Source organism: Algibacter mikhailovii, from assembly GCF_014651495.1.
In the GTDB taxonomy this organism is placed as follows: domain Bacteria; phylum Bacteroidota; class Bacteroidia; order Flavobacteriales; family Flavobacteriaceae; genus Algibacter_E; species Algibacter_E mikhailovii.
This window is the reverse complement of record NZ_BMWZ01000001.1, coordinates 230686-692058: the sequence shown is the minus strand read 5'-3', so window position 1 is coordinate 692058 and position 461373 is coordinate 230686. Positions and strand designations below refer to the sequence as shown.

Sequence of the window (461373 nt, the reverse complement as noted above, 5' to 3'; positions counted from 1 at the left end):
CCCAGGTTTATTGTATTTATCCTTTATATATTCTTTGACAACATCACTTAAAGGTTTGTCTCCGGTTTTATCACCCTGAACAATATCACCAGCGCGTTTGTTTACAATGATAATGTGATTGTCCTCAAATAAGACTTGGAGATTATTTTTATTTGAAAGGATTTTAGACACAGTTAGATTTTTAGATGATTAGAATTGTTAGATTTCTAAATTTTTAGCGTTGATTTAAATTTGGAGATCATTTTGATGATTTCTTGTAATTCTGAAAAGACATACTCTAATTCTGAATCTTTAACGAAATTTAAATCTTGAGCTATGAGTAATTGTGTTTCAATTTCATATGCAGACCCTAATGCTATTTGTAAAAACCTTGTAAAATCCTTATTTGATTGTCTTGAAGAACCTTCTGCAATATTTGAAGGCATGGAAACTGACGCTCTACGTAATTGATTGGTTAATCCAAATTTTTCAGATTCAGGAAACTTTGATGTTATTGCATACACTTCAGAACAAAATAACCGACTTCGTTTCCAAATTTCAAGTTCTTTAAATCTATGCATAAAACTTAAGTCTAATTATCTAAACGGTCTGATAATCTCTATATCTAAAATGTCTAAATTAATATTTCTCACTTTCATTAGGAAAATCTTGCGTCTTAACATCTTCAACGTATTTTGAAATGCCTGTTGTCATTTCTTCATACAGATGTAAATAGCGGCGTAGAAACCGTGGATTAAATTCATGCGTCATGCCCAGCATGTCATGAAGCACCAAAACCTGTCCGTCAACATCAGGACCAGCACCAATACCAATAATAGGGATACTCACGCTTTCTGCAACTTTTTTGGCTAGTGCCGCAGGGATTTTTTCTAATACAATAGCAAAGCATCCAATGCGTTCTAGCATTTTTGCGTCTTCAATAAGACGTTCAGCTTCTTCCTCTTGTTTAGCACGTACCGTATAGGTTCCAAATTTATAAATGGATTGTGGTGTTAAGCCCAAGTGACCCATTACAGGAATTCCAGCATTTAAAATGCGTTTAATAGATTCTTTAATTTCTTTACCACCTTCAAGTTTTACAGAGTGTGCACCGCTTTCTTTCATGATTCTAATAGCAGAGCGTAAAGCTTCTTTAGGATCACTTTGGTAGCTACCAAAAGGCAGGTCTACCACAATCAAAGCACGGTATACCGCACGTACCACCGATGATGCATGGTATATCATCTGGTCTAAGGTTATTGGTAAAGTGGTCTCATGTCCAGCCATGACATTACTGGCAGAATCACCAACAAGAATAGCATCAACACCAGCGCCATCCACAATTTTTGCCATGGTGTAATCATAGGCCGTGAGCATAGATATCTTTTCGCCATTGGCTTTCATATCTACTAATGTTTTAACAGTGACGCGTTTGTATTCTTTTTTGGCTACAGACATTTTTTTTAGTTTAATTAAGCATGTAAAAATACTAAATTAAGAGTTATGGTGTTAAACTTTTATTTACGGCATATCTTACCAATTTGATATTACCCGCGTGGAAAAAATAATTAGGCATCTCCCAATTACAATTTGTGTAACGCTTTTAATATGGACTTAAAAAGTACCAGGACTTTTTCCATATGATATGAGCTGTTCAGGGACGTAATAGAGCATTGTAGTTCTTGATTTTTACTTTATTTAATGCATTTTATAAATCGCTACAATACATAATACCAATTAGCGATTTAGGTGTAATGCCTTTTGTTTCATGGTTTTGTCATACCTGTAAAGTTTTTGTCAAGTTCATTATTTAAATCAGAAGTCCAATTAATTGTAGGTTTGTTGGAGATTAAAATTATACCAATTATGAAGGTATAAGTAAACACCCCTAATGTAAAACTATGAAAAGGTATTGTATTCAATTCAGCTATTTATTTTGTTTTTTAACAACGATGATTTCAGGTGCTCAAGATTGGGCGGGAATAGCCATTCCTGCAGAATCAGGTAATTCTGATATAAAATGGGAGTTAGTAGATGAATTGTCAGACAGTTTTAATTATGAAACACCATCAGGTTCAAATAAGGGCACTACGTTTAATGAAAGATGGGAAGATGGTTTTATAAACCCTTGGCCTGGTTTTGGAAATACCACCTGGTCTCCCAATAATTCTAAAGTCACTGGAGGAAACTTAGAACTTAAAGCAACCTCGTTAAACGGGGCTTTAAACACAAATAATTTTGCTGCCATTCATGCAAGGTCTGAAATAATATATCCTGTGTTTATTGAGACAAGAATGAAAATCATGAATTCGGTAATGGCCAATGCCGTATGGTTGCTAAGCAGTAATAGTAAAGAAGAAATCGATATTGTTGAAGCCTATGGGTCAAGTTACTCTGAAAGTAAAGGCGCTTCTAGAGATTGGTTTGCAAGGCGAATGCATTTAAGCCATCACACGTTCTCATCAAGTGGTGAGGATTATCAGCCAACAGATTCGGGTAGTTGGTATGTTTTACCCGTTGCAGATGGTCAATATTGGAGAAATAGTTTTCATAGAGTAGGGATGTATTGGAGAGATCCGTTTCATTTAGAATATTATATTGACGGCGTTTTGGTGAGAACCGTATCTGGTCCTAGTGTTATAGACCCTAACGAACATTTAGGAGGCAATGGATTATCTCGTCCAGAAACGATTATTTTTTCGGGAGCAGCACAACAGTGGCAAGTGAACGGAGGCGTTTGGCCTACAGTGAATGAATTGGCTGTCGAAGCTAATAATATTTTTCAAATTGACTGGATAAGAACCTACAAAAGAGTGAATGTTTTATCTACAGAGGACCATAATATTTCAAAGTTTTTAGGTTTTAATAATCCTATTAAAAGAGGCGAGCACATAACTATTGATTCGGATTCAGATATTAATCAAGTTGACCTTTATCAAATTAATGGGGTATTAGTCAAATCAGTTAAAAATATTTCAAAACAGCAACAATCGCTTTCGGTTGATACCTTATCATCTGGAATGTATTTAATTAGAGTCCAATTGCATTCAGGGAATTGGTACTCTGGAAAGTTGGTTATAGAATAATAGCATGATAGGTAAGGTTAGTTCAAAGCGATAAACGCTAAATGAATTAATCTTAAAACTTTAAAGAGGTCTATCTAGCAATCTGTTAAATTTACGCCCACCGCTAAGCCGCCTTCCGAAGTTTCTTTGTATTTGGAATGCATATCTTTTGCGGTCTCCCACATGGTGGCTACAACTTTGTCTAATGGGACTTTTACGTTTTCGGGGTTTGTGTCTAGCGCTAGCTCAGCGGCATTTATAGCTTTAATGGCGCCCATGGCATTGCGTTCAATACAAGGAATTTGAACAAGGCCGCCAATAGGGTCACAGGTTAGACCTAAATGGTGTTCCATGGCGATTTCGGCTGCTACTAAAACCTGCTCAGGAGTTCCACCTAAAAGTTCGCATAAAGCACCTGCCGCCATCGCAGAAGATACGCCTATTTCTGCTTGACAGCCACCCATGGCAGCACTGATGGTAGCCCCTTTTTTAAAGATGCTTCCTATTTCTCCGGCGGTTAATAAAAAGCGTTTGATGTCTTCAAAATTACCATCGTGGTTTTCAATCACTAGATAGTACATTAAAACGGATGGTATAACTCCAGCACTACCATTTGTTGGAGCGGTAACTACACGGCCTAAGGCCGCATTCACTTCATTAACAGCTAAGGCAAAACAACTGACCCATTTAAGGATTTGGCGAAATTTAACTTCAGTATCTCTAATGGCGTAAACCCATTCTACAGGGGTGCTATAGGCTGTATTCCCTTTTAGGTTTTGGTGCATATTATAGGCGCGTCGCGTGACATTTAGACCACCAGGTAATTTGCCTTCAGTATGGCAACCAACATACATAGATTCTAACATGGTATCCCAAATACGTTTCAACTCAAAATCAATGTCTTGATTTGACCGAATAGATTTTTCGTTTTCTAAAACCACCTGAGAAATAGATGAATTTAGATTATTACAGAATTTTAGTAAATCGTCACCATGTTCTATAGGATAGGGGAAGGAACATTTAATCTCAAAATTCTTTTTGGCATTGTTAGCATCTTCTTTTACCACAAAACCACCACCAATGGAGTAGAAAGTAGATGCCATGGTTTTCTTGCCTATATGTCCAATAAAGGTTAATCCGTTGGCGTGATATGGGAGAAATTGTTTATTGAAGATAATATGGCTACTCGGGTTGAAGGGTACCCGTTTTTCATTGTTTAGAAGAATACAGTGATCATGTTTAATTCGATCAATAATACCTTCTATTTGGTCTGTGGGAATGCGTTCCGGATCAGCGCCAGATAATCCCAGCATCAGGGCGTAGTCTGTAGCATGGCCTTTACCTGTTAAAGACAACGATCCATATAGATTAATGCTTATGCTTTCAATGTTTTCAAATTGATTGCTTTCCTTCAATTCGGTAATCCAACGTTCTGCAGCACGCCATGGGCCTAAGGTGTGCGAACTTGACGGGCCAATGCCAATTTTTAGCATGTCGAAAACAGAGATACTTTCCATGATTGCGTAAACATTATGATTCAACAAATATAAATATAGTTTTCTGCTTGCCATCTTTGACTAAGGATTATATTGAGAGCTTATGACATGGCCTTCATATTATGGTATTTAGAGCACCAAATGGGGCAGTAGTGAAGGTGTAAGGTAAGGCATTCTTTAGTGCTTAGAAGGGTTGGACTGCCTTAATTATCGCACCCTTATTAATATTGTTTTGCGCAAATAGGAATTATTAAGGGAATGTAATATGACACTGTGTCATACTTTTTGAGTTGGCATAATGATTGACTTAAACAACTCGAAATAAAAAATGATTATTTAAAAATATAAATTATAAAATTATGAGTAAGATTATTGGAATTGATTTAGGAACAACCAACTCTTGCGTTTCTGTAATGGAAGGTAATGAGCCTGTAGTTATTCCTAACGCAGAGGGTAAAAGAACAACACCATCTGTTATTGCTTTTGTAGAAGGCGGTGAAATTAAAGTTGGTGATCCAGCAAAAAGACAAGCAGTTACAAACCCAACAAAAACCGTTTATTCTATTAAGCGTTTTATGGGTAATAAATATTCTGAGTCAAAAAATGAAGCAGAACGCGTACCATATAATGTAGTTAAAGGTGATAATGACACACCTAGAGTTGATATAGATGGTCGATTATATACACCTCAAGAATTATCGGCAATGATTCTTCAAAAAATGAAGAAAACAGCTGAAGATTATTTAGGAACAGATGTTAGTCGTGCCGTAATTACTGTACCAGCATACTTTAACGATAGCCAACGTCAAGCAACTAAAGAAGCTGGTGAGATTGCTGGTTTAAAAGTAGAGCGTATTATTAATGAGCCTACTGCTGCTGCTTTAGCATACGGTATGGACAAGAAAGGTACTGACCAAAAAATAGTTGTATTTGACTTTGGTGGAGGAACACATGATGTATCTATCCTTGAATTGGGTGATGGTGTATTTGAAGTGTTATCTACAGATGGTGATACACACTTAGGAGGTGATGATGTTGATGAGAAAATCATTAACTGGTTAGCTGATGAGTTTAAAGCGGAAGAGTCTATGGATTTAAGAGAAGATCCTATGTCTTTACAACGTTTAAAAGAGGCTGCTGAAAAAGCGAAGATAGAATTATCATCTTCTGCACAAACAGAAATTAACTTACCTTATATCACAGCTACAGCTAGTGGACCAAAACACTTAGTGCGTACCTTAACAAAATCTAAATTTGAGCAATTAATTGACGATTTAGTAAGACGTACTATAGAGCCATGTGAGTCTGCTTTAAAAGCTGCTGGTTTAAGTAAGAGTGATATTGATGAAGTAATTTTAGTAGGTGGATCTACACGTATTCCTGCAGTACAAGAAGCGGTTGAGAAATTCTTCGGAAAAGCACCAAGTAAAGGTGTAAATCCAGATGAGGTTGTATCTCTAGGAGCTGGTATTCAAGGTGGTGTATTAACAGGAGATGTTAAAGATGTATTACTTTTAGATGTAACGCCTTTATCTCTTGGTATTGAAACTATGGGTAATGTATTTACCAAGCTTATTGAAGCAAATACTACGATTCCTACTAAGAAATCACAGGTATTCTCTACGGCAGCAGATAATCAGCCTTCAGTAGAAATTCACGTGTTACAAGGTGAAAGAGCTATGGCGGCAGATAACAAAACTATTGGACGTTTCCATTTAAGTGATATTCCACCAGCAAGACGTGGAACGCCACAAATTGAAGTAACGTTTGATATTGATGCCAATGGTATTATTAAAGTATCAGCTGAAGATAAAGCGACTGGTAAGAAACAAGATATTAGAATTGAAGCATCTTCTGGTTTAAGCGAAGAGGAAATTGAGAAAATGAAAGCTGATGCTGAAGCAAACGCTGAAGCTGATAAAGCTGCAGCTGAAAATGCTCAGAAATTAAATGAAGCAGATTCTATGATTTTCCAAACAGAAAAGCAATTAGAAGAGTTTGGTGATAAATTATCAGAAGATAAAAAACAACCTATTATTGATGCTTTAGAAGAGTTGAAAAAAGCTTATGAATCTAAAGATATAGCGGTAATTACGCCAGCTTTAGATAAAATAAACGAAGCTTGGAAAGTAGCTTCTGAAGAAATGTACAAGGCGCAAGCTGAAGCACAAGGTGGTGCACAACCAGGACCAGATGCTGGTGCCGGTGAGCAACCACAATCTGAAGAAGGTAGTGATGTAGAAGATGTAGACTTCGAAGAAGTAAAATAAGTACTATAATTCTGAACAGGTTTCAGAATCATAATAAAGTAAAAAACGCAACTAGAGATGGTTGCGTTTTTTTATATAAGCATATTCTTGTAATATTGTTTCTTTAAAAAAAATGAAATGAAAGCGTTTAGTCCCATATTAGTGTTCTTAATTTTGCTTATAACCTCTTGCTCAAGTGATGATGCCGAGACTTCAGTGAATGAAAACATTATAGGTACTTGGATTGGTACAGATCTAAGGGTGTCAGGGGAAATTGAAACTGAGCGTGGCGGTGAAAGTGTCATCACCATTTTAAGTGGTGAGGGTTATGATTTAACCAATACATTAGTTTTTAGTCCGTCTCCTAATTTAGTGGCATCAGCTGGGGAATTAAATATGATTATTTCCTATACCACAGATGATGACGTCATTTTTGAAGATATAAAGGGTTTTGAGCTTTTGGGTGAAGGCACATGGGAAATACAGGGTAGTGAATTGATTATAACAGATCCCAATGAAGTTGTTGAAGAAGACGTGGAAGAAGAAGATGGCGAGGAGCGTATAGTAAGGGTCTATAAACTCACCAATAAAGAGCTTGTTATAGGTATAGTAGAAAAAGAAGAGGATATTGAAGACGATGTGACCACTACAAGCCTGATTGAAACTGTACTGTCCTTTATACGCCAGTAGTACCCCGTAAGGGCAAAAAAGCATAGTCTTTTTTGCTACTTCACGCTAATAATTTTTTAATAATTTTAAAACACATACTATTGATCTTAACTTAAACAAAGTATGACCTTTTCTTCTAAAATTAAATCCAGTTACAGTCCTAAACGATTAGCTGTTAAGCTAAACTCAAAAGGGGAGCAGTTTGTTGTTAAAGGACATCCTTGGGTGTTTTCTAAGAATATTATAAAGATTAAGGATGATGCTAAATCTGGTGATTTGGCCATTATCTTTAGTAAAAATAAAAACAGAGTCATAGGTCTAGGTTTATATGATAAAAATTCCCCAATTAGGATTAAAATGCTCTATAGTGGGACTAAAAATATAGCCATTAATGACGCCTTTTTTAAGGCTAAAATTGATATAGCTTTTAGTAAGCGAGAAGCACTTTTAAAAACGAAAACCAATAGTTATCGGTTACTTTTTGGAGAAAACGACGGTTTTCCTGGATTGATAGCTGATGTTTATGCCAAGGTATTGGTGGTTAAAATTTATTCTGAAATTTGGCTACCTTACTTAGCCTCAATTATTCCGCTCTTGCAAAGCACATCGGACGTAGAAACGGTAGTTATTCGATTAAGCAGAAGTTTAGAACAGTCTAAATCACATCAATTAACTAATGGAGAGGTGGTCTATGGCACCTTAAAAAATGAGGTTGTTGTGTTTCAAGAACATGGTGTTAATTTTTCGGCTAATGTTATAAAAGGACATAAAACAGGTTATTTTTTAGATCATAGAGCGAATCGAAAACAGGTAGGAATATGGAGTAAGGGTAAAACCGTTTTAGACGTGTTTTCTTATGCCGGTGGATTTTCTGTGCATGCCTTAAGTAATGGGGCTAATGAAGTAACAAGTTTAGATATTAGTAAGCAAGCCTTAGAAATTGCCGTTCAAAATGGAATGCTCAACCCTTATAAAGGTGTACATAAAACCATTGCTGGTGATGCTTTTGAAGCATTAAAGGCATTAATAAAAAATAAAGTCACTTTTGATGTGGTTGTTATAGACCCGCCGAGTTTTGCAAAACAAGCTTCTGAGATAGATTTAGCGAAAAAGAAATATGCGCAATTAGCCAAGCTAGGAGCACAATTAACCGGCAAAAAAGGCCTATTGGTTTTGGCATCGTGCTCTTCTAGAATATTGGCTGACGATTTTTTCGATATTAATAATGAGATCTTATCTTCCAGTAATAGAATCTTTGATACGGTTTTAAAAAGTGCACATGATATGGATCACCCAGTCAGTTTTCCTGAGGGAGCCTATTTAAAATGTGGCTATTATCGCTTTTTAAATTAGAAAGAGTCTTTACAAGAATACGCCATTTTCATCGGTTCTTACGGTGATGGTTTCGTCATCATTTTGAATCTTGATCTTATATTCTTGTTTTAATGAATCTTGATCACAGTGGTATTTTACAAGATAAATATCTTCAACAATGCCCCAGTTAGGAAAACGCTTGGATACCGATTGCATAACGACTAGGGGTAATCTAACATTGTCATATTTTTCAATGGTTCTAACGATCTTACCGTCTTTATCATAAGCGGCAATTATTTTACCCTTAGGGACATGAAAGGATACGCTGTACGTATCATATTTATCATCATATAAATCTGATAATTCTTCTTTATGATTGAATTTTAGTAATTCAGATTCTAAGTCTTTAACGCGTTGCGCGGGATTGTTAACTTCGTTTTTATCTAAATACTTATAGTTAAGCGTAATTAAAGTTTCAGATAATTCGATGGTTTGAGCAAAGAAAAGGGGTGTGGTAAAACAGGCTAAAAGCGTAATCAATACTATTTTCATGGTTATAAGGTGCTATAGTTTATGGTATAAAATTAGTTATGCATGCATAATAAAAAAATGATAAAAGTCATAATATCAGTAAAGTAGATGTCTTTTTGTAGGGGAACAAACATAATTATCTGGTATTCAGCTATTATGCATGCATAATATTTTTTATATTTGAAAAAAAACTTATGACAACAAAGCTCACAGAACTTTTAAACATAAAATATCCTATTATCCAAGCGCCAATGTTTTTAGTGTCAAACGTTGCCATGGTAACTGAGGCAATGAATTCTGGAATTGCCGGTTGTATTCCAGCCCTCAACTACAGAACACTAGAAGAGTTGAGAGATGCTTTGAAAACCTTAAAAGCAGCCAAGCCGGAAGGGGGGGCTTTTGGTTTTAATCTTATTGTGAATAAGTCTAACATTAAATATAAAAATCAATTAGAGGTTATTTGTGAAGTGGGCTGTGATTTTATTATTACTTCCTTAGGAAGCCCTGAGGAAACGATTAAGTCAGCACACCAGGCAGGGATAAAAGTATTTTGTGATGTGGTGGATTTAAAGTTTGCTAAGAAAGTTGAGGGTTTAGGTGCAGATGCCATTATAGCTGTAAATAATGAAGCTGGAGGACATCGTGGCGATAAGTCTCCTAAAGATTTGATAGAAGAGCTAAAAGCACACTGTGATATTCCAATTATTTCTGCGGGAGGCGTAGGTAGAAAGTCGGATATTGATACCATGTTAGGTTATGGTGCTGATGGTGTCTCTGTGGGGAGTCCATTTATAGCTTCTATTGAAGCCCAAGTCACCGAGGAATATAAGCAGGCCTGTGTGGATTACGGGGCCAATGACATTGTTATGACCGAACGTATTTCTGGAACACCGTGTACCGTGATTAATACACCTTACGTTAAGAAAATTGGTACTAAACAAACTTGGCTAGAATCAGTTTTGAATAAAAACAAAAAGCTTAAAAAGTGGGTGAAAATGATTCGTTTTTCTATTGGTATGAATGCCACAAAAAATGCGGCTACCAAAGCCACTTACAAAACGGTTTGGGTGGCTGGACCTAGTATAGAGCATACAACGGATATTTTATCAACTAAGGAGATTATTAAAAGGTTGATTACATGATTTTTGGGTAAAAAAAACAATTCTTACTGTCATGAAAATAAATAGCATTGAAGCCCTTAGAGAGCTATATGATCTACCAAAAGGACGCGCCAAGGATAAAGTGTTAACCGTTCTTGAGAAACATGCCATACATTTTATAAAAAACGCACCGTTTCTAGTCATGTCTACTTACAGTAAATTAGGGCAGGTAGATGCCTCGCCTCGAGGGGGGCATTCTGGTTTTGTGAGCATAGTAAATGAATCAAAGCTTATAATACCAGATGCGATTGGAAACAATAGGTTGGACAGCATTACAAATATCATTGAAACCGGTAGGATTGGTTTGTTATTTCTAATTCCTGGAATCAATGAAACCCTACGTCTTAATGGCAGCGCTTATCTTTCTACGCATGCGGACTATTTACAATTATTTTCTTCTGAAATGCATACACCTAAGGCCTGTATCGTGGTAACCGTAGAAGAAGTGTTTTTACATTGTGCCAAGGCTTTTATGAGATCTAAGCTTTGGGACCCTTCCTTATTTGTGGACCGAAATACATTCCCTTCTATGGGGAAAATGCTTAAAGATCAATTGGGCATGGCCGGTGACCCTGAGACCCGTGCGGCTATGGAAAAAAGGTATTTGTTAGACCTGTAATTTTGCTAGGACTTTTTTATCCTCTACCTTTAGGGCGCTATTAAGGTTTAATTTAAACGAACCATAAAAGGAATTGTGTTAAAATCACAAGCTGTCGCGCAACTGTAATTAATAGTTATATACTATTATTAGCCAGATACTTTTATTAATAGGATTTAACGGTGCTTTCGCGATTTGAAGCAGTCAGATTATCTTCATGTTGAAAGGTTTAACATATTGTCATCTTAAACAATCTGTAACTATTTATTCGCTTCTGCACATAATTTTGTAGTTATGAAAATTAAACAAGGCCCTTTAAAGTGTTGGGATATTTACGCTATGCATTTGGTTGAACAATCTAAATCTTTTAAGGTTAGAGAAGATATAAAAGCCCTATCTATTTTAAAAGACAAATACAAATGGAACTTTAATATAGCCGATATGCTGAGCAATAAAGCGTTCGATGCTATTGTATTAACCTCGATTGACCGTGAGATTTTATGGGTTAATAAGGGGTTTACAAAAATGACAGGCTACTCAACAAAGTTTGCCTTAGGTAAGCAGCCAAGTTTTTTACAAGGCGAGAAAACAACCAAGGCATCCTTAGACACCATTAAAACAGGACTACAGCAGCAATCTCCCTTTACCAACCAAATTATTAATTACAAAAAGAATGGTAGTTTATACAATTGTGAATTGCATATTTATCCCCTTAAGAATAAAGCGGATACAGTGACCCATTTTATAGCTATAGAAAAAGAGTTGCGTCTTTTTTAAACTTAAAAACCAAATATTTTAGCTCCAAACACGTATCTTTCATCAGTAAACATTTGTTTTGTATGAATTATAACAACAGGTTTTTAAGTTAAAGAACTAACATGAAATTAAGGCTTACGTTTATATTTATTATTACTGGGATATTATTACAAGCCCAAGAAAATAATTATTGGAACTTTCATCAAGGGACTATTGCTTCATTAACAGGAGGTGCTGCGGTTGCAAATGCTAAAAATCAAGCCGCGGCGTATTATAATCCCGGATTACTGCCTTTTGTAAAAAATAGCAGTGCATCTTTAAATATGCAGTCCTTCTTTTTTAATAGTCTACTTATAGAAAATGGAGCTGGAGATAACATTGATTTAGAACAAGCTGTTGTAAGCATTGTACCAACCAGTACTTATGGTGTTATAAAAAATAATGAAGAAAGTAAATGGACCTTATCTTTTGGTATAATTACACAGGCGTATTCAGATTTCGGTTTAGGCGCATATAATGAAACCCAGCTCGATGTTGTTTCAGGTAATCCAGGAGCGGAGACCTATGTAGCGAATTATAATTATAACAACAAGCTAAAGGAAAACTGGTTAGGTCTGGCAACAGGTTATCAGGTAAACGATAATTTTGGGGTGGGGCTATCTACATTTGTAGTAGCAAAAAGTATGGATTACATCCAAAGTACAAATGCTAGCGCTATTGTTGTAGAAGAGGAGAATGAATTTGTGAGAACAATTGCGAATACATCTTTAAATGAAAACTTTGCATACCGCTCTGTCGGTTTGCTGTTTAAACTAGGTCTTGCTTACAAAATTGAAAAGTTAAGTTTAGGTCTTACCTTATCTAGTCCTTTAATTAACGTGGATTTTGTTGGAAAGGGCGCCATAAATAGGGAATTGTTTATTACATCCGATAATATTAGTGAAAGTAATATAAGACAGATAGCATTTCAGGAAAAAATAAATACGGTTAACAAACTTCCTTTTGCAATCGATCTAGGCGCTACATACAGGTTTGATAAAACAGAGGTTTCTGCTCGAGTGGCGCATTACGCCGGTGCTGGGAAATATGAAATGCTAAGGAAAGAAGAATTTGATAACTCCAGTATACTTAATCAATTTAGTGATTTTGGAGTTCCACAAACAGCGACAAAAGCGGTTACAAATTTTGGTATTGGACTCGCTCGAGATTTGAGTTTAAAAACAATAGTGTATTGTGGTTTTAATACCGATAAAAGTAGTTTCGATAATACAGAGCTAAATAGGGCTACCGACTTTGTTCCTTTTATTTCTCAATGGGACTTAATAAATTTTTCGGCAGGTTTTAGTCATTATTTGAAGCATTTTCAAATCATTTATGGCTTGTCTTATGTTTCGGGTAGGAGCGAAGGCGATTCGCAAATTATTAATATATCAGATCCCTTAGAGGAAAACTTTTTACTAGGCGATTTAACAAATAATACCAAAACAACCTTAAATCAGCTGAATTTAAATGTAGGTTTTGTCTATTATTTGAGGTAGTTTTTTTAATATATTTTTAACGCCAACAAAGTAATATGTTTTCGGTTTATAATAAAAAAGTAGTGCAATATTCCTTATATTTGGTTTAATTAATATTTTTAAGACTAAGGCTTAGACTAGTCTATAATGTAACATTATTTAAAATTTAGAATTATGAGAAAAAAAATGCAAATGTTTGCTGCCCTACTTTTATTAGCTGTTGTTTATAATTGTGGACCCTCAATTAAAGTAACAGATTCATGGACAGCACCAGATGCGAGATCTACAATGGCAGATGATTCCTTTTTGGTTATAGTGCGAACAGATGATTTGGCATCAAGACAATTGATGGAGCAAGAAATTACTGCCGAGATTAATGCAGCAGGAGTTAAAGCTACTTCAAGTTATATTAAATATCCTAAGGTGAGTCATAATCAAAAAATTACAGAGGCCGATATTGATAACTTAGTAAGTCGGTTCAAGCAAGATGGATTTTCAGGCATTGTCTTAACGGTTTTAAAAGATGTTAAAACAGAAGTAAGAACAGAGGAATCAGGTGGATATACTACAGGTGGATATTATCCTTCTTACTATGGCGGATATGGTGGCTTTGGTGGTTACTATGGGTCGTTTTACTCACCTTATGGTTATGGAGGGTCTTACGTGCCACGTTCACAGCGTACTTATGAATCTGAAATTTATAAGTTAGAAACTGTGATTTATGATTTAGATAGAGATATAGATCGTCAATTAGTTGCCGTTGTTGCTTCCAATATTACAGATCCTGGTTCGGCTTCAGCAATTGCAGGACCTTATGCTAAGAAAGTGGTTAAAGCTTTTGGCGATTCAAAAAAGTAAAACATATTTAGAATAATATTTTAAGAAAACTATCAGATACAACTTGTATTTGATAGTTTTTTTTATGAACAAATATGAGTTAATATTTGGAGTTGGCTTTGACTTAATGGAACGTTAATTTTATGTAGCCTTATGTTTAGGTTTTGTATTTTTACTTTATATTTTTTAACATATATGAGATGCTATGCAATTAAATAGAGAACAAGTTCTGCTTAGGGCTAATGAAGTTTGTAAAAACACCTTAATGGAAACCTTAGATATCGAAATTGTAGATTTTGGTCCTGATTTTGTTTTGGGTAAAATGCCGGTTACACCTAAGGTTCATCAGCCAGACGGTGTATTGCATGGCGGAGCAACAGCAGCTTTAGCGGAAACACTTGGCAGTTTTGCCGCTGAGATTTTAATGGATCTGGATAAGGTGTTTGTTAGAGGAATTGAGATTTCTGCTAATCATTTAAAAAGTGTTAGAACAGGTTATGTATATGCTAAAGCGTCATATTTGCATAAGGGAAGGACTACCCAATTATTGGAAATTAGAGTTACAGATGATCATGATAACTTGGTTTCATTATGTAAATTAACTACTATTGCGCTGCCAAAATCGAAATAAATTAGATGACTTCAGGAGATTTAGTTGAACGCCTTGAGGCACAGCATGAAAATCAATTACCCTTTATTGTTTATAGAAAGCCTAATGAATTAAAAGTCACAGGTTTGCTTCAAAATTCTGATCAAATTTTTTTTACTGAAGAATTTACTGAGCAGGGATTTGTGTTTTCTCCTTTTGATAATTCCGGACGTAGCGTGTTAATACCTTTGTCACAATCTGAACGTATTAGTTGTTCGCATTGGGATGGGCTTTCAAAAAATGAAAATCCGAAGTCCTTGGTATCAGGTGACACCAATCAAGCGAAAGAAGCCCATATTAAGCTTGTGGAGAAAGGCGTTGAAGCTATTAAAAGTGGAGCCTTCAAAAAGGTGGTCCTATCACGAAAGGAGGAAGTTACGCTTTCTAATAACAATCCTATTACTATATTAAACCACTTATTGCTGGCTTACAAATCGGCATTTGTGTATTGCTGGTATCATCCTAAAGTTGGATTATGGCTGGGAGCCACTCCTGAAACTTTAATAAAAAAGGAAGGGCGGCGTTTTTCTATTATGGCATTGGCGGGTACTCAAAATTATGATGGTACACTAGAGGTGACTTGGAAAGAAAAAGAAAAGCAAGAGCAGCAGTTTGTAACAGATTTTATTGAAGATCAACTAAGACCTTTGGTTGAAACTTATCGAATTTCGGACACCGAAACGGTTAAAGCTGGGAACCTCGTGCATTTAAAAACCATGATATCAGCGCAATTAAAGCCAGACATTATTTTAAAGGATGTTATTGATGGCTTACATCCTACGCCAGCTGTATGTGGCTTACCCAAAGCGGAGGCTCAGCGTTTTATTTTAGATAATGAAAATTATAACCGCGAATATTATTCTGGATTTTTAGGTGAATTAAATTTTGAAACCAAGGTTGCGCCCAGGTCAGGAAGAAGAAATATTGAAAACAGGGCCTATGCCATGAAAAAGAATAGTTCGCAACTTTACGTGAATTTGCGTTGCATGCAAATTAAGGATAAGAAGGGTATTATTTATATTGGAGGCGGTGTGACGGAAAGCTCTATTTCTGAAGTGGAGTGGGAAGAAACGGTTTCAAAATCTTTAGTGATTAGAAAGGTCTTATAATCATGAGATTTCTTATTTTTGAGGATCGATTATTTTTAAATGATATACCCAAAAATTCCTCTTGCACAAACGGTTGTTCAATTATGTAAAGCCAAGGGTGTAAAGCATGTTATAATTTCTCCTGGTAGTAGAAATGCCCCATTAACTATTGGGTTTACTAACGATAAATATTTTAAGTGTTATAGTATTGTAGATGAACGTTGTGCTGGTTTTTTTGCATTAGGCATGGCGCAACAAATCAATGCACCAACGGCTATTGTATGTACATCTGGTAGTGCGCTTCTAAATTATTACCCTGCCGTTGCTGAAGCCTATTATAGTAACATTCCTTTGCTTGTTTTATCGGCAGATAGACCAGAACATTTAATTGGTATAGGTGATGGTCAAACCATTAATCAAAAAAATGTCTATGGACATCATGTATTATTATCGGCTAATTTAAGGCTCGATGAGCAAAGTCAATTTGAGACTGTATTAGAGGAGCAAAAAGGTATACAAGCTCATAATGAACAGTGCATTAATGAAGCGATAAATGTGGCGCTTTTTAAGCAAGGACCGGTGCATCTCAATATCCCTTTTGATGAGCCTTTATATGAACGTGTGGAGGCATTAAGTGTGGCACCCAAAGCAATTAATTTAACGGTTACTCCAAAACAGGTTGAAGACCATGTGCTTGAATCTTGCATCAAAGATTGGAATGCAGCCACTAAAAAAATGATTTTGGTAGGTGCTAATCAGCCTAATGAAATAGAACAAAAATGGTTGAATGAAATTTCAGAGGATAACAGTGTTATTGTATTAACAGAAACGACATCAAACATACACCACCCCAGCTTTTTTTCAAGTATAGATCAACTTATAGCACCGTTAACTGAGGACGATCAAGAGGATTTTTGTCCTGATATTTTATTGAGTTTTGGCGGGTTAATTGTCTCGAAGAAAATAAAACAGCTTTTACGTCGCTATAAACCAAAACAGCATTGGCATGTTAACCCTAAAATGGCCTATGATACCTTTTTTAGTTTAAACAAACATTTAGAACTTAGTCCAAATCAGTTTTTTAAGGCTTTTTTACCTCAGGTGATTCATCAAGATGCAAGTGGTTATAAAAAAAAATGGACAAAGATTAAACGCTGGAGGCAAAAGCAGCATGAGTGTTATCTGAAGGAAATTCCGTTTTCAGATTTCAAAGTGTTTAGTAAAGTGTTGAGGTCGATTCCTCAGGACTATATTCTGCAATCAGGAAACAGTTCTACCATTCGTTATACCCAATTATTTCCTATGAATAAAACCTTAGAAGTGTTTTGTAATAGAGGTACTAGCGGCATAGATGGTAGTACAGCCACCGCCATTGGTTGCGCCGTTGTAAGGAATAAACCCACGGTGTTAATAACCGGTGATCTAAGTTTTCTTTATGATAGCAATGCGCTTTGGAATGATCATATTCCTGATGACTTTCGCATTATAGTTATAAATAACCAAGGTGGCGGAATTTTCAGAATTTTACCCGGGCCTAAAAACACTAAAAACTTTGATACTTATTTTGAAACTACTCACAGCCTAACAGCAGCGCAATTATGTGAGATGTATGGTTTAAAATATAAGGCCGTTTCAACTGAAGAAACATTGCTAAAAGCATTAGACACCTTCTATGTAAACAATGGAAAGCCTAAGCTTTTAGAAGTTTTTACGCCAAAATCAATCAATGATGAGGTCCTTTTGAATTACTTTCAATACATCAAGTGATTTGCGGGTTTTTAAGAAGTTTGCAGTCTAAAAAATAGTATCTTTAAATCCGTTTTAATTCATTTTATAATCATTAAAAAAGAAATCATTATGAGTAAAAGAGATGAGCTTATTGTAAAATATGCCGCAGATTTAAAAGATAAATGTGGCGTAACTGCCGATATGGATTTATTGACAAAAGTAACTATTGGTTGCGGACCGTCTATTTACAATGCAGATTCTTCAACCGTGTCAAGTTCTGATATTTCAGAATTGACTACAGTAAAAAATAATTTCTTAATTAAAAAATTAGGCTTGAGTGATGGCGCTGATTTAGATCAGGGTATTACTGAGGTTATGGCGCAATACGGAAAGACCAATAGAAGTAAATATAGAGCGGTGGTCTACTATTTGCTAACTAAACATTTTGGCAAAGAATCGGTGTACTAAAGGTTTTTTTGTCGTCATTAAAAGTATAGCAATCATATCTTGCTTTTTTTATTCAGGTATTTTCTACGAGTTTTGTTCAGAAGAATGAAACAATTTTATTAATATGATTACCTTTGCCACATGATAAAATTAGGACAAGTAAATACTTTAGAAATACTCCGTGAGACAGATCACGGTGCCTATTTAATTGATGATGAAGATAACCAGGTTTTACTTCCTAATAGGTACGTGCCTGAAGCCTTTAAAATTTGGGACAAAATTGAAGTTTTTGTCTATCTTGATAATGAAGAACGTCCTGTAGCCACAACGGATATGCCCTATATCGTCTGTGATGATTTTGCCTTATTACGTTGTAATCAAGTTACGGATTATGGTGCTTTTTTAGATTGGGGATTGGTAAAAGAATTGTTTTGCCCATTTGGGGAACAAGCTTTTAAAATGAAGCCTGGAGGATGGTATTTGGTACATTGCTATTTGGACGAAAAGACAAATAGACTTGTGGCTTCAAGTAAAACCAATCGCTTTTTAGATAATACGAATCTCACAGTCAATCAATTTGATGAAGTGGATTTGATTGTGTCGCATCCCTCAGACATTGGTATGAATGTTATTGTAAATAAAACACATTCAGGTTTAATTTATAAGGACAGTATTTTTAAGGATATCAGTGTTGGTGATAAGCTAAAGGGAATCGTTAAAAAGATAAGACCAGGAAATAAATTGGATATATCGCTAGGCCAGGTAGGTTATAGAAATATTGAGCCCAATGCAGAGCGTATAATGAAAGAACTTCAAGATAATAGCGGTTTTTTAAATCTTACTGACAAATCAAGTCCTGAGGCGATTAAAGAGGGACTTCAAATGAGTAAGAAAAACTTCAAAAAAGCTGTAGGTACACTTTATAAGAAGCGCCTGATAGAGATAAAATCTGATGGTATTTATTTAGTATAATTTCCAAGACATATTTAAACAAATGAAAAGCCAATAACTGAAAATATCAATTATTGGCTTTTTTATAAATATGGCTTCTTTTGATTTCGTTAATTCCCTTTTTATTGGTCTTCTAATTTCCAGGTTCTTACCCAATCATACTTTGTGGTTAAATCATCAAAGGAGCCAGATTCAAATATATTTGCAGAATCAATAGGGTTCCAATCATATGTTTCTATAGCCATTGTAATATGACCTTCTAAATCAAAGTCTGTTGTTGGTGTGATGGTATAGACGTATTTACCATCTAAATAGAATAATATTTCAGTGGGTGATTTCCACCAACATCCATAAACAAAATATCTAGAATGATTTTTTTCGTTCAAATCAAGTTTCCCCGGTGATTGTTGAGACTCATTTATTTCTGTGTCACAAGAGCGCTTATGTCTCCAGGTGTTAGAATGATAGGTTGCATCCCATTTTTTAGCCCAAGCATGTGTTTCGCTATGTGTTCTACCAACACATTCCTGAATGTCTAATTCTAACTTTCTAATAGGACCTGTATTGCAATTTTGCGGAAAAGCAATCCAAAATGTAGAAGACATTACTGTTTTATTCGCCTTCATTTTGCATTCATAATAATAGCCTTGCTTAGCTTTTTCTTTAGATCTAATAATGGCACCACCATGAGTCCAGGATTGATTATTAACTGTTTTTGGCGTTGTAAATTTTTCAACCGTTATATTTAAATTACCATCAGCTACAGTTACATTATCCGATTCAAATAGCGCAGGAGGCCTTCCGTACCATCCAAAAGGGTCGGATCCTGGATTCCTATGCCATTTGCCATCATCAAATGTCGTCACATTAAACTCATCAGTCATATTTTCAATCTTTGTCCATTTTTTACCTTCAGGAGCATAATTGTGTCCATCAACAGAATAGGGTTGGTCTGCAGAAGGGTATGATACAACAACGTCAAAACTACAGGTCGTTTTATTGCCCGATGTATCAGTAACTTCAAAAGTATTTGTGGTTGTTCCTATTGGGAATTCGGATCCAGAAGCTAATCCTGCTATTTGCTTAGTAATAGCTCCAGGTTTATTGTCTGTACCCGCAGGGGCTTTGTAGATAACGGTGGTAAATGCTTTCTCTAGACTTATTGTTTCGGTAATATTATCCAAACATGTTATACTTGGCATAGTCGTATCAATGTCTATAGTTTGTTCTTCTAGAGGCGCATCATTGCTACTACAGGTATTGAATAAAAGAATAATACTTGCTATTGATAAAAAGGAAATTTTGTTTTTTGGCATGCTTTATAATTTTAGAATAATCAAAAATATATGGATTGAAAAGGCTGCCTTTAGTAATTTGATTAAAATAATGGAACAAATGTCTTATGTCAATATATTGTCAAGTGCAAAAACTCAAAAATCAGGTATAAAAAAGAAAAAGCTATTTAATAATTTTAATTGTTGTTTTTAAACAGTGAATGTTGTCTCTGTATTCTAATATTTAGCTTTTCATTTTTAGTACTTTTGTTAAATGATTAATGATGATACCATAGTTGCTTTGGCTACGCCTTCTGGAGCTGGAGCTATAGCAGTAATAAGATTGTCTGGCGATGATGCCATTGTAATTGCTGACACTTGTTTTCAATCCATAAAAAGTGAAAAGACACTAAGCAACCAAAAGACGCATACCATCCATTTAGGACATATTGTTGAAGATGGACGGACTATTGACGAGGTTTTAGTGTCTATCTTTAAAAACCCAAATTCTTATACCGGCGAGAATGTCGTTGAAATTAGTTGTCATGGGTCTAATTATATTCAGCAAGAAATAATTCAGCTGTTTCTAAGAAAAGGGTGCAGAATGGCAACTGCTGGGGAGTTTACGCTGAGAGCTTTTTTAAATGGCAAATTAGATTTATCACAAGCAGAAGCTGTGGCAGATTTAATTTCAAGTGATAATGAAGCGAGTCATCAAATTGCCATGCAGCAGATGCGTGGTGGATTTTCATCTGAAATAGCAAAACTACGTGAAGAGCTTTTAAACTTTGCCTCATTAATTGAATTGGAACTTGATTTTGCCGAAGAGGATGTTGAGTTTGCAGATAGAACCCAATTTAAGGAATTAATTGAGCGTATCCGGTTTGTCTTAAAGCGATTAATAGATTCCTTTGCTGTTGGTAATGTGATTAAAAATGGTATTCCTGTTGCCATTGTTGGAGAGCCCAATGTTGGTAAATCAACTTTATTGAATGCCTTGTTGAATGAAGAACGCGCCATCGTCTCAGAAATAGCAGGAACTACTAGAGATACGATTGAAGACGAAATTTCAATAGGGGGTATTGGCTTTAGATTTATTGATACCGCAGGGATTAGAGAAACAAAGGATGTTGTTGAAAGTATTGGTATTAAAAAGACTTTTGAAAAAATAGATCAAGCACAGGTAGTCGTGTATTTATTTGAATCTGATGTTGTTTCAAATGATCATATGAAATCTAATACTATTAGAGTTGAAATAGAAAAAATAAGAAATAAATACCCGTTAAAACCACTTTTGGTTATAGCAAATAAAGTCGATAAGATTTCTGAAAATCAACAATTAAAACTGGACGATACGCTAAGTAAAATTGAGGGATCCTCATTCATGTTTATTTCAGCCAAACAGAACATAGGGGTGGATGCTCTAAAGCAGCAGCTGCTAAGTTATGTTAACACGGGTGCATTGCGAAATAATGACACAATAATCACTAATTCAAGACATTATGATTCGTTAATTAAAGCTTTTGAAGAGGTTGAAAGGGTGAGAGAAGGTCTAGAGTCAGGATTGTCGGGAGATTTATTAGCAATAGATATCAGGCAGGCTTTATATCATTTTGGTGAGATCACAGGTGAAATTTCCAATGATGATTTATTAGGTAATATTTTTGCTAATTTTTGTATTGGAAAGTGATTTTTTAATTATGTACGTTCCTTTCTATTTCATATAAAACTATACCTGTTTCATTAACACATTTAAAATTACTTGACGGTTTCTGATATGTTTTTAATTATGTCTTCAACTTCTTCAATATCAATGTCTTTAAACATCACTATTCTATCTATTTGAAGTCCTTTTGAACGTCCCACTAAATTAATGGTATATTCTCCCGCAGAAGGAAATTTGGCTGTTAACCATTTATGTCCTAAATCATGGACTTCTAAGAGGCCGTTTAGAACAAATTCATTACCACTTCTACCGTAAAATTTTTCGTAATACAATGTTTTTTTATCACCAGCAGAGCCCATGTCATCAGATAAATAAATATAAGCGTCATTACCTTTATCTGTTCCTCTTTCTCCTTCTGGTTGACGCATTGTCCATTTTACAGTATATTCTCCGGGGTTGTTTATTTTAAAAGAATATGATATTTTATTATCCATATTTACTTTTTTATAAGCATTTGGGCCATTATAGTAAATGTATTTTGATTTTGAAGCGTTGGAATTGTAACCCATTTTCCATTGGCCTTTAAGTTTAAATCGTTCTGCTTCAAAAACTAATAATCCATTTTTTTCCTCAATTTGGTTTTTAATAGTTATGCCATCACTAAACAATGATTTTAATTTCGTCAAGTTTCCGTTCTCATCATTAAAAAGAAGATAGTAAACCATTCCGGCATCAGAAATATCCGCTCCTTTTCTATCGGGATGAAAGTGCATTCTACTATAAATCCATTGAATGCTTTCGTCATTGTGGTCACGCATCCAGTAAAAAGGGGTAAAGTTAGTGCCAGAACACCAAAGTTTTTCAGGAATGTCACAAGCGTTCTGATCCTTGATTTTTTTGTATTTAATACGATTACCACTAAGAGAAATTGCCTCCTTCATGGTATGGTGTGCTTTTCGCCTTAAATGATTGTCATTATAACCACTATGTGAGATTACATATAGGTCATTTAATGATTCTGTGTTTCCTTGCCCTATGACTTGCTTAATAGCTAAATAAAAAAACTCTGAGGGTCCCATATGAATGAAATAAAGTGGGTTTTGAGCTGTTGATTTAGAAATTTCAGAGGCTAAATGAGTAATAGCTGCATCTGGATTTTCAGGTACATCAAAAAAGCAAGAAGCATCATAGCTCCATCGCTTTATAGCTCCATTTACACCATCAGCCATATAATTTGTTTCTGTAGTATGTTTAGGTGCATCAATAAAGTTGTTATATGAAAAATGTACTAATTTATTTTGCTTTGATACTTTTGCAAGTATGGCTAGAGCCGCTGGGGTGCCACCCCAATCGTCAGGGTCAGCACGTGGCCAACGGGCTTCAGGATGATTATCAGCCTGATTATTTCCATCTGCGCTAATGGCAATACGGTTGTTGTTATAGTTTAAAGCTTGAGACTCAATGAAATTTGGAGAAAGGGTTACCAAAATTATAACGCATACTAATAGTTTAGATTTCATATAAATATCATTAATTGTTTTTTTCTGGATAGATGTAATACGGTTTTATGTTGGCAGGAGGAATTATTTTTATTGAATTTATTTTTATATCCCCCTTATTAATAATAGCTTTCAAAACAACGTTTTTGCCATATTCAGGAGGAATAGGGATTTTTATTGAAACGCTACCTAATTGATTGTTTGATTCATGAATATGATAAGTGTTTATTTCATTAGATAACATCATTATTGAAAATTGGGCCTCTTTACTTTTTAATTCAAAATGTATTTCTGCGTCCCAAGTGTTTACATAAAACCCTGGGTCATTAAAGGTGGTTTTAAAGATAATACCAGATTTTTCTTTTTCTGAGTGAATTGTAGTTCCTGTTAAAAAAGATTTATCATTGTAAATATCATCCCATTTCCCTTGGCGATTAGGGTTTTTAGCGTTAAAGTAGCCACTTTTTTGTCCTACTTTTCTTGAAGCTATCTCTCCAGATTCTACCTGTATTTTTGTTACTTCGCTTATGTTTTCGCTAGAATTGCCAATCATTATTTCGAATGTTCCTTCTTCAACAATAAACTTATTTTTGGCAGTGTCAAAATGGGAGAAAGCTTCATACGGAATTGTTATTTCTACTTTTTTTGCCTTCCCTACAGGAACTGAAATACGCTTAAAGCCTTTAAGTGCCTTGATGGGTTTTTTTTGTGTAGATTTTAAATCTCGAATATATACTTGTACTATTTCATCTCCATCCATTTTTCCAGTATTTGAGATGGTTGCAGATACTAATACCTGATCATTTTGAGCTAGTTTTTTTTTATTTAAATTTAAATTTTCAATATTAAAAGAGGTGTAATTTAAACCATATCCAAATGGATATAATGTTTCGCCTTGATAGTACATATAAGTGCGTCCAGTTTGAATATTGTAATCGTAAAAATCAGGTAAATCTTTATCAGATTTAAACCAAGTAGAGCTTAATTTCCCACCGGGGTTTACTTTACCAAACAGCACATTGACCAAAGCTGTTCCTTGTTCTTGTCCGTTTGGCCAAGCACAAATTATTCCTGGGATGTTTTCTTCTTCCCAAGTGATTGCGGTTGGGCCGCTAGGTACTAAAACAAGAATTATGTTTGGGTTTACTTCTTGAACCGCCTTAATAAGTTTATGCTGGTTACCAGGGAGTTTTAATGATGTACGGTCTAAATTTTCAGTTGCAGTACTTTCGTCATTTCCTACAACTAATATAACCTGTTTAGACTTTTTAGCTAAGGCTACAGCTTCTAATATTTTTATTTCATCATCGGCGCTCCCAGTTACAGTGCAACCTTCAGCAAACTTTACTTCTGTGTTTAAATATTTTTTAATGCCATCCAACGGACTTATTTTGCTTTTTGGAATACCAGAGTATATCCCCATCCAGCATCTATTTGCAAAAGGACCAATGATTGCAAGATTTTCTAAATCTTGATTCAATGGTAATACATTATTGTTTTTAAGGAGCACTATGGATTGTTCTGCTGCTTTTAGGGCTAATTCTTTATGAGGAGCACATTCTAAAACACTTTTAGGAATTTTTGAATAAGGATTTAGATTTGTATCATCAAAGTCACCAGTTTTGAAACGCAATCTTAAAAGTCTCTTTACTGCAACATCTAATTCTTCCTCTGTTATTAATCCTTGCTCAATGGCTGGTTTTAATGCATCAACCATAGGAGCATTTCTTTTTACACTTCTAAAGCATTCCTGATCTACACCTGCTTTTATAGCCATAGCAGCTGCCTCAGGCTGTGATTTTGCATAGTTCATATTGGTTTCAATCCCTTGAACAGCTGCCCAATCTGCAATAACGTAACCTTTGAAACCCCATTCTTTTCTTAGAACCCCATTAACCAACCAATCATGAGATGAACATGGTATGCCGTTTAATCCGTTTAATGCTGTCATTATACCTGCAGCCTCTTCATCTACAATACATGCTTTGTAAGCGGGAAAATAGTACTCATATAAATCTTTTTTATTGATATAAGAATATATTTGTTCTCTTTTATAGTCTACATTATTAGCTACGTAATGCTTTACAGTAGTCACTGTTTTTAAATAATTGGGGTCATTTCCTTGCATACCTCTCACATACATTCGTGCCATCTCAGACATCAAAAACGGATCTTCACTGTAGCACTCTTCGTTTCTACCCCACCTGGGATCGCGAGCCATATTAACAGTAGGAGAGAACATCATCACTTCTTTTTGTCCCATATTTTTTAGGGCTCTGGCCTCGTTTGAAATGGCAGTTGCCACTTCATACATAAGATCAGGGTTCCATGTGCTTCCCATGGCAATGTTTTGTGGAAATTGTGTGCAATTCCAAGCAATTATTCCATGTAGAGCCTCACCATACCATTCATATTCTGGTATGCCTAATCTTTCAATACCTGGTATTTTGGAACCGCAATAACTTATTTTTTCTTCTAAAGTTAATCTTGATATTAGGTCATTAACTCGCTTTTCAATACTTTCATTTGGATTTTTCCAGACTTGAGAATTAACAGTATTAATTATGAGTATAAATAGAATAATAAAATATTTTGGAAGGATTTTCATTTTGAACTTTATTAATTAGTTTTATACTTATATGATTTAATTTATTACTGAATAAGAACCTAATAGGTGCTACAAGAATAAATAAAAGGTATTAATAATTTAGTAAAAAGCTGAGTGTAAACTGTTGTTGCCACAGTGTCATTGCAGTTAAAAACATGAGTTTATTTCTTAAAAACGGGACAACGCATTCTAATAAATTTGAGAGAGAAGGTTTATATTTGAAAACATGAAAATGAACTTTGATATTAAGGTTGTTGAAGCTAGTCTAGAGGAAATATGTGAGCATTCACTATTTTTAAAATCTATCAATTATACTAGACTACTAAGGTATTTAGTTGATAAAGCTATTAAGAATGAAGATGTAAAAGAGTTTACTATAGGGTATGATCTTTTGTCTAAGAACTATTTAGATGATAAAAATGATGGTGCTGTTCGTTCTCAAATGTATAAACTTCGAAAAAAGTTAACTGCTTATTATGCTGATAAGTCGGTTCAGCATGATGTGATATTCGAAATAAAAAAAGGGCAATACAATCTAAGTTTTTTATCTCCAAAAGAATTTAATCAAGACAATGAAAATGGTAGTTCAATTAGCATTCCTTTGAAAAAAATAAAAATAGCTTTTCTTTTTCTACCAATTTTACTTATTGGTTTTTGGAGTTTTGTGAATTTTTTTAATCAACCTTCAAGCTTGTGGAAAAATTATTTTAAATCAAATTCAAATAACCTAGTTGTAATTTCAGATCAGTATGTGGTCATGTCTGAGGGTTTGGATGGTAAAAGTCATGCTACTTTGTTTGGTAATATAAATAGCGATGCAGATCTTATTAATTTTAAAAATAAAAATAAGCAAGGTAAATTTGATAATACGGACTTTACTTTAATGTCAAAAATGGCACCTTATGGCACTAAAATTCTTAATGATTGGTTTAATAAATACAACAGTAATTTTGCTCTAAGATTAGAAAGTACTTTGACTATGGATGACATTAAGAATAACAATGTCGTTTTTATAGGTCAGTTTAAAACTATGAATATTTCAAGTGCTTTATTTCTAAAAGATAGTCATGTTTTTTCAATTTATAAAGATGGATTTATTTACAAAAAAGATGACAAAGAAAAGGAATATAACACAATATTTAATTCAAAAAGTAAAATTGAATATGCCATGGTTTCATGTAAATGGTTAGATTCGGGCAAAAATTCATTTTATTTTGTCTCTAATAACGATATTGGGGTTCTTGCCACACTAGGATTATTTACGGATAACAAATGGCTTAGTGAATTTTATGAAAGATTACCTGAAAAAGTGATTGGTTTTAACGCATTATTTGAAGTAAGTGGACTCCAACGTACTAATATGGGGTGCAAGTTAGTTGAATTAGAGGTTTTGAATTAAGGGTTTCATTGGTAATATTTTAGAACTAAGGAGTTACTATTGTAAATAATTCATTTTTTTTATAAAACCATGATTTAATCCTATTGAAGCGAAAAAAGTAAATACTTCCATCAAAGACACCCAGAAGGCGTCCTACCGCGGTCTTTTTTATTGCCGTAATTATTGGATCAGGTTTGTTTATGGCAAGAGAATCTAAAATATTGTCATATATGTCTGATGACCCTCAGGCTTGTGTAAACTGCCATGCTTAAATTTAATATTAAAACATCTTTTTTAGAAGCCTTGGTTTATTCCATTTGATAAATATAGGTGTCCCTTCCAAACCCTTCATAACCTTTTAATGGTTTTTAAAAAAACACCTTCAAGGTATATATTATAATAGATATCCTAATAATTTTCTATTCTTTTAAAGTTTGCTTTTTGAACGACGTCTTAACATTTTTTGCTGAATTCTTAAAAAAGTAAAAATCAAAAAGCATTTACACCCCTCTTTTTTTCACTATAGCCCCACTATGTTGCTAATTGAAAAATATAATTTAGTCATGTATTAACTAATTAAAGCAAAACTAAAATGAGAAAAACAAGAAAGAATTTAGTATTAATGTTCTTTGCCTTAGCCTTTATAGCTTATTCCCAAGGGCAAAGTATTACGATTACAAGTCCTTCAGATGGAGACACTGTTGGTACTTCATTTGATGTCACGGCCGATGCGGTGGGTACATACAATAAGGTTAGAATTAAACTTGATGGTGTCACTCAGACTGAATTGGATGACACTTCAGCACCCTATAGTTTTGCGCTATCTGGTGTAAGTGAAGGCTCACATGAACTAAAAGTTTATGGAAAAGATACACCTAGTGGTACTTGGCATAATCAAGTTATAAATGTCAATGTAGTTAGTAGCACAGCGGTGACAGGAGTGTCTATAAGTCCAACGACTACATCAGTCGCCATTGGTGAAACTACATCTTTAATAGAAACCGTGTCACCAAGTGATGCAACCGACAAATCCGTAAGTTGGTCATCAAGTAATTCATTGGTTGCAACAGTCAATTCTAGTGGTACTGTTTCAGCCGTGTCAGTTGGGACGGCAATTATAACTGTGTCGACCAATGATGGCAATTTCACCGATACATCTAACATCACAGTAACTGGTGGAGGGTCTTCTGGCGATCCAAGTGTTACCATTACTAGTCCATCAGATGGTGCGACAGTTGGTGCATCTTTTGAAGTTACTGCAGACGCAGTGGGTACTTATACAAGATTAAGAATAAAAGTAGATGATGTTCTTCAATCAGATTTAGACGATACCACTGCACCATATAGCTTTGCGCTTGCTGGACTTTCCGCAGGTACACATTCTATTAAAGTATATGGAAAGGACACTGAGTCAGGAACATGGAAAAATCAAATCATTAATGTTATAGTTAACACCAACACTGGTGGTGGCGGTGGTGATATAGGGGGAAGTTGCCCAAGTTGCCCAATCCGTGTGGGTGATGCAGGTGTAACTTTTGCATCTGGTGGTAATGCCCAGACCGCAGAATGGATAAAAGCCGGTGTAGAAGGTGGTATTCCATACTTGTCTACTACTACAGTAGCAAGCACCATTAGTGCAACAAACACAGCTGGTATACAACAAGCTATAGACGCTGCTTCCGCAGCAGGTGGAGGACAGGTCGTTTTAAATGACGGTACGTATACTATTGATGCGACCTTAAAAATGAAAAATAATGTACGTATAGCTGGACAAAGTCAGGATGGGGTTATACTTAATATTACTATGACTGGAACTAGTGGAAGTGCAATTGAATTTGGTACCTACGGTGTTCAGAATGCTGGGATTGATAATCTAACTATTCAAGGAGGTCAAGGTCAACCTAATGATTTTAATATGACTGATGCAAAACCAAATTTTTTGATTCATTCAGTATATATTAGTGGTGGAGCGAAAAACTGCTGGTTGGACAAGGTGAAAATTATCAATAGTGGTAATGGTGGTATAACTACATGGAATTGTTCTAATATAACCATTCGTGACTGTTATATTGAAAGGTCATGGAACAAAGGCGGTGGAGGGCATGGCTATGTGCAACTCTCAGGTTCTTATATTCTTTTCTTCAATAATACGGTAAAGAAAATGAGGCACTTAGCCATACAAAGAGAAGGAGCTCATCACAATGTTGTTTATAGAAATAATCTTGAACAAGATGTTAACTTTCATAACGCTGATGCTGGAGATAACTTGGTAGAGAAAAATGTAATCCGCTTACCGGCGGGATTAGGTAATGAATGGCATGCAGTGATGGGGATTTGGTCTGTACAGCATAATGACCCAGGACCAAACAATGTAGTTTGGGGTAATGACGGTATAGAATATAACAATGGTGGTATCTCATCATTCTGTGACGCTTCTAAAGTTTGGGTACCTGTTGGTGATGAAAGAGATCCAGGAGGCGCATTTACTACGAATACTAACATACCAACAGGAGGATCTTTCTATCCAGTAAACAATGTACCGGAAAATGATGGTGCTACGCCAAGAACTGAATGTTCTAATGGTGGTACACCGCCTTCAGGTAATTGTGGTGAAGATTCTGGGCCAGGCAGTATTTTTAATGATAATTTTGAATGTGCTGACTGGGGTTCTAAATACGAACTTGTACCAGCTGGCGATGCAAATGTGAACTCAAATGAAGTTGAACATTTACCTACAGGAGGATTTAATGGTACCGGTGGTATTAGAATTACCATAAAAAACGGTGGATTTTATGGTGCAGATTTTAAAAAACAAATTGGAAATTTGCAAGAAGCATATGCGCAGTATAAAGTGTTTTATGAAAGTGACTTTACTGATTTTTATGGAAAGTCTCCTGGATGGGATGGTACTCGAAATGTTTGTGGATGGGGAAATTGTACCTACCCAATTTCTGGGCAAAACGGATGGTCTGCAAGAGGCTCTTTGGATAAAATTAATGGTAAGGTGAAAAACAAATATTATGTATATCATACAGAATTACCTGCAGAACAAGAATTTGGAGATTCTTGGTATTGGGAGGGGCCAGCGGCTACTATGAATACAGGACAATGGTACACCATAGATCAGTACATAAAAGTAAATACGCCTGGCCAAAATGATGGTATTTTAAGAGCATGGAATAATGGAGCTCTAATATTTGAAAAAACAGATATTAGATTTACCAACGCTGGAGGAGAATTTGCTACAGTTGACAAATACTGGATTAATTTTTATCACGGAGGTAAAGACACGTCTCCAAAAGAACAACATTTAAGACTTGATGATTTGCGAATATCTGCAAATCCTATAGGTTCTAGCCCAACAGGTAATGGCTGTTTAGGTTCTCATTGTACTTCATTTGCCAATTTAACCAATCCATCAAATGGAGCAAATCTAACTTTTCCTTTTAATGTAACAGGAAGTGTTTCTCCTGGGTACAGAATGAGCGTAGTAATGTTGAATTCTAATGGTGAGACTCAACAAGATAAAGTTTGGGTTGGAGGTACTACTGGAACAAATAATTCTGGTACTTTTGAATGTACAGAAAAACCGAATGTCCTTACGGGTGCTACAAAACTTGAGTTTTATGGAGTTGATGATGATGGTAACGGAGATGGTTTTAAATATTTTACCGAAAAAATCATTATTGATGTTAATTTAGCTGGTGGATCTGGTGATGGCACCAATCCTCCTCCTACAACTGAAACCGCAACAGAAGGAGGAATAACAATAATTTATCCAACAAATTCTGGGTCAAGTTTTGAGGTATCAGCAACAAGTACAACCAATTTTGATTCATGGTCTATAAAAGTAGATAATGTTTGGGTAGCGAGTTCTGGCGCCGGTACAACAGCTAATTTTAGCTTATCTGGTATTGCAAATGGCACACATGAAATTTTTGTGTATGCAAAATCTGGTACTGTTTGGACTGATGGACCTAAAGTAAACCTTACAGTTGGGACTACTTCCAAAAGCACAAAAAATAAGAACACATTAGATTACCATGATTTAGATAAAAATCAAGAAGATGCTAAATTATATCCAAATCCGGCTATGGATTATTTAAACCTATTACTTGGCAGTAATCATAGTTATTATAAATTAGAAATCATAGATATTAATGGTAGAGCATTAATAGTTAAGTCTTTAAGGTTGACAGATTATAAAGTTGAAATTGATTTAAATAAAATAAATATTTCAAGTGGCGTTTATTTTTTAAATCTTGTTTCTGATAAAGATCGTAAAGTGATTAAATTTGTTAAAAATTAATTTCAACATAATTATTTGGAAAGAGGTGAGTAGTTTACTCACCTCTTTTTTTTTACATATAATTTAGAATTAGTAAAAAAGACAAAGCGACTAATAAAAGATTCTATTATATAAAAACGTTGCATTGCCCTTCCATAGTCTCAGCAATAGAAAAAACTAATTATTTTCAATTGTTAAAGTAGAGGAACTAGAATATGTAAAAAGTGAAATTAGTTTGTTTTTATCTGAACCTCGTTTTCAAAAGCCTCTTGTTTTGAAATATCACATACTCAATGAATGCGGAGTAAAGGTCTATTTAAGGCATGAAATATTGCTTCATTATATAGAAAATCAAATGCTTGCAATTAATTATTTTTTTGATATTTCAGAAAAAGAAAAAATTGAGGAATACCTTCAGTTAGCAAATCATAAAAATATGTCGAAATCCGAGAATAGAATTGCTTTAATTTCACCACGAGAAAGAGAGGTTTTGAATCTTGTAGCTGATGGGTTTTCATCAAAAGAGATTGCAGAAATACTTTTTATTAGTAATCACACTGCCATTTCTCATAGAAAAAATCTTATTGAAAAATTTCATGTAAAAAACACCGCTCAGCTTATTAAAAGGGCCGCCTTGACAATGGGATTGTGGTAAGTTATATGGGTATATTTCTTGAGGTTATTTCGTGTATTCCATTAGAATTACACGAAAGTATGGAATAATCTGATTTAAAGTTTTGAAAATTAAGCATTCATAGGGTATGTACTATTAACATACGTTTTCTATGACAATCCTATAATTCTAAAGAATCTAATGCTTTGTTTTATTTATTATAAAACTATGATATTTATCACTTTTGTCCTCTTGTTGAAGAATTAACTTTGTAGTATGTTGAAGTAGAAATAAAAGTATTATATTTATACTTAACTAAAGCCAAACCTTCTTGAAAAACTATTCTTCTTTTTGTGTTCATTGTATTTCTGTATTGGGCTCAGAGGTTTTTAGGTTGGATTATCTGTTTAATAAACTAACAAACCATCACCTTGAATCGTAAAAAAGAAATTCTACCAGCTAAGACATCAAGATGGAGACCAACAGCGATCTTTTTTATTGCTGTAATTATAGGGTTAGGTTTGTTTATGGCTAAGGAGTCTAAAGTGCTCTCTTACATGTCTGATGACCCCCAAGCTTGTGTGAATTGTCATGTTATGACACCTGTTTATAACAGTTGGATGCATAGTTCACATCGTGAATGGGCTAAATGTAATGACTGTCACGTACCCCACAATAACATATTTAATAAATATTATTTTAAGGCAAAAGATGGTTTGTATCATGCATCTGTTTTTACAATGCGTGCAGAGCCTGATGTGATTGAAATGAAAGAAGCTTCACAAGAGGTAGTTCAACAGAATTGTATTCGTTGTCATATACAGCAAGTAACACAAACTAAATATAAAAGTTGGATTGATGACCATGAAGGGAATAGAACAGGACGCCAATGTTGGAGTTGTCATAAACTTGTTCCGCATGGCAAAGTACATGGATTATCTACAATAAAATTTAATATAGCACCATTACCAACAGATAAAGAAGATGAACTTGTTATTCCTTCTTGGATGGAAAAAGAATTAAAAGACCAATAAACTAGTACCAGATGAAAAACAAAGTATTATTTATCGTAACCATTATTGTCGTATTTCTATTGGGGCTTTTAGCTTCAAGTATTGTCAATAGAAAATCTGAAGCAAAATACAAATATGTACCTCAGGTAAATATTTCTGAAAATGAACCAAGAAATGAGGTTTGGGGGGAGAATTTTCCATTGGAATATCAATCGTATATGCAAACGTTAGATACTTCATTTGCATCTATGCAAGGCGGGTCGGCTATGAGAGATGTTCTTGAAGAAGACCCTAGATTGGTTATTTTGTTTGCAGGGTATGGTTTTTCGAAGGATTATAATCAAGGTAGAGGACATGCTTATGCCATTGAAGATATACATAATACATTAAGAACTGGTGGTCCTAAAGGAAAGGGTGATGGCCCTATGCCTGCAACATGCTGGACATGTAAAAGCCCTGATGTTCCGCGTTTAATGAATGAAATTGGGGTTAAAGAATTCTACAGCGGCAAGTGGGCTGATAAAGGAGAAGAAATAGTAAACCCTATAGGTTGTGCTGATTGTCATGATCCTAAATCAATGAAATTACGAATTACTAGACCTGCATTGGTTGAAGCGTTTGATTCTATGGGAAAAGATATCAATCAAGCAACACATAATGAAATGCGTTCATTAGTATGTGCGCAATGTCATGTGGAGTATTATTTCAACAAAAATCTTCCTGGAAAAGAAGGTGTGCCTTATTTAGTTTTTCCTTGGAAAGATGGTATGACGGTTGAAGACATGGAAAATTATTATGACAATTTGGAATTTAAGGATTGGACACATAAAATAAGTAGAGCTCCTATGTTGAAGGCGCAGCACCCAGGTTATGAGACTTTTACAACAGGTGTGCATGCTGATAGGGGCGTATCTTGTGCTGATTGTCATATGCCTTATAAAAGTGAAGGTGGACAGAAATTCACTGATCACCACATCCAATCACCTTTAAATAATACATCTAATGCTTGTCAGGTTTGTCATAGAGAAGAATCGCAAAAGTTAATTGCTAATGTTTATGACAGACAACGAAAAGCGACAGAGAATAGATTGAAACTAGAAACATTATTAGTATCTGCTCATTTAGAGGCAAAAGCATGTTGGGATTTGGGAGCTACAGAAGAACAAATGAAACCAATATTAACTGATATTCGTCATGGACAATGGCGCTGGGATTATTCGGCTGCTGCGCACGGAGCATCATTTCATTCTCCTGTTGAGACTGCAAGAGTTATTGGTAGTGGTTTAGTAATTGCTCAAGAAGCACGTGTGAAATTAGCTAGACTTTTAGCGGAATTAGGACATAACAAACCTATAGAAATGCCTGATATTTCAACTAAAGAAAAGGCTCAGGAATTTATAGGTTTAGATATGGAGAAACTAGAATCCGAAAAAGCTGATTTTAAAAAGAACGTATTACCAAAATGGCTTGAAGCTGCCAAAGCGCGTGAAGATAAAATGCCTATTAATACAGTCTCTGCGACAAATTAATACAATTTAAAAATAAAACCATAAACTAAAGATACCCTATTATTTTAATAAGGTATCTTTTTTCATTAATAGACATATAGATTATAATGAATAGAATTTTTCGATTATTTGCATCTCCAATATTAGCGGTAGTCCTTTTATTTACCTTTGGAACGGCAATGGCTATAGCTACGTTTGTAGAAAACGATTTTGGCACATCAACTGCATGGAAGATGATTTATGACGCATGGTGGTTTGAATTAGTTATGCTTGGACTTGGAGTTTGTTTTGTTATGAATATTTTCAAGTATAATCTATGGCGATTAGAAAAATGGGCATTATTAATGTTTCATTTGGCTTTTATAGTTATTTTATTAGGGGCCGGTATAACCAGATATGTATCTTATGGTGGTATTATGCGCATTAGAGAAGGGGCCGCTTCAAACCTTATCATCTCAGATAATAATTATTTACATGTTCATTTATCTGATGGAAATACCACTAAAACGATTCGAAAGAAACTCGATTTTTCACCATTAAGCAATAATGATTTTCAAATTAATGATGATTTTAATGGGGTACCTATAACTATTTCATACAATGAATTTATTGCAGATGCAGTTCCTGAAATTAAAGATGACGTAAAAAACGGAAAAGCATTGATTCAAATGGTAGTTTCTGCCGGTAATGGGAGGGAAACCGTTTTTTTAGAAAAGGGGGAGGTTGAAAGTATTGGAGCGCATCATCATAAGGTGGGCTTTGATGTTCATCAAGATGATGTTATTAATATCACAGAACATAACGGTGTTTTTTCTATTCTGTCACCAAGAAACTTAAGCACTTTTGTTATGGCAACAGAAACGGCGGGAACAATAAAAAAAGATAGTTTACATAGCATAGAATTAAGAACGCTATATAGGGATGGTGATGCATCTTTTGTGCCTTTAAGCTATCACCCAAATGCTGAAATTACCTTGATAAGTACTTCAGAAAAGACTAAGGATAATGATGAACAGAAAGATGATGCCTTGATTGTAAATGTGAAGGTAGGTGATGAAATAAAAAAGTCGACCTTGTTGTATAGGGAAGGCTTTCTTCCTACAAAGCATGATATAGAAGTTAATCGTATTAAAGCGAATTTATCCTATGGCGCCGAGCCTATAACCACATCATTCTCTATTCATTTAGATGATTTTCAATTGGAACGATATCCAGGGTCTACAAGTCCTTCAGCATATGCCAGTGAAGTGAGGGTCATGGATAATGGAGAGGAAATACCACATCGAATTTTTATGAATAATGTTTTGGATTATAAGGGGTATCGATTTTTTCAAGCCAGTTATGATACCGATGAATTAGGGACCGTTTTAGCTGTAAATCATGATGCTTTAGGTACTAATATTACATATTTAGGTTATTTCCTAATGATGATTGGTATGTTTTTCACCCTTTTTGGTAAGCATTCGCGGTTTACTTTGGTGAATAAGAATTTAAAAAAGCTAAAGATAAAGACCGCAGCCACCGTCTTAATCTATCTATGTGTTTCTTCTTTATCTATGTATGGTCAAGAAAGTCCACCAAGTATTACTATAGAAACTATCGAGCAACTGACCATAGATGAGCAACATGCTGATATGTTTGGACGACTGATGGTTCAAGATTTAGACGGACGTATAAAGCCCATGAATACCTTGGCTTCAGAGTTTTTGAGAAAACTGTCAAGAAAACCTTATTTTAAGTTTACAAAAGATGGAGAAAGTATAAGACTAAGCGCAAATCAGGCCTTTCTGGCTATGCAGTCTGCGTCAAATATTTGGCAGTATATTCCGCTAATTAAAGTGGACTCTAAAAAAGGAGGGGAGTTGTTTAGGCCTCTTGAAATAAGTGAAGATGGTTTAGTGTCTTTTATTGGTTTACTGGATGATAAAGGCAAGTATATGTTAGGTGAAGTTGTTGAAAAAGCAAATAAGAAGAAGCCAGCAGAACGCAGTGAGTTTGACAAGGAAGTGTTGAAGGTTGATGAACGTTTTAATATTTTGTACAATGTTTTTTCAGGGAATTATTTAAAGGTATTTCCTAATAGTAATGATGAGAATAATAAATGGCATAGTCAAACACATCATTTTAATGATTTTCCAGAGGAGGACGCGAAATTTGCACAACAAATTATTCCTAATTATTTTTCTGATGTAAATAGTAGAAATTGGGTTGATGCCAGCGAGAAGCTCGAATATATAAAAACCTTTCAAGATGTTTTGGGAAAAGAAATTATTCCAAGTAGAAAGCGCATTGAAGCTGAGTTATGGTATAATCAATTGAATTTAAACTTTTGGTTGTTTCAAGTGTTTTTTACTTTAGGTGGGGTTTTATTGATTATCGCACTGGCTAAAATCTTTACTAAGAAACGAATTGTAGAATTTGCGTGGAACAGTTTTATAGTAATAACTCTCATTTGTTTTATCCTGTTTACGGGGAATATAATATTAAGATGGTATATAGCTCAGCATGCACCTTGGAGTAACGGTTATGAAATGTTAGTTTTTGTTTCTTGGGTATTACTGCTTTGTGGATTGTTAACGTTTAGAAAATCAGATTTTGCTTTGCCGCTCTCAACGCTGTTTGCAGGTGCTTTGTTATTTGTTAGTTACTTAGATTGGTTAAGCCCTGAGATTACAAATTTAATGCCTGTGTTAAAATCTTTCTGGCTTAAAATTCATGTGGCAACCATTGTTAGTAGTTATGCGCCGTTGGCGCTTTCTGCGATATTAGGGTTTATGGCTTTGATATTGATGATATTTAAAACGAAAAAATCAAGAAAAGAAATAGATATTAGAATCAAAGAATTAACCTATATCAATGAAATTTCAATGACAATTGGTTTGTTTGTATTAGCTGTAGGAACATTTTTAGGTGGTATATGGGCTAATGAATCATGGGGACGTTATTGGGCATGGGATCCAAAAGAGACTTGGGCTCTTATAAGTATTATTGTTTATGCCATCGTTTTACATCTCAGACTAATTCCTAAATTAAAGGGGGCGTATATTTTAAATATGGCAAGTGTATTTGCTTTTGGTTCTATAATAATGACTTCTTTTGGTGTAAATTATTATTTATCTGGCCTACATAGTTATGCCGCCGGAGATCCTTTGCCAATCCCGAAATTTATATATGTTTTAATAGCTGTAGTGGTGTTTGTCTCAATTTTGGCGTATTATAAAAAAAATAGAGATCTAAATACTCATGTATGATTTAAAATAGTTTTTGTACGATAGGTGTTGATATTCAAGGAGATAATAAGATGAAGAAGATTTTGTATTTATTTTATTTGAAAGTTATAGCTTACAAATAAATGTGAAACATTAAAAAAATCGACAAAACGCTTGTTTTTTTCGTTTAATTACATAAATTTGTCTATTGAATCCTTAAATCTTGAACATGAAATTAAAGATATTTTTATTAAGTTTTAGTCTCTTTTTAGTAGCGGGTATAGGTTTTGCTCAAAAAAAGAATAAAGGGCCAAAGAGCATTATTAGTGATAAAGTGACTATAAGTAAATATCACAATAAGCAAGACTTAGAGCGCATGCAAAAAGGGGAACTAATAAAATTGTACGAGGAAAGAAATCAAGTTTTAACAAGTACATTGCCATATATTGCCTTTGCTACTAAACCTGGTGTGACTATGACTGCTTTGGGTATTCCAGACAATAATGACAATACCAAAGCTTTGGATGAACAATTTGATAATACAGATGATTATCTTGAAAATACTTTAGAATTTCAAAGAAAGTTTCTTCCATATGGTGATACAAAAAATCTTATTGCCGCTATATTATTTTATGAGGAAATAATGAAGTCCTTACACCAATACAACGAATTTCGTTAAAATGATATAACCAACTTTTTTGGTATTCAATTATAGTGAAATACCATATCAAGCCTAGTGCTTTGATATGGTATTTTTTTGAATTTTAATAACCTCGAAAATATGTGTTTCACCTAAAAAAGTGATGTAAAACACGCATAAGCATAGATTTAGGTGATAATTTATTGAGTTTTTTATCTTGTATATGTGTATTTCATCGATAAAAAACTTAATAATTTTAAATAAAACATGCATTTTGTCGAAATAATCGGTATTTCATGGATGAGTTTTATTAAATTTGACTATTAATTAATTTTTATTCTAACGTACTTAGGTTTTAACATTAAAATGTTTTTATTATGAAAAGTTTTACCCAAATCGGTTTCATATTTCTTTTTGCCTTGTCAAGTGTTTTTGCCCAACAGGAAAAAGGAATCATTGGAGCAAACAACTGGTTGTCTAATTGGACTGAATTTCATCCAAATGAAGAGAATTATGATGAACCCAGACAAATCTTAACTGGTAATATCACATCGGATATTAAGTTGGAAAAGCGAAATGTATATTTATTGGTTGGAAATGTTTTTGTTACTAATAATGCAACAGTTACAGTTGAGCCAGGAACGGTTATCATTGGGGATTATGATACTAAGGCATCGCTAACCATTTCAAAAGGTTCAGCGCTTATTGCTAAGGGTACTGAAACAGATCCTATTGTTTTTACTTCTAATAGAAGTGTTAAAAGAGCAGGTGATTGGGGAGGTATTATAATACTGGGTAATGCGCCTACAAACAAATTTGGAAATGGTTCTGTTGCTAATTTTTATGATCAACTTGATCCGTCAAATTATGTGAATACAAATTATGGAGGTGATAATATAAACTCTAATTCTGGTGTACTAAATTACGTGAGAATTGAATATGCGGGGAAACGTAAAAAAGACGGCGGTTATTTTAATGGCTTGTTATTGGCAGGTGTTGGAAGAGAAACAGGAGTTGATAATGTTATGGTAAGTTTTTCAGGAGGAAATTCAATTGAAGTATGGGGTGGTCATGTATCTTTAAACAAAATGGTTTCCTATAAAGCAAACTACAATGATTTTAAATTTAACTATGGAGCCCAAAGTAAAATATCTAATTCACTAGTGCTTAGATCACCTTATGTATCTAATAGTAGTGGTGCACGATGCTTGCAGGTTAAGTCTTACGAAAAAATGGACGAAGTTGATTTTTCTAAAAAATTGACATCCGTAACAGCAGTCAATTTAACACTATATAATACTAGTGATAATATTAGGGAAGATATTAAAATGGGGTTGGTTAGAGAAGCTGTATACGTTTCAGAAAATGCCTCATTGGATATGACTAAAAGTGTAATTTCTGGGTTTAATCCAGCCGTTTTGTTTGCTGATAAAATTGTTGTTAATCAGGAAAATTTAGATAAGATTAAATTTTCTAATATGTATTTTAATAATTGTAATGGTAACATTTTTATTGAAAATAATTCCAATAATGAAGACTTAGAAAACTGGTACGGAAACCATGCCTTTTCTAATGTATATTCTAAGAGTCATAACGCTGAAACATTTATTGACATTGCTAGTAATTCTAGAAGACCAGATTACAGGTTGCGTATCAATAAAATTATAGCTTCAAATGAAGTGAATTCAGAATTGAGAGATAACTAATTTATTAACCTTTCAAGAATAATTTTACCAGTTTAATACAAGAAAATGGATACCTTTTTAAGGTATGTGTTTAATTGTTTATATCTATTATAAGCAATTACTATTGTACTGCTTTACTGAATTCTTCCCGCTGATTGGAAAAACACTGTTAAATGAGGCTATTTTTAAAATCACATATTATCGTATTTTTTGTCTTGTTTGTAGCGCACTTTGCTAATGGACAAGTGGTGATAGGTAAACCAAATCTTGAGTTTACTCAAGCATGTGCGAGTCCATCTTTTAACACCTATAATGTAAGATTTTCATTTTCGCCAGAAGAATTATTGAGCTCAACCAATCAATTCATAATAGAATTATCAGACAATGCAGGCAGTTTTTCAGATCCAGAAGTCATTTTTACCTCTGAGGCTGGAAGTGTGACTTCTTCACCTGCTACATTAACCTTTGCTGTGCCTACAGACATATCTGGTGAAGCTTATAAATTAAGAATAAAAAGCACCGCTCCAGCAGCAACAAGTACGAGTTCAAATGCGTTTCCTGCGTATTACAAACTTCAGGATACACCGTTTTCAATTAATAATTTAATAGGTACAGCATCCTATTGTTCTGGTGGCAGTTATTTATTAACTATAGATAATCCAGGGGCACCAGATAATGATTCACCGCTTCAATATCCTTCTTTAACTTTTAAATGGTTTAGAGAAACAAGTCCAACAACTGCCGATTTTGTGGCAGAAGGTCCAAGTTTGTCTGTGATCAGTTCTGGTACCTATTTTGTGGAAACTAACTATGGTACTTGTACTTCTAATTCATTTTCAAATCGTGTTACCGTTTCAGAAATTGCGTCAGGGACAGGATCAAGTAGTATTACATCAAGTTTAGGAAACCCTTACTGTATTAATGATGGTCCAACAATTCTTCGCACTACTAATGGTAATAGTTATCAATGGTTTAAAGATGGTGAGGAAATCTCAGGAGCTACCAAACAAACTTATGAAACTAATGAATCTGGAACCTACTCGGTAAACATTGACTTAGGAAGTTGTGCTACTAGTGCAACTATCGATTTAGACACTAGTGGTTTTGAAAGCAGTTTAAATGTTTTGGAGGATAATCTAATAAATGATGGAGAAAGCTTGTTTGTAGAAGTAGAGACAACAGCCAATAATCCTGAATTCACATGGTATTTGAATAATATTATAATTGCCGGAGCTACTAGTAACAGTTATACTGCTAGTGAGATTGGTGAGTATAAGGTGAGTGTGGCACAAACAGAAGGATGTTTATCCACTACTGAATTAGTCTTTAGAATTAGTACGCCTTTTCCTGATGTTGCCGAAATTCCAAACATTATAAGTCCAAATGGTGACGGTATCAACGATACTTGGATAATCCCAAAAGTTTATGGTAGTGGTTCAAATACTGAAGTTCTTATTATTAGTTCGAATGGTAAGATTGCGCTTAGAACCAATGACTACTTAAATAATTGGCCCGAGAGTGATTTAGATTTTAAAAGTGTGAATCCTCTTTTTTATTATGTCCTTACTACTGAAAATGGCCAAACTTTAAAAGGAACTATAACAGTGTTTAAATAATAGTATGAAAATTAAAATCCTACATATTGTTTTAATACTTGGTTTAAGTTTACAGGTCTTTTCGCAAGACGAAGGCGGCGTTGTATCCTATAATATTCCTGTAAGAAATTCATTAAAATTTAATAGGCACATAATCAATCCAGCCTTCAGTCTCGTTAGAGAGCAAAATAAATACATTAGTTTCACAAATAAACGAGAAAATACTCAATTTGATAATGCACCGCAAACCTACTTATTTGGTTATGCCGGTAGATTTGAAGAAAACATTGGAGGCGGTTTAAGCCTTTTTCAACAAAATTATGGGGTCCTTACTACTTTTGGTGGGGTAGCAAACTTCGCATATAATGTTGGTTTAAGTAGAGAAAGTAACTTAACCTTTGGTATGAATTTAGGGGTTTATAATAGCGGCTTAAATCAAGGCAAGGTGGTTACAAATTTTTCTGATCCTGCTTTAGATAATATACCATCTAATTTGATAGTAACTATTAACCCTGGAATAAATTACGGGATGGGTTTTTTTGATTTTGGACTCTCCATAAATAATCTTGTGGCCTTTAATATCACCAATTCAAATATGATAGAGGATAATCCAGAACAAGGTATTCAAGTTCATGCTATGTATACGGGTTATTTTGATAGTCGCGGTTTTTTTGATGAAAGTAAGTTTTCAGGATTGATTCGTTCTGAATTTAAACAAGAACAGACTGTCATATCTGGACTCATGATGGTAACGGTTCCAAAAGGTATATGGGCTCAAGTAGGCTATAACACATTGTATGGAATGTCCGTTGGGGCTGGTCTAAATATCAGTTCTCAAATTGCCATAGAGTATAATTATGAAAAATCATTAGGTGATTTGTCCGTGTTAGGAAATTCACATGAAATTACCCTGGCTTATAAATTTAAAAACAATACTAGATATTACTATAACGGTGATGACGATGAGCAAGCCTTAATCATACAAGAAAAGAGAAGAAGTAGAGTATCTCGTAGCAGAACGTCTTCAAAACCGGACCCAAGGAAGAGTGGTGCTAATGCTCAAAAACAGCAAGCTACAATTGCTACGGCCGCCTTATTAGCAGAGGAAAAAGAAACAGAAGAAAAAACAAAGCAGGATGTAGATAATAGTAAAGCAGAACAAGACGCTATAGCTTTAGAAGAAGCTAATCGTTTGAAAGCAGAACAAGAGGCGCAGGCTTTAGCTGAAACCAATAGGTTAGAAGCAGAGAAAGCTGCTAAACTTAAGGCAGAACAAGAAACCATAGCCTTAGCTGAAGCGAATCGTTTGAAAGCAGAACAAGAAGCACAGGCTTTAGCAGAAGCCAATAGGTTAGAGGCAGAGAAAGCTGCTAGAATTAAGGTGGAACAAGACGCTGTAGCCTTAGCAGAAGCCAATCGTTTGAAAGCAGAACAAGAAGCGCAGGCTTTAGCTGAAGTTAATAGGTTAAAGGCAGAGGAAGCTGCTAGAATTAAGGCAGAACAAGACGCTATAGCCTTAGCTGAAGCCAATCGTTTGAAAGCTGAACAAGAAGCACAGGCTTTAGCAGAAGCCAATAGGTTAGAGGCAGAGAAAGCTGCTAAACTTAAAGCAGAACAAGAAGCCATAGCCTTAGCTGAAGCTAATCGCTTGAAAGCCGAACAAGAGGCGCAGGCTTTGGTGGAGAATGAGGAAATTGAAGCGCCTGTAGTTCCTACCGATGAAGCTACGGTTTTAATGAATGAGATTACTCGAGGGGCAATAGAATCCAATAAAGCACAACAAGAGCTATTGTCAAAACTAACAGAAAAGGTTAATGACAAACAACAGGACCTTGATGATTTAATTGAGGAAAATGATTTGAGTGAGCAGGGTATAGTAAAGGCTCCAAAACCATTTAAGAGTGTTAGTGCTGAGAACAGAGAATTAGAAGAATTAACCGAAGAAATTGATAAGGTTATTCAATCTCAAAATGATAATATTAGACGCTTAGATAATATATATAAAGAGCGTTTAGCCGAGGTTCCAAATGAAGAGGATCGTACGAATAGATATTATAAGCAAAAAATTAAGGATTTAAAATCTGAACAGGTGAAGGCCATAAGATTAAGACAGAGTTCACTTATGCAAATCAAACAATTAAAAGAAGACATAAAAGTAGAAAAGAAACGCAGAATAAAACGTGCACTTTATGATAATGAGGATGACAGGTATGAAAAGGACAGATCAACGCTTGAACGAATTAGGAATAATACGCCTTTGAGTACCAAGGTTCTTGAACCTAAAGATTTTGATTATGGTGAAAAACTGAGTAATATTCAAATTCTTAAGGATGTGAAAAAAATTGAGAAAGGTTATTATTTGGTAGTTGCCGTCCATACAGATTTAAATAAGAGAGATGAATTTTTGACAAAAGCTGTTGCAGCTGGAGAAAGTAACATTAACTTCTTCTATGACGTAAATACTAGTAAATATTATATTTATTCTGAAAAACATGCTAGTATAAATCAGGCTCAAAATGCTATGAAGTCAAAAGGGACTAAACCTTTTAATGGAAATATGTCAATGGTGAAAATTGAGAATTAGAAAGGCACGCAGATTGCGTACCATAGCTTATTTTAAATTTTTATGTAAAATTTATTCAATTCAAAATTCATGAAACGAGAAGGCTCATTTCTTTATATAGTTTATGGGTAAAAAATACGCTTATAGCAAAAGGGCAATATAATTAATCAGGATTTTACGGTCTTCTTTGATGTACATCATCATGGCTAGTTTATAATCTACACGTGATAACTGTTTTAAATTCAATATTCAATAAATTTTACGGTGAAATAAAATAAAATACCGATAAAATGCATATTTTGTAGTAAATTTTGTTCCTACTTCGAAATAATTCCCGATATTTATGCCGTTAAATAACAATAAAATCGGTTTAAGTGCGAAATATTGAAGTCTTAATCTTACGTTAAATTTGGTTTTATTAAAAAGCGTTAACGGTTAATATTTCTTTTTACACCCTAAATAAAAGAGAAAAGCCAAAACTAACCAATATGAATAGATCTACTTTGCAGTTTGTTATACTGTTCTCTTTATTTTCTATTTCAGGAATCGCACAAAACTATAAGCCATTTTCTATTAGAAAAAACATAGAATTAAAGGGAAATATGGTTGTTATTGGGAATAATATCTTAGGACAAGATAATGCTCCTTTTAATGATTTGAGTAGGGATAATCAAGACATATCAATGCAGTATATTGATATTGATAGCGACGGCACTACATTTAGTTCAAGTAGTGCAGATGTTGTTTTACCAGATCAACCTGATGGAAGTTCAACTACATGTTACCGAGCGGTTTATGCTGGATTGTATTGGAGTGCCATTTTACAGAGTGGAGATCGTTCGTCCATAAATCAAGTTAAATTTAAATTACCTAATAGTACGAGCTATAATAATGTGGTTGGTGAAGTAGTTTATGATGCCATTGTGGATCCAATTCCATCTTTTTCAGGAGAACCTGACAATACTCCTTATGTTTGTTATGCCGATGTCAGTAACTTGCTATCCGGTTTAAGTGATTTAGAAGGTACATATACATTAGCAAATGTTACCTCAAGTCTTGGTTCCAACTTTTCTACAGGATTGGCAGCAGGTTGGACGCTGGTCATGATTTATGAGAACCCTAATTTGAATACTAAATCATTCACTGTTTTTGATGGCTTTAGTCATATTTATGATTCTCACACCGAGACAATTCCTATTTCTGGTTTTAACACACCACCTTCGGGCTCAATTGACATTCAAATGGCTTATGCGGCTTTAGATGGAGACAGAACCAAGCGTGCTACCAAAATGGAAATTGATGGAAAGAGTGTTACATCATCATTTAGACCAGCAAACAAATTCTTTGGATCGGTTATTGAAAACTCGGATGGTGTAGCACATCCAAGAAACCCTTATAGTGCTAATACTTTGGGTTATGATACAGGCTTTTTAGAAATTAAAAATGCAGAGCCAGAATATGTAGGAAATGGTGATACAACATCAGGATTTACATTGCAAGTGGCAAGAGGGCAAGCAGATCCGATTTTTACTTTTTTAAATTCATTTGCAGTCGATGTGATAGCGCCAGACATTGTGCTAACTAAAATAGTTACGGATGATACGGGTGCCGAAATAGACGGTGCTGATGTTGTGCTAGGACAGCGTTTGTTTTATGAAATAACTTATGAAAGTGTTGGAAATGACAATGTAATTAATTTCACATTGAAAGATGTGTTGCCTGATAATATATTTTTTGATCCAGATACAGATATTGATTTAAGTAATGCCGGGGGTGCCACTCTTCAATCTTATGATGATGCAACAAGAACACTGATATTTAATATTCCTAACAGTTCAGTAGAAATTGGCGATCCAAAATATGTGATAAGGCTTGCAACACAGGTAGTATCAGATTGTTATGACTTAAGTCAGGCTTGTTCAAATGAGATTACTAATCAGGCCTTTGCTTCTTACAGTGGAGTAATCAATAATACATTAGTAGTAGATGAGGGAAGTTTTGCAACAACGGTATGTTTTGGTATTCCAGGTTCAACTAATTTTTTAATCGATATTGAAAACTGTAATTATCAAAGAGATCAAGTTTTATGTGGATCTAGTGTAGAATTAGTAGCTGCAGACGGCTATGATAGTTATTCTTGGTCTACAAGCCCAACAGGAACCCCTGTAGTTGGAACGGATCAAACTTATACGGCTTCAAATTTAGGAACATATTACGTAACGAATACAACATTATCAACTTGTACTTCAATTAATGAGGAAATTAGTGTGATACCATACGGTAGTACACTAACCAACCCTATTATTCCTTTTGCCGATGAAGTTAATATATGTCCGAATGACGGAAAATCATTACCGGATATATATTTATGTGGTGTAAATGCTACGCGATCAATTAATACAGGAATAGCAGATGCAGTATCTATTATTTGGGAAAAATTAGATGAATCAAGTTGTTCTGCTGTTGGTGTGGATGATTGTGCTAATGAGAATTCTAGTTGTGTTTGGAATCAAATTGCCACTGGACCAAATTATGTGTCGGATACCTCCGGTCAATTCAGAATCGTAATAAACTATCTGGGAGGATGTTTTAGTATTTATTATTTTAACGTTTATGCGAATCTCTTAGCACCAACCATATCCGCTAAAGATATTATATGTAATACCCAAGGACAAGTTACAGCAGGAGGTGTGCCAACCGATTACGAATATAGTTTAGATCCATTGGGACCTTACCAGCCATCGAACGTATTTGCAGTGAGCTCACCGGGATATTATACGATTTATTTAAGACAATTAGGTGTTGATAGTAATCCATGTGTTTTTGAAACGCCAAGTGCGTATGTAAGACTAAGAGATATTTCTATTACACCCAATGTTATACAACCACAATGTTTTGGAGATAAAGGAACTATATCAGTCGCGGTTAACGATGGTTTGCCTCAATACAATTATTCTATCTCGCTTAGCGGCACTCTAGTAAATAGTTCAGGGCTTACCGATCAATCGGATTATACTTTTTCAAATTTAAATCCAGGATTATATACCATAGATATATCAACTGATGATAGTTGTATATTTCGTGAGAATATTGAGATTATCGAACCAGCCAATTTAGAGGCAACTTCAGGGATAACAAGACCTTTGACATGTGAAGATGGGGAAATTACCATTTATCCAGTAGGAGGAACAGCGCCATATTTCTATTATGTAAATAGTACAACTGTTTTTCAAAATTCGCCAGTAATTCCTGTTACGGCATCTGGAACTTTTAATATAGAAGTATTTGATTCTAATAACTGTTCTGCTCAAACATCTATAACAATTAATCAAATAGCAGAGCCTGCTTTTGATATTGTTGAGACCGATATTTTGTGCTATGGAAGTAGTTCAGGCCAGTTAGAATTTAACGTTTCTAATGCTAATGGTTATTCCATTGAATATAGTATAGACAATGGAGTAACTTATACATCCAATCCTACTTTTTCAAATCTTGCTTCGGGAACGTATCAAGCATTGATTCGATATACCCTAAATACTACTCAATGTATTAGTACATCTAAGGTTGTAGCGGTATCAGAACCACCAGTAGCAGTAACAGCCTCAGCTGGCGTATCGCAATTGGCAGGTTGTGGACCTTCTGGAGAAGGTGCTGTGCGTATAACTAATCCGCAAGGCGGTGTCCCACCTTATGAATATAGTTTTGATAGTCAAGGGTCATGGACAACAACAAACGAAGCATTTTTAGCTCCAGGAACATATACTTTATATGTTAGAGACTCCAATAGTTGTGTGTTCCCAATGACAGATGTTACCATTGACCAAGAACCAATAGCCCCAACTATTGCTATATCAGATCCTGATTTTAATTGTGATGGCTCTGGAAATTCAACAGTCACGATTACAAATTCAGGAGGTGATGCATTTCTTTACACCTATTTACTTGATAATGTAGAAAACCCAAATACAACAGATCCTACAGTTTTTCTGGATGTTCCTAATGGTGACCATATAATTAGTGTGAAGTATGAGTTACAAACTGTACCTAGCTATAGTAATTTATTATTTGAAGATTTTGGTTCTGGTCCTGATGTTAGTTCTCCAGGTATTAATTCTGCATTTTGTTTTGAACGTCAAGTAGAGGCTACCAAATGTAATGGAGATGAACGTTTAGGTAATGGCGAGTATACGGTTACGAATAGACTCAAAGGTAATATTTATGAAGGTTGGCATAATCCAATCGATCATACTTCAGGAAGTGCACAAGGCAGATATTTGGCAGTAGATGCTGGAAGTGTAATACCTAATAATGCCGTTTTATATAGGAAAACAATTGGAGATATAATTCCAAATCAGCCCATTCAAGTACGTTTTTATGCCACAAATTTATTAAAGTTAGGTAATACTCAGCCTGATGCATCACTTACTGTAGAACTTCAAGATACCAATGGTACGCCATTATCTTCAGAGTCCACAGGAGGAATACCAAAAACAAACGGATGGGTAGAATATAATAGAACGATTAATCCGGGTAACAATACAACGCTTGATTTTGTTTTAAGACTAGAAGTGTCACAAACTGATGGTATAGATTTTGCTGTTGATGATATCCAAGTTTTTCAATTGCCTACAGCATGCACTACGCAAAGAGATTTTCCAATAAACATTGAATCTGGTAAAGCATTTTCACCAGGAATTATGAGCGCAACTAATGTTAGCTGCGAAGGTGCTGCAGATGGCACTATAACAGTTGTAGCAGAAAATTTTGATGCAAACAATGGCTTTCAATATTCTTTAGGTGGTTCTACTTGGATTACGGCTAATAATTCACCACACACTATTACAGGATTAGATGTGGGCACGTATAATATTGGGGTTCGTTATGACGCTATAGCTACGGCGTGTAATTTCAGTTTTAGTCAAAGTATTATGGCGCCAGAAGTGTTAACTGTAACAGCTACGGCAACGCCAATAACCTGTCTTAAGGGGGCAGAGGTTCGTGCTAATGCAGCAGGGGGTACTCCGGCATATGGATATGAATTATTGGATACGGCTTTTAATTTAGTGGCCAATTTTCCTTCAAGTGGCGTTTTAACTAATATTGGCGTAGGTGATTATATTATTCGTGTAACAGATGCAAATAACTGTACCCAAACAACGCCATTAGTATTAGTAGACCCAACGCCACCATCGGCAAGTATTATTAATTTAGATTATTGCTATAATGCGTTAGATGGCGCCACATTAGAAGTAGAAGCTACAGATGGTCTAGCACCATATCAATATAACATTAATGGAGGCGCCTTTCAAGAAAGCCCTGTGTTTTCAAATTTAACACCGGGAACGTATACAATAGGCGTTAGAGACACCAATGGATGTGTATTTACATCACCAGCGGAATCTATAGCACTGCCGGTTGGAGTAAATACTGTTTTAATAAAAGAATTAGATTGTACGCTTTCACCAGAGGCTATAATTACGGGTGCTATTTCCAATGGCTATCCAGATGATAGTTTAGGATATACCTATTCGGTTTCAATAAATTCAGGAGCTTATGTTGATTTAGGTAACACAGGCACATCATTTAGTTATACTGCGGCAACAGCGGGGACATATACATTTAGAGTTACTGATGTAAACTCTTGTGAAAGCTTTTCAAATGTTATTACGGTCAGCCCTATAGAATTACCAACGGCAACTGTTGATACTTTAAATCCGAGTTGTAATGGATCGGCTAATGGATCTGTACAGATTATCCCTTCTGGAGGCACCGGACCGTATGAATATAGTTTTAATGGCAGCGTTTTTAATGCAACTTCCTTATATACAGGGCTAAGTGCAGGTATTAATTATTCCTATCAAGTTAGAGATTCCAAAGCGTGTATTTCAAGTGCCGGTTCAATAACATTGACTGAGCCTTCTATATTGACTTCAAACGCTACTGTGACAGATTTTAGTTGTGATGCTTCAAATGGCAGTCAAGCAGGGCTTATTACCATAGAGGTTCCAACAACTGGAACGGCACCATACAGATATAGTTTTGATGGTGGGGCTTCCTTCACTGCGTCCAATACTTTAACGGTTAATGATGATGGAACCAATCAATTATTTTCTTATGTTGTACAAGATGCCCAAGGTTGTACAACGATAGCCCAAGATATTACCATTGATTTTCTTAATCCTCCTTCAGATTTAGTTTTTGACGCTTCGGCTATTACCTGTGATAATAATACCTCAACTGTAAATGTAATCGCAACAAATGGAGCGGGACTTTTAGAGTTTGAAACTATTGAACCATCACCAATCATAGTTTCGAAACAAACTTCAAATGTGTTTACAGGTTTAACTGCAGGAACGTATCTTTTTAAAGTGACCGATGCTAATGGTTGTTATTTTACAAAATCTATGACCATAAACCCGGTTACAGAAATAGTAGCCACAGCACAGGTAGCCAATCATGTGAAATGTAATGGAAGATCAAATGGAGCTATAGGCGTAAGGGTTGATCGTTTTACAACAACTTACAGTTATAGTTTTAATGGAGGACCGTTAGTTTCTGGACAATCAAACCCACGTTTACTATTTACGGGTTTACCTGCGGGTGTTCAAACCTTTGTAGTGACTGATGATGCTACAGGATGTACGTATACAGAAACAGTGACGGTAACCGAACCAACAAGTCCGGTTGTAATCACTAGTGCGGTGGCAACAAATGTACATTGTAATGAAGATAATTCTGAAATCACGATAACAGCATCTGGTGGGACACCGGGTTACCGATATGTAGCAGTTCAATTTGGGGATCCAGTACCAGGATTTGGTAATAATAATAATAATGGTAATATAGTTACTGTAGATACTAATGGCGGTACAGATTTAGACTGGGGTGTTTATGTCATTGATTCAAATAATTGTGTTGGTTTTACAAGACTCGCTATCGTATTAGATGATGAACCAACAGTAACAGTGCCTGCCGTATCTTTAGACCAATGTAATGTTTCAGATGGTTTTTCATTTACCGCAGTAGGAACGGGTATTGCACCATTATCTTATAGCATTAATGGAGGGTCTTCATATCAATCAAGTCCGACCTTTGTTGTAAATACGCCTGGATCCTATACTGTGCGAATTCAAGATGCTAATGGCTGTATTGCTGATAGTTCAAATCCCATAGAGATTTATGAACCATTAACTACGAGTGCAGTCTTAACCAAGGATATTACTTGTTTAATAGGAAATGAAGATGCCATTATAGATGTTGGAGTTTCTGGAGGGAATGCGCCCTATACTTATAAAGTGAAAGTTGATTTGGGCGTTTATGGCCCTTCAACAAGTATAACAGGATCAAATTTTACTTTTGATACCGCTGTAGCTGGAATCTATCAATTTGAAATTACGGATGCTAATGGTTGTATTCAGGAAACGAATACAATTGCGGTAACTAATACAATAAATCCAGAGTTCTCAGTAAATCCTGTTTTAGTACAATCCATTTTATGTCATGGTGAAGAAACTGCCGAGATTGAAGTGACAATTGATACCACAAAAGGTTTAGCGCCTTTTGTTATTAATGTGTTTAATGATACAGAAAGTAGGGATTATGGTACGCAAACTTCTGGTTTAGATGCAGGTAGTTATACCGTTACCGTAACTGATGCTAAAGGGTGTACAGCATCAGAAGCAATTACTATTGGTGAGCCAAACCCAATAACTTTAGATTTTGATGTTACGCCTATTACCTGTGGACCGGGTGGTGTTTCTTTAGGTGAAATAATTATTAATTCGGTTACCGGAGGGACTCCTAATTATACGTATCATGTTACTGGTGTTAATTATAGCAATGAAATTTTGAACCAAACAGGGGGTACTCAGATATTCGAGGTCGTGAATTTTGGTTTATATGAGATTATAGTTACTGATGCTAATGGCTGTACTTTGTTAGAACAGAATATAAAGGTAGCTTCGCCACCTGACGATTTAGATATTGAAATTGCCACAACAGTTGATTGTGCCAATGGAGGTGAAGCTGAAGTTAGAATTGGAGCGTCTTCGAGTATTACTGGAGCTGGGCCATTTTATTTCGCTATATACACTGGAAGCGGGATGGTTTATGATGGCAGTCCAGCATGGCAATTAGGAGCAGGGACTCCAGTATCAACAACCTTTACCAACCTGTTACCAGATGTTTTATATACGTTTATTGTATACGATGCCGATACGAAATGTTATTATTATGAAACGGCAACAACACCTATTGAGACCAATTCAACGCTTAGTATTTCGGGATTAATATCGCAAGATATTACTTGTAGAGGAAATTCAGATGGTCATGTGAGTTTTGACGTAACTAGTGTTTATAACGTTGATACTAATATTATATATCAAGTTTTTGATGCCCAATCACTTGCCCCGGTTACACCTACAGCAATTTCTGGAACTGGTATTGTGCCAGCCAACAATACGTTTTCGGTTAGTAATTTAGGTCCATTAGATTTCGGTAATTATGTGGTTGTTATAGAAGAAGATTCAGGTCCCTTTAAAGGATGTGGAATAGCAACAATTCCATTTAATATTTCAGAATCTGCTGTTGATTTAAACCTTACCGCTTCAGCTACAAGAAACCAAAACTGTAGTGAATTAGGAGTGATTTCGGCTGTGGCCAAAGATGGAACTGCGCCTTATGAATATCAATTTTTACTGGAAACAGATGCGGCCCCATTAGCAACTGATGCAGGTTGGATTAGTGCAAATACTTTTGAAGGCACGGCACAGGAGTATACTGTTTATGTTAAAGATGCCTATGGTTGTATTCAAGATGTGGATGTAACTATTGATTTAGACCAAGAGCCAAACTTCACAGGAATCACAGAAACAAGCACTTGTTTTGATGGTTCAGGATTTGATATTGAAATTACAGGAGGTACAGGAGTTGCACCACTTACCTATAGTATTGGAGGTGCTTTTCAAGAGAGTCCTAATTTTACATTAGCAACGGCTGGTAGTTATTCAGTTACTATTAAAGACGGTAATGGGTGTACCAATACAACGCCTTATACGCATATTGTGGAACCGCCTTTATCTTTAGACGTTACTGCAACAGCATTAGATTGTATTATAAATCCAGCTGAATTCACATTTACTACAAATGGTGGAGATGGCACGTATACTTATGAGGTTAGTATAGACGGAAACCCATACTTGGGCATAAGCCTGCCATATACCACAAGCACTGCAGGTAATTATCAATTTAGGGTTTCAGATGCTCAAATGTGTCAAGCAGAGTCTGCGGCAGTGATTGTTGAACCCACTGAAATCCCAACGTTTACTGAAACACATACTCATGTAACTTGTAATGGTGATGATAATGGACGTATTGTGATAACAGCAACTGCTGGTATTGGTCCGTTTGAGTATGGCATTGATGATGGAACAGGAGTGGACTTTCAAAATTCAAACATATTTAATGATTTACCTGGGGGAACTTATGATATTATTGTTAGAGATAGTAAGGGATGTGAATCTGTAATTTCAGCGGCTACCCAGATTGAAATTACAGAACCTTCAATATTAGTTACCGCCGCAAGTGCAACACCTTTTACTTGTAATGCGGCAAATACATCAGAAGGCGCTACAATAACTATTGATTTACCAACTACAGGAACAGCGCCATATTCTTATAGCATTGATGGTTCTGCATACGTTGCTAGTAATACTTTTGTGGTCTATGATAACGGTTCAGATCAAACCATTGCCTATGGTATTCAAGATGCAAATGGTTGTACTTATGACGGTGTAGTGACCATATCAAAATTTGATCCTCCTACAGATTTAGAGTTTTCTAGTAATGCAATAACCTGTATTAACACCACTACAGATGTTGAAATAACGAGTGTTTTAGGAGGCGTTGCTCCATTGGCCTATGAAATAATAGCACCTGCAAGTGCAACAGGCAACACTTCTGGTAATAGCTCAGGTATTTACACAGGATTAACACCTGATACCTACATATTCAAAGTGACCGATGGAAATGGATGTTATTATACAGAATCTTATACTGTTGCCCCTGTGACGAATATTGCTGTGCGTGGTCAGTTGGCAAATAATGTAAGTTGTAATGCCGATTCAAATGGCGCCGTTGGATTTAGAGTTAGTAATTATACGTCAACATATAGTTATGTTATAAATGGCGGTACACCGGTTACGGGGTATAGTTTACCATTTATTTTGGTTACGGGAGCAGCTGCAGGAGATCAAAGTATAGTAGTAACTGATGAGGTTACAGGCTGTACGGCTTCTTTTATAGTAACGATTGATGAACCAGATGCCTTAGCATTGACAGAAATTGAGAATATAAATGCCTCTTGTAATTTTGGTGCGCGAGTAACTGTTGAAGCTTCTGGAGGCACACCTAATTTTGAATACGCTTTTGTTCAAGATGGTGTTACTCCCAATTCAGCTGATTATACGCCAAATGCTAGTGCTGTTCTTGATGATTTATTAAATACCAATTGGGATGTTTATGTGCGCGATTCAAATGGATGTATAGAATCAATAGATGTTGTTATTAGTAGAGATGCTTTACCAAGTTTTAGTATTCCTGCAATTACGGTTGATCAATGTAACGCTTCTGGAGCCCCATTCAATTTTACGGTTACAGGTGTTAGTGGTGTTGGACCATTTAGCTATTCTATTGGTAATGGTTTTCAAACCAGTCCAACATTTAGTGTTACTGAACCAGGTAACTATTTTGTAACAGTAGGTGATGGCAATGGTTGTACAGCAACAAGTACAAGCGTAGTTACAGTATATCCAGAATTAGATGTATCACCTCGAATTTCAGGGTATCCTTCTTGTGCCAATAGTGATGGAGAAATTACAATAGAAGGCGCCGGAGGATCTGGGTCTTATACCTATTCAGTAAATACAACGGGAGCAACAATATCTGGAAATATAATTTCTAATTTACCAGCTGGAACACATATCGTTACCATTGAAGATACCGTAACCTTATGTACTACGGCGTTTTCAGTTACAATAGTTCCCGCCAGTCCTGTTACATTCACTACGGTACCTACTGCAGTAACTTGTTATGGAGGTAATGATGGTACTATAACAGTTAACCTGCCAGCCGCTAATAATAATCCTGTTTACAAGTATAGTCTTGATGGAGGATTAACGACGCAGACATCAAATGTGTTTTCGGGATTAATTGCAGGGACCTATAATATTAGTGTATATTCTGGAAGAAACTGTGTTTTAACGCAATCTGAAACAGTCATTGAACCCGATGAAATTACGATGGCATTACCTACAGTAGTTGAATATAGGTGTGCTCCGGAATCTAATGCAAGAAATTTTGCCAGTATTACGGTTGATGCTGTGATTGGAGGAAGTTCAAATTATACCATTTATGAGTTCTTGAAAGGTGGCACTGTTGTTCAAAGAACTTCGAGTAATACATTTACCGAGACGGATTTGTTAGGAGGTACTTATACCATTAATGTGTATGATGATAATGGTTGTATTGGAATTACAACAGCAGAAATTCAACCATATATTGAATTAGAAGCTTTACAAGTAGTTATTGATAATGACATCACTTGTAACCAGAATCAAGATATTAGTGTTTTAGTGACTGCTATAGGCGGGATACCATCTTTAGAATATACTTTGGAACGCACAGATGGAATGAGTCCGAGTCAAGTCAATACAACTGGACAATTTATTGGATTGGCAATTGGTGATTATACGATTGCAGTTGAAAATTTGGATACAGGATGTATGTTACAAACCGTACATTATGTAAATGATCCGAATACATTTGATATCACTATTGATAATGTAATAGACGTGACTTGTTTTAATGACTCAGATGGTAGTATTGATTTTACTTTTATTGATAGAACACCAATACCATCAGATGAATCAGGACCATTTGATTATACAATTGTAAATGCTCAAAACAATATAGTTTCATCAGGTACTACACTGAATGCAGGACCAATGAATGTTTCTGGTTTGCCTTCAGGGACTTATACTTTAACGGCAAGTTTGACAAATACACCATTTTGCTCAATTAGTAAAAACTTTACAATTTCTAGGCCTGTAGAAGCCTTAAGTATTTCAGAGAATCATACAGAAATTAGTTGTTCTAACAGTTTTAATGATGGATTAATTTCAGCGATTGCTTCTGGTGGATGGCCTGGTGGTTATGAATTTCAATTGGAATCAACAACATCAGGAGTGCTGTCACCTTTTAGTACTGCATCTGATTTCTCTGGATTACTAGCCGGTGATTATACGGTGCGTGTTAGAGATAGTAAAGGCTGTAGTGCGAGTATTAATGTGTCGCTAGAAAACCCTGTACCAATTTCTGGTCTAATTGATACAACCTTGTCTCCAGTTTTATGTTTTGGTGATGCAAATTCTAGTATTGAGGTGACTAATATTAGTGGAGGTCAAGGACGCAATTATACCTTTATTCTTAATAGACTTACCCCTGTAGTAACAGCTTCCGGGCCACAAACATCACCAATCTTTACTGGGTTAGGGGCTGGAACATATAGTGTTAGCATTCAAGATGGATACGGCTGTGCCTTTACTACTGCTGAGGTTGAAATTACTGAACCTAGTACAGTTAGTGCATTATTGGTACAATCTACAAATGAGACATGTACTACTGGATCTTCAATAACATTGAGTGCTTCTGGAGGAACAGGTCCATATGAATATAGTGATAACGAGGACTTCTCTTCGATATTAGGCGGTTTTGCAGCTCAAGTAACATTAGATTTTCCTCAAGGCACTTCAGGTATCTATAAATATTATGTCAGAGACGCTAATGGCTGTGCTTCTGGTATATCAAATGAAATAGCTATAGAGCCTTTACCACCACTTGTTGTGCAAATGGATGTCACAAATGCCTTTATAAATTGTACTGGTGGAAACACAGGTATTATAGTGGCAAAAGCTCAGGGAGGATTAGGTAATTATATTTATACACTACAAGATGGAGCAGGCAGAGATATTAATCCAATGCCAACGCAAAATAGTCCAGGTGTATTTACAGATTTACCGGCTGGAACCTATCAAGTGATGGTGCGTAGTGGAAATGATTGTGAGGTTATCTCTGGTCAAGAAATTATTGCGGAACCTGCCTTAGCGTTACAAACAACATTTAGTACAACAGATGTGTCCTGCGCTGGAGGACGTGATGGTGTATTGGAAATAGTGGCGACAGGAGGTACTGGACTTATAAAGTATGCGATTTCTCCACAATTGAATCAGTTTTTTGAATCCCCAATTTTTGAAGATTTATCAGTCGGTACTTATCAAGTGGTTGTTCAAGATGAATTAGGTTGTTTTGTTGTTCTTGATTTTGAAATTGATGAACCCACACCAGTTGTGTTGAGTATTGTACCAAATTCAATTGTACCAGAGTTATGCTCAGGAGATCTTGATGCTGGCTTTAGTGTGACATTAACCGGAGGGACGTTACCTTACAGTTATAGTATAGATGATATTGAAGGTACTTATACTATTGGTGGTGCGACACAAACTCAATTTGATTTTGATAATTTGAGTGGTGGAGACCATGTGGTATATGTTCGTGATGGTGCAGGATGTGAATCGGAATGGAATATTTCATTGCCAGAATCCGTTTTATTAAATCCACAAGTTTCAGTTGACTATGGTTGTACCAGTAATATATCAACTAATACAATTACGGTTTCTATTGATGACAGTATTACTGATATTACACAAGTAGATTATTCATTAGATGGCGGCCCGTTCCAAGCAAGTAATGTCTTTATAGATGTTCCAGCAGGGACAGATCATTTTATAACAGCTAGACACACCAATGGTTGTGAGAAACAAAGTGCACCGTTTATTATAGATTTTATTGAACCTTTGGCTGTAAGTATAGGAGAAGGGCAATTAAATCAAATAGTAACCACTGTTTCTGGAGGCGTTGAGCCTTATAACTACACCCTTAATGGTGAAGACTATGGAAATGAAAATAAGTTTTTTATCTATGCTTCAGGTGATTATACCGTAGAGGTAACCGATGCTAAAGGATGTGTTTCCTCGGTAACACAATATTTTGAATACATTGATGTATGTATACCTAATTATTTTACACCAAACGGCGACAGAACGCTGGATGAATGGGGCCCCGGATGTACCACTCAATATACCGATTTAACGGTGAGAGTTTTTGATAGATATGGCCGCCAAATTACCCTATTGCATGTAAACGAGACATGGGATGGGAACTATAATGGTAATAGATTACCCTCAGGAGATTATTGGTATATTCTTAAACTGAATGATGCTAAGGATGACCGTGAGTTTGTTGGACATTTTACATTGTATAGATAAGCAGGGTAAGCCATTAAAAATTATGATTATGCAAAAAAGAAAACTCATCATATATCTACTACTCTTAGTCTTGACAAGAGGGTATGGTCAAGAGCTTAATTTGCCTGTGTTTACTCAATATTTAGCGGATAATAATTTTGTAATATCACCAACTTATGCTGGAATTGGCGATAATTTAAAGATTAGAGCCAACGGATTAACGCAATGGGCAGGAATTGATGGAGCTCCAGATAATCAATCTTTATATGGCGATGTTAGGATAGCTGATAGATCTGGAGTTGGGTTGTCTTTATACAATGATAAGAATGGAAACACAAGGCAAACGGGGATAAAATTTTCTTTTGCGCATCACCTAATCTTAGACTATTATTCAAAGCAATATTTATCCTTTGGAATTTCCTATAACATTAATACGTTTCGAATAGATTACGAAAATTTTGACGGCGGAACACAACACCCCAATTTGGACCCATTTGTAACCGATGATAGAGGTATGTCTAATAATAATTTTGATGTCGGTTTTTTATACAGAAATAAAGGTTTGTTTTTTAGTTTTAACGCCAGCAATATTTTAAAAAAGAACCTGGATGAAAACCTTAGAGTGCAAGAACCTCGATTGTTGCTTAATTATCAAGTATATTCTGGATATACTTTTAAAGGGCGTAAGGGGAGTCGTTTAGAATTTGAACCTTCATTGTTTTATCAAATGTTTAGTAGTGATAGTCGCTCAAGTACAGATGTAAACTTTAAGATTAGAAAATATAATAGAAAGGAAGATTATTTATGGGCCGGGGTTTCTTATAGGTTTTTAAATGATCAATTATTTAAGCCTTTAAATGTTGGCCCAATGGTTGGCTTTCAAAAGTCATTATTTTATTTTGGCTATGCCTACCAAATTACAACAAATCAACTGGCATCCTATAATTCAGGCACACACGTGGTTACTATTGGTCTTAATTTTTTACAAGGAATAAGTAATTGTCCTTGTACTCAAAGCCCCATAAGACACTAATATAGTTGTAGAAATGGAAGGATTCTTCTTAAAATCTATGCTTAAATAGCGCATCTTTTTTACGTTTACTTCATTAAATATTATGTTCTTAGTTACTGCTTTTAAGCTATTACTAAGTAATCTTTTCTTCTATTTTCAGGCTTGTTTTAACTGAATTTTTAAAGTTTTAGGGTGGTTTTTTCTATTGATTTTTGTCATTCACTAGTAGGTATAAAAAACACTACATTAAAGATGTAAAAACCTACAATTAGTAAATTTTTATCGACGAAATGCATATAAATCTGATTTAATACATAATATTTAAGAAAACCCTTTTAGTTTATTACCAAAATTAACGATATTTAAAAAGTCTAAATGCTAAAGTGTAAATGACATTAGTTTTAAGAAAGATAATACTTCTTAAAATTTCAAATGTATTAAACCAGCAGAATGATTAATATTTCTTTTTGAAAGCCCCAAGTAGAAAAGAAATACCAAATATAACCGCCATGAAAAAACCTACGTGTTCAAACTACGTGTTTGTAATTACTTTGCTGTTGCTAAGTATGCAATTATTTAGCCAGAACCTTATTCCTTTTAATCCAAGATTTGACCAAGCCATTAAGGGTGATATACTTCTTATAGGAAATAGTAATGTTGGTCTACACGTGTCTGACCCATATAACGGAACAGATACCAATGACCGCTTGGATGCAGCCGTATTTGTAGATATTGATGGAGATCCTAGCACCTTTAATTCTAGTAGTGCAGATTTAGATGTTCCTAATGATGTCACATGTTATAGAGTAGTTTATGCCGGATTGTATTGGAGTGCCGTGGTGGATGGTGATACCCCAATTTCCGATATTAAATTTAAAACCCCTGGAGGTTCATATGTAGATATTTCTGGAACCGAAATATATTTTCAAGATGCAGATACAGATCGTTATTCTAATACCTATGCCTATTACCATGATGTGACAGATATGTTAACAGCCTTACCAGACCCTGAAGGTACTTATTCGGTGGCTAACATATCTTCAATGGTTGGACCGAAACCAAATAGCGAGGGACTTTCTGCAGGATGGTCTCTTTTCGTAGTTTATGAAGATCCCCTTTTACCAAGTAAATATATTACCTCATTTGATGGGTTTACTAAAATTACAAGTACAATAAATGAAACCATTCCAGTTTCTGGGTTTGAAACTATTCCGACTGGGCCTGTAAGAGCAAAGTATGCTTTTAGTACCATTGAAGGAGATAGAAGATGGACTGGAGATTACTTACTACTTAATGGAACGCCAATAAGTGCAACAAATAATGCAGGTACAATCATAAGGGAAGAAGATAACTTTTTCAATAGTACATCTTCTATTATAGATCCACTTACCAATACACCGGAGATTATGACCACCAGACTTCCTGATGGATCAAATACTTTGGGGTTTGATTCGGGTATAATAAATGTCCCAAATGCTGGTAATACTTTGATTTCCAATGGTGCAACCTCAGCTACAATAAGTCTTGGTAGTAATTTAGATATCTATTATTTTTATTTTAATGCGTTCGCTATTGAAATTATAGCGCCAAATATTGTTTTAACCAAAATTGTTGAAGATGAATTTGGTAATGATATTGGCGGACAGATTGTTGATTTGGGCGATGAGCTGTTTTATACCATCGGTTTTCAAAACACAGGAAATGATGATGCCACTGATTTAACCATACGTGATATTATACCTACTAATATTGTGTTTAATTATCCAGAGGATATAGAATATCTACCACCGGGAGTAACTGTACAGAGCTATAATCCAACCACTAGAGAACTTATTTTTAGAGTAGATAGGGATGTTGTAGAGGAAAATGACCCTGTGTCATCATTAAAGTTTAAAGTTACAGTTGTTTCAACATGTAGCTTATTGAGTGATGCTTGTTCAAATAATATTGATAATCAGGCGTACGCTACTTATAAAGGAACTATTAATCCTGATTTTGTGATTTCTGATGATCCTAGTTTCAACAGTAGTTCAGGTTGTTTACTTACACCAGGGGCAACAAACTTTTTAGCAGATATCAATGATTGTACTTTTGAGGAAGAAGTAATCCTTTGTGGTGAGAATGTGCAGTTAACAGCTGGTAATGGCTATGATAAATATTCATGGTCAACAAGTCCAACAGGGGTTCCTGTTATTGGAACAAGTCAGACGATAACAGTCACATCAACCGGTACATACTATGTACACAACACTGCTGTGGCGCCATGTCAAGATACAGACCAAATATTTGAAGTTATTACTTTCGGAGCCAATGTTACCAATCCTGTAATACCTTTTGCAGATGAAGTGGTGACTTGTCCTAATGATGGTAAAGAATTACCCAATATCTTTTTATGTGGTACAACTGGAGCAAGACTCATTCAAACTAATATTTCAGATACCACTTCCATGATATGGGAAAAATTAGATGAATCCAGTTGTACGGCAGTTGTTAATCAAGATTGTGCCAATGAAGATTTAGCCTGTACTTGGAATCAGGTAGCAACGGGGCCTGATTTTATGGCGGATACAGCTGGTCAATACAGACTGACCATGAATTATACAGGTGGGTGTTTTAATCAGTTTTATTTTAATATATACACTAACTTATTAGTACCAACAGTCACAAAAAGAGATATATATTGTGCCACTCCAGGTGAAATTGTTGTGGGTGGGGTTCCAAATGGCTATGAATACAGTATTGATGGTGTAAATTATCAAACTAGTAATACATTTTCTATAACAACGGCCAGACAGTATTCTATATACCTGAGACAAATTGGTGTTACACCTAATCCTTGTATTTTTGAAGTACCAGATGTTCAAATTGTAGACCATGACTTTACGGTATCTTCAATCATATCGCAACCTTTGTGTTATGGCGATTTAGGAAGTGTGTCAGTGGCGGCTAATGATGCCAGACCGCAGTATTACTTTTCAATCTCAGAAGGCTCTACGCTGATTGATCAGGTAGGACCAATTTCTCAAAATAACTATACCTTTTCAAACTTAAATCCGGGTACATATACCCTTGACGTGTCTACGGATGATGGTTGCGTCTTTTCAGGAGATATTGAAATTATTCAGCCTCCGCTATTAGAAGCTACATCAGCACTTACTACCCCTTTAACCTGTACAGACGGAGAAATCACAGTATATCCAGTAGGGGGAACGCCTCCGTATTATTACTTTGTAAATAGTACTACAGTTTTTCAAAGTACACCATTAATTGCTGTAACATCAGCGGGTGTTTATAATATTACCGTTGTAGATTCAAACAATTGTACAGCTGAAACATCAATTACAGTTGAACCCGTAGTAGAGCCAGATTTTAATGTTATTACAAGTGATATTCTTTGTACAAGTCTTGGTGATTCTGGGCTCATAGAAATAGATGTTACTAATGCTAATGGAAATAGTCTTGAGTATAGTATTGATAATGGGACCACCTTTGTTAGTTCTCCTGTATTTTCCGGTTTATCTGCTGGTATTTATAATGTAGTGATACAATATGGAATTGGTTCAGATGTTTGTACTTCTTTACCACAAACAGTTAGTATAAATACTGCTGATCCTTTATTCGGAACAGCTGTAGTTACCGTGCCGTTCACTTGTATTTCTAATGGTGAAATATCGGTTTCTGGGGTTACTGGTGGAACTGCACCATATTCCTATAGTATTGATGGCATTAATTTTCAAAATGGTTCATCATTTTCAGGATTGACGGATGGAAGTTATACCGTTTATATTAGAGATGCTAGTACTTGTGTGTTTATCTCAGCACCTGTAGAAATGGAAGCTTTAAGCCCTCCAACAGATTTATCTTTTGTAAATACGCCTTTGAGTTGTCCGTTAAATGTAACTGATGTAAGTATAACCACAACAGGAGGAAATGGAACGCTTAATTATGAAATAATTGCACCGGCTAGTGCTACTTCAAATATTAGTGGAGCCTCTAACGGAATTTTTACTGGTTTAATGCCAGGCACATATACTTTTCAAGTTACAGATGAATTCAGTTGTAGTTATTCTGAATCATACACGATTGCTCCTTTACCACCGGTGACTTTAAACACGGTGCTCACAAAAGATTTGGATTGTACCTTATCACCTGAGGCTGTAATTACCGGTACCATAACCAGTGGTGTAGCACCATTTAGTTATACAGTGTCTTATAATGGGGGAGCTTACAGCGCACCAGTACCAACAAGTTCAACTTTTGCTTATACAGCAGCAAATCCCGGAACCTACCAAATTCAGGTAACCGATGCTAACGGTTGTTCTGCTGAATCAAGATTACAATTTATTAATGCAATCTCTCCACCAGAGATAAGCTTGGCACAAACACAATCAAATTTATGTCATGGAGATACTAATGCGGCATTTGATGTTATTATCAACAATGCCGTTGGTACACCGCCATTCCAAATAAACGTTATTAATACAACACTAGGATCAAATTTTGGTGCTCAAACGTCTGGATTACCTGCAGGAAATTATGAAGTAACAATTACAGATGCTAAGTTTTGTACTGATACAAAATCAATTGTTATCGCGGAACCTTTAGCCATTAGCGTTAGTAATAGTACAGTGCCTATTACTTGTGGGGCCTTAGGTGTGTCTCAAGGTTCTGTAATTATTGATGGTGTTACAGGAGGAACGGCGCCTTACAATTATTATGTTACAGGTTCAAACGGATATGCAAGATCTGAACTAAATGCTTCGGGTACTACCTCTACAACATTTGATGTTGTTGATTTTGGCTTGTATCAAATAAATGTTGTTGATGCTAATGGTTGTTCAATAATCGTTGAAGATTTATTAGTAGCATCGCCGCCTACAGATTTATTGATTGACATTAATACGACTTCAGATTGTATCGTTGGAGGCGAAGCCACAGTAAGTATTGGTACTACATTGGCAAGTCCAGGTCCATTCTTTTTCGCTATTTACAAAGGCGGGTCTACAGTGTATCCTAACCCTGTTGGGGACTGGGTTCCTGAAGATGCTGTCAACAGTAAATCGGCAACTTTTACAGGGCTGTTACCTGGTGTTACTTATACATTTATAGTCTATGATGATTCTACAAAATGTAGTTATTACCAGACAGCTGAAGATCCTATACCATCAAATTCAATGTTAGCTGTTACTGCACTTGCATCAAATAATATTACTTGTGTTGGCAGTGCAGACGGGAATGTTTCTTTTACAGTTAACAGTTCGTACGGTAGTTCGGTAAATATTGATTATGAGGTTTGGGATGCATTAACATCAACACCTACTGGGGTCTCAAGTTCAGGATCAGTTGGAGCCGGTGGTTCTTTAGTTGTGAGTAATTTAGGGGCGTTAGATTATGGTAATTACTTTGTGGTTGTTAGAGAAACTTCAGGCTCTAATGCCGGTTGTGCTGTGGTTACTTCTCCTTTTAATATAACAGAATCAGCTCGAGAACTAAGCATTTCAGCAAGCGTAGATAAGAATGCTAATTGTAATCCTAACTCTGGTGTGATAAGTGCTGTTGCTACTAATGGTACCGCACCTTATGTTTATCAATTAAGCACTAATGCTATTCCACCATTGGCTGATGATAGCATGTGGAGCAGTACTCAGGTATTTAATGCGGACGCTGGTTCTTACTTTGTTCATGTTCAAGATGCTTATGGTTGCATCAGGACTATACCATCTGCCTTGATAATATCTCAGGATACGCAACCCGAAATAACAGCGACACTTAATAATCAATGTACGGTGACCGAAGGTAATTTTGCTATAGATATAGCTCTAACAACACCTGGTATCCCACCTTACAGTTATAGTGTAGATGGCGGTGTATTCCAAACACGAAGTATTCCATTTACGATTACAAATTTAAATTCGGGAATGCATACTGTTGAGATTTTAGACGCTAATGGATGTGGTAATTTAGCAACAATAGATGTACAAGCACCTATTGATATCATGCCTGCAGTGGTAGCCTTACCGACTTGTAATGATAATGATGGTCAAATTGAAATAACAGCAACTGGAGGATCAGGTACCTTTTCATACCAGATAAGCCCTAATCCAGCGAGCGCAATTTTAAGCAGTAATGTTTATTCTGGACTTCCTTCTGGGAGCTATACAGTCACCATAATAGATGACTTAACCTTGTGTGAAAAAGATGCAACTATATTTTTATCTGAACCACAAGGACCTATAGTAACAGCAGTATCTAGTCCGGTTACTTGTTTTAATGAAAACGGTATTATTGATATAGATGTCCAGGGGTATTCTGGTACTTATACCTATGAGGTTTTTAATAGCCTTGGTGTTTCAGTTTTAACTGGGGCAGGAAATACAAGTTTAAATCCTCAACAAGTTAATACTTTAATGGCCGGTAATTATTCGGTTGTAATAACAGAAACATTGAGTCCATTTTGTACAGGTAGCACCAATGTTATAATTGAGTCTCCTGCGGAAGCCTTATCACTTGTTGCATCTGAAACTTCAAATGTTACTTGTGATAATAATCAAGGAACCATAGTCGCCTCAGCAAATGGTGGTTGGGGAGATTATCAATATGAATTAACAGGCGCTGCTACAGTAGCGTATTCAGCTAGTGGAACTTTTACAGGTTTAGCAGCGGGAATGTATACAGTAAATGTTTTGGATGCTGGTGGATGTATTGCCTCAGCTAATACGACCCTTATTCTTCCAACCATTATTGATGGAACAATTGCAGCCAATGCGAATATGTTATCATGCTTCGGTGATACTAATGGAAGTATTAACGTCATGGCCTCAGGAGGACAGGGAAGCAACTATACGTATACGTTAAATCAATTGTCTCCTACAATGAGTTCTTCTGGACCACAAACGACACCTTTATTTGAAGGGTTAGGTGTGGGTACTTATAATGTCCTGATTTCAGATGGTTATAATTGTGATTTTACAACAACAAGTATAAGTATAACTGAACCAACGGAGATTGAATCTTTATTGGTAAAAGAAACATCACAAACTTGTTTTACAAATTCGACACTTACCTTAAGTGCTACAGGAGGCGTAGGACCATACACTTTTAGTGATTCTCCAAGTTTTGCAAATGTTCTAGGGTCATTCACCGCTTCTACAACATTAAACGTTTCTGAGGGTACCTATGTATACTATGTAAGAGATGCTAATGGATGTGTTTCTGTCAGCTCAAATGAAATAACAATTAATCCACTTCCAACTTTAGAGGTTAATATTGATGCTACTAACGCAACTATTAACTGTACAGGTGATAATAGTGGTGTTATTGTAGCTCTAGCTCAAGGAGGTTTAGGTAGTTATAATTACACATTACAAGATGCTTCTGGAACAGATATTTCACCAGCACCAGTACAGACAACACCAGGTGTGTTTACTGAATTACCAGCTGGAACCTATCAAGTTAGTGTGACAAGTGGTCTAGATTGCGAAGCGGTTTCTGCTCAAATTTCTATTACAGAACCATCAGCAGCATTGACTGCAGATTTTTCAGTGAACAATGTAAGTTGTAATGGCGGTGATGATGGAATGATAGAAATCTTGGCTTCGGGAGGAACAGGCATTATTAAATATGCTATATCCCCACAACTTAATCAATTTTTTGACACGCCTGTTTTTAACAATTTAGTAGCAGGTGATTATCAGGCCATTGCGCAAGATGAATTAGGATGTTTTGTAATATTTGATTTCACTATTATTGAGCCAACACCAGTGTTGTTAAGTATAGTGCCTAATTCAATGGTGTCAGAAATTTGTTCAGGCGATTTAGATGCCGCTTTCAGCATTGAAATTTCAGGAGGAACTTTACCTTATAGTGTTAGCTTAGATGATATTGCTGGAACATATTTTACCGGTAACCTCACGCAAAACGTATTTGATTTTGATAATTTAAATGGTGGTGATCACATTGTTTATGTGAGAGATAGTGAAGGTTGTGAGTCTGAGTGGAATATCACCTTCCCAGACCCTGTGTTACTAGATCCACAAGTCCTAGTAGAATATGGTTGTGTTAATAATAGTATAGGCAATACAGTTACGGTAACTATAGATGCAAGCACCGATGCAACGGATGTAGATTATTCACTAAATAATGGACCTTTTCAAACAAGTAATGTCTTTACTAATATAGTTTCCGGAATAGGACATAGTATAACAGTAAGACATACTAATGGCTGTGAACAATCTACTCTAAGTTTTGATATTAATGACATAGAACCTCTAGAGCTTGATTTAAAAGATGGTGGTATTAATGAAATTGTGGCACAAGCATCAGGGGGTACAGAACCCTATGAGTATAGCCTTAATGGCGTGCCTCAAGGAGAGGAAAATACATTCATCATATATGAGTCAGGAAACTATACCGTAACAGTGATGGATAGTAATGGCTGTACGGCAGAGGTAACGAGATATTTTGAATATATAGACATCTGTATTCCAAATTTCTTTACGCCTAGTAATGGAGATAAATGGGGGCCAGGTTGTGCAGATCAATACCGAGAATTAACCTATGATATTTTTGATAGATATGGTCGAAAAATAGCCACTTTAGATTTAAATCATAAGTGGGATGGTACTTATAATGGAGCAGAATTACCAACGGGAGACTATTGGTATGTTGTTAAATTGAATGATGCCACAGATAATCGAGATTTTGTTGGACATTTTACTTTATATAGATAAGCAGGTTATGAGAATGAGAAAAATATTAATATGTCTGCTACTTTTGATACTATCAAAAGGGAACGCTCAAGAGTTAAACCTACCTGTTTTTACGCAGTATCTTGCTGATAATAGTTTTGTTGTTTCTCCAACATTTGCAGGTATTGGCGATAATATAAAAATTAGAGCCAATGGGCTTACCCAATGGGTTGGTATAAAAGGAGCTCCCGATAATCAATCTATATACGGGGATGCCAGAATTTCAAATAGGACAGGGGTAGGTGCATCATTTTATAATGATAGAAATGGAAATACCATTCAAACGGGAATGAAGTTTTCTTTTGCGCATCACCTAACATTAGATTATTATTCCGAGCAATACTTATCTTTTGGAATATCCTATAACATCAATAACTTTAGAATTGATATTAATAATTTTACGAATGGAGATGATACACCTATCAATAACCCTTATATCACAGATGACAGAAAATCTTCAAATAATAATTTTGATATAGGGGCTTTATACAGAAATAGGGGGTATTTTTTAAGTTTTAATATCAACAACCTTCTTAAGAAGGATATAGATGAAGCTATAAGAGTGTCAGAGCCAAGACTACTTTTAAACTACCAAGTATATACAGGTTATGTTTTTAATGGTCCTAAAAAAAGCGGTTTAGAATTTGAACCTTCTATTTTCTATCAAATGTTTAGTAGTGATAAAAGATCAAGCACTGATGTTAATTTTAAAGTGAGGAAATTTAATAGAAAAGAAGATTATTTATGGGCAGGTATATCTTACCGATTCTTAAATGATCAATTTTTGAAACCACTTAATATTGGTCCTATGGTTGGGTTTCAAAAATCAATATTCTATTTTGGTTATGCCTATCAAATCACTACTAATGAATTAGCTGCGTATAACTCAGGGACGCATGTTGTCACTATTGGATTAAACTTTTTACAAGGTTTAAGTGGTTGTGCCTGTACACAAAGTGCCGTACATAAGTAAGACTAGGAATTAGACAGCTTATTCAAATAGCTGTTAAAATTAAAGTATTCTATCTGTTCTATCGTACTTTGAACAGTAACCGCACCTAAGTAGTCCGTATCGGGTGAAAAAGAGAAAAGACCCCATGATTCTTTTTCATCTGAATTCCAATGGGTTTCTAATAGTTGGGCTTTATCATCAGAATCTAAAGACACCGAGAAGGAATCAAGGGCAAAAGATAAGCCTTGTGACTTCGCTTTTATAAATGATTCTTTTCGTGTCCAGCACCTGTAAAAGCCTTGATTATGTTCTTGAATAGGAAGTTTTTTAAGCGATTCAATTTCAAGTTGAGAGAAGTAATTGTCAACAATATCCATAACTTCAAAATCATATTTAATCTTCTCTATATCAACACCTATATCTTTATTCAAAACAAAACCAATAATGGCCATATTTCCTGAATGAGAAACATTAAATTTTAGTTCAGTTTCAATGTCGAAATCTGGTTTGCCATAGTCACCATATTTAAATAATATGTTTTCAGGGCTCATATTTAAATACATGCCTGATAATAACCGCAAAGCGCCTCGTGTTATTATTGAACAATTTTTGTCTTTATCGAACCGAAATTTTGAAGCTTTTATGATTTCATCTTGGGATAGAATATTGTTAAAAAAATTAATATATTTAAATGTTTCATTAAGACTTATATACCAAAGATGTAATTCGGTATTTAAGATGTGAAATGTCTTATCATTTAAGAAGTTCATTATATATTAAATTTCCTTTTGAGTTGAGCAAGGAAAAGTTAAACTACCATATTGGGCAGACGTTGCTCTTTCCTATATATTTGATAAAAATCGTTTATTTCTAATTAATTATAAAGAATTATTATACTTATCTGTACAACTCAAAAAGCGATTGATATGGATTTCATGTTTATGCAGGAATATACCTAACCAAGCATGCTTACAAATCAAATTAATATTTTTTAAGAATTTCGTAATTTTGATTAGTATTAAAAGGTCTATTATTCTATTCAAGACAAATGTAACATGTTATCTGTGCTTTTAATTTTATAGTTAAATGAAAATTCTAACTATGCTCAATAATCGACTTTTCAATTTGAATTGCCATTTCATCGGCAAAAGGAGAACTGAAAAGCTGGTGGTGTTGACCTTTTGTAAATAGTATGTTCACCTTTTGTTCTGTTATGTTTTTCCAGGAATCAATATATGCTGGATTTAAATGTTCATCAGGTTTGTCAGTCAATATAAGCGTGGTAGACCCAAGATGTTTTTTATTCCATTTATATTGTTTGTATATACTAATTAAGTTTTGCTTTATTTTTTCTAGATTCTTCTTATTAGTTGATCCAAATAACCGAATTATGTTAGGCTCTAAAAAACGTTCGTAATTATTTGAAATCATTAATTTTAATGCACTTATTGGCGTCTTCCTCAGTCGACTTAAAAAACCAGAAATACGCAATTTTATTCGGGTGGGATCTGTGAAATCTTCCATCTTTATAATGCTATCTATTACAATTAAGTTGGTTTCCTCACCCATTTCTTTAAAAGTATTTGAAATTTCAATACCTACAGCAGGGCTAAAACAATAAACCAGTAAGTTATACGGTCCATTGGATTGAATATCTTTTATTTCCTTAGCATAATCGATAGCCATTTCTTGGATGTTTTTATGCATTTTCATGTTATTATTTAAACCTGCAGGTTGTAAAGCATAAACTGGTCTATCTTTATTTACAGCATTGGCAATAGGATTGAAAAAAAACACATATCCCCCGCCACCGTGTATACAAAAAATAGGCGTTTTATTTCCTTTAGCTCTTATAGGTACTATGTATTTCCAGGGATCTTTACTCTTTTCTTCAGTTATGTATTTAGATAAATCTTCAATACTAGCGTGTTCTAATAAGGTAATTGGAGATAAACTAACGTTCAGTTTTTTCTTTATTAAGGTAAACATTTTAATAGCTAACAGAGATTTACCTCCTATGTCGAAAAAATTATCTCGAATACTAATACTATTTTTATCTAATAGTGTCTCCCATATTTTTAGTAATTCTAATTCTGTTTTGTTTTTTGGCGCTTGATAAATAGATTTCCTTACAATATTATCATTCTCGATATCTTCTGAATTAGTAGGCGTAAAATGGCTTATTTTATTATTTAATGATGCAAAGCTTTTAATTTGTTCTGAAGTGATTAATTCTATGATATCTCTTAATGTATTAAGAATCCAATTGGCAGAATATGAATCAACTTGTTTAGAAAGCGTTGTAAGTATAAATTTAATTTCGTCACTAGGTAGAATAGCAAGTGTTATTGGGTATGTTGAAGTTAATCCACTTTTTACATTTGAAACTTTTATAGTATTTTCTTCTGTTTTAACATTTGGATAGTTTTCAAAAACTAGTAAACTGTCAAACAGAGAAGAATTCTCGGACCAGTTTATATACGAATAGAGTTTATCTAAACTTAAATATTCATATTTTCTTGCTTCAAACTGAAATTTTTGCATATCCTGAAACCAATTTGAAAAATCTTGAGTTTCATCAATCTTTCCTCTAACAGGTTGCACATTCATAAACATGCCAGTTAACAAATTAATATTAGGAAAATCACCTGATCTACCAGAAACAGTTGTTCCATGTATGACGTCTTTTGTGTTAAAATATTTTGAAAGCACTACAGACCAAGTACACTGTATTAAGGTGTTTATTGTTATTTTATTTTTTTTACAATAGGTTTTAATTCTATCGGTTTCAGTTTTAGATAATTTAAAGCTATTTGTAACAGAAGTTTCTTCTGAATTTTTAGCACCTTGTTTGCTAAAAAGTGATGCTGTATCGTAATTTTTTAAATAATTTTCCCAAAACGATCTTGCGTTCTCATCTGGTATATTATTTATCCAATTTAAATAAGTCTTATAATTGGGTAAAGTATCTAGTTTAGGTAATTTGTTATTATATAAGGCATCATAAATGGTAAAAAGATCATTTAAAATATTACTTCCAGACCATCCATCTAATAAAATATGGTGCATGGGCCACAATAATTTATGTGTCTCATCAGAAAATTTTATAATGTAAATTTTTAATAAGGCACCAGATTCTAATGGAGCCCCAGCCTCTAAGGTGTTTTTTTTAAGTGTTTCCCATTTTTCTTTTTTTTCCGTTTCAGATAAGTCTTTCCAATCATAATATTCAATTTCAATGTCCTTTGATTTATGAATAACATGAACAGGTTTCTCAATATTTTTCCAATGTATCGTTGAGCGTATAACGTCGTGCCGCTTTGCAATTAAAACACAAGACTCTTTAAAATAGTCTATATTAAAATCACCTGTTAAAACACATTCAGTATTTAAAAAACCTTGATCAATTTTACTAGATAAGTGATGCAATAATAGCCCTTGTTGCATATAGCTTAAAGGAAAAATGGCTTCTACCGTTGATTTTGATTTGTTAGTCATAGATTATAAATCAAATTTAAAATTGGCTTAAAAGATTATCTAAATCATCTTGATTAATATCAGCTTCAGGAAAATCCGAAGGTGTGTATGTAACATTATCTTGGATTTTGCAATGGTTAATAATTGCTTCTAAATTTTTATTAAACGTATTGGCCAAGGTTTTTGCAGTTTCTTCTTTATAAAGGTCTTTTGTAAAACTCCAGTTAGCAACTAAACTATTGTTTATTATTTGTGCATTTATTTCTATTTCATAATTACGTTCGCTGCGCGGGTCTCTTGAAGTTAGTTTTACAAATTCAAAGTTCAAGTCACCGGTATTCTTTATAGAATTGGAATTCCCAAGGTAGTTGAACACAACTTTTGGGTGTAACTCATTTAAATCAGACTTATTATTATCAGTTAAGTACTTTAATACGCCAAAGCCTAAACCGTTATTTGGAATTCTTCTTAACTTTTCTTTTACAGCTTTAATATGAAATCCTAAATCTTGGGATGAATTGTAATCTAGAGCAATTGGGAAAAAAGCGGTAAACCATCCAACAGTATTAGAAAAATCTAAATTCTGAGATTCAATATTTCTACCTTGTCTTTCTAGACCTAATAAAATTTCACTTAAATTGGCCCATTCGCAAAGTGTGGTGATTAACGAAGCAATTAATAAATCTTCTACTTTAGTACCATAGGCTGTGTTAGCATCATGTAGAAGACTCTTTGTAAATGTAGAACTTAATTCTGAAGAATATGTGAAAATCGAATTTTCAAGGTATATCTTAGAATCTATAAAATTATCTACTGGAAATTCTTTAACATCAACTATTTGAGATTTCCAATACTCAAATTCATCTGCAATAACATTCGTTTTGATGGTATTTTCTAGGTAGCTAGACCAATCATTTATAGTTGATGTTTTGTTTTTATTTATTTTAGGAATAAAGTCCTTGGAACCGTTTTTAATTGCTGAAACGATATGATTAAAAATAATATTCCAAGATACTAAATCCACAACCAGATGATGAGCTACTAAAAAGACTCTATTTTGTTGTAAATTACCACATTCAAAATATATTATTTTGAATAGGCTCCCTTTTTCAAGCTCAGAATTATTCTGAATATCTAATAATGTAGTATTAATTTTGCTATTTTGAACACTCAAGCTTTCAACTTTATTTAGACTAAAATAATGAAAGCACTTAATTTGATTCACCGATAAAACCGAGGCTTCCCATACCGAATTAGCTCTCCTAAAACTTAGTCGCAATGCCTCATGGTTAGAAATAATTTCCTCTGCAATTATTTCGAACATCTTATTAGAAATAGAATCAATATTTTGTAGTTCTATAATTTGGTTCCAAAAATGAGGTGCGTTTTTATGAGATTCAAAAAACCAATGTTGTATTGGGGTAAGTGGAGTTTGACCCTCAATATTTATATAAGGTTTTGTTGTATTTGAAAATTCTTGATCTTCAGTTGCAAACACAGAAAGTTCTGCTATAGTTTGGCTATCGAATAACTGATTTGCTTTTAAATAAATACCCTCATTGCGTGCTTTGGCTACTATTTGAATACTTAAAATAGAATCGCCACCAATTTCGAAAAAATTATCCTCTACACTAATAGGTGAGAAGCCTAAAACAGTCTCCCAAATAGCTACTAATTTTTTTTCTATATCACTTTGTGGTTGTTTTTTAATTAAAGATCTATTGTTTTTACTTTCTTTTTTAACGGTAATAGCTTGTAACTTATTTTTGTCAATTTTACCATTAGGTAACGTAGGAAATTGTTTAATTTTTTTTATGGTTGAAGGCACCATATAACCTGGGATTTTACTCTTTAAATATACCATTAAACCGTCACTATCTTTTACTTCTTGTTCATTAACATAAGCAACTAACTTTTTAGGGTTTTCAGATCTAGTTTTTAAGGCACCATATTGTGACAAATCCTTAATTTTTAAAGCAAGTAGTTTTTGTTCTTCAGAAGAAAGCTTTTGTATAATTTTTAAAATGTTTTCTTTCATCATTTTATTGCTTTTAAAACTGCAATGGATTTTGCCCACCAAGTGTCTATTACATCTTCCGGCATATGTTGTGGTAATACTTTAATACTTAACGAGTAAAAATATCTTGTTTGTTCATGCAGGCTATTTAAGTTTCCAACAAATTCTTTAAGTGCTCGATTTATTAACATGTTTCTCTGATGGTCTTTTGTAGGTGCCATAAAATTTTCGTTGGAAATAGTTATATTATTTTCTAACGATAGTGAGCGTTTTATTATTTTCATGAATCGTTTACTTAGATTTGGTTTAGTAAAAAGCCTTTTTCTTCAGTGCTTAAGAATTTTATAGAATTTAAAATTATATTAAACTCATTGTCATCAACGTTTGTAAGAAGTTCTGCAAGTTTCTCTTCTGTTATCGTATCTAAATTAAAATCTGTATCAATAAATCCTTCTTCTGCTTGTACAACAACATCAGTGATGTTTTCATCGTATTGTTTTATAACGTTTTCAATTTCACTTAATTCAACTCTAAACCCTCTTATTTTAACTTGTTGATCTGCTCTTCCTAAAAAAATGATTTTGCCATCGCTGGTGTATTTTGCTAAATCTCCAGTTTTATATAAAATATCATTTGCTTTAAATGGATTTTTTATGAATACTTTTTTAGTTAAATCATCTCTGTTAATGTAACCTTTAGAAATACTTTGTCCTCCTATAAATAATTCTCCAGGTACGCCGGTAGGAGAGATGTTCATCCCTTTATCTAAAATATAAACGCCTGCATTAGCTACAGGTTTTCCAATGGGAATACTTTTTCGATTTAAATCGCTACTGTCTATTTTATGCGCAATGCACCAAACTGAAGCCTCGGTAGGACCATATTCATTATACAGACCAATTTTTGAAAAGTGTTTAATATGTTTTTCGCATAATGAAACTGTACAAGCTTCACCAGCAACAATAACCGTATTTAAACTTTTCAGTTTATCTTTAATTACAAAATCTAAAATTAAATTGTAAAGCGATGGCAGCATTAGGGTGTGCGTAATATTACAATTATTAATTAGTTCGCCAATTTTATCAATATCTTGTTCGATGCGTTTTTCCGTAATTACTAAATGTCCTCCAGTGCAGAGTGTCCAGAAAATACCAGCCTTTGAGCTATCAAAAGCAATAGAGGACATTAGCATAAAGACCTCAGGATTGGAATCATAAAAATCCAATCGCCCCATTGTAGAGTTTATGATGTTTTTATGAGAAATAGGGACTCCTTTGGGTTTGCCAGTACTTCCTGATGTGTAAATAATATATGCCAAATCTGTTTCTTTTAACTGCGGAAGAATTATTTCAGAATTAATGTTTTCATCAATGGTATCTATAGAAATACAAGTGAAATTGTCGTTGTTAAATCTATCGATAAGGAAAGATTGAGTCACTATAATTTTAGCCTTAGAATCGTTAAGTGAAAAATCTATGCGTTCATTTGGGTATTCAGGATCTAATGGCAAGTAGCTACAACCTGATTTTAAAATGCCTAATATACCTACAATCATATCAGTAGAGCGCTCGCAGCATAAGCCTATTACAGCGTTTTCTACTATGCCAGACATTAAAATGTGGCCCGCTAAAGCATTAGCTTTAGAATTTAAGTCATGATAACTTAAACATTCATCTTTGAATGAAACCGCCTTTTTATTCGGGTTTTTTAAGACTGTTTCTTCTATGATATTATGAATGCCTTTATCTTTAAAAACTCTTTCTTTTAGAGTATTTTGTTGAGAGAATAAGTCTCTTTCGGATGGGGTTAATATTTTTAAATCTGCAATTTTCTGAAAAGGGTTTGCTACAATAGATTCTAATAAAATTTTAAAATATTCTTGAAAACGATTAATGGTTTTTTCTTCAAACAAATCTGAGGAGTATTCGAATGTCGAACTTAAAATTCCGTTTTCTTCACCAATGTATATGGTAAGATCAAATTTTGAAACTTCAGAATCAAACCAAGTATGTGACAAATCTAAATCTTTACCAAAAAATGGGTTTTCAGGTTTAGAATGATATAAAAACATCACTTGGAAAAATGGATTTACGGCCAAGGACCGTTTTGTGTTAATGGCTTTAACTAAGGTGTTAAAAGGTACATCTTTATGAGAAAAAGCCTCTAGTGTATTATTAGTTACATGTTTTACAAAATTAGTTAAAGACATTTCAGAATTAATATGTGTTCTGAGAACAATGGTGTCATTAAAGAATCCTATTAAACTTTCAAGATTTTTTTGATCTCTGTTAGTAAGAGGCGTCCCTACAAGAATATCTGTGTCACCACTACATTTATGTAAAAACAAATAAAAAACAGCTAACATTAAATTATAAGGTGTGGTAGCACATGTTTTAGATAGCTTTAATAGTTGACTTGATAGTGATTGATTATATTCTTGGGTAAAAGAGGCAGCACCTTTGAACGAAGGGTGTAAAGGTCTTTCGTAATCAAAAGGTAAAGATAAACTTGGATTAGGGTGTAAAAGTTTTTGTTTCCAATACTCTAAGTCGTTTTTATTGATGTCTTGCTTGTTTATCCAATAACAATAATCTGAATATTGAAGCAAAGTTTTTCTGTTTTTTATTTCAGTATTAGATTGTAAATCTAAATAATAACCTGCTAAATGTTCCCTAAAAATTCCCATGGACCATTTGTCGGTAACAATATGATGTAATGTAATTTGAAGAATATGCTTTGTATTTGATAGCTTAATTATTGATGCTCTAACTAACGGGCCTTTAGTTAAGCTAAAATAAGTTGTAGCATCATTTTTCATTATAGATTTAGATGCTTCCGAGGCGTCTTGAAATTCGTAATGAGTTAAATCATGCTTACTAATACTTAAAGAGGCCGTATTATCTACTTCCTGAACTAGAGTATCGTTTTTTATCTTGTACGTAGTTCTTAAAATATCATGATCTCTATAAACAAAACGTAAGCTTTTTTCAAGATGTCCTATATTCAATGCTCCATTGAAAGTGTAAGTTTCTGAGTAATTATAAAATGCGTTTTCTGGATGTAACTGCTGTAAAAACCATAGTCTTTTCTGTCCTGGAGATAATGGAATCAATGCCTCTTCAGGAGCCTTTTCAATCAGATTTATATGAGTACTTTGTTTACTCTTATTTTTCCATCTGTCAAGGAGGGATTTTGATTGAGTTTCTTTTTTCATCTTTTAAACCAATTATCGCAGTCCTAAAAAGACAGCAAGTTTATAGCCCGCTCTTCTGATATAGTCATCAACGGGGAGATTGACATCAAAACCGCGCTCTATTAACCAATATATGGAAATAATAATTAGAAGGGTTGATAAGTAAACCAAGAATTTTGGGTACACTTTAAGCTTTCTTATAAAATATAATATAGGGAATATTACAGCAATTATTGCTACTTGACCTATTTCTACTCCAATATTAAAACCTAATAGGGATAATGATAAATGTTCTCCGTTAAAACCAAGTTCACCTAAAACGCTAGCAAAACCAAAACCGTGAAATAATCCAAAAATAAAAGCAATCATCCAATCTTTTCCCTTAAATATGGGCCTTATATTATGATATGCAGCCAAACCTATAGAGAGGGCTATGATAGATTCCACTAATCGAGAAGGTAGTACAATAATTTGTAAGGATGCTAAACTTAAGGTAATGGTATGGGCAATTGTAAAAAAGGTTATGATTTTTATAATGTAAAAAAAAGCAGGTTTAAATTTTTCAACTGGATACCAATTCCAAATATTAGATGAAATTTCAGAACCTGTATCTGCATACTTCGGTTTTCTTCTAACTACAGCAGGTAAGATTAAGGCTAAAATAAAAAGAATATGATCTAAACCAATCCAGATATGCCAAATACCTTGTTTTATCATGGCTTTAAACCCGGTCCATACAGAACCTTGCGTCAAATCAAGAGTTTTCGTCCAATCGTTATTATTAAAATCTAGTGCAATAAGGCTTTCATTATTAAATAAGCCCGATTTCCAATTATATTCGATACCTAATAAATTTGAATGGTGTGGTTCTTCCTCAATAAATACTTTGTAAGTAACACCTATAGAGTCAGGTACATTGTAAGAGTCTTCCAAATAGAAATTAAACAAAATGAAATCACCATAACTTACAGCTAATATGTCATTATTATTGGTAAATTTAATTTCATACGCTTTATTTCCATTAACAAATGAAGTGTTTTTCTTGAGGTATGCCTTTATTTTATCTAAGTAGGGAGCCACCTCTTCTAGAGAAGTATGATTACTTAAATTAAGACCAAGTACATCATTTAATTCATTAATATTTATGTGAAAGTCTCCTTCAATATTTGCGTTTTCATATATTTTTAAATACAAAAGGCTATTGTCAGGGTGGTGTGCATGAGCTTTACTAATAAAGTTAGAGACAATAAAAAGTATTAAAACCTTTACAAAGATTTTTTTCATAGCGACTGTAAATTAGATTGAAAACAAATGAATTTATATTCATTGTTTTATATAATTTTTATTTAAATATCGTGATTATTGATATATCATTATAGTTTGTTTGTTTTTTTTTCGATAAGTTTCGCAAATTCCCTGTTAAAATGTTAATAATACATTTTACTTCTATTTATTAATGATATATATTTACTATTCAAGTTAGTGAAGGGTATATAAGAATTGCTATGACTTATACTTATGCTATTAAAAACATTTTTATTTTTTAGTTTTTTTATATCATTATTTTCATAAATGAAACTTGTTTTATTGATTATTTAGTACGTTAAAATTCAATTTATGGACGTAAAAAGAGATGTGCTTATTTTTTTGAAAAAAGATATACTTGAAGATGAATCAATACGTATTGGTGAACAGGATGAACTATTAACAACTGGATTGATTGATTCCGTAAATTTAATAAGGACGGTTAGATATTTGGAAAAAAAATTCAAAATAGATATTCCTTTTGAGGACATAACACTAGAAAACTTTAGGTCCATTCATAGTATAGAATATTATGTTCGAGGAAAACTAAATTAGCACCCATTATTATATGGATAATTCTATAAATATTTTGTTACCATTAACGAAGAGTCAAACGTCATTATGGCTTGTTGATAAGCTTAACCCCAATGAACCAATTAATAATGTACCATATGCGTTTTATATTGATGGAACATTAGAACCTAGTGTTTTTAGAAAAGCATTTCAAGAGTTAATAGATACTACAGATGTTTTAAGAACAGTTATTATAGAAGAAGATGGAACTCCGCAGCAATTAATTAAAGATGTTTTTCCATTTAGGTTACAGTATTTTGAATTTTCTGATATCTCTTCATCTAATGTTGACAATTGGCTTCAAGAAAGAAGTGAGCGTATTTTTGATAAATCAGAGCAACTTTTTGATTCTGTATTGATTAAATTAAGTCCTGATCGCTTTATTTGGTATCTTAATCTCCATCATATTATAACTGATGCTTCTAGTACAGTGATTCTTTTTGATAAATTATCTGAGATTTACGGTTGTTTAATAGATAATACTTCTACTCAAAATATACCCAGTTATGCGTATAAAAATTTTATTGATTTTGAAATTGAAGAAAGAATTGAAAACAAAAATGTTATAAATTATTGGAATTCTGAGGCGGATAAGTATATTGAAAAGCCCAAGCTTTATGGTGAAAAGACTAAACAGGAACCTACAACAAAATCAAATCGAGTAGAGCTTGAATTAAGCCGAAGTGAATTTAATGAATTAAAAGCAGTGATAAATCAACCTGGTTTTAAATCTTGGAATGATAATTTAAATATATTTAATGCTTTTGCAACGTTATTGTTTTCTTATCTTTTTAAGGTAAGTGGTGAAGAAAATTTAACTTTTGGAGCCCCCATACATGGTAGAGTAAGAAAGAGTTTTAGAAGTACAATTGGTTTGTTTATAGAAGTGTTTCCTATCTCTGTTAATATTGATGAAAATGATACTTATTATACCTTGTACAAAAAGGTTCAAGATGCCACCAATCATTATTTGAAGTTTGGGATTACCGGTACTTCTTCACCAAAATTGAATAGAAGCTATAACACAATATTCAACTATATAAACGTTTCTTTTTCTAATTTTAATGGTTACAACACAACCGTAAAATGGATTCATCCTAATTATGCTGATTCAGAACATAAATTACGCTTTCACGTATTTGATTTTAATAGGACAGGAGTTTTAAAACTTGTTTTTGATTTTAATGATGATATTGTTAAGTCTTCCAGGTTGAATGAGGTACCGATACATTTTAGAAATGTTTATAATGCATTTATTCAGGATGTGAATAATCCCATTGCTCAAACCAGTATAATTGGGCCTCAAGAGGTTAATAGTTTTTTAGATCTGCGTTTAACTGAAAATATATATCCCAATAATGTTTTAGAAGTCTTCAATAGTTTTGTTAAAAGTAGACCTAATGCTGTTATTATTCAATCAGAGGAAGGCGTTTTAACCTTCAGAGAATTGAATAAGAAAGCCAATCAATTAGCTAATTATTTGATTAATACAGGTGTTGTAAAAGGTGTTAATATTGCTCTTTACAATTATAGAAATACAGAGTATATAATCGGATTATTAGCCATTATGAAAACAGGAGGGACTTTTATTCCTATATCATCTGACCAACCGAAAGAAAGAGTAGAATATATTATAACTAATTCTGATTGCTCATTAGTCTTAACACAAGGTTCCTTAAAACAGAATTTAGAAAGAATAAAGACACCTAGCATAGACCTGATTGCCATTAGAGAGAACTTGAAGAATGAGTCTTCCGAGCTTTTTGAAAACCAACCAAAAATTAATGACACAGCATATATTTTGTATACCTCAGGATCAACAGGAAATCCGAAAGGCGTTATTATTTCTCAAGGAGCATTGACAAACTATATATTTTGGGCAAAAAATTATTATGGTATATCGGAAAAAACCATATTGCCACTGTTTACATCAATTGGATTTGATTTGACAATAACATCAACCTTACTACCATTAATTACTGGCGGGAAGTTGATTCTTTATACAGAACCTAAATTTGGACCAGATATGTCATTAATGAAGGTTTTAGGCGAAAATTTAGTCAATACAATTAAACTAACACCATCTCATTTGAGCTTGTTTCAAGACAAGGATATGCGCTATTCTTCTATAGATAAAATTATAGTTGGAGGTGAAGATTTTAAGGCAAGTCTTGGTCACGCCATAACAAAAGCTTTTAGCGGAGCTGTGACCCTTTATAATGAATATGGTCCTACCGAGGCTACAGTAGGTTGTATTGTAAGTGAGTACAATCCGAAAAAACACCAAGAAGGATCTATTCCTATTGGTACACCTATAGCTAATATGCATGCTTATATATTAGATAAATATAAAAATTTAGTCCCTAATGGTGTAGTAGGTGAATTATATTTAAGTGGATCTAGCTTAGCTGATGGCTATTTAAAATTAGAAGAACTAACTACAAATAAATTCATAGAGAATCCTTTTGTGAAAAATGCTAAAATGTACCACACGGGTGATTTAGCAAGAATTAATGGTCATGGAGAATATGAGTATTTAGGTAGAGTAGATGAGCAAATAAAACTTAGAGGTTATAGAATAGAACTTGCCGATATAGAATCAAATTTAACGCATTTCAAAGGCGTGAATGAATGCGCTGTGGTATTGGTTAGGAACAAGAAAGAATACATTCCAGAAGAGAGCGTAATTAACTGCACAGAATGTGGTTTGCCCTCAAATTATCCACAAACTGATTTTGATGAGTATGGGGTTTGCAATTTATGTAATGCTTTTAAAGGTTATAAAGACAAGGCTCAAAAATATTTTAAAACTGAAGAGGAACTTAAATCAATACTAACCACAAACACGGAAAACAACCCATCTTACGATTGTTTGTCACTATTAAGTGGCGGTAAAGATAGTACGTATATTTTGGCTCAATTGGTTGGTATGGGGCTGAAAGTACTCGCATTTACGCTTGATAATAGTTATATATCCAATCAGGCTAAAGCCAATATTGATCGGATAGTTAAAAAGCTGAATGTTGATCATATTTATGGTGCTACAAATCACATGAATGAAATTTTTATTGATAGTTTAAATAGGCACCAAAACGTATGTAATGGCTGCTTTAAAACAATATATACTCTGAGTACCAAAATTGCTATGGATAAACAAATACCCTTTATTGTGACAGGTTTATCTCGTGGTCAATTTTTTGAAACACGTTTAACAGAAGAGCTATTTTGGAATGAAAATTTAAATGTTAAAAAAATAGACGAGACCATATTAGAGGTTAGAAAACTCTATCATAGAGAGGATGATGCGGTAAAGGATTTACTCGAAGTTTCTATGTTTGAGGATGATGAAGTATTTGACAAGGTTCAGTTTGTAGATTTCTACAGATATTCGGATGTAAGTTTAGAAGACATGCTTAAATATCTTGAAGATAAGGTAGGCTGGGTCAGACCTACGGACACAGGTCGTTCTACAAATTGTTTAATTAATCAACTAGGTATTTATGTGCATAAAAAGGAAAAAGGATATAGTAATTATTCTTTTCCATACAGTTGGGATGTGCGTTTAGGACATAAAACTAGAGATGAAAGTTTAGAGGAAATAAATGAATATATAGATGAAGAGGAAGTAAAGCGTATTATGAATGAGATTGGTTATGAAGAGTCCGATCCGTTTGAAAATGAGGATAGGTTGGTGGCCTATTATACAGGTGATAATTCAATCTCCTCAAAAGATTTAAAAAAATATATATCGCAAAAACTTCCGGCCTACATGATACCCTCTAGATTTAAGTTTTTAGATGAAATGCCACTTACTAAAAATGGTAAAGTTGATAAAAAAACTTTGCAGGGTTTAAATTCAGAACAATTAGAACTGGAAACATCATATCTAGCACCTAGAAACGAAATAGATGAACTCATAGAAGGTATTTGGAAAGAGGTATTGCGCTTAAAAAAAATAGGGATTCAAGATAATTTCATCGCTCTAGGAGGGCACTCCCTTGCCGCCATAAGGGTTACTTCTAGAATTAATGAAGAATTAGGAATGGAAATTCCACTTAATAAGGTTTTTAATTTACCAACAATAGAAGAATATTCAAATTACATTGAAAAAACGATGTTGGAGTATTTAGAAAATTAACAAAAAGCAATTGCCTATTCAATTGATAATTAATGTATAACGGGGTTTCAAAAGGCTTTAAGCCATTTATTATTAAGTTAGTTGTTGTAACTTTAAGTACTTGTTATGTGCTTGGTCCGGCACATCTTGAAGTAAAAAAAGTGCTTCACTTTTTTTCACACCATATACAAAAACCTTCTTTTGTAATTTCGCATTCGGTTCATGACAATCGCACTTACAAAAACTTAATAGCCAAAAATAAAGGGAAGTTAAGCAATGTTAAGGTAGAAACACATAGCCATGAAATTATCGATTGGTTTGCAGGGGTTTTCAAGAATTCTCAAAAGGATAAAGATCCCTTAAGTAAGCATGATATAACTTTTAAAATAGATAAGCATATAAAGCGTAAAAACAATAGAAAATATGAGTTTGTTGCATTTTTTAGGGTTTTGGAGACTAACTATGCTTTGATAAAAGATAAGCCATGTAAAGGTTTTATAAAATATTTAAAAGAACCTCCAATTTTAGCATAATAGCATATTTTGATTTGTGTTCTTAAGATTAAGGACATTATCTGAAATTTATTTTCAAAAATTATTTATTAATAATAAGTCATGATTAGACAACATCTTGGTTGTTCTTAATTATGTTAAATTTTAATTTTATTATTATGCAAAAATATATTTTTTTAATCCTGTTGTTTTCTTCAATTACAGGCATGACATATGCACATGAACTTAATGGTATTATTACCGCAGAAGAAAGCGATAAGCCCATAGAGGGTGTTGGTGTTTATAATAAAAACACAGGAGCTTATACATACACTAATATATCAGGTTATTTTGAGTTGGATGATATTTCGGTAGGAGACGTTATCTATTTTTATCGATTAGGTTACGAAAACTATGAATTAGTTATAAGTGAAAACAATCTAGATGCCAGTATTGATGTGGTCTTAAGAATATCTCCGGCCTCATTAGATCAGGTACTCATTGTTTCAAAAGTGAATGTCCTAAGCACATTGGCTGCTGTAGATTTAAAAACGAATCCTGTTAAAAGCTCACAAGAAATACTAAGAACAATCCCCGGTTTAATTATTGGTCAACATGCTGGAGGAGGTAAAGCTGAGCAAATATTTTTAAGAGGTTTTGATATAGACCACGGAACAGATATTGCCATAAATGTTGACGGAATGCCAGTGAATATGGTATCTCATGCCCATGGCCAAGGATATGCAGACATGCATTTTATTATACCAGAAACTATAGATAATATTGATTTTGGTAAGGGTACTTATTATGCCGACAAAGGCAATTTTAATACGGCAGGCTATATTGATATTAATACTAAAAAGAGTATTGACAAGAGTTTGATTTCTTTGGAGGCAGGACAGTTTAACTCTTTAAGGGCACTAGGTATGATTAAGCTTATTGATGAAGATTTTAGTTCTGCTTATGTGGCTACTGAACTTATGCTTACAGATGGCTATTTTGAATCTCCTCAAAACTTTAACAGATTAAATATTATGGGGCGTTATAATTATAATAATTATGACGATGAAGAATTTGATATTTCTATTTCGCATTTTCAGAGTAAATGGGATGCTTCTGGCCAAATTCCTCAACGTGCTGTGGATAGTGGATTAATTACCAGATGGGGAGCTATAGACGATACTGAAGGCGGTAATACTAGTAGAAGTAACATATGGGTTAATCATAAAAAATTATTGGATGAACATTCTTCCGTAAAGACATCAGCGTATCTCTCAAAATATGATTTTGAATTATTTTCTAATTTTACATTCTTTTTAGAAGATCCTGTAAACGGTGATCAAATTCAACAAAAGGAAGATAGAACGATTATAGGAGCTCAGTCTGTCTATGAGCATTCATTTCATGTTGAAGACCATGATACGCAGTTAAAGTATAAAGCAGGTATAGGGTTTAGGTATGATGATGCCAACAACGTTCAGTTATCAAGAACCTTAAACCGGCAGACCATTTTAGAGCGTTTAGCATTTGGAAATATTGACGAAGTAAATGGTTTTTTATTTGCCGATCTAACTTATAAGAAGAACAAATGGACATTGATTCCGGGGTTAAGAGTAGATTACTTTAATTTTGATTATGAGAACTTGCTATCCACTACGTATGACAATAAGAGTGAAGATAAAATAAAGGTGAGCCCAAAGTTTAATGCTATTTTTGCCGCTTCTCCAAAAGTTCAAGTGTATGCCAAATCAGGTTTAGGGTTTCATTCCAATGATACCCGCGTAGTCGTTGCTAATAGTGGAGAAAAGATATTACCATCGGCATTTGGAACTGATTTAGGTTTTATCTATAAACCTTTTGGAAGATTGGTGATCAATGCTGCATTCTGGAGCTTATTCTTGCAGCAAGAATTTGTGTATGTGGGAGATGCAGCTATAGTAGAACCAAGCGGAAAGACCGAACGCTATGGGTTTGATTTTGGATTGCGTTATCAATTTACAGATTGGTTATTTTTAAATACCGATATTAATTATGCACATGCTAGAAGTGTTGAAGAACCTAAAGGGCAAGACTATATTCCTTTAGCACCAGATTTCACATCTACAGGGGGGCTTTTTGTTAAAAACTTAAATAATTTTTCTGGAGGAATTAGTTACAGGTTTGTTAATGACAGACCGGCTAATGAGGATAACTCCATTGTTGCAGATGGTTATTTTGTAACAGATTTTAACTTAAATTATAGCCTGAAAAATTGGACTTTTGGTTTAATTATTGAAAATCTATTTGATACCGAATGGAATGAAACTCAGTTTGCCACAGAAAGTAGACTGTTTAATGAACCTAATCCGGTTGAAGAAATTCATTTTACACCAGGAACACCATTTTTTTTGAGAGGAAAAATATCGGTTAATTTTTAGGATTTAGTATACATTTTTCCAATGAATAAAAACACACCTGATTTTCAGGTGTGTTTTTATTTTTTTAAACTTGGATATTATGTATTTAAATACAGGCCAGAAAAAAGATTACTAAGACTCTAAGACTTTAATCATTTTAAAAGACTTCAATAAGTGAAAAAGTCCTGGTAAAATAACAAGACCTCCAATAATAAGCGTTATACCTAAAACTTTTATTACGGCTTCTGGTGCAACGGTTTCAAGAAGGCTCATTTCCGTGTTTGAAGCAATAATTAAATATGGAAAATGTGCGAACATAGCAGCAAATAAGATTAAAATAACTTGCAAGCCTGCTAAGGTTCTGCTTAATACTTTTGTTGCTTGTTTTATACTTCGTAATAAAGGTAAGATTAGTAACGCTGAAAGTATTATTAAAACTATGGTATAGGGGTTTTTAATAAAATCAGTAATAAATATAATGTCATTTATAAATCCAAAACAAAGCACCAAAAAGCCAAGACCAATAACCATTAGAGTAGCATATTTTGATTTTCTCACATAAATTTTTCTGTTTGTAATATCTGATTCACCTATTAATAATATAGAAGTTAAAAATGCACAAAGTGCTGCAAAGAAAAACCCAACCAAAATAGAAAACCCATTTAACCATGGCGCTATAAATAGATCATAAAAAGTATACTGCTCGTAACTATCGGTTATAACAAGTTTACCTGATAACATAGAACCGGCTGTCATTCCTAGAAATATTGGTGTTAAAAGACTAGAAATTCTAAACAACCAATCGTATAAAATTTGGGACTTATCTTTATAAGCATCATAATGTCGGAAAACAAAAGCAACACCTCTCATAGTAATGCCAAGCAATACTAAGGTAAGCGGAATGTGCAAGTAAACAACAAGAACATTATAGAAATCAGGAAACCCTACCCATAAAATAACTATTAAAATGATAATCCAAATGTGATTAGCCTCCCAAACAGGACCCATCACGCGATAAATTGTTTTTTTCGTAAGTGCTTGATTGCTTTTTGTAGAAAATAATTCAACAATACCCGCACCAAAATCAGCGCCGGCTAAAATAACATAGAGTACTAGAGAAGTAGCTAGAAAAAATAAAACAACGTTTAACATATTAGGCTAGTTTTGCTTGATTAAGTGATTTAATCTGACGTATCATAAGCCACGTGACCGCAACCGTTAGTACCCCGTAAAGTATTATATACATATAGAAACTATATATCATTCCCGGCATAGGGGTAACAGCATCTTTTGTTTTCATGATATTATGTATAATCCAAGGTTGCCTTCCAACTTCAGTAACAATCCATCCAGCTTCAAGAGCAATAAAACCCATAGGAGCAAGTATTGAAAATAACAACCAAAAGCTTTTGTTTTTCCACCAACTCATTTTTTTTAAACTGATAAAAAATAGAAACCCAGCAAGCATCAACAATGTGCCAACACCAACCATTGTTTGAAAAGCGTAATGCACTATAGATACTTTAGGACGAACATCTTTAGGGTAATCTTTTAAGCCTTTCACCTCGGCATTAAAGTCTCCAAATGCTAAAAAAGACAAGGCTTTGGGGATTTCAATTTTATAGGATACTTTTTCCTTCTCGTCATCAACTAAACCACCTATGTAAAGTGGTGCTCCTTTTTTTGTTTCGTAATGCGCTTCCATAGCCGCAAGCTTTACAGGTTGTCGCTTAGCAATATCTTTTGCAGAAAGATCGCCACTAATGGGTTGTAAAATGGCTGCAATTGCTCCAAATGTAATGGCTATTTTGAAGGCTTTTTTATGTAAAGCTACTTGACGTTTCTTGTAAATTTGATAAGCATGAATTCCAGCTACAGCAAACCCTGTAGCTGTAAAAGCCGCTAAGGTCATATGCAAGGCCTGTGTGAACCAAGCAGGATTTAATAAGGCTTGTACCGGATCAATATTTAAAAATTCACCATTAACATAATCAAAGCCAGAAGGCGCATTCATCCAGCCATTAGCAGAAACCACTAATATACCAGAGGCTACACCTGATAGGCCTACTATTATACCTGTAAACCAATGAAATTTCTCAGAAATTCTACCCCAGCCATATAAGTAAAAACCAAGTGCTACGGCTTCAACAAAAAATGCAGCGCCTTCTAATGAAAATGGCATACCTATAATAGGACCAGCATGTTTCATGAATTCTGGCCATAGTAGTCCTAATTCAAAAGATAATGCCGTTCCTGAAACGGCACCTACCACAAAAAAAATAGCAACACCTTTTTGCCAAGATTTTGTGAGTTTCAAGAAAATGGGATCCCTTGTATTAAGCCATTTTTTATGCGCAATAATCATAAAAAAAGGCATGACCATACCTATACAGGCAAAAACAATGTGAAAAATAAGCGTAAATGCCATTTGTAATCTAGCAGCATCTAAATTATCCATAATTAAGGCGTTAATGTGGTTACACAAAGATACTTCATTAAGCTTATTTGGGGGGGTAATAAAACTTTTAGATTATGAAAAGTTTAACATATTTTTCGTTGGGAAAATGACCTTTTATTGACTCTTTATCAAAGGCAAAACAATCTTTATTTTTACATTTGCTTTTTATTATATGGTTTATAACCAGCTAATGAATACGCGAAGTAAAATCCCTGTATTGGCCTATAAAATTGGAACCCTGTTAAATTAAAAAGCATTATGAAAAAGTTATTGTTATTAGTCATGTTAATTTTTGGTGTTAAGGGGTTTTCACAAATATTGGATCCAGTAAAGTGGACCACTTCTGTAGAGAAGATTTCTGATACTAAATACAAACTATTAACCCAGGCATCCATTGAAACGGGTTGGCATTTGTATTCCCAAGATGTGCCCTTAGACGGACCTATCCCTACCACCTTTACATATCAGTTAAATGAAGGGTTTACGCGGTCAGGAATTACAATAGAAGAGGAAGGCCATACCGTTGATGATCCTGTATTTCAAATGAAAATTAAATTTTTTGAAAATTCTGCAACTTTTGAACAGGTCGTGGAAGGAACGGATAATTTTAATGAAATAAAGGGCACCGTAGAGTTTATGGTATGTGATGATACACGCTGTTTGCCTCCTACTGAAGTTGATTTGGTTTTTAAATTGAATACTTCGGGTTCTTCAAATGATTTGGAACAGGAGCAACATACAATTTCAGATGCCGATAATGATGAAATAAATAATTTGCTTTATGGTATGGTGCCAAATGATATTAAATTAACCAATAAGACTTCAGTTAAGAAGAAATCATTATGGACCATTTTTGGATTAGGGTTTTTAGGAGGTTTGTTGGCCTTGTTAACACCTTGTGTATTTCCTATGATTCCTCTAACCGTTAGTTTTTTTACTAAGAAAGGGGGAACGGATAGAAGTTCAGGAATTTCAAAAGCCATTATTTACGGCTTTTTTATATTATTGGTTTATTTAATTTTGAGTATTCCTTTCCATTTACTGGATTCTATTAATCCGGATATCTTGAATGAAATTTCAACTAACGTATGGCTAAACATAATATTTTTTGTGATATTCGTGTTTTTCGCTTTTTCCTTTTTCGGGTACTATGAACTTACGCTTCCTGCGAGTTGGACTACTAAAACAACTCAAGGCGAGAACGCTGGCGGACTTATAGGAATCTTTTTTATGGCGCTTACTCTGGCCATTGTATCCTTTTCATGTACAGGTCCAATTTTAGGGTCATTATTAGCAGGGTCATTAACTGCCGATGGCGGTGCATGGCAACTTACTGCGGGAATGGCTGGTTTTGGCGTGTCGCTTGGATTGCCCTTTGCACTGTTTGCAATGTTTCCGAACATGATGAATGCCCTACCAAAATCAGGGGGTTGGTTAAACACTACAAAAGTAATTCTAGGCTTCTTAGAATTAGCACTTGCTTTCAAATTCCTTTCAAATGCCGATTTAGTAGAGCATTGGGGTTTATTAAAAATAGAACCATTTTTAATCCTTTGGATTATTATTTTTGGTGGATTGGCCTTATATCTTTTTGGAAAACTCAAGTTTCCTCATGATTCGCCTGTTACTAAGCTTTCTTTTTTTAGAATTTCTGGAGCTATTCTTGTGACAGCATTCACTATTTATTTAATTTCTGGGTTTCGCCTTAATAAGGAAACCAATACCTTTTCATCTTTAACTTTATTGAGTGGTTTGGCGCCTCCCGTGGGTTATAGTTGGCTTTATCCAAGTGAATCAACCAATAATCTCAATACATTTAAAGACTTAAAGGCAGGCTTGATTTACGCCAAAAAGGTTAATAAACCTGTAATGATTGATTTTACAGGTTATGCTTGTGTAAATTGCAGAAAAATGGAGGAACATGTATGGTCCATTGATAGGATTGATAAATATCTAAGAGACGAATATGTGCTTATTTCTCTATATGTGGATGATAAAAAAGATCTTCCGGAGACCCAGCAAGTTGAAGTTAACAGAGTTAATGGGGGCAAACGTTTACTCATTGATTATGGGCATAAGTGGGCGAATTTTCAAACGCAGTTTTTCAAGTCAAACTCCCAACCTTATTATGTGTTATTTGACGCTAATTCTAATGAAGTTTTAACTGAGCCTGTTGGATATACTCCTGATGAAGACGAGTACGCCGCATTTTTAGAAAAAGGATTGCAAGCCTTTAATAAAAAATAATTCATACATTTAAGGAAAACACCATTTTTAGGATATATGAATTCATTAGATAAAGAGGTATCACATTTAGAAACATATTTTAGTTCATTTAGGACTAATATTATTGGGGTTGATCAATATTTTGAAGGACCTTATGGTACAAAAAAAGTGATATATGCTGATTGGACGGCTAGTGGAAGACTCTACAAGCCTATTGAGGATAAAATAACTAATGAAATTGGTCCTTATGTAGCAAATACCCATACTGAAACTTCAATTACAGGTAGTGTGATGACTCATGCTTATCACGATGCCAGACATATTATTAAAAATCATGTGAATGCTTCAAGTGAAGATGTTTTGATTACGGTAGGTACTGGAATGACTGGAGCTATAAATAAGTTTCAGCGTATATTGGGGATTAAGTTAAATGAAAACTTGAAGGACAATACGGTAATTCCAGAAGATAAACGTCCTATTATATTTGTTTCTCATATGGAGCACCATTCTAATCAGACCTCTTGGTTAGAAACGATTGCCAGAGTAGAAGTCATTCCATCAAATGAAAATGGCTTACCATGTATTGACGGATTAAAGAAGCTAATTGATCAACATAACGATTGCCCCATAAAAATTGCTGCTATTACTGGTTGTTCTAATGTGACTGGTATTAGAACAAATTACCATGATGTTTCTAAAGTTATGCATCAAAATAACGGCTTATGCTTTGTTGATTTTGCTTGTTCTGCGCCTTATGTATCCATCGATATGCATCCAAAAGATGAAGATGAATATTTAGATGCCATAACCTTTTCTCCACATAAGTTTTTGGGAGGTCCGGGGTCCTCAGGCGTTTTAATATTTAATAAAAAATTATATAAAAACTTAGTACCTGATAATCCAGGAGGGGGTACGGTTAATTATACAAACCCTTGGGGAGATCATGATTATATTGATGATATTGAAACAAGAGAAGATGGTGGAACTCCAGGGTTTCTTCAGGCTATACGAATAGCTCTATCTATTGAGTTGAAAGAGAAAATGGGTATTCAAAACATTCTGGATAGAGAACATGAATTGAATGCAATAATTTTTGAAAGATTAAGTAAAATTGAAAACCTTAAAATACTAGCTCCAAATCATAAAGATAGGTTAGGAGTGTTTTCATTTTTTATTGAAGATGTACATTATAATTTAATAGTGAAACTGCTGAATGATCGTTTTGGCATACAAACACGAGGGGGATGTTCTTGTGCAGGAACCTATGGTCATTATTTGTTGAATGTTGATGAGTCAACTTCTAAATCAATAGAAGAAAAAATTCTAGAAGGCTGTCTGATAGAGCGCCCAGGCTGGATTAGAATGTCTATTCACCCTACTATGACTAATGATGAGATAATTTTTATTTGCGATGCCATAAAAGAGGTTGCTTCAAATTATAAACTTTGGATGACTGATTATGAATATAATGGAGCAAAAAATGAATTTATTCATAAAGGTAACGACAACATTGAAAAAGGCATCATACAAGATTGGTTTAAACTTTAAATTAAGTTCTCAATCTATTTTTCTATAATCTCCACTTCAAATAATTTATCCCAACGTTTACCAGTAATAAAAATGGTTTTAGTATTGGGATTGTAAGCAATACCATTCAATACATCTAGGCCTTTATGTTGCGTAACTTTTGATTTTAATGGAGTAAAGTCAATGACGCCTTCAACAGCGCCATTATTAGGATTAATAATAGCTACTCCATTTTTTTGATAACGATTAGCGTATATTTTTCCATTGACCCATTCCATTTCATTAATACCTACAATTTTACCTTTGTTTGTATATACTTGAATATATGATTCTTCAACCAAAGTATCTTTATTTAATAACCATATGTTTTCGGTGCCATCACTTTTGTAAATCACGTTATCATGATTACATAGGCCCCAACCTTCTTTGCTATTTCCATACTTGAAACTGCTAAGCTTCTCAAAAGTATTCACATCATAGACAAAGCCGGTACCTTTTTGCCATGTAAGTTGATATATTTTATTGTTAAGTATGGTTAACCCTTCACCAAAGTATTCGTCTGATAAATTGATATTTTTTAAAACCTCACCCGATTTATAATTAACTTTTCGGAGTTTAGATTCTTTATATTGTCCGGTACTTTCATAAAGCGTATCATTATAAAATTCTAGTCCTTGTGTGTAGGAAGTAATATCATGAGGATATTCATTAATAATGTTATAGGTATATACTTTAGGCAATGCACTGTTTAAAATGGTTAAGGCCGTAGTGGTTTGTTGGACTTCATTATTAAAATAGATAGATGCTTCAATACTATGTTTTCCTAACTTCATATTTTGTAAAGAGGCCTGCTCATCAATTCTATTGCCATCTAAAATATAGCTGATAGAATCAATTTTGTGATTTTTTTTGTTCTCAATGCTCAGTTTTAGTGTTTCATTATTAGAAATATTCCCCTTAGTAGCGTTAGTTTTAATGGAAAAATCACTTTTTTTCTGGCCAGAGTTTGATCCACATGAATAAAGAAATATTCCTAAAAATATGATTGCTAGATATTTGAATGTATTCATTTTTGTTTTTTAGTTTAAAGCAATATATTTATTTAAAATCGGTTTAAAAAATCATTGTGATAATTTTAAAAGATTGTATCTTTGCAGCCGGCAAGTCCTACACAACCAGCTCCTGTTGAATCCTCCAGGTCGGGAACGAAGCAAAGGTAAATGGTCGTAGCGGTGTGATGTAGGTAGCTTGCCTTTTTTTATACAATAAACTCAAATCTTGAATGCCTTTAAGCATCAGGATTTTTTAGTTTTTTGAATGTTCTAATTCGTACTAACCTAAAGGTAAATAACGTATTTTTAAACAATTTAATATTTATATCTAAGTTATGTCTAAAGTGGTTTTAATTACAGGCGGTTCCTCAGGAATTGGTAAGTCTATAGGCGAGTTTTTAGTAGATAAAAAGTTTATCGTTTACGGAACCAGTAGAAATCCAGAAAAATATAAGGGGAGTAAATTCCCCATATTACCATTAGATGTTAAAGCTAATACTACTATTATTAGTACAGTAAATGCCATTATTGAAAAAGAAGGTAGGCTAGATGTTGTTATAAATAATGCGGGTGCAGGAATAACAGGACCCATAGAAGAAATTCCAGAAGAAGAGATTAAGAATAATTTTGAAACCAATTTCTTTGGACCGCTTAATGTTATAAAGGCCGTTCTGCCGCAAATGCGTAATCAAAATTCCGGACTTATTATAAATATAACCTCTATTGCTGGGTATATGGGATTGCCATATCGTGGTGTTTACAGTGCGAGTAAAGGTGCCCTAGAGTTGATTACTGAGGCTTTTAGAATGGAACTAAAAGATTTTAACATTGAAATGACTAATATTGCTCCAGGCGATTTTGCAACCAATATTGCAGCGGGTAGATATCATGCACCATTACTAAAAGACTCTCCGTATAAGAAACCCTATGGTAATACTCTGGATTTAATGAACACCCATGTTGATCATGGTAGTGATCCAAACCTCATGGCTAAAGCGGTGTACGATGTGATAAATACGCCTAAGCCTAAAGTGCATTATAAGGTGGGCGAATTTATGCAGAAGTTTTCTATTGTTTTAAAACGCATATTGCCTAGTAAAGTTTATGAAAAACTTCTGATGAATCATTATAAACTTTAAAATTATCTATTAATTAAACCAAGAAGTTGCTTTTCAAAATATATTGAGAAAATATTGGTGTTACTATTAACTATTTTCTTTTGTTTATCAATTATTAAAGTTTTCGTCATGGGATGCACTGCAAAAACTTCAGAGGCTTCTTTAGGGTACTTGAATTGATATTCATTTGTTTGATCAAATTGATGCCCTTCCAATATTTTTTTAGACTTACTTACACCGTATTGGTCCACGTTAATGACTAGAAATCTTACTTCGGGGTATTTCTCTTTTAACTCCTTTAATTTGTAATGACTTTCCCTGAAGTGCTCGTAGTAGGTGTTTGACCAAAACGTGATTACGGTAGGTTGATTTATTAATGAACTTAAATCCAGTTCATTCTTATTGTAGTCAATCAGTTTAACCATTGGAATATCAGCCCCTTCCTTCAAACTATTAATTGATTTAGTATATCTGGTCATCATTTTTTTTCCATCTTCATTAGAAGACTTATCTATGTAAGATTGTAAAATCGCATTATTGAATTCTTCATTTTTACTTCGCGATAAGTACTTCATTGTAAAGTGAAATAATAAATCATTTTTAATGGTTTCATTACTTACCAAACTGTCTATTAACTGCAATCGGTCTAAATTATAACATAAAGACTTTCTGTTAAAAGATTTCGTAGTGGCATGTTCATCATGTGTTTCTAAAGAAAGGTTGCTAAAATGGTGTCTTAAAAAAGAGTTGTAATTATGGTAACTACTTAGCGATTCATCATTATAATTAATGTCTTTCCTATAATCATAAAAGTCACTAGGTAGTGACGCTAGAATAACCGCTTTATTTTTGCCATAATGCACAAAAGGATATACTTCTTTATTGGAATAGTAGCTGTAATTAATATTGGATAAGGCAATTTTTTCGAAAAGAGGAGAGAACTCATGCTTACTAATCAGCTTGTTAAAATCTCTAATCTTTCTGGCCTTTATAGAGTCCACATGATTTTGATATGTTTCTGGGTTCAGCTGACATAATCGCACTATATGGCGTTCCTCTTTTTCATTTTCAAGAAAATCATTAATTAGATAATTGTTTTTTTTGTCCCCATGCCCTGAGAAAACTAATGATTCATCAAAATCTAAAGTGTTTAATCTAAAAAGCACACTGTCCTCTGGTTCAATTAAAATCATTTGAAACTCACCACCATGCCTAAAGGTGTGCATGCCCTCATCTAATTTTTTTATTTTATAATGAAATCTGTTTCTTCCATCAAGTTTTATAGTGTCAATTATGGTTTTATCTTTGGATAATACAATATAATTTGTGCTTGGATTTATAATTTCTCCTCCTATGTAGGCATAATTAACCGCCGTTTTGTTGTCTTTTTTACAACTAAAAAACGTTATTATAATCAATATAAATGAGAGATAAAATTTCATTGGTTCTGTTAGGAAAAATTATATAAACAAAAGTATACGTTGTAATTAAAAACTCCTGTTAAGGCGTTGTTAAAACTTATAATCTCATAATTATCGTACTCAAAAAATTGATGTTCTATGTTTCGTCTTACCATATGATTTAATTACTTTTGCAAAAAATAAATATAAAATATGCTATCAGTATCTAATCTGTCTGTTCAATTTGGTAAACGCGTACTATTTGATGAAGTCAATACTACTTTTAATAATGGTAATTGCTATGGTATTATTGGAGCCAATGGTTCTGGTAAGTCTACATTTTTAAAGATAATATCTGGTAAACAAGAGCCAACTTCAGGTCATGTTTCTTTAGAATCCGGTAAGCGTATGTCAGTCTTAGAACAAAATCATAATTTATATGATGAGCATACTGTATTGGAAACTATTCTAATGGGGAATAAGCCTTTGTTTGAGATTAAGACAGAGATTGATGCACTTTATGCAGATTATTCTGATGAGAATGCTGATAAGATAGGGGAGCTGCAAGTTCGATTTGAAGAAATGGATGGTTGGAATGCCGACAGTAACGCCGCTTCAATGTTGTCCAATTTAGGTATTAAGGAAGAGTTTCATTATACATTAATGGCTGATTTGGATGGTAAACAAAAAGTTCGCGTATTGTTAGCTCAGGCGTTGTTTGGTAATCCTGATGTACTTATTATGGATGAGCCTACCAATGATTTAGATTATGAAACCATTTCTTGGTTAGAGAATTTCTTAGCGAATTATGATAATTGTGTCATCGTGGTGTCGCATGACAGACACTTTTTAGATGCTGTTTGTACACATATTTCTGATATTGATTTTGGGAAAATTAACCACTTTTCTGGTAATTATACATTTTGGTACGAATCTTCTCAGTTGGCAGCAAGACAGCATGCACAACAAAACAAAAAGGCTGAGGAGAAAAAGAAGGAATTAGAAGAATTCATTCGTCGTTTTTCTGCTAATGTTGCAAAGAGTAAACAAGCAACCAGTAGAAAGAAAATGATTGATAAGCTAAATATTGCTGATATTAGAAGAACCAGTCGTAGATATCCTGCTATTATTTTTGAAAGAGAAAGAGAAGCCGGAGATCAAATATTAAATATTGAAGGGTTGGCTGCTTCTATTGAAGGCGAAACATTATTTAAAAATATTGATTTAAATTTAGCTAAAGGGGATAAGGTTGTTGTGTTCTCGCGAGACTCCAGAGCTACCACTGCATTTTATCAAATCTTAAATAATAAAGAAAAAGCAGATTCAGGTAAATTTATGTGGGGTGTCACTACAACGCAATCGTATTTACCACTTGATAATAGTGAGTTTTTTGATAATGAATTGACTTTAATTGACTGGTTGCGTCAATGGGCTACCACCGAAGAAGAACGTGAAGAGGTTAATATTAGAGGGTTCTTAGGAAAAATGATTTTTAGTGGAGAAGAGGCCTTTAAAAAATCTTCCGTACTTTCAGGAGGGGAAAAAGTGAGATGTATGTTATCTCGAATGATGATGATGCGTGCTAATGTGTTGCAGCTAGATGAACCAACAAACCACTTAGATTTGGAGAGTATTACAGCATTTAATAATTCATTGAAAAATTTCAAAGGAACAATTTTGTTTACTACGCATGATCATGAGTTTGCACAGACCGTTGCAAATAGGGTCGTGGAGTTAACACCCAACGGAATTATTGATCGTTACACAACTTTTGATGAATATATGCAAGACAAAAAAATAAAGGAGTTACGTGATAAGATGTACGCCGTAACAGCCTAAATAAAAACACTCGCAGGTCTATTATTTTCCTGCGAGTGTTTTTTTTCAGTAGAAAAAATGACTTTCTATTCCTGTAATTCTGATTTAAAAGTATTTATCACATCTGTCGCCTTTTCTAGTTCATCTTTATGAATATAAACTTGCTTAAAAAGTGAGTTTGATGTTCCAAATATAGGCAGTAAACCAGAATCTGTTTGATCTTTAAGGACAGGTATAATGTCTATTTTTTCAAGTTCAGCCACCATACGTTGAACAATTATGAGTTCGCCCGTATAAATTTTTACATAATTAGAATCCTTCATGACTTTAAAGTTTACTTAAATATACGAATTTTAAAAATGAAAAAGACCTGATTAGCAATAAACTATCAGGTCTTTTTATATAGTTATAAGGCAATATCTTATCTCAATTCTGCTCCAAGCTGTTTTTCAAAATTATTTTGAAGCTTGGTCATGATTTTATCAATTTGTTTATCATTAAGCGTTTTGTTTTCATCTTGTAATAAGAAACTAACGGCATAACTCTTTTTTCCTTTTGGTAGGTTTTTACCTTGATAAACATCAAATAAGTTTACGTCTTTCAGTAATTGCTTTTCACTTTGTTTCGCGATTTTGTAGATAGCTTCAAAAGCAATGTCCTCATTCAGTAGTAAAGCAAAATCACGTCGTACTTCAGGATACTTTGAAATAGGTTTAAACTTTATTCTATGATGTTTAATGATATTTAAAATACCATCCCAATTAATATCTGCATAAATCACATCTTGACTGATGTCAAAATGTTTAAGAATAGGCTTTTTTACCAAACCAAAATCAACTAAATTGTTTTTACCTAAGCCAATAGACAAGCCTTCAGAAAACAAGTCATTATTTATCGGAGTTTCACTATATCTTGAGATACCCAATCGTTCAAGAATCGAAACAATATGGCCTTTCATTAAAAAGAAATCACTCTTTTTATTTTGGGTGTGCCAGTTTTCAAAATTTTGATTACCCGTTACAAAAAGCGATAGGTGTTTAAATTCTTCACGTTTATCCTTGTAGTTATGGTACGTTTTTCCGAATTCAAAGAATTTTAAATCAGCCCGTTTTCTGTTAATGTTAAAAGAAATAGATTCTAAACCAGAAAACAGTAATGACTGACGCATAACGGACAAATCATTACTTAAAGGGTTTAACATAGTTATATTATGCTCATCTTTTAGTTGCTCACTAAGCGCTATATAGTTTGGTGTTGTTAGTGAATTAGAAAGAATTTCATAAAACCCCTGGGAAGCTAATTGATTTCCAACAACGTTTTGGATTTTATAATCCTCAAAGCGGGATGTAGTTGATATGGATGCATTTAACTTTTTAGTTGTTTTTACATTATTATAACCATAAACCCTTAGGATTTCTTCAATAACATCTGCTTCTCTTTGCACATCATTTCTGTAGGCAGGAACGGTTAATCCTAAACCTGCTTCAGTAACATTGTTAACTTTGATATCTAATGAAGATAAAATCCTCTTTATAACCTCTCTAGGTATTTCTTCTCCTATTAACTTCTTAGCGTTTTCGAAACTTAAACGCACTTCAAAATCTTTAATTTTTTTAGGATAAATATCAATAATATCACTGGTAATTTCTCCACCAGCAATTTCTTGAATAAGCAAAGCAGCACGTTTTAGGGCATACTCAGTAATATTAGGATCGATACCGCGTTCAAACCTAAATGAGGCATCCGTATTTAAGCCATGACGTTTTGCTGTTTTTCGAACGCTAACAGGATTGAAATAGGCACTCTCTAAGAAAATATTAGTCGTGTTTTCAGAAACTCCCGAATACTCACCACCAAAAACACCTGCAATACACATTGGTTTTTCAGCATCACAGATCATTAAATCATCCTCGTGCAATTCACGCTCAACGCCATCAAGCGTAGTGAACTTAGTGCCCGCTTCTACCGTTTTTACCTCAATTTTATTGCCTGATATTTTAAAGGCATCAAAAGCATGAAGGGGTTGTCCTAGTTCATGCAATACATAATTAGACGCATCTACAATATTATTTATAGGACTTAAGCCTATAGCTTTTAGTCTATTTTGCAACCAACTTGGAGATTCTTTTACTTTCAAGCCGGTAATTGTTAAACCACAATAGCGTGGTGCGAGGTCCTTATTAATGACGTTAACATCCATTTTTAAGGTTCTGTTTTCAACTTGAAAAGCACTTACCGAGGGTGTGATTAATTCTAAATTGATGTCTTTTTGAACTAAACCAGCTTTTAAATCACGAGCAGTACCTAGATGACTCATGGCATCAGCTCTATTAGGCGTTAGGCCTATTTCAAAAACATAATCATTTTCTATATCGAACAGATCGGCGGCTAAGGTGCCTATTTTAACCTTATTATCTAAAACAAGAATACCTTCATGAGAATTTCCTAAACCCAATTCATCTTCGGCGCAAATCATGCCATGGCTTGCTTCTCCTCTTATTTTTCCTTTTTTGATGGTCCATGATTCTCCCTCGTCAGTATATAGGGTAGTTCCAACAGTAGCTACAGGAACTTTTTGTCCAGCTGCTACATTTGGTGCCCCACAAACAATTTGCAATGGAGATTCTTCACCAATGTCAACGGTAGTGATCTTTAATTTATCGGCATTAGGATGTTTAATACAAGTAAGTACTTCTCCAACAACAACGCCTTCTAATCCCCCTTTAATGGATTGATATGGCTCTAAACCTTCTACTTCAAGACCTAAATCAGTAAGTAATTCACTCGTTTGTTCTGGTGTCCATTCTGTTTTTAAAAACTGTTTTAACCAGTTGTATGAAATCTTCATAAATTATTATCCTATTTATAGCCTGCAAAGATAAAATATTGCTTCAAGCATTCAAACAATGGCGTACTAATTATAGTTATAAATCTTCAAGAATGAGATTGTAGTCGTATTGTAAATCTTCGTGTAAGTTATTAATGATTTTTTTTGAAAGTACTATTTGTCTTTGATAGGTGTTTTGTAATTGTGTACTCCCTGAAATACTAGGTTGAAAGTGTTTGAGCTTTTTACAAAAATAGAGTAGAAGTTCTACTTCAGTTTCCTTATTTTGGGAATATCGTATAAACTTCTTAACGTTTCTAAGAATTTTTCTCACACTTTTTCTTATGTAAAAATAACTAGCTCTATTTATTGATTCAAACTCTTCATCCATATAGACTTTGATGCCGTCTATATAACCAGTTTCGTTATATGATTCAAAAAGTAAATAGGTGAGTAGTTCTTTGTTTTCCTTTTTAAAGCGGGATAGCCTAAGACAGAGTTCTTGGATTTCTGTGGTTGAAAGTGTATTTAGTTCTTTTTTAATTTCCCTTAACGATACAGCTTTCATGAATTTTTCTTGTTTCTAGATAAAAAGGATATTATTATTTGTGACCACTACCAAGTTTTTAAATAAAAGCTTATCTCAGTTTAGGATAATTACTAGGATTAAGCTCATGCATCACATCATAAATGGCTTCAAAAATGTCTTCTGCCGATGGTTTAGAAAAATAGTCACCATCATTTCCATATGCCGGCCTGTGTGATTTTGCAGTAAGGGTTTTAGGTGCACTATCTAAATATTCAAACGCATTTTGTTGGTTTAATATTTTATCTAAAATGTATGCAGACGCCCCACCAGGAACATCTTCATCAATAATCATTACCCGATTTGTTTTAGAAATACTTTTTACAATATCATGGTTTAAATCAAAAGGTATTAAAGATTGCACATCAATAATTTCAATATTGACACCCACAGCTGATAATTCCTTAGCAGTTTCTTCAACTATGCGCAGTGTAGAACCATAGGAAACCACTGTAATATCTGATCCCTCTTTAATCGTTTCTACTACACCTATAGGCGTTTTTAGGGCACCTAAGTTGTTAGGCATTTTCTCCTTTAATCTATATCCATTAAGACATTCTACAACTATTGCAGGGTCATCACCCAATAAAAGCGTGTTGTAAAAACCGGCGGCCTTAGTCATGTTTCTTGGAACTAATAAATTAACTCCCTTTGCTAAATTTAAAATACCTCCCATTTGAGAACCAGAATGCCATATGCCTTCTAATCTATGGCCTCTAGTTCTAATGATTAATGGTGCTTTTTGTTTGCCTTTTGTCCTATAATGCGTTGTTGCTAAATCATCACTTATAATTTGAATGGCGTAAAGGATGTAATCTAAGTACTGAATTTCGGCAATGGGTCTTAGACCACGTAATGCCATGCCTATACCTTGACCAATAATAGAAGCTTCTCTAATGCCTGTATCAGCAACTCTTAATTCTCCATATTTTTCTTGTAAACCTTCTAATCCTTGATTGACATCGCCAATATTACCCGTATCTTCTCCAAAAATTAAAGCTTCTGGGTAGGTGTTAAAAATAGTATCAAAATTATCACGAATTATTATACGACCATCAACTTGTTCAGCATCATCATTATACGTTGGTTTTATTTCTTGAATACGTATGTTAGAACGCTGCGTTTCAGAATATAAATGAGAACTAAACTTAGGTTGATTGATGGTAAACATATTGTTTACCCAGTCATGAAGTTTTATCTTGTCCTCAAACGTTTCGCCTATAGTGTATCTTAATATTTTTCTAGTGTTAGATAAAAGGTCTTTTCTTGTAGGCTCATCAATCTTAGTAATATGATCTACAATTTTGTTGATAAACACACCGTTAACACTCTGTTTGGCTACCTTTTTTAATAATGGAATGATATCCTGTTGCTCCTTTTTAATAGGCCGCATAAACGTATTCCAAGCATTTTTTTTAGCTTGTCTTATGTCACGCTTGGCAGCTCTTTCAATTTCGGTAAGTACTTCATTAGTTGCAATATTGCTTTCAATAATCCATTCCCGCATTTTTTTATTACAATCATGGTTGGCTTCCCATTCTAAGCGTTCAGCACTTTTATAGCGCTCATGAGATCCAGAAGTAGAATGACCCTGAGGTTGGGTTAAATCTAAAACATGAATAATCACAGGGACGTGCTCTTCTCTAGCAATAGCTGAAGCTTCTTGATAGGTTTCAACTAAATTGGCATAATCCCATCCTTTGACTCTAAGAATTTCAAAACCTTTGTGGTCTTTATCTCGTTGAAAGCCTTTTAAAATTTCAGAAATATCTTCTTTAGTTGTTTGATGTTTGGCATGAACCGAAATACCATATTCATCATCCCAAATGCTGATTACCATAGGTACTTGCAGTACCCCTGCGGCATTAATGGTCTCAAAAAATAAACCTTCACTGGTACTTGCATTTCCAATGGTTCCCCAAGCAACTTCGTTACCTTTTTTAGAAAAATTAGTCTTGTTAATACCTTTTACATTTCTAAAAATTTTTGAAGCCTGGGCTAATCCTAAAAGCCTTGGCATTTGGGCGGCAGTAGGAGAGATATCTGCGCTAGAATTGTATTGCGCCGTTAAGTCTTTCCAACTACCATTATCATTTAAACTATGCGTAACAAAGTGACCTCCCATTTGTCTTCCAGCAGACATAGGTTCTAATTCTAGATTGGTATTGGCATATAAACCGGCAAAAAATTGTTCGGGAGTCAAAGCACCTATGGCCAACATAAACGTTTGGTCTCTATAATAACCAGACCTCCAGTCGCCTTTTAAAAAGGCTTTTGCCATGGCTAATTGCGGGACCTCTTTACCATCTCCAAAAATTCCAAATTTGGCTTTTCCTGTGAGTACTTCACGTCGGCCAAGGAGACTGCATTCTCTACTTATAACTGCAATTCTATAATCATTAATAACTTCTGCTTTAAAATCTTCGAATGATAAGTTGTCTTTCAAGTTAGTTACGGTTTGCATAGTTGGAGATGCTTTTTTTGCTCATGCAAAAGTAGGTAAAGTTTGGCTTTTTTACAATTATATGGTTGTTTAAATAGTTAGTAATAATTTAAAATTACACTAAATACCCTGTTTTAATTGAAGAATTTTCAGTTAAAACGTATAAAAACTAATAATTGTCAATTTTTGGAGCTAGAACCAGCGACGTCTGAATAGCCCTAAAAGCGATTTTGGATCGAGGGTAAAACGGAATCTGATACTCTGGGCATAATTGGGTAACCCCATTTCCCATCCAAGATTAGAGTAAACAGGCAGGTAGATTTCGAAATAGTCAGTTACCAAATCGATTCTAATACCTGAATCATACACAAATTTTGGTGATACCGTATTGTTTTTCACTAAACCAATATCGCCATAAAGTAAAATATACCTCCAAAGTGTGGTACTAGCATTAAGTGTTGACATCCATTGATTGGCAAATCCAGGGTCTAATTTTGATTTAAATCCACCTTCTGCCGGAATGTATTGCTGACTAAATAAACCTGAAGATTCTGAACGTCCTAAATAATTATAGTCAAAAAGATAATCTGTAGGTCTGTCTAAGGCAAAACTGAAATAATCTGAATTAGGGTCTGTTTTATTTGATAAGAAAGCGCCAGCATAAAAGCGCAAGTTTAATTGACTGTTGTTTTCAAACAGATGTCTGTATTCATAGTTAAATGCTAATTTGCTGAATTCTTTACTCAATTGAAAATCTGTATACCATCTATTATATGTAATCAGGTTGTCATTGGAGTGTATATATCTTGCGTTAAAAACCCCGTAGTTAGGCTCGTCTGATGTAAGAACGTTGGTAATATCCTTGTCTCTATGTATGTCAACGTATCTAAATAGTATGGTTTTATTCTTATTGGATCTGTAATCGGCATTTTCTCGAAACTGAAATGTTAAGACAGGTGTTACTTTTCTAACAAACAAATCTTCAGCATATGAACTATAACCAGCCCCAATTCCATATCTAATACTATATAAATCTTGATTTTCGAAATAATGAGTGTTTAAAACTGATAATGATCCCGTTAAAGCATTAGAGCCAATAGAATACTTAGGTGCTATTTTATAATTAAAGCGTTTTTTTAGTAGGGTTTTGTTGTAAGCTTTAACACCTAAAGTTAGACCGTCATATATATTATTAAATTCAATAATGGGCATTAAAAACACTTGATTATAATAGGGGTCTTCAAGGTCTTTAAAAAGGCGAAATTGCAATGGTTTGTTGTTGAAAAAAAATCCTTTCAGTGATTTCCAATTGTCTCTTAAATTGATTTCCGGAATCTTATTATTGTAGTTTAACACCAGTTTGTTGGCCTCTTTTCTTGCTATTGTAACGGTCTTTTCATTGCCTATATTTTCAACCCATACTTTAGAAACTATACTGTCGTTTTCTAAGGCATACAAAGAAACAGGCATGTTATTGTTGCGCTTGTTTTTTATGGTAATTGTTATAGAATCCTCAGTTTTGATAACATCCTTAATTTTGAAGTCTATCTTTTTGCTGGTATCTAAATAGTCATTGAAAAACCAATTGATATCTTTTTCTGTAAGCGATTTTAAATACTTTTCAAAAGCTTGTGTTGATGTTGGCTTTAGCTTATTGTCTCTAACAAAAGATTCCAAACCTTTTTCTACAATATCTTGATTAACAAAGTCATCAAGGTATCGTAACCCAACTCCAGCCTTATATTTGTTGGCAATATTCCTATTGAATTTTAGTAATGAATCTGTTGGCTTTGTGAGTTTTTGGTCTCTATTGCTTCTAGCCATAATCATATAGGCTAAGATGTATTTATCGTTAAAATCCATCTCGGCAGCATGGAACGACCTAATTAACCATGTGTCTGAAATGGATCCTAAAAACTTCATGTCCGGATAAAAGGTCTCCACATATTTCATAGCATAAAATATTTGAATACCATCAATGAGCCATTGCTCTGTTCTAGGGTTTATTAGGAGAGTATTCTCCAAATAGTTATGTAAAGCAATTTTTAATATTTTAAGTTCATATTGAAAATTGTTAGGGTAGGGTTTGATGAATTTAGGTAGAAAATTTAATCCGTAAATGGGGTCTTTTTCGTAATCTATCTGGGATAATAATAAGGTCTTGTGTGGATATTTACCAAAGTTATTAGTAATAAATTTAGTCGTTTTTTCTAATATTAGAACCTTATCTATGAGGCTTATACCTTCTGAATTTATGTCTGAAACAATTTGTAGTTCATCACCTTGAATAGTTTTGTATTGAGTTCTTTTGCTTAAGAATAATTTGTTGGTATTTCTGTTTTTTCCACTTAAAACAACTACTTGATTATCATTAATTTGTGTAGATTTACTTAAATTTAAATCTGAAGTCAATTTGTAATTTGTGGGATATTCTAATTTTATCGAAACATCCGATTTTGGTATGTATAAATCATCCAAGTTTTTGTTGCTGTAATAGTGCCATGTACCGTCATAAACAGCAGGGGTGATATACCAATATCTTAAGTTTAAATCGCCATTAGTTTTAAGGCCATAGCCTGTGAATTTGGCATTGGGTACCTGAACCAAATACTCTAACTGCAAAGTGTAGCTACTATTAGGCTGTAATGTTTCATTTAACTCAACCTTGATGATATCGGTTTGGTTTTTAAGTCTCTCAAAAGTAACATCACTATTGTTTTGTTTTATTGAAGTAATGACCGAAAAACCGCGGTCTTTGTTTTTGGCAAGGTGAAAAGTATTGTTGTATTCTTCTGCTAATCTAACTGCTAAAGGCGTTTTCTTTGTAGAATAACTATTGTTCCAGTCGCTTAGATAGATTGATTTTAATGCTTCTTGTGAATCATTATGATATTGAATAGTTTGAGTTATTTTAATCTGTTTATTTTCAATATCAAATTTAGCTTGTAAGTCAATTTTGTTTTGACTGAAACTTGCATAACATATTAAAAAGAAAATAATACAATTAAAAAAACGTATTTTCAATTTCAAGAGCATATAGGGTTAATGTACTAATTTAAGGCGTTGCAATATAGTAAAATATAGTTGTTCTAGAGTTTACTTGTTACAACATGGTATATTAATTAAAAACTTCCGGTTTTTCTAAAAATTGGGACTTAGGCCCGATTTCTCGTGGAAGCTTTCAAGGATATCGATAACTTCGTCTTCAGTGTCCACCAAATGGATTAAATCTAAATCTTCGGCACTTATATTTGAAAAAGTATCCAAAAGGGTGTTTTTTATCCAGTCTAGTAATCCTTCCCAAAAATCAGTACCAACTAGAATGATTGGGAATTTACCTATTTTGTGGGTTTGAATAAGTGTTATGGCTTCAAAGAGTTCATCAAGCGTACCAAATCCACCGGGCATAACCACAAACCCTTGCGAGTATTTAACAAACATTACCTTACGAACAAAAAAGTAATCAAAATCAAGACTTTTATCTGAGTCTATATATGGATTATCATGTTGTTCAAAAGGCAGGTCAATATTAAGTCCAACTGAAGTTCCGCCACCTAAATGGGCGCCCTTATTTCCTGCTTCCATAATTCCAGGGCCCCCACCTGTTATGACGCCGTATCCAGCCTCAACAATAGTTCTAGCAACTTTTTCAGTGAGTTTATAATATTTATCATTAGGTTTTGTTCGTGCGGAACCAAAAATAGAAACACAGGGTCCTATTTTACTCATACTCTCAAAACCATTGACAAATTCACCCATTATTTTAAAAATGGCCCAAGAGTCATTTGTTTTTATTTCATTCCAACCTTTATGGCGTGTTTCTTTGTTCATAGTGTTTTATTTTTTATTCTGTTTTGAGGTATTTACTCTAAGTTAAATGCTAACATAGTTCTTTACTTAGAAATTTAGCGGTATAACTTTTTTTGTGACTCACAATGGCTTCAGGGCTCCCCTCAACAACAATTTGACCACCGCCTTTTCCGCCTTCATAGCCTATATCTATAATGTAGTCTACGGTTTTTATAACATCAAGATTATGTTCTATAATAAGAACCGTATTGCCTTTGTCGGCTAATTTGTTTAGTACTAACATCAATACTCTTATGTCCTCAAAATGCAATCCTGTAGTGGGTTCATCTAAAATATAAAAGGTGTTACCGGTATCTCTTTTAGAGAGTTCTGTGGCTAATTTAACACGTTGGGCTTCACCTCCAGAAAGCGTTGTGCTTTGTTGTCCTAAGGTTATATAGCCTAAGCCAACATCTTTTATAGTTTTTAGTTTTCTGTAAATCTTAGGGATGTGTTCAAAGAAGTCAACCGCTTCATTAATGGTCATATTCAATACATCACTAATAGATTTGCCTTTGTATCTTATTTCTAGTGTTTCTCTATTAAATCTTTTGCCTTGACATGTTTCACATTCTACATAAACATCTGGAAGGAAATTCATCTCAATCACCCTTAAACCTCCACCTTTGCAAGTTTCACAGCGTCCACCTTTGACGTTAAAGCTGAATCTACCTGCTTTATAACCGCGTATCATTGCTTCAGGTATTTTTGCAAATAATGCTCTTATTTCGCTAAATGTTCCGGTATATGTCGCCGGGTTGCTTCTTGGGGTTCTCCCAATAGGGGATTGGTTGATATCAATAACTTTATCAATATGTTCAAGGCCCTTAATGCTTTTATAGGGCATTGGTTTTTTTACGCCATTAAAATAGTGCGCATTTAGAATGGGGTAGAGGGTCTCATTAATAAGGGTTGACTTACCGCTACCCGAAACGCCAGTAACTCCAATCATTTTTCCCAAAGGAAGCTTTACAGAAATATTTTTTAAATTATTCCCAGTACACCCTTTAAGTTCTAGAAAATTCCCGTTTCCTTTTCTACGTTTTTTAGGTACTTCAATGGCTTTATTACCATTTAAATAGTCGGCGGTTAAAGTGTCGTGCGTTTTTAATTCATCAGGATTGCCAATACTAATAATTTCACCACCATGTTTTCCTGCTTTAGGCCCAATATCAATCACGTAGTCTGCTCGTTCAATCATATCTTTGTCGTGCTCTACAACGATGACTGAATTACCAATATCGCGCAAGGAAACCAACGAATTAATTAGCTTTTCGTTATCCCGTTGATGTAATCCAATACTAGGTTCATCTAGGATATAAAGCACACCAACCAACTGAGAGCCTATTTGAGTAGCAAGCCTGATACGTTGTGCTTCTCCACCAGATAAAGATTTGGAACTTCTATTTAATGACAGGTAATTCAATCCCACATCTAATAAAAACTGCAACCTAGTTTTTATTTCTTTAACTACTTCTTCAGCAATTTTTAATTGTTTTTCTGAAAGATGATTGCTTAGGTCATTAAACCAATCCGCTAATTCAGCAATATCAGTATTTGCTAATTCGGCAATGTTTTTATTATTTATTTTGAAGTAAAGTGACTCTTTTTTCAGCCTTGAACCGTCACAAACTGGACAAGTTACCTTATCCATAAAATCTTTTGCCCAGCGCTTTAAAGATGCAGATTCTGCAGTGTTGTATTGGTTTTCAATGAAATTAGCAACACCTTCAAAGTCAATTTTATAGTCTCTGGTAACACCTAATGTTTTGCTTTCAACAGAAAATTTGTCATTACCGCCATAAAGTATCATTTGTTTTGCTTCTGAAGGAATGTCTTTATATGGGTCGGTTAATTTAAAATTGAAACGTTGTGCAATTATTTCAAACTGTTTGAAGATCCAACTGTTTTTTTCTTTCCCATGCGGCGCTAGGGCACCTGATTTGATAGATAAACTATCGTCTGGAACTATTTTTTCTTCATTGATTTGATATAAATCACCAATGCCGTTGCAATGATCACAAGCGCCTTTAGGTGAGTTAAATGAAAAATTATTTGGTTCCGGATTGGGATATGAAATTCCAGAGCTGGGACACATTAAACTCCGACTAAAATATCTAGTTTCATTGGTGTCCTGATCAATAACTAGAAGCACATCATCACCATGGTACATGGCAGTGTTAATGGTTTCGCTCAAACGTTTGTCATTATCAACGCTATCATTAATCACTAATCTATCAATTACAATTTGGATATCATGAGTCTTGTACCGGTCTAGTTTCATACCTTTTACAATATCACGTATTTCACCATCGGTTCTCACCTTTACAAAACCTTGCTTGCCAATTTGCTCAAATAATTCACGATAGTGTCCTTTTCTAGAACGCACAACGGGCGCTAATACGTTAATACGTTTACCATGAAAATCTTTATTAATGAGTGCTTTAATTTGTTCATCACTATAGCTAATCATTTTGTCTCCAGTATTGTAACTATAGGCATCACTGGCTCTAGCAAATAGTAAACGCATAAAATCGTAAATCTCTGTAATAGTACCTACCGTTGATCGCGGAGATTTACTGGTTGTTTTTTGCTCAATAGCAATAACCGGAGAAAGACCATCAATTTTATCAACATCCGGACGTTCTAATCCGCCCAAAAACTGCCTAGCATACGCTGAAAAAGTTTCAATATAACGACGCTGCCCTTCAGCATAAATGGTATCAAAAGCCAATGATGATTTTCCACTACCTGACAAACCCGTTATAACAACAAGTTTCTCCCTAGGAATAGACACATCAATATTTTTAAGATTGTGGACTCTTGCTCCTTTAACTTCAATAAAATGGTCGAATTGGCTCATAAATTGGCAAAAGTGCAAAGGTACAATTTTAGATGTTAAATTCTTGTGAAGGTTTATTCCAGTTTTATTATTATTGTAGGTAAGAAATTAAGATTCGTTGTCTTTAAAATAAAAAAAACAGGAAATGAAATTATTAGGAATAGGATCAAGAATAAATCATTCAGAATACGGTAAAGGTGTTGTAACAAACGTAACCTCACAGCATTATTGGGTAACTTTTATTGATAATGGATTGGAAACAATTGATTTAGATAGCGAATTTGAAATTATTGAAGCTGCTGATGGAGACGTGGATGCCATAAGCTTTTCTGAAGTAGAAAACAGCCTAGTTACTATTTTGAAAAAATGGAGCGATGCTAGTGAGATTGTGCCTATTTCAGATAAGTTTAGAGGCGGCACGCTTATTCTTCAACCGGCTGATGAAAATTTAAAACCATATGAACTTCCTATTGATAAGTTTTTTCATAAAATCACCATGGTAAGAGATCGATTGCGGGTTATGGAACAGCGTATTAATTCTAGTGATTTGGATGAACAAGGTAAGGTTGATTTACAGCAATATATAACAAGAATATATGGCAGCCTAACTAGCTTTAATATACTGTTTAAATCAAAGAGTCATAATTTTGTTGGGCAACGTAGTAAGTAAAGTTCCTTTTAATTTGAGGTTCCTTTAATATCTGTTATTTCTAATCCAAAGAAAAAGAGCTTATGGAATGTTGGGGTACTATTAAACAGATGGCTTCACTGCGTTCGCAATGCCGTGTGGTATTGCCATCCATTCTCGTCATTACGAAGGAAGCATGACTGAAGTAATCCCATGATTAGAACTCCAATTAATAAGATTGCTTCATGCCTCGCAATGACGAGTACAAATGAAGTAATGTTTCAAATTGAAACCGTCATTACAAAGGAAGCATGGCTGAAGTAATCTCACGATTTGAACTCCAATTAATAAGATTGCTTCATGCCTCGCAATGACGGAAACGACTAACAGACTGCCACGTCATACTTCCTCGCAGTGACGTAAAAAACAGAAGGCTTCACTTTGTTGTCAATGCCGTGTAGTATTGCCATCCATTCTCGTCATTACGAAAGGGGTAAGACTGAAGTAATCTTTTGACTTGAACTCCAATTAATAAGATTGCTTCGTGCCACGCAATGACGAGTACAATTGAAGTAATGTCTCAAATTGAAACCGTCATTACGAAGGAAGCACAGCTGAAGTAATCTTTTGACTTGAACTCCAATTAACAAGATTGCTTCGTGCCTCGCAATGACGAGTACAAATGAAGTAATGTCTCAAATTGAAACCGTCATTACGAAGGAGGCACGACTGAAGTAATCCCATGATTAGAACTATAATTAAACAGATTGCTTCGTGCCGCGCAATGACGGAAACGACAAACAGACTGCCACGTCATACTTCCTCGCAGTGACGTGTAATTGTTATATTTGAATTATGAAGAAATCCTACGTTTATTTTTTAACTAACAAAAACAAAACGGTAGTTTATATTGGCGTTACAAGTAATTTAGTAAAACGCGTTTATCAGCATAAAACCAAACAATATAAAGGATTTACCAGTTAATACAATTGCGACATATTGGTGTATTATGAAGAGTTTAGCGATATCAATGTAGCAATTTCAAGAGAAAAACAACTTAAAGCCGGAAATAGAAAACGAAAAGATGATTTAATAAATATTATGAATCCAGAATGGAATGATCTGTCTGATGGTTGGCTATTTTATTTTGATTAAACCGTCATTACGAAAGGGGTACGACTGAAGTAATCTCACGATTTGAACTCCAATTAATAAGATTGCTTCGTGCCTCGCAATGACGAGTACAATTGAAGTAATGTCTCAAATTGAAACCGTCATTACGAAGGAAGCACAGCTGAAGTAATCTTTTGACTTGAACTCCAATTAACAAGATTGCTTCGTGCCTCACAATGACGAGTACAAATGAAGTAATCTCTTAAATTGAAACCGTCATTACGAAGGAGGTACGACTGAAGTAATCTCACGATTTAAACTCCAATTAAACAGATTGCTTCGTGCCTCGCAATGACGGAAACGACAAACAGACTGCCACGTCATACTTCCTCGCAGTGACGTTAAAAACAGATGGCTTCACTGTGTTGGCAATGACGTAGTGAGAATTTTACTCTTCGATATTTGTTACTAAAGCATATTCGATGTTTCTATTTTGAGTATCTGTTTTAACATAATGGTTAACTCCAAATAATGTTGTTACTGCTATGTTTTCGTCCCATGTAGAAAATGTTGATGGGTTAGTAGAATCTCTTATTGTATTATTAATGACTACTCCTGCACTAATTAATGGCTCTCCACTAGCATTTGAATACTAATGTTCTCTTTTTTCAGTTGTATTTCCTAAATCGAAAATTGACGTGTTGTATGTAATTTGATTTCCGTTTGGCAGTATTCTGATTATTGGATTTGTGTCTGTTCCTGCAGTAAGATTTGTTATATTTGTTCCAATTTGTCCTGGATATGTGTTTGCATCTTGGTATGGGTTATAGTTGTCTATTATTTCTTGGCTCGGTTCTGCAAAAGGCGTATTATGTATAATGATCGCTCCTGGTAAACCGATTTGTGATGCATAGTTTTCTAATTCAGTTATTACTGTATTTCTATTTGATCCTTCTGGAACATAAATATTCCAATGTCCATTTAGTAATTCCGTATTATACGTGGATTTCATGTATTCTTTTATTTCTTCTGCTGTTGCTTGAGTTCCATTTGAATAATCAAATTTAGGAACAGTTGTTACATTGATGGTATCTTTCATTTCTGAAATTAAATCTACTAAAGGGGTTGTAAAATCTCCATTAGTTTTCGTGTAATGTCCTGATTTAGAAACTTTAAGATAATGAGCTGTTTCTCCTGGTAAGTTATCGAAAGTTACTGCTCCTGTTGCGTCACTTACTTGTGTGTCGACAAGACTATCGTCAGATGATTTGTATACTTGAACTGTTACGCCTGCTTCTTTTTCAAGAGTTTTATAATCGTAAACGTATGTAGTTACATCTTGTTTGTTTGGGATCGTATTTACGTTTATTATATTTGAACCGTTTTTCTCTCCTGCGATATCTTGATTAACATGTTCTATGCTTGTTGTCGGAAGAAATTTCCCTTCGTTGCTTGTCACGGTAACAATATATGTATCTGGATGATTTGGGGAAGTTACAAATACATTTTCAAAAATAGCTTGTGTTCCTGAAACTGTTTGCGTGTATTTTTCACTTGGAGTATTTTGATTCTCCACGGTTATTGTCGTATTTGCAATTGGTCGTCCATATAATATTGGTTCAAAAGCTACATCGCCATTTGCTGGAACAACCGTATACACAATATCTGGGTTGGTTCCTGCAACTACTTCTACATCAAAGGATGTATTGTTAATATCTTCTCCTTCTACGTGGATGGTATAGTTGTTTGCAAGGACTTCTTTTGAGGAAGCTCCTTTTGCTGTACTTGATTTGGATGTGTTGTTTTGAAATGATCTTGGTTGCCATACGCCATTTGATTGACCTTGGAGGGGAACTTTGAATGCGTTGCTTTGATTTCCTGCAGTGATTTGAGCGATATAAATTCCATCTGCAACTTGACTTCCATCAAAAAATAATTGAGTGTATCCGTTTTGGGATCGTGTTGGTTGCATGTTTCCAACTACTCTTCCTTGCATATCAATCATTTGCGCTTTGATATGTCTTGTGTCGTCTAATTTTGCGTAAACGGTGAAATCTTTAGATAAGGGTGATTTGAATAAAGATGCTTCTAATCGATCATCTTCAACACCTAGAGTTGTTACTGGCCATTGAGCATATGATGTTGGAGTTCCTAGAGTTCCATTACGTGTTTCACTAAACGTGTCGCCAATTTTTTCTCCCGTAATTGTATATGCTGATGTTTGGTTATCTGCAGTATTAAGAATGATATTTCCATTGCCGAACTCTTGAGCGGAGGCGGTGCCTACGGTAGCTAGAGTGGTTAGTGCGAGAAGCGTATTTTTGGATGAATTTAATATTTTTTCTAGGATGTTTTTGGTCATTGTAAACTTCTTAAAATAAGAAGGTAGTCGCAATATATTTGAGGTAATATAAAAATACTGAAATTAGATGCAACAATTTCATAATATGAATGGAATTGGATGATATTTAATTTTTTAAAGACAAACGGCATTGTAAATAACAGTAGGAGCTATTAGGGGCTTAGTCGCCTTAAGAAAACTTATTCAGTTCCTTTAATATCCGTTATTTCCAATCCAATGAAAAAGAGCTTATGGAATGTTGGCAGTTGAGCACCGCTATCCGTTGTTGTCCAATTACTCCAAGACGCTTCAATACCATCTATAGGTAGTATAGAAGTCCACATTCTAAAAGCTATTGGTTTATGTTTCTCATCAAGAATCCATAAATAAGAATCACCGGGTGTTGAGCCTCCTGAGGTATAGGTTACTAATAGGGCGTCTTTGTTTCCTGCAATTTTAACTAATTGACGCGTTGTGCCTTGGTCAAAAACTTTGTAAGGTGCCAATAACCAAAATGAATCATTATTATAATAATTTAGTGCTTTTGAAATAAGCTCATCAGCCAGCGCGCTTTCATTTTTAAATCCATGAATATACACTTTACTATTACCAGTATGCGTTAAGTCTAAAATAACCTTGTTGCCTTTCCAAAATACTTTACAAATGTTACGCTCTTTATCAAGTTCATAGTGTCTTCTCTTTTTGAAGGTCCATGATATGTGCTTGGTGTTTTTATAGGCGTCATAATTTAAGGCGTCCAACATTTGAACTGCCAGTGCATCAGCTTCTTTTCCTGAAATGCCTTCTGGCAATTCTTGGTTGTATTTAAAGTAGAGAAAACCAAATAAAAGTAAACTTGGAAGTGTGAAAAAGACAATAACTCCCGCGCATATTTTTAGTATTTTTTTATATTTTTTATTCATTTGCAGGTTTTGGGGTTACAATATAATTAACAAAAAAATAAATTATGTGCTTTTAAAAAAAGATTATAATTAAAACCCTGCTGCGGCATCATCTCCTCGATGATCTGCACCGGCTTCATAAGATTTGTCATTTAAAACGAGTATGCCATCCACTTTTCCTATAACAGGACTGCGCTCTTCATTGGTATTATAACCTAATGATTCTAATTCTCCGATGAGATTGGCATCGAATGCATTTGGTTCCATAAAAATGACATCCGGAAGCCATTGGTGGTGAAAACGCGGCGCATTAACAGCTTCTTGCATAGACATTTTATGTTCATGAACATTCAGTATGGTTTGTAAAACAGAGGTTATAATAGTGGATCCACCAGGGGTGCCTACAGACATATACAAGGCGCCATTTTTTTCTACTATTGTAGGTGTCATTGAACTTAACATACGCTTTTCTGGAGCAATACTATTGGCTTCAGCTCCAATAAGTCCAAACATATTTGGGGTTCCTGGTTTGCTGCTAAAATCATCCATTTCATTATTCAAAAAGAATCCCAATTCAGAGCAGTATAATTTAGAACCAAAAGCCCCGTTTAATGTGGTAGTTGCAGCAATTGCATTTCCATATTGATCAATAATTGAATAATGCGTGGTCTCATCACTTTCCGTGATTTGAATGTCACCATGAGAAACATCAGACGACAATGTGGCTCTTTTAAACGAGAAGTCCTCCATCCTTTGTTTTGCATATTTTGAACTGATTAAATGTTTTTTAGGGATATCTACAAAATCAGGGTCTCCAAGGAAATAACTTCTATCAGCATAAGACCGTCGTTCTGCCTCAGTAATAACCTGAATGGTTTTTACGCTGTTGTGTCCAAATTCATCAATAGGGAAGGGCTCGATCATTTTCATCATTTGAGCCAAACATATGCCTCCACTAGAGGGTGGTGCCATAGAAATAATTTTTAGATCATCGTAATTAAAGGTGATTGGGTCCCGCCATATGGCTTGGTATTTAGCTAAGTCTTCCTCTGTTATAATACCACCATTATCTTGAATAAATTGAGCAAGTATTTTTGCAGTTTCGCCTTTGTAAAACCCGTCTTTTCCATGCTTTGAAATACGCTCTAATGTTTTTGCTAGTGCAGGATATTTTATGGTATCATTAGCTTTCCAAGGTTTGTCAAAAAGAATGGAATCCTTATTAACCTTAAGAAATAAGGGCTGATAATCCTTAATACGTTTTTCTTGCTTTTGAGTGACTATAACACCTTTATAGGCCAATGCAATGACAGGTTTTAAAATGTCCTTAAATGAAAGGGAACCAAATTTTTCATGAACGGCAAAAATTCCAGCTATGGTTCCAGGGACGCCAATGGCAAAAGCGCCAAGCGTACTTTTTTCTGGTATGACTTTGTTGAATTCATCTAAGTACATGTTTTTAGTAGCTGCCAAAGGTGCTTTTTCCCTATAATCAAGGGCGCCAATAGTGCCATTTGCTTTTCTGTAAACCATAAAACCACCACCACCTATATTACCTGCATAAGGATATGCAACAGCTAAAGCAAGTTCTGTAGCAATCATGGCGTCAAAAGCATTTCCACCTTTTTTTAAAATGTCACGCCCTATTTCAGAAGCTTCAATACGTGCAGAAACAACCATTGCATTTTTGGAAATTAAGCCTGTTTTATGGTGGGATTGTTTTTTGCAAGTAGTAAAAATCAGAAAAAACAAACAACAGTAAAAAAGAGTTCTGAGCATTTAAATATTATTTAGTTCATTTAGTTTTTCTTTAGAAGTAGCCATTAATTCTTCAAAGAAAATGGTAAACTCATTTTCGAATTCGGTATAAAATTCTTTAAGTTCTTCTACGGCTTCGTTCATACTTGAACGATTTTTGGTACGTCTATTCATGCCATCTAAAACCTCGCCAATGCCTTCAATAGACGCGTAGCTTAAAAGCCAATTGCCTGCCAACATGTAGGGCATCATATTTTGAATACGTAAAGGTAGGAGGTCGTAATGTTTCTTGAGAGAATTATAAAAGGTATCAGCATAATCTTCAAGAGGTGTGTCTGAGTACTTTTTCCAATTTTTAGCAAGAAAATGGTCATAGAGAATGTCTACAATGATGCCAGAATAGTGCCCGTATTTATTATGAAGTCGCTTGGTGCTTTGTCTTACCGTCTTATGAGAATCTGTAAAGGTGTCAATATGTCTATGGAGTAGAATCCCTTTTTGAATCTCTTGAGGATGTTCCTTGTAACGCTTTCCCTTAATACCATCAGCAATAAAATTTCCAATTGTCACTAATTCATTATCGCCGGAAAGATAAATATGGGCTAAATAGTTCATTTGTGAAATTTACGAAATCCGTTTTAAGAATTCCAACTTTGAAATATTATATTTGCTCGATAAAAAACAAAAAAAGTTATGACACTAATAAAATCTATTTCTGGAATTAGAGGAACTATTGGAGGCCAAGTTGGAGAAAACTTAACACCTATTGATGCCGTAAAGTTTGCGGCTGCCTATGGTGTTTGGTTAAAACAACAGCGTCAAAAAGAAAAGCATAAGGTTGTTGTTGGTAGAGATGCCCGTATTTCAGGAAAAATGATTCAGAACTTAGTTATGAATACGCTTGTTGGCTTAGGTATTGATGTGGTAGATGTTGGATTGTCAACAACACCTACAGTTGAAGTTGCTGTGCCTTTAGAACATGCTGACGGCGGTATTATTTTAACAGCAAGTCATAATCCTAAGCAATGGAACGCTTTAAAACTCTTAAATGAAAAAGGAGAGTTTATAGACGCTGTTGAAGGTGGAAAAATATTGGATATTGCTGAAAGTGATGCAATGCATTTTGCTGATGTTGATAGTTTAGGACGTATTACTAAGAACAAAGCGTATATTGATTTACATATTATAGAAGTGCTTGATTTAGATTTAGTAAATGTAAAGGCTATAGAAGAGGAGCGTTTTAAGGTTGTTGTAGATGGTGTAAACTCAACAGGTGGTATTGCTATTCCTTTATTGCTTGAGCGTCTGGGTGTGGAAGTTATAAAATTGTATTGTGAACCAAACGGTCATTTTCCGCATAATCCAGAGCCGTTAAAAGAGCATCTAACTGATTTGTCAGATGCGGTTAAAAAACATAATGCAGATTTTGGTATTGTAGTAGATCCAGATGTTGACCGTCTGGCTTTTATGGATGAAAATGGTGACATGTTTGGTGAAGAATATACTTTAGTAGCTTGTGCTGATTATGTGTTGAGCAGAACACCCGGTAATACAGTGAGTAACATGAGTTCAACAAGAGCATTACGTGATGTGACAGAAAAACACGGCGGCATGTATGAGGCCAGCGCAGTTGGTGAGGTTAATGTTGTTAACTTAATGAAGAAAAACAATGTTGTTATTGGCGGTGAAGGTAACGGTGGTATTATCTATCCAGATTCACACTACGGGAGAGATGCCTTGGTTGGAGTCGCTTTATTCTTAAGTTTGTTGGCCGATAAGAAAATGAGTGTTAGTGCACTTAGGAAAACATACCCAAGTTATTTTATGGGTAAAAAGAAAATTGAATTAACTCCAGGATTGGATGTTGATGGGATTCTGAAATCTATTGAGGAGCGTTACAAAAACGAACAGCTAACTACTATTGATGGAGTAAAGATTGATTTTTCGGAAAGCTGGGTACATCTGCGTAAGAGTAATACTGAACCTATTATTCGAATTTATACCGAAGCCAAATCTCAAGAAGAGGCTGATACCTTAGGTGATAAATTTATTGCTGAAATAGGTGCTATTGCCAATGGGTAACTTATAGCTAGAATATATTTGATTAAGAAAAGGCGCAATGTAATTGCGCCTTTTTTTTTATAAGTTCTAATACGATTTTTTTGGATGCTCTCAAATTAATAGTGCAACTTAATATCAAATGGAAGTAACATATGGTCATTTCTCGTAGTTGTTAACATTTTTTATTTTCAAAATTATTATGTTTAACTAAACGAAACTATAATTCATTTGATAATGAGATTTTTAATCCGTCTATTAACCCCAATACTTTTTATTGCGCTTTCTTGCCAATCTCAAAAAGAGGTGAAAAAAGAAAAACCTGGAGTTACAGATAAAAGACCTAATATAGTTTTCATAATAGCTGATGATGTTAGTTGGAATGATATTGGTGCATACGGTCACCCAAACATAAAAACACCAAATTTAAATCTACTGGCAAGGGAGGGAATGCTTTTTACAGAAGCTTATTTAACCACAAGTTCATGCAGTCCTAGTAGAACGAGCATTATATCGGGATTATACCCACATAATACAGATGCAGAACAATTATCTTGGCCATTACCCGAAAATAAGAGAACGTTTGTTCAGCAGTTGAAAGACGCGGGTTATTGGACTGGTTTAGCTGGGAAGTATCATATGGGAGATGCGGTTAGAGATGATTTTGATGCTCTTTTAGAAATGCAGTGGTTAGATGCGCCTATTGGTTTAGACAGAAGATTAAAAGGTGATGGAAGTGGTTGTGATGAGTGGATTAGTCTTTTAAAGGGGAGGCCTAAGGATAAGCCATTTTTTGCGTGGTTAGCCTCATTTGATGCACATCGGCCTTTTTATGATGATAACAGTTGTCCTAAAGTTCATAGCTTAAGTGATGTAACTTTACCGCCTTATGTTCCAGCTACGAAATTAGTAAAAAAAGATTATAGTCTGTATTATGATGAAATTTCAAGAATGGATGATTACATTGGTAAGGTTGTGAACGAATTAGAGGCTCAAGGTGTAAGCGATAATACCCTGATTCTATTTGTTGCAGATAATGGCAGGGCATTTCCACGAGATAAAACAACACTTTATGATGGTGGGATAAAAACACCATGGATTGTTAAATGGCCAGCAAGAATTAAAGCTGGTTCTGTGAACAATAATTTGATTAGTTCTATAGATATAGCTCCAACTTTTATGAAAGTGGCCGGCATCGAGCCACTTAATGAATTTGAAGGTTTTGATTTTTCCGAAATGTTAACTAATTCGTCAAAAGAAATTAGAGATCAAATCTATGCTGAAGATCATTTTCATGATTATGAAGATTACACAAGAGCAGTCAGAACCAAAACCTTTAAATATGTGAGGAATTTTTACGCAGATTTGCCAGACACGCCTTCTGCAGATGTGAATAGAGGTCGAAGTTGGCAAAGTATGTTGGAAGAATATAAAAAAGGTACGCTCACCGAAGCTCAATTAAAATGCTTCAAAAAGCCTAGAGATATTGAAGAACTTTTTGATATTAAAACAGACCCTTTTGAACTTAATAATTTGGCCTCAAACCCTAATAATGTGTTGGATTTAAAGGAAATGAGAAGTCGTTTAAAAACTACAAGAACGGCAACAAAGGATTTTTTACCAAAAGAAAGAACACCGGATGATTTTTCAAGAGAGACGGGTTTGCCAACAAAATATAGGATTCGCCCTAGGCCGTCAAAAGCCATGTATCTTAAGGCTCAAGATGAGGGTGTTATTTTATTCAATCCTGATTTTGTAGAAACATCAGTTAAATAATTTGCTAATCAAATTTTGCATGCTTCCAGCGTTTATGGGTCCATAAGTAAAACTCAGGTGCCTCGCGAATTTGTTCCTCAACCCGCTGTAGTGACAGGTCAGTAATATCAAAATCTTTATATTCTTTTGGGTTTCTAATTATATCGGTAAACGTCGCCTCGTAATAGCCACGTTTCACTTTTTTAACCTTTAAAAATAGGGTGACCATATCTAATCTTTTGGCAAGGATTTCTGCGCCCACATGAACAGGAACTTTTACTCCCATAAATTTTTGCCAGTGCATGGCTTTGTCTAATTTAGGAGACTGATCAAAAACAAAACCGTTAAAAGTTAATTCTTTATTGCGTTTTGCTTTTATTAAGGTAGGTACGGTCTCTTTAGTGGTAATTAAATAACTATTATACCTAGCACGAATTCGTTTAACGAGCCGGTCAAAATATTTATTGCTCAACTTTTTGTAAACGGCATAGCCTAAGTAGTTTACATGTTTTTGAAGGATAAATATCCACTCCCAGCTGCCGTAATGGCCCATCATTAAGACAATACTTCTGTTCTCTTTTTCAAGTTGATGAATTTCGTCTACATTGGGAAAGGTGTAACGCTTCATAATTTCTTTTTCAGAAACCGTAATTGATTTTATGGATTCTACAAGCATATCACAAAAATGATGGTAGAATTTTTTTCTAATAGATGCAATTTCTTGTTCCGTTTTCTCCGGAAAAGCCAGCTTCATATTGTTTGTTACAACCTTTTTTCTGTATCCAAAAATATTATAGATTAAGAAAAAAGTAAAGTCAGATATTATGTATAAAATTCTAAAAGGTAAAATAGAAATAAACCATAAAAATGGATAAAGAATAATATAAGCTAGTAATTGCATTATTTAATTTTAGATTTGTACCTGCAAATATATATTAAATTCAACTAAACGATATTTCCTTTATGGGCAATTTAGATATCATTACCGGCATACTAATAGCAGCAAATGTTCTTATATCTTATAAGGGCTTTGGTGATTTTAACTTTTTTAATAAGTATAAATTTCATGTCGGATCGATTAAAGGCGGAGAACAAATTAGATTATTTAGTTCTGGATTTTTACACGCAGATACGCAGCATTTGCTATTTAATATGCTAACACTTTATTTTTTCGCAGATGTTGTTATAACCTTATTAAGTCCTATACAATTTCTCTTTGTGTATATTGGAAGTCTGTTAGTGGGTAGTTTATTGTCGCTCTATTTTCATAAAAATGAATACAGCTATAGTGCCGTAGGAGCAAGTGGTGCTGTAAGCGGGGTTATTTATTCAGCGATATTATTACAGCCAGGAATGAATTTATATTTGTTCTTTATACCTATTCCAATACCAGCATATTTGTTTGGTATAGGTTATTTATTATATTCTATCTACGGCATGAAAAATAGAATTGGAAATATAGGACATGATGCACATTTTGGAGGGGCTATAGGCGGATACCTTATTACATTATTCCTATCGCCATGGTTATTTCAAACCAATTTACTTATGATTGGCCTTTTAGCATTGCCCATTATTTTATTATTTGTGCTCAAGCGAATGGGGAAAATCTAGGGGACATCTTGATTTGTTAGTAATAATTGATAATTGGCATAGCTATTGAACTTATGTAATTGCTATAGGTCTGTTTTACGCTATTAAGCATATGATATATAGTGTTTTATTTATTATTTATTAAAGTTTTAAAAAATGATCAGGCTCGTTTTAATGACAGTTTGACCTAAATATATTTATGAAGAAATCAAAATTTACTACCCTTGACAGTTTGTCATTACAGGAGTTTGATGAAAACGCAGAGTTAATTCCTTTGATGACTCCAGAAGATGAAGAAGCGATTAATAATGAGGAGTTACCGGAGACACTGCCAATTTTATCTTTAAGAAATACTGTGCTATTTCCAGGTGTTGTTATTCCTATAACTGCAGGCAGAGATGCTTCAATTAAATTAATTAATGATGCCAATAAAGGCGGAAAAGTTGTTGGTGTTGTAGCTCAGAAAGACGAATCTGTGGAGAAACCTACAGCTAAGGATATTCATGAAACAGGTACCGTTGCAAGAATATTGCGTGTTTTAAAAATGCCTGATGGTAATGTGACAGTTATTATTCAAGGTAAGAAGCGTTTTAAAGTTGCGGAGGTGTTAACTGAAACACCTTATATGAATGCAACAATACGAGATATCCCTGAAGCTAAACCCGCAGTCAAAAGCAAGGAATTCAGAGCTATCATAGATTCTATAAAAGATTTGGCTTTAGAAATTATTAAGGAAAGCCCAAATATTCCTAGTGAGGCGTCTTTTGCTATAAAGAATATTGAGAGTAATTCATTTCTTGTGAATTTCGTGTCCTCTAATATGAATCTTTCTGTTACTGAAAAACAGGAGCTTTTAGAAATTAATGATTTGCAAACAAGGGCGCTTGCTACTTTGAAATACATGAATGTTGAATTTCAAAAATTAGAACTTAAGAATGATATTCAGTCTAAGGTTCAAATGGATATGAGTCAGCAACAGCGTGAGTATTTCTTGCATCAACAAATGAAAACGATTCAAGAGGAACTGGGCGGAGTTAGTCATGATGAGGAAATAGACGAAATGAAAGCTAAGGCTAAGGAAAAACTTTGGGATGAAAAAGTAGCCAAACATTTTGATAAAGAGATTGCTAAAATGCAACGAATGAATCCTCAGGTAGCTGAGTATTCTATTCAAAGAAACTATCTTGAATTGTTTCTGGAGTTACCATGGAATGAATTTAGTAAAGATAAGTTTGATCTTAAACGTGCAATGAAAATCCTTGATAGAGATCATTTTGGTCTTGAGGATGTGAAACGAAGAATTATTGAGTATTTGGCAGTGCTCAAGCTTCGTAATGATATGAAGTCACCAATTTTATGTTTATATGGACCTCCGGGTGTTGGAAAAACCTCATTAGGCAAATCCATTGCTGAAGCTTTAGGAAGGGAATATGTTCGTATTTCATTAGGTGGCTTACGAGATGAAGCAGAAATAAGAGGTCACAGAAAAACCTATATTGGCGCTATGCCCGGTCGTATTATTCAAAGTTTGAAAAAGGCTGGTACTTCAAATCCTGTTTTTGTTTTAGATGAAATTGATAAATTATCGAATTCACATCAAGGTGATCCGTCATCTGCTATGTTAGAGGTTTTAGATCCTGAGCAAAATAGCGAATTCTATGATAACTTCTTAGAGATGGGGTATGACTTGTCTAAAGTGATGTTTATAGCTACATCTAATAGTCTGTCTACCATACAGCCTGCGTTGCGCGATAGAATGGAAATAATTAATGTAACCGGTTATACCATTGAAGAGAAGGTTGAGATCGCCAAGCGTCATTTGTTGCCAAAGCAACTTAAAGAGCATGGTTTGACCGTGAATGATTTGAAAGTAGGGAAGCCACAGTTGGAAAAAATTGTAGAAGGATATACGCGTGAATCTGGAGTACGTGGTTTAGAGAAACAAGTCGCTAAAATGGTTCGTTATGCAGCTAAGAATATTGCCATGGAAGAGGCTTATAATGTGAAAGTTGATAATGATGATATTATTGAAGTTTTAGGAGGACCAAAATTGGAACGCGATAAATATGAAAATAATAATGTCGCTGGTGTTGTAACTGGTTTAGCGTGGACCCGTGTTGGTGGTGATATTTTGTTTATTGAATCTATATTATCTAAAGGTAAAGGTGCATTGACTATTACCGGTAACTTAGGAAAGGTAATGAAGGAGTCTGCCACAATTGCTATGGAGTATATTAAATCTAACGCCGAAATACTAGGTATTGATAGCGCAGTTTTTGACAAGTATAATGTGCATATTCATGTTCCGGAAGGAGCAACACCAAAAGATGGGCCTAGTGCGGGAGTCACGATGTTGACCTCTTTGGTCTCTTTATTTACTCAGAAAAAGGTTAAGAAAAGCTTAGCAATGACAGGTGAAATTACGCTTCGTGGAAAAGTATTGCCGGTTGGAGGTATAAAAGAGAAGATTTTGGCTGCTAAGCGGGCTAGAATAAAAGAGATTTTATTGTGTGAAGATAACCGTCGGGATATTGAAGAAATAAAGCCAGAATATTTAAAAGGCTTAACATTTCATTACGTAACTGATATGATTGATGTTGTGAAAATAGCAATTACAAATCAAAAAGTTAAAAACGCAAAGAATATATAGTTTTTTTAAAAATTGATAAAAAGCCTCGTTATTTATACGAGGTTTTTTTATGATTTAAAATAAATAACACATGCTATCGTTTTAAGATAGATTTATTTACTTTGCGGTGTAAATATGCTAAGAAAAATTGTCCCACTTTATTGTTTGTTTATAAGTGCTTTTGCAGCAGCTCAAGTTGGGGGTGAGACTACCTATCAATTTCTTAATCTCATTTCTTCACCGCGTCAGGCCGCTTTAGGAGGAAAGGTTTTTACTAATGTAGATTATGACGTTACTCAGGCCATATTTAATCCGGCAACTATAAATGTTGAAATGGATAATCAATTAGCTGTTAATTATACAAGTTATTTAGGAGGAATAAGTTACGGGACAGCAGCTTATGCTTATACACTGGATAGGCGCACGCAAACATTTCATGCCGGGGTTAGTTATATTAATTATGGTTCTTTTAATGGTTATGATGAGGACGGTAATTCTACCGGAACCTTTACAGGTAATGAAGTTGCGTTATCATTTGGTTATGCATTACAAGTGGGGTACTCTGATTTTTATTTTGGTACCAATTTAAAACTAATTTCATCTAAATTAGAACAGTATAGCTCTATTGGAGTTGCTTTAGATCTAGGTCTAATATATTTAGACAAGGATATTGGTTTTAATGCTGCTTTGGTGGTAAGAAATGTAGGTACACAGATAACAACTTATGCCGATTTGAATGAACGGCTACCTTTTGAAATAGCTTTTGGGATGTCTCAAAAACTAGAGAATGTACCGATAAGATGGCATGTCACCTTAGAAAATTTACAGGAATGGCCCATAGCTGTTCCAAACCCTGCGCGTACCACAAGTGATTTATCAGGCAATCAGTCTTCTGAAAAAATAGGTTTCTTGGGGCAGGTTATCCGACATACTATTGTAGGCGCTGAAATTTTTCCGGAAGGCGGATTTAATATACGTTTAGGATATAACTTCAGAAGAGGTGAAGATTTACGTATTGTTGATCAAAGAAATTTTTCAGGGCTGTCAGCGGGAATATCTGTTAAGATGAACAAAATGCGTTTTAGCTATACGCATGCCAAATATACCAGTGCAGGAAATTCAAATTTCTTTGGATTACAAATTGATTTACAATAATAAAAGGTGCGCCAATATTGACGCACCTGTATTCTTTAGCCAATTAAAGTGCTATTTTTTTATAAATTTAGAGGTGAACACTTCTCCATTAGAAAAGGTCATTTTTGCTATATATGGCCCCGAAGCCAAATCATGTAATTGCAATTTGATATGGGATGAATTTTCATCTAAACTTACTGTTGTAACCGGACGGCCGAGAAATGAATAGACAGTTATAAAGGTGTCTTTTTTGTCTAAATTAAAAGGTATTACAATATTTAAAATATCATTTGTAGGATTAGGGTACAATTTAATTTTAGATAACTCCGCTTCATTAATACTTAAAGCTTCTCCAGTATCTTCAATAGCATTGATTCCAGCAGTCCAAGAGGTGCCCCCTAATTCATAAGCTCCAATATCAGGAGCACTTCCTTTATAAGGTTTAGGAAATCCAGAAATTATTTGAGCTTGATCAACAACAGCACTACCAGGTTTTGGCATAAAGTTATTGTTTTCTGGGTCTTCAAAAGGTGATGTAGCGGTAATTAAATTATCTTGAATATCAAATTCATGAGGGCCATTTCCAGTAAACCAATCACCCGTATTGGAAAAACTATTATAAATTTTATTATTTTCTTGAGGGTAACCGTTTACCCAAGAATCCATAGCGCGTTCTGCATTCCAAAAAGTATTATGAAAAAAATCAAGGTTTGTATTGTTCCAGTTTACTTGGTATCCACTCCAAGATACGTTCCATACCACATTATGATGAACGGTATACCCTTTACTATTATTATCTAGATAGATCCCTGCTGCTTTTCCGGGATCATTTGGATTATGGGAATAGGAAGGAGCACTTGCATCATGAAACCAGTTATGGTGAATGTTATTGTTTTTCAAGTTGGCATTACCCACAGTATAGAAAACTCCCGAATCGCTGTTAATTTGTTGTGATCCTGATACGTCGTTGTAGGCAATTTCGCAATCGCTACCAGCTACATACATACCATCTCTTCCTGCATTGATAATGGTGTTTTTTAATATTTTAACATTATTACCACTGCTTCTTAGGGGGGATGCATGTATACCTATGTAGTCTATATTACTAATAAGATTCCCTTCTATGGTACAATTTGCTGCTGCCCATCCTGCAATTATGACCCCACTAACTGAACTATGATTTATAGTGCAGTCCTTTATAAGAGTGTTATCTCCTAAAACCTCTATGGCGGCTTCTCCAACTTGAGCAGAAGTATTTGTTAAGCTGTCATGACCTTCACTACCATGAGTAATTTTACAATTTATTATTTGGTTATTATCGGCGTTATTGTGAATTTTTATACTCCCTCCAAAGAAATTAATACCTTCTAGTTTTATATAATCGCCTCTTAATTGAGCAGCAAATTTACTGGCAGCATATTCTACAGTACCATCCGCTGGTATCTTACCATTAGCTGTTTGAAAATAAAGCATGTTAGAAGTACTGTCATAATACCATTCTCTAGCGTAGTCTAAAGCCTCTAGTTTATTAAATAAATAGAGTTGACCTCTATTGTTTCCAGGGTTGTTTCTCCAAACAGTTGGGTTGTGAGGGGTAAATGGCCATTTGTTGATATTAACAGCGGTAAAATTAACTCTATTTGTGGAATTAGAAGTAATAGTTCTTGTCCAGCTAGTACCAGAATGAGCCCCTAAATAATACACTAAACCTCCTGTCCAATCTATATCGGGAATGTTGCTAACAAGAAAATGAGAGCCATCACCGCCATTAACTGGTGTACAATCTACCGTCCAACGATTATTGTCTGTATTGTTTGGCCATCTTGCTATGTCCATGTATTCATTGTTATGGTAAACAGATCTAAATCGACTTTCAATTGTCATATTTACAGCTGCTTTAAAAATATTACCACTATGAGGTTGCCAACCATTAAGGACACGAGTGGCTTTAATATTAACTCTTTCTCCTTGTGCAGCTTTAAATGTTAAATAATTATCTGAGGTTCCATTTTTGTTAATAGATAATTCTTCTTCATATGTCCCCCCTTTTATAATACAAACATCACCGGCATTCATAACAGAAATAGCCTTGCTAAATGTTTTATATGGGTTGTTTAATGATCCATCGTTAGTGTCATCACCATTTGTTGCAACATAAATGTTTTGAGCATTAAGGAAGCTGCTAAAGATTAAAATAAAAGAGAATAAATACAGTTGTTCTAATTTGTACATAATTATTGTTTTCAACAAAAAAAAAGTTATTTCAAAGTAATCCGTATGACACATATGTTTTTTTTTATTACATATGTCTGAAACTAAAACATTAACTAAATCATAATTTTATTTTCTGCATTTAGTTACTCCTTTTTACCAATTTGAACATATAAAGCACATAAATTTGTAACCAGTATACTTTAATAAAAACGAAATTGCTATTTTAGAATCATGAACAAAATTACTATAGCCATTGACGGCTTTTCATCTACAGGAAAAAGCACAATTGCGAAACAACTGGCAAAACATTTAGTTTATGTCTATGTTGATACTGGTGCTATGTATCGATCTGTCGCTTTATATGCCTTACAGAATGGATTTATAAGTGCTGATCATTTTAATCAGGAGGCCCTTATATTGCAGCTACCAAAAATCGAGCTGAGTTTTAAATTTAATGGAGATTTGGGATACGCAGAGGTGTATTTAAATGGTATTAATGTTGAAAAGAAAATTAGAACGCTTGAAGTTTCTAGTTTTGTAAGTCAAATAGCTACGGTTTCTGAAGTACGCAAAAAATTGGTAGAACAGCAGCAGAAAATGGGCGAAGATAAGGGGGTTGTTATGGATGGGAGAGATATAGGAACTATCGTTTTTCCGAATGCGGAGTTGAAACTTTTTATGGTAGCTTCTGCTGAAACTAGAGCAGAGCGTCGGTATAAGGAACTTATCACTAGAGGTGATGAGGTAAAATATGAGGCAGTTTTAAAAAATGTCACAGATCGTGATTATCTGGATACAACTAGAAAAGATTCACCTTTAATAAAAGCTATTGATGCTATTGAAATTGATAATTCGCTCTTATCGATAGAGCAGCAGTTTGATAAAGTTCTGGAATTGGCAAAAAAGGCAATTAAAAGTTCTAATTAAAGTTTAGAGCTCTTTAGGCTGCTTAAAAGCGAATAAAAAGAAGTCTTTTCAATTTCAGTCGTGCCAGATGACTAGTATAAACGTAAAAAAAACCTCCAAGAATCTTGATTCTTGGAGGTTTAATATTTATGACGGTTTCAATCTGTATTTATATTTGGAAAAGTCAAATTAATAAAAACAGAAGTTCACCTGCTTTATTAATTATTTAAGAATTAATTTTGAGCGGTATTTTTTATTATCTGCACTTATTTCTAGAATGTACAATCCAGCAGCCATAGAAGTGCTATTCCACTTTTGAATGTAACTACCGGCAGCCTTTTCTTCATTTAATATTGTTTTTACAAATTTACCATTTACATCGTAAATGTCCATTTTTACCCTTGCACTTTCCTTAAGGCTAAAACTTACATTTACCATTTCAGCAGAAGGATTAGGATATATGTTTATTAAACCTGAAGTACTAAAACTGTCTGATGACAAACTAGTTTCCGTTTTTGTCATTTCTATAGATCCTAAATAGTAAAAATTATAATCAATGCCGTCTTGAGTAGAGTCGTTGTTAGGTCCTTTCTCCGCTTGAAAAGTTATTTCACCAATATCAGAAGGTTTAACATTAAAAATAGCAGCTACATTAGTTTCGTTATTAGAAGCGTCTAACAAAGCAGTTTGAGCACCGCCGTCTCCTGTTATGGTGTATAATGTTTCTCTATTGTCGCCCAGCTCATTCATTCTAGATGCAAAAATTTTAAACGAATAAAGCTCATTTACATCTAAACCTGTAAAGGTAAAACCTCCTGTTGGTTCAAGACTAGGCGTGTTATTTGTAAACTCCCTACTTTCTCCAAAGAAACTATCCCTGGTGGCTTTGGCTCCAAATGGTAATGCAGCATCTGGGGTTGTAGTTCCGAAACCATTTATCTCATCGTCAAAGGGGTCTGTCAGTATAATGATTTCACCGGTACTTTCGCCTTCGCTATTTATTAAAAACGTACTGGTATTTAAAGTAGCACTATCAGTTACATTATTCCAGTTTCCTCCAGAAATTTGTCCGAGTAGTCCAAAATCAATCAGAGTTATTTCTTGTGCAGAGCATAAAGAATTAAATGTTGCTAAGAACATTATTAAAAGTGTAATTTTTTTCATAGTATTAAAGTTTTTGTTAATTAAATTATTAAAGCAGCAAAAAACAAATTGATTCTATAGTACAACAGACCTAGTTCAATACTGGTTAAGCCCTGTGTTTTCTATTGTCTGCTAGTATTCTCAAAATCAATAAGTTTTATTTCTTGGGCTATAGATATAGACTCCATTGTAAATAACATAACTAGTAGCAAAGTGATTTTTTCATAATAAAAGAAATTTAAGAGTGTGTAAATTTATGGGGTATTATTTACAAATTTAAATTAATTTTTTGTAAACGTACACTTTTGTTTAAAGATTTAAATATTATGGCAATATAATTTGGACAACCTCTAACCTTTAAAATTCTATAAATTTGGAATAATTAATTCTTGATCTGGGTGAATCAAATCCGGGTTCTTTAAAATATCAGAATTCGCCTTAAAAATATCCTGATACTTTGCAGGGTTGCCAAAATATTTTTTTGCTATTCCACCTAATGTTTCACCACTTTTAACAATATGTCTGGCATAAACACTGTCGTCTGCAACTGAAATATTGGCCATAATATCAGATGGGTTTTCCCCGCCAATTTCCTTGATTTTATCCCATAGTATATTTTTTTCATAGGGGTTTTTAGCAGTTCCTATTACTTTAAGAACACCATTTTCCTCTGTAACATTACCATTTTGAATGTTTAATGCTTCACCTAATTCTAATACAGCTTGATATTTTGCTTTTGTAGTCATATTAATGTGTTTGTTTTTATAAAATTTAATACTAACAATATAATGAATTTTCTTATTTGAATGAACATATTCATATAATTATACTGTTAATTCAAGTGGGGTAAGTATGCTATAGGGTTATAATTATTTTATTTTCTCATTTTTAGGTAATTAAGTAGATAATATGTATTTTTGCACTCCTTTTAGCGAATCGTCAGGCAGATAAAGGAAGTGAAATATAAAACAAGATAACTCTTCTATGTGTTAATCGCTTAAATCTCCTGAGGCATATAGAATACAAAACATAATGTTAAGACATTTAAACCAAAGGTAAATTGTCAGCATTATAATTTAATATTAAATGGCGGAAAACGCAAAACAAGCTGAGGTTGAAGCAACTGATGCTCCAGCAGTAGAAGCTCCAGTAGTATCTGAAGCAAAAGCAAACCCTGAAAAATTCTTAAAAGAATTCAACTGGCACAATTATCAAGAAGGAATTGATGAAGTTGATGATTTACAATTGAAGGAATTTGAAAAATTAGTGGCAGAAAATTTCGTTGACACTTTAGATGATGAAGTTGTTGAAGGTACTGTTGTTCATATGACAGATCGTGATGCAATTATTGACATCAACGCTAAATCTGAAGGTGTTATTTCATTAAACGAATTTCGTTACAATCCTAACTTAGCAGTTGGTGATAAAGTAGAAGTTTTAATTGACGTACGTGAAGATGCTACAGGTCAATTAGTGTTGTCGCACAGAAAAGCACGTGTTATTAAAGCGTGGGATCGTGTTAATAAAGCACATGAAACAGGAGAAATCGTGAATGGTTTTGTTAAATGCAGAACTAAAGGTGGTATGATTGTAGATGTCTTCGGAATTGAAGCGTTCTTACCAGGTTCTCAAATTGATGTAAAACCAATTAGAGATTACGATCAGTACGTAAACAAAACTATGGAATTCAAAGTTGTTAAAATCAACCACGAATTTAAAAACGTAGTAGTTTCTCACAAAGCACTTATTGAAGCTGATATTGAAGAACAAAAGAAAGAAATTATTGGTCAATTAGAAAAAGGTCAAGTGTTAGAAGGTATTGTTAAGAATATTACTTCTTACGGTGTATTTATCGATCTTGGCGGTGTCGACGGATTAGTGCATATTACTGATTTATCTTGGTCTAGAATCAATCATCCAAATGAGATTGTTGAATTAGATCAAAAATTAAATGTTGTAATTCTTGATTTCGATGAAAACAAATCTAGAATTCAGTTAGGTCTTAAACAATTATCTAAGCATCCTTGGGAAGCACTTGCTGAAGAAGTAAAAGTAGGAGATAAAGTAAAAGGAAAAGTTGTAGTAATTGCTGATTACGGTGCTTTTATTGAAGTAGCTGATGGTGTTGAAGGATTAATTCACGTTTCTGAAATGTCTTGGTCTACGCATTTACGTTCTGCTCAAGATTTTGTTTCTGTTGGAGATGAAGTTGATGCTGTAATTTTAACTTTAGATAGAGAAGATCGTAAAATGTCTCTAGGAATTAAGCAATTAACGCCAGATCCATGGACAGATATTACAAGTAAATACCCAGTAGGTTCTAAGCATTCAGGTATTGTGCGTAACTTCACAAACTTTGGTGTTTTTGTTGAGCTAGAAGAAGGTATTGATGGTTTAATTTATATTTCAGATTTATCTTGGACTAAGAAAATCAAACATCCATCTGAGTTTTGTGCTGTAGGTGATAAGTTAGATGTAGTAGTGTTAGAATTGGATGTTGAAGGGCGTAAATTGAGTTTAGGTCATAAACAAACTACTGTTAATCCTTGGGATAAGTATGAAACTGACTTTGCTTTAGGAACAACCCATACTGCAGCTATTTCTGAAATAGTAGATAAAGGTGCTACTGTTGAGTTTAATGAGGATATTGTTGCATTTGTACCTTCTCGTCACTTAGAGAAAGAAGACGGAAGCAAACTTAAGAAAGGTGAATCAGCAGAGTTTAAAATTATTGAATTCAATAAAGAATTTAAACGTGTTGTAGCTTCTCATACAGCTATCTTCAAAGAAGAAGAAATTAAGAATGTAAAAGCAGCAGTTAAGAAGCAAGCTTCTCAAGCTGCCGAAGCTAAACCTACTTTAGGTGATGCTAATGATGCTTTACAAGCTCTTAAAGATAAAATGGATGGAAAAAAATAATTTTCTAAAACATTTATAAAACTAAAAAGCCTTCAATTTATTGGAGGCTTTTTTATTCCTATTCCCTAAGTAGTATTGGTATTTTGTATTACAAGAGGATTAATAAAAGTTATTGAAACCCAATAGAAATTTCAATATGAGGTTTTGGTATAAGTTATGGCTTTGGTCACCATTGCATTCAAATAAAGAATATATTTATTGGTTTTTACTTCTAATATTTTGCATTACCTTTGTTCTCCAAACATGTTTGGATAGTATATGAGTCAAAAAGTTTTACTTAACGCAAAAGAGGTAAACATCATTCTTCATCGATTGGCTTGTCAACTAATTGAAAAGCACAACGATTTTTCTTCCACGGTATTAATTGGTTTACAGCCAAGAGGCGTTTTCTTAGCTGATAGATTAGCCCAAATACTTAGAGAAGATTATAAGGTAAAAAATATAGAATTAGGACATTTAGATATTACTTTCTTTAGAGATGATTTTAGAAGAAGTGAGAAGCCTCTTGAAGCTAATACCACTAAAATCAATTTTATTGTTGAAGATAAGAATATTGTTTTCATTGATGATGTTTTGTATACCGGGCGAAGTATTCGAGCCGCATTAACAGCTATACAATCCTTTGGAAGGCCTAATGAAATTGAGCTATTAACTTTAATTGATAGGCGTTTTAGTAGACATTTGCCCATTCAGCCTGATTATAGAGGACGTCAAGTAGATGTAATAAATAATGAAAAAGTTAAAGTGAACTGGAAGGAACATGATAGTGAGGATTCGGTTTACTTAATTGAAAAATAAACTATTATAATGAGCGAATTAAGTGTAAATCACTTATTAGGAATTAAGTATCTTAATAAAAAAGATATCCAACTTATTTTTGAAACAGCTGATCACTTTAAAGAAGTGATTAATAGACCCATTAAAAAAGTACCTTCGCTTAGAGATATTACCATAGCTAACTTGTTTTTTGAAAATTCAACAAGAACTAAGTTGTCTTTTGAACTTGCAGAAAAGCGTTTGTCAGCAGATGTTATTAACTTTTCTTCGGCACAATCTTCTGTTAAAAAAGGAGAAACTTTAATTGATACAGTAAACAATATTTTATCTATGAAAGTAGATATGGTTGTGATGCGTCATCCTAATCCAGGGGCTGGAGTTTTTTTATCTAAGCACGTAAATGCAAGTATCGTAAATGCCGGCGACGGGGCGCATGAACATCCTACGCAGGCCTTATTAGATTCGTATTCAATAAGAGAAAAGTTAGGAGGAGTTGGCGGAAAAAAAGTGTTGATTGTAGGCGATATTTTACATAGTAGAGTGGCTCTCTCTAATATTTTTGCACTTCAACTGCAGGGCGCAGAGGTGATGCTTTGTGGACCAAAAACATTAATCCCAAAGTATGTAGATAAGATTGGAGTAAAGGTTGAGACAAACTTAGTTAAGGCATTGAATTGGTGTGATGTAGCAAACATGCTTCGTGTGCAGAATGAACGTATGGATATAAGTTATTTTCCATCTACTAGAGAATACACACAACAGTATGGCGTTAATAGAGAATTATTAGATTCTTTGGATAAAGAGATTACCATTATGCATCCAGGACCTATAAATAGAGGTGTAGAAATTACTAGCGACGTAGCCGATTCAAAACAGTCTATCATTCTTGATCAAGTCCAAAATGGGGTGGCCGTAAGAATGGCTGTGATATATTTGCTTGCTTCTAAAATAAAACAATAATCTTATGATCTTAGACCAAAAAGGGAATACATCTATTATCACTCAGGAAACAGTTACAGTGATAGAATTAGTAAAAAAAATTCAAGCTTTATACCCAAAATTTAAAAACAATAATATTATTGTTGCGCTTAATGCTATAGATAATTTTGGAAGAGAGGATATTGTAGAGTTTTTGCAATTGTCAAAAAACCATAGAAATGCCAAGCATTCTTTCGTTATTGTTTCAAATAAAATTGATTTAGCTGTTGTTCCAGATGAAATCATTGTGGCGCCGACACTTCAAGAAGGGTTTGATATTGTTGAAATGGAAGATATGGAACGTGATTTAGGCTTTTAGTATGAGTGACCTACATCTTGCTCAAGTTAATATTGCCAGGAGATTAGCGCCACTTGACGATCCTATTATGCAAGATTTTTTAAATAATGTTGAGCGTATTAATGCTATTGCAGATTCTAGTGAAGGGTTTAAATGGCGTATGCAAGATGAAGAAAAAGAAGAAGGTAGCATTATTTTTCAAGATGATTCATTAGTGATAAATATATCCGTTTGGGAGAATTTAGAAGCACTTTATGAGTATACCTATAAATCAGGGCATATAGATGTATTTAAACGTAAAAAGGAATGGTTTTCTAAATTGAAAATGGTCCATATGGCTTTTTGGTATGTTAAACAAGGCTACCAACCAACATTTAAGGATGCTAAACAACGCTTAGATTATATGAATATTAACGGTGACACCCCTTATGCATTTTCTTTTCGAAGTAAATTTACACCTGAAGATAGTATAAACTATAAACAGTCCATATAAACTATGAACTTAACTATTTTAGGCTGTTATAGCGCGACTCCAAGAACTCTTAATAATACCACATCCCAAGTATTAGAGATAAATAATCATATGTTCTTAATTGATTGTGGTGAAGGAACTCAGGTGCAGTTGAGAAAACATAAGATAAAGTTTAATAGAATTAAGCACATCTTTATATCTCATTTGCATGGAGACCATTTCTTTGGTTTAGTTGGTTTAATTTCAACTTTTAGATTACTAACAAGAGAGGCTGATTTACACGTTTATGGACCAAAAGGGATAAAGGAGGTTGTAATTCTTCAAATGAAACTTGCTGATTCTTGGACAAATTATAACCTGTATTTTCATGAATTGACTTCAAACGATTCTGAATTGATATTTGAGGATGAAAAAGTGGAAGTGTATACCATTCCATTAAATCATCGTGTGTATACCAATGGATTTTTGTTTAAGGAAAAAACAGGTCTTAGGAAGTTGGATGTATATGCTGCTGAAAAGGCGGAAATTAATCAAGCATACTTCAGAAAATTAACGCAAGGATTTGATGTTGTAAATGAAAAAGGCGTTTTGATAAGCAATGAATTGGTAACTAAAGCAGCAGCAAAGTCAAAAAGTTATGCCTTTTGCAGTGACACCATGTATAAAGAAGATATTATACCATTAATACAAAATACAGATGTGTTATACCATGAATCTACGTTTTTAGAACAGCACAGTCACTTAGCGAAAAAAACAAAACATGCTACTGCTAAAGAAGCAGCAAGTATAGCTAAACAAGCAAATATTGGTACACTTTTATTGGGGCACTATTCTACACGATACAATGATATCGGTAAGTTTAAAGATGAAGCTAAAGAGCTATTTGATAATGTTGAATTAGCTGAAGACGGAAAATCCTTTAAATTTTAATTAAATACTTACATTTAGTTTGTTATTTATCTTTTTCTAAAGATAAAACCCACTCTATAGCCTCTTCTAATGATTGGGTAGGGTAGATTTTCACAGCTTTGCTAAAACGTTGTTCTAGAGAAGCATTCATAAACATCATTTTATTATAATACACTATAGCACTTCCTAGCATATTTCCAAAACCTCGCATTCGGCTTTCAACTTTAGCCCAGTCATGTGGATTAATAGAATAAGAATTAATTCTATTTGTAATATAGCCTAGAGAAATTCCTTCCGTATAGAAATTAGATATTTCAAAAAGTATAGATTCAATTTTGCTCCAGTTAAAATGGACGCCAGCATTTAATTCTGCAACAATAAATTTCTCACAAAAATAGAAATTACCAAATGGCTTTTCTACTTTATGAAAATCATAGGTCTTACTGAGTGGAGAACTTTCAAATTTCATTAATATTATTATAATTTAGAATGATACAAATTTACATTGTTTTGTTTGAGCTTTTTTAATTAAAATAATAATTTATTGTTATTTTGTATCATATGGAGAAAGATTTAAGCAATTACAGAAAAATATATAAAAAAGGGGAGTTGCTCCTAAAGCAAATTCCTGAGAATCCCATGGAGTTATTTCAAAAATGGTTTTATGAAGTTGATAAGTATTTTGCAGCCAATGAGACTAACGCTATGACTATATCTACATTGGGACTAGATGGTTATCCTAAAAGTAGGGTGGTGTTATTGAAAAAATATACGTTTGAAGGTTTTATTTTTTATACGAATTACAATAGTGAGAAAGGCAAGGCTATTTCAGCAAACCCAAATGTTTGTTTGTCTTTTTTCTGGCATGGCGCAGAGCGTCAAATTATTATTAAAGGTAAGGCTGAGAAAATAGCAGAGAATTTAAGTGACGGCTATTTTGAATCTAGACCTAGAGGTAGTCAATTGGGAGCCATAGTTTCAAATCAAAGTGACATTGTTGAAAATAGAGCGTTTCTGGAGTCAAAACTTTTGGAGTTGGAAAAGGAATATGAAGGAAAGGAAATAGAACGGCCAAAATATTGGGGCGGATATATAGTAAAGCCTGTTGAAATTGAATTTTGGCAAGGAAGACCTAATCGCTTGCATGACCGTGTTCGTTATCAACTTCAGGAAGATTTTAACTGGAAGATTAGTCGTTTAGCACCATAATTTTTATGTAGGATATGGATTGTTAAATATAATAAATAATCGGTTAAAAACATTAAATATCGACAAAACGCATGTTTTTGGTCGATTTTAACATTTCATTAACAGTTATTTTAGGTTGAGGGGTTAATTTTATAATCCCAAATCTAAAATAACAATCCTATGAAGCTGTTTTTCCAATGGCCCTTTATTGCTTTATTAACTGTTATGACATTGCTTTCATGTAGTACAGATAGTTTAGATGATAATGCCAATAGTCTAGAACTTAATTTAGTAGAAACCGAAGCGAAAGCTATTGAAATTGAAATTCTGGGACTTATTAATGATTATAGGCTTTCTCTAGATTTGGACCCTTTGAAAGAAATGAGTGTTATTAAATCTGTTGCAAATAGCCATACCTACTATATGATTGATAATGATGTTGTTTCCCATGATAACTTTTTTGCTAGAAGTAACTATTTAAAATCTAATATTGGCGCCAAGACAGTATCTGAAAATGTGGCCTACGGCTTTGGGACAGCTCAGGGTGTTGTTAATGCATGGATTAAAAGTGAAAATCACAAAGCTAACCTTGAGGGTGACTATACTAATTTTGATATATCCGCTGAAAAAAGCATCGAAGGTAGGTGGTATTTTACCAACATATTTATAAAAAAATAACTGATTATAGATAGCACCAAAATCTACTTAATAAATAGTGCTGGCAGTTTATAATATTCTAAAGACTTCTTTAGTTCATCTCCTTAGGAGTGTTAATCTTTTTTTATCATCTTTATAAATATATTGATTACTGGGTTTTCAGTGCATCTTGAATAAAACATATAGAGTTGGGTGTATTGACTATAGTTGATTATACAGAAATAATAATATTCCATAAAGTTATTTCAGATTTCTGATAATTAATAGAATACATTTATTTATATGTAATAAGCTATGCAAAACACTTCAATTTTTGGTTGTTTCAGTCTATTAAGCTTAGATTTTACTGATTTACATTTATAAACTACAGGAGATCTATACAACTATTCAATGGTCTTAGACTCCTATATTGAAACCTATAAATTACTATTTCAATCTTTTTTATTCTAAACATTAAACACTTCTTTATTAAAAGTCTCTTTTACAATCAATTGGAATATAGTCTATTAACTCCGTTTATTATTGCTAATCTCAAAGGTGAATTCGATTTTACAGATATATAGGGAAAGGGGTGAGAAAGAATGCTTAATGAATTTCCTAGCTAGACTAAACGTAAAAACCACCAAAATCAATTATTCTGGTGGTTTCTCAGTAAATTATATTCTTAATTCTTTAACTGTATTATTCCATTTGTACAACAATAAACTGTGTACGTCTGTTTAATTGATGATCTGCTTCTTCACAAGTAGATCCATCCTCACAACCGTTCGTTAGCCTACGTTCACCAAAACCTTTGTGTTCGGTAATTCTAGTTGGATCAATGCCTTTTGAAGTTAAATATTCATAGGTGGCATTAGCGCGGTCAATGGATAATTTATCATTGTAGGTTAATTTACCTCTAGAGTCTGTATGAGATTCAATTCGAATAACCATTTCTGGGTAATCATTTTGCATTAAACTTACAATTTTATCTAATTCTAAAGCCGCATCTTTTCTAATATTATGCTTGTCAAAATCAAAGTATATAGTATTCAATTCTGCAAGTTTAACAACATTAGGTTTAGGGTTTAGTAGGAGGTTAGCTGTTATAGAAGTAAGCTCTGTCTGTATGTTTTTTGACGTAAACATTCTATAATCATCAATGTATTTATCTTGACTTGCAACAATTTTATAGTCTTGATGTCTATCTATATTTATTTGATAAAACCCATTTTCATCAGTTTCCATATAGGCAATTTGATTGTCCTCATCATCAAATAATGTGATTTTAGCATTAGCAATAGGCTTGGTGTTAATGGCATCACTAACAACACCTTCAACAGTAAGTAATGGCTCTCTATGGAACGCGTAAATATCATCACTGCCTTTACCCCCTTTTCTATTAGAAGCAAAATAGCCAGTAATCCCATCAGGATTCATGGTGAATGCAAAATCGTCGTTATTAGAGTTCACAGGAACGCCTAGATTTATTACATCTACTATGGTTTGCTCATCTTCACCTTTAATGGTGGCAAAAATGTCTAAGAGCCCCAGTCCAGTATGTCCATCAGAGGAAAAGAAGAGTACACCTTCATTATTAATGAATGGAAATCCTTCAGCACTTTCGGTATTAACAATATTACCAATATTTTCTAAACCTGTCAATGACCCGTCTGGCTCAATATTGACTGACCAAATATCCGAACCGCCATAGCCGCCTGGTCTATCTGAAGTAAAATACAACTTAGTATCGTCATTGTTTAAGGCTGCATGTTGGGTTGAGAAATCATCACCGTTTATGGATAAATCTTCAATGTTGGTCCATTCCCCATCAATTAATGTGGCTCTATAGATTTTCATATTTGTTAATCCTTGGCCATCCTTAACTTCCATACCGTCCGTGAAGTTGTTTCTCGAAAAATACATGGTTTGACCATTTTTAGTAACTGTTGCTGGGCCATCATGAAATACTGAATTAACATCACCTTTTACCTTGTTGGAATGGTCAACATTTTCTTCTGTATCAACATCGGCTGTATAGATATCTAAAAAGGGTTGCTCATTCCATCCATATACCCGCTTGACTCCAACACCTTCATCTCTAGCCGAGGCAAAATACACCTTGCCGTCATGTTCAAAGGCTCCAAAATCGCTAAATTTTGAATTGAAAGGAACTTTTTCTAAAAAGTATTGTTGTTTGGCTCCAAAAACACTAGAAATAAAATTGACGTCTTTGGAGAAGTCATTAGCATGAACTACACCTCCTGAATCTTTATAGCGCTGTAACCAAATTTCAGATTCTTTGTATTTTTTTATTCCTCTAAGAGATTGTGCATACTTGTAGTAATATTCTATTGGAATATTTTCTTGTTTTACAGCACTTTTATAATATCGAGATGCTTTTTCAGAGTTTCTTAAATAGGCATAACAATCCGCTAATTTTCTAGTAGCATAGTCTTTATTGTAATTTTTTGCAATAAGGTCTTTATATACATCAGCAGCTTTAACAAATGAAAATTTATTAAATAATGTGTCCGCACGTTTTTGTTTTCCCTGTTGAGAATACCCAGAAAAACTTAGTATCAATGCAAAACAAACTAGTATGTGGATTTTATATTTCATAGAAAACAGGTATTAGAAATATCTAGGAGATTTCAGTTTAGAATTCACAAATTTGAATTCGTACATTAATAATATTTCATGAGTGCCAGAACTATATCTAGCAATGTCGGAGATAGGTTTTTCATAAGCGTAGCCAATCCGTAATTGTTTTGAGATTTGAAAATCGGCAATTCCTCCAATGGCAGCGGTTTCTTCATTAATTCTATATGAAGCTCCTAGCCAAAATTTTTCATTATATAAAAAATTAGCAGTTATATCAAAGGACAATGGAGCTCCATTGGTCGCTTTAATTAAGTAAGCAGGCTTAAATTTAAAGCTTGGACTAAGGTCAAAAACGGCACCACCAGTAAAGTAATAGCTAATACGCTCAAGGGCTTCAAATCCATTTTCTTGGGCTATGTTAGTATTTAACAATCTTGGGGCTGAAAGCCCAAGGTACCATCTATTAGTGCTCCAATAGGCGCCTACACCAATGTTGGGAGACCATCGATTTTCCGTTCCGTTAAAAAACGGATCCTCAGTAATTGAAGGATCATTAATAAAAGCTTGATCAAAACTATACTGTGTAAATCCGGCTTTTACACCAAAGGCGAGCTTACCATCAGCCCCTGTTGGAATTGAATACGAAAAGTCTGAATACAAATATGAAAAATTTTGTGGACCTAAATCGTCATTTATAAATGATAAGCCTAAGCCTATTCGGTCATTTCTAAGAGGTGTATGTATAGAAAGTGTCTGTGTTATTGGTCCACCTTCAAAGCCAACCCACTGACTTCGGTGTAGTCCAACAATACTTAAAGCTTCTCTACTACCTGCATATGCAGGATTTATAGAGATTGTATTGTACATGTATTGCGTAAATTGGGGTAATTGTTGTGCAATTCCAACCGTACAGCTCAACAACGCAATAATTAATATTTGATGTTTTATAAGTTTCATAGGTTAGCTTTTTATTTGGTTCCTAGGTATACTGGACCCGTAATAGGATCTAAACCTACATTTCCAGAATTGCCGTTATTTTTAATTTGAACGATATAATAATAAGTTCCATTAGGTAGTTTACCAGAACCTCCTATAGAGGCTTTGGATGATGATCCATCCCAATCTCCAGGAGAGAGTGTTTCTGAAGTACCTATTTGATAATCATTAGATTCATAAACTAAAGCGCCCCAACGATTAAATATTTTCACTTCGGCTCTGAAGCCACAGCGTTCAATTCCTGATATATCAAAAGTGTCATTGTATCCATCGCCGTTGGGCGTAATTGCTTTAGATATAACTACATTGTTATTACCACAAGGTAAAACAACACAATCTGCGTGAATATTCATTCTAACTTCAGTAACTGCAATACATTCTGCGTCAACAGTAGTGTATCTAAATACATAATTAATGCCTCCACTTTGAGGGGATAGTTCATCATTTATTTCAAGAATAGTAGGATCAAAATCGCTGCCATTCAAAGATGCTGTTGTATCACCTTCAACGATTTCCCAAATGCCCTCATTATTTTGAGAATTTGGAATGTAGTCATCAAGATTAATAATCCCATCTTCGAAACATCTATCTTCAGCTATAACTTCGGTAAATACTTCATCAAGGGTAACATTTAATGTTTGTGTAAAAATTGATTCATTATTACATTCATCTCTAACCGTCCAGGTTCTTATAATCTCATAATCTTCTAATACGGTATCTTCAAAGGTGCTCATTTCCTCAAATTCAACGCTAATATTTGTTGAGCAATTATCTGTAAATTGTAAAGAAGGAGCTTCTGGAATTGCAGAACAATTGACGTCTATTAATGATTCTAAGGAACTTGATAGAACCGGAGCGGAGTTATCCTCTACGGTGATTTTCTGAGTGTGGGAGGTAGTTAAACCACATAAATCAGTAGCTGTCCAAGTACGTGTTAAAATGTAGTTGAAAGGGCAGTCACCATCCTCTCTTGTTTCAATAATTGAAACGGCTACAGTACCACAATTATCAACGGCAGTTATATCCTCGGCTTCAGGAATGGCATTACATTCCACGGTAATGTCTGTAGGAAGTGCTTCGACAAATACTGGAGCTTTAGTGTCTTGAACCGTAATTGTTTGGGTGAAAGTAGTGGTGTTGCCACATTCGTCTAAAGCAATCCAAGTGCGGGCTAAACTGTAAAAATTGTCACAATCTCCTTCTGTTTTTATATTACTAACCGTCACTGATGCGGTCCCACAATCGTCAGATGCCGATAATTCAATGGGTTCTGGAATGGCATCACATTCAACTGTGATGTTAGCCTCTGGAAGGGTTTGATCAAAAGATGGTGGGGTAGTGTCAGATGTTGAAATGGTTTGATCTGCACTAACCGTATTTCCACATATATCTGTAGCGGTCCATGTACGCGTAATGGTATAAGTTCCAGCGCATGCGCCATCTGTACGAACATCGTTAAATGAAATTTGTACATCACTGTCACAATCATCGGTAGCAGTTGCTGTTCCAAAATTAATAGTTTCTGGATCATCACTACACACGGCAGTTACATTTTCTGGAAGAACAAGAGTAGGCGGTGTGTTATCTTGAACAGTAATTGTTTGGACAAAATTAACACTTGTGTTATTACAGTCGTCAGTGAAATTCCAAGTTCGTACTCTAACATAAGCATTGGAGCAGTTTGGTTCTAAAGTACTAACATCACTTATTAATACTAATGTAGGACTAGCTGAGCAATTGTCGGTAGCTGTTGGTGCTAATAATAAAGCCTCCGTAATATCATCTGAAGCACTACATTCAAGTGTTACATCTAAACTATTTATAGGGGTGTCTATAACCGGTGCATTGGTGTCTTTTATGAGGTAGGTAGCAGAAGTACTACTTGAATTACCGCAATTGTCTGAAGCGATAAAGGTTACCGTAATAGGACTGTTTTCACATTGCACGGCATCATTTGAATTGTAGTCATTGCTCCAAGTAATATTGTCGCCTGAATTAGTTACGGTCGAATTTGCATGGTTAGTTAACCATAACTCTAATTCATTAAAATCGTCGACTCCACATTCAATTTCAATGTTAGTCGTATTTGTATTGTCAATAATTGGTGCTGTGGTATCTTGTACTATAATAGTTTGTACAAAGTCAGCGCTGGTATTGTTACAATCATCAGTAAAATTCCAAGTACGCACTCTTACATATGCGTTTTCACAATTTGGGTCTGGTGTGTTAATATCACTTACCAAGTTAATATTTGGGCTGGTTGTACAATTGTCTGTAGCTGAAGGCGTTAGTGTCAAAGCCGTATTTATGCCAATCGAATCACTGTATTCTAAAGTAGAATCTAAGCTTTTTTCTGCAGTGCTAATAATAGGAGCTATAGTATCATTTACTGTTATAGTTTGACTTAATAAAATAGTGCTACCACAATCATCAACAACGCTATATACTCTTGTTATAATTTCCGGACAGCTATTGCCGTTCGAAGTATCTGAGACAAAGCTAATAATTGGAGCATTACCAGTGTCTGAAGTGGCGTCAGTAATTATTAACGGATCTGGAGCTGGAACATCGGCTAAACAGGTTACATTTATAGCTGCAGGGGCTGTTGCCGTTGGAGGTGCACCAACATAGCCTTCTTTTTCTATTTCTATAGTTAAAGGCGCTGGAATGGGTTCATTTTGACATGTTCCACTTTCTTCATAACCTAGTATTAAATCTTCTGAAAAGGTAATTTGAGAAGTGGCACCTGTTCCACTAAGCATTCCGTTTATATTCAATGTGGTACTAAAACCAGGATCATTTAATACAGTACAATCTTTGGTAGTTGTTAGTTTAAAGCTAATATCTGCCAAGACAAAATCAGGGTTAGATGGATTCGGAAATTCTCCCAATTCCCAAACAATGGCTCCATTTGTACCAATACTAGCGTCATATGACGGCGGTGAATAACCAGTACCAGTAGTGAAAAATGTGTTGAAGGACATTGTTATATTACTGGGGTCAATAGAATTTGAAATAGGAATAGTAAGCTTTGTATTATTAATAGCCTCTGTACCTGCATTTGTTAACTCTAGTTTGAAATCTGCAAACTCCCCGGGTTGTAAACTTAAAACTGGTGGATTAGCATTGCCATTTATTGATGTATTGGTTAAAAGACCAACAGGTTCTGGTATATAGGCATCAACAGCAAATGTTAAATTAAAAATAGCATATGCATCCTCATCACTCCCATACCTAAAAGAGGTCTTGGTTTGGCCGTTATCAATAATGTTCTTTCCAGCATTATCTATGTTAAACATGACAATGTCTACACCACTATTATTTACGAGCTCTGGGTTTCTCATATTAGGACTAGTATGTGTTATAATAGAGGAGGTGAAAAAATTATCTGTAGTATTATTGGTATGTGCTAAAGGCTGATAAGTACCTGTTTGCAACTGTTCAATTTCAAGAAAGTCAGTTTTCCATCCAAATTCACCCTCACTGGCCATAATACCAAGTTTAACATTAATGTCTCCACTAGCAGTGGCGTTAAAGCCATCTATATTAATGACATAATCAGAAGGGTTGTCATCGTCAACATAGGCGTAACCATCAAAAACAGTTATGTCTCTCCATTTCATTTTTGAATTTTCATAAACAACAACCATTCCCCAACCACCAGAAAACCCGGTAATGTCTTCACTTCCTTCTCTTACGGCCATATCTGCAATAAAATACTCTCCAATGCCTCCTTTTTCCGGATCTTTAACATAGGCAGTGATATCTGCATAAGCCGTGTAAATATTTCTTTCTAACCCGTTAATAGGGTAGTGAATTTCATCATTGTTATTTACTAATTTATCAGCAAAAACAGCTTCATAACCAGTAGCGCCAGGACCACTGATTAATACTCTCGTTTTGTCAAAGTTTTTGGTGATATTATTCTTTGTAACAGAAAAAGTATTTGGATTGTTATCATTGTCATTATTCTCGTCACTTCCTGTTTCTGTTCTTCCGAACCAATATAGGCCAGCGTAAAGTACGTTGGAACATTCTGGCATAGCACCATTTTCATTTGAAAACACTAAGTTTGATGAGGATGAGTTCCAAGTGTCTGAATCGTCATCTATATCCACATAGATCATGTCATCATCATTGGTAGCTGTTTCATCATAATTAATTAAGGTGAGATTTGTATTTCCTATCATAGAAAAATCCCCCTTAACACTATAGATAGTAGTCCCTGGCGTTGTATTTGAGGATCTAGGGGCAAAAGGAACCTTAACTTGACTATAACCATTCAGAATACCTAGTAAAAGAAAAAAGACAAAAGCAGTCCTTTCATTCAGGTGACTTTTAATGATATCTTTTGTTTTGTATCGTTTTTTCATGTGTTAATGATTAAAATTCATTATACAAATTATGAAGGGCTTTCCGCATTGTAGAAAACCCTAATATTACTATTTGCTATTATAAAATTTTCAATGTCTTTTGATTCACATTTAAATGCACATTTTATAAAAACATATTTTAAGTTATTTAGTGCGGTCAAAGTTGTTAAATCTATGTTATTCCTTAATTCGTTCAAATCTTTTACTTTGATAGTAATTATTTCCGCTTGGTTATATTGATTTTGATTTGCTTCTAAAAATGCCAAAGACTTGGTGTCTTTCATTGTGATTTTTACAACAGAACCTTCACCATAGATTGATTGAATTTTGTTATTCTTTAGGTACAAAGTGGTTTTTAAATTAAAAGCAATGTCATAAAAATCCTTTCTATCTTCTGATGATTTATTGGTACTAGATGATTTATTAGTACTATTAGAAATCTCATGAATGTTTTTGTCCTGAGCATGGGTCAAATCAGGCCTCAATATGCATAAACATAAAATGATTAGTATAAAAGCTGTTTTTATTAAAGGTCTATTTTTCATGGTCTGAAGTTTTCCTAAAGGGTTTAATGGAGTGCTGTATAATCCTAAAAATTATTACCTTGTTACTAAAAGACAATATATTTTCGGTTGGCTAAGTCAATGCCAATTACCGCAGTATCTGTTTTGTAAAAATTAGAGGATAGTAATTGCTATTACTATTTTTGCGTGTAGTTTTTAATTTTTGAGGCATAATTTCAATTTTAGTAGGTGGAACAAAGTAAAGTATATGTTTTTGGATATTTTAATAAATTAGTCAAATCACACATTTATTCTTTAAAATGTAAAAAAGAATGCTATTCTGACTATTTAAGATATATCTATGTTTAATTGTGTTTTATGGTTTAATTGATTGTAAATCAGTTTTTTATTTGCTTAAATGTGATTGGTATATGTATTATATTATTAAGTTTGTATAACAAATAACTTGAATTTTATCGATATAAACAACATTTTGTCGATAAAAATAGCGTTTAATCGATATTTATGAAAAGACTCATTTTAATAAGGCATGCAAAATCTTCTTGGAACTTTGATGTAATTGATCACCAGAGACCTTTAAATAAAAGAGGCCTAAATGACGCTGATTTGGTTTCAACCTATTTAGTCGAATCAAATCCAAAAATTGATATATTGCTATGCAGTGATGCTCAAAGAACACGGCTAACCGCAGATTTTTTTATATCCAAATTGAGTATTGACTCAGACCAGATTGTTTTTAATCATGACCTTTATGATTTTGATGGTCGTTCATTAGAAAACGTTATTAAAAATTGTGACCCCTCAACAAATAATTTAATGGTGTTTGGCCACAATCATGCCATAACCTTTTTTGTAAATAAGTTTGGAAATAAATATGTTGAGAATGTGCCTACATGTGGCGTGGTAATCATAAATTTTGATATTTCAGATTGGAGTGATTTAACTAAGGGTGAAACGATTCAAATTATATTTCCAAAACAGATAAAGTAATTGAATGCTTTCTTAATTTGTGTGAGGATAAAGTCAGTTAGGCAGGAATATATAGTTTGTAGGGGATTCTATAAAGAGATATTATTATACTTGTTAATTTTTTTCATAATTTTTTAAGAATTCTTCAACCGATTTGAGGGTAATATTTAGCCTAAATAGAATATATTTGTTAAGCAAGTAATATTAAATCTCCTTAAATGACCAAACCTGAAGTTTCCCAAAATAATAGCTATATAAACAGAGAAATTAGTTGGCTGCAATTTAATGCAAGAGTTTTACAAGAAGCTCAAGATGAAACGGTACCCCTAATTGAGCGTCTTAGGTTTTTAGGGATATTTTCTAATAATTTGGATGAATTTTTTAAGGTAAGATATGCTACCGTAAAACGTATTGTTCAAGCAGGTAAAGGAGGTAAGAATCAATTAGGAGGTATTCGGGCTAAAGAACTTCTTGAGATTATAACACAAATAGTTATAAATCAGCAAAGTGAAAGTGTGGCTATCCTTAAAGAGATTGATGAAGAACTGAAAAAAGAAAATATTTATATCATTGATGAGACTCAAATTGACGATGCCCAACACGATTTCATTAAAAAATACTTTTTAAGAACGGTAAGTCCGGCATTGGTAACAATCATTTTAAATGATGCTGTTGTATTGCCTAATTTAAAGGATAGTGCAGCATATTTGGCAGTAAGAATGCTTATGCCTGGTGATAAGAAGCAATTTGCGTTAATTGAGATACCCAAATCTGTAAATCGTTTTGTAGTATTGCCAAAACAAGGTGATAAGGATTTTATAATTTTAATTGATGATTTATTAAGACATTGCTTAAGTGATATTTTTAACATCTTTGAATACAAGAGCATATCGGCTCACATGATAAAAATAACTAGGGATGGCGAGTTAGACTTTGAAAGTGATTTAAGTAAAAGTTTCATTGAAAAAATTTCTGACAGCGTAAAGCATCGGCAAATAGGTGAACCCGTTAGATTTGTTTATGACAAAACCATAAATAAAGAAACTTTAAGGTTTTTGATGTCTAAAATGGGTATTGACGATACGGATAGTGTCATTCCTGGTGGTAGATATCATAATAGAAGAGACTATATGGGGTTCCCGAGTTTGGGAAGAACAGATTTGATGTATGACAAAATTGAAGCCTTGCCAATTAAAGGCCTTAGTTTACAAGACAGTATATTTAAAGCTATTTCTAAGAAAGATTATTTGCTGTATGCGCCTTATCAAACCTTCGCATATGTTGTTAAGTTTTTACGTGAAGCCGCTTTAGATCCTAAGGTTAGAACCATTAAAATCACCATATATAGATTAGCTGAAATATCTCATATTGCAAGTTCTTTAATAAACGCCGCTATTAATGGTAAAGCTGTGACCGTATCTATTGAACTTCGTGCAAGATTTGATGAACAAGCAAATATTGATTATGCCCAACAGATGGAAGAAGAAGGGGTTAATTTAATTTTTGGTGTAGCAGGGCTAAAAGTGCATAGTAAAATGTGCGTGATTGAACGTGAGGAAGGTAAAAAATTAAAACGATATGGTTTTATAAGTACAGGAAATTTTAATGAATCTACGGCAAAAATATATACGGATTATACCCTTTTTACTGCAAGTCAAAAAATATTAAAAGACGTTAGTAAAATATTTGAATTTTTTCTGACTAACTACAAAATAAACAGATACAAACATCTCATAGTTTCACCTCATTATACTCAAAAATCTGTTTTCAAATTTATTGATAATGAAATTGAAAATGTAAGAAATGGAAAAGAAGGTATAATCAGATTAAAAATGAATAGTATATCAAGTTACCCAATGATTGATAAACTCTATGAAGCCAGCAGAGCAGGTGTTAAAATTCAAATGATAGTACGTGGGCTTTGTTGTCTAATTCCTGGTGTTAAGGGTATGAGTGAAAATATAGAAGTTATTAGTGTTATAGATAAATTTTTAGAGCATTCTAGAATTTATATCTTTGGAAATGACGGCGATACTAAGCTCTATATATCATCAGCAGATTGGATGACTAGAAATATTGAAAATAGAGTAGAGGTAAGTTGCCCTATATATGATGAAGATATTAAAAAAGAAATTATTGAAACCTTTGATATTAGCTGGAATGATAATGTAAAAGCAAGACTGCTAAATGATTCTCAAGAGAATGAGTATCGGGTTAATGAAAAAGAAAAGGTAAGGTCTCAATATGCCGTTTATGATTATTATTTAAAAAAATTAGAAGATTAATATGCTTTCAATAAAAAAGTATGCAGCCATTGATATTGGTTCTAATGCCGTAAGATTATTAATTTCAAATATAATAGAGCAAGAAGGAAGACCAGTTCAGTTTAAAAAGAATTCCTTAGTCCGGGTACCCATTCGTCTGGGAGCAGATGTTTTTATAAAGAATAAAATATCAAAGGAGAATACTAAGCGTATTTTAGATACTATGCTAGCCTTCAAACTACTAATGAAATCGCATAAAGTAGTAAAATATAAGGCTTGTGCAACATCAGCAATGAGAGAGTCTTCTAATGGGCAGAAAGTAGTAGATTTGGTTCAGGAACATGCTGGTTTAAGTATTGATGTTATAGGTGGAGAAGAGGAAGCTGCGATAATAGCAGCAACTGATTTAAATAAATATATTGATCCTAATAAAACATACCTCTATGTTGATGTTGGGGGGGGAAGTACTGAGTTTACAGTGATTGATCAAGGAAATCAAGTTGCTTCAAGATCTTTTAAAATAGGTACTGTAAGATTGCTTAATGACATGGTGAAAAATGAAGCATGGCAAGAACTAAGGGAATGGATAGGAACAAATGCCCAAGGTTATGATAAAATATCTGTAATAGGTTCTGGTGGAAATATTAATAAGATTTTCAAAATATCGGGTAAATCTATGGGAAAACCATTAAGTTATTTCTATATGACCTCTTACTATAATACTTTGCAATCCTATTCTTATGAAGAACGCATTACCGAATTAGATTTGAATCAAGATAGGGCTGATGTAATCATTCCCGCTATGCGTATTTATCTGTCAGCAATGAAGTGGAGTGGAGCCAAAAACATATATGTTCCCAAAATAGGATTGGCAGATGGTATTATTAAAAGTATCTATTATGATACCGTTTCCAGTAATACACAGTAGTAATTTGCAGTTTAGCTTTTAAAGTTGTTTGTTTTTGTAATTATAAATTATATTCGCAAGTACAATATTGTTATTAATTAATACCCAAATCTATTAATAATGAATAAGTCGGATTTATCTACAAATCATAGGCTATTTGCATCTGATAGATTTATTAAAAGATTAAACAGATGAAAAAATCACTAATTCTTTCAGTTTTACTTAGTTTTTCAATCTTTAGCTTTTCGCAAGATAAAGAATCAGAACAGACTACAACGGTTGCCCCTAAACCGTCTAATACATCCCTAGTTAAAAGTGTTAAGTGGGGAGTAAGAGGTGGATTGAATATTTCAAATTTAGATTTTGATGAAGAAATTAATTTTGAAAATAAACATAGAAATAGTTTTTACTTTGGCGCTTTTGCATCCATACAATTTTCAAAAACGATGTCTTTAATGCCAGAATTGCAGTTTTCTGGAGAAGGGGCAAAAGCAGAACCACTTCAATTAGATTACATTCAAATGCCCATCTTAATTGGTTTTAAATTAAGTAATAAGGTGGACGTACTTGTTGGTCCTCAAATTGGATTAAAGGTTCATAAAGAAGGAGATCAAGCAAATAATTTAGGCTACTCGGGAGTGGTTGGTGTTGAATATCGTATAAATTATGCACTTTTTGTAGATGCTAGATATACCTATGGATTTAGAAATGTGTTTGATGATAGCTTAGGAATTTCTGCCAAAAACAGAAACTTCCAAATAGGGATAGGTTATAAGCTTTAACCGTGAATAGCTTCAGATGTACCTAAATTGCTTATGATTTTTGCTTCATATTCTAAAAGGTCTTTCCATTTAGCGTTAACTTCATCGGTATCTCCAAATTGTCTGGCAAAACCAAGAAACATGGTATAATGATTTGCCTCGCTTACCATAAGTTTTTTATAAAATTGAGCTAATTCCTTGTCTTTAAGTTCTTCCGAAAGTAATCTAAAGCGTTCGCAGCTTCTGGCCTCTATAAGTGCGGCATAAAGCAATCTATGCACAAGTTGTGTTGTTCTGCTACCACCTTTTGGAAAGAATTTTAATAGCTCTACCACATAATCATCGCGCCTGTCTCTACCAAGCGTCCAACCGCGTTCTATGATTATATCATGTACTAATTTGAAGTGGCTAATTTCTTCCTTAACCAACGCCACCATTTCTTGAACTAATTCTGTGTATTCTGGAAAACTGACAATTAATGATATGGCCGTACTCGTCGCTTTTTGTTCACAAAAGGCATGGTCAGTAAGTATTTCTTCTATATTTTTTTCTACAATATTAACCCAACGCGGATCTGTTGGTAGTTTTAATCCTAGCATAATTTAAATGGTATTAGCACTAAAGTTATTTCGTCTAATATTTACGGCACCAAGGTTACTTATTTCAATGATAAAATCTTTATAAATTTCAGTATCAGGTATATTAAATGTCGTGTTTAAACGTAACGTTTGGTTGGTACTGGATGTAAAATCCACCCAAACATATTGCATAATGGCCTTTTCCAAAAACAATGGAGATTCGAAATCATGAAAAAAGGACTTGTTTAATATAAATTCATTACAGTATTCATTGTTTTTATAAACGCTGATTGCAGCTTCAAAATTACTATAGTAGGTTGTTTTATCCTTGTCATTAGAGTAGGCAGTCTTGCTTTGACTGTAGTTGTCATTCAAGCTATGGTAGTTAATTTTTACGTTGAAGCCATTTGCTAAAATGGTGTCTGTTTCGATTATAACGGGCTGTTTAGGTACGAAATGTATTTGCTTTTTAAGGTCACTTTTAAAATTTGATTCATCAAAAGTTTCGCTATTCGTTTGTAGCCTTCGGTACTTGCCATCACAACTAAAAAAAGATAATGATACAAGAATAGCAATGACTAGTATTGCGTTTATTTTTAGTGTTTTAAACATCTAAATCAAAAGTTTTTCTTAACAGTTCAACATTAGGGTTTTTTTCTTTGAGCTTTTCAAATTTATCAGCATCAGTATAAACATATTGTTTTTCCATAATTTCATTAATGGTTATGGATAATCCAATATCATAATTTTTTAAAGCTTTTCTCAAATGACTTAAAAGTTCGTATTGTTGTCTTTCAACTTCCACTTTGTTGGTGCTATTCGGAAATTCTAAATGAGCAATTGTACCTTTTATTTTTGGGGTGTCAATAGATAGAATAGAAGCTAGATTATGTTTGCCATCTTGACGTAACTTTACAATAAACGCATTCCATACCGCTAAGAATTCTGCTTGAGTAAAAGGTTCTTTTGGAAGTTCTTCCTCGTCAATCACAACATCCATTTGTTTTATGAGATGTTCTTTTTTTGCTCTTATACTACTTAATGAAAGTCCTGAAGTACGCTTAGTATTTTGTTTTAATTCTATTTTTGGCGGTTCTTTTCTTTGGAATTTTTCTACGGTTGAATTCGTAGACTTGGACAAGCCACCTTGTTCGTTTTGTTCTGTGGCTTTTGTAGTCGCGGGTGTTTGATTTTTAGGTGTGGAAACCGGAATTGGTTTTATTCCTTTCTTCCTGAAATAGGATGCCGGTATTATGTAATGTCTGCTATTTTTTTTTTTTTCTCCATCAAAAGTGATAGAGGCAAGCTGCATTAGACAAAGTTCAACGAGTAAACGCTGGTTTTTACTTGTTTTGTATTTCAGATCACAATCATTAGCCATATTTATACCCTGCATCAGGAATCCTTGTGAGGCTTTTTTTGCCTGTTCAAGATACTTTGCTTTAGTTTGGTCTCCAACTTCCAGTAGTTCTATGGTTTCTTGAGTTTTGCTTACCAGTAAATCTCTGAAATGAGATGCCAATCCGGCAATAAAATGATGGCCATCAAAACCTTTGGAAAGGGTATTATTAAATTGAAGTAATAATTCTGGAATCTTGTTTTCTAAAATAAGGTCAGTACTTGTAAAGTAAGTATCGTAATCCAGGACATTTAAATTTTCTGTAACCGCTTGTCTTGTTAAATTTTTACCTGAAAAGCTGACAACACGATCAAAAATTGAAAGGGCGTCTCGCATAGCCCCATCAGCTTTTTGAGCAATGATATGTAAGGCATCATCTTCAGCAGTGATGTTTTGTTCTTCGGCAATGTACTTTAAATAATTCTTTGCGTCTTTTACCGTTATTCGTTTAAAATCAAATATTTGACAGCGCGATAAAATAGTAGGAATAATTTTGTGTTTCTCTGTAGTTGCTAGAATAAAAATACAATGTTTAGGAGGCTCTTCTAAAGTTTTAAGAAAGGCATTAAAAGCCGCTTGAGAGAGCATATGTACCTCATCAATAATATATACTTTGTATTTACCAACCTGAGGAGGTATTCGGACTTGATCAGTAAGACTCCTAATATCATCCACCGAGTTATTGGAGGCAGCATCTAATTCAAATACATTAAAAGCAAAATCTTCATCGGCAGCTTCAGAACCATCACTGTTAATCATTTTTGCTAAAATTCGAGCACAAGTTGTTTTTCCAACACCACGAGGACCTGTAAATAACAAGGCTTGAGCTAAATGATTATTTTCAATGGCATTAAGCAAGGTGTTTGTAATAGCCTGCTGGCCAACAACGTCTTTAAACGTCTGAGGTCTATATTTTCTGGCCGATACTACAAAATGCTCCATTGATAACTCTTAGAGAAACAAATTTAAAAATTCAGTTTTGAATGATAAATTTTAAGCAAAGAATTTAATAGGAGTTATTAACAACGAGACCATCATAATATGAATTCTTAATCACTATTGTGATAAAAACATTACCTTTTTTTGAAATGTAATTAAAAAACATGCCACTCCGGTATTTTTGAATGTATAAATAAGTGAATATGATGCATTAGAATTGTATTTTTGCGCACAAGTAAATCGCCTTATCGAACCAATTAAGGTTAGGAAAGTCCGAACACCATAGTGCAACATAGTGGCTAATAACCACCAGCCGTGAGGTTAGGAATAGTGCAACAGAAAGTATGTACAGGTCATGCTGTAGTGAAACCAGGTAAACTCTATGTGGTGCAATGTCATGTAAACCAGCGTTTTTAAGGCGGCACGCTTGATGCTGGAGGGTAGACAGCTAAAGTGTTTTAGTAATAATGCACTCAGATAAATGATAAGGATGTTTTGTTTTATGTCAGCAAGTCTGAAACAAATTTAGAACATACAGAATTCGGCTTATAGATTTACTTAAATATAATAAACCCTTCTTTAAACTAATAAAGAGGGGTTTATCAATAAAAAAAGTGACTAACTCTTTGGTTTAATCTGTTTTTGGGGAATAATCCATATCTGGTCGCATTACCCCCCTTTGTTCTTCCATTCTAGACACATAATTTAGGACCTTGCTGAACGTTTTCATTCTATCAGGCCCTAATAGTTTTCTGTTTTCTTCATTCTTCTGAGCGGCATCTATTTCGTTTTTAAAGGCAGCAGAAACCATATAATAGTGCTCCATTTGCCCCATGCCATCGCGATACACACGATAATACATTTTTGATCCTTTTTCTTTAAACATATCTCTAACGGCTTTCATTCCATCTCTTATATTTTTAGCGTCTTCCGGTTTGTAGTACATATAGTACCATTCACGATAGGTCTCATCGGCCGGTGCATTATCGACACCTTCTGGCATATATGAAAGCTCATTGTCCTTTACAATTACGTAGGTTCCGTGTGAATCATAACATTTGTCGAAACGGGAAAACAAATCAGTAAAATCATCACCCATGGCTTTAGCCATTTCAGCAAAAGGACGCTCATCAAAAGAGGCGAAATTTTCTATAGGCGACACATAGAAATATTTATTATCATAAGTCATAGCGGTAAACCAACTCACATCAACATTGTGTTTTGATGCTGCCGCTTTAAACTCTTTAGCAATGGCTTCATATTCCATTAATTTGGAAGGTTTCACATTATCTTGATGAATTCTGAACATCTGTTGTGCCTGAGCAAAATGGAGAACGAAGCATAACATTAGAATTGAAATACATGTGGTTTTAATTGTTTTCATAATTTTAAATGGTTGGTTAATTAATAATATATAAATAGGGTCACTGACCATTGAATTTGCATTCGTAAAATTTAAACTTTTAAAAAGTAAAAAAAAGACAGCTTTTAAGCTGCTTGAGAAAGCATATTCATTATATATATGGTAATAAAGCTTATTTCACTTTTAAACACATACATAAGCAATAAACGGATTGTTTAATGCAAGTTAGAAATTCGTGAAATTTGGGTTGTAATTAGAGAGAAATCTAAGTTAGGAAAAAAAAAGGAATAAAAAAAACGGTGTAGTTTAACTTGCTTCAAAAAAACTAAACATATTACCACCATAACTTTTGGAATAGGCGAAGTTGGTAATATGTGATAAATCAGTATGTTTGGAATGTTCAATAATGAGCAAGCCGTCTTCAAGTAATAAATTATTTGAAAAGACAAGTTCTGGAATTTTACTAAACTGTTCTATTGAAAAATTATATGGTGGGTCGGCAAATATAAGGTTTGATTGCATACTGGTTTTTTCCAAAAACTTGAAAACATCACTTTTTATGGTTTGGATAGGCATTTCAAATTTATCCGAAGTTTGATTAATAAACTTAATACACCCAAAATCTTGGTCTACACAAGTTATATTTTCGGTTCCTCTCGAAGCAAATTCGTAACTAATATTCCCAGTTCCTGCAAATAAATCAAGGACTGAAATAGCATCGAAATAATAGAGGTTATTAATAATATTGAACAAAGATTCTTTAGCCATATCGGTTGTAGGTCTAACCGGTAGGTTTTTTGGAGCTACAATTTTTCTGCTTTTATAAATTCCTGATATAATACGCATTATAGGCTGTTTAGTAAAGTGAAATCTGAATATTCAGTCTTAGGTTTATCCTTAAAAATAAAAGTATTTAATGCCGTTCCGAAGCTAATATTTCTAATATACTTATAACATATTTGGTATAAATCATCATTTTTATCAATTTCACCTAAGAATACCAGATCAAAAACTTGAGGGTTTAAGTCCAATTGTTCTGCCACAAAAAGGATGTAATAAATAAAATCTTCACTTGTGTTGTATTTATATGAATTATAAAGGTGCAATTCACCGTTGATAAATACCACTAGTTCAAAATGCAAACGGCAAACGTTAATGTATATCTTAGTGCTTTTCTTGTTTTTTTCAAGATTATGTAAAGCTTCTATTAATATAGTAGAAACATGTTTAAATGTAAAAGTGCCAAACTTTTCATAAACAAAGTTATTTATATTGATGTAGGGCACATAAACATTGATGCAATTGTTCGCTATAATGGCATCATACGTAATGAAATCAGATTTAAGGATTTTAGAATTGAATTTTAAATAATCTGCTAAATAGGTTTCATCAAATAAATCCTTAGGAACTTGAGCTGATATATCATTATCATGAATTATAGAAACTTTTTGGAACGTGTTCTGAAGATCAGGGTCATTACTAAATAAATCTTTTAAACAATCTAGAACTTCAAAAGGAGTTAGGCTCTTTTCAAAGTTGATAGATCTAAGTTTTATTATAGTATTAGAGTCTCTTTGTAGTATACAAAAAGAAAGTCCACTCAAACTTATTTGAATGGACAATTCTAGACTTTTAATTATTTTGTTACTGTTATTCGTTAGAGCCATATGTTTTTGGCCAGTTTCCAGTTGTTTTAACTTCGTTCATCGATCCAACTTTTAATGCATCTCCGTTTACACCATCAACTGCAATTACTTGCTTTTCTTGATTTAGCAAATCTTTGTTTTGGTCGTATAAGATAACATCCTTCTTAGCTACAACTTCAAACACTGGAATATTAATCTTATTTTGTTCTATAAATCCTGCTTGCATTTCAAACTTAGCACCTTCTTTTCCAACAGGAATATTCATCATATTCTTGTAACGATTAGAATCTTTAAACAAAGAATCTTTTACTGGAACAAAGCCCAAGGTGTCAATTATTAAAATATCTTTGTAAGTGTCTACTTGGTATAATTTAGTTAACTCCTCATCTATTACACTAGAATCTCTTCGTTGCGTAATTGTAAACTCAGCAGTGTCAACAAACTTAACAAGGCCGTCAAAATCTTTTGCAAATTTTCCAGTTACTTGTCTATGTGCTAATTGTGAAAATTGAATATCTTTTAAACTTTCAATAACAACGGCGTATCTTTTATTCTTTAATTTATTGAACTGAATAGGTTCAAATATTGACATATATGTTTGGTAACCTAAGAAACCAATTAATAACCAAAGTGCTATGTTTAAAAATGGTTTAAACTTTGAAGGAATAAATTTATCAACCAACTTGACCAAGCCAATTGTAACTAATATCACTGCAACTGCGATAAGAATAAATGTTAACATAGTGTGTTATTTAATTTAAAGTTTATTAATGGTATTTAGCAAATCTACAATTTTTTTTTAATCGTAAAAACATCGTAAAAACAAAGAGAGTAAAAATCATTTATATCTTTGAATAAAAAATAAACAGACCTAACGTTTAATGACGGCATCCCAATTTTATTCTCTTATAAGACAGCAGTTTCCATTCGAACCTACCATAAAACAAAATATTGTTTTACAACAGCTTTCTAATTTTATTTTTAGTAATGATAAACGCGAACTATTTGTATTAAAGGGATATGCAGGTACGGGTAAGACCACTATTGTAGGGTGTATTGTATCTAATCTTTGGAAAGCCAAAAGAAGTGCTGTTTTAATGGCGCCAACGGGTAGAGCAGCAAAAGTCATAGCAAATTACTCTAAAAAAGAAGCATTTACCATTCATAGGAAAATATATTTTCCAAAAAAGGAAAGAGGGGGAGGCGTTAAGTTTGTATTACAACCCAATAAACACAAAAACACAGTTTTTATAGTTGATGAGGCTTCTATGATTCCTGATACTCCGGGCGATTCTAAATTATTAGAGAACGGATCTTTATTAGAAGATTTGATGCAGTATGTGTATTCTGGTCATCAGTGTAAATTACTTTTAATAGGTGATACAGCGCAACTTCCACCAGTAGGGTTAGAGCTAAGTCCTGCTTTAGATGAAAATAATTTGGCATTGAATTTTAATAAGGAAGTTAAAAAAATGGAACTTGATGAAGTGGTGCGTCAAGAAGGAGGTTCTGGTATTTTGGCAAATGCTACGATGCTTAGAGATGCTATTTCAAACGCTTTTTTTGATAGTTTTAAATTTGATTTAAGACCATTTAAAGATATCGTTAGGCTCATTGATGGTTATGAGATTATGGACGCCATAAATGATGCTTATAGTGATTTAGGTAATGAAGAAACGGCTATTATTGTAAGAAGTAACAAACGGGCTAACCTGTATAATCAACAAATTAGAAGCAGGATTCTGTTTAACGAGAATGAGTTGACTGCTGGCGACTATCTTATGGTCGTTAAGAATAATTATTTCTGGATAAAACCAACTTCAGAGGCAGGATTTATTGCTAATGGAGATATTATAGAGGTTTTAGAAATATTTAGTATTCAAGAGATTTATGGTTTTCGCTTTGCTGAAGTGAAAATTAGAATGGTTGATTACCCCAAAATGCGTCCTTTCGAAACCGTATTGATATTAGACACTATAGATGCTGAAACACCTTCCTTATCTTATGAAGATTCAAATAGGTTATACCAAGAGGTGTTGCTAGACTATGAAAATGAAACAACCAAGTATAAAAAATTTTTAAAGGTAAAATCTAATAAACACTTTAACGCCCTACAGGTTAAGTTTTCTTATGCCATAACGTGCCATAAATCTCAAGGTGGACAGTGGCATACGGTTTTTGTTGAACAACCATACTTACCAAATGGAATAGACAAGGAATATTTACGTTGGTTATATACAGCGGTTACTAGAGCTAAAGATAAGTTGTATCTTATTGGTTTTAAAGATGAATTTTTTGAAGAATAATTATTTAAATTACAGATGACCCTTGAAATAATCATAAGTATTTGTCTTGGAATTGGGTTGTCGGCATCAGTGGGATTTCGTGTGTTTTTGCCATTATTTGTGTTAAGTTTAGCATCTTATTTTGATGTTATTCAACTTAATGATTCTTGGATATGGCTTAGTACTACTTCGGCTTTATTAACATTGGGTGTAGCTTCAATGGTAGAAGTTTTTGCCTATTTTGTTCCGTATATAGATAATCTGTTAGATAGTATTGCAGTGCCATTGGCTGCTCTTGCAGGAACAGTTATTATGCTCTCTACAGTTATTGATTTAAGTCCAGTAATAACTTGGTCATTGGCTATAATTGCTGGTGGAGGAACAGCAGCAGCAGTGGCAGGAACTTCTGGTGCTACACGTTTAACTTCTACAGTTACAACGGGTGGTATGGGTAACCCCATAGTTTCAATATTAGAAACGATTACCTCAATTGTTCTGTCTATTATTTCTATTTTTCTTCCTATTCTAGCGGGGATCTTAGCCCTATTTATTTTGTTCATCATTTATAGACTTTATACTAAGTTTAAAACGCCATGTGTTAAATAGCACGAATATTTATAGTATTTTTGAATGAGATTCAATAATTAATCAAAACTAAAATTGTGAAAATAATTTCAATGATTCCAGCGCGATATGCCGCTTCACGTTTTCCTGGTAAACTCATGCAGGAGTTAGGAGGAAAAACGGTAATTCGTAATACTTATGAAGTAGCAGTTGCTACTAATTTATTTGATGATGTATTTGTAGTTACTGATAGTGATATTATCTATAATGAGATTGTAGATAATGGAGGAAAAGCCATTATGAGTAAAAAGGAACACGAATGTGGTAGTGATAGAATAGCCGAAGCAGTTGAGTTTATGGATGTTGATATTGTTATTAACATTCAAGGTGATGAACCATTTACAGACAAACAATCTTTAGTTGAACTTATGGATGTGTTTAAAGATGATGATGCTAAACAGATTGATTTGGCTTCCCTGATGGTTGAAATTAAAGAAGAAGAAGAGATTAATAACCCTAACATTTGTAAGGTCATTGTCGATAAAGATAACTTTGCACTTTATTTTTCACGTAGTCCAATACCGTATCCAAGAGAAACAAACGTTGGTGCAAAATATTATAAGCATCAAGGGGTTTATGCTTTTAGGAAAGAGGCTTTGTTAGATTTTTATAGGTTACCCATGCTGCCATTAGAGGCATCGGAAAAAATTGAATGTATTCGTTATTTAGAATATGGTAAACGTATAAAAATGGTGGTGACCGATATTCAAAATGTTGAAATTGATACTCCTGAGGATTTAGAGCTGGCAAAAAAACTATGGAAATAGATTTTAAAAATATTAAGGTCATTGGTTTTGATGCCGATGATACACTTTGGGTCAATGAGACCTATTTTCGTGAGGCCGAAAAGGAATTTGCCAAACTCCTTTCGAAATATGAAACACCCAACAAAATTGATCAAGAGCTTTTCAAAAAAGAGATAGGTAATCTGCCGTTATATGGCTATGGTGTTAAGGCTTTTGTGCTTTCTATGGTTGAATCTGCTTTAGAATTGTCAAATCACGGGGTTTCCACTAAAACTATTGAAGCTATCTTAAACATTGGAAAAGATATGTTGAATAAGCCTGTAGATCTTTTAGAAGGTGTTGAAATGGTTTTGAAAACATTATCAAAAAAATACCGATTAATATTAGCAACTAAAGGAGATCTTTTAGACCAAGAACGTAAACTGGAAAAGTCAGGTCTAAATGACTATTTTCATCATATTGAAGTTTTAAGTGATAAAAAAGAAGCCAATTATTCCAAATTACTTAAGCATTTAGAGATAAAACCTTCAGAGTTTTTGATGGTTGGGAATTCATTAAAATCAGATGTATTACCGCTTGTTAATATTGGTGCACATGCCATTCATGTGCCATTTCATACAACTTGGGCTCATGAACAGGTGACAGAAGATGAAAAAAATGGAAAGGCATATAAAACATTAAATGCATTGACCGATATTTTAAACCTATTGAATTAAGTTGAAATTCATTGATAAAAATACTTGGAAAAGAAAACAGCTTTTTGATCATTTTTCAAGGCTTAGCGATCCTTATTTTGGTCTGACTATTCCTTTTGATGTTACTAAAGCTTATCAGTTTACCAAAGAAAATAATATTAGTTTTTTTGGTAAATACCTTCATGATTGTATGAAGGCAATTAACGACATTGAAAATTTCAGGTATCGCATAGAGCAGGAGCGAGTAGTTTTATATGATACGATTCATGCATCTGCAACAATGATGCGCACAGACCATACATTTGGGTTCTCTTTTATTGATTATGATGAAGACCTCAATGTGTTTCTTGAAAATATTAGAGAAGAGAAAGCAAGAGTAATGGCGACATCTGATTTATATCCACCTATAAACGGACAGGATTGTATTCACTGTTCTGCTATACCATGGGTTAACTTCTCAGGGCACAAAGAACCGGTTTCAGGCGAATTAGAATCTGTCCCAAGATTGGCGTTTGCTAAGACCATGAAAACTAACGACAAATTGATAATGAATGTTGCTATTAGTGTTAATCATGCCCTGGTAGATGGTTATCATGTTGGCTTATTTTCTGAAAAATTTCAGATGTATTTAAACCAGTAGTTATTAAATTAATAGTATTTTTGATTGTTATATTAATCCAATAATTATGAGTTATAAAAATTTCCCAATGGTGTCTAATGTGATATTTGGCAGAGGTAGTTTCGGTCAGATTAATGATGTGCTAGCACCTAAAAGATTAAGTTCTAAAGCACCATTTATATTTTTAATTGACGATGTATTTAAAAGTAATTCATGGTTAACTTCAAGAATTTCGTTAGCCTATGATGATAAAATCATTTATGTGTCATCGGCCGAAGAGCCTAAGACATCACAAGTAGACAAACTGGTTGAAGATATTATTTTAATGACCAAGGAAAAGCCTTCTGGAATTATTGGTATTGGAGGAGGAACTTTATTAGACTTAGCAAAGGCCGTTGCCATTATGTTAACTAATGAAGGACCTGCAAAAGATTATCAAGGGTGGGATTTAGTAAAAAACCCAGCAATATACCATGTTGGTATTCCAACAATATCTGGAACTGGAGCTGAAGTATCAAGAACAACCGTTCTAACTGGACCAGAACGTAAATTAGGTATAAATTCAGATTATACGCCTTTTGATCAGGTAATATTGGATTCTGAATTAACTAAAGGTGTGCCTACAGATCAATGGTTTTATACTGGGATGGATTGTTATATACATTGTGTTGAGTCTCTTACAGGTACTTATTTGAATAAGTTTAGTGAGACTTTTGGAGATATGGCTATTGAGTTGTGTAGAGATATTTATCTATCAGATAAACTTTCAGAGGAAGAGGCTCAAGAAAGTTTGATGATGGCATCGTGGCATGGAGGTATGAGTATTGTGTATTCTCAAGTAGGGGTTGCTCACGCCCTAAGTTATGGTTTATCGTATTTATTAGGAACAAAACATGGTATTGGAAACTGTATTGTTTTTGATCACTTAGAAGAATTTTACCCGGATGGTGTTAAGGAATTTAAAGAAATGAAAGCTAGACATGGTATTGAGTTACCTAAGGGTATTTGTGCTGATTTGACCGAAGAACAGTTTAATATTATGATTGATGTTGCATTAAGTTTAGAGCCACTGTGGGAGAATGCCCTGGGAAAAAACTGGAAAAAGGTTATGACTAGAGAAAAGGTTAAAAGTTTATACCAAAAAATGTAATATGCAGAGGCTGGCTAAATTTATCTATTTTAAACTATTGGGCTGGCAAATTATTGGTAATACTTCATTTTCAAAAGATACAATTAAAAAGGCTGTTATAATTGCTGTGCCACACACAAGTTGGCACGACTTTTATATAGGTGTTCTGTTGCGCGCGGTTGTACAAGTAAAAACTAATTTTATTGGAAAAAAGGCATTGTTTGTTTTTCCCTTTGGCTATTTTTTTAAGGCTTTAGGAGGTTCTCCAATTAATAGAAAAGTTAATGAAAATAAGGTTGATTCCATTGCAAAATTGTTTGATGAGCATGAGGAGTTTAGAATGACTTTAGCGCCAGAAGGGACTAGAAAAAGGGTAGAGGAGTGGAAAACAGGTTTTTACTATATAGCGAAAAAGGCCAATGTTCCAATAATTATGTTTACCCTTGATTTTGAAAATAAACGGAATACGATATCTGAACCGTTTTATCCTACCAATAATATTGAAGCCGATTTTGAATATATGTACAACTTTTTTAAAGAGGTAAAAGGTAAAATACCTAATTACTCATAAGTTAATTATTCTACTTTGGCATAATACTTGTATTATAATTGGAAAGCACATGAAACATAAAGTAAACAATTAATTGTCCCTAAAAAGAAACATGAGGCCCCAAATAAAAAAGAGCTACTTCCAATGAAGTAGCTCTTTTTGTAAGTATTAAGATAATTGCTATTACTTTATTTCTTTGGTTGCATTATCAATTAAGATTCTTAAATGTGCTTTATGAGCTTTAGAGGATATATTGCCTGATGGTGCCGCCATACCTCTAATAGTATTTAGGTTGTATAGCGCCATAGATTTTACATTATGACTATAACTATTACTATTTTTCCCATTGAGTATGTCAATTAACATATTTGTGTATTCAAGCTGTAAATTTTGCCTAAATGAATTTACATTCGAATATATATCCGATTTAAAAATAGCATTATTCAAATCTGACATTACACTTGAAAGTGTATAAGAATTGCCATATAATTCTGAATCTGTTATTCTAAGTAGTGTATTTGGATGCAATAAATGTGTTAATACACGTTTTTGATACTTAAGTATTTGACTGTGAATATGCGGATCCTCTTGAGAAAAATCAAATCCCCGTCTTTGCCTCGCTATAAAATTGTAAAGTTCATTTGGTGCTACAAAAGCATCAGGAGCAAAAACATATTTCTTTAAAGCATCCATAGCTCTTTTTTGATCGGCATAACTTACAGCAGTGAACGGCTGCTTAGCACCTTCTTGACCTACCATTGCTCTGTCAATATAAACACCACCTATATATCTAGATATAACACCAGCTGCTGTTGCTTGTTGTCCAACTAAGAGATTATAAATACGTCTTAATTCTTCATAAGATTCATCTGCTTTAAGAAATTTTTCCTTTGCTGTTTTTAATAAATCATTAGAGAGTTTAATTCTGTCTACAGAATAGGTAATGGCATCACTGGACTGATCATGAATCATTACTCTTGGGTCTATACCTTTTCCTGGCGAACGCATATCATCAGCATCATTTCCAAAAATATGTTCTGGTCGTGTTGACTGCAGCAATATAGCTTCACGCTGCCCATCATTAGAAAAAGGCATATAACCAAATTGTATTGCCCAAATATCATAAGGTCCAACTGTGGCGTCATCATATTGACCCTGCCTGGTTCTATCAGGGACTATGTTTAAAGTAGCATAATCCATTACTGAGGCTGTTAAACATTTGCCCTTAATAAATTCAGGATTATAAAGTTGTTCAGGCGTGAATAATTGACTTGCCTTCATATTGTGGTTTAAACCTAAAGTGTGCCCAACCTCATGCATAACAAGCGCTCTCATTGACTCATATTTTATGAGTTCTAATTCCAATTTATTTGCACCAGATGCTATGGCAGTGGCATTTGCATACATAAATTCTTCATGCATGGTTTTACCAAAAGAACATTGGTGATTATGATAGGACTCTTCCGTGTTGTTTAACACATCTCCATTAAATACTTTGTCATATAATACACGGTTGGTAAAGTGCACATATTCTAACATAATATCAGCACCTAAAATTTGACCCGTTTTAGGGTTAACCATACTTGGGCCATAACCTCCAAATGGTGGCTGTGGTGAAGATGTCCATCTCAATACATTATATCTTAAATCACCAGCGTCCCAATTGGCATCATCTGGCTGAATTTTTACTTGAATGGCATTCTTAAACCCAGCCTTTTCAAATGCAACATTCCACTGTAGTACACCATCTTTAATTGTTTCTCTCCATTCTAAGGGTGTCGAATTCTCTATCCACCAGACAATAGGCTCTATAGGCTCTGATAACAGCGCATCCGGATTTTTCTTTTTTAAATGCCATCTGTGAACTAAATCTCTATATGCAGTTGTTTCGGTTGAAGTTTGGTCGTCTACTTGTGTTGTAAAGTAGCCAACTCTGGGGTCGTCATATCTAACTTCATAATCATTTTCCGGAAGCGCTATAAGACAGTGCAGTACCTTAATACTCACATTTCTAGCATCTGAAACGGCTTTAGATCCTTTATTTAAAACAGACGGATTATTATAGACATATTCAATTTCAATATTCGTGTTTTCTTGGTAGTTATTAATAGCTCTTATTTTGCTTTTATTCTTGTCTAATTTTCCGAGTTTAAAAGCTGTAGGAGGCCCGCCAGGTTTACTTGCAGGTTTAATTTGCTTAAACGTTTCGTTAAGGAATAAATCATCAGCTTTGATAAGAAAAAGCCCTTCTTTATTATCTTCAGCTTCTATACTCAAACTTAATAAAACACCTTCACTGATATTGGCATCTTTGGATTTTGATAATGGATTTTCAGGATCAAAATAAAAAGAAGTATTTTGTATTACAAACTCAATTCTATCAAAATAACGTTCAATTTTAAATATTTTCGAACCCTTGTAGGAGCCTCTATTTATTCTACCAGCGTCTAAAACGCCATCCGTTATTTGTGCAAAGTGAATGTATTCAACATTTAACTGGTCCTTTTTTATGAGCATTTGTAAACTACCGGATACAGTATCTTGATAGATCGTAAATAGACCTTCAATTTTCTTGCTTGATTTTGTTAAATCAGCGATTGTACTTTTTGTCTTTTCCTTTTTTGGTAATTCAGTTTCAGTTTCTTGCTTTTTCTTTTTTTTCCTTTGTGCTTCAATGTTAATAGGGGTTAAAACTAAAGCGCATAACAGGATAAGGCCAAATAGCCTTCCATAGCTTATTCTTTTTTTCATACTATAAATCGATTTTTTAAGGAGATTCCTTAATTATTTAAATTAGTCATTTCAAAAATACTGAGATTAAAAATTCAATGTATCTAATAAAAAGTTAAATTATTATTGACTAAAACATTAGTCTTTTTAACCTATATTTATCAAATATGATAAAAGACACAAAAATTGCCGTACTCATTGATGGAGATAATATTCCATCAAAGTATATTTCTGAAATGATGGAAGAAATTGCAAAATACGGTACTCCAACAATAAAGCGTATTTACGGGGACTGGACCAAACCTCATTTGTCAAAATGGAAAAATGTGTTACTTGAAAATGCCATTACACCCATTCAACAATACGGCTATACAACTGGCAAGAATGCTACTGATTCGGCCATGATAATTGATGCCATGGATATATTATACTCAGAAAAAGTAAACGGGTTTTGTTTAGTATCTTCTGATAGTGATTTTACCAAACTTGCCACAAGACTTCGTGAAGCTGCAATGGTGGTTTACGGCATGGGAGAGAAGAAAACACCGGACCCATTTATTGTTGCTTGTGATAAGTTTATTTATTTAGAAATCCTGAAAAAGGATACTGAAAAACAGGAAGGAACAAAGAATCAACAAAAGCAGCATTTATATAATATAACGCCTAAAATTATTCGTTTATTAAAAAATTCTGTGGAAGATGCTGCTGATGACGATGGCTGGGCTTTTTTGGGAGATGTCGGCTCACTAATATTAAAAAAACAACCTAATTTTGATTCTAGAAATTTTGGCTTTGAAAAACTAACACCACTTTTCAAGTCTCTTAATCAATTTGAACTCGAACAACGGGATCAGCCTAATGCTCGCTTCAAATTGATTTATGTAAAAAACAAACATTAACCTTATTTAGCCCACTTACGTGAACTTGAATTATTGGCAGTAGGGAAGTCCTTAGGTATTTCTTGAGTAACTTTTCCTGTTGCTGCCCATTCAACGCCTCTTTGGAACGTTGTAATAAAGCCAGCACATTCGAAGGAATAGTCCATATGGCCTAAGGCAGAATGAAATATTCGACCTTTTCCATATTCAATGGCCATCAACATGGGTTCATGTCTCCCCGTTCCGGACACGTCTTCTTTCCATGGTGGTGCATTTTTTTCAATATCAGAATAGGCCGTAGCCAAAATCGTCATGTTATCTCCGGGTCCTCTCATGCGATCATAAAGTTCATCTTTAGTATGCATCCATAATTTAGGAAGCCCTTTCATTATAGGATGATCAGGGGCTCTTGTTTGAAGTTGGAATTCATATTGTGGTCCATGTGAAGCGCATATTCCATCTGATGGATCTTTTACAATTTGATTCGTATCATTATAAAAAATGTAAGGACCGGAGTTTACATCGCGGTCACCCCATGCTCCCAAACCAATCATTTTATTATACTCAGTCCAGTTACCCCATGCATTATTTGCGGCATGCACTAAAACAAAGCCTCCACCTTGATTCATGTAGTTCTCGAAATTTTTCTTAGTTTCTTCAGGCCATTCTGAGGACTTCCAACCTAAATTAGAAACAACAACATCGTAAGCGCCAAAATTGGGACTAAAATCGGGGTCATATTTGGTGGAATCTACTGGAATGTGATTAATTTCATCATTTAATGGGTAGATTTTAAGTAATTCATTAATATCCGAAATGCCTCCTACTTCATTATAATGCGGACCAATCCAGGTGTATTTTTTTCTATTTATATCAACTTCAAACAAGCCGGTATCTTCTAAATAATCCTTCAACATGAATGTGGTCTTCGGCCATATGCCATGATTGTTTTCGCCATCTATAATAAGTACTTTTAGTTTTTCTATGGGCTTGGATTTTTCTGTATTTGATTTGCAACCTGATAAAGACAAAAGTATAATACAAGCTAAAAGTAATTGAATTTTCATAATGAAGACAAGGCCTTAAGTTTAGAAATGAAAGATATTAAAAATGATTTATAACCTTAACGTATAAAGAACGGATTATTGAAAACAAGGGTAGTTAGATGCTAATTACCTAAAATTTCGCTCATAACCCAACTTGTATGTAACGCTGTTTTTCCTGTAGCGGGATGATAATAATTGTCATTCTTCAAATGATTTAACATATTCTCAACGTGGAATTGTTGAATGTGTTTTGGGTTTTCAATAAAAACCTTTTCATTGTTTGCGTTACTTTTTAAACAAATGGGCTTTTCATGAAATACTGAAAAATCTATTGTTCCAGAATTGCCATAAATGCTAACTTGGTCTAAATGAGTATCACAACCAAAATTCCATGTACCTGTTCCGGTAATTCCATTAGTATGAATCCAATTAGCCACTACAGCATCACTAGCAGAATACAAACCTTGTTGGTTAGTACTAATGCCTTGTGCTGTTTTTACATCTCCCAATAAAAATGTAAATAAATCTAGACCATGACTTGCAAGATCGTCAAAATATCCAGCTGGAGCAATATTAGAATCTGTTCTCCAATGGTTTATTCTCGATAAATCTTTTTCACTAGCGGGCTTACTTAAATGCGCACTAATATGCCTTACTTTGCCTATATAGCCCAAATCTAACCACTCCTTAACTTTTAAAAACCTTGGAAGTGACCTTCTATAGTATGCGACAAATAAGGGTGTGTTTTTTTTATTAAAAGCCTTATATATTTCTAAACTATCCTTGTAACTTGGTGACAATGGTTTTTCAATGCAACAAGGTTTGCCCACTTTAGCAATTTTTAAGGCATAATGCTTATGAGAATCTGGAGGGGTAGCTACATATATGGCATCAATGTTAGGGTCATTGATTAGGGCATCGGCATCAGTATATATATGTTGAATATTGTGACGTTTTGCATAGTCGTTTAGTTTCTCAGTATTTCTGCGCATAACGCCATATACATTAAAGCCTTTAGTTTGTTGGTATGCTGGCCCACTTTTCACCTCGGTTACACTGCCGCAGCCAATAAATCCCCAATTCATGGTTTTAACAAAATCGCTCATTTTTTAATTTGATTTTGGTGTTCCAAGTAAATATAGTACAATACTAGGTCCTGATTTTAATCTATTAATCTCCCAATTGAAATGTTCTTTGTTCTTCAATTGGTTCACAAGATCATGCATTTCTTTTACAGAGTAAGTTCTTAAGCACGATACGATGCCATCCCATAGCACGAATATTGGAACGATAGGAATTAAGTAAGTAAATACGAGGCGTCCCCATTTAAATGGACGAATAAGCGGCGTTGTAAATAGAACGCTTATAGGTGAAAAAATCATTGGGATTAAGCTTTGAACACTACGCTCTTGTGCTTCAAAAACAGCAATGCCGCTTTTAGAATTCACCGCATTTTGCAATATATTTAATGCATCCTTAGGCCTAAAGTGATGCAAGGATAAAAATTGTGTCCTTAGCCCTTTCAAGTCTTCAGGAACTTTTTTGGCGTCAACAGAATTACTTAAATAACTAAAATTATCAGATTGTTCTACCGTATATTTAAAAGCAGATATATTGGGGAAATAATCGGTCAATACTATGTTTAATTCAGGAATGGTCTTTTGCAGTTCGGCATTTAGCCAAAGCAAACCACCGCCACCGCCTGAAGCCAAATCAATTATGGTATTGGATTTTAATTCTTTTAAGGCCTTGTAAATTATTGGAACTACAGGTTTATATAATTTTGTTTTGTTTGAAAGATACTGCAAGAAATCAGTGCCATAATTTCTAATGTTAGAAGGAAACCACTCTTGATCTTCAAATTCAAAAAGATGTATTCTTCCCATTGTATAAAATAAAAAAAAGAGAGTAAAATTACTCTCTTTACTTAATATTAACTAGTCAGTACTTTCTTCCATAGTATGATATACGTTTTGTACATCATCATCTTCTTCTAATTTTTCTAATAGTTTTTCAACATCGGCTGCAGCATCACTTGATAAGGGTTTTGTTACTTGTGGTATACGCTCAAAACCTGATGATAAAATCTCAATATCTCTACTTTCAAGTTCAGCTTGAATAGCTCCAAAACTTTCAAAAGGAGCATAAATTAAAATACCGTCATCATCAGCAAAAACTTCCTCAGCACCAAAATCAATAAATTCAAGTTCCAGTTCTTCAGGGTCTAATCCTTCCGCCTTTATTCTGAAATTACAAGTATGATCAAACATAAAAACAACAGAACCCGAGGTGCCTAAACTTCCATCACATTTGTTAAAATAACTTCTAACATTAGCCACAGTTCTAGTATTATTATCTGTTGCAGTTTCTACTAAAATAGCAATACCATGTGGAGCATAGCCTTCAAAAATAACTTCTTTATAGTCTCCTTGACCTTTTTCGCTAGCCTTTTTTATGGCCCGTTCTACGTTATCTTTAGGCATGTTAACCGCCTTAGCATTCTGTATAACGGCTCTTAAACGGGAATTACTATCGGGGTCTGGGCCTCCTTCTTTTACAGCCATAACAATATCTTTACCAATACGCGTAAAGGCTTTGCTCATAGCAGACCAACGTTTCATTTTCCTTGCTTTTCTAAATTCAAAAGCTCTTCCCATAATTATCTATTTTATTTTTTTCGCCATAGCGAAACTTATTTTATGATTTATATTTTTTTGACATACAAAGTTAAAAACCTGTAGGGTATTTGCAAATTATTCCTCAGGTTCAACAATATGCTCTATAGCAGCAGCTAATTTAAAATCTTTTTCAGTAACACCACCAACATCATGGGTATTCAAAGAAATACTTAAAACATTATATACATTGGACCAGTTAGGGTGGTGGTTTAAAGCTTCACACTCAAAAGCTATTCTACTCATCGCACTAAAACAATCCTTAAAATTTTCGAATTCAAATTCGGCGTGAATGGCGTCATCAAAATATTCCCAATCAGGATATTTTAATAGTTTTTTTTCTATGTTTTCTTTTGTTAGTTTACCCATAGTCTTTCAAAGAATAAGAATGTACAATGTAATGAATTGCCTATTTATAATCAACTATATTTTTAATTCCGTTAGAATGTCTTGACTGTTTAATTGTAAATGATTAGGTAGTTTATTGAATTTTGGTAAAACCGCTAAATATCTATCGTCATTTGTGGTATATACCCTTTTGTAAAGTGTTTTATCCTTTAAATCTAATGAGTCAATAATCTCTTTGATAAAATCATCGTGATGCACTAAATCTTGGCTTCCTAAATGAAAAACACCTGATTTATTTCGATTTATTATATAATGTATCTGTTGAGTTACTTTTGAATCTGTGGTAACGTTCATTATTAAATTTGGAAATACTTCAATGGGTATTTTATCCTTTATTTGCTGCTCAATCTCTTGAATACGGGGCGATTGAGCTCCAAATACCATTGGCAAGCGAAGAATTGCGATTTGCTTTTTGGGTAAGCGTAATAATAAGTTTTCAATTTTGATCTTAAAATGTCCGAAAACACTATTACTAAATGTTTTATCCTGCTCGTAACTAGGGTATTTACTATAGCCATCAAAAACATTTGCTGAAGATAAAAAGAGTAACTTTATCTTTTTCGAAAACACATATTCAGCTAAGTGCTGATGCATCAAAACCTGTTTAGAAAAATCACCTCTGAGGGCAGAAATGACAATAGTAGGTTTTACAATATCCAGAATCTCATAAATATCATTTTCTTCAATATTATACTGAAAAAAGTGTTTGTTCTTTTCTAGAGTCCTATTGCTAATATTGTACGTACCAAATGTTTTAAAATAAGAGCAGAGTTCTTTATAAATAGAGCCACCTATAAAGCCACTGGCACCAAGGATTAAAATTTTATGTTTGCTTGCCTGCCTCATTCAAAGTTTTACACTAGGTTTGGTACACCTATTATCCTTTATAAAATGGCAGTTTTACAATAGACGCAAGGACTGTTTTCTTTCTGATTTTAATGTAAATTTTAGTCCCTATTTGTGTGTTTTTAATAGATACATAGCCCAAACCAATACCTTTACCAATTGAAGGCGACATGGTGCCAGAGGTTACAATACCAATCTTATGGCCATTATCATCAACAATATCATAATCTTGACGTGGTATACCGCGTTCATCTAATTCAAAAGCAACAAGTTTACGTTCAGGGCCACGTTCTTTTTCTGCTTTTAAGGCTTCCCAGTTGGTGAATTCCTTCGTGAACTTTGTAATCCAACCTAAACCAGCTTCAATAGGCGAGGTAGAATCGCTAATGTCATTACCATATAAGCAGTAACCCATTTCTAGTCGCAAGGTGTCACGAGCTGCCAGTCCTATAGGCTTGATACCAAATTTGGCACCCGAATCTAATACTTGATTCCAGATCTGTTTTACTTCAGAGTTTTTACAATAAATCTCAAAACCACCACTTCCGGTATAGCCAGTGGCAGAAATAATAACATGCTCAACTCCTGCGAAATCACCAACAATGAAATTGTAAAATTTAATAGCTGATAAATCATGACTGCTAAGGCTTTGCATGGCTTCTATAGCTTTGGGGCCTTGAATGGCCAGTAGAGCATAGGCATCACTTAAATTACGCATGGTTGCACCAACATTATTTTTGGATTGTATCCAAAGCCAATCTTTCTCAATATTACTGGCGTTTACTACCAATAAATATGTATTGTCCTTAATTCTGTATATTATCAAATCATCAACAATACCGCCGTCATCATTTGGCAAGCAACTGTATTGTGCCTTACCAATGCTTAACTTTGAGGCATCATTACTGGTTACACGCTGAATTAGATCTAGGGCATGTTCGCCTTCAATTAAAAATTCGCCCATATGAGAGACGTCAAAAACCCCAACCGAATTTCTAACTGTTTCATGTTCTATGCTTACACCTTCATACTGTACTGGCATGTTATAACCAGCAAAAGGTACCATTTTCGCGCCTAAGGCTTCATGAGTTGATGATAAGGCTGTATTTTTCATAAGGGTCAATGGTTTTTAATGATCCGATAAAACGGCAATCCTATTAATATTTTAACACCAACAAATGTATCGAAAATATCTAGATATCTTTTTGAATGAAGAAAAGCTTAACAAATATTAACGCATGCCAGATGTATTAATTTGTCAGACGATTAAGTTTAGAAATATGAGAAGTTCTGCTTTCATACGAATTTGTTTGAAAGCCTTATAACAAGATTAATTATAGCTTATCTTTTAAGTTATTGTAAATCACTTCTGCAATTAATTCTCGGCCATGATTATTCCAATGCTTATCATAAATAAGGGTAGGTGATTTTTTTGAATTTTCAAAAGCCTCTGCAAAATCAAAAATTTGAAATCCATGTGATTCGCAATAGTCTAGAAAAATAGGACTTGTTTTTGATGTGTTTAACAAAAAATAAACTTTTTGTTTATCAAAACCATAGGTAGCCACTAATTTCTTGAAATTTTCTAAATATAATAAATCGTTGGATATTTTGGTTTCTTCGATCTCCTTCAAAGATTTTTTCGCATCCTTTTTCTTCATAATATTAATTACAAAGTCTTTAATAGGATCTAGAACACCGATTGCCGAAGCATATGAAAGTAATTTGAATTCGTTTCTTATTTTGAATATTGGTGAAGATAATAGTGCTATTCTTTCTGTATTTGGGGTGTAACTTGAGTTTTTTAAATCATTTTCGTATTTTAAATAAATCACAATATGATCAATTAATTCAAAATCTTCTTTGTATTTACTCATAAGATCCAATTGGTTTGCTAGGTCATATCCTGCATAACCATATTCATAAACCTCAACATTATCAAGTTTTTCTTCTAATTTTTTTCCAGTAGAATTATAAAAATCCTGATGCATTCCTTCAATAAAGGAGTCACCTATAATCGCAATTTCAACCTTTTCTTTAGTAGGACGAAATTCTCTGTATGAATTAAAGCCAAACTTATTTATATGATATTGCGAAAAATTTTGCCTTCTATTGCCTGTAACGGCATAGCCATTTTGGTTAGGTAAACTTTTTTCCACCCCAAAATCATCTATATACCTAGTTGGTGTTTCATTATAGAGATGAAAGACCCTGACAAGAATTTCCAGAGTGAATATGATGAGAATAATATATAAAGCAGATTTTATAAAAAGTTTTTTCATAAGATTACTCGGTATATTTTAATTGTTGAATAAGTGAATCACTGGCAAGAATATAGGTGTCCTTCTGGTCATTCACTTTATAAGATTCAATATGTTCATATGATTTAGCTGTTAAATAAAGAAAGTTGTTCACAGATTTTGATAAGCCTAGATAATTAGGATCCTTTTTAATATTTATTTTTTCTAAAGCGTTTGTAATTGGCAACTTACTTAATTTAGTTATTTCACAGTCTCTTTTTTGATGTGATTTATTCTTATATAAAATACGATAGCTAAGCGCATGTAATTTTACATCCATTTGCTTTGAACGTAAATATGTTTTAAATTCCAGATAGTTATAATAAGTATAGGCTGTTAGTTTTGATATAATTGATTTTTTATCATAAATGATATGATATTCAAAATTATATTGAAGCGTACACATTCTTTCTTTATATTGGAATGCGCCTTTAGAGAAGTCAAAAACGGTTATATTATTATCAAAACACCATTGCATAAGCTTTAGGTTGTTGACGTATCCGACATTAAATTTTGCATAGTCAATATCAAATACTGTTATAGCATCTATCAAAGCGTTTTTTGAATGATAACATAGTGTTATTGCTATGGGTTTTTTACCATTATATATTACAAATAGAGATGCTTTTTTTTCTAATATTAAAGGATAAGCAATTTCTTTATAAAAATTCCATTCACAGGGCTGCATATTATTATTATACATCTGTTTTTCTGAATATCGTTTCTCTAATAAAAGCTTGAATTCATCGAATAAGTCATTATATTGTTGTGTGTCAATATCTCCATAAAACATTTTAGTAGATATGTCAAAACAGCCATGTAAACGCTTAATATATTTACGTAATTTTGATCTTGTCCCTTTGCTAAAAGAATTTAAAAGATAGTCGTCTATATTTTTGAATTTATCTAAATCAATTAAGAACCCAGGATATTGAATGGTTTTTAATAGCCCCATACTTGGAGGTGTATGTTCACATTCTTTATTCAAATGAGGAATCACATCATAAATAATAAAAGTCTTATTTTTATAATCGGCGTAGTCGCCCAATGTATAAGCATTACCCTTAGTTAAGTTTTTACCAACGTTACAATAAATAAAAGGATTGTTTTTATAAAAACTGATGCCGTCTAGAAACTTAAAAGTGTTTATCGTTTTATTCGGAATAAACTTCTTTTTCCAAATATCTTGAAAAGTACGAGAGGAAAAGGGACTATTTTTTTTTTCCATTAGTAATTTAATTGAATGAAATTTGGGTTAAATATTTTCCTACAAATATAGGACTAATATTTCCAATTTCTAATAAAATATACTGTGAACAAAAATAATTAAAACTAAGCATTTATTCGCCTTTCATTATTGTATTTTGTACCATCTTATTGTTGATTATGCCTTTTATCGGAACTAAAAATAAATTGTTTTAAGTTTTAGCAATATTATACTTTTTTGGTCTTATATAAGACCAATTTCTATTTTTAAGAATTAAGCTAAAAACAGAAATATTGTTTTTTTAAGATCCTTATGAATTCCCTCTAAATGGATATGTTACAAAAGGGTCGTAAACCATAAAAAGTTCAATTGCTGTTTAATTATGTGACATTTTCGTTTTGTCTATATAACGGGAAAAATGTCGAATCTGTATTTAAGGTGTTATTGTTTGCACAAATTTCATTATAGGCCCGTTTATTTGTAATTAACTTCCAAATATAAAAAGAATGGTGCTCATCAGAAAAAGATGATTTAAACTTAAATAGAGAATCATTTTCACTAGCACCTAAACCTCCTCCTAGGTTTAAAAAATTAAAGGTATTACACGGTGCATTTAGTCTCATCTCATCAATGAGTAGTTTTGTTGGCATAAGGTGTAAGAACTCCTCTCTTGTACCCGATAAATGGTATTGAATAATAGAATTAGTTTTAAAAAACATGGCACCAGATATAATCTTTTTAGTAGTATTTTCTAAAGCAAAATAGATCTCAGTTTCAAAATCTTTGCTTTCTAAAAGTTTTACGAAATATTCTCTCTTAAAATAATAGTTTTTTTGCGCATTTACCCTAGCCATATTTTCATTATAGATATCCATAAAAACATCTATATCATCCAAGCTATTTGATTTAATTACAGTACAGCTTTTCCTTGATTTATTTATATGATTTTTTAATCTTCTATGATAATTCTGCCTTTGTATTACCTTATCTAATTTTAAATTTATATTGACAACTTTACCAGACTGCAATATTTCGCCAAAGTTTTTTAGTAATTTGTTTTGGTTGGGAATAAAGGGATTTAGTCTAGAAAATATTGAAATGACATCATGTTTAATAAAATATTGTGTTAATACTTCTACAAAACGGCTGTTGTCAAAATCTTTTGTTACACCTTTAGACAATGGACCACTATAACCATATACAGAGGTGGCATCCCGGTACATCGTATTTTTAATGTTTCTTAATAAAAGGGGAATTCCTATTGTAGTCGTGTTATTCGTGTACTTTATCAGAATAGGTCTTTCGTTTTCCGATTTCGTAATCATATGGTAATCATAAGTATGATATACATCGTAAGTGTCGAATTTGGCCAATAGGTTTTGCCATTTATCTTTGGTGGTTATTATTTCAATCATTTTTTTAATTTCAGCATAACAGCAATTAATTTCCCATTTGCATTAATCTGTCACATTTTGAAAAGATTAAATTTTCTTTATAATTATTATATTTTAATAAACTTTCATTACCATCTCCTTTCAACCAAGCTATATAAATTGCGGCTAGGTTAAGTCCTGCTTCATGTGTGAAGGGGTATCCACCACCAAATCTTGGATTAATTTCGAGTAAATAGAGTTGGTTGTCAACAACAAAGACATCACAGTCTACAATCCCAATATGTTTAAGGTTTTTACTAATTTCCTTACCTAATTTTTCAAATTGCTTATCTATAATAGATTTGGCCTTATCTGTTTCTCCTGAACGCATTGCTAATTTTTGCTTGGAAAAAGTTCCAAAATAATTACCATTAAAATCATTTATGACGTCAATTCCAAATTCATTACCTGTTACTTTTTCCTGTATTATAATATCAAATATTGGATCAACTTTATTAATTCTATTCAGCTGACTTTTCTGAAGAACTAACTTTTGGCGGAGGTAAGAAAGTTTTAATTCTTCAATTGTTTCTGGAAAATCTAAGCCTATGGAGCCGCTTCCCCAGCGCGGTTTTAAAACTATAGGAAACTCTAGTTCACCTTTTTCAATATCTTCAATTGCCTCATCTAATTTTATATAAGATTTAGGCGTATTTAAACCTAACTCCTTTATAAAGTTGTATGTTTTCCACTTATCAAAACATGTATCAATGATATCTGAATTTGAAATGATTACTTGTGCACCTTGATTTTTAAATAATTCTTTGCATTTTGATAAAATTGGAAGTTCTAAATCGTTTAAAGAGATAACAGCTGAAATTGAATGCGCTGTTACAATTTTTAATAATTCTTCTATGTAATTAGCGGCATATATACTTGGTACTTTTATAGCAATATCGGCGTCATACATGGCGGGAGCAATCATTTGTTCATCCACCGCTATGACGTTACCTTCTCCTTTAAGGGCTTCCTTAAAATAATTTATGAGGTAATTTCGCCGACCTGCGCAGGTAAAAAGTATGTTGATTTCTTTCATTTTTCGAGGGATTTTTTCTGATATCTTATTTCAGAAAAATAGTGTTTTTTATTTCTTTATTAATATCAATAAATCAAAATTAGTTTAAAAAATTGGTTTAAGTACTTGAATTTAAAAAGATTAATATCGAATATTATCCCTTATTGAAGTTTCCACGACGCAATTCCTCTAAATCTAACATATTAGGGTCGAATACTGTATTATCGTAATCAAAGACTTTACGTATTGTTTTGAAAAAAATCAAAAGGTCATTGTAAAATGATAAGTTTTCTACATATTCTACATCTTTAGCCAGTTTATCATCCCAACTTAAAAGGTTTCTCCCTGAAATTTGCGCAAGGCCAGTAACCCCAGGTCTTATGCTATGTCTGATACTTTCCTTTTCTGTGTAATAGGGAAGGTAATGAACTCTTAGTGGGCGCGGACCTATCAAACTCATGTCTCCCTTTAGTATATTTATTAGTTGCGGAATTTCATCCAAAGACGTTTTTCTTATAAAGGTGCCAAATTTGGTTACCCTATCTGCATCAGGTAATAGCTTGCCATTCTCATCTTTTTTATCAGTCATAGATTTAAATTTCATTATGCTGAAAACTTTTTCATTTCTACCCGGTCTTTCTTGGAAAAAAAAGGGATTCCCTTTATTAACAAATACCAAAGTAAAATAAACAATTAGTGCGATTGGTAATAGGATAATTAATCCTATTAATGCTAAAAGAAAGTCAAAAATTCTTTTGAAGTAATTACGGTACATTATTCAATAATTCTGTTTATTAGTTTTTATCAAAAATAATATTATCTTTTCTAATATGATAGGTTAAAAACATTAATACGTTCTTATCTCTTTTTTTATCGTTGAAATAATAATAATTTAAAAAAATACGACAAAGCGTAGTTTTATTCTTGAAAATAACTTGTTTTTGTCTATGCTTTATGTGATAACTCAGTATAAAACACGTCAGATTAGCTCTAGGGTGGGGCCATTATAAATTGTTTAACTATAAATAGTTCTAGAATAGAATGCTTTTCTAGTAAGAAAAATATAACGATGTTTGAAACGTAAATAAAGCTTTGATAACCTAAGAACGCAAATTGTTTTTTATAATTATATTTTAAAGCTTTTTCTTAGTCTTTTATTAGGAATATTATCTAGTTAGTAGCATAAAGAGTACTAAATATCCATACAACGTGAATTATTGTATTCCTACTTAGTTTTGGTTAAGTAAGTATCTAGAGTAGTTTCTATTCTATTTTTAAGTTAGATAAAATATTAAAATTAAGTGCTCTTCTTAAAATAAAATCAATATAAATCTCCTAATTTTATTCCCTACTGTAAAAAAAATAATTTTTTAGATTTTACAAATACCAATTTTATTTTGTAAAATCATTAATCTATATTTAAATTCTAATTTCTGTATAACGGAAAGAAGTCCTTATTGATAGCGTTACCATTTAAATTTGTTTTAACTAAATGATTATAAATTTTATGGTTTATAATATATTTCCATGAATACCATCAGATCCACCTCCAAGATTAATAATGGATTGTTTGCCTTCTTTTGTAGCAAGAATTCTCATTTCATCAATTACGATTTTTGATGGACTTAAGTGCAAAAATTCAGAAGATGTAGCGATAAGCTCAGCTTGTATTAAATTCTTAGTTTTAACAAATAATACTCCAGCAGCAATTTTGTTTCCTTTAAAACTGAAATGTAAATCTCCCTTTTAAATAAATCATTATTTAAAATTGCATTAAAATAATCTCTTGAATAATAAAACGAATTAGAGGTTTCTAATCTATCTATAATTTCATAATACACCTGAATAAAACCTTATATTTCTTATTCTGATTCAGCCTTTTAATATAACAGGCTTCTCTAACTTTTTTGAGATGCCTTTTCAGGTTCTTTGAATACTTATTAAATTGTTCTTCTAAAGTTAAATTTAAATCAATATAAACAAGAACACTTACATCCATTATTTCTCCAACAGAATGTAATATTTCTTCTTGACTAGGCAAAAAAGGATTCAACTTGCAAAACGCAGAAATAAAATTATTTTTAAACAAACACTTATTTAATTCTGATTCAAAAATTGAATTATATAATTTATTTAAAACAGGACCTAAGTACCCGTGAACAGTAGTTAAGTCATAATAATCAGTTTCAAATATCCTTCGTTTAAAAAATGGAAAGCCAATTTTAATATCACCGTCATCATAAGTGATTAAAATGGGAGATTCATTCTTCCTTTTTAAAATATTATGGTATTCATATGTATGATAAAAATCAAAATTGACAATTTTCTAAAAAAGAATCCCATTCATTTTTATTTTCAATTAATGTAATCATTGTTTAGTTTTTACTGAGCCAGGTAGTTAAGAATTCCGCCAGTATGCCAGAATAGAATTTTACCCTTTATTTTATTTGTTTTTATATTTTTCCATTCCATAAAAGGCCTTTGCTATATATGTGCTATCTCAAGCAAACCCATATTGCGCAATTGATTCATTAGAAATTTCAAATATTTCATCGTTGTATTTTTGATAACCTTCACACATATATTCATCAAGAACTATGGTGTTTCTATTTTGATATACAATATTGAATCGTACACATAATTCCTTATAAAACTTTGTAACAATTTCTTCAGCCCTTTCTCTGTTTCTACCTACTGAAATACCTATAACTTTGGACGGTAAATGATGCTTGTCTAAGCCGGTCATTATTCCAGCTTGTGTAGATTCTGTTCCAGTTGCCAAAAAAATATAATCAGGAATAATGATTGTTCATTATTAAACACAGAAATGGCATCAATATATGCTTTACCACCCTCGAGAGTATGACCACCGCCTTGTAAGTAATAAGGATTTAATTTTTCCCCTTTATACATTAACATGACTTTATTCATTTCTGCTCCAATAGAACTTCATTCGCAAAAAAAAAGAGAAACTCCTGTATCTCTAATTATTTTGGCATTACCTGATTGTGAAAAAAAGCTTTCTTTATCGCCGTGCAAAACAAGTGTACAATCCAATTTATACATGGCCGAAAATATGGTAACAACTCGGCAACGATTAGATTGTACACCTCCAGAACTTACAATAGCATTAAACTTTTGTTTTAAAATAAATGGTCCAATTAAGTCCATTTCCCACCCTTTATTCTCTCCGCCGAATACAGGATATAAATCATCTCTAATAACTAATAAGTTATTATTTATCTAATCTATATGATCATAAATTTGTTAGATCAATATTTTCTTTTAAAATAGTATTACCTTTTATCAAAGGGTCCGTTCGAAATATTATTACGTTCTTCTCTATTATTTTGCCGATTAAAGAAGCAATATTTTTTTAATTCTATAAACGGTAGTCTTTTTTCTTTAAAAATAAGTAATGATTTTTTTTTATTGTATTATAATTCAAATAATAGTTATTAGGGCTTGATTATTGAAATGTTTTAAAATCAAATTATTAAAGAGAATGCTAAAGGATATTTTTGATATGTAATTATTAAAGTTTATTAATAGCCTAATAGTCATAAATAAGCGTATTCCTTTAGTAGGAATTAATTATTGACAGGAGTTGAAAATGTGCTATAGGAATCATGTATGGGTTGTCTAATTTCCTTGTTTGTAATTGATTTTATTTATATTGAGAAATTGATTATATTAATTTAACTGGTTGTATTCTTTTAGAATAGCTTTCCAAACGACCCGCTGTTCGTAATTTTTTATTATATTTTTTCTGGAAAGTAAACCCATTTCTAATATTTGCTCTTTCTTTGATAAAACAGAAACTAGAGCGTCATATAAAGAATTAGTATCCTTTTTGGGTATTATAAAACCCGTTAATCCTTGCTTAATAATTTCATTACACCCATTTATATCTGAAACAATACATGCTAATTCCATAGCGCAGGCCTGCATTACAACATTAGGAAAACCTTCTCTATAACTGGGAAAAGTAAGAACATCGGATATTGCCAAATATGGTCGTACATCATTGGCCCATCCTGTTTCAATAATATTACTATTTGCCTTTATTTTATTAGTAGTTTCAGGCAGCAGTGGGTCTAACTTTTTTTCTTCTGCACCTACTAAGAGTAATTTAGTGTTATTAAAAGTTTTATTAATTTCACAAAATGCTTCAACAAGTTCATTAATACCTTTATCTCCAACTAAGCGTCCTACAAAAATAAATATAAAATCGTTTTCTGTTATATTCAGTTTTTCTTTCAACTGTTTTTTTAAAGTTTTATCGTAAAGATTTGGATCAAAATGGCTTGTGTCTATTCCATTAGAACTACCTTGACCAATAACCTTTAGCTTAGATTCTTTTGTGAATTTTTCATTCAAAATAATTTTTTTCAAACCAAAAGAATTGGGATAAATTTTAGTCGCGCAGGAATAGGTTAATTTTTCAACATTATTAAGAATGAATCGTTTAAAACCTGTTGCCTCAACCAAAGGTAAGCCAGCAATAGTATGTAACCTATGCGGTACATTGGCTAGTCTAGAAGCTATCATGCCTATGGTGCCTGCTTTTGGAGTATGTGTATGTACGATGTGTGGTTTCTCTAATTTTAAAATTTTATATAAAGCATAAAGTGATTTTAAATCCTTAATAGGAGAAATAGTTCTTGTCATTTCAACATTAGTAACTCGAACACCTTGCTCAATGCCTACCTGTTTTAGTCTGTCATTTTCTCCTTTTGAAGAAACACCAATTACATTATAATAATTGGCCATGAATTTTAATTGATTTTTTAAAAGACCACCCATGGAACCGGGAATTGTTGTGATTCTAATAATTTTCTTTTTCATTGCCTAATAGATGAATTACTAATTATCGACTATATTAGTCAGTTTTCGGTAATAGCATTTTTATATATTTGAATTTTGGTATGCTCAAGTTTTATATTAACATGATATAGGATAAAAGTTAGATCTCGAATATTTTCAATTTCACTAGAAACGGATGCAGCCGTAACATTATCATTTCAAGTTAAACTTTCCATTATTTTATGAGGAGCATCAATAAAAAAGTGAAGACCTTCTTTTAAAATCGTATAGTTAAAATTAATAATTAGCGTCATTATATTGAGCTTAATTTAAGGTTTTTAAATTAGAATAAAAATGAAAGTTTTTTATCTAGTTTCGTTGGAGACAAATATAGTTTTATATTTTTATATTATGTGGGTGTTTATGTTTTTAGTAATTTGTAATATTTTGTTTTTTAATATTCGATTTATTAAGCATAGTTGTATTTTTTTTATCTAATAAGTAATTAGTGATTTTAAAAAAAGCAAGTGGTTATTACTAGAACCAAAAATGCCGAAATAACCTCTTATTTTCTTAACACAATAAAAGAAATTTAAGGAAAAATTTTTCTTTTACAACTGTTGAACTATTTAACTTCTCTTTCACTTTTTCAGTTTTCAAAAATATTCTCTGTTTACTAATATTTAACTTATTTTTGTTGCATATTTAGTTTTGATACCCTTATAAATCTAATTTTAACTGAAATTCATAAGTAGCATATTTTCTTTCCAAAAAAGAAATTTGAAACTGTTTTAAAAGTATTATTCTCAAATTATTATGAAAAAAATCACATTACTTAATGCAAAATATTTTTTTGTTGACCATATTTACTCCCCTATTACTAAATGGCATAAAGAAGGTTTATTAAGAAAAAAGATTAAGGGACTATTGAAAATAAGACCCCAAAATCGTTTGTCGGCTTCACAACAAAAAGAAGTCACATTGTTTTACCAAAAACTGGGAATTGACAAAATAAACACTTCATGGCATAGATTCTATTCAGGGTGTAATGGTCAATTCTCCCCGGCGTATGTACCGGAGAATCTATTTTATATAAACATAGAACCAAAAACAAGTGTGGAGAATTACGTATCTGCATTAGGAGATAAAAATTTGCTGGATATATTATTCGGAGCTGCAAAACAACCAGAAACTATTTTCAAGAACATGAACGGTTTTTTGTATCATAATAATGAACTTATATCGATGTCTGAAGCAATAGAATTGTGTAATACATCTGAAACACTATTTATAAAGCCGACAACCGCAACATGGGGAGGTAAGAATGTTAGGTCGTTCAGTTCTGAAAAGGGGATAACTGATAAAGGAAATGGGATAGAGGAACTTTTTGCGAAATATAAAAAAAATTATATAGTTCAGAAAAAAGTCATACAACACGAATCTATGTCTGCTCTCAATGCAACATCTTTGAATACCTTTAGGATAATGTCATACTTGAACGAAAATGAAGTTACTATTCTTTCGACTATAGTTAGAATGGGAAAGACCGGTTCAGTTACCGATAATGGTACTACAGGCGGTATCTCTTGTGGTGTTCAAAGTGACGGTAGCTTGAACAAGGTAGGTTTTCAATTATCGGGAGAAAGTATTTTAGAAACCGATTCAGGAATAAAATTCGCCGATATAAAAGTACCTTTTGTAGAAAAAATGAAGCAAACCGTTAAGACCCTTCACAAAATCTCTCCTTTTTTTAAAATTATTTCATGGGATTTAGCGATAGATAATATGGGAGATGTTATTTTGATAGAATATAATATTGATGGCCAGGGTATCAATATTCATCAGCTGAACAACGGACCAGTTTTGGCGCCTTTGCTCAATGAAATTAAAAATAATGGATAGGGGATATTTTGAAATCTTTGCCTATTATTTAGCTGAAACTTAAATGCGAATGATTAAAGGGCAAAAAAGCTCTTTTGGTTAATACAGTGTGTAAAATTTTCTCAGTCTTTTAGAGAGGATAATTGGAATTTGTTCTAGACAAATTGATAGTTAGTATATATGCTTTTAGGAAGGAGTGATTTTAATTTAATTAATGAAGCTATTGTTAGATTAATACGTTTATTAAGATGATTTTTATTTTAATAATGGCATGACTAACAGTTTTGAAGTTGAACAATGGGATACTCAAGTAGTTTTTTACTATTAGAGGCCAAAACAATCGCCTGAAAAGCGTTCCTACACTTAGCTTCTATTATTTGAAAATAAGGAGAAATTATTGAAATTGTTTAAAATGAAATAAAGAGTTTTATTACGGCTGTTAAGCCTCAATTTTTAACAAAAATAAAACGTATTTTTGAAAAAATGATTTTACAAAATCTTTATAGCAGATTTTAAAAAATATTGAATGAATTTAGGTCAAAATTATAAAATAATTAAATAAAATCTAATTGAAAATTCTACAAATAATTAATTCGCTTACTGCAGGAGGAGCAGAAAAACTTTTAGTAAATGCAGTCATAAAATATAGAGAACAGGGTTTAAAGGTGGATATATTGTTATTGCGAAGCGGGGATTCACCTTTTTTAGAAATACTTTCAGAGTATAATGATATAAAAATTTATTCCCTAGGAGAAGAAAATAATGTCTATTCAATAAAAAATATTTGGAAAATAAAGAAGTATATTAAGCATTATGATGTTGTACATGTTCATTTGTTTCCGTCATTATATTGGGTTGCGATAGCAGATATGTTAACTTCTTCTAAAAAAAAATATAAATTAGTTTTCACGGAACACAATACGACGAATAGAAGACGAAGTTCAAAAATTTTAACGTTTTTTGATAAATTACTATATCATAGGTATGATAATATAATAAGTATATCCGATTCAGTTGATTTAAGCTTGAAAGAGCATCTTGGAAAGGGGTTTGGAAATATCTCCAAAATATATAACGGTATAGATTTAGAGGAAATTAATTTGGCCCTAGCATATTCAAGAAAGGACATTAATTTCAATGATAATCAAAAATTAATATTACAAGTTTCAAGCTTTACGCCTCAAAAAAACCAACTAACACTTATAAAATCTTTAAAACATTTACCTGATTATTTTACTTTAATATTGGTTGGTGATGGTCCTTTGAGATCCGAATGTGAAAAAGCTACCAAAGAACTAGATTTAGCAGATAGAGTTCTTTTTTTGGGGATAAGGAATGATGTACCAAAATTATTAAAAACTGTCGATGTAATTGTACTTTCATCACATTACGAAGGCTTATCTTTATCGAGTGTTGAAGCATTAGCGTCGGGGAAACCTTTTGTTGCGTCAGACGTGCCAGGTTTGACAGAAGTTGTAGAAGGTGCCGGTTTATTATTTGAAGATAATGATGAGAAAACACTGGCTAATCATATTATTGAATTAAGCACAAATGCTGTTTTCTATAAGAAAACTGTTGATGACTGTCTTGAAAGATCTAAAAAATTCAACATAAAAACTATGGCAGCAAATTATATTAGTTTATTCAAATCTAAACCTAAATTACTATAAATTAAAATGCCCTTTTGTATGTTCTTACTATATTAGAATATTTTTATGGTTTTACGATAACTAAAGAAATATTATTTGCATAAGTCGAAATAGGTTAAAATGTTAGGGTCTATTATTATGTTTTTAGACTTTTAGATACTTTATTACCAACTCTATTTGCTGGTTTTGATTGTGCCAATTAAATTTAGTATGTTTTAAAATTGTTTTCTGTAAAGTTTTGGGGATTGCTCGCAAAAAGAGGCTTTTATTTTTATTTACAGAATTTTCGAGGTATTTTGTAAAAGGAAAGCCTACACAATTATTTTATAAATGACATAACTTTTTTCAAGTTGTAATTTTTGAGAAAATTTTACTAACAAAATATAATGGAATTAATCTCATGAATTTCACACAAAATTTTTTGAAAGTAAGAATTAAGGAGTAATTTTGCTGAATAATGTTTCGTATTGATCTATTATTTTATTTTTGCTAAATTTAAATTTAACGGATTCACTAATTTTTGTTGGGATAAAAGTCGATGAAGAAGTCAAACATTTTAAAAAATACTCTTCACTTTCAGCGAGATATCCGTTCTCTTTATGAGTTATTATTTCTTTTGTACCTCCAGGAACATTAAAGGCTATAACTGGAGTTCCAACTAAGCAACTTTCAAGTGCCGTGTTTGGAAAACCTTCAACATAAGAACCTTGTAAGAAATAGTCATTTAAGGCTATATATTTTGAAACTTCAGAAGTGAACGGAATATAAGTTATTTTTTCATTTAAATTGTACTTATCGATCGCAGCAAAAACCTCCTCTTTATACGGACCATCTCCTATAATAGTATAGTGAAAAGGAAATTTCAACTTGGATAATATTCTAAGAATTCTTTTATGCCCTTTTTCTTTGCTAAGTCGGCCAACAGTAATATATCTGGTTATTCCTGTATTGCTATTAGTTTCTTTTTTAACGGGGTAATTTTGCGTTATTGGATTGTTTATAATTACGATCTTATTTTTATTTATTTTATAGATATTCATGAAATCATCAGCCATATCCCGAGACTGACACACAATGATATTAATAAACTTGTAACTTAAATGAGGTAAAAAAGAATGTAGTTTATTAGAGTTTTTATGTTTGGATCCAAATTTACTCATAAAGGAAACTACACTAGCCTCTCTTATTATAAACTTAGTTTTTAAAAAAAAGAGAGACATTATTCCCATAATGGTATTTAAATGGCTAATTGAACTTAACACTATATGAGGTCGATGTTTTAATAAAAACAGAAAAAGTGCTGGGATAGCGTTTAGAACACGATCTTTGTCTAAATATATTACTGGTGTTTTTTCAATTTTGTAGGCAGCATCTTTTTTAGACCCTATAATTAATAAAGTGCTTTCAAATTTTTTATTATCAATATTCTGAGCGACAAAAGAAATAACACGTTGGGCGCCGCCAGCAGTAAGTGTAGGTAAAACAAATAATACCTTTTTTCTATAATTAAATTTATTATTCATCTTTTTTATTAATGTTAAATGCTTATTCCCTAAAAATTAAAATAGGAGAATGGAATACTATTATTTAAAGCTTCTCTTTTTTTGGATGCATAGACTCTTAAACAGAAAGAACTTATATAGTATTTGTTCCTCTTAAGGTTTATTTATCTTCATCTTGTTTCATAGGTAGGATAACTTTTTGTCCCAATATTTCATCATATTTTTCGGGAAGTATCGGCCTATTACCTCCATCATGATGAAATGTTAATTCTCCAAAATAAAGTTTACCATCTACATCATACCAATCTACCCTTACATAACAGAAAGGTTTAGATAATTTTTCAGAAAGAACTATCATTTCATCAAGAGTTAATGGTTTATCAACGTCTTCATCTGAAGGGTCAGTTTTTTTTCCTTCTCCTTTTGAAGAAGACCAAGCGTATGGTTCTCTTTGCCATTTTGCATTGTACCAATTTCTATAATGATCATCTGAATCACGACCAACATCTACCGAAATCATATTAACTTTACCATTAAAACAATGAACTTTATAGTCATTAGGAATATTTCCGTTTCTGTCCAACAAAAGTTTTTCTACAATAATACAGGGTTCAATGTTTTTATATTGCCATTGTTTACTTTGTGGATAATAATTTTTACTTAGTCTTCTCCTAAGACTAGTTCTGACTTTATGCCATTCAATATTTTCTTTGTTCTTTACAAAAACACCACCGTCGCTATCATGATTCGCTTTGATAATAAAAGGCGGTTCTGGTAAATTTTCGGGAACAATATCTTCAGGTCTTTTTGTTTGATAATATAAGGGCACTAAATATTTATTGCCAATTTTTTCTTTAATATAGTTGCGTACAGCGTATTTGTCTGCACAAATGGTATGAAGAGGTGTTCTATCATGAAGTTCTAACCAAACAATTTTTTCATTGAGAGTTCTTGGATTATCTAGATCTATTTCCCGTTTATGGTGTTTTTTAAACCTTCTTTTTAGCACCATTTTTTCAGGTAAAAGATAATAACTCGGAAAGTAATATATTTTTAATAATAAGGATATTGGATAATATCCAATCTTGGAGTTTTTTATGGCATAATATGCAACCTTTATGTTATCTATAATTTTTTTCATTTTAATCTATAAAATTAAGTAGTTAATAATCTCTATGTTTTTTACATATTTTAGACTTGGGATTTGAAATAGTAATATCCAAAAGTAATGCGTTTATAATTCTTATAATCATAATTTTTATTGTTGTTCTCTACAGGAAGTTCTTTCTTACTTAGGCTCTCAATAGGGCAAGCATACATCTTATTAATGAAACAGATGTTCCAAGTATTATAATTTAGTCATGATTTAATGATTGTCCATTTGTTTTTTTGGTAAAATGACTTTTTGTCCTAACATTTCATCATATTTTTCAGGTAGAATAGGCTTCATGCCCCCATCATGATGGAACGTTAATTCTCCAAAATATAATTTGCCATCTACATCATACCAATCAACCCTTACATAACAGAAAGGTTTAGATAATTTTTCAGAAAGAACTATCATTTCATCAAGAGTTAATGGTTTATCAACGTCTTCATCTGAAGGGTCAGTTTTTTTTCCTTCTCCTTTTGAAGAAGACCATGCATATGGTTCTCTTTGCCATTCTGCATTGTACCAATTTCTATAATGATCATCTGAATCACGACCAACATCTACTGAAATCATATTAACTTTGCCATTAAAACAATGAACTTTATAGTCATTAGGAATATTTCCGTTTTTATCTATCAGAAGCTTTTCCACTATAATGCAAGGATCTATATTTTTGTATTGCCATTCTTTACTTTGTGGATAATAATTCTTTTTTAATCGTTTTTTAAGACTAGATCTAGTTTCATTCCAATCAATTTTAGTCTTATCATAAACAAATACCCCACCAGAGCTATCGTGATTAGTTTTTATTATTAATGGGAAGTTGGGTAAATTCTCAGGAGTTATGTCCTTCACATTTTTAGTCATGTACAACAGTGGTACTAAATAATTATCGCCAATCGTTTCTTCAATGTAAGCCCTTACACCATATTTATCAGCACAAATAGTGTGCAAAGGTGTCCTGTCATACAGTTTTAACCAGATAATCTTCTCATTCAACGTTTTTGGCTTGTTTAAATCTATTTTTCTACCATATCTACGCTCAAAAATATCTGTTAAGTATTTTTTTTCAGGTTTAATATAGTGTAAATAAAAAGTATTTACGCGAATAAGTTTTGATATAATATAATGTCCAACTGTTGTTTTTTTGTATAAATATTTTAGTGAATTTTTCATTTCATTAAATTTTTGATGAGTTTGTTTTTCCAAGATCAAGTAACTCTTCGCCTGTCATAAAAAATTATTAAACGTTGACAATTATATGAAGGTTAAGGTTAGCAACAAATAAATATGATTTTCTTCTAAGATAATAAGGTTGGTTTATTTACATTAATCTGTCTGTTTTCTAGATTCTGAAAATTTAAATACAAAAATATCATCATAAATATCAGCTTAAAATTATCAAAACCAGTATGCGCCACCAGTAAACCTGATGTAATAGTAATTGTTAAAAATAAAAAAGATAAATTATTTTTATAATGCTTAATAGCCTTGGTTATTAGGAAAAAGACAATCCATAAAATAATGAAAAAAGGAATTATACCAGCTTCACCAAGTATGAGTAAATAAAAATTATGAACTCCAGCTGTTAACCCAAAATGATTACCATGCAATTTAGGATACCCATTTCCAAAAAAAGGTTTGTCCAATATAATGTCAGTGTAGGTGGCCCAAGTCTCGGTTCTACTATCATTACTTATTACTTTTGTTTTAACTTTTTCATCATTAAAAAGACTTTCAAGAGCACCAAATCTAGATGAATTAAGTGATATGGTACCTGAAACCAGAACAAAAATAAGAGCTATTGAACCCAAAACAGGCGTAACTAAATTTTTTCTATTCATAACTACCGCAATAATATTGATAAGTACCCAAATTAAAATAAAGTATCTGGACATGGTTAATAGTCCCGCTAAAGAAAAAAGAAGTTGACCAAATAGTTTGAGTTTAGTGTTTTTTATAATATAGCTTAGACTAAAGCCATAAAGACAAATAGAACCTGCTGCATTCGGGTTTAAATAGAAACCACTGTACCTGCCATAGTTCTCTGTGCCCATTATAAAAGTATTTGAAAAAAAAACAGCATGAATAAGAATACTACCTGCCCCGAAAAGAAAGAGAATATATATTTCTTCTATTTTAGTGTCTTTGACCAATTCTGTAAAGCATAATACAACCAGTATATACTTAATATAATTTTTAAGAAAATCGTCAATACTAACTTGTGTAAAATTAAGTCCACCTATAGTGTAATATGAAATTCCAAGGAGTAAGAAAGGGAAAAGTGGCTTGCCATAATCTTCAACAAATAATATGAAATAAACTAGTAATAAAAAAATTGTTAAATAACTAACAATACCTCCTATAACCGGGCTTATAAAAAAAAGTGAAAACGTATCGAAATTCCACAAAACAAAGATAAGTATGAGTATTCTTAATATTTTTTTCAAACTAATTTATTTTGTGTTTAAGATTTAAAGTGTATTTATATAATATTGATGTTCTTATTATCATAACCCCAGTAGTAGCAAGAGCAATGCCGTAAAGGCCATAATATTTCATAAAAATTAAATCAAAAACGACATTAAGGGAAACACCAATTAACGATACCAATGCCATAAAATTATTTTCATTCAAACTGGTTAAGAATTTTACTATAACCATACCACATACAGCAAAGGGAGTGTAAATTAAAAATATAATTTGTATTTGAGAAACTGTTTTTGTGTTTTCTGCTGTAAATTCCCCGTGTTCAAATAGCAGTTCAATTATCCACGGAGTTACAATAATGAGGAGAACGGCTGCAGATGATGTGATTAGAAACAGGTATTTTAAAGCCGAAAAAAGCTTTTTAAAGGCCGATTTTTTATCTTCAATAACGATCTTTGAAAAATGTGGGAGTAAAACTTTACCAAGCGATACTATTAGTATAGAAGTAAGAAAAAGAGGGACTTTAAGCCCATAATTTAAAGCAGCTATGGAACCAATAGCTAATTTCGCTGCGAAATATTGATCTGTTGCGGGTATAAGACCTGTTAAAAACCCAGAAGAAACTTTTGCTGGGACTTGTTTTAACATTGTTTTTATATTTGGATTATTAAAATCAGGTTTAGATAATTTAATTATATTTTTTTTGTACGCTATATACAGTAAAAATAGAAAATTGATAAAAGCGCCAATTAGTGAACTGACTGCTAGTACTTTTTGTCCTAATTGATCTTTAAAAAAATAAATACAAACAATAAATGTTATAGGAGTGATAACACCAATTAGTGTTGGTTTACTAAATTCATTATTAACGTATAATAACCCTCTTAATAATGAACCCAATCCCCAAATAAAGATACATGGAACTACATAATAAAATTGTAACTTAATTAATTCATAGTAGGAAGCTGAATGACCACTGAAAAAATTTTCAAGAAAAAAATCAGTAAATAATACGGCTATTAAGGTAAAAATACTGGATACAGATAATGTAATTATAAAACCAGTTGATTGAAAAGCTTTTAAATCGGTCTCAGTCTTGGATGCCTGAATATAGTTTGGGATAAAAACACTTCCAAAAGCACCAATAAATACATTATTAATAAAACCTGGAATAAGCATTGCAATAAAATAAGTATCTAATAATTCAGATAATCCAAAAGATGAAGACACAACCGTTTCTTTGTAGAAACTTAGCAACTTAACAACTATAGTTAAGCCTCCTACTAAAAGAATATTTTTTAGCACAGTGCTTTTTGAGTAATTCAGCACCTGTTTCTTCAAATCAAAATAATTCATTTTGGTGTTTTTTCTAATTTAGTAATTTTTCAAATAAACCAATCCACTCCAAAGTAACAGCATCAGCTTTATAGGATTGCACGCTTTTACGAGCATTGCTTCCAAACTTGTCTCTTAAGTTTTTATTTTGAATGAGACTTGATAAACAATGCTCCAACTGTTTTTGATCACCCATTGGTATTAGATAGCCATTATGATTATTATTTATTAATTTTGAAGGACCTGTGGGACAGTCTGTAGAGATACATGGCAATCCAAAATGCATAGCTTCTGTTAGTGCATTTGGGAATCCTTCAAAAATGGATGTGAAAGCAAATATTTTAGATTTATTATAATAATGAGCTATATCTTTTGAACGACCCATTAGCTCTACTTTTTTCTTTAAATTCAACTCATCGATTAATGCTTCATAGTTTTTTTGCTTTTCTCCTTTCCCAATTATTATTAATTTCCAATTTTCATTTTCTATATTGGCAAAAGCTCTAATCAAAACATCTTGCGCTTTTTGACTTGATAATCGTCCAATGTTTAAAATGATGTTTTCTTTCTTAAATTCGACATCACGAGCTTCAGATAGTTCTGGTGAAATGGGATTTTTTAAAATAACTATTTTGTTGCTTTCAAGTATGGATTCAAATTCAGCTTTAATTTCAGTAGTTTGAACGACTAAAAAACTTGCCTTTCGGTATAAGAAATTTCTTATAACCCGGTTTGAAAGTTTAGTGCTTGATTTTTTCGAATAAATCCTTTGGCTAATTATACAAGGAATATTATTTTTTCGAGACGCTAAAATCGCTAAATTATTCGCACCCGTCATAAAACCTATGGCTAAATTTATTTTTTCTTTTTTTAAGTAACCAGATATAGTTTTATATAGAGAATAATTGCCTTTTAATGCTTGAAAAATATTATTACTTGGTTTATATGCTTCCCGGCAAAAATACAACTTAACTCGAGTGTTAAGCTTGTAAAAAGGTTCACATTTTGTGAGTAATATAATATGAACGTCGTAGTTCTCTACAAGTTCATTTGAAAGTGTTGTGACTACACGTTCTGCACCTCCTGCACCCAGTGTTCCAATAATAAACGAAATTTTATTTTTACTCATGGTTATATTTGATCAGTGTTCTTTTTTAGAGGGCAATGAAATTAATTCGTGAAACTATGACTATTATTTAATTAAAATCAATTCTAAATTCGAAAATCTTTTGTAAAGATGAAAAAAGAGGTAAATTTCTACTTATTTTTTCGTCAATCGATTAAAATATTCGGTTTAATGTCTCGTAAGTTTTTAAATAATATTAAGGGACATTTCATATCTCGAATAACTTGCAATATGTTATTAAAATTTTGTTGTTACATTTTTTTTTCTGGTATAACAGAATTCGATAAAATGGCATACTTCAGAACCTTCGGAAGACTTACATGATAATTAATTACTTAAACATATGAAAAATTCAAATTCATAAATAGTGTTCATAAATTGGAGGTTCGTTATTCCAATCCTGTTAAAATTATTGAAGCATACCGATTACCATTCTAGTTAGCTCCTTTTAAGATATTTTGGATTATATATAAAATCTGGTTGTTGTCAAACTTGAGGTAAAAGGAACTATAACACATTCAGAAATACATTAATTATCATCCAATTTTTTCATTAAGTATGATGTAAATAATTTAGCTCCCTTGTCATTTAAATGGTCCAAATCCTGGAAATAACCATCAGAAAGATCAAATTTAGAGCAATTAAAAAATTTAAACTGAGATAGGCTTGAACTATAAAATTCATCTAATAATTGAAATTCGTTTTCTTTTCTTTTGGTGTATTCAGGGTGTAAAGGTGTACTAACAAAGATTAGTTCAATATTGTTTTTGTTACAGAAATCAACAATTTTAAACAAATATTCAGTTTCTATTTTTGAATATTCTAGAACCCTTTGTTTCTTACTCTTTTTAATACGATTAATGGCTTCCTTTAAGCTATTTCTTTGAGAAGATTGAAACCTTCCTAAATCTCTTTCCTTTAAAGCACCTCCCTTAATTATCAGTTTTATTGAATATTTTGGAGATTCAATAAAACCTTGTATGACTCCTGAAGGATTTGATTTAAATAAAAACAAAAATTCAGAGAAATTCATTAAATCCATATAAATTCTTAATTTACTTTTAATACGGGAAGTATTAAAAAGCCATCTATCTTCGTATTCAATAAACAAATTATGATTTGACAATCCTAATAGAACTTTATCAATCTGTGGATTTTCTTTTTTTATTTTTCTTAATTTCAAATATGAGTAAAAATAAGAATCGGCACTATGTGATAAATTGAGACTTGTTGTAAAAATATTATCATCAATAGCGTGTTCTGTGTGAGAATCGCCTAATATTAAAATATTTTGTTCTTTGTTTATTTTGTAACCATTATAGAAATGATTTATCAGGAAGGAATTAAATATTAGAGCGCTCAGGCATATTAATAAAAATAGTCCTAATAACTTCAAACAATTACTAAAGAAATTTTTCATGACAATAATGAATTATTAGAATTGGAAATAAATAAAATCTTGCTGAGAACCTCCAAACCAAAATATGGTAAAAAATATAATTAAATAAAAACTCCTACGAAGGTAACTTGGAATATTAGTGTTTTGCAATTCTAAAGTATGTTCTTTTTCTCTTTGGAGCCATTCAATGAACACCAAAACAAAAATAAAGCATAATGTTATTAACCAATTATTAAATTTATCAGGAACAGTAAAAATACTATTATTAAAAATCCCTTTTAAATAAAGAAAAGCATCCGCAACACTAGGCGCCCTAAAAAACACCCATGCGATCATTGTGAGTAAAAAAGTAAAAACAATTTGCCTAAACTCAACAAAAGTTGGAAACAAGCGTCCTTCAGCTACATTGTTGGTGTTAACTCTGTTTTTTTTCATTAACATTATAGGAATAAAGTATAAAGCATTTAGAGCTCCCCAGATGATAAAAGTCCAATTGGCTCCATGCCAAAACCCGCTTACAATAAAGATTATAAATACATTTGTAACCTTTTTTACTAACCCGCCCTTACTTCCACCAAGAGGAATATATAAATAATCTCTAAACCAAGTAGATAGAGATATATGCCAACGCCTCCAAAATTCAGCAATATCTCTAGAAAAATAGGGGAATGCAAAGTTTCTCATCAAATTAAAACCAAACAAACGAGACGTTCCAATGGCAATATCCGAATAACCAGAAAAATCCCCATAAATTTGAAAAGTAAAAAACATAGCTCCAAAAAATAGGGTACTTGCCGAATTATCAGAATAATTATCAAAAATTTGATTGGCAAAAGTTGCACAGTTATCTGCGATCACTACTTTTTTAAAAAGACCCCAAAGAATTTGTCTCATTCCATCTACGGCATGAGAATAGACAAACTTTCTTTTTTTATAAAATTGCGGAAGTAGATTTGAGGCTCTTTCTATTGGGCCCGCAACAAGCTGAGGAAAAAAACTAACAAAAGCGAGAAACGATATAATGTCTTTTGTTGGTTCCAACTTTTTCTTGTAAACATCAATAGTATAGCTAAGGGTTTGAAAAGTATAAAAACTAATTCCTACAGGCAAAATGATATTAAGTCCTTGAATACTTATCTTATTGCCAAATAAACTAAATGCATCTATAAAATTTTCAAGAAAAAAATTGTAATATTTAAAAAAACCTAAAAAACCTAGATTAACAAACAAACTTAAAAGTAATAGAGCTTTACGCTTTCTTTTTTCTTCATATTTACTAAGCCCTAAACCTATGGAGTAATCTAGCAAACTACTAAAAATAATTAGAGCCAAAAATCTATAATCCCACCAACCATAAAATAGATAACTAGCTATAATTATTAATAGGTTTTGTGATTTTAAATTTCTTTGTGTTACAAACCAATAAAGGAGAAAAACAATGGGCAAAAAAATTGCAAAATCTATAGAATTAAATAGCATAGTAACTGATCATTTTAAAGGTTATGATAATTGGTTTGCATAACTAATTTTGACTATAATTTTAATGTGCTAGAACAGTTATGGGTTCTTTACAAAGGCATCAGGTTAGTCTTTTATTTTGCTAGACTCTTCAAGAATATCTTTTAATACAGGACCATTGTTTAACTGATGAATATTTACACCTTGCCCATGTATATTATATTCGACAAAGACTAATTGACCCGATTCATCAACGGCCAAGTCCCAAGAAATCAATCGAAAATAGGGCACTTTTTTATGCATTTTGTTAACCAAAGTGTTAATTTCGTTAATAAATGGAAGTGTTATTTGATTGAATGGAATTCCAGCATCGGTACTTGTATGAGCGCCTCCAGTATTATTTTCAAATCCGATAGCGTTAAGTGTGCCGTCTTCATTAACACCACAAGCAATACCTCCTGTCGCTGAATTGTCAGTTATAGAGCCTTCCTTACCCATACGTACTACAATAGATAGAATTTGTACAGAGGTGCCCTTTAAAAAACTCATTACCCTAAAAGTGTTTAAAGAAGTACTATTTAACTGTTTCATTTTAGGATGTTGTTTTACTATTTTTTGTACAATAAAATCCTTATCATAATTTTTAAAAAGTTTGTCAATACTAAAATCCTTATAATCAGTATCACCGTTATGAGTATAAAAAACATTAACATTTTTACCGCCTCCAGCTTCTATAGTTGGTTTAATAATTAATTTTTGATTTTCACATTTTTTATGGGCTATTTCTTTAGTAATTAGATTTTCGCAGTCGTAATAAAATCCATTAATATTTTTTATAACGGTTTTAGGTTGTTTTATATCTTTAAAAATAGTGTCCAGTAAGTTTTTATCAGCTAAAGCTTTGGTTAAATTGGTTTTATTTAAACGTGGTTCAATTTTCATATAAAATAAATCCTCAGGAACATAACTGACAGAAAATTGTTTATTGGAATTCGTATAAAACCTATGCCAATTAAAGTTAATATGGCCAAAACCCAGATTTTTATAATATCCAATAATTTTATCTTCCTGTTCCCTTGATAATTTATTGGCAGCACTTATGTCAATTAATTTTTTTGACTTGTTTTTCCATTTTGCAGCATGTGATAACTTCGTAAAATAGTTATAGGCCTTCAAAGATGAATAAATCAAAATAGAATTTAAGTACGTTAAATTAGCTATGTCTTTTATACCTTTTTTCATAGTTTAATACTTTTAACAATTTTATTCAATTACATTATTAGTCCCATATTCTAAATAGATTAATAAATAGACGAAAAATAAAAAGTTACCATTTTTGGTTTCTCCTATCATTATCAACTAAAGTATGCTCACTTGGATCATCACAAATAGAGGTAATGGAAAATAATTAAAGAAAGTGCCAATATCCACTGCTGTAAAATCTCAACTAGAATTTTTCAAGATTATATTTGATATTTTAAATTAACACAAAATCAAAGGAATGTAAAATTAGTTTCAGCTATTTAATTTCAGTATTTACTTTATAATTTGCCAGTTACATTTTCTTTTATAATTCCTTTTACATCATAAATTAAACCATTTTCAACTAATAAATCGGTGAAATTCATTTTAAGGAATTCAGAATGGGCCACACCAAGCACTATGGTGTCAAAAAGTTCATGAGGGAGCGTGTTTGTAGCCTCTAAATCGTATTCTTTTTTAACTTCTTCTGAATTTACCCAAGGATCATAAATGGTGATGTCAAGACCATATTCTTTTAAATGTTTTATAACATCTACTATTTTGGTGTTTCGAATATCGGGACAGTTTTCTTTAAAAGTGATGCCTAGCATCAAAATTTTTGCTCCATTTACTTTTAAATCATTTTTGAGCATCATTTTTACTACCTCACTGGCTACATATTGCCCCATACTGTCATTAACACGCCTACCTGCCAATATGATTTCGGGATGATAGCCAACTTCTTGTGCTTTTTGAGCCAGATAATATGGGTCAACACCAATACAATGCCCACCAACTAAACCTGGCTTGAAAGGAAGAAAATTCCATTTTGTGCCTGCCGCCTCAAGAACATCATGGGTATTTATATTCATTAGGTTGAATATTTTAGCGAGTTCGTTAACAAAGGCAATATTGATGTCTCTTTGTGAGTTTTCAATAACTTTGGCAGCTTCTGCCACTTTAATAGTAGGGGCAAGGTGTGTGCCTGCAGTAATAACACTAGCATAGAGGTTATTAACTTTTACTCCAATTTCAGGCGTAGATCCGGCAGTTACTTTTAATATTTTATCAACAGTATGTTCCTTATCACCTGGATTGATGCGTTCCGGTGAATAGCCTGCAAAAAAGTCCGTATTAAAAATTAGGCCACTACTTTGCTCTAATATAGGAACACACTCATCTTCAGTAACACCGGGGTACACCGTGGATTCATATATTACGATGTCCCCCTTCTTTAGAACTTGAGCAACTGTTTCACTAGACTTATATAAAGGTGTTAAATCTGGTCTATTATTTTTGTCAATAGGTGTGGGAACGGTAACGACATAATAATTACAATCTTTTATATCGTCCATATTAGATGAACAATACAATCCAATATTATTGTCAGAACTAGTTTTAAGTACAGCTTTCAGCACATCATCTTCTACTTCTAGAGTTGTATCTTTGCCTTGTTGTAATTCAGCAATTCGATTTTCATTAATATCAAAACCGACAACTGAATATTTTGTAGCAAATAATCGAGCGAGAGGTAAGCCCACATAACCCAATCCTATAATTGCTAGTTTTTCTGTATTCATAATATTCTATTTATTAAAGTATTTTATTTACCAATTGAATAATAATCAAAACCTATTTTTTCCATTTTTGATTGATCAAGTATATTTCGACCATCAAAAATAAAGGCAGGCTTTTTCATTTTAGTATAGATTTTATGCCAATCATATGTTTTAAATTCATCCCATTCTGTCATGATAGCCACAGCATGAGCATCATTTAAAGCTTCATAGGGAGAATCCTTAGCTTCAATTAGTCTTTTATTTTCATCTTCAGAACGCGTGTTTAAATAGTTAAGATCCGATTGGATTTTCACAGAAGATACTTTTGGGTCATAAACTGCAATATGCGCTTGTTCATTTAATAAATGGTCAGCTACATATATGGCTGCAGATTCTCTAGTGTCGTTCGTATCTTTTTTGAAGGCCCAGCCCAAGAAACCAATTTTTTTACCTGAAACGGTATTGTAAAGTGTACTTATTAAATTATCTGCAAAACGTCTTTTTTGGTGATTATTCAAAGTAATGACTTGTTCCCAATAGTCTGCTACGGCCTGTAAATTATAACTTCTTGCTATATATACAAGATTTAATATGTCCTTTTGAAAACAGGATCCGCCAAAACCGACTGATGATTTCAAGAATTTTGAACCTATTCTAGAATCCATGCCTATTGCTTTTGCAACTTCATCAACATTTGCTTCTGTTTTTTCACATAATTCTGAAATGGCATTTATTGACGAAATACGCTGTGCTAAAAAGGCATTAGCTGTAAGTTTAGATAACTCAGAAGACCAAACATTGGTTCTTAGAATTTGTGATTCTGGAACCCAACTTCCATAAATACTTGCTAAACTTTCTATAGCTTCTTCTGATTCTCCACCTATTAAAACACGATCCGGGTTTAATAAATCTTGGATAGCTGTTCCCTCAGCTAAAAATTCTGGATTGGATAGAATACTAAAATTAACATCACTACCAGTATTGTCTAAAATACTTTTAATAGCTTGAGCTGTTCTCACTGGTAAGGTTGATTTTTCAACAACAATTTTGTCTGTTTTAGCAACTTTGGCTATATTTCTTGCACAAAGTTCTACATATTTTAAATCTGCAGCCATCCCTTTTCCTTTACCATATGTTTTGGTCGGGGTGTTTACGGATATAAAAATCATTTCAGATTCGTCGATTGCTTTATCTATTTCCGTAGAAAAAAATAAGTTCTTTCCTCTAGTTTCTTCGACAATCCCGGCTAAACCAGGCTCATAAATAGGAAGGTTAGACGTATCTGAATCATTCCAAGCATTAATTCGCTCTTGATTAATATCTACAATGGTTACCTTAATATTGGGATTATTCTTGGCAATTACGGCCATTGTTGGACCGCCGACGTAACCCGCTCCAATACAACAAATCTTTGTTACTTTCATTTCTTGTGGTATAAATGTTTTCTCTATAAATTAATAGCTTTTTTTAAAGTTATGCTAAGATTATTTTTTTCTGAATTAGGGATGTTTTCATGTTTGGGACTATATGTTTTGGCGTTTACGCCAAATTTACGCAATTAATCGTGTAAAACAAGCGTTTCGTCGATAATAATAGTTGGTAGAACATATGCTAATTTTGGCGACAAATAATACAACTATAATTAAATTAATTTCAACTTTTTATTAATTAAAAACAGAATTAACCTTTTTTAAAGAAAAAAGATTATCCTATAAGTTTTTCCAGTACCAATTAACAGCTTCCTTTATGCCATCATTTATATTATATTTGGGGGTATAGTTTAATAATTTTTTTGCTTTATCAACAGATGCCAAAGAATGAGGAATATCGCCAACTCTGTTTTCACGGTGTTTTATTTCAATGTTTTTAATTTCATTATCAAATGCTGAAAGATGTTCTTTTAGTAAAGAAGTTAACTCCAATAGTGTGGTTCTATCTCCATAAGCTACATTATAAACCGTATTCAATGCAGTTTCATTATTTGTTGTTAGAGCAAGTATATTCATTTGAACAACATTGTCTATGTACGTGAAATCTCTGGAGTAACTGCCGTCTCCATTAATCATAGGCGATTCATGATTAATAAATTGTTTTACAAAAAGTGGTATTACAGCAGCATAAGCGCCATTAGGGTCTTGTCGTTGCCCAAAAACGTTAAAATAGCGCAATCCTATTGTATCTAGTCCATATGCTTTTTGAAATATATCGGCATAAAGTTCATTAACATATTTAGTAATGGCATACGGTGATAAAGGTTTGCCAATTACGTCTTCAACTTTTGGCAAGGCTTCGTGGTCTCCATAGGTAGATGAGCTAGCTGCATAAACAAAACGCTTTACGGTTGCATCTCTCGCAGCAACTAGCATGTTCAAAAAACCAGACACATTTACATCATTTGTTGTTATGGGGTCATTAATAGACCTTGGAACAGAACCTAGAGCCGCTTCATGTAATACATAATCAACATCTTTACATGCCTTGTGACAGTCATCAAGGTTTCTAATATCACCCACAACAAGTTTAAAGTTATTGTCACTTAAAAAAGGATCTATATTCTCACGTTTTCCAGTTGAGAAGTTGTCTAGACATACAGTTTTTATATTGTTTGAGAGCAGTGTTTCACATAGGTTAGAACCAATGAAACCTGCACCTCCAGTAACCAAAACAGTCTTGTTTTTTAAATTTTCTAGCATTCAATTTGGGTTTTTTGTTAATAGCACGGCAAATATGTAAAATATTATTTAAATACCTACAATTATTATACGAAGTTGCCGTTTTGTACGATAAACATCGTGATGTTAATTCTTATATGAACTTAATCGATATAAATGCGGTATACAACTAGACATAAGTTATTTGTAATAAGTTTTATACCAATCTACAAAAGCTTTTACACCATGACTAATTGAGGTGTTTGGTTTATAATTGTAATCATTTATTAAATCGTCTACGTTGGCCCATGTTCGTTCTACATCTCCCGGTTGAATAGGAAGCATATTTTTTTGAGCTTCCATTTCAAGATTAATTTCTATCTCTTTTATAAATTCTAACAATTTTACAGAATTATTATTCCCAATATTGTAGACTTTGTATAATTCGTTTTTTTCAATGCGCTCTTTAGAAGACCCCTCGAGTATTCTTACAACACCTTCAACGATATCATCTATATAGGTGAAATCACGTTCCATTTTTCCGTAATTGAATACTTTTATTGGTTTACCATTAATTATAGCATCTGTAAAAAGAAACATAGCCATGTCTGGCCTTCCCCAAGGCCCATAAACCGTAAAGAACCGCAGGCCTGTAGTGGGGATATTAAACAAATGACTGTAAGTATGGGCCATTAATTCGTTGCTTTTTTTGGTTGCAGCATATAAACTAATTGGATGGTCTACATTATCATCTGTTGAAAAGGGGATTTCTTTGTTCAATCCATAAACGCTAGAACTACTGGCGTACACTAAATGTTTAATATTGAAATTCCTACAACATTCAAGGATATTTAAAAATCCAACTAGATTGGAATCGACATATGATTCAGGATTTTCTAGACTATATCTAACTCCCGCTTGAGCAGCTAGATTACAAACTATGTCAAATTTTTCAGTTTCAAAAAGTTTAGGCAAGTCCTCACGGTTTTCTACATTCATACGTACAAATGAAAATTGTTCATTTTTTTCACTTTTGCATAAATTATTAAAGTTTGAGGCCTGATCTTGATTTATACCTAATTCCTCTAGTCGGTCATATTTTAAATTGACATCGTAATAATCATTAATATTATCAAGACCGACAACATAATGACCGTTAGTTAATAAAACTTTTGAAGTATAGAAGCCAATAAATCCAGCGGCTCCGGTTACAAGTATTTTCATGTTTATAATATGATTAAATATATTTATGTCAGAAATCTGATTGTTTTCATAAAGAATAACATTATCTAAGGCAAAGATGTAAAATTCAAATGATAAAGAATTAAATAAATGATAAATATTCTGTTTTATTATTGAGAATTATAATATTGAAAACCCTATATTTAATTTTGTTTTTTTTATGACTAAAACCTCTATTAAATCGATAAAAAAAATATTATTAAGGTAAGAAATGATGAAAATTATAATCTTCTTTTCGATAGTCATTTTATATTATGAAATTAACAGATGTCGTTAAAACAAGGGCATTTAATAGGTCTTTTTTAAAAGAGATAAAAACGTTCTGTTCTTCTGTTTTGGAACGGTTTTCCGGGTTGATCATACTTGATTTCTATGAAGAGGACATTGAATAATAAATAAGGCTTTTAGTTACGAGGTTTGTGCATTTGTATTGTGGTTAGATATTTCTGTATCATCATTATTTAATATTTCAATTCTCAAAATGAAATGTATTTTTTATGTAATGACAAGTTGTAATCCAAGAAAAGATTGATGTTTCAGAAGTGATCTTGACAGGTGTTTGAGATTTTTTCGAATTCTGCTTTTAAGGATAGGAAAAGGGCTACTGCTTTGTTTTTCAAAAAATCTACTTTTTATTTATTCAATATTTTCCTAAGGCATTACGTATTTTACGCATAGTTTCCCGTGTATTATGTGAATATTTAATTATCCGGATAACACTTAAAATAATTTATCCTAAATTGTTATTAATAAAAAGGATTACTGCTAATCTGTTTTATAAAAGGTATTTTGAATATTTTCTTTGACAGAAAAAAAGGATATATTTATGCTGTAAATCATTTTTTATTTATAATTATTACAAATAATAGATTAAACGCACATAATACAGTTGAAATGCATTAATGTCTTAATTTTTGTTTGCAATAATCGATAAAAAGTAAAAAAAGACGTTGTTTGTTTTTAAAATAATTTGAAGCTTATATATTTGTTACCCCCAACAAATCTATAACGAATGCAAAACCTACATTTAAAACCAAAAATTTTGATTATCGTATTATTTTTTTTAGCCCTATTACCTTCATGCAATAATGAAGAGTTATTCATTGATGAATCATATGTTCTTGCCAATGAAAAAAACGATGAGGAGGATTCTGATGGAAATGAAGATACCGATGGAAATGAAGATGCTGATGAATCTTCGCTAATTGAAGTTAATGATTATGCAAGTAGAACTCGTGAAAATATATCAGTGGATTTGTTTTTATATTCTAATGATTTGAACATGCCTAAGTCAATAACGTTTTCAGGAAGTAAACCTAGCAATGGAAAAATTGTTTTAAGTGATAATAATACCCCTGAAGATTTTATGGATGATTTTGTTACTTATACACCTGATCCAAGTTATTCTGGCATGGACACTTTTGAGTATACCGTATGTGATGCCACAAATTCAGAGAATTGTGGTTCGGCCATAGTTACAATTACCGTAGATGCTATGGATCGTGAATCAGTTTTAAAGGCATTTCCTAATGCCTATGGAGGTGGTGCTGAAAGTATTGGAGGACGTGGAAAGGTTTTATGCATAGTAAATACATTAGATTATGATACGCCGTTAACTTATCACCGTTCGAATGGTTCAAATGATGAATACTATACGGGGGGGCTTAAAGAGGCCATTACAAATAAAAATGTGGGCCATATTGTTTTTAATGTGTCGGGAAATATTAAATTACCAATTGGAGGGGCGTCATTTTCGGGAGTCTCTAATAAAACTATTTATGGGCAATCTGCCCCAAAGGGAGGAATTACTATAACAGGAGGGAGGTTTAAATTTGATTATACGTCAGGTGATAATCATGATTTAACATTCAGATATTTTAGATCCAGACCTGTTCTTTCAAGATACGGATATACTCCAGATGTTGCTTTTAAAACAGATTTTAGATTAGAATCGGGAAAATCAGCAGGCGGTGTGGGTGATGATGCCTATACTTGGGCTTTTCTATTCACTGGAGGAGAGAAAATAATAGTAGACCATTGCTCAGCTTCTTTTGCATCCGACAAAAACATGGGAGGCTTTATTTGGGATACATCTGATATAATGCAGAATTGGACTTTTAGTAATAATATGGTGGCCGATGGAGGAACAAACATGTATTTTGCGCAAAACGATGATGGTAGTGGTTCTCATAATGTACCTGATAATATATCAGTTATCAATAATATTATGACCTCAGCAAATAGAAATCCAAACATGGCTTATGGTGGTTATGGGGAAATAATGAATAATGTTATATTTGATGTGCCTTATAAATATACAACTGCTTTTTGGAATCTTAAACTAAACCATATAGGGAACTATTATACGGGTGAAAAGCAAGGGTCAGGAATAAATTCTAGTTTTGCTAGAAATAGAATCATAAGTGCTGGCACCTCTTCTACTGAACCAGATTCGAGGCCTTCAATATACACTGATGGTAATTATCTAAAAAGAAGTGATAATTCCATAGTTCTGGATGGTAATCCTGCTAATAATGATAGAGTGTTGTGGAGTAATTATATAGATAAGTTTACTTCTCCACCTAAATTTGGAGGGCAATCTCAATTCTTTACAAACACTCCACATACTAATTCTATTACACACAAATACGTTGCTGTTTCTGCTACAAATGCCTTTAGGAATTTGATAAACGAAGGAGATGTTGGTGCCTCTAAATATTTAGATGATAATGGTCTGGTTCAAGTTTTTAGAGATTCTTTTGATGCTTCACAATTGAATTATGTAGAAAATAATGATGTTAGTTATAAGGGTAAGCAAGCTAGTAATTGGGTGTTGCCTATTCTTCCAAAAAACACAAGACCAGAATCCTATGACACGGATAATGATGGCATGGCCGATGCATGGGAAATGAGGACCTTTGGTAATTTAGAACAAAGCTATAGAGGGGACTTTAATGGTGACGGTTATGATAACCTAGAAACCTATCTAAATCAGGTTGATAAATAATTTACTAATCTTTAGTTTAGCGATTATTCAAAACTTATGTTTTCGTAGATAGGATATATCGGTAATTCAAGGAATTTATTTGATTATAACTTATTGATAGTGCATATTTGGGCAATTTTAAAATAATATATTCTAAATTAAAATATGTATTTCAATTCATTTGAATTTTTAGTTTTTCTTCCTTCAGTTTTTATTGTTTATTGGTTTATTGTTAATAGAAATTTGAATATCCAAAATCTACTAGTTGTATTTGCTAGTTATTTATTTTATGGTTGGTGGGATTGGCGTTTTTTATCACTCATTATTTTTAGCTCGCTTTTAGATTATAGCATAGGATTGAAACTAAAAAAGGAAGAAAAGCAATCTAAAAGAAAGATGTTGCTGTGGTTGAGCATTTTTGTTAATCTAGGTTTTTTAGGTTTTTTTAAATATTATAATTTTTTTATAGATAGTTTTATAAATACTTTTAAATTTTTTGATGCAGAAATAAAGTTTAATACTCTAAATATTATACTTCCTGTAGGTATTAGCTTTTATACATTTCAAACGCTGAGTTATACAATAGATGTTTATAAAAAAAAATTAGAACCAACGCAAAATTTAATTTCATTTCTTGCGTTTGTAAGTTTTTTTCCTCAACTAGTAGCTGGTCCTATAGAAAGAGCAACTAATTTATTACCACAATTTTATAAGAAGAGAACGTTTAACTATATGTCCGCTGTAGACGGTTGCAGGCAAATATTATGGGGATTATTTAAAAAAATCGTAATAGCAGATAATTGTGCCAAATATGCTAATTTAATATTCAATGATTATGAAAATTATTCAGGAAGTGTTTTATTTATGGGAGCATTTTTCTTTGCTTTTCAAATATATGGTGACTTTTCTGGTTATTCAGATATTGCCATTGGCGTTTCAAGATTATTTGGTTTTAATCTAAAAAGGAATTTTGCTTTTCCTTATTTTTCAAGAGACATAGCTGAGTTTTGGAGACGTTGGCATATTTCTTTGTCAACTTGGTTTCGAGATTATTTATATATTCCTTTAGGGGGAAGTCGAGGTGGCTTATGGATGAAAATTAGAAACACTTTAATTATTTTTATGGTTAGTGGGTTTTGGCATGGTGCAAATTGGACCTTTGTGATCTGGGGGTTTTTAAATGCTTTATATTTTTTACCTCTTCTGCTAACAAATAGAAATAGAATTAATACTGATATAATTGCACAAGGTTATTACTTTCCTAAGATCAAAGAGTTTTTTCAAATGATGATTACTTTTTTTATAACTCTAATAGCCTGGGTGTTTTTTAGATCAAATTCTGTTGAACAGGCATTTTATTTTCTCGGTCATATGTTTTCTAAATCATTGTTCTCTATTCCAGAAATTTTTCCAATTCACATTGTTTTTTTGGTAGTCATATTCGTGATAACAGAGTGGTTAGGAAGAACAGGAGAGTACGCTATTGATCGTATTGATTTTCTAAATAGGCCAATAAGGTGGTCCCTTTATATTATTTTGATTTTACTCATGTTTAAATTTACGGGCGAAGAACAAGCATTCATTTATTTTCAGTTTTAACTATGATTAAGTTTCTAAAAAATATTTTGATTTTTCTTATTTTATCATTATTAGTGGGTGAGGTAATTGTAAGAGTAACGCATTCAGTGTCTGATATTCCTCATCGTAAAATCGATAAATTTGGAATACAAAAACATATCCCTTTTCAAACTGGGTTTTGGTTAGGAGGTGGACATAAATGGACTATTAATAAACTTGGATGGCCGGGGGATTTACCCAGAAATTTTGACAATTTAATTACTATTATTGGGGATTCTTTTGTGGAAAATTTAATGAATCCTGATGATTGTAGACAATCAGTTTTGCTAAAAGAACAACTTGTTAAGTACAATTTTATGGAAGCAGGAAGGTCTGGTGTGTCTTTTATTGAAGCATTTGAAATTTCAAAAAGCATTGACACTTTGAACCCTAAACTTAGCCTAATTTACGTAAATACAAATGATTTTTTTGAAAGTATTAAAGAAATTAGAGAAAGGCCAAGTATAACTCAGTGGAGTATTGAAACGAACAAAATTGTTTCAGGAAAAATAAAATCTCCAGGATTAAAAAAAATATTATATAATTGGAAATTGTTATACTACTTGTACACTAATTTTAAGACTACGCCTTCAAAGAGTAAAAAAAATATAAACAAACAAGATGCAACTAAGTTAATTGATTTAAAGTTTGAGGAAGAAATTTTAGCATTATTAAAGTATACTAAAAATAATCATAATATGAATAATAATATTTTAGTTTTTCATCCTAATACGAACCAAAAACTAATTGATATGTGTATTAAGGAAGGTTTTAGAACAATGTGTTTAAGATCAAAGAATTATAAAAGTTGGTGTTTTGACTATGATAAACATTGGACTTGCTTTGGTCATCGGCAAGCCGCCCAGCAAGTTTCTGTTTATTTGAAAAACCATGAATTCGATACTTTAAAGAAATAGAATAACCTGTGTAGGGTCATATTCTGAAGAACCAAATTCAATGTTTTAAAATTATAGCAGCTGTACTTGTCTTCAATAAAAGTTTTAACATTTTGACCTTTAATGAAAACTATGTTTAAAATAATGTGGTTTTATGTAGTAATTACATTAATGAAATTAAGTCTCCTGTTGAATTAGGTGGGTGTGCAATTCTTTAAGATTCTTCGTATTCAAATTGGATAGATCTAGGTTTAACTAATGATTAAATTAATTAGAACTTAGAAGGTAATGTAAATACTTTGAATTTTTCAAAGTATTTACAGGAGTTATCTTTTATTAAAAAAACAATAAAAATATATCTCTAAGGTATTAATGAAAAATCAGATTATATTATACGCAAGAATCTCATTGATATCACATTTATTTGTCTTTATGATTTTAATTGAAATAACTCAAGTCCAGATTTATCCTTGCTTTTAGTTTGTTATAAATCATAATTTTTTAATTAAATAATTCTTAAAATTATTAATATTTTTTACACTTTATTCTTGGTGTTAAAAAAAATAATAAATTATTCAGGCTCACGAAGTAATATGTAGTATTTTTTTGAGTTAAGGATGGTGTTTTAGGGATTTAGATAAAAATCAAAATATTGGGGATGAAGTATAAACTTAAATGTGTTTAACCGACAGTATTAAATCGTTTATCGAAATATAGGTATTCGAGAGCCTTATTATGAAAACAATTAATAACTTCACCAGAGTTTGAAGATTCCATTGATAGATAGTATTTTGGTTGTGCTGGTTGTTATATAAAATTATTTTTGACTCTTTATTTGGTATAATAATATTTGGCATAACTGAATAATTAAAATTTTTACGAGGCATTTCATTTACTATAAACTACATAATATAGGGCACATATAGATTTATAGAAGTCGACTTATCATTATTAATTAATGTTAACAAGTTTGTTAGCATTTTATAGTGTGTTTTTTTTTTTATAAAAAGTGGATTTGTGTATTTTGTTTATATTTGCAGAATTATTTTAAAATCTCTCATGAAAACTACAATTAAATTAGCACTTTTTTTTACTGTGCTTATCAGCACGTTACAACTCAACGCTCAGTCTATTAAAGCTTCTTCATTCGGTTTCAATGCTACCGATGCTACTGATGCTTTTAGAGAGGCCATCGAGGCAGATTACGATACGATTATTATTGACAAACAAGCTTCCGATTGGAATGTAAAGCCCAACAAGTTTTTTAATATCGAAGACAAAGTAATTATTTTTGAACCTGGTGTCGTTTTAAGGGCTTTACCAAATGAATTTAGCGCAGGTAATAACTGTCTCTTTTGGCATGTTTACCCGAAAAATTTAACGATAATAGGCTATGGTGCGGAGTTTATTATGAATAAATATGAGCTAGACTTGCCAGACACAGTGAAAAGTGAGTATCGACATGCTATTTCGATTATAGGTGGAGATAATATTACTATAAAAGGTCTGAACATAAAGGATGCATGTGGAGATGGTATATATATAGGCTCAGGGCCTGACATGGAAACTGATTATTCCCAAAACATCTACCTTGAGGACATAAAAATCACCAATGCATACAGGATGGGGCTGACTATTATTTCTGTAGAGAATTTTTATGCAAAAAATTGTTTCATTACAGAAACCAAAGGTACTTTACCAGAGGCTGGATTAGGTATTGAACCCAATACTGCAAATCAAAGGCTAGTGAATGTTAATTTTGAAAATTGTTCCTTCACTAATAATAATCATTCAGGGATATTTCTTTCTTTGCAAAATATAGATGGTAATTCCCCTCCCATGAGTATTAATTTTAGAGATTGTTATTTAACAAATAATCATGATTATACTAATAAATATACCGCTACTGAAATACAATTAGGATCAAGTAGGAATTGGGAAAATCCTATAAAGGGTTTTGTTAATTTCGAAAGGGTTCTCATAGAAAATAGTCAGTGGAGGGCTGTTACTTCCAAAAAGGGAAGTGATGCATATCATACCACTTTTAAAGACTGTATTTTTAAGGATATTGCTCAAAATACAGAAAGACAATACAATCCAATTTATTTAGAAACGGCTGGTGATGGAACCGGTAAAAATAGGGGTCATTTTATAGGTGGTTTTGATTTTGATAATGTATTAATTTCATATACTTCCGATAAGCCATTTTTGCAAGCTGGTTATTTCAGTGGTAAAGGTGTAAATGATATTGTGGGTAGTTTTAAAGTAATCAATCCAAAAATTAATGTTGATCCGCTCTATATAGGAACTTCAAAAGACATAGATGTTGATTTTTCCTATGACATTGTTTCAAAACTGCCATTGTCTGAAGTATCCTTTAGTAAGAAAAATAACATTGCTATTGAATCGATAGGAAAGCCTATAGAATATGAAGTAAACAGGTCGGGGTCAACTACCTTTCCTCTGGCTGTGAGCTACGATATTCAGGGTGAAGCCATTTCTGGAGATGATTTTGGTTTGCTTTCAAAATCAATAATAATTCCTTCTAATGCTTCTGTTAATCCAATGGAGATATATCCAAGAAAAGATGGGGTTTCGGAAAATGTTGAGAACTTCTCTTTAAGTCTACAACCGAGTTCCCATTACACAATAAGTAGTGAAAACGAATTGTTTTTTCAAATACACGACGAATCAGGAGCAGAAGTCCCCGAAGAAGAAATTGAACTACCGTTGCGTATTAATGCTGGAGGAGCAACAGCTATTTATCAAGGAGAGACGTTTGTTGGAGATAGGTTTTTTCAAGGTGGAGATTCTTTTGTAAACTCAAGTACTGTTTTAGCTGAGTTATACCAGTCAGAACGTAGTTCAGATGATTCTGTTTTTAATTATAACATTCCATTACCTGATGGGACATACGAAATAACCCTTCATTTTGCCGAAATATATTGGGGAGCTACCGGGGGGGCATCCGCTGACATAGGCAAACGAGTGTTTGATGTTGAGATAGAAGGTGATAGTGTATTGAATAATTTTGATTTAAATAACGAAATTGGACCTGAGACTGCAATAACTAAGACCTTTAAGGTAAAAGTTTTTGATGGGGAATTAAACATGAAATTTCATACCCTAGGTGAAGATGGTGTCGATCAACCGAAACTTTCGGCTTTTGAGATTTCTGAGGAAGTGCCTGAAACGCCATCAACGTCCTTACCACTCAGAATTAATTCTGGCGGGCCAACAATTGAGGTTCAAGGAGATACTTTTATCGCTGATGAGTATTTTGTGGGAGGACAGTCTTATGAGAATGTACAAGCTAAAGTATCGAACTTGTATAAGACTGAGCGTAGTTCAGATGAAGCTATTTTTAATTATAATATTCCTTTAGCAAATGGTACGTATGAGTTAAAATTGCATTTTGCAGAGATTTATTGGGGTGCTACCGGCGGTGGTTCAGGAGGTGTGAGTGACCGAATCTTTGATGTTAATATAGAAGGTGTAACTGAGCTAAACAACTATGATATTATTAAAGAAGTTGGAACAGAAACTGTGATAATTAAGACCTTTAATATAATAGTTTCCGATGGAGAATTAAATATGACTTTTGAGTCACAAGGATCAGATGGAACGGATCAACCTAAACTTTCTGCAATTGAAATTCTAGAGAAATCAGAAATACAAGATTTTGATTTGCGCATAAATGCCGGGGGACCTACCGTAGATTTTAAGGGAGAAACTTTTATAGCTGATCAGTACTTTTCGGGTGGTCAGACTTATGAGAATACTAACGCCACTGTGGCTAGCTTATATCAAACGGAGCGTAGTTCCGATGAGGCCTTTTTTAGCTATGACATACCATTAGAAAATGGGACTTATGATGTTACCCTACATTTAGCTGAGATTTACTGGGGAGCTAATGGCGGTGGGACAGGAGCTACTGGAGTACGTATATTTGATGCCGACATAGAAGGAGTTACAGTACTTAACGACTATGATATATATAAGGATGTTGGTTCTCAGACTGAGGTAACGAAGACCTTTACGGTCAATGTAACGGATGAAGTGTTAAATTTGACCTTTGATGCTTTGGAATCTGATCATGGAGATCAGCCAAAGGTTTCTGCTATAGAAATAACCGGAAAGGTTTCTAATGGTATAACTGGTATTGCGGCAGCTGGAGGTTCGAGTAATATTAAAATTTCAAATGAAACACGGCCTTCCAATTTGGAAAAAAACAATAATATTAAAACTATTAATGAAGTTCAAGAAATTGTTGTTTTTCCTAATCCTACATCCGATAGGCTAACAATAAAGGGAATTGATAATTTAAAAACGATTACAGTTTTTTCTTATTCAGGCCAGGTTTTGCAATCATTGCAAGTTTCTAACTACGAAACGACTTTAGATCTTAGTGGTTACCCTAGCGGAATTTATTTAGTTCAGGTTTTGGATAAGAATAAGATAAATAATTTTAAAGTGGTAAAAAAATAATAGATGAATTAAGGTATTTATTATTTTCTGATATAAATTATTTATAAGGACAAAAAACATTCAAAAAATATTTTGAATGTTTTTTTTTGTATTTGAATGTCCAATCAGGAAATGTTATTTATTGAAGTTTTTTAATGATTTTTACATAATTGTAATTTAAGGGTATAAATGTTTTTAAGGCTATTCATGCACTATACCTTTACTATTTTTTTGCTTTTTATCTGTTCTACTTGTATTAATAAAACCCGGTAAGTCTGTTTTAATTTTTACAATCCTATGGATAATATTAAATTTTGATTGTATTGTGTATGCATATAGCTAGTTCAATTTTTAATATGTTTTATTTAAGGGTGAAAACTGTTAGATAATATTTGAATTTAACCTGTAAGTTATTGTAATTAAGCACCTTTTTGGACCTAAACTGTAATGGTTATCTTTAGCGACTTATTTTACAATAACGGGTATCGATAAAAGACAAGGTCTTACAGGTATAGCACAGTTAGCTTGTATTTAACCGATTTTAAGGACTGTTTTGACGAAATAATCTTATTCAACTCTTGTTACATGAAAACAATGACTAAATTTACAACGTGCAAAACACAAAATTGAATTGATTAATAGCATGATTAGTTTAATTGTATTTATTGTTAAAAAATATAATTTATAAGAATCGAAACAAAGAAGCACAAACTTATAATTATATTGAAGTAAGAAGAAAATACAGTTTTTATCAAGTTGATTAATATAAAGTTCGTTTTGTTGTTATGATTAAGTCGAAATTTTTCAAAACATTTTATTACAATTGATGACATGGTTATGTAATCGTGATAAGATTGCTTTGCTTAAATTTTATTTCTAAAAGTAAAATAATGCTGACAAAAACTAAAATATACTTATCATCACCTCACATGGGTGGTTCAGAACAGAAATATGTATCTGAGGCTTTTCAAACGAATTGGATTGCTCCCTTAGGTCCTAATGTGGATGGATTTGAAAATGATATCAATGATTATTTGGGTGGCAATTGTTATACAGCAGCTTTAAGTTCAGGTACAGGCGCTATTCATTTAGCCTTAAAATTATTAGGTGTATCTAAAGGCGATGAAGTGCTTTGTCAAAGTTTTACTTTTTCTGCATCAGCTAATCCAATAATATATCTAGGTGCTAGTCCAGTTTTTATAGATAGTGAAAAACATACTTGGAATATTAGTCCAGAATTGATGGAAATTGCCATAAAGGATAGAATTGAAAAGTACAAGAAGCCAAAGGCCATAATTGCTGTCCATTTATACGGTATGCCATATATGTCAAATGAAATAAACCAAATTGCAAGAAAATATGATATTCCTGTAGTAGAGGATAGTGCAGAGGCTTTAGGTAGTAAGTATCATTCTATGAAATGTGGAACACTAGGTGATTTAGGAGTTTTATCTTTTAATGGTAATAAAATTATTACAACTTCTGGTGGCGGCGCTTTAATTTCAAAAAGTAGAGAACTTAAGGAAAAGGCTGTTTTTTTAGCAACTCAAGCACGGGACTCCGCGGCTCATTATGAGCATTCACATATTGGTTATAATTATAGATTGAGTAATGTTTTAGCCGGTATCGGAAGAGGGCAAATGGAGGTACTAGATGAAAGAGTAATGGCTAGAAGAAATAATTATAAATTTTATAAGGCGAACTTATCAAAATTTGATTCCATCGAATTTTTGGAGGAACCTGATGGATTCTATTCTAATCGATGGATCACATGCATCAAAACTAAGTCATTTGAAACTAGAGAACAAATTAGATTGGCTTTGCTTGATGATGATATTGAATCTAGACCTTTATGGAAACCTATGCATATGCAACCTGTATTTAAAGATGTCTTACATTTTACAAATGGTGTCTCTGAAGATTTGTTTAACAAAGGTCTTTGTTTGCCTAGTGGATCAAATTTAAAACAAGAAGAACTAAATAGAATTATTGACGTAATTGTTAAAACCCCAAACCTATGATAAAAATTTACTTTTCCCAACTTTCACAAAAATATGCTTCTAAATGGCTTGTTTTTGGTATTGACCTAAGTATAATGCTCTTAGCTTTTTTAACAGCTTACTTAATTCGGTTTAACTTTACTTTTAATTTTGATATTGAAAAATTCATAATTCAAGTCCCGTTTTTAATTGTTGTTTCATCATTTAGTTTTATCGCAATAGGGTCTTTTAAAAGTGTTATAAGACATACAGGTTTCACTGATATTGTCAATTTATTTAAATCCATTGCTTTGTTTTCAGCAATATGTGTAGCTTTTGTTTTATTGAATAGAACAGCTGGTTTTTTACCAGGATTTACTATTCCCTTATCTATAATTGTAATGCATTCAATTTTAAGTTTTGTTATTTTAGCAGCTAGTAGATTGGTGTTTAAAATAGGATTTAAATATTTGAAATTTAAATATGAAAAGACTAAGCGTGTTTTGATTTATGGTGCCGCAGATTCCGGTATTGTAACTTACAATGCCCTTGTTAGTAATACAAATACGATATTTCAAGTTGTTGCTTTTATAGATGACAATAAAAAGAAAGAAGGAAAAATAATAAACGGGATATCAATTTTGTCAAGTAAGCTTATAACTAACGATTACATTGAGAGAAATAGTATTGATGAAATTATAGTTGCTTCACAAACTATAGAAGCTAAACGGTTATTGTTATTGGTAGATAGACTCGGGGAATCTGATGTGAAAATCACTAAAATTCCGGCTATGGAGCAATGGATTAAAGGTGAATTAAGTACCAAACAAATCAAGAAAGTTCAAATAGAAGATTTATTAGGACGCCAACCCATTGAGATTGACAACCCAAATTTAATAAGTGAATTTGCCGGAGAAACCGTTCTTGTTACTGGTGCTGCGGGATCTATTGGAAGTGAGTTGGTAAAACAAATTTCTAATTTTAATGTTAAACATTTAATTTTGGTGGATCAAGCTGAATCTCCATTATATGATGTTCAACAAGAATTAAGACGCGATGGAAAGCAAAATTTCAAAGCTATTGTTGCTGATTTAAGAGACGGATTAAGAATAGATGCTATTTTTCAGAAGCACAAACCAACTATGGTATTCCATGCGGCAGCCTATAAACATGTACCACTAATGGAAGAAACGCCTTATGAAGCGATAAAAATAAATGTGAATGGAACAAAGTTGTTGGCAGATACCGCTTCTCGATATAATGTAAGGAAGTTTGTATTTGTTTCTACAGATAAAGCGGTTAACCCGACTAGTGTAATGGGGGCAACCAAGCGTATTGCAGAAATGTATATTAGTTGTTTACAAAAAGAAAGTAAGACTAAATTTATAACAACAAGATTTGGTAATGTTTTAGGGTCGAATGGTTCTGTTATTCCTTTGTTTAAAAAACAAATTGAAACAGGAGGACCATTAACGGTAACACATCAAGATATAACTAGGTATTTCATGACTATTCCGGAAGCTTCTCAACTAGTTCTTGAGGCTGGAACTATGGGTAAAGGTGGAGAAATCTTTATATTTGATATGGGTGAGTCTGTAAAGATTTTTGAATTAGCGCAGAATATGATTAAGCTTTCAGGTTTAAGATACCCTGAAGATATTGATATTAAAATAACTGGTTTGAGACCAGGAGAAAAACTATACGAAGAGTTGTTGGCTAACGGTGAGAATACCTTATCTACATATCACAAGAAAATCCTGATTAGTAAGACTAGAGACTTGGAGTATGCTAAAGTCAAGTCTAGTATAGAGGAATTGTGTTTAACTAATCGTTTTCAAAACAATAATATTGTAATGAAAATGAAAAGTTTAATTCCAGAATACAAATCTAATAATTCTCAATATGAAAAATTTGATTCACGTGTGAAAGCTTATAAAAAAGCGAAAGGAGTTTTAAATAAAACTACCAAAGCTAACAGTCGAATATAAATCAAAGTATTTATAGCCGTTATTTTAACGAAATCATATATATTTGACATATTAGTATTCTGTTATGTGTAATATCCCTCCCCAAATAGTTTAAAAAATGAATAAAATATTTATAACAAAGTATTTTAAATTTTGTATTATTTTACTTTCAGCCTTTTTGGCTTCATGTGGTTCTTCAGAAGAAGTGGTATACTTTCAAAATGCTGAAAATTTTGAAACAACAGTTGAAACGAATTCTTTTACTCCTCTATTCAAGGTAAATGATGTCATAAGTATCTTTGTATCTACCTTGGATCTTTCTGCTGTCGAGGCGTTTAATTTAAGGAAAGGACAATCAAATACTGGAAGGTTAGAATATGTTGATTATCTAATTGATGAGGAGGGAAACATTGATTATCCTGTTTTAGGTAAGATAAAGCTTTTAGGTCTTAGTGTCGAAGAGGCCAAAGAATTATTGAAAGATAAGCTTTCTGACTATCTTAAGGATCCAGTAATTAATATTCGGATTTTGAATTTCAATATTTCTGTACTTGGTGAGGTCAATAAACCGGGCAATTATGCTGTGGCTGGAGGTAGAATGACGCTATTACAAGCCATTTCCTTAGCAGGAGATTTAAAGATAAAGGCCAGAAGAGATAACGTTTTGGTAATTAGAGATTTTAATGGGACTAAAACATATACTCGAGTTGACTTGAGAACTAAGGAGTTGTTTAATTCACCAGTTTATTATTTAACACAAAATGATGTGGTGTATATAGAACCTAATAAATCTGCGATTACTGCTTCATATATGGATAGTAGAACTGCCGTAATTGTTTCGTTTATATCCTTGCTTATAACTTCAGCTGTAATAATTTACACTAGAAATTAATAATTTTAAATTACTTTTTACGCACATCCCTGCCTTAATCTATAAAATAGTATGAGACATTTAAACCAAGAAAAGTTTGATTTAAAAAAAACTCTTAAGCCTTATGCGAGACAATGGAAATGGTTTGTTTTAAGTTGTTTTGTTTTCATAGTATTGGCTTTCTTTAAATTAAGGTATTCCACCCCAGAATACAATGCAAATGCAAAGATAATGCTAACTATGGAAGATGCATCATCTACCCCAGCTGGCGCATTATTGCAGGATTTAGGAAAAGGTAATGTAACGGCTCGTAAGGCTCTTGAAGATGAAATTGAAATATTGCAGTCAAGAAAATTGATGAAAGGTGTTATTGAGAAATTGGATTTGAATATTCAATATTCTCTTACAGGTAGATTGCACGATACACATTTTTTTCCGAATTCAAAAGCACCCGTTAGTGTAAGTTTTATAGAATCCGATTCAATCATAAATCAAAGTCAATTTAGTTTTGATTTAGCTGTAACCTCCAATACAACTTTTAATTTTATTTATGCTCCTTATAATGGATCCGAAGAAATTGTTAAAAAAAGTTCTTTTGGTAACAGTATTTCTACTCCCATAGGTGATATTGTGATTACACCAAATACTGAAAATATTATAAGTTTAAAGGAAAAATTAGTTCATGTTAACATATTACCAGTAGAAAATTTAGCAGCAGCATTTCAATTTAAGATTGGTATTACTGCAGCAGACGAGTTTTCTAAAGTCATCAATTTATCTTTGAATGATTATTCTATTGTACGTGCCAAAGCGGTATTAAACACGCTCATAGATGAATACAATAGAGTTGGAATAGAAGAAAAGACCTTAGTGGCTACCAATACAGCAGATTTTATTGACAAAAGAATAAATTTGATTTCAAGTGATTTGTCCGCTGTTGATGATGAAGTAGAGCAGTTTAAAACAGGAAATAAATTAACGGATATCACCTCAGAAGCAGATATATATATTAGGACTAATTCTGAAACAGAACAGCAACTGGCTGCTAGTAGGACAGAATTAAATATGGTGAATTACATGAGGGCACAAATTGATGATAATGTTTCTGAGCGTATTCCATTTAATGTGGGTTTGAGTAATGCCTCAATAAACAATATGGCTGTCCGATATAATCAACTTTTAGATGATAGAGAGCGTCTATTAAAAAGCTCAAATGAAAAAAACCCCATCATTGTTAATTTGGATCAAGAAATTAATAATTTGAAAGCAGGACTTCATCAAGCTTTAGATAATTCAGCCGAAACAGTTCAACTGAGGATACGTAGTCTACAAAATCAATCTGCGCGATTAAGTTCTAAAATTTTTTCAGTACCAGGTCAAGTTAGAAAATCAAGAGATATAGAACGGGAACAGGGTATTAAAGAATCGCTGTATCTATTTCTATTACAAAAACGAGAAGAAGCTACAATATCATTAAGATCTTCAGCGGCTAATGCAAAAATTATCGATATGGCTCATTCTAGCGGGATACCAGTGTCTCCAAAAGTTAAGATAGTTTATCTAGCAGCCATTATATTTGGATTATGTATTCCTTTTGGATTTATTTATGTTAATAGTTTACTTGATACTAAGATTCATAATAGAGAAGATATAGAAGGAGCTCTTAAAAACTTACACATACTTGGTGAAATTCCTAAACTTGCCTCTAAAGAAGTTAAACTAATAAAGCGCAACGATAGATCTGTTTTATCAGAGTCCTTTAGAATTATAAGAACTAATTTCAGACATATTAGTAGAAGTCATGCCGAGGCTAAAAAATACAAGAATATAATTTTTGTTACTTCTACCATAAATGGTGAAGGAAAATCTTTTACTAGTGTAAATACAGCTCTTACAATTTCAAATACCGGTAAAAAGGTATTATTAATTGGTGCTGATTTGAGAAACCCTCAAATATTATCATCTTTAAAGAGTACTATAAAAAAGGAGAAGTTTTCAAAAATAGGGTTGTCGGAATACCTTAGTGATAATACTTACCAATTGAAGGACGCTATTACTTCACATTCTATAAATGATTTACAATTAGATATTTTACCCTCAGGAAGTATTCCTCCAAATCCGGCAGAATTACTTTTGAGTGATAAGATTAAAGAATTGTTTGATACAGTTTCGGAAGAATATGATTATGTGGTTGTAGATACTGCTCCTTCCATGATGGTCACGGATACTTTGCTAATAAGTGAGTATGCCGCTTATACCATGTATGTGATTCGAGCAGATTATACTGAAAAGCCACTTTTGAATTTTGCTAAAGAGTTACATGCTGATAAAAAGTTGAACAATATGATGGTTGTAGTCAATGATGTAAAGCAATCAAATTTTGGATATGGCGGTAAGTACGGATATTATGAAAATACTGGAAAAAGAACTTTTTTTGGACGTTTAAAAAAGTACATGTCATAACGAAATAAAATAGAATATTAGGATTAGGATTAATAAAAAAAGAGCCAAAATGATTTTAATCATTTTGGCTCTTTTTTTGTGGCACTACTGCAATTAGAATTTTATCATTTTAAAGCATAAAAATTAAAAGCATCAATAATTACTTCTTCGGGAACAATACAGTCTATTTTACACTTTCCTATTGATTCTAAAAGCACAAAATTAATATTTCCGTGATTATTTTTCTTGTCATATTTAAGCAAGTCAATAATACTTGCATAATCATTTTTATCTATATTAGTATGACCATAATAATTTGTAAATAAATCTTTTATGGCTAAAGTTGATTCTTTAGGAAATCCGACTAATTCTGTCGAAATATAACAAGCCAAAATCATTCCAATAATGATGGCCTCACCATGCAGTAAGGTCGGTTTTTTAGGGTCACTTAAATAAAAAGATTCTATAGCATGGCCAAGAGTATGACCAAAATTTAATGTTTTACGCAATCCATTTTCAAAAGGATCTTGAAGCACAACATTTTTTTTAATGATTACGGATTCATAAATCAGTTCATCTAAATCATCTAAAGAAAGTTTAGAAAGATCAAGAAATTTATTCCAATAAGATTCTCCAGTTATTAAACCATGTTTCAACATTTCAGCTAAACCAGAACGCATTTGATTTACCGGTAAAGAGTTGAGAAAACGTGTTTCAATAAGTACTAAATCTGGATTGCTTATAACACCTATTTGGTTTTTTAAAACGCCCAAATCGACACCAGTTTTTCCTCCTACAGATGCATCAACCATAGACAATAGTGTTGTAGGTACGTTTACGTATGCAATACCTCTTTTAAATGTACAAGCAACAAAACCACCTAAATCTGTTATTACGCCACCGCCCACATTGATCATCAAACTTTTTCTGTCAGCATTTAATTCTGAGAGCGTATTCCAAACACCAACACAAGTATCTATATTTTTGTTTTCTTCTCCCGATTCAATTTCAATAATTTCAATAGCAACATTTGTTTCTATTTTATCTATAAAAATTGGTAAACAATGTTGATGTGTATTTTCATCAACTAATATGAAAATTTTTGAAAAATTATTTTTTTTAAGATGCTCATTTAAAGCATGATAGCATTTTTTGTTGAAATGAATGAAGCTATCATTCGCCGAAATAGAATCCATGATATTTTTTTTAATTTTGAGACTGTGAAATTAAGGAGATTTTGGATAAAATGATAACTTAGCAATAATTATATTTAGTAAAAATGAATACAGATTTAATATTTGATAATACTGAAATAGCCTTTACATTGAAGACGGATTCAGAATTAGAACGTGCTTATTTTTTGTTTAAAATGATTTCCATAGAACCTTTGGTAAGGATTGGGACAGCTGCAACAAATTTTGCTTTAAAAGCCCATCTCCCAATTGAGGGCTTAATTAGGTCTACTGTTTTTGATCATTTTTGTGGAGGGGTAAATGAAGAAGATTGCTTATCTGTCATTGACAAGATGTATACTAAAGGCGTTAGTTCAGTCTTAGATTATTCTGTAGAAGGTAAGGATAATGAGAAAGAGTTTGATTCAGCCGTAAGTAAGGTTTTAAAAATTATTGATTTTGCAAAAGCGATTGAAGCCATTCCTATTGCGGTTTTTAAACCATCTGGTTTTGGAAGATTCAGTCTATATGAAAAAGTAAGTCAAGGTATTAATTTGACAAAGGATGAACAAAATGAATGGAACAGAGTTGTAGATAGGTTTGATAGGGTATGCCAAAAAGCAAAAACTATTGATGTAGCCGTGCTTATTGATGCCGAAGAGAGCTGGATTCAACCAGCTGCTGATGTACTTGTTACGCAGATGATGGCGAAGTATAATATTGAAAAACCGGTTGTTTATAATACCATTCAACTGTATAGACATGATCGATTACAATTTTTAGAAGAGGAGTATAAAAAGGCGAAAGCAGGTAATTATTTTCTCGGTTTCAAATTAGTTCGTGGTGCTTATATGGAAAAGGAGAATGAAAGAGCTAACGATAAAGGCTATGAATCTCCCATATGTGCTACAAAAGCACTTACCGATGAGAATTTCAATAATGGATTACATTATGTAATGGATCATTTAGATTGTATGTCCCTTTTTGCAGGAACACATAATGAAGATAGCTCCTACCTATTAATGGAATTAATGTCGGCAAAAGGTGTTTTAAATAATGATCCTAGGGTCTGGTTTGGGCAATTATATGGTATGAGTGACCATATTAGTTATAACTTAAGCCATCTTGGATATAATGTAGCCAAATACATGCCATTTGGACCTGTCAAGGATGTTATGCCATATTTAATACGCAGGGCTGAAGAGAATACATCTGTTGCCGGGCAAACAGGACGAGAATTGGCTCTGATTAGCGCTGAAAAAAAACGCAGAAAACAGCTATAAGGTTTTGTGAAAATTTTCTAAGATTGTTTTAACTTTAGAGTTTAAATCAAATGCAGTTATAGCTTCTAATTCGGAAAATTTAATAGCTTTCGACTCCATCTTTTTTTTGTGTTCGATAATTAATATATTTTTATTTATTGAAGGCTTCAAACTTTCATCTTCTGAAATTAGTTTTTCATGTAATTTCTCACCCATTCTTAGTCCAGTATACTTAAAATTTACTTTTGTATCAGGTTTTCCGTAATGCAATAAAACTCTATTTACAATATCTGTAATTTTAAGCGGTGCACCCATTTTCAAAATGAAAGTATCATTTTCTGTATGTTCGAAAGTCGATATCCTTAGAATTAAATCACAGGCAGATTGTTGAGTGATAAAAAACCTTGATACTTCTTTATCTGTAATCGTAATAGTGCGATTTGATTCTATTTGATTTTTTAGAACTTGTAAAAAGGAGCCATTCGATCCTATAATATTTCCACATCTTGCTATTGCAAAGAAAGTTTTGCTTTTAGAATTTAAAAATTTCAAATATTTCTCGCCAATGGCTTTTGTAATCCCCATAATACTAACAGGATCAACAGCTTTATCTGTAGAGACAAAAATAAATTTTTTAACCTTATGTTCTATTGATAAATCGGCAAGGAATTTTGTGCCAAAAACATTAGTTTTTATGGCCTCATGTGGGTTTTGTTCCATCAAAGGAACATGTTTATAGGCAGCAGTATGAAACACTAATGTAGGCCTATGCTTTTCAAAAAGACATTCCAATGCTTTGTAATCTGTAATGTTTAATATTATATATTCAATATTATTAGTATTGTGAAATTCTAAATCTTTAATTAGGGCATACATTGGTGATTCAGCAATATCTAAAAGGATAAGCTTTTTGAATTTACAATGTATGAGTTGTTTTGTAAGTCCCGAGCCAATAGTTCCTGCCGCTCCCGTAATAAGTATACTTTCATTTGAAAAGTCCAGATCATATATATGATTTTTTTGATCTAGTTTTGAGGAGAATACACCACAGTTGTTTATTAAATAGTCTATATGACTTGCGGTTGTATTATTCATTTAAATAAAGGTATCAATGCATTATAAATTTTAAAAACAAAATAAATCCTAATGTAAGTATATTTCAATTTTATGGCAAGCTTGTGGCTATTCTTATTTTGAAATTACTTTAAAAACTGTTTGGATTATGAGCTTTAAATCAAAAAGGAAACTTTGTTTTTTAATGTATTCTTTATTAAATTTTAGTTTATCAGGTATAATAGTTTCAATAAAAAGTTTTTCCGGGTCTTTAGCTGCCTTTAATAGTTCTACTTCATTTCGATATTTTAGAGAGGCTAATCCTGTAATACCAGGTCTCACCGTAAAAATTTCCATATCGCTTTTAGAATAGAAATTAACGTAGTGCCTTAATTCAGGTCTTGGTCCAACAAAGCTCATGTCTCCTTTAACCACATTAATCAATTGAGGGAATTCATCAATTTTGTAACGTCGTAAAAAGTAGCCAATTTTTGTAATACGGGAATCATGGTTTCCAATAGTAAGTAAGCCTTTTTTATCAGATTGAATACGCATAGTACGAAACTTATAGATTACAAAGTTTATATTGTTTTTACCAACGCGCTCCTGTTTAAAAAAAACAGGACCCTTTGAATCAAGTTTAATAAGTATGCTGATTATGAGTAGAATGGGTGATAACAGTGCTAAACCAAGTATTGAAAACACAAAGTCAAATACTCGTTTCAGCATTACTTTAAGATTTTAAAATCTGTAATGGTTGCAATACTATCGCAATTTTCAATAGTAATTAATAGGTTTTGCTCCTTTAATTGACCTTCTATCAAATAAATTCCGCAGGGCTTATTTCTTGGATCACTTTTTGAAAAATCAATATCACCTTTCTTCATGATAGAACGTATTAAGTTCGAATCAATAGATATGCTTTTAATAACCTTATTGGCATGATTTGTCGTTATAATTTTTTTAGAAGTAATATTCTTTAAAACTCTTGATTCTGGACCATAACTGCAAGATGTCTTTTTTCCGTTTAGAAAAAAGGCCAAAATAATTAATCCTAAGGAAAAGCCGCCAAGATAGTAACCTATACGCTGGATAAGTTTCATTTAATTGATTTAGGTACTTCTGTAATAATGAATATTAAAATATAAGTAAGTTAACATCACTATATTTTAAATCGAACCATTCACCAACAGATTTACTAGTTAAAATTCCGTGGTAAAAGTACAATCCATTTTTTAAACCTCTATCAAATCTTAAAGAATTTTCTATCCCGCCATCTTCTGCAATTTTAAGCAAATAAGGGGTAAATATATTACTAATGGAGATTGAAGCCGTTTTTGGATACCTAGCAAGAATATTAGGCACACAATAATGTACAACATTATGTTTAACGAATGTAGGGTCTTTATGGGTAGTTACCTCACTAGTATCAAAGCAACCACCCATATCTATACTTACATCTATAATGATGGCTCCTTTTTTCATATGTTCAACCATGGCTTCAGTGACAACAATAGGAGATCTGTTTGTACCTCGTACAGCACCAATTACCACATCACATCGTTTTAAGGCTTTTAATAAATTTTTTGGTTGAATTGTTGATGTGAAAAGTGTACGACCCAAATTAGTTTGAATCTGTCTTAGTTTAGTAATAGAATTGTCAAATACCTTAATTCCTGCACCAAGTCCAATAGCACTTCTTGCGGCATATTCTCCCACGGTTCCGGCCCCCAAAATAACCACTTCTAATGGAGGGACGCCACTAATATTTCCAAACATTAATCCGTTTCCATTTTTAGTTTCTGACAGTAATTCGGCAGCTATCAATACTGATGCAGTTCCTGCAATTTCGCTTAGTGACTTTACAGCGGGATAGCTACCATCAGTATCTCTAATAAATTCAAAAGCAAGCGCCGTAATACGTTTGGATGCTAACAATTCAAAATATTTCTTAGATTGGGTTTTTAATTGGAGCGCAGAGATTAATATGGTCTGTGGGTTAATTAGTTTTATCTGCTCAATAGTAGGTGGTTCTACTTTTAAGATGATCGGACATGAAAAAACCTTTGCTACATCTTTAGTTATTTCTGCTCCGGCTTCACTGTAGTCTACATCACTGAAACTAGCACCTTTACCGGCTCCTGATTCAAGCAATACTTTATGCCCATTGCTAACCAACGCGTAAACGGCATCAGGAGTTAAGCAGATTCTTTTTTCTTGAAAGGCTGTTTCTTTTGGTATTCCAATAAATAATTCTCCTTTTTTCTTAAATATCTCCAATGTTTCTTCTTGCGGAAGTAATTGTTGCTTGGTAAATGGAGAAAGAGGTTCTGACATGTGCAATCTTATTTAAAAAATTTAAATTACAAATAAATATTTGAAAGTAGAACCAAAGTTTTGAAAAATTAAACTTTCCTTAAATAATACTATTTTGTAGGAAAATAACCCATACAATATGTGGGTTTACAGTAGTAAAATTTCAATTAATTATTTTAATTTTGTTAACTACAATTGCTCCATGATCATTAGAATTATTTCTTGCTTAGTATTATTATGTTCATTCTTAAGTTTTTCTCAAGAATATAGCATAAGTGGTAAGCTTATTGACATAAATGATGAACCTATTGCATATGCCAATGTGGTGCTTTTGGATATGCAAGACTCTAATCCAATTTTTGGAACTACTACAAATGAGTCGGGTGATTTCACTGTTTCAAATATTAAGCCGGAAAAATATGAGATAAAAATCACTTATCTCGGTTTTAAACCGTTTACAAAAAACATCTTTGTTGATAATAATATCGATTTTGGGGAAATAGTTCTTGAAGAAAACCAGCAAGAACTAGAAGGCGTAATTGTTATAGCCAAAAGACCCACCGTAACGCGGTCTGTTGACAGGTTAGTCTTTAATGTAGAAAACTCTACACTTTCAAACAGTAATGTTCTTGACGTTCTTAAACATACGCCAGGGGTTATTGTGCATGATGGTTCCATAAAAATTAAACAGTCAAATGCTGTTGTGTATATGAATGATAAACGCGTTTATTTAACAGAGCAGGAAATTTTACAATTGTTAGAAGCAACTACAGCAAATAATATAAAATCCATTGAAGTTATAACTAATCCGCCTGCAAAATACGATGCAGAAGGTGGGGCTGTAATAAATATTAAAACAATTAAAAATATTGTTTCAGGATACAGGGGAAGTGTTACGGGGGATTATAAACAAGGTAGTGAATATCCAAAGTATTCTTTTGGAACAAGCCACTTTTTTAAGACTAAAAAACTAAATACTTATTTTAATTATAGTATAAGTCCAAGGAAGGATTTTAGGAATTTAAAAGATAAGGTTAATTTTATTGAGAACTCTGAAATTGTTTCGAGCTGGGATAGCGATTACAATAGAACGCGAGAAACCATAAATCAAAACATTAATGCAAGTATTGATTATGAGATTGACGATAGAAATACGCTTAGTTTTTCAACAAATATGTTATTAGCGCCGAATGAAGGCGGACGTAATGATGTTAATTCACTAACAGAAATATTTGATTCCAATAAGGTTTTGGATTCAACTTTTGAAACGATTAATAAGGCTGTTTATGAAACATTCAATTTAGCGTTCACTATAGATTATGTGCATCAATTAAAAAAAGAAGGCGAACAATTGTCTTTTAGTGCGCACCATACGAGTTATGATTATTCTAGGTTTCAAGATGTTGATACAGATTATGCTTTCCCAGACGGTACTTTAATAAGAAATAACAGGTTCCAAACAATATCAAGTCAAAATGTGAATTTATATACGGGTCAAGTAGATTATATATTACCCATAAGCAATAGCGAAAGTTTTGAGGCAGGGTTAAAATTTTCTAGCATAAATTCTGATGGTAGATTAAATCAATATACTGTTCAAAACCAATTAAGAAACGAGCGTATAGATGAAAGGGATATGTTTTTGTATGACGAAAAAAACTATGCCATGTATTCAAGTTATTCTAAAGATTGGGAGGCGTGGAGTCTAAAATTAGGTCTTCGTGGAGAATACACCGATTTAATAGGGAATTCACTTTCTACAGGAGTGACGAACAAAAATGATTATTTTAAACTTTTTCCATCGCTTTATGTTCAGCGGAATATCAATGAAAATAACCAAGTATATTTAAATTATAATAGGGGTATTTATAGACCAAAATATAATGAGTTAAATCCATTTGAATATTTTTTAAATGATAATACCATTTTATCTGGAAACCCAAACTTATTACCTCAAATAGATGATCAATTTATTTTAGGATATACCTTTAACCAAAATTATACTTTTGAGGTTTTTTATAGGTATGAGGATAACCCTAACATTGATTTTGTTTTTCAAGAAAATGATAATAGAATAATTAGGCATTCTTATGTGAATATAGATTATGCGATGTCATATGGCTTAGACTTCACAACATATGCTCCTATTAGCAAACATTGGAATCTATACATCCTATCTTCTATATTTTATAATGAAAATAATTTTTTCGTTCCTGATAATAATAACACATTAATTAAAAATGATAATTGGACCTTTTATGGGCAAGTGATAAATTATTTTAGCTTTCTAAGCGATAATAGTTTAACAGCCGATTTATCCTTAGTGTATATGTCTCCATATATAAATGGACCAAGAGTTATTAGTGAAAGAGCGGGAGTAGATTTAAAATTAAGAAAGAATCTATGGAACAATCGTGCCTCAGTTAGTGTAGGTGTTACTGATATTTTTAACACCCAGAATTTTTCAACAACATCAAAATATTTAAATCAAGATCTTTTCTCTGATTCCACTATGGAAAACAGAATGTTTACATTTGGATTTAATTACAAATTCGGAAATTTCAGATTAAATGAAAATAGGCGTAGTTCTGAAGTTAAAGAAAGAGATCGACTGAGTCAACCGAAATAAAGGTCGTTGTGGTGTTTTTTTTAATACACTTAAGTTTCTCAAGCATCCTTATTAAGTTAGGTTTTCCTATTCTTAGATACTGTCTACCTTAATTCACTTTCCTAATTTTAGAATCAGCTTTTAGCTTTTGATAGACAACTTGTGCATCGCCTTTATAAGTCAAAATACAATCTGCGTTAGCATCCAAATAAATACTTTTATTTACGGTTAAATTAGCGTCACAATCTGCTACCATTTTCAATTTTAAATCGTTTATAACTAAATCATAATCTGAAAGCTTTACATCTGCTGTTAGGTTTGCGTCTAAAAAATCAACCTGGCCATATAGGTCAGCCCTAACATCGGCTGATGCCTTAATTTTTAAATCATCAATATCCAATTCACCTGTAAAATAACTATCTGCAGACATGCTGATATATGCACTTTTCGATACTAAAGTGTTTTCTAAAGTTATTTTAGAATCGGCGGTAACTTTGAAGTTTTCAATTGAATTTGATTGTATGTATACGTTCAAAGTAGGGGAGCCTTTTACTTTTACATTATTCTTAAGTTTAACGGTTAATATATGATCGCGTATTTCTGCAATAATTAAGTGCTGTAAATTGGTATTGCCTTCAACTAGAATGGATTCTTCGGAATCAGAAAAAGTAATGAACGCATTAAATCCGTTTTCTATTTCAACGCTGTTATAATCCTCTACAGAAATATTTCTATGCGTAATTTGATCGTTTGGGGATACGTCTATTCGGTCTTCATGACATGAAAATATGGTGAAAATTAAAAGTGTAAGTATTAAAAATGGGCTGTTCGTTTTCATTATGATTGATTATTTGATGATGAAAGAATTATTCATTTATTCTAAGGTTTTTCAATTTTAAAAACCGGAATCCACTTAAAATTAATGGGCCTCCAAGAATTAGCTTCTGTATTTGACTTCAAAAAGACAATATTGTTTTTTGATACCACTTGTATCGTGTTTAATATGGCATTATTTCTCTTGGTTCTCATCTTTTATATTTTTTGTTTATATCGATTTCTACCCATGTTGAAAACACCAAGCTTAACACCAATTCCTACTGAAAAACCATTAATATTGTTAAGGCTATATTCTGGTCTAAAACTAAGGTTACTGGACATTCTATATTTTACACCTGCTTCAAGTTGAATGTACCGATTGATATTGTACAAAAGATTTACTCCTGGTTCAAAAACAAATACACCTTTCCATTCATCATCTTCTACGGTTACATCATCAAAAACATCTTCATTTAATAAACCTGCTGCACCACCTCCAATTAGTAATGGTATGGATAAATTAAATTTGGATTTACCAAAGAAAATAGGTTCTAAATGCAGGCCACCATAAAACCCAACCAAATCCTTGTTGGGGTTATCAGTTCCTAATTGATTTAAATCGGTATAAAACCCAGTGCCTACAAAACCAATCTCAAATTGTTGATTTGCCACATAAGCCACTTTAAGGCTGGAAATAAATGTATCCGCTTTATCTATTGTTCCATAATGCAAGCTTAAACCTAAGTATACGCCATGTACTGTGTTTTTTCGATCATTAAACTCAATATAGTCGGGTTCTGTCTCTTGCGCTATTAACAAGCTGATGCTGCTTATAAATGCTATTAAAAAAAGTGTGAAATACTGTTTCATTTGGTGTTCGTTTTTTGAAAGTAGTTATTAGTATAGACAACTTAATTATCAATAAGTTGCATATTTTCTGAATTATTTTAAAAATAATTATATAGAATGTAGAATTTTAGAGAAAGGTAGTAGACTAAACACCTATTTATGTATAAGTGAAGATAGATTATTCATCTAGTACAATAACACCTTTTTCTCCAATGAAAGTAATGCTTCCAAGTCCTTCAGTACCATAAGTTCCAGTAATTTCTCTGATCCTTTTGCCTTTATCAATGACATTATTTTGTAGGCTAGAAAAACTTTTTGGTAATCTAAGTACCCCTTGTTCTAGGTTGGCTTTAAGATTAAAGGAGGTGTCTTTAATATTAATATGAATGTCTGACGATTCTTGAGTTATATTGATTTCGGCATCCTTACTTACTATTTTATCCACTCGAAATTCGGCCACGCGCATTTTGAGATCTGCTTTATTACCGATGGAATCAATTTGAATATTGGAATATTTTAATTCGCCATGAAGGCTTTCAACCAAGCCAATTACGGCTTCATCTTTACTAGAGGTAAGTTCTAAATCTTTAATAGCTTCCAGTTCAATATTCGCTCCACTTGTATTAAGTAATAGGTTCTCAGATTGTTTAATATCAATATCACCATTTTTCAAACTAATAACACCGTAGCCAATAGAATTGCCTCGTAGTTTCCCAAATTTCATGTCAATTCTCGCATTTGCGATAGCATCATTTATCCATAAGTCACCATGTTCAACATTCGCTTTCAATTTTCCAGTCCAGTTATCTGTAAATACATCGCCAAACTTATTGGTCACATCAATTTCAGCATTAACTGGTAAATAAACCGTGTAGTTAATATCTAAATTACTTTTATCAAATTCAAAAGGGTTTACTTTGTTGAAATAATTAGAAAAAACACTTGAGCTTTTTTCTTTTATTAGAGTAGTTATACTTACAAAGTCTCCTGTGGATTTAATCTCGGGTACTATACGATCTAAAAGTGCCTTAGCGTTTTCCTTTTTCTTATCGGTTACGCTCACATCAATCGTAATAAGTACTTTATTCTCTGCCCAACCTGTTATGGTAATATTCCCATGTTTGTTATCTAAATGTAACTCGCCAGCATTGGTCATTTTAAATGTTTTTTCAATTGTTTTTGTTTGTGTTTCTTGCGAAACCAACGTGCTGCTTATCATGATGACGAACAGAAATGTTATTTTTTTATAAAATGTATACATCTTCATCATTTGTTATTTTAGAACTATTAATTTGCTTTAATAAGTTCTCTATTAATTCAATTCGCTTTTTGTAATTAATGACAATAGCTTCTAGAACGCGTTCATTGTCAATATTTTTCTTTAACTCCTCTATTAGTAAATCATATTCATTATCAAGGTCATCCATGAAGGATAAAAAATCCTTTTTTTGACTCGCGGTTAATTTGGGGGTGTTATTAATCAATTTTACTTGATAGGCTACTAATCCATTATAATGCGAATCTATATCCTGTAATTCTTGAGATATGAATTGGTTCTCATGAGAATTAGAGTTAGTAATCATATGATTGGCCAAAGTAAATACGCCTAAAGCTAATAATATAGAGGCAGCTACTTTAAAAACTGTTCTGTTCCATAACCTTATAACTTTTCTTTTTGGAGCTTGTTTTTCTAATCCAGACTCAATATTTGCCCAAAGCTTATCTTTGTTGGCCTTATGGACATCAAATGCACCTTTGTTCTCTTTTATATATTTTTCAAACTTGTCCATTATGACGCTTTTATTAGGTTTATTAATTTTTTCTTAGCTCGATGATACTGCGATTTGGAAGTAGAAGTAGAAATATCTAATATTTCAGAAATCTCAACATGATCATATCCCTCAACCAAATACAGGTTTATTATTTGCTGATACCCAGCAGGCAATAATGCTATACTTTTAATAATTTTTTTTATATCTAAAATTGATGTGTCCTCATCTTCAATATCAGTTTTTATATGATACATTTCTTTTTCAATCGAGACTACTGGTATTTTCTTCTTTTTTAATTGGTTAATACTCTTATTAACTACGATCCGTTTTAACCAGGACCCGAATGTACTTTCGTATCTAAAAGAGGCCATATTATTAAAAGCCTCAATAAAACTATCTTGTACTACATCCTCAGCATCTTCTTTCACTTTCATCATACGCATGCAAACATTATACATGGCATCCACGTACAGTTCATACAATTTATACTGCGAGACTCTATCACCCAACTTGCTTTTCTCTACAAGGTCTTTATGTGTGTATAAAATATTGGTTTCCAATTACAATTCGCTAGCTTTAAATTGTTTTAAAAATAGTTTTATTATTTCAGTTACTATTATAGACAAGAAAAAATATAAAGGGTTGCATTTAAAAAAAAATAATAGGAAAAAATGATACATATAATTAATTAGGAGTATAAAGATTACTTTAATCGGACTCGTCAATACGTAAAAAATCTTATATCATTTTGTGAATTATTTATTTCAAAGCTTTTCTTAAAAATCAGAGAGTATTTTACAAATACAGGATTATATACTTTATCTATTCTAAGAACACTAGAATTATACAGTATCAGATTGAAGTATTTTCCTTTTTATTAATTAATTGATATTTTCTATTCAATGAATTTAATCGATTACATTAATATCCGCAAAAGTATTTTTACAGACATTTTTTAAGAGGCTTTTAAATATATTTGATGACTTAATACAGAACCAACTAACATGAAAATAGGGATTCTTAAAGAAACTCGAAAAGGGGAAAAACGAGTTTCACTATCACCAATAATAGCAAAACAATTTATATCTAAAGGTTTTGAGGTTTTTATTGAAGAAGATGCTGGTTTAAACTCATCTTATAAAAACTCTGATTTCAAAAACATCGGCGCCGCTATAGAAAAAAGGGGAGTGGTTTTTAAAGAATCGGACATTCTCTTGAAGATAAATCCTTTTGATGAGGATGATTTAAAATTGGTTAATAAAGGACAAGTTCTTATAAGTCAGCTTTATCACAAATCTAATACAAAACTTATTGAAGCCATCGCTTCAAAAAATGCTACCGCGTTTTCTTTAGATGCTATGCCTAGAATTTCGAGGGCTCAGGATATGGATGTTTTGAGTTCACAAAATAATCTTGCGGGGTATAAAGCGGTGATTTTGGGGGCTTATGAAATGACTAAAATATTTCCGTTAATGATGACAGCTGCCGGAACTATTACACCTTCCAAGGTTCTAGTTTATGGCGTTGGTGTAGCTGGACTTCAGGCTATTGCAACAGCAAAGCGTTTGGGGGCTGTAGTTGAGGCAACAGACATTCGTTCTGAAACTAAAGAACAAACTGAATCTCTGGGCGCTAAATTTATTTCCGTAAAAAATGAAGGAGAGGAATCTCAAGGAGGTTATGCTAAAGAAGCCTCTGATGGTTATGCGGAAAGACAAAAAGCAGCCGTTAACAAGTCACTCTTTCAAGCAGATTTGGTAGTTACTACTGCTAATATTCCCGGGAGAAAAGCGCCCATTTTAATCACGGAAGATCAAGTCTTACAAATGAAGAATGGTGCTGTAATAATTGATTTAGCTGCTGCTCAGGGAGGAAATTGTGAAGTGAGTAAACTAAATAAAACAGTTATAAAAAATGGAGTTAAAGTCATTGGAACAACTATAGCTCCGGAAAGTGTTTCTACAAATGCTAGTGAACTATTCGCTAAAAATATCTTCAATTTTATAATTCATCTTACTAAAGATGGGGTTTTTCAATGGGATTTAGAAGAGGAAATTACAGATGAAACCCTTATTGTCAAGGATGGTATAATCAGAAAAAAATAGTCAGACTTATGAATCAATTATTAGAGTTTATTAAAGATAATATTCAAATCACATACATTCTTATCCTTTCAATTTTTGTCGGTGTAGAGGTAATAAAAAGTATTCCAGCAGTACTACATACGCCATTAATGTCTGGAGCCAACGCCCTTAGTGGTGTTGTTATTGTTGGTGCTATTTTAGTGATGCTACATTCAGATCCAAACGATTTTATCGCGTTAACCTTAGGTTTTTTAGCGGTTGTATTAGGTATATTAAATGTTGTCGGTGGTTTTGCCGTGACACATAGAATGTTACAAATGTTTAAAAAGAAGAAATAATGAGTGTTTTATTAAGTGTTATATATCTAATAGCCACAGTAACTTTTGTTCTTGGTTTAAATAAACTAGGTCATCCAGAAACAGCAAAAAAAGGTAATCTGATTGCCGCATTTGGAATGGGACTAGCTATAATTGGAACGGTTTTTATTCATGATTTAGAAGTGCCTACAATCATTTATGTTTTAATAGGTGCCGCTATTGCAATAGGTTCAATAATAGGGTGGCTTATTGCTGTAAAAGTTGAAATGACTAAAATGCCTGAATTGGTATCCCTTTTTAATGGTTTTGGAGGAGCTAGTGCTACCTTAATTGGCTTAGTCGAGTTCAGTAAAAATGTAGACAATACGATGCAGGCTACCACTATAGTTTCCGGTATAATTATTGGCGGGATAACTTTTTCAGGAAGTTTAATCGCTTGGGGAAAACTAAATGGATCATTAAAAAGTGTTATAAAACTGCCACAGCATAATGTTATAAATAACCTATTCTTTATTGCTGTTATTGCTTTAGCTATTTTTATGATTTCAACTGGAGTTTATAACCCTATATTACTTTATGGTTTATTAATTGGAGGTTTAGTTTATGGTATCTTGTTTGTTCTACCTATAGGAGGTGCAGATATGCCAGTGGTCATATCATTATTGAATTCTTTAACTGGAATTGCCGCGGCGATTACTGGTATATTATATAATAATATGGTTATGCTAGTTGGTGGTATTTTGGTTGGTTCGGCTGGTATAATCCTAACTATTGCGATGTGTAAGGCTATGAATCGAACTTTAACTTCTGTTATTTTTGGCTCATTTACGGCAAGTAAAGATATATCTGGTACTAATAAGACACTTGGTTCTATTAAAAATGCTACGGCAAGTGATACGGCAATAATGATGAATTATGCTTCAAATGTAGTCATTGTTCCAGGTTATGGCTTAGCGGTTGCTCAGGCGCAGCATGTAATTCATGAATTGGAGGAAATTCTTACTGGAAAAGGAGTAAATGTTAAATATGCAATTCACCCTGTTGCTGGGCGAATGCCAGGACATATGAATGTGCTCTTGGCCGAATCAAATGTAGATTATAGTATTCTAGTAGAAATGGAAGATATTAACCCTCATTTTAATAATACTGATGTGGTATTGGTTGTTGGAGCCAATGATGTGGTTAATCCAGCAGCACATAACGATGCAAGTAGTCCAATATATGGTATGCCAATTTTAGATGTGGAAAATGCCAAGCACATTGTTGTAAACAAGCGAAGTATGAACGCTGGCTATGCTGGAATTGAAAATGAGTTATTCTATAATTCAAAAACATCAATGCTTTTTGGAGATGCAAAAGCCGCATTGACAGAATTAGTTGGAGAGTTGAAAAATATGTAATTTTGCAGCACTTTACATAAAATCGATTTTAATGTCATTCAAATCCCGTATTAATCATATTAGAAGAACTGTTATATGGAACCTAGCAAAAGGAGTTGGTAATTCTTATACTGAACCAGCTTATGGGTCTTGTGATGTTTTAAAAGTTAAAAAAGTACTGATTATAAGACCAAATCATAGATTAGGAAATCAATTACTTTTAACACCACTTGTGCAAGAAGTGATCGATGTATTTCCAAACTGTGAAATTGATTTATTTGTAAAAGGAGGGGTGGCACATCCTGTTTTTGAAAATTACAAAGAAGTTGTCAATGTAATAAAGCTACCAAAAAGACCATGGAGTCATATTGTCAAGTATATTAGTTCATGGGCGTCAATCAAGCAACGGAAATATGATTTTGTAATAAATGGGGATAGAACCTCGTCATCGGGTCGATTACTAACTCAAATAGCAAAAGCTGATTTTAAAATTTTTGGTGAAGTTGACGATTCCGAATTTAAACATCTTGATGGTTATCAACATATCTCTATATACCCGGTATATAATTTAAGATTATATTTAAAAAACTTAGGAGTTAACATTCAGGTAGAAAACAAGGTGCCGGTATTGGACGTAAAATTAAATGACCAAGAAATAGCAAAAGGAAAACAAGTATTGAATGGTGTAGTACCTGGAGATAAGGAAACCATTTGTATTTATACCAATGCTACAGGAGATAAATGTTATTCTGAAGAATGGTGGGGCACTTTTTATGAAAGGCTTTTAAAAGAATACCCAGACTATAATATTATTGAAATGTTACCAATAGAGAATATTTCAAAAATTAATTTTAAATCTCCAAATTTTTACAGTCAGGATATAAGGGAAATGGCTGCAATAATTCGAAATACCAGTGTCTTTATAGCTGCCGATAATGGGGTTATGCACTTAGCTAGTGCGTCATTAGCCCCTACAGTAGGTTTCTTTTCTGTGACTAATATGGAAATGTATAAACCCTATGGTTCTAAAAACATAGGATTACAAACTAATAAGACAAATATAGATTATTGGATTACAGCAATTGATAACATCCTTAAGTAACAGTAAAGAGTTTTATTATTCTTTGATTTAATTGGTAATTGTATTACCTTATACTGTGATGAAAAAATTGATAATTATTTTAATGGTTTGCGGGATTACTCATATTGCGTGTAAATCATCTAAACCTGTCATGACTGAAGCAGAAATGAATGCTTTTAATCTATTAATTGAAAAAAGAGCATATCGAATAGAATCTGATATGGCTTATCCTCAGGTTACTGCAGCACTTCAGAGCGTAATGAATTCTGGTTTGATGCCACCAGGAAGTAATACAAATGCAATTAGTTTGATAGGTAACCCTAATTTTTTGGAAATCAAAGAAGACAGTATATCATCATTTCTTCCTTATTTTGGTGAACGACAAATGCAAGTAGGATATGGTACGGATGATAGTGCAATTCAATTTGATGGTCTTGTTGAAAACTACAAAGCTGAGTTAAGTAAAAAAAATACGTATGATGTGTCGTTTGAAGCGAAGAGCAAATCCGAAAAATTCAATGTAAATATTATTATATTCTCCAATTCAAAAGCCGATATCGCCATAAGTGGTGGTTCTAGACTAGCCATAAGGTATTCAGGTAAAATTGTATCTCCTTAAATTTTTGATTTAGTATTGGGTTCACAGATAATTGTGCTTTGCTGAAATCCATACACTTGTTTGGCCTTTTAATGTGCTCATTACCATTAGCAAAGGTATTTTGCCGATGAATTTTGCAAACCTTGTCATTTCGACGTTTTATTTCTTGCGTTCATGCGGTTTATAGTAATGGCAACTATCTAATGCTTTAATTTCGACCCAGCTTAACCAACTAAAAATCAACATGAGACCATTTATAGTTTTATTTTACATCGGATTAATTTTATCTTCTACTACTAAAATTTCGGCTCAAGAAATTGCATTTAAGTCTAGTACAAAAAATCCATTTTATGATTATTCAGAAAGTGTATTATCTAATGTGGCTACTATACCTGACTATGATAGTAAATTAGAAAAATTAAAAATTACAGGAACAATATACCAAAGTGATGGCGTAACACCTGCAAAGGATGTTATACTATATATTGAACAACCCAATGAAGACGGTAGTTATGAAATTGTAAAGACAGGTTCTAAGCGACATGTTCAGCATAGAGCATGGGTTAAAACAAATGAAAATGGAGAATACACCTTTTTCACTTTTGTTCCTGGTAAACGTTTGTCTTCTCGCAAATTGAAACATATTCATCCAATAATTAAGGCCCCTAATGAAAGGGAATATGATTTGCCAGTATATCTTTTTGATGATGACCCTAAATTATCTAAAATATGTCGTAAGCGTATGAAAAAACAAGGGGTAGATTGTATTCTTACACTTGAGAAGGAGAATGATATTTTAGTAGCTAAGAAAGATATAATACTAAACCAAAAAGAAAAAAATATTTAAGGAATATAGATTCTTGAAGCTTTAAAGACTCCTTTTAAGGAGTCTTTTTTGTTTTCTAAAGATTAATAAATGAATACTCTTGTATTTTTATATATTTAAGGAAATAAAAAAATATATGAGAAAACTAATAATACTGTATTTGTTTTTATTATGTTGTACGGTTTCGTCTCAAACTCAGTTTCATAGTTTTAACGTTATTCATCGCGGTAACCTGTTGGGGACTCTAGAAGCATCTAAAACCACAAATGAAGGAGAAATTAATTATCAAAGTCATACTGAAATTGAATTTAACTTATTAATAGAAGTTCCTCTGGTTTATAACTATAATGTAACTTTTATTGATGGTCTTTTAAAAGATGCTAAGGCGCATATAACATTAAGGGGAAAGGATAAAACAAAAGTAAGGACTGTTAAAGAAGATAATAGATATTGGTTTTATTCAAATGAAAAATTAAAAAAAGAAATTTATACGCCTATTAATAATAGTGTCATTCAACTTGTGTTGGAGGAACCTATAAATGTTAGGACGATATATGCTGAAGAGCATGGTGATTTTCATAACCTTGAGAAAATAGGGGAGCACATCTATTTAAAAATAGCACCAAACGGAAGTGAAAGCAAATACTATTACAAAAATGGTTTGCTACAAAAGTCGGAGGTAGATACCGGAATTATTAAATTTACAATAGTGAGAAGGGAATAAAAAATTGACACATACTTTTAATTTATTTAGTTTAAAGGTAACAGTTTCATTCCTATTGAGTGATCGCTTTTGAAAATGGTTAAAATAGATAATCTTTAAGGTAAATATGTTGTTTTTTTATCGAGCTCTTTGAGTTAATTTTATAACGTAATTGAATGAAACATAAAGTAATTGATTTTTTAAATCGCTAAAAAGAAACATTCACTAATTTACATCAAAAGCCCTCAAATATTGAGGGCTTTTTGTTTAAATAAAATATTTATAAAGTCTATTTTTTTGTATAAAAACCTAAAGATCGCTTAAGGTTTTTAGAACTAAATTTCCAATAAGAAGACAAGAAATTAATTTTGCTTTCAAAGCCCCATTTGGTAACCGGAATTGCGTTTTCTTTTATATAATGCTCTTGTGCTTTTGATATTTTAAAGGATTCAAAAAAATCTTCTATGTTCACATGACCGTATCCTGTAAACTCATTGACCTTGTTTTCAGCATGAATTACAGACGACCAAATTTTTACGTCTCTTACTTGTAACACATTTTTCTCTTTTTTCCAATTTCTATGTGAACGGTCTCTAATGGTTTTGGGGTTAACATTTCTTTCAAAAAGTGAAATAAAAGGATTGTATTGATGCAGTTTCTTGCCCACTTTTATATTAGATTGTGTTTGGATGGTATATCCATCAACAAAATCTAAGGCCATAAACTCTTGTTTATCAAATTTTTTTTGAATTTCTTCTATAAAGTGCTTGCTAATACAATCATCATTATCAATTCCTGTTGTAATAATAAAATCTTCATCAAAATCTTTAACGTAGTCTTGAACAGCAGGAAGGTATAGGTCCATGCCGTCAATATATATCGGTTTAAAATTGGGGAATTCCTTGGCTAAATTCGATACTATTGTTCGAAATTCTTCTTTGGTAGATGTATCAAAAAAGACAATCCAGTCAAAATTAGTATTAGTTTGAGCAACAACACTGGGAAAACAATAATCAGTAAATAGCTTAAATCTATTTCTATGCCATTCATCGGTAAGCACATCTTTGTTGTTCTTATTCGTTTTCCAGTCTGATTTTTTTAGATTAAATCTAGTAACTAAGAAGTGCTTGAACATATATTGTTAAATTATAATACTTAAGATATGCTAATATATATAATTATATGAAGAATTTGTTCTACTATTTTTTTACTGTTTGGTGTTTCAATTGAATTATACCAAAGTAGTTTAAAACCTTTATTATCATATAGGTTAAATCAATTTCATACCATTTTACACCAAAATTAGCACGATTTGCAAATTTATGATGGTTATTGTGGTAGCCTTCGCCCATCATCAAAAAATCAAACCGAAATAAATTTTTACTCGTGTTATTCATTTTATAATTAACATAACCATAAATATGACCAAACCAATTAATTATTACACCATGAATTGGCGCCATTAGGAAGGTAATAGGTAATAGCAACCATTGCCACCAAGCCGTTGTAAAAAAGACAAAAAACAAAACATACAAAGAAATCCAAAGTAATCTGGAAAAACGTGAACTGGCAAAAGCATCAAATGTTTTCCATTGCGGAACATTTTTGGTAAAACGTGGGTCTACGTCAATACGTTGTTTATTGATGTCTTGATAAATAGTTTTGGTCTTCCACATCATAGCAAAAACATTAGCATCATAAGAAGGGGAGTGTGGATCCTTATCCGTGTCTGTATAGGCGTGGTGCATGCGGTGCATGATACCATATCCGTAAGCACTTAAATAACTAGAACCTTGAAAAATCCAGGTCAAAATAAATGTAATGCGCTCCATGGTTTTAGACATGATAAACACCTGATGAGCAGCATAACGATGTAAAAAGAAGGATTGGAAAAACAGGCCACCATACCAAAGGACTAAAACAAAAATAACTATGGTCATAATTTTTTTTGCAAAGATAATTTGCACTCCTTTGCTAAACAATGAACCTAAATCAATAAAATTACAAACGTTTTCTAATTCTGCTCAATGCTTGTGCCGTTATGCCAATATATGAACTTACGTATTTTAAAGGAATCACCTTAAGAAGTTCAGGGCGTTCTTTAAACAATTTCATATAGCGCTCTTCAGCCGTAAGATTTAATAGATTCTGTTCACGGCTAGATTTTAATAAAAAAAGACGTTCAGCTGTCAATCTACCAATAAGGTTTCCTATTTGGGTGGTTCTGTAAACGGCCTGCAAGTCATCATAAGTAATGCTTAAAATAGTAGTTTCTGTAAGTGCTTGTAATTGATACGCTGATGGCGTTTGTGTTAAGAAGGAATCATATGCACTTACAAACTGGTTCTCAAAACTAAAACCAAATGTAATTTCTTTTTCTGGGTTATCTTTAGGGATATATAGACGTACCACACCAGACTCAATAAAGGAAATGTGATTTTCTATAGCATCAAGTTCTAAAAATATGGTTTTCTTAGGAATGATACGGCGTTGTAATTTAGAGGTGAAAAACGCCCAATCTGTTTGAGAAATATGGGCAATTTCCTCTAAATGACCTTTTAGCTGTTGTAGGTTTTCCAATTCTATGCGTTTACTGGGTAAAGATAAGGATTCAAACATTTATGAAAATGAAATTAATAAAGTAACTGCTATAATTCCTAGTGTTTTTTTATTAACTCTTTTTTTTAACTTACTTTTGTGGCCTTGTTAATTTGAAGTAATAGCTACCATTAAGTTAGCCTTGTAAAAACAGAAATGATGATTAAGAATTTTATTAATAAATTATTTAACCTGAATAATGAATCCGATTTAAAAGAAGGTACGGTTAAGTTTTTTAACTATAAAAAAGGCTACGGATTTATTATTGTTGAAGATTCTGGGGAGGAGATATTTGTGCACACTAAAAATCTAATTGATAAAATTAGAGAAAAAAAGCGTGTTTCTTTTAATATAGAAAAGAGTTCTAAAGGCCCAGTTGCCACCAATGTACGTGTCATTAAATAGAAACTAGTAAACTCTAGATACACCTGTTTTAATTGCGCTTTGTTTTTTTAAAAAAGTCTACTTACCATTTAGGGGGTAATACGAGTTATATAGGTTATTCCAACGTTTGTATCATTACCTTTGTAAAAAAGCATTTTTATGTCAAAAGGTTTTTCCGATTTAGGAGTTATTAAAAAAATACAACAAAGTTTAGCAGAATTAAATTATCTTAATCCTACAGAGATACAAGAGAAAACAATTCCAATTGTTTTAAATCAAAAGGAGGATGTTGTTGCTTTAGCTAAGACGGGTACAGGTAAAACAGCTGCTTTTGGCTTACCTTTATTGCAGTTAATTAATGAAACTAATTCTAATTTACAGGGGCTTATATTGGTTCCTACCAGAGAATTAGCTCGGCAGATTTATGATAACTTAATGGTATTTGCCGCTAATATGCCAGAGGTTTCCATAGCTGTCGTATACGGAGGCACTCCTTTAAAACAACAAATTGAACGTCTAAAATCAACAGCGCACATTGTAGTGGCAACGCCAGGGCGTTTAGTAGATTTGATGAAGCGCGAAGCAATTAATATTAATACCGTGCAATATCTAGTGCTAGATGAGGCTGATGAAATGATTAGTGCCTTAAAAGCAGAGGTTGATTTGATTATTAGTGGAATTCCAAAATCTAAGAGAACTTTTTTATTTACAGCTACCATATCAGGAAATATTAAACAACTGGTACATAATTATATGTCTAAGGATGTTGTGAAAATTGAAGCTGATATGGCTTCGTCTGGGCATCAAGGCATAGATCATCAATTTGTGGTTGTTGAGCCCATAGAAAAATTAGAAATATTGCTTCATTTTTTAAATTCAAAAGAAGGGGCTCGAGGTATTATATTTTGTAAAACTAAAGCTGCGGTAAATAAATTAGCAAAAAAATTAGCTATAAATAAGTTCTCTTCTGGTGCTATTCACGGAAGTTTATCACAAGGCATCAGAGATCGAATTATGGAACAATTTAGAGCGGGATATATCAATATTCTGGTAACCACCGATTTGGCAGCTCGAGGTATTGATGTCAAAGAACTGGCTTACGTTGTTAATTACCATTTGCCTGATACTTATGACGCCTATGTTCATAGAAGTGGCCGTACGGCACGGGCAGGAGGAAAAGGCCTTTCTTTAAGTATCATTCAAAAAGAAGAAATTGAGGATATTCCAGAATTTGAGGAAGAATTAGGTATTACTTTTAGCGAATTTGTTAAGGCAGATGCACAAAGTATTGCCGAGAATAATGCATTGGTATGGGCAAGGAAAATCTTTAAAACAAAACCTAACCGGGAAGTTTCAGAAGCGTTTAAATCAAAAATAAAGACTATTTTTCATCACGCCACAAAAGAGGAATTAGTTGATAAGATACTCGCCAACTACCTCGCTGAAACGGCTGATAAGTCTACAACGAAAGAGGTCTCAAAAAGATAAACTATGGCAAGTAGTGTTAAAAATCAACAGGATATTCTCACTAAATTAAATATTCATGAACTGAATCCCATGCAGGAGGAAGCAATTTCAGTAATTGAAAACAAAACGAATACTGTTATATTATCGCCCACAGGAACAGGTAAAACATTAGCTTTTTCATTACCATTGTTGAGAGAACTGGATCCTACTTCCAAAGAAGTTCAAGCCCTAATTATAGTGCCTACGCGGGAATTAGCAATTCAAATTGAGCAAGTTATACGGAGTATGGGCTCAGGTTTTAAAGTAAATGCTGTTTATGGAGGCAGACCTATATCAAAAGACAAAATTGAAATAAAACATAATCCCGCAATTTTAATTGGTACACCTGGAAGACTATTAGATCATTTTGACCAAGAGCGATTTTCTAAAACGGCCATTAAGACACTAATTTTAGATGAATTCGATAAGTCCTTAGAAGACGGTTTTGAAGAAGAAATGAAGGCCATAATCAGTCAATTAAATAATTTAAATAAACGTGTGTTAACATCGGCAACCCAAGGAGTTAAAATACCAGAGTTTGTAAAGTTAAACCAGCCTACAATTATTAATTATCTTAAAGAATCACAACGGTCTAATTTGGATATTAAAACAGTAATTTCTCCAGATAAGAACATGTTACACACCTTGATTGATTTATTGCAGCATATAGGGAATGAACCCGGTATTATTTTTTGCAACTTACGAGATAGCATCAATGAAGTAAGCCGTTTTTTAAAGCGTAAAAACATAAATCACGCCTGTTTTTCGGGAGGTATGGAACAAAAGGATAGAGAACGTGCACTAATTAAATTTAGAAATGGATCTTGCCAAATATTAGTAGCAACAGATTTAGCCGCACGTGGTATTGATATTCCGGAATTGCAATATATCATTCATTACGAATTGCCTATACACAAGGAAGAGTTTATACATAGAAATGGTCGAACAGCTAGAATGCATGCAAATGGAACTGCTTATGTATTGAAAAGGAAAGGTCGATTGTTACCGGATTTCATTCAAGAGACAGAAGGGATTAATATTTCTAAAAAGGCCAATTTTAAACTGCAATATTGGCAAACTTTGTTTATTTCAGGGGGGAGGAAAGACAAAATTTCAAAAGGCGATATAGCCGGTTTGTTTTTAAAAAAAGGCCAAATAAGCAAGGAAGAGTTAGGTTCTATAGAATTAAAGCAAGATTGTGCTTTTGTTGCTATACCCTTAAAGAAGGCGGAGGACTTAATTCAAAAATTGAATAATACCCGGTTAAAAAAGAAGAAAGTACGAGTTACAAAACTATAAGAAGCATGTATTAAAAAAAGCCCATCAATCTTGATGGGCTTTTTTTGTTATAAATTATTGCGCCAGTAATGACGTATATGCCTTAAGACTCAACATCAAATTACTGGTTATCTCAAAAGTATTATTTTAAACTTTCTAATAACTTTTGAGCAACCAATTTAGATGAAGCAGGGTTTTGCCCTGTGATTAGATTGCCATCCTGAACAGCATAAGCGGCCCAGTCTTCTTTTCTACTAAATTCGCCACCATTGGCCTGTAGCATATCTTCGACTAGAAAAGGAACAACATCTGTTAATTGTACAGCAGCCTCTTCACTATTTGTAAATCCAGTTACTTTTTTACCTTTTACTAAGGCGTCACCTTTTGAATCTTTAACTTGTTTTAGTGCAGCTGGAGCATGACATACAAAAGCTATAGGTTTATCCTGATTATTGAATGTTTCTATTAATGAAATTGACGTTTTATCGTTTGCCAGGTCCCATAAAGGGCCATGACCACCTGGATAAAAAACAGCATCAAAGTCATTAGCATTAATTTTAGATAATGTTTTAGTTTGAGCTATGTTGTTTTGTGCATCCGCATCATTGTTGAAACGCACAGTGTCTGCGGTTGCGGCATCTGGAGAGTCACTACTAGGATCTATTGGTGCAGCACCACCTTTAGGTGTTGCTATGGTAATTTTAGCGCCTTTATCCAATAAAGTATAATATGGGTTGGCAAACTCTTCAACCCAAAACCCTGTTTTTCTTCCTGTATTCCCAAGCTTATTGTGGGAAGTTAATACAAATAATATGTTCATGTTTTTATTTTTATTGTTGTTAAATACTTTTCCAGCCCAAATCTAGAGGCCAATTATTAGATGATTCTATTCAATAACAGAGACTAAATCTTCCATAGGTTTTCTAACCTTAGTTAGATTTACTAGCCAGTCTTCTTTTTCTTCTCTGTAACCTATTGGTAAAAGCACGGCACTGCGCAAACCTTTTTGTCGCAGTTCTAATATTTCATCTACAGCTGCAGGATCAAAGCCTTCTAATGGGGTCGCATCAACGCCTTGAAAAGCTGCTGCAATTATGGCCTGTGAGAAAGCTATATAGGCTTGTTTGGCTGCATGATTAAAGTTTTCCTCCGTATCTTTTTGTGGATAAGAATTGAGCAACATTTGACGGTAATTTTCCCAACCTTCGTTCTTAAATCCACGGATTTCATTCGTTAAATCAAACATATAATTTATACGTTCTGCAGTATAAGTGTCCCAAGCAGCAAAAACAAGCAGATGCGAGCAGTCAGAAATCACAGATTGATTCCAAGCAACCGGTTTTATTTTTTCTTTTAGGTCTTGATTTTTAATCACTATTATTTCAAATGGCTGTAAACCACTTGAAGTTGGAGCCAAACGGGCTGCTTCTAAAATGTTATTTATTTTGTCTTCAGATACTTTTTCACCGTTCATGGCCTTTGCGGCGTAACGCCAATTTAATTTTTCTAATAATTCCATAATTTTAATTTTTATTTATTCATTACAATTTTTTTTATGTCTTTAATATAGTATTTGTTCTGTATAATTAATATAGCTAGTAACGCTTCTCATAGTAATTGGTATGGCTGCAATCTGCTATAGGAATGCGGTAAACTGCAGGTCTAAGATTTCTTTATTAGTTTTGAATAGACAGCCAGTTGTTCCAATATTAAGTGCTTGTTTTATGCTGTGTCAAACTCTAATACTACTCCAAGCCGCGTCAAAGGCTTCTTCAATATGTTTTTTGTTAAGTTGAAATACACCACGTTCTTGATTTATCATTAAAAAAGATAAAGGCGCTATGGTATAGGCGTATAGTAGGTAGTCAGATAACGGCTTTATGATGCCTTGCATTTTGCCTCGTTCCCATAACTCCAATAAAGGTTCTAAGTGTTTAATGCCTTCCTGTCTACTTGGCTCATCAATTATAGGTGAATTATCACATTGCACTAAAAACATGGCATCCTCGCATTCCTTAAGTTTAAATTCAGCTATTCGCTTCCATACTATCTCAAACCCCTGTTTTATAGGCATTGTTTTGGAATAAGTGGCAAATGCAAAATCGGTATATTTTTCTTTTACCTCTAAATATGTTTTGTTCACTAAATCTTGTTTGTTTTCAAAATATAAATAGATGGTTGCTGGTGAAACATTTGCCATTTTTGCAATTTTACTCATTGGGGTATTATGAAAACCATTATTATTAACTAGGGTTATAGTTGCCTTTATAAGCGCATTACGTTTGTCTAGTTTTTTTTGAAGTTTCTCCATTTTATTTATAAATCAAATCAAAATTACTAAAAAATGAACGTTCATTCTTTTTTTTAACAAAATTTTAGATTCGCTTAAGATGTTCTAGGATACTATCAAGAATTAATTAGATAATTACGCCTAAGTTCTTGAAATACAATATGTGCATAGCAAGAAATCTTCGTTGTTCTTTGACAAAAAAGCCCTATATTTAAGCTGTAATTGAAATTTAATATTTACTTTAATCCTAATTTATTATGAAAATTTTAAAAGGCCTTTTTGCCATTTTGCTTTTTTGTGCGTTAATCATTTCCTGTAAAGATTCAAAAAAAGAAGAACAAAGCGAAGCTGTTAGCGAATCAGTTGAAGAGATTTCAGAGGTTCAAGCTGAAGAAGTAGTTCAAGAAGAAGTAGAGGAAGTGGAGGTAGAGGAAGTCGAAATAGTTGAAGACACTGGTTTCAGCTATACCGTTAACTATCCTAAAGACGGTGAGCTGGCCGCAGAGGTTGATGCCACCATTAGAAAACTTATAAGCGATCACCCAAGTTTAGAATCAGAGTTTGAAAAGGCTTACGGTTATGCTGTTTTTCCTCAAATTACAAAGGCTGGTTTAGGCGTTGGTGGTGCTGGAGGTAAAGGATTGGTTTTTGAAAATGATCAAGTTATTGGAGGAACCAAATTAATGCAAGCTACTTTGGGGCTTCAGGCAGGTGCACAACAGTATTCACAAGTGATGTTTTTTGAAAATAAAGCAGCGTTAGATAATTTTACTAATGGTAAATTTAAATTTTCTTCAGAAGCTTCTGCTGTTGCATTAAAATCTGGCGTGTCTGCTAATATGGTCTACAATGATGGTATTGCTGCGGTGGTTGAGAGTGAAAAAGGAGCTATGGCTGAAGCCTCATTAGGTACGCAAAAATTTAAATTTGATGGAGATATGTAATTAGTTGCCATATGTTTCATTAAAGAACAAAAACGGGAATCTCTTGAGGTTCCTTTTTTTGTTTTTACTTCTCTCGTTTTTTAATGTAATAGGCTATTCCATTAATTAATAAGTGCCATGTATTTATTCAGAAGTACATTAGCGCGTATTTTTTCTAATTATACAAGGGAATACGACTTAAGTAAAACCACATATTTATAGGAATATGTGCATTTTAAAAAAAAATATAAACTATAAAACTTGATATTTTTTTCTACATTTACCTAATCCTTAAGTAGTTCGAAGTTTCTAATGCGTCATTTTAATAGCTCTATTTTATTTGTATATGGGTGAAATCATCTGTATGATTAACTAAAAAATAAAAATGATGTGGTACAATGATTTAAGACCAGATAGTGAACTATTAAATGACAGGTATGCCTTAGTAATGTTAGATTCAGAAGACAATTACAAGCGTCTATTATCTGAAGATGTTAAAAAGCGTACCTTATTTAATCTAATGCGATTGAGAAATGGCATTATGGATAAAATTCCAAGAAAGACGGTAGATTCTAACCTGTTACTCTGCAGCTGGAATATAAAGAACTTTGGTTCTTTAAAAAATAGGACAGCTGAATCATTGTATTATATAGCGGAAATAATCAATAGCTTTGACATTGTAGCCCTGCAAGAGATTAATAGAGATTTAGATGATTTTAGAAAAGTACTACGCGTTTTAGGAAGTCATTGGAAATATACTATTACTGATGTTACGGAAGGCAATCATGGAAATAATGAACGTTTTGGTTTTCTTTATGATTCACGCCGTATAAATCAGTCCGGATTATCCGGCGAAATTGTCATTCCTCCAGAATTAGCGAATAGCAATTCAGGTATTAGTCAATTAAAGAGAACACCAATATTTACTGGTTTTGAAAGCGGATGGAGAAAATTCTCAATTTTAAGTGTTCACTTGCATCCAGGAGATGGAACGGCCAATAAAGCCATTAGGAAAGAGGAAGTGCGCCTACTTATGGGCATTGTTAAAAACAAAATAAATGCACTGCCCTATGAAGATAGAAATATGATTATTCTTGGGGATACTAATTTGTATGATGATGATGGAGATATAGTAAAACAAATTACGGATACCGGTTTTAAAGAACGTAATGGCCTAACAGGCGAATTCACCAATACCAGTTTAAATCAAATATATGATCGGATATTCCTAAATGTGGATGACTATTTTAAAATTGCTAAAGACACCAATGGTATAGAACGGGGAGGTGTATTTAATTTGTTTGATTATGTGTATAAAAATATACCTGAAGAGCTATCCCAATATCATGATCTCATGCTTTTACACAAAGAAAATCCAAACACATTGACTAGTAATTCCAAATTCGAAAAATATTTTAATGCCTATTGGAAACGCAATCAAATGAGTGATCATTTACCTGTTTGGATAGAAATACAAACGGAAAGTAGTGATGAGTTTCTAAAAATTAAATTTGATAAGTTTTAGTTTTAACTTGAGACCTATTTTCTTTATTCTCAACCACTGCAACACCCCAATCTGCTATAGATTGTATCAACGGAATTAGCGTTTTTCCAAAATCGGTTAATGAATACTCAACTTTTAAAGGTGGTTTTGATGTATATACCTTTCGCCTAATTATTCCATCTTCCTCTAAATGCTTTAATTGTAAACTTAAAGTACGCTCAGTAACAGTAGGCATTTCTTTTCTTAATTCATTATAGCGAAGCGTTCTATCCAATAAATGATATAAAATCACGGTCTTCCATTTTCCTCCAATGATACCCATAGTCAAACTAGCGCAACACGGGTATTCTTTTCCTTTAAACTTATACATGTTTTGAAAGATAATTTCTTCAAATATAAGCTACTATACTTAGTTATACAACTATAAATTTTATAGTAAAAATATACATATTTAAAACACTGTAATTAAGTAAGTTGAAATCTCATGTCTATACTATACTTTTTGACCGTTATTGTATTATTAGGAATCTATGTATACTTTTGGTACTATAAAAATGATAGTATAAAATTTTCATTAAAAAAACTATAATTATGAAAGCAATGATTCTTAATACATACGGTGAAGATGCCGAATTTGAAGTGACTGAAATTTCTATGCCAGTATTGAAAAATGGAGAGGTATTAATTAAAATAGCAGCTTCGAGTGTGAACACAGTGGATACCATGATAAGAAAAATGGGGAAGGACTTACCGTTATCTCCAGAAACTCCAGCGCTTTTAGGGATGGATGTTGCCGGTACTATTGAAGCCATTGCAGATGATGTTACAGCCTTTAGCGTTGGCGATGAGGTTTATGGTTGTGTTGGTGGGCTAGCAGATTTACCCGGAACTCTAGCAGAATATGTAGCCGCCGATAGTAAATTAATTGCAAAAAAGGCAAAAAATATTAGTATGAAGGAAGCTGCGGCTTTACCATTAGTTGGTATTACAGCCTATGAAGGTTTAAAACGTGCAGGGGTGACTTCAGGTCAAAAAATATTAGTACATGGTGGCTCAGGTGGCGTAGGTCATATAGCATTACAATTAGCGAATTATTATGGCGCCGATGTTTACTCTACAGGTGGGGGCGATAAACAACTGGCACTTATTGAAAAACTAGGAGCTTCAGCCATTAATTATAAAACAGAAACTGTTGAAGCCTATATACAAAAATATACTAGTGGTGATGGGTTTGATGTAGTTTATGACTCAGTTGGAGGGGCTAACCTTATAAACTCGTTTAATGCTGCCGCTCTAAATGGACAAATTGCTACTACAGTATCCTTATGCGAATTAGATCTCTCATTAGCTCATTTTAAGGGGTTATCTTTGCATGTGGTATTTATGCTTATTCCAATGTTACATAATTATAAGCGTGAAACTCATGGCGAAATTCTTAAAAATATTACTGAAATAATTGAAGAAGGTGGATTAACCCCAATTCTTGATGATCAACAATTTGCTTTAGAAGACGTGGGTAAAGCACACGCCAGATTGGAAAGTGGACTAGGAATGGGTAAGGTTGTAATGGAATACTAAAGATGCAATTCGAAAAGATTAATAAAGCGTATAACAGGGTTTTTCAACAAAACGCTTTAAGTCTTGGTGTCGTGGTTCCAATTGAAAGTTATACCAGTGGTCCTATACCAACTATGGAAACTCATTTAGAACGCGTTAAAAAAGTAGAACGTTTAGGTTTTAAATCAATTTGGCTGAGGGATATACCATTTAATGTACCAAATTTTGGTGATGCTGGTCAAACCTATGATCCATTTACTTATTTAGGCTTTCTTGCTGGACAAACTTCTGTAATAGCTTTGGGTGTTTCTAGTATAGCTCTGCCGCTGCACCATCCTTTGCATGTGGCAAAATCAGCTGCCACAATAGATCAATTGTCACAAGGCAGATTATTGTTAGGGGTTGCCTCAGGTGACAGATTTGATGAATACCCAGCTATGGGTATTGATTATGAATCAAGAGGTGCATTATTTAGAGATTCTTTTCATTATATTAGGAATCTTCATGATGCCTACCCAACCATTGCAAAAAACAACTACGGACAGTTAAAAGGTAATATCGATATGTTGCCAAAATCAACATCGCATAAAATTCCATTGCTTATGACGGGTAGTAGCAGGCAAACTTTAGAATGGAACGTTAACCATGCTGATGGTTGGATGAATTACCCACGTGATCTTTATAATCAAAACAATACAATAAGACAGTATAGAGAGTTAATTGCTAAAACGCAAAAGTATGATAAACCTTTTATGCAACCCATGTATTTAGATTTACAAGAAGAAGATGATTATAGGCCACAGCCTATTCAATTAGGGTATAGATTAGGAGTCAACTATTTAGTTGATTATTTAGACAAACTAAGAAGTATTGGTGTTAATCATTTAGCATTGAACTTACGCTTTAACGCCTTGAATATAGACGAAACCTTAGAGCGTATTGCAGAAAAAGTTTTACCAGAATTTCATTCCAACAAGAAAATAAGGCATCATGAATAAAACAATATTAATTACCGGAAGTACCGATGGCATTGGGAAGTTAACAGCATTAAAACTGGCTCAAGACGGACACACTATTTTTATACATGGAAGAAATGCATCCAAAGTAAATGCCGTGGTTACAGAAATTAAGAACAAATCAAAAAACAGTAATATAATAGGTCTGGTTGCCGATTTTTCAAATTTAGAGACCGTATTAAAAATGGCTAATGAAGTCAAAGAAAAATGTTCTAAATTAGATATATTAATTAACAATGCTGGAGTTTTTAAATCCACAGAAAATCTTGGGTACCATGGTTTTGATATCAGGTTTGTTGTTAATTATTTAGCCCCCTTTATATTAACAAAAGCCCTAATACCGGTATTACTGAAAGGATATAATACACGTATAATAAATTTGAGCTCAGCCGCACAGACTAGCGTTTCAGATGCAACACTGGCAGGTAACAGTATTCATGATGCCAGTACAAGCTACGCTCAAAGTAAGTTAGCTATAACCATGTGGAGCTTTTATTTAGCAAAACAAGAACCCAGTATTACTGTTATTGCTGTTAATCCGGGGTCCCTATTAAATACTAAAATGGCTAATGAAGCCTATGGACAACATTGGTCTCCTGCTGAAAAAGGGGTGAATATTTTATATGACCTTGCCATCCAAAAAGAACATGCGTCAGATTCAGGTAAGTATTTTGATAATGATAGAGGTGTTTTTGCTAAGGCACATCCAGATGCATATAATAAGGACAAAATTGAAGCGCTCATAACGATCACAAATAATATCTATGATGACGTTGTAAATGCTTAAAACGTTTTTGTAAACCTGATATTTTTATAAGATAATAATTAGGCCATCAAAAAGATTAATTAAAGCGCTAGTTCACATTTCTTAAATTTTTAGATGGCCACCGATTTCAGTTCCTGATCTTGATGTATATTTGAGTAAACTAAAATTGGCTATATTATGAATGTATTGCGTTATATCTCATTAGTGCTATTGGTATGTTTATCATGCAAACAAGAGAATAAAGTCACCCCCGCTCTTAATGCGGTAGTATTTGATGATATTGATCAATCAATTAAACCCGGTGATGATTTCTTTAATCATGTTAATAAAAATTGGATGGAGAATGCAGTCATAGCTGATGATCAAGTAGGTGTTGGTGCATATCGGTTTCTTAATATCCCACAACAAGCATTATTAAAAAATATACTGGAAGCGGTTTCAATACAGGAGCACCCTAAAGGCACTATAGAACAAAAAGTGGGAGATTTTTATGCGTCTGGAATGGATACAGTTGCCATAAATTCGCGGGGTGTAAAACCGATAACTCCAATTTTAGAGAAGATTTCTAGTATAAACAATACGTCATCGATTATGACATTTGTTGCCAATCAGATTAAATCGGGAGATTATTCATTGTTATTGCCTTCTATTTCAGCGGATAAAAAGAATAGCAAACTAAATATTCTTCATTTTGGTCAAGCAGGTATTGGGTTACCGGATCGTGATTATTATTTTAATGAAGATTCATCGGTTATTGAAATACAGGAAGCTTATAAAAGATATGTGACCACTCTTTTTGAACTTACCGGTGAAACTGAGGCAAAATCTAAAGCCGAAATTGTTTACCAGATAGAAAAGCAAATAGCAGAATCACATAAAACAAGGGTTGAACTAAGGGATATTCAAGCCAACTATAATAAGGTCGCTGTAAGTGATTTGAATGATAAACATGAAAATATCGATTGGAATTCAATACTTCATATTTTGGGAGCAAGGGTAGATTCTATTGATGTTGCACAACCATTATATTATGATGCTCTTGATAATATGCTGAAAACAGTATCTATTAGTGATTGGAAACTATATCTAAAGGCTAATTCAATAAGTTCTCATGATCAAATATTATCCAAACCTTTTCAAGATGTTTCTTTTTCATATTCAAAAGTATTATCTGGGCAAACGGAGCAACAGTCTCGTGATAAGCAAATGGTGCGTTTTGTAGATAATTTGCTTGGTTTTGCATTAGGGCAGCTATATGTTAAACGCTATTTTAATGAAGATGCTAAAAAGCGCGCGTTAGATTTGGTAAATAATTTTCAGAAAGTCCTAGAAAAACGTATTGATAATCTAGACTGGATGAGCGATAGCACTAAAATAAAAGCAAAAGATAAATTATTCGCTATTAATAAAAAAATTGGTTACCCTGATGTTTGGAGAATGTATGATGTTGAAATAAATAGGACGCAGTTTTTTGAAAATGTGGTGAATTTAAGAAGTACCGCTTATCAATATGAATTACAGCAGTTAAATCAGCCACCAAATAGAGATGAATGGCATACAACACCTTCAACAGTAACGGCCTATTATAATGCCTCTTTAAATGAAATTGTATTCCCAGCAGGAATTTTACAGAAGCCTTATTTTGATTTATATGCTGACGATGCACTAAATTATGGAGGAATAGGTATGGTTATTGGCCATGAATTTATTCATGCATTTGATGATCGAGGTGCTCAATATGATAAAGATGGAAATGTTTCCAATTGGTGGACTGATGTTGATTATACTAAATTTAAAGCTAAAACAAATCAGATTATTGAACAATACAATGCCTTTACAGTGTTGGATAGTGTACATTTAAATGGAGCTTTAACCGTAGGGGAAAACACAGCTGATAATGGAGGGATTGCTATTGCCTACGATGCCTTTCTGTTAACCGAACAAGGACAAGACACCACCAAAATAGGAGGGTACACACCAAAGGAACGATTCTTTTTATCGATTGCTAATATTTGGCGCGTAAAAATGCGTGAAGCCTTCTTAAGAAATTATGTAGCAAATGATCCGCATTCACCACCAATTTGGAGAGTAAATGGTCCATTAATGAACTTTACACCGTTTTATGAAACGTTTGATGTAAAAGATACAGATGCTAATTTTAAAGCAATTGAAGAACGCATAAAAATTTGGTAATTATTTTTAATGAATTATAAGAGCGTAAGAGGTGCGTGTTTATTCATCAAACTAAAAGCACTTGGCGTTTAATTGAAATCTGTATTTTAAGCCTTAATTGCTTTTATTAGGATGCAGAAGGATATCATTTTCTCTTTAGGCTAGACACTTTTAAATAAATTAATAGTCTTATACTTTTTCATGATTAAAATCATAAAAAAAAGGTTCGTCTTTTTATAATTTTAAGGAATTATAAAGTTAAATGAATTATGAAAAAATTAAATCTATTACACATTAGAAGTGTTTGTGTTTATCTGTTTATTCTTGGATTTTTATTTACGGCTTGTAACAACAGTGCTTCAAAAGATAAAACCACAAAAACAGATACAGAAGAAGTTAAAAAAGTTAATGATATTTTATGGAATGTAAAGGCTATTGCACCCGATGGGAAAAGTTTAGAGGTAAAGGGCTTTAATGAGAAGGGTGAATCTATAGATATTAAAGCAGTTCAGAACGCTGATCAAACAAGTTTCCTTGATGTAAATGCTATAGAAAATGGTAACAAATTTCCTGTTAAGTTGTTGGTGAGTAAAACACAATTTTCGCCAGTTACAGCAATAACTAATACTGGTGACACTTATGAACTTAAAGCCATAACTCCTGAAGGCGAAAAACTGGATGTTAAAGGGGTGGCCAGATTTGGATATGTTGTCATGATAAAAGCCATTACTAAAGAGGGTGAATTTTATGGCGTTAAAGCAATCTCACCTACAGGAGAGTTAAATGATATTAAAGGTATAAAGATTAACTTTCAGGATCGAGAAATGTCTTTGAAAGGCTTGAATATTCATGCGCATGTTAAAGCCATGCATCCTGCTGCCAACGAAGATGACCTTGAAATACCTGTTAAAAAGAAAAAGAAAAAAGTAAAGAAAGGCGAGAAGGAGAAGAGTGATTTTGAAAGAATTATTTGGAACATTAAGGCAGTAACACCAGATGGGAATAATTTAGATATAAAAGCCTTTGATCCAGAGGGTAATACCTTTGATGTTAAAGCTACTCAAGATTCTAAGCAACATAGCTTTTTGAATATTAAAGTGCTTGTAGAAGGCGGAGAGCTGCCAGTTAAAATAATGCAAAGTACCTACGAATATGCACCAATAAAAGCTATTGGTACCGATGGAACATTATATGATATTAAAGCGATTACGGATAACAAAGAGAAACTTGATGTTAAAGGCATAAGTCGCTCTGGGAATATTATTCATGTCAAAGCAGTGAATGATAATGGTGAATTATTTGCAGTAAAAGCATTCGCCCCAGACGGAAAACTTAATGCCGTTAAAGGTGTTAAAATTTTCAAAAGAGAAGTAGAGTTGAAAATACAAGGAAATCCGGTTTATGCGCATTTAAAAGCCATAAATGAATAGCAGTACCTGCTATAGTTGCTTTTAAAAGAATTTAGACATTAATGAAGGTTTAATATTCTATTTATTAGAAGTCATACTTTAAAAACCAACAATAAATCGTTTAGAATTTATTGTTGGTTTTTTTATTTTAAAATAATCCTAATTTTCTAATAGAACGATTAAAGCACATGAATTTGCTATGATAGTATAGACCTATTTTTAAAAATAAAATGGTTCATAACGGTAAAAATGAGCCGTTTAATTTGGTTAAAAAGCAACACAGCTTACCAGTAAATTTTTAAAGAATTATATGATTAGTTTTTAATATATTTATACTGTTTTCAGAACATTTGAAGAATATATGTATGGATAGAACTTTAAGTCTTTCAAAAAAGGGGGTCATCATTGGAATGCCCTTATTAATTCTTGGGATGATGGTATGTCTTGTTAATACATCCTTTTTTTCCGAGCAAACAAGTAAGCTTTCTGTTGGAATAACATTCGACTTGCTTTTAACCATGCCACTTGTATATTTTTTACTCATCAGAAAAACAAGTATTCCTAAAACAACTATTGTTCCTGTGATTATTCTTGGAATGGTAGTAGGCTCTATTATACTACCTGTTCAGAATCAATATTACCTCAACCTTTTTAAGACTTGGATATTTCCTGTAATTGAGCTTTCAATAATTTCATTTGTCATTTATAAAGTACATAAAGCCATAAAACATTTTAAACGCTACTCTATAGAATCTGTTGATTTTTTTGAAACCATGAAAATAACGTGTTATGAAATACTTCCACAAAAGATGGTTGCACCGGTAGTTATGGAAATAGCCGTTTTTTATTATGGTTTTATTGATTGGAAAAAAAGAAAATTGGAGGAAAATGAATTTACATATCATAAAAATAGTGGGACAATAACCTTATTGGTTGCTATAATCCTTATTGTGGCTATAGAGACTGTTGTACTGCATATTCTACTCTTAAAATGGAGTGCGTTAGCAGCTTGGATTTTGACAGGCTTGAGTATTTATTCGGGTATTCAACTTTTCGGGTTTTTGAGATCCATGTACAAAAGGCCGATATCAATTAAAAAGGATAAGTTGTTTTTACGTTATGGTATTATGAATGAAACTACCATTGACTTAAATCATATTGATCGCATTGAAGTGTCGTCAAAAGATTTAGATTGGAATAAAGAATCCCGGAAACTATCCTTTTTAGGAGAATTAGAAAGCCATAATTATATAATCTATTTAAAAAAAGAATATACCCTAATTGGACTTTATGGTGTAAAACGAAGTTACAAGAATTTAGCCTTTTATGTGGATAATACAATGGCATTTAAGAAAAAAATAGATGAGGCCATGAATCAATATGTGTTATAAGATTGATCAAAAGTCTGTTAGCACAAAAAGTAAAAAAAACATTCTACTTTTTGTGGTAAGAGAAGTGTCTTGGTTATGTTTTTGTAAGCCACTATGGCTAAATGAAAAATTGAACGAATATATGTGTTACGATATTAAAGCGAGCACGGAAGCCCAGCTTAAACGTGCTCGGCAAAAAGGTGATTTAGCTGCGATTGAAGAAATAGAGGAACTACTAATTCCGTTAACAGATCTGCCATTACATCACGTCTCTGGGTTTAATCATCCAGAACTTTTAATTTATACAGATCATACTCCCGAATTTCCTACTGTAGCCACTTGGGGACTTATTCCTCATTGGGTAAAGCAAGAAGATCAGATGAAAAAACTATGGAATAATACCCTAAATGCTCGAGGAGAAACCATATTTGATAAACCCGCATTTAGCCAATCCGCCAAGCATAATAGGTGTATAATCTATATTGATGGCTTTTATGAGCACCATCATTTTAATAATAAAACCTATCCTTTTTTTATTCAGCGCAAAGATTATGAACCTATGGCATTGGCTGGACTTTGGAGTGAATGGGTGAACCCTGAACATGGAGGAAGAATGATTACATGCACTATAGTTACAACAGTTGGAAATTCTATAATGGCTAAAATACATAATAATCCAAAAATTAAAGGGCCTAGAATGCCTCTAATCCTTGCTGAAGACCAGGAGGATAAATGGTTAGTCCAATGGGATAATGAAATGGATAAAAGACAAATAAAAGAACTTATTCAGACATATCCATCTGAAGAACTTTGCGCCTATACTGTCGCTAAACTTAGAGGAAAAGCCTATAAAGGAAATGTTCCTGAAATATCCAATGCATTAGAGTATAGTGAATTGGAGTTGTCCCTATACCAGTAGTAGGTAAAAATCTTTGGAATCAATTTAAAACTACATTTTTTTCTAAGAAAGACTTCTAACGCAATAATGCAGATTGTATTACCATTTTTTTTTGCTTTTGAGTAAAGTACTAAGAGCCTAACAATGGTTTTAGTACCTCCCATACCGTATTAGCCACAATTTTATGCCCTTCAACAGTAGGGTGGATACCATCGTTTTGATTTAATTCTGGAATACCACCAACATCCTTCAATAAAAAAGGAATAAAGGGTAAATTATTTTGTTTGGCTAATGAAGCATACATCGTCCGGAATTCCGTAGTATAATCAGGCCCCATATTAGGTGGTAATTCCATTCCAGCCAAAATAATGATAGTATTGGGATCTTTTTGCTTAACAGCATCAATAATGTCTTGTAAGTTAGTTTGTGTTTGTGAAAAGGGTAGGCCGCGTAATCCGTCATTGGCGCCAAGTTCTAAAATAAAAATGGCAATATCCTGATTTAATATCCACTCTATTCTACTTCTTCCACCTGCTGAGGTTTCTCCACTAACACCTGAATTGACCATGGTGTAACCCAAACCCAATGCATCAATTTTTGATTGTAATACCGCTGGGTAAGCATCATCAGTACTGTCTAATCCATATCCAGCGGTAATGCTATCCCCAAAACATAAAATAGTTTTAGTCGCATTAGTATTTGAGTTTTCAGCTGTTGTAGCAGGAACATCGTTCTCATCCTGGTTCCTTTGGTTGTTCGATTGGTCCTTACAGGATACCAAAAAAGTACATAGCATTAGAAAATAACAAAACTTTAAGGTTTTCTGTAAGCAAGAAGTGGTATTAATTAAAAGCAATTTATTATTTTGACTGTCATTCATAAGCCTTGAAATAAATTTATAGTTTTCTATGTCAAATATATTAAAGATAAATGGTCTCGAAAAGACTTATACCAGTGGATCGAAACAGTTAACCGTTTTGCACGATATTTCATTCGATGTTGAAAAGGGGAAAACCTTTGCGATTGTGGGACCATCTGGTAGTGGGAAAACCACCTTATTAGGAATATGTGCTGGCTTAGATACACCAAATAAAGGTGATGTAGAATTGTGTGGCTTTAATTTGAACACCTTAAATGAGGACGAGCGAGCACAATTAAGGAATAGGGAAGTGGGCTTTATTTTTCAAAATTTTCAGTTACTTCCAACCCTAACGGCTTTAGAAAACGTTAGTGTTCCTTTAGAGTTACAAGGCTCTAAACAAGCTGCTCAAAAAGGGATGGAACTGTTAGCACAAGTGGGGCTGGCAGATCGTTTTCACCATTACCCGTCACAACTTTCAGGAGGTGAACAACAGCGTGTGGCATTGGCAAGGGCTTTTTCTAATACGCCTTCAATTTTGTTTGCCGATGAACCCACTGGTAATTTAGATGATGAAACTGGAGAAAAGGTCATTGAATTATTATTTAATTTAAATAAGGCTTCCAATACCACATTGGTCATTGTTACTCATGATTTGGAACTGGCTAATCGTACCCAACAAATATTGCGTCTAAAAGGCGGACGTATCATGAGCAATCAAGCACCAGTAATAAAGTGAATATATCCCAATTAAAAACCAAAACCAACGCAATCTGGCTTTTTAAAATGGCATGGCGTGATGCAAGAGCAAGTCGTGTGCGCTTAATGCTGTTTATGGCGTCTATTATTTTAGGTATTGCTGCCGTGGTATCCATTCAATTATTCCGTGATAATCTTAAAGATAACATTCAAAACCAGTCTAAAGCACTCATGGGTGCCGATTTTCTGATAGATATTAACGAAACTCCCAATGCAAGGGCGCAGGCCATTATAGACTCTTTAAGCCCCGTAGCTAAAGAGGTCAATTTTGTATCTATGATTGCTTTTCCTAAAAATGGAGGCACCAAATTGGTGCGTATTCGTGGCCTTGAAGGCGCCTTTCCCATTTATGGTAAAATAAAAACCGCCCCTGAACAGGCTGCAAGTACATATCAGGGTTTAGGTGGTGCTTTGGTTGATGCTACCTTAATGTTACAATACAATATTAAAGCTGGAGATTCTATTAAGGTTGGCAAACTGACGCTTCCTATTTTGGGCGCTCTGAATGGCCTTCCAGGAAGTTCAGCCATTTCAGCTTCTGTTGCACCACCAGTAGTTATTCCTTATCAATTTATTGATGATACAGAGCTTCTTCAGTTTGGTAGTCGTAAAGAATATCAATTTTATTATAAGGCCACTCCTCAGACAGATTTAGAACAATTGGAAGCTGAAATAAATCCTTTGTTGAACGCAGAAAATGCCGATATTGATACGCACTCCAGTACCAGTAGACGTTTAGGACGCCGTTATGATAATATGGGTAAGTTTCTCAATCTGGTCGCTTTTATAGCCTTACTACTGGGCTGTGTTGGTATTGCAAGCTCTGTTCATATTTATATTAAGGAGAAACTAAAACACATTGCTGTTTTAAAATGTTTGGGAGCCTCTCGAAAGCAAAGTTTTTTAATTTACCTCATTCAAATAGCCGGAATTGGTTTAATAGGAGGTATTATTGGGAGTCTAGTCTCCATTGGTGTACAAGAATCTTTCCCGTATTTCTTTAAAGCATTTTTACCCTTTGATGTGACCATTTCAATTTCAACACAACCACTTCTTATGGGGGTGTTACTTGGGTTTTTAATGGCCGTTTTGTTTGCATTATTGGCCTTGTTAAACACTTGGTATGTGTCACCTTTAGAAGCTTTACGCGTTACAGAGTCCAATGGATTAAAAAGAACTAAATCTGCTAAAATAACTGTGTTTTCAGTCATTATTCTTTTTTTGTTTTTATTTTCCTATTGGTTACTCAGAGATATAAAGTACGCCTTGGCTTTTGTTGTAGGTATGCTCATCACTTTTAGTATTCTTGCTGGTATTGCCACATTATCTATGAAAATGATTAAGGCATGGTTTCCAAAATCTTGGGGTTATACAGCACGTCAAAGTCTTTTGAATCTTTTTAGACCAAATAACCAGACCTTAGTTCTTATAGTTGCTATTGGCCTAGGTACTTTTTTAATCAGTACTTTATATTTTACAAAAGACATTCTATTATCTAAAACGGCGGTTGGTAATAGCGGCAAGGCTGCTAATATAATATTACTGGATGTCCAAAAAGAACAAACTAACGATGTTTCCAAAACTATTACTGAACATGGTTTAGAACTTGTAGACAACATTCCATTGGTAACCATGCGTATTCAAAGTATTAAAGGCATGGTGTCTCATGAAGCGAAAGCAGATACTACTGTACATATTCGGCGTTGGGTATTCAACCATGAATTTAGAACCACTTACAGGGACAGTTTAATAAGCTCGGAAACTATTTTGGAAGGTACATGGACCCCTGCGGTTAGCCTCGGGGGCGTTATTCCTATTTCAATTTCTGAGAATTTAGCTAAAGATGCTCAGCTTAACATTGGTGACAAGGTGGAATTTAACATTCAAGGCGTCATTATGGAGACCGTTGTTGGGAGTATCCGATCTGTAGATTGGGGGCGAATGCAACTTAATTTTTCAGTAGTGTTCCCAAAGGGTGTTTTAGAAAAAGCACCACAATTTTATGTGCTCACTACTAATGTCCCCGATAACGTTGGCTCTGCCCAGTTACAACGTGTATTGGTGGCTAAATATCCCAGTGTAACCATAATTGATTTGAGACAGGTATACACAATAATAGAGGATATTTTAGATAAGGTCGCCTGGATTATCAACTTCATGGCCTTATTTAGTATTATAACAGGTATTATTGTATTAATAGGCTCTGTACGTAATACCAAACATCAACGGATTAGGGAAAATGCATTGCTAAGAACTTTAGGAGCAAAAAATATACAAATATTAGAAATATCTGGTTTAGAGTATTTTTTACTGGGTTTAATAGGTAGTTTGGTAGGGGTAGTACTGGCTCTCGTCAGTGCATTTTTATTGGGACTTTATTTATTTAAAGAGCCTTTTGTTCCTTCGGTAATACCTTTTCTAATATTTCTGCCCACAATATCGTTTTTGACCTTAGGTATTGGCCTGATTAATATGCGTGATGTTTTACGGATTTCGCCATTGGAAGTTTTGCGTAGGGAAGCTTAAGAATTAGTAGATATCGGGATTATTATTTATAGTCCAGAGAAAGATAGTATTCTTAGAATTAAAGAAATCAAAATGTATTAAAACGCAATAACTTGAATACTGTTTTTAAAATTAGTCTATTGCACTTGCTGGTGTTTTTCCTTTTCGTAATTTTTTATTACTAAAGCGGATTTTGGTTTTAAGTTTACGCTTTTTTGCCTTTTTATGATGAAAATCTTGTACCATTTGAATATAGATTTTAGATCCTGTATTTTCATAGCCTACTTTTTCTGAAAGGACAATACCGTCGTTTGCTTTTAAGTTGTTTAAAGGAATCGATATCCAAATATCTCTAAAAGCTTTTGGTTCAGTTTTTCCTTCAATAAAAAAGTCAATCGCTGACGATTGTATTTCCGTTCTTGGAATTGAAAACACACCATTATTAATACTAATTTTTTCAACTATTGGCTGAAAGGACATAGCTTTAAACCGCTCTTTTTTAAGCACTTTTATGTTGTCAACAATGGGCTTGAATTCAAATAGTTTTAAGCTATCAATTTGAAAGTCTATGTGACCATTTAAGCTTTTTACTTTTAAACTGTCTTTAGCATCAAACTGTCCTTTAATGGCCATGTCATAATTAAATATGGCTTCAAATTTCTCGGCCTCTCGTAGTGATTCTATATTGAAATAATCGAAGTCTTGAGCCGCTTGGCCAATATCAAATTGTTCTGTTGTCATTAAAGTCTGAAAAGATGTTTTGTCTATCTCTGCTAAAGCGAGTAACATGTCTAAATCCAGTCGTCCTTTTCGGTATCTAAATCCAGTATTTTTTAAATGTATATTATCCTTCTGATCAAAAAATAGGTTTGATTTTAAATGGGTAATCTTGAATTTTTGATAGCTAAAAGTGTCTATTTTTACTTCCAATTCGGGATGAAATGACTTTTTTAAATCCAATAATGAGTTTTTTAGCAAGGCTAAATCCTTCTTTGCTTCATTGGAGGGTTTAGGCTTTCCCATACGGGCATCTAATAATATTTCATCTATATCATCGGTATCTAAATTAGGGGAATAAATTAGAAAACGACTTGAATGAATTTGGTCTTCAGAGTTCTTACTAACCAAGCCTGAAAAATTGTCAATGTTTCCAGAGACATTTATATAGTCATTACTTTTTAAACGTAATTGCAAACTGTTAATGGTTGCTTTATTATTTTTAATGGCTAAGTCTAGCGTATCTATAGGAATAAATAATTCAGCCGCTTTAAATTCAATAACCGATGGCGTTAGTTGTAAACGCCCTGTGGCTTCAGATGTCGATAAAACAAAGTTTTCAGATTTAGCTTCGTAATTGCCTTTAAATTTAAACTGTCCTGAATCAAATAGAAAATTTGAATTTCCAAAATAATCATTTAAGTCTTTGGTCTCACCCTGTGCCTGAATATTAAAGTTAATATCAAAGTTTGCCGTGTTATTAATTGACAATGCTGTATTGTAAGCATTTACTTGTCCATGTATTTGAGCCTGTGATTGTTTATAATCAATGCCTAAATTTTCTAATATTAGTTGTGATTCATTTTCAAAATAGAATTGAGCAACAATATTATTAGTTACTAAATCTTTGTATTTAAGTGTATCAATATCTATTTCTATATTTGGGTTAAAACCATAGATGTCTTTAAAAGATTGATATAAGTTTGACTTTTTCTGTAAGTTAGTTTCTTCCGCTTTATTTTTAAAATCTTCAAGTAATATTAATAATTTATCTAGATCAATATATTTACTCTTTACTTGTAAATAGGTATTTGGGTTTTTATCTTCAGGGATTAAGAAACCAGGGAAATGCTCTACCATTGCAGATATTTGTAGTTTGTGGTCTTCTCCAATCTCCACTTCAAATTTTTCAAGGTACGCTGTTGAATGCTTTATGTTAAGAAGCATTTCGTTAATCTCGATATTTAAATGCACGGGTTCATAATACAACGTGTTTTTATTAATTTTCAGATTGCCAGAAACATTACTTAAAAGTTCATTGAATTTATGAATGTTGCCATTAATATGACCAGAAAATGAAAAATCGCCAGCGGTAAATTGCAACAGGCTTTTCTTAAATATATTATTAAATGCCGATGAAGCACCATGCATATTCACATTAAAATCAATAAAAATAGGATCTTTTGTTTCCCCTAGGGGTTTGGGTATTTTTACTTCACCATCAAGACCAACCTGAGCCCCTTTATGATTAAAAATAAAGGTTTTTACATCTAAGGTTTCCTCATTAAGAAAACCTATATTAGTAATTACATCATTTAGTACATTTCCATTGTAAATCAACTTCCCTAATCGCATTTTAACGGTAGGATGAAACTGATTGTGTATTTTAGCTAAAGTGGTATGTAAATCCTTTCTCGTGTCTAATGCCGTTTTATTTTTAGGCGCGAACTTGTTTAATAAGTCCATGAAATTATTTACATGTATGGTGTTGGCTTCAAATTCTACAAAGCTCTCAAGGGGATAGTCTGGGATATTTTCAATTAAACTGGAAAGGTGTTTTAAATGACCTCTTAAGGTTATAACTTCATTATCTAAAAGGGGAATTTCTATGGTGTTTATTTTAGCGAATTCATTGTTTAAGGATAAATCAATTTGGTTTATAGGTAATTGAGATTTAGTAGGTTTAAAAAACACTTCCGTTTTATCCATTTTAAAATTCCCCTGGGCATGATTCAACAATAACAAAGGATTATCAATATCACCGTCAACCAATGCTTCAAGTTTAAATTGCCCACCGTTAAAATAAAAATCTGTATTATTTAATACGGCTGCAAGGTCTTCGTTTTTACCTTGTAAGTCAATATTTGCTTTTACATAATTATTTGTTTCAGGGGTACTTCTATAAAAGGATTCTTTAATTTTAACATCTATACCTTTTAAATTTCCGGATAGGCTTTTTAAGTTTAATTGAAAATCTCTAGGCGTTTTCTTTAAGACTCTAATGCTGTCATTCTTATAAATATCATTGGTTAAGTGCCCTGTAAATGTAATATCCGAAATGGGAAACGCTTCTTTGAATATGAATGTATTTGATTCTGTTGAAAAATCCACCTTAACTACAGGGTTGTCTTTATAAGCAAATTGACCTTTAAGTTTTAAATGCGTTTTTAAAGGTTTATCAAGTTGATAGTCTACTAATTTCTTAGAAATGTTATTTGGTAATAAAGCTTTTGTTGCTTTTAAGTTAGTGTTGTCGTTAACTAAATCAAAATTATATTGAGCACCATTACTCAAATTAAAATCTGCGGCTAATAAAAACTTTTGATCGTCAATAAATAAATCAAAAGGGGTAAGGGCTATAGTTTGTTCGTGTAAATTAAATCTAAAGTCATAAGTTCCTTGAATTAAAGCACCATTAAAAAATGTGCCTTTGTCTAGATTAAACCCTAATTTATGAATGCTTACTTCCATATTATTCTTTCCAGTGATGATTTCGTCATTGGTCTTAACAGTGCTTTTAAAATCATGAATGGTGAAATGAAATGCTTTATTTAAAACAGAATCTATTATTTGAACATCTATATTCTTAAATTGAATTTTTAATTTATTTTCATGAAGCCAACTTGGTAGAACAAACGGCATATTTGGAGCTTCTTGTTTTGCCCGTTTTATATCGGCATAAAAAGATTCGGGTTTTCCTTTTTCAATGGTAGAGACATATTGCATGTCTTTTAATCTTATTTTTTTAAGCCTTAAATGTTTTGTGAAGACATCTGCAAGTGTTAAAATAATTTCTACTTCACTTGCTTTTAAGTCCGTTCTTTTATTATAAATGGTATCAAAGTTAGTGTGTTCAAGACCAAGTAATTTAAAATTTAGATTCGGAAAGTCTTTAATTGCGTTTACTTTAATGTCTTCTATTTTTAAGGTGCCGTTATGGTTCTTTTCATAGAATTCTTGTATGAATATAAGAACATCCTTTTTGTAGAACATGCCAAAGGCACTTAGTAAAATAGGGATAAGAACAATAAAAGCACCTATTTTAAGGAATATGCGCTTTTTCTTTTTAGTGTTTTTTTTTATGCTCTTAGTCATTCAACAATTTTCACATTTAGTAAATACAAAAGTTAAAAGTAATAAATCGTTACAATACCTAACGTTGCAAATTATGCTGGTATACGCTCAAATTTAACCCAAAATGGCAGAAAACAAGATAAAGGCAAGACTTATTTCTTTTAACAGGTAGAAAAGTATTTATTATTATGTGATAAATGGACAATTTCAAAAAATCAAACCACCTTTTATCTCTACATCAAAAAGCACGCATAGTGAAATATATAAGTGGATTAAACGTATATTTGATTGTCTATGAAAACTATTTTATTAGCTTGTTTACTATTTTTTGTAAATCTGTTGTGGGCGCAATGTCCATCAGGAGCTGTTACTTTAAATTCTCAATCTGATGTCAATAACTTTGTTGCCATGTACCCTAATTGTGATAACATTTCTGGGGATTTAATTATTGATGGTCCTATTACTGATTTGAGCGCACTTGATTATATAGATGCTATTGAGGGTGATTTTGTTATTGCAAATACAGAATTGATATCAATTTCCAATTTTTCCAGTTTAACCCTATTTCTAAACAAATTAGAAATTTCAAATAATGAGAAGTTGGTAGAAATTACTGGTTTTAATGCGCTTATAGATTTAGGGAATTTGTTTATAATAGAAAACAATCCAAACTTAGTCAGGATAGATGGATTTAATAGTGCAACTGATGCCTTCGGGGATCTCTGGATAAACGGTAATACATCATTACAATTCATATCGGGCTTTGGCAAATTGGTCAGGGTTTATAAATTATTAGGCATAAGTAATAGTCCCTTACTACAAAGTATACCAAGTTTTAATAACATGAATTCCGTTGGAAGGACTATACAGTTTACCAATACAGGTTTAACAGATCTTTTGGGGTTTGATAATCTGTCTATTATTGGTGGTCTTAACAGCACCTTAGGACTTGGGGTAAGTAATAATCAGAATTTAGGTGCTATTTCTGGTTTTAATTGTTTGAAAAATATTGAATTTGATCTTTCAATTAAAGATAATCCACAATTAAAGAGCATCGTTGGATTATCAAGTCTGGAGCGGGTGGGGCGGTTTTTTTCAATTGGAAATAATACATCTCTACTATCATTAAACGGACTGCAAAATTTAATAGAAGTATCTAGACCGGGGTATGAGGCTGCCTTGGTTTTTGAAATATATGACAATCCACAGCTATCCGATTGTAATGCATTATGTAATCTTTTGGAATCCAATGGTATAATAGGATTAAAAAGGATTACTAATAATGCATCAGGATGTGATTCAGAATCAGAGATTGACACCTCAAATTGTATTCCTTTTCAACGAGTATCCTGCACGAGCTTAGTTAGTCCGCAAAATGGCGCTACAAATGTGGAGCTAGATGCTGATATTTCTTGGCAAGCGATAAGTGGCGCCACGAGTTATTTTATTTCAATTGGAACTACTTCTGAAGGCACTGAAATAATTAATAATTTAAATGTAGGAAATATAACCACCTATATACTGCCTAACAATCTACCTGAAAACGCAGAAATATTTGTAAAAATTAAACCCAATAACGATTTAGGTCAGGCTAAATGTTGTTCTGAAGAAAGCTTTATGACTAAGGCTTTTATTCCCCAATGTGCCGCTTTGATTAACCCTAAAAATGGTGAAAGAGATGTTCCAATAACAACAAGTATCAGTTGGAATGCGGTATCAAATGTTACCGGATATTTTATTTCCTTAGGGACATTTTCGGGAGGTACGGATATTCTTGATAATTTTAATGTTGGAAATAGGACGTCATATAGGCCTTCCAGCCCGCTTCCCGAGAATGCAAGTATATTCACTACAATTACGCCGTATAATATTGCAGGGAATAGTGTTGATTGTAATGAAGAAGTATTTTTTACAAAACCAGAATCTTTGGGTTGTACGGCGTTAATAAACCCAATAAATGGCTCAATAGATGTAGATGTTGATGCTACCATCTATTGGAACGCAACGCCAAAGGCAACAGGTTACATACTATCTATTGGCCTTATGCCTTTTGGAACAGAATTAGTTAATAATCGAGATTTAGGAAATGTCAACGCTTTTGATTTTATCGATAATTTTCCATTCGATACTAAAATCTATGTAAGCTTGATACCGTATAACTCTTCAGGGCAAGGAGAGGCTTGTCCTACCGAAAGTTTTACAACTAAAAGAGAGTCAATTTTTGTGCCTGATTTTTTTACGCCAAATAATGATGGTTATAATGACGTTTGGCTTATAAATGATCCCCTAGATGAAGTTAAAGTTGTTTATATCTATAGTCGATATGGAAAATTACTCAAAACCATTAGAAACATGCAAAATGGATGGAATGGTAGTTTCAATAATCAATATATGCCTGTTGATGATTATTGGTATTCCATGACACTAAAAAATGGAAAAAGAATAAATGGCCATTTTACCTTAAAGCGTTAAATCTTAATATGGATTAAAGAATTTGCGTTAAAAAAGGTCACTTATGTTTTAATAATGGATTTAATTAGCAGTAGTCTTTAACGTTAAACTTAGGATCATTAAGACCTGAGGTTTTAGTGTTTTTTTAATTCGTTAAACCCATAATCTAAATTCAATAAGTATCAGCTGTTGTAAAAAGCTTATTTTCTAAATAATGTAAGGGTAAATTTATCTGGAAGCTTCTTAAAGTTACTCGTATTCCCCTAATTCAATAGTGGTCTTGATAATATATAAAACCAGTTCATCCATCATAATTAACAATTCAGTAATTTACATTATATTTTGAAAGCAATCCTAAGGACATTTGTATAATCAAAAAAACCAACAAGGGATACAATGGAAAGTGCTAAACAGAAGACCAGTAGAGGAAAACAAATTTTTAGAATCATATTATTTTCTGGAACTTTTATTTCCTTATGGTTTGTACCTTGGATTTTAGTAAAAGCTTGGATATTGCCTTTACCAAAGACCGTGCAGGAGCAAGTTGATCAAACCTTAAGTTATGGTTTTGATGGAGTAATTGTATATGTTGATGAAACTGGAAAACCACCAGCCTTCTATACGGCTGGTTATCATAATAAAGAACAGAAAATACCTGCAAAGCCAAATGCTTTATTCAAAATAGCAAGTATTAGTAAATTATATGTTGCGGTTGCTATCACTAAGTTAGCCCATAACCATCAATTGTCATTAGATGAAAAGCTCACGCAATACTTTCCGGAACTCAAGGGAAGAATTGAAAATGCAGATGAAATCACCCTTAGCATGTTGGTGCAACACCGTAGCGGGATTCCTAATTTTACGGACAATCCAGACTTTTGGAAAAATCAACCCAATACGGATGTAGATGTACTTCAATATGCACTTGATTTACCAGCAGAATTCAAGCCAAATAAAGATTATAGTTATTCAAATACAAATTATTTATTGCTGTCAAGAGTTATAGAGAAGGTTACCGGAGGTAGTCGTCAAGATTATTTCAAGACCTATATTTTAGAGCCTCTTGGGCTTAAAAACACGTATGGCTCAATCAGTGATGTGAATCTAGACGATGTAATGAGTGGCTATTATGTTGGAATTGATAAAGACTTCAAAAACCAGAATGAAGGTATGATGATTGCTACGGCAGAAGACGTTGGCATCTTTTTAAGAGCCCTAAATGACGGATCATTACTTAATAAAGACGAAATGGAGATCTATAGCTCTATTTATGAATTTAATCATGGCGGATTAGCTCCAGGCTACCAATGTCTGGCAGAATACCATAAGGATATTGATGCTGTTGTTATTCAATTTATGAATACAACCGATTTTGAAGGCTACCAATGGAATCTGCTTCAGATAACACATAGTCGTGTTGTTAAAATATTGCGAAAACAAAAGGGTTTATGAAATTTTAGTAGAGTAGTGTAACAACTTTCATGAACTCTCGTCGTAAAGACAACCAACAAATCATGACTGGATCAATTAAAACGAATCATAAAACCTGGAAAACAATAATTGTGTTTTTAGGTATTCTAACCCTGCTAAGTAGCATTTGCTATTATGCTATATTGAAATTAAACCCAACGAGTATTTATATTGGTGCTTTAATGTTATCGCCGGCAATAGCCTCGCTTATTACATTAAAGCTTATGAATCGCTCTATTTCAAGTTTGCCATGGCGTCTAAAAAGCCTTAAGTATTTAAGATATTCTTATCTGTTACCAGCATGCTATATTACTATTTCATATATTTTAATTTGGGTATTTGGTTTCGGGAATTTTGGTAATAAAAATACAATCGCAGCTTGGTCAGATGAATTAGGCATGACTGGGTTTAATACACCCATGGTAGCGTCAGTTATGATTTTGCTGTTAGCCATTGTTGGCGTTGTTAAAAATATAGGGGCTACTCTAGGAGAAGAGATTGGATGGCGTGGTTTTTTTGTTTTTGAACTTAGAAAACTATTATCTTTTGAAGGCACATCGATTATAAGTGGATTAATTTGGTCGATCTGGCATTGGCCAATAATTTGGTTAATTTATAATGGAAGTGGCTTGCTTTTCTTTCATATGGCAGCATTTACTTTAATGATTATGGCTATTTCTGTTATCATGACATATTATACATTTAAATCGAATAGTTTGTGGCCAGCAGCGCTTTTTCATTCTGTGCATAACATTTTTATTCAAAAAATATTCACACCAATAACAGCTACCAATGAAATTAGTTCCTTTTGGTTAGACGAATATGGCTTAATGATTCCTGTTATAACGAGTCTTTTTGCTATAGTTTTTTGGAGGAAGGCCAATAAGGAGAATTTGTAGTTAAACGAAAATATCAATCAATCAATCAATCAATCAATCAAAAAATCAATATGACAGTGTTAGTAGTAGGCGCAAGTGGTGCCACAGGAAGTCAATTAGTAGAGCAACTACTAATTCAAAAAAACAAAGTTAAGGTCATTGTAAGATCGCCAGAAAGGTTACCAGATTCATGGAAAAATAATGATGATTTACAAATCATCACAGCAAGCGTTTTAGATTTAAGCGATGCAGAAATGCGCACTATGGTTACCGATTGTGACGCCATAGCGTCATGTCTTGGACATAACCTGACTTTTAAAGGGATCTATGGTAAACCACGGCGGTTAGTTAAAGATGCGACAAGCCGACTGTGTAATGCTATAACAGCAAACACGAGTAAAAGTAAAACAAAGTTTGTGTTAATGAATACTACAGGTAATCGTAATCGCGATTTAAAAGAGCCTATTTCTTTTGCTCAAAAATGTGTGATTGGTTTGCTTCGTTTACTATTACCACCGCATGTAGATAATGAGAAAGCAGCAGATTATTTACGAACAGAGATTGGGCAAAATAATACTTCTATTGAATGGGTAGCAGTGAGACCAGATGGCTTAATAAACGATGAAGAAGTTAGCGATTATGAAATACATAAATCACCAACGCGAAGTGCCATTTTTAATGCAGGCAAAGTAAGTCGGATAAATGTTGGTCACTTTATGGCAAGTTTAATTAATGATGACCATCTATGGGGGAAATGGAAAGGACAAATGCCTGTAATCTATAGTTCATCCATCTAGAATGTCGTCGTTCTAAAATCAATTATTTTTCTTTAAAAAACATAACAATTTAAATTGTACAAACAATGCATAATATAAAATTCAATATACTCGCTTTAATACTATCATCTGCCTTTATTCTTTCATGTAGTAATGATGATGGAGATACTCAAGACACGCTTTATTTAGAGATACCCGACCAACATTTTGAATCCATTTTGATAGAGCAAGGTATAGATTCAGATGGTACTATTAATCAACAAATGTTAAAAACAGATGCTGAAAATATCAAACGATTAGATTTAAACCTATCGGCTCATTTCGGAGAAATTAGGGATTTAACAGGTATAGAGGGGTTTACAGACTTAAGTTTTCTATCTGTTGCTGGACAAAAAATTAAAGCTGTTAATTTAAGTTCTAATACCAAGTTGGATACATTATATCTTAATGGAAACCATCTCACTCATATGGATATAAGCAACAATCCAAATCTTATCTTGATAGATTTTCAGGCCAATGCAATCAGTACAATCCAGGGACTGGCAACATCGAAAAAACTGAAAAAGGCAAATTTATCTTTTAATAATTTTGAAACCATTAGTATAAACAATGCATCATTAGAAGTTTTACTTATTACACATAATCTATTAAAATCTATAGATACCCAAGATGCATTACATCTAAAAAATGTATTAGCCATATCCAACCAACTTACAGGCGTAGACTTTAGCTCCAATATAGGTTTAGAAACCTTAGTTATTTCAGGTAACAAACTGCAAAATATTAATCTTGAAAATAATACGCGCTTAACGCATCTTTACAGTTCCAGTAATTTACTAACCAGTCTTGATGTAAGTAATAATAAACAATTAATTGATTTGCGGGTAGATAGAAATCCAGAGTTAACCTGCATAAAGATTGAAAATGGGCAGAATATACCAACCGTATCTTTATCTGAATACCAAGACATAAATACCATTTGTAACTAAATTTAAAATAGAGATTTAACTAAAACACATAGGACAATCATAAATGCTTTTGATTTATGAATGCGATATTTTAACATGGAATCACTATATAAACCTCAAACTGGTAAAGCTGAAATTTTAAATCTTTATAATCAAAAATTAAAGGATTTAAACATTAATTATAGTTATATAGAAGTGCAAACCGCTTTTGGTAAAACCAATATTATTGTTTCAGGAAATGCCAAAAAACAACCTATATTGGTTGTTCACGGATCAAATGGATGCGCACCAATTGCCTTAGAAACCTATTCTGAACTGGCATCGGATTTTCAAATTTTTGCTGTGGACGTATTGGCGCAACCCAATAAAAGTGCTGAAACAAGATTATCAATGCAAAATGATGATTATGGAAAGTGGCTACATGAGGTTATTGACCACTTAAAACTTGTAAATCCAACGCTTGCAGGATTTTCGTTTGGCGGACTAATAATTCTGAAAGCTCTTGAATTTAAAGACAGCAATATTAAAGAGGTGTTTTTAACGGCACCTGCCTATATTGTCAATGGGAACCCATTAAAGGCATTGTTCAAAGTTTTCATACCGATGAAACGCTACATGAAAACAAGAAAAACAAAATATGTTGAATGGTTTTTAAATGCCCTTTTTAGTGAAAAAGATGATTTTGCATTAGCATTTCTCTCTAAGGTATTATTGTGTTTTAGAATGGATTTCACCCCAGTTCCAGTAATACATAATAGGGACGCTGCTTCTATAAAAACACCAATAACATTGATAGCAGCGAAAGATGATTTGATGTTTCCCGGTGAAAAAATGATAAAACGGGCCAATAAAATTTTTCCTTCGTTAAAGCAAACGGTTTTATTAAAACAATCAAAACATGTGCAAAATACATTTGATAATAAAAGAATTTCAAACTTGATTCTAGGAGCATTTTAATTTATGACGAGAATTATCAAAAATAATATTAGCAGAGGAAGCCTATATTATTAGAGGCTTTCAATTTTTTTCATAATCTCTTCAGCTTCATACGTTTTTTGATCACTTAATTTTCTGTTGATAGTAGAAAATTTATGAGCCTCTTTTGTTAAGGTTTTGTATTGCGCGTATAACTTATCTTTTTCTGACTTTTTTTTGAATAGTCCAAACATGGTGTGACGTAATTAGTTGTATTTCTGATTTATATTTTTCAGCAAGACTAGAATGTTAAATGCCCTAAAAAAAGAGTCCATTTCTTAAATGAATTGGACTCTTTTTATGCTCTTAATCAATTTTAAGCAAACAACTAGTTAAGGCATAACAACGGTATCTATAGCATGAACCACGCCATTAGAGGCATCAACATCCGCTATAACTACTGTAGATTTATTTCCTTTACTATCTGTAAGTATTACATTGTTACCACTTAAAGAAGCTGTCAAGGTTCCACCTTGTACCGTTGCAATTTTAAATGCACCGTCATTGGCTTTTATGGCTTTTACAACGTCTGCCGCCATAAATTTTCCGGCCACTACATGATAGGTAAGTATAGCAGTTAACATATTTTTATTTTCCGGTTTTAATAAAGTAGTTACTGTGCCATCAGGTAGTTTGGCAAAAGCATCATTAACGGGAGCAAAAACAGTAAATGGACCGTCACTGTTAAGCGTGTCAACTAAACCTGCAGCTTTAACAGCGGCTACTAAGGTTGTAAAATTGTCATTACCAGCAGCAACAGAAACAATGGTTTGTATCTCATTAAGGGTTTTGTTATTCACTGTGGCATGGTCATCAGATGCTGTGATGTTTGTAAAGGCAGTAGACACAAATGCAAGTACTGCGATAATTGAAATTGGAAGTAATTTTTTCATAATAAATCTTTTTTTTGTAAAGATACAATGGCCAAGAAGTTGTTAGCAAATATTTTTGTTTAATTATTTGTTAAAATAATTAAACAAAAATATTAAGCCTTTTAATAATACACTCTAATTATTGTTTTTCATTGGCCCATAACGAAGAAATTATAAGGCGCATTTTCTGCCATCAAAGTTTTAAACGCTACATATCTGTGTTTGATTAATTATTCTGTCTTTATGATAATGCCAATGGAATCTATAACTGCTTTTGTCTTATTTGCCAACCAAGAAGGCTCTTAAGATGGTTTTCACTTTGTGACCTTGCAAGTATTCTTACTAAGAAAATTAATCCAGAATAATCGTTCAAAGAATATACAGGACTATAAATTCAATATTAGAGTATAAGTTTATCAAAGACAAACCATTAAATTCTAATATTATGATTGTTTCGGTGAATAATCCTCAGGCTTTATATCAGTTTTTTTATCTCTTCGCATTTATATTTATGTTTTCTGTAGTGCTTTATAAAAGCATAAGGCGTGGTTATAATCTACGTTCTGTATTGTTAATGCTAACGACCATTACCCTTTTTACCGTAATCGGTACCCGATTATTTACAATATCTATGGGTGACTGGTTAGCCGCCTTGCATACAAAGTCTCCAGAATTCAACAATAGGTCATCCATAGGTGGTTTATTATTTGGTTTAATGGCGCTTCTATCGTCACAGCAAATATTTGGATTTAAAAGGTCTATGGTCGATTTATTTGCATGGGTTGTGCCTATTACCCTCGGCATAACAAAACTAGGTTGCTTATTTAGTGGCTGTTGTTATGGTCTTCCTTTTAATGGCTTTTGTGCTATTCAATACCCTAAAGGTACGCAAGGTCATTTTAACCATTGGCTTATGGGTAGCATAGAAAATGATGCCCTATTGTCGTTAGCGGTACATCCAGTTCAATTATATGAATGTCTGCTTTTATTTGTTATTGGGTATGTTGTTTGGAAAACAAGAAAAAGATGGCAAAAAAATGGAAGTGCCATGCTGTTTGCGCTGTGCCTATATTTTTCATTACGATTTGGGGTTGAATTTTTTAGAGATCATAGTATATCTCAATTTAGCACCACCTATTATCTAGGTGTATGGTCTATACAATGGATTATGTTAGGCATCGGGATTTTATTGGGTATAAGTTTATGGAGTAACGAAAAATGGCTTAAAATTGAATCTCCAAGAGGCCGGGTCAAGTCATTATATGCTTACTCTGAGTTCATTTATATTGTCGCCATATCGTGTTGTATCTTTTTATTTAGACATTTACTTTTGGCATTTGAGCTTAAGGCGGTATGGGTGGTATTTATTCCTTCAGTTATTCTGTCTTTTCATTATCTGTTAACTGAGATTAAATTTAGAAATCAACGTAAACTAGTTGCCTTTTTGTTACTCACACCGTTTTATGTTATGGCGCAAACAATACCAAATCAAAAACCAGAAATAAAAAGATACCAACGTGTGGATATAGGTGGTTCTTTTGGTGATTTTACAAATAAAGTTGGATTTAATCCGCAACATACACAAAACCAATGTGGCTCAAATACGTCTTACTCATATGAGTATTTTTTGCAAACCTATCAAATTGCTGGTGCAGGATACTCCCAGGTTATTATTAAAGGTAATACAAAGAAAACCTTTGGTGTTAATGTTTCGGGCGGATCTATTAAGACGACGTTATTAGGCACCAACCAAACTAAGTCTGACTTTGTTTTTGCTATAAATCCTTATGCTAAATGGGAAAGCAAATGGTTTGGTGTTGGATTGGGGCTTCATCTGGGTGATTTTAATGTTAATAAAGATGAAACAACCGAAGTCTCCAATATAGAGGATGCTCATAAATCATATTATTCCAGACCTGAAATTCATGCGAGGGTAGGACCCAAAAAGTATCTTGATATCGACTATAATTACGGATTTATGATGCCATCTGCTTATCCTACATTGTATTCAAGATCCAGTATTGGGAGTGGTTTTGGACTCAGTAATGACTATAGTTTAAGATATGGTAGGATTTGGAATTTAAATACGGGTTATATTTCTGCAGAAGCTTTGCTTTCTGATAACTTTGGAGTCAATCTAATGTATATCTTTCAAGAAAACAATGACGACTTATACGGGGGAGAAACATCTGGAAAATTTGTATTCTCTTTGAATTATCGATTCGGACATAAAATTAAGAAATAGTTTAATGCGTTTTTATTAAGGGTAGGACTTGAAAGAAGCAAAATTATCCTGAATGAAGAAACACTTTTTTTAGTATATTGAAAATAAACACATTAGTTGTGATTAATCTTAAAATGAATATTCCAGTTTTATTAATTCTTTTCCGTTTAATTTTGGCTCCAATACTATTAGCACTGGCTTATTTTGTTGGAGAATCTGCTAAGATGGCTATTGTCGTGCTAATGTACTTAGGATTAATATCTGATGTTTTGGATGGAATAATTGCAAGAAAGCAGCATATTTCAACAGTAAAATTACGACGGATGGATAGTCAAGTTGATATGGTTTTTTGGCTGTCTGTGGGTTTTGCAACTTGGATCTTATTCCCAAAATTGATTGCTGAAAACGCCATTTATATTTGGATGATAATAGGCATGGAAATAACATGTTATTTTATTAGTCTCGTCAAATTTAATAAACCACCCTGTGTACATGCAGTTTTGTCTAAACTATGGAGTATTTCCTTGGTTGTAGCTTTTACGGCGTTGCTAGCTTTTAGTCATGCCGGAATACCGTTTGTTATAGCCCTTGTTTTAGGTTTAATTTCGCAGTTTGAGGTCATTGTTATACTCTTGTTTTTACCAAAATGGACCCATGATATTCCTAGTGTTTATCATGCGTACCTTATTAGAAAAGGATATAAAATTAAACGAAATATCTATTTAAACGGATAAAAAGGAGTTGATTGGTTAAGTATTTAAAATCCGTATAAATAATTAGGCCTCGCATAACATTGTGGTACTTTATTTTATCATTATGCATTCTTAAATATCGTAATTTATTTAGGTATGCGCTACAGTAATAAAGGTGATTCATTGTTTGCCAGAAATACTAAAAATAAACTAACCTTGCTTGAGAATAGCTAAAACTTGTCTTTTAGAACTCACCTGTAATTTATTAAAGATGTTCACATTATGTCTTTTTAAAGTTGAAAGTGAAATTCCTAGTTGATTGGCCATTTCTTGGTCCGTGAGGCGGGCAGTATAAAGATCAATAATTTGGTTTTCTCGATTGGTGATTTTTACTTTTTTCGAAATAGACAATGACTCTAGGTTGCTTGTGTTCTTATCGATAAGATTTTTTAGGTTAGGACAGTAAATAACGTATGTTTCGTATAAACCTCTAAACTTTATAATAGGTAGTTCCTGTAATAGATTCACAATTTCAAGATGCGCAACATCGTTATGACCCAACGACAGGTTTAAACAGCAGCTTATCAACTTAATTTCTGTTAAATAGCGTCTGTTGTTTCCGTTTGATAAGTTCGTAATCAATGCCGCTAAAAGCTCTGTAGGGAATTCTAATGGTTTAGCAAGCAATATCCGAAGCTTACCTAAAACTGTTGAATAGGACTCCGTTAGAATGACTTTAGGGTCAACATGAGTATGCTGTGCCCAAAGTATAGATTCATGTTTATTATTTGACATGAATAAAAACTCCGCGCGCAAAGCTTCCAAATAGGGGACTAAAAAGCCATTACCGGATATAATGTACTGTTCAATTTCTCCATTAATATATTTGATAGCTTGATCTCTCTTTCCAAGTGCAAACAATACACGACCATATAAGGCAGAGAAACTCATGCCTATGACTCCTATGGTATTCTCTTTAAATTCTAAAACCTTTTTTAGTACCTGTTCAGCAGATTTATATTCTGACCTGTTAAAATAATATTCACCTATAAAACTTGAGGCGTTAACAATCCCTTCTATGTTGCCTCTATCATGAGAAAGGGCCAAGAGGGCACGCGCATAATCAAACTGACTTTGTTGTTTTGCTTCAAGCCTTGATATATAACACAAGCCTAATAAGACCTGAGATTTTATTATGCGCTCATTGGTTAAGGCCAGAGTACTAATGCCATGAGCATAGGCTTCATCACTCCTTTTAAGGGCTTGCAGGCTACCTATTTTAAATATGTGCATATAACCTAAAGCAAATAAATTTTCAGTTTCACCCGTATCTATATGATTTGATTCATTCAAGGCATCTTTATACCTGGTATGGCTGTAACTTGAATAAGCCTTGAGCGCGTAATATTCCCCTATGAGAACTTTAGGAATATATTTAAAATTTATTGCACTAATTTTTTCAATCATGGCAAAAGTGTCGCCTTTAAAAATATCAAGCCAAGCTAAATTGATTTGATGCTCAACATCTGAAAGTAAATTTGAATGTTGGATTGACCTAAATAATTCTTGAAGGGTATATAAATCAGAGTTATTAAAACATGCCAATCTATAGCGCATAAAGGACTGATATTTTAAATCTTCCAATTTAAACTTACTGCTTATGTCATAGGCGGTGGCGTAAAGACCTTTATCTAAAAAATATGTTATCGTTTTGTTTTGGAGTGTTTTTAGGTCCTGTAAAATGTTTCTTGGAACATGTTCGTTTATTATATCTTGGCAAAAATGGTGTAACCTAAAATGCTGAATTGGGGCATCAATTTGAACTAGAATAATACTAGAGCTTGACAACTGATCAATGATATTATCATCTCCTAAAACCGTTCTGCACAATTCAGAATTAAACATGTCTAATGAAGCTAATAGATAAATGTATTCGGGTTTGTCAAATTTAGATACAGCATTTTTTATTAAGTCTACAGTAGATTGCGATTTAAGGGCTTCCGGGTGTTTCAAAGCGATATTAATACCAGCTATCCATCCTTCTTGAAACTCACTGTCCTTATATATGTTCGTGTGTTTTAGAATCTTTTTAAAGTTTAGATATTCTTCAGTTGAGAATTGTAGCGCTTTAGGTTCAATAATGGTTACAAGCGGAATTACCTTCCAATCTATATGTACCGGAAAACGTGATCTCGAACTTATCATTATTCGCGTAGAATCCAGACTTCGCTTTATGATGCTTCCAACAAAATCCTGTATATCCGTGTCCGTGATTAAATGAAAGTCGTCCAACACAATCAATAGGTCTTTGGTTTCATTTTCTAAATCGATTAAGAATTGCGCTTTTAACTTACTTGTATCTTGAATGCGGTTAGCATTTAAAATGGCCATTGTAGCTCTTAAATTAACCCCATCATTATGCAGAGCATGCGCTAAATACATTAAAAAAATAATGAGTTTGTCCTCGCTACTACTTATTGAAAACCACACAGGATTGATTGATTTTGTGTTACAGAGTTCAACCATTAGGGTTGTCTTGCCATAGCCAGAGGGTGCATGCATAAAAACATGCCCATTCGTTAAAGTCTGGGTTATTTTATTGACTAAGGCACTTCGAGATAGATGATCTTTGGTAAGTACCGGTGGCGTTATTTTAGCTGATGAGAGTTGAAATGCATTCATTTTTATCACGTCGGAATTGAGGTTCTAAAAATACACCTTATTTACACCTTAAGGATTAGAGTTTTAATTTTTTTTTTAGTTAACTTCGATACTTTGAACATGACATTGCAAACATGAAAAGATTAATATGTTTTTAATTTTAAAGGAAAAACATAACCAAGGGACCAATTAATACACCTTTTAAGTCATACTATTTAAAGATTAATTAAAACCATAACCAATGAAAATTTTATCAAAATCACTATTCTGTATTTTTTTTCTAATAGGTATATCATATACGATTTTAGCACAAGAACAGGAGAAAACAATGATTCTAATAACTAATGTTAATGTTTGGGACGGCACCTCTGACAGTACAATTAGCGCTGATGTTCTAATTGAAGGTGATAAGTTTAAGGAGATAAAAGCCAATATCAAAGCGCCCAAAGGAGCTACAGTTATAGACGGACAAGGCGGTACTTTAATACCTGGTTTAATTGATATGCACCAACATTTAATGTTATGGGGAGGCACTACAGAAGGCACCTACGAATATGATGCCTACGGACAAGGGGCAAGAGCAATTAAAATGGCTGAACGACTTATTCAACAAGGGTATACTACCGTTAGAGATATAGGCGGTAATTCCTTATCAATTTCTAGACTTATTCTTGAAGGAAAATTAGATGGGCCAAGAGTTTATTCTGCTGGACCAGTCATATCTCAAACTGGAGGCCATGGCGATTGGGGACCTACGAATGAAATGCCAGGTGAAGGAAATTATCAAACCATGACGGCAAATACGCATGTGGTAGATGGCGTGCCAGAAGTTATAAAAGCAGCAAGATGGAACTTTAGAAATGGAGCAAACTTTATTAAAGTGATGGCTGGCGGGGGAGTCGCCTCTACGTTTGACCCTTTGAATATGACTCAAATGAATATAGATGAATTAAAGGCTATTGTAGAAGTTGCTAATGCCTATGAGTCTTATGTTGCTGTGCATTCTTATCATGATCGTTCATACAACATGGCATTAGATGCAGGCGTAAAGTCTTTTGAGCATGGATTTTTAATCACAGAGCCAACTGTTAAAAGAATGTCTGAAACCGAAGGTGTTTTTTGGTCATGGCAACCTTACGGAAGTTATACATTATTTGCAGGTGGTTTTCCTGATTGGTTTACTCCTGATATGAGAGAGAAAGGAGCTGCAGTAAACAAAGGGGCCGTAATAGTGCCCCCATTAATGAGGAAATATGGAGTAACCGTAGTGCTTGGTTCTGATATGTTTGGAGATGAAGTCCGGTTTGCCAGAACGAATATTATTTCAGCTAAAGAAGTTCCAGATACGGGGTATACAGATTTAGAAATCTTAAAAATGGCGACAAGCAATTGCACAAAAATTTTACAAATGAGCGGTCCAGGAAGAGACCCATACAAAGCTGCTAAATTAGGTGTAGTGGAAGTTGGAGCTTGGGCAGATTTGAACATTTGGAAAGATGATCCTACAAAAGATGTGACGGCTTTAAAATCAGATGATGATTTAAAACTTGTCATTAAAGGCGGTAAGGTTTATAAAAATAATTTAAAATAAACGTTCAAAAAACAAGTATTAATAATGAATTTGAAGTTTCTTAGGTATATAGCTTATATATTAAATTTTGGAATTATAATCCTCATTTTGGGATGTAAATCGCATAAAGGGGATTTCAGTACGGATTCTAATCTTAAGACTCAGCCTTGGACGCATACTGCATTTGATGCTTCCGAAGAAAAATTCTCTTTTGCTGTTTTTTCAGATCTTACAGGGGGAGAGCGCGAAAATATTTTTGAAGCAGGTGTTTCCCAAATAAATTTAATGCGTCCAGAATTCATTGTTAATGTAGGCGATTTAATAGAAGGTGCAGAAAAAGATGCAACGGTTTGGAATGCACAATGGGATTCATTTGATGAAAGAGCTCAAAAAGCTAAGGCACCCATTTTTTATACCGGAGGAAATCATGATTTAACTGGTAATTTGGCTCATGGCATCTGGAAGGAACGTTATGGACCTAGTTATTACCACTTCATCTACAAAAACACGCTCTTTCTTATCCTAGATACGGAAGATCATGGTGCTGCACGACATGATGAGATTGAAGCCATTAGAAATGAAGCCATAATAGTTTATAAGACAAAGGGAGTAGAAGCATACAAACAAACAGAATATGCCAATTTACCTGAACAAAAATGGGGAGATATCAGTCGATCGCAATCCGATTATTTTATAAGTGTTATCGAGGATAACCCTAGCGTTACGTGGACATTTTTATTGTTGCACAAACCGATTTGGGAAAACCCAAAGTCTAGTAATTTTAATACCATAGAAAAAGCGCTAAATGGTAAAAATTATACGGTCTTTAACGGTCATACCCACCTTTATAAGCATACCAAACGCTTTGGTCAGGATTATATTAATCTGGCAACTACGGGCGGTAAACAATTTCCGGAGCGCGGCTTGTCTTTTGATCATTTTCTTTGGGTAACTGTAGATAATAACGAGGTGTCATTAGCAAACCTTAAAATGAGTGGGGTTTTAGATAAACAGGGTAAATTACCAGTACATCTTAACACAGAAAATTGAAGGAACTAATTTTGAAACGGCTTATCTATTTCATACTTATTGTATTTTCATTCGGAAACGTATTTAGTCAGGACAAACAAAAATCGGCTGATGATATTGCCCGCGAGTTATCCAACCCTATAGGTACTTTAGCCAATTTCACATTTCAAGGGACGTATGCGCAATGGGGTGGTTCTGCACCTGGAGCCTCTAACCAAAACACCTCGAGTTTTGTTTTTATGCCTACATTACCCTTTAAAATGTGGGGAGGCAATCTAAGTGTTAGACCAAGTTTCCCGTTTCAAGGCGCTCCTTTTGTGAATGATCAAGGCGTTTGGGACGCCACATCTGGTTTTGGTGATATTGGTCTAATGGCACTGTATGGTAAAGCAACAGAGAGTGGCTTTATCTGGGGTTTTGGACCCACATTGTTTTTTCCAACTGCAGGAAGTAATCTTTTAGGTAAAGATCAATTTCAAATGGGCCCTGCAGTCTTGGCAGGCATATTGAGAAAATGGGGTGTTTTAGGGGCCTTATGGCAGCATTGGTGGGGTGTAGGCTCTATAGACTCCAATACGGATCGCGTTAATTTAGGTACAGTACAGCTATTTTACTGGTTTTCTGCTGGTAAAGGATGGCAAATTGGCGGTAGTCCCAATCAATCTGCAAACTATGTTCAAGGACAAGATATTGAATTTAGTATACCCCTTAATCTAGGATTTGCAAAAACAGTTGTATTGGGTAAAATGCCGCTAAAGTTTTCTTTACAGGGTCAATATTTTTTAACGCAACCTGAGGTTATTGGTCCAAATTGGGGGATTTTCTTTTCAATAACCCCTGTGATTAAAGTACCTTGGTAAATTATTGTAGTATTAATCGGTAACATGTAAAAAATGAGAAATATTAAAATTCTATTTATTGTTAGCATACTTATTTTTTCCAATCAGCTAAGTGCACAAGAAAATGACTCTATTCCCAAATTGGGTAGTGTAGATCAAGTTGATAATCGATTGGCCATAGATAGTGAAACAAAACAGCCCGTATTAGAATTTCCATTTCTTGATCCTTATTTTGATTTTAAGAAAAACCTAAAAGATAAGACGGGGTTAAACTTTGCCTTGGATTACAATAGTGCTTATTTTGGAACAAATTCTAAAATAGGTGAGGGTGATGCCGGTGCTGGCGTATTTCGATTTTATGGTTCTTGGGATCTCGTTGGTAAGGAATCCGGTAATTCTGGTGCTTTAATTTATAAACTAGAACATCGTCATAAATACAGCACCATTCCATTGTCAAGTCTCGGTTTAGATATGGGTTATGCTGGTTTAATAGGGGCTCCATTTAACGACACTGGTTATAGAACTCAAAATTTATATTGGCGGCAACGTTTGGCTAATGGGAGGCTATCTATTGTTGTTGGCTTTTTAGATATTACCGATTTCTTAGATGTTTACGCCCTTGCCAGTCCTTGGATGCATTTTATGAATTTTAGTTTTTCTACTGGTGTAGCAGCTGTTAATGTACCTAACGACGGCTATTTAGGTTTAGGTGTTGGTGGTTGGATAACCAAGAATATTTATGCTATTGCAGGTATTGCCGATCAAAACGGAAATACAGCGAATGTTTTTGAAGGCTTCGATACTTTTTTTAACAAAAACGAATATTTCAAACATCTAGAATTTGGTATCACCTCTGCCAAAGATTATATTGTTTTAGATAATATACATGCTACATTTTGGCAAAGAGACGAGACCGCTGCTACTGGTGATCCGGATGGCTGGGGATTTGTGCTCTCAGGAACTAAATATATTAATGAGACTTGGTTGCCCTTTGTACGTTTTGCTTACACTGAAGATGCTGGAAGCTTTTTACAGAAAGCCTTGGCTGTTGGTGTTGGTTATCAACCCAAGCCAGGTGGTCATTTATTAAGTTTTGGGTATAGTTGGGGCCAAACTAATGAAACTACGTTTGGAGTTGCTGAAGATCAGCATACCTTTGAGTTGTTTTATCGTCTTCAATTGTCTCAAAAAATTGCGATAACCCCAGATGTACAATTCGTTGTAAATCCTGCGCTAAATGAACAACAAAATTCCATTTTTATTTATGGTATTAGAAGTAGAATTGCATTGTAAACTAATCAAATGAGAAATACTTTATTTGCATTATTTTTCTTTGCCTAGGGGCAATATTATGGGCTCAAAACACTGATAACAAGGGCAATAAAACAATCTTTAAATTTGGAGGCTATATTAAGGCAGACTTTATTAATTCTATTTATAATAATGGGGATGTGGGTAAAGATAGCCCGTTAAAAGATATTCATTTACCTGGTCAAATACCCGTGGGGTCCAGCGATGAGAATTTTAATTTAGACTTTCATGTTAAGGAATCCCGATTCAATTTTGACGTAAAAACAACACTTCTAGGAGAAGATATACATGGTTTTGTTGAAGTTGATTTTTTGTTATCGGCGCAAGGCAATGAGCGCGTGAGTAATTCCTTTGCACCACGTTTAAGGCATTTTTATTTTGAATGGGGGAATTTATTAATAGGGCAAACCTGGTCAACTTTTATGATTGTGGTAGTACCAGACGATCTGGATTTTTCGGGTGCCGCTGAAGGTCTTGTATTTAATAGACAAGTTCAAATTAGGTACACCTACAATAATTGGCAATTTTCAATTGAAAACCCAGAAACTACACTTATGGGATTTAAAGACCCTGCTATCGTGGAAACAGAAAAAGAAGTGATACCTGATGTGGTTATAAGAAGAAATATTACGCTAAGCCGTGGATTTTTAGGAGTATCTTTTCTAAATAGAGTATTAAGTGGTAAAACGGTAGATAAAGATGAGGTGAAAACCAAATATGTATTGGGCCTATCTGCTGGTGGCAAAATTTTTATTGGTAATCGTGGTTCAGATCTTAGATTTATGACTACTTATGGTACAGGCTTAGGTAGATATACCGCTTTAGGCTTTGTTGCGGGCGGGGTTATTGATGAAAATGAGAATATACATGGGATTCAATCTTTAAACGGATATATTGCCTATAATCATTTCTGGAAGCCAAAACGATGGTCCTCCAGTGTAAATGTTTCAGTTTATAAGGCTTTTAATGATTTGACGCTTGTTGGTGAACAGGCTAATGATAACGCTTATAGTCTTTCTGCAAATATAAAATATACCCCAGCACCAGAACTCATGTTTGGTGTAGAACTAATGCATGGCTATAGAGGGTTAGCAAATAATAGTATTAACGGGAGTTTCAATAGGTTGCAAGTTTCTGCAAAATATAGTTTTGGCTATAATAATACCATTACAAATGAAAAGAGATAGATTTAAGTTAGTTTTAGAATTAGGTCAATCTAATTTGAGAAGGTTAAAAATGTAGGATATTAAATTCTCATAAGTGTCATTCACAATTTAAGTAGGCACTGGGCATATTTCACATAATAATTAGTTTAAAAAAAATATAGGTTATGATTAAATATTTAAGAAACACAGTAATTGCGGGCGTCTTATTTTTAATACCCATCATTGTACTGGTAATAATAGGGGCCAAGTTTTATGAATTTTTAGTATTGCTTGCGACACCCATGGATAAGCTTATACCCTTAGATAGTATTGGAGGTATTGCCGTGGCCAATATATTAGTTGTTCTTTTACTACTTGTAATCTGTTTTCTCGCCGGAATACTGTCCACTGGCAAAATAATGAAGAAAACTCAAAAGGGCATTGAAAACAAAATACTTGTAAAACTGCCTGGATACCCAATACTGAAAGGATTTATGGATAGTATGAGTACAACAAAAAAAGCCTCTGAGAATTTTATTCCTGTTCTCGTTGCTTTCGATGATAGTGAACAACTTTGTTTTGAAATAGAGGAAACTACCAATAATAAAGTAGTTGTTTACGTACCAGGTGCTCCAAATCCTTGGTCTGGGGCTGTGTTATATATGGATAAATCTCGAGTAAAACGACTTAAGGTTAATATCTCTGAGGCTATAGAAAATATTCAAGGTCTTGGGTTAGGCACCGAAAACTTGATTAAGTAATATGATCTAAAAGGAAAAAGAAATGCATTAAATGAGTCAATAGATTACACTTAGGATATAGGGTCATATCGAGATATAAAATAGAAGAAAGGCGTTACAAGGCAAACTTGTAACGCCCTTTTTATATTCTTAAAAATGTTTTAATTAATAAATAGTCGAAAGAAATTGTATCGAAATAGTATAAAACCTGTAATTGTTGTCTTGGTCTATATAAAGTTCTTTTTCATTTAATCTTTTTTTTATAAATCGTGTAAGTCCTTCACTGTTGGAGTTGTTAGAGATCACTGTAATCTTATTGTTGTCATCTATTTTAAATTTTATGGCGACTACAATGTCTTCATAAATTGTGGTTTCTGATGCTTTTAACAAGGTTTCAATTTGCTGGGTAACAGATGTAAAGTCATTTGGTGGAAGCGTTGTTTTCGCCTCAACAGGACTGTTAAAACTAATGAGTACGATGAATAGAAATGTTTTGATTGTGTTCATGGCTTGATTGATTGATTGATTGATTGATTGATTGATTGATGAAAGTTTTTAATTATCTAAAGCGTCTTTTGCTATTCCAATGATAGCTTTTAGTGCTGTTTAAAGTTTCTGATATTTGGTTGTTGTTTAAAGTTCTCATGATTGTCGTTTTTTGATTGATGAAAGGTTTTGTTTATCTAAAGCGTCTTTTGCTATTCCAATGATAGCTTTTGGTGCTGTTTAAAGTTTCTGAAATTTGGTTGTTGTTTAAAGTTCTCATGATTATCGTTTTTTTGATTGATGAAAGGTTTTGTTTATCTAAAGCGTCTTTTGCTATTCCATTGATAGCTTTTAGTGCTGTTTAAAGTTTCTGAAATTTGATTGTTGTTTAAAGTTCTCATAATCTTTGTTTTATGGTTAAAATATTTCGGTTATATAAGATAGACGACTATAAATATATTTTGTTACAGTACTATGCATAGCAAAGTAATGAATTAACATATTTTAACATTTAAGAAGTAACATCGGGTAGGGTATATCTGGTCCAAAACAAATCAATAAAGCCCTTATTTTACTGGGCTTGAATGGGTAGACATTTTTTAAATGTGCCTGTATTACACGAAGACGCGATGACCGTGTATTCTGTAGAATTAAATATTTAAGTTTCTATAATATGGTTATAAGGTCAAGTTACAGATCCAAGAACTCCATTATAATTTCGCTAAAGCTTCCAGTTTTTTTGAAACAACAACTTTATACATTGCACTTACTGGAACTTTATCCGCTTCAATTAGTAAATGTGTTCTACTTGCTTTGGATACTCTATTTAAATTGGCAATATATGATTTATGGGTGCGTTGGAAATTTTCAGATAATAGTGTGGTGATATTTATTAATGTGTCAGCTATAAGATACATTCTTGAATCGGTGAAAATTTTCAAATAATTACCAAAACTTTGAATATATAGTATGGAATAGAATGGAATATTAACGGGCATTCCATCATGTTTAATTTGGAGGTCTTCACTGCCACTACGTTGTTTAGAGTCTGTAAGTTTTGAAGCAGTAACTTTGTTTATGGCCTTCAAAAACCGTTCTATTTTTATGGGTTTTAATAAATAATCTACAACACCATAATTATAACTTTCTAATGCAAATTCTGAGTAGGCGGTAGTTAAGATAACCTTAGGAGGTCTTATCATAGAACGCAAAATTTCCATGCCATTAAGTTCGGGCATTTCAATATCTAGAAAGACCAGATCTAGATCATTTTGTTGCATAAAATTGATAAACTCAAGCGGATTACCCGTACTTAAAATGAGTTCAAAATTGTTAATTTTAGAACAATATTCTTCTAACACTTCCCGCGCTAGTATCTCGTCATCTACAATGCCAACTCTAATCATTATAATTATTTTAATTTGAAATTGCCAAATCAACAGATAAATTTACAAGATAAATTTTATCTGAATCTTTAATTTCTAACGCGTGTGCGTTAGGATACAATAGTTGCAATCGTCTTTTAACATTTTCAAGACCAAAGCCTTTTCTTTTCGAATCAGGTATTAAGCTAGGCTTAGAATTTTTGACACAAAAATAGAGTGTGGCATTTTTTACAATCACTGAGATATCAATACTACTCGGTTCATTCGTACTTTGAGCGCCATGTTTAATGGCATTTTCAACAAAGGTGATCAGTAACATTGGAGAAATTTTTAAGCCTGCAAGATTGCCTTCAATTAAAAATTCAACAGTACAACGTTTACTTAATCTTTTCTCTTCGAGCAGTAGATAATTTTCTATAAACTCAAGCTCTTCTTTGAGTAAAACCGTTTCTTTTTTTGAACTTTCTAGTTGATAACGCATTAATTCTGATAGCTGCATGACCACCTCAGGAGTCTCAGGTGATTGTTGTCTGGAAAGTGCATAAATACTATTTAGAGAATTGAACAGAAAATGAGGATTTACCTGTTCTTTTAAATAATTAAGCTCCATCTCTTTTTGCAATTTTTCTTTCTCTTCATTTTCTCTTCTAAAAATGATATTTCTTCTTACAAAGTAAGCGGCCATGCCTGACCCAGTCGTATAAATAAGAAAAAAGAACATTTTAGAAACCCCATACCAGCCATTCTTAGCATAGCCTTTTAAATAGGCGCCTAGAAATACAATTAGAATAAGTAGCAATGCATATAACAAATAACGTTTCTTATCGAAAACATATGGTATTAAAATAAAATGATTAATCCATATAGTACCCATAATGAAAACCGTGAAATTGACACTATGCATGTAGAACAAATAATCCGTATCAAATCGATCTTTAATGGCCCAAACACTTAATATTTCTAGAATGAGTACCATTAAAAAGGCACTAATATTTAGCAGTAGTGTATTCTTTAACAAAGTTTTAAACATGCGATCTTTTAATAGCTAATAAATATACTATCTATAAAAACAAATCGTCCTATTTTCTTTATAAAAGCGTCATATCAATGACGAAATGGTTTTGTCATTAAAATATTCAAATTATCATCTTTAAGAAATTCAACCTGAATTTTAAATTACTTTTATTCAACATTTATAGAAGTTAAGCCACTAATAAAGTAGATAAATATGAAAGCAAGTAAACTAATAGTTCTGTTAATCCTTATAATTTCAAATAGAGTTTATGCCCAGGGAAATAGTATTAAAGCATTTCCGTCGCCCGCAATTGGATCGGCCTTAGTATTACCACAAATCCAGGTGGTTCCCATAAAAGATGTTAAGAACGCGAGAAACTATGAGCTATATATAGAATTGCCTGAAGATTATTCTGAGCACAATAATAAACACTATCCAGTCATTTACTACACAGATGCCAACTGGCATTTAGAAATGCTATCTGGCTCTACGGAGTATATGCTGGAAGATGTTATTCTAGTTGGAATTTCATGGCAATTGGATGTCAATGAAGCCCTCAAAAAGGATGTAGGAGCCCATTTGAGTCGTTTTCGTGATTACTCTATGAGTAAACACAGTAATCCTGAAATTCAAAATAAATATCAATTTGGGCAAGCTAATAAGCACGTAGATTTTATTCGTAATGATGTCATTAAATATGTTGAAAATACGTATCGCACAGATCCAAACAGCCGTACTTATTTTGGGTATTCACTCAGTGGTGAATTTGGCGCATACATACTTTTGACTCAACCGGACACTTTTAATAATTACATCATAGGAAGTCCAACGCTTAAAGGTGAAATTGATTATTTATCTGAACTTAATACCAAATTTGGACCTTTTGATGCATCAGATGTAAACTCAAGTCTGAAAGCCAATGTTTATGTCGCCTATGGCTCACAAGAAAAAGCAGAGGTGACTGAACCAATAGACGCCTTTGTTAAATTATTAAAGCAACGAAGAGATAATGGTTTGTCTGTAAAAAAAGAAGTGATTCCTGGAGACCATGGCACGGCGTTCCCTACCACTGCCGTCCACAGTGTAGCCTGGTTGTCAACCTTATTGAGTCCGGTTGTCCCTGATAACTATGACGTCTCGTTTTGGGATATGCCGCACCTAAACAACCCATATGTAACAACAACACCTGAAGACAGAAACGATGGCATTTTAGTCGATACATTAGCAGTGAATAGTAAAGACAGAGACGCCTTCCTCAATTTGTCGAAAGCCATATTCGACGGTAACTATGGAAACTATGATGCCTTACTCATTTCGCACAAAAACAAACTAGTTTTTGAGTCCTATTATAAAAAAGGTCGAATTAATTTGCCACATGGCCAAGCCTCTGCTGTAAAAGGATATACCAGTTTAGTTTTGGGTAGAGCCATACAAATGGGGTACTTATCCATGGAAGATCTTCATAAGCCTTTGACGCATTTTCTAAAAGATGTAAATACGGAAACCCTTACTAAGGGATATGAAAAAATGACCCTTCATAAGGCATTGACTATGCATGGTGGGTTGAACATAGATCCAGATAAATGGCAGGTGATAAAGACAGATTCAACACGTTTAAAAGGGCAAGGACTGGTACAGGCACTGCTTGAGGAAAGTAAACCAATCACGGATGAATCTCAAACCTATTTGTATGGTAATTACAATCCTATCTTAGTGATGAGCGTTATAGACGCAGTGGTTCCAGGAACAGCTCAAGATTTTATTAAAACTGAGCTATTTGACAAGTTAGGCATTACCAATTACAAATGGTCAAACCATATAAGTGGTTTACCAGAAGCCGGTTGGCGTGCAAGCATCATGTCTCGTGATATGGTTAAATTAGGGAATTTGGTGCTAAATAAAGGCCAACTAAACGGTGAACAACTTATTTCAGTAAAGTATCTTAAGAACGCTACGAGCGGCTTGGTAAAACCTGCCATAGATTGGATGCCTAAGCACTATTCTTATGGCTATTTTTGGTACCATACGCCGGTAACTGTCGGAGATAAAACCTATGATGCCACATTGGCTTGGGGTGGCGGCGGACAACGCGTCATTGTTGTGGAAGCATTAGATTTAACCATAGTCATTTCAGGCTATGATAGAGATGATGATAAAATTATGACGCCAATTTTTGAAACAGTAATACCTGCCTTTGTACAATAAGTTCATCTATGAAAACAAATCACATCATACTGATATTTATCGGAGTTATGCTGCTTATCCAAAAATTATTTATAATGCAACTCAAACTTTGGTAAAAGCGAAAGTTCTTGCAACAGTGTTTAACAAAAATAACTTAAAATAATTCATTAAAGAATGGTTTGGGTACAACTGCCTCATAATGTTACTTGTAGTATTTGAAGAAAATAGTCTGAACTTGTGTTTTAACAAATAATGATGGTTTTGTAAAATTGAAAATTGTAAATTTAATTAAGGTTGGTAGTACCATAATTAATTAATTAGATGATTTAAGAAATTTAGCAAGAGACTTATGATAAACCCATCTAAAAGCAGTACTGAAGAATCAAATAAAGGTAATTCAGTTAAAGGTTTCAGTGAGGACTCTGTAATACCTGACAAAGCACATAAGCCAAAAACAAAGGTTATATTAGAATCGCGCTTCCACAAGTTGCTTAATACTATGTTGTCTCTCTAAAGGCGCATTTTCATGAACTTCTCCTGAAACAATATCTTCACGTCTTAGGTTTTCATTAAAATCTCTATTATACCATTCTAAATGCTTTCTGAAAGTATCATCTAGTACATCATCCATGTCTACAAATATGGTCAACTCATTTTTTTATCTAAGAAAGTTGTTTTATTTCAGTTTCACACTTTCTATATAGAATATTAATAGTTTTATAATATTGCCATAACGCTACGACAAAGCATTAATTCTGTTAAAATGTATAACAATAGAAGTTAATGGAACTGCACTAGTAGAGAAATCTCTTTCAGACTAATAGAAAAATCACTATATTCATGTTTTAATTTTAGCTAATTTCTGACTGTAAATCAACACATTATGCCAGATCATAAAAATTATCCGATAAAAAAATTTCATTTTAAAGTAGAGTGGGGCGGAACCAAAATTGGGTTTACTGAAGTTTTAGGACTTGATTTTGAAACCGAAGTTATTGAATACCGAGAAGGTTCTGATAGAGGCTACCATAAACGAAAGCAACCCGGGCTTGCCAAATATTCTAATGTCACTTTGAAACGCGGGACTTTTCAAGGTGATATTGAGTTTTATGAATGGTGGAAAATGATCTTTCATGATGATTTTAGGCGCGATTTATTAATCTCTGCCTTAAATAATGAACACGAACCCATTATCACCTGGAAACTACGAAATGCTTGGCCTTCCAAAGTACAATCACCCAGTCTAAAGGCTACAGGAAATGAAGTAGCTATTGAAACCATTGAAGTTGTACATGAAGGTTTATCTGTTGAAAGTGATTAGTTATGGGAGATGCTTTACGTAATTTTCAATTCACCGTAGATTTTACAAATAATGATTTTAACTCAGATAGGCATTTTCAATCTGTTGAAGGACTTCATGCGCAGATTACAAAAGATATATCCAAAAAAGCTTGGCTTTCAGAGTTTGATGTTCTAATCTTAAAAAGAGCCTACCGGCCAGATTCAAACATTGTTGCTTGGTGTATGAATGCCGTTAACAATAAAATATTAACACCCGAAAACCTTAGTATAAACTTGTTCAATTCAAGATTTGAGGTGGTGAGTCAATGGCAGGTTGTAAAAGCCATACCTGTTGGGTGGAGCCTTTCTCCTTTAAATGCCGAAGAAGGTCAAATTCTAATAGAAACAATTACCTTAAAATACAGCTACTTTCAAGTTGTAAATAGCAAGGGTAAAATTGTTTCTCCAAAGAAGAAACCTTTTATAAAAAAAAGGGTAAAGGATTAGATTTTTTGTTTTAAACAATCGTGTCCCGGTTAGATGTTTAAAATAAGCTAGAGCTGAATAATAAAAAACGCAACAAAGGAGACACTATTAGCTTCATATAATTTCTATTAATTATTATTTCAATAATTATGTCAACTATCGTCTAAAAATGCTATTTTAATTAATGTTTGCCAAAGCACTTGAATATATCGCGTGCTTTACTAACTCCTCTTGGTTTCTCAAACATGATTAACACAACTAAACACTTTTCATGAGTCAAGGTACGAGGGAAGTATAATTTGTCTGGAAAGGTATAATTAGTTCTGAACATAATTGACAACCAAACTCCCATTTACAAGTCTGTTTTCATTATCAATACCGCTAAAAACCCCCTCCTGTGTACCACTCTTGTTTTTTAAATAATAGGTTTTAAAGTAGATATTCACTCTATCCAAGGCTATAATGCCTGAAAAACTGAATCTAAAGTTCACTACAGAGCCTTTGTTTAGCAATTCAAATCTATCTTTTTCGATATATACGTTTTCAGTCAAAGTAATAATTTGATAATCGGTAGGAGAAATTTTGAATTTTAGAGTGTCTTTAAATCCATCATCAAAGGAAAAGGTTAAGGTATACGTTCCGGGTAATTGCCCATACAAAGAAGCATATGGACTATTATTGGATAATTCCAAAGCATTTCTAGGAACAAAACTATGATTAACAATACGTTTATTTCTTATCTCTAAAGCGATATATGGCGGGATAACATCGGTTTTAGAATTATCCTCCATAATTTTTTTACTATCACATTTTTCGAGAATAGAACGTCCAGCCACGGTATTGGTGAAAATATCAAAAGTGCAATACGTACCAATGAGATAGTTAATGTCTGAAAGTGATTTATGGCCAATATAATAAATCTCGCTTGCGCCATCAATATATCGGTCACCAGAGAGGGTGTTGGTTTTAATAGTAATGGTGTCTCCTTGTCTTTTTATACTACCATTACTGTAATGCTCTCTAAAAGTACCATCTTCTAGGGGATACATAAAGATATGCTGAATCTTTTTCCAGTTATTAGAAATAATGGTTTGTCCTTTTAAGATGGTATTGTCCTCACCAAAATAGTAGTTCAAATAATAATAAGTTAGATCGTCATTATCCTTATAAATTAAATCATACTGTTTTTCATATTCAGGCGATGATAATTTGTTTTCATCTAAAAACATTTTAATATCCTCATAACCCAAATAAAGGAGAATAATGTCCTTATAATATTGATTCAGTTTTATGGTATGCTTACCTTTTTCTAGCTCTCGAGTTTTATCATAGAGGTATTTTCCGTTAATAAATTCGGAACCAATAGCTTCAAAGTCATGTTTTAAACTTGGCATTTCATCATCAAAAGCACCGTAACCGTAGAGCTGAAAAGCTTTAGGTAGCTTTACTATGTTATGTTTTAACATAAAGGTTTCATGTACTCTATTGAGCAATACATTAAAATAATCGGCAGTTAAAATTAGCGATGAGGCGTGCTTTACCATAAATTCCTATTTATTTACTAAAATTATTAAAAATATTTATAATAATTAAAATTAATAATAATTAATATCTGATAATTACTTTTATGGCAAGCAATGTATTTTTAACCAATCCATAGAAAATGAAAAAAAATGTTCTATTGTTATTCTTATTGATAACAACATGCGCTTTCTCACAAATTACAGTAGTAGGTAAAGTGACAGACCAAACAGGAGAACCTATTCCAGGAGCAAATATTCTTGAAAAAGGCACTTCTACTGGAGTCATTTCAGACTTCAACGGAAATTTTCAAATTAACACATCCTCAAATGATGCCGTTTTGCAATGCTCCTATGTTGGATTTGAAACTCAAGAAATTAATATTAATGGAACAAGTCAAATTGATATTGTTTTAAAAGAATCTCCAGAATCCTTAGATGAAGTAACCATTCAAGGGTTTTCTGGTGTAATTGGTAAATCAAGAAAACGGACAGAATCTATTCAAACCACACCAGAATCTGTGACGGCTTTAAATTCGGAAGGTATTGAAAGTGCTGGAGTGACAGATGTTAGTTCTTTTTCTACTTTGGTACCAAACTTAAAATTTAATACGGCTCAGGCCGTTGGCTTAAATTTTATTACGGTTAGAGGTATTCCTCAGGTTAGAGGAGGAGATGCTCCTTTGGCTTTTGTAATTGATGGGGTTACTATTCCAGATCCTAGTTTGTTGAGTCAGGATTTATATGATTTAGCACTAGTTGAAGTCGTTAAAGGTCCTCAAGGCGCCTTATACGGAAAAAATGCCATTGGAGGAGCCATAAATATTTATACTAAAGACCCAACCAATAAGATGTCTAATAAAGTGCAATTGGGAGTTGGTAATGGTGGTCAATTTCAAGCGCAATTTGTCTCGTCAGGCGCCATTGCAAAAGATAAGGTGTTTTATAGATTTTCAACAAACTACAAAACTTTTGATGGTTTACTTACCAATGAATTTTTAAATGAAAAGGTAGACTTCTCAGAAGATTTTAATATTAGAGGTCAGATTAAGGCTAGACTTACAAATAATTTTACAGTGGCAGCAACCTATCAATATTTTAAAATAGACGGTGGTGCGGCGTATTATTCGGTTAATCCTATTGGATTTGAAGGTGAGTTTCCAGGAGGTGTATTAGATCCAAATCCTAAAAAAGGGAATAATGTTATTGTTGCCGATGTCCTTGGTAAATCAGATATGATTAATAACTATGGGAATTTCAAAATGAATTATAATTTGGGACAGGTAGAGATACAAAGTTTAACATCTTTTAATAAAGTAGAGCGCTCTTCATTTGGTGATTTAGATTTTCTTGATCTGTCATTATTTACGCAAGGAGAGGAGGCTACTACCAATACATTCAACCAAGAAATTAGAGTTAACAATACAAACACCAATTCAAAATTTGATTGGAGTTTAGGTGGTTTTTATCAGACTATTAAAAAGGATATTTATCAATATGGAGAAGATTTTAGCTTTGACCCACCTGAGTATGATACGGCCGATTATATTAATGAAACGACAACGATAGCTCTATTTGGTTTTGGAGATTATAAATTAACGAGTAAGCTGACCGTTTCAGCAGGGTTTAGATATGATATTGATAATTTCACGCAGGATGATTTTCTGTTTGTTACCAATTCAGAACGTGATAATAATGAATTTCAGCCCAAAGTATCCTTATCATATCAAGCTTCAAAAAATGTCTTGATTTATGCGAATTATGGCAGAGGGTATAGAAATGGCGGGTTTAATGCTGAAGCCACAGATTTGTTTAATAGAAGTTTTGATGATGAAACTTCAGACAATTATGAGCTCGGTTTTAAAACCACATCTTGGAATGATCGCTTTATTTTTAATGGCTCTGTTTTCAATTCGAAACTAAAGAATCAACAACAATATATTTTAGATTTGAATACTTTTATTGCGGGCGTTTATAATTATAAAGAGAGTAAAGTATTTGGTTTTGAATTAGAGTCTCGTGCTAGACTAACCAACTATTTAGACATTTTTGCCAATTTTGGTTTAGCGGATGCCGAAATTATTGATGGCGGGACTACTGGCGGTGAAAATGGAGATGTAACTGATAATACTAAATATAACGGTAATAAAACGCCTTTTGTTCCTGTGAGTAGTTTTGGTGTTGGCTTAGAATCTTCATTTAACATAACGGAGACTTTAAAATTTAACGGCTTTTTAAATTTAGATACTACCGGAAAAACCTATTGGCACGAAAGTAATTTAGATATTCATACCTCTGATGCATATTCACTTTTAAATGCGCGCCTAGGATTATCTTATAAGAATTGGAAACTAGATCTTTGGGGTAAAAACCTAACCGATCAACAATATTACCAAGAATTTTCTCCAGGAGAATTTGTTGGTAGTCCAGATGATGTGGCATGGCGCGGACAACCGCTATCCATTGGTACTGCACTTTCAGTAAAATTTTAAATAAAAAAGTATTTGTCAATTTTAATTGATGCTAAACATAATAAGGAAGGTTTTTTATTTCCTTCCTTTACAATACAAAAATAATGTTAAAACATATTACTGCAAGGCATGAACGTTTTTCCAAAACATTAATGGAAACAATGTTTCAGATTAAACCTGGGGAAACCGTAGCAATTACAGCCGATTTTGGTACCGATACAGCCATTATTGATGCCTTATTTATGGCAACTCAAAATGCAGGAGGACTTCCAATAATATTGCGAATTCCAAAAGCAGAAAACGACAGTCAAGCGGGTATGAAAGATTGGCCTTCTAAGGCCATTACTGCAGCATTGTGTCAAGCGGATGTATGGATTGAGGCAAATTCTGTGGTTTTATTGTATTCAGATATCTGGGAAACAGCCATGAAAAACAATAAAAAGTTACGTTATTTAATTATTGCAGATAGTTCTATTGAATCTTTAGATCGTGTATTCACAGGTTTTGATATTCAGAAACTTAAAAAATTTCTGGTAAAAATCATTAGTCTTTTAAAGAGCACACATCACATTAGAATTACCAGCCAAAATGGAACAGATGTAACGTATGAATTAAATCCGAATTATTTATTAGATTATGATGATGGTGACTTTTCTAAACCTAAATTTGGAACAGCACCTGGTTTTGTTAATATTGTTCCTAAAATTGGGAGTATGAACGGCACCATTGTATTTGAGCATTTACAACATGCTGAAGCGTTTAATAATTTAAGGTTTATAATGAAAAATGGTAGTATTAGTGATGTTCAAGGCAGTAAAGGAGCTGAAGACTTTAAAGCCTATTTAAGCACATTTGATGATGAAAATATGTATAAAGTTTCTCATAATATGCTCGGGTTTAATCCGAAAATCAATAAAATAACAGGTGAACTGGTGGAAGATGAGCGTATCTGGGGTGGTGTTGATTTTGGGTTTGGACATACTAGTCCAATGGATATGCCACCCTTCGGCCAACAAGCCAAATCTCATTTTGACGGGGTAGTGGCGAAAACAAGTATATATTTTGATGATGTCCAAATAACGGATAATGGCGCTGTTTGCCATTCAGAATTAAAGGCTCTGGCCAATACGCTTATAACCGACAATTAATTATGTCCGAGAGCCAAGATCAATACGCAACTACCAAGGTACAAGCAAAAGATTTTATGTCGGGATGGCTCGTGGCATTAATTATTGCTGGAACGGGACTCTCGCTTCCCACATTATATCTTGGCTCTGAAATCGCCTTAGGACTGGGTTTAAAACAAGCTTTGATTGCTTTTGGCGTATCTACCTTGGTACTCACAATAATGTGTATGGCAACAACCTTAATAGGTAATCGTTCGCGCTTATCCACTTACATGATATTGCATTTCAGTTTTGGTGCAAACGGTGCTAAAATTGTAAACTTCATTTTTGGAGTGACTCTAGTGGGATGGTTTGCTGTAGCTTTAGAATTGCTGGCTATAGCTATAAAAGACACCGCCTTAAGTGCCTTTAAGTACACCATTTCCCAGGAACTTATTATTATAATATCCAGTTTACTTATCACAATAACAACGGTGTATGGAATTAAAAGTATTCAGAAATTAGCCAATATTGCCATTCCAATTTTAACTGTTTTTTTAATCTACATTCTATTTCTTACGCTAAATGAATTAGACTCAGTATCTCAATTATTTAATTATGTACCTAATAGGAGCGACATGACACTCTTTCAAGCCACATCAATCTTGGTAGGTGCAGCCATTTTGTTTCCGGTTCTTATGGCAGATTTTTCAAGGTTTATTAAAACAGATAAACAGAGCTTAATTGCAGTATTGGGTATAGCTATAGGCACACCATTGGCATTGGTTTTAAGTGCTATTCCATCCATTCAAACTGGAGAAGTCGATATTATAAAGATTATGAGTGCATACAATCTTGTCATTCCTGCGTTCGTTTTATTGTTTATTTCCACATGGGTTACCAATGCCACTAACTTGTATTCGGCAACACTCACGTTCTCAACCATCAATGAAAAATGGTCATTTAAATATGTTGCCATTGCAGCAAGCATTGTAGGAACCCTATTGGCTATGCTTGGATTCTCTTCATTTTTATTCACCTTCTTAGAATATCTAGGGGTATTAGCGCCATCAATTTCGGCTATATATATTATTCATTTTTTCTTTATTAGTAAACAACATTATGATTTAAAAGCTATTGGAAGATGGAAATATGATGCCTTATTAAGTTGGATAATAAGTTCAATAATTACACTATTTACATATCAGGAAGTCTTTCAAATTACACATGCCTATTTTTTAGATTCGTTCATATTAGGAGGTGTTATTTATATGTTCTTAAATCGCAAAGTTATCGCCTTATGAAAAACATAAGACTTATTAAAAACCGTTCAGATATTGGCGCTGGCACTAGAGGTGCAGACATGGGTATTGATGCCATGGAAATTGCAGCAATAAATATAGAAAATGATTTTTTTAATAGAATACCTGCTGTAAATGTTAAAACACATAACGAAACCATTTACAATAAGGTGACTCAGTCTTTTGCTAAGCGTATTGGTTTTGTGGTAGAGCAATGTAATCGGATTGCAAATACGGTACAAGAAGTTCTTCAAAACAAGGAGTTTCCTTTGGTGTTATCCGGTGATCATTCTTCGGCATTAGGCACCATTTCAGGATTTAAAGCAGCCAACCCAAATGCAAAATTAGGTATTGTTTGGATAGATGCCCATGCCGATTTACATTCGCCCTATACATCACCATCAGGAAACGTTCATGGTATGCCTCTTGCGGCAGCCTTGCAAGAAGATAATATGGACATGCGTATTAATGCGCTAGATAAAGACACCATTAACTCCTGGAATCAATTAAAAAATATTGGTACAACTGCGCCTAAATTTCTTCCAGAACATCTCATTTACTTTGGTGTTAGGGATACTCAAGCAGCTGAAAACGCACTTATTGAAACTAAAAACATTAAAAACTATGCCGTATCTGAAATGAGATATAGGGGCATAGATGTTTGCCTCAAAGAAGCAACAGAGAAACTATCAGAATGTGATGCCATTTACATAACATTTGATGTGGATAGCTTAGATTGTGATTATGTTTCCAGAGGAACCGGCACACCAGTGTCCTTTGGATTTAGACCGGATGAAATCAAGCATATCATTACCGCCTTTTTAAAAACGGATAAAGTAGAATGCATGGAGTTTACAGAGGTCAACCCTTTGCTAGATAATAAAGCAAATAAAATGGCCGAAACGGCTTTTGATGTTTTAAACGCTTGTTTTAATGATTTCAAATAGATTTTTTTATGTAATGGGCTAAGACTAATATCAATTAGGAAATTAGCTTATCAAGAAATCTTTCACTGAAAATTAAATCTTAAAAATGTATTATATTGTTCTTTGTGCAGAGCAGAGCATTTTAAATAGTCTTTTTGACTATTCTAGTGCAATAGTCATCTATCACTTCATGAGCTCCGGTTTTTTAATATAGCTAGGCGCGTTTTCAATTTTTATATGATGGGTTTGCAAGCCAGTGAAATATATTTGGAAAGGCCATAAAAAAAATTCAATTATTCAGTTTTTTATATTTTATTTGTAATACAAAAGCTTTTATCATAGGAGCTTTTAGCTGAACAAATTGAAAACTGTTTATAAGTTCGGTCTTTTGAAAATTAGGAAGTCATATTCAAAAGAAACTTACGGAGTAAGGTACCGAAATTTAAAGCTAACTTCCGTTATAAAAAATATATCTACGCCGTATAATTTGTGTTTTGTACCCAAAGCACAATATCAAATTATGATTTGATTTTAAGTTATTAATTCTTTAAGGAAGGCATACCTGCTTTCGCGTTTTAATAACTTTTATCCTTTTATAATGAATACAAAATATATTGATTTAATCAATCAAACGTTTGATTTTCCTCAAGAAGAATTCCACCTCGAGGACAATCACTTACGCTTCCATGATATAGACCTGAATACATTGATTGAAACTTATGGAGCACCATTAAAATTCACCTATTTACCACAAATTTCTAATAATATAAATAGAGCTAAACATTGGTTTCAAAAAGCAATGGTAAAGCACAATTACCAGGGGAATTACCAATATTGCTACTGTACAAAAAGCTCTCATTTTAAACATGTTTTAAATGAAGCTTTAAAAAATGACATCCATATTGAAACGTCATCGGCTTTTGATATTAATATCATAGAAAACCTTAAAGAAGAAGGTAAATTAAAAAATAACGCATTTGTACTCTGCAATGGATTTAAAAGAGCGCAATACATTACAAACATTGCTCGACTAATCAATAATGGACACCTAAATTGTATTCCAATTATTGATAATTATGAAGAGATTGATTTACTGTCTCAAGAGGTTAATGGTAAATTCAATATTGGCATTCGTATTGCTTCAGAAGAAGAACCCAAATTTGAGTTTTACACTTCACGATTGGGAATTGGATACAAAAACATTGTCCCATTCTATAAAAATCAGATTCAGAATAATGAGAAGGTAGCGCTTAAAATGTTGCACTTTTTTATCAATACAGGCATACATGATAATGCCTATTACTGGAATGAATTAACCAAGTGTTTAAAGGTATATACCAATTTAAAAAAGATTTGTCCGAGCCTAAACAGTTTGAATATTGGCGGCGGATTTCCAATAAAAAATTCTTTAGCATTTGACTTTGATTATGAATACATAGTGGACGAAATAGTGAATCAGATCAAATTAACCTGTGCAGAAGAAGGTGTTGATGTTCCAGATATTTTCACCGAGTTTGGCAGTTTTACAGTAGGAGAGAGCGGGGGAGCAATTTATGAGGTTTTGTATCAAAAGCAGCAAAATGACAGAGAAAAATGGAATATGATAAACTCTTCATTCATCACCACACTTCCGGATACTTGGGCTATTAACAAGCGTTTTATCATGTTGCCAATAAACCGTTGGAAAGACACCTATGAACGCGTATTATTAGGTGGTTTAACCTGTGATAGTGATGATTATTACAACAGTGAACAACACATGAATGCTATCTATTTACCAAAATATCATAAAGATAAACCCTTATATATAGGTTTTTTTAATGTTGGCGCTTATCAAGAATCTATAGGAGGTTATGGCGGGTTACAACATTGTTTAATACCAACGCCCAAGCATATTTTAATTGATAAAGATGCTCATGGCAATATCACCACACAATTATTTAGAGCACAACAAAAAAGTGAAGACTTGCTTGAAATTTTAGGCTATGGTAAAAAGCCTGAAACGCAAACGAAACAAAATGTAAATACCGAATTACAATTAGCAGACCAATAAAAATGAAAACAAAAACTTATGCTGGAATTCCAGAAGAATTTGCAAAATTAGAGAACTCAAAAATTGTATTGATACCAGTACCTTATGATGGTACAAGTACATGGCAAAAAGGGGCAGACAAAGGTCCAGAAGCCTTTTTAGAAGCTTCTAAAAACATGGAACTGTATGATATAGAAACAGATTCTGAAGTATACCAACAGGGTGTGTTTTTGGCGGATGCTATAACAGAAAATGCATCGCCCGAAGCCATGGTGGAAGCCGTACATGAGCTCACAAAAAAATACATTAAGAAAAATAAGTTTGTCACCATTTTTGGAGGCGAGCATTCTATCTCTATTGGTACCATTAGAGCATTTAATGAATTGTATCCGAGCTTAACCGTTTTACATATGGATGCGCATGCCGATTTGCGAAAAAGTTATGATGGTAGTTCTTGCAATCATGCTTGTGCGGTTTATGAAGCAAGTCAGACCACAAATTTAATACAAGTCGGAATTCGATCTATGGACGTCATGGAAAAAACCGTTATGGATACAGATAAAACCTATTTTGCTCATGACATGGCCGTTGATGATAACTGGATGGATTCGGCCATTGACCAAATGACAGATAATGTATTCATAACTTTTGATTTGGATGCGCTTGATCCATCAATTATGCCAAGTACCGGAACTCCAGAACCAGGTGGTCTATTTTGGTATGAAACATTAGATTTCTTAAAGCAAGTGTTTGAAGAAAAAAACGTGGTAGGTTTTGATATTGTTGAATTATGTCCGAATACAAAAGACAAGTCCTCAGATTTTCTTGCTGCAAAATTGTACTATAAAATGCTAAGCTATAAGTTTCAAAATGAAGATTCTGAAGATGATTATGATAATACTAATGTCAGTTCAAAACAAAAAATAAACCATTCAAAATTTGATGATGATGAAAACTACTAAAGGACCAATTTCTCAATTTATTGAAAGCCATTACCTGCATTTTAATGCGGCGACTTTAGTTGATGCTGCCAAAGCTTATGAGACCCAATTAAATGCTGGAGCAAAAATGTTGGTGTCTTTGGCGGGAGCCATGAGTACAGCCGAATTGGGCAAAAGTTTTGCCGAAATGATTAGGCAGGATAAAGTGCAAATAATTTCTTGTACAGGCGCTAATCTGGAAGAAGATATTATGAATTTAGTAGCCCATTCACACTACAAACGCGTGCCTAATTATCGGGATTTAACACCTCAAGATGAATGGAAATTACTCGAAAAAGGATTAAACCGTGTAACAGATACCTGTATACCGGAAGAAGAAGCTTTCAGACGTTTGCAGCAGCACATTTATAAAATATGGAAAGACGCAGATGACCAAGGAGAACGGTATTTACCGCACGAATACATGTATAAAATGTTATTGTCTGGCGTGTTAGAAGAATACTATGAAATCGATTTAAAAGATTCATGGATGTATGCCGCAGCCGAAAAGAATTTACCCATAGTTTGCCCAGGTTGGGAAGACAGTACCATGGGAAATATTTTCGCAAGTTATGTGCTTAAAGGAGAATTAAGGGCCAGCACCATGAAATCGGGAATAGAATACATGACATTTTTGGCAGATTGGTATACAGATAACTCCGACAATGGGATAGGTTTCTTTCAAATAGGAGGAGGCATAGCGGGAGATTTTCCCATTTGTGTGGTGCCCATGTTATATCAGGATATGGAGCGCACAGATACACCTTTTTGGAGTTACTTCTGCCAAATAAGCGATTCTACAACCAGTTATGGCTCGTATTCTGGAGCTGTGCCTAACGAAAAAATTACCTGGGGCAAACTGGATATCGATACCCCTAAATTTATAATTGAGAGTGATGCCACCATTGTAGCACCATTAATATTTGCCTATTTATTAAACCTGTAACTAAATCAACTAAAAACCATGATACGTAAAATTGTAGAATACCAAAAACTGAATACTGATATTTTAAATCTTCTAATTGATAAATTTCCTGATGGCTATGACGATTCAGATATTATTTCATTTAGAAATGCTCAAAATGAGGTCATAGAGGCTGTTGAAGTAAAAACAGAAGATACCATATACCTTGTGAAAGTGGGCAAACGCTTAGTTCAAGCCATGGAAGATTTTGATTCTACAGATGCATCAGATAAAGAAGAGGCTCCAGAGATGGCAGAAGATTTATCGGATGACTTCGATGAGGATTTAGACTAAATTTATAAAACTTATTTCACCTTGCACTGCCTGCGCAATTGTGGCAGAAATCCAAGTATTTTACCTTTATATATGGGGCTGGTACCCCATAGGGAAGCTCTCATTGTTTTCCGATTTTACACGTAAAGCCCTGCTAAATGAAGCTTTTAAGGTGAAGAAGAACAGGAGGTTCTGCTTGTTCCAGTAACTCTAGTGAACCTTCTCATGTCATATCCTCGATAACATCTCATGAGGCCATTGCACTGGGTTCATTTCGTTTGGGGATAAGCAAATACACAACACCACAGGACATTGACACAGTTGCAGTAGGTATAATTAAAGCGGTTAGAAAACGAAAGAATACGTTGATTATACAGCACCATTGCGTTAAACTTGTAGGAAACTTTGTCGGTTAATTCATTTAAATATCTATATTTGATTGAAAGGGAAGAAGACCTCTCATAATCCTCTCAAAATCAATAAGTAAAAAATCAGCGCGATTATAAACGAATCGCACTGATTTTTATCATTGAATACGTTCAAGAATAGAATTAGATTTGACAAAATGAATTAAGTATTAACTTATATCTGATCGGGATAAATGGATAGAATATCTTGATATAACGAGTTGGCAACAATACCAAAATTATGAAATGGGAATGGAAAGAAGGTAGTGTATTAAACAATTACAATGAAAATACGCCTTGTAAAGAAATATTTAGGGCTATATGCGATGAAATTGCTGAATATTATATTCCTAAAGGCTGGAAATATGCAAGATCGCGCCCAAAAATCACTCTAAAAAATACCAAAATAAAATTTGAAATAGCATTTTGGTCTAGTGGTAGTAATACCCCAGGAGAATGGGTGAATTTAGAAATAATACCATCATTCGCCTCAATTGAATTAAAGAATCATTTAAAAGAGCGAGGAATAGATTCGTATGGATATATGCGTTTCCCAGAGTTTTATCAGCTATCTGAAAATATAAAAAAGGGAGAAGAACATGTAATTCGTATTTTAGACAAACCCATAAGACGAGAAAGTCGTTACGATGAAAAAAGCGGTGTTTTGATTCATAGCAATAATGTTAATGTTTACGGAATTACAACCGACGATTTCGAACAAATAATTGAATTTATAGAAATCAATATAGTTGCGTGGATTAAATGGGCAGATGATTACGAAAAAGTCAAAACATTTGCTCAAAACTCTCTTTCAGCTTATCGTGAAAGAATGGTAGTTGGAGATTTTATGCATTTCGTTAGATTTAAATTTCCCGAAAAGGAAAATGAAATATTAAGAATATTAGAATAGTACAGTTGCCAACAACGTATAAAATTAATTGCTTATTTTAGGCTTAAACAAAGGTAGTTGCGCTTTTGTTACGTCTGATTTTCCTTCGGAAAATCCTCGCACACATAACCGCAACTAATCTTATACATAAACGTTGGCAAACATTAATCAATAATAATACATAGAAAAATGAAACTATTTAATCGTATTTTAATAGGAACACTTGCATTAGGAATGTTGATGTCCTGCAACTCTATTGGGAAAAAAGATTCAAATCAATCAACAAATGAAAAGTCCTCTCCAATAATTGTAACTCAGGAAAATTTCCCTACCGCCTACAGCTATTTGCGTATGGGAGCGATCGTAGAGAGAGCAGGTGGAGTAAATAAGCTTATTGAAATGCCTAGGCCGAGTAGTAATCCGAAAGAGCAGCTAGTAGTAAGAATGAATAGAGATACTTATTATTCATCTGCAGTTATGGATGTGTCAGAAGATGCTTTTATTACCATTCCAGAGACAGAAAGATATGTAAGTATTCAAATTATTGATGAAAATCACGAAACCCAACCTATGATCTATGGACCCGGAAAACACAAGATTACTGCAAAGACCGAGCATGCCTTTGTGATAGTAAGGGCTCTTGAAGACAATGCCAGAAGAAACCTCTTAATAGAAGCAGAGAGTAACAAGCCTTTTGTTATGAAGGAATGGGATATGGAAAGCTTCAAAGAATTGGAAGAAGAAGGAAATGCTGTATTCGTTAAAGGCTATGACCAATCCAAAGCTTTTGGAAGTAAAGAAACAGGCCAAACAACCTATATGAATTATATTGGCGCAGCCGGTGGATGGGGTGGTGCCATGGTGGTTGATAATATTTATCAATCAACTGGTTACCTGGATATCGAAGGGTGTTATGAAATGACTTTCCTAGATCCAATGGACAAATTCTTTTGGTCTATCACTGTTTATAATGCCAATGGTTATATGTTTAATGATGTGGCTAATGTTTCTAGTGAACTTGATCCGGACATCAACGAAGATGGATCAATCACTGTTCGATTCGGTTGTGATAATATGCCAAACAATATTCCTATAAGAGAAGGAAATACGACCGGGAAATTTAATGTAATCATGCGCCACTACGGACCTAGCGATGAAGTACGCAATAATGTTGAGGGCTACAATGCAACAAAATTTATTAAAAAGGTAAATTAAAGATTAACCTGTTGTGTTTTGGTTTAGTGATAGTTTCAAATGGATAACGTGTGCTAACAAGGTGTCATACGTAATGGCGATTAAGTATAATAAATTAAGGTTTGTGGCTAGTATAAAAACCTTCTCTGTTTGATAGTGAACAGCTCTGAAGTTCGCCACTACACATACACTAACCGTTGTCCAATATTTAAAAAGGATTAAAAATTAAAGTTACACAGATCAGCCTTTTACGATGCGGTTCTATGCGTATAGTGGAATGCCCATGAATTGAATACAACCTCTAAAATCTTTTCAAAGGAATTTACTATATTGCAATTAACGCAAAGGGAACTATGAATATAAAAATAAGGCCAAAGAATTCAGTTAAATTGGCAGATCAATTGCATGATCAACTGCTAGATTGGATAATTTCTGGAATCTTAAAAGAAGGGGATAAGATACCTTCTGAAAATGAGCTTTGTAAATCATTTCAAGTGTCTAGGCCTATTGTTAGAGAGGCTATTTTAAAATTGCAAGAAGAAGATTTGGTGGCTACTAAAAAAGGCATTGGGACCTTTGTGTTAGATAGCCCTTTAAAAGACCTCAGTAAGTATGTATCAGCTCAAGATGTTTCCGATATATTAGAAAGCCATGAAGTTAGGATTGCACTAGAAGCAGAGTCTGCGGCTTTGGCTGCATTGCGCCGGTCTCCAGAACAGCTAGTAGTGATTAAAAATGCACAATTAGCCATGCGTAAAGACTTTGAAGAGTCAAATTTATCCATTCAAGCAGATTACGAGTTTCATATTGGAATAGCACAAGCCACTAATAATGACATATTTGTGCAATTGTTAGAAAACCTTCATATTGGATTGCGTAAGACTATGGCTATTGGTCAAGAATTATCTCGAGAACGTGTTAAAAGTAAAATCTCTCCAGAGAGAAATAATCAAGTCTTAGAAGAGCACCAAAGAATAATTGATGCTATTGAAATTCAAGATCAAGAGGCGGCTAGATTTGCCATGCGTTATCACATTTCAAAAATTAAGCAACGCATTATGGATGTTCAAACCGAATAGACGATAATTTATGCCTAGGGTTACTGTTCGTTTTCAGCTTTCCAATTTTCAAAATCTTTAATATTGTCTTCAGAGGTTAATGGATAGAGTCCAATAATTGGTCGGCCTTCCAAAACTTTCTCTGTAACGTAAGCTTCATAACTTTCCATTTTATTGGCTTCTTCAGCAACTTTGTCCGCAAGATGTGCTGGTATGACCATGACCCCATCATCATCGCCTACAACAACATCTCCGGGAAAAATGGCTACATCACCACATCCAATAGGAACATTGATATCTAAAGCTTGATTCAGCGTTAAGTTTGTAGGTGCTGTAGGTGTTTTGTGAAACGACGGAAATGGGAGTTTTGCAATTATACCGGAGTCTCTAAATCCGCCATCAGTGACTACCCCAGCTGCACCCCGCACCATAAGTCTAGTAACTAAGATTGACCCTGCAGAAGCGGCTCTGGCCGATTTTCTACTATCCATGACTAAAACAGCACCTTCTGGACATTGCTCCACGGCCACGCGTTGCGGATGCTTAGGATCTCTAAAAACCGTGATGGGATTTAAATCTTCTCGTGCTGGTATATAACGTAGAGTGAAAGCTTCACCTACCATATTGGGTTTCCCAGAGGCTAGGGGCTTAACCCCCTGAATAAACTGATTTTTTAAACCTAATTTGTATAAAATGGTAGCAATTGTAGGCGTGCTGGTTTTTAGTAACTGTGCTTTAGTAGAAGGTGTCATGCTTAAAATGAATTTTAACGTTCGCTAAATGAATTCAAAACAACATGTAATTAATGATTACATCTGTATAATTTTGAATGCCATACAAACTATATTATTGACAATAATACGCATTTTATACGAAATATCAAGAGGCAATTATGTGTTTTTTGTTTAACCTGTTAAAATATATTACAAGTAGCTTGGTTTTGATGTCTTTATTTAGTTAATTTGCTTTCAGTAATCATATAAATATTGAAATATCAGTATGTTATCAAAATTAATTTTAGGAATAATACTCACAATATTTATAATTACACTGGGTTTAATTGTTACTGGAAATACGGCTTCTGCAGGATTACCCATGTTAGCTGGTTTTATTGGTTTAGCGCTCTATGGCTATGTAAATAGTACATTCAAACCCATGTCTTTCACATTTTGGGTGTTTGCCTTTTTAATTGCCGCCATGTATTATCCGTTCCTGTTTACTCATTGGGGTTTTAATACCAAAGTATTGGTAATTCCTATGCTTCAACTTATTATGTTTGGCATGGGAACCAAGTTAAGTGTGAGCGATTTTAAAGCGGAATTAAAGCAGCCTAAAGGCATTATTCTAGGAGCTATAATGGCGTTTACCATTATGCCTATACTTGGTTTGTTGGTGGTTAGTATGTTTGATTTTTCTCCAGAAATAGCGGTAGGCATTATACTTATTGGTTGTTGCCCTGGAGGGGCTGCTTCTAATGTTATGGTGTTTCTAGCAAAGGGAAATGTTGCCTTATCGGTAAGCGTAACAACCATAACAACAATTATTACACCTATTGTGACGCCACTTTTAATGAAATTATTGGCAGGTCAATTTATAGAGATTTCATTCCTGAAAATGATGCTATCTAGTTTTAATCTAATTATAGTACCTATTGCGGCTGGTTTGGTATGTAACAAGATATTATATGGCAATGTCCCTTGGTTGAAAAAAGACAGCCATGTTTTAGGTATTGTATTACTTGTGGTCCTGCTACTTCTCGTGGTAATTTCGGTGCCCTTTCCAGAAGGCCTAAGCATTTTAAAACCAGGATTAATTTTAGGATTGGTTTTAACGGCCGTGGTATCACTAACCAAAGTGTTGGTTAAAAGGTTTAACGGGCCAGAGGATTGGATGGATAGAATCTTGCCAAGCCTATCGATGTTCTCTATTTTATTATTCGTCACCATTGTTGTGGCCTTAAATAGAGATAAATTGTTGGCCGTAGGCTTATTGCTTGTTGCGGCTTCTGCAATACATAATACCTTAGGCTTTATTCTTGGATACTATGGAAGTAGGGCTTTGGGATTATCAATTCAGGATAGTAGAACGTTATCTATAGAAGTTGCGCTCAAAAATGGTGGTTTAGGCATGGGGTTGGCTCTAGAGGCTTTGGGAAGCGCCAATGCGGCTTTAGCGCCTATTGTTTTTGGAAAATGGATGAATATTTCAGGATCTGCAATAGCAAATTACTGGCGAGATAAACCTATACATAATGCGTCCAGTGTTGAATAAAAAATAATGTATCATTATATGTTTGAAGCAAAAATTCACAATACAATACACCTGTTTCTGGTGCTGTTGATTATGGTAGCCACTACAGCTTGCCAAGATCAGCCAAAGGTTGCTTCAGATGGTAATGCTCTTTTAGAACATCCCAACTTAGTTTCCACGGCAAAGGGTATGGCCCTAATTAAAAATAATTTAGGTAAATATCCATTGATTGATCATTCAATCCAAGACATGAAAGGTGATGTGGATGCTGAAATTTTGAAAGCAAAGGACTTTCCAATACCTAAAGATCCTTCGGGAGGGTATACCCATGAAAAACATAAGAGAAATTATTTAACAATGTACCGTGCAGGTATGTTGTTTCAGGTTTTAGGCGATGCGAAATATGGAAATTATGTAAAAGATATGCTGTTAGGTTATGCTGAATTAATCCCAACGCTTGGACTGCATCCAAATGGAAAATCATATTCTCCGGGAAAACTATTTTGGCAAGGCCTCAATGATGCTATGTGGTTAATTCATGTTGCTCAAGCCTATGATTGCGTGTATTACTTATTTACTGATGAAGAAAGAGCACGCGTAAAACAAAACGTACTTAAAAATATGGGCGACTTTTTATCTGTTGGCTCTCCAAAAATGTTTAACAGAGTGCACAACCATGGCATTTGGTTGAATGCAGCCGTAGGATTAACAGGGTATGTTTTGAAAGATGATGTGTTGATAAAACGAGCGTTGTATGGGGCTGAAATAGATAAAACATTAGAAACCTTCAAAACCGTAGATTATAATGACCCCGCTTTAAAGGGGTTTGATGAAAACAGACCTGCAGGGTACTACATGCAATTGGATAATTTGTTTTCTCCTGATGGTTTTTTTACAGAAGGACCTTATTATCAAAGGTTTTCAATTTGGCCATTTATGCTGATGGCGCAAGCCATTGAAAACAACGATCCTAGTATTAAAATTTTTGAATACCGCGATGCCATTTTGAAAAAAGCGTTGTACACCGCCTTACAACTATCCTATACAGATGGTGCGTTTTTTCCTTTTAATGATGCTTTAAAAGGTATGGATTTTACTTCGCCAGAATTAACTTTAGCGCTAGATATTGTTTACCAGAATTATGATGAGGATCCGCAATTATTAGATGTTGCCATCAAGCAAAATCAAGTGGTATTTAGTGAAGGCGGTTTTAAAGTAGCGAAACATGTATCAGAAAACAAGGCCATACCTTTTACTTGGAAGTCTATAAATTTAGGTGATGGTGCTGATGGTAAACAAGGTGGTGTTGCGATTTTAAGATCGGGACCTTCCTCAGACCAATTGTGTCAAATTATGCGATATACATCGCATGGCTTAGCCCATGGGCACTATGACAAACTGGGTCAAGCTTTATACGATAATGGCAATGAAATTTTACAAGATTATGGTGCATCACGTTGGGTCGCGGTCATCACAAAACGAGGCGGGCGGTATTTACCTGAAAACACCACTTGGGCAAAACAAACCATAGCGCATAATACGCTTGTTGTTGACGAAAAGTCTCAATTCAATGGTGATATAAATGTCTCGTCAAAATACCATTCTGAACTGTACTTTTATGATGACTCTCAAGATACTCATCAGGTTATAAGCGCAAAAGAAAACAATGCCTATCCTGGCATACAAATGCATAGAACCTTTGCAATGATTACAGATAGCAGACTTTTAAAACCTTTTGTGTTAGATATTTTTAATATAAAATCGGATTTAAAACATCAATTAGATTTGCCGTTTCATTACAAAGGGGAAATTATGAATATTACATTTGACCATAAAGTCATGACAAATCAATTACAACCTTTAGGTGATAAAAATGGATACCAACATTTATGGCTTTTAGGTAAAGGAAAAACAAAGGATGCTCAGGCCAAGTTTACCTGGTTAAATGATGGCAGATTTTATACCATAACGACAATAGCCGACAGTAATACCGAATTTCTATTATGCAGGCTAGGGGCTAACGATCCAGAATTCAATTTACGTCCGGACCCTTCATTTATAATTCGACAAAAAGCGGCTAAAAACCATACTTTTGTATCTATAGTAGAACCACATGGCTCAAAAAGTTTAACTAGGGAAATTGTTACAAATCCATATGGTAGTATTAAGACATTAGAAATTGTGTATCAAGACGCCAATTATATAGCGGTTGATGTACTTGTAGATACTGAAAAATTGAAAGTCATTCTAGCGTTAAATGATAACGATTCGGAAAAAGAACATGATTTAATCATTGCGGATAAATCGTATCAATGGCAAGGTCCATTTATGAAAGTGTTTCAAAGCGAGTAGAACATAAAACTGTTGTTATATAATTAAATATCAAAATAATGAGACAAGAAAAGCAATCACGCCGTACCTTTTTTAAATCGTTCACAGGGCTATCGGCTGCGGTCATGTTTTTTCCGTTTCAAACCTTAATGGCTTCTGAACGCGGTAAAGTCAAAATAACCGATATCAAGACGATGGTTATTAAAGGGAAGAGTAGTGCTTACATGAAAAAAGCGAGGAACTACATCCTTGTAAAGGTAGAAACCGATTCAGGGCATTTTGGAATTGCCGAAGCGTATGGCTCTCCGGGTTTAGGTGTTAAAGAAGCCATTCATGGATTGAAGGCTATTTTTATTGGTAAAGATCCTTTAGAGATAGACCGCCTTTATACGGGATACCGTTATACTGATGGAAGTGCCCATGCACAGCAACGGGCCATGAGTGGCATTGAAATGGCGCTTTGGGATTTAGCCGGCAAAATCTTAGATGTCCCTTCCCATACCTTATTAGGTGGAAAATTTAGAGACCGCGTGCGCATGTATGACCATCATACGCCGGTAGACTACAATGATAAAATAGCTTGTAAAGATTGGGCCGATGAAGTCATGGAACGTCCAAATGGAATGACCATGCATAAGTTTGGAGTCCCTCGATCTAATGCTAGTAATGATGTGGGTTACGATCCTTCAAACCGCTTATTGTCTAGCAAAGAGCTTAGAGATTTAATTGAAGGTTATGAAAATGCACGTGATGCTCTGGGATGGGAGCATGATATTTTAATAGGTTGTCACTGGGATTTTGACGTACGAACGGGCATTGATTTTGCTAAAGGCCTAGAGCCTATAAAACCAGTATTTCTTGAAGACCCGCTAACCATTCCATATTCTGAAGCTTGGAAACGCCTTACGACATCATCACCAGTGCCTATCTGTACAGGTGAAAATTGGATGCGAAGGTCAGAGGCCATGCCATTCATTGAAAATTCAGCCCTAGATATAATTCATCCGGACCTTAGAAACTCCGGTGGTTTCTTGGAAAACAAACGCATGGCTGATATGGCCGATCTGCACGCTATACCTACAGCCAACCATAACTCTGGAAGTATTGTGAATACTATGGCAACAATCAACTGGGCGTCCTCAATTAGAGATTACCTGGCCTGTGAGACCTTTTTCTTGGATGGCGGATGGATGGATGACCTGATAATTCATGACGGGCCTATATGTAAAAATGGTTTTGTAGAGGTACCAAATGGACCAGGTTTGGGAATAAAGCTTAATAAAGAAGCGGTGAAAGAAAACTTAGAAGATGGTGAAGTATGGTGGGATTAATGAAAATAGATAGACCAGCTACACGCTAATAAATAAAATAAATACAGAAGAAATTAAATAAACACACAGATGAGTACAAATACAACATTTCAAGCCACTAATCCATCAACAAACGAACTTTTGGATGGTGAATTTATAAACGCAACAGCAGCAGGTGTTGATGAAGCCGTAAGAAAAGCATCCATTGCATTTAATAGCTATCGAAAAAAAGATAAGGAGAGTATCGCAAATTTTTTAGATCAAATTGCTGATGAAATATTAAATCTCGGTGATGCACTATTAGAACGTTGTCATTTAGAAACGGGTCTCCCTTTAGGCAGATTACAAGGCGAACGCGGAAGAACGATGAATCAGTTGAAATTGTTTGCCACTGTAGTCAGAGAAGGGTCTTGGGTAGATGCCAGAATAGATACGGCACTTCCAGAACGAAATCCTATGCCAAGAGCAGATATACGCCATATGCTAATACCACTTGGTCCAGTAGCTGTATTTGGTGCTAGTAATTTTCCGTTGGCATTTTCAACAGCTGGAGGCGATACGGCGTCGGCATTAGCCGCCGGTTGTCCCGTTGTGGTTAAAGGGCACCCAGCACACCCAGGTACTGCAGATATGATAGATAAAGCAATTCAGAAAGCTATAAAAGCATGTGATATGCCGGAAGGTACATTTACGCTAATTCATGGCAATTCGATAGCTGTAGGGGAGGCTTTAGTTAAACACCCAGATATTAAAGCGGTAGGCTTTACAGGGTCACATGCCGGAGGAATAGCGTTATTTAAACTTGCCAATAACCGTCCTGAACCCATTCCTGTATTTTCTGAAATGGGAAGTACCAATCCTGTTTTTATTCTGCCAAGAGCTTTGAAACAAAAAGGTGAAGAAATTGCTGGTGGTATGGCAGATTCTGTCGCCTTAGGTGTTGGTCAGTTTTGTACTAATCCGGGCTTGGTATTTGCTCAAAAATCAGATGCATTAGAATCCTATAAAACAGCAATTAAAAACAAAGTAAGTGAATTTCCTGCCGGTATCATGTTGACCCCTGGTATAAAACAATCCTATGATGCAGGGGTTTCCAGAACTTTAGAAATTAATGAGGTTGATGATTTTGCTGCTGGCTTAAACCCAGAATCTCCTAATAGTGGGACTTCAAGAATATTCAAAACATCTATTGAGAATTTCTTAAGGAATGCGTCTTTGGCAGAAGAAAATTTTGGACCATCGAGTGTTTTGGTAGAAGCGACTAACAAAGCCGATTTATTAGAAGCAGCACAAAGTTTGAAAGGGCATCTTACCGCTTCGGTATTTGGAACAGACGAAGACTTCGAGGAACATAAAGACTTGATTGATGTTTTAGAATTAAAAGTTGGACGCGTAGTGGTTAACGGGTATCCTACAGGTGTTGAAGTCTGTCACGCCATGGTTCATGGAGGGCCTTATCCAGCAACTACGGCACCGCAATCTACTTCTGTAGGCACCAATGCCATTAAACGATTTGTACGACCGATATGCTTTCAGAGTTATCCAAAAGTATTGTTACCAGAAGAATTAAAAGACGATAACCCGCTAAACATTTGGAGGCTGGTTAATGGCGAATTCACTAAAGCATAAAAGGACTGGTAAAATTTCCGTTTTATGAATCTGCGCGTTAATGAGCTGCAGAACCAATTTATTTTATAGAACAATCTAGCGTTTGCCAGCGGTTATGAAAATGAATCGCTGAGAATCGCTCAGATTGTTTTTTTATAGTATTTTCAACTAGGGCTTTGGTAACGTCATAACAATAGTGGGGCTAATAATTCTTTTAGTTTTTGAGCGGGTTTTAGCGGGGGCTAAGTTGTTACTACAAATTTCTTGAATGAATTTATTCTAAAAGTTTCTTCTGTAATGTTAATGACATCGAGTATGCGAGATGCATGAACTCCTCTAAAACAATATTAGCCTTGTGAATAAACACTTTTTATTCGACGACGTAGGAGGGAAGCGTAATGTGTGTGGAATGGAATATAATTTTTATAAATAACATTTAAACCTCATATCTTACGTTCCTGTATTTTTCCTTTCACTATTTAAAAGTATTTCGTTGCTTTGCTTAAGAATGGATATCAACAATAAAATAAATAATAATAAAACAAGGTTATCTCTATATTGGAAATGTCAATTATTTGGATGGAGTATTGTTTCAGTTTATTGGGCTTATACAGTATATACAAGAGATAATTACGGGATTTTTTATACGTTGTTAAATTATGTATTAGACATTTCTATAGGAATATTTTTAACACATATGTACAGACTATTTGCTTTGAAAGCAAAATGGAGTAGTTTACCTATAAAAAATTTACTAATCCGTTTAGTACCTACTATTATTTTATTAGCTGTTTTATATGTATTAATAAACAATTTAAAATGGTATGCGTACTGGACTTTTATTGCAGGCGAGGGTAAAAATTTCCTTGAAGCCATAATTTACTGGGATCCAATTTTACTAACAGGACTTCGACTAATGTCTATTTGGATATTGGCGTATCATTTGTATCATTACTATCAAAAAGAAGTTGTTACGGCTAAAGAAAACGCTCAATTATCGTTAATAGCTAAACAAGCCCAATTAGATAATTTATCGGCTCAATTAAATCCACATTTCTTATTCAACTCCTTAAACTCTATTAAATCATTGGTAATCGAAAATCCTAACGTTGCAAGAAGAGCAATTGATTTATTATCAGATTTATTGCGTTCATCATTGTATGAAAAAGACAAAGGTTTAATATCTATTAAAAATGAACTTGCTTTAGTTTATGATTATATTGAATTAGAAAAAATGCGTTTTGAAGAACGACTTCAACTAAAAACCAATATTGATGACGAAGTAATTAATTATAAAATTCCTACGCTAAGTATTCAGTTGCTAGTAGAAAATGCAATTAAACATGGAATCGACTTAAAAGTTGGAGGTGGCGTTGTTTTCTTGAAAGTTAAAAAGAAGAATAGCGACCTTCATATTATAGTTGAAAATCCTGGAGTAATTAATCAACATAATAGTGTTGGTTTAGGTCTGAAAAACCTAAAAAACCGCATGGAAATTCAATATAAAGGTCACGCTAGTTTTAGTTTAACAGCGAAAGAAAATGAACTTGTCTGTGCAGAAATAATAATTCCAATGCATATAGACCATGAAAAAATATAAAACCATAATCATTGATGACGAACGTTTAGCGAGAGAAGAAGTAAAACGTGCATTAGAAAAACATCAAGAGTTTGAAATTATTGGTGAAGCAAGTCATGTAGATGCGGCTATACCTTTAATTGAAAAATTACAACCAGATATTTTATTTTTGGATATTCACATGCCTGGTAAATCTGGATTTGATTTATTAGAAGAATTAACAAATGTACCAGATGTCGTTTTTACAACGGCTTATGACCAATATGCTGTAAAAGCTTTTGAGATGAATGCGTTGGATTATTTAGTAAAACCGCTGCGAGATGAACGTTTTTCTAAAACCATTGAAAAGGTAAAGGTAGAATTATCTAAAAGAGTAAAATTAGAGCCTACAAACATACCAATGCATCAAAAGATATTTATAAAAGATGGTGAAAAATGTCATTTTATTCCGCTAACAGATATTCATTTTATTGAATCTTTAGAAAACTATGCACGTCTTTATTTTGGCTCGAATAAAGCGATGATAAAGCGTTCTTTAAATTTACTAGCAGAGAAATTAGATCCTAAAGTCTTTTTCCGTGTTAATCGAAGTCAAATGATTAATATAGATTACATTAAAGAGATTCATCCATACTTCAATAATAAATTACAAATTATATTAACTACTGGAGAAAAAGTTGAAGTATCTAGCAGGCAATCGGTAAAATTTAAAAACTGGAATAGTTTATAAAAAAAAATAATCCTTCAATTTTCTAACGTTCATTTACATTTATTAACGCTCCTGTACTTTTTGTTTTTTGATACAGTTAACTGCCTTTAATTTGTATCATAAATCATTAAAAACTAATATTATGAAAATTATTACAGTTCTAAATTATATTGTCAAATTACTATTGTTTGTGGCAATATTTTTTTTGGGCTCTTGCAAAAGTAATCCAGAAACAACCGCTACTAAACAACCCGTATTATCTGATTACACAATTGGAGAGAAATGGGTATGGAAATATAAAGGTGTTACTGATGAAGGTGAAGTAAGGTCGGATGGAACCGATACTCGGAAAATAGTTGATTTTAATGGCGCCTTGGGAATGACCATAGACAAAGATACCGTTTTGGTGTCTGAAATTGTAAAGCCAGAAAAAAGTTATACACCAAAATATAAATGGCCTTTAGAAGTCGGTAAAAAGTGGAAATATGAAAAAGACTGGACCAGTCAAGATGGTACTACAGGAAATCAAAGTCAGGATGTAGAAGTGCTTTCCTTTAAAAAAGAAATAGTAGGAGCAGGGACATTTATGGCCTACACCATTGAGTACAAAGGAACCGTTTCAAATTCAAGAGGCTATAGTGCTAAAACAGATGAAGTTTGGTTATATGCTCCAGAAATTAAGAATTTTATAAAAATGACTCAAGTTCAAGATGGTTTTTCTTATACCGAAGAATTAATTGAATATTCAAAATAAAGCAACCATTAAAATGAAATTCATACAAATATTAAAGGTCACATTTTTACTACTGTTAGTAGCATTAGTTTCTTGTAATTCTATAAAAGAGGAACAGCAAGAACCAAGAGAAGTGAGTAGAAAAGGCAAAGAGTATTTTGTGCAAGATTCTATTCTAATTTCAACTAGAGATGGTGCTAAAATATCTGCAATAATAGTTAGAAGTAAAGCTGAAAAAGAACCACAACCAGCAATATTATTTCATACAATATATACTCGTAAAGATGATATCAATAGAGCTTATGAGGCAGCAGATAAAGGATATGTAGGAGTTGTATCTTATACAAGAGGTAAAAACTTAAGTCCAAATAAAATAACTCCTTATGTTCATGAAGGTAATGATGTGTACGATGTTATAGATTGGATTACTGAGCAGGAGTGGAGCAATGATGAAGTTGGTATGTATGGAGGTAGTTACGTTGGTTTTGTTCAGTGGGCTTCTATGAAAGAAAAAGTGCATCCAGCGTTAAAAACTATAGTACCATCTGTTGCAGCAGCTCCAGGTATTGCTGAACCTATGGAAAATGGTGTTTGTTTTAACTTTCATTATCCTTGGTGGCATTACGTTACCAATAACAAAACACTTGATACAGTTTCTTATTATAATGGAAAACGTTGGAATGATTTGTATTTCGATTGGTATAAAAAAGGAGTGGCTTATAAAAATTTGGATAGTTTAGATGGTACACCAAATCTAGAATTCAATCAAAAATTAGAGCATCCAACATTTGATGCTTATTGGAAAAAAATGACACTGTTTAAACAGGATTTTTCTAAAATTAATATTCCTATCTTAAGTACTACAGGTTATTATGATGGTGGACAGTTTGGAACTATGCACTATTTAAAATCTCATTATCAGTACAATACAAATGCAGAGCATTATCTTTTGATTGGGCCTTATTCACATTTTGGAGCGCAAGAACTTCCAGAAAAGAATATTTTGGGTTATACCATAGACCCTATAGCACAGATAAATATTAAAAATTTAATTTTTGATTGGTTCGACTATATTTTTAAAAATGCCAAAAAGCCTTTTTTGTTAAAGGATAAAATCAATTATCAAGTGATGGGTGCAAATACTTGGAAGCATGTATCATCGCTAGATAAAATTGCTACTGATACATTAAAGGTATATTTGAGTAAACAACGTTCTGGTGTGGCGTTTAAATCGACCTATAATACAGGAAATATGGGAGTAAACGAACACTTTAGTTTATCTAATATTTCTAATGAAACAAGTTATATAGAACAAGAGATTGATTTTTCTGATCGAAGTCAATTTTCTTGGAATTTAAGTGGAGATCGAAACATTATATCAGAAACTTTAACTGTTGGCCAAGGATTTTCATTTGTCACAGAACCCTTCGATGAAGATTTAGAACTTAGTGGTTCTGTAAGTGGAGTTTTAAATGTGTCCATCAATAAAAAAGATTTTGATTTTAACGTTTTACTATACGAACAAACGGCTGACGGATCTTTTTTTAGCTTGACACTACCATTTACAACAAGAGCAAGTATGTCTAAGGATATAGAAAACAGAAACTTATTGACTCCAAATAAAAAGACCTCAATTCCCATTCATAATTTTAGAATGACTAGTAAAAAAATTAAAAAGGGAAGTAGAATAGTTGTTCTATTAAATGGTATCAAACATCCTTTTTCACAATTAAACTACGGTACAGGAAAAGATGTGAGTGAAGAAAGCATTAATGATGCTGAAGAGCCTTTAAAAATTAAATGGTATACTGATAGCTATATTCATTTTCCGGTTAATATGTAAAATAGAATCTCGATTTTTAACTTGGCCTCATAAAATTTTGGTCAAAACAATAGGTGAAATGAGCGTACATATTTTAGGCTATACAGAAACTATGTAAAAATTAATATGATGGATAGGTTGATTGTTTCACATCAAACATTAACATCTTTTACGCATAACTTACCAGAAAATCAATTTATAAGGGTTCACAAATCCTTTATTGTTTCCATAGATAAAATTGAACTGATTGAAGGTAATAGAATACATATAAGCAATCACAAAATACCAATTGGTAAAATGTATAAGCTTAATGTAAATCGATTATTAAAATAAAATGATTTAGATTGATTTTGAAATGAATCATGCAATAACAAGACATGCTTAATATCTTTAAAAAGAGATTCTTTTTACAATTTTACATTGGTGTGTAATAATTTTTCATTTCTGCCACTAACTAATATAAACAACACTATTGAGTAGCGATTTTTATAAAACATCTATTTTACCCTTTGCAGGAATAATCATTAAATTATGTCGAGCCTATACCAACTCGCAAGAAGATTTTGAAGATTATTACCAAGAAGTGTGTTTACAAATTTGGAGAAGTAAAGACAATTTTCGTGAGGAATCGCAATGGAGTACTTGGGTGTACAGAATTTCTTTAAACGTTTGTTTAACCTTACTCAAGAAAAAGAAAAATAATGTACAACATTTTGTATCTGATTCTATAACTGCTGATGAAACTGAAGACAACTACGCGTTTTCAGACGAATCTTTAAATTTATTATATGATGCTATTCGAAAACTATCAGAAATTGATAGAGCCATAATTATGCTGTATTTAGAAGAAAAATCGCAAAAGGAAATTGCTGAAATTATTGGTACAAACCCTAATAATATTGGTGTACGAGTTAAAAGAATTAAAATGAGATTAAAAAAAATATTAGATGGAAAGATCAATTGAAAATATCTGGAAAGAAGGTTTTCTTAAGAGTGATGCATTAATTGCACCAAAAATAAACAACCTATACAGCCAAAAATCAATTCATATCATTGATAAATTTAAAAGGATGTTTAAAATAAATTTGATAGCAATTGTTGCATTCTCATTTGCTTTTTTAATAGTCTCTTTCATTGTAGGTATTCCAATAACAGGTATCATATTTTTTGTTACACTTTCTGTACTTGTTATTATAAATAAGAAGTTATTAAATGATTTAAACAAAATAGATTTGGGTGTAAGTAGTTCTCAATACCTAAAAACATTTAATCAATGGATACAAAAACAGATAGCAATCAATAAGAAAATTTCAAAATTTTTATACCCAATAATTTTTATATCAATGGTTTTAGGATTTTGGTTTAAAGATGCAGAAGGTATGCCTTTAGGAGAGAGACTTGTAGGTGAAATTCTTGTTGGTTTTCCAGACACCTATCTCATTTTTGGTGTTCCAGTAATAGGAATCGTTATAGCATTAGCAATAATTGGTTTATTAGTACTTTTTGGAGGTAGAATTTATAAATGGGATTTAAACATTGTTTATGGAAGGGTATTCAAAAAACTAGAAGAATTAATGACTGATATTGAAAGTTTAAGAAGTTAAATACTTCTTTAAACCCTATAATTACTTGCTTTTTTCATTATTTTTAAAAAAAATAAGTTTCACATGTAATAAATTTTGTTTTCTGCCACTAACCAAGAAAACACTAATTATTATGACATTACAAGAAGCACATAACTTTTTTAAAAGTATAAAAACTGAAACAACTAAAACATCAGAAATTAAAGTTTACGATAAATTTCTTCATATTTTAAATGAATTGAAAAATAGAGAATTTACAACTGATGAAATTCAATCTATAGAAGTAGAACTGAAAAGTTTACAATTTGAATCCAATCCTGAAAATAGAAAAAGATTTTTCAAAAAGGCACTCACTAAATTTGAAAACTATTTAAAAGATACATTTTCCTTAATTTCTAAAGGACATTACACAAACTTAAGTGTAAGTCTAGGAATATTATTTGGAGTCGTTTTTGGAGTTCTTATAGGTCAGCGTTTTGAAAAATCTTTAGGGCTTTCCTTAGGAATTTGTTTAGGAATGTTCATAGGTGCATATATAGGTCGTAATAAAGATGCTAAAGCCAAAGCTGCTGGAAACATCCTATAATTATCATCAAAAGAAAACACTAATAATCACATTAATTTATTATAAACATAAATGTCGAATAATTTTCGGCAAGTAAAAAAACAACTCAAAATGAAAATAAAATTTTTAGTATTCTATCTTTTTATCACAACTATTAGCTTAGGGCAAATGCACCCAAAAATCAACGCCCTAATTGAAGCAGAAATTAATGCAAGTAAAGTGCCAGCATTAGCTGTTGCGGTTATCGACTCTGGAAAAGTTGTACATATTAGTGCCAATGGGCTAAGAGATATAATTTTAAAAAAGAAGGCTACTATAAATACACCTTTTCACATTGCATCTGTTTCTAAAACAGTAACCAATATGGCGGTGTTTAAATTGGTAGAATCTGGGAAGATTGAATTAAAAACAGATATTAATAATTATTTACCTTTTAAAGTAAAAAACCCATTTTTTCCTAACGAAAAAATAACTGTAGAACTTTTACTTAAACATAGAAGCGGAATTAAAGATGATATAAAGTTTTATGGACCTCACTGGAGCAACCCTAAAGGCGACCCAAAGATTAGTTTAGCGTATTTAAAAGATTATTTGGTTTCTGGAGGAAATCTTTATAAAGAAAGTAACTATGATAATAAACCAAATCATAAATTGAATTTTAAATATTCTAACACAGGCATTGCATTACTGGGTTATATAGTTGAACAAGTATCTGGAATGAGTTATGAGGATTTTTGCCAAAAAAACATTTTCAAACCAATGAAAATGAATAATACAAGCTGGTTTTTAAAGAATTTAGATTCTAGTTTAGTTGCCAAAACCTATGTTAAAAATAAAACTAAAGAATTTATATTTAAAGGTCATAACGGATACCCAGATTATCCTGGAGGACAATTAAGAACATCTATTACAGACTACACTACTTTAATTGCAGGGTTTTTAAATGCTGATGATAATAACTTTATTTTAAAGAACGAAACAAAAAAAATGATAATACCTTCAGTTAGCACACCCCATTTAGGTTATTATACTTGGTTTATAAAAGCAATAAACAACAATCTATATTACGAACACGGAGGAGGCGATACAGGTGTAAGAACGATTTCTATTATAGAGCCAGATAAAAAAAGGGCCATCATCATTTTTGCAAACCATCCTTATGCTTTTGATGAATTATATAAATCTATAGAAAAAGAAATGTGGGAAGAATAAATCTCTAAACAACAATTCAAAAACAATAAAAAGGTAGTTCAATATAAACAGTTAGCCAAATCAAAATGCAATTATTAAAATCAGAACAATATGAATAAAAGTATCTCACTTTCAAAAGCAGCTACAATAGCAGGAATTGGACTGTTAATTATGACTTTAACGGTTCCATTCGCTGAATTTAAAATAATCCCAGATTTAGTAAAACCCAATAATGCATTAGAAACTGCAGCTAACATCACTAATAATTCATTCTTATTTAATATCGCCATTTTTCTAATCTTTATCACAATAGTAGCAGATATTGTTGTAGCCTGGGCACTTTATATATTTTTAAAACCGGTAAATAAAAGCTTATCATTACTCACAGCTTGGTTTCGATTATTATACACAGGAGTTTATTTATTCGCCGTAACTAATTTGATAAAGGTATTTACCCTAACAAAAGGGACTTCTTACTTTCTTTCGAATTCTCAGGAGCAAATTTCAGAGTTCATGCTTTTTTATATTAAATCTTACAAATACGAATGGTTTTTTGGTTTGGTATTATTTGGCATTTATCTAATTCTTCTTGGCCTTTTGGTATTAAAAGCTGCATATATTCCAAAAATAATGGGCTGGTTATTAGTCATTGCAGGTATAGGCTATGTTGTTGGCCATTTAAAAGTGTTTTTGTATCCCGATATCAATACAAGCTTTAGTATGTTTACTGCATTGGGTGAATTAATATTTATGCTTTGGCTTCTCATAAAAGGTTCAAGGGTAAAAGAATTTCAAATAAGTTAATAACAACACTGCAACAAGCGGAAACATCCTAAAATTAACTTTAAAGAAAACACAAAAAGTCACATTATTTATTTTAAAATTCAAATGCCGAATAATTTTCGGCAAGTAAAAAAACAATCAAAAATGAAAACAAGATTAACATTAATCATCGTATTTATAGTATCAATAGTAAGTGCATATTCACAGAATATCTCGGGAGATTGGAACGGAGAAACCAAAAGAGGAGAGAAACTAATCACCTTTGTTTTTAAAATAGAACAAGAAGACTCTAAATATTCAACCACTATGAGTGTGCCTACATTTAGAGTTTCTGGTATAAAACCTTCAACAACAACTTTTATAGACGGAAAGTTAATAATTGATGGCTCTAATGTTGGAATGCGCTATGAAGGCGTTTATAATAGAGATACGCAACAATTTGAAGGCACTTATAAAGAAGGAGGAGTAGAATTGGTGTTAATTTTAAAACGAGGAACTATAAAAATTGCAAATTCCAGACGACCTCAAGAACCAGTAAAACCTTATACATACTATGAAGAAGAAGTGGTTTTTAAAAATACAGAAGCCAAAATAGCATTAGCAGGTACTTTAACATTACCAAGTAAAAACGGAAAGTTTCCAGTGGTAATTTTAATTAGTGGAAGTGGACCACAAGATAGAGATGAAAGTTTTATGGGACACAAACCTTTTTTAGTATTGGCTGACCATTTAACAAAACAAGGCATTGGCGTTTTGCGTTTTGATGATCGTGGTCACGGAGCATCTACAGGCGATTTTGGAAACGCAACAACAGAAGATTTTTCTAAAGATGTTTTGAGTGCCATCGCTTATTTAAAAACTAGAAACGATGTAGACGTTAAGCAGATTGGCTTGATTGGTCATAGTGAAGGTGGCATTATTGCGCCTCTAGTAGCAAACAACTCAAAAGATGTTGCTTTTATGGTGTTGCTGGCTTCTACAGGAATATCTGGTACAGAATTGTCTGTTATGCAATCTAAAACATTAAGACAATTCCCTGTTAAAGATGAAGCAGCTTATGAGAAAAACACAAGAAAAGCGATTGCAATTGTAACTTCTAATAATAGCGAATCCGAAATTAAAGAAGAATTAACAAACCATTACAATGCTTTTTTAAGACCAATCTTAACGTCTTTAAATGTGCCAAAAGAGAAAATCAATGCATTTATAGATGGTCAACTAAAAACAAGTTTAAAACCTTGGTCTCGCTATTTTTTACAATACAATCCTGCTAATGAAATCGAAAAATTACAAATCCCAGTATTGTCATTAAATGGAAGTAAAGACACGCAGGTAAATGCTAAGTTAAATCAAGAAGGTATAAGAAATGCATTAATTAAAGGCGAAAACAAAGATTATAAAATAGTAGAACTAGAAAATTTAAATCACTTTTTTCAAGAGTGTGAAACAGGAAAGATGGATGAATATAGAAAAATTGAACAAACCTTTTCTCCAACTGCTTTAAAAGAAATTTCTAATTGGATTTTAAAAAGGATTTAAATAGAATAAATACAAACTTGTAATATTTTGTATTACATCTCATCATAAATTTATTAAACATATATAATGAAAACAAAAAAAATAATCACAGTATTGCTAGTTTTACTATTATTAACAAATTGTGAAAAAGATAAAGATATTATTGATAATTCTAATGTATTGATTAACACAACTTGGATTGGTGTTGAAACTTTTAAATGCACGAAACCAGAAGGATGTATTGAACAACTGATTTTCAAATTTAATACAGAAAATGAATTCACTTATCAACATATTGATGGGCATCATGGCACTTATGATACTATTATAAACGGAACGTATACATATTCTCATCCTGTATTAATTCTTAAAACACAAGAAGGAACTCTTAATGCAATGGTTAATGAAAATGAAAATTACATTTGTCTAGATTCTGGAGTTAATTGTCAAGAAACTAGCGCTGAATTTTTAGTAAAACAATAACGAAGTTTTCATTGTAAAAATATATCATTGTTGAGTAATATTTTTTCAATTAGACCACTAACTAATAAAAACAACATAAATTTTGTTGAACAATGAATTTGTCATCAAATACACAAAAATGGTTAGACACCAGTTTGTATCCTTTCGAAAATAAATATATTCAATTAGATGCAGGAAAAATGCATTATATAGATGAAGGAAAAGGAGATGTTATACTATTTATTCACGGCACTCCTGCTTGGTCATTTCTTTATAGAGAATATGTTTCCTCATTGTCTGAGCAATACAGATGCATAGCAATTGACCATATTGGATTTGGATTATCTGAAAAGCCTGATGATTTTGATGGAAGGCCAGAGTCTCATTCAAATAATTTGAACAGTTTTATTGAAGAACTTAATCTTACAGCTATAACACTTGTTGTTCATGACTTTGGAGGCCCAATAGGTTTAGGAACCGCAATTCAAAATAATAATAAAATAAAAAAAATTATTCTTTTTAATAGTTGGTTATGGGAAACAAAGAACAATTTTAAGTCTCAAAAAATAGATAAAATAGTCAATAGTAAAATCGGAAGTTTTTTGTACTTAAAAATGAATTTTTCCCCAAAGTTCCTTTTTAAAAAAGGAATTTATGACAAGAAAAAAATGTCAAAAAAAGTTCATAAACAATACATATACCCTTTCCCAGATAAAGCTTCTAGACAATCATTGCTAAATATCGGTAAATCCTTAGTTGGATCTTCTAATTGGTATCAATTACAGTGGAATCTTTTAGATAAATTGGAATCAAAACCTTGGTTAATACTTTGGGGTACAAAAGATGAATTCATTACAACAGAGTACTTACAAAAATGGAAAGAAAGATTACCTAATGCAGTAATAAAAGAATTTAATTGTGGTCATTTTTTACAAGAAGAAAAAGCAAAAGAAACAATTACTGAAATTAAGGAATTTATGAAAAAGGATTCTTAAAGACACATAATTCAATCAAAAAAATCACTAAATACTTTATTGACTAAAAATGGAATCACTATATAAATCTGAAACAGGAAAACTTGAGATTTTAAATCTTTATGATCAAAAGTTAAAGGATCTAAATATCAATTATCAGTTTCAAGAGGTTGAAACGGCTTTTGGTAAAACCAATGTAATTGTTACTGGAGATGCCACAAAACCACCAATACTAATTGTTCATGGTTCAAATGGTTGTGCACCAATAGCTTTAGAAACCTATTCAGGCTTAGAATCACATTTTCAAGTTTTTGCAGTTGATGTATTGGCGCAACCCAATAAAAGTGCAGAAACGCGATTATCAATGAAAAATGATGATTATGGTACCTGGTTACACGAAGTAATTGATAAACTTGAGTTAAAAAATCTAACACTTGCAGGTTTTTCATTTGGAGGTTTGGTTATTTTAAAGGCTTTAGAATTTAAAGATATTAACATAAAAGAAGTCTTTTTAACAGCACCTGCTTACGTAGTAAATGGAAATCCTTTTAAAGCTTTGTTTAAAGTGTTTATACCTATGAAGCGTTATATAAAAACAAAAAAGATAAGGTATGTGGAACGTTTTTTAAATGAGCTATTTTCAGAAAGAGATGAATTTGCGATACAGTTACTATCAAAAGTATTTTTGCATTTTAAAATGGATTTTACACCAGTTCCAGTAATAAATAGGAGGGTAGCCAATTCAATAAAAACACCAATTACTATAATAGCCGCAAAAAATGATTTGATGTTTCCTGGTAAAAAAATGATTAAACGTGCTGGCAAAATATTTCCTTCATTAAAGGAGACTATATTATTAGAACAGTCAAAACATGTTCAAAACAGTGCTGACAACAAACGAATTGTATGTCTAATACTTGAGAGTTTCCAAACATCATAAATAACAATTAAACCATTGCTATTGATTATTAAAATTATGTAAAATAGAATATCAATGTAAAACTTGGCCTCATAAAATTTTGGTCAAAACAATAGGAGAAATGAGCGTGCATATTTTAGGGGTTTAGCAATAAAGTATCTTAAGAGTTTCAATTATACAAGGGATTTCAAAGCAATGTTAACGAGTTCGAATGTTTCCTAAAATATAGCGAATGAGCCGTTAATTGTTTCCAAAATTATATGCAGCCTTGAATTTTTGTTTCTTTTGTTTCAAGACAAAAGATAATGAAAGTTGAAAAAGAAGATTAATTGAAGTTCTAAATATAACAAGTGCATAGAATTTTATTTTTCTTAAAATTTATGCTCTTGTGGAAAGCTCACGAGAATCGTCTAAAATTTTTTATAACGTACATTTTATCGAATACGCGATTTTTAATAATAGTAAAAAGGTTAGCTTTTATTTTGGCGTTGGCAAGCGTTGGATAATTGTGTGTAAAATAAATTGCCATAGCAATTTGATTTTATAAAACAATCGAGCGTTTGGCAGCGGCTATTTTACATAACGGCTAATTATAGATACAAATGTTTTTTAAACGCTGCGAAGCAAACCGCTTATTAGTTTAATGACCCAAGTTCCAAGTGTTCTTATGAAAACGAATGCTTCTGGGATATTTTACATAATAGAGAATTATAGCTACACATCTAAATTATTCTAACGAAGCCACAATTAGCTTGTCATAATTACTATCGATATAAGTCTGCGACATTATATCTGCAATTATGTCAAATATCGCCCAAAAGCGCTATTACGCTAATTGTTGTAAAATGTACTATAATTTATATTATGTAAAATAGAAATTTTACAATTGTATACATATTCCCCATGCTTCTACTTAATACTTTATTTGAGGAATAGATTTGATGTGAGCGAATACCTCAATCCCATTAACCGTAGTTTCAACTTCATCCGTATTCATTTTAATACCCTTAACCGCATTGGTTTTACCATCTGGAGAAATAGCAATCACATTATAAAAAATAAGGTCTTCATAAATCGCTCTAATATGCACAATATTTCCAGATTGACTTACGCCTTTAACTGGCAAAAAACCCCCATTATCTGTTATCGCTTTGATGTCTAGAATTTGTCCATCTTCATCTATAGCCTTTACAGGATGATATTTTCCCTGTCCCACTAACATTTTTACTGGTAAGCGTTTGCCTTTTACAAAAGCCTTCACATCTAACAAACTGGTTTGTTCTGAGTTTTGTATGGCTTTGACGTCATATATTTTTCCAGATTTATCAATGGCTTTAATTTTTAAAAACTTGACCTCAGGTTTAAAACCTTTTACATGCCAAATCACCTCTTTAAAGTCCGTTTTTATGGAAGTATTTTCATTTTGAGAAAAACAAAGTGTACTGCTCAGTACTACTGTAAAACATAATAAAATTGAATTTTTCATGGCCCTTATATCGTATGACATAAATGTACAACGACCCGAACTATTTTGATATGATAATTATCAGCTTACTATGGCTTGTTTTATGAATTTTATAAGGATATATCCCATTGAATTCTGAACCTAAGGCCGCTATCACCTTCAATAGTATCACTTTGCAACGCAAAATATGTAAACTCAGCAGATAATTTATTTCTATGTCCCCCTTTAAAAAACCAATTAAAGGCCAGTGCATATTCCTGTTCTAAATTTTTAGTAATATCAGCGTTCGGATTATAGGATGCAAAACGTCCTGCAACCTCCAATGATTTTGGTACAACCGGAATTAGATTAGAGAAAAAATAACCCGCTTGGAAATAACTACCATTTAATTGGGTCGTTTTAAGATTTACATGATCTATTATTTCTTTACTGTGTAATTCACTCTGCCATGAAAATCCTTTGTATTTAAAAGCCGTTTCTATCATAAACTGATTGACTTCATATTGACCAGTAACCCCTGGTTCAAAACCATCAAGTTGTCCCCCACCATCTTGAGAAAAGCGCGTATACGGACTGGTGTTAGTCGCTGCTGCTAAAGCAATTAAGGCCTCAGGCTTTAAGCAATAATCTAAATCTGATCCAGACATGGATACCTCCCTTCCTAGGAAATTCCATTGCAGTCGCCCGACATACATGAGATGATTATCATCATTTTCAGAAGCCCCTCTTCCTGATCCAGTCAATATTGACATATGATAGGTTATATCCGCTAGAGACCCTTCAAAAATACGACCAGAGAATTCAATACCCTGCTGCCTATCTAAAGTAAACGGGCGCGTAATAATTGAGCGTTCTACCATTTGCTGTTTTCCCGATGATATAACCCGTTCTCTATTATAATACGTTTTCCATTGGCCAACCTTTATATTAAAGGCTTTCCATTTGTTAAACATCATCCTAAAATCCAATAAATTACCCTGTGCCAATTCATATTCAAAATAATACTTTAAATACGGTTGAAACGCGTGTCCTCCTATTTTTAGACGGGCTCTATTAATTTTGAAAACAGTATTATCAGTAGCATAGATATCATCATAATTCAACGGGTTTTGATCACCAGGGGTGGCAAACCTAAATTGTAATCTCGATTCTATATGCAGTAAGTGTTTATTATCGACCGTCTTAAATTGAAACCCCTTGTTGGTATATTCAATATCTATTTTTTTCTGTTGGGTATCCGCTGTCTTATCTTCTTGAGCTAGAAGACTAGGCGTTACAAGTAAAAGGGACAACCCTAGTATGGTAATACAATAGTTTCTTTGTAACATCAATGAAATAGCAATCATCAAATTTTATATTTGTAGTAAATTTAATGGTTTTCTTAATTTATTTTATGGTACAACTGTAATTTATGCCCTCTTTTTTCGACCAATAATTTCACATTGATTTCTAATATTTTTTTAGAAATACTAACATAAACTGTATATTTGTCTACCGAACGCCCCAAAATGAAAAATTCTTCAAAAGCTAAAAGCGATAAATCGCGCATCCAATTATTGCATCAATACTACCAGTATACTGGGTTTTATGTATTTGTTGGTAATGCTGTGAAAAAAGCCATACCCTATATTTTAGGTATTGTTTTGCTAATTTGGGGACTTAATTATTTTTTTAATATTAATGAATTCCTGGTTCAAATTACCGAGATGCTTCCGGCCTATGGTGTTTTGAGCTTCTTTTTTGTTTCTGAAACCCTTTTAGGGTTAGTGCCTCCCGAAATATTTATAGCTTGGTCAGACAAAACCTCCGATCCTTGGTTTAACTTAAGCATACTCGCGTTATTATCTTATGCCGGTGGTTTATTAGCCTATTGGATGGGACGTTCTATAACCAAAATAGAATCTGTTCATCATTATTTAGAAGTTAAAATGGAAAAGCAGTTGAAGAACTCCAAAAAATGGGGTGGCTTCTTAATTGTTGTAGGTGCCTTACTACCACTACCCTTTTCTATATCTTGTATCGCGGCGGGGATTATAAAATTTCCTTTTAGAGGCGTGATACTTTACGGTTCGTTAAGATTGTTAAGATTTGCTATATACGGCCTCATTATATTCAATGCCATTTAAAAAACACCTTAATTAGTCGTGTTTTAGATTTTTGTGTTCTACTTTTGCACTTAAATCTTAAAGCATGTTTTCTTTTAAATCTATATTTAGAATTGTGGCACTTCTTGAAGGCCTTTCTTATATTCTCCTTTTATTTATTGCAACCCCTATTAAATATTTAGCAGATGACCCGCAATATGTGAAATTATTGGGTATGCCACATGGTATTTTATTTATTGCCTACATTGCTATGACCTTTATGTTAAAGCCTGATTACTCCTGGAATACCAAGCAGTTTATAACCGTTTTAGTAGCGTCTATAATTCCTTTTGGAACATTTTATATTGATAAAGTTTATTTAAAAAGTACTACTGTATAATGAATAGTTTTAAACGTGACATTTATAATTTTTTGCTGAACGCTGGTGTAGCTGAAGAAACAGCCCGCTATCTTAATTTGTTTGTGATGCTTTTTGCATTGCTCATACTTATTTTTATTATAGATTTCATAATCAGAAAATTATTACTGCAGGCCTTTAGTAGATTTGCTCAAATTTCTAAAACAAATTTTGATGATTTATTGGTAGCCAATAAAGTACCACGAAATATTGCACATATTATTCCCTTTTTGGTGGCATTGAAATTTATACCGGATATTTTTGAAGATTTCTATGACGTGGAAGTTCATGTTGAAAATGGCTTGCAAGTTTTTGCTGTTTTATTAACCCTTTGGGTGGTACGAAGTATTTTAAACACGCTCAAGGACTATTTGAAAACCCTCCCTCGTTTTAAAGACAAACCAATTGATAGTTACATACAGGTCTTTATGATTTTTGCATGGATTATTGGTTTTTTATCAGCTATAGCCATTATTACTGATATTGCCTTTATGAAATTTATCACTGGTATGGGAGCCATTTCTGCTGTGGTACTTTTGGTTTTTAAAGACACCATTTTAGGTTTTGTGGCAAGTATTCAAGTGGCTATAAATGATATGGTTCATATTGGTGATTGGATCACTTTTGAAAAGTATGGCGCAGATGGGGATGTCATAGAAATAAACTTAGCAACCGTTAAGGTTCAAAATTTTGATAAAACGATAACCACCATTCCTACCTACGCCCTAATCTCTGATTCATTTAAGAATTGGAGAGGTATGAGTAATTCAGATGGTAGACGTATTAAACGGGCTTTGTTTATAAAGCAAGAAGGGATTAAATACTTAACAGATAATGAAGTTGATAAACTTAAAAAAATTCAACTAATTAGCACGTATTTAGAGACCAGGCAAGCCGATATTACAGCATATAATACCAATAATAAAATTGATAAAGGCTTACTTTTAAATGGTAGAAACCTGACCAATATTGGTGTGTTTAGAAAGTATATTGACGTGTATTTAAAAAACCATTCGGCTATAAATAAGGATATGATGATTATGGCGCGTCAATTAGCACCAACAACACAAGGTATTCCTATTGAAATATATGCGTTTAGTAGTGATAAACGTTGGGAGAACTATGAGTATATCATGTCGGATATCTTTGATCATTTAATGGCAGCTCTGCCCTACTTTGACTTAGAAATTTTTGAATTGCCCAGTCATTCCAGCTTTAAAAATTAACGTAAAAAAAAGAGCGCCTGAATATCGCTCTTTTTTTTGTTTCCTATTAAATTAAACTTATTCGGTTTGCGCTTTGGCATCATCAATCATGTCTTTATTGGCAGAAACCCCCATTTCAACACGACGGTTTTTAGAACGGCCTTCTTCAGTTTCATTATCAAAACGCGGTCTTGTTTCTCCAAAAGCTTCCACAGAAAAACGATTTCCCGCAACCCCCTGTGATTTTAAATAATTCACCACAGCTTGTGCTCTTTTTTTAGACAAGCTCATATTATAAGCAGCATCGCCTGAGCTGTCTGTGTGGCCTTCAACCAATAAATTAGTGTCAGGAAATTCGAGAAAAACTTCAGCAATGGCATTTAAGTTTGTTTTTGCCTTATCCGTTAGAGTGGCTTTATTTAAGGCGAAAGTCACACCGCTTTTATCATCAAAATACACCTGAATACCTTCTCCTACGCGTTTTACTTCAGCACCTGGAAGCACTGTTTCAATCTTATCGGCTTGTTTGTCCATCTGGTTTCCAATCAAGCCACCTGCTGCACCACCAACAGCTGCGCCTATTAGGGCTCCACCAATATTACCGCCTATGAGACCACCTATTAAAGCCCCACCGGCAACGCCAATACCTGCACCTTTTTGGGTGTTATTCGCGTTCTGGAGGGATTTACAATTAAATAAAGAGGTTGATAGTACTACAAGTACCAGCATGATATACTTTTTCATGTTATATGTTTTTTATGAATAATTAATTAAAGGGTGATATCGTCAGAAACTTTATTGAATGTCATGAGGACATCAAATCCATTGCCTTCATAGGTGGTAGCAACGCGTAAAACCATACTGTTTTCATTTAGACTATCAATAGTGCCACTATATCCAGTAGTCACTTTTTTTGCCTTAGTATCAGCATCTATATATTTAAATTGGAATAATGACCCAGCATCGCCAGTATCATTAAATGACCAATGAATGTTATTGGTCATGACCTCACATTGTGATGTGGTTCCACTGGTTGTGAATTTACCAGACCCATTATTTGGGATAAACACCCATTCACTATTCTTAAAACATGCGGAATCTGCTAGGTCGAATAGAAAGGCTTTATATAAACCTTTATCTCCAACGAATTTGATGTTGTTAACTTGCCATGTTCCTTTTAATGTTTTTTTACTGGGTTTGGCAACACCAGATTTTGTACTGGAACATGAAAAGATGAGGGTCAGAATTAGAATACGGACAATAAACTTCATAAATATTTAGAATTAGATTAATAACCAATTAAAGATACAAAAAGTACTGAAAATTAAACGAAACCGTCAGGTCATATTCAGAACCTACTGAAGTATTCCAAAATATCTAGAATCTTTTAGGACATTTTTGATTGACTCAGGCATTTAGAGCTTATGGGAATCCAATCATCCTCGTTTTAATAATGGAACATCCTCAATGCAGCACACAGGATCTTGAGGATGTTCTTTTATGTTGTAGCTTAATGTATAATAACTTTTGATGATATAGTATTGTTAATTGTAATTATATAAATGCCAGAATTGAATGTCTTAAGGTTTAATTTTACTGCATTTACACTTCGATATTCCTGTTCAAATATTTTTGCGCCAATAACGGAATACAAGGTAATGTTTTGGATTTCGGGACCTTCTATTGCTAATTCTTTTGAGAATTTAAGCGGGTTTGGGTAAATCCTGTAGGTTTCCTTTAATTCGTCATTATTAACCGATAGGGCTGTTCCTAAGTTTTCATTTAAAGCCACTACCAAGGTTGTTCCTGTATTAAAATTAACACTGTTACCGGCTGCATCGGTCTGATTGGCATTATTGGAAACAGGATCAGTTAAAAATAACATGGACATAAATAAATACTTGTAATCTGGCGTAAAGGTTATTCCTGTGGGCTCGGATCCTAAGGGCGCACTGCCAAATAATTCAACATCAGGAGCTGCTTGTGTGTGTCCATTTTTCACAACCCAGATGTATTTGTTACCGCCATCTTGAAATACCCATAAATTCCCTGCTCCATCAAAAGCCAAATTATCATTACCATTGCCCCATGGTATTGAAGATGTGGATGAACCATCATTAATGTCATAATTCATTCCGCCAACGTAAGTTTCCATAGTCACTGTGGATGCCGCAGTTTCTAATGCGTTAGAATCAGAAAATCGATATACACGTCCTTCATCTTTAACTGCGAAGTACACCATGCCATCGGGGCCAATTTCAACATCCTCAATGCCTTTAAATACCGTACCGCCTGCAGCGCCACTTAAAGCAATTGTGGTATTTCTTTCGGTAATACTCGTATTAGGGATTTGTATCCAAGCGCCTGCGCCATTTTTAGAACCGGAGTACACATATAAATTCCCCGCACTTAAATCTTGTGCATTGGTAGCCACAAATTTGTATAAATAACCAATATCAGAATCAGCACCTTGATACACTGTTCTTTCATTGGCGTGAATGCTTACATTTTCATGAGCCATATTACCCATGGCCCAATGTTTATCAATAACGGTCTTTGTAACAGGATCCACCTCTACATTCCAGCCTACATCATTATAACCATCCATATTAAAGTCTATAAGACCTAAAAGCGGATTATAAGCAAATTCCTCAGAGGATATAACGGTTCCCCATGGGGTCACTGTGCCAGAGCAATTCGCAGCCGTGTTTCCAACGCGGGCAAAATCTACCGTTTGCGATGCCGTGGTTTCCCAAAGCTTTGTTGCGCCATTTAAGTTAATATCCAAAATGGTTACGCCACCACCACCAGTACCTCCTATAGCTAAAGGTGCATCTTCTGAGTTTACACTTAAATAGCCATTTGTGCTACTGTTTTCAATTGGTACATATGCCGTAAAATCTGGTTTTGTTAGCATGGTACCACTAACCGTCAAGGCGTCGCCCACTTTTATTATTCTTTGAAATGTATGGCTGGCAGGAAGCACAAAACCATTAGTTTGAGCAGCTGGTGTTACCGAAGTAAAATCAGCAATAGTTTGTCCGAAAGCACTTTGATTCAGAAGTATTGAAAGTATCAAAGCGGATTGTAAAATTACCTTCATATCTTGTAAGTTTGTGTTTCCCAATAATTTACAAAAAAAACACGTCATTTACAATTGAATACTACAATTTGTATAAACTAACCATGTTCGATGTGCGCCTTAGGGCTTATAAATGTTAAGTGTTTGCGCTATTGAAGGGAAAACATTTTTAAATATAGTATGGATTAAAACCATAGGTTTAAAGTATGCTGCAGCTTTATGAGCAAACATAAAAGCCTGTTAGTATTTGAACTAACAGGCTTTTTTAATATATAAAGATTGTTTTTTTTAGATATTCGCAGCTAACCAATCCCCTACTTCAGTAGTTCCATATGATTTTCCACTATCGGCCAAATCTTCGGTAACAATACCTTTGGCTAAAGCGCTATTAACAGCATCTCTAATGGCTTTGCCTTCTTCAGGAAGATTGAACGCCGTTTCAAACATCATGGCTGCCGATAAAACTGTTGCCATAGGGTTGGCAATGTTTAATCCCGTTGCCTGAGGGTAAGACCCGTGAATTGGCTCAAATAAAGCGATATCAGCTCCCATAGATGCCGATGGCATTAATCCCATAGAACCTGAAATTACAGAGGCCTCATCGGTTAAAATATCTCCAAATAAGTTTTCCGTAATCAATACATCATAACTGTTTGGCCATTGTACCAAACGCATAGCTACAGCGTCAACAAACTCATAAGATACTTCTACTTCAGGATAATCTTTTTCCATAGCCTGAACTGTTTCTCTCCAAAGTCTTGAAGTTTCTAAAACGTTAGCTTTATCTACACAACATAATTTTTTAGAACGTGTCATAGCTAATTCAAAACCTTTTTTAGCTAGGCGTTGTACCTCTGCTCTGGTATACACACAGTTGTCAAAAGCAGTTTCTCCACCGTCTCTTCTGCCTTTTTCACCAAAATAGATACCACCTGTTAATTCTCTTAAAAACACCAAGTCTGTACCTTCAATACGCTCTTGTTTTAATGGTGATTTATCTAATAATGATGGGAATGTAAACGTTGGGCGTACATTAGCAAATAAACCTAAAGCTTTGCGCATTTTTAATAAACCTTGCTCCGGACGAACCTTAGCAGAAGGGTCATTATCAAATTTTGGATGGCCAATAGCACCAAATAAAACGGCATCGGCATTTTTACATACCTCATGAGTTTCATCTGGGTAAGGTTCTCCAACAGCATCAATAGCTGCGGCACCTGTTAAGGCTGGTTGCCATGTAATCTCATGTCCAAACTTCTTTGCAACAGCATCACTTACTTTGACTGCTTGATCAATAACCTCTGGTCCTATACCATCTCCAGCTAAAAGCGCTATATTAAATTTCATTTTTTTATTTTTAGTTAAAATTTTATTTTTTGTCTTAAGGCAAAACAGTTAAAATCTATGCCTCATGGTTTGTTTTATTCTGATGAGTACAATGTGCAACGCTTAGTTTACAACAATATTCAACATCTTTTCAGTAGCCTTAATGGCAGATACCGTTTGATCGGAGTCTAGTCCACGTGTCTTAAATTCCTTTTCCGGATATTTCCAAGTAATAATGGTTTCACATAAGGCATCAGATCGACTACCAGGCGGAATACGCACGGCATAATCAATTAAATCAGGCAATATGGTTCCCTTCCTTTTAAATACACTTCTAATCGCATTCATAAAGGCATCAAACTGACCATCACCTTGTGCGTTTTCCTCAAACGTTTCTTCTTCAATGGTTAAAGACACTGTAGTTGAAGGTTTTAAGCCCTTAGAATGTGTTAACACATAAGAGTTTATCTTTATTTTTTCTTCATAAGTTCTGTCTAAAACATCAGAAATAATATACGGTAAATCTTCTTTGGTAACGACTTGTTTTTTATCACCCAGTTCAATAATACGTTGGGTGACCTTTTTTAAATCTTCATCATTAAGTTGTAATCCTAATTGCTGAAGATTCTTTTGAATATTGGCTTTGCCTGATGATTTCCCTAAGGCATATTGACGTTTTCTTCCAAAACGTTCAGGCATTAAATCACTGAAATAAAGGTTGTTCTTATTATCACCATCGGCATGAATACCCGCTGTTTGCGTAAATACATTGGCACCAATAATAGGTTTGTTAGATGGAATAACTACGCCTGAGAAATTCTCAACCAATTTGCATACGGTATACAGCATTTTTTCATTAACCCCTGTAGTAAGTTCAGGCATAAAATCATTAATCACTGCAATAGTACTAGACATTGGTGCGTTACCTGCACGTTCTCCCATGCCATTTATAGTAAGATGTAACCCGTCTGCACCCGCTTGTAATGCAGACATCACATTCGCTACTCCTAAATCATAATCATTATGACCATGAAAATCGAAATGTAAGTTGGGATAGGTATCTTTAATTTCTTTTACAAATGCGTAGGATTCTTCAGGAGTTAAAACACCTAAAGTGTCGGGTAACATAATACGCTTTATAGGTTGGGTAGCAAGAAAGTCTAAAAACTCATAAACGTAAGCTTTAGAATTACGCATGCCATTGCTCCAATCTTCTAAATAAACATTGGTTACAACACCTTTATCTTGACCTAGCTTTATGACCTCTGATATTTCTTTAAAGTGCTGACTAGAAGTCTTTTTTAGTTGGTGAGTTAAATGATTTAATGAACCCTTTGTAAGTAGGTTTTGAACCTTAGCACCAGCCTCAACCATCCAATTGATTGATATACCATTATCCACAAAGCTCAATACTTCTACCTTGTCTAGATAATCATGCTCTGCAGCCCAATTGGTAATTTCCTTTACGGCCTGAAATTCACCTTCTGAAACACGAGCAGAAGCAATTTCAATGCGATCTACTTTTAACTCTTCAAGTAATAATATGGCTATAGTAAGCTTCTCAGAAGCAGAAAACGACACTGACGAGGTTTGCTCACCATCGCGCAATGTCGTATCCATTATTTCTATCTTTTTAACGCTCATTATTTAAAAAGGACGAGATTCAGTAAACGTTTCAATCTCACTTTTCATACTTTGTAAATAATCAATGTCATCAAAACCATTCAGCATGTTACCTTTTTTGTAACCATTAATATCAAATGATTCTTGAGAACCAGATGCTAATAAGGTAATGGTTTGTGCTTCTAAATTAATTTCTAATTCGGTATTAGGATCTGCATATATCGCTTCAAAAATCTCATTAGCAAATTCTGGACTAATTTGTACCGGTAATACACCAATATTAAGACAGTTGTTCTTAAATATATCAGCAAAGAAACTAGATACTACACAACGAAAGCCATAATCATAAACAGCCCAAGCCGCATGTTCTCTTGATGAACCAGAGCCAAAGTTTTTACCTCCTACTAATATCTTTCCTTTGTAAATAGGGTTGTTTAAAACAAAATCTTGTTTAGGTGTATCATCACCATTATATCTCCAGTCACGAAATAAGTTATCTCCAAAACCTTCACGTTTTGTCGCTTTTAAAAAACGTGCTGGTATAATTTGATCTGTATCTACATTCTCTATTGGCAAAGGAACTGCAGTACTTGTAAGTGTTGTAAATTTATCGTAAGCCATTTTTCTTGTATTCTAAATGTTAAAGTAATTCTCTTGGATCAGTTACTACGCCAGTAACAGCGGCGGCAGCTGCAACTAATGGACTCGCTAATAGTGTTCTAGATCCTGGTCCTTGACGACCCTCAAAATTTCTGTTTGATGTACTTACAGCATATTTTCCTGCAGGTACTTTATCATCATTCATAGCTAAACATGCAGAACAACCCGGTTCTCTTAATACAAAACCAGCTTCTTCAAAAATATCAAGCAATCCTTCTTCTTTAATTTTAGCTTCAACAACATGCGAACCAGGAACCAACCAAGCCGTTACATTAGCTGCTTTTTGCCTACCTTTTACAATAGAAGCAAAGGCACGGAAATCTTCAATACGACCATTAGTACAACTACCAATAAATACATAATCAATTTCTTTTCCAATCATCTGCTCATTCTCAGCATACCCCATATAAGCTAACGACTTATCATAAGTAGCTTTACCACCTTCAACAGCATCTGCAGAAGGAATGTTATTTGAAATACCCATTCCCATACCCGGGTTAGTACCATAGGTAATCATAGGTTCTATATCGCTGGCATCGAATGTTAATTCCTTATCAAAAACAGCATCATCATCCGTTTTTAAAGTTTTCCAATAAGCCATAGCCTTATCCCAATCTGCACCTTTTGGTGTTTTTGGTCTTCCTTTGATATAATCAAACGTTTTCTCATCTGGTGCAACCATACCACCTCTTGCACCCATCTCAATAGATAAGTTACAAACCGTCATACGACCTTCCATTGTCATGTTTTCAAATACATCACCAGCATATTCTACAAAATACCCAGTAGCTCCTGACGTAGTAAGCTTAGAAATAATATATAAACCTACATCTTTAGGCGTAACGCCCTTATTTAATGCGCCATTAATACTAATACGCATTTTCTTTGGCTTAGGTTGCATAATACATTGCGTGGTTAAAACCATTTCAACCTCAGACGTACCAATACCAAAAGCAATAGCACCAAAAGCACCGTGTGTAGAGGTGTGTGAATCTCCACATACAATAGTAGCTCCAGGAAGGGTAATACCATTTTCTGGTCCCACAACGTGAACAATACCATTGTTTTCATGACCTAATCCCCAGTGACTAATACCATATTTGTTGGCATTATTTTCTAAGGTTTTCAATTGATTAGCAGATAACGGATCTTGAACCGGTAAATGCTGATTAATTGTCGGCGTATTATGATCGGCAACCGCAAATGTGCGTTCTGGATATAAAACACTTAAACCTCTACTTTCTAATCCAACAAAAGCTACAGGACTAGTAACCTCATGGATTAAGTGACGATCTATATATAATACATCTGGTCCATCTTCAATATTTCGCACCACATGCGAATCCCATACTTTATCAAACAATGATTTACTCATAAATATCTTTAATTATTGTGTTAAAACTACTTTGGAAGTTATAAAGCAGCACAAATTTAAATTTTATTGAAGTCATTCAAAACTTTATCCCCTTATGTTATTGAATTTTTATAAAATTACCAATGAATATCCACTTAAATAGATTTTATTCAATGAAATTCTAAAATTGGTTACAATTTTCAAACTTAAAAAAAGGCATCTTATTACAATCTATCTTTTACAAATTCTACTTCGGTTTTTCCATGTGCTAAAGGCTTGCCATCTTTTCCAATATTAACCATTATAATATTTGAAATTGTAATAATCGTTTCGCGAGTCATCATATTTCTAACTTCACAACTCAGTGTTAAAGAAGCATGTCCAAACTTGACTGCTTTAATGCCAATTTCAATGACATCGCCTTGTTTGGCAGAAGCTTTAAAATCTATTTCACTTATATATTTTGTCACAACCTTCTGATTCTCCAATTGAACAATACTATACAAGGCGGCCTCTTCATCGATCCAGTCTAACAACCTTCCTCCAAAAAGGGTTCCATTGGCATTTAAATCTTCAGGTTTAATCCATTTTCTTGTATGAAATCTCATAGTAATATTATTTTTTATTGAATATTGTGTTTGGTACTGTGCATTGAAAACGCTTAAAAAGTACTAATGGCAGTTTTATAAATCTATTAGAGGCTTTAGGGACTTTTAATTACGGCGTTTAAATATGCTTTAAAGATAGAAAAAATGCACAATGTTAATAACCTCGTTAACAATTAAAACGCCCTGCTTCAATTTCCAGAACTCAAAAGCTATATTTTTATTAAAACTCTTATCATGGACACTAGAAAATTTAACTTAAAAAGTATTCGACCGGAAATCCCATCAGCTACTATTAAGGATAACATGAGTGCAGATGAACGTTTTCAAAATGGCGTACTTCGGCCCATTATAAAATTTCAAAACGATTTACTTATTGAAGTTTTTAGAAATTATGTAGCAAAGCACAAAAGTGTATTCTACGATTTATCGCTTGAAAAACGTTTGGATTACATTGAAAATGCGGTTCAAAAAGACATGAAGCTTCGTAATTCAATGAAAGGCATGATTATTGGCTTATTTTCAGTAGAAGAATATTTACTATACATAAATAATTCTTCCGCTCTCAATAAACGCATGATGAATTTGGTTAAAGAGCGTCTTTTAAGTCAGATCCAAATTTTTACAAAACCAGAATTACTTACAGCGGTTTAATTATTGATTAAATGCGCTAGGAGCTTTAATCAAAACAAGATAGTATTCTTAATGTTAATCAATTAATGATACGCCATTTAAATCTGTGGTTAACACATCGCTCATGTAATTAAAAAAGGGTCTTATAGCCTTAAAAGACAGATCCACATCATCTAAAAATCCGGGATCTAACACCTCTTTGTCTGTATATTTTTTTGTAAAAATATATTGTTTTTTCTTGATTAAATCTATGGCCTCATGGTCTTTATTAAAACCTCTAGGGGCCGATTTTACTTCATCACCAACAAAAGCATCTCCCCAAACCCTATTAAAATTTTTATCTGAAAGTATCTCACGGATTTCAGAGGCATCCATTTCAAATTCTTTCCGAATACGCATTAAATCTTCTTTAGCGGGTTCCCAGAAACCGGTGGCTATAAAACTTTCATTATTGGGTTGAATATGCAAATAGTACCCCCCACGTAATCTTGGTTTTGTCCTATGGAATGATCCGCCAAAATGCGTTTTGTAAGGTAATTTGTTTTTGGAAAAGCGCACATCTCTATAGATTCTGAATATTTTGAGTTTGTCTATATCGTCATGCTTATTTAAATTTTCCAAAATAGCATTATAGACCTGCTTTACCTCGACTTCAATCGCTTTAAACTCTGGTTTATGTGCATTAAACCAATCTCGGTTGTTGTTTTTTTCTAAATTTTTAAAAAAGGAAAAGACGTCTTTAGAAATAGTGCTAGCCATAATTGATTTTATTTTGATTGATTAATTTAAATAAATAAGTCGATTTTAAAAAGGGAAGTTACAAAACCTTTTATACTACTCAAACTCAATACGATTTAAAATCAAACCAGATGCAGGAGCTATATATTGCATTTTTACTTTACTATCAGGAAGTAGGCTTTCTTTGATATCATCGAGTGTTAATTTGCCCTTACCCAAATCAATCAAGGTGCCCATCATCAAGCGTATTTGATTTCGCATAAACCCTTTACCCTTTACCCTTAACATATAGGTTTGTTTTGGAAAGTAATTGGCTTGATATATATTATTTTCAACCAATTCACATTGTAAAATATCTCTAGTGTAAATGCCTTGTTCTGTTGGTTTGTAGCAATAGGACCATAAATAATTCGTCCCTTCAAATAATTTAGCTCCTTTTTTCATAAGGTTAATGTCTAAATCATCCATAATGGTTGTCATTATGGGCGCACAAAACGGGTGGCATTTCTCACCATAGGTGAATAAATACAAATATTCTTTAACTTTAGAATGGTTGATTATATTGAAGCTCTTATCTACCTCTCGAATATTTAAGGCTCTAATATCTTGTGGTAAATTGTGATTGAACAGCTGTAAAAAGGCCTTGGTATCTTCTATAGGTTCTTTTAAAAATAGTTCAAAAGCCGATTGCTCTGCAGATACCATGGCATCCGTTCGTCCAGAAACCAACGTCTTAAAATAGGTACCCTCCAAAATATAATTGAAAGTTCTGTCTACCATTAAATGCAACGTTTTTAAGTTGGGTTGTTTTTGCCAACCATGAAAACGATACCCTAAATATTGAACATCAATTACGTAATAATACTTTTTCATTAGTATGTTTTATTAAGGCGAAAATTAGGGTATTTATTAATTGTGGCAAAAAATTTATACATTGTAATCAAATCACTAACAAAACAAAATATTATGACAAGTTCAATCAACAAACCGCCAATCTGGTTTTGGATAGTTGGCGTTATAGCCCTTGTTTGGAATGGTATGGGGGTTAATGCGTATTTACAACAAGCCTATAACACTGAAAGTTATCGTAACATGTACTCCACTGAACAATTAGAAATTGCAGCGAATATGCCTGTTTGGGTTACGGCCGCTTTCGCAATTGCCGTATTTGGAGGAGCATTAGCGGCCATTGGGTTATTACTTAGAAAATCCTGGTCTGTTAAATTATGGCTTTTATCATTGTTAGCTGTTATTATTCAAATGGGGTATATCCTTATAAACGGCTACGCATCTAGTATGGTAATGACCATTATGATTATAGTCTTTGCTCTATTTTTCGTTTGGTTTGCTAGAAAAAGCGAATCAAAAGGATGGCTTTCTTAAAGAATTAAAATTTCTGTACCTATTAATAAAAATGTGGTTTTTTTAGGCTTTTAAGGTTTTTAAAACGATTTAGCGAATTATTTATTTTTTTATAATTTTAATCGTTTTAAAAGATTTATCATCCTTTAATTGCAATAAATAGACACCTTTAGAAATAGCTTTTTTTTCTAAATTAAGTACGACCGTATTATTTCGAGTATTTACGGGTTGTGTTAAAAGCGTTCTTCCATGTATGTCTATTAAAACTAATGTTTTTATAGTATTATTTATAGGTAATCTAATGGTCACATTGTCGTTTGTTGGATTAGGATACACCCTAATAGCATCTATAATGTGTTCACTTGAAGCTAAACTACTAGATGGCATCCATGAAATATCATTTATGGCTATAGTATTATTTTTACTGCTCGTACTTGCATTTCTGAGTGCTATTTTAATGTCTCCAGTAATATTTATGTTTTCCACTTTAAATTGATATATCTCGCTACCGATGTGGCGCATGGACCCAACAACTTTATTATTGATTAATAATTCAATAATTCTCTCAGAGCCATCTTCCCATAAATCTTTGCAATCAACTGAGAAAGAAGAAATCCCTCCAGGAATGTTATTTGAATGAATACCGATTACCCCCTTCTGAAAATAAATTTCTTTGGAAGAATCTATATAATTATTGACACCTTTAGCATTTACATGCCATATAATTTCATTGTCCCCAATATAGGTTTCTTGACCCCAGCCAACTAAACTTAGGTTGTTAATTGTCTCGGTATAATTTAAGCTTTCTGGGATCTGATACCATTTATCTTTTAATTCCTCATATTCCGCTATGGCTTCATCAAACCATACTGGCCTAGTGCCTAACCTATATTCTACTTGAGCTTCATATAACGACTCAGGATACACTTTTACACCATTACTTTCTTCATATTTAATGTTTGATTGTAGAAACGTAGTCTTAGAGCCATGATACCCAACAATTATTGGGTTTGCCACAGCGGCGTTACAATAGTTACTACCGCAATCTTCCCAAAAATCAAAGTTTGAAACATTTGGCCCTACTCTACTATGATTCCAAATGGTTAAGCCTCCTAAGTGATTTGGTAAATTAGCATAGTGACCTCCATTGCCCATAACATCATACGCAGCATATAAATCATAAAGATTAGATCTAGGATATGATCCATGAATATCCATTCCTCTTCCATTTTCTGCGTCAATTCGCCATGCTACAGAACCAGTTGTTCTACCAGACACATCAATGCCATGCCATTGCCCTCTGTTAGTATTATCCCATATTAATCCCATTAAAATTCTTGAAGAACCACCAGCTCCAACTAAAGCATGGCCTCGGTTGCCATCTACTAATATTTGAATAATAGAAACCGCATAACAATGTCCTGTAGATACTGCTTGTGTAACATTTGAAAAACGGGAACGTCTTACCCAGCAATGTGCCGCATCGCCAAAACCAATGGCACTCCAACCAGAATCATGTTTATAATTCTTATGATGCTGAAAGCCTTCAGTGAAATTGGCTTTAAAATGAATGTCTTCAAAACCTGAGTTCTCCATCATCCCCCAACCACTAACAGTCCAACCATGAGCAGCTTTTATATCATTAATAAACTCATCCTTAAAGTATACTTTATTTCCCTCTATCCTATCAATTTCATGAAACTCCTTCCCTTCTACACCTTTGTTATTAATATTACTCCAAATACTTCTTGTGTTCGTTTTTCCGTCAAGGTATAAGCTATTAGCCTCTTTGTTTGCCGGCATATCCATTCTCACATATTTATACCCATTTAGTACACTTGCATCCGTTACAGTTACATAGTTTGAGTTTTTATCAGAATCTGCCGTTAAAGCTAATTTTTGTGTTGAATTATATGGTGCATCAAAGACGAACATTTTTGGTGTATTCCAAAGCGCAGTAACACCCGGAACTTGAGACATTACAGTTTTCATATTAATTACAGTACCATCAGGGCCAGAACCACTTCCCTTAAGCACAATATTTGAATGTGTAATTCTTATTGACACATAATTACCAGCTACAGGGTTTACTATAAATTCACCTGGAGGAAAAAACACAACGCCTCCACCTGCGTTTTGCGCAGCACTAATAGCTGCTTTAATTGCATCTACATCAGATATATTGTCATTTGCTACTGCTCCGTATGTGGTAACATCAAAAACGGTTGCAGTGCTTTCTGGTATTGCAGAAGCTCCTAAATTGTAACCCGCAAAACTATAATTTGGCAAGTCAGGTATTAAATCTGCCTCTACACCAGTTAGCTCTCCAGTATACTTTTTCCAGATTTTGGTGTCTTGAGAATTTCCGTATTGGACAATAAAACATACGGCGTATAGTATTGTAAATAATCCATTTGAAGTTATTTTCATTATTTTTTATTTAAAATTTAAAACTTATTAATACCATTATTATTAATTGATATTAATAAGTGACTTGCATTTTAGTTCTTTATAAATAAACATATTACCACGCTTCCTAAGCGAGGCATGTGTTAGGCTAAGATTAGATAACCAATAGTGAATAAAATTACCTCTATTTTAATAAAACATTAGGGGAGGAATTGTTGTTTCTAAGGGGGTAGTTGAGCTAGTAAAATTGTTTTCAAAATCAAACGACTAGAAGGAAATATGTTTTATTTCGCTTATGACTTTAGTGGATAATTATCATTATTTGAAATAGAAATTTTCTAAAGCAAGTAGGGCTATAAAATGAATTCATTTTATAGCCCTACAATTTTTATGTATAATATGGTCTATTTAGCCAACTGGCGATATAGATATATTCAAAACAAGAACAACAATTATTACCATAAGATGCATTTGTTTATCCAATGATTAAAGAATAACTGAAGCAAATTTATTTTTGCCTTGTCTTTAACTCCTTTTCAATATCGTTTAAAGTAAATCCTTTAGCTTGAAGGAGCATAAGATAATGAAATAGTAAATCAGCTGATTCATATAAGAATAACTCATCATTATCATCCATGGCTTCAATAACAGTTTCAACTGCCTCCTCGCCTACTTTCTGAGCCACTTTATTAATTCCTTTTGAAAACAAACTAGCCACATACGATTTTTGAGTGTCTTTATTTGCAACACGTTCAGTAATGACATCTTCTAAAGTTGATAGAAAGCCATAACTTGAAACATTTTCTTCTTTCCAACAGGTATCAGTTCCGGTGTGACAGGTTGGGCCTACTGGGTTTACTTGAATTAACAAGGAATCATTATCACAATCATTTTTAATATCAACAAGATTTAAAAAGTTACCACTTTCTTCGCCTTTAGTCCATAAACGTTGTTTACTCCTGCTGAAAAAAGTAACTTTTTTTGTTTCTATTGTTCTTTTATAGGATGCTTCGTTCATATAGCCTAACATCAACACTTTTCTTGTTGTAGCGTCTTGTATGATGGCTGGGACTAATCCGTTTTGGTCGTATTTAATTGTCATGATTCTGTAGTTGTCATTGCGAATCACTTTTAAGTGATGCTGCAATCTGTTTATTGGTTTCTATAAGTATATTAAGATTATTTCGTCGTCTATTGTTTTCAAGGACAACTATATACGCACCTCAATATGATTTGCTTTTAATTGTTTTTTTAATTCAGGAATTGGAATTTCTCCAAAATGAAATACACTTGCCGCCAAAGCCGCGTCAGATTTTCCTTTTTCAAAAGTATCAATAAAATGCTGTACCTGTCCTGCACCGCCAGAGGCAATTATTGGAATATTCAATAGTTCAGATAATTTAGCTAAAGCTTCATTGGCAAAACCACCTTTAGTACCATCATGGTTCATGGATGTAAATAAAATTTCGCCAGCACCACGGTCTTCAACTTCTTTAGCCCATTCAAACAATTTGATGTCTGTTGGAATGGTGCCACCAGCAAGATGTACGAACCATTCATCATCTATTTGTTTTGCATCAATAGCAACAACAACACACTGACTTCCAAATTTATCAGCCAATTCATTGACTAATTCAGGGCGTTTTACTGCCGACGAATTAATAGAAACTTTATCGGCACCGTTTTTTAATAATGCATCCACGTGTTCTACCGATGAAATACCACCGCCTACAGTAAACGGAATATTTACTTGTTCTGCAACGTGTAAAACCATTTCTAATGTTGTAGCCCGGGCTTCTAAAGTCGCAGTAATGTCTAAGAACACTAATTCGTCTGCGCCTTGGTCGGCATACTGCTTTGCTAAAGCTACTGGATCTCCAGCATCACGTAAATCAACAAAATTTACGCCTTTTACTGTACGTCCGTTTTTAATATCGAGACATGGTATGATTCGTTTAGTTAGCATTTACAATATAATTTTCAAGTTGTTTCAAACTAATTTTATTTTCATATATAGCCTTACCAATAATAGTTCCTTCACATCCTAGTTCAGCTAATTTTGGTAATTCATCAAATTTTGAAATACCACCACTTGCAATAAGTTTCACATGAGGTAATTGTTTTAGCATTTTTTCATACAAATCAAAAGAAGGTCCTTCCAACATCCCATCTTTTGCTATATCTGTACAAATCACATAGGACACGCCTTCGGTCATGTAGTTTTTTACAAATGGTATTAAATCTTCATCAGATTCTTCTAGCCAACCGCTAATGGCTATTTTTTCATTATTCGCATCAGCACCTAGAATTATTTTGTCGGCACCAAAGGCAGATAACCAATTTTTAAAGATGTCTGGTTGTTTTACTGCAATACTCCCACCAGTAATTTGACCTGCACCAGATTCAAATGCAATTTTTAAATCTTCATCCGTCTTTAAACCGCCGCCAAAATCAATTTTTAAATTCGTCTTTGTGGCAATAGCTTCTAATACCTTATAATTTACAATATGGCTTGCTTTTGCACCATCAAGATCTACCAAATGCAAATACTCAATACCATGTGCTTCAAAGGCTTTAGCAATTTCGAGAGGATTTTCATTATAAACTTTTTTTGTGGTATAATCACCTTTTGAAAGGCGTACACATTGCCCATCTATAATATCTATTGCTGGTATTATTCTCATGTTATAGTTCTAAAAAGTTCTTTAATATTTTAGCGCCTTCTTTCCCACTCTTTTCCGGGTGAAATTGGGTGCCATAAAAATTTTCATGCTGCAATGCTGAAGCATAATTGATTTCATAATCTGTTGCGGCAATGGTTTCATTACAATGCTCGGCATAAAAACTATGCACCAGATACATGTATTCCTTGTCTTTAATGCCTTTGAACAAGTCAGATTTTAATTCTTTAATAACATTCCAGCCCATTTGTGGCACTTTTACATCATTTGAAAAACGCTTGACTTTGGTTTGAAATATCCCGAGACCTGCTGTATCACCTTCTTCAGTATGTAAACACATCAATTGCATACCCAAACATATCCCTAAAACAGGCTGTTTAAGCGTTGGAATCAATTTATCTAAACCACTTTCTTTAAGCATTTTCATAGCCGAACTTGCTTCACCGACACCTGGAAATATAACCTTATCGGCTGATTTTATTTCCTCAGGGTCATTGGATAACAGTGCATCATACCCCAAGCGGTTAAAAGCAAACTGAATGCTTTTTATATTTCCGGCTCCGTAATTTATTATTACAAGTTTCATTACAACATTCCTTTTGTTGATGGTAAAAACATCTTATTAGCATCCCTTTTTACAGCCATTTTCATAGCTTTAGCAAAAGCCTTGAAAATACCTTCTATTTTATGGTGCTCGTTATCACCTTCAGCTTTAATATTTAAATTACATTTAGCCCCATCTGTAAACGACTTAAATAAATGGAAGAACATTTCAGTGGGCATATCGCCTATTTTTTCACGATTAAATTCAGCGTCCCATTCCAGCCAGTTTCTACCACCAAAATCAACAGCAACTTGAGCTAAACAATCATCCATGGGTAAGCAAAAACCATAACGCTCAATACCTAACTTGTTACCTAAGGTCTTATTAAATAATTCCCCTAAAGCAATCATGGTATCTTCAATGGTGTGGTGCTCATCTACCTCTAAGTCACCGTTAACTTTTATTGTTAAATCCATCGCGCCATGACGTCCTATTTGGTCAAGCATATGATCAAAAAATGATAATCCCGTATCGATATTATTTTTACCAGAACCATCTAAATTCAGTTTTATATATATCTGAGTTTCATTGGTGTTACGCGTTATCTCTTCAACACGGTTTTCAAGTTTTAAAAACTCATAAATAACGGCCCAATCTGTACTAGTAAGTGCTATGCAATCTAAAATTTCTTGCTTTGAAGATTCTATTTCATCAGCACCTAATTCTGGGTTCTCAGACAAAAATATACCTTTTGCTCCTAGGTTTTTAGCCAGTTCCATATCAGTGATTCGATCGCCTAAAACGAATGAATTTAGCAAGTCATAGTCTTCAGATAAATACCTGGTCAACAAACCTGTTTTAGGTTTTCGTGTCGGCGCATTTTCTTCAGGAAAGGTTTTGTCAATACAGACTTCTGAAAAGGTAACCCCTTCATTAGCGAAAGCCTGAATAATTTTATCTTGAGCAGGCCAAAAGGTGTCTTCTGGAAAGCTCTCGGTACCTAAACCATCTTGATTCGTTACCATTACCAATTCATAATCCAATTCACTAGCTATTTTAGCCATATATTGAAATACCTTGGGGTAAAATTCTAATTTATCTAAGCTATCTAATTGATAATCTATTGGTGGTTCGATAACTAATGTGCCATCTCTGTCTATAAATAATACTTTCTTCATTATATAGATTTTAAAGTATCTATTAATATTTTATTCTCTTCAGGTGTACCAACTGTAAATCGCAAACAGTTTTCACATCCTGGTTGTGTGGTTCTATTTCTTATTACAATACCATGCTCAATGAGTTGATTGTAACGCTTAGTGGCATCATCTACTTTGGCTAGCACAAAATTGGCATCTGAAGGGTATATTTTTGAGACATAAGTAATAGAATTAAGTTGGTCAACTAAAACATCCCGTTCTTTTAAAATATCAGAAACTTGTTGTTGTGTCCGTTCATTCTGCTCTAATTGAGAAATGGCCTTTTGCTGCGTTAACTCGTTTACATTATAAGGTGGCTTAATGCGGTTTAATACAGAAATAATCTCTTCTGAAGCATAACATATACCTAAGCGAATACCTGCCATACCGTATGCTTTTGAAAGGGTTTGTGTCACTATTAAATTTGGATATTTTTCTAGCTGACTAACCCAACTTTCCGCATTTGAAAAATCAATATAGGCTTCATCAATAACAACGATGCCATTGAAGTTTTCAACTAAAGTTTTCATAGCCTGAGTGCCAAAACTATTTCCTGTAGGGTTGTTAGGCGAACAGAGAAAGAGCAACTTAGAATGCCCGTCAACCTGCTGAAGTATAGCATCAACTTTTGGCTCAAAGTTTTCATCTAAGGGTACACTTTTTATGCCAATAGCGTTAATATTGGCTAAAACACTATACATGCCATAGGTAGGCGGTAATGTGATGATATTATCTTGATATGGTTCGCAGAACGCACGAAATATTAAATCTAAAACTTCATCACTTCCGTTTCCCAACAACATTTTTGATTGCGGAATTTCTTTTAGTTCAGAAAGTAATGATTTTACCGTACGCTGTAATGGATCAGGATAACGATTGACACCATTTTCGAAAGGATTCTCATTTGCATCTAAAAAAACCATATCATCACTATTTCCCTGAAACTCATCTCGTGCTGATGAATACGGTTTTAATGCCTTTATGGTTGGTCTTATTAAATTTTGAATACTCATTATTTCAAATCCTTTAATCGAATAGTAACTGCGTTTTTATGTGCCTGTAAGCCTTCCGCTTCTGCCATTAACTCAATGGTTTCTCCTATGTTTAAAAGTCCTTCCTTTGATATTTTCTGGAAGGTCATACTTTTTGTGAAACTATCTAGATTCACACCGGAATAGGCCTTAGAAAACCCATTTGTTGGCAAAGTATGGTTGGTTCCTGAAGCATAATCACCAGCGCTTTCTGGCGTATAATCCCCAATAAAAACCGAACCTGCATTACTTATACCATGCACATATAAATCTTCATTTTTAGAACAAATAATAAAATGCTCTGGGCCATATTCATCAATTAATTCTAATGCTAAGGAATCATTTTCAACATAAATTAATTTTGAATTAGCAATCGCTTTTTCTGCAATTGCTTTGCGAGGCAATACTTCAATTTGCGTAGCCACTTGATTTGAAACCTCATTAATTAATGTTTCAGAAGTGGCAACTAAGATAACTTGACTATCAGTGCCATGTTCAGCTTGACTCAACAAATCAGAAGCTATGTAGGCAGCATTTGCCGTTTCATCTGCAACCACCAACAATTCACTAGGACCAGCAGGCATATCAATTGCAACGCCATATTTAGTTGCTATTTGCTTAGCAACAGTAACAAACTGGTTTCCTGGTCCAAATATTTTAAAAACCTTTGGTATCGTTTCTGTTCCAAAGGTTAATCCAGCAATCGCTTGGATACCCCCCACTTTTATAATTTTAGTGACACCACAAAGTTGCGCAGCAAATAAAATTTCTGGAGCTAATTCCCCTTCTTTATTAGGAGGAGAACATAAAACAATTTCTTTACACCCGGCTATTTGTGCAGGAACAGCCAACATTAATACCGTTGAAAATAAAGGTGCTGTTCCTCCCGGAATGTATAACCCTACTTTTTGAATAGGTCTTTTTTCTTGCCAACACTGAACTCCATTGGTTGTTTCAATAGCTATTTTCGAGGTCTTTTGAGCTGTATGAAACACCTCTATATTTAGTTTTGCCAGCTTAATGGCATTTTGAAGTTTAAGAGGTACTTCGTTAATAGCTTGAGTTATTTCTTCAGCTGTCACCACCTGAGAGTCTAACGAAACACCATCAAATTTATAAGTGTATTGATTTATAGCGGCATCCCCTCTTTCAGAAACCTCATTAAAGACCTGATTAACGGTGCCTTCAATATCACCAACTGTTTGGGTTGGACGTTTTAATATTTTAGACCAGGATTCTTTATTTGGATTATTTATGATTTGCATACCTAGAGCGTTAAAGAACCATTTTTTCAATTGGACAGACTAAAATACCCTGTGCTCCTTTTGCTTTGAGGTCATCAATAACATCCCAAAACTGGTTTTTACTAATTACAGAGTGCACTGAGCTCCAGCCCTCTTGAGCTAAAGGCAAAACCGTAGGGCTTTTCATGCCAGGCAAAACATCAATTATATCTTGAACTTTATCATTAGGTGCATTAAGTAAAACATATTTAGAATTTCTGCCTTTTAATACCGATTGAATTCTAAATTGAATGGTTTCTAAAATAGCTTGCCTTTCTGAATTTAACTTTGGAGATACTGCTAAAACTGCTTCAGATTTTAAAATGGTATCGACTTCCTTTAAATTATTTTTAAATAAAGTACTACCACTTGAGACAATATCACAAATAGCATCAGCCAAACCAATGTTTGGAGCTATTTCAACAGAACCATTAATAATGTGGAGATTTGCCTCTACACCATGTTCATTTAAAAACATTTTCACAGTATTTGGGTAAGACGTTGCAATACGCTTACCTTCTAAATCTTTAATACTATTGTATTGATCTGCTTTAGGTACAGCAATACATACGCGGCAAGAAGAAAAGCCTAGTTTTTCAACCACATTAATTCCTTCTCCTTTTTCGATTAAAACATTTTCACCAATAATAGCGGCATCAACGACACCATCTTTTAAATATTGAGGAATATCTCCATTTCTCAAGTAAAACACTTCAACAGGGAATCCTTTGGCTGAAGCCTTCAATTGATCTTTTCCATTATCAATAGATATTCCTATATCTTTTAATAATTTCATGGAATCTTGGTTTAATCGACCTGATTTTTGTACTGCAATTCTTAATTTACTCATTATATTGTTTTTATGAGTTTGAAACAATCTAGTTGGTGTTTAAAAATAAAAACCCGCTTGATTGTCTCAAACGGGTTTAAAATATATGTTGATTTTATTCAATACATTTTCACTTCGCTTGAGAGCAAATTTGATAATGATGATGTAAATGAATAAAAGTCATGTCTTATTTTTGTGATACAAATATCTGTAATTTCTATGTATTTTTCCAAATTTAAAATACAATTCTTAAAACATTTAAGTAATATCAATTAATTGGGTTTAAAAAATAGATAATTACTAATATATTTCATTTAATGATGCATTTTATTACGTATGCCTATTGATTTCCTAATATGATAGGCATACCACTATCTCCTGAACCTATTACAATAATTTTGCTATTGGGTGATTCTGATAATTTTATTGTAGCTTCTATACCTTTGTCTTGTAGTATTTTATCTGTTAATGACGCGCTTAATATTCTGTTAGCATCCGCTTTACCTTGAGCCTCAATAATAACTTTTTCAGCCTCTTTTGCTGCTGTTACCAATCTGAATTCATACTCTAAAGACTCTTGTTCTTGTCCTAACTTACGCTCAATCGCATCTTTAATAGCAGTAGGTAAGGTTACGTCACGCACTAAAACCTCCACTAAATCAATATATTGATCATCCACAATTTTTTTAGTTTCATCAAAAATCTCTTGCTGAATGGCATCTCGTTTAGAGGAATAAATTTGCTCAGGGGTATATCTACCCACTACACTTCTTGTTGCAGATCGAATAGCAGGTTTTAAAACCCTTTCTAAGTAGGTTGCGCCTTTTTCCTGGTGTAACTTACCTAAATTTGCAATTTCTGGCATGTACCAGGCGGTGGCCTCTAATTGAATATCAAGACCGTTTGAAGATAATACTTTCATACGTTCAGTTAACTCTTGTTGTCTTACTTCATAAACAAACACTTTGTTCCATGGGGCAACTATATGAAACCCTTCTCCCAGAGCAGACTCATCAGTTACTACACCTCCCCCAAATGTTTTGTATAGCACCCCGGCTTCACCTGAGCCAATGGTTACGGCAGATTTTGTTAAAATGATAATTAGTACTATTGCGGCTACAATAAAAGGCAATGCTACTTTTGGTAATTTTTCCATGTCTCTATTTTTAATTTTTATTTAATTCTTTTGTTATGTTACTTGAATTATTTTGTACCGTATTAAATTATTTAAAATTCTACCGAAGTCTTTAATGCAACAATATTTTTTGATTCTTTTATGTACTGTTATATTAAACCGTGATATTTTCTCAAAAACCATTCTGCACCCAATGCCAAAGCAATGATGGCTAACAAATATTTCCAGTCTATCAAAGGTATGTCTTTTTTGTTGCTTTTTTGAATAGGAACAAACCTAGAATCAATTAATAAATCTTCTACTAACGTATTTGTGCCAGAAATGAAGTATTCTTTTCCTTCCGAATTCGTCGCTAATTTTTTTAGTTTGTTTACGTTAGCATTTATAAATTGCTGTTCCACATTGAAATCAAGGACCGTAAAACTACCTGTTTTGGATATCTTACTACCACTAGTTTCAATTTTAAAACTATATTTAGATGCGGGAAGATTAGATAAATCAACCTGATAATAATTGTATTTTAAGACTAACGGAAAAACTTTTTTTTCTTTAGTTTGTTCGTCAACAACAGTAATAGTAAGTGTTTCACGATTGTCAAATGCATAATTTTTATCAAAATATTCAGCCTTAATAATAAGATTAGAATTGCCATCGTAAAATGATTGGTAATCTATATTTAGTCTACTTTTTAATGTATTGGATGCTAAATATTGAATGACCTTTCCTAAAAATTTATCAAATAGTTCAAATGAATCTTCGTTTAAATAACTTTGTGCACGCCATTGCCAAATGTTTTCTCCTAAGAATATTGCTTCTCTTATTCCATTATCTTCAATTGTTGCTAATAGCGGGGTGTTTAGACTTAAACCGTTTATCGTTTTATTTAATATAGATTCAACAGGCCTTATGAAATTTACATCTCCATAGTTTGAATATAAAGGCGGAAATGATTGAAAATCTATGTCATCAATAAGAAAAGGCGCATAATTAGTGTTTAATTCTGCTTGATAGTTTTCATATTGATTTGTAATATCAAAAGAATAATTCTTAGAAATGCGATTTAAAAAATTCAGATCTGTTTTACTCCCAACCACAAAAAGTGCATTTTGTTTTTGAGATTTTATAAATTCAATGACCTTATCAAATTTCCTATTAGGTTGATAGAGTATGTATAATTGAAAATCAGTTAAATTAGCGAGATCGGAATTAGGTTCGAGAATTTCTATCAAGCGCTGTTCATTACTTTCCAAACTCTTTTTAAATGCTCCAATATCGGGGTGCGCTATATCTGAAATAATAGCAATTTTAGTTTTCTGACTCAACACTTCAATGGCAAATTTCTTTGAGTTATTTATTTTATTCCTCTCATTTTCTAATGGTTGAATACTGGCCTCTAAGTTTAATACACCTACTTTATTAGCAGGCAATGTGATATTAATAATTTTTGAATTTTCATTTTTAGAAAAAGAAATCGGTTGTTCATGAATCACTTTGTCATTAAACTTTAATTGAAATCTAGTATTTATAGTTTTTGTGCCAGTATAATTCAATATGGCTTCAACGGGGAATTTATTGTTAAGAAATGTGTACTTATTTACGTTAAGCTGCTGAATTTTTAAATCTATATATGTAATGGTATCTCCTAAAATTATAGGGAAAATTGGTTGATTATATGTTTTAGCATACATTTCATAATCATTACCGTAGGTCTGATTTCCATCAGTTAATAAAAGTGTAGGCGCTATTGACTGGTAATATACTTGAGATAGTTGCTCAAAGGCTTGAGAAATATTTGTTTGATTTTCAGAAAAAGTAATTGAATCAGATGATTTTAGGTCTTTACCAAAAGAATAAATATTAAGATCAAATTTTTCGTTTAAACTTGAGTTATTTCTCAATTCATTTATTAGTGTGGTAGCTCCGTTTTCGTGCCCCAAATACTTTATGGAACTGGAATTATCAATGGCTAGAACCAGATTTGGCTTTTCTATAGAAAAACTTGTTTTATTAAAAGTGGGGTTTATTATTAAAAGTAGGATCGCGAAAATGGCAATACATCTTAAAAAGATAAAAAGCATGTACCTTTTGGACACGCTTTTTTGTTTATTTAAGTACTGAAAACGAGCTAATAAAAAGGCTATTATTCCAGCAATTACAATATATAATACTATTTCTGTTTGCATTAAAGCCTAGAAATTCTTTAGATCTCCTGCATTTACAGGAATAAAAATTTAAGTTAGCATACCGCCATCAACATTTAATGTCTGTCCGGTAACATATGCACTCATGTCACTACCTAAAAAGACACAGACATTAGCAATATCTTCAGGTGTACCTCCTCTTTTTAAAGGAATTCCAGCACGCCATCCTTTTACAATATCTTCATCTAAAGTAGCAGTCATCTCGGTTTCAATAAAACCAGGAGCCACAACATTACTTCTAATATTTCTAGAACCCAGTTCTAATGCTACGGATTTTGAAAACCCTATTATTCCGGCCTTAGAAGCCGCATAATTAGTTTGTCCAGCATTTCCTTTAACACCAACCACCGAACTCATATTTATAATAGAACCCTTGCGTTGTTTTAACATGGTTCTCTGAACAGCTTTGGTCATGTTGAAAACAGACTTTAAATTCACTTCAATTACGGTGTCAAAATCCTCTTCTGAAATACGCATTAACAAGTTGTCTTTTGTTATACCTGCGTTATTTACTAATATATCAATACTACCAAATTCTTTAACAACTTCAGCAGCCAAAGTTTGCGCTTCTTCAAAACTAGCAGCATTACTTTTATAACCTTTAGCTTTAACCCCTAACGCGTTCAATTCTTCTTCTAAAGCATTTGCAGCATCTACCGAGGAACTATATGTAAAAGCTACATTAGCACCTTGTTGAGCGAAAACTTGGGCAATTCCTTTCCCTATTCCACGACTAGCCCCAGTTACAATAGCCGTTTTTCCTTCTAATAATTTCATTATTATGTCTAGTTATTAGTTATTTATCTTGTTCTATTCAAATATAGCAAATACTCATGGCTATAAATAAAAAAACCTCACAAGATTGCAAGGCTTTTCAATTTTAAAGCATTTATTTAAGCCATAACTTCAGCTATTTTTTTACCTATTTCAGCTGGTGAATCAACAACGTGAATGCCACAAGCTCTCATAATTTTCTTTTTGGCTTGAGCAGTATCATCACTTCCTCCTACAATAGCTCCTGCATGCCCCATAGTACGTCCAGCAGGTGCAGTTTCTCCAGCAATAAATCCTACTACGGGTTTTTTGCTTCCACTTTCTTTATACCAATTTGCTGCATCAGCTTCTAATTGACCTCCAATTTCACCAATCATAACAACCGCTTCAGTTTCAGGATCGTTAATAAGTAGTTCTACAGCTTCTTTAGTAGTTGTTCCTATAATTGGATCACCGCCAATACCTATGGCTGTAGTGATACCTAAACCTTGTTTTACCACTTGGTCAGCTGCTTCATACGTCAATGTACCTGATTTAGACACAATACCTACTTTTCCTTGTTTAAAAACAAATCCTGGCATAATACCAACTTTAGCTTCGCCTGGCGTTATTACACCTGGGCAATTAGGACCAATTAATCTACAATCTTTATTTTTAATATAACTTGAGGCTGTAATCATATCCGCTACAGGAATCCCTTCAGTAATTGTGATAATCACTTTTATACCAGCATCAGCAGCTTCCATAATAGCATCAGCTGCAAACGCAGGTGGTACAAATATAATGGTGGTGTCTGCATTAACTTGTTCTACAGCCTCTAAAACCGTGTTAAAAACGGGTTTATCTAAATGTGTTTGACCTCCTTTACCTGGTGTTACACCGCCAACAACGTTAGTGCCATACTCAATCATTTGGCTGGCATGAAAAGTACCTTCACTACCTGTAAAACCTTGAACTATTATATTTGAATCTTTATTTACTAAAACACTCATAAGTGATTATTTTTCTTGGTTAAAATTATATAGCAAATGTAATTTTTTGAATTAAAAATCTAAAACAAAAGATTACATTTATTTTTATTTTTATTTAAATTGTTTGCTCTCTTAAGATTTCAACGATTTTAAAATCTCAGGAATTTTCCTAATATAAGCCATTTCTTTAAAACGTTCTCTAGCTTCAGAGGCTGGAGACCCAAAATAACTCTTACCTTTTTCGGTAGAATGGCCTAAACCAGATTGGGCATATATTTCAGTGCCTTCAGCAATAGTGATTCCACTTTTAACACCTACTTGTCCCCAAATAATCACATTGTTTTCAATAACAACACAACCTGCAATACCCGTTTGAGATGCAATTAAACATTTTTCGCCAACAATTGTATCATGACCTATTTGAATCTGATTATCTAATTTTGATCCTTTTCCAATTGTTGTGTCGGCTGTAACCCCTCTATCAATAGTACAGGCAGCGCCTATATCTACGTTATCTTCAATAACAACACGTCCACCAGATTTTAAACGGTCATAACCTTCTGGCCTGTTTTTATAATAAAATGCATTTGCTCCCAGTACGGTACCAGCATGAATGGTCACGTTATTTCCAATTATCGTGTCATCATAAATACTAACATTTGAATGAATTTCACAGTCATCACCAATAATAACATTGTTACCAATAAAGCAATTAGGTTGAATGATTGTGTTTTTTCCAATAGTAGCTGACTTAGCTATAGCGCTATTTGATGGTTTAAAAGGATTAAAATAATCTGTAAGCTTATTAAAATCTCTAAAAGGATCATCACTTATGAGTAATGCTTTCCCTTCAGGGCATTCAACATCCTTGTTGATTAAAACAATAGTGGCAGCCGATTCCAGTGCCTTTCCATAATATTTTGGATGGTCTACAAAAACAATATCTCCTGGTTCAACAACATGTATCTCATTCATCCCCAAAACAGGAAAATCAGAACTACCGGTATATTTACAGTTAATTAAATCAGCTATTTGTTTTAAAGTATGTGGTTTAGAAAATTTCAAATGCTATTGCTCTTTTACACGTTCCTTGTAGGTCCCTTTATCAGTTTCTACTTTTATTCTATCCCCTTCATTAATAAACAAGGGAACATTTACTGTTGCTCCAGTTTCAACTGTTGCAGGTTTAGTGGCATTAGTGGCGGTATTGCCTTTAACACCAGGTTCAGTAGCAGTAACTTCTAAAATAACACTGGCTGGCATTTCTACAGAAAGTGGAGCGTTGTCTTCCGAATTGATAATAACGGTAACTACCTGCCCTTCTTTCATTAACCCTGGATTGTCTAAAGCCGCTTCTACCAGTTGAATCTGACTGTAATCTTCAGTATTCATAAAATGATAAAAATCACCATCATTATAAAGAAACTGAAACTTATGAGTTTCTACGCGAACATCATCTAATTTATGACCCGCTGAAAATGTATTATCAATTACCTTTCCGTTAGTAACACTTTTAAGCTTTGTTCTTACAAAAGCTGGTCCTTTTCCTGGTTTTACATGTAAAAATTCTACAATTTTATATATGTCGTGATTGTATCTTATGCACAATCCATTTCTAATGTCTGATGTTGATGCCATTTATTTAATTTGATTTAAAATATCCTTTCATAATTCCGCGATGTGAGTTTTTAATAAATTGAAGAATCTCATCACGTTCTGGAGTTGCCTCCATTTCTGCTTCGATTATTTCAGCAGCTTGGGTATTATTATAGTTTCTCTGATATAGAATTCTAAAAATATGTTGAATTTCTCTTATTTTCTCAGTTGTATACCCTCTTCTTCTTAGTCCTACAGAATTTATTCCAACATAGGATAAAGGTTCACGAGCTGCCTTTACATAAGGAGGAACGTCTTTTCTAACCAATGAACCTCCTGTAACAAAAGCATGATTTCCTACAGAAACAAACTGATGTACTGCGGTCATCCCTGCAAGCACTACGTAATCTCCTATAGTAATATGCCCCGCTAAGGTACTGTTGTTAGAAAAAATACAATTATTACCAACAATACAGTCATGCGCAATATGGCAATAAGCCATGATTAAACAATTGTTTCCAACAACCGTTTTCATGCGGTCTGAAGTCCCTCTATTGATTGTAACACATTCTCTAATAGTAACATTATCGCCTATTTCAGTGGTGGTGTCCTCATCATTGTATTTTAAATCTTGGGGCACCCCTGATATCACAGCACCTGGAAAAATATTGCAATTTTTACCAATACGTGCGCCCTCCATAATGGTGACATTACTGCCAATCCACGACCCCTCTCCTATGACAACATTATTGTGTATTGTAGCAAAAGGTTCAATAACTACATTCTTGGCTATTTTTGCACCAGGGTGCACATATGCTAATGGTTGGTTCATATTATTTTACTTTAGAGATTTGAGCCATTAGTTCGGCTTCAGCACATAATTTCCCGTTAGCATAGGCATATCCTTGCATATGGCAAATTCCACGGCGTATTGGAGAAATTAAAGAACATTTAAATATTAACGTATCTCCTGGTGATACTTTTTGCTTAAATTTAACCTTATCCATTTTCATGAAAAAAGTTAAATAGTTTTCTGGATCAGGTACCGTGTTTAATACTAAAATACCACCCGTTTGAGCCATGGCTTCAACAATTAAAACCCCAGGCATTACAGGGGCGCCAGGGAAGTGTCCTTTAAAGAACTCTTCATTCATGGTGACATTTTTAGTCGCTATAACATGACTTTCTGAAAGCTCAAATACTTTGTCAATTAATAAAAAAGGTTGTCTGTGGGGTAACATGGCCATGATTTGAACCACATCCATCAACGGAGGTAAGTTTAAATCAATATTTGGCACGTTATTACGACGTTCATTTTTTATTAATTTTGATAGTTTTTTTGCAAACTGTGTATTAACAAAATGTCCAGGTTTGTTAGCAATAACCTTTCCTCTTATTCGAGTACCTATTAATGCTAAATCACCCAAGACGTCAAGTAATTTATGTCTTGCCGCTTCATTTGGATAATGTAATGTTAAATTATCCAAAATGCCATTTGGTTTTACAGAAATTGAGTCCTTATTAAATGCAGTTTTAAGCTTTTCTACAGTTTCAGGAGAAATCGTTTTGTCAACATAAACAATGGCGTTATTTAAGTCGCCACCTTTTATCAATCCATGTTCTAATAACATTTCTAATTCATGTAAAAAGCTAAAGGTTCTAGAGTTAGATATATCCTTCTTAAAATCTGAAATCTGATTTAAAGTAGCGTTTTGAGTACCAAGAACTTTAGTTCCAAAATCGACCATGGTAGTAATTTGGTATTCCTTAGCTGGCATTACTAATATTTCACTTCCTGATTCCTCATCAACATATGAAATGACATCGGTAACAACATATTCCTCTCTAAAAGATTCAAGTTCTACAACACCAGCTTTTTCTATGGCTTCTACAAAAAACTTGGATGATCCATCCATTATCGGTGGCTCAGATGCATTCAATTCAATTAAAACGTTGTCAATATCTAATCCAACTAAGGCTGCTAAAACATGTTCTGATGTTTGAATAACAACACCATTTTTTTCTAAGCATGTCCCGCGCTGGGTGTTTGTAACAAAATTGGCATCTGCTTCAAGTACTGGTTCTCCCTCTAAATCTACACGTTTGAAAGATAATCCTGCATTGGCAGATGCAGGTTTAAAAGTTAAGGTGACATTTTTACCTGTATGAAGTCCTACACCAGTTAAAGAAACTTCATCTTTAATCGTTTTTTGTTTGATTTCAGTATTAACTATTCCCATTTGTTTTTTCTAAATCATTTATGTTTTTAACAATACTAGGCAAGTTCTTGAAATGAACATAGGCCTTATTATAATCACTTAATTTTATGGCTGGAGATCCTTGAAGCATCTCATTATCTTTTACATTTCTTCCAATTCCTGACTGCGCTTGAATTCTAACATTATTACCTATTGTAATATGCCCAGCAATCCCCACTTGTCCTCCAATTTGACATTGTTTCCCAATCTTGGAAGATCCAGCAATACCTGTTTGGGCAGCAATTACAGTGTTTTCTCCTATTTCAACATTATGCGCAATTTGAATTTGATTATCCAGTTTTACCCCGCTTCTTATTATGGTTGAGCCTAAAGTAGCTCTATCAATAGTTGTTGTTGCTCCTATATCCACATAATCTTCTATGATGACATTACCCGTTTGTGGAATCTTATTATAGCCACCTTCTTCATTAGGAGCAAAACCAAAGCCATCTGCTCCAATAATAGCTCCAGAATTAATAACACAATGACTCCCTATAATAGTATCTGAATAAATTTTAGCACCAGAAAACACAATGGTATTATCTCCTATAACAACATTGTCACCTATATAGGCGTTAGGAAATATTTTTACATTATTCCCTATTTTAACATGATCTGCAATGTAACTGAATGCACCAATATAGATATCCTTACCTAGACTGGCCGATTCCGAAATAAAAGATGGATTTTCAATACCCACTTTACCGATTTTCACAGCATTGTAGTACTCTAAGATTTTAGAAAATGCCAAATAAGCATCATCTACTTTTATCAACGTTGTTTTAATATCGTGTTCGGGAACAAACGACCTATTAACTATTGCAATTGATGCCTCTGTCTTATATATATATGGTGTGTATTTAGGGTTTGCTAAAAAGGTTAGAGAACCTTCAAACCCCTCTTCAATTTTCGAAAGCTTTGATACTTCCACCTCAGGATTCCCAACTACATCACCCTCTAATATTCCTGCAATTTGCTGAGCTGTAAATTTCACAAGTAAAAAGTTAGTCGTTTTTGTTAGTTAATCGCAAAAATAGGAAAAATGTGTCAAAGTTTATCCTTTAGGATAGCATATATAAAATTTGGTAACCGGTTTTGATAATGCTTTAAGATTTAGTTGATCTGATGCTTTAACAATATCTTCAATTTTACCTGACTTATGTAAAATATTAATACGCTTAGTGTTTAATTGATAGGCCTGATTGGAAATACTCCCTGTAAAAACAAAATATCGGGCTTCTTTTTGAGAAATATTAAAACGGTCCATAACTAAGGCCGTTTGTTTATGAACACGTTCAGCCTTAATCTTTTTGTTTTTAATTTTAATTTTTAGCAAATTTCTATTAATAATCATTTCGCATAAGTTCCTTAAGACAAAATCATCATGAAATTGCCACTGCTTCATGGCCGAAATTATATCATAATCGTCCAATTGGGAAAACACCTCTAAGGTTTCATTATTAAAATTTTCAATGGATATTTTGTTTTTGAAAAAATACAATAATGCCTCGCTAGCCTTTAGGTTATATCCCAAATCATACAACTCCTTAGCACGTTTTAAAACTCTGATAAGGAGTTGCTCGGCTACTAATCCTGTTTTATGAAGATATACCTGCCAATACATAAGACGTCTAGCAATTATAAATTTTTCAACACTGTAGATGCCTTTTTCTTCTATTACTAAATCATCATCCACCACATTTAGCATAGTGATTAATCGTTCACTATTTATATTGCCTTCTGCAACTCCGGTATAAAAACTATCGCGTTTTAGATAATCTGCTCTATCCATATCCAATTGGCCCGAAATTAACTGACACATGAATTTCCGAGAATATTCACCTTTGAATATTTCAATGGCAAGCGTTAAACTTCCGTTAAATTCTTTATTGAGTTTTTCCATAAAGAATAGAGATATTTCTTCATGGGACACATTATTTACAATACTATGCTCCATAGCATGAGAAAATGGACCATGGCCAATATCATGTAGTAAAATAGCAATATAGAGTCCTGTTTCTTCCGCTTCAGAAATCGCAACTCCCTTAAAACGAAGCACATTAACAGCTTGCTGCATTAAATGAACACACCCAATAGCATGGTGAAACCTCGTATGATGCGCACCCGGATAGACTAAATATGACATGCCCATCTGTGTTATTCGGCGCAGGCGCTGAAAGTCTTTGTGCTGTATTAAATCAAAAATGAGAGAATTTGGAATAGTAATAAATCCGTAAATTGGGTCGTTTAATATTTTAAGTTTGTTCAAACTTTAATTTTTAGCATTTAATATTACAAATATAGCATATGAATACAATAAAAATACTTTGGGTTGATGATGAAATTGATTTACTAAAACCTCACATAATTTTTCTTAAAAAGAAAAACTATAACGTTTTTACCTGTAAAAGTGGTACTGAGGCTTTAGATATGTTGGATGAAGAAAACTTTGACATTGTATTTCTAGATGAAAACATGCCTGGACTAACTGGTTTAGAAACCTTGCATGAAATAAAAGAGAAAAAAGATAGCCTTCCTGTTGTTATGATTACTAAGAGTGAGGAAGAATATATTATGGAAGAAGCTATAGGTAATAAGATAGCTGATTATTTAATTAAACCCGTTAATCCCAATCAAATATTATTAAGTTTAAAAAAGAATCTAGATCATTCTAGGTTAGTTTCTGAAAAAACAACTTCAAATTATCAACAAGAGTTTAGAAAAATAGCCATGGATTTAGCCATGGTTAATAGTTATGAAGAGTGGATTGATTTATATCAAAAATTAATTTATTGGGAAATTCAACTTGAGGATATTGAGGACGCAGGTATGTTTGAAATACTAGAGTCTCAAAAAAATGAAGCGAATATTCAATTTGGTAAATTCATTGACAAAAACTACGCGAATTGGTTTAAGCCCAAGACAGAATCCCCAATCATGTCTCATACTTTATTCAGAGAAAAAATAGTACCAGAAATAAGTAAGGAGCAACCAACGCTTCTAGTGGTTGTAGACAACTTAAGATATGATCAATGGAAAGTTTTTGAACCTATTATAAATAATTTTTTTAAAAAAGATAAAGAAGAAGCGTTCTTTAGCATTCTACCAACGGCTACCCAATACGCTCGAAACGCCATTTTTTCAGGATTAATGCCTAGCGATATGGAAAAATTATTCCCGAATTACTGGAAAAATGACACGGATGAAGGCGGAAAAAATTTGCACGAAGAAGATTTTCTAAATAGTCAAATGAAACGACTAGGTTTAAACCATTTTAACTATGAGTATTATAAAATCACAAATTTAAAAAATGGTAAAAAATTAGCAGAAAATTTTAAGTCATTAAAAGATAATGACCTTTCTGTTGTGGTCTACAACTTTGTAGATATGCTGTCGCATTCAAAAACAGAAATGGAAGTTGTAAAAGAATTGGCATCAAATGATAAAGCATATCGATCATTAACATTAAGCTGGTTCAAAAACTCACCGCTTTTAGAAATGATTCAGCAGGCTCAACAGTTAGGGTTTAAACTCATATTAACAACAGATCATGGAACAATAAACGTGAAGAACCCCTCTAAAGTTGTAGGAGACAAAGACACGAGCCTAAACTTACGCTATAAAACGGGTAGAAGCTTAAGCTATGACGCAAAAGACGTCTTAGAAGCTAAAAACCCGCACGAACTGCATTTGCCGGCTATTAACATGAGTAGTTCTTTTATTTTTGCCAAGGGTGACTCATTTTTTGCATACCCTAATAATTATAATCATTATGTGAGTTATTTTAGAAACACTTATCAACATGGTGGTGTTTCTCTTGAGGAAATGATCATACCGTTCGTCGTATTTAATCCAAAATAATTCCGTTAAAAGCAAAAAAAACCGATGAAATACATATTTTTTTAGGTATTCTAAATTCTTATTCTTATAATTGTATCTAAATTTATTTAGCTGTTGGAAATCAGTTTTGAACTCAATGAAGTTGAGCAAATTGCTCAAGAAATCATTAAGAAGGTAAAAGGTAAAACCTTGCTTTTTTATGGTGAAATGGGTGTGGGAAAGACCACATTAATAAAATCTATAGTTAAGACCTTAGGTTGTGTGGATGAAGTAAATAGTCCTACCTTTTCCATAGTTAATGAATACAAAACGGAAAATGAAGGTGTTTTCCATTTTGATTTGTACAGGATTAAAAATATTGAAGAGGCTTATGATTTTGGAATTGAAGATTATTTGAATTCTAATAATTGGAAATTAATTGAATGGCCGGAAATAATTGAAGATCTATTAGTAGACGATTATGATAAGATAGTTTTAAAACTGGATGCTAAGAATAAAAGAATTTTAACAATAAATAACTAATAAACAAAAAAGACATACGCTTATAAATGCCACATTTGATCTCATTTTAGAAGTATTACGGGAAACCCTCAGTAGAAAAATTAAAATTATTTTGTTTTAACATAATTTTAACATTTGTGAGGTGAACACCAAATTACTCTAGTCTTATATTTGGATTATTAATTAATTTAATCCCTTATAAAAATGAGAACTAAAAAGTATGTAATTGCACTAGCAATTTTCGGAGGTATGTTATTTACAACGTATGCAGCAACATCAATCAGCCAAGATGCACAAGAAACTGCCATCAAAAAAGGACCATTTAGAATTCCGTCAGCTGGATAAGAAAGGCCTGGTCATAGGGACTATCATTGCTACTTTTTTGGCAACTACTCCCTATTTATTTACGTTATATGAAAGTGTTCCATCTACGAAAGTTTGGAACACTTTTTTATTTACGTATGATAGTAAAGTCTGGGAGGACGCTAATTTAGTTTTTTGGATTTTTAGTTCTAAAGCCATACCGCTGTTTCTTTTAATTATATGGTTTTTCACAAACAGACATTGGTGGTATCATGCCTTATTGGTACCTATAATAATGTATATCTACCAAATTTTTGTTTTATTTAGTGATGATCAAAATAATTTAGATGAATTTCAATTTATTTATATGCTTCCTTTAATGGCTATTGTTATTCCATCCATTTATTTGATTAGAGCACGTATTTTTAATAGAATTAATGAAGCCAATAAGTCCTTTGAAGAACTGGAAGAGGAATTGAAATTAACGCCTAAAAACTTTTGGAGCAAACTAAAAGATTATTTCTAAATAATCCGTGTGCTTCAATTTGACATCTTTATTTATTGAAAGCCCTGATTGCCCTTATTCTAACTTTTCAAATCTAAGCCATATTCTGAAAATTAGATGTGACTTGTTCTAATCTTAGTTTTTTTACTAAATTTTTAAATGCCATAAAACCACTCATTTTTGTGGATTTTTAACTTTTAAAGAAGCTATAGTCACAAACAAAAGTATTACAACTGTTATATAGCTCACATAGCTATAGGATTCGAATACAGTAAAACAGTAACTAAATAATGTAGGCGCTACCGCACTGGCTATTACTAGAACACTCATTACTTTTCCTGTTATTGCTCCTAAATATAACCTACCATAATAACGCGGCCAAGTAACAGCATTGACCACGGTAAATAAGCCGCCCAAAACCCCTAAACCAATAATTAACAGATATAAGCCCAATGATTCTTTCAGAAAGATTAAACCTAGAGAAGCCATAAAACCTGCAAGTATCATAATAAATATGTATATCTTATGCTTGATATTATCACTAAAAATATTGCCACAAGTAGATGTTGATATGGCAATAATTGATATAGGTAAAAATATTGAAATAGCCTGATTTTTTGAAAATCCAACACTTTCAAAAATGGACACGACATGAAACGTAAAACCTGTAAAAAAGAAACTATTAAATGCTAATATCAACGATATTATCCAAAACGCCCTTGTTTTTTTGGCTTCTATCAAGGTGAAAGCTCGGACATTCTTTCTTGCTTTTTGCTCTTTATGTATTACTACTCCATCAGGTTTCATTCCAAAATCTTCTGGTTTATTTCTGTAAAATTGGAGTATAAAAACGGAGAAAATAACTAGACAAATCGCAATAATTTGCCAACTCATTTGCCAGCCATAATCATCAATAAGCTTATTTATCAGGATTGGTGAAGCCGAAAATCCAAGAGAGACAGCTATACTACTTATTGAGTTTACTTTGCCTCGATTTTTATCAAACCAAACGCATAATCATATTTCTAGATGCCATGGTAAGAACGCCTTGACCGCAAAATCTGATAATAAAAAATAAAATGATAATTATGGTAAAGGGAATTATCCACGATTCCAGCTGCAAAAGTTCTGATATATTTCTACTTAGTGTTTGCGAAAACGAAAATAAAAATAAGCCAAAGGCTAGAAAAATTACAGCAAAAAAGGCGACATATCTAGCACCAAATCTATCAAACCATACGCCAGCTTTAGCTACTATCAAAGCACTTAAAAGCGTACCAATCATATATGCATTGCTAAAATTAGTTCTTGAAAGCCCTAAGGCTTCTTTTACAGGATCAGTAAATACAGATACGCCTACGGTCTGACCTGGTATACTTGCAAGAATACCGATACTACCAAATAAAAGGACAATATAGCCATAGAAGATTGGAGATTTCTCGGGTTTTATTATGGAATACTTATTTTTCTCATGCATGCACTCAAACTATTTACTTCCTTTAAATAACGCATTCAATATAAGCGCTGTAATAATGGTAGCAATGCCCAAAAGACTCCATACAGTGTAAATTTCAGCAAAAATAAACACGCCTAATAAAACTGTAAAAACAACCTCAAGGTACTTAAGTGGTGCAACTTGATTGGTTGAAGCTACCTGAAATGCCTTAGTCATAAATACTTGACCAAAATACCCAAAAACACCTAAGCCAAATAACATGAACCATTCTATTCCTTGTGGTGTTACCCAGTTATTTATAGACATTACACCACCAACTAGCACTGAAATGATCATAAAATAATTGACAATAACTACAGGATGATCTCCTTGACCAATCTTACTTATAACCACATAAACTAAGCCGCTAAAAATAGCTGACAGAAAAATAAGGACTAGCCCATAACCATTTAAGTCAGCGTCGAATCCCTTTAAGACAATTACCCCGGCAAATGCCATGGCAAAAAAAAGCCATTGAATCGGTTGAACATATTCTTTTAATAATAAAACAGCAAAAACTGCCGCAAATATAGGAGCCATATACCGCAGTGAAACAGCAGTACCTATGGGCAGGTACTTTGTGGCCATAAAGAAAAAGGACATTGAGGTTACCCCTACTAAACCTCTTATTACAAGAAGCTTTCTATTATTCCCTAAAAATGAAATCTTATTTTTCAGAAGAAAACCAAAGGTGAAAAACAAAGATCCTAAGGCTCTAAAAAACACAATTTGAAAAGCACCTATATGCGTCAAATATTTCACAATACCATTCATGCAAGCAAAGGCTAAAGTGCTAATTAACATGAATTTGATCGCACTTCTAACGTCCATAAAACCGTACTTTTAATTGTCTCCTAGTATTAATAAAATAAACTCCGGTCAATAAAATTACAGCTGCAATAATCGATTGTAAAGTAATGCGCTCATCTAAAATCCACCAGCCTAAAAGCAAGGCTATAATCGGATTTACGTAGGTAGAGGTTGCAACTTTTTCTGGTGAAACCATTTTTAAAAGGTAGTTAAACGCGGTAAAAGCTATTATACTTCCAAAAATAATTAAGGCTAACATGGACCATTGTACATCTTTTTCCCATGTCCCAGGTAATGACCACTCTTCTTTTAATAACAAACTAATTATGGCTAGCATAATACTCCCTGAAAACATTTGATAACCAGTATTAACGAAATGATTTTTAGGTAAATCTGCTTTCCCAACAAAAATACTAGCATAAGCCCAACTTATCATACAAGCAAAAATAGTAAGCATGCCAATGATCTGACCTTCTTGACTAATTATTTCCTTCTGACTTACCAAAAGAAAGATGCCAGTAAAACCTAGAATAACACCAATGTAGGACATGGGTGATATTTTCTTCCCTTGGATAATACGCATTAAAATAAGAACCACTAAAGGTTGAGCTGATATTTCAAGGGCTGTAAATCCACTATCCACAAATTTTAAAGCCCAAACGACAGCTCCATTCCCGAAAGTCAGAAACAAAAACCCAGCAATAATGGTGTTTTTAAACTGTTTTAAAGTAATCTTAAGGTTTATTTTAAGAGCAATTGCAAGAATAAAAATGAGAATGCTTGCAACAAAAAACCGGATTGATGCCAAAAAAAAAGGCGGTAAACTAGTTACCGCAATTTTGTTTAATAAATATGTTGAACCCCATATTACGTAAATAGCGAAAAAAGCTGAAACTATTAAAATCGTTTTTCGCGATATGCTCATTGCACAATTACGTTAAGCGGTGTAATCCGTATTTAAAAAGGTCTATATTTTTTTAACCCTAACAGCGTTCATGCCTTTTTGACCACGCTCTAACTCATAAGTTACCTTGTCATTTTCTTCTATAGGCTCTAAAGTACCACTAATGTGAACAAAATATTTTTCTTGATTTACGCTATCTATAATAAATCCGAAACCTTTTGAGTGATCAAAGAAAGAAACTTTCCCTTCTTTATCTACTGGCTCCTCCTCTATTCTATCTTCCTTTTTCGGGATTCCAAGTTCAATACTTTCAGCTTCAACCTTTTCACGCATTGCAGGATCTGGTGGTGTATCTGTTAAATTTCCGTTGAAATCTACATAAGCAAATTGAATACCCTGTGGGTTTTCTTTAGCTTCAGCCCTTCTAGCTTCTTTCTTTTTTTGCTTTTCTTCTCTTTTCTTTAAGCGTTTTTTTTCTTTTTCAATTTTGTTAAATGTTACTTGCGATTTTGCCATAGTTTAAATTATCGTGCAGATTTTATGTTAGTTAATATGTTTGTAAAGATACACCATATTTTTTCGATGTTATAATAATCACCGTATTTATAGTAGTTCTAATTAAAAGGAGCTTCTTAGCACAACTTTTTGGCATAAATAGATAAAGTGCAACCCAATACAAGCGCTTCTAGCAAAAATATATACATTAAAACAGATTGATTATTATAACATACAAAACGCACCTTATAAACTATTCTAAAGGCAAAATAACATGTATTTATTTCACATTTTTGAATTAATACATCTAAGAAAACACAAAAAAGGCAGATTATTAATCCTCAGGTGGGTAACCGTGGATTTGCTCAAAAACTTCATCAAAATTTGAACGTAAATAAGAATTTAATTTTTTCCTGTAGTCACCTTTTAGCCAATCTACAAAATTATAGGTACTCTTACTGATACATTTTGTATACCGTTGAATTCTAAAATCAACATCGTCTCCTAATTTTTTTGCTAATGCCAACGCATCATAAACGTCTTCACTATTTTCAATACAAATTTTACCATGTTGTTCAATAGAGCGTTCTAAAACGACTTTGGATGATTCTCCATTTCTAATAGAATCTACATAGGTTTTTTGAATATCAAAATGTACATCCTTAGATTTTCCAAATTCTGCACGTAATTCATCAGGCATTTCATATCTGAAATTACTTTCTAAATCTTCATCGCTTAGAATAGAATCAAGATAATAGGTAGGTGATTTAAAAATACGTTGCCAGTCTAAATCATCACCCCAAGGGCCAAATCTGTGGAAGTTATTCCCTAAATCTATTACCGAAAATGTGCTTTTATCTTTTAAAATACGAGAACCACGACCTATCATTTGATAGTACAAGGTTAATGACTTGGTTGCTCTATTAAGTATGATGCTTTCAACTGTGGGCTCATCAAAACCGGTAGTTAAAATACTTACAGAAGTTAAAATAGCCCCGGGTGTATTTTTAAACCATTTTAGAATAAGTGCACGTTCTTTTTTAGTATTCGTATTATCTAAATGAGCAATTTGATATCCTGCCCTTCTAAAAGTGTCATACACATGTAATGAGGTGGTAATACCATTATTAAAAATCAATGTCTTTTTACCTTTTGCACGTTCCTCATAAGCTTGTAATAACTTAGATAACATGTCATTATCTGTATACAAGTCTTCCGATGATTTTACCGTATAATCACCATTAGCTCCTACTACTAATGATGTTAAACCAACATTATACGTAAACATTTCTGCCCGTGCTAAAAAACCATTTTCAATAAGAGATTCTATACTTTCCCCAACAATAAGTTCGTCATAATTGTCAGTCATAGGCAATTCAATACTCGAACTTAATGGTGTAGCCGTTACGCCTAAAATAAAGGATTTACTAAAAAATTTAAAAAGTTTAGTAAATGAATTATAATGCGCCTCATCAATAATAACTAATCCAATATCAGAAATATCTAATTTATCATCTGTGAGTCGGTTATTAAGAGTTTCAACCATAGCCACAAAACAGCTATAATCTGCCTGATCACTTAAATCGGCCTTGCTATCAACCACTTTATTATGAACACCAAATTCTGTAAGCATATTTGATGTTTGCTTACACAACTCAATTCTATGCGTCATAACAAGTACCTTTTTCTTATGGTGCTTGAGATATTGCCTTACTATTTCAGAAAATATTACGGTTTTACCACCACCTGTAGGCAACTGATATAATAAATGATAATCTTCTGGAGATTCCTCAAAAGCAGTAAAAATTTTGTCAATAGCGCCTTTTTGATAACTATATAAGTTTTTACCTTCTTTTCTTTCTTCTAATTCTAACTCAGCTTTTGTAGACATAGCATAAATTTTGCAACGCGCAAAAATAACATCTTTAAGGCGTTTATCTTGCATGTTTGTTAAGAAAATTATTAAGGAATATTAACAGTGCTATCAGAATTTAAGTTTTTCAACGTATTCCCATTTTTCTATTTTTTGTCTAAACTATTGAAGAACAAACATTTTGAGTATTTTATTTCATTATTGCACAAATAAAGATTAAATTATAAAAATTTGACTGTTTTTTAATATGCTGTGTAACAAACATGAAGGTTTTAACTCTAATCAAATATTAGTTAAATAAATTTTAAATTCTATTATCAAAATGAAAACTACCATTTTAAAATTATGCTATGCAGTACTTCTTTTTTTAGGTGTTACTTTGCAAACAAATGCTCAAGATATCGTTGGTTCTTGGGAAGGGAAATTAACCGTACAAAATACCGAAATGCTCTTACGATTCAATGTAACAAGCGAATCTAATGGGTTTTTATCCACAATGGATAGCCCTTCACAAGGCGCTACTGATATTCCCATGGATGAAACAACTTTTATAGATAACACGCTTACTATTAAATTTAATCAAGCCAGTATTAAATATGTTGGCACATTATCCGAAAATAAACTTACGGGTACTTTTTATCAAGGTGGAACAGAATTTCCTTTATTATTAGTTAAAACAATAAAAACACTTCCAGGGAATACATCTTTACCCTCTTCTGATGAAGATTTGGAGAAATTAGCTAGTTGGAACCCTATAAATTATAAATATTCGGTAGAAGATTATTTTAAACGTCCTAAAGCAAGAACCTTTAGATTTTCACCTAATGGTACATACTTATCATATAGAGAAAAAGATGAAAATGCTAAAAACCATGTCTATGTAAAAAATACAGAAACTAATGAAATAAAAAGAGTTATTGAAGAGAAGGAAGAACTTATACGGGGTTACGGTTGGGCTAATGATAATAGGTTAGTATATGTAATGGATAAAGGGGGTAATGAAGATTATCATTTATTTGCCGTAGATATTGATGGTGAAAATCAAAAAGAACTCACTCCTTTTGAAGGGGTTAAGGTAAATATTTTGGAAGGGTTGAAAGAGGACAAAAATCATATGATAATTTCTATGAATAAAAATAACCCCCAAATTTTTGAGCCTTATAAAATCAATATTGTTACAGGTACTATTGTTCAGCTATACACAAATGAAGATGTAGCAAATCCAGTAAATGATTATGAGTTTGATAAAGATGGGAAACTTAGAGGGTTTTCTAAACTACGAAATGGCGTAAATGTAGATTTATATTACACACTGGATGGAGAGAATTATGAATTAAAAAAGGAATTAAGTTGGAAAGACAATTTCTCAATATCATCATTCAATTATGCTACTGAATACCCTCATGATGCCTATGTTATATCAAACTTAGAAAGTGATAAAGCTCAAATTTATTTATATGATCTTAAAGAGGATAAGGTTATTGAAAAGTTGTTTTCCAATGAAAACTATGACGCGTCAGGTTTATCATTGTCTAGAAAAAGAGGATATGAAATGGACTATTTTTCATACGAGGGCGAAAAAAGCAATATCATCCCAGTTAGTGATTATTACAAAAAATTACATAAGAAAATCAAGGGAAAATTCCCTAATTACAACTACTCTATAGCTGATGTAACTGATGATGAGAGTAAATATTTAATTTTTATTCAAAGTGATAAATTATATGGCACGTATTATGCTTATTATGCTCTTACTAATGAATTCAAGTTATTGTATAATTTAATGCCAGACCTTATTGAAAATGATATGGCTGAAATGCGCCCAATAACTTTTAAAAGTAGAGATGGTATTACTATTCACGGTTATATAACATTACCTAAAGAAGCGTTGAAAGGCAATAAAGTTCCCGTGATAGTTAACCCTCATGGAGGTCCTCAAGGTATCAGAGATTCATGGGGTTTTAATCCTGAAGCTCAACTTTTCGCCAGTCGAGGCTATGCCACACTTCAAGTAAACTTTAGAATTTCAGGAGGATATGGTAGACAGTTTTTAGAGTCTGGCTTTAAACAGATAGGCAGAAAAGCTATGGATGATGTTGAAGACGGCTTAAAGTATGTGGTTGATCAAGGCTGGGTTGATAAAGATAATGCAGCTATTTATGGTGCTAGCCATGGCGGCTATGCCGTTTTACGTGGATTAACAAAAACGCCAAATTTATATGCCTGTGGAGTAGATTATGTTGGGGTGTCAAATATTTTCACCTTTTTTGATTCCTTTCCTGAATATTGGAAGCCGTACACTGAAATTGTAAAAGAAATTTGGTATGATTCTGATATCCCTGAAGAAAAAGCCATTATGACTGAAGTTTCCCCAGTTTTTCATATCGATAAAATTAATAAACCTCTTTTTGTTGTTCAAGGTGCTAATGACCCAAGGGTAAATATTGATGAATCGGATCAAATTGTTGAAGGTTTAAGAGCTAAGGGTTTTGAGGTCCCTTATATGGTAAAATATGATGAAGGTCATGGTTTTGGTAAGGAAGAAAATAGAATAGCATTATATAAATCTATGATGGGTTTTTATGCTAAACATCTAAAACAAAATTTAAAATCCTCAATAAAAAACTAAACCATATTTTTTAAATTTTAAAAGCCTTTTCAGAATATTATGAAAAGGCTTTTTGGTTTTATTACATTTGCACTAATAAATTCTTTTAAAATGCAAATTAACGACAAATCCGGTACTAAAAACTATTTAGCGGCAGACAATAGATATGATGCCATGGTTTATAAGCGTTCAGGAAAGAGCGGGGTGCTTTTACCTGCCATATCCATTGGTTTATGGCATAATTTTGGATTTGTGGATCCTATACAAAACGGACGAGAGATTATAAGGACTGCTTTTGATTTAGGGATTACACACTTTGATTTAGCAAACAATTATGGCCCACCATATGGTTCTGCAGAAGAAAATTTTGGAACTATTTTTAAAAAGGATTTTCAAGGCTATAGAGATGAATTGTTTATTGCTACAAAGGCAGGTTTTGATATGTGGCCAGGTCCATATGGAAACTTGGGTTCAAGAAAGTATTTGATTAGTAGTTTAGATCAAAGCTTAAAACGATTAGGGCTTGATTATGTAGATGTATTTTATCATCATAGGCCAGACCCTGATACACCCTTGGAAGAGACTATGGGTGCTTTGGCAGATATTGTAAGACAAGGAAAGGCTTTGTATGTTGGGATATCCAATTATGGACCAAAGGAAACTCAAAAAGCAGCAGAACTGCTTAAAGCTTTAAAAGTTCCTTTTATACTGCATCAAGCAAGATACTCTATGTTTGACCGCTGGGTTGAAGACGGTTTGTTGGATACTTTAGAAGAAGTTGGCGTAGGATGTATAGCCTTTTCTCCATTAGCTCAAGGTATGCTCACCGACAAATATATTAACGGTATTCCAGAAGGTTCAAGAGCCTCAAAAAATATGACATACTTAAATTCCGATACAGTTTCTGATAATATTCATAAAATTCAAGAACTTAATACTATTGCACAAGAACGCGGACAAAAGTTGTCTCAGATGGCTATAGCTTGGATTTTAAGACAATCTCAAGTAGCTTCTGTTCTAGTTGGTGCAAGTTCAGCCAATCAACTTAAAGACAATGTTAAAGCTTTAGATAATCTAGAGTTTTCTATAGAGGAATTAAAATTGATTGAAGGAATTATTTCTTAATCAGATGTGTTTTAAGCTGATAAAGCTATTGAGCAGGAAATGTCTTTAAACAGTATCTAATTTACTCTTTAACAACAATAACAGTAGCTTTTACACCAGTTGCTAAATTCCACCTGTTATGTGTTACAACGACACCTTGATCATCAATAACTTTAAATTCAGCAGTATTAGGACCAGATTCTCCTTGATTCAACGCCAAAAAGTCGATTTTATTAAAACCTGGTTTTAATTCTAGTGTGAACCCTTTAAATCTTCCGGTGAGATAAACTCTAGGGTGAATAATATCATCATTAACTTTAACCTGTATTAAATCGCCGTCTGTATAGCCATGATCTCTATAAACAACATTAACCTTTTTAGATGAACTCTTAAAATCTCCAAAGTACTGATCGGTTGTACTCCCATTTCGTAGTTCTCGTTCTTCCTTTGTACCTCTTATATCATCAAGAGATTTATTTATTTTATCCATATAGAGTTCACCAGGGTTTCCAAATTCCTCTTCTGGAAACATAGAAATTTCCTTCTTATCAAACTCCATATCAATAAGGGGTTTAGGGATGTTAACACCTAGATTATTATTTGTCTTGGTATCTGGTTTTGGTAAAATAGGTTTTACGTCTGGTGTTTCCTCAGGAACTTCGGTTGCTGGAATGCTGAAAGACTTCGACTTGCTATCAATTTGAGAAGTAGCAAAAAATGGCAAGATCATTAATAAAATCGGTAATATAAGTCTCATGAATCGTATAAAGTATATTTGACTCTGCGCTAAATAGGATACAAAGATATTTCTTTCTTTGAATTAGACCACTTTAGCCCAAATATTTTAATATTGGTTTAACAATAACCGTTCCTTTTATCTTGATTAAAGAGCATTAGTTCTTTAATATACGTTGCTTTAAGGTATTAAATTATGTTAAAATTTGTTAAATCATTACTTTGTTATGCATAGTACTGTAACAAATTTATAATTGGCTCGTCTCTTTAATATAACAATCAAAAAAACAACAGTTACTATTAATCAATTAAACATTAAAACAATGAGAACTTTAAACAACAATCAATTAACCAACGCATTAGAAGGATCTAAAACGAGTCAATGGAATACTAAAAGACGTTTCAGATAAATCAAAAAATCACATTAAATCATCATCAATCAAAATTAATCATCATGAGAACTTTAAGCAATAATCAACTAACGAACACATTAGAAGGAACTAAAACCAGTCAATGGAACATGAAAAGGCGTTACAGATAGGTAACGTCTTTTCAACCTAACTTTTACGAAAACCACAAAATCAATCAAGATGAAAACACTTATTAAAATATCAAGACATTTAAACACGATTACTCAGGAAAATATATTTACACCAAAACGTATTCTAGATTTTCGCACATCAAACATAGGCATTTGGAAGGGTTCTAAGCGCTACGCGCATTAAAAGAATAAACACAATGGTTCAGAACTATAGTTAAGCCGACTTTAATATTCTAACAAATTATAATAACACTTCCTTAAGCCCCAGCTCTTTCATAGTACCTGCAGTTGAAACAAAGTATAAAATCACTTTTGTTTGAGTATATATATGAGCAGTTTAAGGCGCTCAATTTCAATTTGTTTTCGGGCGACCATACTTAATCTTAACATGTTTTCTTCCCCAATTAATGGCTGCATCTACATCAACACCCATATAAATATCAATGTGTTTAGTCCATTTCGAATGCATTTTATCTTTAACTAAATAGATGCCTTCAAGACCTTCTATTTTTACCGGTGTATTATGTTTTAAGCCTAGATTTAACAAATCTCTAGAAACTGCTATACACTTTAAACCGGGGGTTAAACTATCTAAAAAGGCAGTAATATTTGGGTTTGAATTGGTTTGACTAGCCAATGAATTATATGCTGAAGCCGTAACATGCATAGATTTCCATATAAATTGGTTTTCATAGTCTTGTGCTACAATTTTACAGCTAAAAGTGAGGAGTACAACCAATATCATGTGACGTTTCGAAAGTATTGTTTTTTTCATAACTAACATAAATCATAGCCACTAATAAGCCAGTAATTCTTTTAAAGATAATAAAAACCTCTCTACAGGCAGGTATTGGTCTTCAAGTTGTTTAGAAAATGGTATTGGCGTTTCTAAACTTGCTACCCTTTTAATGGGCGCATCTAAAAACTCAAAACAATGCTCTGCAACTAAAGCTGAAATATCACTAGCTATGCCTCCAAACATAGAATCTTCTTGTAAAATAATAAGCTTACCTGTTTTCTTAACAGAATTATAAATAGTCTGAATATCTAAAGGTTGAAGTGTTCTTAAATCGATAAGATCTGCTGAAATTTCAGAATGTTCATTCAAAGTATCCATCGCCCAATGTACCCCTGCTCCATAACTCACAATGGTCACAGCCTCACCGCTCCTTATAATAGAAGCTTTTCCAAGTGGTAATGTGTAATAGCTTGTTGGTACATCTTGACGTATACGTCTATAAAGTCCCTTGTGCTCAAAAAACAAAACCGGGTTAGGATCATTTATTGAAGTTATCAATAGGCCTTTGGCATCATAGGGAAACGCCGGATAAACGACTTTAAGTCCGGGGGTTTTGGTAAACCAAGCTTCATTAGTTTGAGAATGAAATGGACCAGCACCTATCCCCCCACCACAAGGCATTCTAACGACCACATCAGCATTTTGTCCCCATCTATAATGAGTCTTGGCTAAATAATTCACAACAGGGTTAAATCCAGAGGAGACAAAATCAGCAAACTGCATTTCAACAACACTTTTAATGCCAGCTATTGATAAGCCCATTGCAGTTTCTACAATGGCCGATTCGCAAATGGGCGTATTTCGTACCCGTTCCTTTCCAAACTTTTCTATAAATCCTTCAGTTATTTTAAAAACACCTCCATATTCTGCCACATCCTGACCCATGATTACAAGATCTTCATGCTTTTCCATACTTTCCTTCAAACCATCGGAAATGGCATCTACCAGGCGTATTTCTTTTAGATTATTACCGGATATAATTTCTTGATATTTGTAGTTTTTGAATACATCCTGTAATTCTTTAGTTTTATTAGGAACCACATATTCTTCCTTATTAATTATTTCAATATGTTGATTAATTTCTTCCGCAATACGCTCCTTCATTGAAGCCATAATACTTTCGCTTAAAACCTGTTCTTTTAGTAAAAAGTTTTCGAAGTTAGTTAGAGGATCTTTCTTAATCCATGCATTTATGAGTTCTTGAGGGACATATTTTGTACCACTAGCTTCTTCATGTCCGCGTACTCTAAACGTTTTAAACTCTATTAAAACTGGTCGCGGATTAACGCGTATGTCTTTTATTAATGCACTTATCCTGGTATATACATCAAGAATGTTATTCCCGTCAATGATATGAGATTCCATACCATACCCCAATCCCTTATCAGCAATGTTTTTGCAGTTATATTGTTCACTTGTTGGCGTAGACAACCCATAACCGTTATTTTCCACACAAAACAACACAGGCAATTGCCAAACTGAGGCAACATTCAAGGCTTCATGGAAATCACCTTCACTTGTTCCTCCATCACCTGTAAAGACTGCAGTAACTTGATTCTTGTTCTTTAATTTGGCAGCAAGAGCAATACCATCTGCCACACCTAATTGCGGACCCAGATGGGAAATCATACCGACAATTTTATAATCTTGGGTTCCAAAATGAAAGGAACGATCACGTCCCTTAGTAAAACCTGAAGCTTTTCCTTGCCATTGCGCAAATAATCTTTTAATAGGTATTCCTCGCGTAGTAAAAACGCCCAAATTTCGGTGCATGGGTAATATATATTCGTCATCATTTAATGCCATTGTTACTCCTACACTAATAGCTTCTTGCCCAATACCAGAGAACCATTTGCTTATTTTTCCCTGCCTTAATAATAGAAGCATCTTCTCTTCTATCATTCTTGGTTTAAGCATGTTCTCATAGAGGTTGCAAAGCATGCCGTGGTTTAGATGTTTCATGAAGTAATCCATAACAATTTTAATGGCAATTAAATTTAATTAGAACAGGAATGTTAACTAATCAAATATACTATTAAAACGCTATATGTTCGTTAAACTTAAGTGCACATAAACCTCATTAGAATTGCAATGTTTTTGTACATTTGTTTCGTTCACCTTACAAAACTAAACTTCATGAATCGCATCCCTAGTGTTAATTTAAGTGACTTTATCTCTGGCGACCCCAGTAGAAAACAAGATTTTGTTAATGCTATTGGTAGCGCCTATGAGGAAATTGGTTTTGTGTCTCTTAAAAATCATTTTTTGGATGACAATTTGGTAGAAGCGCTTTATAAGGAGGTTAAAAACTTTTTTGAATTGCCATTAAGCGTAAAAGAGAAATATGAGATTCCGGGAATTGGTGGTCAGCGAGGTTATGTTTCCTTTGGAAAAGAAAGTGCTAAAGGTAAAAAAGAAGGTGATTTAAAGGAGTTTTGGCATTTTGGGCAATATGTTGAAAACGATGATAAACTTAAATTAGAATATCATGACAATATCATTGTAGACGAGCTTCCTGAATTTAATACAACCGGAAAGCAAGCCTATAAAATGCTGGAAAAAACAGCAAAATATGTATTAAGAGCTCTTGCTCTACACCTAGAACTTGAGGAATTTTATTTTGATGAATTCATATTTAATGGTAATTCTATTTTAAGGCCCATTCATTACCCGCCAATTAAAGAAGAACCAAAGGAGGCTGTGCGCGCGGCTGCACATGGCGATATCAATTTAATTACTTTATTAATGGGCGCTCAGGGTAAAGGCTTGCAAGTTCAAAATCATAATGGGGACTGGATTGATGCTATTGCCGATCCAGATGAGTTGATGATTAACGTTGGAGATATGTTATCTCGGCACACGAATAACAGGTTAAAATCTACTGTACATCGCGTGGTGAATCCGCCAAAAGAACTTTGGGGTAAATCGCGTTATTCTATACCTTTTTTTATGCATCCCATCAGTACCATGAAATTAGATGTACTACCAAATTGTATCGATGCAAAAAATCCTAAGCAGTTTGAAGATATTACGGCGGGCGAATTTTTGAAAGAAAGACTTATTGAGCTCGGCCTTATTAAAAAATAATTTTATGGATTTACAAGACCAACTTAAAAATTTGTTTCCTGATCACAGGATAGAAGAAAGCAAGTCTGAATCAATTACAGAAAAAGGTATATGGATGCAAGATGACCCTATTATTTGCAAATATGAAAAACGAAAGGGCAAACCCATAACGATTCTAGAAGGCTATACTGGGGCTACTGATGACTTTAAAAAATTAGCCAAAGAAATTAAAACACAGTTAAGTGTTGGAGGAAGTTTTAAAGATGATAAAATAATTATACAAGGGGAATATAGAGATAAAATTATGCAGATATTGAAAAGTAAAGGGTTTAATGTAAAGCGTGTTGGAGGATAAAAACAGATATGAACAAAGAACCTTTACACATTACTAATGGTGGTACACTTACTTCTTATTTAAATGAATTAGAAGTGGTAGGTGAAAAATTAACTTGGCAAGAAATATTTTGCGAAGGACCTACACAGGAAATTATTCATAGCAATCATTTTATAAAACTTAGGAGTGATTTTTTAAGTACATTTTATAACGTTGAATTAGATTTAAATAAAGTAGAATTTGCCATTGGTCAGCTTAATAATTTTAATAACTATTCTGAAATCATACTGTGGTTTGAATATGATTTATTTTGTCATATTAATCTACTGGCCGTAATAAACTTATTAAAACAAAAGAAAATAGACCTACCACTCTATTTGGTATGTAGCGGAAGAATTCCCAAAGTAAAAACATTAAAAGGACTGGCAGAACTTAGTCCAGCGCAACTTTTTGCACATTATAAAGATAAAGTAAAACTAAACAAAGACGATATTGAATTAGCAACCACATTGTGGGGTATTTATTGTGGCAAGGATCATAATCTTTTTAAACCCTATATTGTGAAGAGTTCTTCTTTTAAATATTTAAGCAATTGTCTTAAAGCGCATTTAGAGCGTTTTCCAGACTCAAAAAGTGGACTTAATGTTTTAGAGGTTAATATTTTATCCCTTATTAAAAAGAACACTATAAAATCAAGGAATCATTTATTAGGATATGCTCTGAACTATCAAGGTTATTATGGTTTTGGGGATATGCAAATAAATAGAATTATACAAAAATTGAGTTTGTTTTATACAGAAGATGAGCAAGAAATTGCTTTGAATCAAAAAGGGTATGATGCTTTATCAAGACAATATAATTTCTCAAAAGAAATAAATGACAGCATGCAATATGGGGGTGTAAATGTTGAACACTATAATTTTGATAAAGAAAAAAATAAACTTGTCAAAGTAATTTCTAATGGCAATTAAAGAATCCGAATTGATTTTAAATCCAGATGGAAGCATCTATCATTTAAATCTAAAGCCAGAAAATATTTCAGATACTATTATCTTAGTTGGTGATCAGGATCGGGTGAGCAAAGTCACGAAGTACTTTGATAGTATTGAATTCGAAACGCAAAAACGAGAGTTTAAAACTCAAACCGGCCTGTATAAAGGAAAAAGACTATCAGTCATCTCAACCGGAATTGGCCCAGATAATATTGATATCGTATTAAATGAGCTAGATGCCCTTGTTAATATTGATTTTAAAACCCGACAAACCAAGACCAAATTAACAATTCTAAATTTTGTTAGAATTGGGACTTCAGGTGCCTTACAAGTGGAAATTCCAGTAGACACTTTTGTTTTGAGTACACATGGGCTTGATTTAAATGGCATGCTACATGCTTACAATATTAATAGTATCAAAAGTCAAGAAATTGAAGATGCTTTTATCAAACAAACCAACTGGAGTCCAAGCAAAGGGCGTCCTATAATTATTCGCGGCAGTCAGGTTTTAGAAAAACGTTTGGAGAGTGAATGTACGTATAAAGGATTAACAGCAACTGCAAGTGGATTTTATGGTCCCCAAGGGCGTGTTTTAAGACTTCCATTACAAGATGAGTTTCTTAATTCCAAAATGGATGCATTCAGTTATAAGGGGATGACCATTTCTAATTTTGAAATGGAGACCTCTGCCATTTATGGATTGGCGAAATTATTAAACCATGAAGCATTATCTTTAAATGCTATTATTGCAAATAGAGCTAGTGGAACTTTTAGTAAAAGACCATCAGAAGTTATTGATGACTTGATTAAATATGTGCTAAAAAAGCTTACAGAACAATGAAAACAGTGAATGTTGGTGGTGTGCCTGAGCATTTTAATTTACCTTGGCATATTACACTTAATAAGGAGGAATACAAAAAACAAAATATTAATTTAAGGTGGCATGATTATGCAGATGGCACTGGAGCCATGTGTCAAGCACTGAGATCTGGAGATATAGATATTGCTATTATTTTAACTGAGGGTATAATAAAAGACATTATTGCTGGAAATCCAAGTGCGATTATTCAAACTTACGTGAAAACGCCATTGGTATGGGGTGTGCATGTCGCTGAAAAATCTAAATATAAGAATATTGAAGATATTAGAGGTGCAAAAGCAGCCATTAGTAGATATGGTTCAGGTTCCCATTTAATGGCCTATATAAATGCAGAAAGGCATAAATGGAATCTTAATAAAGATTTAGATTTTGAGGTTATAAAAGATTTGAATGGTGCAATTAAAGGCTTAACTGAAGGGGAGGCAGATTATTTTCTTTGGGAAAAATTTACAACAAAACCATTAGTTGATGATGGTGTTTTTAGAAGAATTGCCGATTGCCCTACCCCATGGCCTTGTTTCGTTATTGCCGCGCGTAAAGATTTTTTAATATCTAGTAAAAAGGAGTTACAAGCTATCTTAAGCATAATAAATAAGACTACTGCTCAATTTAAAAATACACCAGATATTGATCAAGTCATTTCTGCTAAATACGGTCAGCAATTAAGTGATGTTCAGGATTGGTTAACTATAACAGAATGGTCTCAGAAGCTCATTAAGGAAGATGTTGTCATGCATATTCAAAAAGAATTGTTTGCACTTAAAATTATTCCCGAAATTGTTTCGTATGAAAGCCTGATATACAAACTTTAAAATAATACCCTAACATACCTACTTAGACTATTAAAAACGTATAAGTTAATAATTTCTAAAAAAAACTCAAGGGCTAGGCCAATTCCTTATTTTTGAAAAATCATAAACTTTAACAATGAAAAAGGTAGTATTAATTTTAATGGCTATGGTATTTATAGCCTGTAAAAAAGAAGCCTCAGTAGATTACGCCATTATCGCAGGAAAAATAACAAACAAACCTATTGGAGAGGTGACAATAAATAGCTTGGATAGATCTTTTACTAAACCCTTGCTCTTTTCAAAAGATGGCACTTTTAAGGATACCTTAAATATAGATACTAATACTTATGTTTTATATGATGGTACAAATCCTGTTTTTATTCATTTAGAACCAGGCAACCAATTGGATATTACTTATGATGCACAGGACTTTAGTAATTCCCTAGTCATATCAGGAAAAGGTTCTGAAGTCAGTAATTATTTAATATTAAAACGAAAAAATGAACAGGATGCATTCGGGAATAGCGCTGATATCTATACTCTAAATGAGGGTGATTTCAAGGCAAAAATCAATGACTTAAAAAAAACGAATATAGATTTATTAGAAAACACAAAAGGGCTTTCAGATGACTATATTGTAAAGGAAAAGAGAGACCTCCACTATTTTTATCTAACCCGATTGATTGACTACGAAGAAGCTCATAAATATTTTACTCGTAATGAAGCATTTTCGGTTTCTGATGACTTTTTAAATGAAATAAACGATTTTGATTATTCAAATGAAGAAGATTACAAATTTTCAAGTAACTACAAGCGTATTGTTTCAGATTATTTCACAAAGCAATCTATTGAATTAACTAAAAATGAAGCTATAGAGAAAGACTTGGCCTTTGTTAAATCAGTAAGCACGCTGGATAATGAAGTTATAAAAAACGGTTTATTATTTAATTTCGCGAATTTTAATATGAGCTATTCTAAGGACATCGACGCCTTTTATAATGCTTTCTTGGCTAGTTCTACTGATGAAGCTAACAATGAAATTGTTACAGAAAAATACACGAAACTAACGGCCGTAGCTAAAGGAAGGCCTTCTCCTAAATTCGTAGATTATGAAAACATTAAAGGCGGAACAACATCTCTTGATGATCTAAAAGGAAAATACGTATATATTGATGTTTGGGCTACTTGGTGCGGACCTTGTAGAGCAGAAATACCTTCTCTAAAAGCCATTGAAGAACAATATCATGGCAAAAATATTGAATTTGTAAGTATCTCTATAGATAAAGCCGCTGATCATGACAAATGGGAATCTATGGTTGTTAATGAAGTTCTTGGTGGTGTACAATTATTTGCAGATAATGATTGGAACTCTTCGTTTGTAAAAGATTATCAAATAAATGGTATACCTCGATTCATTTTAATTGATTCTGATGGCAATATTATGGATTCAAATGCACCGAGACCCTCAAGTCCAGAGTTGGTGCATTTATTTAATGAATTAAGTATCTAGAATACTTAGGATATAAAAATAAAAAAGTCCCTAAATGGGGCTTTTTTATTTTTCTTTACTTTGACTGGATTCTTCAGTCTCTTTGGTTTTTTTAAGTAAACTCAAAAACGCAGGCCCTAAGTGGTCAATGACATGGCTAGCTATCAGACTCTCATACCCGTGCTTAAACGCTGCAATGTCTGCAGATAACCCATGTAAATACACTCCAAATATGGCGGCAACAAGTGCATTGTAGCCTTGAGCTATTAACCCTGTAATTATTCCCGTTAGTACATCACCAGAACCAGCAGTGGCTAAGCCAGGATTACCTGTTGTATTTATGTAAAGCTTACCATCAAAAACTGTTATGGAATTAGCGCCTTTAATAACCACAATAACGTTATGTTCTTTTGACAGAGCTTTCACTTTTTCAAGCTTATCAAAATCATTTTTCCAGACACCAATTAAGCGTTCAAGTTCTTTAGGATGTGGCGTTAAAACAGTTTGGGTTGGTAGTAATTTTAACAAATCCTTGTTTTTGGATAGCATATTAATACCATCAGCATCAACAACAAGTGGTGATTTATTTTGTTCTAAAAACGCTCTAAAAGCGCTAACCGTTTTAGCATGAGTACCAATGCCAATGCCTATACCAACAACGGATGGTTGCGTTTGAAAACTTATGGAGGTTATCATTTGTTCATCATCACAAGTAAGAACCATCCCTTCAGGAAATGAGGTCTGTAAAGGTACATAACCACACTTGGGTACATAAGCTGAAACTAAACCTGAACCAGCAGCTAAAGCTGCTTTACAAGCTAAAGTTACCGCGCCAATCATTCCATACCGCCCTCCTACTATTAAGGCAAGTCCGTGATTGCCTTTGTGTGAAAATTTATGTCTTGGTATATAATTGGGTAGTATTTCAAATTTACCAATCAGCTCTGCAATAGTTTGTGTGGTTGATAAAAAATCAGAGTCTAATCCAATATCCAAAACCATCCATTCTTGAGTATATTGTGCTGTTTCCGGTAAAAAGAAAACGAGTTTCGGCGATGCAAAACTTAAAGTAAAATCAGCCCAAACAGCGGCATCTTCATCAACAATAGGCCTATCTGTATAAAGTCCTGAAGGTATATCAATGGATAAAGTAAATGCTTTGCTGGACCTAAAATGTTTAAATAAATTTTTTAACCATTCATCAATAGGCCTATTTAAACCGATACCAAAAACGGCATCAACAATAATATCTTCTAAACCTATTTCTGGAAAATCATCACTGCAATTCAAAAGCGTAGGCCATGTTTTTGTTACTTGCTTAACACGATCATAATTGATTAAAAAATCTTTAGAACGCTTGTCACTGCAATTAATAATATACGTATGAACGTTATAGCCGTGAGTAATTAAATGCCGTGTTAATACCAGCCCATCTCCTCCATTATTTCCAATGCCGCAAAAAATATGAATAGGTACTTGAGCGCCTTGCATTCGAGCATGTATCCAATTAAAAATTTTAACCCCAGCACGCTCCATTAAATCAGTAGATGAAATATTTTGTCGTTCTGTTGTAATTTTGTCCCCGCTATATATTTGCTCTTTAGAGAATATTTTCATTATTCTAGTTTGTTATTGATTTTTCAGTTCTTATTATAGTTTCTCATTTATTTTCTATGAAATACCAATCAATATAAGAATACCGTAAAAAAAATGAATTAGTTTTTTTATAGAGTTAAATGTAATACTTTTGAGGTGTATTATATAGCGATAATGAATCATTTCAGCCAAACAATTAAGTTTTCTATTTCTTTATTTATTAAAGAGACAGCTTCTATTATTGGTACAACTACAAATTTCACGACCCTTTGGGGTTGCTAGTTATATATTCTTCAGGCTATTTATGTGATTTTTGTAATCACAGTATTTCAAGTATTATTTTTAATTATTCAAGACATTAAAACATGAAGGTTTTAAAATTTGGTGGAACATCAGTAGGTTCTTCAAAAAACATAAATAACGTCATTAATATTTTAGAAAACTACGGAAAAAGTGATACCGTAGTTTGTGTGGTTTCTGCAGTTGGAGGCATTACCGATAAATTACTTTTAGCCGGAAATCAAGCTTTAAATAAAGATCATAACTTTTTAGAAACTTATGAAGATATTGTTTCGAAGCACTTTGATCTCATAAAAGAACTAAATCCTAGCGATAGTAAAACTATTTTAGGCTACGTAGAAGAACGACTAAGAGGGTTAAAAAGTTTATTGGAGGGCATCTATTTAATTAATGAATTATCTCCTAAAACTTCAGATAAATTAGTGAGTTATGGTGAATTGCTTTCATCTTTCATTATTGCTGAAACTATGAAAAATAGAGGTCTATCTGCAAATAGAAAGAACTCACAGGAATTAATTATTACCAATTCAAATTTTTCAAAAGCAGAAGTTGACTATAGCATTACCAATGAAAATATTAAGGATTATTTTAAAACCGTTCAAGAAGATATAACTATTCTTCCTGGGTTTATTTCAAAATCTAAAATTGGTGAAATTACTACGCTTGGTCGTGGAGGATCTGATTTTACTGCTGCTATTGTAGCTGCAGCATTAGATGTTGATCAGCTAGAAATTTGGACCGATGTTAGCGGCATGTTTACTACCAACCCAAAATTGGTAAAACAAGCTTACCCTATTGATAAAATTTCTTATCAAGAAGCCATGGAGCTTTCGCATTTTGGAGCTAAGGTATTGTATCCACCTACCGTGCAACCGGTATTGAGTTTAAACATTCCGATTCATATAAAAAACACGCTTGAACCTGAGGCTGTAGGGACTATTATTTCAAATGATGAAACTAATTCTACTGCGCCCGTAAAAGGTATTAGTAATATTAGTAACATAGCGCTGTTAACTCTTGAAGGTAGTGGAATGGTAGGGATTCCGGGCTTTTCAAAACGTTTGTTTGAAACATTATCTCAAGAAAAGATTAATATTATAATGATCACTCAAGCGTCTTCAGAACATTCAATTTGCCTAGCTATTGAAGCGCAAGATGCCGAAGCCGCTAAAGTAGCAATAGATGCTGTGTTTGAAAATGAAATTGAGCTTAATAAAATTGATCCCATAATTATAGAAACTGGTTTGTCAATTATTGCTTTAGTGGGTGATAATATGAAAAACCACCAAGGCATTAGTGGCAAAATGTTTAGTAGCCTTGGTAAAAACAATATTAACATAAGAGCTATTGCACAAGGCGCATCAGAAAAAAACATCACCGCAGTTATCGGTGAAAAGGATGTAAAAAAAGCATTAAACACCTTACATGAGCAGTTTTTTGAAGCTCAAAACAAACAAATTAATGTATTTATTACTGGCGTTGGGAATGTGGGTGAACGTTTAGTAGAACAAATAAAACAACAGAAAAAGTACCTTAAAGACAATTTAAAAATCAAATTGCGTATTGTTGGATTATCAAATTCAAGACGAATGATATTTGATGAGCACGGCTTGGATTTAAAAAATTGGAAAGCAGATTTAGCTGATAGTCAAGAAGCTAGTTTACAAGGCTTTTTCCAAAACGTTAAGGCCCTAAACCTGCGAAACAGTATTTTTGTAGACGTTACAGCTAATAAGGAAATTTCAGAATTATACGCTCAATATCTAAGAGAAAGTATAGCCGTTGTGGCTTGTAATAAAATAGCATGTTCTAGTGATTTTGAAAACTACAAATTACTAAAACGCTTATCACTAAAATACAATGCGCCATTCTTATTTGAAACAAATGTTGGCGCAGGTTTACCTATTATTGATACCTTGAATAATTTAGTCGCCTCTGGTGATAAAGTTAATTCTATTCAGGCGGTTTTATCCGGAAGTTTAAATTTTGTATTCAATAATTTCAATGACTCAACAAAATTCTATGACATTGTGAAACAAGCTGGAGCTGAAGGCTATACAGAACCGGACCCGAGAATTGATTTAAGTGGTGTTGATGTTGCACGTAAGATTTTAATTCTTGCAAGAGAAAGTGGTGTTGAGATGAATTTAGAAGATATTGAGAATAGTTCATTCTTATCTGAATCCGGACAAAAAAGCGGTTCTGTTGATGATTTTTATGAAACATTAATTCAAGATGAAGCCCACTATCAAGCCTTGTACGCCTCTGCAAAAGCAAATAATAGTCAACTTAAGTACGTTGCCAAATTTGACAATGGAAAAGCAAGTGTAGGGTTACAAGAAATTCCAGAAGGACATCCTTTCTATAATTTAGAAGGTAGTGATAATATTGTGATGTTTTATACAGAGCGCTACCCAACAAATCCTATGATCATAAAAGGTGCTGGTGCTGGTGCTGATGTAACAGCATCCGGATTGTTTGCAGATATTATAAGATTAGGTAACGACTAGGACGTTGGACAAAAACGGGTATTAATCATGTTACATAAAAAAAGTTCAAGCTTCTGTTCGAGTGCAGTCGAGAACTATTTAATAGATAAAATGAACGAAATAAAAATATTTTCTCCCGCTACTGTAGCCAATGTGGCTTGTGGTTTCGATGTATTAGGCTTTTGTCTAGATAGCGTTGGAGATGAGATGGTCATTCGTAAAATTGAACAAAAAGGCATCTTTATCTCTCATATTGAAGGTTTCGATTTGCCTTATAAAGCAGCATTAAATGTTGCCGGTGTTTCGGCGCTAGCGATGTATGAGGCCATAGATGTTGATTTTGGTTTTGAAATTGAAATCTACAAGAATATTAAACCAGGTAGTGGTATTGGCAGTAGTGCTGCCAGTGCTGTTGGTAGTGTTTTTGGAATGAATGAACTTATTGGGCGTCCGTTTAATAAGACGCAGCTTACAGAATTTGCTATTAAAGGGGAAGCTTTAGCTAGTAAATGCGAACATGCCGATAATTTGGCTCCTGCCCTGTTTGGTGGATTTACATTAGTAAAAAGTGTAGCTCCACTTAAGATTCTTAATATTCCATCGCCAGAAGATTTATACGCCACAATAATTCATCCTCAAATAGAAATTAAGACTTCAGAATCCAGAGCCATACTACCCTCCAATATACCGCTGAGTCAAGCTATTGAACAGTGGGCTAATTTGGGAAGTTTAGTTCATGGTTTACACACAAATGATTATGAGCTCATCAGTGATTCTTTAAATGATGTGGTTATTGAACCTTATAGAAGTCAATTAATTCCTGAATTTAATGCTGTCAAAGAAGCTGCTTTAACAGCTGGTGCTTTGGGCGTAGGTATTTCAGGCTCCGGTCCTTCAATTTTTTCATTAAGTAAAGGACAAAGTACCGCAGACAATATTAAAGTAGCGATGCAAAATGTATATTCTAAGACAGATATAGATTTTGATATCCATGTTTCTAAAATAAATACCGAAGGTGTTAAAATACTAAAGTAATAACAATGAATTATTTCTCACTTAACCATAAAGCTCCTAACACTACATTCAAAAATGCCGTTATTAAAGGCTTGGCGCCTGATAAAGGCTTATATTTTCCGGAAACGATAACACCATTACCAAAATCGTTTTTTGATAATATTGATAACCTGTCGTATTCAGAAATTGGTTTTGAAGCCATTAAACAGTTTATTGCTCCCGAAATCCCTGAAGATGTTTTAAAAACGATTGTTGAGGAAACTTTGTCTTTTGATTTTCCTGTAGTTAAGCTTAACGAGCATATATCTACTTTAGAATTATTTCACGGACCAACCATGGCATTTAAAGATGTTGGTGCGCGTTTTATGGCACGATGTTTAGGTTATTTTAATATAGATAATGAAGAAGAAGTTACCGTTTTAGTTGCTACGTCTGGTGATACTGGAGGTGCTGTAGCCAATGGGTTTTTAGGCGTAAAAGGAGTAAATGTAGTTATTCTATATCCAAGTGGAAAAGTTAGTGATATTCAGGAAAAACAATTAACGACCTTAGGGCAAAACATAAAAGCGCTAGAAGTGAACGGCACCTTTGATGATTGTCAGGCTATGGTTAAAACAGCCTTTCTTGATGAGTCCTTAACCTCACATATGCAACTTACTTCGGCAAACTCAATTAATGTTGCTCGCTGGTTGCCTCAATTGTTTTATTTTATGTTTGCTTATAAGCAATTGCATAAACAGTATGAAGATATAGTTTTTTCTGTCCCTAGTGGTAATTTTGGCAACGTTTGTGCAGGGATGATGGCGCAACAATTAGGGCTACCCATAAAACATTTTATAGCTTCAAACAACGTAAACAATGTAGTGACTAGATACCTAATCTCTCAGCTATATGAACCAAAACCATCTATTCAGACGATTTCGAATGCCATGGATGTAGGTGCTCCTAGCAATTTCATTCGAATTCAAGAGATTTATAAGAACACGTTTGAATCTCTCAAAGCGAATTTATCTTCTTACAGTTTTACAGATGATGAAACACGAGAGGCCATGCTCGAAATTTACAACAACTACAACTACGTTGCTGATCCGCATGGCGCTGTAGGTTATTTAGGCTGCCAATCGTATTTACAAGAAAACAACAATGCGCATACTGTATTTTTAGAGACCGCACACCCTACTAAATTCTTGGATGTTGTTGAAGATGTTATTAAGGAAGAACAACCTTTACCAGAACAAATTCAAGAGGTTATGGGTAAAGAAAAGGAAGCCACTACAATATCAACCTATGATGATTTAAGGCATTTTTTGTTAGGTAGCTAAGTTTTTCTTCAGTTTATGATGTAAGTCATTTTATTTATGACAGTTCTATGGTTAAGTTTATCCTTGTTTATAAACTAACTACTTTAATGTCTAAATTTATACATTACCTATCTTTTCTGTGTGTTTTCATACTGCCTTTCAGCACTTTAAGTCAAGAAAGTAAAAAGCTGAATTTTAATGCCGATTTTAGATTTCGTGTAGAAGAAGACTGGAATTCTAAACGACCAGATGGTACATATAGAGATAATCGCACAAGGTTACGCTATAGACTCAGAGCTGGGTTTGACTATAAAACAAATGAATGGAGCTCTTTTGGAGCTCGAATAAGAACGGGTTTTCCCAACAAACAACAAGACCCTCAACTTACATTAGGTGATGGTTTTGGTGAATTCAATACTTTACCTATTGGTTTTGAGAAACTTTATTTTAAGGTACAACAAAAAGGGTATGCGTTTTGGTTGGGCAAAAACACCTTCCCTTTTTACAAACAGCATGAATTATTTTGGAGTGACAACGTTTATCCAGAAGGTGTCTTCTTCAAGAAGAAATTTCAGTTTAAAAATGAAAAAATATCCAAATTAGACCTGAATGTTGGTCATTTTATAATTAGAGCAAACGGAACTAGTCTTAATCAAGACAGCTATTTTCAAGGACTACAAGCACATGCTGTACTATTACAATCTAGACTAAACATTTTTTCATCCTTATATTTATTCAGAAATATACCCAATATCCCTGATGGCGGTGAAACCTTTATTTTCGATTACTCCATTTTGAACCTGGGAGCAACCTACGCCCTACTACCCCATAAACATTTAAATTTAGAGTTTGACTATTATTACAATTTTGAGGACTATGGTGCAAACCCCAATATAGAAACCGAATTTAAAAATCAAGTACACGGCATTATATCCGGAATTGCCTATGGGCATTATAGGGAAAAAGGTGATTGGAAATTCAAAGCATCCTATACTTATTTAGAACGCTATGCCGTTGTGGATTTCTTAGCACAAAACGACTGGGCTCGTTGGGATTATTCAGCATTCGATTCACCCGATGGACGTTTAACCAATTTGCAGGGTGTAGAACTTGTTGCTAGTTATCTTTTGGCAAAAAACATGAAACTAACTTTGAAGTATTACAAGGTTAAGCAATTGATTCCATTCGGCTTGACAAAAGAAACTGGTGATAGGATTCGATTAGATTTAGATGTTAGATTCTGATTTTAAAGCCTTCCGATAGTAAAATGAAATATTCTTAAATACCTTGAGATACTATAATTAAAGATCTTCTCAATTGCTTTATCGCGCTTGTTTTAAAGACGAAGCCTTAGGAGCCACCTTCAGAATAAACCAACCCTATGTCGTTTCTTAAAATTGAAAATAGATAAACGACCTATCAAAGCCGCTGTCATAGAATAAAAGCATAAAGAAAATCACAACCGCATAAGCTAGAAATCTAATATATTTAGACTTAAACTTAAACGGCGATCGTTCATCTTTTCTTATGATATACTCATATATAACGAACAAAACAATCAATACGTAATAATCAATCATTCTGTAGCCCATAGGATGTAAGTATTCACTATAGGAGAAATTTTCAAATATTCTTCTTATAAAACCGAAGGCATCGGTTATAGATTCAGACCTAAAGAATATCCTTGAAAATGTAACTATTGCAAAGGTTAATAAGACCTGTCCAATCTCTAAAAAAGAAGGAAATATAGAATGTTCTCCAACAACGGTATTTTTATAGATTGTATTTCTACCTAGTAAAAAAACAGGAATAAATGCTACTGCATGAAATGCCCCCCAAAATATAAAAGTCCAATTTGCGCCATGCCAAAACCCGCTGACTAAAAAAATGATAATTATATTTCTAACAGATTTTAATTTACTCACTCTAGAGCCTCCTAAAGGAATATAGATATAATGCCTAAACCATGTAGACAAAGAAACATGCCATCGCTGCCAGTACTCGGCCACATTCCTTGAGAAGTTGGGGAATTTAAAGTTGGACATCAACTCAATTCCAAAGAGTTTAGCTGTACCAATGGCAATATCAGAATATCCGCTAAAATCTCCATATACCTGAAAGCTAAATAAAACAACGCCTAAAATAAGCGACGAGGCTGGATATGTACTATAATTAGCAAACACGTCATCAACTATAGGCGCTAAGGCATCAGCAATGACTATTTTTTTAAACAAGCCCCAGAGAATTAATTTAAGACCACTAACTGATTGATTGTAACTAAAAGTTCTTTTATTGGTAATCTGAGAAAGTAAATTTGAAGCCCTTTCAATTGGACCTGCAACTAATTGCGGAAAGAAACTTACAAAAGCGGCAAAAGACAGAAAATCTTTAGTGGGCTTTAGTTTCTTATAATAAATATCAAATGAATAAGACATGGTTTGGAAGGTATAAAACGAAATACCTACAGGGAGAATGACTTTAAGGGTCCAAGTGCTTTTTATACTATAGCCCATAACTTCAAACATTTCTATCCAAGATTCAACAAAAAAGTTATAATACTTGAAAAAACCTAGAAGACCAACATTAAAAAGAACACTAACCCATAGCCATTGCTTTCTTTTAGAATGACTACTCTGCTTATCAATTTGCATGCCTACAAAATAATCCACTATTGTACTTAGTAGAATTAAGGATAAAAATCTCCAATCCCACCAGCCATAAAAAATATAACTTGCAACTAATAATAGTATATTCTGAGCAGTATGTTTCTTTTTAAGAATTCCCCAATACAGGACGTAAACCAGAAAGAGAAAAACAAAAAACTCAATTGAATTAAATATCATAAATTAGGTTATTGGTAGGTTAAGGTTTAAATTATTTTTCTTTTTTACGCAAATATGCTAGATTTTATGTTTAGGCTCAAAGTTTATCTATAAAAAGTGCAGTTAAATCCATAAATTACAAGTATAGAAAAAGCTCAAAAAAAAAGAGCCCAAATTGGGCTCTAAATATAACTTAAAAATTTAATTACATATCATTAAAAATAGAATGCATCAAACGTTTTTTATCGTTAATACTTTCTTCTAATGAAATCATTGTTTCTGTTCTATAAACACCCTCAATATCATCTAATAAAAAGATAACCTCCTTAGCATGCTCGGTACTTCTTGCTCTAATTTTACAAAAAATATTAAATTTCCCTGTTGTAATATGGGCTACAGTAACATACGCTATTTCATTGATACGTTCTAACACAAATTTAGTTTGAGACGTGTTGTTTAAATAAACGCCAACATAAGCAATAAACGAGTATCCTAATTTTTTATAATCTAACATTAAGGAAGACCCCTTTATAATACCTGATTCCTCCATCTTTTTAACGCGTACGTGAACAGTACCTGCTGATATTAATAATTTTTTAGCAATATCTGTAAAAGGTATTCTAGTGTTATCGATTAACATATCAAGTATTTGATGATCGATTTCGTCCAATTTAATTTTTCCCATAATAAACTATTCTTAAATAGACGTCAAAATTAATACATTTTCATTAAAAAAACCTCATAATCTATACGCTTTATTTCGATTATAATAAGATTTTCTCATTATTTAATATTACGAAAACGTTTTCGTAACCCTCAGTCAATTCTTCTCCATTTTCTCCAAATACCTCTGCCTCATGCGCTTCAATTTCTTTATGGCCATATAATTCATTAAGACGTCCCATTTCAACTACTTTTGGAATAAATTTTAGTTCTCCATTTTCTAGTTTTTCTTGGTATTGAATACCAATATCTAAAAGTTTATCGTCTACTTTTCCATTTCGTATTATAACATCCAAAAAACACTTGCCATTCTCAGGAATATCAAAATAGTCTTTATAATGACGGCCTGTAACCTCTTGGCTTGAAATATAAAGTAATGATTCTACATACGCTATATAAATCAATTCCCGCGTTATTTCACGTTCGTAATCATTTTTATAATGCCCGGCTTCAAAAAGAATGGTTGGAACATTATTACTTTGAAAGTTGTCTCCAACGCAGTTTAGATTAAAGGCATCATCATAGACCCCTACTTGTTCAGGTATAATAGACTGTAACGCCTTATTCATTTGAGCAATTACCTCCATAGCAATCTTCCTAGTGTTTGTGATTGTACAAGCTTCATCCTGTGCAGGAGCTAGAAAAGACACAGTTGCGGAATTATTAGTTTTTCCGGCGCTAAAAATGGTGCGTTGACCATGTAGATTATAGCAAAAATCAGGATTAAAAGTTTCAAAAATAGATTTTAAAACTTTGCTCTCTGGTTGCGTTAAATTCTGCGCGTCTCTATTTAAATCTACTTGATTCGCGTTTATTCTTGTATACCCTAAAGCACCGTCAGGATTTAAAATTGGAATTATATATAAGGTACACGCTTCTAAAATGTGTTTAACAACAGCTTCAGAATCAGCTAAAGTGTTTAATAAATCAAAAACAGCTTTAGTAGTCGTGGATTCATTACCATGCATTTGGGACCACATGAGTATCCGTTTTTTGCCAGTACCAATTTTCAATCCATAAATAGGATGGTCTAAAACCGAATATCCTATGATGTCAATATCAATATTTTTATTGAATTTTTTCAACAAAGGTTCGATATCCTTGTGCGTAATATATCTTCCATATAAATGCTCTTCTTTGTATTTTAAAAATAAGCGTCGTGTATCATCTATTTGCATACTAATTCATTTAGGTTACAAATGTAAACAATTAGTAATTTACATTTGTAAACACTGAAATCGCTTTAAATGTTTACAACTGTACCCTTATTAAATTTGATATTAGCACATAAACATAACAAAAAACATTAAGAATTTTTAACTATACTTAAAATAAACTATATCAATTAATTAACCATTATATAATTAAGTTTTAGTTTAATTAAATCGTGAGATAATTCAATAAAAACCCAGGTGTTTAAAGCAGATTTGTTACATTTGTAACATGATATAGGGGCGTAACTAATTTACAATGGTAAACACAGAAGATTTCATAAAAAGACTACAGAAAGTGATTGATTATTACGGTGAATCAGCCTCATCATTTGCTGAAAAAATTGGTGTGCAGCGCTCTAGCATTTCTCATATTTTGTCCGGTAGAAACAAACCTAGTTTAGATTTTACACTTAAAGTGCTAACTGCTTTTCCTGATGTTGATTTGTATTGGCTTTTTAATGGCAGAGGAAGTTTTCCTAATTTAAATAATGAAGAACTTATTGAATTAAATCCAGAGCCATCTACCTCTACTTCTAAGGCGCCAGAAAAAGAAATAAACCCACTAGTCAAAAACGATAAATCCATTGAACGTATCGTTATTTTTTATACTGATGGTAGTTTTAAAAACTTTCAGAATTAAAAACTTACTTTTGTTAACTTTTCAATTTAAAATTCTAGTTATGCGTGTTTTCTGTTTTTTACCATTTTTACTATTATTAAACTGCTATGAATCTGCCAGAAATTGCAAAGACTTTAAAACAGGTAAATTCTATAGTGAGGTTAATATTAATGGTGAATCCTCTAGAGCTACATTTGAAAGGACTGAATTGTTGCAGGTTGAACATTATAATAACAAAACGGACTCTTCTAAATTACGGTGGATTAATGAATGTGAAGTTATTTTCAAAACCATAAACCCCAAAAATATGGCCGAAGAAAAAGATATCCACTTAAAGATACTCACTACCACAGATTCTTCATACACCTACGAATACTCATATGTAGGCGAAACCAAAAAACAAAAAGGAATTGCTTATAAAGTCAATTAATTTCAGTTAAAGGGGTATAAAAAATATTCTACTAAATTAAATTTCAACTCTTTATTCTCAGTTATTTCATAAGTTAAAAAGATTTCACCCCAATATTCACCATCTGAAAAGTCAGCTATAATCCATTTGTGATTTAATAATTTCACCGTATTAATCATCATTTTTCGGTCTTCACTAGCGGCATATGGAACTATGGGATGATCGCCCTTTACCTCATTTAATTTATAGAGTTCATCTTTTATGAATGGTATAAGTTCATTAATTTCATAGCCTTGATCTTCAAAATAACTGATGGCATCCTCATTTCTATTAAGGTTAAAATGTGAAACCTCCATTATGTCTTCTTCCAATACAGATACGGAATCTTTGTATTTTACCAACTGCGACTTATACTTACTTAGTTTGTTATCCATATCTTCAAAAACACGCTTCGCATTTACATATTGAAATAGTATCAATAATATTGAAAAAACGAACAAATAGATGAAAATTTTTTGCTTCATAGTTTTGTTTTAAATAGTTATTTGGAGGTTGTCATAAGCCAAAAACACATTTTCAGGAAGTGTTTTCTCAACTTCCTCATGAAATCCTAGCAAATGACTTATATGAGTTAAATATGCGCGCTCTGGATTTACAACACTTATAAATTCAAGGGCTTCTTTTAGGTTAAAATGGGATCGATGTGGCTCAAGCCTTAATGCATTTATAACTAACACCTTAACGCCTTTTAACTTTTTAACCTCTTTATTTTTTAAACTTTTCATGTCGGTTAAATAGGCAAAGTGATTAAATCGATAGCCAAAAACTTGTAATTTGTCATGCAACCCATTTACAGGTAATACGTCTAGATCTTTTAGTTTAAAGGAAGCGTTCTTTAACCTGTTTATATGAACTGATGGTGCGCCAGGGTATTTGTTTTCTTTTTTGAAAATATAATCAAAGCGCTTTTTTAAGGATTTGAGAACACGTTTATGGGCAAATATTGAGATATCACCTTGCCTAAAATAGAAAGGTCTAATGTCATCTAATCCTAAAACATGATCAGAATGTTCATGTGTAAATATAATGCCGTCAATTCTTTTGCAATTAGCACGAAGCATCTGTTGCCTGAAATCGGGACCACAATCAATGACATAAGCGTAATCTTCCCACTCTATTAAAACCGACACGCGTAGCCTTTTGTCCTTAGGATTTTCGCTCAAGCATACAGGATGATCACTCCCAATAATAGGGATTCCTTGTGATGTACCCGTACCAAGAAACGTAATTTTCAAAATTCCGTAATTTTTACTCAAAAGTAAGCTTATTTTTTCGTTTGATATAGTTATTTAATATCTTTACTCCTTAATGAATTTAACCTTTAGCATATGGAAATTACTATAAAAGGAGATAAAGAATTTGATGATATCCCTTCGTTAAAGTCTAAGGCCCTTAAAATAAATTTAAACGAGAATATTTACGGTACGTTTGCCGAAATAGGTGCTGGACAAGAAACTTGTCGTCATTTTTTTAGAGCCGGTGGCGCATCTGGAACTATCGCAAAGGCCATGTCTGCATATGATAAAGACTTTAGTGACGCCATTTATGGTGCTGAGGATGATGGTAGATATGTTACGGAGGCACGATTAAGAAAAATGCTGACTCACGAGATGGATTTAATGGAAAATCGATTGACTCGTGAAAAAAACCCGAACAAAATATTTTTTACATACGCGAATACGGTAGCGACCATTGATTTCGCAAAGCAATTTAAAGGTCATGGCTGGGTTGGCATAAAATACCAAGTAGAATCCAAAGGCGATTATAACGAAATTATTCTGCATGTTCGCTTTAAAGAAACAGATGCCCGTCTTCAACAAGAGACATTAGGTGTTCTCGGAACAAACCTTATTTATGGTGCTTTTTATAAATATAATGAACCTAAAAAATTACTGCGTTATTTATATGATCATTTAGATAATGATCAGGTTGAAATTGATACTATAAATTTTTCAGGACCTGTTTTTAAAAATGTTGATAATCGATTAATGAGTTTACAACTTGTAAAAAACGGTATGACAGATGCTGTAATGTTTGGGCCTGATGGCACAAATGTTTTGCCTGCTAAAGTGTTTTATAAGAAAAACATTTTGGCTCTACGTGGTAGTTTCAGACCGGTTACTAAGGTTAACATGGCTATGTATGAGAAATCATACGATATGTTTATCAAAGAAAATAAAGTTGACGAGAAGAAGACCGTTGTTGTTTTTGAAATCACTTTATCAAATTTAAGAGCAGAAGGGGAAATAGATGAACAAGATTTTATAGATCGCGCAGATTTATTATGCTCTCTTGGGCAATCCGTAATGATTTCTAATTTTCAAGAATATTTTAAGGTCGTTGAATATTTCTCTAATTACACTAAAGCAAGAATGGGTCTAGCTATGGGCGTTAGTAATCTTGTAGATATTTTTGATGAAAAATACTACCGTCATATAAGTGGAGGCATACTTGAAGCCTTTGGGAAGTTATTCTTTAAAGATCTAAAAGTGTACTTATATCCTATGATAGATCCTGGAACAGGAGAGTTAATTACCAGCGAAAACTTAAAAGTTTATCCACGTATGAAAGAGCTTTACAAATTCTTTAAATATAATGGCAAAGTCATAGATATAGAAGGTTATGATGAAAGCATAATGAATATTTTTTCAAGAGAAATATTGCGAATGATAACTACCGGAGAAAGTGGCTGGGAAGAAATGGTACCCGAAGGAACCGCCGAATTAATAAAAGACTACCGTTTGTTTGGTTATACTAGAAAACCGTTAACCTTAAGTCGCATTAGAAAAAAGCATTAAACTTAAATTGAAAAAAAGTGGCCATTGAAAAATGGCCACTTTTTTTACATTAGAATTTGCGCGGCATGATCTTTAGTTTTTACTTTATCAATAACGCGTTCAACAATACCTTTTTCGTCAATTAAAAAAGTTGTTCTATGAATACCATCATATTCTTTTCCCATAAATTTCTTTGGCCCCCACACACCAAATGTATTAATTACAGTCTTGTCTTCATCTGCCAATAGAGGAAATGGGAACTCATATTTATTTTTGAAATTTGATTGACGTTTTTCAGAATCTGCACTTACCCCTAATAATTCGTAACCATTTGTCTGCAAGGTTTCATAATTATCTCTTAAGTTGCAAGCTTCAACAGTACAGCCTGGAGTACTTGCTTTTGGATAGAAAAATACAACTAACTTCTTCCCTATATAATCACTCAAAGAAATGTTATTTCCTTGTTCGTCTTTTGCTGTAAAATTAGGCACAACATCACCTTGTTTTAACGTTTTCATAATCTTAACTTTGATTTTCAACAAAAATACAATTTATGACCAAAAAAGAGAAGGTTCGCTTTGTTATAAATAGCCTAAATAAACTATACCCAGAAATACCGATACCATTAGATCATAAAGATCCTTACACCTTGCTAATTGCCGTACTAATGTCAGCTCAAAGTACAGATGTACGCGTGAATAAAATCACACCTTTGCTATTTGAACAAGCAGACAATCCCTATGACATGGTAAAACTTTCGGTTGAAGATATCAGGGAAATTATAAAGCCTGTGGGGTTATCACCTATGAAAAGCAAAGGCATCCATGGACTGTCTAAAATTTTGATTGAGAAACATAATGGTGTTGTTCCAAAGAGTTTTGAGCTTTTAGAAGAATTACCCGCTGTAGGACATAAAACAGCAAGTGTTGTAATGTCTCAGGCATTTGGTGTACCAGCTTTTCCTGTTGATACCCATATTCATAGATTAATGTACCGTTGGAATTTAAGCAATGGTAAAAATGTAGTGCAAACTGAAAAAGATGCAAAGCGCTTGTTCCCCAAAGAACTTTGGAATGATTTACATCTTCAAATTATTTGGTACGGCAGGGAATATTCCCCTGCTAGAGGTTGGCGTTTAGAAAATGATATAATTACCAAGACTATAGGCAGAAAAACAGTGTTAAGCGCCTACAATAAAATGAAAAAGTCCTAATTTGATAATTAGGACTTAATAAAACTTAATTGAGTAAAGCTTCAAATTTCAATTCATTACAATGCAATACATTTAAAGCCTTTGAATAACTTAAAAGAAAATCAATAGTCTCCTTTTTAGGTTCAAATTGTTCTTCTTTTTGATTAATAGAATTTTCAGAGTAAATTTTTGCCATTTCTTAAATTTAAAGATTAATTCAAATTTATAACGGAACAATTTTTACTTTATTGCATCAATTGGTTAAAACAATATTATGCTTCTCTATAATTTTACGTAAATTAATTAATGCGTAACGCATTCTTCCAAGAGCAGTATTTATGCTTACCCCTGTTCTGTCTGATATTTCTTTAAAACTCATGTCGTTATAAATACGCATCAAAAGCACTTCTCTTTGGTCTTCGGGAAGCTCATCTACTAGCCTTCTCACATCACTCTCAACTTGCTCTTTAATCAAAGATTTTTCTGCGTTTAAACTTGTGTCACTTAACACGGAAAAAATACTGAAATCGCCTGTATTATCAAATTTTGGCATTCTATTATTTTTTCTAAAATAATCTATTACAAGGTTATGTGAAATACGCATAACCCAAGGCAAAAACTTACCTTCTTCATTATAAGCACCGCGCTTAAGTGTGCGTATGACTTTAATAAATGTATCTTGAAATATATCTTCAGCTACATCTCTATCATATACTTTTGCATAAATAAAATTGTATAATTTTTGCTTATGTCTAATAATAAGCAATTCTAAAGCATATTCATCGCCATTGATGTAATTGCTTACTAAAATTGAATCCGAGCTAGGTTGGTATTTCATAATAATTACTTTTAGTTCAAAGAATACAAGGCTTCTTTGTTTGGGGTTACATGATTAAAAGTAATATTATGCTATAGGCGTAGTTTGTTAAATTAATGCTTAATTATGTCAAATATACCAACAATCATTGCTAAAAAACAAAAAAAATAATGTTTATTTTAAATTAATCTTTGAAACGCATCCTATTTCACGGGCTCAAATACTTATAGTATCTTTGCAAAATTATCTCGTATATTGCCTATGACTCCTAGTATTTCAGAAGTAAATCCAAAAGAAAACATCATCATAAAAGGTGCAAAACTTCATAACCTAAAAAATATTGATGTTGTTATTCCTAGAAATAAATTAGTTGTTATAACCGGTCTATCAGGATCGGGAAAATCAAGTTTAGCTTTTGACACCCTATACGCAGAGGGTCAAAGACGCTATGTAGAAAGCTTATCAAGTTATGCACGTCAATTCTTAGGAAGACTCAATAAGCCTAAAGTAGATTATATTAAAGGCATAGCACCGGCCATCGCCATAGAACAAAAGGTAAACTCTACTAACCCCCGATCTACTGTTGGTACTACTACCGAAATTTATGATTATTTAAAACTTTTATTTGCTCGAATTGGCAAAACCTACTCACCTATTTCTGGGTTGGAAGTTAAAAAGAATTCGGTTTCAGATGTTATTAAACATATTAAAACCTTTGCAGAACGGGAAAAACTACTGCTTCTCGCGCCAATACATCTAGAAGATGGACGCTCTATTGAAGACAAACTAAAAGCTTTACAACAGCAAGGTTATGCGCGTATAAAATTGGGTGATAAAGTAATTAGAATTGATGAGTTTACGTCAACATCTACTAAGCAGTCCATATTATTAGTAGTTGATAGAATTATTGTAAAGGACGAAGAAGATTTTTATAATCGACTTGCAGATGCGGTCCAAACCGCCTTTTTCGAAGGTAAAGGCACCTGCATTATTGAAACGTTAAAAGATAACAAGCAACGCATATTTAGCAACAAGTTTGAATTAGACGGCCTCACCTTTTTGGAACCCAATGTTCATTTGTTTAGTTTTAATAATCCCTACGGAGCTTGTCCTGACTGTGAAGGTTACGGTGATGTCATTGGGATTGATGAAAATTTGGTTATTCCAAATACGGGTCTGTCTGTATATGAAAATGCTATTTTTCCATGGCGCGGAGAAAGTATGAGTTGGTACAAAGATCAACTGGTTAATAAGTCATATAAATTTGATTTCCCCATTCATAAGCCATATTTCGAATTAACTGCATCACAAAAGAAATTGATTTGGACTGGTAATGAATATTTTGAGGGACTAAATTCGTTTTTTGCTGAATTAGAATCTAAAGCTTACAAAATACAGAATCGCGTGATGCTATCTAGGTATCGCGGAAAAACAAAATGTCAAACTTGTGATGGTAAACGCCTGAGAGCCGAAGCTAATAATGTCAAAATAGCCAATTCAACCATTACAGATTTGGTAGAAATGCCAATAGATAAATTAGCACACTTTTTTAAGCATCTAGAATTAAATGGTAATGATGCAAAAATTGCTAACCGTTTACTAAAAGAAATCAATAATAGATTATCGTTTTTAACTAATGTAGGTCTTGATTATTTAACACTTAATAGAAAGTCAAATACACTATCGGGTGGGGAAAGTCAAAGAATTAACCTAGCCACGTCTCTTGGGAGTAGCTTAGTGGGATCTATGTATATCTTAGACGAACCGAGCATTGGCCTTCACCCCAAGGATACAGAACGATTAATTTTAGTTTTGAAATCGTTGCGTGACTTGGGTAATACCGTTATAGTTGTTGAACATGATGAAGACATTATGAAAGCAGCAAATAATATTATTGATATAGGCCCAGAGGCTGGCACACTTGGAGGTCATGTAGTTGCTAAAGGTACTTATGATGATATTTTGAAATCTGAATCTTTAACGGCAAAATATTTAAACGAAGACTTAAAAATTGAAGTTCCAAAAACTAGGAGGACTTCAAAATACCACGTTGATATTATTGGAGCCCGAGAGCACAACTTAAAAAACATTGATGTAAGTTTTCCGCTTGGTATGCTTACGGTTATAACAGGTGTTTCAGGCAGTGGCAAAAGTACATTGGTGAAAAAAATACTTTTTCCAGCGCTTCAAAAAAAATTAACTGATTTTGGTGATAAACCAGGTCAGTTTACATCTTTAAATGGTGATTTTTCGAACATTAATCAAATTGAATTTGTTGACCAAAATCCTATTGGTCGTTCTTCCCGATCCAACCCAGTAACTTACATAAAAGCTTATGATGACATACGCGCCTTGTATTCCAAACAAAAACTAAGTGCAATAAGAAACTACCAAGCAAAACATTTCTCATTTAATGTAGATAGCGGACGTTGTGAGACTTGCAAGGGAGAAGGTGAAGTTACAATTGAAATGCAATTTATGGCCGACGTGCATCTAGAATGTGAAACTTGCAAGGGTAAGCGCTTTAAAAAAGAAGTTTTGGAGGTGATGTTTGCAGAAAAGAATATTGATGATATTTTGAATTTCACCATTGATGACGCCATTGCCTTTTTTGATGCCAACGGGCAATCCAAAATCAAGAACAAACTGCAACCACTGCAAGATGTGGGATTAGGCTATGTTACTTTAGGACAGAGTTCTTCCACCCTTTCAGGTGGAGAAGCCCAACGTATTAAATTGGCTTCCTTTTTAGGTAAAGGCAACAATAAGGAAAAATCGCTTTTCATTTTTGATGAACCTACTACTGGGCTACATTTCCATGATATACAAAAGCTTTTAACATCTTTTAATGCTTTAATTGAAAAAGGGCACTCAATCATAGTTGTGGAACATAATTTAGATCTTATAAAATGTGCCGATCATATTATTGATTTAGGTCCTACTGGAGGAGAGCTTGGGGGAAACCTGGTTGCCTCCGGAACGCCTGAAGAATTAGTTCTGGTCAATGAATCTGAAACAGGAAGGTATTTAAAAGAGAAACTATAAGCCCTTTGCTATTTTTTCCTTAATGTCTATTAAAAGCGACTAGAAAAGTTTATAATTCTTTCGCTTGTGCCTATCTAGATTTAGTATGGTATGATTTTTTTTAGACTTATATTTCTAGAAATTTACCTAATAAAACAAAAAGGCTATAGTACCTAATATGATAGCTGCTAGAGGGCTAACTAGTATTAAAAACAAAAATGAAGCCACACTAGCTTTTATAAAACTTCTAAACCATCCTTGCATATAGAATCGCTTTAAGGCTAAAAGTAAGTATATAAATGTAGAAAGCATAATTAAAAAATCTAATGAATCTGGAATATCAAAAAGGAAATTAATCCCAAGTATTATGCTAAATACAGTAAACAAAAAAGAGAAATAGTAAAAACTAAAGACTAAATGATGTGCATAAAGTCCATGTTTGTAATAAAGCAGTTTTAAAATTAAAGCAAATATTGGCAAAAGGACAAACATGGCTATTGGAATGGCATCATAAAACGCCTGAAGTACGCTGCCCCCGCCTCTGGTTTTATATAGTTTAAGGGACTGGGCATAAAAACGTCTTTCTAAAAAACCTGCGTTGGCACTCATTCCAAAATGTTCATATATAACCTTGTTTGGAGCACCTATTGCAATTAATGAATCAATACTTTTATTATAATCAAAATTAAATAAACCATTACTGTTTAAGTTTTCTTTATTCAACAAAGAATCTAATTCCTTTTCTGAAATATCCTGAGGTAAATCATACGTCTTAAGAATATTACCTAATTCAATTAACTCTAAAGAATCCTTATTTATTTCTTTTTGTAATGTGCTTTTAACCACTGAATCATTAACCTCCCTTTTTTCTTGTCCTAAGGCCTTATCTAGTTGAGCATCTACAGTACGAACCTGTTCTCGCTGTATAAAAGAAAACAAAAAGAAAAATACAACTGCAATAAATAAATACATCTGAGCGGGATGTAAATATAACAAGCGCTTTCCTTCAATAAATTTTGCAGCTAAATAACCTGGCCTTAATAATAATGGGAAAAAGCTTTTAAAGAAACGTGCATCAAATGAAAAATAGTTACTTATTGTATTGTAAAACAACACCTTAACTGTCAATTCATCTTTAGCTTGCTGGCCGCAATAAGGGCAAAACTTAAAACTATCTTTAAATAGTTTTTCGCAGTTTTTACAAGCTTCTTTGTTCTTTTTCATCAATTTTCGTTTACAAACATAAAAATACACATATTAAATAATAATTCTTAACAAAACTTTTATAGTATTTATTAGACAATTCAAGTATTCCTTTTAAAGAATGACACAAATTAAAACCTAAACATAAATAGCTTGAGAAATCAATTATTTCGTTTACAAAACTGTGTTTCTTGCTTAAATTTTAACATAAACAACAGAGTTTTCTAGTTTTTTCTGTAATTAATGAAACGCTAGAACCACCAGTATTTACAAAGAAACTAGGCAGTATACCTTGCAAAATCGTATGGGTAATAAAAATTATGGCACGTTGTTTGTTTTTAGGTTAGTGTAACCCTTAAATCTATCCATATGTATATGTCACAAGTCTATCATGAGCAATTACTTATTTCCAAGAGAATTCAAAACAGTTTATTCTACTTAATTTTAAGTTTATTTTTTTTCATAACTACGTTGGCCAATGCGATTAATATTGAAGCGGCTAGTTTTAATAATTCAAATTATACCCAAAATGGAAATTCTTTCATTTTTGTTGAAAACAATATTGAGTTTTCGGTATTTCGTGATGGGCAATTTGATTTTAATATTCTATCTAGCAATGGCAGAATGGACATCACTTATAGTTCTGGAGCCACAAATATTAGCTTTAACACAGGTTATAACTATAGTAATTATGTGCAATATGATGAATACGGCGCTATTATACAAATACAAAATAGTCCAATATATTATGATGATTATGGCCGTATTATTCAGGCAGGAAATACAAACATTTACTATAACAACTACGGTAATATATCTAGAATTGGAGGATTATACGTAAACTATAATCAATACAACCAATTTCTATATTGCTCTGGTTTCATTAATACATATAATCGAGTTTATACATACAAACCTAGGTACAATTACTATTGTATTCCCTCTCCTAGATATACTGTAGTATATCATAAACCCTACAGAAGATACTACTATCCCGTGAGATACACTTACAATAGACGTTTATACAACAATTATAGGCCATATACATCAATTGGTTCTAAACATGGAAAGCATATATACAAAAACAGTAGATACGCTACGGTAAATAGAAGCAAACATAATGTAACCAGTATTAATAGAAATGCAAGTTCAAGAAGGGTAAATAAAAAACACAAAGAAAAGTATGCTTCTAAGGGAAATAGCGTGAAGACCAAAAGGAATAATCAATACGCTAGTATGACTAGAAATAACAGAGCTAAGACTCACAATACTAATATGCGTTCAAACGGTAACCCTAGTACCTTAAAAACATCTGATAATAAGGATTTTAACAGAAATTCGAATACAATGACTTTAAATTCACCCTCAAAAAACAATATTAAAAGACGTGTGGTTAATCAAAATACTCGAGTAAAATACACTAAAAAAGAAAGACCTAACGTTAACCATAATAATATATCAAGTCAAGAACCAAAGCGCTTCAATACTCGTAAATATAATATAGAGACTCGGAGCCCAAAAACTAATAAAACAGCTAGATATAACACAAAAACGAATAGCATTACGAAAAAAAACAAGGTTTCCAATGCTATTAAAAATAAGAAAAACAATTTCACACAAAACAGGAGTAATTCTAATAAAACTATAAAATCTTCTGTTGGAAGACGACAATAAAAATTTTTGGTTGGTTAGTTTGAAAAACCTTGCAATATGTTTGCCTCAAAGCAATCCTGCAGGGTTTTTCTTTTTATAAAGAATTGCTTTTAAACCTGAATATTATTTTAGTTTCAAATATTTTCTAATTTGAACAGATAAATCGGCTGAAAAATTAAAACGATATATTACAAAAACATATAATACACCTAGTAATACAGACTTTAAAGCGATATTGATAATGGGATGAAATGGGAAGTCCCAAAAGTAAAACAAAAGTGTACTAATTAAAACTAAAGTAGCAATGTTTAATGACTGTTTTGTGAATGGGAATATTTTAAATTTACGATAAACAAAGTAAATCTTGATACTATTATAAACAAACACAGCTAGAAAAGTAGCAACTCCTGCCCCATTTATTCCCAGCCAAGGAATAAAAATTATATTCAGCATGACCATTAGAGCAACTAAAACAACGCCCAAAACTAATACCATTCTATAATAATCACTATTAAATAAAATGGCGTTATTACTCCCCAATATGGTATCATATAATTTTGAGAGACTTATTATAAAAACAACAAATAAACCACCACTAAACTCATCAGGGATAATACGATACAACTGATTGATATTAAGAATAATGAGTAAAAAAATAAAACCTCCAACAATAAACAAGTTTAAAGAACTGCGTTTATACAAATCTTCTAAAGCATCGAAATTCTTTTCATTTAAAAATTTCGCGGATAAGGGCATTAATATTTGGTGCATAGATCGCTGCGGGACCGCGATGACCGTAGCTATAAAAATAGCAACATTATAATAAGCAATTTGTTCTATATCAATATAATAACCCAACATGACTTTATCAACGTCTAATAATACTGTAGCTATAGAACCTGCAATAATTATTAAAAATGAGTACTTTAATATACTTCCTATATTGTTTATTTTTTTAAACGTTATTACAGGGAACTTAATACTAAAAGCATAAAATTTCATCACTAAAGTTCTTAGTGCATAAACCACAACAAGTCCAGTCATAAACTGCTCAACATCAATAAGTTTTAAGTAGAGTAAAAACAACAGTATCATTGCACCCACTCTATGAAAAACTTCCTTCATAAAATTACCAAATACTGTTTGCATTTGCACTTTGGCCCATGCAAAAAGCACCTCAAAATAAGCGAGTGCTATTGCAATACATATGGTATGCCATAAATACCCTTTGATAATTTCATTTTCCTTAGATAGAAACCCAACAATCACATCATAGCTTAAGTATGTTAAGATAATTATTGGAATAATAATAAGCATGGGTAAAAATAACACCAATGTTAAAAAGCTGTTCAGAGACACCCTAGTTTTAAATGAAGAATAGAATTTTATTAAAGTATTATGCATTCCAAATGCCATGAGCGGCATAACAACATAAGCTAAGGACAGCATATACCCTACCATCCCATAGTATTTGTCACTCAAAAATTCGGTATAAAGAAATAAGGTGTTAATCGCTCCAATAAAAAAACCTAAATACGTAGAAACAATATTTTTAAAGGATTGCGTAGCAACTACTCCCATTTAAAGTAATTTTGATAGTGAATGTGTTAATGACTTTCTATGGTATTTTTGTAATCCTATTGGGTAAGTTTCCAATTCATCATTTTTAAACGCCTTATAATGTTCTAAGATAATGCTTTTTAATGATTCGTAATCGTCATAATAGAAGTGGTTTCCTGTATTGGTTTCCTTGATGATTTTTTCAACATCCGTATCCTTTGGACCTATAGAAATTATAGGTCTTCCTGAAACCATATATTCAAATAATTTACCTGGAATTATTGACTTCGTTTCTTCTGAATCAATTTCAATTAACAACAATAATTGCGACTTTTTTTGATACATTATAGATTGATTATGTGAAACATATCCTATATCATCAAAATAATCACTCAAATTTAAATCTCTTAACGACTCAAGTATATTTTCTCCAACAACACCAACAAATCTGATCTGTAAATCTTTGGCAAATTCATGATTTTCTTTTACCAATTCACTTAAAGCCTTCCATAAATTCATAGGATTCCGCTTTGATAAAAGGGAGCCTATGTGAGCTATAGTGAATTTCTTATCCTTTTCAAAATCAATAACTGGCTCATCATCATAACCATTTGTAATTACCTCGATAGGTCTATTGGTTATTTTTCTGAATTCACTTTTAGTGTTGTTACTTGTAACAAGTAGTTGATCTGCCGAATTCAACACGCAATTCTCAAGTTTTTTGTGCTTCCTTTCAGCGTTTTTTGTTATTCTTAATTGTTTATGATATCCTATGCTAGTCCAAGGGTCTCTAAAATCAGCAAGCCATCGTAATCCTCTTTTTTCTTTAAGTCTTAAGCCTATGAGATGAACGCTATGCGGAGGACCTGTAGTAATGAGCGTATCAATTTTTTCTTTTTCTATAATTTCTAAAAGAACATTTGCAGACGGTTTAACCCAACTTATACGCGCATCTGGAATAAAGAAATTACCTCTTATAAAAAGCATAAACTTTTCAATAAAAGATTGCTTTTTCTCTTCTGAAATCACTCCCTTGCTCATGGTTTGCGATGATTTCTTAGAAAGGATACCAGCTACTCTATAAGGTTCTTTTATAGGGTATTTAATAATAGTTATATCATCTGAAACTTCAGATTTCAAACTGTTATCTATTAACGGATAATTGGGGTTTTCAGGAATAAAAACAATAGGTTCAACGTTGAATTCTGGTAAATACTTAACAAACTTTAACCATCGTTGAACTCCAGGCCCACCTGCTGGAGGCCAATAATATGTAATGATGAGAACTTTTTTCTTATTCATCTTTTAATTCCTGCGAAAACAATAATCTCTCCTCCTAAATATTTATGTGAATCAGCACCTATAAATAAGATTTATGTATTCACTTTTTTTTATACTCATAAAATACACCAACAAATAAAAGCAACACAAACAAAATAGAACTTGCTAAAGTAATCTTACTTCCAGTTTTAACAACATCTGGCTCAAATTTAAATTCAATAATGTGATTTCCTGCAGGCACAGGCATGCCTCTCAAAATATAATTCACTCTAATATGTTCAACTTGTTTACCGTCAATAAATGTTTTCCAACCATGACCATAATATATTTCAGAAAACACGGCAAAACCATCTTGAGAGTTTGTTGTGTTATACTTTAAATAGTTGGGGGTAACTTGTTCTAATTCAATTTTTGACAGGGAATCTACAGCATAGTTAGTCTTTAACTCCTTAAACATATTAAGCTTTGGCTGATTTGAAAAAATGGCCTTTTGTTTTGTATCTAAACTATCTATAGCTAATATCTCTTCATTAGCGGAATTAACTTTTACTAACTGTTTTACAAACCAAGCATTACCATTAACTTCATCATTCTCATAAGGAAATGCTTTTCCCTCTTCATCTTGAGCAACAATATATTTTGTATTTAGCATACTAAGTATATTGATGTTATTCTGTGTTAAATAAAAATCATAAACCTCACTATACCTTCGCAATTCGGCAGCATTATAGCCATTTAGCGAATTATGGTAATATGAAGGCTTAGATGGCCCTGACACCAAATCATAAACCCTGTAATGCGATTTGTCTTGTAATATATACTTATCAACCTCATTAGCTTGAAATGGTTTACTCATTTTGATACCCGAAACAAAATCGTCATTATTCACATAACGTTTATCCACTCCAATCAAATCAAACAGTATTAGAATAAAAAAACCTGCAATCACCCAATCCCTTTTTAATTTCTCTTTTAAAAACATAAAAACGATTCCAGCAGAAAGGGAAACTAAAATTAATGAACGTATTGTGTCTTCAGTAAATATTGTTTTTCTATCTGATTTTAAGGCGTCAATATAATCCTGTCCGTAATTTTGGCGATAATACCCATCATTAAGTCCAATAAAATCAAATAAAGATGATTTAAAGAATAAAAAGATCAACGCTAAACCAGCAGTAATTCCAATTGCATATTTAAGTGCTACAAGTTTTCGTTCTTTATTTTCAGAATCCTTAAATAGCTTGACTAAACCAAATACTGCCAATGCTGGTATACATAATTCCAATATTACCTGAATAGAACTCACTGCCCTAAACTTATTATACAAAGGCACATAGTCAATAAAGAAGTCTGTTAAAAAAGCAAATGGTTGATTTTTGCCATAAGACAATAACAAGGATAATATAGTGCCTCCAACGAGCCACCATTTCAATCGTCCTTTTACTAAAAACAATGCAAAAACGAACAAAAACAAAACCACGGCTCCTACATAAGCTGGAGCTTCAACAATAGGCTGATCTCCCCAATAGGTTGGTGCTCGTTTAGCTTCTTGCGCTGCTTGTGTTGTTGTTGCACCAAGCTTCCTTAGTGCTTCGTAGGTCGCAGAATCTTTGCCAACATCTTCACTATTACCACCGCCCATAAAACGTGGAATATATAAATTGAAGGTTTCAATTATGCCATAACTAAATTGTGTAATATAGGCTTTGTCCAAGCCAGAAGTAACCTCTTTTGTCGAACCATCGGCGTTTATTGTTAATTCACTCTTACCGCGCTTACTTTCTTTTACATACTCATTGGTTGCTAATATATTAGAAGCATTCAACGCAATAGATAATACTACAGCTGTAATTAATACACCTATAGATTTAAAATAATGAGGAAGCTCTTGTTTTCTGTAAGCATCTATCAAATAAGCAATACCCAATACCATGACTAGTAGGAGCAAATAATAGGTCATCTGAAAATGATTTGAAACTAATTCCAAGCCCATTGCAACCGTGGTTAGTAAAAAACCGCCAATATATTTCTTCTGAAAAACCAAAATGATTCCACTTAAAACTAAAGGCATATATGCTATGGCATGCGCTTTACTGTTGTGACCTACCCCAAGAATGATAATTAAATACGTGGAGAACCCAAAAGCTAAAGCTCCTAATGCGGCTAGTTTGAAATCAACTTTTAAAACCAAAAGGAACACATAAAAACTCAACAAATAGAGAAACAAATAGTCTGCTGGTCTTGGTAAAAACCGAAGTGCCAAATCCAATTTTTTAATATAGTTATGGGGATATCTTGCTCCTAATTGATATGTTGGCATTCCGCCAAAAGCACTATTGGTCCAATATGTTTCTTCGCCAGTATCAGCTTTAAAGTCTTTTTGCTGCTTACTCATGCCAATATATTGCACGATATCATTTTGAAATATAGCTTTACCTTTTAAAACTGGACTGAAATAAGCTAATGATATGATTATAAACCCCAAAATAACAAGACTATGAGGTACTAACTTTTTAAAAGGAAATGACATGAAAATGAATTAAAAAATGGTTTTGGAAATTAATCAATTTCTTCGAAATCAACGTAATCCCCGACGTCTTTATTTGAAGTTTTTGTTTTAGGAACTTTATCAATAATTACTTCTCCTTCTTTTCGCGAAGTTTCTTGTTTAGGTCCTTTCTGAAATTGTCCGAATTGACCACCAAAACGTTGCTCTGCTTTTTTAGCAACATATTTTAAAAAAAAAGGCATAAAAAGACGGGCCAGAATTTTAAATCCAAAATAAATTAAAAGGATAATAAGTATCATCTTCACAAGACCCGTTGCAGATGCATATTGTAACATAACTGTAATTTTAAAACAAAAATACAATTCTCCATACTTAAAAAACATTCTATACTAATAAAAAAAGTATAAAATATCTATATTTGACAACCTTTAAAACGCACTTTTGACTGTCATCCCTATGAACTTTTTAAAATCAACATTTTTTATTTTATTGTGTTTAACAAGTATTCATGGATTTTGTCAATATACTGATGTTATAAACTCCAATCGCCCAGGAGCTTCAAGAAGTGCTTTTTCAGTAGGTACTAATGTTGCTCAGATAGAAATTGGGCCATATTTTGTAAAAGAGAAAAGAACGCCTGCTGCGGCGTATGAGGTTTCTGGATTTGGGATTGATTTTGCAGCGCGCTATGGCTTTTTATTGGAAGAATTAGAATTTAATGTAGAAGGAACCTATCAAAATGACTCAAAAACATTCACTTCCAATATTTCGACTGATAGTAAGCGTGCGAATTTTAAATTTTTAGCATTTGGTCTAAAATATTTAGTTTACGATCCAAATAAAAATGCAGAAGAAGAGAAACCAGATTTATATAGCTGGAAAGCAAATAGAAAGTTTAAATGGAATTCATTAATCCCTGCCGTATCTGCATATCTTGGTGGTAATTTTGACACAGAATCTAACCCATATACAGCACCAGGAATTGAAGGTTTCAGTCCAAAAATAATGATTGCCACACAAAACAATTTTAATGGTGGCTGGGTGTTTGTTATGAATTTAATCATGGACCGCATAGGTACTAACCAGTCTGATTTCTCATATATACTAACTTTAACCCGATCACTAAGTCCAGAATGGGTTATCTTTGGGGAAACTCAGGGCATTCAAAGTGATTTTTATGCGGATAATTTATTTCGATTTGGTGGCGCCTATTTAATGAAAAAGGATTTTCAATTAGACACAGCCATCACCTTTAACACAAAGGATACGCCATCAGTTTTCAACATAAGTTTTGGTGCATCATATAGATTAGATTTTCATAAGGACAAAGACAAAAGTGACGACATAAATAACGGTGATTCTGTCGAAGAAGAAGCCAGAAGACAAAAAAACAAAGAAGGTCGAAAAAGGAGATTAAAGGACGATTTAAAAACTACGGATCCAGTTGAAAAAGGAAAAAAACGAGAAATAGATTTTGACGACGATTAATAATTCAAAATCTTTAATATGATATGGTAACACTAAAAGAAGTACAGACTAAAAAGGAATTAAAAGATTTTGTAAAATTTCCCTTCAAAATATATAAGGATTGTAAGCAATGGACTCCGCCTATTATAAGCGAAGAAATAGAGTCTTTTAATAAGCAAGAAAACCCTGTTTTTAAAAACGCCGATGCCAGGTTGTTTCTTTGTTTCAGAGATAATGAAATTGTTGGTAGAATTGCGGCTATTATTAATTGGGTAGAAGTTAAAGAACAGAAAATAAAAAAAATGCGCTTTGGTTGGTGTGATTTTATTGATGATTTAGAGGTATCACAAGCCCTTTTTGACACAGTTCAAGACATTGGAAAGAAACATGATTTAGAATTTGTTGAAGGTCCGGTTGGATTCTCTAATTTGGATAAGGTAGGTGTTGTAACTGAAGGTTTTGATACCATCGCTCTTATGGTTACTTGGTATAATCACCCCTATTACGCTAAACATTATGAAGCTTCTGGGTTTAAAATTGAAAAGGAATATGTAGAAACTAAAATTCCTTTTACTAACATCAATAAGGATGTTTTCTATAAAGTTCAGGATCTAATAAAAAGACGATACAAACTTCGAGCAATTAATTTTACAAAAACCTCTGAAGTTATGCCTTATGTAGATGAAATGTTTGAGCTTTTTAATATAAGTTATGCGTCGCTCCCTTCATTCGTTCCTGTAAGTGATGAACAAATTGCATACTTTAAGAAAAAATTCATCAGTTTTGTTAACCCGGAATATATCAAATTTGTTGTTGACAGTCAGAATGCTTTAATAGGATTTGCTATTGTTATGCCTTCTTTTGCCAAGGCCTTACAAAAAGCAAAAGGAAAGTTATTTCCGTTTGGATTCACACATATTTTACATGCTAAGAAATATGGCAAGGATGCAGTGTTCTACTTAATTGGGGTACGTCCGGATTATCAAAATAAAGGTGTTCATTCAATAATTTTTAATGAGTATCACGAACTATTTATTAAAAAAGGCATTAAAATGTGCTATAGAACACCAGAACTTGAAAATAATGAGGCTGCCCGAAAAATATGGAGACACTTTACTTCTGAAACCTATCGAAAAAGAAAAACGTTCAAGAAAAATATTAAATAAAAAAATCCGATTCAAAATTGAATCGGATTTTTAGTTTTATATATAATATCACTTACAGCCTACTCTCCCATTGCAGCCATTACCGCTGCTGATAATCTTTTGTAGGTTCCATTGTGTAATCGCTCTCTTATCTTATCAAAAGCATTAAGTGTTTCTGTTACGTCTTCTAATGTATGCGTTGCTGTTGGAATAAGTCTTAATAGTATCATACCCCTTGGAATTACTGGGTAAACCACAATAGAACAAAATATTCCATAATTTTCACGTAAGTCCTTAACTAAAGCCATTGCCTCAGGGATACTTCCTTTTAAATAAACCGGAGTTACACAACTTTGTGTTGTACCAATATCAAAACCTCTCTCTTTTAAACCTGATTGTAATGCATTCACATTCTCCCATAGTTTATTCTTAAGTTCAGGCATAGTTCTTAACATATCCAAACGCTTAAGCGCACCTTCCACCAATTGCATCTGTAAGGACTTGGCAAACATTTGAGATCGTAAATTATATTTTAAATAATCTATAATTTCTTGATCTGCAGCAATAAACGCACCTGTACTTGCTAATGATTTTGCAAACGTTGCAAAATACACATCAATATCTTCTTGAACCCCTTGTTCCTCACCAGCACCGGCACCTGTTGCACCTAAAGTTCCAAATCCATGAGCATCATCAACAAATAATCTGAATTTGAATTTTTTCTTTAGCTCAACAATCTCCTTCAAACGCCCTTGCTCTCCTCGCATTCCAAAAACACCTTCAGAAATAACAAGTATTCCTCCGCCTGTTTGTTCAGCCATTTTAGTTGCACGCTCCAAATTCTTTTCTAAACTAACAACATCGTTATGCTTATAAGTAAAACGTTTACCCATGTGTAAGCGCACACCATCAATAATACATGCATGAGCATCAACATCATAAACAATGATATCATCTTTAGCTACAAGTGCATCAATAGTTGAAACCATGCCTTGATAGCCAAAGTTTAAAAGGTATGCTGCTTCTTTGTTAACAAAAGAGGCTAGCTCGTTTTGCAATTTTTCATGTAAGTCTGTATGACCAGACATCATTCTAGCTCCCATAGGATAAGCTGAACCATATTTCGCAGCTGCTTCAGCATCTACTTTTCGAACTTCAGGATGATTTGCCAACCCTAAGTAATCATTGATACTCCAAGTGATAACTTCCTTACCTTGAAATTTCATGCGATTTGAAATTTCACCTTCTAATTTAGGAAATACAAAATAACCTTCTGCCTGAGAAGCCCATTTTCCTAAAGGTCCTTTATCTCTGTAAATTTTATCAAATAAATCTTTCATTTATACTAAATCTTATTGCTCTTAATTTAAAGACATCTATTGAAGCATACAATCATTTTCAAGTAACATTATCAGAGGTTTGAAAAATATTAGAAGCCCAAAGTTAATTGCTGCAAAATTAATTATTTATCTGTTCTGAGCATAATTTTTGGCCCTCAATTATTAATAAAATAAAAAAAGAGATTAAATCTTACCGTATAAGCAAAACTTAATCTCTTTCTAAAAATATGATTTATATTATTTTATATACTGAATTGTTTCAGCTGAAGCTTCATTGATACTATCAAAAAATCCTTGATCTTCCATCCATTTATCGCTGTAAACCTTACTCATATATCTTGCGCCATGATCTGGATAAATAACTACAACAAGGTCATTCTCTTTAAAACGCTCTTGCTCACTTAATTGCAACAAGGCTTGCGTTGCAGCACCTGAAGTATAGCCTACAAACATACCTTCTGTGCGTGCTATATGACGTGCAGTATGCGCACTATCCTCATCTGTTACTTTTACAAATTCATCTATTAAATCAAAATCTGTTGCCCCAGGAATTAAGTTTTTACCTAATCCTTCTATTCTATAAGGATAGATTTCTTTTTCATCAAACTCTCTCGTTTCATGATATTTCTTAATCACGGAACCAAAAGCATCAACACCAATAATATTGATATTAGGATTTTGTTCTTTTAAATATTTCGCCGTACCAGAAATGGTTCCTCCCGTACCACTACAAGCCACCAAATGAGTAATTTTACCTTCGGTTTGCTTCCAAATTTCAGGACCTGTAGATTTATAATGTGCATCAATATTTAATTGATTAAAATATTGATTAATATAAACGGATCCTTTTATTTCTGAATGCAAACGCTTAGCAACCTCATAGTACGACCTCGGATCATCTGCACTAACATGAGCAGGACAAACATAAACCTTTGCCCCCATGGTTTTTAGCATATCAATCTTGTCTGGAGACGATTTTGAACTTACTGCTAAAACACATTCATAACCCTTAATTATACTTACCATCGCCAAACTAAACCCAGTGTTACCCGATGTCGTTTCTATTATTGTGTCACCTGGAGAAAGAATACCTTGCGCCTCGGCTTGTTCTATAATATGCAATGCGATTCTATCTTTTGAGGAATGTCCTGGATTGAAAGATTCTAATTTTGCATAAAAATTACCTTTCAACTTAGAAGCTATTTTATTAAGTTTAACAAGCGGAGTATTGCCTACTAAATCTAACAAATTATCAAATACTTGATTATCTTGTTTCATAAAAGCTTTTTTAAACCATTATGCATATAAAAACATAATGATGCTTAAAACCGCACAAAAATAAAACTTTTTTTTTTATTGACCATGAATTCCTTCTAAATCTAACAAAAAGGCATATTCCATAGCCACTTCTTTTAAACTTTCAAAACGTCCTGAAGCCCCACCATGACCGGAGTCCATATCTGTATGCAACATTAATATACTATTACCAGACTTAAGGGTTCTTAATTTAGCAACCCACTTGGCTGGTTCCCAATACTGCACCTGTGAATCATGTAGCCCTGTAGTTACCAGCATATGAGGGTATTCTTGAGATTTCACATTATCATATGGCGAATAGGATTTCATATAATTATAAAAATCTTCATTATTAGGGTTTCCCCATTCATCATACTCCCCTGTGGTTAATGGAATTGTATCATCCAACATAGTGGTTACCACATCAACAAAAGGTACAGCTGCAAGTACACCATGATATAATTCTGGATTCATATTAATTACTGCTCCTATTAATAGGCCTCCAGCAGAGCCTCCATAGGCATATAAATGTTTATTAGAAGTATAGTTTTGTTCAATCAAGTATTTAGAGCAATCAATAAAATCAGTAAACGTGTTTTTTTTCGTTAATAATTTTCCATCTTCATACCAAGCTCTTCCAAGATATTCTCCGCCTCTAACATGGGCTATAGCATATATAAAACCTCTATCTAATAAGCTCAATCTTATACTTGAAAATGAAGGATCTATTGTAGAACCGTAAGAGCCATAAGCATACTGTAGCACAGGGTTTGATCCATCAAGTTTAAGCCCTTTTTTATAAACTAAAGAAATAGGCACTTTAACACCATCTCGTGCTTCTGCCCAAACTCGTTTTGACTCGTAGTTTTCCTTTTTAAATGTTCCTCCTAATACAGCCTGTTCCTTCTTTATTTGAGTTTTTTTAGTTTTAAAATTGTATTCCCTAATTGAACTTGGAGCGGTTAGACTATTATATCCATAACGCAAATCATCACTATTAAAGTCCGGATTATTGCCTATATAAGCAGTATAAGTTTCTGAATTAAATGGTAAGTAGTAATCTTCTGCTCCATTCCAACTTATTATGCGTAAATTATTAAGCCCGTTTTCCCTTTCATTAACCACTAAATAATCATTAAAAATCTCAATATCCTCAATTAAAACAGAATCTCTATGTGGAATAACATCTTTCCAATTTGTTTTATCAGTCCCATCTTCACTGGTTTTAGATATCTTAAAATTGGTAGCATTATCTACATTAGAAATTATATAAAAATTATCACCGTAATGTGCTATATTGTATTCCAAACCACTGGTTCGTTTTTGAAAAACTTTAAATGCATTATCTGGAGTATCCGCATTTAGAATTTGATATTCTGAAGTCAAGGTGCTTGAAGCCCCAATTACAATATACTTTTTAGACTTTGTTTTATAAACAAACGTATTAAATGTTTCATCTTCTTCATGATACACTTCAACATCTTCAACACAGTTTGTATTCAGTTTATGTTTAAATATTTTATGAGCTCTCAGTGTAACTTCATCCTTTATGGAATAAAACAATGTTTTATTATCATTGGCCCATGTAGCACTGCCTGTTGTATTCAGTATTTCATCTGAATACACTTCTCCTGTTACTAAATTTTTAATACGAATAGTATACTGCCTTCTACTTACAGTATCAACAGAATATGCTACTAAACTATTGTCTGGACTAATTGATATACCACCTAGATTAAAATAGGAATAATCTTTAGCCATTTCATTACAATCAAATAAAATTTCATCTTTAGCATCGATATACTCCTTTCTGCGTAAATAAATAGGGTAATCCTTACCTAATTCATATTTGGTTACGTACCAATAACCATTGAGTTTATAAGGTACTGTGGAATCATCTTCCTTTATCCTCCCCTTCATTTCCTCAAACAATTGTTTTTGAATGTCTTCAGTATGTTTTAACTGGTCCTTAGTATATGCATTTTCTTCATTTAAATATTCTATAACTTCTTGATTATCTCTGTCATTTAGCCAATAATAATTATCCGTTCTAACATCATTATGGATTATTAATTCTTTTGAAATTTTCTTAGCTAAAGGTGCTTTTACATCGCTCATTTCAAGATTCATTGATTTATCATTTTTACAAGAAACGGCAAAAATAAAACTAAAGCAGGTAATAGCTATTGTCTTTATCATCTTTTCTATGTAAATAATATTTAATTTAAATGATATTGTAATAAATTTGCGAAGTACAATCCTTTAAAAATACACAAAATGTTTGGAGATATGATGGGCATGATGAATAAACTCAAAGACGCTCAAAAAAAAGTGGAAGAAACTAAAAAACGTTTAGACACCGTTTTAATTGATGAATCTAGCAATGATGGATCTTTAAAAGTAACACTTACTGCAAATAGAACTATTAAATCTATTAGCATTGATGATACCTTGCTTGAAGATAAAGAACAGCTTGAAGATTATTTAATTCTTACTTTAAATAAAGCTATAGAAAAAGCCACGGGAATTAACGAAGCAGAATTAGCTGCCGTTGCCAAAGAAGGCATGCCAAATATTCCGGGGATGGATATGTTTAAGTAAACTATTTTTATAATAGCACATAGATACTACGCTATCAATTTTAACTTTTTACAACATTTAATTGAGGTAATTCAGGGCTAATACTTCGTATAAAATGCTAATATTCACCGATTAAAAAATACGATTCCCTTTTTTAACAATTAAAATATGTCTTTCATCTAAAAAAAACAAAGGGCGCTTAACAACCTAATAGTTTTGTTGTACTAATTTTAACAATATTACTATTATGAAAAAAGCATCCAAACTACTATTATTATTAATGCTATTTATTTCATTTTCTTCTTGCCAGACAGAACCTGTTGCAGGCGAAGTTGCAATAGATGAAGTCACTTTAGAAGAAATTGAAGCCGCCTTAGAAGATGAAATACTAATTTCAGATGGCGAAGAAGATCTAACTTTGGAATTTGATTCTGAGAGTGAAATATTAGTTACAAGCCTAGCTAGTACAGGAAAATATTCTAGTAAAAAAAGTGTTTCTTGTATTCCTGACATTGAAGGATTAGCAATAAATCTTCCTGATGTAATAAGTGCAAAAACGAATAAAAAACCTGGTGTAAATTCTTATTTTTCATTAGAAATTTTAGACAGTAATCTTGCCGGTATAGACATACCAGCTTGGTGCGTAGATCAAGATTTAAGTCTTGGTGTTGAAGGTCCGTTTGATTTTGAAGTGTATTCTAGTTATGAAGAACTGCCCGAAGGAAAATTTGAACATCCTGAAAATTTTGATTTAGTTAACTGGGTTTTAAATCAGTCATTTATTGGTCAAGAAAGCCCAAATGGAGGTGTTTACGCGTTTGGTCATATACAATGGGCTATTTGGGATTTAGTGGATGATTCGGTTTGTCAAGATTGTTTGTATCTTACTGATCCAACAGGAGAATGGAAGTCTAACCCAGACAATATACGTTTAGCCCAAGAGATAGCTCAAAAAGCAAGGGACTATGGTCAAGATTTTATTCCTCAATGCGGTCAACAAATAGGCGTTATTCTTGTTCCTGATGGCAAGCAATCCATTATAATTACTCAAGAGGTACAACCTAAAGAAGAAGAGTGTGTTACATGTAAGGAAGGCGTAAAAGATTTAACTCTTAAATTTGATTGGTGCAAATCTAAAAGAATCAAAATTTATCAAAAGAAGGAAAACACATGTCGTGGAATAAAAATATTTGACAAAAAATTAGAATCAGGAGAAGAATTCACAATTAATGGAGCTAATGGAGATGGATCATTTGGAAAGTACATATACATCTTTATTGGTAAATGGTATTACACAAAGATCAAAACTAATTGTGATATAAAAATCGGTCCAGGCTATACTAGAGGCGTTTTTGAAGTAATAGAAGGCCATAATATAGATGACAGTGAACTTTGTGAATATATAAAGCCAGAATTTAACAAATGTTACAGACACTGGGGATGTAAACACTACGCAAAATGTAAATACAAAAAGTATTAATTTAGTGTAAATTTAAATGATACAATTATAACAGTATTAGCTGTATAGTATCTTGAAAAGGATAATAAAAGGAGTAGAAACTAGAAAGTTTCTACTCCTTTTTTATTTAAAATAAAAGACACTTCATTTTAATCGGGGTAATTATATAAATAATTATTGCAATTTGACCACCGATAAGGCTTTAAATACAATAGGCAATGGGTCTTTTATTATGAAACTTATTGGAGAATACTTGAATATATATTTTAGGTTAAAAATAAAAAAGGGGTTCTTCTTAAATCGCTTAGCCAATCCTTCTAAACTCAAATATGACATAGGTATTATTTGTTGACTTCCTGGCTTCTGACCTAACGAGGAAAGACAATATAAATATGGAAAGTTGACACCTGCAATTGAGGAAGCATCAGTACCTAACCAAAACCTAGTATTTATTTCAAGAATTTTAAAAACATTATTTTTTTCATCAAATCTCAAGTCTACATTGGCTATGCCCGACCAGTTTAAGCTTCTCATAAGATTTCTTGTAAGCTCAATAAGATCTTGATTTTCTATAAAGTCAAAACCAATTTGAGGTGTTAAATGACCTTTTCTAAAAACTGTTGCCTTTTGAATTGAATGAGCTATCAATTCGCCATCTTTGCAAAGAACATTACAACAAAGATCATATCCTACAATATACTCTTGTATAATAGTATCGCACTTAAAGTTATTAGCCTTAAAATAATTTATTAACTCTTCATGAGTTTTAACTATTGCTATCCCCTCGCCACCACCATAATCTTCAACTGGTTTTATTATCACCGGAAAAGATAGATTAACAACAATAGGTAAATGCGACTGATTAACAATTAAACTATCGGGACATAGAATATTATGCTTTTTTAAGTGAAGGAATAGAAAGCCCTTATTTCCAGCTATACTAAAATTTTTAAGGCTTGGTAAGTCACATAGCTTATCGGGATATTTAAGCTTATTTCTGTTTTTTAAAAGCGCTTTTATTCCATTGTAATATATCGGCAATACAATATCTATTTGATGTCTTTCAACTTCTGAATTAATATGAGCAATCCAATCTTCAGTGGTTGTTTCTGGATAGTAGATGTATTTTTTAATAAACCTTGAATATTTCATGTAGCCCTTTTTCTTAGAAGAAATCACATAAATATCCACTCCTTTTTCTAAAGACAAACAATTAACAACATATAATAAAACATGAGTTTCTCCATCTGGAATTAATACCGAAATATTTTTTAAGTTCTTAGCCATCACCAATTAAATCTTCCACCAATTATTATATTAAACCAATTATTTCTATCATTTTATGATGCATGCTACCAATAGAATTTATTAAGAGTTATAATGCGATAGTTACCAATGCCAATTATAATTATATGAAATTTTATTATGCGAGTTTTTTAGTAAATTCAATTTCATTAACGACATCAATTAATTCAAAAAATATAATAAAAGTAAATATTTCTTTCTTCAATAATATGATGTAATCGAGCATTTCCTTTGGCACAATCATCGAATCTAAAAGATGTGCTGTATTGAATTAATTACTTATTTGAAGAATAAAAAAACAAAATGTTTTATTAAAAACTAAACCTTAATAAACCTTTGATTTGGACATATAGTATTACTGAATAAATATAATAATATTACCACTAATAATCGTCTAAAAACAACATTTAGTCGACAAAAAAGCATGATTATTTCAATACATATAAGTGTTACCGTTCAAAAATTAATAAAACATGAATTTTTACGCCTTGAATTGATTCAGGAATATTTTTAAAATTCAAGTTATTTTCAATTAAATCACGCAACATTTATTATATTGATGAAATTATTTCAATCAACTTATTATGCATGCTATCAGTATAATTCATATGGGTTACCATACGTAGCTTACCCCCACCCATACTAATGATATGAATATTTTCTTTTGCAAGTTTTTGAGTAAATTCATATTCATTAATAGAACCTACTAATTCAAAAATAATAATATTAGTTTCTATTTCTTCAACAGTTTTGATACTATGCAAATTATTCAATACATCACCTATTTCTCTAGCTTTCAAGTGGTCTTCATGCAGCCTTTTAACGTTATGTTCTAATGCGTACAAACCAGCTGCAGCCAAATAACCTGCTTGCCTCATGTTACCCCCAAAAATCTTTCTTATCCTAATAGCCTTTTGCATTATTTCTGAGTTTCCGGTAAGAACAGAACCAACAGGACAACCTAAGCCTTTACTAAGACAAACAGAAATGGTGTCAAAGGCATCACCATATTGCTCAGTAGTTTCATTTTTTGCAACCAAAGCATGCCACAGTCTGGCTCCATCTAAATGAAACCCTAGTCTATTTTCATCACAAACCCTTTTTATTTTTAAAATCTCATTAAAATCCCAACAAGCTCCACCTCCTTTATTGGTTGTGTTTTCTAGCTCTATTAAACTTGTATTACTATAATAATAGGCATCTGGATTAATCGCTTCTAAAACTTGACCTGCATTAAACATACCTCTTTTTCCATCAATTAATTTGCAAGAAACGCCACTATTGAAAGAAGCTCCTCCAGATTCATAATTGTATATATGGGCATACTTGTCACAAATAACTTGATCCCCAGGATTTGTATGTAGTTTTAAAGCAGTTTGGTTAGCCATAGTGCCACTAGGAAAAAATAGGGCCGATTCTTTATTAAACATTTTGGCAACCTTAAGTTCTAATGCGTTCACAGTGGGATCCTCTCTAAAAACGTCATCACCAACTTTAGCTTGCATCATAGCTTCCAACATAGCTTTTGTTGGTTTTGTTACGGTGTCACTTCTAAGATCTATAACCATATTTATTATTAGTATTTGCGTTTTTGATTATAAATAAGATAAATTATTGGAGATAATTAGAATACAACTAATGAATTAATAAGTATAAATTTAGACTTCATTCGATAATATTTTAACACAATCAATGAAAGTGTAATGATCTTTTTCTAACCTTTGGATTATAACTAAATATTAATTATTTCTAAGGTCTCAGATAATTCCTTAATTCTATATTTTGGTAAATACTCTAAAGGTAAATCAAAATTTTGTTGATGTATATTGAATCCTTTATCCATTAGGCATATGGTTGTCCATCCTAACTTATTTGGACTAATAAAATCTTTTTTTACATTGTCAGCAATATAGTAATAGTGCCCGTCACCATACGTTTTTTCAAAATGTAAATAATTATCTACATTTGGTTTCTCACTACCAAACTCCTCTGAAACAATGATTTCATTAAACCATTTATTAAGACCTAGAGCTTCAATTTTATTTCTTTGTTGGACACTTCTACCGTCGGTTAATAATCCCAAAGGAATGTTTAAAGCATGTATTTTTTTTATGCACTCAAGCGTTTCTTCAGCAACTGTAATCTTAGGTTGGTGGTTTCTATATGATAATAACAAATCAGTAATACTTAAGTCTGATTTGTTTTTTTCTAAAACATCCTTAAATACATTGCCTCCTTTAGAATAAATATCCAACATGTTATTAAACACTTCATTAACATCTGAATCATCGGCTATATTGAAAGCTATTTCTTTGTATGCAGATTTTAAATAGTCAATTTCGGAATAGAGGGTATCGTCTAAGTCAAAAACTACAGTTTTTTTATTCTTCATAGTTATGTACTAAAACCTCATTATCATACCTAAGCATTAATAAGTTTTCTTTCCAGCTATTGCAAAAATTAATTTCTTTATTATAAATATACTCTTCAATAACCCATTTGGTGTAATTTCCGCCAGCTAAATAGGACAATGGGTAACCTCCACCAAATCTTGGATTTATTTCAATTCCAAAAAGGTCATTTGTTTTAATATTCATGAAAATCTGAACCGTTATACATCCTCTTGCACCGTCAATTTGTGCAAAATTAGATTTAAGAAATTCATTTATCTTATTTCTTTTAGTTATCCCTTTGCTTACCTCACCTCCTCTAACTTCAATACGCTTTCTTGGAATAACACATTTGAGTATTCCTTTTTTCGAATAATACAAATCACAAGTATATTCATCATGAAAATCATGATCTAAATACTCAAAAAAACACAAAGATTCATTTTCAAAAAAATAGTTAATAATATCCTTTTGTTTTTTGACAATATAGTTATCGATGCTATTGCTTCCTCTTAAAGGCTTAATGAAAAATGGTAACTTATAGTTGTCCTTCTCGTATACCTTTGGAGTAGCCAAATTGTGATTATTAAAAAATTCAGCCGTTTTAATCTTATCCTCTCCTATTTTGATAAAAGATTCATCTGATACAACAATTGTAATACCATTTTGCAAAAACAAGTCTCTGTTCTTTGCAAACAAATCAAGCTCTGTATCTAATGTTGGAATTATTAGCACTATTTCATGCTTCTTACACTTCTTTAATAAATCGTCTATATAATCCTTATCTGAAAAGCAAAGCGTCCTAAAAAAAGAGTCTGCAATTTGTACCGCAGAGGATAAAAATGGTTCTGAATCACAAGCATATACTTTAGAAGAAGCATCAATTTTACTAAGTTCTTTTTGAAAAGATTTCACCAACGAAACTCTTCGACCTGCAGACGATATTAAAATGTTTTTCATTTATTATTTAATTACTTCTTCTAATTATATCTCCTTAAATTTAGTTAGAACGCAATATAGGATTCAATAGTTTAAATACTAAAGAATATAAAAACCTATTATTGAAAATCTTAACACAAATATAATAATGTAATCCCTTATATCTATCACCCAAAAAACTATTAAGGGGGTATGCACCAATTTCTTTCATATTGCAAAATACTGAATTCATTTGGTCTTTTTTAATATGTGAGAATAACATTCTATAAAGCATAAAAAAAACAAATGACTGTTGTCTAGATTTTACAAACTTTAAGCATTTTATATTTGATTTATTACTTTCAAGTTTATCAATAATTGGCTTAAAAGTTTTTGCGGCGTTTTCATTATCAAAAATAACCTTTAAAAAATGTTCTCTATCCCTATTTGTCATAGCTGAACCTGGAGCTTTTACATGTCTATGTGCATCAATTGGCAAATGAGCCATGCAATTCGCTCCTAAAAATATATTTATGGTAAAAATAGCATCTTCCATCCATCTACCCTTAATAAATCTTAGTCTTAATTTGCTTACCAGTTCCTTTTTAATTATATACCACCAAACTTCATTGGCATATCCATATTCACCAATGTAATCTTCACCGCTCATTACTTTAGAAATAATTAAATCTTCATTCTTACTAGTAGAATTATACATTTTTGAACTAATCGTACTTTTAGAATTAAAGGTTAGTATATCTAATGAATTTTCGTAACATTTATTTAAAATTTCTCCCAAAATATTGGCTGCCAAATAATCATCCGGATCAATAAAATAAATATATTCCCCTTTTGCTAAATCAAGACCAGTATTTCTCGCACATCCTACTCCAGCATTTTTTTGTGAATGAATATGAATATTTTTATTTTTATCGAGGTAATTTCTTGCAATTAAAACACTATTATCTTTTGAGCCATCATCTATTATAAGGATTTCATATTCATCACCTCTAAGATTTTGATTTAATAAACTGTCCAAACAATATGCAATATATTTTTCAACATTATAAACTGGAATAATAATACTTAATTTCAATTCTTTATATCTTTTTTAAAACACCAATCCAAATAAAAATATCTTTATGGGTCAATATTTGCTATTAAAAATTCTTTTCGAAAGTAATTCTATTCGATTTAGGATATAAATATACTCGTTGATTTGTAAAAATTTCACCTTTAAGATCAAATTATTTTAAAGTGTAAAGTGTACAGTGTAATAATCTCAGACTTTTCTAAATAACTAAATTTCATTTCACTAGTTTATTTGATTACATTGAATAAAAGTCAAACATTCTTATCTTATTATCATTGCCATAAAATAGTTTTATTTTAATCACACTTAACACCCGTGATAGCAACTTATTTCTAATAAATAATTCTAGACTAGCAATAAAAACAAACAACCTCAAGTTTATATCTAAAGACCTATCTATCTAAGGACTAAAATAGCAAAGGAAATGTACACAAAATATGCTTTTTATTAAAATTGATAATAAAATAGTTAAAATTCTATAAATATTCGATGAAATACGTGTTTTGTCTTATACATTATTGTGATGAAAATATTGCAAAAAAAGTAACAGATTGGGTTATGATAAGAGTTCAGCCATGCCTATTTGAATTAAGGATCTTAATTTAATATAAATGTCTAGACTTATGGCAAGATTATATCACAAGGTTTTGTTTAATACAAGTGCAAGTTTGAAATAATTCTACTATCGACTTATGTATTTATGCCAAAAATGAATAAAATTATTTAATAACTCCTTTAAATACTTTGTTTCGTATTGGCAACAAAACATTTAAAAACCTTTGTTTATTAATAATACTACATAAAAACCTTAAAAAGAGCGTGTTATACTCTTTTCCTGTCAAATGGTTTAACGGATATGCACCTACCTCTTTTAAAGACGCAATTGCATCATTAATTGAACTAGCGCTTCTGTTAGTTTTAATCATGTTAATTATAGCTGAAAAAGTAAAAACATCTCTCCTAAAAAGCAAATTAGAAATCAATATTTTATCCTCCTTATTTCTAACTTCAATTTCATTAATAAATCTACTATACTTGTTAATCATAACCAATCTATTATCTATTAATAAATTGCGTTTATCAATGTCTTTGTTTCTAGAAATAGATTTAGGTGACTGATAGTATTTATGAAAAACAATAGGTAAAAATATCATTTTTTTAGTTGACCATAATAATTTTAAGGTAAATAGCACGTCGGCGTTAAACCTATCATTATCAAATGTTATATTTTGATTAATAAGAAAAGAACGTTTTACAAAATACCACCATATTTCATGATTTAAATTTCTTCTTCTTACCAAAAACTCTTTTCCAGATATAAGCTCTGGGCTCTCCAAGGTTTCCTCATTTCTTTTCCATTCAAATCTTTTAATTAAAGTAGTTCCTGAAGATTGAAATCCTAATAATTCCACATTATTTTCAATCATGCAATTTAACAAAGTCCCTAATGAGTTATTGGCTATATAATCATCAGCGTCTATAAAATAAATATAATCCCCTTTTGCCAATTTAATTAGTCGATTCCTCACAACGTATACACCAACATTATTTTCAGAGTAATACTTTATATTGGGATATTTTTTTTTATACTCCAAAATTATGTTTCCGGTATTATCAGTAGAACCGTCATTCATAATAACTATCTCATAGTCATCCATTAGGATATCTTGACTTATTAATGTATCCAGACAATGCGCAATATAATCTTCGCCATTAAAAACTGGAATCAATACACTTAATTTCATATGATATGGGCTCTACCTAACAAAGGAAAATACATGATTTAAATACTGTAATCCTGTCTAATTAAACAAAAATTATTTCTTAAGTGGGCGTAAAAATATATATATTATTCTGTAGTAGGGATATAAAAGATGAAAAAAGGTGAATTTCACATTAATTAATATGTTTTTTTATTTTTCCGAGAAAATATCATATAAAAAACTATTTGTTTTAAAAATTAAAAAAATAATAGCCCTTTATTTTTAATTAAATATTCATAATCAAAATGTACAGAGCTATATAATTTTAATATTGCAATACATATTCTAGCTCAGTGCGTAACGCTTTTTAGTTAAAATTTAAAAGCTAATATTTTAATAGTAATAACATAATAATCCTATTTTTGTTTAAAACCTAAAAGAAATGATAACATCAGATCAAATTAAAGATCTCAACACCCGCCTCGACAAACTTAGGCACTATCTTTGACATAGATGCCAAGCTCATAGAAATACAAAACGAAGAAGAACAAACTTTCGACCCTAATTTCTGGAATGACTCCAAAGAGGCAGAACTTATAATGAAATCCCTTCGTGTAAAGAAAAAGTGGATTCAAGATTTTAAAGAAGCCAAAACGCTCGTTGAAGACCTCGAAGTTATTTATGAGTTTTTCAAAGAAGAAGAGGCCAGTATAGAAGATGTTGAAAACCGCTTTGAGAAAGCCTTGAACTTATTAGAGGATATTGAATTTAGAAATATGCTTTCTGAAGACGGAGATAGTCTAAGTGCCGTACTTCAAATAACGGCTGGTGCTGGAGGTACAGAAAGTTGTGACTGGGCAAACATGTTAATGCGCATGTATTTAATGTATGCTGAAAAAAGTGGGTTCAAGGTTAAAGAACTAAACTTCCAGGAAGGCGATGTTGCAGGTATCAAAACAGTAACTTTAGAAATTGAGGGCGATTTTGCGTTCGGTTGGTTAAAAGGTGAAAACGGTGTACACCGATTAGTCCGTATTTCGCCATTTGATAGCAATGCCAAACGTCATACAAGTTTTGCTTCTGTTTATGTCTACCCTCTTGTAGATGATTCTATTGAAATAGAAATTAACCCTGCTGATATAGAAATTACAACAGCTCGTTCTAGCGGAGCTGGTGGACAAAATGTAAATAAAGTAGAGACAAAAGTTCAGTTATTGCATAAACCTTCCGGAATTCAAATTCAATGTTCTGAAACGCGTTCACAGCATGATAATCGATCTAGAGCTATGCAAATGCTTAAATCACAGTTGTATGAAATTGAGCTACAAAAGCAGTTGGCTCAACGTGATGATATAGAAGCAGGAAAAATGAAAATTGAATGGGGTAGTCAAATACGTAATTATGTGATGCATCCTTACAAATTGGTTAAAGATGTAAGAACAAGTCATGAAACGGGGAATGTTGATGCCGTCATGGATGGAAATATCAATGATTTCCTAAAGGCATATTTAATGATGATGGGGCAAAAAGTAGAAGAAGACAATCAGTTATGAATAAAATAGATACCATAATATTTGATCTTGGTGGTGTTCTAATCGATTGGAATCCTGAATATGTTTTTTTAGATGTATTTGATGGTAACCGAAAAAAAATGCAATGGTTTTTTGACAACATTTGTACAAGTGATTGGAACGAAAACCAAGATGCTGGTCACCCATTGGCAAAAGCAACCGAAGAGCGGATGGCACTTTTTCCAGAATACAAAAAAGAAATTGAAATGTTTTATGGCAGATGGGTGGAAATGCTGGGAGGAGCTATTACTGGGACTGTAAGTATTCTTAAAGCACTTATAGATTCAAAAAACTATAAGGTGGTTGCTCTAACAAATTGGAGTGCAGAGACCTTCCCCATTGCACAAGAGAAATTTGAATTTTTGCAATGGTTTGAGGGTATTATTGTTTCGGGGGAAGAAAAAACTAGAAAACCTTTTGATGACATCTATAAATTAACCCTTGAACGTTTTCAAATAAAAGCCGAAAATGCCATTTTTATAGATGATAATTTAAGAAATATTGAGGCTGCGAATGCACTTGGAATACATGGGATTCAATTTAAATCGCCAGCAGATTTAAAACAACGACTAAAAAATTATAATATTATACTGTAATGATACAAATATATCACAACAACCGCTGTAGTAAATCGCGCAGTGGATTACAAATACTTGAAGAATCTGGTAAAAATTTTGAAATTGTTAAATATCTTGAAAATATACCAACATTTGATGAACTAAAAACCTTAATAGATCAACTGGGGATGCCCCCTATTGATTTAATTAGAAAAAATGAGGCTGTTTGGAAAAGTGATTACAAGGGTAAAGACTTATCAGATAGTGACATTATTGAGGCTATGATTAAAAACCCTAAATTAATTGAACGTCCAATTGTAATTAATGCTAACAAGGCTGTGATTGGAAGGCCCCCGGAAAAAATTCTTGATATTATTTAAACATATGAAATAAAAAAGGAAGCCTTGAGCTTCCTTTTCTATTTATATTAATTATATCGCTTAACGTTTAGCTTTTTTTTCTTCTCTTATTTCTTTTAATCTTTCAATTAAAGATCCTCCAATCCAATAAGGGATTACAAAGGTTAATAAAAAAATCATCAACCAAAATCCAATTGTTAAAATGGTTAAGAATGCTAAAAAGCCTAAATATTGATCAAAATCAAACATAATAATAAGTGTCGGTTATAAAACTGGCACAAAGATAATGTAAAGGCATTTCTTATACAATATCAAATTAAATTTTATTAACAGAATTATGAACTAGTCCAAATTGGGTTGAGGCGTCAGTCGCAAATAAGGTTTTACTTCTTTAAAACCTTTAGGAAATATTGCAGGAATATCTTTAGTTGCAATAGCTGGCACAACTACGACATCTTCACCATTATTCCAATTTGCTGGTGTCGCCACTTTATGATAAGCCGTAAGTTGTAACGAATCAATAACACGTAATAACTCATCAAAATTTCTTCCGGTAGAAGCTGGATACGTAATAATAAGCTTAACTTTTTTATCATTTCCAATTACGAAAACCGAACGTACCGTAAGTTTACTGTCAGCATTCGGGTGTATCATATCATATAATTCAGATACTTTTCTGTCCTCGTCGGCAATAATAGGAAAATTAACTTCGGTATGCTGCGTCTCATTAATATCATCAATCCATCCTTTGTGAGACTCTAAACCATCAACACTTAATGCCACAACCTTTACGTTCCGTTTATCAAATTCGGCCTTATACTTCGCAACAGTACCTAATTCAGTGGTACAAACGGGCGTGTAATCAGCCGGGTGTGAGAATAAAATCCCCCAACCATCGCCTAGCCACTCATGAAAATCAATTGTGCCCTCTGTAGTATTCGCTGTAAAATTTGGAGCAACATCTCCTAATCTAATCGTTGCCATAATATTCTATTTTATTTTGATTATACTTTATTTTATTTCCTACTAAATTAATAGATTTTAGCCCATACTAAGACATAATAAAAGTTATATAAATGTTAAAAAGATGTTCTAAAAACTAACAAAAATCATATCTAAAAAGCCTATAAAAATCTTACCTTAGCCCTTCAAAATTTAATTATTACTTAAGATGAGTTACAGAATAGAGAAAGATACCATGGGCGAGGTTAAAGTACCTGCTGATAAACTATGGGGAGCACAAACTGAACGTTCAAGAAATAATTTTAAAATTGGTGCTCCGGCATCTATGCCTTTAGAAATTGTTTATGGTTTTGCTTATTTAAAAAAAGCAGCAGCATTTACAAATTGTGAACTAGGTGTTTTAACTTCTGAAAAACGTGATTTGATAGGTCAAGTATGTGATGAGATTTTAGAAGGTAAACATGATGACCAATTTCCGTTGGTTATTTGGCAAACAGGGTCAGGAACTCAAAGCAACATGAATGTGAATGAGGTTGTAGCCAATAGAGCGCATCAATTGGCAGGAAAAATAATTGGGGAAGGTGAAAAGACCATCCAACCTAATGACGATGTTAATAAATCACAATCATCTAATGACACTTTCCCTACTGGGATGCATATCGCTGCTTATAAAAAAATAGTAGAAACCACTATTCCTGGGGTTAAACAATTACGAAATACATTAGAAAGTAAATCCAAAGCATTTAAAAACGTCGTAAAAATTGGACGTACACATCTCATGGATGCCACACCTTTAACGCTTGGTCAAGAGCTTTCAGGATATGTAGCCCAATTAGATCATGGTTTAAATGCCTTAGAGAATACATTATCGCACTTGAGCGAATTAGCACTGGGAGGTACGGCAGTTGGTACTGGATTAAATACACCTCAAGGGTATAGTGAACTTGTTGCTGAATATATTGCCAAGTTTACTGAATTACCCTTCATCACTGCTCCAAACAAATTTGAAGCCTTAGCAGCTCATGATGCTCTTGTTGAAACACATGGTGCATTAAAACAATTGGCTGTATCCTTAAATAAAATTGCAAACGACATTAGAATGATGGCTTCTGGACCACGTTCGGGTATTGGTGAAATAATTATTCCTGCTAATGAACCAGGAAGTTCTATTATGCCTGGAAAGGTTAACCCAACACAGTGTGAGGCTATGACGATGGTTTGTGCGCAAGTTATGGGTAATGATGTAGCTGTATCTGTTGGCGGTTTACAGGGGCACTATGAACTCAATGTTTTTAAACCTGTTATGGCTGCTAATGTGTTACAGTCGGCTCAATTAATTGGAGATGCCTGTGTAAGTTTTGACCTTAACTGTGCCGTTGGTATAGAACCAAATCATGATGTTATTACAAAGCTTTTAAATAATTCTTTAATGCTTGTTACTGCGTTAAATACAAAAATAGGTTATTATAAAGCTGCAGAAATAGCTAATACGGCCCATGAAAATGGTACGACATTAAAAGAAGAAGCTGTGCGTTTAGGTTACGTTACTGCTGAAGATTATGATGCCTGGGTTAAACCTGAGGATATGGTAGGTAGTCTAAAATAGACTATGAATCCAAATATATTACACAAAAAAAACAGGTAATAAATTACCTGTTTTTTTGGTTGGTTAGCTATTAACCTTTTAATTCAAAAAGGAGTATAACTCAAATATATGATACAAGCTGTTATAGGTTGTTAACATTTGTTAACACATCGACAGAATGTACTAAATATTCGTTTTATGACTCATATTCCTTGTCTGTTTTTATTTTTTTTCTAATTCTACTTAATTGCACAGGTGTAATACTTAAATATGAAGCTATTTGGTATTGAGGAATTAACTTTTCAATCTTAGGAATCTTTTTTGTTAAATTCAAATAGCGCTCTGTAGCATTCATAGATATCAATTCTAATTGGCGTTCTTCATATTTAATAAAAACATGTTCTAAAACACGATTATATAAATTACTAACATGAATATCATTCTCACATAAGTCCATAAAAGATTGAAAGTCTATTTCATAAACTTTGCAATTCGTTAAGGCTTCATAAACTAATTTTGATGGTTTCTTTTCAATCAAGCCAGTAAATGCACCAACAAAGCTAAACGGCATGAAAAAATTCTTATTATGCTCTTTTCCCGTTTCAGAACCCAAATAGGCACGCATCACGCCTGATATTAACATGTAAATTTTTGTAGGAACTTCATTGGGTTGCCCAATAATGGCTCCTGTATCAAGCTTTCTAAATTTTGATATATTAGACAGTTTGGTAAAGGTTTCTTCCGATATATCTAAAAATGACTTTAAAAAAACTAAGTTTTGATTCATAGGGCTTATGTTTACTGCGTTGTCGTTGAATCTTAACATTTACTGTACGCCATGCACATAAAATAAAGGATGGCCAGTACCACCTAAAATAATAACTTATTAACCACTAATTATAAATTTAACCATGATTTACAAATAAACTTGTTAAGGTGCTGCTTTTGAAATGTTTTTGCTAGAGAAATGAAAAAAAAAAATTGTGCCGCTTTGATAATGGATATTACCTTTTCAAAATAGAAAACCCCAAACTAGATAGTTTGAGGTTAGAATTTCTATAGGTGTTTAGATTTATTTTAAAGTAAACTCAGATGTCGATACTAAATCTTTTTCATTAAATACGTTCACAATATAACGTCCTTTTTCAAACTTAGTCCCGTCATTAGCAACAAATTCACAAATATTTAAATTCGCATTTTCATAATTAAATTTACTAATAATACTATAGTTTAAAGTTTTTTCACCAAATGCAACCTGCTCATTTAAACCTAATGTATTGTTTTTAGGATCTATAACTTGAACGTATAATTCTTGATCTCCCGCTTGTACCAACGTGTTTTTAGCAACAGTAAAACAAATTCTTACTTTATCTGTTCTTCCTGCCCTTTCTGTTGGTATTACTTTACCAGAAGTTCTTTCAATTACACCTGATCCTTTTAAATCAACTGTATTTAAAATAGAAGCATTTTCTACTACTTCTGCCAACGCATTATTTTGTACTAATAATGAATCTGTAAATATTGTGCGCTCTTCTAAACGTACACGTGTACTATCTAAAGAAGTAGCTAAATACGAATTTTCAACACGCAATGAGTCATTTTGAGCCAATAATACATCCATTTCCTTTTGTAATGAAGCATACTTTTGTTTGTATCTCCATAAACTCTTAACATTATTTTCAGAGATTTTTAAAGAATCAATTAAACCTTGAATACGGCCTCTAGCCTCAATTAAATCATTGTTAGCAACTTCATTCTCGTTAATAGCTTCATCATATTGCTTAGCCATAGAGTTTAAATCATTCATTACTAATTCTTTTTGTTCCTTCAATTCATTCATGGCTTTTTTATTGCCACTATATAAATTCATAGTGTAAAATCCTGTTCCTAAAAACAAAACTATTGCAATTCCTAATGCCACTTTTAAACCCGTACTATTTTTACTGTTTTCCATAATAAGTTGTTTTGATTCTTTTAAAGTTTAATATTTAATCTGCACTTTTAATTATTATTTTAAATATGCCATAAACAAATAATGATATATTTTAATAAACCATAATTCATTTATGATAATGGAAGGACTCATTTTATTTATCGATGTTGTTAAAACAAAATTTTAAAATAAACGCTTTTGTCAATCCAAATTTGGTGAACATGTGCAAACGTTAACCAGCATTTCGATTATATACGCACAACTTAAAAGTTTGGATGTCCTTTATCTTATATTAGGTCTAACCCTAAACAATATTATTCTTCAAACATCAGTAATTCAACATTTTAAAGCGCTAATAGAGCTATGATTAAAGTTTAAAAAATTTTAGAATTAGAGTAATGTTCAATGAAATAATTATTATTATAGTTGGAAATAGTATACAAGGGGGAGTAATAGAATTAGGTTAAGTATTAGCAAAAGTGATTAATGTCATAAGTCTTGAAGGTGTCACATTTTAGAGCTAAAGAACGCCTCAATAATTAATATATATTTTATCACAAAGTAGCTACTTCTATTCTTATGACGCTTCTCTTATTTAGCTAATCAATTCAAAAAATAACAGGTATTTATTTTTGACTTAAATTAATATTTTTATATTTACATAAGTACTTATATAAACACATATTTAAAGTGGATGCATTAAGAGTTTATGGTGAATTAGGTTTAGGTTCTAGATTAAAACGAATGAGTGACTACCTCATGAAGGAAACTCAAATAGTCTATGATTATTTCAGTATAGATTTTGACCCTTACCTTTTTCCTATTTTTAAAACTATATCTGACAAAAAAGGCATCACTAATTCTGAAATCGGGAATGCACTGCAATTTTCACAACCTGCCATCACTCAAGCTTTGCATAAACTAAATGCTAAAGGACTTATTCTATACAAAAACGATAAACTAGATAAACGCAGAAAACATATTCTTTTATCTAAAAAAGGTAAGTCTTCTATTAAAATCCTTAAGCCCATATGGATGTGTATAGAAGAAATATTAAAAGAATATACCGATGAACCTTCATCTTCTCTAATAGAGCATTTAAACAAATTTGAAAACAAATTAAATTCAAGCCGTTTTAGCCAGAGGGTGATAGAAAAAATAAAATTAGAAACAAATTATGGCCTTCGAATCATATCTTATGATAATAAATATGCAAAGGACTTTTACAATTTAAACATCGAATGGTTGAACTCTTTCTTCCATGTTGAAGCCTATGACGAAGAAGTGCTAAGTAAACCTCAAGAATATATTATTAATAAAGGCGGACATATTTTTTTTGCAATTCTGAATAATCAAATTGTTGGTACAGTAGCGTTAATGCCTATAGGTAACAAAGGGATATTTGAACTCACTAAAATGGCAGTAACCCCAAAAGAAAGAGGTAAAAAAATAGGACAGCAAATAATACAATATTGTATTGATTATGCAAAAAGCATGGGCTTACCTAAATTGGTGTTATACTCAAATAAGACATTAGAAAATGCCGTTTATTTATATCGTAAATATGGGTTTATGGAGGTGCCTATTGAATTAGATAGTCCATATCTTAGGAGTGATATTAAAATGGAATTGTTACTTTAATAAATATTAGTCTAGCAATTTATGAATTAGTGCATATTGTAATAAAACAATTGTTCTGGTGTCATATATTTCACCTTTGTGCAACATGGAAACAACGTCATCAAAATTCAACTCTAATACTTCAATATCTTCCTGTTCAACATCCAATCCGCCGCCATCACTCACCTTCATGTCATCACTGTATTCGCCGATAAAGAAATGCATTTTTTCTGTCAATACCCCTGGAGAAGAATAGGCTTCATATACCTTTTTCACTTCCTTAATTCTATAACCTACTTCCTCTTCAGTTTCCCTTATAATACAAGCCTCAGGATCATCTTTATCAAGCATTCCTGCACAAATTTCTATTAAAAAGCCATCTTCATTATCACTCATATAAGTTGGCATTCTGAATTGTTTAGTCAGAATTATCGTTTTTTTTGTTTTATTATATAGTAAAACACCTGCCCCATCTCCACGATTATAAACTTCTCGCATTTGATTGACCCACGTACCATTGGACATTAAATAATTGAAATTCAATTTTTTCAGAACATAATAATTATCTGAAAGCAAGGTACTTTTTATGTCTTTTACTCTGTTATTACTCATCAAAAGATATTTAAGGTTAAAAAATAAATATAGTTTTAATTTTTGAAAGTACTCAATATTACAACCGTGTTATTTGTATACTATAATACTTACGTTATTAACATTTAAATGTGTAGAACTATAAGTTCTAAATAAAAATATTTTGCCTAAATTTTATTACATTTGATTAGCTATTAAACCAATTAAATATTCATGTTGCTTAATTCAATACTTACTAAGTTACTTTCATTCCCCCTTATAAATCAGTCCTCTGTGGTAACTGTTTTAATTGTGGTTGTTGTTTTCTTTGGGATTTTGCTAATCCTTGGTGTATTAAAATCGTATAAACTAAAAAAAGACAATGAGCGCATAAATGAAATGGATACAAAAATGCCTGATGAGAGCGAGTACAAAGACTTTACTGATGGGCATATGTACGGTGGTAATCAATAAAAACTAGATTACCCGTTTTTTTAGACTTTATTCTAAACAAGAAAGAAATACCATATAAAATAAAAAACGCTCACTAAAAAGTGAGCGTTTTTTATTGGTTTTTTATCTAACTAATTTTCGATATTTTATGCGCTTAGGCATCAGATCACCGCCAAGACGCTTTTTCTTGTTTTCTTCATAATCTGAGAAACTACCTTCAAAGAAATATACTTGAGAATCACCTTCAAAAGCCAAAATGTGCGTGCAAATTCTATCTAAAAACCATCGGTCGTGACTAATCACTACAGCACAACCAGCAAAGTTCTCTAAACCTTCTTCTAATGCTCTTAATGTATTCACGTCAAGGTCATTTGTTGGCTCATCTAAAAGTAACACATTCCCTTCTTCCTTCAAGGTCATGGCTAAATGCAGGCGGTTACGTTCACCACCGGAAAGTAAACTTACCTTTTTATTTTGCTCACTACCGGAAAAATTGAAACGACTTAAATAGGCTCTTGAGTTCACTTGCTTACCTCCCATCATAATCAATTCCTGCTCATCACTAAAATTTTGCCAGATGGTTTTCTCAGGATCTATATTTGAATGCTTTTGATCAACATAAGCCAATTTAGCTGTTTCACCAACAACAAACTCCCCTTTGTCAGGCGTCTCTTCGCCCATAATCATTCTAAAAATAGTAGTTTTACCAGCACCATTAGGTCCAATAATCCCCACAATTCCTGCTTGCGGAAGATTAAAATTTAAATCGTCATAAAGCAATTTATCATCATATCCTTTCGCCACACTTTTAGCTTCAATTACATTTGTACCAAGACGAGGTCCATTTGGTATATATATTTCAAGTTTTTCATCAAGTTGTTTTTGGTCTTGACTCATTAACTTATCGTAGTTCTTTAAACGTGCCTTTTGTTTAGATTGTCGGCCCTTTGCACCTTGACGAACCCATTCTAACTCCCGCTCTAAAGTCTTCTGCCGTTTAGAGGCAGCTTTACCTTCCTGAGCCATGCGCTTAGATTTTTGATCTAACCAAGACGAATAATTACCTTTCCACGGTATCCCTTCTCCTCTATCTAATTCTAAAACCCAACCAGCAACATTATCTAAAAAGTATCTATCGTGAGTTACCGCTATTACCGTACCTTTATATTGCGCCAAATGATGTTCTAACCAATGAACAGACTCAGCATCAAGATGGTTGGTAGGCTCATCTAATAATAATACATCAGGTTCCTTTAACAATAAACGGCATAAGGCTACTCGCCTCTTTTCACCACCAGAAAGAACAGCTATTTTTTTATCACCATCTGGAGTACGCAAAGCATCCATGGCTATTTCTAATTTTGTATCAAGTTCCCAAGCGCCTGCTGCATCTATTTGATCCTGAAGTTCCGCTTGGCGGTTCATTAACTTCTCCATTTTGTCAACATCAGAATAAACTTCTTCTAATCCAAACTGATCATTAATTTTGTTGTATTCATCGAGAATAGCAACGGTTTCTGCAGCACCCTCGCGAACCACTTCCATTACAGTTTTATTATCATCAAGTTTAGGCTCTTGTTCAAGATATCCAACAGAATAATCTTGGGAAAAAACCACATCACCTTGATAGTTTTTATCAACACCAGCTATAATTTTTAATAAGGTGGACTTACCAGAACCATTTAAACCCAGTATACCAATTTTGGCACCATAAAAGAAACTTAAATAAATGTTCTTTAAAACAGGTGTGTTTGCACTTTTAAATGTCTTGGTCAACCCAGACATTGAAAATATTATTTTTTTATCATCACTCATTATACTCTACCTTTTAAAGCATTAAACACCCAAGCTACAGCAAAAAAGCCAAAACCTACAGCTGCAAAGCCCCAGCCTGCAACATCATCATATCTAAATGCACCAAGAGCAATAAGCCCTAAGCCTACAAAAATCATTATCCATGTGGCCCAAGCCAATACCGTATTTTTATTCATCGCCATAATCTAAATCCTATTTTTTGGTTGTTAGTCTAGCCACAAATATCGCAAATAAATCGTTAATTTAACCACTATTTTACCAGGCATGAGAATTTTAAAATGTATTTATATTTATTTCGTTGGCATTGCATTAATTAGCGCACAATCAGAACAAACAATTTATTCTCCTGAAAGCCTTGGGATATCCAATAAAAAACTCAACGAATTAAAATCAAGACTACATGAGTTTGTTGATCACGGCCAGCTCGCTGGTATTCAAACCGCAATTATTAAGAACGGAAAATTAGTGTTTTTTGATAGTTATGGCTATGCTAATATTGAAGACCAGATACGATTAAACGATAGTAGTATTTTTCGAATTTTTTCAATGACCAAGCCCATTACTTCAATAGCCTTAATGCAACTTTATGAAGCGGGTATGTTTAAACTAGAAGATCCAATACATCTATATATACCTGCTTTTAAAACTATGAAAGTTTTTAAGGAAGACTCCATTGTGGACGCAGAAAAGGACATAAGAATCATTGATTTATTAAGGCATACTTCGGGAATCACTTATGGCAGGAGTGCTAATTTAACTTTAAATGAAATGTACCAAAAAGCACAATTAGAAGAGGCACGTAATTTAGCAGCATTTGCTGAAAAATTAGGGGCTCTCCCGCTTTTGTTTGAACCTGGAACCAACTGGGAATATAGCTATGCTACAGATGTTTGTGGCTACCTTATTGAAATATTAAGCGGTAAACCGTTAGATAAATATTTAGAGGAATTTATTCTTAAGCCTTTAGAAATGGATAACACCTATGTTCAACTACCTTTAGTCAAATTGAATAAACAAGCACCTGTATAGCGGTGCTTGCTGTTATTATTAATACTAATTACTCTAATGCATAGGTACTTCCATAATTATCACTTCTGCAGTGTCATTGGCTAAAATAGTCATGTTCTCCACATCCCAAACACCAATAGAATCGCGCTTTTCCAATAAATTTTCAGAAACTGTCAAACTTCCTTCAACTATAAATATATAGAAACCATTATCCGCGTTTTTTGGCTTTAAATCTAGAGCATGACCAGAATCTAAACGAGTTCTGTAAATATAGGCCTGTTGATTAATAGGTAAAGCATCATGCTCTATGTTGTCTTTTGGTGCCACAACCATTTGCAATTTATTATAACGATCAATATTATTAAATTTATGTTGTTCATAATTGGGCTTAACATCCATAGATTCAGGTATAATCCAAAGCTGTAAAAAATTAACCGCATCAGTATTACTATCATTAAATTCTGAATGTGTTAAGCCCGTTCCAGCCGTCATTACTTGAACCTCTCCAACTTCAATAGCACGTTTATTTCCCATGCTATCTTTATGAGACAATGCCCCTTGTAAGGGAATGGATATAATTTCCATATTCTGGTGAGGGTGCGTTCCAAAACCCATTTTAGGTTGTACAAGATCATCGTTTAAAACTCTCAACTTCCCAAAATTCATACGTTCAATATTTTGATATCCTGCAAAACTAAAGCTATGGTATGATTTCAACCATCCATGATCTGCATATCCTCTACTATCTGCTCTGTGAATTACTGTTTTCATAATTTATTTTTTTGTACTAATTATTACGCTGTAATTTAATAAATAAGTCGTCTCATTAATTTACGCCGGTAAAAATCCCATTTTGCCCATTTGATAATCACGCATCGCCTCCATAATTTCGGTTTGTGTGTTCATTACATATGGTCCATAAGTCTCAATAGGTTCATGAAAGGGCACACCAGAAAGAAACAACAATTTACTGGTTTCTATACCTTCAATTAAAAACCCTTCACCATCCTGATTAAAATGTAGTAGCTGACTTTCATTTAACTTCAATACTTCTGATTCATTTATGTTTACATGCCCTTTCAACAAATACACCGTGGATTGGTGAGCACTGGGAACTTTAACATTGTAGGTTCCTCCAGCATCAACATCAATCATAAAGGCATTGACTTCTGTTTGTGTTTTTATTCGCCCATAGGTACCTTCTAGCTCACCGGCAACAATTTGTACTTTTACCTTATTGTCTTTTGATCTTACAACACGAAAATTTTCATTTGGAACATGCTGATAATTAGCTGGGATCATCTTTTTATTAGCGGGTAAGTTTAACCATAATTGAATTCCTTCTAAAGTGCCTCCTTTCTTGACAAAAGCTTTGGTAGGAGCTTCAGCATGTATAATACCTCGCCCTGCTGTTGTCCATTGCACATCACCAGAACGTACAACACTTTCATTACCCAAGGAATCTCTATGCAGTTGCTCGCCCTGAATCAGAAAAGTGATTGGTTCAAATCCACGATGCGGATGTGGTCCTAAATCGAAGGGATTATTCTCTTCAGAAATATCATAAGGTCCATAATGATGTAATAAAATAAAGGGATCTATATTTGTAATTTTTCTTGATGGAATAGGTTGTCGTAATTGTATGGGACCCATATTAACAAAATCACTCTGCCCTACTGTTTTTATTGTATTTAATTTCATAATATTTACCTTTATAATAGTTTCCATGGAAACTATATGATTAAATTTTTTTAGCGTATTTTATCTAATAAATCGCTAAGTTTTCCTGCTTCCTCTTCAGTTAAATTATCAAGTAAGTTATTCTTAAAACTAGCATCAATGTCTGCTAATAATTGAAGACCTTGTTTAGTAATTTCTATGTGGACTACACGTCTATCTTCAGGACATGGTAATCTATTTATATACCTCTTATCACAAAGTTTGTCCATTAATCTAGTAGCATTAGGTGCACGTTCTATCATACGCTCCTTAATGGTTTGAACTTTTAAAGGTTCTTCTGCCCCCCTTAAAATTCTTAAAATATTAAATTGCTGCGGCGAAATGCCATAGGGTTTAAAAAACTCATTCTGAATACTACTTATCCAATTCGCTGTATATATAATATTCAGCAAAGCCTTTACTTTATTACTCGCAAACTTTGAATTTATATCCTTGGCAATATCTCCCATTTTGACCTCAATATTAGTTATAATGCATCTTGAAATGTCACAACAGCCTTTGCTAATTCAGCATTTAATTCTTCATTAGTTATTTGACCATCTTTAAAATTATCAAAAAATGATGGAAGGCTAAAATCTGCAACAATATTTCCACCCATATATGGGAAACGTCCTTTTGCAATTTCTAATACGGTGGCTCCACCTCTAGCTCCGGGCGAAGTTGCCATGAGTAGCATAGGCTTCTCGCTCCAAAGCTTTCCGTCAATTCTAGACATCCAGTCAAATAGATTTTTGAATACCGTGGCATAGGCGCCATTATGTTCTGGTAACGCCAAAATTATGCCATTTGATGTTTTTATATGTTGCAAGAACTTATGGGCATTATCAGGAATCCCATCCTCATTCTCTAAATCGATGCCGTATATTGGCAATTCAAAATCGTTAAGATCTAATAATTGAACTTCAACACCCTTTACTAAACTTGATGCATAAGTGGCCAATGCCATGTTGATTGATGTTTTACTATTACTTCCTGCAAATGCTATTATTTTTTTCATATTATCTGTTTATTTTTTTATTAAATACATAAGAAACCATAAGGAGAATTAAAGCTATTAGTGCACCCATTTGTTCGCCGTCTCCAATCATATAGTGGGCAAAAAAAGCTAGAATAAACGCAAAGAAAAACCCTGCATAAGCCCACTCCCTTAATACTTTAAATGTAGGAACCCATAATGCCACAAGGCCTAATAACTTTGCAATGCCATACGGATAAATTAAATATGTTGGATAGCCAAAACTTATAAACGCACCTTTTATCATTTCGTGGTTAAAAAAGTAATTGCCAACAGAAAACAACATTAAAGCTGTTAAAAGTCCCGTAGCCGCATAAAATATAATTCTGTTTGTCTTCATTTTATTTTACTATTAAATTATAATGCAAATGTAATTAAAAAAATAATATATTCCAAGGAATATATTTCCATGTAATATATATTAACAAATTATTCACTTTTTTGGGCTAAAATGGTTTTGTAACTTCGTTGCAATAAAAAGCAAACAATGGATATCAACTTCAATAAAAACGAAGATCATAATAAACTTTTAATTTCTGAGCTTAATAAAAGACTGACCAAAGTTAGTTTAGGTGGCGGCAAGAATCGTATTGAAAAATTACATAGCAAAGGCAAATTAACTGCCCGTGAACGTATTGATTATCTATTTGATGATAAAGCCAATGCTATTGAAATAGGTGCCTTCGCAGGAGAAGATATGTATCAGGAGCATGGCGGATGTCCTTCAGGCGGAGTTGTTGTAAAGATAGGCTATGTTAAAGGGAAACAATGTATTGTTGTTGCTAACGATGCCACTGTTAAAGCCGGTGCTTGGTTCCCGATAACGGGTAAAAAGAATTTGCGTGCTCAAGAACTCGCCATTGAAAATAAATTACCCATAATCTATCTAGTTGATTCCGCAGGCGTCTATCTCCCCCTACAAGATGAAATATTTCCTGACAAAGAACATTTTGGTCGTATTTTTAGAAATAATGCTGTGATGAGTAGTATGGGTATCACTCAAATTGCTGCAGTTATGGGAAGTTGTGTTGCAGGAGGAGCTTACCTTCCTATTATGAGCGATGAAGCCATTATTGTAGACAAAACTGGGAGTATTTTTCTAGCGGGAAGCTACTTAGTTAAAGCTGCTATAGGTGAAAGTATTGATAATGAAACTCTGGGTGGTGCTACAACACACTGTGAAATTTCTGGAGTCACTGATTATAAAGCGAAGGATGACAAAGATGCTTTGGATAAAATCAAAAATATAGTTGACAAAATTGGAGATTACGACAAAGCGGGTTTTAATAGAATTGAAGGTAAAAAACCTACTGAAAATCCAGACGATATTTTTGGCATCCTGCCCAAAAGTCGTGCCGACCAGTACGATATGTATAAGATCATAAAGCGTTTAGTTGACAATTCAGAATATGAAGAATACAAAGCAGGTTATGGCCAAACGATAATAACGTGCTATGCTCGTATTGATGGCTGGGCCGTTGGGATTGTGGCCAACCAGCGTCAGGTTGTAAAAACAACCGGTTCTAAAACAAAACCAACCGAAATGCAATTTGGCGGTGTAATCTATAATGATTCGGCCGATAAAGCCACCCGCTTTATTGCCAATTGTAATCAAAAGAAAATTCCGCTAGTATTTCTTCAAGATGTTACAGGTTTTATGGTTGGCAGTAAAAGTGAACATTCTGGTATAATAAAAGATGGTGCTAAAATGGTTAACGCGGTTAGCAATTCTATAGTTCCAAAGTTCACAGTGATTATTGGTAATAGTTATGGTGCAGGAAATTATGCCATGTGTGGAAAAGCGTACGATCCTCGATTAATAGTTGCCTGGCCTAGTGCTGAACTTGCTGTGATGAGCGGAAATTCAGCAGCCAAAGTACTATTACAAATAGAAAAGGCTTCACTTGAAAAACAAGGAGAAACCTTTACAAAAGAAAAAGAGGAAGCGCTCTACAATAAAATTAAAGCACGATATGACAATCAAGTATCTCCGTATTACGCAGCTGCACGCATTTGGACTGACGCTATAATAAACCCTTTAGATACGCGTAAATGGATTTCAATGGGCATTGAAGCAGCTAACCACGCCCCTATTGAAAAAGATTTTAATTTAGGGGTTTTACAGGTGTAATCTTAAAAATAAAATAATTAGAAAAATAGAAAGAGGTCCTTTAAACTATTTAAAAGACCTCTTTTTATTTTTAATCATAACTATATCATAAAAGATACGACTATTTTTTAATGATTTTTCGCGTATAAACAGCGTCAGCAAGACTTGTCATTTTTAAAAAATAAACGCCTTTATTAAGAAAATCGATATTAAAGCTGGTCTCTTGCGTAGAAAAGACCCTTTTCCCAAGCGTATTATAAATATCAATATGATTGATTATGCCTTTCGTACTTTTAATATTAATTGGTCCTGTAGTTGGTACAGGGTACACTTTTACGTTGTTATTAACTTCTACAACATCTGCAACCCCCAATCTAATTGCTCTATCATAATTATAAGTTGTTCTAAATGAACCATCCTGCAAACTGCTTAATAATTTATTGTAATATGGATTGTCTTGAACAATATAATCTAGTCCTGTTTTGTCTTTAAAGGGATGGGCAAAACTTGACATAAGTTGACTTGTGTCGTACGTATAGGTAGTTGTAAAAGAAGAGCCATCATAGATGTTAACTTCTTGAGTCCTGTTACCATTAGCGTCTAAAGTATATTCAATTCTATCTTCTTCTTCCCATTTAGTGCCATCCCAAGTATCATATATCATAACCTTAATTTTATTATTGCTGTCATAGCTAAACATTTGCCTTTCCCCATTTACCCAACTTGTACCGTTCCAATCATCTGTCAAGATAGTACCAAACCTACCATTAGCATTGTATGTCACATTAGACCTATCTTCCGGTACCCATTGAGAGCCATCCCAAGTATAATTGAAGGCTTGAACAATTCTACCACTGCTATAAATAAATTCACTTTTCAAATCATTTCTCCAACTACCATTTTCCCATCTTTGATCTAATACTTCTGTAATATTGCTGCCATTGTAGGTGTATTTTGATTGAGATAAATTTTCAAACTGTTTAGTAATTGAATTCCAACTTTGATCTATTTCATTGGTCACCACATTATTTCCGTTATAGGAATAAGTTGCTCGATAACTATTTTCCCACTGACTTGAAATAAAATTCAAACTCAGGCCTGTTTCACTAATTAAATTATTATTAGAATCATAGGCATAATTTGTACCCGACGAACTTTGCCAGGTCATTCCATCAAAAAATTCTTCTGTTGAAGACAGCAATTTATTCTGTCCAGTCATTGTCATTGCAAAAATGAGAATGGTTAAAATTGTAATTTTTTTCATAATAGCTAAATGTTAATTTACAACAATTTACTAAAAAATTAACACATAATAACCATGATATCAGGTGTTTATAAAATTTATAAAAAATCAAAAAAAAAGAACCTCTATTTAGAGGTTCTTTTTTTGAATTATCAGGAGAGTATACTTTTAATTACATACTATTTAATTTCAGTACTAAAAGGAAATAATAATTGTACCCCTTTTATAGCAGTCATTGATTTTATTTCTTGATAGATTTTATAGTTTTCTGCTCCTAATTCTTCTTTTATTATAGATTCTTTTGTAGTTGCTAATCCGAATTGTTCCAATAGCTTATCCAAATCTTTCTGATAAATAGGCAACTCCTTAACCTGATAATCTTCAATTTCAGCAGCTTCAGCAGCCCTTTGAAGTGCCAAATCTAATCCCCCAATTTCATCTACTAAACCATTTTTTAATGCATCTAATCCTGTCCATACTCTTCCTTGAGCAACCTTCTCAACTTGAACTCTTGTTAATTGACGTCCCGCTGCCACTCTTGCTGAAAATAAATCATAAACATCCAAAATACCTTCTTGTATAAAAGAACGCTGAATATCATTTAAAGGCTCAAAAAAACTATAGGTAACTGCATTGGTATTCGTGGCAACTTGCTCGGCATTAATACCCATATTCTTAGCCAATTCTTTTCCATTTGGTAAAATACCAAAAACGCCTATACTCCCTGTAATCGTAGTTGGTTCTGCAATTATTTTATCTGCATTACAGGCTATATAATAACCTCCAGAAGCTGCCATATCCCCCATGGATACAATCACAGGTTTTACTTTTTTGGTTAGTTCAATCTCTCTCCATATAAGCTCACTTGCTAAAGCACTTCCGCCAGGAGAATTCACTCTTAAAACAACAGCCTTCACCCTTTTATCTTCTCTAGCCCTTTTAATCGCTTTATTTGTTGTTATTTGACCGATGTTATTCTTATCACCTTCACCATATATAATATTGCCCTGGGCATATATTACGGCAATGCGGTTTTTACTTTTATTTAAAGCCAATTTACTCGCAGTATATTCAGCATAATCTTTAATGCTAATGGTGTTCAGCTTATCCTTAGGCTTGAGCCCTATGGCATATTTCATACCATTTACATATTCATCCTGATATTCAATTTTATCAATAAGCCCGGAGTTTTTCGCTAAATATGGTTTTCTTGCAAGCAAACTATCTGCTATAACATTTAATTGTTCCACAGAAATATTTCTAGATTCTGAAATATCTTGCTTTATCGAGCTCCATAGCGAAGTTAAATAGGCTTCAATTTGAATCCTGTTATTATCACTCATTTCATTGGTCAAAAATGGTTCTACAGCGCTTTTGTATTTACCCAGTCTAACCACTTCCATTTTAAGTCCGGATTTTTCTTGAAAATCTTTGAAATACAAGCGTTCTGTATACAAACCTTTAAATTCCATACTTCCTGCTGGATTGAGATAAATCGTATCGGCAATAGAACTTAAATAATAATCTTTTTGTGTAAAAATATCAGCATAAGCAACTACAAACTTCCCTGAGGTCTTAAAAGTTTTTAAAGCATCTCTTAATGCTTTAGTTTGAGCAAATCCGCTATTAATAAAATTATTAGGAATTGAAATTCCTTTAATTTTATCATCAATTGAGGCGTAGTTTATAGCATCAATTATATTAAATAAACCATTCTTCTTACTTTCGTTTAAAAAAGAATATTGTTTAAATTCAGTTCTTCCGGCATAATCATTTATTGGAAAGTCTAATTTCAATTCTAGAACAGAATTAGATCTAACTTGAACCAATTCTTCAGAACTTGATCCAAAAAGAATAGCCATTAAAACTAATCCGATAACAGCAAGAATGAAGAATACAATTATGCCCGTTAAGGTTGATAATACGCGTTTAAAAAAATTCATAAGTTTAATTTACTATGGGTAGCTTAATTAGGGGTTTCGTTACATTTAAAACTGAATTTGCTCTAAGGTTTTTTTACGATGAATTTTCCCAGAATTAGTTTCTATAAATTTTGAAATAGCAATCACTTCTTTAGGTTTTTCAAATTTATCGAGTCCATCAAAAATTGAAGCCTCCAAGTCATTCGTATCGTTCTCAAGAATCAGAACTAATTTTTCACCTAGAGTATCATCAGGTCTTGCAGTAATAAAGAATTCACCTTTTATTTTACTTTGCAGCTTTTTTTCTATGCTTTCCGGAAACAACTTAATACCCCCTGAATTTATAACGTTATCATATCGACCCAACCATTCAAAACTTGTATCCGAATAAATTTCAACGATATCATTTGTAATTATTTTTTCATCGAATAAAAGCGGAGCATCTATTACTAAGCAACCTCTATCATCCTGAGATACCTTAATATCAGGTAAGGTTGTAAAATGCGTATTGGCTTCTGAATCTTCAAAATTATTTAATTTTTTAATAGCCACGTGCGATACCGTTTCTGTCATACCATATGTTTCGTATACATTTGGTTTTATATCTTGAATAGATGCTTTAATTGGACTCGACACTTGTCCGCCCCCAACTATCACGGTTTTAATGCTCTTTAAATATTTTGCAAAATTCTTTAATTGCATGGGTGTAAATGCACAAAAGTCATAATCCTTTTCATAGTCTATTAAAGGCAAGCTTGATGGCTCAATCATATCTACTTCTAAACCTAAGACTATGGCTCTAACCATCATCATTTTACCCGCAATAAAATTAGAAGGTAAACAATGTAACACTTTACTTCCTGGTTTTATATCAAAAAAATCTCCTGTGGCAATAGCGGAATTAACCATAGCCTGTTTTTTTATTTCTAATAATTTTGGTTTACCCGTTGAACCAGAAGTTTTGACCATTATATAATCTTTATCATCTAGCCAATCCAATAAAAAATTACCTAATTCTTGTTGATAAGGAAATCCCTCTTTAACAAAACTATATGCAACTTCCATCAAATCTTCATGATTATAACTTACATTATCCAACTTAAACTTAACGTGTACTTTCGTATAATCTGGTATCATATTATTTGTATATTTTTATTACTACTTTTTAACAATTTTTATGTTAGTTACTGCTCTTCATTTCTTCTAAGGTCCTCTATATTGGAGGGTTCAATTACATAGCCAAAACATTTCTCTTTCCAGTTGGTCCAATTGTATTTTTTTGAAAGAATAAATAATAGTATTGGAAACACAACAAAAACGGGGACAAAAATTTCCATTAATCCCATTTCACTTGGATCAGATAAATCAAGGAGAATAGAATGGGTTTGAAAAGCTGTCCAGTCTGCCGTAACCAATAAAGCCGTAAATAAATTATTAGCGGCATGAAAACCTAGTGCTAATTCTAAACCATCATCCATTAAAGTAATTATTCCTAAAAACAAACCTGTTCCTATATAATAAATCATAATAACATAGCCCAATTTTTCTACTTCTGGATTCGCAATATGCATTAAGCCAAAGCCTATAGACGTAATTAATAGTGGTACCCATCTATTTTTTAATACTACGCCAATCCCCTGCAATAAGTATCCTCTAAAAAAATACTCTTCAAAACTTGTTTGCAGAGGTATTAAAATAACAGCTATAACCAAAAGAATTAAAAATGGTTTTAACTTAAAATTTAACTCAAAATCTTCAGGACTTAAGTAGAAGTCTATGAGTACAACGCTACTCGAGACTACTCCCCAAAGAATAAAAATAAACCAGAACCTTTTCCAATCTATTTTACTCCTGCTAGTTGTTAAATTTAAAATAGGTAACCTGTGCAAACCTTTAGCTGCTATGAAAACCCCAACCAAACCTACGGCAAAAGAGAATAGCATTAAAAACAAAAACAAATTACTGCCTAATACATTCATTATTCCTGGAATATCAGAAGGAATATTAGAAGAATCCTGACCTATAGTTTTAAAAATAAGCGCAGCTCCTAAAGGTAGCATTCCAATAAATTGCCATGCCAAGAAAATAATGACTATTCCCAATATATAACGCCACCATTCGTATAACCCTTTATATGCTTGTTCTATATACATGTATGTAAATTAAAATTCCATTTTAAATGTTTGCTGTAATGTAATTGTCCTTGGCTAACTGACAAGGGACTTTCAAAATTATTAGTAAACAAACTACCTGTACCCAAGCCTTGAGGTAATGTGCTATTCTTGTTATAGGTATACTGGGCTATGGCATTCAAACCAATATTACTCTCTAAGGCACTTGTAATCCACCAACCTATTTTATTTTTTTCTGCAATAGAAATCCATTCATCGCTACCTGCAAAACCACCCACCAAACTAGGTTTTAAAATAATGTATTGCGGATTTATAGTTTCTATGAGTTGTGTTCTATTTTCTAAACCAAATATACCAATTAGCTCCTCATCTAATGCTATTGGCAATGGTGTTTGATCACATAATTTAGCCATGGCCTCAATATTCCCTTGTTTAATGGGCTGTTCAATAGAATGTAGGTCATATTTTGACAAAACTTTTAGTTTTTCTAAGGCATCAACAGGTTCAAATGCTCCATTAGCATCCACCCGCAATTCAATATCCTTAGCGCTAAATTCTTGTCGAATAGATTGAATTAATTCAATTTCAGTATCAAAATCTATAGCTCCAATTTTCATTTTAATACATGAAAAACCAGCCTTGATTTTTTCTTGAATCTGTTGTTTCATGAATGGTTTAGAACCCATCCAAATCAATCCATTAATGTCTATATTAGCTTCACTATTAGTAAAACTAGAAAGAAATAAAACAAATTTATCTTGGCTTTCTAAAGATTTAAAAGCCATTTCTAATCCAAACTGTATACTAGGATATTCAAATAATTCTTGCAGTAATACACCCAAGCCTAAATTGATATTTTGGCAGGCCCATTTCAATTTATTTTCATAATCGGGTTTATCATCAATTGAAAGCCCCCGAAATAAGCCACATTCACCAATGCCTTCTTTGTCATTAAGGTTTAAAACAACAAACCATGTTTCCTTAGTTTTTAATACCCCTCTAGAAGTACCACTAGCTTGTTTAAAATGTAATATGTATCTTTTGTATGATGCTTTTATCATCTACAATTCAATAAATTCCCCAATTTCAAGAAGCATTAAATCCTTATTTTTTTCAAAGAATTTTCTTTTAGATGCTTCATGATCAATTTCTATATAACCAAATGTATCAAAATGATAACCAAGAATTTTATCACAAGCCACAAAATCACTTGCCAATATGGCATCATCAATTCCCATAGTAAAATTATCTCCAACAGGTAAAACAGCCAAATCTAGTTTTGTTTGAAGTGGAATTAGTTTCATATCATAGGTTAAGGCTGTGTCTCCTGCAATATAGATGTTCTTATGTTCTCCTTCAATAACAAAACCACCTGGTTGTCCGCCATAACTGCCGTCAGGGAATGAAGACGTATGAATCGCGTTAACATATTTAACAGTCCCAAACTCAAAATCCCATTTACCACCATGATTCATAGGATGTCCCTCTATACCCAATTTTTCGAAATGTGAAA

General features: G+C 33.1%; 368 protein-coding genes, 2 other RNA genes, 1 pseudogene and 1 riboswitch (2 of these 372 cut by a window edge). Of the genes and pseudogenes, 187 read left to right on the top strand and 184 right to left on the bottom strand.

The window, feature by feature from the left end:
• The 3 genes in view from IE051_RS02845 to panB are tightly spaced (at most 58 nt apart) and all read right to left on the bottom strand, a layout consistent with a single transcriptional unit that may run on beyond the window.
• Positions 1-171, bottom strand: partial view of an RluA family pseudouridine synthase gene (locus tag IE051_RS02845; RefSeq protein WP_189359250.1) — the beginning only. It extends 528 nt beyond the left edge of the window; the window shows 171 of its 699 coding nt (coding positions 1-171); it begins with the start codon at positions 169-171; the stop codon falls past the left edge of the window.
• 35 nt (positions 172-206) lie between these two features.
• On the bottom strand, positions 207-560 hold the full coding sequence (locus IE051_RS02840; protein WP_189359249.1) for a four helix bundle protein: 354 nt from the start codon (positions 558-560) through the stop codon (positions 207-209).
• 58 nt (positions 561-618) lie between these two features.
• Positions 619-1437, bottom strand: coding sequence for a 3-methyl-2-oxobutanoate hydroxymethyltransferase (panB, locus tag IE051_RS02835; protein ID WP_189359248.1), 819 nt, complete (start codon positions 1435-1437; stop codon positions 619-621).
• Positions 1438-1880: 443 nt separating this feature from the next.
• Between panB and IE051_RS02830 the strand changes: the two genes are divergently transcribed.
• Positions 1881-3065, top strand: coding sequence for a T9SS type A sorting domain-containing protein (locus IE051_RS02830; protein ID WP_189359247.1), 1185 nt, complete (start codon positions 1881-1883; stop codon positions 3063-3065).
• A gap of 74 nt (positions 3066-3139) precedes the next feature.
• Here IE051_RS02830 and IE051_RS02825 read toward each other — a convergent pair whose 3' ends face one another.
• Positions 3140-4561: an L-serine ammonia-lyase gene (locus IE051_RS02825; protein ID WP_189359370.1), complete on the bottom strand. Its 1422-nt coding sequence runs from the start codon at positions 4559-4561 to the stop codon at positions 3140-3142.
• Between the two features lie 338 nt (positions 4562-4899).
• On the opposite strand from IE051_RS02825, the gene dnaK reads away from it, so the two are divergent.
• The 3 genes from dnaK (at position 4900) to IE051_RS02810 (ending at position 8811) form a co-directional block, all read left to right on the top strand.
• Positions 4900-6810: a molecular chaperone DnaK gene (dnaK, locus tag IE051_RS02820; protein WP_189359246.1), complete on the top strand. Its 1911-nt coding sequence runs from the start codon at positions 4900-4902 to the stop codon at positions 6808-6810.
• Between the two features lie 117 nt (positions 6811-6927).
• Positions 6928-7479 (top strand): hypothetical protein, encoded by a 552-nt coding sequence (locus tag IE051_RS02815; protein WP_189359245.1) that lies wholly within the window; start codon positions 6928-6930, stop codon positions 7477-7479.
• A 102-nt stretch (positions 7480-7581) separates the two neighbouring features.
• On the top strand, positions 7582-8811 hold the full coding sequence (locus IE051_RS02810) for a class I SAM-dependent rRNA methyltransferase (RefSeq protein ID WP_189359244.1): 1230 nt from the start codon (positions 7582-7584) through the stop codon (positions 8809-8811).
• A 9-nt stretch (positions 8812-8820) separates the two neighbouring features.
• Here the strand turns inward: IE051_RS02810 and IE051_RS02805 are convergent, their stop codons facing one another.
• The gene (locus IE051_RS02805; RefSeq protein WP_189359243.1) at positions 8821-9324 is read right to left on the bottom strand and encodes a nicotinate-nucleotide adenylyltransferase; all 504 of its coding nucleotides are present in this window, start codon (positions 9322-9324) and stop codon (positions 8821-8823) included.
• Between the two features lie 173 nt (positions 9325-9497).
• Here IE051_RS02805 and IE051_RS02800 point away from each other — a divergent pair, with 173 nt between their 5' ends.
• From IE051_RS02800 to IE051_RS02755, 10 genes are all read left to right on the top strand, one after another.
• Positions 9498-10445, top strand: coding sequence for an NAD(P)H-dependent flavin oxidoreductase (locus tag IE051_RS02800; RefSeq protein WP_189359242.1), 948 nt, complete (start codon positions 9498-9500; stop codon positions 10443-10445).
• Between the two features lie 31 nt (positions 10446-10476).
• Positions 10477-11082 (top strand): MSMEG_1061 family FMN-dependent PPOX-type flavoprotein, encoded by a 606-nt coding sequence (locus IE051_RS02795; RefSeq protein WP_189359241.1) that lies wholly within the window; start codon positions 10477-10479, stop codon positions 11080-11082.
• Positions 11083-11108: 26 nt separating this feature from the next.
• Positions 11109-11244: riboswitch (cobalamin riboswitch) on the top strand.
• Positions 11245-11355: 111 nt separating this feature from the next.
• Positions 11356-11838 (top strand): PAS domain-containing protein, encoded by a 483-nt coding sequence (locus tag IE051_RS02790; protein WP_189359240.1) that lies wholly within the window; start codon positions 11356-11358, stop codon positions 11836-11838.
• Positions 11839-11939: 101 nt separating this feature from the next.
• Positions 11940-13355, top strand: a complete 1416-nt coding sequence (locus tag IE051_RS02785; protein ID WP_189359239.1) for a porin family protein — start codon at positions 11940-11942, stop codon at positions 13353-13355.
• A gap of 153 nt (positions 13356-13508) precedes the next feature.
• The gene (locus tag IE051_RS02780; RefSeq protein ID WP_189359238.1) at positions 13509-14192 is read left to right on the top strand and encodes a hypothetical protein; all 684 of its coding nucleotides are present in this window, start codon (positions 13509-13511) and stop codon (positions 14190-14192) included.
• Positions 14193-14376: 184 nt separating this feature from the next.
• Complete coding sequence (locus tag IE051_RS02775; protein ID WP_189359237.1) at positions 14377-14802, top strand: PaaI family thioesterase; 426 nt, start codon at positions 14377-14379, stop codon at positions 14800-14802.
• Positions 14803-14807: 5 nt separating this feature from the next.
• Complete coding sequence (locus IE051_RS02770) at positions 14808-15929, top strand: chorismate-binding protein (RefSeq protein ID WP_189359236.1); 1122 nt, start codon at positions 14808-14810, stop codon at positions 15927-15929.
• Positions 15930-15968: 39 nt separating this feature from the next.
• On the top strand, positions 15969-17675 hold the full coding sequence (gene menD / locus IE051_RS02765; protein ID WP_189359235.1) for a 2-succinyl-5-enolpyruvyl-6-hydroxy-3-cyclohexene-1-carboxylic-acid synthase: 1707 nt from the start codon (positions 15969-15971) through the stop codon (positions 17673-17675).
• Positions 17676-17765: 90 nt separating this feature from the next.
• The gene (locus tag IE051_RS02760) at positions 17766-18104 is read left to right on the top strand and encodes a DUF2853 family protein (protein WP_189359234.1); all 339 of its coding nucleotides are present in this window, start codon (positions 17766-17768) and stop codon (positions 18102-18104) included.
• A gap of 120 nt (positions 18105-18224) precedes the next feature.
• A complete protein-coding gene (locus tag IE051_RS02755; RefSeq protein WP_189359233.1) occupies positions 18225-19055 on the top strand; it encodes a CvfB family protein in 831 nt (276 codons plus the stop codon).
• Positions 19056-19156: 101 nt separating this feature from the next.
• Here IE051_RS02755 and IE051_RS02750 read toward each other — a convergent pair whose 3' ends face one another.
• Positions 19157-20350: an HYR domain-containing protein gene (locus IE051_RS02750; protein ID WP_189359232.1), complete on the bottom strand. Its 1194-nt coding sequence runs from the start codon at positions 20348-20350 to the stop codon at positions 19157-19159.
• 232 nt (positions 20351-20582) lie between these two features.
• On the opposite strand from IE051_RS02750, the gene mnmE reads away from it, so the two are divergent.
• Positions 20583-21998: a tRNA uridine-5-carboxymethylaminomethyl(34) synthesis GTPase MnmE gene (gene mnmE, locus IE051_RS02745; protein WP_189359231.1), complete on the top strand. Its 1416-nt coding sequence runs from the start codon at positions 20583-20585 to the stop codon at positions 21996-21998.
• A gap of 68 nt (positions 21999-22066) precedes the next feature.
• On the opposite strand, the gene IE051_RS02740 is transcribed toward mnmE, so the two are convergent.
• Together IE051_RS02740 and IE051_RS02735 are read right to left on the bottom strand one after the other, a co-directional pair.
• Positions 22067-23494, bottom strand: coding sequence for a hypothetical protein (locus IE051_RS02740; RefSeq protein ID WP_189359230.1), 1428 nt, complete (start codon positions 23492-23494; stop codon positions 22067-22069).
• A gap of 10 nt (positions 23495-23504) precedes the next feature.
• Entirely contained in the window at positions 23505-26081 is a 2577-nt protein-coding gene (locus tag IE051_RS02735) for a glycoside hydrolase family 3 C-terminal domain-containing protein (RefSeq protein WP_189359229.1), read from the bottom strand.
• Between the two features lie 232 nt (positions 26082-26313).
• Here IE051_RS02735 and IE051_RS02730 point away from each other — a divergent pair, with 232 nt between their 5' ends.
• The 14 genes from IE051_RS02730 to IE051_RS02665 all read left to right on the top strand — a co-directional run bounded on the left by IE051_RS02730 (position 26314) and on the right by IE051_RS02665 (position 69665).
• Entirely contained in the window at positions 26314-27480 is a 1167-nt protein-coding gene (locus IE051_RS02730; RefSeq protein WP_189359228.1) for a hypothetical protein, read from the top strand.
• A 571-nt stretch (positions 27481-28051) separates the two neighbouring features.
• Positions 28052-31768 (top strand): Ig-like domain-containing protein, encoded by a 3717-nt coding sequence (locus IE051_RS02725; protein ID WP_189359227.1) that lies wholly within the window; start codon positions 28052-28054, stop codon positions 31766-31768.
• A gap of 214 nt (positions 31769-31982) precedes the next feature.
• Positions 31983-32402: a response regulator transcription factor gene (locus tag IE051_RS02720; RefSeq protein ID WP_229796703.1), complete on the top strand. Its 420-nt coding sequence runs from the start codon at positions 31983-31985 to the stop codon at positions 32400-32402.
• Between the two features lie 389 nt (positions 32403-32791).
• Entirely contained in the window at positions 32792-33394 is a 603-nt protein-coding gene (gene nrfH / locus IE051_RS02715) for a cytochrome c nitrite reductase small subunit (protein ID WP_189359226.1), read from the top strand.
• A gap of 11 nt (positions 33395-33405) precedes the next feature.
• Positions 33406-34902 carry an ammonia-forming cytochrome c nitrite reductase gene (nrfA, locus tag IE051_RS02710; RefSeq protein ID WP_189359225.1) on the top strand — a complete coding sequence of 499 codons (1497 nt, stop codon included), beginning with the start codon at positions 33406-33408 and terminating at the stop codon, positions 34900-34902.
• Between the two features lie 86 nt (positions 34903-34988).
• Positions 34989-38132 (top strand): cytochrome c biogenesis protein, encoded by a 3144-nt coding sequence (locus IE051_RS02705; protein WP_229796702.1) that lies wholly within the window; start codon positions 34989-34991, stop codon positions 38130-38132.
• A gap of 187 nt (positions 38133-38319) precedes the next feature.
• Complete coding sequence (locus IE051_RS02700) at positions 38320-38769, top strand: hypothetical protein (protein WP_189359224.1); 450 nt, start codon at positions 38320-38322, stop codon at positions 38767-38769.
• A gap of 338 nt (positions 38770-39107) precedes the next feature.
• Positions 39108-40436: a beta-helix domain-containing protein gene (locus tag IE051_RS02695; RefSeq protein WP_189359223.1), complete on the top strand. Its 1329-nt coding sequence runs from the start codon at positions 39108-39110 to the stop codon at positions 40434-40436.
• A gap of 152 nt (positions 40437-40588) precedes the next feature.
• Positions 40589-42031 (top strand): T9SS type B sorting domain-containing protein, encoded by a 1443-nt coding sequence (locus tag IE051_RS02690; RefSeq protein ID WP_189359222.1) that lies wholly within the window; start codon positions 40589-40591, stop codon positions 42029-42031.
• A 4-nt stretch (positions 42032-42035) separates the two neighbouring features.
• A complete protein-coding gene (locus IE051_RS02685; protein ID WP_189359221.1) occupies positions 42036-44594 on the top strand; it encodes a PorP/SprF family type IX secretion system membrane protein in 2559 nt (852 codons plus the stop codon).
• Positions 44595-45061: 467 nt separating this feature from the next.
• Positions 45062-58954 (top strand): T9SS type B sorting domain-containing protein, encoded by a 13893-nt coding sequence (locus IE051_RS02680; RefSeq protein ID WP_189359220.1) that lies wholly within the window; start codon positions 45062-45064, stop codon positions 58952-58954.
• Between the two features lie 28 nt (positions 58955-58982).
• Positions 58983-59966 carry a PorP/SprF family type IX secretion system membrane protein gene (locus IE051_RS02675; RefSeq protein ID WP_189359219.1) on the top strand — a complete coding sequence of 328 codons (984 nt, stop codon included), beginning with the start codon at positions 58983-58985 and terminating at the stop codon, positions 59964-59966.
• 488 nt (positions 59967-60454) lie between these two features.
• The gene (locus IE051_RS02670; protein WP_189359218.1) at positions 60455-68674 is read left to right on the top strand and encodes a T9SS type B sorting domain-containing protein; all 8220 of its coding nucleotides are present in this window, start codon (positions 60455-60457) and stop codon (positions 68672-68674) included.
• Positions 68675-68687: 13 nt separating this feature from the next.
• The gene (locus tag IE051_RS02665; protein ID WP_189359217.1) at positions 68688-69665 is read left to right on the top strand and encodes a PorP/SprF family type IX secretion system membrane protein; all 978 of its coding nucleotides are present in this window, start codon (positions 68688-68690) and stop codon (positions 69663-69665) included.
• Between the two features lie 2 nt (positions 69666-69667).
• On the opposite strand, the gene IE051_RS02660 is transcribed toward IE051_RS02665, so the two are convergent.
• The 6 genes from IE051_RS02660 to IE051_RS02635 form a co-directional block, all read right to left on the bottom strand.
• Complete coding sequence (locus IE051_RS02660) at positions 69668-70414, bottom strand: 4'-phosphopantetheinyl transferase family protein (protein WP_189359216.1); 747 nt, start codon at positions 70412-70414, stop codon at positions 69668-69670.
• A 325-nt stretch (positions 70415-70739) separates the two neighbouring features.
• Complete coding sequence (locus IE051_RS02655) at positions 70740-73142, bottom strand: condensation domain-containing protein (RefSeq protein WP_189359215.1); 2403 nt, start codon at positions 73140-73142, stop codon at positions 70740-70742.
• A gap of 16 nt (positions 73143-73158) precedes the next feature.
• Positions 73159-75162 carry a condensation domain-containing protein gene (locus IE051_RS02650; RefSeq protein ID WP_189359214.1) on the bottom strand — a complete coding sequence of 668 codons (2004 nt, stop codon included), beginning with the start codon at positions 75160-75162 and terminating at the stop codon, positions 73159-73161.
• On the bottom strand, positions 75159-75422 hold the full coding sequence (locus tag IE051_RS02645; protein WP_189359213.1) for a hypothetical protein: 264 nt from the start codon (positions 75420-75422) through the stop codon (positions 75159-75161). Before IE051_RS02645 ends, IE051_RS02650 begins: the two co-directional genes overlap by 4 nt.
• Before the next feature lie 11 nt (positions 75423-75433).
• The gene (locus IE051_RS02640; RefSeq protein WP_189359212.1) at positions 75434-78352 is read right to left on the bottom strand and encodes a non-ribosomal peptide synthetase; all 2919 of its coding nucleotides are present in this window, start codon (positions 78350-78352) and stop codon (positions 75434-75436) included.
• Between the two features lie 12 nt (positions 78353-78364).
• On the bottom strand, positions 78365-79615 hold the full coding sequence (locus tag IE051_RS02635) for a HupE/UreJ family protein (RefSeq protein ID WP_189359211.1): 1251 nt from the start codon (positions 79613-79615) through the stop codon (positions 78365-78367).
• A gap of 333 nt (positions 79616-79948) precedes the next feature.
• Here IE051_RS02635 and IE051_RS02630 point away from each other — a divergent pair, with 333 nt between their 5' ends.
• The 4 genes from IE051_RS02630 to IE051_RS02615 all read left to right on the top strand — a co-directional run bounded on the left by IE051_RS02630 (position 79949) and on the right by IE051_RS02615 (position 87234).
• Positions 79949-80191 carry an acyl carrier protein gene (locus IE051_RS02630; protein WP_189359210.1) on the top strand — a complete coding sequence of 81 codons (243 nt, stop codon included), beginning with the start codon at positions 79949-79951 and terminating at the stop codon, positions 80189-80191.
• A 13-nt stretch (positions 80192-80204) separates the two neighbouring features.
• Positions 80205-84347, top strand: coding sequence for a non-ribosomal peptide synthetase (locus tag IE051_RS02625; protein WP_189359209.1), 4143 nt, complete (start codon positions 80205-80207; stop codon positions 84345-84347).
• Between the two features lie 32 nt (positions 84348-84379).
• Positions 84380-84859, top strand: coding sequence for a hypothetical protein (locus IE051_RS02620; protein WP_189359208.1), 480 nt, complete (start codon positions 84380-84382; stop codon positions 84857-84859).
• 137 nt (positions 84860-84996) lie between these two features.
• Complete coding sequence (locus IE051_RS02615; RefSeq protein WP_189359207.1) at positions 84997-87234, top strand: TonB-dependent receptor; 2238 nt, start codon at positions 84997-84999, stop codon at positions 87232-87234.
• A gap of 111 nt (positions 87235-87345) precedes the next feature.
• Here IE051_RS02615 and IE051_RS02610 read toward each other — a convergent pair whose 3' ends face one another.
• Both IE051_RS02610 and IE051_RS02605 read right to left on the bottom strand, forming a co-directional pair.
• Positions 87346-88365: a cytochrome d ubiquinol oxidase subunit II gene (locus tag IE051_RS02610; protein WP_189359206.1), complete on the bottom strand. Its 1020-nt coding sequence runs from the start codon at positions 88363-88365 to the stop codon at positions 87346-87348.
• A 1-nt stretch (position 88366) separates the two neighbouring features.
• Positions 88367-89671 (bottom strand): cytochrome ubiquinol oxidase subunit I, encoded by a 1305-nt coding sequence (locus IE051_RS02605; protein ID WP_189359205.1) that lies wholly within the window; start codon positions 89669-89671, stop codon positions 88367-88369.
• Between the two features lie 258 nt (positions 89672-89929).
• Here IE051_RS02605 and IE051_RS02600 point away from each other — a divergent pair, with 258 nt between their 5' ends.
• Together IE051_RS02600 and IE051_RS02595 are read left to right on the top strand one after the other, a co-directional pair.
• Entirely contained in the window at positions 89930-91918 is a 1989-nt protein-coding gene (locus tag IE051_RS02600; RefSeq protein WP_189359203.1) for a protein-disulfide reductase DsbD family protein, read from the top strand.
• Between the two features lie 36 nt (positions 91919-91954).
• Positions 91955-93445, top strand: a complete 1491-nt coding sequence (locus IE051_RS02595) for an aminotransferase class V-fold PLP-dependent enzyme (RefSeq protein WP_189359200.1) — start codon at positions 91955-91957, stop codon at positions 93443-93445.
• A gap of 14 nt (positions 93446-93459) precedes the next feature.
• Here IE051_RS02595 and IE051_RS02590 read toward each other — a convergent pair whose 3' ends face one another.
• Complete coding sequence (locus IE051_RS02590) at positions 93460-94494, bottom strand: glutaminyl-peptide cyclotransferase (RefSeq protein WP_189359198.1); 1035 nt, start codon at positions 94492-94494, stop codon at positions 93460-93462.
• 88 nt (positions 94495-94582) lie between these two features.
• On the opposite strand from IE051_RS02590, the gene ffs reads away from it, so the two are divergent.
• Both ffs and IE051_RS02580 read left to right on the top strand, forming a co-directional pair.
• Positions 94583-94681, top strand: an RNA gene (ffs, locus tag IE051_RS02585) — signal recognition particle sRNA small type.
• Between the two features lie 130 nt (positions 94682-94811).
• Complete coding sequence (locus IE051_RS02580; protein WP_189359196.1) at positions 94812-95615, top strand: SDR family oxidoreductase; 804 nt, start codon at positions 94812-94814, stop codon at positions 95613-95615.
• 2 nt (positions 95616-95617) lie between these two features.
• On the opposite strand, the gene IE051_RS02575 is transcribed toward IE051_RS02580, so the two are convergent.
• Positions 95618-97036: a TlpA family protein disulfide reductase gene (locus IE051_RS02575; RefSeq protein ID WP_189359194.1), complete on the bottom strand. Its 1419-nt coding sequence runs from the start codon at positions 97034-97036 to the stop codon at positions 95618-95620.
• A 171-nt stretch (positions 97037-97207) separates the two neighbouring features.
• Between IE051_RS02575 and IE051_RS02570 the strand changes: the two genes are divergently transcribed.
• Positions 97208-98833, top strand: a complete 1626-nt coding sequence (locus IE051_RS02570; RefSeq protein ID WP_189359192.1) for an ABC-F family ATP-binding cassette domain-containing protein — start codon at positions 97208-97210, stop codon at positions 98831-98833.
• 65 nt (positions 98834-98898) lie between these two features.
• Here IE051_RS02570 and IE051_RS02565 read toward each other — a convergent pair whose 3' ends face one another.
• The 7 genes from IE051_RS02565 to uvrA (IE051_RS02535) form a co-directional block, all read right to left on the bottom strand.
• Positions 98899-99135 carry a DUF2007 domain-containing protein gene (locus IE051_RS02565; RefSeq protein WP_189359190.1) on the bottom strand — a complete coding sequence of 79 codons (237 nt, stop codon included), beginning with the start codon at positions 99133-99135 and terminating at the stop codon, positions 98899-98901.
• Between the two features lie 98 nt (positions 99136-99233).
• Complete coding sequence (pheT, locus tag IE051_RS02560; RefSeq protein ID WP_189359188.1) at positions 99234-101660, bottom strand: phenylalanine--tRNA ligase subunit beta; 2427 nt, start codon at positions 101658-101660, stop codon at positions 99234-99236.
• Positions 101661-101736: 76 nt separating this feature from the next.
• Positions 101737-102207 carry a hypothetical protein gene (locus IE051_RS02555; RefSeq protein WP_189359186.1) on the bottom strand — a complete coding sequence of 157 codons (471 nt, stop codon included), beginning with the start codon at positions 102205-102207 and terminating at the stop codon, positions 101737-101739.
• 70 nt (positions 102208-102277) lie between these two features.
• Complete coding sequence (locus IE051_RS02550) at positions 102278-104689, bottom strand: alpha-ketoacid dehydrogenase subunit alpha/beta (protein ID WP_189359184.1); 2412 nt, start codon at positions 104687-104689, stop codon at positions 102278-102280.
• 171 nt (positions 104690-104860) lie between these two features.
• On the bottom strand, positions 104861-107704 hold the full coding sequence (locus IE051_RS02545; RefSeq protein WP_229796701.1) for a metalloprotease: 2844 nt from the start codon (positions 107702-107704) through the stop codon (positions 104861-104863).
• A 105-nt stretch (positions 107705-107809) separates the two neighbouring features.
• Positions 107810-108499 carry an LOG family protein gene (locus IE051_RS02540; RefSeq protein ID WP_189359182.1) on the bottom strand — a complete coding sequence of 230 codons (690 nt, stop codon included), beginning with the start codon at positions 108497-108499 and terminating at the stop codon, positions 107810-107812.
• A 49-nt stretch (positions 108500-108548) separates the two neighbouring features.
• Positions 108549-111380, bottom strand: coding sequence for an excinuclease ABC subunit UvrA (uvrA, locus tag IE051_RS02535; protein WP_189359180.1), 2832 nt, complete (start codon positions 111378-111380; stop codon positions 108549-108551).
• A 124-nt stretch (positions 111381-111504) separates the two neighbouring features.
• On the opposite strand from uvrA (IE051_RS02535), the gene IE051_RS02530 reads away from it, so the two are divergent.
• The 3 genes from IE051_RS02530 to IE051_RS18700 all read left to right on the top strand — a co-directional run bounded on the left by IE051_RS02530 (position 111505) and on the right by IE051_RS18700 (position 113142).
• A complete protein-coding gene (locus IE051_RS02530; RefSeq protein ID WP_189359178.1) occupies positions 111505-112029 on the top strand; it encodes a DUF8685 domain-containing protein in 525 nt (174 codons plus the stop codon).
• An 813-nt stretch (positions 112030-112842) separates the two neighbouring features.
• Positions 112843-112971: a GIY-YIG nuclease family protein gene (locus IE051_RS18705; RefSeq protein WP_308427686.1), complete on the top strand. Its 129-nt coding sequence runs from the start codon at positions 112843-112845 to the stop codon at positions 112969-112971.
• Positions 112972-112986: 15 nt separating this feature from the next.
• Entirely contained in the window at positions 112987-113142 is a 156-nt protein-coding gene (locus tag IE051_RS18700; protein ID WP_308427685.1) for a GIY-YIG nuclease family protein, read from the top strand.
• A 610-nt stretch (positions 113143-113752) separates the two neighbouring features.
• On the opposite strand, the gene IE051_RS02520 is transcribed toward IE051_RS18700, so the two are convergent.
• From IE051_RS02520 to IE051_RS02505, 4 genes are all read right to left on the bottom strand, one after another.
• Complete coding sequence (locus tag IE051_RS02520; RefSeq protein WP_189359176.1) at positions 113753-115462, bottom strand: T9SS type A sorting domain-containing protein; 1710 nt, start codon at positions 115460-115462, stop codon at positions 113753-113755.
• Between the two features lie 179 nt (positions 115463-115641).
• Entirely contained in the window at positions 115642-116364 is a 723-nt protein-coding gene (locus IE051_RS02515) for a hypothetical protein (protein ID WP_189359174.1), read from the bottom strand.
• A gap of 69 nt (positions 116365-116433) precedes the next feature.
• Positions 116434-118122, bottom strand: a complete 1689-nt coding sequence (gene ggt / locus IE051_RS02510) for a gamma-glutamyltransferase (RefSeq protein WP_189359172.1) — start codon at positions 118120-118122, stop codon at positions 116434-116436.
• Positions 118123-118716 carry an acyl carrier protein phosphodiesterase gene (locus IE051_RS02505; RefSeq protein ID WP_189359170.1) on the bottom strand — a complete coding sequence of 198 codons (594 nt, stop codon included), beginning with the start codon at positions 118714-118716 and terminating at the stop codon, positions 118123-118125.
• Positions 118717-118794: 78 nt separating this feature from the next.
• On the opposite strand from IE051_RS02505, the gene glmM reads away from it, so the two are divergent.
• Together glmM and IE051_RS02495 are read left to right on the top strand one after the other, a co-directional pair.
• Positions 118795-120183 carry a phosphoglucosamine mutase gene (gene glmM / locus IE051_RS02500; RefSeq protein WP_189359168.1) on the top strand — a complete coding sequence of 463 codons (1389 nt, stop codon included), beginning with the start codon at positions 118795-118797 and terminating at the stop codon, positions 120181-120183.
• A 213-nt stretch (positions 120184-120396) separates the two neighbouring features.
• Positions 120397-121935, top strand: a complete 1539-nt coding sequence (locus tag IE051_RS02495) for a sulfatase family protein (protein WP_189359164.1) — start codon at positions 120397-120399, stop codon at positions 121933-121935.
• Between the two features lie 4 nt (positions 121936-121939).
• On the opposite strand, the gene IE051_RS02490 is transcribed toward IE051_RS02495, so the two are convergent.
• On the bottom strand, positions 121940-122815 hold the full coding sequence (locus tag IE051_RS02490; RefSeq protein ID WP_189359163.1) for a lysophospholipid acyltransferase family protein: 876 nt from the start codon (positions 122813-122815) through the stop codon (positions 121940-121942).
• A gap of 62 nt (positions 122816-122877) precedes the next feature.
• Between IE051_RS02490 and IE051_RS02485 the strand changes: the two genes are divergently transcribed.
• The 3 genes from IE051_RS02485 (at position 122878) to porQ (ending at position 127291) form a co-directional block, all read left to right on the top strand.
• Complete coding sequence (locus IE051_RS02485) at positions 122878-123528, top strand: rhomboid family intramembrane serine protease (RefSeq protein WP_189359161.1); 651 nt, start codon at positions 122878-122880, stop codon at positions 123526-123528.
• A gap of 178 nt (positions 123529-123706) precedes the next feature.
• Entirely contained in the window at positions 123707-126157 is a 2451-nt protein-coding gene (gene lon / locus IE051_RS02480; protein ID WP_189359159.1) for an endopeptidase La, read from the top strand.
• A gap of 114 nt (positions 126158-126271) precedes the next feature.
• Positions 126272-127291 (top strand): type IX secretion system protein PorQ, encoded by a 1020-nt coding sequence (gene porQ / locus IE051_RS02475; RefSeq protein WP_189359157.1) that lies wholly within the window; start codon positions 126272-126274, stop codon positions 127289-127291.
• 51 nt (positions 127292-127342) lie between these two features.
• Here the strand turns inward: porQ and IE051_RS02470 are convergent, their stop codons facing one another.
• Entirely contained in the window at positions 127343-129502 is a 2160-nt protein-coding gene (locus tag IE051_RS02470) for a T9SS type A sorting domain-containing protein (RefSeq protein WP_189359155.1), read from the bottom strand.
• 213 nt (positions 129503-129715) lie between these two features.
• Between IE051_RS02470 and cmk the strand changes: the two genes are divergently transcribed.
• Positions 129716-130411, top strand: coding sequence for a (d)CMP kinase (gene cmk / locus IE051_RS02465; RefSeq protein ID WP_189359153.1), 696 nt, complete (start codon positions 129716-129718; stop codon positions 130409-130411).
• 201 nt (positions 130412-130612) lie between these two features.
• Here the strand turns inward: cmk and IE051_RS02460 are convergent, their stop codons facing one another.
• Positions 130613-131554 (bottom strand): T9SS type A sorting domain-containing protein, encoded by a 942-nt coding sequence (locus tag IE051_RS02460; RefSeq protein ID WP_189359151.1) that lies wholly within the window; start codon positions 131552-131554, stop codon positions 130613-130615.
• Between the two features lie 344 nt (positions 131555-131898).
• A complete protein-coding gene (locus tag IE051_RS02455) occupies positions 131899-132279 on the bottom strand; it encodes a LysM peptidoglycan-binding domain-containing protein (RefSeq protein WP_189359148.1) in 381 nt (126 codons plus the stop codon).
• A 340-nt stretch (positions 132280-132619) separates the two neighbouring features.
• On the opposite strand from IE051_RS02455, the gene rpsA reads away from it, so the two are divergent.
• The 6 genes from rpsA to IE051_RS02425 all read left to right on the top strand — a co-directional run bounded on the left by rpsA (position 132620) and on the right by IE051_RS02425 (position 137907).
• A complete protein-coding gene (gene rpsA / locus IE051_RS02450) occupies positions 132620-134452 on the top strand; it encodes a 30S ribosomal protein S1 (protein WP_189359146.1) in 1833 nt (610 codons plus the stop codon).
• A gap of 258 nt (positions 134453-134710) precedes the next feature.
• A complete protein-coding gene (gene pyrR, locus IE051_RS02445; protein WP_189359144.1) occupies positions 134711-135250 on the top strand; it encodes a bifunctional pyr operon transcriptional regulator/uracil phosphoribosyltransferase PyrR in 540 nt (179 codons plus the stop codon).
• Between the two features lie 9 nt (positions 135251-135259).
• On the top strand, positions 135260-136189 hold the full coding sequence (locus tag IE051_RS02440) for an aspartate carbamoyltransferase catalytic subunit (RefSeq protein ID WP_189359142.1): 930 nt from the start codon (positions 135260-135262) through the stop codon (positions 136187-136189).
• A gap of 4 nt (positions 136190-136193) precedes the next feature.
• Positions 136194-136526 (top strand): ribonuclease Z, encoded by a 333-nt coding sequence (locus IE051_RS02435; protein ID WP_189359140.1) that lies wholly within the window; start codon positions 136194-136196, stop codon positions 136524-136526.
• A 1-nt stretch (position 136527) separates the two neighbouring features.
• Entirely contained in the window at positions 136528-136998 is a 471-nt protein-coding gene (locus tag IE051_RS02430; RefSeq protein ID WP_189359138.1) for a DUF3291 domain-containing protein, read from the top strand.
• A 3-nt stretch (positions 136999-137001) separates the two neighbouring features.
• The gene (locus IE051_RS02425) at positions 137002-137907 is read left to right on the top strand and encodes a ribonuclease Z (protein WP_189359136.1); all 906 of its coding nucleotides are present in this window, start codon (positions 137002-137004) and stop codon (positions 137905-137907) included.
• 22 nt (positions 137908-137929) lie between these two features.
• Here the strand turns inward: IE051_RS02425 and IE051_RS02420 are convergent, their stop codons facing one another.
• Positions 137930-138355, bottom strand: coding sequence for a hypothetical protein (locus tag IE051_RS02420; protein WP_189359134.1), 426 nt, complete (start codon positions 138353-138355; stop codon positions 137930-137932).
• 92 nt (positions 138356-138447) lie between these two features.
• Here IE051_RS02420 and pdxH point away from each other — a divergent pair, with 92 nt between their 5' ends.
• A complete protein-coding gene (gene pdxH / locus IE051_RS02415; RefSeq protein ID WP_189359132.1) occupies positions 138448-139095 on the top strand; it encodes a pyridoxamine 5'-phosphate oxidase in 648 nt (215 codons plus the stop codon).
• Positions 139096-139254: 159 nt separating this feature from the next.
• Entirely contained in the window at positions 139255-139752 is a 498-nt protein-coding gene (locus IE051_RS02410; protein ID WP_189359130.1) for a CAP domain-containing protein, read from the top strand.
• Positions 139753-140412: 660 nt separating this feature from the next.
• Here IE051_RS02410 and IE051_RS02405 read toward each other — a convergent pair.
• From IE051_RS02405 to IE051_RS02390, 4 genes are read right to left on the bottom strand one after another with little or no spacing between them, the layout of a single operon-like run.
• Positions 140413-142332, bottom strand: coding sequence for an OmpA family protein (locus IE051_RS02405; protein ID WP_229796699.1), 1920 nt, complete (start codon positions 142330-142332; stop codon positions 140413-140415).
• 12 nt (positions 142333-142344) lie between these two features.
• The gene (locus IE051_RS02400) at positions 142345-143271 is read right to left on the bottom strand and encodes a PorP/SprF family type IX secretion system membrane protein (RefSeq protein WP_189359128.1); all 927 of its coding nucleotides are present in this window, start codon (positions 143269-143271) and stop codon (positions 142345-142347) included.
• Positions 143272-143282: 11 nt separating this feature from the next.
• The gene (locus IE051_RS02395; protein ID WP_189359126.1) at positions 143283-147683 is read right to left on the bottom strand and encodes a T9SS type B sorting domain-containing protein; all 4401 of its coding nucleotides are present in this window, start codon (positions 147681-147683) and stop codon (positions 143283-143285) included.
• Positions 147684-147712: 29 nt separating this feature from the next.
• Complete coding sequence (locus tag IE051_RS02390) at positions 147713-148228, bottom strand: hypothetical protein (RefSeq protein WP_189359124.1); 516 nt, start codon at positions 148226-148228, stop codon at positions 147713-147715.
• 483 nt (positions 148229-148711) lie between these two features.
• Between IE051_RS02390 and IE051_RS02385 the strand changes: the two genes are divergently transcribed.
• From IE051_RS02385 to IE051_RS02370, 4 genes are all read left to right on the top strand, one after another.
• Complete coding sequence (locus IE051_RS02385) at positions 148712-149197, top strand: SixA phosphatase family protein (RefSeq protein WP_189359122.1); 486 nt, start codon at positions 148712-148714, stop codon at positions 149195-149197.
• A gap of 197 nt (positions 149198-149394) precedes the next feature.
• The gene (ppk1, locus tag IE051_RS02380; RefSeq protein WP_189359121.1) at positions 149395-151461 is read left to right on the top strand and encodes a polyphosphate kinase 1; all 2067 of its coding nucleotides are present in this window, start codon (positions 149395-149397) and stop codon (positions 151459-151461) included.
• A 1-nt stretch (position 151462) separates the two neighbouring features.
• Positions 151463-152368 (top strand): Ppx/GppA phosphatase family protein, encoded by a 906-nt coding sequence (locus IE051_RS02375; protein ID WP_189359119.1) that lies wholly within the window; start codon positions 151463-151465, stop codon positions 152366-152368.
• Positions 152369-152538: 170 nt separating this feature from the next.
• Positions 152539-153129 (top strand): porin family protein, encoded by a 591-nt coding sequence (locus tag IE051_RS02370; protein ID WP_189359116.1) that lies wholly within the window; start codon positions 152539-152541, stop codon positions 153127-153129.
• Here IE051_RS02370 and IE051_RS02365 read toward each other — a convergent pair.
• Genes IE051_RS02365 through dnaX form a run of 3 tightly spaced genes read right to left on the bottom strand, consistent with a single transcriptional unit; the run spans position 153126 to position 156027 of the window.
• On the bottom strand, positions 153126-153707 hold the full coding sequence (locus IE051_RS02365) for a MiaE family protein (RefSeq protein ID WP_189359114.1): 582 nt from the start codon (positions 153705-153707) through the stop codon (positions 153126-153128). The genes IE051_RS02370 and IE051_RS02365 overlap by 4 nt on opposite strands.
• Positions 153708-153710: 3 nt before the next feature.
• A complete protein-coding gene (locus tag IE051_RS02360) occupies positions 153711-154298 on the bottom strand; it encodes a hypothetical protein (RefSeq protein WP_189359112.1) in 588 nt (195 codons plus the stop codon).
• Positions 154291-156027 (bottom strand): DNA polymerase III subunit gamma/tau, encoded by a 1737-nt coding sequence (gene dnaX, locus IE051_RS02355; protein ID WP_189359110.1) that lies wholly within the window; start codon positions 156025-156027, stop codon positions 154291-154293. The genes IE051_RS02360 and dnaX overlap by 8 nt, the downstream gene beginning before the upstream one ends.
• Before the next feature lie 229 nt (positions 156028-156256).
• Between dnaX and rnpB the strand changes: the two genes are divergently transcribed.
• An RNA gene (gene rnpB / locus IE051_RS02350) (RNase P RNA component class A) lies at positions 156257-156589 on the top strand.
• Positions 156590-156655: 66 nt separating this feature from the next.
• On the opposite strand, the gene IE051_RS02345 is transcribed toward rnpB, so the two are convergent.
• The 4 genes from IE051_RS02345 to IE051_RS02330 form a co-directional block, all read right to left on the bottom strand.
• Positions 156656-157408 carry a hypothetical protein gene (locus tag IE051_RS02345; protein WP_189359108.1) on the bottom strand — a complete coding sequence of 251 codons (753 nt, stop codon included), beginning with the start codon at positions 157406-157408 and terminating at the stop codon, positions 156656-156658.
• Between the two features lie 285 nt (positions 157409-157693).
• Entirely contained in the window at positions 157694-158233 is a 540-nt protein-coding gene (locus IE051_RS02340; protein WP_189359106.1) for an RsmD family RNA methyltransferase, read from the bottom strand.
• Positions 158233-159054: a DUF3822 family protein gene (locus IE051_RS02335; RefSeq protein ID WP_189359104.1), complete on the bottom strand. Its 822-nt coding sequence runs from the start codon at positions 159052-159054 to the stop codon at positions 158233-158235. The genes IE051_RS02340 and IE051_RS02335 overlap by 1 nt, the downstream gene beginning before the upstream one ends.
• A complete protein-coding gene (locus IE051_RS02330; protein ID WP_189359102.1) occupies positions 159038-159775 on the bottom strand; it encodes a hypothetical protein in 738 nt (245 codons plus the stop codon). The genes IE051_RS02335 and IE051_RS02330 overlap by 17 nt, the downstream gene beginning before the upstream one ends.
• A gap of 139 nt (positions 159776-159914) precedes the next feature.
• On the opposite strand from IE051_RS02330, the gene IE051_RS02325 reads away from it, so the two are divergent.
• From IE051_RS02325 to IE051_RS02295, 7 genes are all read left to right on the top strand, one after another.
• Entirely contained in the window at positions 159915-161339 is a 1425-nt protein-coding gene (locus tag IE051_RS02325; protein ID WP_189359100.1) for an ATP-dependent DNA helicase, read from the top strand.
• 15 nt (positions 161340-161354) lie between these two features.
• Positions 161355-161924: a DUF4126 domain-containing protein gene (locus IE051_RS02320; protein WP_189359098.1), complete on the top strand. Its 570-nt coding sequence runs from the start codon at positions 161355-161357 to the stop codon at positions 161922-161924.
• Between the two features lie 71 nt (positions 161925-161995).
• The gene (gene kdsB / locus IE051_RS02315; RefSeq protein ID WP_189359365.1) at positions 161996-162709 is read left to right on the top strand and encodes a 3-deoxy-manno-octulosonate cytidylyltransferase; all 714 of its coding nucleotides are present in this window, start codon (positions 161996-161998) and stop codon (positions 162707-162709) included.
• Entirely contained in the window at positions 162700-163404 is a 705-nt protein-coding gene (locus IE051_RS02310; protein WP_189359096.1) for an HAD family hydrolase, read from the top strand. Before kdsB ends, IE051_RS02310 begins: the two co-directional genes overlap by 10 nt.
• 1 nt (position 163405) lies before the next feature.
• Positions 163406-164023 carry a CatA-like O-acetyltransferase gene (locus IE051_RS02305; protein ID WP_189359094.1) on the top strand — a complete coding sequence of 206 codons (618 nt, stop codon included), beginning with the start codon at positions 163406-163408 and terminating at the stop codon, positions 164021-164023.
• Between the two features lie 46 nt (positions 164024-164069).
• Positions 164070-165152 carry an iron-containing alcohol dehydrogenase family protein gene (locus tag IE051_RS02300; protein WP_189359092.1) on the top strand — a complete coding sequence of 361 codons (1083 nt, stop codon included), beginning with the start codon at positions 164070-164072 and terminating at the stop codon, positions 165150-165152.
• Between the two features lies 1 nt (position 165153).
• Positions 165154-165702, top strand: coding sequence for a 1-acyl-sn-glycerol-3-phosphate acyltransferase (locus IE051_RS02295; RefSeq protein ID WP_189359090.1), 549 nt, complete (start codon positions 165154-165156; stop codon positions 165700-165702).
• A gap of 162 nt (positions 165703-165864) precedes the next feature.
• On the opposite strand, the gene IE051_RS02290 is transcribed toward IE051_RS02295, so the two are convergent.
• Positions 165865-168432 (bottom strand): zinc-dependent metalloprotease, encoded by a 2568-nt coding sequence (locus tag IE051_RS02290; RefSeq protein WP_189359088.1) that lies wholly within the window; start codon positions 168430-168432, stop codon positions 165865-165867.
• Positions 168433-168578: 146 nt separating this feature from the next.
• Here IE051_RS02290 and IE051_RS02285 point away from each other — a divergent pair, with 146 nt between their 5' ends.
• Positions 168579-169310, top strand: coding sequence for an NYN domain-containing protein (locus tag IE051_RS02285; RefSeq protein WP_189359086.1), 732 nt, complete (start codon positions 168579-168581; stop codon positions 169308-169310).
• A gap of 2 nt (positions 169311-169312) precedes the next feature.
• Here IE051_RS02285 and IE051_RS02280 read toward each other — a convergent pair whose 3' ends face one another.
• From IE051_RS02280 to IE051_RS02210, 15 genes are all read right to left on the bottom strand, one after another.
• The gene (locus tag IE051_RS02280; RefSeq protein ID WP_189359084.1) at positions 169313-170356 is read right to left on the bottom strand and encodes a ThuA domain-containing protein; all 1044 of its coding nucleotides are present in this window, start codon (positions 170354-170356) and stop codon (positions 169313-169315) included.
• 101 nt (positions 170357-170457) lie between these two features.
• Positions 170458-171441: a Gfo/Idh/MocA family protein gene (locus tag IE051_RS02275; RefSeq protein WP_189359082.1), complete on the bottom strand. Its 984-nt coding sequence runs from the start codon at positions 171439-171441 to the stop codon at positions 170458-170460.
• A 3-nt stretch (positions 171442-171444) separates the two neighbouring features.
• A complete protein-coding gene (locus tag IE051_RS02270) occupies positions 171445-172221 on the bottom strand; it encodes a hypothetical protein (protein ID WP_189359080.1) in 777 nt (258 codons plus the stop codon).
• Positions 172222-172272: 51 nt separating this feature from the next.
• Positions 172273-172992 carry a YebC/PmpR family DNA-binding transcriptional regulator gene (locus IE051_RS02265; RefSeq protein WP_189359078.1) on the bottom strand — a complete coding sequence of 240 codons (720 nt, stop codon included), beginning with the start codon at positions 172990-172992 and terminating at the stop codon, positions 172273-172275.
• 96 nt (positions 172993-173088) lie between these two features.
• A complete protein-coding gene (locus IE051_RS02260) occupies positions 173089-173379 on the bottom strand; it encodes a 4a-hydroxytetrahydrobiopterin dehydratase (protein ID WP_189359076.1) in 291 nt (96 codons plus the stop codon).
• Between the two features lie 54 nt (positions 173380-173433).
• Entirely contained in the window at positions 173434-174264 is an 831-nt protein-coding gene (locus IE051_RS02255) for a sugar nucleotide-binding protein (protein WP_189359074.1), read from the bottom strand.
• Between the two features lie 31 nt (positions 174265-174295).
• Positions 174296-175378, bottom strand: coding sequence for a glycine cleavage system aminomethyltransferase GcvT (gcvT, locus tag IE051_RS02250; protein WP_189359072.1), 1083 nt, complete (start codon positions 175376-175378; stop codon positions 174296-174298).
• Positions 175379-175598: 220 nt separating this feature from the next.
• Positions 175599-176546 (bottom strand): hypothetical protein, encoded by a 948-nt coding sequence (locus IE051_RS02245; protein ID WP_189359069.1) that lies wholly within the window; start codon positions 176544-176546, stop codon positions 175599-175601.
• A 4-nt stretch (positions 176547-176550) separates the two neighbouring features.
• Positions 176551-177792 (bottom strand): GNAT family N-acetyltransferase, encoded by a 1242-nt coding sequence (locus tag IE051_RS02240; RefSeq protein ID WP_189359067.1) that lies wholly within the window; start codon positions 177790-177792, stop codon positions 176551-176553.
• Between the two features lie 359 nt (positions 177793-178151).
• Positions 178152-179186 (bottom strand): peptidoglycan bridge formation glycyltransferase FemA/FemB family protein, encoded by a 1035-nt coding sequence (locus tag IE051_RS02235; RefSeq protein ID WP_189359065.1) that lies wholly within the window; start codon positions 179184-179186, stop codon positions 178152-178154.
• Positions 179187-179211: 25 nt separating this feature from the next.
• Complete coding sequence (locus IE051_RS02230) at positions 179212-180240, bottom strand: ATP-grasp domain-containing protein (RefSeq protein ID WP_189359063.1); 1029 nt, start codon at positions 180238-180240, stop codon at positions 179212-179214.
• A gap of 133 nt (positions 180241-180373) precedes the next feature.
• Complete coding sequence (locus IE051_RS02225) at positions 180374-180994, bottom strand: sugar transferase (RefSeq protein WP_189359061.1); 621 nt, start codon at positions 180992-180994, stop codon at positions 180374-180376.
• 1725 nt (positions 180995-182719) lie between these two features.
• The gene (locus tag IE051_RS02220) at positions 182720-183001 is read right to left on the bottom strand and encodes a hypothetical protein (protein WP_189359059.1); all 282 of its coding nucleotides are present in this window, start codon (positions 182999-183001) and stop codon (positions 182720-182722) included.
• A gap of 167 nt (positions 183002-183168) precedes the next feature.
• Positions 183169-183390, bottom strand: a complete 222-nt coding sequence (locus IE051_RS02215) for a hypothetical protein (RefSeq protein ID WP_189359057.1) — start codon at positions 183388-183390, stop codon at positions 183169-183171.
• A gap of 522 nt (positions 183391-183912) precedes the next feature.
• Positions 183913-185067 carry a glycosyltransferase family 4 protein gene (locus IE051_RS02210; protein ID WP_189359055.1) on the bottom strand — a complete coding sequence of 385 codons (1155 nt, stop codon included), beginning with the start codon at positions 185065-185067 and terminating at the stop codon, positions 183913-183915.
• Between the two features lie 774 nt (positions 185068-185841).
• On the opposite strand from IE051_RS02210, the gene IE051_RS02205 reads away from it, so the two are divergent.
• Together IE051_RS02205 and IE051_RS02200 are read left to right on the top strand one after the other, a co-directional pair.
• The gene (locus tag IE051_RS02205) at positions 185842-186927 is read left to right on the top strand and encodes a sugar-transfer associated ATP-grasp domain-containing protein (protein WP_189359053.1); all 1086 of its coding nucleotides are present in this window, start codon (positions 185842-185844) and stop codon (positions 186925-186927) included.
• A gap of 548 nt (positions 186928-187475) precedes the next feature.
• The gene (locus tag IE051_RS02200; protein ID WP_189359051.1) at positions 187476-188576 is read left to right on the top strand and encodes a glycosyltransferase; all 1101 of its coding nucleotides are present in this window, start codon (positions 187476-187478) and stop codon (positions 188574-188576) included.
• A 413-nt stretch (positions 188577-188989) separates the two neighbouring features.
• Here the strand turns inward: IE051_RS02200 and IE051_RS02195 are convergent, their stop codons facing one another.
• The 13 genes from IE051_RS02195 to IE051_RS02135 all read right to left on the bottom strand — a co-directional run bounded on the left by IE051_RS02195 (position 188990) and on the right by IE051_RS02135 (position 205634).
• Positions 188990-190078, bottom strand: coding sequence for a glycosyltransferase (locus IE051_RS02195; RefSeq protein ID WP_189359049.1), 1089 nt, complete (start codon positions 190076-190078; stop codon positions 188990-188992).
• 139 nt (positions 190079-190217) lie between these two features.
• A complete protein-coding gene (locus IE051_RS02190; RefSeq protein ID WP_189359047.1) occupies positions 190218-191198 on the bottom strand; it encodes an ATP-grasp fold amidoligase family protein in 981 nt (326 codons plus the stop codon).
• 225 nt (positions 191199-191423) lie between these two features.
• Positions 191424-192386: an ATP-grasp fold amidoligase family protein gene (locus IE051_RS02185; protein ID WP_189359044.1), complete on the bottom strand. Its 963-nt coding sequence runs from the start codon at positions 192384-192386 to the stop codon at positions 191424-191426.
• Between the two features lie 125 nt (positions 192387-192511).
• Positions 192512-193660 carry an O-antigen ligase family protein gene (locus IE051_RS02180; RefSeq protein WP_189359042.1) on the bottom strand — a complete coding sequence of 383 codons (1149 nt, stop codon included), beginning with the start codon at positions 193658-193660 and terminating at the stop codon, positions 192512-192514.
• A 1-nt stretch (position 193661) separates the two neighbouring features.
• The gene (gene murJ / locus IE051_RS02175; RefSeq protein ID WP_229796698.1) at positions 193662-194996 is read right to left on the bottom strand and encodes a murein biosynthesis integral membrane protein MurJ; all 1335 of its coding nucleotides are present in this window, start codon (positions 194994-194996) and stop codon (positions 193662-193664) included.
• A gap of 13 nt (positions 194997-195009) precedes the next feature.
• A complete protein-coding gene (locus tag IE051_RS02170; protein ID WP_189359039.1) occupies positions 195010-196104 on the bottom strand; it encodes a glycosyltransferase family 4 protein in 1095 nt (364 codons plus the stop codon).
• Between the two features lie 526 nt (positions 196105-196630).
• Positions 196631-197521 (bottom strand): LB_356 family protein, encoded by an 891-nt coding sequence (locus IE051_RS02165; protein ID WP_189359037.1) that lies wholly within the window; start codon positions 197519-197521, stop codon positions 196631-196633.
• Positions 197522-197536: 15 nt separating this feature from the next.
• The gene (locus IE051_RS02160; protein WP_189359036.1) at positions 197537-198979 is read right to left on the bottom strand and encodes an MBOAT family O-acyltransferase; all 1443 of its coding nucleotides are present in this window, start codon (positions 198977-198979) and stop codon (positions 197537-197539) included.
• A gap of 105 nt (positions 198980-199084) precedes the next feature.
• A complete protein-coding gene (locus IE051_RS02155; protein ID WP_189359034.1) occupies positions 199085-200200 on the bottom strand; it encodes a sugar-transfer associated ATP-grasp domain-containing protein in 1116 nt (371 codons plus the stop codon).
• 299 nt (positions 200201-200499) lie between these two features.
• Positions 200500-201780 (bottom strand): nucleotide sugar dehydrogenase, encoded by a 1281-nt coding sequence (locus IE051_RS02150; protein ID WP_189359033.1) that lies wholly within the window; start codon positions 201778-201780, stop codon positions 200500-200502.
• A gap of 23 nt (positions 201781-201803) precedes the next feature.
• A complete protein-coding gene (locus IE051_RS02145; protein WP_189359030.1) occupies positions 201804-203183 on the bottom strand; it encodes a nucleotide sugar dehydrogenase in 1380 nt (459 codons plus the stop codon).
• A gap of 285 nt (positions 203184-203468) precedes the next feature.
• The gene (locus IE051_RS02140) at positions 203469-204452 is read right to left on the bottom strand and encodes an SDR family oxidoreductase (protein ID WP_189359028.1); all 984 of its coding nucleotides are present in this window, start codon (positions 204450-204452) and stop codon (positions 203469-203471) included.
• 159 nt (positions 204453-204611) lie between these two features.
• On the bottom strand, positions 204612-205634 hold the full coding sequence (locus IE051_RS02135) for an NAD-dependent epimerase (protein WP_189359026.1): 1023 nt from the start codon (positions 205632-205634) through the stop codon (positions 204612-204614).
• A 1060-nt stretch (positions 205635-206694) separates the two neighbouring features.
• On the opposite strand from IE051_RS02135, the gene IE051_RS02130 reads away from it, so the two are divergent.
• The 8 genes from IE051_RS02130 (at position 206695) to IE051_RS02095 (ending at position 222898) form a co-directional block, all read left to right on the top strand.
• A complete protein-coding gene (locus tag IE051_RS02130; protein ID WP_189359024.1) occupies positions 206695-208659 on the top strand; it encodes an Ig-like domain-containing protein in 1965 nt (654 codons plus the stop codon).
• Between the two features lie 144 nt (positions 208660-208803).
• The gene (locus IE051_RS02125; RefSeq protein ID WP_189359022.1) at positions 208804-210237 is read left to right on the top strand and encodes an MBOAT family O-acyltransferase; all 1434 of its coding nucleotides are present in this window, start codon (positions 208804-208806) and stop codon (positions 210235-210237) included.
• A 2-nt stretch (positions 210238-210239) separates the two neighbouring features.
• Complete coding sequence (locus IE051_RS02120; protein ID WP_189359020.1) at positions 210240-211172, top strand: hypothetical protein; 933 nt, start codon at positions 210240-210242, stop codon at positions 211170-211172.
• A 1038-nt stretch (positions 211173-212210) separates the two neighbouring features.
• A complete protein-coding gene (locus IE051_RS02115; protein ID WP_189359018.1) occupies positions 212211-215639 on the top strand; it encodes a malectin domain-containing carbohydrate-binding protein in 3429 nt (1142 codons plus the stop codon).
• An 869-nt stretch (positions 215640-216508) separates the two neighbouring features.
• Positions 216509-217639 carry a DegT/DnrJ/EryC1/StrS family aminotransferase gene (locus tag IE051_RS02110; protein ID WP_189359016.1) on the top strand — a complete coding sequence of 377 codons (1131 nt, stop codon included), beginning with the start codon at positions 216509-216511 and terminating at the stop codon, positions 217637-217639.
• Complete coding sequence (locus IE051_RS02105) at positions 217636-219585, top strand: polysaccharide biosynthesis protein (RefSeq protein WP_189359014.1); 1950 nt, start codon at positions 217636-217638, stop codon at positions 219583-219585. The genes IE051_RS02110 and IE051_RS02105 overlap by 4 nt, the downstream gene beginning before the upstream one ends.
• A 97-nt stretch (positions 219586-219682) precedes the next feature.
• Positions 219683-220456 carry a polysaccharide biosynthesis/export family protein gene (locus tag IE051_RS02100; RefSeq protein ID WP_189359013.1) on the top strand — a complete coding sequence of 258 codons (774 nt, stop codon included), beginning with the start codon at positions 219683-219685 and terminating at the stop codon, positions 220454-220456.
• A 51-nt stretch (positions 220457-220507) separates the two neighbouring features.
• Positions 220508-222898: a GumC family protein gene (locus tag IE051_RS02095; protein ID WP_189359011.1), complete on the top strand. Its 2391-nt coding sequence runs from the start codon at positions 220508-220510 to the stop codon at positions 222896-222898.
• A 104-nt stretch (positions 222899-223002) separates the two neighbouring features.
• On the opposite strand, the gene aroB is transcribed toward IE051_RS02095, so the two are convergent.
• Positions 223003-224073 (bottom strand): 3-dehydroquinate synthase, encoded by a 1071-nt coding sequence (gene aroB, locus IE051_RS02090; RefSeq protein ID WP_189359009.1) that lies wholly within the window; start codon positions 224071-224073, stop codon positions 223003-223005.
• A gap of 83 nt (positions 224074-224156) precedes the next feature.
• On the opposite strand from aroB, the gene IE051_RS02085 reads away from it, so the two are divergent.
• On the top strand, positions 224157-225332 hold the full coding sequence (locus tag IE051_RS02085; protein ID WP_189359006.1) for a proline dehydrogenase family protein: 1176 nt from the start codon (positions 224157-224159) through the stop codon (positions 225330-225332).
• Here IE051_RS02085 and IE051_RS02080 read toward each other — a convergent pair.
• The 4 genes from IE051_RS02080 to IE051_RS02065 all read right to left on the bottom strand — a co-directional run bounded on the left by IE051_RS02080 (position 225327) and on the right by IE051_RS02065 (position 228701).
• Complete coding sequence (locus IE051_RS02080; RefSeq protein ID WP_189359004.1) at positions 225327-226406, bottom strand: polysaccharide biosynthesis protein; 1080 nt, start codon at positions 226404-226406, stop codon at positions 225327-225329. The genes IE051_RS02085 and IE051_RS02080 overlap by 6 nt on opposite strands.
• A 93-nt stretch (positions 226407-226499) precedes the next feature.
• Complete coding sequence (locus IE051_RS02075; RefSeq protein ID WP_189359003.1) at positions 226500-227093, bottom strand: sugar transferase; 594 nt, start codon at positions 227091-227093, stop codon at positions 226500-226502.
• Positions 227093-227467 (bottom strand): DUF4258 domain-containing protein, encoded by a 375-nt coding sequence (locus IE051_RS02070; protein WP_189359001.1) that lies wholly within the window; start codon positions 227465-227467, stop codon positions 227093-227095. The genes IE051_RS02075 and IE051_RS02070 overlap by 1 nt, the downstream gene beginning before the upstream one ends.
• 34 nt (positions 227468-227501) lie before the next feature.
• Complete coding sequence (locus IE051_RS02065; protein ID WP_189358999.1) at positions 227502-228701, bottom strand: alanine dehydrogenase; 1200 nt, start codon at positions 228699-228701, stop codon at positions 227502-227504.
• Positions 228702-228882: 181 nt separating this feature from the next.
• Between IE051_RS02065 and IE051_RS02060 the strand changes: the two genes are divergently transcribed.
• On the top strand, positions 228883-231309 hold the full coding sequence (locus tag IE051_RS02060) for an outer membrane beta-barrel protein (RefSeq protein WP_189358997.1): 2427 nt from the start codon (positions 228883-228885) through the stop codon (positions 231307-231309).
• Positions 231310-231397: 88 nt separating this feature from the next.
• On the opposite strand, the gene IE051_RS02055 is transcribed toward IE051_RS02060, so the two are convergent.
• The 6 genes from IE051_RS02055 to IE051_RS02030 form a co-directional block, all read right to left on the bottom strand.
• Positions 231398-232126, bottom strand: coding sequence for a GIN domain-containing protein (locus tag IE051_RS02055; protein ID WP_189358994.1), 729 nt, complete (start codon positions 232124-232126; stop codon positions 231398-231400).
• A gap of 41 nt (positions 232127-232167) precedes the next feature.
• Positions 232168-232317, bottom strand: a complete 150-nt coding sequence (locus IE051_RS02050) for a hypothetical protein (protein WP_189358992.1) — start codon at positions 232315-232317, stop codon at positions 232168-232170.
• Positions 232318-232320: 3 nt separating this feature from the next.
• Positions 232321-232974, bottom strand: coding sequence for a hypothetical protein (locus IE051_RS02045; protein ID WP_189358990.1), 654 nt, complete (start codon positions 232972-232974; stop codon positions 232321-232323).
• Between the two features lie 157 nt (positions 232975-233131).
• A complete protein-coding gene (locus IE051_RS02040) occupies positions 233132-234172 on the bottom strand; it encodes a hypothetical protein (protein WP_189358988.1) in 1041 nt (346 codons plus the stop codon).
• A gap of 25 nt (positions 234173-234197) precedes the next feature.
• Entirely contained in the window at positions 234198-234743 is a 546-nt protein-coding gene (locus tag IE051_RS02035; protein WP_189358986.1) for a hypothetical protein, read from the bottom strand.
• Entirely contained in the window at positions 234743-235285 is a 543-nt protein-coding gene (locus IE051_RS02030) for an RNA polymerase sigma factor (protein ID WP_229796697.1), read from the bottom strand. The genes IE051_RS02035 and IE051_RS02030 overlap by 1 nt, the downstream gene beginning before the upstream one ends.
• A gap of 444 nt (positions 235286-235729) precedes the next feature.
• On the opposite strand from IE051_RS02030, the gene IE051_RS02025 reads away from it, so the two are divergent.
• From IE051_RS02025 to IE051_RS01995, 7 genes are all read left to right on the top strand, one after another.
• A complete protein-coding gene (locus IE051_RS02025; protein WP_189358984.1) occupies positions 235730-236830 on the top strand; it encodes a Re/Si-specific NAD(P)(+) transhydrogenase subunit alpha in 1101 nt (366 codons plus the stop codon).
• Between the two features lie 8 nt (positions 236831-236838).
• The gene (locus IE051_RS02020; RefSeq protein WP_189358982.1) at positions 236839-237147 is read left to right on the top strand and encodes an NAD(P) transhydrogenase subunit alpha part 2; all 309 of its coding nucleotides are present in this window, start codon (positions 236839-236841) and stop codon (positions 237145-237147) included.
• Positions 237147-238526 (top strand): NAD(P)(+) transhydrogenase (Re/Si-specific) subunit beta, encoded by a 1380-nt coding sequence (locus tag IE051_RS02015; RefSeq protein ID WP_189358980.1) that lies wholly within the window; start codon positions 237147-237149, stop codon positions 238524-238526. The genes IE051_RS02020 and IE051_RS02015 overlap by 1 nt, the downstream gene beginning before the upstream one ends.
• A gap of 31 nt (positions 238527-238557) precedes the next feature.
• The gene (locus tag IE051_RS02010) at positions 238558-239607 is read left to right on the top strand and encodes a glycosyltransferase family 9 protein (protein WP_189358977.1); all 1050 of its coding nucleotides are present in this window, start codon (positions 238558-238560) and stop codon (positions 239605-239607) included.
• A 130-nt stretch (positions 239608-239737) separates the two neighbouring features.
• Positions 239738-240205 carry a DUF4251 domain-containing protein gene (locus tag IE051_RS02005; protein WP_189358975.1) on the top strand — a complete coding sequence of 156 codons (468 nt, stop codon included), beginning with the start codon at positions 239738-239740 and terminating at the stop codon, positions 240203-240205.
• Between the two features lie 223 nt (positions 240206-240428).
• The gene (locus tag IE051_RS02000; protein WP_189358973.1) at positions 240429-241031 is read left to right on the top strand and encodes a hypothetical protein; all 603 of its coding nucleotides are present in this window, start codon (positions 240429-240431) and stop codon (positions 241029-241031) included.
• Positions 241032-241146: 115 nt separating this feature from the next.
• Complete coding sequence (locus IE051_RS01995; RefSeq protein ID WP_189358971.1) at positions 241147-241734, top strand: DUF6134 family protein; 588 nt, start codon at positions 241147-241149, stop codon at positions 241732-241734.
• Between the two features lie 268 nt (positions 241735-242002).
• On the opposite strand, the gene IE051_RS01990 is transcribed toward IE051_RS01995, so the two are convergent.
• From IE051_RS01990 to IE051_RS01980, 3 genes are all read right to left on the bottom strand, one after another.
• A complete protein-coding gene (locus IE051_RS01990; protein WP_189358969.1) occupies positions 242003-242848 on the bottom strand; it encodes a glycosyltransferase in 846 nt (281 codons plus the stop codon).
• A gap of 64 nt (positions 242849-242912) precedes the next feature.
• Positions 242913-243653: an acyl-CoA desaturase gene (locus tag IE051_RS01985; protein ID WP_189358967.1), complete on the bottom strand. Its 741-nt coding sequence runs from the start codon at positions 243651-243653 to the stop codon at positions 242913-242915.
• Between the two features lie 61 nt (positions 243654-243714).
• Positions 243715-244332, bottom strand: coding sequence for a Crp/Fnr family transcriptional regulator (locus IE051_RS01980; protein ID WP_189358965.1), 618 nt, complete (start codon positions 244330-244332; stop codon positions 243715-243717).
• Between the two features lie 135 nt (positions 244333-244467).
• Between IE051_RS01980 and IE051_RS01975 the strand changes: the two genes are divergently transcribed.
• The 3 genes from IE051_RS01975 to IE051_RS01965 all read left to right on the top strand — a co-directional run bounded on the left by IE051_RS01975 (position 244468) and on the right by IE051_RS01965 (position 247500).
• Positions 244468-244716 carry a cold-shock protein gene (locus IE051_RS01975; RefSeq protein ID WP_229796696.1) on the top strand — a complete coding sequence of 83 codons (249 nt, stop codon included), beginning with the start codon at positions 244468-244470 and terminating at the stop codon, positions 244714-244716.
• A 138-nt stretch (positions 244717-244854) separates the two neighbouring features.
• Positions 244855-246183, top strand: a complete 1329-nt coding sequence (locus tag IE051_RS01970) for a DEAD/DEAH box helicase (RefSeq protein ID WP_189358963.1) — start codon at positions 244855-244857, stop codon at positions 246181-246183.
• A 3-nt stretch (positions 246184-246186) separates the two neighbouring features.
• Complete coding sequence (locus tag IE051_RS01965) at positions 246187-247500, top strand: DEAD/DEAH box helicase (RefSeq protein WP_189358961.1); 1314 nt, start codon at positions 246187-246189, stop codon at positions 247498-247500.
• 121 nt (positions 247501-247621) lie between these two features.
• On the opposite strand, the gene IE051_RS01960 is transcribed toward IE051_RS01965, so the two are convergent.
• From IE051_RS01960 to IE051_RS01950, 3 genes are all read right to left on the bottom strand, one after another.
• The gene (locus IE051_RS01960) at positions 247622-248299 is read right to left on the bottom strand and encodes a type 1 glutamine amidotransferase domain-containing protein (protein WP_189358959.1); all 678 of its coding nucleotides are present in this window, start codon (positions 248297-248299) and stop codon (positions 247622-247624) included.
• 66 nt (positions 248300-248365) lie between these two features.
• Entirely contained in the window at positions 248366-248998 is a 633-nt protein-coding gene (locus IE051_RS01955) for an NAD(P)H-dependent oxidoreductase (RefSeq protein ID WP_189358957.1), read from the bottom strand.
• 213 nt (positions 248999-249211) lie between these two features.
• Entirely contained in the window at positions 249212-249790 is a 579-nt protein-coding gene (locus IE051_RS01950) for a TetR/AcrR family transcriptional regulator (protein ID WP_189358955.1), read from the bottom strand.
• A 236-nt stretch (positions 249791-250026) separates the two neighbouring features.
• On the opposite strand from IE051_RS01950, the gene IE051_RS01945 reads away from it, so the two are divergent.
• Both IE051_RS01945 and IE051_RS01940 read left to right on the top strand, forming a co-directional pair.
• Positions 250027-250713 carry a lipid-binding SYLF domain-containing protein gene (locus IE051_RS01945; RefSeq protein WP_189358953.1) on the top strand — a complete coding sequence of 229 codons (687 nt, stop codon included), beginning with the start codon at positions 250027-250029 and terminating at the stop codon, positions 250711-250713.
• A 364-nt stretch (positions 250714-251077) separates the two neighbouring features.
• Positions 251078-252217, top strand: a complete 1140-nt coding sequence (locus tag IE051_RS01940) for an endonuclease/exonuclease/phosphatase family protein (protein WP_189358951.1) — start codon at positions 251078-251080, stop codon at positions 252215-252217.
• On the opposite strand, the gene IE051_RS01935 is transcribed toward IE051_RS01940, so the two are convergent.
• Entirely contained in the window at positions 252198-252566 is a 369-nt protein-coding gene (locus tag IE051_RS01935; protein ID WP_189358949.1) for a winged helix-turn-helix transcriptional regulator, read from the bottom strand. The genes IE051_RS01940 and IE051_RS01935 overlap by 20 nt on opposite strands.
• A gap of 221 nt (positions 252567-252787) precedes the next feature.
• Between IE051_RS01935 and IE051_RS01930 the strand changes: the two genes are divergently transcribed.
• From IE051_RS01930 to IE051_RS01900, 7 genes are all read left to right on the top strand, one after another.
• Positions 252788-253774: a zinc-dependent alcohol dehydrogenase family protein gene (locus IE051_RS01930; protein WP_189358947.1), complete on the top strand. Its 987-nt coding sequence runs from the start codon at positions 252788-252790 to the stop codon at positions 253772-253774.
• 2 nt (positions 253775-253776) lie between these two features.
• Positions 253777-254751 (top strand): LLM class oxidoreductase, encoded by a 975-nt coding sequence (locus tag IE051_RS01925; RefSeq protein WP_189358945.1) that lies wholly within the window; start codon positions 253777-253779, stop codon positions 254749-254751.
• A complete protein-coding gene (locus tag IE051_RS01920; RefSeq protein WP_189358943.1) occupies positions 254744-255556 on the top strand; it encodes an SDR family NAD(P)-dependent oxidoreductase in 813 nt (270 codons plus the stop codon). Before IE051_RS01925 ends, IE051_RS01920 begins: the two co-directional genes overlap by 8 nt.
• A gap of 156 nt (positions 255557-255712) precedes the next feature.
• Complete coding sequence (locus IE051_RS01915; RefSeq protein WP_189358941.1) at positions 255713-257728, top strand: M13 family metallopeptidase; 2016 nt, start codon at positions 255713-255715, stop codon at positions 257726-257728.
• Positions 257729-257976: 248 nt separating this feature from the next.
• Complete coding sequence (locus IE051_RS01910) at positions 257977-259137, top strand: DUF7486 family protein (RefSeq protein ID WP_189358939.1); 1161 nt, start codon at positions 257977-257979, stop codon at positions 259135-259137.
• Between the two features lie 344 nt (positions 259138-259481).
• A complete protein-coding gene (locus tag IE051_RS01905; RefSeq protein WP_189358937.1) occupies positions 259482-260507 on the top strand; it encodes a hypothetical protein in 1026 nt (341 codons plus the stop codon).
• A 121-nt stretch (positions 260508-260628) separates the two neighbouring features.
• Positions 260629-261405: an SOS response-associated peptidase gene (locus IE051_RS01900; protein ID WP_189358935.1), complete on the top strand. Its 777-nt coding sequence runs from the start codon at positions 260629-260631 to the stop codon at positions 261403-261405.
• A 109-nt stretch (positions 261406-261514) separates the two neighbouring features.
• On the opposite strand, the gene IE051_RS01895 is transcribed toward IE051_RS01900, so the two are convergent.
• On the bottom strand, positions 261515-262264 hold the full coding sequence (locus tag IE051_RS01895) for an arylesterase (protein WP_189358933.1): 750 nt from the start codon (positions 262262-262264) through the stop codon (positions 261515-261517).
• Between the two features lie 28 nt (positions 262265-262292).
• Here IE051_RS01895 and IE051_RS01890 point away from each other — a divergent pair, with 28 nt between their 5' ends.
• Both IE051_RS01890 and IE051_RS01885 read left to right on the top strand, forming a co-directional pair.
• The gene (locus tag IE051_RS01890) at positions 262293-262982 is read left to right on the top strand and encodes an ABC transporter ATP-binding protein (RefSeq protein WP_189358931.1); all 690 of its coding nucleotides are present in this window, start codon (positions 262293-262295) and stop codon (positions 262980-262982) included.
• Between the two features lie 47 nt (positions 262983-263029).
• On the top strand, positions 263030-265528 hold the full coding sequence (locus IE051_RS01885; protein WP_189358929.1) for an ABC transporter permease: 2499 nt from the start codon (positions 263030-263032) through the stop codon (positions 265526-265528).
• A gap of 111 nt (positions 265529-265639) precedes the next feature.
• Here the strand turns inward: IE051_RS01885 and IE051_RS01880 are convergent, their stop codons facing one another.
• Positions 265640-269599 carry a hypothetical protein gene (locus IE051_RS01880; RefSeq protein WP_189358927.1) on the bottom strand — a complete coding sequence of 1320 codons (3960 nt, stop codon included), beginning with the start codon at positions 269597-269599 and terminating at the stop codon, positions 265640-265642.
• A gap of 273 nt (positions 269600-269872) precedes the next feature.
• On the opposite strand from IE051_RS01880, the gene IE051_RS01875 reads away from it, so the two are divergent.
• From IE051_RS01875 to IE051_RS01850, 6 genes are all read left to right on the top strand, one after another.
• Complete coding sequence (locus IE051_RS01875; RefSeq protein WP_189358925.1) at positions 269873-272050, top strand: T9SS type B sorting domain-containing protein; 2178 nt, start codon at positions 269873-269875, stop codon at positions 272048-272050.
• A gap of 375 nt (positions 272051-272425) precedes the next feature.
• On the top strand, positions 272426-273481 hold the full coding sequence (locus IE051_RS01870; protein WP_189358922.1) for a serine hydrolase domain-containing protein: 1056 nt from the start codon (positions 272426-272428) through the stop codon (positions 273479-273481).
• Between the two features lie 62 nt (positions 273482-273543).
• Positions 273544-274398, top strand: a complete 855-nt coding sequence (locus IE051_RS01865; protein ID WP_189358920.1) for a CPBP family intramembrane glutamic endopeptidase — start codon at positions 273544-273546, stop codon at positions 274396-274398.
• 50 nt (positions 274399-274448) lie between these two features.
• Positions 274449-275174, top strand: a complete 726-nt coding sequence (locus IE051_RS01860; protein ID WP_189358919.1) for an NAD(P)-dependent oxidoreductase — start codon at positions 274449-274451, stop codon at positions 275172-275174.
• Positions 275175-275239: 65 nt separating this feature from the next.
• A complete protein-coding gene (locus IE051_RS01855) occupies positions 275240-276142 on the top strand; it encodes a leucine-rich repeat domain-containing protein (protein ID WP_189358917.1) in 903 nt (300 codons plus the stop codon).
• 75 nt (positions 276143-276217) lie between these two features.
• On the top strand, positions 276218-277078 hold the full coding sequence (locus tag IE051_RS01850) for an alpha/beta fold hydrolase (RefSeq protein ID WP_189358915.1): 861 nt from the start codon (positions 276218-276220) through the stop codon (positions 277076-277078).
• 50 nt (positions 277079-277128) lie between these two features.
• Here IE051_RS01850 and IE051_RS01845 read toward each other — a convergent pair whose 3' ends face one another.
• Both IE051_RS01845 and IE051_RS01840 read right to left on the bottom strand, forming a co-directional pair.
• Positions 277129-277290, bottom strand: coding sequence for a Lacal_2735 family protein (locus IE051_RS01845; protein WP_189358913.1), 162 nt, complete (start codon positions 277288-277290; stop codon positions 277129-277131).
• Between the two features lie 138 nt (positions 277291-277428).
• Positions 277429-277989: a fasciclin domain-containing protein gene (locus IE051_RS01840; protein ID WP_189358911.1), complete on the bottom strand. Its 561-nt coding sequence runs from the start codon at positions 277987-277989 to the stop codon at positions 277429-277431.
• 424 nt (positions 277990-278413) lie between these two features.
• On the opposite strand from IE051_RS01840, the gene IE051_RS01835 reads away from it, so the two are divergent.
• Together IE051_RS01835 and IE051_RS01830 are read left to right on the top strand one after the other, a co-directional pair.
• Positions 278414-280213, top strand: coding sequence for a prolipoprotein diacylglyceryl transferase (locus tag IE051_RS01835; RefSeq protein WP_189358909.1), 1800 nt, complete (start codon positions 278414-278416; stop codon positions 280211-280213).
• 113 nt (positions 280214-280326) lie between these two features.
• Positions 280327-280926 carry a CDP-alcohol phosphatidyltransferase family protein gene (locus IE051_RS01830; protein WP_189359361.1) on the top strand — a complete coding sequence of 200 codons (600 nt, stop codon included), beginning with the start codon at positions 280327-280329 and terminating at the stop codon, positions 280924-280926.
• 168 nt (positions 280927-281094) lie between these two features.
• Here IE051_RS01830 and IE051_RS01825 read toward each other — a convergent pair whose 3' ends face one another.
• Positions 281095-283566 carry a LuxR C-terminal-related transcriptional regulator gene (locus IE051_RS01825; RefSeq protein WP_189358907.1) on the bottom strand — a complete coding sequence of 824 codons (2472 nt, stop codon included), beginning with the start codon at positions 283564-283566 and terminating at the stop codon, positions 281095-281097.
• A gap of 220 nt (positions 283567-283786) precedes the next feature.
• Here IE051_RS01825 and IE051_RS01820 point away from each other — a divergent pair, with 220 nt between their 5' ends.
• The 6 genes from IE051_RS01820 to IE051_RS01795 all read left to right on the top strand — a co-directional run bounded on the left by IE051_RS01820 (position 283787) and on the right by IE051_RS01795 (position 290200).
• Positions 283787-285136, top strand: coding sequence for an amidohydrolase family protein (locus IE051_RS01820; protein WP_189358905.1), 1350 nt, complete (start codon positions 283787-283789; stop codon positions 285134-285136).
• A gap of 24 nt (positions 285137-285160) precedes the next feature.
• On the top strand, positions 285161-286165 hold the full coding sequence (locus IE051_RS01815; RefSeq protein WP_189358904.1) for a metallophosphoesterase family protein: 1005 nt from the start codon (positions 285161-285163) through the stop codon (positions 286163-286165).
• Positions 286162-287004 (top strand): hypothetical protein, encoded by an 843-nt coding sequence (locus IE051_RS01810; RefSeq protein ID WP_189358902.1) that lies wholly within the window; start codon positions 286162-286164, stop codon positions 287002-287004. Before IE051_RS01815 ends, IE051_RS01810 begins: the two co-directional genes overlap by 4 nt.
• Positions 287005-287037: 33 nt before the next feature.
• Complete coding sequence (locus tag IE051_RS01805) at positions 287038-288276, top strand: carbohydrate porin (protein WP_189358900.1); 1239 nt, start codon at positions 287038-287040, stop codon at positions 288274-288276.
• Between the two features lie 158 nt (positions 288277-288434).
• Positions 288435-289481, top strand: a complete 1047-nt coding sequence (locus tag IE051_RS01800; protein ID WP_189358897.1) for a DcaP family trimeric outer membrane transporter — start codon at positions 288435-288437, stop codon at positions 289479-289481.
• 143 nt (positions 289482-289624) lie between these two features.
• Positions 289625-290200, top strand: coding sequence for a DUF502 domain-containing protein (locus tag IE051_RS01795; protein WP_189358895.1), 576 nt, complete (start codon positions 289625-289627; stop codon positions 290198-290200).
• A 144-nt stretch (positions 290201-290344) separates the two neighbouring features.
• Here IE051_RS01795 and IE051_RS01790 read toward each other — a convergent pair whose 3' ends face one another.
• The 3 genes from IE051_RS01790 to IE051_RS01780 form a co-directional block, all read right to left on the bottom strand.
• On the bottom strand, positions 290345-290686 hold the full coding sequence (locus IE051_RS01790; protein WP_189358893.1) for a hypothetical protein: 342 nt from the start codon (positions 290684-290686) through the stop codon (positions 290345-290347).
• Positions 290687-291375: 689 nt separating this feature from the next.
• Positions 291376-292071, bottom strand: a complete 696-nt coding sequence (locus tag IE051_RS01785; RefSeq protein WP_189358891.1) for a LytR/AlgR family response regulator transcription factor — start codon at positions 292069-292071, stop codon at positions 291376-291378.
• Positions 292072-292081: 10 nt separating this feature from the next.
• The gene (locus IE051_RS01780; protein WP_189358889.1) at positions 292082-293080 is read right to left on the bottom strand and encodes a sensor histidine kinase; all 999 of its coding nucleotides are present in this window, start codon (positions 293078-293080) and stop codon (positions 292082-292084) included.
• Between the two features lie 198 nt (positions 293081-293278).
• Between IE051_RS01780 and IE051_RS01775 the strand changes: the two genes are divergently transcribed.
• Complete coding sequence (locus tag IE051_RS01775; protein WP_189358887.1) at positions 293279-295270, top strand: serine hydrolase; 1992 nt, start codon at positions 293279-293281, stop codon at positions 295268-295270.
• Positions 295271-295715: 445 nt separating this feature from the next.
• Here IE051_RS01775 and IE051_RS01770 read toward each other — a convergent pair whose 3' ends face one another.
• Entirely contained in the window at positions 295716-295898 is a 183-nt protein-coding gene (locus tag IE051_RS01770) for a 5' nucleotidase, NT5C type (RefSeq protein WP_189358885.1), read from the bottom strand.
• Positions 295899-296132: 234 nt separating this feature from the next.
• On the opposite strand from IE051_RS01770, the gene IE051_RS01765 reads away from it, so the two are divergent.
• Positions 296133-296570: a phage tail protein gene (locus tag IE051_RS01765; RefSeq protein WP_189358883.1), complete on the top strand. Its 438-nt coding sequence runs from the start codon at positions 296133-296135 to the stop codon at positions 296568-296570.
• A gap of 2 nt (positions 296571-296572) precedes the next feature.
• Entirely contained in the window at positions 296573-297037 is a 465-nt protein-coding gene (locus IE051_RS01760; protein WP_189358881.1) for a phage tail protein, read from the top strand.
• A 296-nt stretch (positions 297038-297333) separates the two neighbouring features.
• Here the strand turns inward: IE051_RS01760 and IE051_RS01755 are convergent, their stop codons facing one another.
• Positions 297334-298560, bottom strand: a complete 1227-nt coding sequence (locus tag IE051_RS01755; protein ID WP_189358879.1) for a hypothetical protein — start codon at positions 298558-298560, stop codon at positions 297334-297336.
• Positions 298561-298679: 119 nt separating this feature from the next.
• On the opposite strand from IE051_RS01755, the gene IE051_RS01750 reads away from it, so the two are divergent.
• The 11 genes from IE051_RS01750 (at position 298680) to IE051_RS01700 (ending at position 312158) form a co-directional block, all read left to right on the top strand.
• Complete coding sequence (locus tag IE051_RS01750) at positions 298680-301028, top strand: TonB-dependent receptor (RefSeq protein ID WP_189358877.1); 2349 nt, start codon at positions 298680-298682, stop codon at positions 301026-301028.
• A 140-nt stretch (positions 301029-301168) separates the two neighbouring features.
• Positions 301169-302155 (top strand): 2,5-dihydroxypyridine 5,6-dioxygenase NicX family protein, encoded by a 987-nt coding sequence (locus IE051_RS01745; protein ID WP_189358875.1) that lies wholly within the window; start codon positions 301169-301171, stop codon positions 302153-302155.
• Positions 302156-302157: 2 nt separating this feature from the next.
• Complete coding sequence (locus tag IE051_RS01740; RefSeq protein ID WP_189358873.1) at positions 302158-303417, top strand: purine-cytosine permease family protein; 1260 nt, start codon at positions 302158-302160, stop codon at positions 303415-303417.
• Positions 303414-304361, top strand: a complete 948-nt coding sequence (locus IE051_RS01735) for an arginase (protein ID WP_189358871.1) — start codon at positions 303414-303416, stop codon at positions 304359-304361. Before IE051_RS01740 ends, IE051_RS01735 begins: the two co-directional genes overlap by 4 nt.
• Before the next feature lie 577 nt (positions 304362-304938).
• The gene (locus IE051_RS01730; RefSeq protein ID WP_189358869.1) at positions 304939-306393 is read left to right on the top strand and encodes an arginine decarboxylase; all 1455 of its coding nucleotides are present in this window, start codon (positions 304939-304941) and stop codon (positions 306391-306393) included.
• 2 nt (positions 306394-306395) lie between these two features.
• On the top strand, positions 306396-307334 hold the full coding sequence (gene speB, locus IE051_RS01725) for an agmatinase (protein WP_189358867.1): 939 nt from the start codon (positions 306396-306398) through the stop codon (positions 307332-307334).
• Entirely contained in the window at positions 307321-308298 is a 978-nt protein-coding gene (locus IE051_RS01720; RefSeq protein ID WP_189358865.1) for a deoxyhypusine synthase family protein, read from the top strand. Before speB ends, IE051_RS01720 begins: the two co-directional genes overlap by 14 nt.
• Before the next feature lie 18 nt (positions 308299-308316).
• Positions 308317-308610, top strand: coding sequence for a hypothetical protein (locus IE051_RS01715; RefSeq protein ID WP_189358862.1), 294 nt, complete (start codon positions 308317-308319; stop codon positions 308608-308610).
• Between the two features lie 627 nt (positions 308611-309237).
• Positions 309238-309906 carry a hypothetical protein gene (locus IE051_RS01710; protein ID WP_189358860.1) on the top strand — a complete coding sequence of 223 codons (669 nt, stop codon included), beginning with the start codon at positions 309238-309240 and terminating at the stop codon, positions 309904-309906.
• 219 nt (positions 309907-310125) lie between these two features.
• Positions 310126-311100 (top strand): DUF1214 domain-containing protein, encoded by a 975-nt coding sequence (locus tag IE051_RS01705; RefSeq protein WP_189358857.1) that lies wholly within the window; start codon positions 310126-310128, stop codon positions 311098-311100.
• 332 nt (positions 311101-311432) lie between these two features.
• The gene (locus IE051_RS01700) at positions 311433-312158 is read left to right on the top strand and encodes a FadR/GntR family transcriptional regulator (protein ID WP_189358856.1); all 726 of its coding nucleotides are present in this window, start codon (positions 311433-311435) and stop codon (positions 312156-312158) included.
• A gap of 20 nt (positions 312159-312178) precedes the next feature.
• Here IE051_RS01700 and IE051_RS01695 read toward each other — a convergent pair whose 3' ends face one another.
• A complete protein-coding gene (locus tag IE051_RS01695) occupies positions 312179-312889 on the bottom strand; it encodes a ribonuclease activity regulator RraA (protein WP_189358855.1) in 711 nt (236 codons plus the stop codon).
• A 247-nt stretch (positions 312890-313136) separates the two neighbouring features.
• On the opposite strand from IE051_RS01695, the gene IE051_RS01690 reads away from it, so the two are divergent.
• The 18 genes and pseudogenes from IE051_RS01690 to IE051_RS01605 all read left to right on the top strand — a co-directional run bounded on the left by IE051_RS01690 (position 313137) and on the right by IE051_RS01605 (position 332495).
• Positions 313137-314408: a bile acid:sodium symporter family protein gene (locus IE051_RS01690; RefSeq protein ID WP_189358854.1), complete on the top strand. Its 1272-nt coding sequence runs from the start codon at positions 313137-313139 to the stop codon at positions 314406-314408.
• A gap of 18 nt (positions 314409-314426) precedes the next feature.
• Positions 314427-316739: an alginate lyase family protein gene (locus IE051_RS01685; RefSeq protein WP_189358853.1), complete on the top strand. Its 2313-nt coding sequence runs from the start codon at positions 314427-314429 to the stop codon at positions 316737-316739.
• 38 nt (positions 316740-316777) lie between these two features.
• The gene (locus tag IE051_RS01680) at positions 316778-318049 is read left to right on the top strand and encodes a mandelate racemase/muconate lactonizing enzyme family protein (RefSeq protein WP_189358851.1); all 1272 of its coding nucleotides are present in this window, start codon (positions 316778-316780) and stop codon (positions 318047-318049) included.
• Positions 318050-318118: 69 nt separating this feature from the next.
• The gene (locus IE051_RS01675; protein WP_189358849.1) at positions 318119-319657 is read left to right on the top strand and encodes an aldehyde dehydrogenase (NADP(+)); all 1539 of its coding nucleotides are present in this window, start codon (positions 318119-318121) and stop codon (positions 319655-319657) included.
• Between the two features lie 487 nt (positions 319658-320144).
• Positions 320145-321236, top strand: coding sequence for a sensor histidine kinase (locus IE051_RS01670; protein ID WP_189358847.1), 1092 nt, complete (start codon positions 320145-320147; stop codon positions 321234-321236).
• Complete coding sequence (locus IE051_RS01665) at positions 321223-321945, top strand: LytR/AlgR family response regulator transcription factor (RefSeq protein ID WP_189358845.1); 723 nt, start codon at positions 321223-321225, stop codon at positions 321943-321945. Before IE051_RS01670 ends, IE051_RS01665 begins: the two co-directional genes overlap by 14 nt.
• A gap of 121 nt (positions 321946-322066) precedes the next feature.
• On the top strand, positions 322067-322678 hold the full coding sequence (locus IE051_RS01660) for a hypothetical protein (protein ID WP_189358843.1): 612 nt from the start codon (positions 322067-322069) through the stop codon (positions 322676-322678).
• 13 nt (positions 322679-322691) lie between these two features.
• Entirely contained in the window at positions 322692-324500 is a 1809-nt protein-coding gene (locus IE051_RS01655; RefSeq protein ID WP_229796695.1) for a CocE/NonD family hydrolase, read from the top strand.
• Between the two features lie 81 nt (positions 324501-324581).
• A pseudogene (locus IE051_RS18745) lies at positions 324582-324812 on the top strand (LytTR family transcriptional regulator DNA-binding domain-containing protein); the annotation flags it as partial.
• A 139-nt stretch (positions 324813-324951) separates the two neighbouring features.
• The gene (locus IE051_RS01645; RefSeq protein ID WP_189358837.1) at positions 324952-325443 is read left to right on the top strand and encodes an RNA polymerase sigma factor; all 492 of its coding nucleotides are present in this window, start codon (positions 324952-324954) and stop codon (positions 325441-325443) included.
• Entirely contained in the window at positions 325427-326083 is a 657-nt protein-coding gene (locus tag IE051_RS01640) for a hypothetical protein (RefSeq protein ID WP_189358835.1), read from the top strand. Before IE051_RS01645 ends, IE051_RS01640 begins: the two co-directional genes overlap by 17 nt.
• Before the next feature lie 112 nt (positions 326084-326195).
• Positions 326196-326648: a hypothetical protein gene (locus IE051_RS01635; RefSeq protein WP_189358834.1), complete on the top strand. Its 453-nt coding sequence runs from the start codon at positions 326196-326198 to the stop codon at positions 326646-326648.
• A 90-nt stretch (positions 326649-326738) separates the two neighbouring features.
• A complete protein-coding gene (locus IE051_RS01630; RefSeq protein ID WP_189358832.1) occupies positions 326739-327839 on the top strand; it encodes a serine hydrolase domain-containing protein in 1101 nt (366 codons plus the stop codon).
• Between the two features lie 90 nt (positions 327840-327929).
• Positions 327930-328622 (top strand): DUF4386 domain-containing protein, encoded by a 693-nt coding sequence (locus tag IE051_RS01625; protein WP_189358830.1) that lies wholly within the window; start codon positions 327930-327932, stop codon positions 328620-328622.
• Between the two features lie 123 nt (positions 328623-328745).
• Positions 328746-330140, top strand: coding sequence for an alpha/beta hydrolase family protein (locus IE051_RS01620; protein ID WP_189358828.1), 1395 nt, complete (start codon positions 328746-328748; stop codon positions 330138-330140).
• 66 nt (positions 330141-330206) lie between these two features.
• On the top strand, positions 330207-330602 hold the full coding sequence (locus IE051_RS01615) for a hypothetical protein (RefSeq protein WP_189358826.1): 396 nt from the start codon (positions 330207-330209) through the stop codon (positions 330600-330602).
• A 92-nt stretch (positions 330603-330694) separates the two neighbouring features.
• Positions 330695-331576 carry an alpha/beta fold hydrolase gene (locus IE051_RS01610; protein ID WP_189358824.1) on the top strand — a complete coding sequence of 294 codons (882 nt, stop codon included), beginning with the start codon at positions 330695-330697 and terminating at the stop codon, positions 331574-331576.
• Positions 331577-331625: 49 nt separating this feature from the next.
• Positions 331626-332495, top strand: a complete 870-nt coding sequence (locus tag IE051_RS01605) for an alpha/beta hydrolase (protein ID WP_189358822.1) — start codon at positions 331626-331628, stop codon at positions 332493-332495.
• An 892-nt stretch (positions 332496-333387) separates the two neighbouring features.
• Here the strand turns inward: IE051_RS01605 and IE051_RS01600 are convergent.
• On the bottom strand, positions 333388-333960 hold the full coding sequence (locus tag IE051_RS01600) for a DUF7486 family protein (protein WP_189358820.1): 573 nt from the start codon (positions 333958-333960) through the stop codon (positions 333388-333390).
• Positions 333961-334049: 89 nt separating this feature from the next.
• The gene (locus tag IE051_RS01595) at positions 334050-335285 is read right to left on the bottom strand and encodes an OprO/OprP family phosphate-selective porin (RefSeq protein ID WP_229796694.1); all 1236 of its coding nucleotides are present in this window, start codon (positions 335283-335285) and stop codon (positions 334050-334052) included.
• 162 nt (positions 335286-335447) lie between these two features.
• On the opposite strand from IE051_RS01595, the gene IE051_RS01590 reads away from it, so the two are divergent.
• From IE051_RS01590 to IE051_RS01580, 3 genes are all read left to right on the top strand, one after another.
• A complete protein-coding gene (locus IE051_RS01590; protein WP_189358818.1) occupies positions 335448-336065 on the top strand; it encodes a YqaA family protein in 618 nt (205 codons plus the stop codon).
• A 64-nt stretch (positions 336066-336129) separates the two neighbouring features.
• On the top strand, positions 336130-336423 hold the full coding sequence (locus IE051_RS01585; protein ID WP_189358816.1) for a DUF3817 domain-containing protein: 294 nt from the start codon (positions 336130-336132) through the stop codon (positions 336421-336423).
• Complete coding sequence (locus tag IE051_RS01580) at positions 336423-337667, top strand: mechanosensitive ion channel family protein (RefSeq protein WP_189358814.1); 1245 nt, start codon at positions 336423-336425, stop codon at positions 337665-337667. The genes IE051_RS01585 and IE051_RS01580 overlap by 1 nt, the downstream gene beginning before the upstream one ends.
• A 57-nt stretch (positions 337668-337724) precedes the next feature.
• Here the strand turns inward: IE051_RS01580 and IE051_RS01575 are convergent, their stop codons facing one another.
• From IE051_RS01575 to IE051_RS01540, 8 genes are all read right to left on the bottom strand, one after another.
• Positions 337725-338390: a YiaD family glycine zipper/OmpA-like lipoprotein gene (locus IE051_RS01575; protein WP_189358812.1), complete on the bottom strand. Its 666-nt coding sequence runs from the start codon at positions 338388-338390 to the stop codon at positions 337725-337727.
• Between the two features lie 26 nt (positions 338391-338416).
• Complete coding sequence (locus IE051_RS01570) at positions 338417-338917, bottom strand: lipocalin family protein (protein WP_189358809.1); 501 nt, start codon at positions 338915-338917, stop codon at positions 338417-338419.
• 239 nt (positions 338918-339156) lie between these two features.
• Positions 339157-340749 (bottom strand): PhoX family protein, encoded by a 1593-nt coding sequence (locus tag IE051_RS01565; RefSeq protein ID WP_189358807.1) that lies wholly within the window; start codon positions 340747-340749, stop codon positions 339157-339159.
• 267 nt (positions 340750-341016) lie between these two features.
• Entirely contained in the window at positions 341017-342075 is a 1059-nt protein-coding gene (leuB, locus tag IE051_RS01560) for a 3-isopropylmalate dehydrogenase (protein ID WP_189358805.1), read from the bottom strand.
• Positions 342076-342177: 102 nt separating this feature from the next.
• The gene (locus IE051_RS01555; protein WP_189358803.1) at positions 342178-343698 is read right to left on the bottom strand and encodes a hydroxymethylglutaryl-CoA lyase-like TIM-barrel protein; all 1521 of its coding nucleotides are present in this window, start codon (positions 343696-343698) and stop codon (positions 342178-342180) included.
• 3 nt (positions 343699-343701) lie between these two features.
• Complete coding sequence (gene leuD / locus IE051_RS01550; RefSeq protein ID WP_189358800.1) at positions 343702-344298, bottom strand: 3-isopropylmalate dehydratase small subunit; 597 nt, start codon at positions 344296-344298, stop codon at positions 343702-343704.
• A 19-nt stretch (positions 344299-344317) separates the two neighbouring features.
• Positions 344318-345712, bottom strand: a complete 1395-nt coding sequence (gene leuC / locus IE051_RS01545; RefSeq protein WP_189358798.1) for a 3-isopropylmalate dehydratase large subunit — start codon at positions 345710-345712, stop codon at positions 344318-344320.
• A 203-nt stretch (positions 345713-345915) separates the two neighbouring features.
• A complete protein-coding gene (locus IE051_RS01540) occupies positions 345916-346299 on the bottom strand; it encodes an acyl-CoA thioesterase (protein WP_189358796.1) in 384 nt (127 codons plus the stop codon).
• A 234-nt stretch (positions 346300-346533) separates the two neighbouring features.
• On the opposite strand from IE051_RS01540, the gene IE051_RS01535 reads away from it, so the two are divergent.
• Positions 346534-346950, top strand: a complete 417-nt coding sequence (locus tag IE051_RS01535; protein WP_189358794.1) for a glyoxalase — start codon at positions 346534-346536, stop codon at positions 346948-346950.
• A 54-nt stretch (positions 346951-347004) separates the two neighbouring features.
• On the opposite strand, the gene IE051_RS01530 is transcribed toward IE051_RS01535, so the two are convergent.
• Positions 347005-347688 carry a DUF2461 domain-containing protein gene (locus IE051_RS01530; protein ID WP_189358792.1) on the bottom strand — a complete coding sequence of 228 codons (684 nt, stop codon included), beginning with the start codon at positions 347686-347688 and terminating at the stop codon, positions 347005-347007.
• A 75-nt stretch (positions 347689-347763) separates the two neighbouring features.
• Positions 347764-348540 carry a tRNA pseudouridine synthase A gene (locus IE051_RS01525; RefSeq protein ID WP_189358791.1) on the bottom strand — a complete coding sequence of 259 codons (777 nt, stop codon included), beginning with the start codon at positions 348538-348540 and terminating at the stop codon, positions 347764-347766.
• 93 nt (positions 348541-348633) lie between these two features.
• Here IE051_RS01525 and IE051_RS01520 point away from each other — a divergent pair, with 93 nt between their 5' ends.
• Positions 348634-349050: a hypothetical protein gene (locus IE051_RS01520; protein ID WP_189358789.1), complete on the top strand. Its 417-nt coding sequence runs from the start codon at positions 348634-348636 to the stop codon at positions 349048-349050.
• Between the two features lie 81 nt (positions 349051-349131).
• Here the strand turns inward: IE051_RS01520 and IE051_RS01515 are convergent, their stop codons facing one another.
• The 19 genes from IE051_RS01515 to IE051_RS01425 form a co-directional block, all read right to left on the bottom strand.
• Complete coding sequence (locus IE051_RS01515; RefSeq protein WP_189358787.1) at positions 349132-351459, bottom strand: DUF4955 domain-containing protein; 2328 nt, start codon at positions 351457-351459, stop codon at positions 349132-349134.
• Positions 351460-351946: 487 nt separating this feature from the next.
• Entirely contained in the window at positions 351947-352540 is a 594-nt protein-coding gene (hisIE, locus tag IE051_RS01510; RefSeq protein ID WP_189358785.1) for a bifunctional phosphoribosyl-AMP cyclohydrolase/phosphoribosyl-ATP diphosphatase HisIE, read from the bottom strand.
• Positions 352541-352648: 108 nt separating this feature from the next.
• On the bottom strand, positions 352649-353404 hold the full coding sequence (gene hisF / locus IE051_RS01505) for an imidazole glycerol phosphate synthase subunit HisF (protein WP_189358783.1): 756 nt from the start codon (positions 353402-353404) through the stop codon (positions 352649-352651).
• On the bottom strand, positions 353394-354122 hold the full coding sequence (hisA, locus tag IE051_RS01500) for a 1-(5-phosphoribosyl)-5-[(5-phosphoribosylamino)methylideneamino]imidazole-4-carboxamide isomerase (protein ID WP_189358780.1): 729 nt from the start codon (positions 354120-354122) through the stop codon (positions 353394-353396). Before hisA ends, hisF begins: the two co-directional genes overlap by 11 nt.
• A gap of 1 nt (position 354123) precedes the next feature.
• The gene (gene hisH / locus IE051_RS01495; protein ID WP_189358777.1) at positions 354124-354705 is read right to left on the bottom strand and encodes an imidazole glycerol phosphate synthase subunit HisH; all 582 of its coding nucleotides are present in this window, start codon (positions 354703-354705) and stop codon (positions 354124-354126) included.
• Positions 354705-355841 carry a bifunctional histidinol-phosphatase/imidazoleglycerol-phosphate dehydratase HisB gene (hisB, locus tag IE051_RS01490; protein ID WP_189358775.1) on the bottom strand — a complete coding sequence of 379 codons (1137 nt, stop codon included), beginning with the start codon at positions 355839-355841 and terminating at the stop codon, positions 354705-354707. The genes hisH and hisB overlap by 1 nt, the downstream gene beginning before the upstream one ends.
• The gene (gene hisC / locus IE051_RS01485) at positions 355841-356875 is read right to left on the bottom strand and encodes a histidinol-phosphate transaminase (RefSeq protein WP_189358772.1); all 1035 of its coding nucleotides are present in this window, start codon (positions 356873-356875) and stop codon (positions 355841-355843) included. Before hisC ends, hisB begins: the two co-directional genes overlap by 1 nt.
• A complete protein-coding gene (hisD, locus tag IE051_RS01480; protein ID WP_189358770.1) occupies positions 356875-358158 on the bottom strand; it encodes a histidinol dehydrogenase in 1284 nt (427 codons plus the stop codon). The genes hisC and hisD overlap by 1 nt, the downstream gene beginning before the upstream one ends.
• A 10-nt stretch (positions 358159-358168) precedes the next feature.
• The gene (gene hisG / locus IE051_RS01475) at positions 358169-359026 is read right to left on the bottom strand and encodes an ATP phosphoribosyltransferase (protein ID WP_189358768.1); all 858 of its coding nucleotides are present in this window, start codon (positions 359024-359026) and stop codon (positions 358169-358171) included.
• 319 nt (positions 359027-359345) lie between these two features.
• Entirely contained in the window at positions 359346-360161 is an 816-nt protein-coding gene (locus tag IE051_RS01470; protein ID WP_189358765.1) for a prohibitin family protein, read from the bottom strand.
• Between the two features lie 128 nt (positions 360162-360289).
• Positions 360290-362323, bottom strand: coding sequence for a VWA domain-containing protein (locus tag IE051_RS01465; protein WP_189358763.1), 2034 nt, complete (start codon positions 362321-362323; stop codon positions 360290-360292).
• Positions 362324-362371: 48 nt separating this feature from the next.
• On the bottom strand, positions 362372-363118 hold the full coding sequence (fabG, locus tag IE051_RS01460) for a 3-oxoacyl-[acyl-carrier-protein] reductase (RefSeq protein WP_189358761.1): 747 nt from the start codon (positions 363116-363118) through the stop codon (positions 362372-362374).
• 116 nt (positions 363119-363234) lie between these two features.
• The gene (gene sucD / locus IE051_RS01455) at positions 363235-364107 is read right to left on the bottom strand and encodes a succinate--CoA ligase subunit alpha (protein WP_189358759.1); all 873 of its coding nucleotides are present in this window, start codon (positions 364105-364107) and stop codon (positions 363235-363237) included.
• A gap of 111 nt (positions 364108-364218) precedes the next feature.
• On the bottom strand, positions 364219-365151 hold the full coding sequence (locus IE051_RS01450) for a UDP-3-O-(3-hydroxymyristoyl)glucosamine N-acyltransferase (protein ID WP_189358758.1): 933 nt from the start codon (positions 365149-365151) through the stop codon (positions 364219-364221).
• 3 nt (positions 365152-365154) lie between these two features.
• The gene (gene efp, locus IE051_RS01445) at positions 365155-365724 is read right to left on the bottom strand and encodes an elongation factor P (protein WP_189358756.1); all 570 of its coding nucleotides are present in this window, start codon (positions 365722-365724) and stop codon (positions 365155-365157) included.
• Positions 365725-365728: 4 nt separating this feature from the next.
• Entirely contained in the window at positions 365729-366514 is a 786-nt protein-coding gene (lpxA, locus tag IE051_RS01440) for an acyl-ACP--UDP-N-acetylglucosamine O-acyltransferase (RefSeq protein ID WP_189358754.1), read from the bottom strand.
• A 1-nt stretch (position 366515) separates the two neighbouring features.
• Positions 366516-367922, bottom strand: a complete 1407-nt coding sequence (locus IE051_RS01435; RefSeq protein ID WP_189358752.1) for a bifunctional UDP-3-O-[3-hydroxymyristoyl] N-acetylglucosamine deacetylase/3-hydroxyacyl-ACP dehydratase — start codon at positions 367920-367922, stop codon at positions 366516-366518.
• Complete coding sequence (lpxD, locus tag IE051_RS01430) at positions 367909-368934, bottom strand: UDP-3-O-(3-hydroxymyristoyl)glucosamine N-acyltransferase (RefSeq protein WP_189358750.1); 1026 nt, start codon at positions 368932-368934, stop codon at positions 367909-367911. The genes IE051_RS01435 and lpxD overlap by 14 nt, the downstream gene beginning before the upstream one ends.
• Before the next feature lie 60 nt (positions 368935-368994).
• Positions 368995-370209, bottom strand: a complete 1215-nt coding sequence (locus tag IE051_RS01425) for an HD domain-containing protein (RefSeq protein ID WP_189358748.1) — start codon at positions 370207-370209, stop codon at positions 368995-368997.
• A gap of 38 nt (positions 370210-370247) precedes the next feature.
• On the opposite strand from IE051_RS01425, the gene porX reads away from it, so the two are divergent.
• From porX to IE051_RS01405, 4 genes are all read left to right on the top strand, one after another.
• Complete coding sequence (porX, locus tag IE051_RS01420) at positions 370248-371801, top strand: T9SS response regulator signal transducer PorX (protein ID WP_189358747.1); 1554 nt, start codon at positions 370248-370250, stop codon at positions 371799-371801.
• A gap of 93 nt (positions 371802-371894) precedes the next feature.
• Entirely contained in the window at positions 371895-372302 is a 408-nt protein-coding gene (tsaE, locus tag IE051_RS01415) for a tRNA (adenosine(37)-N6)-threonylcarbamoyltransferase complex ATPase subunit type 1 TsaE (RefSeq protein ID WP_189358746.1), read from the top strand.
• Positions 372303-372485: 183 nt separating this feature from the next.
• On the top strand, positions 372486-372626 hold the full coding sequence (locus IE051_RS01410; protein ID WP_189358745.1) for a hypothetical protein: 141 nt from the start codon (positions 372486-372488) through the stop codon (positions 372624-372626).
• Positions 372571-373110 carry a hypothetical protein gene (locus IE051_RS01405; protein WP_189358744.1) on the top strand — a complete coding sequence of 180 codons (540 nt, stop codon included), beginning with the start codon at positions 372571-372573 and terminating at the stop codon, positions 373108-373110. The genes IE051_RS01410 and IE051_RS01405 overlap by 56 nt, the downstream gene beginning before the upstream one ends.
• Before the next feature lie 153 nt (positions 373111-373263).
• Here the strand turns inward: IE051_RS01405 and IE051_RS18550 are convergent, their stop codons facing one another.
• The 6 genes from IE051_RS18550 to IE051_RS01380 form a co-directional block, all read right to left on the bottom strand.
• Positions 373264-374055, bottom strand: a complete 792-nt coding sequence (locus IE051_RS18550; protein ID WP_229796713.1) for an MFS transporter — start codon at positions 374053-374055, stop codon at positions 373264-373266.
• Between the two features lie 34 nt (positions 374056-374089).
• Positions 374090-374566: an MFS transporter gene (locus IE051_RS18545; RefSeq protein WP_229796693.1), complete on the bottom strand. Its 477-nt coding sequence runs from the start codon at positions 374564-374566 to the stop codon at positions 374090-374092.
• 9 nt (positions 374567-374575) lie between these two features.
• Positions 374576-375415, bottom strand: a complete 840-nt coding sequence (locus tag IE051_RS01395; RefSeq protein ID WP_189358742.1) for a DMT family transporter — start codon at positions 375413-375415, stop codon at positions 374576-374578.
• The gene (locus tag IE051_RS01390; protein WP_189358740.1) at positions 375405-376319 is read right to left on the bottom strand and encodes an EamA family transporter; all 915 of its coding nucleotides are present in this window, start codon (positions 376317-376319) and stop codon (positions 375405-375407) included. Before IE051_RS01390 ends, IE051_RS01395 begins: the two co-directional genes overlap by 11 nt.
• 42 nt (positions 376320-376361) lie before the next feature.
• Complete coding sequence (locus tag IE051_RS01385) at positions 376362-376814, bottom strand: cold-shock protein (RefSeq protein WP_189358738.1); 453 nt, start codon at positions 376812-376814, stop codon at positions 376362-376364.
• A gap of 313 nt (positions 376815-377127) precedes the next feature.
• Positions 377128-378684, bottom strand: a complete 1557-nt coding sequence (locus IE051_RS01380; protein ID WP_189358736.1) for a DEAD/DEAH box helicase — start codon at positions 378682-378684, stop codon at positions 377128-377130.
• 304 nt (positions 378685-378988) lie between these two features.
• Here IE051_RS01380 and IE051_RS01375 point away from each other — a divergent pair, with 304 nt between their 5' ends.
• Together IE051_RS01375 and mgrA are read left to right on the top strand one after the other, a co-directional pair.
• Entirely contained in the window at positions 378989-381295 is a 2307-nt protein-coding gene (locus IE051_RS01375) for a S9 family peptidase (RefSeq protein WP_189358734.1), read from the top strand.
• Between the two features lie 90 nt (positions 381296-381385).
• Complete coding sequence (gene mgrA / locus IE051_RS01370; protein WP_189358732.1) at positions 381386-382399, top strand: L-glyceraldehyde 3-phosphate reductase; 1014 nt, start codon at positions 381386-381388, stop codon at positions 382397-382399.
• 61 nt (positions 382400-382460) lie between these two features.
• Here mgrA and IE051_RS01365 read toward each other — a convergent pair whose 3' ends face one another.
• Positions 382461-383135: a hypothetical protein gene (locus IE051_RS01365; protein WP_189358730.1), complete on the bottom strand. Its 675-nt coding sequence runs from the start codon at positions 383133-383135 to the stop codon at positions 382461-382463.
• 568 nt (positions 383136-383703) lie between these two features.
• On the opposite strand from IE051_RS01365, the gene IE051_RS18665 reads away from it, so the two are divergent.
• A complete protein-coding gene (locus IE051_RS18665) occupies positions 383704-383838 on the top strand; it encodes a hypothetical protein (RefSeq protein WP_262891371.1) in 135 nt (44 codons plus the stop codon).
• 168 nt (positions 383839-384006) lie between these two features.
• On the opposite strand, the gene IE051_RS01360 is transcribed toward IE051_RS18665, so the two are convergent.
• Both IE051_RS01360 and IE051_RS01355 read right to left on the bottom strand, forming a co-directional pair.
• Positions 384007-384429: a 3D domain-containing protein gene (locus tag IE051_RS01360; RefSeq protein WP_229796692.1), complete on the bottom strand. Its 423-nt coding sequence runs from the start codon at positions 384427-384429 to the stop codon at positions 384007-384009.
• 21 nt (positions 384430-384450) lie between these two features.
• On the bottom strand, positions 384451-386415 hold the full coding sequence (locus IE051_RS01355; RefSeq protein WP_229796691.1) for an alpha-ketoacid dehydrogenase subunit alpha/beta: 1965 nt from the start codon (positions 386413-386415) through the stop codon (positions 384451-384453).
• 174 nt (positions 386416-386589) lie between these two features.
• Between IE051_RS01355 and IE051_RS01350 the strand changes: the two genes are divergently transcribed.
• The 6 genes from IE051_RS01350 to IE051_RS01325 all read left to right on the top strand — a co-directional run bounded on the left by IE051_RS01350 (position 386590) and on the right by IE051_RS01325 (position 392026).
• Positions 386590-387540 (top strand): isopenicillin N synthase family dioxygenase, encoded by a 951-nt coding sequence (locus IE051_RS01350; RefSeq protein ID WP_189358726.1) that lies wholly within the window; start codon positions 386590-386592, stop codon positions 387538-387540.
• Positions 387541-387544: 4 nt separating this feature from the next.
• Complete coding sequence (locus tag IE051_RS01345; RefSeq protein ID WP_189358724.1) at positions 387545-387874, top strand: translation initiation factor; 330 nt, start codon at positions 387545-387547, stop codon at positions 387872-387874.
• A gap of 8 nt (positions 387875-387882) precedes the next feature.
• On the top strand, positions 387883-388824 hold the full coding sequence (locus IE051_RS01340; RefSeq protein ID WP_189358722.1) for a DUF1835 domain-containing protein: 942 nt from the start codon (positions 387883-387885) through the stop codon (positions 388822-388824).
• Entirely contained in the window at positions 388814-389686 is an 873-nt protein-coding gene (locus IE051_RS01335) for a nucleoside phosphorylase (RefSeq protein ID WP_189358720.1), read from the top strand. Before IE051_RS01340 ends, IE051_RS01335 begins: the two co-directional genes overlap by 11 nt.
• The gene (locus IE051_RS01330; protein WP_189358718.1) at positions 389683-390537 is read left to right on the top strand and encodes a substrate-binding domain-containing protein; all 855 of its coding nucleotides are present in this window, start codon (positions 389683-389685) and stop codon (positions 390535-390537) included. The genes IE051_RS01335 and IE051_RS01330 overlap by 4 nt, the downstream gene beginning before the upstream one ends.
• Positions 390538-390652: 115 nt before the next feature.
• Positions 390653-392026 carry a TlpA family protein disulfide reductase gene (locus IE051_RS01325; RefSeq protein ID WP_189358716.1) on the top strand — a complete coding sequence of 458 codons (1374 nt, stop codon included), beginning with the start codon at positions 390653-390655 and terminating at the stop codon, positions 392024-392026.
• A 45-nt stretch (positions 392027-392071) separates the two neighbouring features.
• On the opposite strand, the gene IE051_RS01320 is transcribed toward IE051_RS01325, so the two are convergent.
• Positions 392072-393622, bottom strand: a complete 1551-nt coding sequence (locus IE051_RS01320) for an NAD(P)H-hydrate dehydratase (RefSeq protein WP_189358714.1) — start codon at positions 393620-393622, stop codon at positions 392072-392074.
• A 344-nt stretch (positions 393623-393966) separates the two neighbouring features.
• Here IE051_RS01320 and thrA point away from each other — a divergent pair, with 344 nt between their 5' ends.
• The 4 genes from thrA to IE051_RS01300 all read left to right on the top strand — a co-directional run bounded on the left by thrA (position 393967) and on the right by IE051_RS01300 (position 399949).
• On the top strand, positions 393967-396411 hold the full coding sequence (gene thrA, locus IE051_RS01315; protein WP_189358712.1) for a bifunctional aspartate kinase/homoserine dehydrogenase I: 2445 nt from the start codon (positions 393967-393969) through the stop codon (positions 396409-396411).
• 90 nt (positions 396412-396501) lie between these two features.
• Positions 396502-397425 (top strand): homoserine kinase, encoded by a 924-nt coding sequence (locus tag IE051_RS01310; RefSeq protein ID WP_189359358.1) that lies wholly within the window; start codon positions 396502-396504, stop codon positions 397423-397425.
• Positions 397426-397430: 5 nt separating this feature from the next.
• Positions 397431-398726, top strand: a complete 1296-nt coding sequence (gene thrC, locus IE051_RS01305) for a threonine synthase (RefSeq protein WP_189358710.1) — start codon at positions 397431-397433, stop codon at positions 398724-398726.
• An 86-nt stretch (positions 398727-398812) separates the two neighbouring features.
• Positions 398813-399949 carry a putative porin gene (locus IE051_RS01300; protein ID WP_189358708.1) on the top strand — a complete coding sequence of 379 codons (1137 nt, stop codon included), beginning with the start codon at positions 398813-398815 and terminating at the stop codon, positions 399947-399949.
• Positions 399950-400096: 147 nt separating this feature from the next.
• Here IE051_RS01300 and IE051_RS01295 read toward each other — a convergent pair whose 3' ends face one another.
• From IE051_RS01295 to IE051_RS01285, 3 genes are all read right to left on the bottom strand, one after another.
• On the bottom strand, positions 400097-401548 hold the full coding sequence (locus tag IE051_RS01295) for an MBOAT family O-acyltransferase (RefSeq protein WP_189358706.1): 1452 nt from the start codon (positions 401546-401548) through the stop codon (positions 400097-400099).
• A gap of 184 nt (positions 401549-401732) precedes the next feature.
• The gene (locus IE051_RS01290) at positions 401733-402212 is read right to left on the bottom strand and encodes an Lrp/AsnC family transcriptional regulator (RefSeq protein WP_139694853.1); all 480 of its coding nucleotides are present in this window, start codon (positions 402210-402212) and stop codon (positions 401733-401735) included.
• Between the two features lie 79 nt (positions 402213-402291).
• The gene (locus IE051_RS01285; protein ID WP_189358704.1) at positions 402292-403428 is read right to left on the bottom strand and encodes a M14 family metallopeptidase; all 1137 of its coding nucleotides are present in this window, start codon (positions 403426-403428) and stop codon (positions 402292-402294) included.
• Between the two features lie 292 nt (positions 403429-403720).
• Here IE051_RS01285 and IE051_RS01280 point away from each other — a divergent pair, with 292 nt between their 5' ends.
• The gene (locus tag IE051_RS01280; protein WP_189358702.1) at positions 403721-404104 is read left to right on the top strand and encodes a helix-turn-helix domain-containing protein; all 384 of its coding nucleotides are present in this window, start codon (positions 403721-403723) and stop codon (positions 404102-404104) included.
• Positions 404105-404144: 40 nt separating this feature from the next.
• A complete protein-coding gene (locus IE051_RS01275) occupies positions 404145-404513 on the top strand; it encodes a DNA topoisomerase IV (protein WP_189358700.1) in 369 nt (122 codons plus the stop codon).
• A 2-nt stretch (positions 404514-404515) separates the two neighbouring features.
• Here the strand turns inward: IE051_RS01275 and IE051_RS01270 are convergent, their stop codons facing one another.
• Together IE051_RS01270 and IE051_RS01265 are read right to left on the bottom strand one after the other, a co-directional pair.
• Entirely contained in the window at positions 404516-405016 is a 501-nt protein-coding gene (locus tag IE051_RS01270) for a hydrolase (RefSeq protein ID WP_189358698.1), read from the bottom strand.
• Between the two features lie 9 nt (positions 405017-405025).
• Positions 405026-405787 carry an MBL fold metallo-hydrolase gene (locus IE051_RS01265; RefSeq protein WP_189358696.1) on the bottom strand — a complete coding sequence of 254 codons (762 nt, stop codon included), beginning with the start codon at positions 405785-405787 and terminating at the stop codon, positions 405026-405028.
• Between the two features lie 93 nt (positions 405788-405880).
• On the opposite strand from IE051_RS01265, the gene IE051_RS01260 reads away from it, so the two are divergent.
• Positions 405881-407350, top strand: a complete 1470-nt coding sequence (locus IE051_RS01260) for a TonB-dependent receptor (RefSeq protein ID WP_189358694.1) — start codon at positions 405881-405883, stop codon at positions 407348-407350.
• Positions 407351-407394: 44 nt separating this feature from the next.
• Here the strand turns inward: IE051_RS01260 and bcp are convergent, their stop codons facing one another.
• Positions 407395-407847 carry a thioredoxin-dependent thiol peroxidase gene (gene bcp / locus IE051_RS01255; protein ID WP_189358692.1) on the bottom strand — a complete coding sequence of 151 codons (453 nt, stop codon included), beginning with the start codon at positions 407845-407847 and terminating at the stop codon, positions 407395-407397.
• Positions 407848-407882: 35 nt separating this feature from the next.
• Here bcp and IE051_RS01250 point away from each other — a divergent pair, with 35 nt between their 5' ends.
• The gene (locus IE051_RS01250) at positions 407883-408542 is read left to right on the top strand and encodes an endonuclease III domain-containing protein (protein ID WP_189358690.1); all 660 of its coding nucleotides are present in this window, start codon (positions 407883-407885) and stop codon (positions 408540-408542) included.
• A gap of 25 nt (positions 408543-408567) precedes the next feature.
• On the opposite strand, the gene IE051_RS01245 is transcribed toward IE051_RS01250, so the two are convergent.
• Together IE051_RS01245 and IE051_RS01240 are read right to left on the bottom strand one after the other, a co-directional pair.
• Entirely contained in the window at positions 408568-408717 is a 150-nt protein-coding gene (locus tag IE051_RS01245; RefSeq protein ID WP_189358688.1) for a hypothetical protein, read from the bottom strand.
• A 57-nt stretch (positions 408718-408774) separates the two neighbouring features.
• Positions 408775-409359 (bottom strand): RNA polymerase sigma factor, encoded by a 585-nt coding sequence (locus IE051_RS01240; protein ID WP_189358686.1) that lies wholly within the window; start codon positions 409357-409359, stop codon positions 408775-408777.
• 240 nt (positions 409360-409599) lie between these two features.
• Between IE051_RS01240 and uvrA (IE051_RS01235) the strand changes: the two genes are divergently transcribed.
• Entirely contained in the window at positions 409600-412383 is a 2784-nt protein-coding gene (uvrA, locus tag IE051_RS01235) for an excinuclease ABC subunit UvrA (protein WP_189358683.1), read from the top strand.
• Between the two features lie 126 nt (positions 412384-412509).
• On the opposite strand, the gene IE051_RS01230 is transcribed toward uvrA (IE051_RS01235), so the two are convergent.
• A complete protein-coding gene (locus IE051_RS01230; protein WP_189358681.1) occupies positions 412510-413586 on the bottom strand; it encodes a DUF3667 domain-containing protein in 1077 nt (358 codons plus the stop codon).
• Positions 413587-413940: 354 nt separating this feature from the next.
• Between IE051_RS01230 and IE051_RS01225 the strand changes: the two genes are divergently transcribed.
• Entirely contained in the window at positions 413941-415239 is a 1299-nt protein-coding gene (locus IE051_RS01225) for a hypothetical protein (protein WP_189358679.1), read from the top strand.
• A gap of 102 nt (positions 415240-415341) precedes the next feature.
• Here the strand turns inward: IE051_RS01225 and IE051_RS01220 are convergent, their stop codons facing one another.
• From IE051_RS01220 to IE051_RS01205, 4 genes are all read right to left on the bottom strand, one after another.
• Positions 415342-416799 carry a lipopolysaccharide biosynthesis protein gene (locus IE051_RS01220; protein WP_189358677.1) on the bottom strand — a complete coding sequence of 486 codons (1458 nt, stop codon included), beginning with the start codon at positions 416797-416799 and terminating at the stop codon, positions 415342-415344.
• The gene (locus IE051_RS01215; protein ID WP_189358675.1) at positions 416800-418080 is read right to left on the bottom strand and encodes a glycosyltransferase family 4 protein; all 1281 of its coding nucleotides are present in this window, start codon (positions 418078-418080) and stop codon (positions 416800-416802) included.
• Between the two features lie 79 nt (positions 418081-418159).
• Complete coding sequence (locus IE051_RS01210; RefSeq protein ID WP_189358673.1) at positions 418160-420589, bottom strand: YfhO family protein; 2430 nt, start codon at positions 420587-420589, stop codon at positions 418160-418162.
• Positions 420590-420618: 29 nt separating this feature from the next.
• Positions 420619-420903, bottom strand: a complete 285-nt coding sequence (locus IE051_RS01205) for a DUF4834 family protein (RefSeq protein WP_189358671.1) — start codon at positions 420901-420903, stop codon at positions 420619-420621.
• A 121-nt stretch (positions 420904-421024) separates the two neighbouring features.
• Between IE051_RS01205 and IE051_RS01200 the strand changes: the two genes are divergently transcribed.
• Together IE051_RS01200 and IE051_RS01195 are read left to right on the top strand one after the other, a co-directional pair.
• A complete protein-coding gene (locus IE051_RS01200) occupies positions 421025-422056 on the top strand; it encodes a transporter (RefSeq protein ID WP_189358669.1) in 1032 nt (343 codons plus the stop codon).
• Positions 422057-422079: 23 nt separating this feature from the next.
• On the top strand, positions 422080-423201 hold the full coding sequence (locus IE051_RS01195) for a GNAT family N-acetyltransferase (protein WP_189358667.1): 1122 nt from the start codon (positions 422080-422082) through the stop codon (positions 423199-423201).
• Between the two features lie 59 nt (positions 423202-423260).
• Here the strand turns inward: IE051_RS01195 and capB are convergent, their stop codons facing one another.
• The 3 genes from capB to IE051_RS01180 all read right to left on the bottom strand — a co-directional run bounded on the left by capB (position 423261) and on the right by IE051_RS01180 (position 428015).
• Positions 423261-424520, bottom strand: a complete 1260-nt coding sequence (capB, locus tag IE051_RS01190) for a cysteate-C-fatty acyltransferase (protein ID WP_189358665.1) — start codon at positions 424518-424520, stop codon at positions 423261-423263.
• Positions 424521-424757: 237 nt separating this feature from the next.
• Positions 424758-425798 carry a cysteate synthase gene (capA, locus tag IE051_RS01185; protein ID WP_189358663.1) on the bottom strand — a complete coding sequence of 347 codons (1041 nt, stop codon included), beginning with the start codon at positions 425796-425798 and terminating at the stop codon, positions 424758-424760.
• Positions 425799-425873: 75 nt separating this feature from the next.
• Positions 425874-428015 (bottom strand): S9 family peptidase, encoded by a 2142-nt coding sequence (locus IE051_RS01180; RefSeq protein ID WP_373294317.1) that lies wholly within the window; start codon positions 428013-428015, stop codon positions 425874-425876.
• A gap of 78 nt (positions 428016-428093) precedes the next feature.
• Between IE051_RS01180 and IE051_RS01175 the strand changes: the two genes are divergently transcribed.
• Together IE051_RS01175 and IE051_RS01170 are read left to right on the top strand one after the other, a co-directional pair.
• Positions 428094-428417, top strand: coding sequence for a YbaB/EbfC family nucleoid-associated protein (locus IE051_RS01175; protein WP_189358661.1), 324 nt, complete (start codon positions 428094-428096; stop codon positions 428415-428417).
• A gap of 226 nt (positions 428418-428643) precedes the next feature.
• Positions 428644-429876 carry a hypothetical protein gene (locus IE051_RS01170; protein WP_189358659.1) on the top strand — a complete coding sequence of 411 codons (1233 nt, stop codon included), beginning with the start codon at positions 428644-428646 and terminating at the stop codon, positions 429874-429876.
• Between the two features lie 153 nt (positions 429877-430029).
• Here the strand turns inward: IE051_RS01170 and IE051_RS01165 are convergent, their stop codons facing one another.
• From IE051_RS01165 to IE051_RS01140, 6 genes are all read right to left on the bottom strand, one after another.
• Positions 430030-431142, bottom strand: coding sequence for an ATP-grasp domain-containing protein (locus tag IE051_RS01165; RefSeq protein ID WP_189358657.1), 1113 nt, complete (start codon positions 431140-431142; stop codon positions 430030-430032).
• A gap of 569 nt (positions 431143-431711) precedes the next feature.
• The gene (locus IE051_RS01160) at positions 431712-432728 is read right to left on the bottom strand and encodes a threonine aldolase family protein (protein WP_189358655.1); all 1017 of its coding nucleotides are present in this window, start codon (positions 432726-432728) and stop codon (positions 431712-431714) included.
• A gap of 164 nt (positions 432729-432892) precedes the next feature.
• Positions 432893-433552 carry an HAD family hydrolase gene (locus IE051_RS01155; protein ID WP_189358653.1) on the bottom strand — a complete coding sequence of 220 codons (660 nt, stop codon included), beginning with the start codon at positions 433550-433552 and terminating at the stop codon, positions 432893-432895.
• A complete protein-coding gene (locus IE051_RS01150) occupies positions 433542-434510 on the bottom strand; it encodes an ATP-grasp domain-containing protein (protein ID WP_189358651.1) in 969 nt (322 codons plus the stop codon). The genes IE051_RS01155 and IE051_RS01150 overlap by 11 nt, the downstream gene beginning before the upstream one ends.
• Positions 434511-434550: 40 nt before the next feature.
• Positions 434551-435564, bottom strand: coding sequence for a glycosyltransferase (locus IE051_RS01145; RefSeq protein ID WP_189358649.1), 1014 nt, complete (start codon positions 435562-435564; stop codon positions 434551-434553).
• Between the two features lie 716 nt (positions 435565-436280).
• Positions 436281-437306 (bottom strand): glycosyltransferase, encoded by a 1026-nt coding sequence (locus tag IE051_RS01140; RefSeq protein ID WP_189358647.1) that lies wholly within the window; start codon positions 437304-437306, stop codon positions 436281-436283.
• 400 nt (positions 437307-437706) lie between these two features.
• On the opposite strand from IE051_RS01140, the gene prfB reads away from it, so the two are divergent.
• The 3 genes from prfB to arsC all read left to right on the top strand — a co-directional run bounded on the left by prfB (position 437707) and on the right by arsC (position 439772).
• Positions 437707-438817, top strand: a protein-coding gene (prfB, locus tag IE051_RS01135; protein ID WP_189358645.1) for a peptide chain release factor 2 whose coding sequence is annotated in 2 segments (ribosomal slippage) — positions 437707-437769 and positions 437771-438817 — 1110 coding nt in all. Because the reading frame shifts where the segments join, the coding sequence is not laid out codon by codon here.
• Positions 438814-439431 (top strand): HAD family hydrolase, encoded by a 618-nt coding sequence (locus tag IE051_RS01130; protein WP_189358643.1) that lies wholly within the window; start codon positions 438814-438816, stop codon positions 439429-439431. The genes prfB and IE051_RS01130 overlap by 4 nt, the downstream gene beginning before the upstream one ends.
• Positions 439431-439772: an arsenate reductase (glutaredoxin) gene (gene arsC / locus IE051_RS01125; RefSeq protein WP_189358642.1), complete on the top strand. Its 342-nt coding sequence runs from the start codon at positions 439431-439433 to the stop codon at positions 439770-439772. Before IE051_RS01130 ends, arsC begins: the two co-directional genes overlap by 1 nt.
• 60 nt (positions 439773-439832) lie before the next feature.
• Here arsC and IE051_RS01120 read toward each other — a convergent pair whose 3' ends face one another.
• Both IE051_RS01120 and IE051_RS01115 read right to left on the bottom strand, forming a co-directional pair.
• Positions 439833-440000, bottom strand: coding sequence for a hypothetical protein (locus tag IE051_RS01120; RefSeq protein WP_189358639.1), 168 nt, complete (start codon positions 439998-440000; stop codon positions 439833-439835).
• Positions 440001-440093: 93 nt separating this feature from the next.
• A complete protein-coding gene (locus tag IE051_RS01115; RefSeq protein WP_189358637.1) occupies positions 440094-440735 on the bottom strand; it encodes a peroxiredoxin in 642 nt (213 codons plus the stop codon).
• Between the two features lie 187 nt (positions 440736-440922).
• Here IE051_RS01115 and fumC point away from each other — a divergent pair, with 187 nt between their 5' ends.
• Complete coding sequence (fumC, locus tag IE051_RS01110; RefSeq protein ID WP_189358635.1) at positions 440923-442320, top strand: class II fumarate hydratase; 1398 nt, start codon at positions 440923-440925, stop codon at positions 442318-442320.
• Between the two features lie 175 nt (positions 442321-442495).
• Here fumC and IE051_RS01105 read toward each other — a convergent pair whose 3' ends face one another.
• Positions 442496-443086, bottom strand: coding sequence for a Crp/Fnr family transcriptional regulator (locus IE051_RS01105; protein WP_189358633.1), 591 nt, complete (start codon positions 443084-443086; stop codon positions 442496-442498).
• 285 nt (positions 443087-443371) lie between these two features.
• Positions 443372-444253, bottom strand: coding sequence for a DUF8428 domain-containing protein (locus IE051_RS01100; RefSeq protein WP_189358631.1), 882 nt, complete (start codon positions 444251-444253; stop codon positions 443372-443374).
• Between the two features lie 669 nt (positions 444254-444922).
• Between IE051_RS01100 and IE051_RS01095 the strand changes: the two genes are divergently transcribed.
• Positions 444923-445873, top strand: a complete 951-nt coding sequence (locus tag IE051_RS01095; RefSeq protein ID WP_189358629.1) for a bifunctional helix-turn-helix transcriptional regulator/GNAT family N-acetyltransferase — start codon at positions 444923-444925, stop codon at positions 445871-445873.
• A 6-nt stretch (positions 445874-445879) separates the two neighbouring features.
• On the opposite strand, the gene IE051_RS01090 is transcribed toward IE051_RS01095, so the two are convergent.
• Positions 445880-446464: an NUDIX domain-containing protein gene (locus IE051_RS01090; RefSeq protein WP_189358627.1), complete on the bottom strand. Its 585-nt coding sequence runs from the start codon at positions 446462-446464 to the stop codon at positions 445880-445882.
• Positions 446465-446656: 192 nt separating this feature from the next.
• Between IE051_RS01090 and IE051_RS01085 the strand changes: the two genes are divergently transcribed.
• On the top strand, positions 446657-446896 hold the full coding sequence (locus IE051_RS01085; protein ID WP_189358625.1) for a hypothetical protein: 240 nt from the start codon (positions 446657-446659) through the stop codon (positions 446894-446896).
• Between the two features lie 102 nt (positions 446897-446998).
• On the opposite strand, the gene ettA is transcribed toward IE051_RS01085, so the two are convergent.
• Positions 446999-448690 (bottom strand): energy-dependent translational throttle protein EttA, encoded by a 1692-nt coding sequence (ettA, locus tag IE051_RS01080; protein WP_189358623.1) that lies wholly within the window; start codon positions 448688-448690, stop codon positions 446999-447001.
• A complete protein-coding gene (locus tag IE051_RS01075; protein WP_189358621.1) occupies positions 448690-448872 on the bottom strand; it encodes a CAL67264 family membrane protein in 183 nt (60 codons plus the stop codon). The genes ettA and IE051_RS01075 overlap by 1 nt, the downstream gene beginning before the upstream one ends.
• 82 nt (positions 448873-448954) lie before the next feature.
• Here IE051_RS01075 and IE051_RS01070 point away from each other — a divergent pair, with 82 nt between their 5' ends.
• Positions 448955-449719 (top strand): serine hydrolase domain-containing protein, encoded by a 765-nt coding sequence (locus IE051_RS01070; RefSeq protein WP_189358619.1) that lies wholly within the window; start codon positions 448955-448957, stop codon positions 449717-449719.
• 33 nt (positions 449720-449752) lie between these two features.
• On the opposite strand, the gene IE051_RS01065 is transcribed toward IE051_RS01070, so the two are convergent.
• From IE051_RS01065 to IE051_RS01045, 5 genes are read right to left on the bottom strand one after another with little or no spacing between them, the layout of a single operon-like run.
• On the bottom strand, positions 449753-450469 hold the full coding sequence (locus IE051_RS01065) for a pirin family protein (protein ID WP_189358617.1): 717 nt from the start codon (positions 450467-450469) through the stop codon (positions 449753-449755).
• Between the two features lie 60 nt (positions 450470-450529).
• Positions 450530-451399, bottom strand: coding sequence for a pirin family protein (locus IE051_RS01060; RefSeq protein WP_229796690.1), 870 nt, complete (start codon positions 451397-451399; stop codon positions 450530-450532).
• A 50-nt stretch (positions 451400-451449) separates the two neighbouring features.
• Complete coding sequence (locus IE051_RS01055) at positions 451450-451887, bottom strand: MarR family winged helix-turn-helix transcriptional regulator (RefSeq protein WP_189358612.1); 438 nt, start codon at positions 451885-451887, stop codon at positions 451450-451452.
• 17 nt (positions 451888-451904) lie between these two features.
• The gene (locus IE051_RS01050) at positions 451905-452435 is read right to left on the bottom strand and encodes an NADPH-dependent FMN reductase (RefSeq protein ID WP_189358596.1); all 531 of its coding nucleotides are present in this window, start codon (positions 452433-452435) and stop codon (positions 451905-451907) included.
• Between the two features lies 1 nt (position 452436).
• Positions 452437-452793: a DoxX family protein gene (locus IE051_RS01045; RefSeq protein ID WP_189358594.1), complete on the bottom strand. Its 357-nt coding sequence runs from the start codon at positions 452791-452793 to the stop codon at positions 452437-452439.
• 147 nt (positions 452794-452940) lie between these two features.
• Between IE051_RS01045 and IE051_RS01040 the strand changes: the two genes are divergently transcribed.
• On the top strand, positions 452941-454584 hold the full coding sequence (locus IE051_RS01040) for an acyl-CoA carboxylase subunit beta (protein ID WP_189358592.1): 1644 nt from the start codon (positions 452941-452943) through the stop codon (positions 454582-454584).
• A 100-nt stretch (positions 454585-454684) separates the two neighbouring features.
• Here the strand turns inward: IE051_RS01040 and IE051_RS01035 are convergent, their stop codons facing one another.
• The 6 genes from IE051_RS01035 to IE051_RS01010 all read right to left on the bottom strand — a co-directional run.
• Positions 454685-455827 (bottom strand): T9SS type A sorting domain-containing protein, encoded by a 1143-nt coding sequence (locus IE051_RS01035; protein WP_189358590.1) that lies wholly within the window; start codon positions 455825-455827, stop codon positions 454685-454687.
• A 158-nt stretch (positions 455828-455985) separates the two neighbouring features.
• Positions 455986-457749: a signal peptide peptidase SppA gene (sppA, locus tag IE051_RS01030; RefSeq protein WP_189358587.1), complete on the bottom strand. Its 1764-nt coding sequence runs from the start codon at positions 457747-457749 to the stop codon at positions 455986-455988.
• A 45-nt stretch (positions 457750-457794) separates the two neighbouring features.
• Positions 457795-458865: an AMP-binding protein gene (locus IE051_RS01025; RefSeq protein ID WP_189358585.1), complete on the bottom strand. Its 1071-nt coding sequence runs from the start codon at positions 458863-458865 to the stop codon at positions 457795-457797.
• 47 nt (positions 458866-458912) lie between these two features.
• Positions 458913-459881, bottom strand: a complete 969-nt coding sequence (locus IE051_RS01020) for a CPBP family intramembrane glutamic endopeptidase (RefSeq protein WP_189358583.1) — start codon at positions 459879-459881, stop codon at positions 458913-458915.
• On the bottom strand, positions 459872-460921 hold the full coding sequence (locus tag IE051_RS01015) for an o-succinylbenzoate synthase (protein WP_189358581.1): 1050 nt from the start codon (positions 460919-460921) through the stop codon (positions 459872-459874). Before IE051_RS01015 ends, IE051_RS01020 begins: the two co-directional genes overlap by 10 nt.
• Positions 460922-461373: the 3' portion of a metal-dependent hydrolase gene (locus IE051_RS01010; RefSeq protein ID WP_189358579.1), read on the bottom strand. 226 nt of this gene lie beyond the right edge of the window; the window shows 452 of its 678 coding nt (coding positions 227-678); its start codon lies beyond the right edge, outside the window; it ends in the stop codon at positions 460922-460924.

What these genes read in the sequence shown, in the direction of transcription:
- IE051_RS02840 (WP_189359249.1), bottom strand. Translation starts at nt 560, where the DNA reads ATGCATAGATTTAAAGAACTTGAAATTTGGAAACGAAGTCGGTTATTT.
- panB (WP_189359248.1), bottom strand. Translation starts at nt 1,437, where the DNA reads ATGTCTGTAGCCAAAAAAGAATACAAACGCGTCACTGTTAAAACATTA.
- IE051_RS02830 (WP_189359247.1), top strand. Translation starts at nt 1,881, where the DNA reads ATGAAAAGGTATTGTATTCAATTCAGCTATTTATTTTGTTTTTTAACA.
- IE051_RS02825 (WP_189359370.1), bottom strand. Translation starts at nt 4,561, where the DNA reads ATGGAAAGTATCTCTGTTTTCGACATGCTAAAAATTGGCATTGGCCCG.
- dnaK (WP_189359246.1), top strand. Translation starts at nt 4,900, where the DNA reads ATGAGTAAGATTATTGGAATTGATTTAGGAACAACCAACTCTTGCGTT.
- IE051_RS02815 (WP_189359245.1), top strand. Translation starts at nt 6,928, where the DNA reads ATGAAAGCGTTTAGTCCCATATTAGTGTTCTTAATTTTGCTTATAACC.
- IE051_RS02810 (WP_189359244.1), top strand. Translation starts at nt 7,582, where the DNA reads ATGACCTTTTCTTCTAAAATTAAATCCAGTTACAGTCCTAAACGATTA.
- IE051_RS02805 (WP_189359243.1), bottom strand. Translation starts at nt 9,324, where the DNA reads ATGAAAATAGTATTGATTACGCTTTTAGCCTGTTTTACCACACCCCTT.
- IE051_RS02800 (WP_189359242.1), top strand. Translation starts at nt 9,498, where the DNA reads ATGACAACAAAGCTCACAGAACTTTTAAACATAAAATATCCTATTATC.
- IE051_RS02795 (WP_189359241.1), top strand. Translation starts at nt 10,477, where the DNA reads ATGAAAATAAATAGCATTGAAGCCCTTAGAGAGCTATATGATCTACCA.
- IE051_RS02790 (WP_189359240.1), top strand. Translation starts at nt 11,356, where the DNA reads ATGAAAATTAAACAAGGCCCTTTAAAGTGTTGGGATATTTACGCTATG.
- IE051_RS02785 (WP_189359239.1), top strand. Translation starts at nt 11,940, where the DNA reads ATGAAATTAAGGCTTACGTTTATATTTATTATTACTGGGATATTATTA.
- IE051_RS02780 (WP_189359238.1), top strand. Translation starts at nt 13,509, where the DNA reads ATGAGAAAAAAAATGCAAATGTTTGCTGCCCTACTTTTATTAGCTGTT.
- IE051_RS02775 (WP_189359237.1), top strand. Translation starts at nt 14,377, where the DNA reads ATGCAATTAAATAGAGAACAAGTTCTGCTTAGGGCTAATGAAGTTTGT.
- IE051_RS02770 (WP_189359236.1), top strand. Translation starts at nt 14,808, where the DNA reads ATGACTTCAGGAGATTTAGTTGAACGCCTTGAGGCACAGCATGAAAAT.
- menD (WP_189359235.1), top strand. Translation starts at nt 15,969, where the DNA reads ATGATATACCCAAAAATTCCTCTTGCACAAACGGTTGTTCAATTATGT.
- IE051_RS02760 (WP_189359234.1), top strand. Translation starts at nt 17,766, where the DNA reads ATGAGTAAAAGAGATGAGCTTATTGTAAAATATGCCGCAGATTTAAAA.
- IE051_RS02755 (WP_189359233.1), top strand. Translation starts at nt 18,225, where the DNA reads ATGATAAAATTAGGACAAGTAAATACTTTAGAAATACTCCGTGAGACA.
- IE051_RS02750 (WP_189359232.1), bottom strand. Translation starts at nt 20,350, where the DNA reads ATGCCAAAAAACAAAATTTCCTTTTTATCAATAGCAAGTATTATTCTT.
- mnmE (WP_189359231.1), top strand. Translation starts at nt 20,583, where the DNA reads ATGATTAATGATGATACCATAGTTGCTTTGGCTACGCCTTCTGGAGCT.
- IE051_RS02740 (WP_189359230.1), bottom strand. Translation starts at nt 23,494, where the DNA reads ATGAAATCTAAACTATTAGTATGCGTTATAATTTTGGTAACCCTTTCT.
- IE051_RS02735 (WP_189359229.1), bottom strand. Translation starts at nt 26,081, where the DNA reads ATGAAAATCCTTCCAAAATATTTTATTATTCTATTTATACTCATAATT.
- IE051_RS02730 (WP_189359228.1), top strand. Translation starts at nt 26,314, where the DNA reads ATGAACTTTGATATTAAGGTTGTTGAAGCTAGTCTAGAGGAAATATGT.
- IE051_RS02725 (WP_189359227.1), top strand. Translation starts at nt 28,052, where the DNA reads ATGAGAAAAACAAGAAAGAATTTAGTATTAATGTTCTTTGCCTTAGCC.
- nrfA (WP_189359225.1), top strand. Translation starts at nt 33,406, where the DNA reads ATGAAAAACAAAGTATTATTTATCGTAACCATTATTGTCGTATTTCTA.
- IE051_RS02705 (WP_229796702.1), top strand. Translation starts at nt 34,989, where the DNA reads ATGAATAGAATTTTTCGATTATTTGCATCTCCAATATTAGCGGTAGTC.
- IE051_RS02700 (WP_189359224.1), top strand. Translation starts at nt 38,320, where the DNA reads ATGAAATTAAAGATATTTTTATTAAGTTTTAGTCTCTTTTTAGTAGCG.
- IE051_RS02695 (WP_189359223.1), top strand. Translation starts at nt 39,108, where the DNA reads ATGAAAAGTTTTACCCAAATCGGTTTCATATTTCTTTTTGCCTTGTCA.
- IE051_RS02690 (WP_189359222.1), top strand. Translation starts at nt 40,589, where the DNA reads ATGAGGCTATTTTTAAAATCACATATTATCGTATTTTTTGTCTTGTTT.
- IE051_RS02685 (WP_189359221.1), top strand. Translation starts at nt 42,036, where the DNA reads ATGAAAATTAAAATCCTACATATTGTTTTAATACTTGGTTTAAGTTTA.
- IE051_RS02680 (WP_189359220.1), top strand. Translation starts at nt 45,062, where the DNA reads ATGAATAGATCTACTTTGCAGTTTGTTATACTGTTCTCTTTATTTTCT.
- IE051_RS02675 (WP_189359219.1), top strand. Translation starts at nt 58,983, where the DNA reads ATGCAAAAAAGAAAACTCATCATATATCTACTACTCTTAGTCTTGACA.
- IE051_RS02670 (WP_189359218.1), top strand. Translation starts at nt 60,455, where the DNA reads ATGAAAAAACCTACGTGTTCAAACTACGTGTTTGTAATTACTTTGCTG.
- IE051_RS02665 (WP_189359217.1), top strand. Translation starts at nt 68,688, where the DNA reads ATGAGAAAAATATTAATATGTCTGCTACTTTTGATACTATCAAAAGGG.
- IE051_RS02660 (WP_189359216.1), bottom strand. Translation starts at nt 70,414, where the DNA reads ATGAACTTCTTAAATGATAAGACATTTCACATCTTAAATACCGAATTA.
- IE051_RS02655 (WP_189359215.1), bottom strand. Translation starts at nt 73,142, where the DNA reads ATGACTAACAAATCAAAATCAACGGTAGAAGCCATTTTTCCTTTAAGC.
- IE051_RS02650 (WP_189359214.1), bottom strand. Translation starts at nt 75,162, where the DNA reads ATGATGAAAGAAAACATTTTAAAAATTATACAAAAGCTTTCTTCTGAA.
- IE051_RS02645 (WP_189359213.1), bottom strand. Translation starts at nt 75,422, where the DNA reads ATGAAAATAATAAAACGCTCACTATCGTTAGAAAATAATATAACTATT.
- IE051_RS02640 (WP_189359212.1), bottom strand. Translation starts at nt 78,352, where the DNA reads ATGAAAAAAGAAACTCAATCAAAATCCCTCCTTGACAGATGGAAAAAT.
- IE051_RS02635 (WP_189359211.1), bottom strand. Translation starts at nt 79,615, where the DNA reads ATGAAAAAAATCTTTGTAAAGGTTTTAATACTTTTTATTGTCTCTAAC.
- IE051_RS02630 (WP_189359210.1), top strand. Translation starts at nt 79,949, where the DNA reads ATGGACGTAAAAAGAGATGTGCTTATTTTTTTGAAAAAAGATATACTT.
- IE051_RS02625 (WP_189359209.1), top strand. Translation starts at nt 80,205, where the DNA reads ATGGATAATTCTATAAATATTTTGTTACCATTAACGAAGAGTCAAACG.
- IE051_RS02620 (WP_189359208.1), top strand. Translation starts at nt 84,380, where the DNA reads ATGTATAACGGGGTTTCAAAAGGCTTTAAGCCATTTATTATTAAGTTA.
- IE051_RS02615 (WP_189359207.1), top strand. Translation starts at nt 84,997, where the DNA reads ATGCAAAAATATATTTTTTTAATCCTGTTGTTTTCTTCAATTACAGGC.
- IE051_RS02610 (WP_189359206.1), bottom strand. Translation starts at nt 88,365, where the DNA reads ATGTTAAACGTTGTTTTATTTTTTCTAGCTACTTCTCTAGTACTCTAT.
- IE051_RS02605 (WP_189359205.1), bottom strand. Translation starts at nt 89,671, where the DNA reads ATGGATAATTTAGATGCTGCTAGATTACAAATGGCATTTACGCTTATT.
- IE051_RS02600 (WP_189359203.1), top strand. Translation starts at nt 89,930, where the DNA reads ATGAAAAAGTTATTGTTATTAGTCATGTTAATTTTTGGTGTTAAGGGG.
- IE051_RS02595 (WP_189359200.1), top strand. Translation starts at nt 91,955, where the DNA reads ATGAATTCATTAGATAAAGAGGTATCACATTTAGAAACATATTTTAGT.
- IE051_RS02590 (WP_189359198.1), bottom strand. Translation starts at nt 94,494, where the DNA reads ATGAATACATTCAAATATCTAGCAATCATATTTTTAGGAATATTTCTT.
- IE051_RS02580 (WP_189359196.1), top strand. Translation starts at nt 94,812, where the DNA reads ATGTCTAAAGTGGTTTTAATTACAGGCGGTTCCTCAGGAATTGGTAAG.
- IE051_RS02575 (WP_189359194.1), bottom strand. Translation starts at nt 97,036, where the DNA reads ATGAAATTTTATCTCTCATTTATATTGATTATAATAACGTTTTTTAGT.
- IE051_RS02570 (WP_189359192.1), top strand. Translation starts at nt 97,208, where the DNA reads ATGCTATCAGTATCTAATCTGTCTGTTCAATTTGGTAAACGCGTACTA.
- IE051_RS02565 (WP_189359190.1), bottom strand. Translation starts at nt 99,135, where the DNA reads ATGAAGGATTCTAATTATGTAAAAATTTATACGGGCGAACTCATAATT.
- pheT (WP_189359188.1), bottom strand. Translation starts at nt 101,660, where the DNA reads ATGAAGATTTCATACAACTGGTTAAAACAGTTTTTAAAAACAGAATGG.
- IE051_RS02555 (WP_189359186.1), bottom strand. Translation starts at nt 102,207, where the DNA reads ATGAAAGCTGTATCGTTAAGGGAAATTAAAAAAGAACTAAATACACTT.
- IE051_RS02550 (WP_189359184.1), bottom strand. Translation starts at nt 104,689, where the DNA reads ATGCAAACCGTAACTAACTTGAAAGACAACTTATCATTCGAAGATTTT.
- IE051_RS02545 (WP_229796701.1), bottom strand. Translation starts at nt 107,704, where the DNA reads ATGCTCTTGAAATTGAAAATACGTTTTTTTAATTGTATTATTTTCTTT.
- IE051_RS02540 (WP_189359182.1), bottom strand. Translation starts at nt 108,499, where the DNA reads ATGAACAAAGAAACACGCCATAAAGGTTGGAATGAAATAAAAACAAAT.
- uvrA (WP_189359180.1), bottom strand. Translation starts at nt 111,380, where the DNA reads ATGAGCCAATTCGACCATTTTATTGAAGTTAAAGGAGCAAGAGTCCAC.
- IE051_RS02530 (WP_189359178.1), top strand. Translation starts at nt 111,505, where the DNA reads ATGAAATTATTAGGAATAGGATCAAGAATAAATCATTCAGAATACGGT.
- IE051_RS18705 (WP_308427686.1), top strand. Translation starts at nt 112,843, where the DNA reads ATGAAGAAATCCTACGTTTATTTTTTAACTAACAAAAACAAAACGGTA.
- IE051_RS02520 (WP_189359176.1), bottom strand. Translation starts at nt 115,462, where the DNA reads ATGACCAAAAACATCCTAGAAAAAATATTAAATTCATCCAAAAATACG.
- IE051_RS02515 (WP_189359174.1), bottom strand. Translation starts at nt 116,364, where the DNA reads ATGAATAAAAAATATAAAAAAATACTAAAAATATGCGCGGGAGTTATT.
- ggt (WP_189359172.1), bottom strand. Translation starts at nt 118,122, where the DNA reads ATGCTCAGAACTCTTTTTTACTGTTGTTTGTTTTTTCTGATTTTTACT.
- IE051_RS02505 (WP_189359170.1), bottom strand. Translation starts at nt 118,716, where the DNA reads ATGAACTATTTAGCCCATATTTATCTTTCCGGCGATAATGAATTAGTG.
- glmM (WP_189359168.1), top strand. Translation starts at nt 118,795, where the DNA reads ATGACACTAATAAAATCTATTTCTGGAATTAGAGGAACTATTGGAGGC.
- IE051_RS02495 (WP_189359164.1), top strand. Translation starts at nt 120,397, where the DNA reads ATGAGATTTTTAATCCGTCTATTAACCCCAATACTTTTTATTGCGCTT.
- IE051_RS02490 (WP_189359163.1), bottom strand. Translation starts at nt 122,815, where the DNA reads ATGCAATTACTAGCTTATATTATTCTTTATCCATTTTTATGGTTTATT.
- IE051_RS02485 (WP_189359161.1), top strand. Translation starts at nt 122,878, where the DNA reads ATGGGCAATTTAGATATCATTACCGGCATACTAATAGCAGCAAATGTT.
- lon (WP_189359159.1), top strand. Translation starts at nt 123,707, where the DNA reads ATGAAGAAATCAAAATTTACTACCCTTGACAGTTTGTCATTACAGGAG.
- porQ (WP_189359157.1), top strand. Translation starts at nt 126,272, where the DNA reads ATGCTAAGAAAAATTGTCCCACTTTATTGTTTGTTTATAAGTGCTTTT.
- IE051_RS02470 (WP_189359155.1), bottom strand. Translation starts at nt 129,502, where the DNA reads ATGTACAAATTAGAACAACTGTATTTATTCTCTTTTATTTTAATCTTT.
- cmk (WP_189359153.1), top strand. Translation starts at nt 129,716, where the DNA reads ATGAACAAAATTACTATAGCCATTGACGGCTTTTCATCTACAGGAAAA.
- IE051_RS02460 (WP_189359151.1), bottom strand. Translation starts at nt 131,554, where the DNA reads ATGAAAAAAATTACACTTTTAATAATGTTCTTAGCAACATTTAATTCT.
- IE051_RS02455 (WP_189359148.1), bottom strand. Translation starts at nt 132,279, where the DNA reads ATGACTACAAAAGCAAAATATCAAGCTGTATTAGAATTAGGTGAAGCA.
- rpsA (WP_189359146.1), top strand. Translation starts at nt 132,620, where the DNA reads ATGGCGGAAAACGCAAAACAAGCTGAGGTTGAAGCAACTGATGCTCCA.
- pyrR (WP_189359144.1), top strand. Translation starts at nt 134,711, where the DNA reads ATGAGTCAAAAAGTTTTACTTAACGCAAAAGAGGTAAACATCATTCTT.
- IE051_RS02440 (WP_189359142.1), top strand. Translation starts at nt 135,260, where the DNA reads ATGAGCGAATTAAGTGTAAATCACTTATTAGGAATTAAGTATCTTAAT.
- IE051_RS02435 (WP_189359140.1), top strand. Translation starts at nt 136,194, where the DNA reads ATGATCTTAGACCAAAAAGGGAATACATCTATTATCACTCAGGAAACA.
- IE051_RS02430 (WP_189359138.1), top strand. Translation starts at nt 136,528, where the DNA reads ATGAGTGACCTACATCTTGCTCAAGTTAATATTGCCAGGAGATTAGCG.
- IE051_RS02425 (WP_189359136.1), top strand. Translation starts at nt 137,002, where the DNA reads ATGAACTTAACTATTTTAGGCTGTTATAGCGCGACTCCAAGAACTCTT.
- IE051_RS02420 (WP_189359134.1), bottom strand. Translation starts at nt 138,355, where the DNA reads ATGAAATTTGAAAGTTCTCCACTCAGTAAGACCTATGATTTTCATAAA.
- pdxH (WP_189359132.1), top strand. Translation starts at nt 138,448, where the DNA reads ATGGAGAAAGATTTAAGCAATTACAGAAAAATATATAAAAAAGGGGAG.
- IE051_RS02410 (WP_189359130.1), top strand. Translation starts at nt 139,255, where the DNA reads ATGAAGCTGTTTTTCCAATGGCCCTTTATTGCTTTATTAACTGTTATG.
- IE051_RS02405 (WP_229796699.1), bottom strand. Translation starts at nt 142,332, where the DNA reads ATGAAATATAAAATCCACATACTAGTTTGTTTTGCATTGATACTAAGT.
- IE051_RS02400 (WP_189359128.1), bottom strand. Translation starts at nt 143,271, where the DNA reads ATGAAACTTATAAAACATCAAATATTAATTATTGCGTTGTTGAGCTGT.
- IE051_RS02395 (WP_189359126.1), bottom strand. Translation starts at nt 147,683, where the DNA reads ATGAAAAAACGATACAAAACAAAAGATATCATTAAAAGTCACCTGAAT.
- IE051_RS02390 (WP_189359124.1), bottom strand. Translation starts at nt 148,228, where the DNA reads ATGAAAAATAGACCTTTAATAAAAACAGCTTTTATACTAATCATTTTA.
- IE051_RS02385 (WP_189359122.1), top strand. Translation starts at nt 148,712, where the DNA reads ATGAAAAGACTCATTTTAATAAGGCATGCAAAATCTTCTTGGAACTTT.
- ppk1 (WP_189359121.1), top strand. Translation starts at nt 149,395, where the DNA reads ATGACCAAACCTGAAGTTTCCCAAAATAATAGCTATATAAACAGAGAA.
- IE051_RS02375 (WP_189359119.1), top strand. Translation starts at nt 151,463, where the DNA reads ATGCTTTCAATAAAAAAGTATGCAGCCATTGATATTGGTTCTAATGCC.
- IE051_RS02370 (WP_189359116.1), top strand. Translation starts at nt 152,539, where the DNA reads ATGAAAAAATCACTAATTCTTTCAGTTTTACTTAGTTTTTCAATCTTT.
- IE051_RS02365 (WP_189359114.1), bottom strand. Translation starts at nt 153,707, where the DNA reads ATGCTAGGATTAAAACTACCAACAGATCCGCGTTGGGTTAATATTGTA.
- IE051_RS02360 (WP_189359112.1), bottom strand. Translation starts at nt 154,298, where the DNA reads ATGTTTAAAACACTAAAAATAAACGCAATACTAGTCATTGCTATTCTT.
- dnaX (WP_189359110.1), bottom strand. Translation starts at nt 156,027, where the DNA reads ATGGAGCATTTTGTAGTATCGGCCAGAAAATATAGACCTCAGACGTTT.
- IE051_RS02345 (WP_189359108.1), bottom strand. Translation starts at nt 157,408, where the DNA reads ATGAAAACAATTAAAACCACATGTATTTCAATTCTAATGTTATGCTTC.
- IE051_RS02340 (WP_189359106.1), bottom strand. Translation starts at nt 158,233, where the DNA reads ATGCGTATTATATCAGGAATTTATAAAAGCAGAAAAATTGTAGCTCCA.
- IE051_RS02335 (WP_189359104.1), bottom strand. Translation starts at nt 159,054, where the DNA reads ATGGCTCTAACGAATAACAGTAACAAAATAATTAAAAGTCTAGAATTG.
- IE051_RS02330 (WP_189359102.1), bottom strand. Translation starts at nt 159,775, where the DNA reads ATGTTAACATTTATTCTTATCGCAGTTGCAGTGATATTAGTTACAATT.
- IE051_RS02325 (WP_189359100.1), top strand. Translation starts at nt 159,915, where the DNA reads ATGACGGCATCCCAATTTTATTCTCTTATAAGACAGCAGTTTCCATTC.
- IE051_RS02320 (WP_189359098.1), top strand. Translation starts at nt 161,355, where the DNA reads ATGACCCTTGAAATAATCATAAGTATTTGTCTTGGAATTGGGTTGTCG.
- kdsB (WP_189359365.1), top strand. Translation starts at nt 161,996, where the DNA reads ATGATTCCAGCGCGATATGCCGCTTCACGTTTTCCTGGTAAACTCATG.
- IE051_RS02310 (WP_189359096.1), top strand. Translation starts at nt 162,700, where the DNA reads ATGGAAATAGATTTTAAAAATATTAAGGTCATTGGTTTTGATGCCGAT.
- IE051_RS02300 (WP_189359092.1), top strand. Translation starts at nt 164,070, where the DNA reads ATGAGTTATAAAAATTTCCCAATGGTGTCTAATGTGATATTTGGCAGA.
- IE051_RS02295 (WP_189359090.1), top strand. Translation starts at nt 165,154, where the DNA reads ATGCAGAGGCTGGCTAAATTTATCTATTTTAAACTATTGGGCTGGCAA.
- IE051_RS02290 (WP_189359088.1), bottom strand. Translation starts at nt 168,432, where the DNA reads ATGAAAAAAAGAATAAGCTATGGAAGGCTATTTGGCCTTATCCTGTTA.
- IE051_RS02285 (WP_189359086.1), top strand. Translation starts at nt 168,579, where the DNA reads ATGATAAAAGACACAAAAATTGCCGTACTCATTGATGGAGATAATATT.
- IE051_RS02280 (WP_189359084.1), bottom strand. Translation starts at nt 170,356, where the DNA reads ATGAAAATTCAATTACTTTTAGCTTGTATTATACTTTTGTCTTTATCA.
- IE051_RS02275 (WP_189359082.1), bottom strand. Translation starts at nt 171,441, where the DNA reads ATGAGCGATTTTGTTAAAACCATGAATTGGGGATTTATTGGCTGCGGC.
- IE051_RS02270 (WP_189359080.1), bottom strand. Translation starts at nt 172,221, where the DNA reads ATGGGAAGAATACATCTTTTTGAATTTGAAGATCAAGAGTGGTTTCCT.
- IE051_RS02265 (WP_189359078.1), bottom strand. Translation starts at nt 172,992, where the DNA reads ATGGGAAGAGCTTTTGAATTTAGAAAAGCAAGGAAAATGAAACGTTGG.
- IE051_RS02260 (WP_189359076.1), bottom strand. Translation starts at nt 173,379, where the DNA reads ATGGGTAAACTAACAAAAGAAAACATAGAAAAAAAACTATTAAAATAT.
- IE051_RS02255 (WP_189359074.1), bottom strand. Translation starts at nt 174,264, where the DNA reads ATGAGGCAGGCAAGCAAACATAAAATTTTAATCCTTGGTGCCAGTGGC.
- gcvT (WP_189359072.1), bottom strand. Translation starts at nt 175,378, where the DNA reads ATGAAAAATACAGCCTTATCATCAACTCATGAAGCCTTAGGCGCGAAA.
- IE051_RS02245 (WP_189359069.1), bottom strand. Translation starts at nt 176,546, where the DNA reads ATGAAAAAACTTTTTATAAAATCTGCTTTATATATTATTCTCATCATA.
- IE051_RS02240 (WP_189359067.1), bottom strand. Translation starts at nt 177,792, where the DNA reads ATGGAAAAAAAAAATAGTCCCTTTTCCTCTCGTACTTTTCAAGATATT.
- IE051_RS02235 (WP_189359065.1), bottom strand. Translation starts at nt 179,186, where the DNA reads ATGATTGAAATAATAACCACCAAAGATAAATGGCAAAACCTATTGGCC.
- IE051_RS02230 (WP_189359063.1), bottom strand. Translation starts at nt 180,240, where the DNA reads ATGAAAGAAATCAACATACTTTTTACCTGCGCAGGTCGGCGAAATTAC.
- IE051_RS02225 (WP_189359061.1), bottom strand. Translation starts at nt 180,994, where the DNA reads ATGTACCGTAATTACTTCAAAAGAATTTTTGACTTTCTTTTAGCATTA.
- IE051_RS02215 (WP_189359057.1), bottom strand. Translation starts at nt 183,390, where the DNA reads ATGGACTTAATTGGACCATTTATTTTAAAACAAAAGTTTAATGCTATT.
- IE051_RS02210 (WP_189359055.1), bottom strand. Translation starts at nt 185,067, where the DNA reads ATGAAAAAGAAAATTATTAGAATCACAACAATTCCCGGTTCCATGGGT.
- IE051_RS02205 (WP_189359053.1), top strand. Translation starts at nt 185,842, where the DNA reads ATGAAAAAAATCACATTACTTAATGCAAAATATTTTTTTGTTGACCAT.
- IE051_RS02195 (WP_189359049.1), bottom strand. Translation starts at nt 190,078, where the DNA reads ATGAATAATAAATTTAATTATAGAAAAAAGGTATTATTTGTTTTACCT.
- IE051_RS02190 (WP_189359047.1), bottom strand. Translation starts at nt 191,198, where the DNA reads ATGAAAAAAATTATAGATAACATAAAGGTTGCATATTATGCCATAAAA.
- IE051_RS02185 (WP_189359044.1), bottom strand. Translation starts at nt 192,386, where the DNA reads ATGAAAAATTCACTAAAATATTTATACAAAAAAACAACAGTTGGACAT.
- murJ (WP_229796698.1), bottom strand. Translation starts at nt 194,996, where the DNA reads ATGAATTATTTTGATTTGAAGAAACAGGTGCTGAATTACTCAAAAAGC.
- IE051_RS02170 (WP_189359039.1), bottom strand. Translation starts at nt 196,104, where the DNA reads ATGAGTAAAAATAAAATTTCGTTTATTATTGGAACACTGGGTGCAGGA.
- IE051_RS02165 (WP_189359037.1), bottom strand. Translation starts at nt 197,521, where the DNA reads ATGAAAAATTTCTTTAGTAATTGTTTGAAGTTATTAGGACTATTTTTA.
- IE051_RS02160 (WP_189359036.1), bottom strand. Translation starts at nt 198,979, where the DNA reads ATGCTATTTAATTCTATAGATTTTGCAATTTTTTTGCCCATTGTTTTT.
- IE051_RS02155 (WP_189359034.1), bottom strand. Translation starts at nt 200,200, where the DNA reads ATGAAAAAAGGTATAAAAGACATAGCTAATTTAACGTACTTAAATTCT.
- IE051_RS02150 (WP_189359033.1), bottom strand. Translation starts at nt 201,780, where the DNA reads ATGAATACAGAAAAACTAGCAATTATAGGATTGGGTTATGTGGGCTTA.
- IE051_RS02145 (WP_189359030.1), bottom strand. Translation starts at nt 203,183, where the DNA reads ATGAAAGTAACAAAGATTTGTTGTATTGGAGCGGGTTACGTCGGCGGT.
- IE051_RS02140 (WP_189359028.1), bottom strand. Translation starts at nt 204,452, where the DNA reads ATGCTAGAAAATTTAAAAAACAAGACTGTTTTGGTTACTGGAGGTGCA.
- IE051_RS02135 (WP_189359026.1), bottom strand. Translation starts at nt 205,634, where the DNA reads ATGAAAATACTTGTAACCGGAGCCGCTGGATTTATTGGCTTCTATACT.
- IE051_RS02125 (WP_189359022.1), top strand. Translation starts at nt 208,804, where the DNA reads ATGTATTTCAATTCATTTGAATTTTTAGTTTTTCTTCCTTCAGTTTTT.
- IE051_RS02120 (WP_189359020.1), top strand. Translation starts at nt 210,240, where the DNA reads ATGATTAAGTTTCTAAAAAATATTTTGATTTTTCTTATTTTATCATTA.
- IE051_RS02115 (WP_189359018.1), top strand. Translation starts at nt 212,211, where the DNA reads ATGAAAACTACAATTAAATTAGCACTTTTTTTTACTGTGCTTATCAGC.
- IE051_RS02110 (WP_189359016.1), top strand. Translation starts at nt 216,509, where the DNA reads ATGCTGACAAAAACTAAAATATACTTATCATCACCTCACATGGGTGGT.
- IE051_RS02105 (WP_189359014.1), top strand. Translation starts at nt 217,636, where the DNA reads ATGATAAAAATTTACTTTTCCCAACTTTCACAAAAATATGCTTCTAAA.
- IE051_RS02100 (WP_189359013.1), top strand. Translation starts at nt 219,683, where the DNA reads ATGAATAAAATATTTATAACAAAGTATTTTAAATTTTGTATTATTTTA.
- IE051_RS02095 (WP_189359011.1), top strand. Translation starts at nt 220,508, where the DNA reads ATGAGACATTTAAACCAAGAAAAGTTTGATTTAAAAAAAACTCTTAAG.
- aroB (WP_189359009.1), bottom strand. Translation starts at nt 224,073, where the DNA reads ATGGATTCTATTTCGGCGAATGATAGCTTCATTCATTTCAACAAAAAA.
- IE051_RS02085 (WP_189359006.1), top strand. Translation starts at nt 224,157, where the DNA reads ATGAATACAGATTTAATATTTGATAATACTGAAATAGCCTTTACATTG.
- IE051_RS02080 (WP_189359004.1), bottom strand. Translation starts at nt 226,406, where the DNA reads ATGAATAATACAACCGCAAGTCATATAGACTATTTAATAAACAACTGT.
- IE051_RS02075 (WP_189359003.1), bottom strand. Translation starts at nt 227,093, where the DNA reads ATGCTGAAACGAGTATTTGACTTTGTGTTTTCAATACTTGGTTTAGCA.
- IE051_RS02070 (WP_189359001.1), bottom strand. Translation starts at nt 227,467, where the DNA reads ATGAAACTTATCCAGCGTATAGGTTACTATCTTGGCGGCTTTTCCTTA.
- IE051_RS02065 (WP_189358999.1), bottom strand. Translation starts at nt 228,701, where the DNA reads ATGTCAGAACCTCTTTCTCCATTTACCAAGCAACAATTACTTCCGCAA.
- IE051_RS02060 (WP_189358997.1), top strand. Translation starts at nt 228,883, where the DNA reads ATGATCATTAGAATTATTTCTTGCTTAGTATTATTATGTTCATTCTTA.
- IE051_RS02055 (WP_189358994.1), bottom strand. Translation starts at nt 232,126, where the DNA reads ATGAAAACGAACAGCCCATTTTTAATACTTACACTTTTAATTTTCACC.
- IE051_RS02050 (WP_189358992.1), bottom strand. Translation starts at nt 232,317, where the DNA reads ATGAGAACCAAGAGAAATAATGCCATATTAAACACGATACAAGTGGTA.
- IE051_RS02045 (WP_189358990.1), bottom strand. Translation starts at nt 232,974, where the DNA reads ATGAAACAGTATTTCACACTTTTTTTAATAGCATTTATAAGCAGCATC.
- IE051_RS02040 (WP_189358988.1), bottom strand. Translation starts at nt 234,172, where the DNA reads ATGATAAGCAGCACGTTGGTTTCGCAAGAAACACAAACAAAAACAATT.
- IE051_RS02035 (WP_189358986.1), bottom strand. Translation starts at nt 234,743, where the DNA reads ATGGACAAGTTTGAAAAATATATAAAAGAGAACAAAGGTGCATTTGAT.
- IE051_RS02025 (WP_189358984.1), top strand. Translation starts at nt 235,730, where the DNA reads ATGAAAATAGGGATTCTTAAAGAAACTCGAAAAGGGGAAAAACGAGTT.
- IE051_RS02020 (WP_189358982.1), top strand. Translation starts at nt 236,839, where the DNA reads ATGAATCAATTATTAGAGTTTATTAAAGATAATATTCAAATCACATAC.
- IE051_RS02015 (WP_189358980.1), top strand. Translation starts at nt 237,147, where the DNA reads ATGAGTGTTTTATTAAGTGTTATATATCTAATAGCCACAGTAACTTTT.
- IE051_RS02010 (WP_189358977.1), top strand. Translation starts at nt 238,558, where the DNA reads ATGTCATTCAAATCCCGTATTAATCATATTAGAAGAACTGTTATATGG.
- IE051_RS02005 (WP_189358975.1), top strand. Translation starts at nt 239,738, where the DNA reads ATGACTGAAGCAGAAATGAATGCTTTTAATCTATTAATTGAAAAAAGA.
- IE051_RS02000 (WP_189358973.1), top strand. Translation starts at nt 240,429, where the DNA reads ATGAGACCATTTATAGTTTTATTTTACATCGGATTAATTTTATCTTCT.
- IE051_RS01995 (WP_189358971.1), top strand. Translation starts at nt 241,147, where the DNA reads ATGAGAAAACTAATAATACTGTATTTGTTTTTATTATGTTGTACGGTT.
- IE051_RS01990 (WP_189358969.1), bottom strand. Translation starts at nt 242,848, where the DNA reads ATGTTCAAGCACTTCTTAGTTACTAGATTTAATCTAAAAAAATCAGAC.
- IE051_RS01985 (WP_189358967.1), bottom strand. Translation starts at nt 243,653, where the DNA reads ATGACCATAGTTATTTTTGTTTTAGTCCTTTGGTATGGTGGCCTGTTT.
- IE051_RS01980 (WP_189358965.1), bottom strand. Translation starts at nt 244,332, where the DNA reads ATGTTTGAATCCTTATCTTTACCCAGTAAACGCATAGAATTGGAAAAC.
- IE051_RS01975 (WP_229796696.1), top strand. Translation starts at nt 244,468, where the DNA reads ATGATGATTAAGAATTTTATTAATAAATTATTTAACCTGAATAATGAA.
- IE051_RS01970 (WP_189358963.1), top strand. Translation starts at nt 244,855, where the DNA reads ATGTCAAAAGGTTTTTCCGATTTAGGAGTTATTAAAAAAATACAACAA.
- IE051_RS01965 (WP_189358961.1), top strand. Translation starts at nt 246,187, where the DNA reads ATGGCAAGTAGTGTTAAAAATCAACAGGATATTCTCACTAAATTAAAT.
- IE051_RS01960 (WP_189358959.1), bottom strand. Translation starts at nt 248,299, where the DNA reads ATGAACATATTATTTGTATTAACTTCCCACAATAAGCTTGGGAATACA.
- IE051_RS01955 (WP_189358957.1), bottom strand. Translation starts at nt 248,998, where the DNA reads ATGGAATTATTAGAAAAATTAAATTGGCGTTACGCCGCAAAGGCCATG.
- IE051_RS01950 (WP_189358955.1), bottom strand. Translation starts at nt 249,790, where the DNA reads ATGGAGAAACTTCAAAAAAAACTAGACAAACGTAATGCGCTTATAAAG.
- IE051_RS01945 (WP_189358953.1), top strand. Translation starts at nt 250,027, where the DNA reads ATGAAAATTTTAAAAGGCCTTTTTGCCATTTTGCTTTTTTGTGCGTTA.
- IE051_RS01940 (WP_189358951.1), top strand. Translation starts at nt 251,078, where the DNA reads ATGATGTGGTACAATGATTTAAGACCAGATAGTGAACTATTAAATGAC.
- IE051_RS01935 (WP_189358949.1), bottom strand. Translation starts at nt 252,566, where the DNA reads ATGTATAAGTTTAAAGGAAAAGAATACCCGTGTTGCGCTAGTTTGACT.
- IE051_RS01930 (WP_189358947.1), top strand. Translation starts at nt 252,788, where the DNA reads ATGAAAGCAATGATTCTTAATACATACGGTGAAGATGCCGAATTTGAA.
- IE051_RS01925 (WP_189358945.1), top strand. Translation starts at nt 253,777, where the DNA reads ATGCAATTCGAAAAGATTAATAAAGCGTATAACAGGGTTTTTCAACAA.
- IE051_RS01920 (WP_189358943.1), top strand. Translation starts at nt 254,744, where the DNA reads ATGAATAAAACAATATTAATTACCGGAAGTACCGATGGCATTGGGAAG.
- IE051_RS01915 (WP_189358941.1), top strand. Translation starts at nt 255,713, where the DNA reads ATGAATGTATTGCGTTATATCTCATTAGTGCTATTGGTATGTTTATCA.
- IE051_RS01910 (WP_189358939.1), top strand. Translation starts at nt 257,977, where the DNA reads ATGAAAAAATTAAATCTATTACACATTAGAAGTGTTTGTGTTTATCTG.
- IE051_RS01905 (WP_189358937.1), top strand. Translation starts at nt 259,482, where the DNA reads ATGGATAGAACTTTAAGTCTTTCAAAAAAGGGGGTCATCATTGGAATG.
- IE051_RS01900 (WP_189358935.1), top strand. Translation starts at nt 260,629, where the DNA reads ATGTGTTACGATATTAAAGCGAGCACGGAAGCCCAGCTTAAACGTGCT.
- IE051_RS01895 (WP_189358933.1), bottom strand. Translation starts at nt 262,264, where the DNA reads ATGAATGACAGTCAAAATAATAAATTGCTTTTAATTAATACCACTTCT.
- IE051_RS01890 (WP_189358931.1), top strand. Translation starts at nt 262,293, where the DNA reads ATGTCAAATATATTAAAGATAAATGGTCTCGAAAAGACTTATACCAGT.
- IE051_RS01885 (WP_189358929.1), top strand. Translation starts at nt 263,030, where the DNA reads ATGGCATGGCGTGATGCAAGAGCAAGTCGTGTGCGCTTAATGCTGTTT.
- IE051_RS01880 (WP_189358927.1), bottom strand. Translation starts at nt 269,599, where the DNA reads ATGACTAAGAGCATAAAAAAAAACACTAAAAAGAAAAAGCGCATATTC.
- IE051_RS01875 (WP_189358925.1), top strand. Translation starts at nt 269,873, where the DNA reads ATGAAAACTATTTTATTAGCTTGTTTACTATTTTTTGTAAATCTGTTG.
- IE051_RS01870 (WP_189358922.1), top strand. Translation starts at nt 272,426, where the DNA reads ATGGAAAGTGCTAAACAGAAGACCAGTAGAGGAAAACAAATTTTTAGA.
- IE051_RS01865 (WP_189358920.1), top strand. Translation starts at nt 273,544, where the DNA reads ATGACTGGATCAATTAAAACGAATCATAAAACCTGGAAAACAATAATT.
- IE051_RS01860 (WP_189358919.1), top strand. Translation starts at nt 274,449, where the DNA reads ATGACAGTGTTAGTAGTAGGCGCAAGTGGTGCCACAGGAAGTCAATTA.
- IE051_RS01855 (WP_189358917.1), top strand. Translation starts at nt 275,240, where the DNA reads ATGCATAATATAAAATTCAATATACTCGCTTTAATACTATCATCTGCC.
- IE051_RS01850 (WP_189358915.1), top strand. Translation starts at nt 276,218, where the DNA reads ATGGAATCACTATATAAACCTCAAACTGGTAAAGCTGAAATTTTAAAT.
- IE051_RS01845 (WP_189358913.1), bottom strand. Translation starts at nt 277,290, where the DNA reads ATGTTTGGACTATTCAAAAAAAAGTCAGAAAAAGATAAGTTATACGCG.
- IE051_RS01840 (WP_189358911.1), bottom strand. Translation starts at nt 277,989, where the DNA reads ATGAAAAAATTACTTCCAATTTCAATTATCGCAGTACTTGCATTTGTG.
- IE051_RS01835 (WP_189358909.1), top strand. Translation starts at nt 278,414, where the DNA reads ATGATTGTTTCGGTGAATAATCCTCAGGCTTTATATCAGTTTTTTTAT.
- IE051_RS01830 (WP_189359361.1), top strand. Translation starts at nt 280,327, where the DNA reads ATGAATATTCCAGTTTTATTAATTCTTTTCCGTTTAATTTTGGCTCCA.
- IE051_RS01825 (WP_189358907.1), bottom strand. Translation starts at nt 283,566, where the DNA reads ATGAATGCATTTCAACTCTCATCAGCTAAAATAACGCCACCGGTACTT.
- IE051_RS01820 (WP_189358905.1), top strand. Translation starts at nt 283,787, where the DNA reads ATGAAAATTTTATCAAAATCACTATTCTGTATTTTTTTTCTAATAGGT.
- IE051_RS01815 (WP_189358904.1), top strand. Translation starts at nt 285,161, where the DNA reads ATGAATTTGAAGTTTCTTAGGTATATAGCTTATATATTAAATTTTGGA.
- IE051_RS01805 (WP_189358900.1), top strand. Translation starts at nt 287,038, where the DNA reads ATGAGAAATATTAAAATTCTATTTATTGTTAGCATACTTATTTTTTCC.
- IE051_RS01795 (WP_189358895.1), top strand. Translation starts at nt 289,625, where the DNA reads ATGATTAAATATTTAAGAAACACAGTAATTGCGGGCGTCTTATTTTTA.
- IE051_RS01790 (WP_189358893.1), bottom strand. Translation starts at nt 290,686, where the DNA reads ATGAACACAATCAAAACATTTCTATTCATCGTACTCATTAGTTTTAAC.
- IE051_RS01785 (WP_189358891.1), bottom strand. Translation starts at nt 292,071, where the DNA reads ATGATTAGAGTTGGCATTGTAGATGACGAGATACTAGCGCGGGAAGTG.
- IE051_RS01780 (WP_189358889.1), bottom strand. Translation starts at nt 293,080, where the DNA reads ATGTTTAAAACTTTGTTAAAGAATACACTACTGCTAAATATTAGTGCC.
- IE051_RS01775 (WP_189358887.1), top strand. Translation starts at nt 293,279, where the DNA reads ATGAAAGCAAGTAAACTAATAGTTCTGTTAATCCTTATAATTTCAAAT.
- IE051_RS01765 (WP_189358883.1), top strand. Translation starts at nt 296,133, where the DNA reads ATGCCAGATCATAAAAATTATCCGATAAAAAAATTTCATTTTAAAGTA.
- IE051_RS01760 (WP_189358881.1), top strand. Translation starts at nt 296,573, where the DNA reads ATGGGAGATGCTTTACGTAATTTTCAATTCACCGTAGATTTTACAAAT.
- IE051_RS01755 (WP_189358879.1), bottom strand. Translation starts at nt 298,560, where the DNA reads ATGGTAAAGCACGCCTCATCGCTAATTTTAACTGCCGATTATTTTAAT.
- IE051_RS01750 (WP_189358877.1), top strand. Translation starts at nt 298,680, where the DNA reads ATGAAAAAAAATGTTCTATTGTTATTCTTATTGATAACAACATGCGCT.
- IE051_RS01745 (WP_189358875.1), top strand. Translation starts at nt 301,169, where the DNA reads ATGTTTCAGATTAAACCTGGGGAAACCGTAGCAATTACAGCCGATTTT.
- IE051_RS01740 (WP_189358873.1), top strand. Translation starts at nt 302,158, where the DNA reads ATGTCCGAGAGCCAAGATCAATACGCAACTACCAAGGTACAAGCAAAA.
- IE051_RS01735 (WP_189358871.1), top strand. Translation starts at nt 303,414, where the DNA reads ATGAAAAACATAAGACTTATTAAAAACCGTTCAGATATTGGCGCTGGC.
- IE051_RS01730 (WP_189358869.1), top strand. Translation starts at nt 304,939, where the DNA reads ATGAATACAAAATATATTGATTTAATCAATCAAACGTTTGATTTTCCT.
- speB (WP_189358867.1), top strand. Translation starts at nt 306,396, where the DNA reads ATGAAAACAAAAACTTATGCTGGAATTCCAGAAGAATTTGCAAAATTA.
- IE051_RS01720 (WP_189358865.1), top strand. Translation starts at nt 307,321, where the DNA reads ATGAAAACTACTAAAGGACCAATTTCTCAATTTATTGAAAGCCATTAC.
- IE051_RS01715 (WP_189358862.1), top strand. Translation starts at nt 308,317, where the DNA reads ATGATACGTAAAATTGTAGAATACCAAAAACTGAATACTGATATTTTA.
- IE051_RS01710 (WP_189358860.1), top strand. Translation starts at nt 309,238, where the DNA reads ATGAAATGGGAATGGAAAGAAGGTAGTGTATTAAACAATTACAATGAA.
- IE051_RS01705 (WP_189358857.1), top strand. Translation starts at nt 310,126, where the DNA reads ATGTCCTGCAACTCTATTGGGAAAAAAGATTCAAATCAATCAACAAAT.
- IE051_RS01700 (WP_189358856.1), top strand. Translation starts at nt 311,433, where the DNA reads ATGAATATAAAAATAAGGCCAAAGAATTCAGTTAAATTGGCAGATCAA.
- IE051_RS01695 (WP_189358855.1), bottom strand. Translation starts at nt 312,889, where the DNA reads ATGACACCTTCTACTAAAGCACAGTTACTAAAAACCAGCACGCCTACA.
- IE051_RS01690 (WP_189358854.1), top strand. Translation starts at nt 313,137, where the DNA reads ATGTTATCAAAATTAATTTTAGGAATAATACTCACAATATTTATAATT.
- IE051_RS01685 (WP_189358853.1), top strand. Translation starts at nt 314,427, where the DNA reads ATGTTTGAAGCAAAAATTCACAATACAATACACCTGTTTCTGGTGCTG.
- IE051_RS01680 (WP_189358851.1), top strand. Translation starts at nt 316,778, where the DNA reads ATGAGACAAGAAAAGCAATCACGCCGTACCTTTTTTAAATCGTTCACA.
- IE051_RS01675 (WP_189358849.1), top strand. Translation starts at nt 318,119, where the DNA reads ATGAGTACAAATACAACATTTCAAGCCACTAATCCATCAACAAACGAA.
- IE051_RS01670 (WP_189358847.1), top strand. Translation starts at nt 320,145, where the DNA reads ATGGATATCAACAATAAAATAAATAATAATAAAACAAGGTTATCTCTA.
- IE051_RS01665 (WP_189358845.1), top strand. Translation starts at nt 321,223, where the DNA reads ATGAAAAAATATAAAACCATAATCATTGATGACGAACGTTTAGCGAGA.
- IE051_RS01660 (WP_189358843.1), top strand. Translation starts at nt 322,067, where the DNA reads ATGAAAATTATTACAGTTCTAAATTATATTGTCAAATTACTATTGTTT.
- IE051_RS01655 (WP_229796695.1), top strand. Translation starts at nt 322,692, where the DNA reads ATGAAATTCATACAAATATTAAAGGTCACATTTTTACTACTGTTAGTA.
- IE051_RS01640 (WP_189358835.1), top strand. Translation starts at nt 325,427, where the DNA reads ATGGAAAGATCAATTGAAAATATCTGGAAAGAAGGTTTTCTTAAGAGT.
- IE051_RS01635 (WP_189358834.1), top strand. Translation starts at nt 326,196, where the DNA reads ATGACATTACAAGAAGCACATAACTTTTTTAAAAGTATAAAAACTGAA.
- IE051_RS01630 (WP_189358832.1), top strand. Translation starts at nt 326,739, where the DNA reads ATGAAAATAAAATTTTTAGTATTCTATCTTTTTATCACAACTATTAGC.
- IE051_RS01625 (WP_189358830.1), top strand. Translation starts at nt 327,930, where the DNA reads ATGAATAAAAGTATCTCACTTTCAAAAGCAGCTACAATAGCAGGAATT.
- IE051_RS01620 (WP_189358828.1), top strand. Translation starts at nt 328,746, where the DNA reads ATGAAAACAAGATTAACATTAATCATCGTATTTATAGTATCAATAGTA.
- IE051_RS01615 (WP_189358826.1), top strand. Translation starts at nt 330,207, where the DNA reads ATGAAAACAAAAAAAATAATCACAGTATTGCTAGTTTTACTATTATTA.
- IE051_RS01610 (WP_189358824.1), top strand. Translation starts at nt 330,695, where the DNA reads ATGAATTTGTCATCAAATACACAAAAATGGTTAGACACCAGTTTGTAT.
- IE051_RS01605 (WP_189358822.1), top strand. Translation starts at nt 331,626, where the DNA reads ATGGAATCACTATATAAATCTGAAACAGGAAAACTTGAGATTTTAAAT.
- IE051_RS01600 (WP_189358820.1), bottom strand. Translation starts at nt 333,960, where the DNA reads ATGAAAAATTCAATTTTATTATGTTTTACAGTAGTACTGAGCAGTACA.
- IE051_RS01595 (WP_229796694.1), bottom strand. Translation starts at nt 335,285, where the DNA reads ATGATTGCTATTTCATTGATGTTACAAAGAAACTATTGTATTACCATA.
- IE051_RS01590 (WP_189358818.1), top strand. Translation starts at nt 335,448, where the DNA reads ATGAAAAATTCTTCAAAAGCTAAAAGCGATAAATCGCGCATCCAATTA.
- IE051_RS01585 (WP_189358816.1), top strand. Translation starts at nt 336,130, where the DNA reads ATGTTTTCTTTTAAATCTATATTTAGAATTGTGGCACTTCTTGAAGGC.
- IE051_RS01580 (WP_189358814.1), top strand. Translation starts at nt 336,423, where the DNA reads ATGAATAGTTTTAAACGTGACATTTATAATTTTTTGCTGAACGCTGGT.
- IE051_RS01575 (WP_189358812.1), bottom strand. Translation starts at nt 338,390, where the DNA reads ATGAAAAAGTATATCATGCTGGTACTTGTAGTACTATCAACCTCTTTA.
- IE051_RS01570 (WP_189358809.1), bottom strand. Translation starts at nt 338,917, where the DNA reads ATGAAGTTTATTGTCCGTATTCTAATTCTGACCCTCATCTTTTCATGT.
- IE051_RS01565 (WP_189358807.1), bottom strand. Translation starts at nt 340,749, where the DNA reads ATGAAGGTAATTTTACAATCCGCTTTGATACTTTCAATACTTCTGAAT.
- leuB (WP_189358805.1), bottom strand. Translation starts at nt 342,075, where the DNA reads ATGAAATTTAATATAGCGCTTTTAGCTGGAGATGGTATAGGACCAGAG.
- IE051_RS01555 (WP_189358803.1), bottom strand. Translation starts at nt 343,698, where the DNA reads ATGAGCGTTAAAAAGATAGAAATAATGGATACGACATTGCGCGATGGT.
- leuD (WP_189358800.1), bottom strand. Translation starts at nt 344,298, where the DNA reads ATGGCTTACGATAAATTTACAACACTTACAAGTACTGCAGTTCCTTTG.
- leuC (WP_189358798.1), bottom strand. Translation starts at nt 345,712, where the DNA reads ATGAGTAAATCATTGTTTGATAAAGTATGGGATTCGCATGTGGTGCGA.
- IE051_RS01540 (WP_189358796.1), bottom strand. Translation starts at nt 346,299, where the DNA reads ATGAGATTTCATACAAGAAAATGGATTAAACCTGAAGATTTAAATGCC.
- IE051_RS01535 (WP_189358794.1), top strand. Translation starts at nt 346,534, where the DNA reads ATGGACACTAGAAAATTTAACTTAAAAAGTATTCGACCGGAAATCCCA.
- IE051_RS01530 (WP_189358792.1), bottom strand. Translation starts at nt 347,688, where the DNA reads ATGGCTAGCACTATTTCTAAAGACGTCTTTTCCTTTTTTAAAAATTTA.
- IE051_RS01525 (WP_189358791.1), bottom strand. Translation starts at nt 348,540, where the DNA reads ATGAAAAAGTATTATTACGTAATTGATGTTCAATATTTAGGGTATCGT.
- IE051_RS01520 (WP_189358789.1), top strand. Translation starts at nt 348,634, where the DNA reads ATGACAAGTTCAATCAACAAACCGCCAATCTGGTTTTGGATAGTTGGC.
- IE051_RS01515 (WP_189358787.1), bottom strand. Translation starts at nt 351,459, where the DNA reads ATGAAAATAACTTCAAATGGATTATTTACAATACTATACGCCGTATGT.
- hisIE (WP_189358785.1), bottom strand. Translation starts at nt 352,540, where the DNA reads ATGACAATTAAATACGACCAAAACGGATTAGTCCCAGCCATCATACAA.
- hisF (WP_189358783.1), bottom strand. Translation starts at nt 353,404, where the DNA reads ATGCTAACTAAACGAATCATACCATGTCTCGATATTAAAAACGGACGT.
- hisA (WP_189358780.1), bottom strand. Translation starts at nt 354,122, where the DNA reads ATGAGAATAATACCAGCAATAGATATTATAGATGGGCAATGTGTACGC.
- hisH (WP_189358777.1), bottom strand. Translation starts at nt 354,705, where the DNA reads ATGAAACTTGTAATAATAAATTACGGAGCCGGAAATATAAAAAGCATT.
- hisB (WP_189358775.1), bottom strand. Translation starts at nt 355,841, where the DNA reads ATGAAGAAAGTATTATTTATAGACAGAGATGGCACATTAGTTATCGAA.
- hisC (WP_189358772.1), bottom strand. Translation starts at nt 356,875, where the DNA reads ATGAGTATTCAAAATTTAATAAGACCAACCATAAAGGCATTAAAACCG.
- hisD (WP_189358770.1), bottom strand. Translation starts at nt 358,158, where the DNA reads ATGCAAATCATAAATAATCCAAATAAAGAATCCTGGTCTAAAATATTA.
- hisG (WP_189358768.1), bottom strand. Translation starts at nt 359,026, where the DNA reads ATGAGTAAATTAAGAATTGCAGTACAAAAATCAGGTCGATTAAACCAA.
- IE051_RS01470 (WP_189358765.1), bottom strand. Translation starts at nt 360,161, where the DNA reads ATGGAAAAATTACCAAAAGTAGCATTGCCTTTTATTGTAGCCGCAATA.
- IE051_RS01465 (WP_189358763.1), bottom strand. Translation starts at nt 362,323, where the DNA reads ATGCAAACAGAAATAGTATTATATATTGTAATTGCTGGAATAATAGCC.
- fabG (WP_189358761.1), bottom strand. Translation starts at nt 363,118, where the DNA reads ATGAAATTATTAGAAGGAAAAACGGCTATTGTAACTGGGGCTAGTCGT.
- sucD (WP_189358759.1), bottom strand. Translation starts at nt 364,107, where the DNA reads ATGAGTGTTTTAGTAAATAAAGATTCAAATATAATAGTTCAAGGTTTT.
- efp (WP_189358756.1), bottom strand. Translation starts at nt 365,724, where the DNA reads ATGGCATCAACATCAGACATTAGAAATGGATTGTGCATAAGATACAAT.
- lpxA (WP_189358754.1), bottom strand. Translation starts at nt 366,514, where the DNA reads ATGAACCAACCATTAGCATATGTGCACCCTGGTGCAAAAATAGCCAAG.
- IE051_RS01435 (WP_189358752.1), bottom strand. Translation starts at nt 367,922, where the DNA reads ATGGGAATAGTTAATACTGAAATCAAACAAAAAACGATTAAAGATGAA.
- porX (WP_189358747.1), top strand. Translation starts at nt 370,248, where the DNA reads ATGAATACAATAAAAATACTTTGGGTTGATGATGAAATTGATTTACTA.
- IE051_RS01410 (WP_189358745.1), top strand. Translation starts at nt 372,486, where the DNA reads ATGAGAACTAAAAAGTATGTAATTGCACTAGCAATTTTCGGAGGTATG.
- IE051_RS01405 (WP_189358744.1), top strand. Translation starts at nt 372,571, where the DNA reads ATGCACAAGAAACTGCCATCAAAAAAGGACCATTTAGAATTCCGTCAG.
- IE051_RS18545 (WP_229796693.1), bottom strand. Translation starts at nt 374,566, where the DNA reads ATGCATGAGAAAAATAAGTATTCCATAATAAAACCCGAGAAATCTCCA.
- IE051_RS01395 (WP_189358742.1), bottom strand. Translation starts at nt 375,415, where the DNA reads ATGGACGTTAGAAGTGCGATCAAATTCATGTTAATTAGCACTTTAGCC.
- IE051_RS01390 (WP_189358740.1), bottom strand. Translation starts at nt 376,319, where the DNA reads ATGAGCATATCGCGAAAAACGATTTTAATAGTTTCAGCTTTTTTCGCT.
- IE051_RS01385 (WP_189358738.1), bottom strand. Translation starts at nt 376,814, where the DNA reads ATGGCAAAATCGCAAGTAACATTTAACAAAATTGAAAAAGAAAAAAAA.
- IE051_RS01380 (WP_189358736.1), bottom strand. Translation starts at nt 378,684, where the DNA reads ATGTCTACAAAAGCTGAGTTAGAATTAGAAGAAAGAAAAGAAGGTAAA.
- IE051_RS01375 (WP_189358734.1), top strand. Translation starts at nt 378,989, where the DNA reads ATGAAAACTACCATTTTAAAATTATGCTATGCAGTACTTCTTTTTTTA.
- mgrA (WP_189358732.1), top strand. Translation starts at nt 381,386, where the DNA reads ATGCAAATTAACGACAAATCCGGTACTAAAAACTATTTAGCGGCAGAC.
- IE051_RS01365 (WP_189358730.1), bottom strand. Translation starts at nt 383,135, where the DNA reads ATGAGACTTATATTACCGATTTTATTAATGATCTTGCCATTTTTTGCT.
- IE051_RS18665 (WP_262891371.1), top strand. Translation starts at nt 383,704, where the DNA reads ATGAAAACACTTATTAAAATATCAAGACATTTAAACACGATTACTCAG.
- IE051_RS01360 (WP_229796692.1), bottom strand. Translation starts at nt 384,429, where the DNA reads ATGAAAAAAACAATACTTTCGAAACGTCACATGATATTGGTTGTACTC.
- IE051_RS01355 (WP_229796691.1), bottom strand. Translation starts at nt 386,415, where the DNA reads ATGAAACATCTAAACCACGGCATGCTTTGCAACCTCTATGAGAACATG.
- IE051_RS01350 (WP_189358726.1), top strand. Translation starts at nt 386,590, where the DNA reads ATGAATCGCATCCCTAGTGTTAATTTAAGTGACTTTATCTCTGGCGAC.
- IE051_RS01345 (WP_189358724.1), top strand. Translation starts at nt 387,545, where the DNA reads ATGGATTTACAAGACCAACTTAAAAATTTGTTTCCTGATCACAGGATA.
- IE051_RS01340 (WP_189358722.1), top strand. Translation starts at nt 387,883, where the DNA reads ATGAACAAAGAACCTTTACACATTACTAATGGTGGTACACTTACTTCT.
- IE051_RS01335 (WP_189358720.1), top strand. Translation starts at nt 388,814, where the DNA reads ATGGCAATTAAAGAATCCGAATTGATTTTAAATCCAGATGGAAGCATC.
- IE051_RS01330 (WP_189358718.1), top strand. Translation starts at nt 389,683, where the DNA reads ATGAAAACAGTGAATGTTGGTGGTGTGCCTGAGCATTTTAATTTACCT.
- IE051_RS01325 (WP_189358716.1), top strand. Translation starts at nt 390,653, where the DNA reads ATGAAAAAGGTAGTATTAATTTTAATGGCTATGGTATTTATAGCCTGT.
- IE051_RS01320 (WP_189358714.1), bottom strand. Translation starts at nt 393,622, where the DNA reads ATGAAAATATTCTCTAAAGAGCAAATATATAGCGGGGACAAAATTACA.
- thrA (WP_189358712.1), top strand. Translation starts at nt 393,967, where the DNA reads ATGAAGGTTTTAAAATTTGGTGGAACATCAGTAGGTTCTTCAAAAAAC.
- IE051_RS01310 (WP_189359358.1), top strand. Translation starts at nt 396,502, where the DNA reads ATGAACGAAATAAAAATATTTTCTCCCGCTACTGTAGCCAATGTGGCT.
- thrC (WP_189358710.1), top strand. Translation starts at nt 397,431, where the DNA reads ATGAATTATTTCTCACTTAACCATAAAGCTCCTAACACTACATTCAAA.
- IE051_RS01300 (WP_189358708.1), top strand. Translation starts at nt 398,813, where the DNA reads ATGTCTAAATTTATACATTACCTATCTTTTCTGTGTGTTTTCATACTG.
- IE051_RS01295 (WP_189358706.1), bottom strand. Translation starts at nt 401,548, where the DNA reads ATGATATTTAATTCAATTGAGTTTTTTGTTTTTCTCTTTCTGGTTTAC.
- IE051_RS01290 (WP_139694853.1), bottom strand. Translation starts at nt 402,212, where the DNA reads ATGGGAAAAATTAAATTGGACGAAATCGATCATCAAATACTTGATATG.
- IE051_RS01285 (WP_189358704.1), bottom strand. Translation starts at nt 403,428, where the DNA reads ATGCAAATAGATGATACACGACGCTTATTTTTAAAATACAAAGAAGAG.
- IE051_RS01280 (WP_189358702.1), top strand. Translation starts at nt 403,721, where the DNA reads ATGGTAAACACAGAAGATTTCATAAAAAGACTACAGAAAGTGATTGAT.
- IE051_RS01275 (WP_189358700.1), top strand. Translation starts at nt 404,145, where the DNA reads ATGCGTGTTTTCTGTTTTTTACCATTTTTACTATTATTAAACTGCTAT.
- IE051_RS01270 (WP_189358698.1), bottom strand. Translation starts at nt 405,016, where the DNA reads ATGAAGCAAAAAATTTTCATCTATTTGTTCGTTTTTTCAATATTATTG.
- IE051_RS01260 (WP_189358694.1), top strand. Translation starts at nt 405,881, where the DNA reads ATGGAAATTACTATAAAAGGAGATAAAGAATTTGATGATATCCCTTCG.
- bcp (WP_189358692.1), bottom strand. Translation starts at nt 407,847, where the DNA reads ATGAAAACGTTAAAACAAGGTGATGTTGTGCCTAATTTTACAGCAAAA.
- IE051_RS01250 (WP_189358690.1), top strand. Translation starts at nt 407,883, where the DNA reads ATGACCAAAAAAGAGAAGGTTCGCTTTGTTATAAATAGCCTAAATAAA.
- IE051_RS01245 (WP_189358688.1), bottom strand. Translation starts at nt 408,717, where the DNA reads ATGGCAAAAATTTACTCTGAAAATTCTATTAATCAAAAAGAAGAACAA.
- IE051_RS01240 (WP_189358686.1), bottom strand. Translation starts at nt 409,359, where the DNA reads ATGAAATACCAACCTAGCTCGGATTCAATTTTAGTAAGCAATTACATC.
- uvrA (WP_189358683.1), top strand. Translation starts at nt 409,600, where the DNA reads ATGACTCCTAGTATTTCAGAAGTAAATCCAAAAGAAAACATCATCATA.
- IE051_RS01230 (WP_189358681.1), bottom strand. Translation starts at nt 413,586, where the DNA reads ATGAAAAAGAACAAAGAAGCTTGTAAAAACTGCGAAAAACTATTTAAA.
- IE051_RS01225 (WP_189358679.1), top strand. Translation starts at nt 413,941, where the DNA reads ATGTCACAAGTCTATCATGAGCAATTACTTATTTCCAAGAGAATTCAA.
- IE051_RS01220 (WP_189358677.1), bottom strand. Translation starts at nt 416,799, where the DNA reads ATGGGAGTAGTTGCTACGCAATCCTTTAAAAATATTGTTTCTACGTAT.
- IE051_RS01215 (WP_189358675.1), bottom strand. Translation starts at nt 418,080, where the DNA reads ATGAATAAGAAAAAAGTTCTCATCATTACATATTATTGGCCTCCAGCA.
- IE051_RS01210 (WP_189358673.1), bottom strand. Translation starts at nt 420,589, where the DNA reads ATGTCATTTCCTTTTAAAAAGTTAGTACCTCATAGTCTTGTTATTTTG.
- IE051_RS01205 (WP_189358671.1), bottom strand. Translation starts at nt 420,903, where the DNA reads ATGTTACAATATGCATCTGCAACGGGTCTTGTGAAGATGATACTTATT.
- IE051_RS01200 (WP_189358669.1), top strand. Translation starts at nt 421,025, where the DNA reads ATGAACTTTTTAAAATCAACATTTTTTATTTTATTGTGTTTAACAAGT.
- IE051_RS01195 (WP_189358667.1), top strand. Translation starts at nt 422,080, where the DNA reads ATGGTAACACTAAAAGAAGTACAGACTAAAAAGGAATTAAAAGATTTT.
- capB (WP_189358665.1), bottom strand. Translation starts at nt 424,520, where the DNA reads ATGAAAGATTTATTTGATAAAATTTACAGAGATAAAGGACCTTTAGGA.
- capA (WP_189358663.1), bottom strand. Translation starts at nt 425,798, where the DNA reads ATGAAACAAGATAATCAAGTATTTGATAATTTGTTAGATTTAGTAGGC.
- IE051_RS01180 (WP_373294317.1), bottom strand. Translation starts at nt 428,015, where the DNA reads ATGATAAAGACAATAGCTATTACCTGCTTTAGTTTTATTTTTGCCGTT.
- IE051_RS01175 (WP_189358661.1), top strand. Translation starts at nt 428,094, where the DNA reads ATGTTTGGAGATATGATGGGCATGATGAATAAACTCAAAGACGCTCAA.
- IE051_RS01170 (WP_189358659.1), top strand. Translation starts at nt 428,644, where the DNA reads ATGAAAAAAGCATCCAAACTACTATTATTATTAATGCTATTTATTTCA.
- IE051_RS01165 (WP_189358657.1), bottom strand. Translation starts at nt 431,142, where the DNA reads ATGGCTAAGAACTTAAAAAATATTTCGGTATTAATTCCAGATGGAGAA.
- IE051_RS01160 (WP_189358655.1), bottom strand. Translation starts at nt 432,728, where the DNA reads ATGGTTATAGATCTTAGAAGTGACACCGTAACAAAACCAACAAAAGCT.
- IE051_RS01155 (WP_189358653.1), bottom strand. Translation starts at nt 433,552, where the DNA reads ATGAAGAATAAAAAAACTGTAGTTTTTGACTTAGACGATACCCTCTAT.
- IE051_RS01150 (WP_189358651.1), bottom strand. Translation starts at nt 434,510, where the DNA reads ATGAAAAACATTTTAATATCGTCTGCAGGTCGAAGAGTTTCGTTGGTG.
- IE051_RS01140 (WP_189358647.1), bottom strand. Translation starts at nt 437,306, where the DNA reads ATGAAATTAAGTGTATTGATTCCAGTTTTTAATGGCGAAGATTATATT.
- IE051_RS01130 (WP_189358643.1), top strand. Translation starts at nt 438,814, where the DNA reads ATGAATAAAATAGATACCATAATATTTGATCTTGGTGGTGTTCTAATC.
- arsC (WP_189358642.1), top strand. Translation starts at nt 439,431, where the DNA reads ATGATACAAATATATCACAACAACCGCTGTAGTAAATCGCGCAGTGGA.
- IE051_RS01120 (WP_189358639.1), bottom strand. Translation starts at nt 440,000, where the DNA reads ATGTTTGATTTTGATCAATATTTAGGCTTTTTAGCATTCTTAACCATT.
- IE051_RS01115 (WP_189358637.1), bottom strand. Translation starts at nt 440,735, where the DNA reads ATGGCAACGATTAGATTAGGAGATGTTGCTCCAAATTTTACAGCGAAT.
- fumC (WP_189358635.1), top strand. Translation starts at nt 440,923, where the DNA reads ATGAGTTACAGAATAGAGAAAGATACCATGGGCGAGGTTAAAGTACCT.
- IE051_RS01105 (WP_189358633.1), bottom strand. Translation starts at nt 443,086, where the DNA reads ATGAATCAAAACTTAGTTTTTTTAAAGTCATTTTTAGATATATCGGAA.
- IE051_RS01100 (WP_189358631.1), bottom strand. Translation starts at nt 444,253, where the DNA reads ATGGAAAACAGTAAAAATAGTACGGGTTTAAAAGTGGCATTAGGAATT.
- IE051_RS01090 (WP_189358627.1), bottom strand. Translation starts at nt 446,464, where the DNA reads ATGAGTAATAACAGAGTAAAAGACATAAAAAGTACCTTGCTTTCAGAT.
- IE051_RS01085 (WP_189358625.1), top strand. Translation starts at nt 446,657, where the DNA reads ATGTTGCTTAATTCAATACTTACTAAGTTACTTTCATTCCCCCTTATA.
- ettA (WP_189358623.1), bottom strand. Translation starts at nt 448,690, where the DNA reads ATGAGTGATGATAAAAAAATAATATTTTCAATGTCTGGGTTGACCAAG.
- IE051_RS01075 (WP_189358621.1), bottom strand. Translation starts at nt 448,872, where the DNA reads ATGGCGATGAATAAAAATACGGTATTGGCTTGGGCCACATGGATAATG.
- IE051_RS01070 (WP_189358619.1), top strand. Translation starts at nt 448,955, where the DNA reads ATGAGAATTTTAAAATGTATTTATATTTATTTCGTTGGCATTGCATTA.
- IE051_RS01065 (WP_189358617.1), bottom strand. Translation starts at nt 450,469, where the DNA reads ATGAAAACAGTAATTCACAGAGCAGATAGTAGAGGATATGCAGATCAT.
- IE051_RS01060 (WP_229796690.1), bottom strand. Translation starts at nt 451,399, where the DNA reads ATGAAATTAAATACAATAAAAACAGTAGGGCAGAGTGATTTTGTTAAT.
- IE051_RS01055 (WP_189358612.1), bottom strand. Translation starts at nt 451,887, where the DNA reads ATGGGAGATATTGCCAAGGATATAAATTCAAAGTTTGCGAGTAATAAA.
- IE051_RS01050 (WP_189358596.1), bottom strand. Translation starts at nt 452,435, where the DNA reads ATGAAAAAAATAATAGCATTTGCAGGAAGTAATAGTAAAACATCAATC.
- IE051_RS01045 (WP_189358594.1), bottom strand. Translation starts at nt 452,793, where the DNA reads ATGAAGACAAACAGAATTATATTTTATGCGGCTACGGGACTTTTAACA.
- IE051_RS01040 (WP_189358592.1), top strand. Translation starts at nt 452,941, where the DNA reads ATGGATATCAACTTCAATAAAAACGAAGATCATAATAAACTTTTAATT.
- IE051_RS01035 (WP_189358590.1), bottom strand. Translation starts at nt 455,827, where the DNA reads ATGAAAAAAATTACAATTTTAACCATTCTCATTTTTGCAATGACAATG.
- sppA (WP_189358587.1), bottom strand. Translation starts at nt 457,749, where the DNA reads ATGAATTTTTTTAAACGCGTATTATCAACCTTAACGGGCATAATTGTA.
- IE051_RS01025 (WP_189358585.1), bottom strand. Translation starts at nt 458,865, where the DNA reads ATGATACCAGATTATACGAAAGTACACGTTAAGTTTAAGTTGGATAAT.
- IE051_RS01020 (WP_189358583.1), bottom strand. Translation starts at nt 459,881, where the DNA reads ATGTATATAGAACAAGCATATAAAGGGTTATACGAATGGTGGCGTTAT.
- IE051_RS01015 (WP_189358581.1), bottom strand. Translation starts at nt 460,921, where the DNA reads ATGATAAAAGCATCATACAAAAGATACATATTACATTTTAAACAAGCT.